Here is a 461,373-nt window from a genome sequence, read left to right on the forward strand (position 1 = left end):
GAAACCTGTGAATATTTTGGAGTTTGTGGGGGCGGTGCGGGAAGTAATAAATATTGGGAAAATGGAACTTTCGCCTGTAGTGAAACCATGGCCTGTCGTTATCGAATTAAAGTTGTAACCGATATTATTTTAGATAAATTAGAAAATTCTTTGGGTTTAGTTGAAAACTGTTATAGCAAGAGGCAATAGGGAATAGGCAATGGGCACTCTTGTAAATACTTACTGTGAGCAGCTTTTAGCTTTCAAGAATGTCCTAATAGATGCGGCAACTGCTATAAGTTGTTAAGCATCTAAATTATTATAGTGCTACCCATTGGAAAACTTCTGATGTTGTTTTTAATTTCAGTTAACACCAGAAGTAATACAGTTTAGTCAAATTAAACCGTTAACTGACACTGAGGACAATTACATCCTCTAATTGGGCTGTTGCTATGATCAGTTGTCCAGTTCGAGGCTAAGGTAGGAGAGATTTGATTGAGACTCAAAGATGGTTTAATGATGGTTTGAGAAGGAATTTGAGGGGTTAGAAATACAATTTTAGCGGGAATAATGGGCATGGATTGAGCAATTAACCTATGGGTCTGGCGAGAGGCGAATATCGGTTGTGTAAGTGTCAAAACCGAGATAATAAAAACACTCAATGCTAAAGTAAAAATAGGAAATTTTTTGAGCAATTGCATAGGGAAAATGATCACAATATTGTGTTTTAACCTGTTACCTATTTGGGCAAATTGGATCAGGATGATACATTGATTATAGAACAATTATCAATATTCTATCCTTAAATTGATAATTTAGCTTAAACTGGTTCACATCAACTGATCATAAATTTTGTAAAGATTAAAGGACAACGAATCATGAAAGCAACTGTATCCCGTTTGATCGTCTTAATACTTGCTATTGGTGAAGTGTTTACAAGTCTATCGGCGATCGCCTTAGCAGGTGGCCCTCCTCCTGGGAAACCCACACGACCCCAAGCCGCCCCTGCAACTACCCAACCCAATTCTAACTCTAATTCAGAAAAAGATGATCTTCCCCCTAGATTTCCCTTACCCAGTGCGAGAGTTGGTGCTGTAAATGGAATAGTCACTATTAAGTTAATTAATAACAGTAATACACCCATTCAATATCAACTAATTGGAGGAACTCGTCAAGAATTATTAGCCAAAAATGCCACAATTCAAGTCCAAGGTTCACCCCCAATTACACTTACCTATCAACGCCAGGATGGAGGTTCTTTATTAGTCATACCTAAGCAAACTTCTCCTGGAGTTTTAGAAGTGCAATTTGAAGTCACAAACAATTTTAGTCTTGATACAAGATCCATGAATATTACAGAAGCAGGATCGGTATTTTTAAATTAATTTAGATTCGGCTACCGCACCTCTAAATTTAAGACTTTAAAATCTGTTGATTGATATCGGGATCTGGGGTAAAAATTGGGCTATTTTCATTGAAATAAATTTCCCGAATATCAGCAGGTAAACTTTCATCTAAGGTGCGATAGCCTCCTTTTAAGAGTTCCTTGACTTCATTGGGAGAAACCAACTCACCTTCAGCTTGTAAATAAGCAGAAATTCGAGTTTCACTCCAATGAAAGGTTTGTGCCATTACCAGAATTAACCTTAATAAAGGTTCCATTCTATCTAACACTAATCCGACATAACACCAAAGAGGAGGCGGCGCTGCTGATAAGGAATATTGGATAGATTCCACAGGAGGTAACTCCCCTTGATTAATACAAACTGCGGTAACATTAATTAACCAATTTTGTAGGGTATTTCCCCCCTCTGTGCTGTCTTGTTCTCTTAAATTTAACGGACGCATTTCATAAAAAATATGTCGCCAGGTTTGAGAGAATAAATAATCCGCTTGTACAGGCGATCGCACTGAATGACGAATTAAAGTATAGACAATTAAACCGTAACGGCAGAAAATAGCAACAAAGTATTTCCCCTGATCAGGATAATTCTGAAACAGAGTTAACAATTCCTGGTCTTTATGATGAAATAGGGATTTGACCAGTGGATGACCAGATTCGGGTATTTGAAGCGTTTGCACGGCAACTCACAGCAAATTTTAGCTGGATAGTGTTTTCCGGTTGCATCATAGCTGATCTTGGAGCTAAAATCAACTCTTGAACCTTTATTCGTCATTTGTTGAGGTTATAACCGATTTAATTCAATATTATTGATTTTAATTTATGGATTTTTTACTCAAAAAACAGTCCCATTCTACCCTAGAAACTAGAAAAACCAGAAATCTATTAATCCTATTACTTCCTGCTACAATTTGGTTACTAATTTTCTTTATTATTCCTCTGATTATTGTCTTAGTTTATAGTTTTTTAGAACGAGGAACCTATGGGGGAGTTACCTGGGAATTTACCTTAAAAAATTATCAACGATTAGTCAATGATTTATACCTGAATATTTTTTGGCGATCGCTAGGACTTGCCTCCTTAACCACCTTAATTTGTTTAATTATTGGTTATCCCTTAGCCTTTTTTATTGCCACTTCTTCGACCCGTTGGCGAAACCTGTTATTATTTTTAGTGATTATTCCTTTCTGGACAAACTTTCTAGTTAGAACCTATGCGTGGATAATTATTCTTCGTTCTGAAGGAATGATTAATACCATTTTACAAAGTTTAAGTTTAATTCAAGAACCTCTGAATTTACTTTTTACTCCCTTTGCCGTTATTGTTGGTTTAATTTATGGTTATTTACCCTTTATGATCCTACCATTATATGCTACCATTGAACGATTAAACTTTTCTTTAGTTGAAGCGGCTCAAGATTTAGGTGCAAACCATATTAGAACATTTTTTGGAATTATTTTACCCCTAACTTTACCCGGAATTATCGCCGGATCTATTCTAGTTTTTATCCCAGCTTTAGGTGCATTTATTACCCCGGATATTCTCGGAGGAGCAAAAACAGTTATGGTGGGAAATTTAATTCAAAATCAATTTTTACAAGCCCGAGATTGGCCATTTGGTTCGGCTTTATCAATGGGATTAATGGTATTAGTATTAATTCCTGTTATGATTTATTTTAGAAGCTCTAACACAGATAGTTTATATTAAAACAATGAACATTAAAACCCTAGATAATTTTATTCATACTTGGGGGGAAACCGGATTAAAAATACAGGCTACCCTAGTTTTTTCCTTTCTTTATTTACCGATTTTAATTTTAATCATTTATTCCTTTAATGACTCTCGATTTAATTCAAATTGGACAGGATTTACGTTGAAATGGTATCAAAAGTTATTCAGTGGCTTAACAGAAAGTACCGCCGATATTTCTACCCAAAGTCTCTGGGATTCCTTGCAAAATAGCTTAATTATTGCGATCGCTTCCACCTTAATAGCCTCCATTTTAGGAACAATGGTAGCCTTAGCTTTAGAACGCTTTCGATTTCCAGGATCTAAATTATTAGAAGCGTTATTATTATTGCCTATTATTATTCCTGAAATTACATTAGGCGTTTCCCTATTAGTCTTTTTTACCTTAGTTTTTAGAATCCTAGAAAATCTTACCGGAATTCACTTGACTTTAGGCTTACCATCGGTAATTATTAGTCATGCCACCTTTAGTATTGCCTTTATTACTATTACGGTTAGGGCGCGTTTATCTGACTTAGATCCAGCTTTAGAAGAAGCAGCGTTAGATTTAGGAGCTAATGAATGGAAAACCTTTTGGCGCATTACCTTTCCCTTAATTTTCCCCGCTATTTTAAGTGGTGCATTATTAGCTTTTACAATCTCTTTGGATGATTTTGTTGTCACCTTTTTTACAACTGGAGTAGGTGCAACTACCCTACCTTTATTTGTATATGGAATGATTAAATTATCCGTCAGTCCAGTTATTAATGCCATTTCAACTTTAATGTTACTCGCTTCTCTTTTCCTGGTAATATCATCTTTAAAATTACAAGATGGAGTCAAGGTAAAATAGCAAGCAGTGACCCTCGCATTACTTGTATTTAAAATTAATCAACCCATAACTCACCCTAAACGTTGATATTGACTTATAGAACATGAAACGAATTTTAACCTTAATTCTGCTATTTTGTTTAGGTGTATTTTTACCCTTTGGCTGCACAGCTAATCAGTCCAGCACACCCCCGACTGCGCCTACAGCAAATGTTCTCAATATTTATAACTGGTCAACCTATATTGACCCCGAAGTTCTTAAAGCCTTTGAACAAAAATATCAAGTTAAAGTTAATTATGATACTTATGATAGTGCCGAAAGTCTTTATGCTAAATTAAAAGCCGGAAACCCAGGTTATGACGTGGCATTTCCCCCTGATTATATGGTTAAAATCATGGTAAAAGAGCAAATGTTAGAAGAATTAGATCCGGCTAATATTGCTAATATTAAAAACATTGAGCCTAAGTTTCTAAATCCTCCCTATGACCCGGGAAATAAATATAGTATTCCCTATCAATGGATCACGTTAGGAATTGGCTATAATCTCAAAAAAACCGGAGAAGAAATTAATAGTTGGTCAGCCTTAATTGATCCTAAATATAAAGGTAAAGTGGCTTTATTAGATGATATGCGCCATACAATGGGGGCTGTTTTAATGTATTTAGGCTATAGTCCCAATACAAAAAAACCCGAAGAAATCAAAAAAGCCCAAGATTTCCTAATTAAAAATAAAGATAATATTGCGGCTTTTGCCCCCGATACAGGTCAACAATTATTAAATCAAGGAGAAGTTAATTTAACCATGGAATATAGTGGGGATATTTTTCAAGTTATGGCAGAAAATCCCGATTTGCGATATGTTATTCCCAAAGAGGGAAGTATTATTGGTATGGATAATATGGTTATTCCCAAAGGCGCACCTAACAAAAAACTCGCCGAAACCTTTATTAACTTTATTTTGGAACCGGAAAATAGTGCTAAAATCTCTAATTTTATTGATTATGCTTCCCCCAATAAAGTTGCTATTGATCAAAAATTAATTGACGCTGAAAACTTAAAAAATCCTGGGATTTATCCCCCCCCAGAAATTTTTGATAAACTCCAATATCTCCAAGATTTAGGAGAAGCCACCCAATTATATGATCAAGCTTGGACAGAAATTAAAGCTGGTGTGGGGAATGGGTAATAGGTAATGGGTAATGGGTAATGGGTAACATGAATGCTGCTGTTGAATTATTGAACGTTTCTAAGTTATTTAAAGGATTAAATAGCAAGGATTTTTTGGCTGTTAATCAATTGAATTTGCAAATCAAAACCGGGGAATTTTTCTCCTTATTAGGGCCATCTGGTTGCGGAAAAACCACAACATTAAGAATGATTGCTGGATTTGAATATCCCACTTCAGGGGAAATTTTAATTCATCAACAACCGATGAAAAATAGTCCTCCCTTTCATCGTCCAGTTAATACCGTCTTTCAAAATTATGCCTTATTTCCCCATTTAACCATCGCGGAAAATATAGCTTTTGGACTAGAAATGGAAAATTTGCCCCGTCCCCAAATTAAAAGTAGAGTTTTAGAAGCATTATCGTTAGTTAAATTAACCGATTTTCAAACTCGTTATCCCCGTCAACTATCCGGTGGACAACAACAACGGGTCGCTTTAGCTAGAGCATTAGTTAAACAACCAAAAGTGTTATTATTTGACGAACCTTTGGGGGCTTTAGATTTAAAATTGCGAAAAGAAATGCAGTTAGAACTCAAAAAAATGCAGCAACTATTAGGGATTACTTTTGTTTACGTTACTCATGATCAAGAAGAAGCTCTAACCCTATCTGATCGAATTGGAATTATGAATCATGGAGAATTATTACAAGTAGGAAACCCGATGGAAATTTATGAATATCCTCAGACTAAATTCGTTGCTGATTTTATTGGAGAAACTAACTTTTTCACGGCAAAAGTAACCGAAACCAAAGCACAACAAATTACTGCTTTAATTGATGAACAAATCCCGATTCATTTGACAGTATCTCAACCGATTATACCAGGACAAATAATTAATTTAGTCATTCGTCCTGAGAAAGTAACTATCTATCCTAAGACCCATGAAAATTTAGGAAATTATCAAAATGTACAAACCTGGGAAGGAACAATAGAAGAATCTGTTTATCTGGGAACAGATACCCGTTATGGAGTGCGTTTAACTGATAAAATTATAATGATTATTCGCCTACAAAATTGGCATCAAGATCAGTTACAACAATTTAAAATTGGCGACCGAGTTAACATAGTTATTTCACCGAATAGTATTAGGATAATTGACAATTAAAAACTCAATTATGATAGATTTCACTCTTACAATATATTTGAAAATAAAAAAACGCCCATCCTAGTGGGCGCTGAATCCGGGTGCAATACTATCAATATTCTAATATGTTATTATAGTTGATTAGAACCATATCGGATCAGGATTTTTAATAAAAATTAACAATAATATTCTCTAAAATTTTTAATTGTTACTCCCATGACTCCAACATTAATCGGACGCTGGCAAACTCGTCTATTCTTATTTGCAACCATTGGTGTTTTAGTAACCTTAGCCTTTTTGGGGCTAAAAATTGGTGATCAACCCCGATCAATTTACTTTTGGGTTTTAGGATATATTACCTGTTTTGGCTTTTTTTGGGACATTCTCTATATTAAAATCCAACAATTTCGCTGGGATCGAGATTGGCCAGGTGCTTTTCAACTCTTAGCAGGAATTTGGGAAGCCTTATTTCTAGTAACTCTGATCAAAACAATTAGTTTACCCGGTCTTTCTGCATCAGAATTTAATTTAGGAATATTTATTTACCACTATAGTTGTGTGTGGATTGCTATTTTTATTACTTCCCAAAGTGTGATGAGAATTTTATTTCCTTACTGGCGTTTTCGAGGGGGACAATTATTTTAAGTTTAGGGTGTATGAGATCTTCTCCCCTACACCCCTTTCAATATCTTAAAATACCCGCGGATCAACCCTCAACTATTTCAATTTCCTTTAAAATTTTTAAGGACGGAATATTAATTGGAATCATTTCTCTCCGGGCTTGGTTTAAATCATGAAAACTCCCACATAATAATAGGCGATCGCCCGCTTCTAAATCCAAACTTCGATTCGGCCAGCGATAAAATTTATCCTCTCGACGTAGGGCTTGAACTTGTACCCCAAACCGATTTGCTAAATCTAATTTAGATAAAGATTTACCGATCACCTGACTATTTTCTGGAATATTTAACCATTGACAAGAAATACTTTCCGCCGGAATTGTGACTTCCCCTTTCGCCAATTGATCCAAAGTTTCTAAAGCGGCGGCTTCCCCCACCACCAATAACTTATCATCTTTTTCCAAACGAACTTGACCATCGGGATAATCAATTTCTTCTCCCGTAAAGCGTCGAATAGCCATGATACTAATTCCCGTCATCGGACGGATATTGCTTTCTTCCAAAGTCATTCCCATCAAAGGAGAATTAGTAGGTAAAGCATACCATTTACTATTCATTTCTTGGGTAGCTTGCTGTAAATCTCGCGCCACTTCTTGAGCCGATTGTTTTGGACGAAAATCCGAATACTGACTTTGACGAATTTTCTGCATTTCCTGTTGAATTTTATCCCCTCCTAACCCCATTTTTGTTAAGACATGATTTGATAATTCTAAACTGGCTTCAAATTCGGGTTGTACTACTTCTTTCGCCCCTAATTGATATAGTAACTCAATGTCCTTATCCCGATCTGCGATCACAATTACATCTAAATTAGGCGAAAATTCCAATGATCTTTTTAAGCATAATCGGGTACTCATGGGGTCAGGAAGGGCGATCGCCATGGATGCCGCCCGATCCACCCCAGCGGCTTCTAAAACGTGCAAACTAGCTGCATTTCCATATAAATAAGGAATCTGATTATTTCTTAATTCCTGTACGGTTTTTTCCGATTGATCTATGACAATAACCGCATAATTATGACTTTGTAAAAGTCGAACTAAATTACGACCAACCCGACCATATCCACAGACAATAATATGGTTTTGTTGCGGTAAATCTTCAGCAATATTAGTGATTTTTTGACTATTTTCTAAAAGGTTAGATAAATCCCATTTTTCCTCAATCCAATCTAATAATTTTGGGGCAAATTGCAAAATAAACGGGGTAATCATTAAGGTTAAAGCCGTTGTCCCCACAATTAATAAATAAACCCGTCGGGACACTAACCCTAATCCTTGTCCCGCACTGGCTAAAACAAAAGAAAATTCTCCAATTTGAGCCAGTCCTAATCCGGTAATAATTGAAGTTCGCCAAGAATAGCCAAATAGTTTAACAATTGGAATAATAATTAAGGTTTTTCCGGCGACAATTAGCAACATTAAACCAATAATTAGTTCTAAATGTTCCCAGAGAAACACCGGATCAATTAACATCCCCACCGCGACAAAAAATAAAGCCGCAAAAATATCGCGAATCGGTTCCACATAGGTTAAGGTTTGATCGGCATATTCTACTTCAGAAATCATTAACCCGGCTACAAAAGCCCCCATTTCAATCGAAAATCCTAAATGTTCTGTTAACAGCGCAATTCCTAAACATAGAGCAACAACTCCTAATAAAAATAGTTCTTTACTTTCGGTTTTTGCTAAGAATTGTAATAGTTTAGGAATCACCCAAATTCCCGCAACTACGGCCCCTAAAGCGAATAATCCAATTAATAAAAGCGATCGCCCCACCGCTTCAAAAATAACTCCTCCTTGGGGTTGATTTAAAGCTGGTAATACCGCTAACATTAATCCCAAAGCTAAATCCTGTACCACCAAAATCCCTAACATAATCTGTCCTGAAGGAGTCGCCATTTCATTGCGTTCCATCAAACATTTCAGGACAACGGCCGTTGAAGATAGGGATAAAATCGCTCCTAAAAATATGCCTTGAATGGGAGAAGTATCCCAACCTAAAATCCCCATAGTTAGGGCGGTAATTAATATCGTAAAGATAATTTGTAACCCGCCGCCTCCTAAACTAATCCCTTGGACTTTTTTTAACTCCGCAAAAGAGAATTCTACCCCTAAAGCAAATAGCAGAAATGCCACTCCAAATTGAGCCAGGGTTTCAACTTGAATTAACTCTTTAATCACCCCTAATCCACCAGGGCCAACAATGATCCCGCCAATCAAATATCCTAAAATCGCAGGTTGTCGCAGTAAGGAGGCTAGAAGTCCGCCAATAGTTGCAGCGGCAAGGACAAGGACTAAATCTACAATTAAACGAAAGTCTTCTGGCACAGTTAATTTTAGGTTAAATAACTCAATGTAAAATTATATTACTAATTCTTAAGATACTAGAATTGTTAAGATTCTGGGATCAGTCCTAAAATTTTAGGGGGATGACCTATCAACATTGGAGACAAAATAGAACATGAGAATCAGAGTCCCTCGCGGGATCAAATCGTTTGTTTTAGCCCTAATCACCGTTGGGATAGTTCTTTGCCTTCCCGGACAGGCGGCTCTGGTGCGGGTGAATCCTACCGTCCCAGAGTTAGGAAATACCTTGTCTGTGGTTTTGGATTCCCCCACTTCCCCAGCCCCTACGGTGACTTGGCAGGGCAAAACCTACCCGATGTTTGCCATTGCTCCCAATCGGATGCGGGCTCTATTACCGACGACACCCTTGGATCAGCCCGGGACTAAACCCCTACAAATTAATGATGGGACACAGGTACAAAACTTAACAGTACAGTTACGCGATCGCTCCTTTCCTACTCAGTCCATTTGGCTCCCCCCCGATAAAGAAGGACTCGAAGGTACGGATCAAGAATTTGATCGGGTGGATGCGTTTAAGGCCTTGGTGACTCCCGAAAAATACTGGAAAGGCCCATTTTTACGCCCCAATGCCGGAGAAATTACTACCATTTATGGCGTCCGTCGTTACTACAATGGAGAATTTGCCGAAGATTATTACCATCGGGGTGTAGATTATGGTGGAGCCATGGGATCGCCAGTGGTCGCCCCGGCGGCGGGACGAGTTGCCTTGGTGGGACGAGAATCTCAAGGCTTTGAAATTCATGGGAATGTCATTGGTTTGGATCACGGTCAAGGGGTGGCTAGTATTTTGATGCACCTCAACCGGATTGATGTGAAGGAAGGGGATTTTGTCCAACCTGGTCAAGTGATTGGCACGGTGGGATCATCGGGGGCATCAACGGGGCCCCATCTGCATTGGGGTCTCTATGTCCAGGGTAAAGCTGTTGATCCGGTTCCCTGGCGATATGCGGCCATTGATTAAGACGATCAACTCCCCTAAATTCACAGAGAAATAGCCACCGGTAAGTATGGTATTATCGGGAGATGTGCCAAAAACTGTAAACTGATCGTGGCTTGGTTTAGGCTAATTCCCTAAGTATTTAAAAATTTAGGTGGCTCTCGTTTTCCCTATCTATGGGGTGACTTCCAGTAGTGAAGATCCCAAAAAGCCTTTTTTTAGGGAATATTGAGGGGCATAGCAGTTAAAAAAACAATGATGCGAAGTGCAACAGCATTATGAGTATTGAAAAAATTGTTGAGCAAGCGTTAGGGGACGGGTATCTGACCCCCTCGATGGAGGCGGAGGTTGGAAAAATTTGTAACACCGCTTCAGAACTGTCCATTGAAGAATATATGGCTTTGGATCGGTTGATGGGTGCTTTGTTAACGGGTGAAGTCGTTGTTTTACCCCGCAAACAATTTATTAATGTCATGGAGGAATTAGTCCTGAGTGAAGCGATCGCTAAGGTGGCAGAAATCGAAGAAAACAGTGATCAAACCCTAGATGTCGGAGATATTGCTGCCTATGCCTTAAACCGTCTTCCTCCCCTTTATGCGACTACCGAAGAAGGGGCGCAATTCCAACGTTCAAGGGCAAAAGAAGAACTGCAAGTCCTGATTTCTGGCCAAATTGAAGCGGCGATTGAACGGAACCTCAACCGGGTTGCCCAAAATCAAACCGTTTTCGGTAAGGCTGTTGGCGACACGGTATTAACCCAAGTGAGTGCCTTGTTACAAACCTATGCCCAAAACTACGAACGCACCAGCAATTAAAGCCGGAGATTAAGACTCCCCCGCTTACCTTCTGGGTACAGAGCAGGGGAGTCCTGTTTTTACCCCATTCACAGAGGCTATAAATCTCAGCACAATTCAGTCTATATAGCAGGGAACACCGGAACAGCCCCCCAAACTCCCCGTGCACGCAGGGCTAGGGGGGAAGGGAACACCGGGGGAAATACTTCACCGTCTGGGTTCCAAGATCCGTCTGGTGTCCTAACTGCCTTGGCGGTTGCTATATCTTGCTGTAAGGGCTGTAAAATCTGGAAGATATCAGGTATCTTGTTGGGAAGTCCCGACGGCTTGATTGGCACGATTCTCCCGTTTCTTGCGTTCGGCTTGGGTCATTTCTTCCATCATGATCCGAGCTTGGGCGAGTTTTTCCAGATTGCTGCGATAGAGATCTAAATCCTTGAGCAGTTTGTCTTGGGGTAAGTTTAGGACTTCGGCCAGTTGACCTAAGATTTCTTCCCTGGTCGCCTTGTCCTGAATGCTTTTGGGATCAGCCTGTTCTAAAATGGTAAATAAACCAATGGCAAATAAACGACTGTATTTGAACTTGGAATTACTGATAATCCGTTGAAAATGCCCTTGTAACTCCTGATCTGACCCCCCATCATTAGGAGATTTTAAACTGGCAATTAAGTCTTTAATTGATAGATTTTGGGCCAATGCCTGTAAGCGTTCAGCATCACCCCGATACCGTTGGGGGTCATCTTGTTCAGCTTTGATCAGAGCATGATAAATCGATTCTTGATCAGATAAGGGATCATACCCCTGCATGAAGCGATCAAAAGCCGTTACAACACCCAGGGCATAAATGGGGTCATAGCTAAAATCAACATTGACCGAGAGCAGGTGCATTTCCACCATCAACTCCTCAACCACACGACGATAGATCGAGTTGATAGGGCGAGTATGTAGACTGTAAAAAGTGCGCTTTGTATCTGAAACCGTGCGGATGTTGTTCACAAGCCAATATTAAAAGGGACTGAATATTATTCTAATTTTTGGCGGTCGGATTTTAACGCTTTCCGATACAAAAAAGCTAACAAATGCTAACTATTGTCCGCTTTTTCTTCCTGTTTCCACCTGGAAGTGTCGGCACTATCCAGTCCACAGGCTAACACGACTAATCTAGCCGCTTCTTGTTTTAAATTAATAGCAGCATTCAAATCTCTATCACACTCAAAACCGCAGTTATTACACTGGAACACTCTTTGAGACAGTGACAGAGATAATTTTTTCTCACCACAACTAGAGCAAGTTTTACTACTGGGATAAAATCTATCCACAATCACTAACTTACTACCATATAGTTGAGTTTTATATTCTAACTGCCGACGGAACTCATAAAAGCCCATGTCAGCTATAGCTTTAGACAACTTACCGTTAGCTAACATTCCTGATACATTCAAATCTTCTATCCCTATAACTGCGTGGTTTTTGCTGATATAAGTGGTGATTTTATGTAATGTATCTTTCCTAATGTTGGCTATTTTTTGGTGTAGTCTCGCTATTTTTATTTGGGCTTTTCTGGAATTATTTGAACCGACTTGTTTGTGCCGATTCAAGTATTGCATTCTTGCTAACTTGTGTTCATACTTTTTATAACTTTTTGCTCCATCAAATACTTCTGTTGTTGATAATGTTGCTAAATGATTTATTCCTAAGTCAACTCCGACAAACTCTTGTTTTTTAGGGGTTTGACTGGTTTCTACTTCTATTTTCCAAGAAATAAACCACTTGTCAGCTTGTTTACTGATTGTGACTGATTTGGGTTTATATCCAAACGGTAAAAGTTCATAGGTCTTTATCCATCCAATTATCGGAACTTTCACTTTTCCATGGTCAATATGAACTGCACCATCTAATGTAAAAGAATCATGTCTACCTTTTTTCTTGAAGTTGGGAAATCCTTTAACTTTTTTGAAAAAAGATTGAAAGGCATCTGACAAATATCTTAATGCGTACTGAGGAGCGCATTTAGATACATCATAATACCAAGGATGGATAGATTTAACTGCTGCTACTAACCATTTATGTAAGTCTATGGCTGTGGGAAATTTGATTTTGTCATCAGGATTAAGTTTATTATGTATGAGAACCTGTTCACATAATCCTAAACCTTGATTCCAAGCGTGTCTGGCTATTCCTGCGTGTTGCGCCAGTAGTAGACGTTGTTGCTTGTTGACCTTCAATTGAGTCTTGAATCCTAGTAGCATGATTAGATTTTACACCAGCCCGACATTGTTACAGAAAATCTGACTTTGGCTGCAAGCATAAGTAGGTAATTGTTAGGAATTGTTAGCTTTTTAACTACTGTTAATTTACCCTCCACTCCTGCTGATTAGTCGAAGTCGGGAATTAGATTCGGTTATTTTCAAAAACGCTGTTGTTTTGTGGCAATGTTGCCTTCAAATCCAACTTAAACTCCAAAACCCATTGGTCAGCCGCGGGTAGAGACGCACCTAAGCACGTCCCTACGGCCTAATGGCGACCTTTGGAGTGAGAAAACCAGGATATTTTAACTTCAACTGGCCCTTACTCCACCATCAAGAGCTTCATCTTCTGTCTCAAAAATCTCAAATACAGAATCCATCATGGTCACCTCAAATACCAACTTGGCTTCGGGATGAACATTACAAATTCGGAAACTTCCCTTCACTTTGTCAGCATCTCGCATTCCAGCAACCAGTGAAGTCAGACCTGAACTATCAATAAAGTTCACTTGACCTAGATTTACCACGACATGGCGACTCAATTTAGATATACATTCCTGCAACTTGAGGCGGAATTGCCAAGCTGTTGTGATGTCTAGGCGTCCTGTTGGTGCCAAGACAATGACCTTTGTGCCATCCTGGGTCGTATGTTCTTTTTGATCGATATGAATCACTGACCGTCCCCTCGGAATTTTTGATATTGCTTTGGTTGCTTATCTGATCTGTAGTTTAACTTAGACCTGTGAATTGGGAGCAGTCTGTGTTCACCCAATCTTGAGGCTTCAAGAAAGTATCATACAGTTCTGCTTCTGGAGTCCCTGGTTTTGGTTCATAGCCATATTCCCATCTTACCAGAGGCGGTAAAGACATGAGAATTGACTCAGTGCGACCATTGGTTTGTAAGCCAAAAATCGTTCCGCGATCATAAACCAAGTTGAATTCCACATATCGACCCCGCCGATATAATTGGAACTGCCGTTCTCGATCTCCATAGTCATGAGAACGTCTGCGTTCTACAATCGGGCAATAAGCGGGAAGAAAAGCCCCTCCACAGTCTTTTGCAAAACTGAACAAAGAGTCCCAATCTTTCGGATCAGGAATTCCCACTTTATCACTATACAGGGCGGCTGCTCCTTTCGGATCAGGGCCTTTATAGAGTTGGCTTTGTCCATCTTGATAGTCAAAAAAGATACCGCCTACCCCCCGGGTTTCTTGGCGATGTTTCAAATAGAAATATTCATCGCACCAGGGCTTAAATACAGAATAATACTGTGGATCGTGGCGATCGCAAGTTTCTTTTAAAGTTTGATGGAAATAGTGAGCATCTTCGGCAAAGGGATAATAGGGGGTTAAATCAATACCTCCGCCAAACCACCAGACCGGCCCGGCTTCAAAATAGCGATAATTGAGATGTATCGTGGGAATATAGGGATTGCGAGGATGCAATACCATGGAAGTTCCCGTGGCATAAAATCCAGATCCGGCGGCTTCTGGGCGTTGGGCCAGAATCGAAGGAGGCAACTGTTGGCCCCAAACCTCCGAGAAGTTCACCCCGCCTTGTTCAAAGACATCGCCTTCTTGCATGACACGAGATCGACCTCCACCTCCTTCGGGACGCTCCCAAGCGTCTTCTCTAAATTTGCCAAGGCCATCAAGCTGTTCTAAGCCCTGACAAATTTCATCCTGGAGTTGTTTCATAAACTGACTGACACGGGTTTGAGAGTCAGTCGCAGGGATCAAGTGGGGCGTAGTAGTTTCCGATACCTGAGAAGCTGTCATAATTTTTTTAACCTTTTTCGCGATCGCAAACAATGGGTTGCAATCTTACCAAGCGTTATGATCATGTCTGCATTGTGTCCCTTGAGTCAAGTGGCTAACGGGAATTCCTACAGTCAAACCTGGATACCGTAAACCTTTTTTACTTGAATTTTAAGTGGGTTTAAGTCTGTTTAAGACTGATGATCAAAATACTAACACCCTTTGCATGACCCAATCCTTTAATAATTAAGAGGGGAATAGAGTCTGTTTCTCCTAAAATAGCTCTTTGTCCATCCCTCAAACTGAGAACACTTTGATCCAATATGCTTGATCTCAATAACGTATTAGAGGTATTACGACCTGTACAAGACCCCGAACTTCAAAAGAGTTTGGTGGAGTTAAACATGATTCGTAACATTCAAATCCAAGGAGGGGAGGTTAGTTTTACCCTAGTCCTCACTACCCCCGCCTGTCCCCTGCGGGAATTTATCGTCGAAGATTGTCAGAAAGCGGTTAAACAGCTTCCATGGGTGGAAAGTGTTGTTATTGATGTTACGGCTGAAACCCCTCAACAAAAAGCTTTACCAGACCGTCAAGGCATTGTCGGTGTTAAAAATATTCTGGCTATTTCTAGTGGTAAAGGGGGCGTGGGAAAAAGTACGGTGGCGGTGAATGTGGCCGTTGCCTTAGCCCAAATGGGTGCTAAAGTCGGGTTGATTGATGCGGATATTTATGGCCCTAATGATCCGACCATGTTAGGGTTGGCTGATGCTCAGGTTATGGTGCAGCAAAGTCCCCATGGTGAATTCCTAGAACCGGCTTTTAATCATGGGGTGAAGTTGGTTTCTATGGCGTTTCTGATCGATAAAGATCAGCCTGTAATTTGGCGTGGCCCGATGTTAAATGGGATTATTCGTCAATTTCTCTATCAGGTCAATTGGGGTGAATTAGACTATCTACTGGTGGATATGCCCCCAGGAACCGGAGATGCCCAATTAACCCTCGCCCAAGCTGTTCCTATGTCCGGGGTCGTAATTGTGACAACACCTCAGTTAGTGTCCCTGCTAGACTCCCGTAAGGGGTTAAAAATGTTCCAACAGTTGGGGGTTTCGGTGTTGGGAATTGTGGAAAATATGAGTTATTTTATTCCTCCCGATGCCCCGGAGAAAAAATACGATATCTTTGGTTCCGGGGGAGGGGCAAAAACCGCCCAGGAGTTAGGTGTTCCTTTACTGGGGTCTATTCCTTTGGAAATACCTGTCGGAGAAGGGGGAGACACGGGGGTTCCCATTGTCATTTCTGATCCTAACTGCGCCGCTGCTTTAGAATTAATTGCGATCGCCCAGCGTATCGCCGGAAAAGTCTCTGTCTTCGCCTTAACTTAGGTTTTGATTGTTAATATATAGGGGTGATCCAACCCCTATTACTGTCAATTTATAGACCGTAGGGGCGGGTTTAGAGAGATTATTGGTGTGATGTCAAAGATTGACCCGAATTTTAATTTCGGAAGGTTCAGCCGTTTCAAAAAATAATTCAAGAGCTTCGATTAAATTTAGTCTGGCTTCCTCAACATTATTTCCTTTGGGAGAATAACAATGTATAAAGATCCAATTTTAGAAGAAATCCATAATTATAGAGAGGAGTACGCAAAATCATTTAACTACGACCTCAAGGCTATATTTGATGATTTGCGAAATAAGCAAATGGCTAGTAGCCGAAAATTTGTCAAACTTCCCATCAACCGCTTAACTAATGCACCCCAGCACCCAACAGTGTGATCAGTTAGTAGTTGGGCTTTAGCCCTTATTTTTGCGCTTAAGCGCAACTACCGCATTTAAACTTTGTTGTGCTTTTAAGAGTAATTCAAGTTGATCGTTAGTCATGGTGTGATAAAATCTAAAGTAAAATACCTTCTTTCCGAATATTTCTTAATAAAGGGCCTTGACGATGTAAAAACCGATTTTCTTCCATAAATATACAGTTAATAACTTCATTATTTTGCAAAGATAAATCGGCAATCAATTGACCTGTGCGTTTAATTTCTTGCCCGACTTGAACAGTTCCTTTCAACACCACTAATACATCAATATCTGAACCAATATCTGCATCTCCTCTAGCTTGCGAACCGAATAAAATTAGGGTAACTAAGCGGTTTTGATAGAGTTGCTCAAATTCGGTTTTGAGTTTTTGTATAATCTGTTGGATTTTGGGGTTCATTTTTTTCTTTATGTAACAAAAATTTAAGCTATTCTTCAAGTTGTCACTATTGTTGTTTAATAATTCTATTGGGCACACCATACAAATAATAATCAATATTTTCCGCAAAATCTTTAGGAAGTTTTTCCCATTCTTCGGGAGGAACTTCTGATATAATTTCATCGATCATATTTAGGATAGAATTATCAAGTTTGGGCGGCGTTAAATCCGTTGTGTTTCTGGTTTTGACTCTGGTTTTCAGGAAAATCAAGAAGTGATAAACTTCCTCAATTACAAAGTCGGGTGTAGTTTCGAGTTCTTGAATAAGTTCTTGTTTCATAATATAGATTAAATTTTGGGGTTGATGTTAACCCAAATATGGGGTTAAAACTAGGAGAATAACTGGCGGAAAAATTGCTTGATTTGACTAAACCAGCGACGGATTTTTTGCCACCGGGTCGGGGATGGCGGAATGGGTGGGGTTTCGAGTTGCTCAAGGGCGCGATCGCATTCTTGGATTTTGTGGTTGTCAATTAGACCGTAGGGGCGGGTTCTAATAGACATAACAAATCCCACCATAAATCTTAATAAACCCGCCCTCTTTGTATTAACATATTTGGGGAAAGAAAGGGCGGGTTTAGAGAGGTTATTGGTGGGATGTCAAAGATTTACGCGAACCCGCCCCTACATTTTGGGATAATTTTAATATTTTAATCACAGCAAGATATAATATAGTTCTGCATCACAGAATCAACTGTAAAAACCATCTCATTATCTAAATTTTGTTTTTCAATTAATCCTCGTCTTTCTAAGGAAAGCAGCACTTTAAATAGTTGATTTGGAGTATCAGAAAATTGTTCTAATAATTGCGATAATGGTAGAGGTTGAGGGTGGGAAGACAGAAAAGCGATCGCCTCTTTTTCTAATTCCGATAATCGCTGATACTGTTGTTGTAAAATTTGGCTTAATTCATCTCCTAAACAGACAGGTTTATAACTGATATATTGATTAATTTTACCTCCAAATAATTGCTTAATCAAATGCTTAACTAATTTCAAATAAAGCGGATTTCCCCGAAATAGATTAATTAATTCTGGGTAATTTTCCTCATCCTGTAATCCTTGATTTTTCAATATTTCCGTTGCTTTTTCTCCTAAACCTGTTAAGGAGAAAATTTGAGTTAAACCACTCTCTCCACTCAAGGTAACGACTTCTAAGGGAGGTTCCCAACTATTGAATAGTAAGCAACTATTATGGGTTAATTCTCCGATCAGTTTAAAGAATTTACTATAGTTTTGATATTCGGGTTGATAATTACCAACCAGTTGACCTTCTTTAAATAGACACTGAACATCATCTAAGATAATTAAACAACGGCGATCGCGTAAACATTCTAATAAAATTGCTAATTGACCATCCAAATCATCAGGAAGATTTAACTCCGTTTGGTTTGATAAAAATTGAATTAACTCTTTTAAGGTTGTTTCTAAACAAGAAAAGCTACGAAGACTCCGCCAAATAATACAATCAAATTCTGTTTTTATCTGTTCAACTAGATGACGGGCGATCGCACTTTTTCCCATTCCGCTTATTCCTAAAATAGCAATCATGCGAGATTGTTTTTCTAGGATTAATTGTTTTAGAGTATTGAGTTCAGACTTGCGATCGTAAAATGTTGTAAGTTCCGGTGCATCCCTTAAATCAATTTGAGGTTTGATTACAGAATATTGTTGATTTTCCGTTGATGTTGGTGGGGCGTTTTGTTTCGCTTTTGGGGGTTTTGTAGAGTTTCCACAAAAACTAATCTTTCCGATTTTAACATCCTTCCAGAATGAATAACTACTATTATTTAATTGTATTCTTCCAAATGTAGAGCGTAAATTAGATTTATTAACAACTTCTCCAACTTCCTCTGATATCACTTGCCATAATTCCGATGCAACTTTTCTGACATGAGTTTCTGTACAGTTGTATTGGTTAGCAATATCTCCGTATTTTTGACTGTTCAACACCCCCATTAAAATCGCTTCTTGCAGACTACTTAGATGCTTCCCGGTTTTTTCAAATATCACTTGGTCTGCCCATGTCAGCATTTCATCAAAATCCATTTGACTTAAATATTACAAATGATTAAGTATTATCCCACATTTTCCGATTTTTTGCAACTCTTTCCTACAAAATCTTACTTATTATAAATATTTACTGGGGTAAAAATTAAAAAATCCCCTACAAAATCCCACTTTTATTTGTTGCTACAATCATAAAAATGCTCAATAATTAACAGCTATATAAGTTTATAACTTAGACATATCAAACTCACATCATTAGAATCAGGAGAACGTGAAATTATGGTATTAATTCCCAATTCAGCTTTAGGTGTTTTAGTCGGTGATGAATCTTCGGAATTGATCTCGTTAATACCAGGACAATTAGCAGGTTTTCCTCAAGGAGTATTAGCTTTAGGTGGTAACGATACCATACAAGGTTCAGTTGATGGCGAAGTAATAAATGGCAACCAAGGTTTTGATCAAATTTTTGGGGGCGGTGGTAATGATAACCTATTTGGAGGACAAGATGGTGATGTCATTGATGGTGGTGTAGGAGATGATATTCTGTTCGGTAATTTAGGGGCAGATATTATTACTGGTGGAGATGGAAATGATAATCTATTTGGTGGTAAAGATAATGATAATTTATCAGGTGATTTAGGTAACGATATCCTGTATGGAGATTTCGGAATTGATACTTTAACAGGAGGTGGAGGAAGCGATATTTTTATATTAGGAATTGGTGGAGGCGGTGCGGATATAATTACAGATTTTCAAGATGGTGTAGATTTAATGCAATTACCCGCAGGACTTACCTTTAGCAATATTCTGGTACAAGCATCAGGTAATCAAACAGCTATTGTTTTAGCAACCACAGGTGAAGAATTAGTCCGATTAAATGGTATTCAACCTTCTGTAATTACCAGCGCTGATTTTGTCGGAGGTTCGCCAACTCCAGTACCCCAAGGAGAACCGGGTAGTAATATTGCTACAGCCCTTGATTTAGGAGTGCTTCCTGATCTACTTAGTTTTAGTCAGTTTGTCGAAAAAGATAATCCCAATGATTTTTATCGTTTTAACCTCCAGAATAACAGTGATTTTAGTCTGGGTTTGGGGGGCGTGAGTAGTAAGACTACAGTTGATCTAATTAAGGATTTTAACAACAATAATCAGATTAATAGTGTAGATGGAGATGTTTTAAATTCTGTTGATGTATACTCTGGTGGTGCAGAAATTAACCGTGCATTAGAAGCAGGTACTTATTACATTCAAGTCTCTAATGATTTAGGAACTAACTATGATTTAAGGTTAGAAGCCGCTTCAAAACCAGCAACAACTCCATCCAACCCAGGAAATACATTAAATACAGCTTTAGACTTGGGTAGCTTGATCTCAAGTAAAAGCTTTACAGACTTTGTTGGTAAAAGTGATCCAGTAGATATTTATCGCTTCACTCTTAATCGCAATAGTGATGTTGAACTGATTGTTGGTCGTACAAGTGTAAGGGAAAGAGTCGATCTTAAACTTATTAAGGATTATAACAACAATGGTCAGATTAATAGTGTAGATGGAGATATTTTAGATTCTGATTATACATCCCCTGGTGGTTTTAACGCACAAATTACCCAAGCATTAGAAGCAGGTACTTATTACATCCAAGTTTCTAGTGAGGAATCGACTAACTATGATCTTCGAGTGAATGTTTCACCTCGCTAATTCAGAGAAAGTAGGGTGGGTGACTGCAAAAAATATTGATATCTCAATTAAAAATTGATAAAAGTCACCCACTCTACAATCTTGTAAAACACAAAATCAATAGTTTTTAAGTATTTTAATTATCAAAAAAAGCAAGATAATGGAAGAAAATCCTAGACCAGATAACAACCTTCCTGAACCTACACCCAATAATAACCAAAACTTTCAGAAACTTATTCAGGATTATATTAAATATCTGAATAATCAACGCTCATCAGGAAATTGGTTGCCCTATCTTATCAGTATAGCCATCTTTTTAATTTTAATTTATGGGTTGGCTAATGGGGTGCTTTCACTTGTACGTCCCTGGATGATAGCGGAGCAAAACTCTCCTCCAGTTACACCCAATAATACCCCGACTATAACTTCCCCAACACCAGAACCAACTACTCCTGAAACTCCTAACCCATTTCAAAGCGTTACATTTCCAAAGGATGTCTGTGGAGATCAGCTACCTGATGATGCAACCGCTTATCCAGTGAGTTTATATCCCATTTTTGTTAAATATACAGAAGCGGATTTAGCTAAAGTTAAATCAGACTTTTGCCGAGATGCGTTTAAAAAATTTAGAGACAAAAATAATCGAGATGAAATTCAAGTGGGATCATTTGTAGGAACCGAAAGATCTAGTCAATTTAAAGAGTTTATATCTCAAACTTTTGCAGATGTAGAGGTTGGAGAAGCAACAATTATTGCATCTAAAAGGGAAACCCCTACAGAAAAACCATCCCCATCTCCTATTGCTAAAAAAACTTTTAGATCAGATCAAAACACCTTTAAAGATTTAGAAATTGGATGTGGTTCTTCCTCAGAAACTATTGATTTTGGCAATTTAGAAATTACCTGTGACACACAATTGCATATTAAAAATTATAGTTCAGATTGGTATGAACTACAAATGAATTCTAGGTTTGCAACAGAACCTCTTGGGATGAGCACACAAGGAACTAAATATCTTCTGATTCCTCCAGGTGGATCAGAAAGAAAAAGCCTTTATAGTATTGCTTTAAACGGTAATACTTACCAATTCAAAGCTCGAAAAATATCACAAAGTATACCTTCCGTGACAATTACCGTAAATTGTAATGATCAGCCTATCCTTTTTTGGAATATAGCAATGAAACCCAGATGCAAATCAGAAGGTGGAACATTTATAGATTTATATACAGTATTCGGAAATACTACCGTTAGTTTAGATATTGGAAGTGGTACTCCTTTAGTATATGAGCCTTCACTGATTGGTCAAGAGGGATGGATATCTTCTGAGAATTCTAAAATACGCATAACTTTTTATGCAGGTAGAAAACAATGAAAAAATTACTAATTAGCCTCAATTATGCTGTGATATACATTTTTTATGATTCTACTATCTACTTATTTAAGTTATAATATTTTTTGAAATTTAATCCTTGTGGTATGGGTAATTCATGAATTGTCCATACTATTAAAATTTAGCGATTCATTTGACGATTAGCAAGATCAATTTTTTTAACAAAATAATCCTCTCGATATTTTAACTGTTGTGCTAATCCTAATCCTTGTTGGAAGGCTGCGATCGCCGATTGATATGCTTTTTGTGATAAATAAATATCTCCTATTTGATCATAAGCATTCATCATCCCATAATAATTATTAGTCTGTTGATTGACCAAAACTTGGGCTTGATAAATGTCTAAAGCGGTTTTAATTTGATTTTGAGACCGATAGAGTTTACCCAGTCTTCCTAATGCTTCACTGGCGTTATCAAACTGTTGAATAGAGGTAGCAATACTGTAGGCTTCTTGATAGGTTGCTCCCGCTTGTTCAAATTGTTCTAATTTTTCATAATTCCCACCAATACCTAATTTAATTTCTGGAATTGGTAATAAATTTTGCTGACCTGCATAATATCCAGCTAGTCTTTCTTTAACAGAAATAGCCTTTAAATATTCTCCTATTTGTTCATAAATAAAACTTAATTGTTGTAGCGATCGCACTTCACTCGCCGGGGGTGTCGGGTTGGGATTTTCGGGGGTAGCGGGTTGGGGTTGAGGCGGTAGAATATCCCCTTTAATGGCGCGGATTTCCTGTTGTAATTCCAATAGTTTCTCATAAGTTGCTGCGGCGTTGGGATAGTCTAACCACATCATATAAATTTGAGCAATTTCATTAGAATATTGTTCTTCTGCTAAACTATCTTGACTTTTATTTGCCGTTTCTAATAAATATTGATAGACTGTTAAAGATTGCTTTTTAGCTCTAACATTCTTAAATGTTAATCCCAAGGATTGCCATAATTCAAAATTGTCACTCTTTTCAGTTTGCAGTTTTTGTACAATTTGATCAAGGCGTTCTGTGATGAATTTTATATATAATCTTTGACTATTATTCCAAGCAATTAACCCGATGCGATTTAAAGCTGCAATTTCTTGAGATAATCCAAAATAACGCCTAATTCTTAACTCTCGATTCCATAATTCAAACGCACCTGGAATATTTCCAGTAGCTAATAATGCTGTAGCTTCCGCATTTAGTTTAATTAATTCAGGTTCTAATATTTGCTGTTGACTTTGACCTAATACTTGACCATCGGGGGGAGGAGAAGGGAGTAAAGGATCGGGTTCTTTAGTAAATAATGGGTTAGGAGAAAAATCATCGAGTAGGGGTTTTTCGGGTTTGGGTTGTTTTTGTTTTTGAGCGATCGCAATTCCAGTATTTTCTAAACCAGATAAGATCACAATAACAGCTATTAAAATAATATTGACTGCCTGCATAGTCAGTGTTTTTAGGTTGGTCATAAAATTAACAGCGCAGAATTTAAAATAGAACCTATTTATTATTCTATAACTATTTTCAACCGTTTGTAAACACTCCAATCAATTTTTCTAGCGAAATTGACCTAAAAAGGATTAATAGAATTATATACAATCAAAAAAGTTTATTGATTTTAAATCATCAAAATGATGGAACTCAGCTTTTATTATTGAGTTTAGAACAAAGTTGAATCGGGTAGTCAATAAATACTCAAAAACCATAATACCCTCCCCCCACCGTCTATAGATGTGTAGAGAGAAGGTATATCAATGATCGGATGCCAGCCTACTAGCTTACGGATATTTATATCCTAGCTTAAGGTAAGGCTAAGTGTCAACTCTCGTGTTGAAATCCATTTTTTGCGGAAAGATTAAAGAACACGCCGATGAAGTGCGGGATGTAATTTATCCGCCGATATCAACCACAATATAGATAGTGATATTATGATAACTTTGATTTTGAATTATCTATCTAATCTCAATCGAATTTAGTTATGAGTCATTCCACCGATACTATCAAACTAGCACAATTAATGGCAGCAGACTTCAGCAACCAAGCCCAAGCCTTTGAAAACCCGCCGTTTTTTGCCCATATTCGCGTCTGTATGCGTCCCCTACCAACGGAATTATTAGATGGAGTTAGCTTGTATTTAGAACAGGCTTATGATATTAACTTAAAACAACCCTATCGAGTGCGGGTATTAAAATTAGTGGCGGGGGAAAATCACATTGAAATTGAGAATTATGTGATTGAAAATGAAGCCGAATTTCATGGTGCATCCCGGGAACCTGAACGACTTCAAGGGTTAACAAAAGAACGATTAAAAAAAATGGAAAAATGTTCTTTTATTACCCATTGGACAGGACATGGTTTTAAAGGGGAAGTGGAACCAGGGAAAGGATGTATGGTGGAACGTAAAGGGAAAGTCAGCTATTTAGCGAGTGAATTTGAAATTGATGAACACCACTTTATTAGTCACGACCGAGGACGCGACCCCGAAACCGATGAACAACTTTGGGGAGCTTTAGCAGGGCCATTTCAATTTGTGCGCTGGACAAGTTTTGCTGACGAGGTAAAAATTTGATCCCCTTTCCTGATAAATTTACCGAGTATTGGCACATCAAGATTCAAAAAGTGTATTTATGAAAGTCCTGGTTGTGCGATTCGTTTAGCCTAAAGTAAGCCGAAAGGGTTACGGGACGGTTAGCCTAGCTGCTAAGGCAGTTAGTGACAACTGATTACATTTATGGGTGAACAGCCGTGGCTGTAAGTCCCATCCCTCAAGTGCTGAGGTGAAAGCATAACCCCTAGTTTGTTTGGGTAGCAACCAACAGGTTAAAGCGGGGTTAAAAGGTAGAACTACTGGAAGCCTAATCTGGTAAATACCGAGCAAAAAGTCCATGCGTAGCGTAAGCAAAGATGTGTCTAAACCATCGTAATTTTCAATGGTGTAATGGCTGAATCATAATCAATAGTTATGATTAACACCAAGCCAAAAGGCAAGGATAGGGAATAAGCAACTGACCGGTTGACTTATAAGCACAAGCCCATAAACCCGGTGGATAGCATCACGCTAAAGACTTTAAACAAATGTGTAATCGGAACGAAGTAACTCTTGCATAGCTCTGAAATGGTCAAACAAGTCAGTAAGTAGCTAACGAACGTTATGCAAGAAAGGGATGGTGTTAAAAGCGAATGCCTTGAGTAATATCAAGGATATGCTGACAAACACTCGGTAACTTCAAAGAAATTAAGTAAGTAGCAATGGATATGTCTAAAACGCTGATTAAAACTCAGACGGTGGAATGGAAAGACCTCAACTGGCGAAAGCTAGAAAAGGTAACTTTCAAGTTGCAAAAACGAATATTTCAAGCGAGTGAACGAGGCGATGTTAAGGCAGTTCGCAAACTTCAGAAAACCCTGATTAATTCCTGGTCAGCTAAATGTATTGCAGTCAGAAGGGTGACACAAGATAACCAAGGAAAAAATACAGCCGGAATAGATGGTGTTAAATCATTAACTCCAGAGCAACGTATGAACTTGGTAGGTAAGTTAAAGTTAACCAATAAGGTGAAGCAAACTCGTAGAGTGCATATTCCCAAACCTGGTACAACCGAAACTCCCCCCCAAGCCCCCCGTGCACGGGGGGTTTGGGGGGGCGGAATACTTACAATAAATGACCGCGCATTGCAAGCATTAGTCAAACTAGCAATGGAACCAGAATGGGAAGCTAAATTTGAGCCAAACAGTTACGGTTTCAGATCAGGACGCTCATGTCACGATGCGATTGACGCAATATTTAAAAGCATCAATACCAAGTCAAAATATGTTCTTGATGCTGATATTGCCAAATGTTTTGATCGCATAAACCATAAAGCATTAATTGACAAAATAAACACATACCCAACATTAAGCCGACTAATTAAATTATGGCTAAAAGCAGGGTATTGTGACGGAAAAGAATTGTTTCCGACCAATGAAGGCACACCACAAGGGGGGATTATTTCACCCCTACTGGCAAATATTGCCTTACATGGTATGGAAGAAAGAGTTAAGCAGTACGCAGAAACTCTAAAAGGGGGAAAACGACTTAATCGAACAGCCCTTAGTCTAATCCGTTATGCTGATGATTTCGTAATAATGCACGAAGATTTAAGCGTTGTTAAGAAATGTCAAGAAATAATAGCTGATTGGTTAGGTGATATGGGTTTGGAATTAAAACCAAGTAAGACAAAATTAACCCATACTCTCAATGAAATTGATGGAAATGTTGGGTTTGAGTTCCTAGGATTTCATATACAACAGTACAAAGTAGGTAACTACCTAAGTGCCAAGAATCCCTATGGAAAAATACTAGGTTTTAATACATTAATCACACCCTCAAAAGCCAAAATCAAGACTCATCTTGCAAAAATAGCTGAAGTAATAGATGCCCATAAGACCGCCCCACAAGCTGCTTTAATTAGCAGGTTAAATCCTATTATCAGGGGTTGGTCAAACTATTACTCAACAGTTGTTAGTAAAGAAACTTTCTCAAAAGTTGATCATCTAACATACAACAAGTTGAGAGCTTGGGCAAGAAACAGGGGAAAAGGGAACATCAATAAAGACAAATACTGGAGAACAGTAGGAGACAGAAATTGGTGTTTCAGTACAGAGGACGGAATAGAATTAACTACCCATAACAGCACGCCAATTATAAGGCATACAAAAGTTAAGGGTGAGGCTAGTCCGTTCAATGGAGACTGGATTTACTGGAGTAAACGACGAGGAGAATACCCCGGAACTCCCTCAAGAGTTTCTAAATTAATTAAACGTCAAAAGGGTATTTGTCCTCACTGCGGTCTGTATTTTTCAAGTACAGATATTGTGGAAGTTGACCATATTAAACCAAAATCATTAGGTGGAAAAGACACCTATGATAATCTTCAACTTTTACACAAACATTGTCACGACATAAAAACGGCTAATGATGGTTCTTCAACTAAAACAGTAGAGAACTATGACAATCAACCGTTTTGAATCGTACCTATAACAAAGGTGGAGTTATCAAGGAGCCGTGTGAGGCGAAAGTCTCATGCACGGTTCTGAAGGAGAGGTTAGGGGGGTAACTCCCTAATCGACTCTAACATTGGTGGTGATGGCTACTGCGGTTGGGCGACAGCATTGTATTTATCCAATCGTGGCTATGAAGTCGGTATTCTGGATAGTTTAGTTCGACGTCACTGGGATCAACAGCTTTGTATTGATACATTAACTCCCATTGCTCCGATTCAGCAACGAATTCAGCGCTGGAAAGATTTAACCGGAAAATCAATTGACCTATTTATTGGGGATATCAATAACTACGATTTCCTGATTAAAAGTTTATTGAAGTTTCAACCCGAGGCCGTTATTCACTTCGGAGAACAACGTTCTGCTCCTTTCTCGATGATTGATAGAGAACACGCGGTTCTTACCCAAGCTAATAACGTAATTGGGAACCTAAATTTATTGTATGCAATGCGGGAACATTTCCCCGATTGTCATTTAGTGAAGTTAGGAACGATGGGAGAATATGGAACCCCCAATATTGATATTGAGGAGGGTTATATTACCATCGAACATAACGGTCGGAAGGATACTTTACCCTATCCTAAACAACCGGGGAGTTTCTATCATTTATCCAAAGTTCATGACAGCCATAATATCCATTTTGCCTGTAAAATTTGGGGTCTGCGGGCGACGGATTTAAACCAAGGAGTGGTTTATGGGGTGTTAACAGAAGAAACCGGGATGGATGAACTTTTAATTAACCGTCTCGACTATGATGGCGTATTTGGAACGGCTTTAAACCGTTTTTGTATTCAAGCCGCCATTGGTCATCCCTTAACCGTTTATGGAAAAGGCGGACAAACTAGAGCCTTTTTAGATATTCGGGATACGGTACGATGTATCGAATTAGCGCTAGAAAATCCGGCGGATGTGGGACAATTCCGGGTATTCAATCAGTTTACCGAATTGCATAGTGTTGGTGACTTAGCCCTGATGGTAAAACAAGCGGGAATTGCCTTGGGTTTAGATGTGGAAATTGAGAATATTCCTAATCCTCGTGTTGAATTAGAAGATCATTATTTCAACGCTAAAAATACGAATCTATTGGATTTAGGATTACAACCTCATTTTCTCTCTGATTCTCTGTTAGATTCTCTGTTGAATTTCGCCATTAAGTATAAGAATCGGGTTGATAATACCCAAATTATGCCCAAGGTTTCATGGCGCAATCCTGGTTAATTTAGGATGATGTTTACTGTATAGAGATGTTAAGATCTCTACAGTAAGCATTTTATTGTTTTATAATGCAATAGCTAATTCTATTAAAAACACTTATTACAAGTAGCCACGAGGTATAATAATGGATGTTGCCAAAGTCTTAATCTTAAAAAATCAACTAATCAATATCGTCGAAAAAATACAATTATCTCTGGGCAGTTCTGAACTTGATTCTTCTAATTTTTTGCAATTTATACAAGAGATTAAACCAGAGGTAAAAACTATAAACACTAAAATCAACGACGAAAAAAGAAATCATTCAATTTTTTCGGGAATTGATCATTTACCTTTATTGGCTGCCAATCAAGATACTGTAAAAAAAGAGAAAATTCTATATGCTAAACGCCTAGATTTGATGAATCAGATTGCTATTGATAGCGGGTTGTTATTGAATTTTGTTGAGTTACTAGAATATTACTTTGATTCTCAACAATATCCCGTGATTAAAAATGCTCTCCGCTATTTAGTCGATATTATTTTAATTGAATTAAAGAACTGGACGGATGAGAACGATAGTACAGAATTTATAGAAAAATATGATTGGAGTCGGTTAATTGATGCTTTAATGCAGTTTGAACAATCCCTTAATTTAACCTCTGTTAATCCTTTAACTGTTCAATCTGAAATTAATATTAATTCGATTTTTGATAATTTGCAAACTTATCGCCTTCGTTTAAATGAACAGTATGAAGAATTAATTCAAAGTTCCCTTGAGTTACAACGTCAGCAAGAAGAAGAATTACAACGTCAACAGGAATTAGAATTACAACGTCAGCAACAGGAATTAGAATTACAACGTCAACAGGAATTAGAATTACAGCGTCAACAACAGGAATTAGAATTACAACGTCAGCAACAGGAATTAGAATTACAACGTCAACAGGAATTAGAATTACAACGTCAGCAACAGGAATTAGAATTACAACGTCAGCAACAGGAATTAGAATTAAAACGTCAACAGGAATTAGAATTAAAGCGTCAACAAGAATTAGAATTAAAACGTCAACAGGAATTAGAATTAAAGCGTCAACAAGAATTAGAATTAAAACGTCAACAACAGGAATTAGAATTACAACGTCAACAGGAAGCAGAATTAAAACGTCAGCAACAGGAATTAGAATTGCAACGTCAACAGGAAGCAGAATTAAAACGTCAACAGGAAGCAGAATTACAACGTCAGCAACAGGAATTAGAATTGCAACGTCAACAGGAAGCAGAATTACAACGTCAACAGGAAAAAGAATTACAGCGTCAACGAGAATTGGAATTAAAACGTCAACAACAAATTCGTCAGTTAATTATTGTTCTTGCTGGTGTCATCTTATTAGGAGGACTTGGACTGTTGATTTTTAATCCTTTTAAGTCTAAGCAAGAAAACCCAAATCGTCTGACTCCAGAAACCCCTCAAAGTCGTTTAGAAACTGCCGAAAACTTAGCATTATCAGCATCGCAAATAATTAAAAATCCTCCCCATCCTCTAACCGTTTGGAAACAATCTCAAACTCAATTGCAAGATGCTATTCAACTGTTAGAAGCAATGCCTAAAAATTCTTCTGACTTTCAAAAAATCAATCAACAATTACAAATTTATCAAAAAGATTATAACTCCATTAGCCAAATTTTAAATAAAGAACAAAAAGCAACAAATGATTTAGAATACGCTAAAAAAATTGCAATGGAAGCATCGGTTATGCTGCAAAATCCTCCAGAATCTTTGAGTGTTTGGCAGGAAGCAGAACAAAAATGGAAACAATCTATTAATTTACTTGAATCTATTCCTGAAGATTCTTTTATTTATCCTGAAAGTCAAGATCGACTAAAAATTTATCGAACAAATCATGAAGCAGTAGTCAAAAAAACTCAGCAGAAAAATCAATAATTACTCCTTAATAAATTTGTAGGAAATTGAAAAATCTTACTCAAAATCATAATATTATGATCTTTTTTTTATTGAGGTTGTGGCGATTTCTTGTATTAGATGTGGAAATCGACAATATTCCTAATCCTCGTGTTATAATGCAATAGCTAGTTATATAAAAAACACCTATTGGGGGAAAATACAATGATAGAAAATATTAAAGAGATTATCAAGCAAGCTGAAGACCAAGGAACATATATTGATAAGTGGGCTATTGAAAAGATCGAAACAGATTCTAAAATTGAAACGGCTTACTCAAACAATCAATCTGAAGTTCCTCAGAAAAAAGGAGCTTTAGATGATTTGATTAGTATCTTTAAGGAATGGACAAAGGATGAATCGGGCTATGATCAAGAAGTATATCCTTTAGTAGAACAGGCTCTAAAATCTAATCCCTTATCTTTATAAAAAATTAAATGAGTAAGGTTATACTATTAGATTCAGGGCCTTTAGGAACTATAGTTCATCCTAAATGTAAGCACGAAAAACGTGAGTATCATGTAGAAATTAGAGAATGGTTGGAATATCTCAATCAGAATGATTTTGAGTTGCAAATTCCAGAAATAATAGATTATGAGCTTCGTCGGAATCTACTTTTAGAAAACCTCAATAAAAGTATTAACCGCTTAGATTTGTTGCAGAATCGCCTAATACCTTTAGATCGAAAAACCATGTTAAAAGCTGCTCAATTGTGGGCAGAAATACGGAAGCAAGGAAAGGGTGGATCACATCCAAAGAGTTTAGATGGAGATGCAATTCTGGTCGCTCAAGCTATTGGACAAAAAGATTTTTTTGAACAAGTAATTATTGTCACGACTGACTTAAAAGATTTATCCCGATTTCCTAATCATGGAATATCTATTTACGAGTGACCTAATATTCTAACTAACAACATTTTGTAGTGAGGCGTTCACGCCTCTAATAAGCCCTGAAGGGCTTACTACTACAAAAAAAATGTTCAAAATTCAAAATCAAATCTCTTGAACTTTGAACATTAATAAAATGCGTTAAATTTCCGACTAATAACTAACTCCACATTCCGACACTTTTAGTTGGTTGGTTAACAAAAGGTGGTAGATCAGAACTGGAATCAGAGGGAATTGTAGGGGAAGCATATTCAGAAGTTGGGATACCTCCTTTAGCTTCGACATCCGGTTCATCGGGGCAAAATTCTAAACAAATCCGAAATTTTCCAGTTTTCCAAGATTGGCCCGGACGCAAGAGTTGACACTCAATTCCTTCCTTAAATAAATTTTCTTCTTCTAACTTGGATTCCATAATTGACAGGAATTCACTGGCTTTAAAAGTACATTGAAACATCAATGCACTTTCGCTGGTATTAATCACATCATCATCGTCGAGAATAGAGGTAAAATCGCTCATGTTTATGTCCTGAAAATTGTATTTTTTACTAAGGATTAACTGATTTAGAAAAACCAACCGTAGGAATGTAAACCTTTTCCTAATAGATTAACTCCTAAATAGCACACCCAGACCACCACAAGTCCCGTGGCGGCTAAAATAGCAGGTTTTCGACCTTGCCAACCCCGGGTAATTCTGGCGTGTAAATAGGCCGCAAATACCAACCAAGTAATTAACGCCCAAGTTTCTTTCGGGTCCCAACTCCAATAGGAGCCCCAAGCTTCATTCGCCCAGACTCCCCCGGAAATAATCCCAATGGTTAACAAGGGAAATCCTAATCCAATAATCCGATAACTGATATTGTCAATGGTTTCCACTAAGGTTAATCGCTGTGGGGAAAGCCTGGTAACTGATTCTGGGTTGTCGGTTTTGACGAACTCTAACACGGCCGTTGTGCCATTACCATTGGTAGTTAACCCTTTGGGGTGGGACTCCGTAACGATTTCTGGAGTATAATTGATCCCATTGGTAACGGGTTTATGATGATTTCGGGAAATCCGAGTTCCTAGAGAACTTCCACTTAACTCGATTTCCTGTCCCCTAGTCAGAATTAAAAATGCGATCGCTAATAGAGATCCCACCATTAACGTTGCATAACTCAACATCATGACGCTAACGTGCATCATTAACCAATTAGACTTCAACGCCGGGACGAGGGGTTCAGCGATTCGCATTTGTGGCGGTAACTTCAAAGTTGCAAACGCCGCAATTCCCATCGCCACGGGAGAGGTGACCACCCCAACTAAGCGGCTCCGACTCATTTGTTCAGCAATCAGATGAATAGTTGTTAAACCCCAAGTCAGGAAAAACAAGGATTCATAGAGATTACTAATCGGGAAGTAACCCGCCTCAATCCATCTCGCCCCTAATAATGCCACAATAGAGAGATTGGCGATCGCCATGGACGCAGTGCCCAACACCCACAAATAGGGAAGATTAGGAAACGCCGCCCCCACCCAATACAACAATAGGGTGATCAATAAAATGGCAAAAGAAATATTATCTAATCCATTCTGGAGTACAACCAGATTCATGAACGATTCTCCGGGTAATGGTATTGATGACCGACTTTTTTTAACTTTATCTTAAATCTTGCCCCTAGAACTCGCCCTATACCCTGATAGGATAGGTTAGGCTAGATTAAGATTTCATATTATTAGGGTTGCAGATTACCTGTAAACCTTGTCCTATTTGTATTTTATCTTGATCAGAAAAATCTATGACCAACTCAGAAACTCAAATCACCCCGACCTATTTACAGGAAGATATACAAGAAATTCTGCATATTGCAATTTGTCGTAAACAAGATAACGAGGAAATGACTCGTCAAGAATTGTTAGACATTGCCAAAGATTTAGGAATTTCTCCCCAGGATTTAGAATTAGCTGAACAGCAATGGAAGTTACAAAAACAAGAAGCCGATGAAAAGTTAGTTTTTAACGCCTATCGCCAAAATCGACTGAAACAAAATCTAATTCAATTTGGGATTGTTAACTCCTTCTTAATTTTAATTAACCTAGTGATTTGGCATGGAATCGGATTTGCAGCCTTTGTCTTTTTAACTTGGGGATTATTTTTAACCCTCAGAGCTTGGAAAACCTATCAACTAGAAGGAGAGGATTATGAAGCAGCTTTTAAAGCCTGGAAATTGAAAAAAAATGTGGGTAAATCAATTCATGCTTTTACCGATAAGGTCTTAAAAGGATTGCAGTCTTAAACCTTAATCGGGTTTGTAGGGGTTGGGCAAGAAGACCAAACCCCGAACCAGGTAAATTAAGTATTTCTGACAATTTTAACAGATTGTATAACTTCAGTAAATACAAAAGTGCAAATAAATGTTGCAAATCTGCACACTTTCTGATTTTTTCCGATAGAATGATTAGCATAGAAGCCTAGATCATAGAGTTGAGGTTGGAAGTTATGAATATTTTACGTTCTTTTAAAGAAATGATGACCTATTTAACTGAAGCCGCCGGGCGGATGTTTGTTGTTAGTGATGATACCTACCCATCGGTAGGTACGCAGCCCTTTGAAGGTAATCCTAACAAAGATCCCCGTTGGAAACACTAAGAATAATTTTGATCAAATATTATTATGTGTTTCAAAATCTACTTAAATCCTCCATAACTCCTATGGGGGATTTATTATTGTTTAGGTAATAAAATCTTAAACATATAGCAGCGTGTTTACAACTTCTTTGTGTCTTCGTGTCTTTGTGGTTAAATTATGCTTAACCCTGATAAACATACCAGCACCAACTACTATACCTAAAGAATTTGATTCAGAAAAAAAGCTAGTGACGCACTACCCAAAGGAACAGTTAGATTATCAATTCCATACTTTGAAAAGGTTTCTAATCCGGTAGCTATAATTGCTACAGCTATTGAAATACTCCAATTTATTTGATTATTCCCCTCAGTTGCTAATAAAATAAAACTGCAAATCATCAAACTAACAAATAGCATTGTTAAGGAACCTTCCCAGCTTTTACCATTACCAAAAACTTGATATTTATGTTGACCCCATTGTTGACCAATAACCGCCGCTAAACCATCCCCCCAGGTCATAATTAAAATACCCAAAGCCGCATATTGAGGTTGTTTGATTGTCCAAAACCAACCAATTAAAACCCCAATACTAATCGCATAAAAAAACGTTCCTAAACTTTTTCGTCCCACACTATTAATACTAGGAAGAATTGGGGTTTGATGGGAAATAATAGCAATAATTCCTGAAATTACACTCGCTGTAATTCCGACCCATGCTGGAATATTCAGCCACCAAGCCAGTAGAATCACATTTCCCGTGCCAATATGAACAATTTTACGCGAAATTTCCGCATTAACAGCAAAAACCCGATTTAGTCCTTCTGCTACTACTATAATTAAACCTAACCACCCGGCAACTAATGGGATTTGGAATCCTAAACTATGGATTTCAGTTAAACTCGGCATTTAATTAATGGGATATAAATTAACCTAAATAATCAGTATACGCTGATTATTGCATTTTCAGACATTCTGCAATATCCTTTTCTATAACCATTCTATTTTTAGGTATGTCAGAAATCAACTACTCCGATGATTTGTTATGATGTGTAATTAATTTTGTTTAGGTACTTAGATATGATTTGCCCAGAAACCTTTGAAACTGGATTTAGGGAATAGTTAGATTGATTTTAAAGAATAGTCTTGCATTAACTGACTATAAATTATATATTGATATTAGTTTGTTTAACTCCAATTCACGGGTCACTATGTCACGCAAAAGAACTTTTTTTCAATCCCTTACCCATTGGTTTAGCGACGAAAATTTCTTAATGATATTAGAAGAAATTCAAGTAGCGATCGCTAAAACCTTATCAATTGCTATGGTAATCATTATCATAGTTTGCTGTGGTCAACTGATTGTATATTTAGCCCAAAAATTATTAACAGATTCTTCCCTAATATTTAAAGATTCTTTGTTTGAAATTTTCGGATTATTCTTAAATGTTTTGATTGCTATAGAGATTTTAGAGAATATTTCATCTTACTTAAAAAAGCACGTTATTCAAGTTGAGTTAGTGATTGTTACCTCTTTAATTGCGGTAGGACGAAAAATCATTATTTTTGATCTCGATAAAAAAGGAGGTCAAGATTTGATTGGACTGGCTATTGCGATTTTAGCCCTATCAATCAGTTATTTAATTGTTAGACTGCATCACAGTAAGTAAAGGATTAAAATTTATTTAACGGTTGAAAGATAAATTGATTTAACCATAATTCAGACTAAATATTGCTTTTTAGAGTCGTTCAGGTTAAACTTGAAACCACTCAAAAACCATCAATTGCATCTTTGTAAATTTTTGTTTTATGGAAACCGCATTTAACCAATTCTGGCATCTGGTTTCAGGGGCATTTGCCCTCAACCCAGAGGTTTTTGATCAAATCAATACCTTACCCGATGGCCTCACCGTAGCATTAATTATTGTTCTGATCGCTGGTTTATCACAAGCCATTGGACAATGTATTGTTTTATTTGCTAATAAAGTTACACCGATTCGTTTTTTTCTCAGCTTAGGAATTTCTGCGATTGTTTTTGCTTTAAGTTATGGATTGTGGGCGGGAAGTATTTGGATTGCAAGTAACTTATTTTTTGATATTTCTCTAAGTTTTGATCTAATTTTTAAAACATTAGGACTCAGTTATGCCCCCCAAATGTTAGGGTTTTTAATCGCCTTACCTTACATGGGAATTGCGATAGGGGTATTACTTTCAATTTGGAGTTTACTAGCTCAATTTGTAGGATTAGAAAGCGTTGCCGGATTTGAAGATTGGTCAGTATTTATTTGTACTTTAATCGGCTGGGTCGTCTTACAAATTGTACAACGAACTATTGGTCGTCCGATTTTAGCCTTTAGTCGTTGGTTATCTAATTCGGTGGCGGGAACTTCATTAATTACTGACCCGAAAAAACTAGAAGAAATGGTCATGTACGACGGAAATGAGCCTCAAATTCTGACCGTCGGCAAGGAAATCTGGTTAGAAGCCGAACAACAAGAAGATATTCCTAAACAAAAAACTTCCTCTACTGTTAAATTTGTCGCCCTAGCATTATTAGGTTTATTATTAGTTTTTATTTTATATCCTAATTCTAATAACCCCTTAACCATAGGTTTTAGTCTACTCAATCATAGCTTTAGATTAGGCTTAAAATTAGTTAATTTTAGTTTAATTGCCCTGTTAATTTCTATTGTCCTAACACCCTTAGAATCCTTAACTTGGTGGGCAGGATGGTATGGAGTTAAACCCTTAGAAAATACCGGAACATTAGTCAAAAATCACAATATTGATACTCCAGTAAATCACTATGTTATGTATTTAGATGGGATCAATCAAGGCTCCTATCAATATTTACCAGAAGTTGAACGTTTTTTAGATGCCCTTGCCATTGCCACTCCCGATAATGTAGCGATTGTTAAAGGGATTATGCCCTATTCTGTTACTAATAAACCCTTAACTGAAAATCGGTTATTATCCTTTTTGTGGCGGATGATTGACTCCATGGTGGTTCAAAATCCTTCTAACCCAATTGGTTTTATCATTAATGCCAGAAATGTCGTCTCCGTAGCAGTTTCAGCCGATCCGCGTTACGGCCCGATTCAAAATCAAGGTCTGGCACAAGTCTTATATAATAGTTTACTTAGCTATGGTTATCCCGTCGGTAGTGAAATTCCGGTGACATTGGTGGGCTACAGTGGTGGTGGTCAAATGTCCATGGGGGCTGTAACCTTTCTCAAACGTACCATTAAAGCCCCGATCACAGTAATTTCTATTGCTGGTGTGATCAGTGGAAATACGGGGACAATGGTAACAGAACATCTCTATCATCTAGTTGGGGATAAGGATAGCGTTGAAAAAGTGGGGGCGATTATTTTCCCTGGACGCTGGCCGTTTTCTCTGTTATCAAACTGGAATTTTGCTAAACGGCGGGGAAAAATCAGTTTTATCTCTCTGGGGCCAGTGGGACATAATATGATGGGTGGCCCGATGGGAGATCATCAACTACCAAATGGCAAAACCCACCTGCAACAAACCGTTGATATTGTGACTGGAATTTTATTAGAAAATTGGGAAATTACTGGCCTAGATCCTGATATTTTCAAAAAATCTAGTAACTATGAACTCTACAAAAAAGCCCCCTTTAATCAAGCTGCATATTATCCAGTTAAACAAACTCTTAATCCAGAGTTATATCAACCCGTAGGCAATTGGATAGGTCGATTAATTTTACCTAAATTATCAGAGCGGGAACAGGTGCAGGGCGTATTATTTGAAATTTATCATGCTGATTCATCCCATCAGCATCGAGTCGGACAAATTGTTAATTTAAGATGGGATTTACAGGTTTCTTCTGTCAAGGAAAGAGTTAAATTAGTCACCCAAGATGTTAACTTTATTGATCAGGTAAAAGTTAGTCAATCCCAAGGAAATATTCACCCAGAAAGAATTAATAGTTGGTCACAAGTTGATCCATTAGAATCCATGGCTGGAGCTAGACCCCAGGATGATGTGATTGTGGTGTTAAAAGATCCTGTGGTCTTGAAAGATACGGGTTTAGAACGTTCAAGTCTTTATATTCAAAATGATCCAATTGAAATTACTGGCCGATTTTATGCGCTGGTTCGGTTTATTGAAAATTTAGGCAATGACTTCTTTGTGGTACGTCATTATTCTCCCGCCTCTCAACAATTTAACGGCCCCGAAGAAAGGGTCTATTTGCCCTCTGTGATTGCTAACCGGGATGGGGCTTTATCTTCAATAAATCAGGATTTAGAACAATCTCCGGTTAATGCTTCTGGGTGGTATATATTCGGACAAAAAAATATTGATGGTCAGTTTGTAGTACAGGCGATCGCACCCTATCAATTATTTTCTTTAACTCCTGATTTGGTAATTTCAGGACAACAAAAAACCCTGGATTATATTAACTGGGAATACTGGAAAAATCAAGTCACTCCCCAAGGACAAGTTAAGACAATTTTCCTCAATCCAAATCAGAATAATTCGACGGATTCTATTGTGCCGGAATCCATCTGGAAAGAAGGAGATAGAGCCTTATTAATGCACGTTTATGGAGGCATTGGCGGGCCGAATGGAGATAATACTCCCTTTGGGATTTATTTCGGACATTTTGCCTATGGAATCGCTACAGTCGTGCGCGATCGCCTTACCCAAGAATTGCGATTTAACATCGAATATCGCCAAATTTATACCCATAATTGTGATGGAATCATCTCAGGAAGTTTAGACTGGACAAGGTATAGTGGCGATCGTCAATTTGGTTGGTTAGGATCTCGTCCCTTTACCGATATTCTAATTAAATTTGATCCCCTAACCCAAGATTATGATTTTGATAGTTTCAAGTTTTCTCCCTTAGATATTGTTATTAATGAACTCGATATTATGACGGCTCGATATCGGGTTGGAGATGGAACTGGAACTACTTTTGTAAGTGCAATTAATTCCTGTTCTCAAGATTCCAGTCAAGCCTTGTATTTATCCTTAAGAAGAATGCTGGCGCAGTTTGAATTAAATCCTTTATTAATGAAATGGTTGCGGGAAAATCCCCACCACGAACAAACCGAAAGATTTCTTCAATTAGCCACCTTAGTAGCAAGTTTAGAAAGTATTTTAACTGCTGGAGGGAAAGCCCGAAAAGATTGGCGATATGGTTCTCCAACTTTAGGGCGTTTTACTGAAGAAACTCCCTTAAAAACCTTATCTCAATTAGGCTCTAGTTGGCGCTCATTATTACCGCGATTAATTAATGATAAAATTGCCATGATTTTCCTACAATTAGGCGCCTATCTCTGGATTCTCCGCACCCATCAAGTCGGCGGTCACGATCCCACCCTGAAAACCCTAATTCCCACGGATTTTTGGTTCGGGATTCCTAAATTGAAAAACTTTGAATATGATTAAGCTGTTAATCATCTCAAAAGAAACCTATGCTTGTCCGATTTGTCGTTGTGGTCAGTTGTCTAATATTACCTTGATGGATTAGTCTGCTATATCTACTTAGAAGAATCTTGTTCCGGTGTTCCCTGATATCCCTATAAAATCAAATTGCCACCCCATCATTTTTTCACTTCATGGGGCGGCGGTTAATTCAGGGATATCTAATATTAACTAATTCAACAGATATGCTTTATTGAGCTTTTTTGCGACGAGACATTGCTAAAGCAGCACCGACTAAACCTAATCCTAAAACAGTCGCAGGTTCAGGAACAGCCTTATTTAGACCCACCACTTTAAAATCAGGGCCCACATAATTAGATTCGCTGATTAACCGTAGACCACCAAAAGACTTGGAATCGGTCAGTCCTAAATCTAACAAACTGACTCCTAAAGACCCTACTGTTTGAGCACTACCGATTTCTGTGGTATCAAGTCTATAACCCGCGTCCTTCCATCCCGATGAATCTAGTAGAATTGAGTTTCCAGTCAATTCACCTTTTTTATTCAAAGCTTGAACTTGGAGTTTACTGTTTTTGCCCCGTTCAAAGAACAGGAAATTATCAACAGGTTTACCAAAGAACAAGTCTAGGGTAAATTTGCCACCGTCTTCGGTATCAATAATATTGCTGAGATTTAAATTTCCTAGAGAGGCTGCTAAATTACTTCCCGTCGGATTTTCTACCTGAACTCCCGAAGCATTATCCCCTCTATCGCTACTGGCTGCGCCTGTATTATCGCCTGTCCAGAGATCGTTTTGGATAATATTAACATCTTTGACCAGGGAGAAATTGCTGTAGGTCTTACTACCAATTTCAACCGAACTCAAAGATATGTCGCTTTTCCACTGACTTTTATCTGTTGTGGTGTAGTTGGTTTTGAAGGTAAACGCTTGGGCCGAGGTCGCGCAAATCCCGGTTAAAGCTAGGGTTGAGATTAAGGTTGTGAGGAGTGTAGTTTTCATTTGGAATCCTTTGTGTGAATATGCTGCTGGCTACTGTGACCCTGAACTCGTAACTCTGTTTTTCTGAGTGTCTCCTTAAAACGGGACATTTTAGCAACCAGAGTTATTACATACAGGTTGTCGATAACACAATAACAATATGGGCAGGATACGTCACCCCTGTTTATCCAAATTTCCAGAAGTTTTACAGAACTTTTACAAAGATTAGCTTTTATGTAAAGAGTTGATGAAATTCCAATAAAACTGTTGTCTTGTGTCCTGGGGCGGTGGTCAATTTAAAGATGTCTAATGTTGGTTTCTTCAACAGATATGCTTTATTGAGCTTTTTTGCGACGAGACATTGCTAAAGCAGCACCGACTAAACCTAATCCTAAAACAGTCGCAGGTTCAGGAACAGCCTTATTTAGACCCACCACTTTAAAATCAGGGCCCACATAATTAGATTTGCTGATTAACCGTAGACCACCAAAAGATTTGGCATCGGTCAGTCCTAAATCAAACAAACTGACTCCTAAAGACCCTACTGTTTGAGCACCACTGATTTCTTTGGTATCAAGTCTATAACCCGCGTTCTGCCATTTTGATGAATCTAGTAGAATTGAGTTTCCAGTCAATTCACCTTTTTTATTCAAAGCTTGAACTTGGAGTTTACTGTTTTTGCCCCGTTCAAAGAACAGGAAATTATCAACAGGTTTACCAAAGAACAAGTCTAGGGTAAATTTACCACGGTCTTCGGTATCAATAATATTGCTGAGGTTTAAATTACCCAGGGAAGCTGCTAAATTACTTCCCGTCGGATTTTCTGCCTTAACTCCTGAAGCATTATCCCCTCTATCGCTACTGGCTGCGCCTGTATTACCGCCTGTCCAGAGATCGTTTTGGATAATATTAACATCTTTGACCAGGGAGAAATTGCTGTAGGTCTTACTACCAATTTCAACCGAACTCAAAGATATGTCGCTTTTCCACTGACTTTTATCTGTTGTGGTGTAGTTGGTTTTGAAGGTAAACGCTTGGGCTGAGGTCGCGCAAATCCCGGTTAAAGCTAGGGTTGAGATTAAGGTTGTGAGGAGTGTAGTTTTCATTTGGAATCCTTTGTGTGAATATGCTGCTGGCTACTGTGACCCTGAACTCGTAGCTCTGTTTCCCTGCTTGTCTCCTTAGAGTGGGACATTTCAGCAACCAGAGTGATTACATACAAGCTGTTAATAACTACAATAACAAACTTTATTGGTTTGTCACCCCTGTTTATCAAAAATTCTGGAAGTTTTACAGAAACTTTATAAAGATCGGTCTTTATTTAAAGCATCGACCCAATTCCCTATAAAGAGCGGGGTAAACTTCTATTATTTCGGACGAATAAAAGCAATCGAATGTCGCCAAATCAAGATTTGTAGGTTGTTTGGGTCTTGTAAACAAATACAGTTGGGATCTTGCCAGATAATCGTTCCCAGAAGAAGATCATTCGTTAGCAGTTTAATTTCTACTGAGTTTTTATCCTTGGTATACCCTTGAACTTTGCGAATACTGGGTAAATCGGTATTAAATTCAGACATAAGTAGTTGTTTTTATCAACATTAAAACAATAATATATAAGGTGTAAGGGATTTTGAACTTTTTGATTCACTTTCGCCCAAACGCCTAAATCACACTAACGATAAAAGTGGAGGAATTCATGACCATTACATTTACGAAATATCACGGTTTAGGGAATGATTTCATCCTGATTGATAATCGTCATCAGTCGGAACCCCTAATCACCCCAGAAAAAGCTATAGAAATGTGCGATCGCAATTTTGGTATTGGTGCTGATGGCGTGATATTCGCCCTCGGTGGAACCTCCAACACTGACTATACCATGCGAATTTTCAACTCCGATGGTTCGGAACCTCAGATGTGTGGAAACGGAATTCGCTGTTTAGCTAAATTTATCGCTGAACTGGAAAACCGCGATCCGAGCACCTTCCCCGTAAGCTACAAAATCCATACCCTAGCGGGTGTGATTACCCCGGTATTACAAGCCAATGGCCAAGTTAAAGTGGATATGGGACTTCCGCGACTTTTAGCCCAGGAAATTCCTACCACTCTTGCCGCCGCCGATGAGAAAGTAGTCGATGTTCTCTTGTTAGTAGCTGGACATTCTTGGAATGTTACCTGTGTGAGTATGGGAAACCCCCATTGTATTACCTTTGTGGAGGATGTTGAGGAAATTAAACTCGCAGAAATCGGCCCTTTATTTGAGCATCATACCGTTTTCCCTGAACGCACCAATACGGAATTTATTCAAGTGATTAACCGCAATTATCTTAAAATGCGGGTATGGGAACGGGGGGCTGGAGCAACTCTCGCCTGTGGAACCGGGGCTTGTGCTTCTGTGGTTGCCGGAATTTTAACAGGAAATTGCGATTTTGTTGTTACAGTGGAATTACCCGGAGGTTGTCTTGAGATTGAATGGTCAAATCAAGATCAACATTTGTATATGACCGGGCCAGCACAACGGGTATTTACCGGAAATTATTAAGAGAAATCACCTAATTTAAGAGTTAAAAAGGTAAATAATATGGGCGGAGGGATTTATCTGATTCAGGATGATGATCGGCTCGTTGAAATGATGGAACAGCCCTACGATTCTGAAGATCAAATACAGGAATTATTAGAAACCTATCCCAATCTTTTAGCGGGGGATGAAATTGATCGGTTACAGACGCGCCATGGTAAATCTTTACGACGATGGTTATTAATCTCCCGGGACGTAACCCTTCCGGCTGAGGAAGATAATGGGAGTCGTTGGTCAATGGATCATTTATTTCTGGATCAAGATTCTATTCCTACGCTGGTGACAGTTAAACGCAGTCGCAATGTGGAAACTCGACAAAAAATGATTGGTCAAATGTTAGATAATGCGGCAAATTTAGGATTATATTGGCCGATAGAATCAATTATTTCTCAATTTGAAGCTAACTGTCGAGATCAAGGTCGAGATCCTGAACAAGTGTTTGAAGATTTTCTAGGTTCAGATCTAAATGAAGATGGATTTTGGCAAAAAGTTAAAACCAATCTGCAAGCGGGAAAACTGCGTTTAGTCTTTGTGGCGGATGAAATTACCAGTCCATTAAGAAGGGTAGTTGAATTTCTGAATAAACAAACGGATTTAGTCGAGGTTTTGGCTTTAGAAATTAAACAATATGTCAGTCAAGATGGTTTAAAAACCCTTGTTCCTCGATTAATTGGTCAAACCGCCGAAGCTCAACAAAAAAAATCCAGCGCCACGGGAGAACGTCGTCGCTGGGATGAGGTTTCGTTTTTTGAAGAACTCCACTTGCGTCGGGGAGAGGATGAAACACAAATAGCCCAGGAAATTCATAATTGGGCAAAACTTCAGGAACCGGAAGTTATTATACAATGGGGGACGGGAGATGTTTATGGTGGATTTACAGCTTTATTAAACCAAAAAGAAAAAGGTCGAAAACAGTTAAAGTTATTTACCGTTGATATTTCTGGACGTTTAGAAATTTCTTCTAATAAATATGGTTCTCAACCACCTTTTGATCGACAGGAAAAATGGTTAGAACTCAGAAATAAATTGAGTGCGATCGGTTTATCTCTCCCTTTAGAACCTACGGAATATCGAGAGCCAACATTACAGTTATCCAACTTAGAAGATAAAACCGTATTACAACAAGTCCTAAAAACATTTGATTGGGTTATTTCTATGATTAAAGCGTGAATCAGGGAGGATAAAGTCACTGCCAAAAAACGATATAGCCAACCGCAGGTGGTGAAGTCTTTTCTTCCCTATTACCCATTACCCATTACCTATTACCTGCTATAAGTGCTAGAGACGCGCCGTTGCACGTCTCTACATTAATGACTGTTATCCGAGAATAAAATTCCTCTTAACTATCAAGCTAATATCAACGCCAAACAGTTCAGCCAACTGTTGTTGACTCCCCCTACTCCCCTACTCCCCCCGCCCCCTTGTTCGGGAACCCGTACAAATTAGACTGTTGCAATGGGGAGGCTTTTTTCGGTAAATTAGCACTCAGGAGTCGAGAGTGCTAATTTGAATTCCTCAAAGGAAATCATAAAACTCCGATCACCGAATATTTACATAAAGTGGAGGCTAATAAATGGCTGCTGTATCTCTAAGCGTATCAACCGTTAAACCCCTTGGTGATCGCGTTTTCGTTAAAGTTAGTGCATCTGAAGAACAAACACCCGGTGGAATTTTTCTTCCTGATGCCGCCAAAGAAAAACCCCAAGTGGGCGAAGTTGTGGCAGTTGGCCCTGGCAAACGCAATGATGATGGTTCTCGCTGCGAACTAGAAGTCAGCGTCGGCGACAAAGTTCTCTACTCCAAATACGCGGGTACTGACATCAAACTCGGTGGCGATGAATTTGTTCTGTTAGCCGAAAAAGACATCTTAGCGATCGTCAACTAATCGACGTTTTTAACCTTAGATCGTACACCACAAATTGTTATTCGATCTACAAAGTTAAAACCTCAAGATTCAGTAATTCAATTCTAATTATCAACCTAAAACCTGAAGACAAAACATGGCTAAACGTATTATTTACAACGAAAATGCTCGTCGCGCCCTAGAGCGTGGTATGGATATCCTGGCGGAAGCCGTTGCCGTCACCCTTGGCCCCAAAGGTCGCAACGTCGTATTAGAAAAAAAATTCGGTGCACCCCAAATTGTGAATGATGGCGTCACCATTGCTAAAGAAATTGAACTAGAAGATAACATCGAAAATACTGGAGTTGCCTTGATTCGTCAAGCCGCTTCCAAAACCAACGATGCCGCTGGCGACGGAACCACCACTGCAACGGTTCTAGCCCACGCCATGGTCAAAGAAGGTCTGCGGAACGTGGCTGCGGGTGCTAACCCGATTGAACTCAAACGCGGTATTGATAAAGCGACTACCTTTTTAGTAGAAAAAATCGCCGAACACGCTCGCCAAGTGGAAGATTCCAAAGCGATCGCTCAAGTCGGTTCTATCTCTGCCGGAAACGACGAAGAAGTCGGTAAAATGATTGCTTCGGCGATGGATAAAGTCGGTAAAGAAGGCGTGATTTCCTTGGAAGAAGGAAAATCCATGACCACCGAATTAGAAATTACCGAAGGGATGCGCTTTGATAAAGGCTATATTTCCCCCTACTTCGCCACCGATACCGAACGGATGGAAGCAGTTCTGGAAGAACCCTATCTGTTAATTACCGATAAAAAAATCACCTTAGTTCAGGACTTAGTGCCTGTTCTGGAGCAAGTTGCCCGTTCTGGCCGTCCTTTGGTGATTATCGCTGAAGATATTGAAAAAGAAGCCTTAGCAACCCTGGTGGTTAACCGTCTGCGCGGTGTGCTGAATGTGGCTGCGGTGAAAGCGCCTGGTTTTGGCGATCGCCGGAAAGCCATGTTAGAAGATATCGCCGTCTTAACTGGTGGTCAATTAATCACCGAAGATGCTGGTCTGAAACTGGAAAATACCAAGCTGGATATGCTGGGTAAAGCCCGTCGGATCACCCTGACCAAAGATAACACCACCATCGTTGCTGAAGGCAATGAAGCCCCCGTTAAAACTCGTTGTGAGCAAATTCGCCGTCAAATGGAAGAAACCGAATCTTCCTACGACCGGGAAAAACTCCAAGAACGCTTGGCTAAATTAGCTGGTGGTGTGGCTGTGATCAAAGTCGGTGCGGCTACCGAAACCGAAATGAAAGATCGCAAGCTGCGTCTGGAAGATGCCATCAACGCCACGAAAGCGGCCGTTGAAGAAGGTATCGTTCCTGGTGGTGGCACAACTTTAGCCCACTTAGCTCCTCAACTGGAAGAATGGGCTAATGCTAACCTGACCCATGAAGCCTTAACGGGGGCCTTAATTGTGTCCCGTGCCTTGGCTGCGCCTCTGAAACGAATTGCTGAAAACGCAGGCGTTAACGGTGCTGTGGTAGCTGAACGAGTTAAAGAAAAAGACTTTAATGTTGGTTACAACGCGGCTTCTAACGAATTTGTGGATATGTTTGAAGCGGGTATTGTTGACCCTGCCAAAGTTACCCGTTCTGCTCTGCAAAACGCGGCTTCTATTGCTGGAATGGTGTTAACAACTGAGTGTATTGTTGCTGACAAACCTGAACCTAAAGACGGCGCTCCTGCTGGTGCTGGCGCTGGTATGGGCGGCGATTTTGATTACTAATTCCTAGTTTGATATGATATGGGGTGGCTTTTGTCGCCCCATATTTATTGGGGAATAGGGATCACGGATTTAAGAGGATTTCACGGATTTCACGGATTTTAATCTGTGTTAATCTGCGTAATCCTCTGAAATCCGTGATAGGTGATGGGGAAGATTGAGATTTTGGTTGTTTTAGGTTTTGATATTTTCAAGACTTGATTTTACGGAAGGTTGAGGAATTAGATAAATTAAACCTGAAATTAGGGTTAATCCTACGGTTATCCAGAATAGGATTAAGCTGGGAGTTTGCCAAGGTTCAGGTAAAGGTGCTATTAAAAATGCGATCGCTAAAATTTGACTAACTGTTTTTAGTTTACCCCAAATATTCGCTCCAGAAATTTGAGTTTGATTGACTCTCCATCCGGCAATTGTGAGTTCCCGTGCTAGGATTAAGAATACTCCCCAAGCGGGAATTTTTCCTAACTCAATTAAGGCAAGTAAGGGCGCGAAAACTAATAATTTATCGACTAAGGGATCAAGAAATTTTCCTAAATCTGTAACTTGATTGAGTTTTCTAGCTAAATATCCATCTAACCAATCGGTGCTGGCTACTATTAAAAAAATTCCTAAACAAATCCAACGATTAGTAACAGTTGGATCATGTAAATAATAAAGTATAAATGGAACTCCGAACAAACGGGAAATCGTAATCCAATTCGGTAAGTTCATAAATCAGTTATCTGGGATCTTTGCTGGGGTCAAGACTAATTTAACCACAAAGACACAAAGAAGTTTTGCCGATATTTTCAATGTTGACTAAATAGTCAAGAGTATGCCCACACTTGCCATTACAATATTGTCGCATCAGCCGCGGGTTTTGTCAATCCCCCTCGGTACTTTTTATAGCAGGGAGCAGGGAGCAAACCCCCCGTGCACGGGGGGCTAGGGGGGGAGGGAACAGGGGGAAAAGAACTTCACCGTCTAGGTTACAACATCCGTCTGGTGTCCTAACTGCCTTGGCGGTTGCTATAACTGATAACTGATAACTGTTTACTGATAACTGATTAATGGTTCTTCCCAATTTTGTAGGGAATGTAGACTTAATTGTGCTAAATATTTTCTGGTCAGGTCGGCGCGGTCTAAACTTATAAAATAATTATTATCGACATCTTGATAAAATAATGCGCCTTCGAGTAAACCTTGATAATCAGGATTTTTTTGAGATTCTAAAGTGAACCAAATCGCATCAGAAGGTGAGGGAATTAAACCAGAAGGTAATTTTCCCTTTAAAATTGCTATAATTCTATCTGAAACAGAACGGGTATTGACCCCGCGATTTTCTAAGAGTTGATGTACTTCTGATAAAGATAAAGGTTGTTCTTTGAACACTCGCAATAGTTCCGCTAAAAGAAAATAATCACTGTATTGATGTCGAGACATATCCAAGACTTGAAAATAAAGGGGTAATACGGCTAAACCCCAAGCCAAGCGACTACAATGGGAATAATTGTTGTCTCGATGATTTTGATCATGGGGACTATCTTGGGTAATCAAAGCATTTGGTAATTTTTGGCGTAACCAACGGCTAAAAGTTGGCCAGGTTCCATTTCCCCCTGTGCAAATGGCTTGACTAATTCTAATCGGAGAAATTCCCTGGGTGCTGAAAAGATGGTTGAGTTCTCGATTTAACTGTTGAATAAAGGGAATAAAAATCTTTTGTTCTAAATCTCGTTGGGAAACTTCCCAAGAATAATTATTTAATGTTAGGGTATAGCGGTGCTTCGCGTCGGTAAGGACATCGCTTTGTTGTAGTTCAAATTTTAAAGTTTCTGCAATTTCTAATAACTTTAATCCCGTAGAATCACTCTGTAAAATTTGTTGTAAACGATAACGTTTGGCTAAATCAGGATGTCCAGGTTCAGGAAATTCCACATCTGGAATATTAAATATGGGGAAGGGTGAACCCTCTGGCTGAATCAAAAGTTGAGTAATAATATCCTGATTTAAGGCATCTCCAGCATAGGCTAAATGATGACAAACCACTTGGGAAGCCATAAATTCAGTTAAATCCTGGGGGAGTTTGGCTAGGGCTATTTCGGTAGTTGTAGCACCAATATTAATAATTAAAATTGTGCTATCGGGATCGGGGGGATGGAGATAAAATTGATATAATAAAGTTGCGATCGCATCCTCAATAATAAAAATTTGTTCAGGACGTTTAATGATTCCTGCTGCTAATACAGCTTCCCTAAGATTAAAACGATAGGCTTCTGTAGAGGCCGTGGAACAGCCTAAAACCACCCCATCTAAACAATTTAATGCTTGCTGAAATTCGATCGTATCGAGTCCCACAGCACCCACAGTATAGACATTAGGTAAAGCCATGATTGGGGGAGTTTCCCGATTAGGCTGCTTTGATGGGGAAATTCTGCGACCAGACAATATTCGATGGGGATGTAAGGTAGATAATAAAGCTGTCCAGGCCTCTCGAAATCCCCCCAAGGGCAGGGACTGTTGTTCTGACCAATGAATCATGGGAAGCCCTGCTAATTCAGGAGAATTAACTGAATGATAAGGAATTCCCAGGTTTAATAAGGATTTAAACCGTTGTATTAGGCCTTGAGTGGTTTTTTCCTGTGGATCTAAATAGTAAATTGACGCCGTTAGCCGAAAGGTAAAGGGAAGATCCTCGATTCCAGAGAGTTCTGTCTGTTCCGCTTGCCAATAAATAGGATAAACTTTTTGGGTTTCGCTCTGCAATAAGGCGGCGGATATTCCCGTTGTTCCTAAGTCAATTCCTAAATACCATTGAGTCATAATCAGTTATCAGTGATCAGTGATCAGTTATCAGTTTTTAAAAAACTCCTGACTCAAGGCTTCAAGACTGAGAGAATCTTCCTCCTGTTCGGTGTCCCAATTTAAGTTTTTTTCCTCCGCCAAGTTCAAACTGTTGAAAACATCATCTAAAGTTAAATCTGATAATCCTTGAGTTGATGCAATATTTTGCTTTTCTGATGCTGGTTTATTTAAGGATTCAAGGGAAACAGAGGGAACTGATTGATCTGAATGAGGTTCCATCCCAATATCTCTAAATAAATCTTCAAAAGTAATTAGTTCTTCAGGTTGAGATACTTTTGAATTCGTTTTTGCTGATGATTTTTGGGTAGAAACTTGAGGCTGGGAATAAGTTGATTTTACGGGATTTTTCTTGGAGATTGGAATAGTTTCAGGTTGTTCTAAATTAAATAGATCTGCCTCTAAATGTTCCAAAGTATTGCGATCAATTAATAAACGAGAATCGACTTGTTCACTATCGTCTTCCAAATTTAGGGGAAGTAAATTTTCATTCGGGGACGCTTGAACATAAGCATCTTTCTCCCAACTAACTGTTGGGCTTTCCATAGGAGAGGGAGATGCCATCGGACTCGTAATTCCGGTGAGTTCTTGTTGGGTTCTTGCCGAGATCACATCAGAATTTGGGGAGGAAACCTCCTCAAAGGTGAGTTCCTCAAAAACATCACTTAAATCTGCTAAGGTTTCCTCAAAGGGATTCGGTGCAGAAGTAAAAGACAAATCCACAATTTCATCGGTTAGAGGAGACACCAATTCTGCTTCAGATCCTGGTGTAAATAAGTTCTCAGACTCTAAGAATACAGGATCGATAGCATCTGCGGTTAAGGATAAATCAGATTCTATCGGAACATTTTGATCCGGTTGACTGAATATATCTAAACTATTTAAGCTCAAGAAATCAGCCGTTTCCTCGAAGGATTCGGTGTCAATATTTTCCGATTCTATGGCTGTGATTTTCGGTGTTGACCCATCCCCAAATAAATCTTCGGTGTCTAAATGGATTTCTGATTCATTCTCGACCGTTGAAGGACTTGGAACATCGGTTTCCTCATCTAGCAATAAGGTTTCTATCTCTTCAGAAACATCATCTTCATCTAGTACCTGAATGACATCAAAATCATCCTCAAATAAATCAGTATTTTGTGTTTGAGGCACCGCAGTCACAGCCGAGGATTCTGGCTCCGTCGCCAGATTAAACAAACTTTCTAATTCTGAATCGGCATCGGGTAGGGACTGTTCTACAATTGACTCATCCCAATCGAGGGAAAGAGAGCTTTCTGGCGTTCTATCTAACCCATCTTCGATAGGGGGAGTAGGTAATCCCTCAATGGTCTCAAACGCAACCTCGAATTCATCTTCATCGGTAATTTTTAGCTGTTCTTCGTTATCCTCATCATTAGAAGTAACAGAAGGAGTCGATTGTCTAGGAACTTCTGCCCCCGCATAGGGAAAGAGTCCCTCAAAAGCGGAGGAAAAATCCTGGGGAGGAGAAACCACAGACTCAGGAGAAGGTAAATTATCCGTGTTCGAGGCGGTTTCCGATTGAGTTAATTGTAATGAAGATTGTAAATAGGAAGACGTTTCTTGACCGACCTGCTGGGCTAATTGGTTGACTAAGGTGGTAAACATGACCTCCCCCTGTTTACCCAGACTGTGCATCCTTTCTAAGCTTTGGGAAAGGGAATCAGAATAGGTTTGGAGGTTTCGTTGCAAGGCCTCAAAAATCACACTCAGACTGGAATCGAGGGTCATCAGTAAATGATCAGATTGCGCTTGTAACTGTCGCATCTGTTCCAGGCGTTGGGCTGGAGTCAGGGGGTCGAGGGCTGTTTGGGGTCTGTCCACAGCTTCAGAAACCAGGGCGGGCAGCGAGTTGGATTCAGTTAATAATACCGAATCTAAAAATCGGGTTTCAATATGGTTCAGGGTTTGGGTCACATTATGAATCAGACTGTCCTGTAATCTGGTCATGAACTCTTGCAAAAATTCACGACTGAGTTGTTGTTGATAGGGTTGAGGAGGGACTTGTCCTATAGCTTGGGCTTTTCGGGCTTCTAATTGTTGAATTTCTTGAATTAAATTGCGTTGTTCGGTACGCAAACGATCGATCTCATCCTGAAGGGGTTGAGTCAAATTACTCCGCAAATAAATCATTTCCCGTCGGATTGCCTGCCACAGAGGTTCGCGCGTTCCGGGGGATATAGAAGGTTGATGGGCTTCCAAGGTAACACCGAGAGCCTGCTCGTCTGTATGTTCCTGAAGAAAGACCAAATACCTACGGACACGCTCTAGGACTTGACGGGAGCGTGTGACAGTTTCGCCAAAAACGACCCAGGGCAAACGTAAGCTGGGCTGACTAAGAACCTCGTCAATTTCGGTGATGAGTGCTTGAATCTGACCTTTCTGAACATTCAAGGCTGAACCCCCTCAATAATCGTTATGTTAATGGCACTCTATAATTGCTTAATCTCAAGGATTTCCTTGATTAAAGCAGTTGTGATCTACATAATATGTTAGGCTTGGCACGAAGGACTCAAACGGCTGACTTTGAATTTATTGGCTAATCACCCACCGAAGGCAATAGGGTTAGAAACTAAACCATTTTAACTTTTTTATGTCCTGATAGCTCTAAAATATGAAATTGCCTAGTAATTACTAACTCATAATTTTATCACAGCCTCATGGAAGATCGGTATTTCTCCCGTGACAATCACTCTGATATTCACAAGATGATCTGCTCAACGCCTTTCTTTCAAGGCTTGCCACCGGATGCGGCGGATAAAGCAACCTCTCATATTGTGGGTCGAAACCATCCAGCCAACCAAGTGATTTTATTAGAAAATGACTGGGGAAGTTCCGTTTATTTTATTCTGGACGGTTGGGTTAAAATTCGTACCTATAATTTGGATGGTAAAGAAGTAACGCTGAATATTTTGGGTAAGGGTGAACTATTTGGAGAAATGGCAGCACTCGATGAAGTCCCCCGCTCCACCGATGTTATTACATTAGCGCCAACCTTAATTGGGAATATGCCGGCTCAGGATTTTGTGGAGTTGATTACCACCGAACCCAAGGCGGGAATGCGACTAGCTCAATTGATGGGACGGCGTTTACGCCAGGTGAATCGACGTCTGAGATTGCGCGAATCTGATAGTACATCCCGGGTTGCCGATATTCTCCTATTTCTGGCAGAGGGCCAAGGTACAACTTCAGATCAAGGCGGAACACAAATTCCTAATCTTCCCCATCGGGAGTTAAGTGGTTTGAGTGGTCTGGCTCGGGAAACCGTAACTCGGGTTCTGAGTAAGTTAGAGAAAAAAGGATTAATTCATCGGGAACGGGATATTTTGAGTATTCCCGATGTCCATGCCCTAGAACGGATATTAGTCTGAATGGTACTATTGCCCATTGCCCATTGCCCATTCCCTATTAAATGAGTGATTCTTCTCCATCAAGTTCCTCTGTTAACCCCTGTGAATCTGAAACTCAGGAATGGGTATCTGTTGATGCAGATATCCCCCGTTCTGAAGCTTCGGGTCATCTGGCGAAACTATCCCATGCCCATAGAAACTCCCTGATTCTAGTAGAAACGGCTTTTTTAGCCAGTGCCGGAAGTTTAATATGGTTTGTTAATTATTATTTTCCCATGGGGCCAGTGCTGCGGCTGTTTTTCGCCTTACCGATGGCTTTATTATATTTACGATGGGGAAAACGGGCTGCGGTTATGGGGGCGGTAGCTTCATTTTTATTGTTATCGGTGTTAATGGGGCCAACTCGCAGTATTGTGTTTTTAATTCCTTATGGTTGGTTAGGAGTAGTTTTAGGGGGAATGTGGAAACGCAAATCTCCTTGGTGGATGTCCATTGGGACGGGTTCTTTGATTGTTGCTATTGGTTTTTTCTTTAAATATTGGTTACTTTCCATCCTGCTAGGGCGGAATTTGTGGGCCTACGCCACGATCCAAATGACTGCGGTGGCGGACTGGATTTTTATTAAGTTGGGGATTTTGGCTCAACCCAGTTTAGTTTTTGTGCAGGTGCTTGCTGTTCTGATGATTTTAATTAATAGTATTGTCTATTTATTTGTGGTTCATCTAGTCTCTTTATTATTATTAGATCGTCTCAATAGTCCCATTCCTCGCCCGCCCAAATGGGTACAAGTTTTATTAGATTACGAAGGTTAAATGGCTGTTAAGGTTTATACCCAGTTTGCTGAGGGGAATCGGTGGTTACATCACTATCAAGGGACTAAACCTGTGTTTGCTTGTGTGTTGGGATTTACAGCAACGGCCTTAATTCCAGGGATTTCCGCCGCTGGAGCTACCAGCGACTCCCGACAATATACGGCCGTTGCGGATGCTGAGTTTCTTCATAATGGGCCCCAACCCCTTCCCCAGTATCCCTTACCGCCACTGGATGCGGGAGCTTCTCCGGTGTTAATTTCCCGGGCTGTGGTGGAATCCTTAAAATGTCCTTTGTATCTGTTTAATGCCGGATTATCCGTTGCTCCTTCGGTTCCTACGATTGATTTGGGGGGGGGTGCAGCCCGATGTATAACATCCGGTGCGGCCATGACTTTAGGGACTGTCAAGCATCTGTTTGAGCAGGGGTTAATTTGGGGTGAACGGATGGCGCGGGATGCCCAAAATAGTTATCTAATTTTATCGGAATGCGTGGTGGGGGGAACGACTACGGCCTTAGCGGTGTTGCTGGGTTTGGGAATTTCTGCCATAGATAAGGTCAATAGTAGTCATCCCCGTTGCAATCATGGCCAAAAATTAGCGATCGCCACCACGGGATTACAGCAAGCCGGGTTTTGGCCGTTATCAGGGATAGGGATTGATCCGTTCGAGTTGGTAGCCGCGGTGGGTGATCCGATGCAAATTGTGGTGGCGGGGATGACTTTGGCCGCTAGTCGTACCGTCGGGGTGCTGTTAGCGGGTGGAACTCAGATGTTAGCGGTTTATGGTTTGGTAGAGGCGATCGTGACTCAATATGATATTCCTTGGCGTGCTGATGGGGTGGTGGTGGGAACGACCCGTTGGGTGGCTGAAGATACCACGGGTGATACGGTGGGATTGGCGGAAATGCTGGGAAATGTCCCCCTATTAGCCACGCAACTGAATTTTTCTACCTCGGTTTATCCGCAACTGCGGGCCTATGAACAGGGTTATGTTAAGGAAGGGGTAGGGGCTGGAGGGGCTGCGATCGCTGCTGATCTGGTGCTGGGTTGGAATAATACCCAACTTCTGCAAGCCATTGAAGCAGTAGCTGATCGGATGAAATCAAATTATTAATGTTAAATTCTGCGGATCTGTGCTACAATAAAAAATTGAACAATAAACGCGGACATGGCGGAATTGGTAGACGCGCTAGATTTAGGTTCTAGTATCGTAAAGATGTGAAGGTTCAAGTCCTTTTGTCCGCATCATGGGTAAAGAGTGAACAAAAATGCTCACCGAAAGGGGGGCTAGGGGTTGATCCCCCCAAATCCCCATTGAGAAGGGGGGCTTTAAGAAAATGCGATCGCTTATTTTTTCAGAATTTAAAGGTTAATCATCTCCTAATAATACGGCTAATAATGCTTTTTGAACGTGCATTCTGTTTTCCGCTTCATCCCAAACTTTTGAACGAGATCCCTCGATGACTTCATCGGTAATTTCCTCATCTCGGTGGGCGGGTAAACAATGCAAAACAATTGAATTATCGGCGGTTTTTTCGATTAATTTACTATTAACTTGATAGGGTTGAAACAGAGGAATTCTAGCTCTGGCTTCTTCTTCCTGTCCCATACTTGCCCAAACATCTGTATAAACAACATTTGCATCTTTTGCCGCTTTAATAGGATCTTCAGTAACAATTACCTCGGTTTTTCCCTTAGCAATATCTTTGGCTTGTTCAACAATATCTGCATCGGGTAAATAGTTAGCAGGGGTAGCAATTCTAACGTTCATTCCCACCATGGCACAGCCTAATAATAAGGAATGAGCCATATTATTAGCCCCATCGCCAAAATAACTTAAAGTTAAACCTTCTAAGGTTCCAAAACATTCTTGAACTGTCATTAAATCCGCTAAAACTTGACAGGGATGTTCCCGATCTGTTAAAGCATTAATTACTGGAATTTCCGCATAATTAGCAAAGGTTTCTAAATCCTTTTGTTCAAAAGTACGAATTGCGGTAATATCCAAATATCGATCTAATACCCTAGCCGTATCTATTAATGGTTCTCCGCGACTTACTTGGGTAACATTCGGGTTTAAATCAATCACTTGACCCCCCAATTGATACATGGCAACGGTAAAACTAACCCGAGTTCGGGTTGAAGCTTTAGAAAATATTAATCCTAATACTTTATTGCGACGCAATTTGACCATTCCTGATTTTAATTTTGTCGCCAAATCTAATAATAAATAGAGTTCATCAATACTCACATCCGCCAAACTTAAAAAATCCCGTCCTTTTAATGTTTCCATAATTCTTCCTAAACTACTAACAATTATGTTGATTTCATAACCCCACCCCCCTAACCTCCAGGGCCGTTTCAAAATCGGGAGTGAAATAGTAAAGAAAGAGCGATCGCCTGATGATAAAATCAGGGGCGATCGCATTCTTTCATAAAAAAACAATGATGAACAGTCTAATATAACATCTGAAAAAAGTCAAGGATTTCCGAAAATCTCAAGGAAAAATATATTCGATATGGTGAATATTATTAAATGAAAAAATAGAGCAATACCGCTTTGGAGATATCTAATTATAAACCGGTAAGGTAAAGTGAAAACAACTGCCTCGGGTTGAACTAGAATCGACCCAGATATTTCCGTAGTGGGCGACAATAATTTTTTTACACAACGATAAACCAATACCATAACCGTCTTGACCTTGATCCCGGGCGAGGCGAAAACCTTCTTGAAAAATGCGATCGCGGTTTTCTTGGGGAATTCCTGGCCCACTATCGGCAATACTCACCTGTACCTTTTGACTGGTGCGGTGTAACACACTTACTTCTAGGGTTCCACCTCGGGGAGTATATTTAATTGCATTATCTAATAAATTAACAATCACTTGCCTAATCCGTTCTGGATCGGCATAAACCCAAGGGGTATCATGGGGAATATCTGTTTTCAGATTCAACGATTTAGACTGAAATTGTGAGTCTAACTGCGCTAAAATTTGATGTAGAAATACCGTTAATTCTAACTGATTTGGTTGAATTTGTAAACGAATATTAGGACAATTTGATGTTTCTAAAACATCCGTAATCATCCGATCAATAATATGAATTTGAGCGCGAGCTTGTTGAATCAAACGCACTTTCAAATCGGGAGTAATTTGATCTGAAGATAACGTTTCCATGGCTAGGGAAGTCGCTGTTAAAGGACTCCGCAAATCATGGGCTAAAATTTCTATAATTCGATCTTTAAACTGTAATTGTTGTTGTAAAAGTTCCTTTTCTTGTTGGAGGTTAAATATCTGATCACTGAGTTGAATTAATTCAGCAACATGGGCCACCGAATTAGCTGCATGAGTAGCGGGGGCACCTGAATTTTGTTCATTTAACTCCAATAACTCCGTCGTTTGTTTCCAACGGAGCCACCAGTGTTCCAGTTGAGCCACTAAATCACTTCCTGCGAGAACCTGTCGAGGTTCGGGGTGGATTTTGATTAGGGTGGGTGTAGCCATCAGCTTAAAATGTTCAGCCAAATAGGGCTGTTCACCGACATCAATAATCTGAAGTTCAAATTCATTCTGAGTCTTTAACTCCTCTAGGAAATCACGAATTCGCCGAATTCGATCTTGGGAGCTAGGACGCTGATCAACAAATAAAAGAAGTTGTAAGGGGACTTCTGGGGACAAGGACTGTTTTTCTGGAAAAGCCTGCATTTCATGGGTTTTGAGCAGGTGCGGTAAACTATTTTCACTGTCTCTGAACGAAGAAGGATAGTACATGGGCAACTGCATTTATTTATAGTTTAATTTAACATCTTCTTTAGATTTGATTTTTTTGAATCAGGGAAACTGGAAAGCCGAGAGAGAATGGTAGACTATTGCGTGATTGTGATTTGGCCTCCCTCACCTGTGTTGAGTGTATGGGGTGATAGCTGTTGAAAAAATTTAGGTAGATCCCAAATGTTCCTAAGCGGGCAAAACTGGCAGAAAAATTCGTCATTCAGATGGGTCGTAGGAGTTGCGATCGCATTTTTGATCATTTGTTTAAGCCTAACTCTACACCGTTACTTTAGTTTTTATGCCTCCTATGACCAGGGCATTTTTAATCAAGTGTTTTGGAATGGCGCACACGGGCGGTTATTTCAAAGTTCTCTGTCTTCCGCCCTATCCACCAACGTTGTCCATCAGGGGGAGTTTCCCAGCGTTAGTTACCATCGTTTAGGACAGCATTTTACCCCAGCTTTATTACTTTGGTTACCTCTTTATGCCCTGTTTCCTTCCCCCGTTACCCTCTCGGTGTTACAGGTAACATTAATTACCATCGCGGGACTGGTGCTTTATCTCCTAGCTCGTCAGCATTTGGAACCCCCCTTAGCTGCTTTAATTAGTGTCAGCTTTTATGCGGCTAATGCAGTGATTGGCCCCACCTTAAGCAATTTCCATGATATCTGTCAAATTCCTTTATTTATGTTCACTGCGCTACTAGCGATGGAAAAACGCTGGTGGTGGCTATTTTGGATCTGTGCGGTTTTAATTTTAATGGTGCGGGAGGATTCGGGGATTATTTTATTTGGGGTTGGGGTTTACCTAATTTTGAGTAAACGTCATCCAATTCAAGGTGTGATGGTTTGTATGCTTAGTTTTGGTTATATTTTAGCCCTAACTAATTTGATTATGCCCTTATTTTCGGCTGATATTTCCGAACGGTTTATGATGGAAAGGTTTGGTCAATATGCCGATGGAGATAAAGCATCAACCTTAGAAATTCTTTGGGGAATTATTAGTAATCCCGGCAGATTAATTATGGAAATTGTTACTCCTTTTGGGGGAACATTAAAATATTTATTGGGTCAATGGTTGCCCTTGGCTTTTATTCCGGCGATCGCTCCAGCGTCTTGGATGATAGCGGGTTTTCCTTTATTAAAACTATTTATGGCAAAGGGAGAATCGGTTTTATCAATTACGATTCGTTATGCCTTAACGGTGGTTCCAGGGTTGTTTTATGGCACAATTTTATGGTGGTCAAATCGTCAAAAACAGTTACAAGAACAGTCTGAACTTCAATTCAATGCCCAAGGAGAAGAAATTTCGCAAGTAAAGGTTTTACCCTCGGTAAAATTCCGTCGATTTTGGTTATTTTGTATTGGGTTATCATTATTCTTTAGTTTCACATCCAATCCCCATCGTAGCCTTTATTTTATTATTCCTGATTCGGTTGATCCTTGGGTTTATATTCCCGTCACCACTCAATGGTCGCACGTTGCTCAATTTAGACCATTAATAGATGCCATTCCTGACGATGCCAGTGTTGCCACAACAACCTATATTGTGCCACATTTATCCAGTCGCCGAGAAATATTAAGGTTTCCATTATATCAGTTAAGAAATGATGCGGGAGAGGTAATTTCTGTTGACTATATTCTAGCGGATTTATGGCAATTAAAAAAATATGGTATTGCATTTTCAGGCGATCGCGATGCCTTAAAAGAAATCACTCAACGGATTGAACAATTAACCTCTAATAAAGAATACGGGATTATTGATTTTAGAGATGGAGTCATATTAATGAAAAAAGGTGTTCCCTCCGAACCCAAAGCTATTAAAAACTACACCTTATTTATCAGTCATCAGTTAGATTGATATACAGAGAACTTTACGACTTCTATTTTCTAGCAATAACAGTGTTTAAACTCAATGTTATTCGGGTTGAGATAAATTTTCTAATCGTTCTATCCACTGATTAAAATGAGGACATTTTTGCCTAATATTTTCCAAGCCAATTTTTTGAGCCATTAAAGGCGCAACAGACACTTTTGCGCCTTCATAACTAGGAATAGCTTGAATAATTCGTTTAGAAGGAGCCGTTTGTTCTCCATCATTAATGAGTTCTGGGGATTCAAAAGATTGACAGAGGGAAACTAATTTTTTAACTTCTGATTGATAGTTTGGAAATCGTTCCTCAAGTTTAATGGGTTCAGATAAAATCAGAGCTTCAAATTCATGTAATTGAATATAAGGAATAAACCGACTATCATTGATATCTTGAAATAAAGCATTTTCTAATTGTTCAACTCTTTCGTAAGGATCAGATATTTTCTGTGCTTCCTCAAACCCAGGAAAATCATTAGGTAAAGCATATAAATCACACATTGTTGTAAATCTAGCTTCAGGATGTTTATCCTGTCTTAACCAGAGAATAATATCTTTTTTTATTTTTTGATAACTGGGTAAACCGCCTCGAAAAAGTTCGGTTCGTGTTCGTTTAGTTGTAATACAATGGACATCAGTGCTAATATTAGAATAGCCTAAATGCTCTGTTAAAATTGTATTGACAAATTTCTCTTCTGTTGGGCCTTCAGCAATAATATGTAAGCGGATCATCACTTTGGTCTTCCTCCCAAAACATTTTTATTCCAAAGTTCCGATAAAGAATATTCTTCTAACCAATCTTCTAAAGGTTCAGGATCGAGACGATTGAACTCAGAAGCACGTTGTTTACGGTCAACAACAATAATATCTTCCGGTGCAAAACAATCAATTAAAAAAGTTGATTGAGTCGCTAAAATAACTTGAACTTCGTGGGAAATACTCTGAATTAATCCCGCAATAATATTAATTGCATAGGGATGTAAACCTAATTCGGGTTCATCTAAGATTAAAACATCTGGTAAATCAGATATTGGTTGTAACAGTAGGGTAACTAATGCCATTGTTCTTAATGTTCCATCGGAAATTTGATGAGAACTAAAAATAATATCCGTATTTTTTTCTGTCCATTGTAAGATAACTTTATCAACAACGGGCTCCAAAACAAAATCATCAAAAAATGGAGTAATTTGAGTTAAGGTATCGACAATAATTCGATAATGTTTGGGTTCTGTTTCCTTTAATCTCAACAAAACCGAGGCTAAATTGGCTCCATCTTCCCGCAGATAACGATTATCTTCAATACCCCACCTTTGCCGAATTCGAGCCGTGTCAGAGGTATTATGAAATTGATAAACTTTACAATTTTGGAGTAAAGGAACTAAGATTCTAGCTGTTGAATTTCCTTGATTAATTCCTTGATTAAAAAGATCAATAATCTTGGCTTCTTTATGACCAGAATCCAAAGAAATCCAATCAGCTACTGAACGAAAACGAGAACTAGAAAATCTGTACTTTTCCTCGCCAAAAATCAATGTATCTGATGCTGCATGAAACAATCTGAAATAGTAATCATTTTGACCTGAATCTGTTTTAAAATTAAGTTCTGCTTCCAGTTGAGGTGTGATTGCAACCCCATCAAACAGTAAGGAATTAGCCCCCCCAGATTGAGCGATAAAAAATTGCAATTTTCCTTGAGATTGTATCATCCACGACAGTAACTTAAAAAATGAAATCAAGTTAGATTTTCCAGCACCATTAGCCCCAATCAAAATATTAATTTTATTGAGTTCTAATTCTAAGGATTGAATTGATTTGTAACCTTTAATTTTGATTTTTTTTAGCATAATCAAGATAATTTGATTTTAGATACTAATAAAATTTATCCTTGTTTAAATCATTGATTTTGGCTTGTTAATTGACTAGATTCTAATAATATCACATCCTAACAGATTGAGCAATGATTTCACCAATCAGGTGTGCCAGTTCAGCTATTGAGGCTCTGCCACTAATATTAATAGAAACAGAGCCTCAAACAAACATTCCCCGCGAGACACGGGGAACGAGTTAATACTATTAAGAACCGATCGCCTCTCTTAAAGCATTTTGAGTCATCGCGGCGATCGCTTGATCCGTTGCTTTTGGTAAATGATAATATTTCCCTCCGGCTGTTTTTGCTAACTCCTTAGCAAACCCCGTAGAAATAAATTTACTCTCAGTATCAATCACTAACAATTGCATTTTTAAACCGCGAATTTTTGCAGCAATTTCTAATATTTCTTTCTTAATATCCGGTTTCTCTCCTTCAATTTGGGGCTCTCCCAAAGACCGAGATAAAGAAATATTTCCCCGTCCGTCGGTAATAGCCACAATCACCACTTGACCAATATCCCCCGACTGTTTAGCATTTACCCCGACTCTCACCGCCTGGGTTAACCCATGTGCCAAGGGCGACCCACCCCCACAGGGTAAGCGTTCTAGGCGTTTTCTAGCCGCCGCAATCGAACGGGTGGGCGGTAACAACACCTCCGCCTGTTCCCCTCGGAAGGGAATCAAGGACACCTGATCCCGACTTTGGTAGGCTTCCGTTAATAGTTGTAACACCGCTCCTTTTGCCGACTGCATCCGGTTCAGGGCCATTGAACCAGAAGCATCCACTACAAATACTACTAACGCCCCAGACTTGCGGGCCAACCGTTTGGCGCGAATATCCCCTTGTTCGACAATCACTTTCCGCCCCGGTTCCCGTAGACGTCGGGCCTGTTGATAGGGTGCCGCCGCCCGTAACGTCGCATCAACGGCAATTCTTTGGACTTTCCCTTTGGGTAAAACGGGCTTAATGTAGCGCCCCCTGTCATCGGAAAAAATCACGCTGCGGCTGCCAGATTTACCTTGACGGTTCGCCATTTGGGTAAAATACAAGACGCTATCATCGAGAATCACCCCTTCGGGATCAAAAATAAATTCTTCGGGGATAGTGGCTTCTTCTTCTTCTGGCTGGTCTTCTTCTTCCTCGTCCTCGTCTTCTTCCTGCTCCTGGTCTTCAGGGGACTGATCTTGAGGGGGTGGGGGTGGAGGTGGTTGCTGTTGCTGTTCTTCAGGAGGTGGCACAATTTTGGCCCTGGGAACAATCACTAATTCTACCGCCCGACGTAAATCATCGGCGTTGACGGTGGTACGTCCTTCCAGGGCGGCGGAGGCTTTAGCCACTCGCACGGCAAATAATTCCGCCCGATGACCCATGACACCGCCCCGCAGCGCTTCTTGAACTAAATATAAGATTTGTTCCGGGGTAATAATCACATCTTTTAACCATTCCCGGGCTAAAATAATCTGGGTTTTTAGATCATCTAATTCTTGGTTATATTGAGTTAAGAAATCCTGGGGTGATTTCGCATAATCCATCACTTGATCTACTGCTTGCACCCGTTGATCTAAACTGAGAACCCCATCGGCGGATAGGGCGATCGCAATTCTATCTAATAAATGATCTCGTAATGACCCTTCTTCGGGGTTAAAGGTAGCGATAAATAAAGGTTTACAGGGATGTTCAAAACTAATGCCTTCCCGTTCAATTAAATTCCGGCCTTCGGTTAGAACTGTTAATAATAAATTAGAAATATTATCATCTAACAAATTAATTTCATCCACATATAAAACCCCTCGGTTCGCTGTAGCTAAAAGTCCGGGTTGAAATACGGTTTGACCCTGTTTAACGGACTGCTCTAAATCCACCGAACCCACTAATCGATCTTCGGTGATCCCTAACGGAATTTGGACAAAGGCTGTGGGGACAATTTCCGTAGGTTGGGTCTGATCAAAGGGCTCGGCGTTAGCAATTGATCCTTTAACAATTTCTATTGGGGGCAATAAAGCGTGTAATGCCCGCGCCATAACGGATTTAGCCGTTCCCCGTCTTCCGGCAATCACAACACCACCCAAACCAGGGTCAACCGCCGCAAGCAAGAGGGCCAGCTTAATGGCACCTTGTCCAATCACTGCGGTTAAGGGAAAGGAGGTAATCACAGGGGCGCTAACGGGCGCAGACATAGCTTTAGAAATGACAGAACAATATCTTATAATAGCAAATAATGGTACTTTTGTTAATTGGTTTTCCTAAAAAGTTATGAAAATTCCGAATTTTAGATTATTTAAACATCTGCAAAACTCTCCTAACTCTACTGTTTTGAATTCCCGATGGTTAATTCTGGTTATTGTGGGTTTAATGGGTTTGGGAGTGAGTATTCCAGTTTTAGCAGAACGAAAAAGTGATGTCGAAAGATTAATTAGTACCAATCAATGTCAACAATGTGATTTAAGTCAGGCTAATTTAGCAGATGCAAAGTTAGAAGGGGCGGATTTATTAGGAGCAAATTTGCAAAAAGCTAACCTGAGAGGAGCTAATTTAAAAGGGGCGGATTTAAGTTCAGCTAATTTAATCGAAGCAGATTTATCGGGGGCAGATTTACGCGATACAAAGCTCCATAGTACCACGTTAAGAAAAGCGAATTTAAAGGATGCTGACCTGTCTTGGTCTGATCTTTATCAAGCGTTTTTAGAAGATGCTCAATTTAATAATGCTAATTTATTAAATGCTAACCTGAATAATGCTAAATTACAAGGAACTAATTTCTGTGGGGCAATTATGCCCGATGGACAAAAAGGAAAATGTTAATTATCGTAAATTAGAGAATTCATCCACAATTTTAATTTTTCCGCGAGAGACTCCTCTGAGTAATCGATCTACACAGCGTCTTTCTTCTTCTGAGAGAGATTCATCTAAAATCGCTGCCATCAGTCCATAACGATCCGCAAGGGTTAAATGACCTGTGGCGTTCACTTGAGCGAATAAATCACCCAGGGCAGATTGTAAAAGCTGAACTTTAGGAACCATAATTATTCAATCTGAACCCGATAGTTTAATCTTTACAGATTTTTTACAAAACCGAAGTGATTTTACAGAATCTTTACTTGTGATTTTATGGTAAAATAAATGTGATTTTGATCACCGTTACACAAAATATTTTTACTCGGTTTAACTTTAAAACCCTTAATTCTATGACTCATCCTCTAATTGCTCATTTTCAACTTTTAGCTCGTTATAATGCGTTAGCAAATCAACGGATATATTCAGCTTGTGCAGAATTGACCGATGCAGAACGTAAACAAATTAGACCTGCTTTTTTTAAGAGTATTCATAACACATTAAATCATATTATGGTCGGCGATCGCTTATGGATGAATCGGTTTTCATGTGATCAAATGACCTCGACAGGTTTGGATACAATTCTCTATGAAGATTTTGATCAATTATGGCAAAATCGTCAAATTGAAGATACTAAAATTGAAGATTTTTTTCAACATTTAGATGAAATTAAATTCGATTAAACTATTCGTTATCGTAATAGTGCTGAAAATATTCATGACGATCCAATTGATATATTAATTATGCACTTTTTTAACCATCAAACCCATCATCGCGGACAAATTCACGATATGTTAACTCAAACCATTGTTAAACCTCCCAGTTTAGATATGCACCGCATTCTTAGACCGAATCCTATTGCGTAGGATGGGTGTTTTTCATCCTACACGGTAATTTTAACTTATAATGATTATGCAATTTCACTGGAATAATAAGCAGGACAGTGAGAATGAGGAATTGGACAATAACGACATTCCCATTTATTCGGTGTTGCTTGAGGTAATGTTGAATTACATAGCGTTGCAATCACATTTCGTAACTTTTGTTGAAATTCTGCGTTAACTTCTTCTGGATAAATATCAACAATTCCATCCTGATAAATAATTCGTCCATGCGGAATTTTACCTTGATAGAGAGCTTTAGTTTCGGGTGCAAAGGGAAGGAGAAACATATAGAGTAATACTTGCATCTTGTGAGAATGTTTGCGTCTGCCTGATTTACAATCTTCTACAATCAATTGATTGCCTTTCATGGGTCGAAGATCCGGTCTACCTCCGACACAAATCGGAAAGTATTTTCCATGATATTTGAATGAATTTTCCTCCTCAACATACACTTTATAACCTTCTGCTTGTAATTGTCTTGCTCTTTCGATAACCATTTGATCATGTTCTGAGGAATCATAGTTACTCGGTTTTTTCTCAACTTGATACTGAGTCATTAACGCTTGTGCATAATGGCACTGTTTGTCATCTGTTAGCATTTCAGCTAAACGAGTGACCCAGCTATAATACTTAAATCTTGGTTGCATTGCCTTAGCCTCTATTGATTGATTACCTCTTTAAATTAATCTTTAAATCTGAGTTTGTAAATCGCAAAAAATAGAAGAATATAGAGCTTGATAGAACTGAGTAGAATCAAGTAGAACCGAGTAGAAACCCTCTAGGCAAACCAGAAAATTGCTTATATACTGATGATAGTGATTAAATCAATAAGGCAAATTTAATATGATTTCTAAGGAATATAACGATAACGAGGATATGTTTCTCAATGCGATCGCTGATCAATGGGGTTTCAAGGATAGATGTAAATTAGTATTCGTTGAACGGTTTCGCAGCAGCAATGATGATTTAACACATGATGCTCTAGCTGATGTTTTAGAAGACAATTTAAAAAACACTAAATCTAATCTTGAAAATTATCAACAAGTTTTAAAAGACTATCTCACCAAAAATATCTTCACGAAGATGACAGAACAAGGCTGTGATTTTAAGAGTAGAGATAAATCTCTAAGTGCTAAATCTTGGTTACGAGGGACAGTTTATCTACAATGGTTGAAACAAAAACTTTGGGATGAACTGAAAACACAAACAACCGCTAAGAATAGAATGGGGCCAGTTTTACCAAGTTTATCAAGCTTGAAACCACGACCTAAAAGTTATCTTGATACTGTACCGCTTCATAGTGATTTTCTTTTCAAAATTAATCTTGATCAACCTGGACACTTAATTTTATTAGAACGAGAACCCTCTGGCGGAATGTACTGTTGGTGTCCATCAGAATATGCTCCTCAGTCGTATTTGGATAAAGGAGAGATAACATTACCTCAATCCTCTGCACCTAACCCTGCTTTTGCTCCAGTTGAAGAAGGAAAAGAACAATTATTAGCAGTGGTTACTCCTGAGCAGCCGTCCTTAAATTGGTTGGCAAAAAGTCAACAGGAAGCGTTAGAACTGGATCATCAACATCTCTATGAATTGTTAACCTATGTAGAGGAACGTTCAGAATCCCAGGTGTTTTATACAGAATATCAAGTCGTTGATGTTCTAAAGACTGTTTGATCTTCCTCCATCCCCTTTAAAAGCGGTACAATAATAACGATTAACAGGAAATAACAATGAAACCGTTAACAAGAATTACGATTAATCCTGAAGTCATGGGCGGAAAACCTTGTATTCGAGGTTTACGAGTAACCGTTGGAACCATTGTCGGGTTGATGGCTTCAGGACGCACACCAGAAGATATTTTGAAAGCTTATCCTTATTTAGAATTAGCAGATTTTGATGCAGCTTTTGCTTATTCTATTTCTAATTTAGACCATTAATCGCCTTTGCTAACGTTTAATAATATTTAGGTGCAAGATGAAACATAATAGAGAAGAATTATTAACACAACTCAACGCACAAGTTGTTAAACTTTATCAACAGGGCCAGTTTAACCAAGCGGTCATTATTGCAGAACAAATCTTAGAATTAGCACCATCTGTCTATCAAGGGGATCACCCGAATATTGCCACAAGCCTGAATAATTTAGCAGCCCTCTACAAGTCCCAAGGCAAGCTAAGTCAAGCTGAACCTTTATACAAGCAAGCTATAGCCATGAGGCAACGACTGTTAGAAGGCGACCATCCTGACGTTGCACAAAGCCTGAATAATTTAGCAGCACTCTACTATTCCCAAGGCAAGCTGAATCAAGCCGAACCTTTATCCCAGCAAGCCTTAGCCATGACACAACGACTGTTTAAAGGCGATCACCCTGACATTGCACAAAGCCTGAATAATTTAGCATTGTTCTACCATTCCCAAGGCAAGCTAAGTCAAGCCGAACCTTTATACCAGCAAGCCTTAGGCATGACACAACGACTGTTTGAAGGCGACCACCCTGACGTTGCATCCAGCCTAAGTAATTTAGCAGCACTCTACAACTATCAAGGCAAGCTGAGTGAAGCCGAACCCTTATGCCAGCAAGCGTTAGCTATGAAGCAACGACTGTTTCCTGGCGATCACCCTGATGTCGCACAGAGCCTGAATAATTTAGCATATCTCTACAAGATTCAAGGCAAGCTAAGTGAAGCCGAACCCTTATACCAGCAAGCTTTAGGTATGAGGCAACGACTGTTTAAAGGCGACCACCCTGACGTTGCACAAAGCCTGAATAATTTAGCAGCCCTCTACAAGTCCCAAGGCAAGCTAAGTCAAGCTGAACCTTTATACCAGCAAGCCTTAGCTATGTGGCAACGACTGTTTAAAGGCGACCACCCTGACGTTGCATCCAGCCTGAATAATTTAGCAATCTTATTGATTAACAGCGATCGCCTAACAGAAGCTTTAGAATTAATGCAGCAAGCGATCACAATGGATGATCGCCTTTTGCGTGCCAGTTTTGCTTATAGTTCAGAACGAGATCGCCTTACCTATATCGACAATATTAGAAAGAATTTTGATGCGTTCCTTTCTTTAATTTCAACTTATTTTTCCGACTCTCCCGAAGCCGAAAAAATCGCTTTAAATGTTGTTCTTCAACGTAAATGTATCACCGCCACTGCCTTAGCTGCGTTTAATTTTGCCATTTATAGTGAACGGTATTCCCACCTGCAACCGGAATTTCAACGGTTACGATCCTTGCGAGAACAGTTAACCCATCTGATGTTTGATCCGCCTTTCATCCAACCCCAAGAACCCCAAGAACAGTATCGTCTCCGCCGCCGTGAACATCAACAATTAGTTGCAGAATTACAACAGGAATGTGAACAAATCGAAAAACAACTCGCTTCCCAAGTGCCAGAAATTCAACTCCAAGACCAAGAAACCGATAGACGGGCGGTGGCGTTAGCATTACCCGAAGGTTCTGCATTAGTGGAATTTGTGCGGTTTGATGTCTATGATTTTAAAGCAGATCAATGGCAACCTGCTCAATATTTGGCGTTTGTTTTACCCTCCCAACAACCCGATGCGGTGCAGATGATTTTATTAGGAGATGCAGAACCCATTGAACGGTTAATTAAGGTATTTCGAGAAACGATATCTGAACTGAGATTCAAAGATTTAGGACTACGCCCAAAAGCAAAACCTCCTCAACAGAAATCTTATCAAGAAGCGGGAATAAAATTACGAGAGGCGATTTATAATCCTATTTTAGAACAGGTGAATTTAGCCGAATATTCCCATTTAATTATTGCCCCAGATTATGAATTATGTATCGTTCCCTTTGGAATTTTACCAGAGGAGGGGCGGCTATTAATTGATCATTATCAAATTAGTTATTTGAGCACGGGGCGAGATATTCTCCGGGGAACTATTGAAACAGAACGCCCTGCATCTCCTCCTTTTATTATGGCTGATCCTGACTTTAACTTATCCCGTAGTGAGGGCTTCAGCCCTCAGAAAAGCCCTCAGAAAAGCCCTGAAGGGCTTACTACGAATGGGGATGAAAGCCCTGAAGGGCTTACTACGAATGATGTGATTAAACGTTTGGGTGGGGAATATTTTGATCCGCTTCCAGAAACCGGAATATTAGCGGAAACTATAGCGGAAAAATTAGGCGTTAAACCCTATTTGCAACAACAAGCTTTAGAACCTTTGTTCGGTCGGGTGAATTGTCCTAATATTTTGTTAATTGCTACTCACGGTTATTTTAACTCTATCGACAGTTCCGAAACTAAAAATTCCTCCATTCCCCCTTTATTAAGTGGAGTTAGGGGGGATCAAATTCAGGGTTTAAGGAATAGCGATCGCTTTTCTACTCCTACTATTGATAACTCCCTCATGCGTTCCGGGTTAGCCTTAGCAGGGGCAAATACTTGGAAATTAGGAGGCAATTTACCCCCCGAAGCAGGAAAGGGATTTTTATTCGCCCAAGATGTCGCCGTATTAGATTTATGGGCAAATGAATTAACAATATTAATTGCTTGTGAAAGTGGTTTAGGAGATGTTAAAATTGGAGAAGGAGTATTAGGATTACGTCGAGCATTTGCCGTCTCCGGTTGCAAAACATTAGTCATGAGTTTATGGTCTGTTCCCACCAAAGCCAGTATTTTATTAATGAATCAATTCTTAGATTTATTAAAATCCGGTTATGGTCGGTATGATGCTTTAATTAGGGCTCAAGAGTATATTCGTTCTGTTAAAATTGAAGAATTACAACAGTTTCCCCTCGGTGAAGAAATCCTAGCAGAATTAGTTGAACACCGATCATTAATGTTAGATGATATTAAAAATTCTCCTAATTTTCAACCCTTAGCTCATCCCTATTTTTGGGCGGCTTGGGTTTGTCAAGGAAACACAACTCCATTCCCTCCAGGGATATTATAGCCGAATATAAATTCTATTTTAAAGACCATGGTTTTATTGATGTTTTTTCTGTTATAACAAACATAACCTGTGGAAACGTAAAATTTTGCGTCTGTCCTCAATAACCGAGTTTAAATCCTAATGGCTTTTAATTTTACTCCACAAAAACCTAATCCAGTTTTGACAACATTTGTTTCTGTCTTGGGTGTAGGTATAACCTTGCTCAATAACCCTCTAGCAATTGGTGAAATGGTCAATCCTACCTTAATAGCTAGTGGGGCAACGGTAACGGGGAAAGATGTTCAATATTGGGACTTAAAGGCATTACAAGGAACTTGGAAAATTCAACCGATTTCGGCTCAACAAGTTTTAATTGAGCATCAAGTTAAGGTTGACCCGGGTTCCACTCCGAGTCTATCTTTATTTTATAGTATCTATGAAAATAGCTTAAAACAAACCCTAGAAGCAATTAAAAAAGAAACTGAACATCGAAATTAGTGAAAATTTGACACTCAGATTTGAGGATTCTAACTAAAGGGGGATTTACCTGCTTTGAACTGGCGGGTGATACCCCCAGCGTCGATCCCAGCAATACGGAAGCGACGGTCTAAGTCCGTGGCGTCGGGAGAGGTTTTTTCGGCTTCTTCCATGGTGACTCGGGCGGCAATTACCTGTTCAAATAGGGCTTGGTTAATCAGTTGCATTCCTTCATAGGTATCGGATTCCATTAACTGTAGGGCGCTTTCCTCATCGCCTTTGAGCAGATAATCTCGCATGGCTGGGGTATTAACTAAAACATCGTGAACCGCCGTCCGTTTATTATCCACGGTGGGAACTAATAATTGAGCAATCACCGCCACTAAGGAATCACAAATCTGAATCCGTACCGCCGGCTGTTCGTCTACATTAAACAGGTTTAACAGACGATTAACCGCATTTAAAGCGTTGCGGGTATGGAGAGTTCCTAAAACTAAGTGACCCGTTTGAGAGGCTTGTAAAGCGGTATTAACAGTGGTGCGATCGCGCATTTCCCCAATTAAAATCACATCGGGATCTTCCCTCAAAACCGCCCGTAATGCGTTATTAAATTCTAAGGTATGTAACCCAACTTCCCGTTGACTAATCAAACACATTTTTGAGGGATGAACAAATTCAATCGGGTCTTCAATGGTGACAATATGTTTTTTAGCCGTTTCATTCAAGTGACGAATCATCGCCGCTAGGGTCGAAGATTTCCCCGAACCCGTTGGCCCTGTAATTAAGATTAAACCCTGGGGAGAAGCAATAATATTTTTCAGAACTTGAGGTAATCCTAATTCATCAATAGAGGGAATTTGCAGATGAATTAAACGTAAAACCATCGCGCCTCCGGTCAGGGAATCAAAACAATTCACCCGACAGCGCACCAACCCCGGATAAAATACGGCTGTGTCTAGTTCCTTTGTGTCCGCAAACTGTTGGCGTTGATGGGGAGTCAGAACCTCATCCAAATAATGTTCAAATAGTTCAGGAGTGACTTTAGCTTGATCCTTGGCTCTGGTCATTTGACCCTGAATCCTAAATCGAGGGGTATGTCCGACCCGAATATGAATATCTGAGGCTTTTTTGCTATAAGCATCTTTAACCATCATTTTGATCGAAGATGCTGGATTGATAGCCACGGATGAAGGCTCCAATGCACTAGGAAGTGGAGGCATTTTGGGGGCGGGCTTGGGGGAAGCGGAATGGGTCATGGTTATTTGGCTGACTTCAACACAGTTTGGCATTAATTAAATTATAAAGAATATATATCTCCCCTGTCGGCTTTGTAAAAATTTTGTAACCCAACCCTAATCTCCTTTGTCCTCAATTACTTTTGATCATGAAAAAAAATCGGTTTAAATTACAACGTTGGTTAGAATCTCATGCGGTAACTCCTGATTATAGTGGTGGATTACTGATCGGATTATCTATATTTTTCTTTGGCTCCGCTACTAATACCATGGCGGGATGGTTATATGTGATTAGTGGAATTAGTTTTGCTTTATTAGCCATCGGTGCAATTTTACCCCAACGTTCTTTATTAGCCCTAACCATTAAACGAGAAACCATTCACCCCGTAAGTGTTGGAGATGATTTAACCCTAGAATTAACAATTGAAAATCATACTAATCAGCCTAAAACCCTGATTCAAGTTCGAGATTTATTACCCCCCAGTTTAGGAAAATCTACCACAGTTATTGAATATTTACCCCCCCATCAATCTCGTCCTTATGTGACTTATATTCCCACCCAGAAACGCGGAATTTATCATTGGATGGGAGTGCAATTAAGAACCGCCACACCCCTAGGATTATTCTGGTGTAGTCGAGAACGAGAAGCACCCGCAACGGCGATTGTTTATCCGTTAGTTTTGCCCTTAACTACTTGTCCGATTATTGATGAAATGGGGCAGGATTATAACCCGAATGTCTATAAAAATCGTCAATTTCAAATGGCAACCGAAGGCATTACCCGCACCTTAAGACCCTATCGTTATGGTGATGCTACCCGTTTAATTCATTGGCGTTCTAGTGCGCGTTATGGAGAATTACGGGTCAGGGAATTGGAAACTTCTAATGGCGGTCAAGAAGTTATTATTGGTTTAGATAGTAGTTTTTTCTGGCAACCCGATGATTTTGAACAAGCCGTAATTGCCGCCGCTTCTTTATATTTTTATGCGTCTCACAGTCAATTAAATGTGCAGTTATGGACGGCAAAAACTGGACTGGTTTCTGGTAATCGAGTGGTTCTGTATACCTTAGCAGATGTTCAGTATGGGGAAGATAGAGTTATAGAAAATTTGCCTAACTTGCCGATAATTTGGTTAACTCAAAATCCCGAATCTTTAGAAAAATTGCCCAGGGCAAGTCGTTGGTTGCTTTGGCAAAATTTTTCCGCCCCATTGCCTCAGAAAAAAAACGATAACCCCGGCCAAAAGTTAGCTAATTTGGGATTAGAAATTATTCCAGATCAACCTCTAAAATCTCAACTGCAATCTTCCTTGAGAAAATCAAATTTTTAGTCTATTAATCAGGATGAATTAATTTTTTTTTCTGTAATTTCATTGATCCTGTATCCTGTTATTTTCCAAATTGACACCCCTTGCGGTAGAATTAAAATAGTATTGTTATACAAATTACACGCCGATCCATGACCCCAGAAACTAACGATAAATTATCCACTCAAAAGAGCTTAATGGCGATGAAGCAGTTCTCCGAACAGTATGCCGTACGCACGGGAACTTACTTCTGCGCCGATCCTTCGGTAACTGCTGTGGTAATTGAAGGTTTAGCTAAACATAAAGATGAGTTGGGGGCGCCTCTTTGTCCCTGTCGTCATTATGAAGATAAGGAGGCTGAAGTTAAAAATACCTTTTGGAATTGTCCATGTGTTCCCATGCGAGAACGCAAGGAATGTCATTGTATGTTATTCCTAACCTCTGATAATGATTTTGCTGGAGATCAACAAAAAATTTCCCTAGAAGAAATTGAAAAAGTTCGCTCCACCTTGTAATAATTTTATCTAGTTTTGGTGTTAGGTCTTTGATTTTAGGGGGGATAGAGTTAGTAAATTCTGACTCATATCTAGTTTTAGGTTAGGAGTTTAAATCCATGCAAGAGGAAATTCCCAAGGCGTTTTGGCAAGGAGTTGAAGAATTTAATCAACAACAATTCTATGCTTGTCACGACACTTTAGAGGCTTTGTGGATGGAAGCACCACAACTGGAGAAAAAATTCTATCAAGGAGTTTTACAAATCGCTGTCGGGTTGTATCATTTAAGCCAAAAAAATTGGAAAGGATCTGTTATTTTGATGGGGGAAGGATTGGCAAAGCTAGACTATTATTATCCTGATTATAGTGGGATTGATGTAGAACAGTTGATGGATGAAACAAGCCAACTTTTAAAAGCATTACAAATAGCTGGATCTGAAAAAGTAGAGGAGTTTTTACCCTTGATAGAGCCTCAAGGTATTGTCCAGGGTTTGAAATTACCGAAAATTCAAAAAATTAGACATAGGGAATAGGGATCACGGATTTAACAGGATTTCACGGATTTCACGGATTTTAATCTGTGTTAATTTGCGTAATTCTATTGAATCCGTGATCGATAATGGGTTAATAAATCAACTATTAACTCTTAAACTGATAACTGATAACTGTTTACTGATCACTGATTCCGATGGCTATGACTAAATTACGGGTGGGATTATTATTTGGTGGGTGTTCTGGTGAACATGAAGTTTCGATTAGTTCTGCTAGAGCGATCGCCAAAGCCTTAACAACTGGTGAAAATACAACTCGATACGAACTGATACTCGTATATATTCAAAAAAATGGGGTTTGGAAAGATAGCGATATTGCTCAACAGGTTTTAGAGTCAGGAAAACCTCTATTAATTACCGATGAAGCTCAACGTCGCGATCGCATTCCTCAAGATATTAATTTATCAGAAATTGACCTTTGGTTTCCGATTTTACACGGCCCCAATGGAGAGGATGGAACTATTCAAGGGTTATTAACTTTAATGCAGGTTCCCTTTGTGGGGTCTGGGGTATTGGGTTCGGCGATTGGGATGGATAAAATTGCGATGAAAATGGCATTTTCTCAAGCGGGTTTACCTCAAGTTAAATATAAACTGGTGATGCGATCGCAAATTTATTCAAACCCCTGTATTTTCCCAAAATTATGTGATGAATTAGAAGCGGAATTAGGTTATCCGTGTTTTGTGAAACCTGCTAATTTAGGTTCATCCGTTGGCATTTCTAAAGTCAGAAATCGTCAAGAATTAGAAACTGCTTTAGATAACGCAGCCAGTTATGATCGACGGATTATTGTAGAAGCGGGAGTCATTGCTAGGGAAGTAGAATGTGCCGTATTAGGAACAGATAGACCCAAGGCTTCTGTAGTTGGAGAAATTACCTTTAATAGTGATTTCTACGATTATGAAACCAAATATACCGAAGGCAAAGCCGATCTATTTATCCCAGCAAAAATTAGCGATGAAATTGCTAATAAAATTAAAGAAATGGCTGTTGAAGCATTTTTAGCCGTCGATGCAGCCGGGTTAGGACGGGTTGACTTTTTCTATGTGGAAAAAACTGGAGAAATTTTAATTAATGAAATTAATACTCTCCCTGGTTTTACGGCTACGAGTATGTATCCTCAACTGTGGGCTGCAACGGGGGTTTCTTTCCCTGAATTGGTGCATCAATTAATCCAATTTGCCTTAGAAAGACATTCAGAAATTAAACGGGATTAAAACTAAAACTAGGAGAAAAACAGACCTCTTAATTCCCTATTCCCTATTCCCTTAAATTAGTGCATCGGTCTGGGATAACAGGGACGACAGGGAGAACCGATACAAACTTGGTCGGAGGGCATAGTTTTAAATACACTACTACGCGCTCCAATCACTGAATTTGAACCGATTTTAACCCCTGGCCCAACAAAACAATCCATACCTACCCAAACCCCATTTTCAATATCAATGGGGGCTGTTTTTAATTCAAACTTAGGATCTTTAATATCATGACCTCCGGTGCATAAATAGCTTTTTTGGGAAATAACGCAATGTTCTCCCACGGTAATTTCATCTAAACTATAAAACACCACATCATCCCCAATCCAACTATAATTCCCGACGGTGACTTTCCAAGGATAGGTAAATCGGGCTGTGGGACGGACTATCACCCCCTGACCAACTTTACCGCCAAATAATCGTAGGATTTGACAGCGAATTCCATTAAAAGGATGTAAGGTGAGGGGAAATGCGATCGCTTGTACTAACCACCATAACAACACAAACCAACCCGGTTTTCCCCGATCAAAATTAGATTGATCATATTGGCGTAAATCCACAAAAGTTGTTTCTTCTTGCAACATAAATCAATGGGAAATGGGAGGTTTATCAGGTTTTGGGGTGACATTTAATTGACCGCCAAATGTACGCAATTCAAATAATTTCACCCCGATTTGATATTCATATTGACTTAAAAGACGGCCATAAATATATCCGGCTTTGCCATCTAAGAATCCCAAGCGGATGACATAAAATATAATAAACCTTAATAGGGGTTTAAAGGGTAATCTCACCCAAATTTTCTTTAAGAATCGTTTGCGTTGAACCGAATCCCCAAATAGATCAGCACCAATAGTTTTGCTGTCATCTGTCCCCATCAAAGTATTATAATAAACCCGAGCTTCCCAATTAGAATAACGATTATGGCGTTCAATCCAGTGGAATAAATCTCGAAAATCTTCATGGAGCATATCATTTTTCAGATATCCCACTTGACCGGAAGACATGACAACGTGCTCATGAACTTCATTATCCCCAGTATTGGGAACATCTTCCGTATTTAAGTTTTCATAACGGCCTAATTTATGCTTAAATAAACGTAAATTCCAGTCGGGATATTTGCCCCCATGACGCACCCAAGTTCCTAAAAAGAAGACCCGACGATTAATATAATATCCTGTATATTCTGGGTTTTTGATTACTTCGGCAATTTCATCCCAAGACTCAGGAGTAATTCTTTCATCACCATCTACAATTAACACCCATTCATTTCTAAAGGGTAAGGTTTCTAATGACCAATTTTTCTTTTTCGGCCATCCTCCTTTAAAATAAAATTGAACCACCTTAGCCCCATAATCTTCGGCGATTTCTACACTGCGATCGCTACTTTGGGAATCAACAACAAAAATCTCATCAGCCCGGGCTACACTAGCTAAACAGGCAGGTAAATTAGACTGTTCATTTCTAGCAGGAATCAATACAGAAACCGGAAGTTTGGAGGGATTAGAATTCATAATTAAACTTAACAATAGATAAAATGATTGACCACGATTGCGATTTATTTTTGAGAATTCTCTCGTTTAGATTCAGAATGAACTAAACCACAAATTGCAGCACCCAAATAGCCGATTTGACCATAAGCATACACGAAATTATCAAATCGTAAGGCAGGATTACGAAAATATTTAAGGGTTTTGTATAACCCTCGGATAATGCGCTCCCCACCTCGTCCGAGTTGTACCATTCCATCCCGCCCTGCTAACTGTTCCCGATAACATTCGCTAATGCCTTGCCACCATCCCCGCTCCATAAACCAAGCTCTGTTGACCCGTTCCGGTGCAACATGGTGGGCAACTAACGCTTCAGGAACATAAGCGACTTGCCAACCTTGTTGGAGGGCGAGTTCAGTCATCTGTAATTCTTCGTTAGATAATAACCGTTTTCCCACCCGACCTAAATTGACATCAAAACCGCCAATTTTCTCTAAGAAACTGCTACGGATGGAATAATTTAACCCTCTGGGTGTCAAACCAGGATTTTGAATTTCAACCCACTGGTCTCCCAAATTGTATTCACCCAAATTTCCGGCTAAATTATCAGACAACCAAGGTGGGGGAATGATTCCCTCTGGCCAAATCAATGTGACTTTCCCCCCAGCGATCGCCAGTTTCGGGTGATTTTCATAAGCTGAATATAACACTCTTAACCATTGAGGTGTAGCAATAGCATCATCATCTAAATAGGCAATAATGGGGCTTTGGGAGTTTTTTGCCCCTGTATTACGAGCAACGGATAACCCCGTAACTGGTTCATAGATATATCGCAGTTTAGGATTTGGAAGACGGCTTTCAACTACTTGACGAGTTCCATCCGTTGAAGCATTATCAACAACAATAATTTCAAAATCACTAAAATCTTGTTGCAGTAAACTATCAATCGCTAAACCCAAATATTGTTCTCGATTGTGAGTACAAATAATCGCAGAAATAAGGGATTGTGACATAAATTATACTCCATTATATTGCTTAAAAACAAGGTGCAATCGGTTAATAAATACAGAGTATGTATTAGGAATTAGACTGATGGGAACCGACGCGAGTTAATAACCACAAACTCACGATAATTCCGATTACCTCCGCAGCCATGGCACTTAGCATAGCCTGAATTGCAATTAGATTGAACGGAGTGACAATAGAACCCGGATTCAAAACCGTTGTCCCCGGAGTTGGAGTCAGAATTTTAGACCCTCCTGGGGGTAAGGTTAGCATCCGATACAATAAGGTTCCCACAATTAAGAAACCTACTAAAATTACACAGATCATACCGATAAGATTAATCACAATTCCAATCCATAGGGCATGAACTACTTCTGCTTTCGGGGGGCGTTCATTCGGGTCTTCTAATTTACCGCCAATTTGAGTGTATCGGAAACACCAATAAATTGTAAAAATTAAAGCAAATAAACAGCCATATCCTAAAACTATAACCAAGGCCGAATTTTGCGAATTAGAAGGAGAAGCCGGTCTCAAAAACAGCACAAAAATTAAAAGCAATATGGGAATGATTGCTAAGATAGATTGCACCCAAAACCCCAGATAACCCAAACGACGAAAATCTTGGGCAATTTCATGAATATTAGGAGAATTTGAGTCATAGTTTAGATAGGGGTCAACCATTTTTTTCCTTGGGTAATTTAAAAAGAGGGAATAGGGAATAGGGAATAGGGAATAGGGAATAGGGAATAGGGAATAGGGAATAGGGAATAGGGAATAGGGAATAGGGAATAGGTAAGAGTTGACCTCCTCTAATCACCTAATTTCCATTGATCTAATAAATCATTGAGTAAAAGTTCTTGAATCCAAATTTTACTAACTACGGTTAAGGGTAAAGCTAAAACTAAGCCTAACACGCCGAAAAAGGTGGCAAAAAAGATTTGGGCTATTAAGGTGATCGCGGGTAACAGATCGACCTGTTTTTGCATGACTAGGGGACTAAACCAATAGCTTTCTAAGTTTTGAATAATAACGTATAAGATAATCACTGCCAAGGCTTTCCAGGGTGTATCTAATAAGGCAACCGCAACGGGAAAAACTACGCTAGCTGTTGGCCCAATATTAGGAACAAAGTTAAAGATTCCCGCTAATAGGGCGTGGGCAAAAACAAAGGGAACCCCCAAAATTAATAGACCAATGGCACTTAAAACTGCCACAAAGGTGGAAGTAATCACAATACCCCCCATCCATTGCAACAGGACTATTTCACATTGAGATAGAATATAATCTGTCCGATTGCGATAAAATGAGGGAAATAGACGCACAAATCCTTGACGATAGGACAAAGGATCTGCTAATAACATTAAGGTAAATATTAATACTAATACAAACTGTAAAAAATTGCCAATCGAGTTAGAAAAGAACGCAAAGAAATTTCCCAATAGCTTTTGAGCTAGGGGCCCAACTTGTTGCGCTATTTGAGTAACATTCGGCAGTTCAATATTCAGATTCGGAAGCCAAGTTGGAGGATTCTTAATCAGATTATTCAGCCAAATCAGAAATTTATCGTATCCGACGGGAACCAGTTTAATTAGTTCTTGAAATTGACCCCAAAATGGAGGTAAGACTACACTAATCAACACCGCACCCATGATCGTAATTAAAGTCAGTGACAACAGAACAGCCCACCCTCGCTTGAGTCCAAGCCGTTGTATCCGACGGACTAAACTGTTAATCGCAATTGAGAAAACAACCGAGGTAAACACCAGCAGTAAGATCTGCCTAAACTGCCATAGAATAATTAAAGCAATAATTAAACAAAGAAACCCGATCCAGTCTGCTAGTTTCAAGAGATTAACTCCTTCAATATGCTACAGCCTCAACTTTCAAATTGGGAATGTTACAATACCCTTCCTATCCATTCCGATGCAGTCCGAGTGGTGGCGATTAGTTATGATGGCCAACTTCTAGCCAGTCGCAGTGATGATACCACTTTACAACTCTATAACTTAAAAACCCCCTGCCAGCCTATCATTCTAGCTGATAATTTAGACCGAGAATATCAGGGTTATGGGTTAACATTCAGTCCAAATTCTCCCATACTAGCGATTGAATCTGACAAAAATGTTCATCTTTGGAATGTAATTACCCGTCAAAATCAAGTATTGGACTTAGGATTATCGGTTCCGATTTGTTCCTTAGCCTTTAGTCCTAATGGTCAACTTCTAGCTGCGGGAAGTTTTGATGGCATAATTGGGTTTTGGGATTTAACCTCTAATCAACCCCTCCCCCCTTTAAAAGCCCATTTCTTTCCGATTTGGTCATTAGCTTTCAGTCCCGATGGTTTGACTTTGGCTAGTGGGAGTGGAGATGGCACAGTAGGATTATGGAGTTTAGATCACCGACATTCCGATGCTCTTTTAGTCGGTCATTCCTTCCCTGTTTGGTCAGTGGCTTTTAGTCCCGATGGTTTAACCGTAGCCACAGGGAGTGAGGACAAAACTATTAAACTCTGGTGGCTGGAAATTGGCCAGGAGTTAGTAACTTTCCTTGGTCATACGGGTACTGTGGAATCCCTGGTTTTTTCCCCAAACGGTAAAATTTTAGTCAGTGCTAGTCAAGATCAAACCTTAAAGCTATGGCAAATTAGCCCAAATTTACAGGTCGGAAACCAATCAGACCCGATTCAGACCCTCACTGGTCATACAGGTGGGATTGGGACGGTGGCTTATAGTCCTTCTGAAGATTTAATTGTCAGTGGAAGTACGGATGGAACAATTAAACTTTGGCGACAAGGGGGAGTAGGGGAGGCAAACTCTTTCTATTAACCATTAACCATTAACCATTACCTATTACCCATTACCTATTACCCATTACCCATTACCTATTACCTTATGGTAAAGAATGTCCGGTTTTGTTATGAATAAAATCTAAAATTTTAGAATAGGCTTCAGCATTGGTTTGAGGGTTAATAATAACGGGTTCTTTACCATCGGGAAGCCAAAATGTAATACGTTGGCTGGTATCAATTACAAAGGTATTAAGACGATTCAAGTCAATAATATATTCATGACGATCATAAAAAATTTTAACCCAATAGTTCGTTGGGTAATCGGTTGTAATTCTTTGAATATACCCCAAAATATCCTCATAGGTTTTGGGATTAATTTGATGGTTAATAATCATTTGTTTGCCATTAGCTGGCAACCAAAACGCAATCCGTTTGTTAAATCCAGACGCAAACGCACTTACACTATCGAGATCAACGAGATAGGTTTCTCGCTCATAATTCATTTTGATCCAGTACGCCACAAAACCTCCTCAGACCTGTGAATCCTTCCCGGGACTCAACTCACTTGTAAATCGGATCAACAGACCAGAGGACAATGATCGCTTACCCATTCTGTATGATTATAGAGTAATTAACGATCAGATAGGATCAAAATCTCCCCTGAAATTAGAAATTGATGCCCCTGCTCTTTCTTTCTGACTAAGTTAACAATTTTAGGATAATTCAGCCTAAGAATTAAACAGGGAATTAAAATGCAACGCGGTCGGGTCTAATTGTCCATGGGTAGGGTGCTGTCCTTTAGGTTGGGCGGAGATTCTAATAAATGGGTTGCTGCGGCCACAAATCCTTGAAATAGAGGGTGAGGACTATTTGGCCGGGATTGAAATTCGGGGTGAAATTGGGTAGCCACGAAAAAGGGATGGTTGGATAATTCAATAATTTCTACTAAACGGCCATCGGGAGAGGTTCCACTAATCAGATATCCAGATTCTAAGAATAGTGTTCGGTAGGCATTATTGAATTCATAACGATGACGATGGCGTTCATAAATAACTTCCTGTTGATACAGTTTAAACGCTAAAGTATCCGGTTGTAAGCGGCAGGGATATAATCCTAAACGCATGGTTCCTCCCAAGTCTACTACATCCTGTTGTTCTGGTAATAAATGAATTACAGGATTAGGGGTTTGGGGATCAAATTCAGCACTATGCGCCCGCTCTAGTTTGGCAATATGACGCGCCCATTCAATCACAGAACATTGCATTCCTAAACATAACCCCAGGAAGGGTATTTTATGTTTTCTGGCATATTCAATCGCCATAATTTTACCATCGGTTCCTCGCTGTCCAAACCCGCCAGGAACGACAATTCCTTGCACATTTTTGAGATAATTTTCGGGATTATTCCCCTCAATATCTTCGGAATTAATCCACTCTAAATGTAATTCTACTCCCTCCTGAATAGCCGCATGACGCAGGGATTCTACCACCGATAAATAGGCATCGCTCAACTGAATATATTTACCCACAATTGCAATTTTGATTTGAGAGTGGGGGAGAGGACATTTTGTATTTATATCCCGATGATAAAGCCGATCAACTAAAGTTTGCCATGCGGCTAAATTCGGTTGCCGTTGTTCTAATTGTAACAGTTTTAAACTCTGTTCGGCAAGTCCTTCTTTCTCTAAAAGTAAGGGGACTTCATAAATACTATCTGCATCGGGGGAAGTAATAACACAATCAGCTTCTACATCACAAAAACCAGCAATTTTTTCTTTAATTCCGAGGGGAATTTGGCGTTCACAACGACAGACTAAAATATCTGGTTGAATCCCAATTGATCGTAATTCTTTAACCGAATGTTGGGTCGGTTTGGTTTTCATTTCCCCCGCCACACCAATCCAAGGAATTAAAGTAACGTGCAGATAAATAACATTTTTCCGACCCACATCCTTCCTAAATTGACGAATTGCTTCTAAAAAAGGTAGGGATTCAATATCACCAACGGTTCCCCCAACTTCCGTAATTACCACATCAGGATTCGTGTTTTTTGCCACTCGATGAATCCGTTCTTTGCATTCATTAGTAATATGAGGAATGACTTGAACCGTACCTCCTTGATAGTCTCCCCGACGTTCTTTATTAATCACCGCTTGATAAATAGCCCCGGCCGTGACACTATTAAGACGGGACATGGAGGTATCGGTGAAACGTTCATAATGTCCTAAGTCCAAGTCCGTCTCCGCCCCATCTTCGGTCACAAAGACTTCGCCATGTTGAAATGGACTCATGGTTCCAGGGTCAACATTAATATAGGGATCGAGTTTAAGAATGGATACGGAATAGTTCCGCGACTTGAGCAGACGTCCTAAACTAGCGGCAACAATTCCTTTACCAATACTCGATACTACCCCACCCGTGATAAAAACAAACTTAGTCATAAAAAATTACCTGAGCGTCTCCAATGCTCTATCAATTGTGCCATAAAACCTGACAAAAATTTGAGATAAACTACCAAAAGTAGTAAGCCCTTCAGGGCTTCTTAATTCTTGATCTATAAACCCATAATTAATCATAAATTATCCGATAATTCTAACTCCAAATTAATAAAAATTGAAACCAAAAGCCCGAATAATGAGAAAATAGGAAAATTGGGATCACCCTGATCACAACAAAATGCACTCATTCACGATTTTATGAGGAAAAAGATCAAATGTTCAAACGAATTTTAGCAATAGCTTTAGTCTGTTTTAGCCTGAGCTTAACAGGTTGTATATCCGTTGGCATGGGATTAAATAGCTTTGTGGATACCGCCGATGGCTATGAATTTATCTATCCTAACGGATGGACACAGGTGAGTGTTGCTAACGGCCCCGATACGGTACTACACGATATGATTGAACAAGGTGAAAATGTTAGTGTGGTAATCAATCCGGTTTCTAATCCGAATCAAACCCTCGCAGAAATTGGCACTCCCACTGAGGTAGGATATACATTGAGTAAAAAAGCGATCGCCCCAGAAGGTTCAGGACGTACCGCAGAACTAATTAATGCAGAATCCTTTGAAAAAGGATCAAATCTTTATTATTGGTTAGAATACGCGGTACAACTTCCGAATGAACAAAAACGGCATGACTTTGCTAGTGTTACTATTAGTCGTGGAAACCTATTTACATTAAATGTTTCCACTACTGAAAAACGTTGGGAAAAAACTCAACAACTTTTAAAACAAGTGGTGCAATCTTTTAAAGTTTATTAATTGAGTTTCATGAATCAGCCCAATCGAATCACATTTATTTTAGCTTCTGCTTCCCCGGCGCGTAAACGGTTATTAGAAACCATTGGGATTCAGCCGATTATTCTCAAAAGTGATTTTGATGAATCCCAAATCGCAGATTCTAACCCTGTAGAATTAGTCCAAAAACTTGCCCAATGTAAAGCAGAAGTTATCACCCAAAGATTAATGAATCAACCTAAAAATGATGGGGAAATTCTATTGGTTTTGGGGTGTGATTCGGTTTTGGCTGTTGGGGGAGAAATTTATGGCAAACCTGCTAATATTGAGGAAGCGATCGCCCGTTGGCAAACCATGCGGGGTCAATTGGGACAACTGTATACGGGTCATGCTTTAATTAATGTTTCTACTGATCAAATATTAGTCTATTCTCAAACCACTAATGTCTATTTTGCTAATATTTCCGATAGTGAAATTAAGGATTATGTTGATACCGGAGAACCTTTAAATTGCGCTGGATGTTTTGCGATTGAAGGCAAGGGCGGTTTATTTATTGAAAAATTAGAAGGATGCCATACCAATGTGATTGGATTAAGTCTACCTTTATTAAGAAAAATGATCCAAGAATTAGGATATAATATTACTAACTTCTGGTAGCAACGCCCGCGCCAAATTATTAAACCACAAAGACACAAAGACATTAAGAGGATGATCCGCCCATCACTACACAAGGGTAATGATAGGCGATCGCTATTTAACCTATTGTCGCGCCATCATGATCTTCAAACGATCTTCAGGTTTAATGAAATGGTCGTGGTAAGCACCGAAAGGGGAAAGATTAAATATTCTAGGAAAAACAGTTTCCAAATAAATTGATAAAATCCGGTAATTGATTGTTTATCGCTTAAATCAATTGTTTGACTGCGCCACCATAATACTGTTAATAATATTAAATGACTGAATCCTAAAAATATGGGATTTAAGGAAGATTGTAATAGAAAACTCCCTAGAATCATTCCTAAATAACAAACAGTGATTATCCATAGAGATAAATTAAATACTGTTACGGTTCCTAATTTTATGGTTAATGTGTTAATCTGGAATTGGCGATCGCCTTCTAAATCAGGAATATCTTTGAAAATTGCGATCGCAACGGTAAATACTAAAACAAATAAGGTTAACGCCCAAACTGAAGGGGGAATTATCGGAATTGATGATATTGATTTTGCTGATAAAATCCAACTTAGGTGTAAATATAACCCTAAATTAACGATAATTCCTCTAACGGTAAAAATACAAAATGCCGCCCAAAATGGAAACCGTTTTAAACGAATTGGAGGTAAGGAGTAAGCTGTCCCCAATAGCAAACTAATTGTCACCATTCCCAATAAATAATAGCCTTGAAACGCTGCAATAGTTAAAGCTAAAATTCCGGTTATTCCGACAATCATTTGAGCTTGAAACTTGGAATATTCCCCCGATGCTAAGGGTAAATTGGGTTTATTAATCTGATCAATTTCAATATCTTCAAGTTGATTTAATCCAACAATATAAATATTACCAAAAATACAAGCTAACCAACTCCAAAATAAAGCTAGTAAACTGAAATTAAAACCAGGAAATTGCCTAAACTCACTAATAGCAATTAAATACATCCCCAACACACTTAAAGTTGTGCCAATAATGGTATGGGGACGGGAAAATTTCCAAAAATAGTATAACCCTGGAAAATTTTGTTGTATCAAATTAGGGGAAGAAATCATCACAGAGGGAGAAGAAGTTTTAGTCATATTAAAGCAGGGAACAGGGAATGGGCGATCTCAAACCCCCCGTGCACGAGGGGTTTGGGGGGGAGGGAACAAAGAATAGGATATCTAATGCCATCCTATTCTTTGGTAATTTCTCCTCCCTAATTCAATTAATATTATTCCGGTGATTCTAGTCGCCAACCGGGTTTAATTATTTGACGTTCCCGGGCAATGGCTAAACTATCATCGGGGACATCATCCGTAATAGTAGAACCTGCCGCCACAGTAACATCATTTCCCAAGGTTAGAGGGGCAACTAAAACACTATTTGCTCCGGTTTTTGTCCGGTCTCCGATTGTTGTTCGGTGCTTTTTCACCCCATCATAATTAGCGGTAATTGTTCCCGCCCCAATATTAACCTTATCTCCTAATGTGGCATCTCCTATATAAGATAAATGGGAAATATTAGTCCGATTTCCTACTTCGGTATTTTTTAATTCTACAAAATTCCCAACCCGACATTGTTCACCAACTTTTGCATGACCTCTTAAATGGGCATAGGGGCCAATACGGGTTCTATCAGCAACAACACTATCAGAAACGACGGAAAACTGCACCGTAACATTTTTTCCAATCTGACTATTTTCAATTAAACTTCCTGGGCCAATTCGACTTCCAGTTTGAATAATTGTATTTCCCCGTAGGTGAGTTTGGGGTTCAATAATCACATCGGTTTCTAACTTGACCGTATCATCAATGGTGACACTATCGGGGTCAATAATTGTTACCCCCGCCGCCATCCAATCGGTTTTCACCCAATCTTGCAAAACCCTATAGGAATTAGCCAGATGTTTGCGACTATTAACCCCTAAAATTTCTCGATAATCTGCGACATCCACCGCCATCACTTTATCTAAATGATGCACCGTATCGGTGAGATAATATTCCTGTTGATCATTATCGGCTTTCAGGTCGGGTAAAATTTTGGCTAACTGCGGCCAATTAAAACAATAAACCCCGGCATTAATTCGATGATTTTGCCGTTGAGCATCGGTACAATCCCGTTCTTCAACAATTTGATTAACTAAATTTTGACTATCACAAAATACCCGACCATATCCGGTAGGATTAGGAAAATGGGCAGCTAATAATGTCGCCCCGTTTCCATTTTCTTTGTGGATTTTAATTAACTGTTCTAAAGTGTCAGGACGTAATAAGGGAACATCCCCATTTAAAACGAGTAAATCTCCGGTAAAGTCTTTTAAATAGGGCAGTAATTGTTGAATTGCATGACCTGTCCCTAATTGTTCGGTTTGTTCAACAAATTCTAAACCAGGTTGCGTATCCGTTTTTTGCAGACTATCACGAACTAAATCGGCCCCATAGCCTACAATTATTAATCTACGGGAGGGTTGCAACTGGACACAACTCTCTAAAACCCGTTGAACTAAAGTGCGTCCTCCCAACTGATGCAGAACCTTGGGAAGATCAGATTTCATGCGAGTTCCGCGTCCCGCCGCTAAAATTGCTACCGCTACCATTTACTGTTTGGGTGTCAATTGTAAGTTATAGACACGATCATCGCATCCTCAAGTATCTTTTCACAAGATGGACTCACTGCGCCATCGTTTCTTCCAATGGGAGGTGGGTTCCAGGGTACAGGTGTCTTGTTCAGCTTGACGTCGCAGGATAATCACTTCTGCAATATCGGATAAACTGGGATCTCGATAGGGGACGGCGGCGCGGGTTTTCAGGTGTTCTTGTTCTTTGGGACAGAGGGGGGGTAAATCCCTGGGGTCGAGACTAGCCAGGGTTCCGGGTGTGCGTCGCCCTACAGGGGGGGTATAACTAATGTGTAGCCCCGCCTGGATTAAGGCACTTCTAGCCGTCGCGGAACAGGAATAGGTAGCCAAATGTCCCTGGGGTTTGAGACATTGGGCGACTAGGGTTAAAAATTCTACTGTCCACAGTTGGGGACAATGGGCGGGAGAAAAGGGGTCAAGAAAAATTGCATCGGCTTTAAACCCAGAATTGTAAACGGTTGAAATAGTATTTCTAGCGTCGCCAATGATTAAATTAGCGTTAAATAATTCTGTTTTTAGATGCTGATTTTGGGCAATTTCTTTTAATATATCCTGAATGTAATTAGGATAGGCATTGAGTAAATTATATTCTAAGGCTGATTGGGGAATTTGTTGATCAAATTCCAAGCCAATCCATTCTATTTTACAGTTAGGATTGACTTCCCAAATTGCGGTTAATGCTGCTGCTGTATTATAACCTAAACCATAACAAATATCAAGTAAATATAGGGGAGATGTTGCGGCTTTTTTTCTTAACTGTAAGGGTTCTACAAACTTGCATTCTGCTTCCTGTTTTGCGCCAAAATGACTATGAAATAATTCTCTAAATTCCGACGAAAAAAAGGTAAAGGAGCCATCGGCAGTTAATTGGGGGGTTAATTTTTCCTGTTCGGTCATTTTTTTATCCTCTGATTTTTTATTTATATAATTAATTTATATTTGCTATTTTTTCCAGCCAATAACTAGATAAATGTCAACCATTTGATGTTTTCCTTTTAGTGGAATTAGTCCCCAAGATTCCACCTCAAAACTATCCGCAATATATTCTAAAGTTTGAGCAGCAATTAAAATTCGACAAATGCCCGATTGTCGATCTTTTTCGCAGCTTTCTAAACGAGAAGCAATATTAACACTATCTCCTAATAACCCATATTCTAACCGTTCTTTTCCCCCCAAACTTCCGGCGATAATCGGGCCTGTAAAAATGCCAACTCGCATGGCAATTTCAGGAAAGTTGCGGTTTTTCCAATCTTGATTTAACCGTTTTAAATGGTCTTCAATTGCTAAAGCACAGGCGACGGCATTATAAGCATCTTTAGCAATGGATTCTTGGGTTTTACGAGCTAGAGGTACTCCAAAAGCTGCCATAATTCCGTCCCCAGTAAACTTATTAATAATACCATGATGGGTTTGGACACATTGGGTTAAAACAGATAAATATTCATTTAACCATTCTATCAAGATTTCTGGAGGCATTTCTTCAGAAACGGTACTAAAATTTCTAATATCACTAAATAGAATAGTAGCAATTAATTTTTGACCGGGTAACTTTCCATCTTCTAATAAACGATCGCGACTATTCCATAAAGCATTGGCAATTTCCGGTGAGGTATTTTGTCCTAATAATCGCATCACAATTTGTTGCTGACGTTGGGCTTGAAATGCACGATAACCAATAACAGTACCACTGGTAAATATAAGGGCTAAACTCGGAGTTGTGGTGGGAACCCAACGGTTATGTAAAAATAGGAAAAAACTTAATCCAAATAAAACACCAACTAAAAATGGATTTCCTAGGGTAATAATTAAAAGATTTCGACTTGACCAAGCTAAAGTTGCTCCGATTAAACCCCAACTACAAATCCATAAAAATTCTCCCCATTGTTCCCAAAAAATAAATAAATCGCGCTGACCTGAAACCGCATCTAAAATTTGACTCACCATTTGGGCATGAACTAAAACTCCTGGCATTTTAAAGGCATTTTTTTCAGCCGGACTATAGGGAGTTAGAAATACATCTTTGCCACTAGGAGCTAATGTACCAATTAAAACAATTTTATCTTTAATCCAACTTTCGGGAATGGTTTGATCTAAAAATTGTGTTAAACTAATCATCCTGGCAATATTATTGGCAGAGCGATAATTTAATAAAATTTGATAACCTCGATCATCAATGGTTTGATAACCACCAGAATCTCGAGATAACGGCACAAATTCAGCCTTTCCCCAGGTAATAAAATTAGGATCTATCTCACTATTATTTGGTGTAATTCCTTGATTAAATAAATAATGTAATGCCATTCTTAAAGAGAATGAATAAAAAGTCCCATCTGGGGTACTAGCAAACATCAAATTTCGACGAACAACATTATCGGGGTCAAGCAATAAATCATTAAAACCGACTCGTTCATCAGAAATATTAGGCGGTGCCGGGATTCTTTTAATTTCACTATATCCTAAATTACTAATCACAATCACATTATCGGAAATTTGAAGTTGTTTCTGAAATTTATCATATCCTGGTTCATATCTAATGTCACGATAAATATCTAAACCAATAACTTTAGGTTGATATTTGGATAGTTTTTCTAATAATCGTGCAATCACTTCATCGGACAGGGGCCAACGCTCAAGTTTTTGAATATCTTCTTCGGTAATTCCGATTACTACTAATCGAGGATCAGCGGCTAAAGCCGGATGTAATCTTACCATTTGATCATAAGCAACTAATTCTAAGGGTTGTAACCAACCTAAATAATAAATTCCCAAGAGTATAGATAACACAAGAATTGTGGCGATAATTACGGCAGAAATCTCCGATAGATCAAGCCATTTATTACTCAATTTATTAATTCTTAAAATACTCACAATAATCAGTTATCAGTAAACAGTTATCAGTCATCAGTCATCAGTGAAATAAATAAAATCAGGACTTTACTAATTAATTAATTATAACTTTAGATTGCCTCCCAACTGAGTAGAGACGCGCCAATAGCCTACGGCACGCACGTCTTGACACTGATAACTGATCACTGATTTTGCAGTAGTATAGGAGAGGGGGGTTCATAGTGAGCGTAGGTGATTACGGACTCGATAGAGTCTGAGGAAAGTCCGGGCTCCCGAAAGACCAAACTTGCTGGGTAACGCCCAGTGCGAGCGATCGTGAGGATAGTGCCACAGAAAAATACCGCCTTCGGGTAAGGGTGCAAAGGTGCGGTAAGAGCGCACCAGCAACGTCGTGAGGCGTTGGCTCGGTAAACCCCAGTTGGGAGCAAGGTCGGAGGAACTAGGGTTGGTCTTTTTCCCGTTCCGTGAATAGTGGTACCGCTAGAGGTGTTTGGTAACAGACATCCCAGATAGATAATCGCCGTTGGTGTGCTAATTTTAGCCACCGATAACAGAACCCGGCTTATGTCTGACTCTGAACTCCCCTTGATTTGATGCCCCTACAGTGAGTCCCATTTTCTATTGACCCAAAATCTATGACTATTGGCTATCCAAATCGAAAACGCCAGTTACAAAAGCTGATTCAACGTTTGGGACTCTCGGATCATGTCCAGATTCGATGGGATTTGTTAGATTTAGCCTTAACTCACCCGACACTCTCAGCCGAGGCTAATTATGAACAATTAGAGTTTGTCGGGGATTCCGTGGTGAGATTAGCAGCCTCTGAGTTACTCTATGAAGTTTATCCTGACTGTCCGGTGGGAGAATTTGCCGCGATTCGTTCGATTTTAGTGAGCGATCGCACTTTGGCTGAAATTGCCGATCAGTATGGATTTGGTACATTTTTACTCGCAGCCGGAAGCGCGATTCGGGACAAAGCGGGGGAAGAATCCCGTCTGGCGGACTGTTTTGAAGCGGTCTTGGCCAGTTTATATCTGAGTAGTCAAAATTTAACCTTAATTCGTCCCTGGTTAGATTCCCATTTTTGTGATCGCGCTGCCAAAATTATTCGTGATCCAGCCCGAAATAATTATAAGGCGGCTCTACAGGAATGGACACAAAGCCATTATAAAGTTTTACCTGAATATAAAGTCCAGCAAAATCGCCAAATTCATAACGATGAGGGGCGTTTTACTGCGGTGGTTTGGTTACAAGGTCGTCAACTGGGGGAGGGAACCGGACGTTCAATTAAAGCGGCGGAACAGGCGGCGGCGGAAGTGGCTTTTCTTTCTGTTGTAGAAACTCAAAAAACTGCCGGAATTAAGCGATAAAAACAGGAAAAATCACCAAATAAACAATCGGCAATTGATCTGATATAGAATCCTTTACAAATGAATTACCATCGGAAACTAGAATAATTGTTGGTATTATTAAGACGATGGAAGAATAAATCCCCATTACCAATTACCAATTACCAATTACCAATTACCAATTACCAATTACCTGTTCCCTGTTCCCTATTCTTATGATTAATATTGCTATTTTTGGTGCGGGTCGTTGGGGAGTTCATTTAATTCGTAATTTCCATCAACACCCTAATTCTAAAGTTGTGGCGATCGCCGATTCCAATCCCGACCGTTTACAAACAGCAAAAAAACGGTTTCAACTTCCCGATGATATTATTTTAACGACCGATGGTTCAACCATTTGGAATTTACCTAATATAGATGCAGTTGCGATCGCCACTCCTGCGGCTACACATTTTGCTTTAATTTCTGCCGCCTTAGAACAGGGTTATCATGTTTTTACCGAAAAACCCTTAACCCTGAGTGTAACTAAATCATTAGAATTATGCGAACTCGCGCAACAAAAACAGCTACAACTTTTTGTTGATCATACTTATTTATTTCATCCGGCGGTAGAACGGGGGAAAACCGTAATTGAATCGGGGAAATTAGGGGAATTAAGATATGGTTACGCCACCCGAACCCATTTAGAACCAGTGCGACAAGATGTGGATGCGTTATGGGATTTAGCGATTCATGATATTGTGATTCTTAATAGTTGGTTAGGGGAAAAACCGATTCAAGTGAAAGCAACGGGAACGGTTTGGTTACAGCCTGCATCGGGATTATCGGATTTAGTGATTGCTAATTTAACCTATCCCAGTGGGTTTGAAGCCTTTCTACATTTGTGTTGGTTAAACCCAGACAAACAACGACGTTTAGCCGTGGTTGGAAGTCAGGGAACTTTAATTTTTGATGAACTACAATCGGAATCTCCTCTGACAATTCAACAGGGTTATTTTGATGTTATTGATAACAGTTGGAAATCCGCCGGAATCAATCGAGAAGTGATTGAGATTGAACCCAGAGAACCCCTAGCTCAAGTTTGTGATAATTTTCTGAATTCTATTCAAAATCATCAACCTTCCCCAATTTCATCCGGTTGGGTGGGTGCAGAATTAGTTAATATTTTGTGCGGGTTGAGTGAATCTTTAAAACAGGGGGGACAACCTATCCATCTTCTGTAACTTGTAATATCTGCCCATAACCAATCCCGTTGATAATTGGGTAACCAGGTCAAGATTGGGAAAAATTGGGCAAGCGGGGATGATAGGCGAAAATGCTTCATATATTTTTTTGTTGAGGAGTAATGATGGGTTAGACGGTTTTCTTGATTATTTTATGTCCATTGTTATTTTCTCTATTAACTTTTTATTCCCTTTGTTAAGTATTTTAAATTTAGTTGTACTATTGTACAGATTTGTATCAAGTAATCAATCAGTGATCCCTTCAGTGAGAATAGAGAGTTTTTAAGCGTTACGATAAAAAAGTAAATCCTTAATTTTAACTTAAAACTAAAAAATCAATTATGGGCATTGCTACAATTAACCCGGCCACTGGGGAAACGGTGAAAACCTTTACCGCTTTGACCGATGCCGAAATTGAGAACGCTTTAGCACTCGCAGATCGGGCCTTTCGAGACTATCGGCGAGTCTCCTTTGATACTCGTTCACAATGGATGCAAAACGCGGCTAATCTATTAGAAGAAAATGCCGAAACCTACGCCAAAATCATGACATTGGAAATGGGAAAACCCATTACTGCCGCGATCGCAGAAGTCAAAAAAAGTGCCTCCGTTTGTCGCTTTTATGCGGAAAATGCAGCTCAATTTCTTGTCGATGTTCCCGCAGAAAGCGACGCCAGTAATAGCTTTATTGCTTACGAACCTCTGGGGGCAATTTTAGCGGTCATGCCTTGGAATTTTCCCTTCTGGCAAGTCTTCCGCTTTGCTGCACCCGCATTAATGGCCGGAAATGTTGGTTTACTCAAACACGCTTCCAACGTACCTCAATGCGCCTTAGCCATTGGGGAAATTTTTCAAAAAGCTGGATTTCCTGAAGGGGTGTTTCAAACTTTATTAGTAGGTTCTAATAAAGTCGCTCAAATTATTACCGATGATCGGGTTAAAGCTGGAACTTTAACCGGAAGTGAACCCGCAGGCGCTAGTTTAGCCTCTTTAGCTGGTCAAAATATTAAAAAAACTGTCCTAGAATTAGGTGGAAGTGATCCGTTTATTGTGTTAGAAACGGCGGATATAAATGCAGCAGTAGAAGCCGCCGTTACAGCACGAATGTTAAATAATGGACAGTCCTGTATTGCAGCAAAACGGTTTATTTTGATATCTAGTATTGCCGATGAATTTGAAAGTCGTATGGCGGAAAAATTTGCGGATTTAAAAATCGGTGATCCAATGTTACCCGATACCGAAGTGGGGCCCTTAGCAACCCCCGATATTTTAACGGAATTACACCAACAAGTTCAAATCTGTGTTGAAGCTGGAGCCAAAGTATTAACCGGAGGTCAACTCTTGGAACAACCGGGCAATTTTTATCCGCCAACAATTTTAACCCAAATTCCTGAAGGAACCCCTGCTTACAGTGAAGAATTCTTTGGGCCGGTGGCGTTAATCTTCCGGGTTAATTCTTTAGATGAAGCCATTACCCTTGCTAATAGTACCATCTTTGGTTTGGGTGCCAGTGGGTGGACAACAAATCGAGCCGAACAAGAGCGTTTAATTCGAGAATTAGAAGCGGGTGCTGTCTTTATTAACGGTTTAGTTAAATCCGATCCTCGCTTACCCTTTGGAGGGATCAAACGTTCCGGTTACGGACGGGAATTGAGTAGCCAAGGGATTCACGAATTTGTGAATATTAAAACCGTTTGGATTAAATAGGGTAAAAAAAACCATTCTTATTAAAAATTATGAACACAGCACAACTGTTAGTTAAATGTTTGGAAAATGAAGGAGTCGAGTATATTTTTGGTGTTCCAGGGGAAGAAAATATGCAAATCCTCGAATGCTTAAAAACCTCCTCGATCAAATTTATTACAACTCGTCATGAACAAGGGGCTGCATTTATGGCCGATGTTTATGGTCGCTTAACTGGACGGGCGGGAGTTTGTTTATCAACATTAGGCCCTGGAGCAACGAATTTAATGACCGGGGTTGCTGATGCGAATTTAGATGGAGCACCGTTAGTTGCAATTACAGGTCAAGTGGGAACAGATCGAATGCACATTGAATCCCATCAATATTTGGATTTAGTGGCAATGTTTGCCCCAGTTACTAAATGGAATTCCCAAATTGTTCGCCCTAGTATTACGCCAGAAATTGTCAGAAAAGCGTTTAAAATAGCTCAATCTGAAAAACCTGGGGCAGTGCATATTGATCTCCCCGAAAATATTGCTAGTATGGAGGTCGAAGGCTATCCTCTCAAACAAGATAAGCGAGAAAAAGTTTATTCTGCTTATCAAAGTATGAATGAAGCAGCGATCGCAATTTCTAAAGCCAATAATCCCTTAATATTAGTAGGAAATGGAGCAATTCGGGGGAATGGCAGTGCCGCTTTAACAGAATTTGCTACCCAACTGAATATCCCCGTTGTAAATACGTTTATGGGCAAAGGAATTATTCCTTATACCCATCCTTTAGCATTATGGACAACGGGATTACAACTGCGGGATTATATTAGTTGTGGATTTGATAAGGCGGATTTAATCATTGCTGTTGGCTATGATTTAATTGAATATTCCCCGAAAAAATGGAATCCCCAAGGCAAAATTCCGATTATTCATATTGGTGAAGATTCCGCCGAAGTTGATAGTAGTTATATTCCGATTGCTGAAATTATTGGGGATATTTCTGACTCTCTCCAAGAGATTTTAAGGCGTTCAGATCGTACCGGAAAACCCGAACCCTATGCTTTAAAATTAAGACCGGATATTCGTAATAATTACGAATTTTATGCCAAAGACGATGCCTTCCCGATTAAACCGCAAAAAATTATTTATGATTTGCGTCAAGTTATGGGCCCAGAAGATATTGTGATTTCAGATGTTGGCGCTCATAAAATGTGGATGGCGAGACATTATCATTGTGAAACGCCAAATACCTGTTTAATTTCTAATGGATTTGCAGCCATGGGAATTGCGATTCCGGGTGCAGTTGCCGCTAAATTAGTTTATCCTAATCGGAAGGTGGTGGCGGTAACAGGAGATGGCGGATTTATGATGAATAATCAGGAACTTGAAACCGCTTTACGGGTAGGAACTCCCTTTGTTACCTTAATCTTTAATGATGGCGGTTATGGATTAATTGAATGGAAACAAAACGACCAATTTGGGTCATCTTCGTTTATTAAATTTGGCAATCCTGATTTTGTTAAATTTGCCGAAAGTATGGGGTTAAAAGGTTATCGGGTGGAAGCCACAACCGATTTAATTCCGATTCTCAAAGAAGCCCTAAATCAAGACGTTCCAGTTGTGATTGATTGTCCCGTAGACTATCGAGAAAATGCTCTATTTAGTCAACGGGCGGGCGGTTTATGTTGTCCTATCTAACCCCAGTTGTTTTACCGTTGTTGTGCTTCAGCTTTAATTAGGAGTTTAGAATGAAAATTGCAACTTGGAATGTTAATTCAATTAGAACTAGAAAAGATCAGGTATGGCAATGGTTACAAACCAATGAAATTGATATTCTGTGTTTACAGGAAACTAAAGTCATAGATAAAGACTTTCCTCGTTCTGGTTTTGAAGAATTAGGTTATAATATTTATATTTATGGTCAAAAATCCTATAATGGGGTGGCAATTTTTAGCAAAACCACCTTAGAGGCGGTTCATTTTGGATTTTCTGATATTTTAAATACAGAACCCTCTCAAACATTTGATGAACAAAAACGAGTTTTAACCGGAATTATTGATGGAGTTGCTATAGTTAATTTATACGTTCCCAATGGTTCCAGTATTGATAGCGATAAATATCACTATAAATTAAACTGGTTAAACCATCTCAAAGACTATTTAAAACTGCTATTCACTCAAACTGAAAAGATTTGTATTTGCGGTGACTTTAATATTGCTTTAGAAGATATTGATATTCATAATCCCAAAGGTCGAGAAAATCATATTATGGCGAGTGATGCTGAACGTCAAGCCTTAGAATCAATATTAGAATTAGGCTTTAAAGACGCCTTTCGCAAGTTCACCACTGAAGGGGGACATTTTAGTTGGTGGGACTATCGCCAAGGCTCCTTCCGACGGAATACTGGATGGCGCATTGATACCCATTATTTGACCTTACCCCTGTATGAAGTCGCCAGTAGTTCTATCATTGATAAAACTCCTAGAACCTGGGAACAACCCAGCGACCACACCCCCGTTATTATCACTCTCTAGTCCCCTTTCTCAACTTTCGGGAAAAAAATATTTAGCAAAGGGTACAAATAGGGTACTATAATAGTTTGTGCAAAATCTTCATTAATCTAGGCTCATGGCTGTACCCAAGAAGAAAATGTCCAGGTCGAGACGCGATATGCGGAAGGCGACTTGGAAACGGAAAGCAAGACTACAAGCTGAAAAAGCTTTATCCCTCGGTAAGTCAGTTCTCACAGGTCGTTCAACAGGATTTTACTATCCCACTGACGACGCAGAAGCAGGCGACGAAGAATAAACGATTGGACTGTGCGAAACTACATAAAGATGGGGGCGAGAAAGTCTCTCTGTTCGGGAGAGGAAAACTCGCCCTTATTGTTTGGAGATTCAGATATATAAAACCCATATTCCGCACGATAAAATGTAATAAATTATTATTCAAAAATTTCTCTCTTGTGAATACCCTTAACTCACAATATATTACATTTTGTCGGGGGAAATTTGGGCTACAGCCTCGTTGTTACGGTAGTTGAAAGCCAGGTCGAGGATTTTAGCCCAACGTTTTTGGACTTGTTTGGGGGTACATTTGAGGATAGAGGCGATCGCTTTATCGCTTTCTTCTTGGTCTTTGAGTTGTAATAACTGTTGCTGATCGACGGATAATTGGGCTTGGAAAGCTTGCCATTGTTCGCTATTCATCCCCAATTTTTGGTTAATATCAGCCCCTAACCATTCATGGACGAGTTTCCAGTTGTTAGACCGGGCAAATTTTTCGACGTGGTATTTAAACCGTTGTTGCAGATAGTCCCGTTCCCGGGTGGTTAACCCCAGGGCTTTATCAATATCGCAGGCTTGTAGATCTTGCATTTTCAGCTTTAAATATTTAACACAATCGGTTTGTCCTTGGGATTCTAAATATTGAATTAGTTCATTAATCACCCGATCTCGTAATACACTTTCTGCGAGGTCAACGGTTTCAGATACCATTTTTTCCCGAATTTGCTGCATCGCGGATGTCCGGCTTTGAGCTTCAGCTTCTTCGGTTTTGCCACCTTCAACGGCTAATTCAATATCCATAGAAGTTTCAGGGGGTTGACCTTTAGCAAATCCTTGGGCGCGTAAGACAATTAACCGTTGACGGTTACGACCGGGTAAACCGATCTGACGTTTGGCATACTGTTCGGTAAAGGCCATATATTCCGCTAATTCTAAACGGGTATGGGGAGTATAGCTGGCTTCCATTTGGTGTTCCCGACGAAAGGCCCGCAGAGACTCAACATAAAATCCTTGTAAAAAGTCTTCAATTAAGTTGTAACGGGCTTGGAAACTCAACTGAGACTCAAAGGAAGCCACGTGACGGTAGACGATCGCGGCTAAGTGGGAGTGAAGTTCTACCCTACCTTGACGAGAGCCAAGTTTGTAATATTCTAAGCACTTTTGTAAGCGATGACGGGCCAAACTTAACTGCCAGGTTTGTACATCGCCAGAGGTTTGAATCCGGTTGCTTTTTTCGCAAATGCGTTCTACTTCTAGGGCCATCCGTAGCGTCACTGTCCGACCACTGGCGGGGAGGGTTTTGACGGCTGTTTGCAATTCTTGTAATAAGAGTTGAGCTAAGGCTTGGGGATCAATAGAATTAAGAGAATTAAGAGTAACTTCAGAATCTTGAATCGAAATATCTTGTGCAAACATGATGGGTTTCCTTGGGTAAAGCACTGTGTACAGAAGGCGAGAGTTAAAGGCGGTTTGTTGTTTCGGTGATTCAACTCCCTACACTTTGAATAGTAGAAGCAGCCCCTTTGGAGTAGTGACATCAATGTTCCACTCTCTGATGTAACTAATTAGATGCGGTGGGTTTATCCTCTACATTCGGCCCTTGTGCATCACCCTGAAAATCTTATGTAATCAGCATTACAACCCTATTTTATTTCCCTTGATCACAGCAAGTTTTACCTAGGGTTGTTCATATTATCCCTAGACCAGTTTCACAACTGGCTGTGAATTGACAGATATAGCGGGGAACACCGGAACCGTGGGTTATGACCTTTGTTACACGGGGGGTTTGGGGGGCTGTTCCGGTGTTCCCTCTCTCAACTAGGTAATTTATTTTGTGTAACTACTTACAACTCAAATAAGATTGCTATATAATTTAATTGATCAATATCCAAATTTAGGATTGCAACGTAAGAAGTTAAAAATTGAGTAAATTTTAGGGAATTATAAAAATGGTTAAAATTATTAGTCGAAAATCTTTGGGAACTCAACCCGTTTATGATATTGGCGTACAAGAAGATCATAACTTTGTTCTCAACAACGGTTTAGTTGCTTCTAATTGTTTTAATAAATCCCATTCCATGGCCTATGCCTATGTTACCTATGAAACCGCCTATTTAAAAGCAAATTATCCCGTTGAATATATGGCAGCTTTATTAAGTGCAAATAGTGGAGATACGGATAAAATTCAAAAATATATTGAATCTTGTCAAAAATCCCTGGGAATTAAGGTGATCCCGCCCGATATAAACCTTTCGGGAATGGATTTTACCCCCTCGGATAAGAGTATTATTTTCGGACTTTCTGCGATTAAAAATGTCGGGGAAGGTGCGATCGAACATTTATTAGAAATTCGTCAAGAAGGGGGAGAATTTAAGAGTTTTCCTGATTTATGCGATCGCATTAACTTACAAATGGTGAATAGTCGCGCCTTAGAAGCCTTAATTAAATGTGGAGCTTTAGATAAACTTAACCCCAACCGTCGCCAAGCTATTGATCATTTAGATAAATTAATTTCTTGGGCGCAAAGTAAAGCCAAAGATCGAGCTGTGGGTCAACAAAGTATATTCGATATTTTAGGGGGTGGAACTAATACAAAAGATACCCATGAAGATGCACCCAAACCCGCAAAACTTGAGGATTTTAAAGTTCAGGAAAAACTTCAATTTGAAAAAGAATTATTAGGATTTTATGTTTCTGAACATCCTTTACAATCTATCTTAAGATCGATTTCTGTAGAAGAAAGAGTGACTTTAGCAGAATCAACGGATAAAAAATCTAAGGTTAAAGTAGTTGTTGTAATCACTGCTATTAAACTACATACCACCAAAAAAGGTGATCGGATGGCGTTTTTACAAATCGAAGATTTAACCGGACAAATGGAAGCAATTATTTTTCCTAAAACCTATCAAGAAATCAAGACTTTTCCGAAGGAAAATGATGTGGTTTTAATCACGGGTAAAACTGACAAACAGGAAGATAAACTTCAGCTTATTATTGATGAGTTACAATCGGCGGATACTCTCCCTCGGATTGATAAAATTCCGGCTCTTTTATTGGAAGATTTGGAAATAGAGGAATCAAATTCAATGGTACTTTTACACCTAAAACTTGAGGAAATTTATGATTTATCCCGACTTCAAAAACTTCATGCACTGCTAAAAGAACAATCTTCGGGTAATCAAAAACAAGCTAATATTCCAATTGTTGCTACGGTTAAAGGAGAATTTAAACCTAGTAATAAAGGGATTTGTTTAGGTCGTGATTTCTGGATACAGAACGCCGAAGCAACAATTGATTCCTTAAAAAACGCTGGATTTGATGCTGAAATTCAACCAAAATTAGAGATATTAATGTCAATTCAAGCCTAAAAAAATTAGTTGTTGGGCTTTAGCCCCCCAATCTAAAGGGCTAAAGCCCAACAACTAAAATTTCTCGAAAAAATGTTGAGGAAATTGTTGTTTTAACGCAATAAAAACCGGACAGGCTTTTTGTTCTTGCTGATTTTCAGGTTTATGCCAACTGTAGGGAGAAAAACGAGACACAGACATCCATAAAAAACGTTTAGCTCTGGTCATGGCGACATAGAGTAATCGGTATTCTTCTGCGGTTTTTAAATCCTTAGCTTGCTCCCAAGCAGTGGCGATATCAGGAATTAATTCTTCTCCGTGAGCAGCGGCTCGAATTTGGGCACGGGCGACTTCCGAAAGGGTAAATTCTCCTAGAAATTTGGCTTGGGGTAAAACTCTTAAACTCCCCGGAATTGTAGACTCTTGTAAGAAGGGAATAAACACATAATCCCAATCTAATCCTTTGGCTTTGTGCATGGTAATTAATGTTAATTGACCTTCCCGGGTATAGGGACTGTCTTTAGAGGTTGATTCCTGATCAATATCCACGGGTTCAAACTTTTCTGAACTGACAATATCATTTAAAACATCTAAAATTGTTCCCATGGAATGGTTACCAAAGGTTTTTTGACCGATGCGTTCTGATAATTTATCCGCCGTGGCTAATTCCGTTTTTTCATATTGCAAGGATAGGGCTAAAAAGGAAATCAATTGATAGGGAGGAAGTTCTAAACGGGCTTGCAATAATTGACAACAAAAATAACGACATTGACGAATTTCTTCTGATTGTGGGGGGTCAAGGGGGCCGGGATAAAGAAATTCTTCGGGATGAATTGCAATTTTATTATAATCTAAATTCGGAATTAAATTGCGATCGCCTAATACTTTTAATGCTAATTTTAAATAATCTGGTGAATGGGGACGATCCAAAAATTGAAATAAAGATAAAATTTCTGCTGGAATTTGAGAATTTCTAGCCTGCTGAGAGGCATCATAAACCCGAATTTTGCTTTTAAAATCTTCGGAAATTTTAATATTATATAATTGGGGATGATTAAAAACATTAGAAATAAATTCTCCCTGTTTATTCTCTCTTAGTAAAATCGCAAATTTTCCTTGGGGATCGTCTTCAATAATAGTAACAATTTTTTGGACAATTAACTCAACGGTCTGATAAATGTCCGCCATTTCCCAGAGTTCTAAACCTCGACCATAAGCCGGGGGATTAGCATTAGATTGATGATCACTAAATCCCACTAATTTAATCATTTGCTCTCGAAAAGGTTGTTCATTTCCAGCTAATTTTGAACGATTAACCCAGGATAACATATAGTTAGCTGCGTCAATAATAATACAACTACTGCGTCCGGCTTGATCCATGGTAGCTAATCGTTTTAACTGTTCACAATCATTACAAAAACGACGAAAATAAATAGGATCAGCCGTAGTAAATGTGGAGTTAATCGCTTGATTTGGATCGCCGACTCTAACTAAATTTAAAGTATCTAAATCATCAGTAATTGACTTAGAAGAACTGGCTAAAATTCTCAAGAGTTTACTTTGTAGGGGAGTGGAATCTTGAGCTTCATCTTCAAAAACAGCAAATACTTGATTTTGCCAAACTTGACGAACCGTTGGATTGTCTAAAACTCGCAATGCGGCTAAAATCATCTCATCATAGTCAATTAAATTCAGCGATCGCAATATATTTTGATAATTTTCATATAATCCGGCGGCTATTTCTAAGGTTTCATAATCATCAGGAATTTGTTCCGAAATATTGGTTAAATCCTGCGGTTGTAGTCCTGAACTTTTAGCTTCTTGAATCACTTTCCAAGCTAAGTTCGGTAAAACTTCTGTTCTTAAAACCGATTGACGTCTTAATCTTTCTGTTTCTTCCCCATCAAATTTAACCCCCTCAATTAATCGTTGATAATGGCGAGGATTAGCCACAATCCACTGTTCAACACAACTGCGGGTAATTCGATTACTAGGAGTGGGTAAAATTAAAGTAAAATTCTCTAAATTTAATCCTGATAATTCGGGATTTTTTAAGGCAATATTTAAGGCTAAACCATGCAATGTATAAACAAAAAATCCCCCCAAAGGTAATCGCATTTCTTTGAGTTCTTGACTCACTTTTGCCCGAATATTAGCAGCCGCCGAACGGGTGAAGGTGACAATCACTAATTGATGCTGGGAATGGAGTTGATGGCGGGCGCTCGCTAATGCCGCAGCAAAGGCCATTCCCGTTGATTTCCCGGCCCCTGGAACCGCAGAAATAGCTAGGGGCCCCCCATTCCAATCGGCCATTTGTTGTTGACCCGGACGTAAACTTTGGTAAATTTCTTTAATTTTCTGCTCTCGGAATGCACGAATTTGATCAATATTTTCTAATGGATTTATTGTCAGATCAGAAAAGACTATTTCCGAAGTTAGGATAGGATTAACGGAGGAAACTGAATCGAGATCAAGATCGTCTGTCATGCTAGGCTCAATATTAAGTGGATAATGAACGATAATACGAATATAACACTATGAATTATGATCAAATTCGCTCTCAGACTGGATTAAAACCCAGATTTTTTTATGGTTAATGGTATCAATTTTAGCTTTATCGAGTTGCGCTCAGGCGAATAAAGCTAAACAGATGTCTCAGTAGAAAATCAGATGATATAGAATAAGATAGGTAATGGGTAATGGGTAATGGGTAATGGGTAATGGGTAATGGGTAATGGGTAATGGGTAATGGGTAATGGGTAATGGGTAAAAGTTATTAAGTACCTAAACAAAATTAATTACACATCCCCTACCCTGTGCCCTCCCCCCCTAGCCCCCCGTGCACGGGGGGTTTGGGGGGCTGTTCCGGTGTTCCCTCTCTTTTTTCTATTCATCAATTTGCCAAACATCATGAATTTGATCCTCATCTAATACCTTCTTAGGACGCATAATTAAAATTAATTTTCCTAGTAAATGAATATCGGGAATTTCATCGAACCATTGCAGTTCTAAATTTTCAGATTTTTCAACTAAGAAATAAGAATCAATATCCCATTCCCGTTGAGCGCGATCGATCAGGATTAAAACTGGTTCTGATTTACCGGGTAAGGGATTCGGTAAATTAGCGCTATTTCCTAAAACAGCAATTGGATCTTCTGACTTTCTGACCACTTGCCAGCCAGGAACCGCTACCCAAGCTGCATTTCCCGATGATTTAACAATGGAAAATGCTCCTAATTCTTCAATCAAAGGAACGGCTTTAAAATCCGATGGAGTTAAGGGAAATTTCCCCACGACTGGAATTAAACGGGGTAGATCTTCTTCCGTTTCTAAACGATACATTGGTAAACGAGGCGCTGATTTTTTGGCGGTAATCGAAAAATCTGTTAATAGTTGTTCTATGGTTTCTCGTGCGGTTTGGGAGTGAGCATATTTTAATCCTTTAGCAATTAAACGCGATCGCTGTTGTAAATCATGTTGTTGTCGGGCAGCTTTCCAGGCTTGATAGGCTAAAGCGTCCCCAGGATGATGGGCAAAACCCGGGGGGAGAACCGAAAACCGAGAGAATTCTTTGATGGCTTTGGCTAATTCTCTAGCTTCATCGGCATCTAATTTGCGCTGATCGGAAAACTCCGTCGCCATCACCCTTTCTGCTTGATTTAGGATACGAAATTCATATAAAATATCGCTTCCCCGTTGTTGAAAACGGGATCGAATTTCCTCGGATAAATTGCCTTTTACTAAGGAAGTAAAGACTTGTCCTGCTACAATGATTTGATTTTGTTGAATGGGTTCAAAACCCGTTTCTTCAAAAATTTGTTGGGGGTTATAACCAGATTTTTGTAATTGAGCACAGGCATCGCCCCATTCCACCCAATTTCTTTCTTTCCGCCGTAATAATTGTATTAATTTAGCCGTATCTACTGATGGATCGGGTGTTGAGGAAATAAATGGGGAAAAATCTTCTGGTGTTTGAGTCATAATTATATATAATTAATCAGTTTTAAGGACAGAATGGTTTCAAAATATCAAGTTAGTTCATATATAATTTATCACGAGTATGTCGTGCTGATCCTAATAATTTTTGGGCTTCTGCGCTAACTGTTGTCCCTGCGGGAACCTGTTCTAATATACTAATAATATCGGTTAATTGACCAATTAAGGAACCAATATTAGGCTCTTTAGAACGGGCTGAGGTTTGCCATTGAGCAATCTCGGCTTTTGCCTGTTTAAGTGATTCTACCGCGTCTTTTTCCGCTTCTAACCGACTTTCGGAAACTCCTAAATTTGATTGATATTCAGCTAATTTTTTCTGAGCACCCAAATAACTAGGATTATCCGTTGGAACTTGTTCTAAGCGACGAATTGCTTCTTGCCATAATTTGATTACTTGTTCCCATTGTTTGGCGGTGTGAGGGGGATTTTTAGCGGCTTTTGCAGCTTGAATTCCAAACTGCATCCCGGCATCAATTAAAGTATTTCCTTTCATGGTTCCCGCAACAAATCCTAGTTGTTGTTGAAAATCTCGTTTAGCGGTTTCTAACTGTTTTTCAGCTAATTTTCCGGCTAAGGTTTCGGAGGAAATTTTATCTAATTGATCAATCGCTTTTTGCCAAAGGTTAATCATCTGTTGTTGTTCATTGCCCGGAGGAGTTTTAGAGAAATTGTTTTGAGATTCCTTAATTAATTGTTCGGCTTTTGTATATTCTTGATAAGCATTTTGTTCTTGAAAAATTTTAGATTCCATCCGGCCAATATTCTTTCTAGCACCTTCATATTCATCGAAGGTAAATCGCCAAACACAACCCGTAAATGAACAGTAGGCTTGAGGATAATAACCTAAAAACCAAACTGGGAGTTTATCCAGATGCTGTTGAGCTTTTCCAACTTTTTCAACTCCTAATTCAATATCAGTAATTGCCGTAGCTTGATTAATTAATTGATCGGATTGTTCTACTAAAGACACGGCTTGTCGATAGTTATAATCCATACTAATATAACTGGGAATTAATAAAATAGGGACGGTTTTTGAAACAGGAAACCGAATCATGGGATAGGGTAAATTAGCTAGAGCCACAAGTCCCACAAATCCCCCTAAAATAGCTGTACCTAAAGCCAGCTTTTGCCCAATTCCGGGTGGATGATTTGCTTTTGCAGCTTTCTGTAAAACTACTTCATCAAACTCATAAAACTGATCGGAAACTAAGTTTTTTAATTCATATAAAGTTAGAGATTCTCCCGATTGCGATCGCATTTTTTCTAAGCGTTTAAGAACAATTTTTTCTCCAACTTCCCCAACTAAATCTTTTTCAGCGCATTTTTTTAACTCGGTTTTTAAAATTTCAAAAGATTGATTATAGAGTCTTACCATTACTAATATTCTCCTTAAATTATTCAGTACAAACTGATTATTGATAGCGAGTTAATTCAACTCTATATCTTTGTTTTTTAGTAATAGTCATATCTTTAACTTCTAAACGTCCTTTTCCCCGAATGGCAATTAAATCCCCTGATTTTAATTGATAACTAGCTTGGGTAACTTCTTTCCAATTGACCCGCACATCTCCCCCATCAATTAAACTCACCATCTTACTACGAGACATTCCAAATCCAGCAGATGCGATCGCATCTAACCGCATGGAAGCCTCTACAGTTGTTAACTCTTTCTTCTTGGGTTCTCTAACTTTTAATTCCCCCGGATCAATCCGTCGTGTTTTCACCGGAACAGATCGAACTTGAGTCAAATTCAACTCTAAGAAATCCGCCAATTCTAGGGTGACAATGGTTTGGCCTCCACGCTCTCCTAAAACAATAATATCCCCGGTTTTATCTCTGACAATTCCCGTCCCTAACATCGACCCTAAAAAGTCTCGATGGGTAGCGGGATCAAAGAGAAAATTACCCGAAATTTCTAAAACAATAACGCTGACTTGAGAAGTATCAAGAGGAAGTTCAGATCTGGCAATTCCTAACCGTTGGCGTTCCGCTTGGGGATAGCCTCCCCAGGGGATCATTTGTACTTCTGTTAAGCGGCTAAAGACCTTTTCAGATTCAGCTAATTCAGGGGGAGAAAGGAAATCTGTTAGGGTAATTTCCCAGGTTTTCATGGCTTGTTCTGCCAGATCTATAACCCGTGCTATAGTATCTCGATTTTCGATACCTTTTAGGAGTTCTTCTCTTGGTAACATTAAGGGATTTTAGGTTAAGGAAGATGAAAATTTATGCTAAAATTATGATAACATTCTATTTTAATTATTCATTTTCACCAACGGTATAACCCTGAATATTTTCCGGTTCTAAGTCCCTTAAAATCTGATTTGCTTTACGCATCAAGGTTTCTGAACCTGTGACCACGACTAAATATTTCCCAGCATTCAGGCGGTTACGGTAGGGTAAAGCATCGCCGCCACCAACAATTAATCCGACTCCACCCCCGGCCAAGATGCTCCCTAACCCCCCCGAAATTGCACCGAGAACTGCACCGATTAAATGATTTCCCACAACTCCGGCCCAGGCAAAGGTATCTAATCCCGTAATTAAACTAAAGCAAAAACCCGAAACAAATCCAAAGGGAATTAACCAAGTTGCCATTAATTTAACTTGTTTGATTGCGCTTTCATTCGGGTCAATTAAGCCAAATTCATCGGCGGTTTTATACCCTTTTCCTAAAATACTGATTTGAGAGGTCGGGACACCTTTTTTTTCTAATTCAACATAGGCTGTTTCGGCTTGAAAGCGATCGGAGAGAACGGTGACAAGATAGTTCATAATTATCGTTGAGAATAGGCAATCAATCTATTGTTAGTCTACACAATCTTGGGTCTGATCTCGATTCCCCAAACGCTCTGAATTGTCCATTGCCTATTCTCCATTGCCTATTCCCCGCCATAAATTTTTTCCCAGAATTCACAGTGAATCTACCCATTAAGAGTTAAAATGACCTACTGCGGTATTAATATAGACCGTTAATCTGGGAGAAAAAATCACTAATGCAGACTCTCCCGAACTTCCCCCTAGCTGATTTTGTGGGGGGTGATGTTTCGCTTCCAGAAAAATTGCAACCCATTTTCCTAAATCATGTCTAAGGTTCTCGTATCCGATTCTATTGATCAAGTTGGTATAGACATCCTGTCTCAAGTGGCTCAGGTGGATGTCAAAATAGGTTTACCCCCAGAAGAACTGGTGCGGATTATTCCAGAGTATGATGCTTTGATGATCCGGTCTGGAACTCATGTAACCCAAGAAATTATTGAAGCCGCCAATAACTTAAAAATTATTGGTCGGGCGGGTGTCGGTGTGGATAATGTGGACATTCCCGCCGCTACCCGTAAAGGGATTGTTGTGGTTAATTCTCCACAAGGGAACACCATTGCCGCCGCCGAACACGCCCTGACGATGATGCTGTCCATGTCTCGCTACGTCCCCGATGCTAACCAATCGGTTAAAACTGGACAGTGGGATCGCAAAAGCTTCGTGGGTGTAGAAGTTTATAAGAAAACCCTGGGTATTGTGGGTTTGGGTAAAATTGGTTCCCATGTTGCGGCGGTGGCGAAAGCAATGGGGATGAAACTTTTGGCCTATGATCCTTTTATATCCCAAGAACGAGCGGATCAAATTGGTTGTCGGTTAGTGGACTTGGATCTGTTGATTCAGGAGTCCGATTATATTACGCTGCATATCCCCAAAACCAAAGAAACTTATCATCTGTTTAATGCGGAAGTCTTCGCTAAGATGAAGCCCACCGCCCGCCTAATTAACTGTGCTAGGGGCGGTGTGATTGATGAAACAGCCTTAGCCGATGCCCTGCGAACTGGCCAAATTGCCGGGGCTGCCTTAGATGTATTTGAAAATGAACCCCTAGAAGCCGATTCTTCCCTGCGGGAATTGGGGTCTAAAATTGTTCTCACTCCTCACCTGGGAGCCTCGACAGAAGAAGCTCAAGTCAATGTGGCGATCGATGTCGCTGAACAAATTCGGGATGTGTTGCTGGGCCTGCCAGCCCGTTCTGCGGTGAATATTCCCGGGTTATATCCCGATGTCTTGGAAAAACTCAAACCCTATTTACAATTGGCGGAAACTCTGGGTAATTTGGTCGGTCAGTTAGCCGGGGGACGGGTGGACTTCCTGGATGTGCGTTTGCAAGGGGAACTAGCCGGAACCAGTAGCCAAGCAGTGGTTGTGGCTTCTCTGAAGGGGTTACTGTCCCAAGCATTACGCGAGCGGGTGAACTATGTTAACGCAGGTATTGAAGCCAAGGAACGGGGGATCAGAGTAATTGAAACCCGTGATGCTTCGGTGACGGACTACACCGGATCACTACATTTAGAAGCTAAGGGCAGTTTAGGCACTCATTCTGTGACCGGGGCGTTATTAGGGGATCACGAAATTCGGATCACCAGTGTGGACGATTTTCCGATTAATGTTCCTCCCACCCGCTATATGTTGTTTACTCTCCACCGGGATGTACCGGGAATTATTGGTAACATTGGCTCGCTTTTGGGCAGATTTAATGTCAATATTGCCAGTATGCAAGTCGGACGTAAAATTGTTCGGGGTGAGGCTGTCATGGTTTTAAGTCTTGATGATCCTTTACCTGAAGGTATTCTTGCAGAAATTATCAAAGTGTCTGGCATCCGCGATGCCTATACTGTAACGCTTTAATCAGTTATCAGTTATCAGTTAACAGTTATCAGTTAACAGTTTATAGTTAACAGTTTATAGTTGACAGTTAACAGTTTTTAGCCCACAAATATTAACTATTAACAATGAATTCTTTACTGTCAACTAATGACTGATACCTCTTACACTGTTAACTGGTACAGACGCGCCATGGCACGTCTCTACACTAATAACTGATAACTGATAACTGATGACTGATAACTGATTACTGATTACTGATTATGGCTAATAGCTGGTGGGAAATTAAAGTATTGTGTGATCCGATGCTAGAAGATGCGGTCTTTTGGCGCATGGAAGCGTTTGGTTGTCGGGGAACCGCGAGTCAAATTAAAAATAATTCCTGCTTGTTATCAGCTTATTTACCCGAAGAAAAAGCCCATTTACTAGATTTAGCAGCCCTGGCTTTATTGTTACGTCAAGATGCTTTGTGTTTAGAAATGCCAATTCCGGCGGTGACTTGGGATTTGATTGATGAACAGGACTGGTCAAGTAGTTGGAAACAATATTGGGAACCGACACCAATTGGCGATCGCTTTTTAGTTTATCCGGCTTGGTTAGCATTACCTGAAAATCCCGATCGTATTCTATTACGTTTAGATCCCGGGGTTGCTTTTGGAACCGGAACCCACGCCACAACTCAACTGTGTTTAGAATCTTTGGAAATGCGCTTAGGTGGAGAACACAACCAAGTTGTAATTGCAGATATTGGTTGCGGTTCTGGTATTTTATCAATTGGGGCAATTTTATTAGGAGCTTCTAAGGTTTATGCGGTGGATAATGATCCGTTGGCGACTCGTTCAACTTACGAAAATTGCGAATTAAACCAAATTTCACCCGAAAGAATTAATATTCAAGATGGCAGTATTGAGCAGATAATTCAAGCAGTAGAGCAACCTGTAGATGGAATTGTTTGTAATATTTTAGCAGAAGTAATTATTGATTTAATTCCTCAATTTAATGCCATATCTAAGAAAAATACTTGGGCGATTTTAAGCGGGATTTTAATGGATCAAGCTAAACCAATTGCAGATGCTTTAGAACAACAGGGTTGGGTTGTTGCTACCCTCTGGCGTCGTCAAGATTGGTGTTGTTTTAATATTCGACGATCCTAATTCAGTCATCAGTTAACAGTTAACAGTTATCAGTTAAGAAGTTTACAGTTAATTTATTAATTTCTCAACTGATAACTGGTACAGACGCGCCCGAGTGCAGCGATGCCGTAGACTATTAGCAAGTCTCTACACTGTTAACTGATAACTTCTTAACTGATAACTGATAACTGATTACTGATTACTGATAACTAATATGGTATCTAATCAAATTGAAAATAGAAAAGCTGATCATCTGCGGATTTGTTTAGAAGAAGATGTGCAGTTTCGACAAACAACAACGGGGTTAGAACGTTATGACTTTACCCATTGTTGTTTACCCAATTTAAACCGTAGTGAAATTGATATTACCACATCATTTTTAGGTAAAATATTAGGAGCACCCCTATTAATTTCCTCCATGACCGGAGGCACAGAACAGGCAAAATTAATTAATTGTCGGTTAGCCGCTGTGGCTGAACATTATCATATTGCCATGGGAGTCGGTTCCCAACGAGTAGCCGTGGAAAATCCCGATGTGGCTGATACCTTTGCTGTGCGATCGCTCGCCCCAAATATTTTACTTTTTGCCAATTTAGGCGCCGTTCAATTAAACTATAAATATGGTTTAGAACAGTGTTTAAAAACCATTGATTTATTAGAAGCCGATGCCTTAATTTTACACCTCAATCCTTTACAAGAATGTATTCAAACCGAAGGGGATACTAATTTTAAAGGATTATTCCATAAAATAGAACAATTATGTACCCAACTTCCGGTTCCAGTGATTGCCAAAGAAGTCGGAAATGGGATTGATGCAGTCATGGCCAAACGATTAATTGAGGCAGGAGTGGCCGCTATTGACGTGGCAGGCGCGGGGGGAACCTCCTGGGCTAAAATCGAAGGAGAACGCGCCCAAGACCCCCTACAGCGTCGTCTAGGGGAAACCTTTGCCAATTGGGGCATACCCACGGCCAACTGTATTACCAGTATTCGAGAAGTGTCTCCCGATATTCCCTTAATTGCTTCGGGGGGGTTACGCAGTGGTTTAGATGCGGCCAAAGCGATCGCCCTCGGTGCCAATTTAGCCGGGTTTGCCTGGCCATTTTTGCAAGCCGCAGCCGAATCGGAAGCAGCAGTCTATAATTTAGTAGAGATTTTAAAAGCAGAATTGATCACCGTGCTATTTTGTACAAATAACCGTACCCTAAATCATTTACAAACATCAGGAGTATTGAAACCAAAACCCTAAACCCCGCGCCGGATTAAGTTAGATTATCCCATTTATTAATAATAATATGAAAGATTTTCTCAAATTTACATTTGCCAGTTTATTAGGAAACTTAATTGGACTGGTTTTAACTACCACCCTAGGAATTGGAGGATTAATTTTCCTGGTGATTATGGTGGCAAGTCAAGATTCTGGGCCCTTAGTTAAGGATAAATCAGTATTAGTTTTTGATTTAGCATTAAGTGTAAGTGATACTGGGCCTAATCCCTCAACTTCTGAAGCCTTACAGGAACTTTTATCAGAAGATAGTCCAACTTCAATTCAGTTAAGAACCTTAGTTCAAACAATTGATCAAGCCAGTAAAGATGATAAAATTGTCGCCCTTTATTTGCAAGGAACTAATACTCCCATTTCTACAGGATTAGCTAATTTAAAAGAAATTCGCCAAGCCTTACAACGGTTTAAAGATAGCGGAAAAACTATTATTGCCTATGATATTGATTGGACAGCACCCGAATATTATTTAGCTTCCGTTGCTAATCAAGTGGTGATTAATCCCTTGGGTTCTTTAGATATTAAAGGGTTAAGTTCTCAAGTCATGTTTTTAACCGGAGCTTTAGAAAAATATGGTATTGGGGTGCAGGTGATTCGGGTGGGAAAATATAAGGCAGCCGTTGAACCATTTTTACTGAAAAAATTAAGTCCAGAAAATCGAGAACAAACTCAAAAACTATTAGGAGATTTATGGGGAGAATGGTTAAGAACCATTGCACCCAGTCGCAAAGTCACACCCCAACAGTTACAGGCATTTTCTAATACTGAAGGTATTTTATTAGCAGATACGGCTTTAAAAGGAAAATTAGTTGATCGGGTTGCTTATGGTGATGAAGTGATTACAGATTTCAAAAAAATGACCGGGGAATCCAAGGAAAAAAGTCAACAATTTCGCCAAATTAGTATTAATTCTTATTCAAGAATCCCTGAAGTTGCTGATATTAATAATGGTAATCAGAATAGTAAAAATAAGATTGCAATTGTCTATGCCGAAGGTGAAATTGTTGATGGTAGCGGAACTTCTAGCCAAATTGGAGGCGATCGGTTAGCTAAAGAATTAAGAAAATTACGATTAGATGAAAAGGTAAAAGCGGTGGTTTTACGGGTTAATAGTCCTGGGGGCAGTGCCACCGCTTCGGAAGTGATTGGGCGGGAAGTGGATCTGATCAGAAAACAGAAACCTGTAATAGTTTCTATGGGAAATTTTGCCGCTTCCGGGGGATATTGGATTGCTATGGGTGCGGATCAAATTTTTGCCCAAGCTAATACCGTGACCGGATCAATTGGGGTGTTTGGATTACTGTTTAATATTCAAGATATTGCCAGTAAAAATGGGATTACTTGGGATATTGTCAAAACCAGTAAGTTTGCGGATATTCAAACTAATAGTCGGCCGAAAAGTCCCGAAGAATTAGCTCGGTTACAAAAGGTGGTTAACTTAATTTATGATCGCTTTATTTCTAATGTAGCCACCCATCGTAAGTTACCGAAAAATCAAGTTCAAGAAATTGCTCAAGGGCGAGTTTGGTCGGGTTCACAGGCTAAACAGTTAGGGTTAGTTGATGAAATTGGGGGTTTAGATGCGGCGATCGCGGCGGCGGCAAAAAAAGCGAATTTGGGAGAGGATTGGACACTCAAAGAACCTGCTAAACCTCGGACATTAGAAGAACGAATTTTAGATAATTTAACCGGAGATAACCTCACAAAAATACCGACTCCCGTTGATCCCCTCACCCGTGAATTTATCAGACTTCAAGAGGAATTATTGATGATTAAAGAAATGAATGATCCCAAAGGAATTTATACCCGTTTACCGTTTAATTTAAAGATAGAATAAGTGAGTTGATCCCTGAAAAATCAATCATTAGTCGCAGCTTAACCCTAATTGCTGGTAGGATTTATTTTTAGACGTTAATTATCAACAGAATCCAGTCATTGATGAAATCAACTATTTGGGAACTCGATTTTTATAGCCGCCCCCTGCGGGACGAAGAAGGGAAAAAAGTTTGGGAAGTCTTAATCTGTGAAACCCCGCTCAATATTGAAGATAGCACCGAGACGATGTTTCGCTACACCCAATTTTGCCCTAGTAACGAAGTTAACTCTATTTGGTTAAAACAGGCGATTGAAAATGCGATCGCCACTGCCCCCACGCCCCCGTCTAGGATTCGCTTTTTCCGCCGTCCGATGGCGAATATGATTTCTAAATCCTGTAAAGAATTAGCCATTCCTGCCTCTGCAAGTCGGCGTACCTATGCCCTTTATCAATGGTTAAACCAACGCATAGAAACCTATTATCCGACCCTGGAAAATTATCAAGCGGGGGCTAATCCTTCGGTTCAATTTATGGAGTCTCAACCCCAGCCCCTTCCTGATGCTTTGCAGGGGGATAAATGGGCTTTTGTAACTTTAGAAGCCAGTGCCTTTTCCGACCTATCAGAATGGGATATTAGCTTTGGTGAAGCCTTCGGATTACCGATGGTTGGGTTAACACCAGAAACCCCAATTCCTGGGTTAATTATTTACTCCTCCCGGGCTACTCCTTTAGCGGCTTGGATGTCGGGATTAGAGTTAGCTTATTTACGATTAAATAAAGATTCCCGTCCTAATTTATTATTAGAAACTGGGGAAAATGAAAGTTGGATTTTAGCTAATTTACCCGATAGTAAAACCCAAACAGAAGCCCAAAATTTTGAACTCACCAAAGAAAAAGCTAAAAATGTACATTTTTTAGCTGTTCAATCTGACCCCAATTCTGAATCTTTTGCCGGATTTTGGTTATTACAAGAACTACAGTTCTAATTCGTAGGGTGCGTGTGCTAGGCTTACAACAACCTCGCACAAAGCCCACGCACTTCAGTCGTGGGATGTAGTGCGACCCCCTTTAGGGGGTGTGAGGGTTTTAATGTAATCCCTAAGAACTTCAGCCATTGATAATCCTTCTGATTCAGCATGACTTTTGAGACGTTCATATTCTTTCTCGTTAACATTAAACTGAATTTTCTTTTCCCTTGACATACTCTATTTAAGACTCTATTATCAGAGTATAGCAAGGATGTTCCTCGCTTATCTGGTCAGATGTTCTGACCTCCTTAAAAACAAGTTGTCAATGGCGAGAAAAAGGCAACCACTGTGATTATCCCTATTGACTACAGAAAGCTCCGAAAAATCTTGGCAGAGCCAAAGACTGTAATAGTCGTAGCCGTCAATTGGGACGAGGTACTTGGCATTCCTCAGAGTCTCGTACTCTCCTCTAATATTGCTGTGAAGCAATTCTGGAAACAGTAGGGGGCAACTCCATGAATACCGAGCAATCGGGGCTAGACAGGAGAATCCCACGCGGTTCACCCGTGGGAGTGTCAAGCACCATCTTTAATTCTATGTTAAAATGGTATATACTTTGTTTCTCAGTTAGGATGAAACCATGACAACTCTAGTTTCTATTCCTGAATCTCCTCAAAAAACTCAATGGCAACCCGCTACTTGGGAGGATTATTTAGCTTATGTTAATAATCCCAATTTAGAAGAATTTAATATTAGTTTTAATCAAGGATATTTGTGGATTGATATGGGTAACGAAGGAATCAATCACGCTCGATTTAATGAATTATTAACTTTGATTTTTGGGTTTTGGTTTGCCCGTCAACCCGATCTGTTAGTTGATCTTTTAGGAGGATGTGTGATTGAAAAACCCAACCAACGGGCAGCCGCACCCGATAAAGTATTATATATTGGTGAAAATTCCCCCAAATGGCAAGAAGGAGAACCCCGCAGAATTAATTTAGAACAATGGCGAGTTCCTGATTTAGTTGGAGAAATTTCCGATACCACTTTAGCGATAGATTTAGATGAGAAAAAACAACTTTATGCTGGCTTAGGAGTTCCCGAATATTGGGTAATTGATATTAGAGGAAAACGGGCGATCGCCTTTCGTTTACAAGAGAATGGAAAGTATCAAGAAATCAATACTTCTATTGCTTTAAATGGATTGCCGATCGCTTTATTAGAATTAACCTTAGAACAATTAGAAAAAACCAATAATTTTAACGCCGCTTTCTGGTTTTCCCAACAAATTATTAATCTATAAAATCCCTAACAAAAAGATGAAACCATGACAACTTTAGTTTCTATTCCTGAATCTCCTCAAAAAACCCAAGGTCAACCTGCTACTTGGGAAGATTATTTAGCTTATGTTAATAATCCCAATTTAGAAGACTTTAATGTTAGTTTTAATCAAGGATATTTGTGGATTGATATGGGTAACGAAGGAATTAATCACTCTAATGTGAACGATTTGTTGAGTTTTTTATTATATATTTGGTTTTCTCGTGAACCTGGGATATTAGCAAACTCTTTTAGTGGATGTGTGATCGAAAAACCCAACCAACAGGCAGCCGCACCCGATAAAGTATTATATATTGGTGAAAATTCCCCCAAATGGCAAGAAGGAGAACCGCGCAGAATTAATTTAGAACAATGGCGAGTTCCTGATTTAGTTGGAGAAATTTCCGATACAACTTTAGCAATTGATTTAGATGAGAAAAAACAACTTTATGCTGGATTAGGAGTTCCCGAATATTGGGTAATTGATATTAGAGGAAAACGAGCGATCGCCTTTCGTTTACAAGAGAATGGCAAATATCAGGAAGTTAACACTTCTATTGCTTTAAATGGATTGCCGATCGCTTTATTAGAATTAACCTTAGAACAATTAGAAAAAACCAATAATTTTAACGCCGCTTTCTGGTTTTCCCAACAAATTGTTAATCTACAAAATCCCTAACAGAAACCGAGTTTCTTCAATAAAACAAGTTTCTGTTGGTTTCTCTAACTTTTTAATAACCGTAAACCACTTAATGTTACTAATAACATTGATCCTTCATGTCCGATTATCGCCGTGGGCATATTAATCAAACCGAAAAAATTAGATATTAATAATAATACCATAAACGAAAGGGAAAAAGCAATATTTTGTTTGATAACTCGATTAGCCCGATGACCTAATTTAATCGCTTTGAATATTTTTCCTAATTGCTCGGTCATTAACACAACATCTGCGGTTTCTAAGGCTACATCATTTCCCGCTCCACCCATGGCTATTCCCACATCAGCTAATCCTAAAGCTGGAGCATCATTAATCCCATCTCCCACCATTGCTACCCCTTGATACCGATTTTTCAATTGTCGAATAATGGTTAATTTATCCTCCGGTAATAAATTAGCATAAACCAGATCAATATTTAACTGTTTTGCCACACTATCGGCTGTTCTTTGATGATCTCCTGTTAACATTACCACTTGTTCAATGCCAAATTTTTTCAGATTTTTAATTAAGGTTTTTGCTTCTAAACGCACCGTATCTGTTACAGCAATTAATCCTAATGTTTGATGATTTTGTGTCACCCAAACCACGGTTTTACCATCGGTTTCTAAGTGGTCACTAATTTCTACCAATTCAGGACTAACATAAATATTATGTTGATGAATCCACTCTAGTTTCCCTACAAAAATCTGGTTATGATTCACTTCTCCAATAATCCCTTCCCCGATTTGAGTGGCGACATTAACTGCGGCAATTCTGGGAATATTTTTTTCCAGGGCAAATTGAGAAATTGCCTGTCCGATAGGATGTTCAGAAAGTGACTCTACCGCTAGGGCAACTCCTAATAATTCTGTATCTAATATACCTGCCACCGGAATGATATCAACAATATTTAATTTTCCCGTGGTTAAGGTTCCAGTTTTATCAAATGCGATCGCATTAATTCGGCAAATTTTTTCTAATTGCGCCCCATTTTTAAATAGGATTCCATATCTTGCCCCATTTGCTATTCCTGATAATAAGGTAGGCATAATTGATGCTAATAAAGCAGAGGGAGAGGCAACCACAAAAAAAACTAAAGCCCGATAAATGGCTGTTTCCCAATTCCAACCCAGGAATACGGGCGGTAAAATGGCTAATCCTATACCTGTTACAATAATAACTTTAATATAATTACGTTCAAATTTTTTCATAAATTGTTGAGAGGGAGATACCTCGGTTCTAGCTTGTTTAACTAACTGAATCATTCGATGAATTAAACTACTTTCAGGAGATTGATGAACCTTTAATTGTAGTACCCCATTTTCGTTTAATGTTCCGGCAAATACTTGATCACCAATGGTTTTATCGACCGAAATTGATTCTCCCGTAATTGCAGCTTGATTAATGGAACTATTTCCAGATATAATTATTCCATCCGTCGGAATTCGTTCCCCAGGCTTGACTAAAATAATAGCCCCAATTTTTAATTGATTAATTGGGATTTGTTGCTCCTGTTGATCGGTAATTACCCAAGCTGTATCCGAGGTTAATTGCATTAAATTTGTGATATTGCTTTCTGTTTGTTCCATCGCTATACTTTCTAAAGCACTACTCAAAGCAAAAATTAAAATTAGGATTCCACCATCTATGATTAAAAAATAATTTTGCTTCCAAATTCCTAAAGTCGCAGTCCCCAATGCTGCTACAATCATTAATAAATCAACATCAAATTGTTTGTCGTCTACAAGCGTCGTTAACCCATCTTTAGCAATGCCATAACCCCCAATAACATAAGCAATCGGTAGGGCTAAAAATGCTAACCCTAGCCAACCTATTTGTAAGCACACCCAACCTATAAATACTAAAACAGCACAAACTATCGTCGCCATCATTTCAGAATAGTGCTGCAAAAATGCCCGCACAGAAATTAGAGAATTAGAATGTTGAGTCATCATCAGAAAATACAAAATACTTTGTTTAGCATAAACCGCGACTAAGAATTTTGTACTGTAGATTTTGGATCAGTTGACTGTTGATAATTCAGCTTGGTCATTTAAGCACATCCAGGGTTCAACTCAGCATAAACCTGACGGTGAAGTCAAGTCTTTTCCCCTCTTGAGATGTTCCCTGCTATATCTCTTAACCTGATCGATTTTGGAAAAGACACCGCCACTAAAATCTACCCTCCTAGTCAAAAGTTTTGAAAACGATTATCATTATAGTTAAGCCCTCAAGATCCCTATGCTGGGACTGTGTTGGGCGGATGAGGTGCAAAACTACATTGAGGACATCAAGATGAGATTGTCGGTTGAAGCCCGAATAGTAATGCTGTTATGGGTTATGAGTATAATTAGTGGTTGTAACACCATTTCCACACCAAAAAATTCAGTTGAAAATAATTCTTCTGAAGCCAAACAAATAGTAAATGAAACTGTTAATAATGTTGTTGATATTACGGTTAGTATTATGCCCCAGAAATATTTTGTGGAAAAAATTGGGGGCAAGAATGTTAAAGTGAATGTTATGATTCCTCCTGGTGTTGATTTACATAATTATGAACCCAAACCTCAACAGTTACAATCTTTGAATGATGCTAAAGCTTATATTACCACGGGGATTGCTTTTGAAACCGCTTGGATAGATAGAATTAAAGCTGCTAATCAAAAAATGTTAATTATAGATTCAACTCAAGGGATTGAGAGAATTCCAATGGTAGAACATCACCATGAAGGAGCAGAAAATCATCAAGCAGAAGAAACTTTAGACCCTCATATTTGGTTATCTCCTAAATTAGTTAAAATTCAAGCTCAAAGTATTTATGCTGGCTTAGTCAAAATTGACCCAAAACGCCAAGCTGAATATCAAGCCAACCTAAATAATTTTATCACAGAACTTGACCAACTGGATCAACAAATTAGTCAGAAATTAACCCCGCTCAAAAACCGTAAATTTATCGTTTTTCATCCCGCTTGGGGATATTTTGCCAAGGATTATAACTTAGAACAGGAATCAATTGAAGTCGGGGGACAGGAACCTAGTGCAGCCGAGTTAGCTAAGTTAATTTCTGAAGCTAAACAAGAGAATATTAAGGTAATTTTTGCTCAACCAGAATTTAATCCCAGTTCTGCGGAAACCATAGCTAAAGAAATCGGGGGAAAAGTTATTTTTGTTAGTGATTTAGATGAAAATTGGTCTGATAATTTACTTCAAGTTTCTGAACTGTTATCACAAACTTTAAAACCATAAACTAATTTGATTTTTTACTATGATTTTACTTCCTAACTTTACATTTACATCCGTGAAAAATCCTCAAGAATTATCTCCAAAAAATTATCCAAAAAATGAAGTCATCCGCTTAAAAGAAGTCTGGGCGGGTTATGATTCCCATGAACCTATTTTAGAAGATATTAATTTAACGGTTAATGAATTAGATTTTATCGGATTAATTGGCCCTAATGGGGGAGGAAAAACCACATTAATTAAAGTGCTTTTAGGACTGCTAAAACCCTTAAACGGAGATGTAGAAATTATGGGTCATTCTGTTGCTAAAGGACGGCGTTATTTGGGTTATGTCCCTCAAATTTTAGAATTTGATCGCAATTTTCCTGTCCGGGTAGATGAAGTGGTAAGGATGGGACGGTTAGGAAATCGTCATTTATTTCAACCCTATACAAAAAAAGATGAAGAAATTGTGATTCAATCTTTAAAAAAAGTCGAAATGTTAGAATTAAAAAATCGCGCCATTGGCGAACTTTCGGGGGGACAACGACAACGGGTTTTTATTGCTAGAGCTTTAGCCAGTGAACCCCGGGTTTTACTCCTTGATGAACCTACCGCTAATATTGACCCCAAAATGTGCGCGAATATCTATGAGTTATTGTTAAAATTAAATGAATATATGACAATTGTAATGATTACCCATGATATTAATACCATGTCTTCCTATGTCAAAACCATTGGCTGTTTGAATCGACGCTTACACTATCATGGAGAACAACAAATTACCCAAAAAATGTTAGAACAAACCTATAACAAGTCATTGGAGCAGACAGGGTTGTGATATTTTGGTTGAAAGCGAAAGTTATTTCCTGCCACTCAATAGGAACGTTAGAGGGAAATTGAGGTGCGATGGTTGTTTTAAGGGGAGTTGGTGGTGCGATCGCTTATTATGAGGTATTTTTGGTTAGTATTATTATTGGGGGGATCTTTATGGCTCACCTACTCAATTAAAAAATTACAAGGAGGAAATTTTACAATGGCTCAATTAGAAAAATACCGTAATTCTATTAAAAAGGTATTAACAGAATATCACAAATGGGTTTCAGGTTCAGCTAATTTAGATCAAGAGAGTTGTCTGGTTTTTGATGAAATACATGATCAATATTTTTGGCTGTTTATGGGTTGGGAAGGCAAGAAAAAAATCAGAAATATTCAGGTTCATATTCGCATTAAAAATGATAAAATTTATATTGAGGAAGATTGGACAGAGGAAGGTATTGCTAATGAGTTATTAACCGAAGGTGTACCAAAAGAGGATATTGTGTTAGCATTTCATGATCCTGAAAGTCGTAAATTTACAGAGTTTGCTGTGGTTTAATAGTTTTTGTTTATAATGGTAGAATTAGTGACAAAGGAGGACAATGCCAGCAAAAGATATTTACCATGAAGCAGTTAAAAACGCTCTAATTAAGGATGGTTGGACGATTACAGCCGATCCCTATCCTCTGGAATATGAGGATGTTGAACTTTATCCTGATTTAGCAGTAGAAAAGGTCATTTCAGAAGAACAAAAACAACGTAAAATTATTATTGAGATTAAAAGTTTTATTAGTTCTTCATTAATGAAAGATTTTGAATTAGCTTTAGGACAATATATACTGTATCGTGATTTAATTCAATTGGCTCAAGATGAATACCAAGAAATTTACTTAGCGATTAAAGATGAAATTTATGACACTTTTTTTCAAAGAAAATCAATTAAAGCTGTGGTAAAATTAAATCAAGTTGCTTTACTTGTTATTAATACGGATAAGGAGGAAATAGTACAATGGATAAATTAACTAATTATCGTCAAACTATTAAGAAGATATTAACAGAACATGATTATCTTGCTAATCGTTCATCTAAGAAAAAATATGAAACTTGTTTAGTTTTTGATGAAACTCATGATCATTATTTATGGATGTCTGTAGATTGGGTTAATCAAAAAAGAATTAATAATACTCATGTTCATATTCGCATTAAAAATGATAAAATTTATATTGAGGAAGATTGGACAGAGGAAGGTATTGCTAATGAATTATTAACCGAAGGTGTACCCAAAGAGGATATTGTGTTAGCATTTCATGATCCTGAAACTCGTAAATTAACTGAGTTTGCTATTGCTTAAATTACTATCAATCTTTACAGCAATTTCTTACATATTCCCTAAAAACTGGAGACAATATAAACATAATTTTGTCTTCTGTAATTTTCATTAGTAAATATCTATTTTGTAAAGATTCTAAACTATTAATTAAATCTGTTGAAGACAAGTCTAAACTTGTTTTTAATTCTTCTCTGGATAAAAATTGTTCAGAATTACTTAATTTGATCACAATTTTTTGTTCTATGAGTGATAATCCCTTAAATAATAATTGTAAATTAGTTTGTATATCCTTAGTAATAATTAATTCATTTTCCGCTAAAAAATCACTGACATAACCATTAAAAACACTTCTAATTGAGTTAGCAATGGTTTTAAGATAAAAAGGATTACCTTCATATAAATTGATTAAATTTGACCAACGATCCTCATCCTTTAATCCGGTATTTTTGAGAATATTGACATCAGATAATCCTGATAAATCCAAACACTTAATCGGATATAATTCTTCATCTAAACTTTCCATGTCTTGGCATTTTTCTTGACTAATTACAATAACATGACTGTGGTGTTCAGTTGTCATGATTTTCTTAAAAAAGTCTTGGTAATCTTGATATTCTGGTTTATACTGTCCGGCAAATGCACCGCTCATAAAAATATTTTGTAGATCATCAAGAATAATCAGGCATCGTTTCTCTGTGAAAATTTCAAATAACTGTTTTTGTTTATGATTGGTATTAGTCTTAATTTCTTTTTCATGAATATTGAGTATGTCATCAATCAATAATTCTAAGGGTTCAGAATATTTTAAACTTCTCCAAATAATTACTTGAAACTGATCTGAGTTTAAATCAATAAATTTTCTAACTAAGTGGCTTTTACCTATGCCTGATAAACCTAAAACGGAGATTAAACGAGTATTTTGATCGAAAATCCAGTTAGAGAGTTTTTCTAATTCAGGTTCTCTATTGTAAAACTGAAGTATTGTGGGAGCAAGGATTAAATCGTAATAGGATGATCCAGATTGATTAATCTTTGAATTATTTTGATGATTTTCTTTTGAAGAAAATACAATTTGTGGACTATAATTAAAACTATGATTAGTGCCAGTAACATGGCAAATATGTTGGTTTTGAGAAGACTTAATATATACTCGTTCTAATGTTGAACGAAAATTAGATTTATGGACATCTTCACCTAATCTTTCTGATAAAATTTGCCATAATTTATAACCTATATCTCTAACATGACGCTCGCTACGATTAGATTCATCAGCTATTGCCTCGTATGTTTTACCATCCCAAACACCCTTAATTACTATTTCCTGGGAATCATCTAAATGTTTACCTGTTTGCTCAAAAAACAACTGATCTGCAAATTGTAGAACTTCTGTTACATTCATATAATTCAGCTAGACTAATAGATTGGGCAATTATAACATAGTTTATCTTCGTCATTTTCCGTCATTATCTGATCTTTTGTAAATTTTCTGTAATAAAAGTCCAGTCATTATCTGATTTTTTCGTATAGATCGCTTATAGTTTTAGGATTAGAATAGAAAAAGTTTTTTCAAAGAGGTTAATTATTATGGGTTGGTAAAACAGAAGTTAAAACAACTAAGCAAGAGTAAGATTTATCTTTCGTGAATCGTGCTACTTATCAAAGTTGTAGTTAGTATTTAATAAAAATCACAGCTATGATTAATTCAATATTTTTTGAAGATCATAGTTGTGATTCAAAAAATAATCACTGAAAATTAGAAATATTTTTTATGAGAAATCAAACTTATCAAGGAATATTGTCAGATTGAATAATTGCTATCATTGATCAAATTAATTAATTTAGTTTTTAAATCGTCTTACAGGAATAGATCGATAATTATTAAGGTGTTTTTGGTTAGTATTATTATTGGGGGGTCTTTATGGCTCACCTACTCAATTACAAAATTACAAGGAGGAGATTTTACAATATCAGGATTATTTGAGTGCCTTTTGGTATCGCCCTACCAATTAAGCCATAGTAGTCTGATGTGGATAATCTACAGTTTTGGGCAGCTTGGGATAAAATACAGATCCCACTAACACATTTCAAATGAGGGAAACTGTCTACATCGAAACTAGCGTGGTTGGTTACTTAACAGCCAGACCCAGCAATAACTTGATCCTCATGGCAAACTTGGGGATTACACAAGAGTGGTGGGACACACGCCGAGAGCAATTTACCCTTTACATCTCCCAAATGGTTTTGGACGAAGTTTCGCGGGGAGATGCAGAGATGGCAAATAGGCGACTTGAGATTTTACGTGATTTTCCATTACTGGAAGTTAACCAAGATGTTCAAAATCTGGCAGCCCAGTTTCTCACCAAAAGTAATCTTCCCGCTAAAGCTTCTGATGATGCGCTTCATATTGCAGTCGCAACATTTTATGCAATTGACTATCTTTTAACCTGGAACTGCAAACATATTGCCAACGCTCAAATACAAAAGAAACTCGCACAATTAAGTATGGAAGCAGGATACGAGTTGCCAACGATTTGTACACCTAATGAACTAATGGGAGATTAATTATGTGGAAAGATGAAGTTCTCGAGGAGATTTACAGAATACGTGAAGAACACGCAAAGTCCTTTAACTATGATTTGCAAGCAATTTGCAATGATATTCGTAAAAAACAATCCAATAGCGGTAGACGAATTATTTCAGCCCCACTCAAACCTCGCAATCAGCCGCATAACAAATCATTGCAGCCGACCTCAAGCGAGATTATCTGATGGAAAGTGTAGGTAAACGGTCTAAAATAGGCTCTGAGACTGACGAAGCTAAATCAGATAGAATAGGGTGATATCTCTATTGCCTGGAATCATGACTGAACTACTCAAGCAAGTCATTGCAGAAATCCAAGAACTTCCTGCCGACCAGCAAGATGCGATCGCATCGCGTCTCATGGCTGAACTGAAAGACGAACAGAGATGGACAAAGTATTTTGAATCAACCACTGACGAGCAGTGGGATCGATTAGCTGACATGGTTCGGCAGGAAATCTCAGACGGTGACACCGTTGCGATCGCGGAAAAAATTTCAGCATTGATGACAGAAAATTATCTCCAAGAAAGAGCAAAAAGAGGCAGTCGGGCAAAGTATGAAGCAATTTTGGCAAAAGTTCCCGATGTGAAGCCAGAAACTTATGATATCATACTCACTGTCTAACACTGCTTTGGAACCGACCGTTCAAGGTTCTGTAAAAGCTAACATTTGACTGCGGCAACTCAACTTAACCGTTTGGGGGAAATTGAGGCGCGATCGCTTTTTTGGGGAGTTTGGGGTGCGATCGCTTTATTATTATTTACCTACATTTAAAAAACGCTAATTGCTCACCTGCTAAACGCCGATCTAATTCCTTTTTATGAGATTGAGTTAAAGGAATTTGATCAGCGTCAATAACAACACTATTCCAAATATCTTCTATTAATTGAAGTTTTTCGTGAATAGTTAGGGGCAAAATTTGTTCAGATAATAGACTATTCATAAATCAAACAATGTAACTTGATAATCTTTACTTAGCTTAACTTATTTTTACCATTTTGTGTCATTTTAATGATTTGAACTCAATCTTTTGGTAAGATTATCTGTGATCCACGCTCGCTTATCAACAATTGCAATGGCACCAACCCTACTTTTTAACGCCCTGAAACAAGCAACCGATGAAGAAATGGCTCGTGACCCCAGAGTGTTCGTGTTGGGGGAAGATGTGGGTCAATATGGCGGTTCCTATAAAGTTACTAAGGATCTTTATGAAAAATACGGGGAATTACGGGTTTTAGATACTCCGATTGCCGAAAATAGTTTTACAGGAATGGCTGTTGGTGCTGCCATGACTGGGTTGCGGCCGATTATTGAAGGCATGAATATGGGATTTTTGTTACTCGCCTTCAACCAAATTGCTAACAACGGCGGAATGCTGCGCTATACTTCCGGGGGAAATTTTAAAATGCCCCTGGTGATTCGTGGCCCTGGAGGTGTGGGCCGTCAACTGGGGGCGGAACACTCCCAACGCTTAGAATCCTATTTCCAGTCTGTTCCCGGCTTAAAAATGGTCGCCTGTTCGACTCCCTATAATGCTAAGGGATTAATGAAAGCGGCGATTAGAGATGATAACCCGGTGCTATTTTTTGAGCACGTTCTGTTATACAACCTCAAGGAAGAAATCCCCGACGAGGAATATATTGTTCCTATTGATAAGGCGGAAATAGTCAGACGGGGGAAAGATGTAACAATTCTGACCTATTCTCGGATGCGCCATCATGTCATGCAAGCGGTTCCTACTCTGGTCAAACAGGGTTATGATCCAGAAGTGATTGATTTAATTTCTCTTAAACCTCTCGATTTTGACACGATTGGGGAATCTATTCGCAAAACCCATCGGGTAGTTATCGTGGAAGAATGTATGAAAACCGGGGGACTGGGGGCGGAAATTACGGCTTCAATTAATGATCGTCTATTTGATGAATTGGATGCACCTGTATTAAGATTGGCGTCTCAAGATATTCCTACACCTTATAACGGTGCTTTAGAACGACTGACTATTGTGCAACCGGAACAAATTGTTGAGGGAGTTAAATCAATTATCAGTTATCAGTAATCAGTGATCAGTGCAAGAGTTAAAAGTTAAGAGTTACTCAACTGTTCACTGTTCAATGATTACTGTTACGGGCGAGGAGACCTCGCCCCTAGGATTGATTACTAATTATTGATAAAAATGCGAAAACAACGTTCGGCTTTAATTCTGATTTTGGTGATGGTGATCGGCTCTATTATTGTGTTAACTAATGTTCCCTTTCGATTGGGTTTAGATTTACGGGGAGGTTCCCAGCTTACTGTTCAATTAAAACCTTCGGAAGCGGTTCCTGTGATTGATGAACGGGTTTTGACCTCGGTTCAAAGTGTGATTGAAAATCGGGTGAATGAACTGGGGGTATCGGAATCTGTGGTACAAACGGTGGGAGAGAATCAGATTATCGTGCAGTTACCTGGGGTGAATGACCCAGGGGAAGCCGAACGAGTCTTAGGAGGAACGGCGCAGTTAGATTTCCGGGAACAAAAATCGGGAACTGAACAACAGTTAGCTGTGGAATTTCAAGTCCAACAGGGAATTAAACAACAAATTGAAGCTGCTAAAAAACAGGGAAATTCTAAAGATTTAGCCGCTGCCATAGAATCTTTAAATAGAAGTAATGATGCGATTTCTCAACTCTATAATAGTCCTCTTTTGAGGGGTCAAGATTTAAAAGACGCCTATCCTGAACCCGTACAAGGAGGAGGGAACTGGAATATTGGTTTAGTTTTTAGTTCTGAAGGGGGGGACAAGTTCGCTGAACTGACTAAAAATTTAGCGGGAACTGGTCGAACTATTGGGATTTTTCTGGATAATAGTTTATTAAGTTCTCCGTCGGTTCCGGTGGATTTTGCGGATACGGGAATTGTCGGGGGTCGGGCAGTAATTACGGGCAGATTTAGCGCCGAAGAAGCTAGTTCTTTGGCCGTACAATTGCGCGGGGGAGCTTTACCTGTTCCGGTGGAAATTGTGGAAAACCGCACCGTTGGGGCTACCCTGGGACGGGATAGTATTCAACGTAGTATTTACGCTGGGGTGACGGGTTTAATTCTAGTCCTGATTTTCATGATTGTTTATTATCGCTTACCCGGATTAATTGCGGATTTTTCTTTAATTATTTACGCCTTATTAAGTTTAGCCCTATTTAATTTATTGGGTGTAACTTTGACCTTACCAGGAATTGCGGGATTTATTCTAAGTATTGGGATGGCGGTGGATGCTAATGTTTTAATCTTTGAACGCACCCGTGAGGAATTGAGGGCGGGAAAAACCTTATATCGTTCTGTGGAATCGGGTTTTTATCGGGCATTTGGTAGTATTTTAGATGGTAACGTGACAACAGTTATTGCTTGTGTTGCCCTGTTTTGGTTCGGAACCGGGTTAGTCAAAGGTTTTGCTTTAACATTGGGATTAGGGGTGGTGGTGAGTATGTTTACTGCTATTACTTGTAGTCGTAGTTTCCTATTTATAGCTATTGATTTCCCAGAGTTAAGAAAACCCGAATTGTTTTGTCCAAATTTGAAAAAGAATTTATCAGTAATCAGTAGTCAGTAATCAGTTATTAGATTACTCTGACGGGCGAGAAAACCTCGTCCCTACAACTGATTACTGATTACTCTTAAACTGATAACTGATAACTGATAACTGATAACTGATTTATGGCTTTTAGTGTTATTAAACAACGCAACTTATGGTGGGCGATTTCCAGTGCGATTATTCTAGCGGGAATTATCGCCATGGGGATTTCTTGGAGTCGGCCAGATATTGGCGCTCCGTTACGTCCGGCCTTGGATTTTGTGGGTGGAACTCGTCTACAATTAGAACTAGATTGTTCGGTTCCGAATAATTGTGACGGCCCGATTGATATTGCTCAAGTTCGGGAAGTTTTAGCAAGTCAAGGTTTAGCAAATAGTTCGATTCAACTGTTAGATAAAGATTCGGGTAAAAAAGATAAACAAATTGTTTCAATTCGCACGAAAACTTTAAATGTTGAAGAAAGAACAAATTTACAATCGGCTTTAAGTCAAAAAATCGGAGCCTTTGACCCGAAAGGAATTCAAATTGATACCGTTGGCCCCACGGTAGGTCGTCAAATTTTTATCTCGGGATTAACGGCTTTATTACTATCTTTTGCCGGAATTACGGTTTATTTAACCTTTCGGTTTAAGTTTGATTATGCCTTTTTTGCCTTTGTTGCTTTATTCCATGATGTTCTGATTACCGTGGGAATTTTTTCAATTTTAGGCTTAGTTTTAGGGGTAGAAGTTGATAGCTTATTTCTGGTTTCTCTCTTGACAATTGTGGGATTTTCTGTTAACGATACGGTGGTGATTTATGACCGGGTTCGGGAAGTGATTGCCCGAAATCCTGATCTGCATATTAATCAAGTGGTTGATGATGCCGTAGACCAAACTTTAACCCGGTCTATTAATACTACTTTAACCACTCTATTGCCCTTAACTTGTATTTTCTTGTTTGGTGGTGATACCCTTAAATATTTTGCTTTAGCCTTATTAGTGGGATTTATTGCTGGAGCTTATTCTAGTATTTTTATTGCTAGTACCATGTTAGCTTGGTGGCGCGATCGCAAATCCGATCCAGTTACCTTAGCTACTGAAAAAGAATAAATTGATGATTCTTTTCCCAGTATCATTGTCATGCTATTAATATTAGCTTTAAGAAGGGATAGGGAATAGAAAATAAGGGATAAAACACTTTACCATTTCCCATTGCCTATTCCCTATAGCCTATTTAAGAAGAATGAATTGGGCTTAAATTCCAGTCGGGACGGAGGTTTTCTGCACCTCTTAAATAGGGGTGATAAACTTGGGTTTTATCGCTGGATAAGTTAACATGAACTAAGAAGCGAATACATTTTTCTAAACTGCCTGCGACGTGCATTTGTTGAACATCTAATAAAGGAACATTGTGCCAAAGAGGACGTTCCCTGGCAATGGCAGCGGGAAAAATTACATCTAAATCTTTAGTAACAGAAAACGTCATACTAATAATTTCATTAGGATCAAGTTGGTTGCGGGTTTCCAATTCGTCTAATAATTCTATGACCGCTTCTCGAATGGCGGTAACTGAATTTTCTGAAACCGTCGTTGCGCCACGAATTGCTCGAACTCGCCAGTTCACAAATAGAATCCTCCGCGATTAAAATATTGATTTCTCCCAGTTTAGCAATACCAGGAGACAAGAAGAAAATTTCAACCCAATTCTTTTTGTTTAAAATGGTCTAGGGTCAAACGGATTAATTTTCGTTTCTATCGGTTAATCCCCCATGGCCGTTGAGAGCAATTCCTGAACATTACTGACGGGAAAAATGGGAATTTGCAGTTGTTCAGCGAGTTCTGCCACGGTCATATCATCGAGAAATATGGCTTCTCCCTGTTTGAGCATCACTGAGGGTAATAAAATTCCATCTCCTAATATTTTTCCGGTTAATTTTTGTCGTAAATCCTGTCCGGTTAATAGACCAGTTACGGTGATTTCTTGACCCCAATATTGACTAGCTAAGGCAACTAAATTTACCGTTAGTCCTGAAATTTCATTTAAGGATTTTACCAGAGGTTGAAAGGCTTTTTCCACCGCATTTCCCACCACCCAAGTAAATTGACGGGGGGTAGAACAAGATTGAATTGGATAGTCTTTTACCGTTTGTTCAAATTCTTTGATAAATTTGCGAATCGAACCCACACCATTACCAATTTGAGGATAATCTTGATAATGGGATTCGGGGGGTAATTCTGCCCCGGCAATTAAAAAGAGTTCATCGGCAATCCAAACACAGGTTGACCCTAATTCCTGTTGAAATTTTTGTTGTAAACTCTGAACTTGGGTAATAATTTCTTGGGCTTTTTCTGGAGTAACAGGAATTAATTCATCTTGATTTGGACGAAAGCGAGTTAACCCCACGGGAACCACGGCAACGGAGGCAACGGTGGGGATTCTTCCGCGATGAAATTGGGCTAAATCTAAAATCGTTTTTTCGAGGTGTTTTCCATCATTCATTCCGGGGCAAACGACGACTTGAGCATGAATTTGTAAGCGATTTTTTTTAAACCATTTGAGTTGATCTAAAATCTGTCCTGCCCGGTTATTTTTTAATAACTTAATTCTGATCTCTGGTTCGGTGGCATGAACGGAAACGTACAGGGGAGAAAGGCGCATTTGAGCAATTCTATCCCATTCTTTTGGCGATAAATTAGTTAAGGTTAAATAGGAACCATAGAGAAAACTCAGGCGATAATCGTCATCTTTTAAATATAGTGTTTCCCGTTTTCCTGGGGGTTGTTGATCGATAAAACAAAAGGGACAGCGATTATTACATTGAATTAATCTATCAAATAAAGCGGATTGAAATTCTAATCCTAAATTCTGATCATAGTCTTTTTCTATTTCGATTTTATGGGTTTTTCCTTGGGTATCTAATACTTCTAATTCTAAAAATTCATCGGCACACAAAAATTGATAATCAATTAAATCACGGGGTTGTTGTCCGTTGATGGAAATAATGGCATCTCCGGCTTCAAAGCCAATTTCTGCGGCGATGGAATCGGGTAATACGGTGGTAATTTTAGCGGGATTAATCATATAGTAGGGAACAGGGAACAGGGAATGGGTAATGGGTAATAGGGAAGAACAGATTTTATTGTTTGTTAGTTTGTGTTCTAAATGTTAAGGGAGACTGCTATACAAGAGAGACGCGCCGTGGCTCGTCTCTACGGGATGATGATTCTAAATATTGTTTAATACACCTCCCCAAAGGGCGGTTAAAATGGCAACTCCAAAGGCGAGACGATACCAAACAAAAATCCAAGTGCTTTTGCTTTGTAAATACCGAATTAACCAAGCAATTGATAGATAGGAAAAAATCGTGGCGGAAATTAAACCCACCAAAAGAGGAAAGATTTGTATATTTCCAATGCCATCAACCAACACCGCTTTTAATTCTACAATTCCGGCTAAGGTAATGGCTGGTATTCCTAATAAAAACGAAAATCTGGCAGCGGTTGCCCGTTCCAAACCCAAGAATAATCCGGCGGTAATGGTAGAACCCGAACGAGATACCCCGGGAATTAAGGCTAAGGTTTGTGCTAATCCCATTAATATTCCATCTCGCGGTGTTAGATGTTCAAAATTGCGCTTTCTGGTGCCTATTTTTTCTGCTAATCCTAATAAAAATGCCATCACAATAGAAGCAGTAGCAATCACTTCCATACTCCGCAGGGGAGAGTTATCATAATCGGGAATAAAGATTTTAATTAAAAGTCCAAAAAACACAATTGGAATTGTACCCAAACCAATGCCCAAAGCTAAACGAAAGTCTACGGAATCATAATCTTTTTTTTGAATTGCTCGCCATGAGCCTGTAACAACTTGAGTTAAATCTTGCCAAAAAAACCAAACCACCGCCGCAATACTGCCTAACTGAATAATCGCCGTAAATTCAATACCCGGATCTCCCCAACCTAAGATCACGGGAATTACTTTTAAATGGGCGGTACTGCTAATGGGTAAAAATTCCGTTAATCCTTGAATTAATCCCAAAAAAAACGCCTGTAAGATATTGATTTGGGTGGCTACTTCTGGAACGGGTGGAGCTTGAATTAGGAGATTGTTTATGGCTAAGTTACGGAATAAATCAGTCAAATACTCAGAGGAATCAATTATGCTCAACATGACATTTTTCCAGAATTTTTTTTAGAGGTCTACGGGATGTTGTCCGTAATAGGGTAGAGCTTCTGACCAATGGGGTTGTTTTCCTGATTTCCAATCTAAATACCCTAATTCTAGTAATTGGATTGCAGTTTCTCCTAACCCTGATTCTATCTGCACCCGATGATAGGAATTGTCATAAGAGGCTAAGGTTTGTTCCCACTGTTTAGGGGACATAACCTGATCGGTTAATAGGGGAACTAAACCAGAATCGTTTTCTCTATTTTTACCATAAATTGCTACAAAAAGTTGACCTCTTTGCGCCCGCATTTCTAAGGCAATGACTGAATGTTTATCTTGATTTTGTATCAAGTTAAGCTGTTCTTTTTGAGCGATCGCTGCTAAACTAGAAATCGCAAAAACTGGAATTTTCAACTGTTGGGCTAGGGTGCGGGCCGTAACTACCCCAATCCGAGTTCCGGTAAAACTTCCTGGCCCTTTAGCCACCGCAATCCATCCCAAATCTAACCAAGTTTGAGGCTGAATAAACTCTAACAAATACTGGTGTAGTTGGGTAGATAAATCCCGTCCTAACCCCCAGGATTGACAGCGTTTAACATCCTTAAAATTACTGATGGCTAATCCCAAATCAGGACTACTGGTATGGATAGCTAAACCGTAACTGGGTTGGGAGGAAATAGATGGCACGTTGTTTAAACTTAGGTTAAGAGGAATGACGGGAAAAGAAAATAGGCATGGACATAAATAAGCCCGCTAAGATTATACCAAAAGATCCGTGCACCCAAATTCTTAAGTCTAACCGACCAAACACTAAAAACAAAGTAGTGATCGTAATAAATAGTTGATTGAGATTCAGGGGATGGGTACGATTAACCTGATATTTAACCCACCAAAATCCTGCCGCAATTAATAACGAAATGATAGGTTTTAAGATAATAATTTTATCGGTAAAAATAAAAACAATCATTGCCATCATTAAGGTATCCATCCAAAATTCTCGCCTTTGAATTTGGTCAATCCAAAATAAGGGAGATTTGAGTTGGGATAATTTATATTTAAACAGTGCAATATTATTTTTAAATCTAATAACTTTATTCTGAAACTTAGTTTTTTTGTCTACTTTTAACCAAAATTTCCATTCAGGAATACCACGATTATTGACTCGTCCCAAAAGTTTAACTTTCTCAATATTATTTAGTTGAAAATTAGTCAATTCATAACCAATAATAGGGACTAATTTTTGATAATTAATCTCTTTATATTGATCTCTATTTAAAACAATCGTTAACTGATTAATCTGGGTTTTATTCACCTGTACTTGAACAATTCCATCGGGTTCTAAACGCTTTTTAATTGCCTCTTGAATTTGAGTGATTTTATCAATAAATTTTGCTGAAGGAATTTCGGCTATTTCAGGGGTTTTATCAACAGGAACCGCAGGAGAAGGGTTAATTAATTCCGGCTGTTCTAATAAAGGTTTAAACCCAATTTCAGGATTAATTGTTAATCCGGGCATCGGCTGCACATAATCTGGTTTGGGATTAATTTGTTGTAATATTGCTGCCGCCGAATGGTAACGGTGACGGGTTGCACCGTGCAACATTTTATCTAAAATAGAACCTAATTGATCACTAACCGGAGTTTTCAAATAATCTCGCCAAACCCAATTTCCTTCCGCACTATCAAACAAATCAAAGGGCGGAACATCTGTCAGTAAATGAATACAAGTCACTCCTAAACTATATAAATCACTGGCAAAAACCGCTTTTCCCATTAATTGTTCGGGGGCGGTATAGGCGGCACTGCCAATTACAGTTCCAGTTTTTGGCAACATTCCTCCGGTGACTAATTTAGCTGCCCCAAAATCGACTAAAACTAGATTTCCAGTAGTTTTTTTACCATTAAACCGACGAATAATATTTTCAGGTTTAATATCTCTATGAATAACTTTATGCTCTTGAATAAACTGTAAAACTGGCAATAAATCTTTTAAAATAACCATAATTTGTTCTTGATCAAAGGCTCCTTTTTCTTGCAACTCCTGAGCTAAATTTTTACCTTCTATAAACTCTTGAACTAAATATTGATAGCCTTCTTGTTGAAAATAACCTAAACCCTGGGGAATTTGGGGATGCTGTCCCAAGGTTTGTAATCGTTCGGCTTCCTGTTGAAATAGTTCTGTAGATTTTGCCGTATTTCTACTTTGGGGGAAAAATTGCTTAATTACACAATCGAAGGTTCCGGTTTGACTCTGATCAACCGCTAAAAATGTCCGACCAAATCCCCCCTGTCCAATTAATTTTATCCCTCGATAAATAACCGATTCACCCTGATCAGACACAGAATTAAGTAACAATTTAGATCCACAATCCTGACAAAATTTGCCATCATCAGAATTCTGTGGATTAGAACAATTGGGATTAAAACAATAACTCATTTACTTTACATGAAAGTTTGACTTGATTTGAAAACCCCTGTTTTTTACCGAGGTTAGATCCCCCTAAATCCCCCTTAATAAGGGGGACTTTGATCTCTAATTCCCCCCTTTTTAAGGGGGGCTAGGGGGGATCAAAGACTGATTAAGTCGGAATTAATTCCCCAGGTCTTAATTTCGCCCATTTACCATTTTCTGCTGTAAAACTCAGACATCCGACTACATCCCATTCTATTTCAATATCCTGTTGATTTGGGGTACGAATATTGACGTTAATGGTGGGTTCGGTCGGTTCAAAGCTGGGATTTTCAGTCAAATGACGTTCTTGATGCTGGATTTCTACTGCGTGGTAGGTGGTGCAGTCATCAACATAATAACAATTCACACAAATACACATAATTTTCTCCTCTGTATTTGTCCAGGGCGGAAACAATTGCCCATCCCTTTGATGTTAATTTAACTTAGGTAGCCTGAAACTGGCTGGATTATGAACGTTGATTTTTATTGCTATGTCTGAAGCTTTACCTGATGTCTTCTCTCCCGCCCGTTGGCCGTTTGAACTGAGTCAGTTACCCCAACCCGCTTATTTAGTCGGGGGTGCTGTGCGAGATGGGTTAGTCGGTCGCACCGTGACGGATTTGGATTTGGATTTTGTCCTGTTACAAGATGCGGTTCAAACAGCACGAACCCTTGCTAAATATTATGGCGCTGGTTTTGTGTTATTGGATGCGGAACGGCAAATTGCGCGGGTTGTCTTTAAAAACATAACAGTTGACTTTGCTCAAGCTGAAGGCAATAGTTTAGAACAGGATTTACGTCGCCGGGATTTTACGGTCAATGCGATCGCTTTTGATCCATTTACAAAAACCTTTATTGATCCTAACAAGGGTCAAGAAGATTTACAACGGCGTTTAATTAAAATGATTTCTCCTGACAATTTGCAAGATGATCCCTTACGATTATTAAGGGGATATCGTCAAGCGGCTCAATTAGGATTTGAAATTGAGGCTGAAACCAAGGCTGCAATTCAAGTATTTTCCCCGTTGTTAAGTCAAGTTGCAGTTGAGCGCATTCGCACGGAATTAGTCTATTTATTCAATACTCCTAACGCCACAGACCGGATACAACAAGCCTGGGAAATAGGTTTGATTTCTCCTTGGTTTAAGAGTGCAAATCAACAGTTTCAGCAATTATTACAGATGGATTTATCGGCGAAAAAATTAGGAAAAATTTATCCCCAATTATCCCAGGAATTATCCCAAGGATTACGGAAAAATTTAAAAATATCGCTTTTGGGAATAGCAAAATTAAGTTTTTTATGCAATCAGAATCCGACTCTAGCTGAAGCGGAATTATTAAAGTTGAAGTTTAGTAAAATAGAATTAAAAAGTGTTTTAGCAATTCTCAAGGGTCGATCACAAATCAATCTGTTAAAAACCAGAGATTTATCTTTAAGAGAACAATATTTTTTATTCCAAGGGTTAGGACTCTTATTTCCAGCTTTAATAGTGAAAGCAATGGCGGCTGGGTTTTCCCTTGAAACTTTTTCTCCTTTAATTAATCGTTATCTCAATTCTGATGATCCCGTCGCCCATCCGCAATTATTATTAACCGGGAATGAATTAATGGAAGCATTAAACTTACGTCCGAGTCCTAAAATTGGAGAACTTTTATTAGAAATTCAGTTAGGACAAATTGAAGGAAAAGTCACAACGATTGAAGAAGCGATCGCTTTTGCTCAACAATTATTATAAGATGGCATCGGACTTTTTCCCCCGTCCTGCTAATCCCCCCACTACGAATAAACTAAATAGTCCAAACCAGCCGAATTTCATGCAATATTTCACTCAAATAAATCAACCCGAATTCAACAACTTTTTTAATAATCCCGATAATAATGGGTTTCCTGTTTATCCCCGTTAGCAACCATTCCTAATACGGGAACCCCGGCGGTGTTAATTTCTCTCAAGGCTAAACTAAAGGCTTCTCGGTCGGTTTTTCCTAAACCTACAACCATCATTAACCCATCGGTATGAGGGGCTAATAAATTGGCATCGGCTAACCCTAAAATTGGGGCGGTATCGTAGATAATTAAATCGTAGGATTCCTGCAATTGTTTCATTAACTCCTGCATGGGTTTTGAGGATAATAACCGAGTCGGGTCGGGATAGAATTGTCCGGCGGTTAACACTGATAAATTCGCCTCCGAATTGACCTGTTTAATCACGGTTTTAAAATCTAATTTTTGAGTTAAAATATTAGTTAATCCCAATTGATTTGTGATTTCTAATAAGGTATGAATCCGAGGGCAACGCAGGTCAGCATCGACTAATAAAACCCGTTGACCCATGGCGGCGGCTCCCTGGGCTAAATTCATAGCAATGGTTGATTTTCCATCGGCGGGAGTGGCGGAAGTAATCACACAAGACCGTACAGAACCTTCAGGGTTTAAGAGACGTAAATTAGTATTTAAAGCTCGGAATGCCTCTTGGAATGGACTACAAGCGGGGTAGGTGAGATCAGAAATATCAATAATTGGTGCAACTGAACCGGGAAGGATTAAGGCTTCATTACTAGCTGGAATTACCCCTAATAATGGTAAAGAAATCCTATCGGTAACTTCGTGGGTTGTACGATAAACATTGTTAAATCGTTCTAGGATTTGAGCCGTAATTACCCCTAAAAATAACCCAGCTAATCCCCCTAGAGCAAGATTTAAAGGAACATTAGGAGAAACCGTAATTAATTCTCCATTTGTATTACTGGGAATCCGAGGAGGAGCAATTAATTCCCAAGGTTCCGACTTGACTTTAGGAACAACTTGGAGTTGCATTTCTTGAGATTTATTATTCAGTTCTGTTAATTGATTTGTAGTATTTTTTAACTGTTGTTGTAAATCATTATATCGACCCAAAACCTCTGGAAATACTTGAGAATATTGGTTTAATTGTTGAGTGGCTTTTTCTAAAACTTGATTTCTCACCTTCAGCATTTCAATATTATTCGCCACCAAAATTAACTGCTGAATTAGTCCCATGCGGATCGAATCTTGAAACCGAATAATATTAGGATCGACTTGATTGGTATTTGCTCCCAATACATTTTTAGCTTCTTTTTCTAATAAGGGAAGTATTTGCGATCGCTGATCCAATAAGGCTTGAATTTGCGGTGCTGTTCCTTTAAAACGGGCGGATTCAATCGCTATTTGTGTTTCTAATTTTAATAACTCTTGAAGTAACCCTTGATATTGGGGAGATTGAGTTAAGGCGGATGCAAGTAACGCTTGTTCTGGTTTCAATCCCAACTGTTTTTGCAAATATTGATATTGAGATTCTTGTTGGACAAGTTGGAATTGAGCTTCTAATTTTTGAGCTTGTAATTCACTCTTTTGTTTGAATAAATATTCAGTTTGTAGTTTCGGGTCAATAAAATTATATTGTTGTTGGAGTTTCTCAATTCCTTGTTTAATTTGGGGTAGTTTTTTCTCTAAGGTAGCAATTTGCGCCTGAATTAATTTTAATTGTTGTTCTTTTTGTTGATCTTTTACATCTTTAGGATGACTATATTTCAAGTAACCTTCAGCTATTTTTTCTAAAACAAATTGGACTTTTTGAGGTTCGGAATCTTGATAACTGACTTCAAAAATTCGGGTTTGTTTTAAGGGTTTAATCGCCAGGTTATCATTTCCCCAAAATGTTTGTCCAGTTTTTTGATTAAGTAGAGAATCATAAGTAACTTCAGGATAGCGGGTTTGAATCCCTTTGAGAATTCCCGACATTAATTTGGGACTTTGTAAAATTTCCAGTTGGGAATAATAATCGAGGTCTGAATTTTTTTCTGAATTCGAGTCTAAGCTCCCCTCGTTTTCGGAGGGTTGGGGGGGGGAAGTTTGGGGATTAGTTTCAACTAAAATTTGAAATGACCCTTTATATTCCGGGGTTTGATTAATTGTCCACAGATAAACTCCAGCAGTAACGGCCGTTGTCACCCCTAAAACAGCAATCGCTCGTTTCCATAAAACCTGAAAAAAATTAGATTTTTCTTCATCATATCCAGGGTATAAATCAGGATCATAATATAAAATTTCTCCCGATGGATGTAAGGTTTTTCTAGTATTTTTATCAACAGAGAGTTGAGATAATTTTTTATTTTTCATATTAATTTTTGGGGTAATTTCAACAATTTCAGTTTTGTATAGCAGTCGCCATAAGTTTAGAATCTGGATTCTCGCCAAAGCCGGAATGACATCCCATTTTCACACCGGATATAATATAGCTTATAAATCTTGTCCTCCTGTTCCCTCCCCCCCTAGCCCCCCGTGCACGGGGGGTTTGGGGGGGCTGTTCCCTCTCCTATTAAAAAATATTCACAAATCGAAAAAGCCCTAAAAAGTTGTTAATCGGACTTAACGAATTTAACACAGTTCCTAAACCCTCTCGGAAAGCCGCCCCCCCAGAACGACCAACGACAATAACATCATTATTTCTCAGGGTTGGGTTAGTTTCCTCATTCACTTGCGCCGATAGATTAATCGCAATTTGGCGCCGAGAAACCGTCCCATTCGGATGAATACGAATTAATTCCACTTGTTTTTTATTCGCCCGGGATTCATTAAATCCCCCCGCTTCCACCAAAGCTTGATTCAAAGCAGTATTGGGAGGGAGACTTTTCGCCCCTGGAGACACCACCTCACCCACCAGACTAATTTTTAGGGTATCGGGAGAAAAAGAAGCAGCCAATACCTCCGCATTTTGTTGACTTTCGGCCGTTGTCGCCGTTGGGACTACAATCGTATCTCCCTGTTGTAACATCGCATCTTGGCTCAAATCTCCTTCTTGTAACAGTTTCCATAAATCTACAGTAATCTGTTGTTCGGTTCCAGTGCGGGTCAGACGTCGTACCTGGATATTACGGATATCCGCGCCCGGAGTAATTCCCCCCGCCATTTTCAGGGCTTTCGTCACCGTAAACAGTCCCCCAGTCGCCGCCACTGAACCCTCGATAGGTTGACCGGGTTCAGAGGGAATTCTGGGAACCGTTTCTAAGGTTAGGGTATGGGTTCCGGGGCGATTAACTGCACCGACCACAGCAACATTTATGGGTTGATTATTATTACTAGCAAAATTAGCGGTAATTAATTGGGAAGATTCCGCCGCATTGTGTTCGGTATTGGTGGGAATATAAATTGTATCTCCGTCCCGCAGGGTAATATCCTGACGTAAATCTCCCGTTTGTAGGAGTTCCCACAAATCCAAATTGATAATTTTTTCCCCCCCAGTTCCACTTGATCGCCGAATTTTTACCTGTCGCATATCCGCGCTAGGGGTAATTCCTCCGGCCATTTGTAATACCCTTGTAATTGTGGGTAAACGTCCCCCTGTACCCGATACTTCTGGGGTTCCAATCATAGGGTTATTCGGGGTCGTAGCTGCGGACGGAGAGACAATATAAGACCCCGGACGTTGAACTTCTCCCGTCACCGCCACTTGTAGAGGACGGGCTGCGATTAATTTAAGAGCTAAAATCGGCCGTTGTAAATATTCTCCATAGCGCTGTTGAATCAGTGCCGTTACTTGGTCTACCGTCATTCCTTGAACTGAAATATTACCAATTAAAGGCAAATTCACAGAACCATCAATCGAGACTTGATGATGACCATTATTACCACTATATTCAGGAACATTAAAAATATCGAGTTGGAGCAAATCTCCTGGGCCTAGGGTATAACTCGTATCACTTGGAGGAATATTAACTATCGGTTGAGTGATGACCTCTTGGGCTTGGGCGATGGGAATATGTCCCAAAATGACCACAACCGGAAGCCAAACCCCCCATAACCCCAGGAAATTACCAGTTATTTTAAATTTTAAAGATAGAATCTTGACCATTTCATCCAAATAAATATAAAAGTAGTAAGCCCTTCAGGGCCTCTTCCCAAAGTAGTAAGCCCTTTAGGGCTTCTTCCCAAGGATTATGCAAAAAACATTAGTTAGATAGATGCCGTTGGTAATTACTTTTAGCGGATTAAGCCCTAAAGGGCTTACTACTGGGTTCTATTTTAACCGATAATTTTTGGATTGTTTTTTTTGTTAACAAATAGCTGATGAATCACTTACAAGCGGATGTTTTAGTTGTTGGAGGCGGAACTGGAGGGACAGCCGCCGCATTGCAAGCCGCCCGTCGGGGGGCAAAAACTATTTTAGTTAGTCAATGGCCGATGTTAGGAGGAATGTTAACTTCTGCGGGCGTTGTTGCACCAGATGGTAATGAATTAGCAGCATTTCAAACTGGAATTTGGGGGGCATTTTTACGCGAATTAAACCACCGTCAACCCCAAGGTTTAGATAATGCTTGGGTGAGTTTCTTTACTTATCATCCCCAAATAGGAGCTAATATTTTTGCCGATTGGGTTAAAGCAGAACCGAATTTATTATGGATACCCGAACAACAACCTTTAGAAGTTATTAAACAAGGGAATAAAATTACAGAGGTTAGATTTAATTCCTGTACTATTCATGCTAAAATTATATTAGATGGGACGGAATTAGGCGACCTTTTAGAACTCGCAGAAATTCCCTATCGTTGGGGATGGGAACCCAAAGACCAATGGCAAGAACCCAGCGCCCCAATTGAGCTATCAACATTAATGAAAACTACCCCCCCTAAGCCCCCCGTGCACAGGGGGTTGGGGGGGGGGCAAGCTCCAACCTGGGTTTTTATCATGCAGGATTTTGGAGAAGGTAACATAGCACCAGAAATTGATATTCCCCCCATTAATACCCCGGAATTATTTACTAATGCTTGGCAAAATTATGATATAGAATCATTCCTAAATTATGGTAGATTACCCGACAATAAGTTTATGATTAACTGGCCGATACAGGGCAATGATTATGATCAAAATTTAGATAGGTTAATCGGTTCAAACTCTGAGCGTTTGCAATTCTGGCAAGAAAGTTTTTACCATAGCCTGAGTTTTGCTCGGTTTATTCAAACAAAATTAGGAAGCAGATATGGATTAGCAACGGGAACTTTCCCTATAGAAAATCGACCTAATTTTAATATTAATCCTGATATTTTATCGGCTTTTGCCCTCCATCCTTACTATCGAGAAAGTCGCCGAATTGAAGGATTAAAAACAATTATAGAACAAGATATTTTACCGATTGAAAATGGTTATACTGCTCCCTTACCTTTAAATGAAGCCGGAGAATGTGAAGCGATCGCGATCGGAAATTACGCTAATGATCATCATTATACCCAATTTCAATTAACCCTACAACCTAAAAGTTTACGTTGGGGTGGACGGTGGACAGGAACCCCTTTTACTATTCCCTATCGAGCTTCAATTCCGATTAATACCGACAATTTATTAGTCTGTGAAAAAAATATTTGCGTTTCCCATATTGCTAATGGTGCAACCCGTTTACAACCTGTGGTTTTAGGCATTGGACAAGCCGCGGGAATGGCCGCAGCTTTATGTATTGAACAGGGAATACAACCCCAAGAATTATCAGTGAGAACCTTACAAAATGCCCTATTAACTGATATAATTGCCCCCCAAGCAGTAATTCCTTTATTTAATTTACCACCCGATCATCCCGATTGGTTGCACTGGCAATATTATTATTTAGAGCATCCCGAATTATATCCCATTGATGGTAATTGTCCGGCATCCCCAAACCCTCGTTATCCTGCTAAAAATAGTCACGCCTTCGAGGGTATTTTCCAGCGTCAGAGTCACCAAGACTATCGTTTTACCCTAACTCAAGGACAGTTTACAGGTCAAACCTGGAAATTAGTCACCCTATACCCAGAAATCAACGAACAATTACAAAATATTCCCACTCCTTCCTTCCTAAAAGTTTTCGGGCGTTTAAATTTTTCCGGTAACTGGTTAATTTTAGAGGGGTTATAGCCGGATTTAACAAAAACTTTTGACAGTTATCCCGATCTAAATATTAACGGTTTGTATAAGGAAGTGGACAGACTTAAAGGGACACTTTATTATGCAAACCTATACATCTTTAGTTTTATCAGTTTGTTTATCCGTTGGTCTTACTACTAACGCTTTAGCCGCTGGTTCTGCTTCTAATAAATTATCAGATGTTCTGAGCACCTCACAATTACTTTCCGCCCGTACAGGACTCAATGGCCCCTACGAACCAGACAGAGGCGGCGGACGTCGGGATTTCCAAGATACAACCCACTCTAATGATGTTAATGTTCAACTCTAATTATTGATTATGATTGAATATGATTGAAAATAAGTTCTTTCCTAAGATAGATTGTTATTATTTATGCCTAATGCCCCTGCCATTGTCACCAGTTTTATCCTAGCTTTCTGGATTAGTACGATTGCCATTCTTGCAGTCCAAAACGCTACACCGATTTCTCTGAGGTTCCTATTTTTCGAGTCTGTGCAACTTCCAGTCGGTGTGATTCTTGCCTTTAGTGTTGCCCTCGGACTCCTGGGTGCAGCTCTATTCAAGCCCATTGCACAATTAGGACTCACAACTCAAAACCCAAGAATCAGGAGTTAATTATTTCTCTCCCCTAATCCTTACCTACTTCAACGGCCACCACGAAACCTTATCCCGGGTGGCACTATAGGTTTCTTTTAATCCTTCGGGGTCAATAACTCGAATCGTATCTTCCGAGGAATCACTGGATTTCGCGGCTTCAATTAATTTGACTTTCTGCATTCCTTTGAGAACCTGTTCAACGGTGCGGTGGTTTAACTGACAGGAACGAGCGATCACATCAATAGGCAAATCGAAGGTATAAACTCCGTCGGACTGGGGTTGATTTCCTAGACTGCGTTCTTGATAGACCAATGCCCTGAATAGTGCAGCCACGGCTTGAGGAGGATAGGAACTGCAATTAAGTAGATGATACTGAAATTTTTCCCGCAGTTCAAAGAATTTATCATAGCGTTCCCGCACCACTGGACTATCCTGATAAATTTCTTTCAGGGTATCCAGGGGCAGTTTAATTATATCGGTGGTTTTGTAGGCTTCGACTAAACTGGGAAACGCCCGACTCATCTGGCCAAAACCAAAGGGAAGATTTCTCATCCCAAAACATCCCCCCGGATAACTGATGGCAATAATTCGGTCTAGGGGTGTACTTCGAGTAATAATTGGCCCGCCACTAATAATAATATAGAGAACATCTAAAAAGATATTGGGACGAAAGGCTGTATAGACAGGACGGCTAGAATACAGCTTTTCTATAACAAGGTCGCCTGGAAGGTACTGAGCCAGCCAGTTAATTTCTAAGTCTCGGAAAAGATAGTTAGTCTGAATCAAAAGTTTTGCTAACTCGGCTTCAGGTGATGAAGGTGCTTGTGCTGCCATATTTTACTTCCCTATTGGGACTCCACCAAATTTATAGTTTATAGCTGGCTTAGGGGTAGCGATGCTGGGAGTGCAGTTCCTAGAACCGCATTGCGGGGCTGAACACCAGGGGAGGATAACTGGATTGGACTGCCTCTGACTACATAACTGGGTCAGCCTATATGTATTTTGACATGGTAAAAGCATTGATTGATAAATTTAAGTTTTTAATTTTGTAATGCAGATGTATTGAAATTCAAACTAACTTAGTATAGAATCCAAAGGCAGTCAAAAACAAAAGACTGTGTAAATAAATTCCAGACGAATTTCAGGAGTATGATAATGCGAATCAGTTCACCGTTACCCCCAAAACGTTCCTCGGCTAAGTTTATTGGTTGTGTCCTCACTGGACTGGTGATTAACGCGATGGCGGTTTCTTGCTCCTCACCCAATAACACCGCCAGTAACTCATCGCCCCAAGCCCAACAATCAGATAAACCGATTAAAGTAACCCTCGTATCCTACGCGGTCACTAAAACGGCTTATGAAAATATCATTCCTAAGTTCGCAGCCCAGTGGAAAGCCCAAACCGGACAGACCGTCGAGTTTGAACAAAGTTATGGGGGTTCGGGTTCCCAAACCCGCGCCGTTATTGATGGACTTAATGCCGATGTGGTGGCTTTAGCCTTAGCCGGAGATACGGAAAAAATAGAGCAAGCCGGACTCATCCAACCCGGTTGGGAACAGGAACTTCCCAATGAGTCGATTGTTCATAAATCTGTTGCCGCTTTGGTGCTTAGAGAAGGCACTACCAATGTCCAGGGGTGGTCTGATTTAACTGGCGATGGTGTTCAGGTGGTGACAGCCAACCCCAAAACCTCTGGCGGAGCGAAGTGGAACATTATGGCTTTGTGGGGTGTTATCACCCAGGCTGGAGGAACTGAACAAGAAGCCCAAAGTTTCTTAGAGGCTGTCTTTCGTCAAGTTCCGGTTTTGCCGAAAGATGCCCGGGAAGCTAGTGATGTTTTCTTTAAACAGGGACAGGGTAATGTCTTAATTAATTATGAAAACGAGGTAATTTTAGCCCGTCAAAAAGGGGACAAACAACCCTATGTTGTGCCAACGGATTATAACATTTCCATTGATAACCCCGTTGCCGTTGTCGATGCTAATGTAGACAAAAATGGAACCCGTCAAGTAGCACAAGCTTTTACCCAATTTTTATTTACACCAGAAGCTCAAAGAGAGTTCGCTAAGGTGGGATTCCGACCCGTTGAGCCTACGATTCAAGTAGAATTTGCCAGCCAATTTCCTAAGGTTGAAAAACTATTTACTGTTAAAGATTTAGGGGGTTGGGAAGCGGTAGATACTAAATTTTTTGCTGACGGAGCAATTTTTGATCAAATCCAAGCCAAAATTGCCCAATCTAAATAGAGATTGATTCAGTCCCTAAAATTCTAGTCATTTATTTGAGGAGATTAAAATGTCTTTGAATTCTCCAAATATTGATCAAGAAAATACAGATTTATCTGGATTAAATGCCAGAGAAAAGTATCAATCTGATTCCCGAATTAGAGTCAGAATTCCCAAGGAATACCACCAAGAACCCGTGATTTCTCGCCTAGCTTCCGATTATGGTTTACAAGTTAACATTATCGGAGCAATTTTAGGTCAGAATGCCCGGGAAGATGGTTGGTTTGATTTACTCCTGAAAGGAACTCCCCAACAAATTGATAGTGCCCTGATTTATCTTGCCGATTTGGACGTTGAAATTTGGCAGGATTCCCAATCAGAAGTAGATGGTTGGTAAACAATCAATTCAATTCCTATTCCCCGTAGAGTATTAAACATTAATGGTGACTTCTGTAGACCAGTTTAAAACCCAGAAACCAGCTTCTAATAACCCATTAAAAGAACTTTGGGGGAGGCTTTCTTTCCCCTGGGTTTTTACCTTTTCCTATCTGATTTTTATGTTAATTCTGCCCTTTGCAGCATTAATTACAAAATCCTTAACGATATCTCCCCAGGAGTTCTGGAAAATCGCCTTTAGTCCTGTTGCCATGAGCGCTTATAACATTACTTTTGTAACCGCTTTAGCTGCGGGTGCAATTAATGGACTGATGGGAACTTTAATCGCTTGGGTGTTAGTTCGTTATAGCTTTACTGGGAAAAAATTAATCGATGCTGCGGTTGATTTACCCTTTGCCTTACCCACTTCGGTTGCTGGTTTAGTCTTAGCAACGGTTTATAGCGATAACGGTTGGATTGGACAATTTTTTACTCCCTTTGGTATTAAAATTGCCTTCACCCGTGTGGGAGTTTTTATTGCTATGTTGTTTATTTCTTTACCCTTTGTGGTCAGAACTTTACAACCGGTGATGCAAGAAATGGAACGGGAAACGGAGGAAGCCGCCTGGTCATTAGGTGCATCTCAATTCCAAACTTTTTTTAAGGTTTTGCTGCCCCCCTTAATGCCTCCAATTCTAACCGGAATTGCCCTGGGATTTTCCCGAGCAGTAGGAGAATATGGTTCGGTGGTGATTATTTCTTCTAGTATTCCTTTTAAAGATTTAATTGCCCCGATTTTAGTGTTTCAACGCCTAGAACAATATGACTATGTGGGGGCGACAGTCGTGGGAACAGTGCTATTAATGGCTTCATTATTCCTATTACTTTTGATTAATGCACTGCAACAGTGGGGCCGCCGTTATTCTATGAAAAGTTAAGATTTTAACCCCTGAATTCCTTACTCTTTATGTCATCTTCGCAAAAAAATTCTGTTCAGTCTGAATCTTTTCCTTGGGTTCAATGGGTTCTGATTGGTATTGCTTTACTCTATCTGGCTTTGGTTTTATTTATTCCAGCGATCGCTGTTTTTTATGAAGCTTTCCATAAAGGAACCCAAGAGTTTGTGATTGCTATTAATAGCAGTGACTTTCAAAAAGCCATGCAACTGACTTTAATCATTGCTTTGATTGTTGTTCCGATCAACACGGTTTTTGGACTCTGTGCTGCTTGGGTAATTGGTCGAAATCAATTTAGAGGTCGTACCTTATTAATTAGTATTATCGACCTGCCCTTTGCTATTTCTCCCGTGGTAGCCGGGTTAATGATTGTGCTCTTATATGGTCGGAATGGTTGGTTTGGGCCAGTGTTAAAAAACCTGGATATTCAGGTGTTATTTTCCCTCTCCGGAATGGTACTCGCAACCCTATTTGTTTCTTTACCTTTTGTAGCTAGGGAAGTAATTCCAGTTTTAGAAGAATTGGGTTCAGAACAGGAAGAAGCCGCCCGGATTTTAGGCGCCAAGGATTTCCAAATTTTCTGGCGTGTGACTCTACCTAATATTAAATGGGGTTTGCTCTATGGTGTGCTATTAACTAATGCTCGAGCTATGGGTGAATTCGGGGCGGTGGCGGTTGTTTCTGGATTAATTGCTGGCCGAACTTTAACCTTACCAACCTTTGTGGAACAAGCCTACAAAAACTATCAAACGGAGGCTGCTTTTGGTGCTGCCACTATTTTAGCGTTACTGGCTCTAGTGACTTTAGTTCTTAAAGAAATCTTAGAGAGAAAAACCAGTCACAGTTAAGACATTTTTGACCGATTCTAATTCAAATCTTTTATTGTGAGGTACTATGGGTATTGTCATTAACAACGTTTCTCAAGTATTCGGTAATTTTCAAGCCTTAGATAACATTAACTTGGAAATTAAAGATGGAACTTTAGTCGCATTATTAGGGCCTTCGGGTTCAGGAAAGTCTACTTTATTAAGAGCGATAGCTGGATTAGAACCCCCTACCAGTGGACAAATTATTATCAACGGTCAAGATACCACTTATTTAGATGTCAGAAAGCGCAATATTGGATTTGTCTTCCAACATTATGCCCTGTTTAAACATCTAAATGTCCGTCAAAATATCGCCTTTGGTTTGGAAATTCGCAAACATCCTCGGCAAAAAATTACAGCCAGAGTTGAGGAATTATTAGACTTAATTCAGTTAACCGGATTAGGAAATCGTTATCCCTCCCAACTTTCTGGCGGTCAACGTCAACGGGTGGCTTTAGCCCGAGCTTTAGCCGTGCAACCCCAGGTTTTATTACTCGATGAACCCTTTGGGGCCTTAGATGCCAAAGTTCGCTTAGAATTACGCAGTTGGTTACGTCAACTACACGATGAAGTTCACGTTACCAGTGTATTTGTCACCCATGATCAAGAAGAAGCCATGGCTGTCGCGGATGAAATTGTGGTGATGAATCAGGGCAAAATTGAACAGGTGGGAACCCCCTCAGAAATTTATGATCACCCGGCGACCCCCTTTGTTATGCAGTTTATCGGTAGCGTGAATCTGTTACCCCGTCATACAACACTATTTCAAGATTTTGATTTAGATTCTACTGCTACTAATATTTTTGTTCGTCCCCATGATCTGGAATTACATACCAGTAATTATCAACAACTTAGTGCTGTTGCAGACGTGAAACGGGTGACTCATTTAGGCTGGGATATTCAAGTGGATTTAACCCTAGCCGATGGGCGTGAAATTGTTGCCCATTTAAGCAAAGAACAGTTGAACAAACTGGAACTACAAGCGGGTGATCAAGTTTTTGTTCAACCCAAACGAGGATATAACGGTGATACCTGCGAAATTATATTAGAAGAAACCGCCGTAGCAGTCCGTTAAAATCCCTATTCCCTATTCCCTATTCCCTTCTCAGTCCCAGAGAGGGGTTTTTTTATTCAAGAAAGAATAATCAAAAACCGGAAATTTTACAAAAAGTAACGACAATGGCAAAACCACTTGCTCAACTGTCACATCCGTTACATAATGGATTTCGTCTTTTGTGTATTGGGAGCAAAGATTTTGGGGACGCGCCAAAAACTGGAACAATCTTCCCTATCAGAACCGACTTTACCAGAGATAGTAGCAATATCAACATCATTCTAATCCGACTCACACTCAGGAATTCAATGTAATCATTACCCTCAAGGAAAGGTTGACATGAAAATTATTCAAGGATACAACCCATCAAAAACAATTTCCCCGATGAAGATTCATAAAGTTAAAGGGGTAACAATTGTGGAGAAATACGGAGACAATCTCTATGTATTACCCGATGAAAATAATAATAAAACTGTACCAGAATTTAATAAAACTGACTCATTTGATATTAATAATTGGGCAGAACAAGCAACGGATTTAGATGGATTCTACTTTATTAATGCTATTACTATGACTGGAAACTATTTAGGTTCCGAATGGAATGATATTATTTTAGGGCTTAAATTCAGAGGATTAGCAACTTACGTTTCTAATCATTAATTCCTACTACAGTCGCGCTTTTGCTGGTGTTTAATTAAGACTAATCCAGCAAACCCGACTGTAAATTCTTTCCCTCCCAAAACCCATTACCCATTACCTACTACAATACAGGCCAGCCTAAACGAGTCGGTTGTTGATAAATCCGTTTTAAAGTATTAATATCTCTAGCAGAAATAGGCGGGGGTTCTCGAACTTGGGAAAAATACATGACGTCTGTGGGTTCAGGACTATGACCCCAAATTCCTAAAGCATGACCAAATTCATGCAGGACGGCGGCTTGAATATATTTTCCGGTTTGGGTGGGACTTAACCAAATTGTAAAGCGGTGGGATAAATAGGGAAACCCTTGGGGGGTATATTTAACCGAAACTTGATAACGGGTTTCTGCGGAACTAGCGCGTTTTTTCTGGGGGTCTAGGGGAGGATTTTTTCTAATAATTTCAATATCAGCATTTTCAGGTTCTTCAACTAGATTGAAGGGTAGATAATTATGCCATTTAAAAATAGCCGATGAAATACTTTCTTTCCAGTTTTGCTCGGAAACGGGATTTTCAATATAAACTTTGATCGGAAAGTTTGAAAAAACTAAATGACCAAAATTAGGAGCTTCAATTTTATCAAAATAATCCCCTTGATTGTTTGGATCTTGCCAATGTTCTAAACTTTCTGGTAAAGGGTGGGGTTGAAATGGAATTTTATCATCGGTGGCAATAGTTGGGATTTGACTGATTAAAACTATAAAAAATGTTGTTAAAACCATCCCTATTAAAGAATGACGCTTCATTTGTGCTAATCCAAAGCAGATATAATTGGTAGTTATTCTAGGTTACCTCAAGATATGTCCCCATCTCCGAGTGTTCAGGAAAATCAACGATTAGAAGCACTTTATCATTATAGTATCCTAGATAGGGCTTGCTGAAGCAGCATTTGACCGAATTACGCTATTCAACAATCAGAACTTTATCATCAGTTACAAATTGTTAATCATGAATTAAAATATTTGGCAACTTCTGATAGTTTAACCGGAATTGCTAACCGTCGTTATTTTGATGAATATTTACAAAGTCAATGGGATCAATTATCTCAAGAACAAGCCCCCTTATCAGTGATTATCTGCGATTTAGATGTCTTTAAACCCTATAATGATACCTATGGACATTTAGCCGGGGATCAGGCTTTGCGAGAGGTAGCCCAGGCTATTTCTAAAGCCATGAGATATTCTACGGGTCTCGTCGCCCGATATGGGGGGGGGGAAGAATTTGCCATTATTCTACCCAAAACTGGGGTAGATGAAGCTATTTTAATCGCCCAAAATATTCAAACCCAGCTTAAATTTTGGATACAACTCAAATAGGATTGCTATAGTTCAATAATATTTCTCCTGCTTCATCTAAATCTTTTCCAAAGGTTAAAAATCCATCTTCATGTCCAGCCATCACTAATATTTTTTGCTGACTTAAATTTTCTTGCTCAAACAATCTAAACATTTCCTTTGTCATTTCTGGGGTTCCATATTGAACTTGTTTCCGGGTAGTCGGAACTTGATATAATAGATCGTGCCAAAGTTGGGGGTGATGAACATGAATAATGGCATTAATATCGGGTTGATAACTATAAATTGCAGCATGGGTTAGGGATTCAGAGGAGGCTTGAATTGGCCCGTAACAGGTGAGATGATTGTGTTGAATATCAAAATCCGTCACAACGGTATAATGTTCGGGTTCTAATTCAGCTAAATGTCCGGTTTGACTCCCAGAAATAATAAATTGTAAAGTATGAGGAATACGGATACTGATATTTCCAAATCCAATACCATTGTCATAAACCCCAATTAATCCTAATTTATGAATGTGATTTCGCCATTGGATTAAAGATTTGATCGATTCCAGAGCAACTCTTTCCCCCAAAACCCATTCACAGGAATATTTAACGACACCTTCATCAATCATTGTCCACCTCTGAATGTGAAACTGTAACTGGCTCGATTATTTTACAGATAATTGTTACCAGGAGCCAGAATACACCCAGCAATTTTAAGACAAATAGACCAATAAGATGTGATTCTATAAGAAAATTTTCAACTGGAGTGGCTCTTTACCCAGTCTTTACAGAAATTCCCATAATGATGGTTCAACTGAAGAATTAACTGAAGAATTAAATGACAGTTCTGTCGCCTGAAAATCAAAGTTTCTGTTTTGTCCTTTCGACTCGTCAAGATGATTTAATCTTCATCCGGGCGAGTCTTTTTTTTAATTACGAATTACGAATTACGAATTACGAATTACCCATTACCCTGTTACTGAGCGAAGTCGAAGTATTACCCATTACCCTCTTATAAACCGTATCCCGTTGTTGATGAGGACGCCCCAGGGACGCGATCGCTTTTTTCAAAGTTTCTGGCTCCATGCAAGTGCCACCTTTAGCACCCGCCATGGTAGTGATGTGTTCCTCCATTAAAGTACCCCCAATATCATTACAACCCCATCGCAGGGCTTCCGTCGCCCCTTCTAACCCTAATTTCACCCAACTGGGTTGGTGGTTAGAGATCCAATTTCCCAGGAAAATTCGAGCCACCGCCGTTAATAACAAAGTATCCGCTAAAATCGGTTGATCCCGTCCTACCCGTCGCCGCAAAGGGGCTGGAGCCATTTCTCCCACAAACGGTAAAATAATAAATTCCGTAATTCTAGCCGGATAATTCTGGGCTTTTTGTTGTAGCGATCGCAACTGCTGTAAATGGTGCATTTGCTGTTGGGGTGTTTCAATATGACCCGATAACATCGTACTCGTAGTCGGAACCCCCAAACCATGGGCTGTTTCAACAATTTCTAACCAAGTGGCAGTATTAATTTTTTCAGGACAGATAATATTTCGGACTGAATCTGCTAGAATTTCCGCAGCAGTTCCCGGCATCGAACCCACTCCCCCATCTTTTAAAGCCATAATCACATCCGCGTAACTGAGATCATCTTCTCTGGCGATAAATTGGACTTCTTGGGGTGAAAAGCCATGAAAATGCAGGTGAGGAAATTTAGTCTTAATGGCTTGGACTAAATTTAGATAATAGGGTAAGGATTTTCCTTGAATTTTCGCTTCTAAGTTTAACCCCCCCTGCATACAAATTTCCGTCGCCCCTCTGGTAACTGCATCGGCTGTTTTTTCCAAAATTTGCTGAATGTCTAACCAAAAAGCTCCTTCCTCCCCCGCATCTCGACGAAAGGCACAAAAACTGCAATGCTGTTCACAAATATTCGTAAAATTGATATTGCGATTAATAATATAGGTAACAGTCTCCCCTGCTTGTTGCGATCGCAAGGTATCACTCACCAGCCGAATATTCTCCCGAATCACCGGATCAGTTTGTTCGAGCAAAATCACCCCATCCTCTGGGGATAGGTCATCACCTGCTACAGCACGGTTAAGAATAGTATCAACAGTTAAATTCAGGAGCATTTTGATCAATATTAATATAGAGGTGAACTTAATCGCGGGTGGGACAGGAAAAATCACCGAATATCAATTCTTTGTGTTTCCCCATTCCGTTATTTTTTCTCTCATATCCGGTGTTTATTCTTAAATCTTGCCATGAATAATTGGTTGTTGTTTCAAAAACGGTTATTTTTATTAAAACCCCTGGGTATTCTAACGGTTAATTCGGGAGTTTTGCAAATTTCCCTCGGCGTAGGAATCAGTTGGTTGTTACTCCATACCCCCCCGTGCAATTTTATCGGAGGACAATCAACAATAGTTCTAGCTCAAACCCCAGCCAAACCTGATATTAATGCTTTATTTAAAATCGGGGTTGAACAATTTCGTCAAGGGTTATTTCCTGAAGCCTTAGCCACATTTAAAAAGGTTTTGGAACAACAACAAAAACAAGGTAAACCCGAAGAAATTGCCGAAACCCTAACTTATATTGGAGAAGTTTATAGTAATTTAGGCAACGATACAGAAGCCTTAAAAGTCCTACAACAAGCTCTCACGTCCTATCGACAATTAAATCAACAAGCAGAAAATAAAAATCCAGAGTATCAAATAGGAATCAGTCGGAGTTTAAATTTAATCGGATTTTCCTATCGCAATCAAAACAAAATCTCAGAAGCCTTGAAACTCCATCAAGAAGCTTTACAAATTGCTCAGTCTATTAATGATCGACCTAATATTGCTGAATCTTTACATAATTTAGCCTCCGATTATAGCAGTTTAAAACAATATGATCAAGCCTTAAAATTCTATCAAGACGCCCGAAAAGTTAGGGAAGAAGTGGGGGATAAACGGGATCTGAGTCGCACCTTAAATAATTTAGGGGCGTTATATTTAGTTCAAGGAGATACCCAAAAAGCCTTAGAAATTTATCAACAGGCTTTAGCCCTGCGGCGTCAAATTGGTGATCAAGCCGGAGTCGGACGACTATTAGGTAATATGGCGTTATTATATCGTCAATTAGGAGATGATACCCAGGCTTTAGTTTATTTAAAACAAGCGTCAGAATTCATGACTCGAATTGCGGATAATACGGGGGCGGCAAAAATTCATAATTTAATCGGAGAAATTCAGGAAAAATTAAAACAACCAGATCAGGCTTTAAGCTCCTATCAAAAAGCAATTGAATTGGCAAAATTAGCCAATGATCAAAATAATTTAACCGCAGCTTTAAATAATTTAGCAACGCTTTATTATGGGCAAGGGGAATATTCCCAAGCCCTCCAAACCTGGAAAGAAGCCTTAGCCATTCTGGAAAAAACCGGAAATCAAAAAGCAGCCCAAGAAACCAAAATCAGAATTGATGAATTAGAGAAAAAACAGGGGGGTTAAACTTTGTGTCTTTGTGTCTTTGTGGTTAAATTAAACTTTACTTTTGTTAAGATACTAAAAATGTCAAAAATCAATGAAGAAGCCCTTTAGGGCTTACTAAGAGGGAGGTTAATGATCGGAACGTTTGTCGATTTCGTCGTCCTCTAAGGTGGCTTCCGCATCGGTTGAAGTCAGCCAAAATTGAAACTCCTCCGCAAACCGATGATTTAAAATCGACTCTCGAATTCTTTGGGTAAAACGAATTAATTCGGTAACATTATGAATGGCAATTAGGGTATAACCCAAAACTTCCTTAGCTCGTACCAAATGACTCAGATAAGCTCGACTAAAATTTTGACAGGTATAACAGGGACAAGTGGCATCTAATGGCCGAAAATCCTCCCTAAATTGAGCATTTTTTAAATTCCATCGTTCTCCTTGAACTAACGCCGCCCCATGACGTCCTAAACGGGTCGGAATTACACAATCAAATAAATCAATCCCGGCGGCGATCGCTTGGGCCATTTCTCGATAGGTTCCGATTCCCATTAAATAACGGGGTTTATTAAACGGTAAAATTGGGGTTGTCACCTGAACAATCTTTTCAATTAAAGCCGAAGGTTCCCCCACACTCACCCCACCAATGGCGTATCCGGGGAGATCAAATTCCACTAAATCTCGCGCCGCCTGTTGTCGTAAGTCCCCATGAACTCCCCCCTGAACAATTCCAAATAGGGCTTGGTCAGGCCGTTTATGGGCCTTAATACACCGTTCTAACCAGCGTTTTGTCCGTTCGGTGGCCTTGACAACCGCCTCCCGGGTCGCTGGATAGGGAGGACATTCATCAAAGGCCATAATCACATCCGCCCCTAATTCGTTTTGAATTTGGATCGAAAGTTCTGGGGTAAAGTTAATCAGTCGTCCATCATGGGGAGAACGAAAGGTAACACCTTCTTCGGTAATGGTGTTAATTTTACTTAAACTAAATACTTGAAACCCCCCAGAGTCCGTCAACATTGGGCCATCCCAGCCCATAAACCGATGGAGTCCCCCCGCCCCAGCGACAATTTTTTCTCCGGGTTGTAAATGTAGGTGATAGGTATTAGATAAAACCATCTGGGCGCCCGCATCCTTGAGGTGTGCTGGAGTCAGGGTTTTGACATTGGCGAGGGTTCCCACGGGCATAAATCGCGGGGTTTCTACCCAACCATGGGGAGTATGAAATAGGCCAACACGGGCTTTAGTTTGACTACAGCGCGCCTGAATTTCAAAGGAAAAAGGATGTGACATAAAACAATAGAAAACGGCTTAATTACTTAGAATGGACAGTCTTCATCATCTAGGGGATTCTCCCAATTTGATGACAAAACTTGATCCATAACTGCATCAAGAGCCGCTGTATTAAAATTACGATTAAATTGTTCTTGTAAGGGATTTGTTAAGGGAATTAATCGTAATAATCTCCCCCCTTCTTGAACTAGATCAAAATAAGTTTCTTGCTCAGAAGATTGCTTGAGTTCTAAGTAATCGAAACTATAAACATTCAAATACAACGAATGATTGGCAACTAAAGTCGCCTGTTGTGGCTTGGCAAAAACTTCTAGGATGTATCCTTCTGCTTCGCTGCATACCTGTCCGTCTTGAATACTAATATAACGGACACGACCCAAATCAACAAGCAGTTTTTGCATATCCCGCTTGTTAACAATGATCCCCGTATCAATAATGCAAGGAGCAGAGACCCTGTAGTCTAGTTGATCATAACTCATGGAACAAAAGCCTCAGATGTAATCTGTGAATTACAGAATGGCAATGATTCTGTTAAATGAAATTTGTAGTTGCGAAGTCTTCCCATCCCTAGGTTTTGAGGAATTACGAACAAAGGTATCTGGCTGTACAGGTAGCTGACGACTATACACCTTCTAATTAGGGAACCTTAAATCTTTTGTTCCTCTGTTCCTTCTCTAATCTTTGATGATCGGAAGCAATCAAAAAGGATGGATTTGTTTTTGGAACTGCGATTTAACAACCCTGGAGTTGGTAAACTCCGATTGAAGTGTTTTGACTTTCAGACAAAACCTGAGTTGCTATTTCAATTCTGGCATACCCTAGAAAATATTCATACATCTATGCAAATTTAATTTTTTACCATGTCAGAGGATTACTTTCGATCGCTCTCCAAATTTTTCCAGCGCCAGGGGGCGGCATTAGCAGCAGCGATCGCTTTTTATACCTGTTTTCCCATTCCCCTCTCTTGGACTTTGGAGTTTCGCGGTATCGCTCGTTTTGCTCCGGTGATTGGGATATTGATTGGGGGTATTTTAGGATTGATGGATGGGGGACTATCTCTATTAGGGTGTCCGGTCTTGACGCGCTCGGTATTGGTGATTGTGACCGGAATTGGAATTACTGGAGGATTGCATTTAGATGGAGCCATGGATGCGGCTGATGGTTTGGCTGTGGCTGACCCAAATCGACGCCTGGAAGTGATGGCAGATAGCGTTACGGGAGCCTTTGGGGTAATGGCCGCGATCGCGATCGTTTTGTTGAAGGTGGCGGCTTTAAGCGATATTACGGCCGACCGGGGATTAATTTTAATGGCCGTAGCGGGTTGGGGACGGTGGGGACAATTGGTGGTGATCGCCCGTTATCCCTATTTGAAAGCTACAGGAAAAGGGGCTTTTCATAAAGATACCCCCTATTCTTCCTGGGATTTAGTTCCGGGTGTGCTGATGCTGATGGGTTTAAGTGGGATATTAATGATTCTCCATCCCCAAAGTTGGTTAGTGGCTGTGGGTCTGGCTTTAGGGGGAAGTGCGATCGCGATTTTAATTGGGGCTTGGTTTAACGCCCGTTTGGGGGGACACACCGGAGATACTTATGGGGCTGTTGTTGAATGGACAGAAGCCTTTTTATTAGTGTTAGTTGTGGCACTTCAGGGGTAGAGGGGCAGGGGATGGCAGGGCTGTTTCAAAGTCGGGTCAGAAAGAGATTAGAAGTGTGGGATATGTTAGGGTTTTAATAGGTTTAGTTTTAATCACCATTATCAAGGAGATAAAAACATGACAGCATTAATTTTAAACAATCCAGAAACCGTCCCGATTACCGATGAACAATTTTATCAACTTTGTGTCGCTAACCGCGAATTAAAATTAGAACGAACCGCCAAAGGAGACTTAATTATTATGCCACCGACAGGAGGGGAAACTGGAAAACGTAACTCAGATATTAATTTTGAATTAAATTTATGGAATCGACAAACTAAGTTAGGAATTGTCTTTGATTCTTCCACTTGTTTTAAACTTCCTAATGGTGGAGATCGTTCCCCCGATGCGGCTTGGATACTGTTAGGAAAATGGGAATCTCTCACCCCCGAACAGCGAGAGAAATTCCCGCCAATCTGTCCTGATTTTATCATAGAATTGCGTTCTCCTAGTGATTCTTTAAAACCCCTACAAGATAAAATGCAGGAATATATTGATAATGGTTCTCGTTTAGGTTGGTTAATTAACCCGAAAAACCGTCAAGTCGAAATTTATCGTCAGGGACAAGAAAAGGAAATTTTAGAAAATCCCCCAACTTTATCGGAAGAAGATATTTTACCAGGATTTGTTTTAAATCTTCAGTTGATTTGGTAAAACGACTATATCCTATCCTAGATTGCAACTTATTGAGTAGGATTGATATATTAACTTCGGAAAAAACGTAAATAGGCAATGGGGAATAGGCAATAGGCAATAGGTGAAATCTGATAATTAAGGATGTGATGACTCATAGTATTTCCCTCTTGCCCATTTATTGCCTTTTATTTAGCTTCAATCCAAATTTTCATCCCTTCAATCCTTAACCCTTGACCCTTGGTGCCGCAGTATTCGCCGTTAGTGCAGACGGGAACATCTCCTTTATTTTGGATATGGGCGGTATAGAAGACCGTGTAGTTAGGGGCTTGGGGGCCGATCAATTCAATGGCTAATCCTTCGATTTGTCGGTTTTTGCCCCGCTCTCCCACCAGTTCACCTTCGGGAGTTAGGGGTGTGTCACCAATGGCTGCGATATGAGCCATATAGCGCAAACTTAAACCCGCAATAGCTGGATCAATATTAATTTGAAAGGCTTCTAAACGCCGTCCCTGTCCCCGGGTTCCTGCGTATTCCCTGGCGGCAAAAGTGCGATCGCCGAATCCTTGTAAATGGACTAAAATCTTTAAGTTAATATTAGAAAGAGTCGCTTTTTCTTGAGTTTTACCTACTAGGGGAGCATTGCCAAAAAAGATATTTTTACCATCAATTGTTGGCGGTAATTTCGTAACATCAATACTGGGAACAATAATTAATTCCGGGCCGCGAGATCCTTGAGGTTCATCCAAAATTACAATATCAGGAATTGCAGGTTTCGGAGCAGTAACAGCAGAAACAACAGTGGTTTTAACAGTAAAATTAATTTTCCCCCTGGAAATTGCCACACCCAAAGATTTACCAAAAGCACCAGTAATTTGTTCTTCTAAAATCCCCCATTGATTATCGTCTAAACTGTCTTGTTTTTCGACTAAATTAACTAACGCCACCAAGGGATGATTTCCGGTTGCTAAGGCTTCCGCCCCGGAATGCAGTTGGTTAGTTTGTTGAGAAATTGCGGTTTGCAATTCCCGCGCCTGATTTTGAGCCGTTTGTAAGGGAGGAAAATCTTTTTGTTCGTTGTGGGTTAAGGATAGGACTCGCTCTAAAATTTGTAACGCCTGTTGGTGCGTCTTGTGATGGGTTGGGGCAGGTTTTAGATTTGGCAATAAATTCTCTAACTGTTGTACAGAAGTGGCTTGGCTGGCTGTTGGTTGTCCTTGGCTCAGTAGGGTTTGTTGAATCTTGCTAAAGTCTTGAGAGTAGGCTATCAGTTCATCGACTAAGGTTTTGGCCGCCGGAGTTCCTGCGGTTTTGAGTTTTTGTGCGGTTTCAGCCAGACGTTTGCCTAAATCGGGATAGCGTTGGGATAGGGCACTCAGTTGTTGTTTTAAGGTTTCGTGAGTCTGTTCCATAAATAATAATCCTCCTAGTTCACAAAAAAAATGGGTCTAAAGCCACTCGGTTATCCTTGGGCTTTTTGTTATTGATATTTATTGTATAATACCATCTAATTAAACTAAAATCGGGTAACATTTTATTATTATAAACTCCCTGAGCCGGGGTGAAAAAAAATATTTAACAGCACTTGGTAAGTTATGTTTGAATTTGTTAAAATAAAAGCGATCGCTCATCAATGATACCGTTATGAGTCCTGTCCAAACTCTACTTCCGACCGATACCTGGGTAACAGCAACCTGGGATGAATACCTCACCGCACTGAATGATCCCATCTATTCTAACGCCAGAGGTTACTATTTTAATGGACGCATGAGGTTAGAAATGTCACCCCTAGGAAATCCCCATTCCCGTGATCATTTTATTATTTCTTTGGCTGTCGGTTTCTTTGCCAGTCTGCGAGGCATTGATTTAGATGGCCATGATAACTGCACCTACCGTAAAAGAGGTTTTGACGAAGCCCAACCCGATGCTTCTTTTTATATTGGTGAGAATGCAGAAATCATTCCTTGGGAAACCACAATTATTGATTTAGATCAGTTTCCCGCGCCTGATTTAGTCATAGAAGTTGCCTATTCTTCTTTAGCAGATGATAAAGGGGAAAAACGTTTACTTTATGAATCTTTAGGGGTGCAAGAATATTGGATTATTGATGTTCAAGCGGTTAAAGTTATTGCATTTGAGGTTAAAAATCAAGGTAGTTATAGAATTAAACAATCTCAAGTTTTACCCGGGTTAGAAATGGGAATATTAGAGGAAGCATTTCGTCGTAGTCGTCAAACAAATCATGGGAAAGTTAGCGCTTGGTTGTTATCGCAATTTCAAAGTTAGTTACTACAATTTTAACTAACCATACCAAAGGTAAATTAAAAATCAGAGGACAGTACACCAATGAAAGATACAGACGATATCTATACTGAAATAATTGATCAAAATTCTCCCTATTTAGAGACTGTAATCAATTTAGGTGATGCAAATAATAAAACATTGGGGTTTTTTCCGAAAGGTGCATTTATTGAACACGCGGTTAAAAAAACTATTATTGTTGCTGTTTCGCCCCAAAAAGAATGTATTGGTTATCTTTTATATAAAACTAAAGAAAGGCACAACAAGCGAATTAGGCTAGTTCATTTATGTATTAGTGAAAATTGGCGTAAAAAAGGAATACCCGAAAAATTAGTTAATCATTTAAAAAAAATCACTGATACTGATAAACAATATGAAGGTATCGGTTTAACTTGTCGCCGAGACTTCAATTTAGATCACTTTTGGCAAAAGTTAGGTTTTATCCCTCGGTTTGATAAAGCTGCGAAAACAGAAGGAAAAGAAAACACATATTGGTGGTTTGATTACGGACATCCTAATTTACTATCAATATTAAACGAAACCAATAGAGAATCTAAATTATCTGTTGTTATAGATGCACCAATCTTTTTTGAAATAGCGGAAGAACAAGATAATCCAGAAAATAAAGATTCAAAATCTCTTATGTCAGATTGGTTGCAATCAGAAGTAGATTTGTCTTTAGTTGATGAAATTAGTAATCAAATAAATAATATTACTAATTCTGAACAAAGAAAAAAATTGATGACTTTCAGTACACATTTTAGTTTACTTGATGTCGGTCAAAAAAATAATGACAATCAAAATGAATTAGCAATTTTTTTGAAAAGCAAAAATATTGATTTAGATAACTACAATTTCCGTTATCTTCAAAAGATATTGGCTTCTGAAACTTATATTTTTGTCACCCAAAATCAGCAAATATTACAATTTAAAGATGAATTTTATGATCAATTTAAACTATCTATTCTTTCTCCTTTAGAATTAATTTTTCAAATAGATGAGATTCGGAGCAAAACAGAGTATCAACCTATTCGTATGGCAGGAATGTCAATTACAAAAGTTCCTGTTCAGTGGGGAAAAGAAGATTTACAAACAATATTTTTATCAAAAGCAAACAAGGAAAAGAAAGCAGAGTTTATCCAAAAAATCAAGAGATTTTTGACAGACAAAGATAAATTTGAATGTTGGAATATTTTAGAAAATAAAAATAAAATTGCTTTATTAGTATATGATAAACATAAATCAGATGAACTAGAAATACCTATAATCAGAGTTCTTGATGATCACCCTATTGCTGATACTATTATTGGCCATTTGATTTATAATTCTATCCTTGATAACCTTAAAGAAAGGCGAAATTTTACGAGGATTACAGATTCTTGCCTATCCGAAAAAACCACTAAAGCTATTAAAAAAGATTCTACTTTTATACAAGTCTCTAACGGTTGGTTAAGAGCTAATCTATTTATAGCTGATACAGCTTTACAGTTATCTGATCACTTAAATATAATTGCTCAAACATCTTCAGAAGATTTTAATTTCTGTGTTAAGATTGCCAATTTACTATCATCTGATAATATACTTCAAGAAACAAAAACACTATTTGAAATAGAAAAACTCCTTTTTCCAGCTAAAATTTTTGATGCTGATATTCATACATTTATTATTCCTATTAAACCTGAATGGGCGAAAAATTTATTTGATTATAATTTGGCAAATCAAGCCTTATTTGGTGCTAGTAAAATTGACTTAGCTCTTAATACAGAAGCTGTTTATTATAAATCTAAATCTGTTCCTAAAACTCTTAAACCAGGAGTTTCAGGAAGAATTATATGGTATGTAAGTAAAGATAAAGATAAAGGTTATCAGGATATAAGCTCTATTCGTGCTGTATCTCGTCTTGATGAAGTAGTATTAGGAAAACCTCAAGAACTATTTCGTAGATTTCAAAATTTAGGTATATATCAATGGAATGATGTGTTAGATGTAGCTGGCGGAGATCCTGAAAAAGAAATTATGGCAATTAAATTTAGTCATACAGAACTACTGAAATTACCTATCCCATTAAATGAGGTTCAAGAAGTTTTAGAGAATAAATTTACAATGCAGTCTGCGTACTATGTTTCTAAGGAAAAATTTGCTATACTATATTGCCGAGGAAATCAATTAAACACTAAAAAATAATGCCTAATAATATATTGCTACTTTCAATAAAGCCAGAATATGCTGATAAAATTTTAGCAGGTAAAAAAACTGTAGAACTGCGCCGAGTTCGTACTCGTCTTGAAGCGGGAGATTTAGTTTTGGTATATGTTACATCTCCTCAACAAATTTTAGTTGCTTCTTTAGAAGTAGAACGGGTAATTACAGAAAATTTACCTCAAAAAAAGAAATATTTCTGGGAACAGGTCAAAGATAAAGCGGGGATTACAGATCAAGATTTTAAACAGTATTATCAAGGTGCATCATTAGGTGTTGCTATTTTTTTTAGTAGTATCAATATCTTTGATAAACCTATTGAGTTAACCACTCTTAAAAAAAAATTACCGACAATAAATCCTCCTCAAAGTTATCGTTATATTACAGATTATGAATTTAAAGTAATTACTAATCTTGCAGATAACCCCATCTTAAAAATAACAAACTGACCTCAATCAAATTTAAACTAAATATGAGTAATATTCAAGATCAATTTACTGAATTATTTTTAGAATTTATAGACTCCTATCCTTATTCTGGGGATGGTTTAAGACATATAGCAGCATACAACCAACAGCGTCAACAAGGTTGTCGAAATTTTAAAGCGATTATTTCTGCGGCTGATGCGGGAGAAGATGTAACTGATTCTATATTATTACAACTACTTCCCTATACTGATTCTTCTGCTAACCGGGAAAGAGGAGCATGGATACATATTGCACCTGCGCTTGCTACAGATGTTAGAAATAAATATTCAAAATGGACAAAAGCAGAACAATGGTTTGATATTGCTCAAGCAATTCTTAATTTTGTTCGTTATTGTAATGATCACCCAAATAAACTTATTAATGCTTGCAATAATTTTTCTAATTCACCTTACTCTAAAGGGTTCCAGTCTGGGATAATTTCCCCAATTCTGAATGCACTTCGACCCGATAATTTTATTTTGATTAATAAGAAATCAAGAATAGTTATTAACTATTTTGTTCAAACGTCTTATACTCAACAGTTAATTGATTATCCAGATATTAATAACACGGGAATACAACTTATTAAAAATCTCGCTCCCGAAATGCGTCAGCCTGGTAGACCTGCTTTACGAGATGATGATCTGTTTGATATGTTTTCTCATTGGTTGGTAGCTGTTAAAAAATATCATTTTAATTCTATTAACCCCTCATTATTGAATGAAATTATGACTGATATTAAATCAGATATTGAAGAACAAAACTTACAACCCGAATATACTTTAGATCAATGTTCTGAAGAAACAGGAATTGATCAAACTGAACTTCTAAGATGGGTAAACAATATTAACCGCAAAGGACAAGTTATTTTACAAGGGCCACCGGGAACCGGAAAAACCTTTATTGCCCAAAAATTAGCTGAACATTTTATTACGGGTAGAGATGGTTTTTCAGAAATCATTCAATTTCATCCCTCCTATAGTTATGAAGATTTTATTCAAGGAATACGTCCTCGGACTGAAAACGGACAATTAACTTATGATTTAGTTCCCGGTCGGTTTTTAGAATTTTGTAAAAAAGCCGAAGCTTATGATGATATTTGTGTTTTGATTATTGATGAAATTAATCGAGCAAATTTATCAAATGTGTTTGGGGAATTAATGTATTTATTAGAATATCGAGATCAAGAAATCTATTTAGTGGGTAGTAATGAACCCTTTAAGATTCCTGGAAATGTTAGAATTATTGGAACTATGAACACAGCAGATCGTTCTATTGCGTTAGTTGATCATGCGTTGCGTCGTCGTTTTGCTTTTATTAAAATTGCTCCAAATTATAATATTTTAAAACGTTATCATGAAGACGATCAAATCAACTTTTCGATATATCAACTCATTCAAGTTCTTCAAGATATTAACAAAATGATTGATGATCCGAATTATGAAATCGGTATATCTTTCTTTATGATATGGAATATTGAGGATAACATTCAAGATATTTGGGAAATGGAAATCGAACCCTATTTAGAAGAATATTTCTATAACGCACTGGATAAAATAAAACAATTTCGATGGTATAAGGTTGAAGTTAAACTGGATTCTGATTGGCGTCCTTTCTAATACCCAATATTGAGGATAATATTCAGGATATCTGGGAAATGGAAATCGAACCCTATTTAGAAGAATATTTTTATAATGCACTGGATAAAATAGATCAATTTCGATGGAATAATGTTAAAGTTAAACTGGTTTTAAATGCTGATGAAAATAATTGAACTGATAGAACATCAACCTAAATTCTTTAAACCAGAGGAATTAGAAGAAGCGATCGCAGATATCATTTATCATAATTATTCTAAATATCTTAAATATATTGAGATTGAGTATCCATCCCCGAAAACCCAAAAACAATATAAACTCACTGCTAAAAGTTATGTGGGTTTCATTCCCTTAACTCCTGATATTCAGATTTTCCTAAAACCTAAAGTTCCCATTGCTAATTTATTTAGGATGTTAGAATATACCTATAATTTAAAAAGTTTTCAACTCCTAGACGGATCTGTTCATTGTGAAACTATCCCAGAATTTTATAATCGATTAGCTGATATTTTAACACAAAAAATATTAGCTCAAAGTCGCAAAGGATTTTATAGAACTTATCTTAAAAATACTGAACTTTTGCCTTATGTTCGGGGAAAGGTTGATTTTAAATATCAGTTTAAACATCCTGGGACAGTTAAACTCAATTGCGAATATAATCAGTATACGGCTGATATTGAAGATAATCAAATCTTGTTATGGACATTATATATTATCGGTCGCAGTGGGTTATGTTCAGAACAGCTATCAACAACCGTTAGAAAAGTCTATCATACCTTACAAGGTTTAGCGACTCAACGACCTTTTAAGGGCGATGATTGTATTCATCGATCCTATAATAGATTAAATCAAGATTATCAAACTTTACACAGTTTATGTCGATTTTTCTTAGATCATTGTGGGGTAGCGCATCAAGTCGGAAATTATCAGATGTTTCCTTTTTTAGTTAGAACTGATATACTCTATGAACGCTTTGTTTATGCTTGGTTAAAGTTTCATCTTCCCGCTAATTTTGAAATTAAAGCTCAAGAAAATATTGATTTTTGTAAAATTATAGAATCTAAGATTGATTTAGTTATTTATGATAAAAATACAAAGCAAGTTATCTTTATTCTCGATACTAAATATAAAATTCCTGATTCCAAACCGTCAAATCAAGACATTTATCAAGCGATCGCCTATGCTACTTTGAAAAATAGCCAAAATGCTATTTTAGTTTATCCAAAACCTTTAAATCAACCTCTAAATGGTCTATTTCCTAATAGTTCAATCCGTTTACAGAGTCTCACCTTTTCTTTAGAAGATGATTTAGAACAGTCTGGTCAAAGGTTTTTAAAAGCATTGTTAAATCAGTACAATAATTAATAAAATGCTACCTAATTTGATTAATACAGAAGCAGAAAATGAACAATTTTTAGCTATTGTGGAAGCACTCTTAGCTTGTCCTAGTCTAACTCCTGAACAGGAGATATTGCTAGAACTTTTAGTTAAATTAATTGAAGATTTTGAAGAAAAACATTATGGGTTGAATGCTTCAACTCCACAGTCTAAAGTGTAAAAACTTACACATCCAAGGGTAGATATCTGCCATAGCACTTCTCTATCGTTTTATTCCTTAAGCAGTGCGAGTGTCCTCACTCGCTAGTTATTATTCTAGTTATTATTCTGTTTATTATTCTAGTTATTATTCTGTTTATTATTCTAGTTATTATTCTAGTTATTATTCTGTTTATTATTCTGTTTATTATTCTAATTATTATTCTGTTTATTATTCTAGTTATTATTCTAATTATTATTCTAATTATTATTCTGTTTATTATTCTGTTTATTATTCTAGTTATTATTCTGTTTATTATTCTAATTATTATTCTAGTTATTATTCTAATTATTATTATTCTAGCCAGCGAGGACGCTGGCACTGCTATTAAATTGAATTAATACTATTTCCCAATACAAAAACGACTAAAAATTCTATCTAAAACCGATTCTGTGACTTCCTCTCCCGTGACTTCTCCTAACGCATGAATCGCACCTCGGAGATCAATTGTCCAAAAATCAAAGGGAAGTTGATCATTAATGGTTGTTTCCACTTGTTCTAAACAAATTTTAGCACGGGTTAGGGCGGCGGCTTGACGTTGATTAATCGCAAATTCTAAATTAGCAGCTTGAATATTTTCGCCGTAAACTGAATTTAATATGGCTATTTCTAAATCTGGAATCCCTTGATTGAACCCGGCTGACATAGAAACTATCTCAATATTTTCTATCATTAAACTGTCAATTATGGTTTGTTTTAACTCCTCTAATTCCTCTGATTTAACCCGATCTATTTTATTAATTATAACAATAAAATGACGATGTTTGACCTGTTGATAAATCTCTAAATCGGCTTCCGTTAAACCCACAACAGCATCTAAGGTAAATAACACTAAATCGGCTGATTGGGCGGCTTGATGCGATCGCTCAATGCCAATTTTTTCCACCTGATCTTCCGAGTGACGAATTCCCGCCGTATCTAATACTTGAATCGGGATTCCTCCCACAACTAATTGCGATTCTACCACATCCCGTGTGGTTCCCGGTAAGTCCGTAACAATGGCGCGATCGCTCCGACTCCAAGCATTTAATAAACTCGATTTTCCCACATTGGGACGACCCACAATTGCTACTTTTAACCCAGTTCTTAATAGTTCACCCGTGTCAGCAGTTGCTAAGAATTGCGATAATTGTTCTAAAACTTGATGAATTTGGGCGATAATTTCTGACTCATTTAACGGGGGTAAATCTTCCTCAAAATCTACCCTGGCTTCAATTTCGGCTAAAATATCTAAACAGGTTGCCCGTAATTCTCGAATCGGATTAGCTAACTTTCCTTGTAATCCTGCTAAAGCCGTTTGTGCCGCCGCAATTGATTGAGATCCGACTAATTCCGCTACACTTTCGGCTTGAGTTAAATCTAATCTGCCATTTAAAAAAGCCCGTAGGGTAAATTCTCCGGGTTGTGCTAATCTTGCCCCTAATTCTATACACAATTGTAACACTTGTTGAACCGCAATTATCCCCCCGTGACAGTGAAATTCCACCACATCTTCACGGGTATAGGAACGGGGAGATAACATTAGTAATAACAACGCTTCATCAATGGTTTTTTGGGTTTGGGGATGGCGAATATAGCCATATAAAATTCGGTGACTTTCCCAAGTTTGTCGTCCTGGGGAATAAAATAACTGTTTGGCAATGGATTGAGCTTCACTCCCCGACATCCGAACAATTCCCACACTTCCCTGTTGCGGTACAATAGCCGTGGCGATCGCCACAATTGTCCCCCCAATTCCCAAAAATTCAGCCATTTTTTCCTATTATCATAAAAAAGTTCGTCCGTTGTTGGGCTTTAGCCCTTACTCTTAGCGCCCAAGCGCAACAACTTTTAGCGCCCAAGCGCAACAACAAACTCCTATTATTTACCACCACAAACCTGTTCAATCAACTCCACAACGGCACTGCGAGTTAGTTTGTCCTGACCATCTGCTAATACATTTAAAGTAGCATGGGCCAAAGCTAGAGGAATTCGGCAAAAATCCAAGGCTGGGCCAGAGGGTAAGGCCCCCGTGTAGGCATCTGCTAAGGCTAAATTCCGTTTTGCATAGCTGTGCATTTGTTCCGATGTCCAACCTTCGGGAAAAAAATCTACCCCTCGACTGCCATCATCTTTATAATTCCGCAGAATATTCACCGCCTGTAACCCTCGACCAAACCCAATGGCGTAAACTCGGTGCGTTTGTGTACCATCATACCAAGCCCACAAATCCGATAACAACAGCCCCACAGCCCCAGCCACACCGAAGGTATATTGATCTAACTCAGCCTCCGTTTCAATCCGCCAATTACGTTCGGCCCAAAACGCCATCCGGTCAGCCATCGCCGCCGTTGCATCCCAAATCCGAGGGCCAATCCGTTCCGGGGCTAATTTGGCCCATTCTCCCACCCGTAGGGTGACTTCTTCCAAGGTTTCAATATCGGAAAATTCCGCAAACCAATCATCAGCAATAGTTTCTCGACACACCGCCGCTTGAAAATTTTGGCTCATCCTATGCAGCAATTGCGCTTTTGTGGCATTATCCAAACCGGGATGATCTTCAACTTCATCAATCGCCCGCATACACAAATACGCAGATGCCACTGCTTCTTGGAGTAAAGGAGGTAAACGACTAATGGGTATATAAAACGTTCGACTTGTATCTTGCAGGACGGACAGGGGATCTTTTTGCCAATTCATTCGTTTAACTCCTCATACCAAGTTAGCCCTTTAATTGCTGCGCTTTCGCGCTCGATATTTTACACCGGAATCGGTCTCATGCTCCAAAGTGCAATCTGGACTTCCCTAGGCTATCATCTTGTCAGTAAGACTGTTGATCGGATAAGCTGTAATCAGGGTAAATCTCCAAACGTAACACTATGCTGCAAGCGGCTACGCAGAATCAAGGTGCTATTAGAGCACCAGCGAAGTTTGATGTTGAACTTCGTAAAGTGTTCAAGGTTTTTAATGGGGAAACGGCCGTTCGTGGCGTGGATCTCGATATTCGTCGAGGAGAATTTTTTAGTATTTTGGGGCCATCAGGTTGCGGTAAAACAACAACACTGCGACTGATAGCTGGGTTTGAAATGCCTTCGGCCGGAGAAGTCTTAATTCGAGGTCAGTCCGTTACCCAAACTCCCGCCTATCTGCGTCCGGTAAATACGGTATTTCAGAGTTATGCTCTGTTTAACCATTTGACCGTTTGGGAAAATATCGCCTTTGGACTCCGGCTAAAACGTCTGATCAAGCCGGAAGTTGAGGAAAAAGTTCGGGAAGCGTTAGCTTTGGTCAAGATGGAATCCTTTGCTAACCGTTATCCCTCTCAACTGTCCGGGGGTCAACAGCAACGGGTTGCTTTAGCTAGGGCCTTAGTTAATCGTCCAGCCGTATTATTATTGGATGAACCTTTAGGGGCTTTGGATTTAAAACTGCGGAAACAAATGCAGGTGGAACTTACCAATCTCCATCGCAATTTGGGTTTAACTTTTATTATGGTCACCCACGACCAAGAGGAAGCCATGAGTCTGTCTGATCGAATTGCAGTTATGCACGATGGCAGAATTGAACAAATTGGCAGTCCTAACGAGATTTATGAATATCCTCAAACTCCTTTTGTCGCCGATTTTATTGGGGATACAAACCTATTTCGGGGGACGGTTGAAAGTGTCGATGCCAGCCGTTTATTTATTGTTACGGAAACGGGATTGAATATTGAAATTCAACAGATTGAAATTCCGGGTATTCAACTCCCTCAACAGGATTTAAGAAACGGTGCATCGGCGGTGGTGAGTGTGCGTCCTGAGAAGGTGATCTTGAGTTTTTATCCTGTTAGTGGTTCTGTGAACTGTTTTGAAGGCCGTTTATTAAATACAATGTATTTGGGAACCCATATTCAATATGTTGTGAAATTATTATCCGGGGAAAATGTGATGGTTCGTCAACCCAAAACTGGGGAAAGTTTACCGGATAGCAATACCCCCGTTTATGTGTGTTGGGGAACAACAGATTGTTTAGCACTACCCGACCAGAAATAAACCCGTAGTGGGGTGTTCACGCCTCTCTCTTTACCAGTTAAAGCATGAGTTATTATCTGAATACCCGAAAGTGGAAATAAAGATTAGAACTCTCGATATTATTCATTGAATCACCTCAATTTTTATTATTAACTGCTTATGCCTGACCGCCACGCCATTTAAAAATAATCGTCTCATCAGCCTGCTTAAATTCTATATCAAATAAATCAAACACTACCTCTCTGCCTAACAAAATTTCTTCACAAAAATCGCTTTGTATCCACGCTACAGGAGCCGTAAAACGATGACCTTCTATCTCTATTTCCACCTGTCTTAATAGATATTCAATACTACCACCAATTCCTTCACCGCTACCCAGGTTTTCTCCCTCTCCTTTAGTGTAGCCTAATCGCTCACCAAGCTGTCTAGTAATTAAGCTAAAATCAGCCCCAGAGTCCACTATAATTTTGACCTTTTCTGTGTTTTGAAATTTCAAAATTAATTCATACTTTGGCTGCCAATCGTGAGCTTTTAGCGATCGCATTCTCACCGGATAAAACTTAGCAGGTTCAATAAATTCATTCTCAAATATTCGCTCAATTGTATAACTTAATTTAGGAGTATCCGGGGGGATAGCATCCATCATTTTTCTGAAATCTCGATCATGACTAATCACACCTTTATTCGTATAAGCGATCCATTGACCCCGATATATTTTTAATTGGGGACGATTGGCTTTATACCAATCATTAGTTGTGGCATATTCTGGTTCCATTATTAATGTTCTCCCTTGAATAATATCCAGAAAAAATTGAATACTTGAAGATGATAAACTAAGATTAGCATATAATTAGGGGGAACTTTTGAGCAGGTTAATCGTCCTCCTAACAATTGCGCCTGTCGGTTTCAATGTTGAAATTGTGATAGGATGTTTCACATTGACTAAATCCCAGACCAGCAACACTTATTTTTTGAGAGCGAAGAATCCATGACGGTGACAGCCTTTCAGCAAGCCAACCAGCTATTAAGAGAAGGAAAGTTAGAAGAATCGGTAGTCGCTTATCGGCAGGCGATTGAGCATAATCCACAATTTTATGGTGCTTATCAAAATTTAGGGGAAACCCTGGGAAAGCTGGGACGGTTGGATGAAGCGGTTGAGATGTATCGGAAGGCGATTGAGTTGAAACCGGAGGCGGGTTGGCTACATCAAGAATTGGGGTTGTTATTTGAGAAGTTAGATCGCTCCCATGATGCTGTTTTTGAGTTGAGGAAGGCGGCTGAGTTGTGTCCGAGATCGGCGGTGGTTTTGCAGCAGTTAGGGGAAGCATTCATGAAGTTGGGGCAATCGTCGGAGGCAACTGAGGCTTATCGACGAGCTAAAGAATTGAATCCTAGGTTGCTTGATTTGCATGGAGATTGGCAGAAATTACAGGCTAATGATCGGGGGCTTTCCAGCGTTCCTGAAGTTGAACGAAACCTAACTGTGACAAGTATTCAGGATTGCATACTACAATATGCAACTATGCAAAAAAAGTTAAAATCCCAGGATTACCAGGAGACATCTACTCTTTTTAAACCTATATCTGATACTCAGGACAATAAGAATAACAAATCAAAGCAAATATATGGTCATCACCCAATAATTTTGTTTGGGCAATCTGAGGCAGAAACAGGTCTGATTCAGGAGGACGAGAAATATACCCTGGCTCTGCGCCTGTCTGGGATTGTAGAAGACATTCAAAAAGACTCAAAGCCTGAAGTTATTGAAAAATTAGAGACACTTCACCACAGCTATGATAATCCGGGTTGTATAGATTGGGAGAAGGTACTTGAGTTAGGATATAGACTTTTTTTAAGTTCTAATTCTACTGTCATTGATATTGGAGGTCATGCAGGTAGGCATTCTGATATCTTTATTAACCAGATTGGAGCCAAACAGGTTTATATATTTGAGCCTATTCCCAGTAAGTATGAACATTTAGTAAACAGATACTCATCTAACCCAAATGTCACTGTTAAGCAGGTTGCTTTATCTTCTAGTGTGGGTAAGTCAGAATTTCTTATCAATCATGGCGCGCCTGAAGAAAGTGGATTGAAGGAAAGAATATATAACAATCCTGAACTTAAAAATTTAGAGAAGATAGTTGTAGCCACTGACACTCTGGATAACCTTTTCATAGATTCTCCCGGCGTTGAATACATAAAAATTGATACTGAGGGAGGGGAAATTGATATTCTTAAAGGTGCAGTCTCCCTTCTTCACAAGTTTCGTCCCTTTATATCTGTAGAATATGGTAAACCTAGTTATACTGCTTATGGACATAACCAAGATACTCTTTTTTTATACTGTCAGAAACAAGCCTATGTAATAACCGATTTATTTGGTAATCCGATTGAAAGCATTGATATATGGCGAGAGTGTGTTGATAGTTTTTATTGGGATTACTACCTTGTTCCACAAGAAAAATTATCCTTTTTCTGTCAAATTTTAACAGGTAAAGTGATCGAGGTTGTTAGATGAACAACGCCTATAAAAAGTTGAGTTTAAAATTAATTAATGAATTTAAACTTTATGATCGCTGGTTATTCGATATTGTTGCTGAGAAAATTAATTAAATTGATGTCTTATGAAAATTGCGATTGTTGCTCCTAGTGGGATTCCTTTCCGTATTGGTGGTGCTGAAAATCTGTGGTGGGGGCTACTACACTATATTAACCATAATACTCAACACCTTGCTGATTTAATTAAGTTGCCAAGCCCAGAATTAAACTTTTGGGAATTAATGGATAATCACTGGCGATTTTCTCAGTTAGATTTAAACCATTTTGATATGGTAATTTCTGGCAAATATCCGAGTTGGATGGTTTCCCATCCCAATCATGTGTGCTATATGCTCCACAAAAATCGGGGTTTTTATGACCTATATACTCCGCTCACTGGCTATAACTATTCAGAGACATATATTACAAACGATCCCGAAGTTTGTGCCTTGCAAGAATTTATGCGACGTAATCAAGGTTGCCGTCCGGCTTTAGATGAGTTTTATGAACGACTCAACCGACTTCGCTCACGTCAACATGAACTGCCAGCCGATGCCTTTCAGCGTCCTGGCAAACTATCAAAAGAAATTGTACACTTTTTGGATGGTATAGCATTAGCTCCCAGTGCTGTCAAAAAATATGCAGCTATTTCCAAAAATGTTGCCACACGAAAAGATTATTTCCCGGTTGGATATCCAGTTGATGTGATTTACCCACCACCTGTTCAGAGTGGTTTTTATATCGGTCAAAGTGATTACCTATTTACCGCTAGTCGTTTAGAAAAAGGCTTTAAGCGGGTTGAACTTTTAGTTGAAGCAATGAAGTATGTTAAAACAAATATTCCCTTTAAAATTGCGGGGGCGGGGGACGATCTGGAACATCTCAAGCAACTTGCGGGTAACGATCAAAGAATAGAATTTCTCGGTTTTGTCAATGACAAAGATTTAGTAGATCTATATGCTAATGCTTTTGCTGTTTTATTTGTTCCCTATGATGAAGATTATGGCTATATTACGGTTGAAGCTATGAAGTGCGGTAAACCCGTGATTACGGCAACAGATTCAGGAGGTTCCAATGAGTTTGTCCGTAATGGAGAAACAGGTTATTCTGTGTCACCAGAACCCCAAGCGATTGCAGAACGTATTGATTACTTGTGCGAACATCGACAGGAATCTCGACAAATGGGTTTGACGGCTCAGAAACTGGTTGAAGATATTACCTGGGAAAATGCTATAGCCCGCCTGTTAGGTGAAAGTCCGACATCCCACTCAATCCCAAGGACAATTCAGAAACCTACAAGAGTTAAGAAAAAGCGTAAAAAAATCACTGTAGCCGTAACTTTTTCAGTTTTTCCCCCTACCTACGGTGGGCAAGTTCGCATCTTTCACCTATATCGCCATTTAGCTCGTGAATTTGACATTGAGTTAGTCACCCTAGATGATCGGCGTCAACCCCCATTTAGAGGGGAAATTGCCCCAGGATTATGGGAAATTAGAGTACCCATGTCTAATGCCCATCACGATGCCATGTGGTCTATTTTGGCTCAGGTCGGAGTGCCAATTACTGATGTCACCATGCCAAAACTTTATCACCTGACACCAGATTATATAGAGGAATTGCGAAAATCCACAAAAGATGCTGATTTTGTAGTCGCTTGTCATCCTTATTTTCTACCAACCATTCAGGAAGTTACCGACAAGCCTATTTTGCATGAGTCACAGGATGTAGAAGTAGAGGTGAAAAAGGGTTTACTTCCTGAAAATGCAACAGGGCGTGAACTTTTAGAACTTACCCATCAGATCGAAAAACAGTGTTGCCAAATTAGTCAGTTGATTATGGTTTGTTCACCTGATGATGCTCAAAAGTTAAGTCAACTTTATGGTATCGATACGAGCAAAATAGTTCGTATTCCTAACTGTGTCGATTTGGAAGCTGTCAATTATATTTCCTTGCAGCAACGTTTATCCACAAAAAATAAGTTGGGATTACAAAAAGAGTTTACAGCTTTATTTATTGGTAGTGGATATCCACCGAATCAAGATGCTGTGCGCTATATTTTTCAAATAGCAGAGCAGCTACCAGATGTTAAATTCTTGATTATGGGAAGTGTAGCTGAGGCTTTTCAAAATCAGGCTATTCCAGCGAATTTAAGCTTTATGGGAATGGTGGACGATGAAACAAAAGATGTTGTTTTGGCAGTGGTTGATGTGGCTTTAAATCCAATGATGTCTGGCTCTGGAACTAATCTGAAAATGTTAGATTACTTGGGCGCTGGAGTTCCAGTTATCTCTACTGCTATTGGGGCGCGGGGACTAGGATTGGAACACCGTAAACAATGTATTATTGTTGAGTTAGAGCAGTTTGTAGAGGAAATTATGTGTCTCAAACACGAAGGTGAATTTAGTAAGAATCTTAGGATTGAAAATGCTAGACAGCTTGTAGAACAAGAGTTTGATTGGGAGGCGATCGCGCATAAACTAATTAATCATCTTCAACAATTAAGTGAAGCCCACTGAACAAATCCCTAAGTTATGATTTACAGATGAGGGTGATAAATTCAAGACTTCACCTTCATTTTTGGATAAATCTTTTGTTCTTGAATAATGTTTTTCATAATATATTCAAGACGGTTCTTGATTTTTTGCCCCACAGTTTCCGGGTTTAACAAGTATTTAATATCTTGAGATGCTCGTGTCCCGACTACTAGCTTGGCTTGATTATAGTTATGAAAAACATAGTGCATTAAAGAAGCTGCATGATTGATATCAGGTTCAGCCCAGATACTTCCTTTTGGATAGGGCCAATAGTCTTCAGTAGTGGTTACTAAGTCATACTTTACTAAAAAACTATTTCCTACGTTCATAAATTCGATATTGGAGGAGTAACCAGTAGCAATAACAGGCTTACCATAAAACATGGCTTCTGCCATGCCCAAGCCAAATCCTTCTGCGCGGTGTAAAGATACATAACAATCACAATTACATATAAGTCCATGGATTTTGTGTTTAGGTAAATGTCCTTGTATTATTTGAATCGAAGACCAGTCTTTAACAATGTCTAAAAGTTCATCTCGTTGAGCAGGGTAATGATGTGAATTTGAAAACTTAACGATGAGTAAAACATCATGATTTAATTCTCCAAAAGCTTTTTGAAAAGCCCTGATAGTAGCCAAGGGATTTTTGCGAACAAATGAACTACCAAAGTCGAAGGTACACAAAAATACGAATTTATCTTCAGGCAACCCTAATTGGCTCCTACTTATCAGGACAGGATTCGGTAATTCAATACTATGAGGAATTATAATGACTGGCACAGGAGACACGAGTGCGATCGCTTCTGCTGCATATTTACTTGGAGTCCATATTTCATCAAAGAGATCAAAAGCAAATTCCCAATCTCTAGGAAATGTCAGAAGCTCCCAAGCCCAAAATCCGATGTTATATCGGTTTTGAAAATATTCAAGGCTAAAATTAGGAAAAACTCGATTATAAATCCCTGCATGTACCCAATTTGGATTGGTATGAACTAAATTGATTGGATAGGGATTATCTTCTGAAAAATCCGTATATGTAGAATCTGGATGTTGTCCGTTAACTAAATCAAGATTGTTCAAAGCTAGGGGAATACTAGCAGCTTTTATCGCCCTGATATTAGCTCTAACGGCTTCGGCTAGACCAAAATCTCCGGTTATATGGCCTGCAATGTTTAGCCCTAATGAATTATTGCTCGTTGTCTTGAACATTGTTAATTTCCACCTATTCTGAGTAACAGTAACAGCCAATCAATTTAACTTATCTTTTGAGCCAGACAGATTGTACTGTAATACCATTATTGATTATGAGCGTATTTGTTTACTGTTATGCACCAATCGACAACTTATTAGATATTATTTCCAACCGTTTTTTAATCTTAGATCCAATCCTATAGGGGTTTAGTAAAGACTGCATCTCTTGATGAGCTTTGTAACCAACTAATAAGGCTTGCTGATAATTATGGAAAACATAATACATCAAAGCCGCAGCATGGTCAATATCAGGTTCAGCCCATATATTTCCCTTTTTATAAGGTTCGACATCTTCACTAATCGTCAATAAATCATATTTTACTAAAAAACTATTGCCTATATTCATAAACTCTATATTAGATGAATAGGCTGTAGCAATAACAGGCTTACCATAAAACATCGCTTCTGCCATTGTCAGACCAAACCCCTCAGCACGATGTAATGACACATAACAGTCACAGTTGTAAATCAAAGCATTAATTTCATGTCTTGTCAAGTGAGCTTCAATTAGGTGAATCGATTCAGAATGGGCAGCCATAGCTTTCAATTTTTCTGTTTCGTGGGGATGGTGTTCGGAATTTGAAAATTTTATCACCAGCAATACTTTTTTATTGGATTTACCAAAAGCTTTAATGAAAGCCTCAATGATCGCTATAGGATTTTTTCTTTCAAATGTACTATGAGAGTCAAATACAAACAGAAAAATAAATTTATCTTTTGGCAATCCTAACGCTTCTCGATTTAATGATGGTTGCGCTAGTGCCAAACTAGGCATGATTTTGAGAACAGGAATGGATGATACAGCCGATATAGCTTCGACTGAATAATTACTATAAGTCCATATTTCATCGAAAAAATCAAAACTAAACTGCCAGTTAGGGGGAAATGTTGATAGCTCCCATGCCCAAAATCCTATGTTGTAGTGCCCATTAAAATATTCAGATCCAAAACGTTCAATAAATAAGGAAAGAACATCTGGATTGAAATTTATTAGGTTGATAGGATAAGGATTATTCTGAGAAAACTCCTTTTCTTGATAAGTAGAATCTAAGTTTCTATGCCAATCAATATTAAAATTATTAATAGCAAAAGGAATATTAGCCGCTTCCATTGACCGAATATTAGCCCTTGCCCCTTCTCCAATGCCAAACTCACCCTTAACGCAACCTGCAATATTAATACCTATCGTGTTCATAATAACAATATTTCTGAGTTTAACTCATAATATCATAAAATCTATATTCTTTTAAGAGCTTAGAAGAATTTAGGTTGATAAAATTTCTTCTGAAGTAATATATTCTCTATTTTTATCATCCAGTCTGTGACCCCCACTAATATCTGAACCATATTTAGGAGAATTGTAAATCAAAAATATATTATTTGTATCTTTAAAGGAATGTTCAATTTTACTTAATATTGAACTCTTTACAAAAAATAGATTTACACCTTGATTGTTTGCATAAATTAAAGAATACCCTTTAAGTTTTCCTAAATTATATAATGCCCTGATACTAGCACCAAAGTAATTCGTCTCATCCCAGACAGCATTCGCATCGTATTTAACAACTTTATCTTCCGTTGGTAAGTGGGAAGCATTGTATTCTATAATGACGACACGAGGCTGATAGATTTCATCTAAACTTTTCCAAATATAAAAATCATTATAATCAATATCAATAGATAATAAGTCTAATTCTTGAGGTACCTTATATTTTTTGAATAGCTCGTTGATATTTTCAGCAGTAATAAACTCTTGATATAAACCTATTTCTTTATTTTCGTAACCCCCATCCATCAATAATCCAGTCCATCCGCAATTTTCTCTCAAATTTCTGGTATTACATTCATTTGCATTTTCTACTCCAAACTCAACATAATATTTATTAGTGGTTTTTATCACTTCAAATATTTTTTCAATCACACCATCTTCCCCATTTTGGGAAAATATTTTCCTTTCATCTTGGGAAAGGTCAATCTGTTTACTTTTGAATGATAAAGCATCTTGTAAATCATCCCACTTTCCATTTTCAATGGTAACATATTCATCCAGATCAAAACCGTTATCTTGGAGAAAGCTAATAATATCATTGTTGATAAGTCTATGCTTAATTAACAAACTATTTATTGTTTTTTTATACTTTTTTTTGTACAAATTATTATGAAATTTTAGTGGTTTAATAGTGGTCTTGTAGTAGCTAATTGATTTATAATATTTACCCTGGTTATATAAAATTTCCATTGTTTCCATTAACCGATAATAAAACCAAAATGAATTAGGGTTTAAATTGATAGCATGGTAATAATTGGTAACTGCCTGATTGATATTACCTTGTTTCTCTAAAGCATCTCCTAAGTTGTAATATAACCATGACAAGTTAGGGTTTAACTCAAGAGCATGGCGATAGTTGGCAATAGCTTCAGCTAACTTTCCTTCCCGTTTAAGTTGGTTTCCGATCTTGATTAAATTACCCGCAGTTCTAGGTAAAATTTGCACTGTAATAGTTTCAGGTTTAGCTCCCTTGTCCTCAAACCAATAACGACATTCTGCTACTACATCAAATACTAATCTAATTTTTCCTTGCTGTAACGGCTTAGTATCAATTACACATTCAAACTCAATAGTTGCACCATCAACAAATTTATCTACACCTAGGGAACTCCTAAATTCCTGACGTCCAGGTTTATTTTCTTCATAACCCTGAATGCCTATTTTAATAGTTTCCGAATTATCAACAAATATATCCCAATCTCGACCACTAATATTTTTAATTTTACCGGAAACTTTAAGTAAATCTCCAGGTTCTAAAAGGGCTGGAGGTTGAAAAAGATTGAATTCATATTCATAACCATGAATATCATTGATTTTAGTAATAGTATTTAACTTATTAACACTAACGCCAGTAGTTAAACACCAAATTTTTCCTACAATTACAGGTTCTACCCCATACAGGTTAGCTAATTTCCTAACCTCGTCTATTACACAGGGAAACTCGCCTCCGTAACCATAACCGCAAATAAGACCATCTACTTTAACAAATTGCGACCATAAACTTATGTTTTCCCCAATAACTGTATGTTGCCTGTCGATATTTTGAAAATAAACATCTATCGATTTATCCCAATCAGTAAAAATGTGGTGGCTAAAACCTTTTAAAACAACTATATTAGAACAAGTTTGAGTAAACTCGTGAAATTTCTCTAAACTGTAATCAATCTGATACTTTTCTTGCCATTTTTGCGCGTATTCTCCATCTTCCTCCCAAGCATCAATGCAGTATACAGTTACAGAGGGATCGACACTTTTAGCCCATGCGTAAGAAGATAATCCCAGATACGAACCCACTTCTACCACTACCCCACCTGGTGGAACTGATTTTGCCATAGCTTCAATTGCCCAAAGTTCTCTTTCTGTAAATCGTCCAGGAATCCGCAGGTTATAGGGCATAGCTTTTTATAATCTGTAATAACGTTAATCAGGGGGATTTTGTCAAGCAAATTAGAGTACAAACGCTTGATCTTATTTGCATAGCCTTGATTCTACCGATCATGGCAGGTCTTGGCAACCCATCTCCAGCCAAAGTTTAGGACAGCAGGCTCTAGCAGGCTATATGATACCCCGTTTCTAACTCCCTCTCAAATTTAAGTTAGACGGGGAAACAGCCTTATGGGATGGGACTTAGAAAGTTGAAAAAAATGGGGCTGAGGGAACTTGACAAGTGCGTACCTCGACAATTAAGATAGTAGGTTATGTCCCTGCTGTTGTTTATGGAGTTGATACATTTGTGAGCAATTTTATTCGGGGTAATCAATTACTGCGGAGTGTTAAACTGGAGGAAGCGATCGCTGCTTACCAAAGTGCGCTCGCTCAGAACTCGAATTTTTATCTATATCACCAAAAATTAGGAGAAGTTTTAGAGCAGTTGGGGTGTTGCGAAGAGGCAGTGGAGGCTTATCAACGTAGCATAGAACTTAATAGCAGTTCTTCTTTTTCATACGACAGTCTCGGTCAAATGTTGGTGAAAAAAGCTAGGCTTAATGAAGCTGTAAATATGTATAGAACTGCTATTAAGCTAAATCCTAGTTTTCATGGCTTTAATTACAATCTGGCTCAGGCACTAATTACCAAAAATGATTTTCAAAATGCGATTGCGGAGCTAGAGTTATGTCTTGATAAAAACCCTCAACATTATCCTTCATATAATTTAATTGGAGACTTGTTAGTTCAAGAAAAACAAGAAGATAAATTGATTCAATTATACAAGCAAGGCTTGTTAGCAACGAGGCATAATTATACAGATCATCAAAAACTAATACAAAAAATATCTACTTTAGGTTTAGATGGAGAAAATTTTTTTAACGACACTTTCCTAAAGAATCTTCAAGTTGTTAGTGACTTTTGGGAGTCACAACGATCTGTTCGCAAGAAAAATGAGTGGGTTCTAATTGAGTGTGCATCACCAACAGGTTGGGGACTTTATGCAACTGGACGTAATTTGATTGCAGCTAAGTATTTACAAAAATTCTATGGATATAGAATAGCAGCTTGGTGTAGACCCTGTGAAGTTGACACAGCAGCCTGGACTAAAGGTGCAATTGATTATCAACTCAAGCAAGTTTTGATATCTTTTGGTGTAGAAAAGTTTATTATTCCAAATGGTGACTTTGGCTTAAATGAACATCAAAAATCTCAGATGGAAAATTTTTCATCAGAAGCTAATAGCCAAAACTTCAAATATTTACTGCAAGATTTTAAGTGTGATGATTTACATATTGGAGACCTAGTGTATGATTTAATCCTCAAAGGAACAGGCTTGAGTACGCCAATTTTTGACGAAAGCATAATAGCTGCATTAGAGTCTGGATGTCTAGCATATAATTTCTGGAAAAATTTTCTGCACAGTTGTCAGGTTAAATTTTTTCTATCTACTCATGCAACTGTTTACCACCACGGACTGATATCTCGTTTAGTTGCTACCAAAAAAGGAGTAGTTTGTTTTATCAATGACATTGAAGCCTCTACTCGTAGATATGAAACCATTGATGATCTCTATAATACTGAAGGATTTATTTCCAATAAATTGTTTCTTTATTTTTGGAATCATTATAAACATAAGTCTGCTGCGATTGGAAAAGATATTGTGGAAAATACAATGGGTATAAAGAGTTATGGTGGCAATAGTTCGTATGTAACTTTCGCTTATAGCAGTGATAAAAAAGTATATACTCATCCAGAATTTTGTGAGCAATTGAATCTCGATCCTTCTCGGCCTATTGTAGTTATAGCATCCCATGCTTTTGATGATTGTCCACACTGTTCTCACCATCGGCTGTTTGTAGATTATTATGAGTGGCTTGTGGAAACCTTAAAAATTTGTTCTCAAATTGACTCCATCAATTGGATCATAAAAGAACATCCTTCAGTGGTTAGAGGTGATTATGTTGTCGATAAAACAGCAAAAGAATTGGTAAATAATGAGTACAGTTTATGTGAACATATTCACTTGGCTCCAGATGATATAAGTAATCTATCACTTATAGATTTTTGTCATGCCATAGTTACGGTAAGTGGGACAATAGCCCATGAGTTAGCTTGTTTTGGAATCCCTTCTATCTTAGCAGGCTCTTCTACCTATTCTGAATGTGGCTTTACCAATAATCCTCAATCTGTGGATGAGTACAAAGCTCTGCTATATTCTATTGATCAGCAAGAGAAACTGACCGACGAAAAAATTGAAAAAGCCCATGTAGCCTATGCAATACAGTACTACCATAAAAGATGCTTTGCAACCACTAATTTTATCTTAGGCTACAGCAATCCATACAGTGCAATAGAAAGTTGGGTAAATCGGATCAAAAGTGACGAAATTGGAGCCTTTGAGGAAGACCCATTTCTCAAGATGTTTATGATTCAGATTCTTCTAAAAAAGGAATGCTTACTTAGATTTAATGAACTTCTGGATATGGATTAATATCCTAATATCTCTTTTGTTGTTTCTGGAGTTAATATAGTTGTGAGTGACTTAATACGGGATAATCTATCACTGACTAATAGGCAGACTCAGGAAGAGATCACTGCTTACCAAAGTGCGATCACCATTAATCCTAGTTTTCATGAGTTTCATTATCATCTAGCCAAGGTGATGATTAACAAAAATGATTTTCAAAATGCGATTGCAGAACTAGAATTATGTCTTGATAAAAACCCTCAACATTATCCTTCATATAATTTAATTGGAGACTTGTTAGTTCAAGAAAAACAAGAAGATAAATTAATTCAATTATATAAGCAAGGTTTGTTAGCGACGAGGCATAATTATACAGATCATCAAAAACTAATACAAAAAATATCTACTTTAGGTTTAGATGGCGAAAAAATTTTTAACGACAGTTTCTTAAAGAATCTTCAAGTTGTCAGTGACTTTTGGGAGTCACAACGACCTGTTCGCAAGAAAAATGAGTGGATTCTAATTGAAGCCATATCAGGTTATCATGAGTGGGGGCTTTATTCAACTGGAAGTAATTTAATTGCAGCTAAATATTTACAAAAATTGTATGGATATAGAATAGCAGTCTGGTGTAGACATCGAGTTGACATTCCATCCTTAACTAAAGGTACAATTGATTATCAACTCAAGCAAGTTTTGATATCTTTTGGTGTAGAAAAGTTTATTATTCCAAATGGTGACTTTGGCTTAAATGAACATCAAAAATCTCAGATGGAAAATTTTTCCTCAGAAGCTAATAGCCAAAACTTTAAATATTTGCTGCAAGATTTTAAGTGCGATGATTTACATATTGGAGACCTGGTGTATGATTTAATGCTCAGAAGTAGTCCTGGCCGGAGTACACCAATTTTTGATGAAAAGCAACGGATAATAGCTGCATTAGAGTCTGGATGTCTAGCATATAATTTCTGGAAAAATTTTCTGCACAGTTGTCAGGTTAAATTTTTTGTATCCTCTCATGCAACTATTTACCAGCACGGACTGATATCTCGTTTAGTTGCTACCAAAAAAGGAGTAGTTTGTTTTATCAATGACATTGAAGCCTCTACTCGTAGATATGAAACCATTGATGATCTCTATAATACTGAAGGATTTATTTCCAATAAATTGTTTCTTTATTTTTGGAATCATTATAAACATAAGTCTGCTGCGATTGGAAAAGAACGGGTCGAAAACACCATGGGCATAAAGCCGTCTGGTACTCGCAATCCCTATCCCACTATGGCTTATAGCAGTGATAAAAAAGTATATACTCGTCCAGAATTTTGTGAGCAATTGAATCTCGACCCTTCTCTCCCTATTGTAATTGTGGCATCTCATGTTTTTAATGATGCTCCACACTGTTTTCGCCATCGGCTGTTTGTAGATTATTATGAGTGGCTTGTGGAAACCTTAAAAATTTGTTCTCAAATTGACTCCATCAATTGGATCATAAAAGAACATCCTTCAGTGGTCAAAGGTGATTATGTTGTCGATAAAACAGCAAAAGAATTGGTAAATAATGAGTACAGTTTATGTGAACATATTCACTTGGCTCCAGATGATATAAGTAATCTATCACTTATAGATTTTTGTCATGCCATAGTTACGGTAAGTGGGACAATAGCCCATGAGTTAGCTTGTTTTGGAATCCCTTCTATCTTAGCAGGCTCTTCTACCTATTCTGAATGTGGCTTTACCAATAATCCTCAATCTATAGATGAGTACAAAGCTTTGCTATATTCTATTGATCAGCAAGAGAAACTGACCGACGAAAAAATTGAAAAAGCCCATGTAGCCTATGCAATACAATATCATCACCTCAGAAACCAAAGCAATTTTAACTTAAGTTTCTCCGAACCTTACAGTGAAATGGAAAGTTGGGCAAATGTGATCAAAAGTGGCGAAATTGGAACCATAGAGGAAGACCCGTTTTTCAATAACTTTATGATTCAGATTCTTCTCAAAAAGAAATACTTACTTAGATTTGATCAACTTCTGGATAGAGGGTAATATGCTAATACAATAATTGGATTCAATAAGCAAATCATGTTCCAAAACAAATCAATCCTAATCACAGGTGGTACAGGTTCTTTCGGCAAACAATGCGTAGAAACCCTGCTCAAACACCACCAACCTAAGAAAATTATAGTCTACTCCAGAGATGAACTTAAGCAATATGAAATGGCGCAAAAATTTGACTCTCCAATTATGCGCTACTTCATAGGGGATGTCAGGGATGAACAACGTTTAGGAATGGCTATGCGAGAAGTTGATTATGTCATCCATGCAGCAGCCCTTAAGCACATTCCGGTGGCAGAATACAACCCGATGGAGTGTATTAAAACCAACATTAATGGGGCTGATAATGTCATTAATGTCGCTCTCGAACAAGGGGTTGACAAAGTGATTGCTCTATCTACCGATAAAGCCGTTAATCCCATTAACCTTTATGGAGCGACAAAACTAGCAGCAGATAAGTTATTTGTTGCAGCCAATAACTTAGCAGGTGAGCGGAAAACTCGATTTTCCGTTGTCCGCTATGGTAATGTTTTGGGATCAAGGGGTTCGGTTGTCCCTTTTTTCCAGAAATTGATTCAAGAGGGATCGACTGAAATCCCAATTACAGACCCACGGATGACTCGGTTTTGGATTACCCTTAATCAAGGCATTGATTTTGTCCTCAAGGATTTTACGAGGATGCAGGGGGGAGAGATTTTTGTCCCTAAAATTCCTTCTATGAAAATGACCGATATGGCAGAAGCCCTAGCGCCTGGTATCCCTCATAAAATTGTGGGTATTAGGCCTGGTGAAAAACTCCATGAAGTCATGTGTCCCGTTGAGTCATCCCACTTAACTTTAGAGTTTGATGACCATTATGTGATTAAGCCCACCATTGAATATTCCTACAGCCTTGATTATACTACTAATGCTTTAGGCGAGCAGGGTATTCCTGTGGCTCCAGATTTTGTTTATAGTTCAGATGTAAATCAAGAATGGTTAACTGCTCCCCAGTTATTAGAGATGCTGAAGTAATGAATCAGTTTATCCCATACGGTCGCCAAGATATATCTCAAGCAGATATTGATGCTGTGGTTGAGGTGTTACGGTCGGACTGGATTACTCAAGGCCCGGCGATAGAAAGATTTGAGAAATTAGTCGCTGAGTATTGCGGGGCTAAATATGCGGTGGCGGTTTCCAGCGCCACGGCTGCCTTACATATCGCCTGTTTAGCTGCCGGATTGGGGATCGGAGATATCCTCTGGACTTCTCCGAATACTTTTGTGGCTTCCGCTAACTGTGGGTTATACTGTGGTGCAGATGTCGATTTTGTCGATATTGACCCCCATACTTACAATCTGAGTGTGGAAGTGCTAGAGCAGAAACTCGCTCGTGCTGAACTAGAGGGAAAACTGCCGAAAGTGGTGGTTCCCGTTCATTTTGCGGGACAGTCTTGCGAGATAGAGCGGATTTTGGCTCTGTCACGAAAGTATGGTTTCACTATTCTGGAGGATGCGTCTCATGCTATTGGGGCTAGATATCAGGATAATCCTGTCGGAAGTTGTTTATTTTCCGATATGGCCGTGTTCAGCTTTCATCCTGTAAAAATTATCACCACAGGGGAAGGGGGAATGGTAGTGACCAATCGAGAGGATTTGTACGAAAAGCTGATTCGGTTGCGGACGCACGGAATTACCCGCAATCCTGAGTTGATGCAAGGAGAGTCTCATGGGTTGTGGTACTACCAGCAGTTAGAGTTGGGGTTTAATTACCGCATAACGGACATTCAGGCTGCATTGGGTGCAAGCCAGATGCAGCGTTTGGATGAGTTTGTATCCCGTCGTAGGCATTTAGCCGCCCGTTACAATCAGTTGTTGTCAGATTTTCCCCTAGTTCTACCTTGGCAACATCCTGATACTGAGTCCAGTTGGCATCTATATGTAATTCGGCTGAAACTAGATGAAATTGGTAAAACTCACCGACAAGTCTTTGAGGAATTACGAGCAGCAAAAATAGGAGTAAATTTACACTATATTCCTGTTCATACTCAACCCTATTATCAAAACCTAGGGTTTAAATGGGGAGATTTTCCACAGGCTGAACAATATTATCAAGAAGCGATTAGTTTACCAATTTACTATGGTTTAAGTGATGAAAATCAAGATCAAGTTGGGGCTGTTTTGAGAAATATTCTAAGTGAAAAGTGATGAGTAAAAAGTAAAAAGTAAAAAGTAAAAAGTAAAGAAGGGGGAAAATATGACCATAAATCTGCGAACTTTACAACTCAATTTTCCTAACACGATTGAACAAAGCGACGATGAATTGCGGTTATTGATAGCAGCTAAATTATATGAAAATGGCACCTTAACATCAGGTCAAGCTGCGGAATTAGCAGGCTTAAGTAAGCGTGAATTTATTCAAGTCATTGGCAATTACAATGTTTCAGTTTTTAGTACATTAGTTGAAGATTTAGAATCGGATATTGCCAATGCCTAAAGTAGTCATTTCCGATGCCAGTTGCTTGATTATATTAAGTAAAATTGGAGAGTTAGACCTTTTACATTTACTTTATTCTCAGGTTTATATTACTCCTGAAATAAAAAGCGAATTTGGAGAAAGTTTGCCGAATTGGATTATTGTTGAGACAGTTAGAGATAAGGAATATCAAAAAAGTCTCGAAACAAAATTAGATATTGGAGAAGCATCGGCAATTGCTTTGGCCATAGAAAAAATTGATTCATTGGTCATTTTAGATGATTTAAAAGCTAGAAAAGTCGCAACGGAGTTTAATCTGGTTTTTACAGGGACTCTGGGGGTGATTAGTAAGGCCAAAGAGCAGGGGTATTGCGACAAAATTAAGCCAATTATTCAGAAAATTTTGCAAACCAATTTCCGAATTTCTCGGCAGGTGCTCAATGCTTTGTTATCAAGATATGGAGAAAATTGACACTCTCACCCCTAAGGAATGAAAAACCAATAAGGTGACTAATTGAGCAATAGTTTACGGTAGATCAAGGTTTCCAGGGTTTAATTGTGCAAGTTATTTATTTTTCATTCCTAAGCGCGTAGCATAGGGGTGGGGTTTTCGTATCTAGTCCAGTCAAACAAAGACAATTGGATGTACTCTGTGTAAGGGATATGCTTAAATGAAAACTGTGATAATTGTTCAAGCAAGAATGACCTCTACCCGTTTACCAGGAAAGGTGCTTAAGCGGGTATTAGGAAAACCTTTGCTCGAATACCAGATTGAAAGACTACAACGAGTGAAGCTGGCAAATGAAATAGTCATTGCTACTACCACTAATGAAACAGATGAACCCATTGTTGAATTATGTAACCGTCTTGCTGTTGCTTACTTTCGCGGGTCTGAAGACGATGTTTTAAGTCGATATTATGGTGCAGCAACAGCACACAAAGCAGATTTAGTGGTTCGGGTGACTTCTGATTGTCCTTTAATTGACCCTCAAGTGATTGATACGGTGATTGATTATTGCCTACAAAATCAGTCACACTATGATTATGTTTCTAACTCCTTAGAAAGAACTTATCCCAGAGGGATGGATACTGAAGTGTTTTCTTTTTCAACATTGCAACAGGCTTTTGGGGAAGCAACAGCACAACCAGATCGCGAGCACGTTACTCCTTTTATTTATCGACAACCGGCAAGATATCGTTTGGGTCATGTTATTTACTCTGAAGATTGCAGTCACCATCGATGGACAGTAGATACTCCTGAAGATTTTGAGTTGATTCAGAAAATAATCGAAGCCATTTATCCTAGAAAACCTAATTTTACGTTAGAAGATTGCTTGAGTTTACCGGAAATTTGGGTTTGCCGCTAAATTATATCCCACATTCCGCAGATAGGGGTCAAATTTTCCACTAATTCTAAAAAATAGAAACCTATTCCAATTTTTCGGTGAACTTCCGAGGCTTTACTATCAAATTATATAGCTAGTTTACCGCTATTTAACTAAACTTAAATTGACTTAAATATCTGCGGAATGTGGGATTTATTGAAGAGATCGGGAATTACCTCCGTTCGTACTATGATTAATGAATCTATACAGGAAATTATGTCAAGATGAGCAAGCAAAAAACTGTATTTTTAGACTCAAAGGATCGGTTACTGCCGGATTTACTTGAACTACCTCTAAAAAATGGCATGAGGGTTCTAGAAATTGGCTGTAGTAGTGCCGGGAGACTCCTATGGCTGCAAGAAAATTTAGGGTTAGAATGTGTGGGAATTGAACCTTCAGATCAAGCTGTTAAAATCGCTCGTGATAAAGGAATCGAGGTTTATCAGGGAACGGCAGAATCTTTACCTTTTGAGGATACATCTTTTGATTTAGTTATTTTCGGATTTTGCCTTTACCTTTGCGATCGCGCCGATTTATTTCGCATTGCCCAAGAAGCAGATCGAGTTTTAAGAAATCCAGGATGGCTAGCCATCCTGGATTTCTTTTCTTCGACACCTTTTGCCCATCCATATCACCATTTAGAGGGAATTTCCACTTACAAAATGGATTATCGAACTCTGTTTGATTGGAATCCTAACTATATTTGTATGACCCATAAAGTGCGCGATCATATTGATAATACCTACACGGATGATCCTCAAGAATGGGTAGCAGTGTCGGTGATGAGAAAAAATTTTATGGGAAATTAGTGGAGATGAACCGTCTTGCATTGGGTACTGCTCAGTTTGGCTTGTCCTATGGGGTAGCCAATCAGCATGGTCAGGTTAGTATAGACCAAGTTGCAGAAATTCTTAGGGTCGCCAGTTCAGTTGGTGTGGATACCCTAGACACTGCGATGATCACATACGGTGATAGTGAGCAACGCCTCGGAGAGATTGGTGTATCATCCTGGAGGGTTATTTCAAAACTTCCCGAAATTCCTGCCGACACCGCCGATATTTCCTCTTGGGTAGAGCAATCAGTTTATGAATCCCTACAGCGATTGCAAATTTCTCAGCTATATGGATTATTACTACACCGTCCCAATCAATTACTAGGCTTCCAAGGAAAAGTTCTTTATCAATCCCTAAACTTAATGAAAGAGCAAGGCTTAGTCAGGAAAATTGGAGTATCTATCTATAATCCGACTGAACTAGAATCCCTGTTTAATGAATTTTCATGGGATTTAATCCAAGCTCCATTTAATGTTTTGGACCGCACCTTGGAAAAGTCAGGTTGGTTATCTCAACTCAAACAATTAGGAGTTGAAGTTCATGTGCGTTCAGTATTTTTACAAGGTTTACTTCTAATGAATCCCTTGATTAGACCAACTTACTTTCAACGTTGGCAGTCTTTGTGGCAAACCTGGGAAAATTGGTTAGCAGATAACCGCTTAACTCCGTTGCAGGGGTGTTTAGGTTGTGTTCTATCAAATCCCGATATAGATCGAGTGGTTGTTGGGGTTGATTCTTTAGTTCAACTGCAAGAAATTATCGCGGCGACTACAGAACAATATTTAATCCCACCCAATAATTTATGTTATGACGACCCTGATTTAATTAACCCTGCTCAATGGACACTCACATGAAAAGTTTGGCAATCATCCAAGCGCGTATGGGTTCAACTCGCCTACCGAACAAGGTAATGCGCCCGATTTTAGGAACACCGATGATTTCGTTGCTTTTGGGGCGATTATCCCAATCCAAGCTCATCGATCGCATCATTGTAGCAACCTCCCAAGATCACCGTAACCAACCTTTAGTTGATTGTGTTCGCAACTTAGGTTATGAAGTCTATCAAGGAAGTGAAGATGACGCACTCGATCGCTACTACCAAGCTGCTGTTGTTTACCAACCTGAAACAGTCATTCGTATTACTGGAGATTGTCCGCTAGTCGATGCGAAAATAGTGGATTGGGCTATTTCAATCTTTCAAACATCCAACATAGACTATCTCAGTAATACCAATCCGCCAACCTATCCTGATGGTTTAGATGTTGAAGTTTTTTCCTTTACTGCCCTAGCCCAAGCTTGGCAAGAAGCTCATCAACCCCAAGAACGAGAACACGTCACGCCCTATATTCGAGAGTCAGGCAAGTTTCGCGTACTGAATATTGCCCATACCGAAGATTGTTCTAATAAACGTTGGACAGTTGATGAACCAGAAGACTTTGAAGTAATAAAAAACGTCTTTGAGCATTTTGCACCTTGTCGTGATTTTAGCTGGCTAGAAGTGCTGGAGCTAGAAAGAAAAAACCCCGAACTTTTCACGGCAAATCAGCATTTCATCCGCAATGAGGGGGCTACCCTGGGTAAAGGACAAAAACTCTGGAAACGTGCCAAGCGGGTTATTCCTGGGGGAAATATGCTCTTGTCCAAGCGGGCAGAAATGTTTCTCCCCGAACAGTGGCCTGCTTACTTCAGTAAAGCCAAGGGCTGTCATGTTTGGGATCTTGATGGTCGAGAATATATTGATATGTCCATTATGGGCATTGGGACAAATATATTGGGCTATGGACACCCAGAAGTTGATGAAGCGGTGCATCAAACCGTTACCTTGGGAAATATGTCCACCTTTAACTGTCCTGAAGAAGTATATTTGGCAGAGCGTTTGGTAGAATTACATCCTTGGGCAGATATGGTGAGATTTGCCCGGACTGGGGGTGAAGCTAATGCGATTGCCATTCGGATTGCTCGTGCTGCTTCAGGACGAGATAAAGTTGCTATTTGTGGTTATCATGGTTGGCATGATTGGTATTTAGCCGCCAATTTGGGAGATGAACAAAACCTAGCGGGTCATCTTTTACCTGGTTTAGAACCGAATGGCGTTCCCCAGGTGCTTCGGAATACAATTTACCCTTTTAACTACAATCACTTTGATGAATTAGAAGATTTGGTCAGAAATCATGATATCGGTGTCATCAAAATGGAAGTTTCCCGCAGTGAGGGTCCCCAAGCTGGATTTTTAGAAAAAGTTAGACAACTGGCTACGGATAAAGGCATTGTGCTGATTTTTGACGAATGTACCTCTGGCTTTCGGCAAACCTTTGGTGGACTCCATAAGCTCTATAATGTAGAACCAGACATAGCGATGTTTGGCAAAGCATTGGGCAATGGTTATGCGATTACGGCTACGATTGGACGCCGAGAGGTGATGGAAGCAGCCCAAAGTACATTTATTAGCAGTACCTTCTGGACAGAACGCATCGGGCCAACGGCAGGACTCAAGACTTTAGAAGTTATGGAAAGAACCAAGTCTTGGGAGCAAATCACCCAAACAGGTCTAGTTATTGGTGAGCAGTGGCGTAAACTTGCAGCCAAATACAATCTCGATATTAAAGTTTTCGGTTTGCCTGCTTTAATTGGCTTTAGCTTTTCCAGTCCTAGGATGTTGGAATATAAGACTCTAATTACTCAGGAAATGCTGAAAAAAGGGTACTTGGCTGCTACCAGTGTTTATGTCTGTACAGAACATACACAGCAGGTGGTAGATGCTTATTTTGATGCTCTCGACCCCGTATTTGGTTTAATTGCAGAATGTGAAGCAGGTCGAGATGTGACAACCTTGCTCAAGAGTCCTGTTTGTCATAGTGGATTTAAGCGATTGAATTAAATGAATTTAGTCGTTCGCGCCAGCTTCTATTAACATAGGTTCAGGGTCTCTCATGGTCAGTTTGGTGTTGGCACGCAGAAAACTTGATCTTTTTTCTGAAATAAACAGTTTTTAACTGAGGTATGTATAGTAATAAGTAATACGGAAAATACAGATAGATTGAGAACGATCATTCAAAAAATGAGATTAGCCTATTGCGAGGTATTCCGATGTTAACATCCTCTGCCATTGTTGCCTCAGCCATAACTGATGGTATCATAATCTGATTTTCGTAGCTGTTAGGAGGCAGTCGTTAATGCAAGTCGTTTTTCGGGTCGATGCTTCTACTCAAATAGGTACAGGTCACGTCATGCGTTGCTTGGCACTCGCTCAGGCATGGCAAGATACCCAAGGACAGCCTATTTTTATCATGGCCAATCCTATCCCTGCCTTAGAAGAACGCCTCAAGTCAGAAGGAATGAAAGTGGTTCACTTGGCAGCAGAACCAGGAAGTTTAGCGGATGCCCAGGAAACAGCAGCACTCGCTCATCAGTTTAATGCCAGTTGGGTTCTACTCGATGGGTATCAATTCGGGAGCGAATATCAGCAAACTATCAAAAATTCTGGATTAAATCTATTATTTATCGACGATTACGGACACGCGGAACATTATTATGCTGATGTTGTCCTTAATCAAAACATCTCTGCTGAGGAGGAATGGTATCAGCATCGCGAACCTTATACTCAGCTATTGCTAGGGACTCGTTACACTCTTTTAAGGCGGGAGTTTTGGCAGTGGCAGGGATGGCAGCGAACAGTGCCACCAGTGGCTAAAAAAGTTTTGGTGACTTTGGGAGGTGCAGACCCTGATAATGTTACACTGAAAGTCATTCAGTCTTTGCAGATTGTGGAAGTGGAGGAACTAGAGGCAGTGGTCGTTGTAGGGGGAAGTAACCCGCACTATGAGAATCTCAAAATGGCTGTGCAGGATTCACGTTATCCCATCCAGGTGCAACAGAATGTCACCAATATGCCAGAGTTGATGGCTTGGGCAGATATGGCGATTTCTGCTGGGGGTAGCACTTGCTGGGAATTGGCTTTTATGGGGTTGCCGAGTATTCTGCTGATTTTGGCAGATAATCAGAGGGCGATCGCTCAAAAACTAGCAACTCTCAACCTAGCAGTTAATCTGGGTTGGCATCAAGATGTGACTATCGAGGAGATTGGTTTGGCATTGCGGGAATCGATCGGCGATCGCCCCAAGCGTGAAACCATGAGTAAAAGGGAACGGGAGTTAGTTGATGGCAATGGCGCAAGGCGAGTTGTCTCAGAAATGGTTAATATGTTACCCTAGTCTTAGATCGGGTTTTGTGAGGTCTTAATGATGACAACTTCCTTCAGATATTCACTTTTCGATGTTACTTATCCTGATAGCGATGGTTAGCCAATGGCTGAGAGTGATGCAACTAGAGATTACTTGATTTATTGAGAAAGGTTAGACAAAAAGACTGCGAACTTCTTTGGGAATGGGCGATCGCTAAAAAACTAGCAACTCTCAACCTAGTAGTTAATCTGGGTTGGGATCAAAATGTTAAATAGCAAGAAATTGCCTCCACACACTCTCAACTTTTACAATCAGCAGAACAGAGATCAAAAATGATTAAAGTTAGCCAACAAATAGTAGATGGAGAAGGAAGCTCGAAAATTGTACGGAATTTAGAAGCCAATTCTATCCAACTAAGACCTGTAATAGAAGCCGATTGTGAAATTCTGTGGCATTGGGCCAATGATCCAGTTATTCGTTCCGTATCATTTTCCTCAGAATCTATCTCTTGGACAGATCATGTTCAGTGGTTCACCTCCAAATTATGCGATCAGAATTGCGTTTTTTATATTGCCCTTAACCCAGATAATGTAGCAATTGGACAAGTGCGCTATGATATTACCCAGAAAGAAGCAACTATTTCTTTGGCACTGGCAGAATCTTTTCGAGGACAAGGCTATGGTAGTAACTTAATTTTATTAGGCTGTAAAAAACTGGGTCAAAACTTAGGTGTTGAGAGAATTAATGCTTATGTAAAACCAGATAATTTAGCATCTATAAGAGCTTTTTTAAAATCTGGTTTTAAAGAAGTAGGAAAAAAAATAGTTTACGATCAACAAGCCTTACATTTAATTAAAAATTTATAATCTAAATTGATGATGCCAAAACCGATTCTAATTGCAGATAAAAGAGTAGGTAATACTTTTCCCCCCTTTATCATTGCCGAAATGTCTGGCAATCACAACCAATCCTTAGAAAGAGCCTTAGAAATCGTAGAAGCGGCAGCCAAAACAGGGGCGCACGCCCTCAAGCTCCAAACCTACACTGCTGATACGATGACCTTAGACATTAAGGAAGGGGAGTTTTTCATTGATGACCCCAACAGCTTATGGTACGGTTACAGTCTCCATGAACTCTACCAGCAAGCGCATACCCCTTGGGAATGGCACGAACCCATCTTTAAACGCTGCAAAGAACTAGGCATCATCGGATTTAGTACCCCTTTTGACAACACTGCCGTTGATTTTCTGGAATCCTTAGATGTCCCCTGTTACAAAATAGCCTCATTTGAAAATACCGATTTGCCTCTGATTCGCAAAGTTGCCAGTACGGGCAAACCCATGATAATTTCTACAGGCATGGCAACGGTTGCTGAGTTAGATGAAATGGTGCGAACCGCAAGGGAGGCTGGATGTCAGGACTTAGTTTTACTCAAGTGTACAAGTACCTATCCCGCCACTCCAGAAAACAGCAATCTTTTGACGATTCCACATCTGGAGGAACTGTTTGGCGTGGAAGTGGGTCTGTCTGACCACACAATGGGAGTAGGGGTAGCTGTTGCCAGTGTTGCTCTCGGTGCTACAGTCATTGAAAAGCACTTTACCCTGCGTCGTGCTGATGGTGGCGTGGATTCCGCTTTTTCAATGGAACCTGCTGAAATGACACAACTTGTGGTAGAGTCTGAAAGAGCTTGGCAAGCGTTAGGTCAAATTCAGTATGGTTTCACTGATGCTGAGAAAAAATCTTTGATGTTTCGTCGCAGTTTATATGTGGCTAAAGATATGAAAGCAGGGGATAAATTTACGTCTGATAATCTCCGGGCTATTCGTCCTGGTCTGGGCTTACCACCTAAATACTATGATGTATTGCTTGGGAAAACAGTTGAGCGACCGCTTCGAGCGGGCACGTTCATATCTTGGGAATTATTGAAGTAGTTGAAGGTACAGCATACAACACACTTGTATTTTTATGAAAATTGTTGCAACGATTGAAGCTCGAATGACTTCCTCGCGCTTGCCAGGCAAGGTACTTTTGCCAGCCATGGGGAAACCCATGCTTTATCATTTGGTAAACCGATTAAAGGCCGTTCCTTCGATTAATGAAATTGTTTTGGCAACTACCATTAATGCAACGGATGATGTCTTGATTGACTTTTCCAAACAAGAAAGCATCTTGTCCTATAGAGGTAGCGAAGAGGACGTAATGTCTCGGGTCATTGGAGCAGCAGAAACTGCTGATGCCGATGTAATTGTAGAAATTACAGGTGATTGCCCAATAATTGACCCAGACCTGGTTGAGCAGACCATTCAAATGTATTTGCATCATGAAGCAGCCTACGCCAGTAACACCCACATATCCAGTTACCCAGATGGCATGGATACTCAGGTTTTTTCACTAGAGTCCCTCAAGCGTTCCTCTGCAATGACTGATGCTCCATTAGATCACGAACATGTGTCTCTGTATATGAGAAATCATCCAGAAATTTTTCCCCATGTACATCTCATCGCACCTCCATCCTTACATTGGCCTAGTTTAGGTTTAACCTTAGACGAACAGGCTGATTACCTTTTGTTGAAAAAAATTATCGAGACATTAAGTCCTGAAAATCCCTTATTCAGTTGCCTGGATACGATCGAGTTACTCAAACAAAATCCCGATTGGCTAGAGATTAATCGTCACGTAGTTCGGAAGGGCAACACATGAGTTTCCGTACATTGGTTGTAGGGCTAGGGCAAATCGGCATGGGTTACGATCTAAATCACGATCCAAAGGACTTCATTTTGACCCATACTCGCTCTTTCCAGGTTCATCCTAGTTTTGAACTGGCTGGTGGTGTCGATTCTAACCCAGAACGCATCAGCTTGTTTCAAGCCAAATACTCATGTCCCGGTTATGCCAGTTTAGAAGCAGCCTTGATTGATGTTGAACCAGATATAGTTGCAATTTCAACCCCCACAGCCCAGCACCATCAAACAGTTAGCACAGTTCTCAAGACGATTAAACCGAAAGCCATACTCTGTGAAAAACCTCTTGCTTATGATTTAGACGAAGCAAAAGCGATCGTAGCCGATTGTGAAGCTCAAGGTGTGAAGCTCTATGTCAATTATATGCGTCGTTCAGATCAGGCAGTATTCGATATCAAAAAACGTATTAATAATGGTTGCATTTCTCAACCCATCAAAGGAGTTGCTTGGTACTCAAAAGGTCTACTAAATAATGGTTCACATTTCTTTAACTTGTTACAGTATTGGTTAGGAAAAGCCATCGACTTTAAGGTTATCAATCGAGGAAGATTATGGGACGATATTGACCCAGAGCCAGACGTACAAGTAAATTTTGAGTTAGGAACCGTTGTTTTTCTAGCTGCACGAGAGGAAAACTACTCGCACTACAACATTGAGTTAATTGCTGGGAACGGACGCTTACGTTACGAACAAGGTGGTTCTCAGGTTTTTTGGCAAGAAGTTATTGCCGATTCAACCCATGAGGGCTATCGAATTCTCAACCCAGTGCCTGAAACGATAAACTCGAATTTAAACCAAATTCAGTGGTATATTGCTGACCAATTGTCAGTTAGTCTTATGGGGCAAGAAGCTCAAATTTGTTCTGGGAAAGATGCTCTAGAAACTCAAGAAACGATTAATCGGATTGTAACAAACTTATGAAAAACAATAGTTTTACAGATAAGCTGGCTCTTTTAGGTGGTTCTAAAACTATCGATCGCCCGTTCAAACGCTATAACCCGATTGGCTCTGAAGAGGTTGCCGCTGCTATGCAGGTGGTAGAAAGCGGTGTTCTATCAAAGTTTCTAGGATGTTGGGATCCAGATTTCTATGGTGGTCCTAAAGTACAGGAATTTGAGCGTGCTTGCGAGAGGTATTTTGAGGTTAAGCACGCGATTACGGTTAACTCTTGGACCTCCGGTCTGATTGCAGCCGTGGGAGCAATTGGAATAGAGCCTGGTGATGAAGTAATCGTTAGTCCGTGGACAATGTGTGCAAGTGCAACAGCAATTCTACATTGGAATGCTATTCCCGTTTTTGCTGATATTGAGCCAGAAACTTTTAATTTAGACCCAGAATCAGTTGAGGCTAACATCAGCCCTTACACGAAAGCAATCATGGCTGTTGATATCTTCGGTCACTCAGCGAATCTGGATACATTAATGGAGATCGCGGCCAGATATCATTTGAAGGTTATTTCAGATACCGCCCAAGCTCCTGGTGCTTACTATAAAGGGAAGTATGCTGGCACGGTGGCTCATGTTGGTGGCTATAGCCTCAACTACCATAAGCATATCCACACGGGTGAAGGAGGGATTCTTGTCACTGATGACGACGATATTGCTGAGCGTCTACAGCTTATCCGCAATCATGCTGAGGCAGTGGTGGGTGATAAGGGAACTAAGAACCTTGCTAATATGATCGGATATAACTTCCGACTAGGGGAAATTGAGTGTGCGATCGGTATCGAACAGCTCAAAAAGTTAAAAAGTTTTGTGGCTACGCGACAGCGTGCCGCAGAGCGTTTAAGTCTAGGTCTACAGGGATTAAAAGGATTGCGGACTCCTATCGTTAAGCCTGACTGTACCCATGCCTATTACGTCTATCCAATGGTGCTGGACGTAGATTTTCTAGGTGTAAGTCGTGATCGAATTTATGAAGCTTTGGTGGCTGAAGGAATTGAAGGGCTTGCACCGGGTTATACTAACCTACATCTATTGCCCATGTATCAACAAAAGATAGCCTATGGTTCTCAAGGTTTTCCTTGGACATCTGATATTTGCCATCGCGACGTGGATTACAGTCAAGGCATTTGTCCCGTAGCCGAAGAATTACAGACGAATCAATATCTCGGATATGAGATGTGTTTAAGTGATTTGAGCGATGATGATGTAGACTTAATTGTTCAATCTTTTATAAAAGTATGGGAGCAGATGGAGTTATTGCGATGATCTATACACTTAACGATCAATATTATGTTCGCCCTCTTAGGCTAAGTGATCTAGAGGGTGACTATCCACTTTGGTTTGAGGATCAGGAGGTTTGCCAATTTAATTCTCATGGAAAATTCTTTAAAACCATCGACTATTTTCGTCAGTATATAGAGACAATTAATTTAGAAAATAAAGTCGTGTGGGCTATTTGCCATCAAGCAGACGGGCACATTGGTAACATCTCCTTGCAAGAAATATCAATGATCAATAGAAATGCCGAGTTTGCCATCATTATCGGCAACAAAAAGCATTGGGGACAAGGTATAGGAAAGTTGGCTGGGTTAAAATTGATTCAACATGGGCTATACAAGTTGAATCTTGAGCGTATTTATTGTAGTACTGCCGACACGAATCAAGCCATGAAAGCATTAGCTATTTCACTAGGAATGATCCAAGAAGGATGCCGTCGAAAACACCTATTTATAGATGGTGAATGGGTGGACTTGGTGGAATATGGCTTGCTTCGTGAAGATGCTAAGGGTGAAAAAATTGTCTATTAAAAATGCAATGCAAAAATCAAAAGTATGTATTATTAGTCATGATGCTGGAGGAGCAGAAATTCTAGCAAGTTATGTTGCCCAAAATAAGTTAGACAGTTTATTTGTCTTAGCTGGCCCGGCGATCGCAGTTTTCGAGCGGCGAATAGGGAAGATTGATATTGTTGAGCTTGAGGAAGCTCTACCGTCCTGCGATTGGTGTCTCTGTGGTACAAGTTGGCAGTCTGATTTAGAATGGCAGGCAATTCGTCAAGCTAGGGATGGCCACAAACGTGTTGTTGTTTTTATAGATCATTGGGTTAACTATCGTGAGCGTTTCATTCGCCAAGGAATCGAGCATCTTCCTGATGAAATTTGGGTAGGAGACTCCTACGCACAAACGCTTGCATCTCAGATATTCCTAAACATACCGATCAAAGTAGTGGAGAATCCCTACTTCCAGGATATTCAGCATAAACTCAGGCATTTTCCCCAGACTGAAGCCTCTACCGCCAATGGGATCAAGATACTTTATGTCTGTGAACCGATTGCCGAACACGCTCTTAAACAATATGGTGACGAGCGGTACTGGGGGTATACAGAACATGATGCTCTTTCATACTTTCTAGAAAATCTTGACATTTTTGATCAGCCAGTTAATAAAGTGACAATCCGAACCCATCCATCTGAGTCTCCAGATAAATATAAATATGCACAAGACTCATTTGGTGACTTGGTTATTCAGGGTGGACAAAAAACTTTAATAGAGGAAATTAACCAATGTTCAGTTGTTGTTGGTTGCGAAACAATGGCGATGATAGTAGGGATTTTAGCCAATCGAAGAGTGATTAGCTGTATTCCTCCAGGAGGCAAACCATGTTCTCTTCCTCATCGAGAGATAGAACACTTGTCTCAATTACTGAAAATCAAAAAGTAGTGCCTGTGAAGTAATGGATATAGACTATGAAGAGTAGTTAGTCCCTTCAGCCATCATGTCCCTATGTTGCCAATGATTGAGAAACACTTCACCCTCTCGCGTGCCGATATCGGCGTAGACTCCACATTTTCCATGGAACCCGCAGAAATGACCCAACTTGCACAGGCAAACCCATGATAATTTATACAGGGATGGCCACCGTAGCCGAATTAGATGAAACCGTCCGAACCGCTTCAGAAGCAATTCCCCATCTGCGGGAACTGTTTAACGTGGAAGTCGGTCTGTTTGACCATACAATGGGGATTGGTGTTGCTGTGGGTAGTGTTGCCCTGGGTGCTACAGTCATTGAAAAACACTTTACCCTGCGTCGTGCGGATGGTGGTGTAGATTCGGCGTTTTCAATGGAACCGTCGGAACAACCGCAGGTCTGACCTTTGAACTTGACAAGTCTGAAAACGGATAGCGAACCAAAAGGAGTTAATTATGCTGATCAAATTTGAAGAAGTTTGTCAAGATATTGACACTTTACCGGAAGAAGCTCAACTTTTAATACTGGATTTCATTCAGTTACTAAAAAAGCGTTATCCATCAACAGAATTAGAAAATAAAATTAGGGAAAATGATGTACCATCTACTCTAAGTCCAAAACCACATCCACTAGACACATTCATCGAGAAATATGGTGCTTGGGAAGATAAACTTACAGCAGAAGAAATAGTGAAAGAAATTTATGATAGCCGTACTGTTAGCAACCTGAAGGGGGGACGAAATCAGCTACAAGACAGACTCTATAAGCCTCATAGCTCTTAGGCCTTGTTGATAATACTTACATTTATTGCGATTTAATTTCATTAGTTTCGTGACTAAATCCATACAAACATCCTTGAAATTGACCCAAGTTTGACCATATAAGCCGATATAAAAACTACTATGTCTCCGTTCTATTCGACCATATTCTTTGATCCGAGCAATATATTTCTGTATTCCTTTTCGTTTGATTTGTTGACCCTGTATTGTTGCAGAGGAGTAGGCAATTGCTATCAACAAAACTAGAGAAATAAAGCGTTCACCAGTTACATTGGTATCCTCTAAATTATAGCCTCCCTTCTTAAAATCTCTAAACATTTCTTCAATATCAAATCTTTGTTTATAGGCAGAAATAGCCAATTCTAGTGCATCAAAATTCGTTAAGATAAACCATCCTTCTTTCGGTGCTACTCCGTTGATTTTACGTTTCCATTTACAAGCAACGTTAAAGCTCATAAAACCGCGAGTCTTTGTTACCTTTACACCTTGAATAAAAAATGATACTCCGGGTGCTAAACCTAGATGATTTAATTCCTGAAAAATATCTTTTTCAAATTCTACAAATTCGTTCTTTTTTAATCGCAAGCAAAAGTATACACCCAATGATTGATTGCTACATAAATTATTTCTTCCTTGGTAAAATATATTGATAACCATTCTTTGATAATGGGTAACCAAATTTTTTCAATTTTTAAATTGGGTAATGAGAGAAATCTTTGTATTCTTTTTCTTCTACTCTCAAATTTAATTGGCAAAGGTATCCCATTCGCTAGCCTTTCTAAATTCACATTTTTGATTGACTGTAAGATGTTCACCAAAATTTGGAGAAACAGGTATTCTGCTAAACTCAATTGACTTTTTAAGTGCTTTTGATAGAATAAAGGTATCATTTTCATTAGATGGGTCTTATTGACAATATCTGACCTATCTTTTTTTTACCATAAATCGTTACATTCTTTATACTGTCTTGTTTTCAGCCTTGTTTGTCGCCCCGTCAGTTATTTATGTTTAGTTAAATAGCGGTAAACTAGCTATATAATTTGATAGTAAAGCCTCGGAAGTTCACCGAAAAATTGGAATAGGTTTCTATTTTTTAGAATTAGTGGAAAATTTGACCCCTATCTGCGGAATGTGGGTTAAATCTTTAATTATTCCCAAAGCATCTTGTATAATCAATCAATGTCCAACTCATTGAACATTTATGTCGCCAACACTGGGGTACTGGGCGTTTAGAGGATGTGATCGTGAATTCTATAGAGGAGAATCTACAGAAAATGCTTTATAAGATTCCATTGCTGCTCTCACCACAACCTGAAGGGGGATTTACGGTGACATCCCCATTATTGCCAGAACTTCTGACCGAGGGTGACACCGTTGAGGAAGCTCTGACCAATGTTCACCGATGCTCTAGCTGCTGTGGTTGAGATTTATGAGGATTTAGGACGAGCTTTACAGCTAAATCTGTGCGTTGCTGATGCTAACCATTCCCTGTGGCTAGAAACTCTGGTGGTAGAAAGGAATAAATGTAACTAAAATGACTGCAAAAAGCTTGCTTAATCGAATTACTTATAACCCCAGGCAATGTGGAGGGAGACCTTGCATTCGAGGAATGCGAATTCGCGTTTCTGATATTTTAGAGATGCTGGCAGAAAATGTTAGTAGTGGGGAAATTTTAGAAGATTTCCCCGACTTGGAGGCGGAGGATATTCAAGCTTGTTTGTTGTTTGCTGCCCGACGAACTAATATTCCTAAATTAACAGTATGAATTTTTGGATTGATGCCCAACTTCCTCCAAGTTTAGCTAATTGGTTGGTCGAAACTTTTAATGTTAATGCTACGGCTATTAGAGATTTGGGGTTACGAGATGCTGAAGATATAGAGATTTTCAATGCTGCCAGGAACCCAGGGACGGTTATTGTTAGTAAAGACAGCGATTTTGTGGAGTTAGTTACTCGTTTAGGAACTCCTCCTCAAATTCTCTGGTTGACTTGTGGGAATGTTACTAACCGAAACCTGCGACTGATTTTGAGCAATACTTTTGCCGAAGCATTACCAATGCTAGAAGCTGGAGAAGCGATTGTGGAAATTAGCGATTAGGGGAATGGATAGAACAAAAAAACGATATCCGTGCACCATCAGGACAAAGATGGTATTTGGGGATGAAAAGAAAAATCCGACCGGTGAAATCTTCAACTCGCGTCGGCGGGTTTTGTTTGTGTAGATGCGGTTTCAACCGCCTTTGTTTAAAGCTTGTCTGGTGAAATGGTGAATATGTTACCCTAGTCTTAAGATCGGGTTTTATGAGGTCTCAATGATGACAACTTCCCTAAAATATTCACTTTTTGATGTTACTTATCCTGATAGTGATGGCTTGCCAATGGCTGAGAGTGATGCAACTAGAGATTACTTGATTTATGGTGTCGAAGCCTTAGACAGTTATTTTCAAGATAATGCCAATGTTTATGTTTCTGGAAATTTATTTATCTATTACGAACAGGGCAACCCCAAAGCAGTCGTAGCCCCCGATGTGTTTGTGGTGTTTGGCGTTGAGAAAAAAAAGCGCCCTTCCTACAAGACATGGGAGGAACAGGGCAAAATCCCTGACTTTGTACTGGAAATTACTTCAAAAAGTACGAAGAGTGAAGATCGTGGTACGAAAAGAGGTTTATATGCTTATTTGGGAGTGGAAGAATATTTTCAATATGATCCGACTGCTGACTATTTGAAGCCATCTTTGCAAGGATTTCGTTTGATTGAAGGCAATTATTTACCAATTTCAGAGCAGATTCATGGCGATCGCCTCTGGGTTTATTCTGAAACACTTGGCTTAGAGCTATGGTTAGAGGCAAATGGTGAGATGCGTTTTTATGCACCCAAGTCAGGAGCTAAATTACTTAGCCCAAGAGAGATGGAACAAGCCAAGCATCAAGCTGAACAAGCCCAACATCAGGCTGAACAGGCTCAACATCAAGCTGAACAAAGGGCGGCTAAGTTGGCGGCTAAGTTGCGTGAGCTAGGGATTGATCCAGACTTGATTTAAGGAAATTCTTGAAGATTGTTATCAAGACGGACGAGAAATTGCCTCAAGGCGATCACAACTTCCCCTAGTGCACTTTTCGTTGAAAAGTGGTAGAAAGGAATAAAGCCGGGTAATTAAAAGGCGATCGAAATCGCGGCTACACAAACGATGTCCGCCTTCGCGGACAAAGATGGTATTTGGGGTTGAAAAGAAAAATCCGACCGGTGAAATCTTCAACCCGTGTCGGCGGGTCTTGTTTGTGTAGATGCGGTTTCAACCGCCTTTGTTTAAATCTTTGGATTAAGATAGAGATGGTTGAAATCCCTATTCAAGCAATGAGATTAGCCTATCAGCAAAACAGAAAATATGATTCAACATAATCTTTACGAGAATGATTTTTATACTTGGTCTTGTCAACAGGCTCAATTACTGCGGGAAAAAAAATTTGATCAAGTGGATTGGAGCAATATTATTGAGGAGATTGAAGACTTGGGACGCAGTGAATATCGAGCGTTTGTATCTGCAATTGAACAGCTAACCTTGCATTTGTTGAAATGGCAATATCAGAAAGAACGTCGCTCCCCAAGTTGGCGACATTCTATTGACAAGCAAAGAATTCAAATAGAACGTATCCTTGAGGATAATCCTGGATTGCAAACTCGAATCCAAGAAGCCGTTAGTAAGGGGTATAAGTATGGACGCAAAGGAGCGAGTAAAGAGACTTTTCTGGACGAGAAGGTTTTTCCTCAAGGTTGCCCTTATACTTGGGAAGATTTGGTAGATGAGGATTTTTTTCCCGAAGGACATCAAGCATGAAATTAACTACTCCCTTTGAGACGTCTAAGTTAGATCAAATTATTCGCGATCGCTATGAACAAAATGAGAGAGAACGTCAAAAATTGTTGCAAAAAGTTGTGGAATGGCTAGATGAACATGGATTGCAGTATGGTATTCAAACAGCCTATATTTTTGGCTCGCTAACACAACCCCAAAGATTTCATCAAAACTCTGATATTGATATCGCTGTTGAGCAAATTAATCCCGATGATTTTTTTGCTGTAATTGGCTTTATTTCTGAGACTATGGGGCGTGATGTGGATGTAATTGAACTTTACAAATGTCACTTTGGCGATCGGATTAGACAAACAGGTATTCCATGGACAGCAATAAACTCATCCTTTTAAAAGTTGACTTAGAGGGTCAGATGAATCATATACAAAGAATTCATCAAAAACTACTAGATAGGGTTGCGAAGTTGGCAGTAGATGATGACGTAATCTTAGAAAGTATTGCCTATCAAATTCATAACCTATACTGTGCCACTGAGGACTTACTGAAAATAGTGGCTAGTTGCTTTGAAAATAATATTAGTAACTCTAGCCAATGGCATAGTTTATTACTCCAGAGAATGACCATCGAAATTCCTGATATCCGTCCGGCATTTTTATCTTATAATACCCATGCTATTTTGAATAATTTGCGAGGCTTCCGTCACTTTTTTCACCATCCTTATGGTGCAACCATTGAGTATGAACAACTTAAAATCAATTTGGATAAAGCATTAAAATTAAAAGAAAATCTTGAGACTGACATCCATCAATTTTTACTAAGGTTAGACAATGAAAATCATTGATATTCAAGTTTTTGTTACTTAATTATAGATTATAATAGGGGTTTATTGCCCGATTTGAAATATCTGTTCGGTCGTTAAATTAAGTTCTGGGAAAGTAAGCGATCGCACTATATCTTTACCCCTAAATAAATTTACCATATATTCTCCTTCCACCAAACTACAAACCGAAATAGTCGGTTGTTTGGGATCACCAATATAGCGCCGACCTCCTAAACCCAAATAATCAACAATCCAATACTCACCTATACCTAATTTTTCATATTCTCCTAGTTTCATTAAATAATCATCTTGCCAATTGGTACTCACGACTTCTATCGCTAATTTAATGCTTGTTCCTTGAGTAATCGTCGATCGCTTTTTCCACATAGATTCATTCATAATAGCATTAAAATCTAATACCATCACATCAGGAATATAAGCTGATTTATCAGAGTCTATTGCTTTAACAAGCCCTTGTCTGGGGATAAAAAATGGCAAATTTAAACGTTTAATTTCCACACCCAGTTCCAAAGCTAAAAAGCCCGCTACTTGTTCATGAGTTCCTGTCGGTTGCATTTTAACAATAACTCCATTATGTAATTCAAAGCGACCATGACCATCAGGATACCATTCAAAAAACTCCTCTAAATTCATTAATTGAATATCTTTATCTTCAACATTAGTAGTCACTTTTTCTTCTGTAAACATATTGGTACTCCTAGCAATGGGCATTATAAATAAGGATAGGATCAGTTATTAATGGTTTCCGTTAATTCAATTCTACTACCTGATACAATGGAAACTCAAATCATTAGACCTCAAGCAACCCTCTCCATGAAACTCAACTTTCCCGACCTCTGCCAACACCACAACATCACCCCACGCGGCATTATCTTGATTGGTGCTTACGATGGCAAAACCCTCAAACGTCTCAACCTCCCCAATACTGTTAAAATCCTAGTCATTGATGCCAACCAAGGCGCCGTTGAACGACTGCAAGAGAATTTTGCCAATAGTCCCAATATCCAGGTGGTTCAAGCTGCTATTGCCAACCATAACGACACCGTTACCCTGCACCTAACTTCCCTTGAGTCTAGCAGTTCTATTTTGCCCTGGAAACAGTACAGCGAAATTTACCCCAATATTAAAGAAATTCAACAACTCACCCTTTCCTCGCGCACCCTGGATACTCTCCTGGAAGAACTGAACCTATCTCCTAGTGATTTTAATATTCTGATTCTCGATATCCAAGGTGCTGAACTTTTGGCCTTGGAAGGTGCTAACCAACTTCTAAATACCTTAGATGCTATTTACACCAATGTTCATTATCAAGAACTATTTGAAGGCGGTGCATTAGCGGAAGAAGTTAATCAGTTTCTCTCCGACTATAAATTTGATATTGTTGCCGAGGATACTCCTTACCATCCCGCTTGGGGAGAAGCATTTTATGTGCGTCAAACTGTTAGGACTGAGGACGGAATTCATCCGGTTAAACCCCTATCTCCAATTGCCAAGCAACTTCAAGAAACCAAACAGGAGTTAGAAATTTTACAGTCCCAATACCAAGAGGTTTTGTTAATATTGGAACAATCTCAAGTTCAACTGGACGAAGGTACAGAAATTTTAGTTAAGTTAGAATCTCAACGAGATCAAATATTAGCCGAATTAGAACAATCTCAAAACCAAAATCAACAACTTCAAACCGAACTCAAACAATCTCAAACTATATTAGAACAAACTCAAATTGAATTAGAAAAATCTCAAATCAACATTAAACAAACCCAGAAAGAATTTGACCAATCTCGTTCAGAACTGCATGAAGTTCGAGAAGAATTAGAATTAACTCAATTTCAACTGGATGAAGTGCAGGTCGAGTTAGAACAATATGTTTCCCAGTTTCATCAACAGAAAGAGGAAATCACCAAACTAAAAACCGAACTAGAACAAGCGAAAACTCAATTAACTCAAGTTCAATATCAACCGGAAATCACCGTTAGTAAAAAATCAAAATCCGATAATGCAGCAATAGTTAAATTATTAGCAAAAGTTCTAGCGGAAACAATGGAAGATTAGGGAGGATATATTATGACAGCGACTGCCAAAGAGTTTGGTTTATGCTATATTCCTGACGTGAAACTTAATTCTCAAGGCACTCTCGGTGTTCAATATTCCCAATCTTGGCTAGTATCGCAGATAAAACCATCTGCGATCGCTTCCTCAAAATTGTATGGACATTTTTCGGGAAAAGTTCTTAATGGCAAGTTTGTTTCTCGTAGTGCCAAATCAACTCCTGCTTCAAAGCCATCTTCTAAAGCGTCAATTATGCGAGACTTTAAGCTAGGATTACGATAAAAATGGCGACTAATGGCACGGCGTTGTTCTCTGATGGTCAGAAACCAACTGCGAGAACGGTTTTCTGGTTGATATTGCCACTTGAGGAGATGCCCTAACAAGACAGTAATACGACTGACTAATTCTCGGTATTCCTGTCTTCCCAAGGCTTGTACCTCCTCCTGTAAGTTTTGCCAATCTAATTCTGATACTTGTCTGTTGGCTATTACCTGTACTTGCCACTGTGTCCAGCCATAAAAATCTTGTTCGTATTGTGAAACTATTTTAGAATTCATGGTATTAATAGTTAACTTTAACCCTAAAAAATTTTACTATAGCAATCTTAAATGATTTGTGATAGAAATATATAACCTCACCCTAGCCCTCCCCTTACTAAGGGGAGGGTTGGGAGGGGTAAATATAGATGGAAATATTACAACTGATTTAGGATGGCTATATTATATATTATATCTAAAACTCTCATAAGATGTCGAAGCCAAGTTCTAACAGAAACCATTGAAGATTAGTGAGGATATATTATGATAGCGACCCCTTTATCAATTTCTCCCAATATCCAACCCTCGTTAAATCTAACAATATTCCGGTGATTAATGGAAGTCAATTAATTACCGCTATTCATCAAAATCACGATTATAACCATCTATCAGGACGGCGTTTAGAAGCCTTTCAAGGAATAGAAGCACAACAAAATCAAACCTTCCTCCAGGGTCATTTGGCGGGAAATAGTGCGGATGCAACGGTCTACTTAACTCCTCTGTCTCCTAACCATACCCCTAAAGTTAGTGTGATTATTTCTATGACCTCTGCGGAGGAGGAGACGCGCCGTGGCTCGTCTGTTCCCTGCTATAAAGGCATAGTCTAGGTTTTTTGAATATTAGGATTAGGTTGAATTTTAGTTACTTCTTCTAAATTGGGTAAAATAATTGGATTGTTCAAATTTTCCGTATTGGTTTCCATTAGATTAGTAATGGATTCTGTTAATTGACTAGGGTTCATAAAGATAATTTTTGAATTAGCACTTTGACTTAACTGTTGGTTAGCTTCAACATATTGTTTTGTAATTAAAAATTTTAAAAATTCTTGACTATTGGTTTTTAATCCTAAAGTATCTGCTAACACTCGAATCGATTGAGCTTGTCCTTGAGCTTCTAAAATTTCTGCCTGTTTTTGACTTTCAGCAACCCGTTTGCGTTCCATTGACTCTTGGATAGATTTAGGAGGAGTAATATTTTGAATATCAACCCGAATTATAGTAATTCCCCAGGTCTTTGTTCCTTCTGCTAAGGCATATAATAATCTTCTGTTAATGTCTTTAATTTTAGCTAATAATTCTTCCAGATTCGTTAACCCGATTTCTGCCCTAAGTGTGGTTAAAACTAAATTAGAAATCGCTTCTTTGGTTTTATCGGTTTCAACGTTATAATAAAAATTTTGTAAATCTTCAATTTTCCAAAAAACCGCCGCATTAATTCTGAGGGTGATTTGATCTTTTGTAATCACTTCTTGAGGGTCAATATCTAATAAACGTTCACGGTTGGTATCATAATAAACAATTTTCTCCGCCACAGGAATAATAAATTGGAGTCCTGGTTTTAGAGTCCGTTTATATTTACCTAATCTTTCAACAATAGCTTGGTCACTGGTACTAACCACTTTCACCGAAGAATTTAGTGTAAATCCAATGATAATGGGAAATAAAATACCGAGAATATATTGGAACATAAACAGTAAAGTTTGGGGTAATTAACGGGTTAATCAAATCATCAATACCTCTAGAGACGTTGTGTACAACGTCTCTACAGCCCTGGGTTAATTTCAGGATTTAATCACACCAGAATGTCCGGTCATTTCTCCCACCGGTTCAAAGCGTCCGCCTAAATATTTAGCCAGAAATTCTTCGGCGACTGCATAGAAATGTAAGCGATTTTCAGGACGGGCAAAACCATGTCCTTCATCGGTATATAACACATATTCTACAGGTTTATCAGCTTGTTTCATCGCCTCAAAGATCTGTTCACTTTCCGGTTGTTTAACCCTGGGATCATTGGCTCCTTGACCAATTAATAAAGGTTTTTCAATCCGGTCAACAAAAAATAAAGGCGATCGCTGTTTTAAAAATTCCGGTTCCGTGTCTAAATTCCCGACCCGATGATAGAAATTCTTGCGAATGGGTTCCCAATAGGGCGGAATACTTTGCATCAAAGTAATAATATTACTCGGCCCGACAATATCCACGCCACAGGCAAAAACTTCGGGAGTAAATGTTAAGCCAACTAAGGTCGCATAACCTCCATAAGACCCGCCCATAATCGCGATTTTATCCGGTTGGGAAATGCCATTTTCAACTAACCAATTCACACCATCAATTAAGTCCTGGTGCATTTTTCCCGCCCATTCTCGGTTGGCGGCATTTAGAAAGGCTTTGCCATAGCCCGTTGATCCCCGGAAATTCACCTGTAAGACCGCGTAACCCCGGTTAGCTAACCATTGGGCTTGGGAGTCATAACCCCAGGTATCTCGCGCCCAGGGGCCACCGTGAACCAATAGCACCGTCGGGGCGGGAAGCTCAACCCCAACGGGTTTGGTTAAATAACCATGAATGGTTAACCCATCAATTGCGGTGTAAGAAATGGGTTCCATGGAGGCTAAAGATAAGCCTTCTAATTTGGGTTTATTACTGAATAAAAAGCTATGGGTTTTGGTGGGGCGATCGTAAACGTAAAAATACACCGGGCCGTCATCGGTGACAAAACTAATTAACCATTTTTCATCGGATAATGTTCGACTAATCCCAAATTCCCCCGGACGAATTTGTTTAATTGCCTCGATATCTTCGGCAATAATCGGGTCAATAATTTGCCATTCTTCCTTATCTTTATAAAAAGAAACCGCCTCAATATTTCGGGTGGTGGGATGGGCTAACAATCCGCCAATATCATATTCAGGATCTTCAGCAATTACGGTTTCTTGACGGGTGGATAAATCCAATGCAATTAATCGCTCCGCATTGGCATTATGGTTACCCACCATATATAAAATTTTGCCATCATTGGAAAAGAAAGCCGCCCCTCCTTCTTCATCGGGCCCCCAATGACGGAGGGTTTCCCAAGGATGTTCGGGAGTTTCTCGATATAATAAATCAAACCCACCATCATCGGTGCTAGAACTTGCCGCCCGGATATTAAACTCAGCATCGGCCGTCCAACTAACAATATTACCCGGATTTTCCGTATGGAAATCAACGGCTCCGTTTTTTAAATTTACCTGATAAACATCAAAAATTTGAGGATTTTTCAGGTTCATCCCAACTAAAATTTGATCGGGGAATTTGTGATCTAAATTAACAACTTGCGCTCGAACTCCTTGAAACGGAGTTAAGTCTCGAACAACCTGGGTTTGGACATTTACTAAATATAAATGCCAGTTTTCATCGCCATCGGAGTCTTGAACATAAATCAGTTGATCGGGGTCATAAGTCCAGAAAAATAATCGAATACCTCGTTTTGGATCACGGGTTAAAGCTCGGGTTTCCTCCTGTCCAACGGTTTTTAACCAAACCTGTAAAATATTCTTTTCATCGGGGGCAATATAAGCCAGATATTTACCTTCGGGGGACAGACGGGGGCTAGTGCGTTCGGGGTTGCCAAACAGTAGTTCCCGGGGAATTAAAGGTGGAAGTTCGGTTGCCGTGGTCATACTCTATGTATTCAAAACTTAACTTTCTCTATTGTGGCATTTTCCCTTGATTTTATTGAGAACAGGTTGACCGGGACTTGCAAGAATTAAAGGACTTACGCACAGATCACGTAATTGTGTGATTGCGAAGGGTCGTGAAGCAATTTCAAAGTCTTGTCACACCGTTATATGCGTAAGTCCTGTACCAAATGAACTGGGAGTTAACTACCCTGTTCTATCGAAGCCCATCTTTAATATTGTCTAAATATTTGCCATCGGGGGAATGTCAAGTCCTAACTGCCATAAAATTAAAAGCAATATCTTAAAAAATCCCAGATTTCTTAATATGAGAGATGTTTCGGTATCCATCTGTCCGGTTCCTCCGGAACAACGTCCTGTTAATGAATATCAAGAACTCAAAGAATCTTGGTTTTTTAGTTGGGTCACACTCAACTGGCCCCAATATTTGAGAAAGTTGCTCTGGGTGTGGTTGATTAGCTGGATTATTTTTTGTCCCGTCGCCGCGGCTAGTTTTACACCGAGCAAATATCCGGGGCAGTTGATTCTTGGTGCTGCTTCTGGAGCAACTTTTATTTTAACCTTAGTCGTGATTCGGTTATCTTTAGGCTGGTACTATATTAGATCCCGCCTGCTCAATCCTAGGATTTTCTACGAAGAATCAGGATGGTATGATGGCCAGACTTGGCTGAAAACCCCGGAATTTTTAGTCCAAGATCGGTTAATTCTCTCCCATCAAGTGCAACCGATTCTAACTCGATTACGACAAACCTATTATGGAATAGCCGGATTGTTGCTTGGAGGAGGATTAATCTGGGTCTTGTTGTAAATATTCACCGATTCTCTTGATAAACTCTAAACTTTAAAATATGACACGGGGAAAACGAACACAAGCTAAAGAACTGGAAGTTAGACTCCTGCGGGAAGGACTGGTTGAGTCTACCCATCGGGTGCAAGCGACGGTCTGTGATCACCGAGGACGGGTGTTATCCGTTGCCGGAAACTCCGACACCGCCACCTTTATCCGTTCAGCCTTAAAACCCTTTCAAGCCTTAGCCGTGACGACTACAGGCACAATGGAACGATATGATTTAACCGATATTGATTTAGCGATTATTTGTAGTTCCCATCAAGGAACCGTCGAACAGGCTCGACAGGCTTTTAATATTCTCTGGCGGGCCGATGTTGAACCCGTCCAACTCCAGTGTCCGATTCCAGCCGGGAAAAATAGCCCCCTGCAACATGGCTGTTCGGGAAAACACGCCGGGATGTTAGCGGTTTGTCAACAATGTCATTGGCCATTAGAAAGCTATTTACAACGGAAACATCCTCTACAACAATTGATTATTGGTAAAGTCGGAGAATTATTAGGACTACCTCCCGATGAGTTTCTCAGCGCCAGGGATGACTGCGGAGCGCCGACCTATTATTTGGAATTGGGTCAAATGGGGATACTCTATGCTCAATTGGCTTCTGGAGATAACCTAGACCGGGAACGGATTGTCCGGGCCATGACCCATCATCCCGAAATGGTAGCCGGAGAGGGACATTTTGATACGGAATTAATGCGTTTAACCGAAGGAGAACTGGTCAGCAAGTCCGGGGCGGAAGGAGTGCAATGTGTGGGACGCATTGGGGAAGGTTTGGGATTAGCAATTAAAGTCATGGATGGGTCAACCCGGGCTAAATATGCCACGGCGATTCATCTATTGAAACAAATGGGTTGGATTACACCGACCATTGCGGAAACCCTCTCGGAAAAATTCCTAGCCCTGAGTGATTTTAAGCGTTTGGATGTGATCGGAGAATTATCGTTTTTGTGAGTGATCAACGCCTAAAGGTATCAACGGCAAAATTAGTTTAAAAAGAGGGGAGAAAATTTTTTCTTCCCTCCATGATCAACGCCTAACAGCATTAGAGATAAAATCACGGCGGGGGCTGATTTAAAGAAAAAACAGAATCCCGAAAAAACAGAAAAAGTAATTGAACAGAAAAATACAACCCGATAAAATACTGCAATTAACAGCTTAATTATCAGAGACGCACCAATAGCCTTCGGCATGGTTGCGCCCGGTCACGTCTCTACACTGATGACTAATTAAAGTCCCAAATCAACGGCTACCCGATGGGCGCAGGCGAAGCCGGAGAAGGCAACAGCATTTAATCCTTGGCCGGGGAAAGTGCTATCACCGACACAATATAACCCTCGGATAGATGTGCGGTTAAAGGGCATTCCCAGAAGTCCTTTTAATTTATAGGCGGGAATGGGGCCGTAGGTTCCATCCTGTCGGTTTAAAAAGCGACGATGCGATCGCGCCGTTCCCACTTCCATATAATCTAACCCGGCATCTAACCCGGGGAAAAGTATTTCTAAACGGTCAATAATTCTGCCCGCAGCTTGTTCTTTTTTGGCTTCATATTCAAACTCGGGTAATTTTTGCCAATCATCGATCCAACTAGGGGTAAAAGCATGAACAATATGATAGCCTTCCGGGGCTAAACTTGGATCTAATAAAGTCGGAATGGACACAAAAATTGTGCCTTCGGGTTCCTCCATTTTATCCCAATTTTCGACAATAATATGGTGACAATCGGTTTCTGGAGGTAAGACTGAGGCTTCTACTCCTAAATGTAGACTCAAGAAACTAGGGGATTTTTGATAGCGTTCTCGCCATTTTTTTTCAGCCTTTGGAATAGAGTCGGAGGGAATTAATTTGCCAAAGGTATCCCAACGGGTGGCATTAGAAACTATTCTTTTGCCTCGATAAACTTTACCATCAATTAGTTCTACTCCAACGGCTATTCCGTTTTCCAATATAATTTGTTTGACTCTAGCTTTATATTGAATTTGTCCACCAAATTTTTCTAATCCTTCGACTAATTTGATCGCAATTTGACCGACGCCTCCTTTGGGATAATTAATTCCTCCATAATGGCGATCGGAAAATACCATTCCAGCATTAATCATCGGGGTTAAATCAGCCGGAACCACTGACCAGCAGTAACATTCAATATCAATAAACTTTAAAAGTTCAGGATCATTAATATAACGTTTGGCAATATCTCCGACATTTTGGGGTAAATACTGAACTAATCCTAAACAGGAACCGGGTTCTTGAAAAAATACCCGCATTAAATAACGAGGTTCTTCCAAAGATAGCAACTCCATGGAGTTCAGACAGTTAAAGACCTTCCAGCATTGATCATAAAATTTACGAATTCCTTTTTCTTCCTGGGGGAAGCGAGTAATTAGTTCTTGCAAAAACTTCTCATAATCTCGATGTACCCGTAATTTGAGATCATTGGGTAGGTGATAATGAATTTGAACCGGATCGGGAATGGTTTCTAGGGTGACGTCCACAGCTTCCAGGGCGCGGGTTAGGAGGTTGGTGGTTCCTTTGTCCCCAAATCCAAAAATCATGGATGCACCGACATCAAATCTGTATCCGTCCCGTTCAAAATATCCAGAACTGCCGCCCGGGATAATATAGCTTTCTAGGACAAGAACTTTTGCACCCTTGGCCGCCAATTGGGTCGCCGTCACCAGTCCCCCAATACCAGAACCAATTACAATCACATCAAATTCCTGATCGGAGTCAGAACTAGATCGAGCAAAAGACTGGGATAGGTTAGAAACAGGCATGACTGTCAATTCTCTTAAGCATTTCCTGACTGTACAGTGTAGCGTCTTACGCCCAAATCAGAGAGTTTAATCTTGAAATGGATCACGGATTTAAGAGGATTTCACGGATTTCACGGATTTTAATCTGTGTTAATCTGCGTAATCCTATTAAATCCGTGATCTGGATTCGGTGTACAATTGATGATTAATATAGTTAATTTTAAGTCGGGAGCGTAGTCCCAGATTAATTTGTAGCCAGCATGAAACACACCCTATCTGTTTTAGTTCAAGATGAAGCCGGAGTCCTGACGCGCATTGCGGGTTTATTTGCCCGTCGAGGTTTCAATATTGAGAGTTTAGCCGTTGGCCCGGCGGAACAATCGGGGATTTCTCGAATTACAATGGTGGTTCCTGGGGATGACCATATTATTGAACAGTTGACCAAACAACTCTACAAACTGATCAATGTTCTGAAAGTGCAGGATATTACCGGAGTTCCCTGTGTGGAAAGGGAATTGATGCTATTAAAGGTTAATTATAATAGCAGTGCGACTCGTTCTGAGATTATTGAGTTAGCCCAAATTTTTCGGGCGCGGGTTGTGGATATTGGGGATGACGCCCTAACTATTGAAGTGGTTGGCGACCCCGGAAAAATGGTGGCTATTGTCCAGGTTTTAAGTCGGTTTGGGATTCGGGAAATTGCTCGGACGGGCAAAATTGTCTTGGTGCGGGAGTCGGGAGTCAATACGGAATTCCTCAAAACTCAAGCCCCGGTGGAAGCTCGATTTTAGCAGAGGGGGGAACAGGTGACAGAGGGAAAAGGTTTCAACGTAAGCGGTTAGCTGGATTAGTCTTTGTCCTAATCAGTCTGAGAATTGCGATAATCAATCCCTTGTTGTGCCAGTATCCCCGATGGCAATATGCAGCTTAACAGTTTAAACCGCTACACGTTCCTATAATTAAGGGTTCTTGGTTTTTCACAAAAAAAGTTGATTTTTAAGTCATTTTTACAAAAAATTGTTAGAATAGAAGAAGGTGAGGGATCGCACAGTGTCGAAACTCATCAGAAACCATCATGAATCAAGAAGATTGTTTAGCGGTTTATCAGGCACTTGTAGAGATGCTAAACTCTATAAAATTGGGGTGGGTAACGGAAGAAGTTGCCGATGTTATTAGTGCGGGAAAAACTACCGAAGAATTGGTATCAGGACGGAAATCTCCTAATTTAAAGTTAAATTATTATAGCCCCCAAGAACAACTTTTACTTTTAATTAATGCCATTGAGAAATCCGTAATTAATACCGGAGAAATCGAAACAGAAATTCTGGATATTTTCCGCCATGAAACCCAGAATTGTGATTTAAAACCGGAATTGAGATTTACCTCCTCGGTGGATGGAAAGGGTACAATGTTTAAATATAGTGTTGAATCTGTTAATAGCCGCCAACAACACCGCCAAGAATTAAAAAAATTGCTGGAAGAATTACGTCAGGAGATCGGAACCAATGTCGATTAATACTGCTTTATTGGATAATATCAATCAACAGTTAAAACAGAGTTTAAATCCCGATCTTGAAACCGCCAGAGATATTGAGGATTCGTTTAAATTCTACATTTTTAATATTATTATCAAAGCCGCTCGGAATGAAGGAGCCTTAGTTTATTATAAAGATGTTTTGAAACGAAATCCAGAAACCTTAGTGTTTCGCAGACGGGCAGGACAAATTTATGATCTGACCCAACCCTATACCCATGCTGTGATTGAATTTGAACAAAAACCTCCTTTAGAAATTCATTTGGGAGTTAAAATTCATGGTCGTTTAAGAGTATTATATGATTGTGATGTTTGTGTTCTGTATAAAATGGAAGCCGATAGTTGTCGGACGAATAAAAGAGAACCTCGGGCATCTCGAATTTTTATCGCCATAGACTGTCACCATTACGCCTCGGAATTGCCCTTAGAATTAGCTCAGGCTTTTATTGCCTTTTCTTCGGAATTAAGAGTATCTGGGGATTGTTATTTTGTCTCTAATAGTTCTTCTAATTCAGTAGCAAAACTCCTGGCGAGTCGCAAACGAAAATGGGAATATGATATTGTTCCTAATGAAACCAATAATGTCAATCGGTTAATGTATGAATTTCAGACAAAATTTAAGGATTTCAAAGCCAGAAGTTAGCCAAATGTCCCCAAATCTGCAACAATATTAGAATCCCTGATCGCAGTAGATTGGGGAATGTGGTTTTTTTAGTAAAATTCAAACAGTTAGGATATGAAAGTTTATCGTTCAATTTTGGCCTGTGTCTTAGCCCTGGTGACAACTTTTGTGGTCGGTTGCAGTTCTCCAAAAGCGGCAATTCCCACCACCTACACGGAAATTCAAATTCAACAAATCCAAAAACATAACACTGATATTGTGGCTCTGCGCGATCGCTTTACCACTGAACTTCCTCGGTATATTAGCGCTCGGAATTGGGTACAAGTGGATGCCTTTGTGCATGGGCCATTGGGATCATTGTTGCAAGAAATGAATTATATTACTAAAAATTTGTTGCCCGATGCCCAGCCCAAAGCTCGTGAATTATCCAGAGAAGTATTTGAACATTTAGTTACGGTTTCTAAAGCCGCAGAAGTTCGTGATCCAATTCAAGCGTCGTCGGGATATCAAGAAGCGCTCAAAGATTTAGATTCATTCTTGAGTTTAGTTCCTAAAGCTTAATTAAACTCAATATTTTGTAGTTGCGTTGTTGCGCCGTTGTTGCGCTTTAGCGTGCTCTTTTATTTCTCAGGGCTAAAGCCCAACAAGGGGTAAGAGGGGCTAAAGCCCAACAACGTTTTTTAAGATTTTTTATGAATTCTATTGTTATTATTGGTTGTGGTGTGGTCGGGGCAACCATTGCCTATGAACTCTCCAAAAATCCTGATTTAAAAATTACTGTTATTGATCAAAATCCTCCGGCTCAAGGCTCAACTGGTTCAGCATTGGGGGTTTTGATGGGAATTATTAGTCAGAAAACCAAGGGACGGGCGTGGCGACTGCGAGAGTTTAGTATGCAGCGTTATGAAAGTTTAATTCCCGAATTAGAAGCAATTACGGGTAAGATTATTCCTTTTAATCGGCAAGGTATTGTATTATTATCTTATGGGGAAGATGAATTGGAAAAATGGAAAAATTTAATTAATTTACGCCAAAGTCAAGGGTTAGAATTGCAATGGTTAGATCAAGATCAAGTTAAGGTTAAATATCCTCAGATTAATCAGGGAAAAGTGTTGGGTGCGGTCTATTCTCCCCAGGATCGACAGGTTGATCCAACGGCCTTAACTTTAGCATTAGTCGAGGCGGCTAAAAGTCGGGGGGTAACTTTTCAATTCGGTATTAAAGTAGAATCTTTGGAAACTGTAAAAACGACAAATAATCAGCAAGTTTGTCAATTCTTGAAAACCGGTGTAGGAGAGTTAAATAGTGATTGGGTTGTGGTATCTGCGGGTTTAGGGACAACGCCGTTAATTTCTGATATTGCTAAAGAAAATAATCGGGAAAAATTGATTAATATTCGTCCAGTTTTAGGACAGGCGTTGCAAGTTCGTTGTCTGGAAACCTTGGGAAATTTGGGATTTGAACCTGTAATTACGGGCAATGATATTCATATTGTACCGTTAGGAAATGCAGAATATTGGATTGGGGCAACGGTGGAATTTCCTGAACACGGGGATGAAATTTTAGCTAATTCTGAACTATTGAATTTAGTCTTAAAAGGTGCGATCGCCATTTGTCCAGCCTTAGAAAATGCAACTATTATTAAGCAATGGTCAGGGTTACGTCCCCGCCCTGAAGGGATTCCAGCCCCTGTGATTGGCAATTTACCAGGGTTTGAGAATATCCTATTAGCCACTGGACATTATCGCAATGGTGTGTTATTAGCACCAGCAACGGCTAATGAAATCCAAGAAATATTGAGGATTGAGGGTGCGATCTTAAAATAAATCAACCCGCAGGGGGGTGACATCATTCCCATAAACTGCTCAAATCTCCATAAGTATAAATACTCGACACAGGTTTTTTAAATAAAGCTGTAGCTTACGTTACAAAATTTTAAGATTTTTCACCTATGTCATCCAATTTTAACAAAAGGGGCTATATAATAGAGGAGTAAGCACAAAAAATTATCTAAAAAAGTCCATGTTAAACACAAATCTACGCAGAAACTCCATTAAACTCTCTGACGTCCATCGGGCTAATATCCAAAAAAGATTGGAACATCGCTTAGAAGTTGCTAGAGCTAATGGAGATGAGAATTTGATTCGGGTTCTGGAAGCTGAAATGCGCCGGGTCTAAATTATTCCTTGATCACATACTGATATTCAGCTAGGCGACGGTGGAACCCATTTGGGTTAACCTTAGCCCTAGAAGAATTTATGATTAAAAATTTCTAAAGCCTGGTTGTGTGAAATTACCAGGCTTTTTGGTGGGTATTGAGTAGTAATCAACTCCATATCAAAGGGTTCTTGATCAAGAAGTTAGGGGTTTTAGACCCAATTTTTCGATGTCAGTGTGGGTAGTTCACTCTAAAGCATCTTTTAAAGCTGTACGGGCAGCTAAATGGCTGCGGGTTGAAGTTAAAATCTCCACTTCCCGTTCTAAACGAGCGACGGTACTTTGCATTTCTAACAGCGTTTGTTGTTCGGTTGCAACTCCATAGAGATTACTAGCCACCCAGTAGGAAAGTTCCGTTGGTAAACTGGGAATATCATCAGGAAGTTCAATATTTTGTTCCATCAACTTTCCTGATAGACGAACTACATCGCGCAACAAACCTTCTACTTCAGTTGCTAGGGGTCTTAAATCCTGTTGGGGGGGTTTGTCTTCGATCCATTCCACTAAACCCACCAAATACGGCTTTTCTCGAACCGCTTCTAATACCCGAAATCGTTGCTGTCCCAAAGTCAGCATTTTGATCCGATCATCCGGTAAACGTTGATGTTGGACAATTTCCGCACAGCAACCCACGGCAGCAACTTGACCTTGATTCGGATCAAACATTAATACCCCAAACCGGCGATCCGCATTTAGGATGGTATTGATCATAATCCGATAACGAAATTCAAAAATATGCAGGGGTAGGGGTCTACCCGGAAATAAAACCACTTCCGGTAGCGGAAACAGAGGAAGTTCTCGAACAGCAGTTGAGGAAAATGACGCCATTGTCCGTTAAGTAAGAGCTACTAACAACGTAGCAGATATTGGATCAATTTCTAAATATAGCTCTACGCATTACAGTTAGGACACTGTTGAGTCCTAAAACCCTTTCACTGCTTACTGATCCGGTGTTCCGGTGTTCCGGTGTTCCGGTGTGCGTAGCACTATATCAAAAAACCTACTCAAAACCCATATTAAAAGGTCAGGTTGAGTAGGTTGAGAATAGTCGAAGCAAAAAATTAAAGTTTCACTTCAATATCAACCCCGGCGGGTAAGTCCAATTTCATCAGAGCATCAATGGTTTTAGAAGAAGGCTGATAAATATCAATAATGCGACGATGGGTACGAGTCTCGAAGTGTTCCCGGGAATCTTTATCAACGTGGGGGGAACGCAATAAGCAGTAAATCCGGCGTTTTGTGGGTAAAGGAATCGGCCCAACCGCAGTGGCGCTAGTCCGATTCGCCGTATCTACAATCTTCTCGCAAGAGGTATCGAGTAAACGACGATCAAAGGCTTTGAGACGAATCCGAATTTTTTGTTGTTGAATAGTTGCCATGGGGTGTTCAGTTTTCTAGGTTCAGGATTATCGGCTTGAACAGTCACATCATCTTAACAGATAGAAGGTGCAGAAACAGGATCAAACCCTTCCTATTTTCTGCAACCTTATCCTTAACTTTGCAGCTTTAATTCACAAAGCTTACTTCAGAATTTTGGACACAACACCAGCACCCACGGTTTTGCCACCTTCACGAATAGCAAAGCGCATCCCTTGTTCAATAGCAATGGGGTTGATCAGTTCCACGGTCATTTTAATCCGGTCTCCAGGCATAACCATCTCGGCATCCGCCCCTTCATCAGAGGTAAAGGCTTTAATGGTTCCGGTAACATCGGTTGTTCGGACATAGAACTGAGGACGATAGCCGGGGAAGAAAGGAGTTTTACGTCCACCTTCTTTCTCCGTCAAAATATAGACTTCAGATTCAAACTGAGTATGGGGAGTAATCGAACCGGGTTTGGCAATCACCATACCTCGTTCAATATCAGCTTTCTGGATACCGCGTAACAGCAGACCAGCGTTGTCCCCGGCCATCCCTTCTTCCAGACTCTTTTTAAACATTTCTATACCCGTGACGGTGGTAGCACGAGTCGCTCTAATTCCCACCAGTTCAACGTTATCGCCAACTTTGACTTTACCCCGTTCAATCCGACCCGTTGCCACCGTACCCCGTCCAGTAATGGAGAAGACATCTTCAACAGCCATCAAGAAAGGCTTATCAATATCACGCTCAGGATTGGGGATATAGGCATCCACTTTTTCCATCAGCTCGTAAATTTTATCTACCCATTTATTTTCGCCTACGACGGCCTTGGGATTAGCCACCATGGAATCTAAAGCTTCTTTAGCCGATCCGGAAACAATGGGGATATCATCACCGGGGAAGTCGTAGGAGGTTAACAGTTCCCGGATTTCCAGTTCCACCAATTCCAACAGTTCAGCATCATCCACCATGTCTTCTTTATTCATGAAGACAACGATATTGGGAACCCCGACCTGTTTGGCTAACAGGATATGTTCACGGGTTTGGGGCATGGGGCCATCAGCCGCCGACACCACTAAAATTGCACCGTCCATCTGGGCAGCACCGGTGATCATGTTTTTCACATAGTCAGCGTGACCAGGACAGTCAACGTGAGCATAGTGACGGGTTTTGGTTTCGTATTCAACGTGGGCTGTATTGATCGTAATCCCCCGGGCTTTTTCTTCGGGTGCGGCATCAATTTGATCATATTTTTTAGCTGTGGCTTGACCCAGAGCAGCTAAAGTCATGGTAATTGCAGCCGTTAAAGTGGTTTTACCGTGGTCAACGTGACCGATGGTACCGATATTAACGTGGGGTTTGTTCCGTTCAAATTTTGCGCGTGCCATTTTCAGTTAAGAATTGAAAGTTTTCAAGAAAAATAATGGTGGGCACCGGGTCAGGGATTGGTTATTGGCGATTAACCCGTAACCGTCAACCCCAACCCGACTGCCAGTTTAGTTGCCTTTATTTTTGGCAACAATGACTTCAGCCACGCTACGAGGAACTTCCTCATAGTGGCTAAACTCCATGGTGAAAATCCCCCGACCTTGGGTTTTGGAACGGATATCCGTGGCATAACCAAACATCTGAGCTAAGGGAACCTTAGCGGTCACTTTGGCAATACCCTGTTCTGTTCCTTGACCCTCAATTTGGCCCCGGCGAGAGTTCAAATCCCCAATCACGTTACCAATGAAGTCTTCAGGTACTTCCACCTCAACCTTCATCATCGGCTCTAACAGCACGGGTGAGGCTTTACTCACCGCTTCTTTGAGTGCCATGGAGCCAGCGATCTTGAATGCCATTTCTGAGGAGTCTACATCGTGGTAAGAACCATCCACCAGAGTCGCTTTCACATCAATCAGAGGATAACCTGCCACCACACCTGTTTCGCAGGCTTCCTTCATCCCTTGTTCAGCCGGGTTGATGTACTCTTTAGGTACAGTTCCACCAACGATTTTGGAAACAAATTCAAACCCGCTACCGGGTTCACCGGGTTCGAGATTAATCACAACGTGACCGTATTGACCTTTACCACCACTTTGGCGGATGAATTTGCCTTCGACTCGATTCACAGGTTTACGGATGGTTTCCCGATAAGCAACCTGGGGCGCACCCACATTCGCTTCCACTTTGAACTCGCGTAACATCCGGTCAACCAGAATTTCTAAGTGCAGTTCGCCCATCCCCGCAATTACGGTTTGGTTGGTCTCGGAATCCACAGAAACCCGGAAGGTGGGATCTTCCTCTGACAAGGATTGGAGAGCTTTGGAGAGTTTTTCCATATCCTGTTTGGTTTTTGGTTCCACCGCCACGGAAATCACAGGTTCGGGGATGAACAGAGATTCCAAAATAATCGGTTTCGTGTCATCACAGAGGGTATCACCGGTGAGGGTATCTTTCAAACCCAAGGCTGCCCCTAAGTCTCCAGCCCGCAGTTCATCGACTTCGATCCGATCATCAGCTTTGAGAACAATCAAGCGAGAAATTCGTTCTTTTTTATCCTTGCTGGAGTTCAGGACATAACTGCCCTTTTGTAAAACACCGGAATAGACTCGAACGAAGGTCAAGCGTCCGTAAGGATCGGCCATGATCTTGAACGCTAAGGCCGATAAAGGTGCTTCGTCATTGGCATAACGGACGTCAACGTCACCATTTGATAAAGTGCCTTGGATCGGAGGAACTTCCGATGGAGCCGGGAGATAGTCAACAACTGCATCTAACAGTTGTTGTACCCCTTTGTTTTTGAAAGCAGAACCACACAGCAGAGGAACAATCTCCCCGGCAATTGTCCCTTTGCGTAACTGAGTCCGAATTTCTTCATTCGTCGGTTCTTCACCTTCTAGGTACTTCTCCATCAGGTGATCATCGGTTTCAGAAACCGACTCCACCAATTTCACCCGATATTCCTCGGCTATCTTTTTCACCGCTTCGGGAATTTGATCAGTGACCTCAAAATCCGTTCCTTTATCGTCGTCGTTGTAGAGATAAGCTTTCATCTCTACCAAATCCACTAATCCCTGGAAATCGTTTTCACTACCAATCGGGATCTGGATCGGAACGGCATTCGCCCTTAAGCGATCGCGGATTTGCTCATAAACTTTGAAAAAGTTCGCACCCGTGCGATCCATCTTGTTCACAAAGACGATCCGAGGAACTTTATAACGTTCTGCTTGTCTCCAAACAGTTTCAGACTGGGGTTGTACACCACCGACTGAACAAAAAACAGCAATTACACCATCTAACACCCGCATCGAACGTTCGACTTCAATGGTGAAGTCAACGTGACCCGGAGTATCAATGATATTGATCTTATGATCTTTCCAACTGGTGGTAATAGCGGCAGCCGTGATGGTAATTCCACGCTCCCGCTCTTGAGCCATCCAGTCGGTTACTGCTGTTCCTTCATGGACTTCGCCCATTTTATGAACCATACCGGAGTAGAATAGAATCCGCTCCGTTGTGGTTGTTTTGCCCGCGTCAATATGGGCTGCAATACCAATGTTCCTTACTCTCTCAAGCGGGACGGTACGTGCCACAGCTACCTCCTTTTTTAAACCTTTATTAAGATTTTATACGTTTACGGATATCACTGCTATCCATTTTTTTAGTACCGATAATGGGCAAAGGCTTTATTTGCTTCTGCCATCCGGTGAGTTTCTTCCCGTTTACGAACTGCACTTCCAGTTTCGTTAGCGGCATCCATCAGTTCATTTGCCAACCGCACGGACATAGAACGTCCGGTTCTGGCTCTAGCATATTGAATTAACCAACGGAGGGCTAAAGCTGTTCCTCTTTCTGAGCGAACTTCCATGGGAACCTGATAGGTTGCACCACCCACCCGCCGGGCTTTGACTTCCACGAGGGGAGTCGCATTCCGAATGGCTTTTTCAAATACCTCAAGAGGCTCAGAACCCGTTCTTTCTTCGATGGTTTTGAGCGCCTGATAAATGATCCGGTAGGCGATAGATTTCTTTCCATGTTTCATGATGCGACGTACCATCATGCTAATTAAGCGACTGTTATAGACCGGATCAACTGGGATCGGACGCTTCTGAACAACTCTGCGACGAGACATATTGTATCTTCCTTAACACAATAGATAATTTAAGATTTTCAGCGATGGGGACAAGTCACGAAAGGCTTAATGTTGTTAGTCTTGCTCCAACAACACCACCACAACTTTTAACTTAGCCCTGACTCAAAGCTCTTACTTAGGACGCTTGGCGCCATACTTCGAGCGCCCTTGACGACGATCTTTGACTCCCGCCGTATCTAATGTTCCGCGAATAATGTGATATCGAACTCCAGGCAAATCTTTCACCCGACCGCCTCGAATCATTACTACGGAGTGTTCTTGCAAGTTGTGACCAATACCCGGAATATATGCTGTCACTTCATAGCCAGAGGTTAGCCGCACCCTTGCCACCTTACGCAGCGCGGAATTAGGTTTTTTGGGGGTGGTTGTATAAACCCTTGTGCAGACTCCCCGCCGTTGAGGGCAACTCTTTAGGGCGGGCGATTTTGTTTTCTTCTGAGTCTGTTCCCGTGCAGAACGAATTAGTTGCTGGATAGTGGGCATGAGTTACGACATACTGAAATAATTCGGCAATTTGAAGTTTTGAGGTATCTCCACTGAAATATCCCTCCCCTACCTGGGGACGGGACTTTCTTTCAAAAGTATGGTCAGATGTTGACACCCAAAAGATCATAATAACCTAGATCACCAGTTTTTGCAAATAGGTAATGGGTAGTGGGTTTTGGGTAATGGGTTTTGGGTAATGGGTTTTGGGTAATTGAATATGTTATTGGGATTTTGCGACAAAGGAATGACCGCAGCTACAGCTTTGGGTGGTGTTGGGGTTTTGGAAGCGAAACCCACCTCCCATTAAGTCTTCAGAATAGTCAATCGTTAAGTTTTCTAGGTACTTTAAATTTTCCAGCTCAACTACAATTTTAATCTGATCAGACTGATAAACTATATCGCTCGACTGCTGGGTTTCATCAAATCCCATTGTATAAGACCAGTCGCAACAGCCGCCCTTTTGTATCCCAAGACGAAAGGATAGATGAGGATTATTTTGCTTGGACTTGAGGCGGAGTACCTCACGAGTGGCTGCTGGACTCAGAGAAATCATGAAACACCTACTCACAGAAACGTTAATCTATTTTTAGATTACCGGAAATATGGGTTTTTGGTGCGCTTTAAGCGGGGGTACGAGCATAGTCATCTTGGAATCGGATAATATCATCCTCTCCCAAATATTCCCCGTTCTGGACTTCAATTAAAATCAGAGGAATCACACCGGGATTTTCCAAACGGTGGGAAGTACATTGAGGAACATAGGTGGACTGGTTAGAGAATAAAACTTCTTCACTGTCTCCACAAACTACTTTAGCGGTTCCGGCTACCACAATCCAGTGTTCACTTCGATGGTGGTGCATCTGTAAACTCAACCGATGACCGGGTTTGACTTCAATACGTTTAATTTTATATCCTGGCCCTTCTTCCAAGGTTGTAAATGAACCCCAAGGTCTCAATTCCGTGGGAGTATTACCGATACTGGGGATATTCTCGGTGGAAGCTTTAGAATTTGCCACACTTTCCTTGACTGCTACCATAATCTTATTTCCTTATCAAAGATTTTACCTAAATTAAATTTGGTATTAAAACTGGGGTGGTATTCATAAACCTTTGGATAGCTCTTGTTCGTTCTCCAGAATACTCCCCACAACTACCTGAGTAAATAAACCTGGCTTGCTATGATCCATGATAATCTGATTTAACCCTAATGATCTGTGATCGCAATTCCTAAACCGTTATGAACAGGTGCTACGGTTGAGAAAGGACGGTCTAAATAATATCCTCCGAGATAGAGACTGGTGGAACTTCCTCCATCTAAATTGAGGGCGGTTAGGGCTCCTAATTTTTGCAATATTTGAGCGAGTTCTGCTAGACTTGGGCCGGAACCATTGGGACGGTTATGGACAGCTACCAGGAGTAAGGTATTATTATTAGTAATAGCGATCGCACTCCGAATGGCTTTTTGTTGTTGAAAGGCGGGATTAAATCGTTCTTTGGCGGCATCTAAAACAATTTGACGATTTTGAATTAATAACGGCCCAGCCCCTAAAATATTAGGATAATTTTGATATTCATTGGGTTCGGTTTGGCTGTTTAATTGTAAACGAGTTCCGACGGGTAATAAGTTTAATAATTCAGGACGACCTCGAATAACTAATAAATAACCCTGCGTCGGAATATTAATAACAGATGATTCTGGTTTATTCGGTTTAATATAACGGATAATTTGGTTATTTTCAACTACAATAATATGTTCTTGCTGGTTAATCGGGCTATAGGATTTTCCCCAATCGGAATTATAACGAGAAATTCCGGCTTCAACATAAGCACTATTAAGATATTGTAGAGGGAAAGTTTGACCCGACGCTGTAGTTAAGGTTTCTTTTAAGATTAAACGATTCATTATAATAGGTTTACCCTTTTCCCAAGCAATGACTCCTCGATTTAAAATTGGACTCGATAACCAATTATTATTTAAGCGAATTGCTCCTAATGGTAGCTGATTATTGCGATTAAAAAAACCGCCATTAATGGCTATGGGAACTTGTGCTTGTTTTGCTATATCTAATAAGGTTGAAGTGCCCTGACGAGCATGAGGATTACTTAAAATTGGAGTTAGGTTAATTTCGGGTTGATTGATATTAATTTCTAACCAATATACTGGAAATTGATCAACTGAGGATTCAGAAGGTTTGAAAATTTGATTCAGTAAAGATCCTAAAGATGCCTCATTTTTTGGGATTTTAATATAGTCCTGTCTCCATCTAATTCCGGGTTGCCATAAAATATTTTTGGGGGTGAGAAAATCCGGTTTAATCTCAATAATTAAACGATAGGGAGAGTTTAAGGTAGTTACCACCGGACGCCAACCGGGAGGAAGACTAAATTTAACTTGAGTTTGATTATTTTGAGATTCTAATTGTAGATTAGTATAATTAGGATTTTGCGGACTTAAATTTGGGTTTTTGCTCAGAATATTAGGCTTAAAAAATTCTGGACTATCGGATAATAATTTAGGGGTAATATTAGCTTCTAAAATTAAATTCCAATCTTGTAAAATCGGAGTAACAGGTTGAGAGGAATTAGTTTTATTTCGGGTGGTGGGATCATCCGTTAGGGGTGGATAAGGTGGCGAGGGAGTAGAAGGCGATCGCTTTTTGATTTCTGGGTTAGGTTGTTGCCAAATAGTTGGTTTATCGAGTTCAATAATAATTTTTTGAGGTAAAAAAGTAGAATTGCTTTGAGGTAAATTACTGGCTACAGATAAAGATTCAATCCGCAAAGATTGAATAGCAGAAGGAGGAATAGTAATTTTTAGGTTGCTTCCCTCCGGTTTAATTTGCCATTGGGAGGATTCGGCAAAATTCGATAAATCCAAATAGCGATAGGGATTAATATATTCCGCCGATAAATTAGATTCAGAAGAAAACCATTGAATCGGCTGTTGGGAACTATTATTGGTATCAAGGAGATTAATACCCAGATTCTGCATTAATCCGATATCACTAATTTTAACAGCAATTCTTGAGTTACGATTAGATTGATCAATTTGCCAAGGAAGATTAATTAAATTACCATTAATTTCAATTTGGCTTCCTTGTTTTTTGCTTGGATTTGTTTGAGATTCGGCGAGGGTAGAAATGGGCAAAACACTTAACCCCAAAATACTTAACAATAAAATAATCTTTTTCGGTTGGTGAATTAAATTAAAATTTGGCATATTACCATCCTAATAATTAGTCCATATTGATGACGGTTACTAACCAACCATCTATCCTAAACAATCTGATATGTCAACAGATCTTGAATTTTCACCCCTACCCTGAGCCAATTAGGTGTATGCTAGTCAGACTAGGGTTTTTGAACCCGATGTCAATTTTGGTTAAAATTCAATCGCTTCAAGCATCCTCACTCAATATAATCAAGATATGGATAACACTAGAGTTAATCACAACCCAGAACAAAACCATCAACAAGATTGCATAGTAGGAAATATGGGCTACCCCTATTCCGGTCAACCTTGGTTAGTGGAAGAAAGAGACGCCTGCGGGGTGGGATTTATCGCTAACCCGTCCGGGGGTGCTAATCATTCTATTATTCAAAAAGCCTTACCTGCTTTAACCTGTTTAGAACATCGGGGCGGCTGTAGCGCCGACCAGGACTCCGGGGATGGGGCGGGGATCATGACCGCAATTCCTTGGGAATTATTAGCCCCTTGGTTTGCTGAACGAAATATTGATATTCTCCAAGAGCCAGAGTTTAAATTTGGGGTGGGGATGGTATTTTTACCCCAAGATGCTGATTTAGCGATTAAAGCCCGCGAAATTATTGAAACTGACCTCAAACAAGAAGAATTAGTTATTATCGGTTGGCGAGAAGTCCCGGTTAAACCGGAAGTCCTGGGAGTACAGGCGCGGGAAAATCAACCCCGCATCGAACAAGTTATGGTTTATTCGGCTAAGGGAAATACCGGGGATGATCTTGACCGACAACTGTTTTTAGCCCGTCGATCTTCCGGGGTAGCCTTGAAACAAGATGGGTTAGTCTGGGGTGAGGATATTTATATTTGTTCCTTCTCCTGCCGTACTATTGTCTATAAAGGTATGGTGCGATCGGCGATCCTGGGAGAATTTTATTTAGATTTAGTTAACCCCGACTATAAGAGCAATTTCGCAGTTTACCATCGACGCTTCAGTACCAATACCATGCCGCGCTGGCCCTTGGCTCAACCGATGCGACTATTGGGACATAATGGGGAAATTAATACGCTGTTGGGGAATATTAACTGGATGCGGGCGCGGGAAAATGTGTTAGCCCATCCGGTTTGGGGCGATCGCTTAAAAACCCTAATTCCCTTTGTGGATGCTACCAATAGCGACTCGGCTAATTTAGATAATTGTCTGGAGTTGCTAGTGAGAACTGGGCGCTGTCCCTTAGAAGCGCTGATGATTATGGTTCCCGAAGCCTATCAAAACCAGCCTAACCTGAAAGATTTACCCGAAATTACGGATTTTTACGAATATTATAGCGGTATCCAAGAACCTTGGGACGGCCCAGCTTTATTGGTCTTCAGTGATGGTAAACAAATTGGGGCCTGTTTGGATCGTAATGGCCTGCGTCCCGCCCGCTATTGTATCACCAAAGATGGCGTGATCATGGTTTCCTCCGAAGCCGGGGTGGTGGATATTCCCGAAGACCAAATTCAGGAAAAAGGCCGTTTAGGGCCAGGACAAATGATTGCGGTGGATTTGAGTACCCATGAAGTTCTGAAAAATTGGCAGATCAAACAACGGGTCGCCCATGAACACCCCTATCGCTCCTGGTTAGAACAATATCGCCAGGAGGCGGAACCCCAGGCTTTTATTGGTGAAAAACAATTAGCACCGGATACCCTCCTCCAACAGCAAACCGCCTTTGGCTATGGGGCGGAGGATGTGGATATCCAAATTTCCGATATGGCGAGTACGGCCAAGGAAGCGACGTTTTGTATGGGGGATGATACGCCCCTAGCGGTGCTTTCGGATAAACCTCAGTTGTTGTATAACTACTTTAAACAACGATTTGCTCAGGTTACAAACCCACCGATTGATCCGTTGCGAGAACGGATTGTCATGTCCCTCTCCATGCAGTTAGGGAAACGGGGGAATTTGTTAGACCTGAAACCCGAAGACGCCCGACTGTATAAAATTAACTCCCCCCTGCTGAATGAGGCGGAGTTAGAAGCCTTACGTCAGTCGGATTTTCCGGGGATCACCCTTTCTACCCTCTATGGTTTGGAAGGAGGGCCGAATGGTGCGACGATCGCCCTGACCCGGCTCTGTGAAAAAGCCGCCGAAGCGGTGGATCAGGGCAAAGAAATTATTATTCTGTCCGATCGCGGATTAACGGCCGAACAGACCTATATTCCGCCCTTGTTAGCTGTGGGAGCAGTTCACCATTATTTAATTAAAATCGGCAAACGGTTACAAGCCTCCCTGGTGGTGGAAACGGCCCAATCTTGGAGTACCCATCATTTTGCCTGTTTAGTCGGTTACGGGGCTTCGGCAATTTGTCCCTATATGGCCTTAGAAACCGTGCGTCATTGGTGGTCTAGTCCCCTAATTCAGAACAATCTGTCGAAGGGCAAAATTCTCCCGATGACCATGGAAGATGCCCAGAAAAACTATCGCCAAGCCGTGGAAGATGGGTTACTCAAGATTTTATCGAAGATGGGAATTTCTCTGTTATCTTCCTATCGTGGGGCGCAAATCTTTGAAGCTATTGGGATTGGGGAAGATTTACTGGAAATGGGTTTCCGGGGTACGGTGTCTCGCGTTGGGGGTTTAAGCATTTCTGAGTTAAGCCAGGAGGTTTATCAATTCCATGCTAAGGCGTTTCCCCTAGAGGCGAAAAAGTTAGAAAACTTCGGGTTTGTCAATGCCATGAAGCGGGGAGAATATCACTTAAACAACCCCGAAATGACAAAATTGCTACATCAGGCCGTTCGTTCTGGCCCAGTAGAGACGAGCCACGGCGCGTCTCCAGATGGTGCTGAAGCACAACAACGGGTAGATGGTGCTAAAGCACAACAACAAGCACAACAACGGGTAGATGGTGCTAAAGCACAACAACAAGCACAACAACAGGCAGAACAACGGTTTGATTTGTACGAACTGTATCGTCAATTTGTGGAAAACCGCCCAGCCACGGCTTTGCGGGATTTGTTGGACTTTAATAGCGATCGCAATTCCATCCCATTAGAAGAAGTAGAAACAGTTGAAGAAATTGTCAAACGCTTCTGTACCGGGGGGATGTCCCTGGGGGCTCTATCTCCCGAAGCCCATGAGGTCTTGGCGATCGCCATGAACCGTTTGGGCGGAAAATCCAACTCCGGCGAAGGTGGGGAAGATCCCGCCCGCTACAAGATTTTTAACGATGTTGATGAACATGGGATTTCGGCCGGACGTCCCCATTTAAAAGGACTCCAAAACGGAGATAGCGCTAGTTCAGCAATTAAACAGGTGGCGTCGGGACGGTTTGGCGTTACCCCCGAATACCTGATGAATGCTCAGTCCATTGAAATCAAAGTCGCTCAAGGGGCCAAACCAGGGGAAGGGGGACAACTTCCAGGGAAGAAAGTTAGCGAATATATTGCTATGTTGCGACGGTCTAAACCGGGCGTCACCCTAATTTCCCCTCCTCCTCACCATGATATTTATTCCATTGAAGACCTAGCCCAATTAATCTTTGACCTGCACCAAATTAACCCGAAAGCGACGGTTTCGGTCAAATTAGTCGCAGAAGTCGGAATTGGAACCATTGCCGCCGGGGTTGCTAAGGCTAACGCCGACTATATCCAAATTTCCGGCCATGACGGGGGGACTGGCGCCTCTCCCCTAACTTCAATTAAACACGCCGGAAGTCCTTGGGAATTGGGGTTAACGGAAGTCCATCGGGTGTTGATGGGGAATAAACTCCGCGACCGGGTGCGGTTGCGGGTAGATGGTGGTTTCAAAAGTGGCTGGGATGTGGTGATGGGAGCCTTAATGGGGGCCGAGGAATTCGGCTTTGGAACCATTGCTATGATTGCAGAAGGCTGTATTATGGCCCGAATTTGCCATACAAATAACTGTCCCGTGGGGGTGACATCTCAACAAGAACGTTTGCGACAACGTTTCCCAGGAACTCCGGGCCATGTTGTGAACTTCTTCTATTTTGTGGCTGAAGAAGTCCGCCATATTCTAGCGCGGTTGGGATATCGGAAATTAGTCGATTTAATTGGACGGTCTGACCTGCTAAAACGTCGGGATGGGGTGAATGTGGCTAAGACCCAACACTTGAATTTAGAGGTCTTTACCCAAGCGCCTGTAACCAGCGATCGCAACTGGTTAAACCATGAACCCATCCATAGTAACGGCCCGGTCTTGGATGATGTGTTATTAGAAGATGCGGAAATTGCCACCGCTATTCAAAACCAGGGGACGGTAACGAAATCTCTGCGGATCGTGAATACTGACCGGACGGTGGGGACGCGCATTGCTGGGAAAATCGCCTCTATCTATGGAAATAGTGGCTTTGCTGGACAAATTAACCTGAATTTTACAGGTGCAGCAGGTCAGAGTTTTGGCGCTTTCAACCTCCCCGGTATGCAGTTAACCCTAACGGGGGAAGCGAATGATTATGTCGGGAAGGGGATGCACGGGGGGGAGATTATTATTAAACCCCCGGCGGCTGTTACTTATAACCCTTCTGAGAATGTGATTATCGGGAATACCTGTTTATATGGGGCCACGGGGGGAACTTTATACGCCTACGGAAAAGCCGGAGAACGATTTGCGGTAAGGAATTCCTTGGGTAAAGCTGTTATTGAGGGCGCTGGCGACCACTGTTGTGAATATATGACCGGGGGTGTGGTTGTGGTTCTCGGTAAAGTTGGCCGAAATGTTGGCGCCGGACAGACCGGAGGTTTAGGTTATTTCCTCGATGAAGATGGAGATTTCCCCGAAATGGTGAACCCGGAAATCGTTAAAATTCAACGGGTATCTACACCTGCTGGGGAACAACAGTTACGCGAGTTAATTCAACAACACGCTGAACACACGGTCAGCGAGAAGGCTAAAACTATTCTGGCGAACTGGTCGGAGTATTTACCCAAGTTCTGGCAAGTTGTTCCTCCTTCGGAAAAAGATAGTCCGGAAGCGTCGGTCGCGGTCGTGGCGGTTGCCATGTAGGATAGGAAATTCTAAGACTTAACCCCTCAACCCTCTTCCCAAATTGGGGAGGGGGTTAATTATATTAATATTCATCACGACGGAGTTAAGCTATGACTACTGATGACAATAAACCTTCCAGCTTGTTTGATAAAGTAACAGTTTTTTTGTCGGGCAATAATTTTTTTAGTGAAATACTTAAAGTTTCTGGAATACTTTACTTTTTTGGTTTCATTATTACTCGTAGCCATTTATTGAATTATGGCATAACTGAAATAACTTTACTACAAACTAAATATATTAGTGTAGGGTTATTTTTTATCATTAATGTAGCTATAGTTTGGCTACCTTTTATTATCCAAACAATCAATGAGATCGAAGAAGAAAAACAGAATGAAAAAATAACTCAATCTCCTTCTTTTTTAATATCTTCTTTGATTTTATTTGTTTGTATAATAATTGCTTTACTTGATAGTATAACAATTCCTAAACATATATTTATAATAGCCACATTGTTTTTTGGCTCATTATCGTTAATAGAAATAATTATTCTATTTAACAAAATGATTATTGAATTTAAAGACAAAGTTAACATAATAATTATTCAATTTCGAGAAAAACCAATTATTTTATTGAACAAACCGGTTATACTCAATAAAAAAATGATTGGATTCCCCAAATCAATGCTATTTATCATCCAAATAATAACAAGTATCTTAATAACTCATGTATTTTTATATTTATCATTAACAACAAGTTACATCAAAAGAATTTATATAACGCCGGATTATTTATTAAATTTATTATTTAATGGATACAGTAAATTCACACTCAAAACCTACATCGATGATTATTATTTTTCATTAACACATTTTTTTCTAGGCTGGTATTTACCATTGTTGATTATAGGAGCTTCATTATATTTTTTAATTTCAAAGAAAGTTAATACTGATTCAAAAACTATTTTATTTGTACAAGCGAGATACTGGTTAATTACAACAATCACAATATTAACTCTATTTAATATTAAAGAATACTCTTATAATATTTATCCTGTAATTCCAGCTAATTTAGGAGGTGGAAATCCAACAATTGTAGAATTAATTTTATCTCAAAATGGAAATACTAATTTTAAAGAGTATCTGAAACAAATTGAGCTGCTTAAAGATAGCGACCAATTAAAATTAAAAAAATTAAATTCTGTTTTCTTAATAGCCCAAACTGATAAATATTATTATATTTCTCCTTGTGCTGAACTTATAAAAAAATATGAAGATGAAAAACCCAATAAGAGGTTAAAAGAAATACTAGACAGCTTTGAAAATTTGCCTGATTCTTGTAAGACTATTCAAATCAAAGAAGAGGATGTTACAAGCATTATTTACAAATAAATATTATGCTTTAATTGAATTTTGGCTTAAGTTTAACTAGCAAAAAAAATAACTTTTATTTCTGTTACTCGATGTAATGGTTTAGTTGTCTTTTCTGTAGTAATAAATTCATCAGCATTTACTGAAATAGCAGCCGCAACCTGTAAAGCATCTAAAGCATTTAATCCATATTTTGCGGCTAATTCTTCTGCTAAATTGACAATGGTATCTAAATCATTAGCCCAAATAGCACAACCAGCAAAAAAAGTTTCATAGAAATTAACTTCGTCTTGCTGTTTATGATATTTAGCTTTTGTTAAAATTTCTAATCTGACAAAATAGCTAGAACAAAATTGTCGCTGTTTACTATCTAAAATTGAGTTAGCTTTTAAGGATACTATATCAGTCCCCCTAGCCGCAGCAATTAAAACTCCCGAATCCAAATAAGTTAGAATAATTGTCATTTATTTTTACTTCTAATTTCATCTAACTCAGCTTCGATATCATCCAAATCTAATAATTTAGTATTGGGATCTTTAATTATTTTTTGTCTGATTTCCCAAAGATTTTTACCTAATTGTGTCTGGGGTTTGTAAAGAGATTCAGTAGTTTCAGATAATTTTTCTTCTGGCTTTTCTGGGTCAATAGCATCTATAAAAGCTAAAACTCTTTCTTGATCTTCTAATTTTAATTTTTGCCATTTATTGAGTAGTAATTGTTCATTCATTTTGTTTTTTCCATTAAATCCAATTCAAAGTTTTTGCTGCCATGAAGTGTTAGCTTGTGTTGTTAGTTTGCGGGAGGCATACAAAAGAGATGCTTTCAAATCATCTGCTTCGAGATCAGGCATTTCTTCTAATATATCTTCAGCAGTTAGTCCAGCCGCAAACAAGTCTAACACATCGGATACCCGAATTCTCATCCCTCGAATACAGGGACGACCACCACATTGCCTAGGATTGATTGTGATTCTTTCTACCAGGGTTGACATTCAAAACGGCTCCATAATCGCTTTTTTCTAGTATACACTCTTTAATATGCACTCTTATTTTAGGAATTACAGTTTGAATAAAAATCCTATAGCTCTATTATATCCTTGATTTAGTTATTCTATATAAAAACTATTTTTGTCTTCCATACTGGCAAAAAATTTATAACCAATTAAAATAAATGCTTAAAATAAATGATAAAAATATTCCTCAAAAACGATATAATATAAACCATCCCTAATTCTCCTAATTGTTATTCCTATGGTCGCTACCCAATCAAAAGCAACCCGAAACTGGCAACCCTTAATTCCACAATTTGAGGCTATTGTTGGGAAAAAAGGCGTGATTCAACGTCGAGAAGAATTACTGGTTTATGAATGTGATGGACTGACCAGTTATCGTCAACGCCCCGCATTAGTGGTACTCCCCAAAACCACCGAAGAAATGGCAGAAGTTGTTAAAATTTGCGATCGCAATTTGATTCCTTGGGTCGCTAGAGGGGCGGGAACTGGACTTTCTGGCGGTGCTTTACCCGTAGAAGATTGTGTTTTAATTGTCACCGCTTTAATGCGAAAAATCCTAAATATTGACTTAGAAAATCAGCGCGTAGTTGTCCAACCAGGAGTAATTAATAATTGGGTAACACAAGCAGTTAGTGGGGCAGGTTTTTATTATGCTCCTGACCCTTCTAGTCAAATTATTTGTTCTATTGGGGGAAATGTTGCCGAAAATTCTGGCGGCGTTCATTGTTTAAAATATGGGGTGACAACTAACCATATTCTAGGGCTAAAAATCGTCACTCCCGATGGTGATATTGTCGATATTGGTGGCAATATTCCCGAAATGCCGGGATATGATTTAACCGGATTATTTGTCGGTTCAGAAGGGACGTTAGGCATTGCCACTGAAATCACATTAAGAATTTTAAAAACACCGGAATCAATTTGTGTCTTATTAGCAGATTTTACCAATTTAGAATCGGCTGGATCTGCGGTTTCTGATATTATTAGTTCTGGGATTATTCCTGGGGGTATGGAAATTATGGATAACCTCAGTATTAATGCCGTTGAAGATGTGGTAAAAATTGGTTTATATCCTCGGGATGCGGGGGCAATTCTATTAGTGGAGTTAGATGGTTTACAGGTAGAAGTCGATACGAATAAACAACGGGTTAGTGAAATTTGTATCAACAATGGGGCGAGAAATATTACCACTGCTAGTAATGCAGAAGATCGGTTAAAAATTTGGAAAGGACGCAAAGCAGCTTTCGCCGCGGCAGGTCATGTCAGTCCTGATTATTATGTTCAAGATGGCGTAATTCCCCGGACAAAAATGGCTTATGTTCTCAAAGAAATTGAAGTCCTGGGAGAAAAATATGGCTATCGGATTGCTAATGTCTTTCATGCAGGGGATGGTAATTTACATCCTTTAATTTTATATGATAATTCCGTTCCAGGTGCATTAGAAACCGTTGAAGAAATTGGCGGCGAAATTCTTAAAATATGTGTGGAAGTGGGGGGAAGTTTATCGGGAGAACATGGTATTGGTGCGGATAAAAAATGTTATATGCCCCAAATGTTTAACGAAGTTGATTTAGAAACTATGCAATGGGTAAGAACAGTTTTTAACCCTCAAGGTTTAGCCAACCCCGGTAAAATGTTACCCACTCCTCGCACCTGTGGAGAGTCCGCCAAACTGCAAAATATTAAACAGTTTGAAGGTGCAGAAGTATTTTAGTTTATCCTTAAATCTATCATCACAAAACATGGAAAATACAACCCATTCTCCGTTTAAAATGACTCAATTAACTGCCATTAATGTTGCTAAAGCAACAACAATTATTCTACTGATTGGTTTTGCTTTAGTCTTAGGAATTCAGGACTGGCGACAGGTAATATATCTCTGTCTTCACATTAGTTATTGTTTGTGGTGGTTAATTGAACAATGGTTTTATCCTCAACGATCAAAAGCAATTTTCACTGAATCTACAGGAGTAGTAGGATTTATATTAGCTGTAATTATTGTTGGATGTTTATACACTTTACCCGGATATTTAGCTTTTATCAATCCTATTCCAATTTCTTTTATTACCGTTGCTATTGCAATTCCTCTATTTTATTTTGGCAGTTTAATTAATGCGGCGGCAGATGTGCAGAAATTAACAGCAAAACAATATGGTGAGGGGTTAGTTAAAGATAATATTTGGCGATTTTCTCGAAATATCAACTATTTTGGGGATTTACTACGCTATCTAAGTTTTGCAATTGTAGCAGGTTCTCCTTGGGCATATATTGTTCCTGGGTTGATTCTGATTCTTTATTTACAGCGAATTTTTGCTAAAGAAAAAACTATGTCAGAAAAATATCCCAATTATCAAGAATATCAGAATAACTCAACTCGCTTAATTCCATTTATTTGGTAAACTTTGGGTGGGCATAGCCCACTCAACAAAAAATTGCATAAATTTTTAACTTGAATTATAATTAATCATCCTGATTAATATTTAAAATTATGGCGATCGCAACTGTTAAAAAATTTACCATCGAAGACTATCATCGCCTAACTGAATTAGGCTTTTTTCAAGAAAATGATCGAGTTGAACTCATTCGCGGAGAAATCATTGAAATGGCAGCAAAAGAAACTTCCCACTCTGTTTGTGAAACTCGCTTAGAAAGAGAACTATACAAACTCATTGGAGAACGGGCAACCCTAAGAGGACAACAACCTATTATTTTATCATCTTATAGTGAACCGGAACCCGATCGAGTGATTGTTAAAAACCGAGAGGATGACTATTTAAACGGTCATCCCCATACAGAAGATATTCTACTCTTGATTGAAATTTCTGATTCATCTTTAGACTATGATCAAACTACAAAATTATCGGTTTATGCTGAGAATAATATTACCAATTATTGGATCTTTAATTTAGTCGATTTTTGTTTAGAATGTTATTGTCAACCCTATCAAAAATCACAAGGCGAGTTTGGTTATCTTCGTAAACTGATTTATTTACCTACTCAGTCTGTCACCTTACCCTGCTTTCCTGATTTAACTTTAGATTTATCTAAAGTATTTCCGCCCACAATAAATTAATCAGGAATAACAAATAATAACATTAAACCCAGAAATTATTGACCTTTAAAATTATGGCGATCGCAACTGTTAAAAAATTTACCATCGAAGACTATCATCGCCTAACTGAATTAGGCTTTTTTCAAGAAAATGATCGAGTTGAACTCATTCGCGGAGAAATCATTGAAATGGCAGCAAAAGGAAGAATGCACGAAACTTGTCTAAGAAAATTATTACGAGAATTTAGTCATTTAATCAGAGAAAAGGCAACTTTACAATGTCAATCTCCTATTCTATTACTGCCTAATAGTGAGCCCGAACCAGACTTTCCCTATCAAAAATTACAAGGCGAGTTTGGTTATCTTCGTAAACTGATTTATTTACCTAATCAGTCTGTAAACTTACCTTATTTTCCCGATTCAACCTTAGATTTATCTAAAGTATTTCCGCCTAAAACTAATTAGGAGAAATTAAAGAATAATAAAATCCATAAGGTATAGAAAACAAAGATGGATTAATTAGTTTTCTAGGTTTTTAAGCACAGCAATGATCATTCTAATTTCTTAGTGTCTTAGTGCCTTTGTGGTTCCTTAAATTAGATTATACTAATTTAACCCTATTCTGCGATAATAATAAATTAGTCTTTAATTTTAGGAAACATAACAATGCGACTCTCTAAAATGCTATTTGTTACCCTACGCGAAGATCCCAAAGAAGCGGAAATTCCCAGTCATAAACTATTAGTCCGGGCGGGATATATTCGCCGCATTGGGAGTGGAATTTATGCTTATCTTCCCCTGATGTGGAGAGTTTTGCAAAAAATATCTCAAATTGTCCGAGAAGAAATGAACGCCACCGGAGCCCAAGAATGTCTACTTCCCCAAGTCCAACCCGCCGAACTTTGGCGCGAGTCGGGGCGCTGGGATACCTATACCAAAGCTGAGGGAATTATGTTTTCCCTAACTGACCGCCGGAAGCGAGAATTAGCATTAGGGCCAACCCATGAGGAGGTAATTACAACTATTGCTAAAGATATGATCCGTTCCCATCAACAATTACCGATTCATTTATATCAAATTCAAACAAAATTTAGAGATGAAATTCGGCCTCGGTTTGGGTTAATGCGGGGTCGGGAATTTATTATGAAAGATGGTTATTCTTTCCATAGCGATGAAGAAAGTTTGAAGAAAACCTATCGAGATATGGATCAAGCCTATCGTAATATGTTAACCCGTTGTGGGTTACAATATCGAGCCGTAGAAGCTGATTCTGGAGCTATTGGGGGATCAGGTTCTCAAGAGTTTATGGTATTAGCAGAAGCGGGAGAAGATGAAGTTCTCTATACTGAAGATGGCAAATATGCGGCTAATACGGAAAAAGCTACATCCCATCCGGTTGATGCTGAACCTTCTAGCTTTACCGAATATCAAAAGTTAGAAACTCCGAATACGAACACTATTGCCACTTTAGCTAAATTCTTGAACTGTTCTCCGACACAAATTGTTAAAAATGTTCTGTATCAAGTAGTTTATGATAATGGCACAACGGTTTTAGTTTTAATTAGTATTCGGGGCGATCAGGAGGTTAATGAAGTTAAATTACAAAATGAATTAACAAAATTAGCCCCGGAATTTGGCGCAAAAACTATATTATCTTTAACGGTTCCTGATGAAGAAGCTCAGGAAAAATGGAGAACAAAACCTTTGCCTTTAGGCTATATTTCTCCTAAGTTAGAAGATGTTTATATTACCAGTAAAGAACAACTTGAGTCTAAGTTTTTAAGACTGGTGGATCAAACTGCCGTTGAATTAAAGAATTTTGTCACGGGCGCGGATGAGTCAGGATATCACGTTGTTGGGGCAAATTGGGGCAAAGAATTTACCTTACCTAAAACTATTGTAGATCTCAGAAAAGCTCAAAAAGGCGATCGCGCAGTTCATGACCCTGAACAAATTTTACAGAGTGCTAGAGGTATTGAAGTGGGTCATATTTTCCAACTGGGGATTAAATATTCTCAGGCTATGGGAGCAACCTTTAGCAATGAACAGGGGGAAGAATTACCCCTAGTCATGGGATGTTATGGGGTGGGGGTATCTCGGTTAGCCCAATCGGCCGTCGAACAATCCTATGATAAGGATGGGATAATTTGGCCGGTGGCGATCGCACCCTATCAAGTTATTATTGCCATTCCTAATATTACCGACGCTCAACAGGTGGAAATTGCCGAAAAACTCTATACGGAATTAAACCAAGCCGGAATTGAAACCCTCCTCGATGATCGCAATGAACGAGCCGGGGTAAAATTCAAAGACGCTGATTTGATTGGGATTCCCTATCGGATTGTCACGGGACGTTCGATTAAATCGGGTAAAGTGGAACTGGTAGAACGGGCTACTCACAATGCCCAGGAAATTGCCATTGAGGATGTCATTACCACACTTAAACAGAATATTCAAGCTGCATTGGAAAATTAGGCGAGTTGTTGGTTGATGGTTAAGAAAGCCCTGAAGGGCTTACTAGAATTTAGTCAACAGCGATCATTAATTTTGTTTTAAGTTCTGGGAACAGAACATGATATGATTCATTTTGGCTTGCAGAGCGTGTTATACGCTGTGTGCGTGAACTTAGAGAAAGTTATAACTGTTGCTTTCGGATTTCCGATCAATGAGTTGTGGCTGAACTAAAAATTGGTGAACCTGTCCAAGTAGCTATGACAAACGCAGAGGAAACACTAGAATCAGGGTCTAAACTTGCTGTAGAACCCGACACTTCTATGCTGGAGTATGATCAATTGCAACGCCAGTTGTTATTGATGACGATCACAGCTACGGGAGTAATTTTTGTTGCAGTTTGCTGTTTCTATCCTCTGGATGTCGCCCTAAACTATTTAGTTGGGGCGGCAGTAGGCATAATCTACTTGCGAATGCTCGGCAAAGATGTAGAAAAACTAGGTAGGGGCAAGAAAAAACTAAGCCAAAATCGGATCTTGATCCTCGCGGGTGTAATCATTGTAGCCACTCAATTACATCAGCTAAAGATTCTACCGATTTTTTTAGGGTTTCTTACCTACAAAGTAGCTCTCATGTTGTATGTGCTAATCACAGTGTTCACCCCCAAGCCTAAATAAGTAACGCGGAATCCTCCAGTCCTCAATCTGTAGAGGAAGCCTACGGACATGGAAATGCTGACTGTCTTAAACACCTTCAATCCTCTCCCTCTCGCTAGTTTAGAAGTTGGCCAGCACCTTTATTGGGAAGTCGGCGGTGTAAAACTGCATGGTCAGATTTTTCTGACTTCGTGGTTTGTAATCGGTTTGCTGATTACCGTCTCAGTGTTGGCCAGTAGTAACGTGCAGCGAATTCCCAGTGGGATGCAGAATTTTATGGAGTACGTCCTAGAATTCATTCGCAACCTAGCTAAAGATCAAATCGGGGAAAAAGAATATCGTTCTTGGGTTCCCTTCATTGGAACACTGTTCTTATTCATCTTTGCCTCTAACTGGTCAGGTGCTTTAATTCCTTGGAAGGTGATCGAACTGCCTTCAGGTGAATTAGCAGCCCCCACCAGCGATATCAATACTACAGTGGCATTAGCACTGTTAACTTCTTTAGCGTATTTCTACGCCGGAATCAGAAAAAAAGGCCTAGTGGGTTATTTTGCTGATTACGCCCAACCGATGGCGTTTCTCGCTATATTTCGGGTGATTGAAGATTTTACCAAACCCCTCTCCCTGAGTTTCCGTTTGTTTGGTAACATTTTGGCGGATGAACTGGTGGTCGCCGTGTTGGTATTCCTGGTACCCCTGTTTATTCCTCTGCCTCTAATGGTTTTGGGTTTATTCCTAAGTGCCATTCAAGCCCTAATTTTTGCGACACTGGCGGCGAACTATATTGGTGAAGCCCTAGAAGGACATGGCGGAGAACATCACGACTAGGAAAAGAAACAAAGACTTTAAAATTTCTTTTTTTAGGGATTGATTTTTCTAAAATGTGTTGTTGGGTTAAACTTAATCCCCTTTATTGGTAAAATAAAGTTTTGGGAACCCCAATCCATCTAACGAATTTGGCATTTGTAACGGGACAAAGAAGAAAAATATTTTCTTCAAACCTCCTAATTTTATCAATGCTGATCGGGATTGATTTCACTTTGTCTAACTGATTGTTTGTTAACTCTTTTGTATTTAGAAGGAAGAAAATTATCATGAATCCACTAATTGCTGCTGCTTCCGTTGTTGCTGCTGCTTTAGCTATTGGTTTAGGCGCGATTGGCCCTGGAATTGGTCAAGGTATTGCTGCTGGTCAAGCAGTGGAAGGGATTGCTCGTCAACCCGAAGCAGAAGGTAAAATTCGTGGGACTTTACTGTTAAGTTTAGCCTTCATGGAAGCACTGACCATTTATGGTTTAGTCGTTTCTCTGGTATTACTGTTTGCCAACCCCTTCGCCTAAACAGTAATCCAAAACATGGATTTTAGGTTTTAGGTTTCAGATCATCTGAAATCTAAGTCTAAAATCCATCTTGATGAAACTATTCAAGGGACAATAATGCACGGGACAATTCTATTTGCGGTTGAAGAAGCTGCCAAAGAAGGAGGACTTTTTGATCTGGATGCAACCCTGCCTTTAATGGCGGTACAGTTCTTAGTTCTGGCAGTGATTTTGAACCAGGTTTTTTATAAACCATTAGGAAAGGCGATTGATGAACGGGCGGATTATATCCGCGAGAACGAAGTCAACGCCAAAGAACGTCTGGCTAAAGCTGAAAAATTAGCCCTGCAGTATGAATTAGAGTTAGCAGAAACTCGTAAAAAAGCTCAAGCGATCATTGTAAAAGCTCAAGCAGAAGCTCAGAAAATTGCCTCTGGAAAAGTTGGTGAAGCCTTACAAGAAGCGCAAAAATTGAGAGAAATAGCGGCTCAAGAAATTGAGCAGGAAAAACAACAAGCCCTGCAAGCTTTAGAACAACAAGTTGAACCTCTCAGTCGCCAAATTTTAGAAAAATTATTAGGGGCTGAGTTAGTTAGATAATCTTGGCTGCGCTAAAGCTGAAAACAAACTTGTGATCAGCTTGTTAAATTACGAGAAAATTCCCATTTGAAGACAGCCTAGGCTAGATTCTAACACCCGACATCGGAGGTTAAAACTTAAGCCTTGCATTTATGAGAAGAACATCATGGAGACTGTTTTATTACTAGCCACAGAAGCTGGCTCCCGTGGGATTGGTATTAATACCAATATTCTTGAGACCAACCTAATTAACCTAGGCATTCTGATTGTTGTGCTGGTTTACTTTGGGCGCGGCTTTTTAGGAAAAATCCTAAATGAAAGACGCTCTACCATTGAAGAAGCCATTAAAGAAGCTGAACAGCGTCAACAACAAGCGCAAGCGTCTCTAGCAGAACAACAACAGAAATTAACCGTAGCCCAAACCGACGCCCAACGGATTTTAACCGAAGCCGAAGAACGGGCAAAAACGGTTAGAGATTCAATTCTAGCTAAAGCTACCGAAGATGTGGAACGCATGAAAGCAACTGCCAGCGCTGAGTTAGATTCAGATCGGGAACGGGTGATCTCTCAACTGCGTTCTCAGATAGCTACTCAAGCCATTGAACTGGCAGAATCTCAACTCAAACAGCATCTGAATGACAATGTTCAGGAACGCTTAATTGATCAGAGTCTAGCTCTGCTCGGAGGTTGAATATGAGTGCGATCGCCGGACAAATTATTGAGCCTTACGCCTCGGCGTTAATGTCCGTGGCTCAATCAAGAAATTTAACCGAGGAATTCGGTAATGACATTCGCTCATTACTAGAATTACTAGACAATTCCGCAGAATTAAAAACCTTTTTAGGAAGTCCTGTGGTGAAACCCCAGGATAAAAAAGCCATTCTGCAAAGGATCACGGCTGATGAAGTTAATCCCGCATTGCGGAATTTCTTAATGCTGTTAGTGGATCGAGGACGGATTTTATTCCTAGAGGAAATTGCTAAACAGTATTTAGTGTTACTGCGGAAACTGAATCAAACGGTTTTGGCAGAGATTACTTCCGTCTATCCGTTAACAGAGGCACAATTGACTACTCTTTCAGAGAAAGTCAAGGCTATGACCAATGCTCGACAAGTAGAAATTGCCACCACAGTCGATCCGGATCTGTTGGGCGGTGTGATTATTAAAGTTGGATCTCGCGTAGTAGATGCCAGTTTGCGCGGACAACTACGCCGTATTGGGATGAAATTATCCCAATAATTGTTGTGACCCGTCATGATCATGTCGGGGATCTTTTTTTAACTTATAACCTTTAACTACTGACAAGAACAATGGTAGCGATCAGACCTGACGAAATTAGTAGCATTATTCAGCAGCAAATTGAACAGTACGACCAAGATGTTAAAGAAACCAACGTCGGGACTGTTCTGCAAGTCGGTGACGGTATCGCCCGGATTTATGGCTTAGATAAAGCCATGTCTGGGGAACTGTTAGAATTTGCCGATGGTACTATTGGTATTGCTCTGAACCTAGAAGAAGATAACGTCGGTGCAGTATTAATGGGTGAAGGTCGGGAGATCCAAGAGGGTTCCGCCGTCACCGCCACCGGAAGAATTGCTCAAATCCCCGTTGGGGACGCCATGTTAGGCCGAGTTGTTGATGCCTTAGCCCGTCCAATTGATGGTAAAGGCGATCCCAAAACCACTGAAACTCGCTTATTGGAATCCCCAGCCCCTGGGATTATCGAGCGTCGTTCCGTGTGCGAACCCATGCAAACCGGGATCACCGCCATTGACTCCATGATCCCCATCGGTCGGGGTCAACGGGAATTAATTATTGGTGACCGTCAAACCGGAAAAACCTCCATCGCCATTGACACCATCATTAACCAACAGGGCGAAGACGTGATCTGCGTCTATGTTGCTATTGGTCAGAAAGCCTCTACGGTGTCTCAGGTGGTGGCAACCCTAGAAGAAAAAGGCGCGATGGCCTATACCGTCGTTGTAGCTGCTAGTGCTAGTGAATCCGCTACCCTGCAATACCTGGCTCCCTATACTGGGGCAACCATCGCCGAGTATTTCATGTACAAGGGCAAACACACCCTGGTCATCTATGATGACTTATCTAAACAGGCCCAAGCCTACCGTCAAATGTCCCTGTTACTCCGTCGTCCCCCCGGACGGGAAGCCTATCCTGGGGATGTGTTCTATCTCCACTCTCGTTTATTAGAGCGGGCTGCGAAACTGAACGACGAACTCGGCAGTGGCAGTATGACGGCATTACCGATCATCGAAACCCAAGCGGGTGACGTTTCGGCTTACATTCCGACTAACGTGATTTCGATTACCGATGGTCAGATATTCCTCTCCTCGGACTTGTTCAACTCCGGTTTACGTCCGGCGGTGAATGCGGGGATTTCCGTATCGCGGGTGGGTTCAGCAGCCCAAACCAAAGCCATGAAGAAAGTGGCCGGGAAAGTAAAGTTGGAGTTAGCTCAATATGCTGAGTTAGCAGCCTTCTCCCAGTTTGCCTCCGATTTAGACCAAGCCACCCGTAACCAATTGGAACGGGGCAAACGTCTACAAGAACTGTTAAAACAGTCCCAAAATTCTCCCCTGCAATTATTTGAACAGGTGGCGGTAATTTATGCTGGAATTAACGGTTATCTCGATGAAGTTCCCGTTGAAAAAATCGTTGCCTTTGCCCTCGGACTGCGGGAATATCTGAAAAATAGTAAACCCAAATATGTCGAAATCGTTCAAGGCAAAAAACTCCTTGATGATGAAGCTGAAGGTCTGCTGAAAGAAGGGATCAATGAATTCAAACAAACCTTTTTAGTCTCGGCTTAATCAGCTAACAGATATCATTTATCAGTGAAAGAGTTAAGGGTGATCAGTGAAAAGTTAAAATACTGTTCACTGTTGACTCTTTAACTGTTGGGTGATATAGCAGTCGCCAGAAAAGTGTTTGACAAAGACTGATGCAGCCAACCTTGACTGGTGAAACCTGTTCCCCGTTCCCTGTTCCCTGCTATAGACAAAACTATGTCAAATTTAAAAGCGATCCGCGATCGCATTGATTCGGTTAAAAATACCAAAAAAATCACAGAAGCGATGCGTCTAGTTGCTTCAGCCAAAGTGCGTCGTGCCCAGGAACAAGTCTTGGCATCCCGCCCCTTTGCTGATAGATTAGCCGGAATTCTTTATGGTTTACAATCCCGTTTAAAATTTGAAGAAGCAGATTTACCTCTGCTCAAACAACGGGAAGTTAAAAAGGTAGGATTACTGGTAATTGCTGGTAATCGTGGCCTGTGCGGTACTTATAATAGCAGTGTGATTAAAAGGGCTGAAACTCGCGCTAAAGAGTTAGAAGCCGAAGGTATTGAATGCACCTATTTATTAGTAGGACGCAAAGCAATTCAATATTTCCAAAGACGGGATACTCCTATTCGCGCTACGGTAGAAAATCCCGAAAAAAATCCAGCCTTAGATAAAGTACGGGATTCTGCGGACAATCTTCTGGATTTATTTTTATCAGGTGAATTGGATCGGATTGAGTTAATTTATACGAAATTTGTTTCGTTAATTGCTTCTCGTCCGGTCATTCAAACCCTGTTACCCCTTGATACTCAAGGGTTGGAACCTCAAGATGATGAGATTTTTCGTTTAACGACTAAAAATGGTCAATTTGAGGTCACACGGGAGAAAGTCAAAAACACTCTCACGGATTTACCAAGAGATATGATTTTTGAACAAGATCCCGCCCAAATTTTGGATGCGTTATTGCCTTTATTTTTAACCAACCAATTGTTACGCGCTTGGCAAGAATCCATCGCCAGTGAGTTAGCCGCCCGGATGACTGCGATGAGTAATGCGAGTGAGAATGCTGGAGATTTAATTAAATCTTTGACCTTATCCTACAACAAAGCCCGTCAAGCCTCCATTACCCAAGAACTTTTGGAAGTAGTTGGTGGTGCGGAAGCATTGAAATGAGAAGTTAATCTTTGAAAAGTTGAAGGTTCACTATTAACAGTCAACCTTCAACCTTTTAATTTAATATCGGTTATCCCTTAAATATTGAAGAATCCCTTGGGCAATCGCTTGAGCCATGCGACTGCGTTGGGCCGGATCACCTAACATATAGGAATCATAATTATTAGTCACAAATCCCGTTTCCACTAATATCGAAGGCATTGAGCTATTCCGCAGCACATAAAAACGAGCGGTCTTAATACCCCGATTCGGCAGTTGTGAAAAACTTGCCATTATACTGTTTTGAACATATTGAGCCAGACGGGCACCACTGCTGTAGTAATAGGTTTCAATCCCACTAGCAGCAGCATTCGTAGCTGCATTGGCGTGAATACTGACAAATAAGGTCGCATTTATGCGATTAGCCATATCCACCCGGGGTTCTAACTCAACGGTGCGATCATCCAAACGAGTCATCACCGCCTGTACTCCATTTTGCTGCAAAATCTGCGCCACCTGTTGAGAAATTGAGAATACCACATCTTTTTCTTGCAGTCCTCCCACACCCACAGCCCCGGGATCACTGCCCCCATGTCCAGGATCAATAATGACCACCGCCCGACCATTTGGAATCGGATTATTAGAGGGGGGGTTAACCTGAGTAGGGGGAAAAGGAAAGGGATTTCTATTGGTTTGAGGAGGATTAGAACGAGGCGGAAAGGGTGCTGGATTGGTATTCGTTCTTGGAGGAAAGGGTCGAGGTGTGGGGGCCGGAGCCGTAGCAACAGGGTTACCCGCCCTCACCCCTAGCCCTTCCCCCACAAAAGCTAAAGCCAACTGTTGAGGACTCCCTTGGCTAATTTGTCCCACTTCAATTCGAGTTGCCGGTTTGATTAATAGGGTAAAGGTTTGGGGATCTTCCTGACGTACCCTTGTCCAAATAATCGGACTTCCGACCTGTCTTTGGGGTAAGGCAACACCTTCAGCCAAGGCTGCGGAGAAAAACGTAATACTATAGGACTGAGTTTCATTATCCCAACCACTACTATAGTTCAGGGGCTGATCGGATTGAATGAGAAGTTGTTGGTTACGAATTTCAACGGAACGAATTTTTGCAAAGCCCCCGGACAATTGGACGGCGGGGGGAGTGCTTCCCTGGGGCCAAACCGCTACCCCTCCAGCCGATGACCGAGCTTGCCAATTTTGACTCCGTTTTGGGGTGCTCATGGTGACCCGAACGACTGGGGGGTTATTTGAGAGTTGGGTGACTTGAGAAACCGTCACTCCATCTCGGTTGACCTGTTTTCCAGTTCCGTTTGAACGGGCTGCTAAGGTGGCACCTAGAATATCCAAAGTCATCCAACTTCGATCTTGACTTTGTTTAAATTCAATATCAGCCATTTTGCCCGTAGTATGTAGCACAATCCCGTTATCCCGCACCTCAACTTGAGCTAAGGTGGTTTGAGGCTGCTGGGAAATAGAACGATTAACGGTCTGTTGAGGTAGTGGAGCCGGTAAACGAGCAGGTGCTGGAGCGACAGGTCTGACGGGCGGGGTTTGAGGTAAAGGTAGGGAAGGACGGGTTGCTGCTGCTACGGGAGCAGGAGCAGATGTGCCGACAGCTTGAGGTGAGGGTAGTTGTACCGTCCACTGAGTCGGGGAAATCCCCCGAAATTGGACTCCTTGAGGATCGAGAGTATAACCATCAACCAATTCCACCACAATTCGAGTAGTTTGGTTATCGACTTGACCCACTCGAATTTCCCGAATGGCTCCCCCAATTAATTGTTGACGGTTGACACCCCCTAAACTGGTTCCAGGCAAATCAATGACTAATCGGGTGGGGTTGGAGAGCAGTTGAGCTTTGGGTTGTACCCCCCCATCGGTTGTAAAGCTGAGGCGGTTTTGAGAGCTTTCAAATTGCCAAGATTGCAGACTGGCTGCTTTGGCGGGAGAGGTCAGGATAAAAAAGCTGACTAAACCGGGCATTAACCAACGCAAAAATAGAGTTTTTCCCATTCGTGACACGCTAAAAACCTTAATTGACAATTGAATTTGGGTCAAGGTTTGACACTCCCACAGCCACACCAAAAAGGGATTCTAAGATGTCGTCGGTCATTGCCGGACAATCCGAGGCTTGAATCCTAACACCATCACTAAACATGGTGATCTGTCTTTTATGGACAGAATCAACAAAGCGAGTGCATCATATCATAGTTTCGCGATCGCCTACGAGGCCAGTTGACACATCGCCAATTTGAAAAGATTTTCCTATGGCATAGTTAAGGATTAATTAACCGCTTTCTGACTTGAGGAAATTGGCTTGAGCAACTTAAATTCTGTTTAAAAGTTTTAACATTTCGAGATTCATTTCTTTCAATAATATCACGGATTTTTGAGATTTAAAGTGTTTTTTTAGTATAAATAATTACTTGCTAGTTATGTAATTAACTTCGGTTAACTACTTATCAAGAATAAAGACTAGCAACATATTCACCATAACCATTATAGGGTAAAGTTGGCTGTTTTTCCCAAGAAAAACTAGGCTTACTGCTAACAATTCTTTCCGTAGCTTGTGACCAACGGGGATGGGGTTTATTTGGATTAACATTCGCCTCGAAACCATATTCATCCGGGCCTAAAGTATTCCAAAAAGTTGCGGGTTGTTGATTTAAAAATTCAATTTTAACAATGGATTTTGCCCCCTTAAACCCATATTTCCAAGGGATCACCATCCGTAAAGGAGCGCCATTTTGTTTAGGGAGAGTTTTCCCATACATTCCTACGGCAAAAAAGGCTAAATCATTTGCCATTTCCTCAATCCGTAATCCCTCTGTATAAGGCCAAGGATAACCATTAGCCCAAAATCCTGGCCCAGTGGTAATTTTAGGATCATAAAAAGAGGTAAACCGGACAAATTTAGCCTCGGAATTAGGTTCAACCGCCGCCATTAATGCCCGCATTGGAAACCCCAACCAAGGCACAACCATCGCCCAGGCTTCAACACAACGAAACCGATAAATTCGTTCTTCTAAGGGGAATTGTTTTTGAAGATCATCTAAAGTATATGTTGTCGGATTTTTAACTAATCCTGAAACCTCAACTTTCCAATCTTCTAACGGTAAGGCTTGGGCGGCTTGCCAAATAGACTTAGTTCCGCCATACTCATAAAAATTATTATGTTTTGTTGCTAAATCTTCTGCTGTAATGGGACGATTGACTTTGGCAAAATTGGGATTAGTTTTGAAATCAGAAATCCCCTGCACTGAATTATTTTGTGTTTTTGAAGTTGCTTGACAACCCACTAAAGATAAAGCTGATGCAGTTAATCCTGCCCCAATTAAGTTTTTCATAAACCGACGACGATTCATAAAAACAGACTCGGGTGTTATTTGATTTTCAGAAATTTCCCAAGAGGGAACAATACGAATTAAAGTCATGTTAAATAATAGGTAATGGGTAATGGGTTTTGGGTTTTGGGTTTTGGGTAATGGGTTTTGGGCAATAAACTAACAACTGATGACTGATAACTGATGACTGATGACTGAATTAACCTAAAGTTTGAGTAAAGACTTATTATAGAAGAATATATTAACAAATTCTGGTTATGAGTTACTGCATCAACCCCCAATGTCAGAACCCCCAGAACCCGACTCACGCCATTACCTGTCAGGGTTGTGGGTCAGAACTGCGCCTCAAAAACCGCTATCGTGTGATGCGAGTTTTGGGTCAAAGTCATTGTCACCGAACCTTTTTAGCCATTGATGAGGACAAACCGACTCAACCGCGCTGTGTGATTAAACAATGTCTGGATGCTCCCCTATCTATCCCCCAGGCGAGTGTCGAGTTTCGTCTGTATACCCAAACCCTAGACCAGATTAGTCAGCATCCGGCCCTTCCTGAATTATTAGCCTGCTTTGAAGACCACAGCTATAGTTATCTCGTACAAGATTATATCCCCGGACGCAATTTAGCCGAAGAACTCGAACAGGAGGGTGTGTTTTCGGAATTGCAAATTTGGGATTTATTGAATGCAATTCTGCCGATTCTGGAATTAATTCATAATAAAAATAGAGTCCATGGGGATATTAAACCAGAAAATATTATTCGTCGTCCAATTTTAAATCCGAATTCCCCGACTAAAAAACAACTGGTTTTAGTTGATTTTGCTGGAGTAAATCCCCTGCAAGGTTCGGCCGAATATGTTTCCCCCGAACAACTGCAAGGAGAAATTAGTCCTAAAAATGATCTTTATAGTTTAGGGGTGACTTGCTTGCATCTGCTAACTCAAATCAGTCCCTTTGATTTATGGAATATTAAAACAAATGCTTGGGTATGGAAGGATTATCTAAAAACCCCCATTAGTCACCGCCTCACCCGAATTCTGAATCGACTAATTGAACGTGACCCCGCTCAACGCTATACTTCGGCAGCGGATGTCATCCAAGATTTAAAATCCGGGCCAATTCTGGTCAAACTCTCCCAAATTCGTCAACATCCATGGATATTAACCGCTTTAGGGGGTGCAGTTTTGGCGATGTTGTCCCTATTCCTGAGTTCACGAGTTCCCCAACCAAACTCTGAACCCATAGAAATAGAACCCATTTATCAGATTCCCGATATTTCAGTTCCCCCCCCGGAGAATTTTAACCCAATTATTCCCCAATCACCCCCAGCGATGCGGACGTTAGTACAGAATATTGGCCCGGTGTGGTCAGTAGCCGTCAGTCCCGATGGTCAATTTGTGGTGTACGGGAATACCGATGGGTCAATTCAGATTATTGATGCGGAAACCGGAGGATTAATTAATACCCTATTGGGACATTTTCAACCCGTAGGAACCTTAGCTATCAGTGGCGATGGCCGGACTTTAGTGAGTGGAAGCGGTGATAAAACGATTTTAGTTTGGGATTTGTGGAGTGGGCGTCAGAAAAAAATGCTCTACGGTCATCAAGGATGGGTTTATGCCGTTGCCATTAGTCCCGATGGCAAGCAGGTAGCGAGTGTGGGTCGTGACCAAACAATTCGGCTATGGGATATATCCACCGGAAAAACCCTAAAAACCTTACCAGGGTATGGGACAGAGGTACAGTCCCTAGCTTTCAGTCCCGATAATCAAACCCTGGTTAGTGGCGGAAGTAACGGGATTGTGGATCTTTGGAACTGGCACACGGGACAGTTATTGCGGACATTTAAGGCCCATTCTGAAGCGATTTGGTCGGTGGCGATCAGTCCCGATGGTCAAAACTTGGCCACGGGCAGTTGGGATCATTCGATTAAGTTATGGGATTTAAACGAGTTAGAATCTCAATATTTTAGTAGTACCCCGGCGCAAATTCTTCTGGGTCATGGGGATAAGGTGCAGTCCGTTGCCTTTAGTCCCGATGGTCAAACCCTCGCCAGTGGGGATTTTGCGGGAACAGTGAAACTCTGGCAAGTAGATAATGGCGGATTAGTTGGAACCTTTAAAGGACATCGAGCTTGGGTAAATGTGGCTTTTAACCCTATAAATCATACTTTAGTGAGTGGGAGTTTTGACGATACCTTGAAGGTTTGGCAATTATTACCCAGCCTTGATGATTAAGTATCGCAAAGTTATAATTAATATAGTTTTGATAATTAAATTAACTATGACAAATATCACAATTCAAAACGTTGATGATGACCTAAAAAATCGCCTGCAAAAGCGAGCCGAATATTATGGTCGTTCCCTCGAAGAAGAAGCTAAAGAAATTCTCCGTGCTGTCTTGACAGAAAACCGTCTCGAACCCTTAAATCTTGTCTTAGCAATTGAACGACGATTTGCCCATTTTGGCGATTTTGAACTTCCAATGATTACGAGGGAACCCTTACGCGAACCTCCTAACTTTGAAGATTTATATGATCGTCCTTGATACGAATGTAGTGTCCGAAGTGATGCACTCCCAAGGCTCGTTAGTGGTTCGTCAATGGGTCGCAGCACAACCCATAACCAATCTTTTTACCACAACCATTACTCAAGCTGAGATTCTTTATGGGATTGCTTTGTTACCCTCTGGAAAACGCCAAACAGAACTTAGTAAATCGGCTGAATTGATGTTTGTTGAAGACTTTGCCGGGCGGATTTTAGCGTTTGATGAAACAGCAGCAATTGCTTTTGCTAGAATTGCCACCGAAAGAAGACGAATGGGTAAACCCATCTCCCAAGCTGATGCTCAAATAGCCAGCATTTGTTATACTCACCAAGCGACTCTTGCGACTCGAAATGTTTCTGATTTTGAAGGCTGTGGTCTGACAATTATTAATCCTTGGAAATCCGACTAAACTCACAGAAGACCAAAATTTTTCTAATTTTGTCAAACATCATCAACATTAATCTTACCGTCCCCCTATCGTTACTGACACCTTCCTCCCAGACCTCCTCGCAGAATTTTTGATCTGGTTTGGTTTGAATGTAACAAGATGTAACGTATAATCAGAAAAAACATTAAGAAAACATTTACCAAGGGTTATTGATGCGAGTTGCGATCGCTGGAGCAGGTTTAGCGGGACTGGCTTGTGCCAAGTATCTCACCGATCTTGGTCACACTCCCATAGTATTAGAACGACGGGACGTTTTGGGGGGGAAAGTCGCAGCCTGGAAAGATGAAGACGGCGACTGGTACGAAACCGGATTACATATTTTCTTCGGCGCCTATCCGAATGTGTTGCAGTTATTCAAAGAATTGGACATTGAAGATCGGCTGCAATGGAAAGAACATTCCATGATCTTCAACCAACCGGAGAAACCTGGAACCTATTCTCGGTTTGATTTTCCTGATCTTCCCGCCCCGATTAACGGGATGGTTGCTATTCTCCGTAATAATGATATGTTGACCTGGTCGGAAAAAATCCGGTTTGGTTTAGGATTAATTCCCGCCATACTCCAGGGTCAAAAATATGTCGAAGAAATGGATAAATATTCTTTCTCCGAATGGCTGAAACTCCAGAATGTTCCGCCCAGGGTTGAGAAAGAAGTGTTTATTGCTATGTCTAAAGCCCTGAATTTTATCAATCCCGATGAAATCTCCTCCACGGTAATTTTAACTGCCCTAAACCGTTTTCTTCAAGAAAAGAACGGCTCTAAAATGGCATTTTTAGATGGTTCTCCCACGGAACGTCTGTGTCAACCTTTGGTTGATTACATCACCGAACGGGGGGGAGAAGTGCGTTTGAATGCTCCAATTAAAGAATTCTTACTCAACCCAGATGGAAGCGTTACCGGATTCTTAATTCGCGGGTTAGATGATACCGCCGACGAAGTTTTAACGGCCGATCTCTACGTTTGTGCCATGCCCGTTGACCCCCTGAAGGTGATGTTACCCCAACCTTGGCAACAAATGGACTATTTCAAACAGCTAGAGGGCTTAGAAGGGGTTCCAGTAATTAACGTGCATTTGTGGTTCGATCGTAAGTTAACAAATGTTGACCATTTGCTGTTTTCCCGTTCTCCCCTACTCAGCGTCTATGCGGATATGAGTAATACCTGTAAAGAGTATTCCCATCCTGACCGTTCTATGTTGGAATTGGTATTGGCTCCGGCAAAGGATTGGATTAGTAAATCGGATCAGGAAATCGTGGCAGCGACGATGGCAGAGTTGGAAACACTGTTTCCCGAGGAAATTCCCCATAAAGCCAAATTGCTAAAATCCCACGTCGTGAAAACCCCCCGTTCGGTTTATAAAGCAACCCCGGGAAGGCAGGCCCATCGTCCCTCCCAAAGAACGCCGATCCCTAATTTCTATCTGAGTGGAGACTACACGATGCAGCGTTATCTCGCCAGTATGGAAGGGGCTGTGCTTTCTGGTAAGCTAACTGCACAGGCGATTCAAGAAGATCTCACTTCTAATCGTTTTCCGGCTTTAGCGACTCCCGATATTAATGTTGCTTCCCCAACTTCTATCCCTTCCTAGCTTATCCACTGTCGGTCAGCAGAATAACGAATGCTACAACTTTCTAAAACTCCGTGCATGAGAACTCTGGCATCTTTGGAAGACTCCTATGAACTCTGCCGTCAGGTTACTGCGGAGTATGCCAAAACGTTTTATTTAGGGACTCAATTGATGCCATCGGCCAAGCGTCGAGCTATCTGGGCTATCTATGTTTGGTGTCGTCGAACTGATGAGTTAGTCGATGGGCCAATGGCAGCGACGACGACGGAGGAAACCTTAGATCGTTGGGAAGAACACCTAGAGGCATTGTTTGCCGGACATCCGAGGGATGATGTAGATGTGGCTTTGGTGGATACCCTCCATCGTTTCCCGTTGGATATTCAACCCTTTAAAGATATGATTGCGGGTCAACGGATGGATTTATACCGCAACCGCTATCAGACGTTTCAGGAGTTAGAACTCTATTGTTATCGGGTGGCGGGGACGGTGGGGTTAATGTCAACGGCGGTGATGGGTATAGAACCTCCTATTGTTACCCCTTGGAATCCTAACCCAGAAATTATAATTCCTGATCAAGAGGCGATCGCTTTAGGAATTGCCAATCAACTCACCAATATTCTGCGGGATGTGGGGGAAGATGCGCGACGGGGCCGAATTTATTTACCCCTAGATGATTTAGCTTTATTTAACTATACAGAAGCGGATTTATTCCAGGGGATTGTGGATGAGCGTTGGCGAGGATTAATGCGCTTTGAAATTCAGAGGGCGCGGAAATTCTATGTTGAAGCGGAAAGAGGAATTAGTGTTTTAAATCAGGATATTCGCGGGCCTGTTTGGACGGCGTTAATTTTATATCGACAAATTTTAGATGCGATTGAACGCAATCACTATGATGTATTTAGTAAACGGGCTTATGTTCCTAAAGTTCGTAAAATGATTTCATTACCGATTGCCTTATTGCGATCTAAGGTGCTGTAGGAGTTTTAGATCTGGTTAATTTGGGGCTAAATTTATCCTGGTTAATTGGTCTTATCCAAAAGATTTAAAATGAAAACTATTTCTGAAATTAATGATAAAATCATTCAAAATCGTGCCGTTGTTTGGACAGTAGAAGAACTCAAAGCCCGAGTTACCCCCGACAATATTGCCCAAATTGCTGAACAGGTGGATGTGATTACGACCGGAACTTTTGAACCGATGGAAGGTTCGGGTGCTGTGATTAACTTAGGTCATACCGATCCCCCGATTAATATTAGAACCTGTTGGTTAGATGGGGTTCTGGCCTATAGTGGCTTTGGGGCGGTAGATTTATATTTGGGTGCGGCACAAATGATCGAAGACGCGGACGAAACCCGAGAACGCGGTGGAGGTCACGTTATTGAAGATTTAATTGCCGGAAAACCGATTCATCTGAAAGCCTCCGGCGTGGTTTCTGACTGTTATCCTCGGAACTCCTTTGAAACCACCATCACCCGAGATACGATTAACCAATTTTATTTATTTAATCCTCGCAATCTCTATCAAAATTTTATTGTTGGGGTAAATGGAGGCGAGCACCCTCTATATACTTATCTTGGCCCCCTACAACCCTATTTAGGCAATGCGGTTTATTCTAATCCTGGCGCCTTAAACCCTTTGCTAAATGATCCTGATTTACAACTGATTGGCATTGGGACTAAAATTTTTATCGGAGGAGGAATTGGCTATATTACTTGGGAAGGAACCCAACATTTTCCCCTGCAAAAACGGTTAGAAAATCGTACTCCCATCGGCCCGGCAGCGACCTTAGCATTAATTGGAGATGCGAAACAAATGAGTCCCTATTGGGTACGGGGTTGTTATTTCAAAAATTACGGCTCCTCATTAATGTTAGGAGTAGGAATTCCGTTACCAGTTTTGAATCAAGATGTAATTGCTCGTTGTGCCGTTTCCGATCAAGATATTGTGGCGCCTGTAATTGATTTTGCAATTCCTCGGCGAGTCCGTCCTACCTTTGGTTTAGTAAATTATGGTCAACTAAAAAAAGGTAAAATTTCTATAGAAGGCAAAACCATCAAAACCGCCCCCCTAGCAAGTATTTCCCGTTCTCGTGAAGTTGCACAAGAGTTAAAAAAATGGATTGAATCTGGTAGTTTTACCCTAACAGAACCCGTTGCTTCTATTTCTCAAGATCGATCTTTCCTTCCACAAAACATTTGGGGTTCTCAAATTAGTTTAGATTGATGCTCTCATAAGTAGTTGCACAAAATAAATTACCTAGTTGAGAGAGGGAACAGCCCCCCCAAACCCCCCGTGCACGGGGGGCTAGGGGGGGAGGGAACAGGGTAGAGGATGTGTAATTAATTTTGTTTAGGTACTTATGAAATATAGTTATTAACGCTAAGGATTCTGATCCTTAATAAAACTAAACCTTAATATTTTCCCCCGACCGTCATCTTGAAAACGCTGTTCTCCCACTCCCACCACATCAATAATTATCTCCCGGTTAGGAGGAGTCCATTGTCCTTGACGGGGTTCAATTTCAATAATTAATTCTTGATTTTCTTGATAAACTTGATATTTTGTTGTTGAATAAATTCCCTGAATATACTCAAAAGAACTACCATCATCTTCATATAAAATTCCCTCTCCAGTCCCAGGAAATACCTTAAAAGTTAAACAATCAATCGGTTTTTCATCCACATATTGCATCACAGGTTGTAAAGGAATAATAGAACCCGCTTTCACATACAAAGGCATCCGTTCTAAAGGGGCATCTGCTAAAATATATTGTGATCCAGAATAGGGTTTTTCTGTCCACCAATCATACCAGATTCCGGCGGGTAAATACACCGCCCGACATTCTATCCCTGGACGATAAATTGGGGCGGCTAAAATCGCAGAACCCAATAAAACTTGATCGGATAAAGTATAGGTTTTGGTATCATTAGGATAGTGATAAAATAGGGGACGAAGAATTGGGTTTCCTGTTTGTGTCGCTTCCCAAAATAAGCTATAAAGATAGGGTAAAAGACGATAGCGTAATTCTAAATACTCTCGACAAATGTGTTCAACTCGTTCTCCAAATACCCATGGTTCATGTTGGGAAGTCGATAAAGCGGAATGACCTCGCATCAACGGATATAATATTCCCAATTGCATCCAACGGGCGAATAATTCCGGTGTAGCATTTCCCCCAAAACCCCCAATATCAGAACCTACAAATGCTACCCCAGATAAGCCCATATTACATAACATTGGGAGAGACATTTCTAAATGTTCCCAAATCGAATGGTTATCCCCCATCCACACCGATGACCAGCGTTGAATACCCGCATAACCCGACCGAGTTAAGACAAAAGATCGCTGTTTTGGTCGCAATTTTAACAGCCCTTGGGCACTGGATTTTGCCATCATTAACCCATATAAATTATGGGCTTCGGCGTGGGTTGTTTTTTCTTCTGTTGGCCCCTGTAAACTATCTAAAGGAAAGGTAATTTTAGTTCCTTTATCCCCCAAAGGACGGTCATCAATGGCGGGTTCATTCATATCATTCCAAATGCCCGCAATACCAATATTTGTTAAGGTTTGATGGCATTCTCCCCACCATTTTTGGACTTGGGGATTTAAAAAATCGGGAAAAACAGCTTTATCTGGCCAAACATAACCATGAAATAGTTCTCCGTTGGGTTTTCTAATAAAATAATTCTGTTTTAATCCTTGATCAAAAATAGTATAATTTGCTTCGGGTTCATATTTAACTCCTGGGTCAATAATGGTCACGGTTTTAAAGCCATTTTCAGATAAATATTGAATCAAATTCTCTGGATTTGGAAACCGTTTTTCACTCCAGGTAAAGACTCGATATCCCTGCATATAATCAATATCTAAATGAATCACATCACAGGGAAGTTTGCGGGTTCTAAATTGTTTTGTTAGTTCTTTAACAACGGTTTCTGACTCATAACTCCAACGACATTGATGATAACCTAACGCCCAACGGGGAGGTAAGGGCATTCGTCCGGTTAGTTGGGTATAAGTATTAAGAATTTGCTCCGGTTTGGGGCCATAAATAATATAATAATCTAATTCTGGGGCGTGGGTTTCCATCTGCAAAATCCCAGGTTTTTTAACACCAATATCGAAGCGACTCCAATGGGTACTATTTAAAAAAATGCCATAACTTAACTCAGGTCGTAAAGCTATAAATACAGGAATAGCTTGATACATGGCATCAGTTAAAGCGTCATACTTGCGACAATTCTCCGTCCAATTGGTTTTAATTTCTCCAGTTTTATCTAAAAATCCGGTGCGTTCTCCAAAGCCATAAAAATGTTCTTCTGGTTCTATTTTTTTATCAATAACTGTTAATTCTTGTTGCCATCTAAACCCTAATTCTGTATCGGTAGCAAAGGGTTGATTTTGCAGATCATAACATTCAATTCGGCAAGGGTGATGTTGAACGGATATTCTAATTTTTTCGGTAATAATTTCTGTAGTTTGTTCGGTTTGGTGAGTTTGAAAGGGAGTAGGTTGCCATTCACTATCATCTAAATTAATTGCCCAAGAACGACGGGGAAAAAAATTACCAGAAGGGGAATAACGAATTCTAATTAAATTATTGGATAATATACTAATTTTAACATAGACATTTCCGCAGTTAAAGAGAAAATAGTGATCGCCTATTTCTACACTTTGCACCGCTTCAATTTTTGACCAATTTGGTTCTAGGCCGTGTAACTGTCCGAAATATTGAGGCATAGAAACAGGGTTTTTATTTTAATTCTATATTATCACATAAACTGAAAATATTGATTTTTGGATTTTGAAGAAACCACAAAGACACAAAGACACGAAGAAAGATGAGTAAGTTCAGTTTTGAGGTATAATAAACGAAGTTTTAAAAATAGGGTTTATTGTTTTTTATGATCTCTCTAAAATTGAAAATAATGTGCTATAATTAACAGCAATGTTTTTTTGTTTCTCCCGTTATCTTGATCTCATTTCTGAATTTTTTAAATTTTTCTTTCTATGATTAGTTTATCTTTGGTTACAGTATTACTCAATTCTACAAGTTCAAAATGGCAGACTGCAACCTGGGATGATTATTTAGCCTATCGAGATCATCCGAGTTTAGAACGAGTTAAGTTATTTTATCAAGAAGGAAAACAGGTGATTGCCTTTTGTTTAGGAGATCATGGCAAATATGAACAGATAGAATATTCCATGGCTCTTTCGGGTTTACCGATTATTCTTTTGGAGCAAACTTTAGAACAATTAACTGAATTGGATAATGGTTTGGCGGCTATCTGGTTTAATCAACAAATTGTTAATATTAATATTAAGGAATAGGTATTTTGAACGCTTTTCGCAGGTTTGAACCCAAATGTCAACGCAGTTTGCTGGCTTTATTTATTGCAGGTTTATGTTTCTGGACAAGTATCACCACACTATTACCAACCCTACCATTATATATTGAATCTCTTGGCGGAACGACACAACAAATTGGCTGGGTAATGGGGGCTTTTGCCTTGGGTTTATTGCCGTCTCGATTTTGGTTTGGCCCCCTAGCCGATCGCAAAAGTCGCAAATTAGTCTTATTAATCGGAACAATAGTGGGGACGATGGCTCCTTTGGGATATCTGTTTGCTGAGTCGATTCCATCACTACTGAGTTTACGAGCCTTTCATGGGATCAGTGTGGCGGCATTTACCATCGGTTACAGTGCCTTAGTTGCCGATATAGCACCCGTTGAACGTCGGGGAGAAGTGATTGGATATATGAGTTTAGTGGCTCCGATTGGGATGGCAATTGGCCCGGCGGTGGGGGGGGAAATGCAAGCGATGGTGGGGTATGACCCGATCTTTTTGTCCAGTAGTGGGTTTGCGTTTTTAGCATTTTTAGGAATTTGCCAAGTTTGGGAACCCCAACACAATAAACCGACAACAAAAGCCGATTCCACTTCTCTCTTAGAAAAGGGGTTATGGTTTTTCAAAACCTTATGGAGTCCCCCCCTACGAATTCCAGCATTTGTGCTATTAATGGTGGGTTTAATTTTTGGAACATTAGTCACATTTTTACCTTTGGCGGTGAAAGAATCGGGGTTAGATTTTAATGCCGGATTATTTTATAGTACCGCCGCGATCGCTAGTTTTTTAATCCGTATTCCTACGGGTCGAGCTTCTGACCGTTATGGTCGAGGTTTGTTTATTACTGGGGGATTAATCTGTTATTTTTTAGCGATGTTACTCCTCTCCCAAACTATGCACAGTAATATTATTTTATTGGCTGCATTACTCGAAGGAATGGGGGCCGGGGTTGTGCTTCCGATGATGATTACTTTAATTACTGATCGATGTTTACCTGAACAACGGGGTCAATTTTTCTCCTTATGTTTAACTGGATTTGATCTGGGAATTGCCCTGGCTGGCCCTATTTTTGGCATCTTTGCCGAACAGTTGGGTTATTCAGTTATGTTTGCTTTAGATGCGGGTTTAGCTTTAATTGCTTTAATTAGTTTTGCTACCTTTTCTAATAAAACTATTCGCCTTTCTCTCAAGTTTGCTTTCGGTCAATCTAAAGATATCTATAGTTTAAATTAATCCCGGATTTTGTCATTATTTATGAACAAACGAGAACTAATTCAGCCTTTATTATTAACAGGAATAGCAGGGGTTTTAATGGGGGTAGCTGCCGAACCTTGGGGACTTTGGGGATTAGCTTGGGTGGCCTTAGTTCCTTTATGGGTTAATGTTTTATCGAATTTTACCCCCCCTAACCCCCCCTTGTTAAGTGGGGGAAGTTTTGCGAGATTTAAAATTACTTTAATATTAGCTTTAGTTTGGGGAATCGGCTATTACGGAACCGCCTTATTTTGGATTACGGGAATTCATCCGATGACTTGGTTAGGAGTTCCCTGGTTAGCGAGTTTAGCGATTACTATATTTTGTTGGAGTTTTCTCACCCTTTGGGGGACTGCTTTAGTAATAATTTGGACGGGATTATTTGTAATTTTATCGGCTCAATTTGCTCAAAGATTCTCTAAGATTTCCCTAGGATTAAGCCGAGTTTTAATTGCCACAGTTTTATGGTGTGGTTTAGAATATTTATGGAGTTCCACTGCTTTATGGTGGTCTTCTTTGTCCTATACCCAAAGTTTTGGAAATCTGATTATTTTACACTTAGGTCAAATCTCTGGCCCCACAACTATTACCGCCACTTTATTAATTGTAAATGGGTTAATTGCAGAAGGATTAATCTTAAATCGAGATCAAAGTTATTCTCAGACTCAAGATCAAAACTCCTATTTATTATTAATTTTAGCGGTATTATTTTTGATTTTTGCCCATGGATTGGGATTGATTTTATATAGCATTCCTTTACAAAAAAATCCAGACCAGGCGTTAAAAGTGGGAATTATTCAAGGAAATATTGCCAATGAAGTTAAATTAAATTATTCAGGATTTTTACAAGCCCTAAATGGCTATACAACCGGATATATTACTTTAGCTAATCAAGGAGTAGATTTTGTAGTGACTCCAGAAACGGCCCTACCTTTTTTCTGGACTGACTCGAATCAGAGACAAAATAGTTCTTTTTATCAAGCGGTTTTAAAGCAAAAAGTTCCGGCTATTGTGGGAAGTTTTGCCTTGAAAGAAAATGGATATACTAATAGTTTATTTTCCATGGATGGGGAAGGAAATATTATCGGTCAATATGATAAAGCTAATTTAGTTCCTTTAGGGGAATTTATCCCCTTTAGTGAAATTTTAGGCAAATTTATTAGCAGATTATCGCCATTAGAAGCAACATTAATTCATGGTAAACCCAATCAACAATTCCAGACTGCTTTCGGTCAAGCTACGGTGGGAATTTGTTATGATTCAGCCTTTGCAGAACATTTCAGACGCCAAACTGCCCAGGGGGGAGAATTTCTGATTACGGCTTCTAATGATGCTTACTATTCCTATACAATTTTAGCTCAACATCATGCCTTAGATGTGATGCGAGCCATTGAAAATCATCGTTGGACAATACGGGCTACAAATACAGGATATTCGGGCTTTATTGACCCCCATGGGAGGACTCAGTGGATTTCAAATCAGAATATATATCAACTCTATGCTGATACAATCTATCGTGATCAGACCCAAACCCTTTATGTCCGTTGGGGGGATTGGCTAATGCCTGTATTATTAATTGCAGGGGCAACCCTATTTTTATTTAAGATTGACCGTTATGGTTAACTATTAATTTAAGTAGTTGCACAAAATAAATTACCTAGTTGAGAGAGGGAACACCGGATCTGGGAACCCCCCCGTCCAGTAATCACAAATTGATTTTGTTGATTTCCCGAACATCGATTCGCCGTAATATCACTATTTTCCAATTTTCATGCGCTTTCAATGCCCAGTCTGTGACTTTGACTATCAAAAACCTATTCCAGAAACCTGTGTAGTCTGTGGATGGGATTTACAAATCCATCTATCTATACCAGAAAATTTAAAACAGGATCAAAAATCTTTAGACTGGGCAAAACAAACTTGGAAACGTCTCCAAACCGTCGATATTTCTAAATATAAAACTATTTCTAAATCAAAAAAAAGATTGACCGTTGCCGACCTTTTACCCCGGTTAGAATCCTTGGAAAATCAACTACAACAAGCTACCTTAGAAAGACAAAATTTAGAGAATTTGTTGACAGAGATATTACATTATTTAGAAACCATTAACCCTGAATTATTAGTCAATATAAATCCGCCATCTTATCCAGATTTTCCCCAATCAGAAGTTAGCATAGACTACAGTTCACTCAGCGAATTATTAGCCAATGGAGATTGGAAAACCGCCGATGAATATACCTGGGAATTGATTTTATATATTGTCGAAAGAGAAGCCGAAAAATGGTTAAGACCAGAAGATATTGAACAGTTTCCCTGTGCGGATTTAAACACCATCAACTGGCTATGGGAATATTATAGTCAGGGATTATTTAGTTTAACAAGTCAATGGCAAATTTTCTATGATTTAGAAGGAGATTATCCAAAATTTTGTGATCAAGTGGGTTGGTGCCGGGGAGAAAGTTGGCTTTATTATGAAGAACTAAATTTTACCCTAAATGCACCGCTAGGACATTTACCTATTATTGCTTGGCGAAAACGAGCCTGTTATGGTGTAGGGAATGCAGCCCCAAACGAAAATTTATCCTTAATCTTTTCTCGCCTCTCCACCTGTAGTAAGCCCTTTAGGGCTTAATCTTCTCAAACTTAGAAATATAGGAGAAAGCCCTAAATCTTAATCATTATCATTTATTGGTTTATGTTGATAAATTTCCAGAATTAAGCCGTTTATTTAATATTATTCATGAAGGATTGGGATGATTAATTAATTAATAAAGACAGCCATGAAGGGCTTACTACGGTTTTTTTAAGATTAAGATATCCTGGTAGTTAGTGGCGGGAGTTCGTCCACACCATAACCCATAATATTTGGCGGAAACTGTAAAACCTAATGCTTCAATCCACTGTGTTACTGATACTTCTCGATGACCCATATCACTTTCGGGAATTTCTAAATTTGAGAAAAATGAGTCTTCAAATTCATGGATTAAATTTTGAGAACTTTTTCCGGCTTTAATTAGAGCTTCTGATTCTTCATTTAACAAAAAGAATGTACATAAACACCGTCCTCCTGGTTTGAGAACTCGATAAACTTCTTTGAGATAATTTTGAACTGCATTGGCATATAAATGGGTAAATACGGAAGTTAAGAAAACAAAATCAAATTGTTCATCGGCATAGGGAAAATCATAGTTTTCTACTTTAATTGTTCCTTCTGTATTATAGCGTTTATTATAAATATTCGCCCATTGAAAGTTAAAATTAGGTCGATGTTCATGAATAACAGATTGATTCCAGTTAATCCATTTTTCAACAATATCAAACCCTTCGTAATGGGCGGTATCATCTAAATAATAGGCGAGGGAATAGGCCATGCGACCCACGCCACATCCGGCATCTAAAATAGATTCGTGGGGTTTTAATTGGGCTTTATTAACAAAATGACCCAGAAAATCACAGGCGACAAATTTAAAACTTCCTCCCACTCCTACCCGATCTTCTTTATCGGGAACCGGAAGACTAGATTCTAATAAATTGAATAAAATTTCTCCTTCCTGTCCCTTGAATAAAGGAATTAATTGTACTAAAGTATTAAATTGATTCGGTGCAATCACTTCTATGGGAATATAAATTAAAAATCGAGCTTGGTCGGCGTTAGGTAAGGTGGGAAATAGTTTATAAACATCGGGACTAGGCAGATTTTTTTCGATTTTGAATTGGGTGATTTCTTGACCACCAATAATTAGTTTAAATCCTTCTATGGGTTCACCTTGAATTGAAGTTACCCATCCTTTTAAACGGACTTGATCCGCTTCTAGGGTAACATCTCCTAAACAGCCAAGGGTTTTGAGCGTGGTATGAGAATTCATAAGATGATTTTTGGTAACTTTAATTGATTGAAAAATTATTCTCCCCTCTCCGAAAGTAAGGAGAGGTAGAGTTTAATTACTATTCCTTATTTTTGGATTTAGACTTGCTATAATAAGCGTTCTAAAATCTTGACTATAGCCGCCAGTTGTTCTGAATCATATTTCCAACGTTCTAGGAAATCTTGATAGCTTCCTGCTCCGGTTTGAACACTGTTGAATAGTTGTTGAAGCCGCGATCGCAAAAGGGAAAAATTCAACTGTTGAATTAAATTAGAAGAACGTTGAACAACCTGTTGTGAACTTTCCTGCATTTCTAAGTTATTATGTCGATGATGATAGACGACCATTGCCGCCGACATCGCCACATTTTTAACCAGTAAATCTGACACAATTTCCGGCGAGGTTTCTAAGGCTTGAAGGATCGGAGTCATGGGCTGATCAAAACCGGGGCGAGCATCGGTTAAATAAGTCACAAAAAAGCCCCTAGCCCCATTATGAGTTTTAACTAACTCCGTGATCACCCGTGTAATTTCAGCCTCCAATAACGAGTTTTCTTCTAGTGTATTTAACAACAGTTCAGTAATTTCTATCCCTTGCTCAAAGGTAACATTTTCTGGAACTGATATAGATAAATCGGTCATAGATATTTTTTAATCAAGACTTTGAACAGACCTAAAACCCAAAACCCTCTGTTAAACGCCTTAAACTAAGGCTTGATATTGTTCTGCGGATAAGCTATCATCTAAATCACTAGAATCAGTGATTTTAACTTTGATTAACCATCCATCTCCATAGGGATCATCTGATAGAATTTCAGGGGAATCTTCAAGGGTAGTATTACATTCAATCACTATACCGCCTATCGGTGAAATCAATTCTTCCACGGCTTTCACAGACTCAACTGTTCCAAACTTTTCTCCCTTCTCAATTTCATCCTCTACATTTGGTAATTCCACAAAGACAATATCTCCAAGTTGACTCACAGCAAACTCAGTTATCCCAATGGTGGCGATTTCACCATCAAGTCTGACGTATTCGTGGCTATCTAAATATCTCAGGTCTTCAGGATAGGATGTCATGCTGATTCCTCAAAGTGTATTAACTAGATTAATTGTTCACAAAATCTATTAAACTACAAAATTAGAATAAAAACAGCTTTACCTTGTAAATAACATGATCAACCGCCAGACTTTGATCAAACGCTTTATTATTGGTGACTTTTCGGTAAAACGAATGATCCGTTTTCTGATAATTTTGTATTTAGCGGTTGGGGTTTGGGCATATTTCTATTCAGAAGGCTTAATTTTTATCCCTCAACCTTCTAGCTATCAACTGACTCCAGAATTCCTAACCCTGAAAACAGAGCCGGGTGTAAATATCACAGCCTTATATTTACCAAATCCTAAAGCTAAATATACTATTCTTTATAGTCATGGCAATGCGGAAGATTTAGGAGATATTCGCATTGTATTAGAATTACTTCGTCAGATGGGATTTGCGGTTTTTTCCTATGATTATCCCGGCTATGGAATCAGTACGGGTAAACCTTCAGAACAGGGTGCTTATCAAGCGATTGATGCTGCCTATGATTATCTCACACAACAGTTAAAAATTTCCCCAAATCAGATTATTGTTTATGGCCGTTCAGTCGGTGGTGGGCCATCGGTGGATTTAGCATCTCGTAAACCCGTGGCGGGGTTAATCCTTGAAAGTACATTTATTAGCACCTTTCGGGTTAAAATAGACCTTCCTTTATATCCTTTTGATAAGTTTGCCAATCTGAGCAAAATTCCTTTAGTTAAAGCTCCGGTTTTAGTGATTCATGGAACAGTTGATCAAGTGATTCCTTTTAGTCACGGACAACGATTATTTGCCGCCGTAAATACTCCTAAATTGTCTTTTTGGGTGACAGGGGCTGATCATAATGATGTTATTGAAGTTGCAGGCGATCGCTATGAACAAATATTAAAAGAATTTATCCAAATTATTAAAAATTAAATCTTTCTCTATTGTAGATTTACTGGCTTGTTATCAAATAAATTTATATTACAATTGGAGTGATTTTTTAAAAGTTGGCTATGACATGAATTATATTCTTATTGGGTCAGAAAGTATCAAGTGTTAAAGAAAGGTGGGAGGAGGGACTTAAACATAAGTAAAATTTATAATATTTATCAGATACATCTGTTATGTTGATGTACCTCCAGATCTATTCATATACTAATGTCTATGGTATAGTTACATTCAACAGTAAAAAATCTATGTTGCTTTTTCAAGTCCCAGCGACTTCAAAAAACAATAAGGCTCTTGGGTTAAGGTTTTTCCCCCAAGGTAATTCTCCATCTTCATCTTTATTGCAAACTAATCAATAGGTCGCACCAATGACTGATTTTTTCCTAAAAACCTTATGGTGGATACCCTGCTACCCATTAATCGGAGCTTTGTTATCTACCCTCTGGTTTCCGTCTATTATTCGACGCACTGGCCCCCGTCCAGCCGGATATGTCAATATCATCACCACCCTATTCGCCTTTGTACATGAGCTATTCGTCCTCACAGAAATTTGGGGTCAACCTCCCCAACAGTTAATCATTCCTTGGTTTAGTATCGTTGATCTCAATCTTGATATACCCCTAGAAATCTCTGTTGTCACCGTTGGAGCCACCTTAGTAATTACTGGTTTAAATCTTCTAGCCAAAATTTACGCCGTCGGTTACATGGAGATGGATTGGGGTTGGGCGCGTTTTTATTCCCTATTAGCCCTATTTGAAGCCGGGTTATGTGGGTTAGTCCTGTGTAATTCCCTGTTCTACAGTTACATTATTCTGGAAATCCTCACATTAGGAACTTATTTATTGGTAGGATTGTGGTTTAACCAACCCTTGGTTGTCACCGGGGCTAGAGATGCCTTTTTAACCAAACGGGTCGGAGACTTATTCCTATTAATGGGAGTAGTCGCCCTATTTCCTCTCGCCGGAACTTGGAATTTTACGGAGTTAGCCCAATGGTCACAAACCGCCCAAATTGACCCCCAAGTTGCCACCCTATTAGGGTTAGCATTACTGGCGGGGCCATTAGGGAAATGTGCCCAATTTCCCCTGCATTTATGGTTAGATGAAGCTATGGAAGGCCCCATTCCTAGTACGATTTTACGCAGTTCTGTTGTCGTTGCCTCTGGAGCTTGGGTGTTAGTTAAAATGCAGCCCGTTTTAGCCTTGTCTCCTTTAGTAATGTCAACTATGGTATTTATTGGGTTAGCAACTTCCGTGGGAGCCAGTTGTATTGCTATTGCTCAAATTGATATAAAACGCGCCCTTTCCTATTCCGTCAGTGCCTATATGGGCATCACATTTATTGCCGTTGGAACCGGGCAAACTCAAGCGGCTCTTTCACTATTATTTACCTATGCTTTACCGATGGCATTATTAGTTATGACCACCGGGGGAATTATTAGTAATAATATCACCCAAGATTTAACCCAATATGGCGGTTTATGGTCACGGCGTACGATATCGGGATTGTGTTTTTTAGTCGGAATTATCTCATTAGTTGCTGTTCCTCCATTCGGCGGTTTTTGGACGATATTAGAGTTAACACAAACCCTCTGGAACACTCAACCCGCCATTGCTCTTTGCCTGTTTTTAGTTAATGGTTTAACCGTCTTTAGTTTAACCCGTGAATTTGGGTTGATTTTTACCGGAAAACCCAAACAAATGACTACCCGTTCCCCGGAAGTGTTATGGGCGATGGTATTACCTATGACAATTTTAGCGGGATTTTGTCTACATATTCCTTTGTTATTAAAACAATGGAATTTATTACCTGAATGGGAAACTATTAATCTAACAGTTGCAGGTTTATTAATCACCTCGACGGTTTTAGGATGGGGACTCAGTGCTATGATTTATTGGAATAGTAATTGGCAAAAACCTGTTAAACTGCCATCTCAAGCAGTACAAGACTTCTTTGCTTACGATTTTTACACCGCAAAACTGTATCGAGTCACGATTATTTTTGTAGTCGGATTAATCTCTAATACAATGTATTGGATTGACCGCTATATCGTTGATGGATTTGTCAACCTAGTGGGAATAGCCACAATTTTTAGTGGACAAAGTTTGAAATACAACGTTTCTGGCCAAACCCAGTTTTATGCTTTGACAATTATCTTGGGAGTGACTTTACTTTTAGGATTTTTTACGCTGAATTTGTTTTAAAAGATTTCCCAATTTTCCTCTATAATCCATCCAAAGGATTAATTATCTATCAACTCAAGGTGAAAAAGTCATGGACAAAACTCAACAAAACTTAACCATCTCCCGTCGGAATTTATTAAAATTTGGTGCAGGAGTAGCGGGAACTGCGGCTTTAACTGCCGGGCTAGGAACAAAAGTAAGTTTGTTCAAACCTCAACCCGCCGTTGCCCAGAACAATATTACCCCCGAAGAAGCCTTAAAACAACTGTTAGAAGGAAACCAACGGTTTATCGAAAATAAACGAAAAAGTCCTAATCAAACGATAACCAGAGTTCAAGAAGTGGCCCAAGGACAAGCCCCCTTTGCATCTATTCTCAGTTGTGCAGATTCCCGTGTGCCTGCGGAAATTATTTTTGACCGAGGTTTTGGAGATTTATTCGTAGTTAGAAATGCTGGAAATATTGCTACTCCAGAAGAAATTGGTAGTCTTGAATTTGGAACATTAGTGTTAGGGGCAAAAGTCCTTATGGTGATTGGGCATCAAAGTTGCGGGGCGGTCAAAGCCACTATTGCTGGCAATGCAGTTCCCGGTCAAATTGCCAGTATTTTAGATGCAATTAAACCGGCGATCAAGCCTAATCAAACTTTAGAAGAATCGACTATTGCTAATGTCAAATTAGGAATTAGTCGTTTACAGGCTTCTCCAGTTATTTCTCAATTAATTAAAGACGGGAAATTAAAAATAGCAGGAGGCTACTATAACTTAGAAACCGGAATGATAAAAGTTGTGGCTTAAAGCTACCTTCAGCAAGTTTATCAAACAAATCATCTAAAACTTTGATAAACTTGCTAATTTCTAAAAAATTGAGTCATTGGTTAACTTAAATATCCCTATTCTTCCCAACCTAAACTTATGTTGAGTGCTTTAATTATTATTCCAGTTTTGGCAGTTCTATTAATTGGACTCTTACCTAAACAATTGTCGGCTTCTCAAGTTCGTTCCATTGCTTTAGCAATCACAGGTGTGATTTTAATTTGGACAATAAAACTCAGCTTTGATTTTGATTTAACCAATCCTAATTTCCAATTGCAAGAATATTTAGCTTGGATTCCCCAATTAGGACTATCCTATAGTTTAGGAATAGATGGTTTATCCTTTCCCTTAATCGGTTTAAGCGGGGTTTTAACCTTTATTGTCATTGCCAGTAGTCACAAAAATTTGGAGCGTCCTCGCCTCTATTACGCCATGATTTTATTGGTAAATGCGGCAATTGCTGGAGCCTTTTTATCTCAAAACTTACTCCTGTTTGTTTTATTCTATGAATTAGAATTAATCCCCATTTATCTTTTAATTAGCATCTGGGGTAGCGAAAAACGTGCCTATGCAGGGATGAAATTTCTGATTTATACCGCCCTTTCTGGGATTCTAATTCTAGCCGGATTTTTAGGTATGGCGTGGTTAAGTGATGCCGGAAGTTTTGATTATTCTGCCATTCAAACTCAGAACTTTGAATTAACGACTCAGTTAATTTTACTCACGGTTTTACTATTAGGATTTGGGATCAAAATTCCCCTAGTTCCCCTGCATACTTGGTTACCCGATGCCTATGTCGAATCTTCTCCCCCCGTGACAATTTTATTAGGAGGAATTTTAGCAAAATTAGGAGCCTATGGTTTAATTCGTTTTGGTTTACAACTGTTTCCTGAAGCTTGGCATATTGTTAGTCCTACCCTAGCAACAATTGGGGTAATTAGTGTGTTATATGGAGCCTTAACCGCTATTGCTCAACAGGATATTAAACGCATGGTAGCCTATAGTTCTATCGGCCACATGGGTTATATTTTAGTGGCGGCTGCTGCTGCGAATGAATTAAGTTTAATTGGGGCAATTGCTCAAATGGTAGCCCACGGTTTAATCCTTGCCATTCTATTTCAATTAGTCGGAATTGTAGAAGAAAAAGTCGGAACCAGGGACTTAAATATTCTCAATGGTTTAATGAACCCAGTTCGCGGTTTACCCCTAACCAGTGCTTTATTAATTATGGCAGGAATGGCGAGTGCTGGCATCCCTGGTTTAGTGGGATTTGTCGCCGAGTTTCCCGTCTTTCAAGGCACATTTTCGGTCTTCCCAATTCACAGTTTATTGTGTATTATTGCCTCCGGTTTAACGGCTGTTTATTTCGTGATTCTCCTCAACCGAACTTGTTTTGGTAAACTGGATAATAAATTAGCTTATTATCCCAAAGTTACCTTTTCAGAACAAGCTCCCGCATTGATTTTAGCCGCGTTTATTTTCATTCTCGGTATACAACCTACTTGGTTATTTCGATGGATGGAACCCACCGCCCAAGCCATGGTTATTGCCTTAAATCAATCGGTTCCTACCCAAATCGCTATTAAATAATAAACCCGTAGGGGCGGGTTCAAATAAATCTTTCTGAACCCACTATCAACCCAACTAAACCCGCCCTATATCCCAATTTTTAACAACAATTAAAACCAGGAAAAATTATGACAACAGCAACTTTATCTCAAACAAAGTTACCCCCATCAACCCATGAATTTTCCCAGATTATTCACCGCTTAGAAGCCGGGGGAGCAATGTTACCCGATACCCCAGGAAACTTAATGCAAATTATCGGGATTTATAAAGCCTATGCAGTACCCATGGATTTCTATTGGCGGGATTTACTTTATATTGCAGAACAGGTGTTTTTAAATCCTTTACCATTTTTAAAATACTTCATTCCTCAAGAATATTTAGATTTGCATAATCATTATGCTGGCGATGATGCTGATTTAAGAGTTTGGCGAGGAGAAGCAACAGCACACCCGGAATTATTAGCCTTTATAGAAAAGGGTGAAACCACAAAAATGCCAAAATTATTGCATCATTTATGGCATGATCGGGTGAATATGGAATTTGCAGAAGCTTGTATGCAAGCCATGTTTTGGCATCGAGATATGGGAGGACAATTTGATCCATATTTAGATACCGATGAATATAAAACTAATGCCGATAAAGCTATTAAAGCCTATTTTAAGAAAAATCCAATGATGATGGGATTATATAAACTATTCCCTGATTTATTCTTAGAACAGGTCAAAATGATGTCCTATTATAGTAATTTAGGACTATTCTGGGAAGTGATGGCGCCTGTGTTTTTTGAAATGAGTGATCTCTATGATGAAGGCAAAATTAGCAGTGTTCCTGAAGCAATGAATTTTCTGGTTAATGGGATTTTTGCTATTGCAGGACGCCCGATTTATCATCATGTTTATATTGATGGGGAATGTTATGAAATTATCCCCAAATCTAAGGGGTTTATGTGGTTATATGAGGCGGCATTACCCTACGTTGAAGCCGTGTTTTATCGGACGTCTCCCTTCCGAGGAACTAAATCCTATAATGCTCAAGCCCAGCAAGTTCCTAATGATCAAAAAGACTTCCATTATGGCATTCTTTATGCTGATATTTTCCCCGTTGGGACAGCCGGAATTCCCCCGACATTATTAATGCAAGATATGTTACATTTCTTGCCCAATTATTTAGTCGAATATTACCAAAAACATTGTCGAGGTGAGGATGATATGTTGATTCAGTTGGCGAATAGTTTCCAACGGTCAATGTATTGTGTCACTTCTGCGGTAATTCAAGCGTTGCGGACAGCTTTACTATATCCTTTAGATGATAAAAATCCTAAACATTTGATGGCAAATCGTCAATTTTTTGAAGGTCAATTAGATCGGTTTAAACGTCCTGAAGCACGATTAAGAGATATTCAAAGCTCTGATTATCGTTAAATTGGGTGTAGGGTGTAGGATTAGTTGTTTAATGTTTATTACATTAAATTTTCTACACCCTCGATTCCTAAATGATGTATGGGGAATTTTTGAATAAACCACAAAGGCACTAAGCTGTTCAGCATCTAAATTGGTCATGCAGAAATCTTGAAGCTTATGCAGTGCGAGCGTCCTCGCTCGCTGGAATATACAGTTTAAATGCACAACAGCTTAAGACACTAAGAATAATTAAATAAAGTTAATTGTTGATATTTTTGAGGGAGAATTGCTATATTTTTTTTACCAATTCTCTGACAAATCCATTGAATACAAATAGGAACAACAGCATTTCCAAATAAAGCATATTGATCGTAAGTTTTAGCTGCTTGACACCAATTGTCAGGAAATCCCATTAAACGGGCATATTCTATTGGAGTTAGTCGTCTAAATTTATTACCAATTTGATATCTTTCATAATGTCTTGAGGTCGATGCAGTCAGGGTAGAAGCAACTCCATTAACACCAAAAATAGTATACCCTAACCTTGCACCGCCCTCTTGATTATATAAAATTTCTACGCCATTATAATAGCGATTGACTGCTTTACTGTTTTTAATTCGTTCTAACGTATCTGTGGTAAAATCAAATTGAGGCTCAACTTCTGATTCATATTGAAGAATATCTTTTAATCGGATAGGGGGATAGATATTAGGAAAAAGGGGAAGGGATTGACTATACATTTTATTTTGATAAGCAATTCCCCAAGGATGGTTTTTAATCTTTAAATCTAAAATGGGAGATAAAAATTTATCTATATTTTCTAAATCAAAATTTAAGTATTCAGTCTCACTTTGATTTAAAAAGATTAAATTATCTTCTAAACTGATAGGGTTAAAATTCGATTTATAACGAGTTCCAAAAATAAAAATCCGCTCACGGTTTTGAGGAATACCAAAATTAATCGGACTAATAATTCGCCATTCAATTAAATAATTAAGAGATGCTAAAGCATTTAAAATTACTTTAAAATGGTGTCCCTGTTCCATCGTTAAAATACGTTTGACGTTCTCTAGTAAAAAATACTGTGGTTTTTTAGTATCTATAATTTCTATAATTCGTTCAAATAGGGTTCCGCGAACTTGATCTCGAATTCCTAATTTTTTACCTGCGGAACTAAAAGGTTGGCAGGGAAATCCTGCGGTTAATAAATCATGGTCAGGAATATCCGATATATTGATAGTTTGAATATCTCCTAATACAATTGAATTTTTACCGAAATTACTCTCATAAACTTGACCACATAATTCATTGATATCATTAGCCCAAATCGTTTGAATTTGACTAGCTTCTAACCCCAAACGAAAACCACCAATTCCAGCAAATAATTCAACCGCCGTCCGTTTTTTAAATTGACTCAAATTTTGTTCTCCTTGATTAATAATTAATAGTCTGGATAGAGATTTTTTTGTTAAATTAATCACCCTAGAGTTGGGATAACCCACCCTAGGGTGATTTTTCCTGAGAACAGGAGAATTATTGATTACAAATTAACCCATTAAAATCACCGTATCAATAACATGAATAATGCCATTATCCGCTTCAATATCGGGAGCGAGTACCGTGGCATTTTTAACTTCAAAACCATCGGAACAGTTAATCGGAATTGGTGAACCTTCCAAAGAAGTAACAGAACCTAATTTTTCTAAATCGGCTTTTGTTAGTTTACCCAAAACAACATGAAATTTTAGAATTCTAGCTAACTGCGGTGGATTTTGAACTAAGGTTTGTACTGTTCCAGGGGGAAGTTTTGCAAACGCTTCGTCATTGGGTGCAAACACAGTAAAAAGGCCAGGACTTTTTAATGCTTCCACTAAACCTGCGGCTTGAACAGCGGCTACCAGGGTTGTAAATGAACCCGCACTTACAGCAATATCAACAATATCAGCCATGGAGAGAATTTAACCTAATTAAAAAAGAGTTCCTCTAAAAATGGTAAACGAATTTTGAACAAAATTAGAAACCATTGCTAGAATTAGAAAAATTTGGCAATTGATAAGTGCTGTTGACTTCAGACATTAACTTGAGATTACTCATGGCTAAACTCTTAACATCACTTCCTAATTGGGTCGGGGTTAATTTCCATAATTCATTGCCATGTATGCCATCATCAGCGAGTAAATAAAGTGTATTATTCACATCAACGGGAATGGAAGGATTAGAACTTCCTTTTCCTGGGTTAATATCTGCTACCATCATTGTACCTGTTTCTGTACCATTACTCATCCATAATTCTGTACCATAAGTTGGATCAGTTAATTGAAAATAAAGGATGTTATTGATGGATTGTAATTTTTCGTTGTTAATAGGGAAACTGGTATTAGGAAAATCTTTGACTAATGTTGTCCCGACATCTGTACCGTCAGTCTTCCATAATTGAGCCGTTGATATATTATTGGTATTATAGTCGTATTTTGATATTTGAAAATACAAGTTATTGTCAATAGTTTCCCAGTCCTTAATTGATAAATCTCCCACATCTTTGATTAAACTAATATTGCCATCAGTCCCATCTATTTTCCATAACTGATTGTTGTCTGTCTTGGTAAGAGAGTCATATTTATTAACTAAAAAATACAAGGTATTGTTTACTGTTGTTAAGTAATCTGGAGAATAATTTCCTAAGTCTTGAACTAAGGTTGTTCCGGCATTTGTGCCATCACTTTTCCATAATTCATAGGTTGTTTTATTGTTATTTTCTGAGGGGGAGACGGATACTGAAAAGTAAAAAGTATTGTTGACTTCTCCCCAAAATTTATTAATATCTCTGATGTTGCCAAAATCTTTAACGACAGTTGTTCCCGTATTAGTTCCATCACTTTGCCAGAGTTGATAATTTACGGGAACCTCTGGCGAATATTGACTATTCACTTCAAAGTATAAGGTATTATTGATAATGGCTGTGTTATTTTCAGAAGTATCACAAAATATTGAATCACCAAAGTCTTTAACCAAGGTTATTCCTGCTTCTGTACCATCGGTTTTCCACAACTGAAACGCAGAGGGAAGGTTAATGGTAGCAAGATCTATATGCAAAACGTTCTTGTCGTTATTAACATCTAAATACAAAACGTTGTTAATTTCTCTGAAATTAGATATAGTATGGCCGAAATCTTTAACTAAGGTTGTTCCCGCTTCTGTACCATCTGTTTTCCATAACTGATTCTCATCATAGGAGGAGCCTACTGTAGTAAAATAAAGGCTGTTCTCAATGGGAGTAAAATTCCTGATATTCCAGTAACTTCCCAAGTCTTTAACTAACTGAACTCCTGTATCTGTGCCATCAGTTTTCCACAACTGCAAGCTTGAGGTCATTGTGCTAGGATCTAGATTGATGACTTGAAAATATAGGGTGTTGTTATCTACTTTCAAGGCTGAAGAACCGTGAGAGGATAAACCTTGATCTTTAACTAAATTAGTATCTGCTTCTGTGCCATCACTTTTCCACAACTGTTCCTTGGCTGAATAGGAATAATAACAAGATCCAGTTTGATCAGCTTGGAAATAGAGGGTATTGTTAAAATTTGTCAACTGATCTGCGGAAAGGTCAGACTGTCCGGGAAAAATATCTTTAACGAGTTCGGCTTTCCAAGGAGAAATAATGGTTAAATCTTGAACCGTTGACATACAATTATGCTCCTTTTTACAGTTCTAAGTCCTATTTGTGAAAGGGTTGGGTAAAAATATGACTTCCTAGGAGTCTTTCCAAGCAGATGAACCTGTTTATATTACTCTTGAGTATATATACTTAACAAGTATAACTTTCTCAAAATGGGATTGTTCTTTTCTTAATCATTTCTTCAATAAATTATTGAGATATATATTTATTTATCAACTATTATTAATATACGAATTGAATCCGTATGTTAATCTTTCCAGCCTAGTTTTATGATAAAATATTAATAATTGTCAATATTAATTGCTACGGAGGTTTTGACAGCAAGCATAGGTATCAAATAACCCGCCCACTAAACTAAAGGTTAGAGCAATAACCAAACAACCTTGCAAGGGATGTCCATTGCCAAAGGTGGCAAGAAATTTGAGCATTTGGTGACAGCCTAACGTCCCTAAATTTTGTATAATAGGGAGGTGACTCATCAGGACAAAGGTGATTAATCCCACGGCAATGAATAATAGCGGGGCGATGAAACTAAAGGTAATTGCTAGTAACAAAGAACGAAGGAAATGGGGCAAAATGCTCATAAATTTGTCCAAAGGAGATCAGCTATCTTCAGCTTGTTTGCCAGTACCGTTGACTTCAGTTAGATTGGAGATCAGGGAAAATCTAGCCTATCAACTTCTAAGATAGGAGCGATCGCTCGTTTTTATCGAATCTGTGAGAAATCTTAAATATAAAGTAAAAAAAATTAAGATTTAGGCTTCATAAATCTTGTTGAAGATTTGTATATTTCTAGTTATCGGTTGAACTTTATACAGTTGTTATTCCCTTGAGCAATTCTAAAACTCTTTCCAGCTTTGGACTTTGGCTACAGCGATTTATGGCCGCCCTGTTATTGGCGGGTCAGGTGGTAGTGCATTTACTCCAGGGCAAAATTCACCGTCGTAATACTTTGGAACAAATGATCATAGTTGGCCCGGAATCCTTGATGATTGCTCTGCTCACGGCGAGTTTTGTGGGGATGGTGTTCACAATTCAAGTAGCACGGGAATTTGTCGCTTTGGGTGCGGTGAATATTGTCGGGGGAGTTCTGGCTCTGTCCCTGGCCAGGGAACTTAGTCCGGTATTAACAGCCGTAATTGTCGCTGGGCGAGTCTGTTCGGCTTTTGCGGCGGAAATTGGCACGATGCGGGTCACGGAACAAATTGATGCTCTTTATATGTTAAAAACTGACCCGGTGGATTATTTAGTAATTCCCAGGGTAATTGCTTGTTGTTCGATGTTACCAATTTTAACCGTAATTTGTTTAGTTACGGGATTAGCTGGGGGTCTATTAATTTCTACTACTATGTACAATATTTCTTCAACGGTATTTTTAGATTCAGTACGGAATTTTCTACAAGTTTGGGATGTTTGTAGTGGGTTAGTTAAAGGCTTAGTTTTTGGGGCGACCATTGCCATTATTGGAACCAGTTGGGGATTAACTACCACCGGAGGAGCAAAAGGTGTGGGTCAGTCCACGACAACGGCTGTTGTCACCGCCCTATTATCTATTTTTATCATTGATTTCTTCCTATCTTGGATTATGTTTCAAGGGATGGGAAGCTCGGTCAAGGGTTGATAAATTTTTAGGATATTTGCCTAATAATAACCGTACTATCCATAAAAATGATGATAATTTTGGTAAAATTGATTGAACTGCTTTTGACTCAAAAATAACAAATGACCACAACACCCACAACCCAAACTTCTAATATCGTTGAGTTACCTCCGAATTATATAATTCCGATAGTGCTGCTCATTAGTGCTTTTCCCCTATTTTTAATTCAAAGATGGGTGAGTTTAGGAGTCGCTATTTTTGCCCTATTTTTGTTAGTGCAAACCGCCCTCATTCGTCTACAATTTACCCCCACGGATTTAGACGTTTATCGGTCAGGTAAACTGCTGCGTCGATTTCCTTACCAAGACTGGATAAACTGGGAAATTTTCTGGACTCCTGTACCAATTTTATTCTATTTTAGGGAAGTTAAAAGCATTCACTTTTTGCCGATTATTTTTGATGCTAAATTGTTGGAAACCTGTTTAAAACAACATTGTGGAAATTTAAAACAGAATTAACAATTAGGCTTCTTCTGTCACCCTCCGAGATGTCAATCCCTAGAATCTTTATTAGTCAGTCAATACAAGCTATCCTATTACAAAAACTAGGTTGTTGTATTTGTTGTTAGAAAGAAATAGCAGCGATCGCTTCCTATGCAAACGCTCCATAATCCAGAAATGGCAAATAGGCAATCTTGCTAGGGGAAGAAAGTCTGAATCTGATCGGGTTTGACTAACGGAGGAATTTATGATTGGCATTTTTGAGCAATTTTTGATACTCTAGGATTAAAATATCTTTGTCAATCTTAGTCAGGATAATGATTGCTATGAAATCTCAACAGATGATTACCTTTTTTTCTGAAATTGTGACCCAAAAACCCGAACTATTTTCGGCGGAAGTTTTAAATGATTTAACCCGATTAGAAGCGGTTTTGGATAACTCAGAGACAGAATCGAATTCTGATCGAATTGAATCTATATCGGAAGCTATTATTGAGTTTTGTGATGTCAACCCTCAAATTAATTCTAAATTGACAGAAATGGGATCTGAACCTGAATTCAATGCGGCTCAAAACTTGGAAGAAAATCAAATTCAAACCTTAAGTAATTCCGTTAAAAAAGTTTTAGATTTACATTTTTTAAACCGCTCTAATGTTTAAATGTATAGCAGTTATATATAGGGATAATTCATGAATTATCCCTATATATAATTTATTCATGAGGTGCGCTTAAGCGCAACAACGGGCAAAAACATAAAAAATAACGCGAGATTAGCCGATCCCGCGTTACCTGAGTTTAATTGAACAGCTAACCGCTAAAAATTAGACCGCAGCGGCAACTTTTTCGTTAGCACTAACTAAGCGCTCGTAGGTCGCCCGCATTTTCAGACCAACTAACACCTGGAATAATCCGCTACCATTATTGGAACCGGGATACTCTTGGCGTTCGCGGAGGAGGTGGGTCATCTCTCCATAATATTTCGTAGACAGGTTGCTTAAGTGTCCTTCGACGTAGATCATTTCATCGAGGTTATCGAATTGACCATCAACTTCGAGGATAGACACTTCATTTCCGTAGTAATTATCGGGGCCGTAATACATTTTTAGACCCGGATAGGAACAGGTGAGTTTACGTCCGCAAGGTATCCAGTAAATCGTTGATCCTTGATCAAATAAGTAGGAGGGTTCGAGTCCTTCCACACCTTCTTTCTGTACCAAACGCACCCGCAGAACTTTGTGTTCCTTGTCTTCAGCAATCAAGTTAGTGGGTAGAATTTGAACCACCACATCCGCATATTGCTTTTGGGGGTCAATATAGGCTTCAAAATCAGGACGACGAGCATTAATTGCCGCCAAAACATCTTCATAACGATGTCCCCGTTCCGCCATATCGCGCTGAATTTTCCACGAAATTTTAACTTCGTCGCTGATATCCAGATAAACACTAAAATCAAGCAGCGATCGCACTCTTTCGTCATATAACGGGTGCAATCCTTCAATCACAATAATATGATTGGGCTCGATTCGTTCGGGGGGATCTAACTCGCCAGTTTCATGATTATAAATGGGTTTATCAATGGATATACCGTTTTTAAGAGCGTTAACTTGCTGATACATTAAATCGAAATTATTAGCTCTAGGATCAAGAGCAGTAATTCCAGTTTCTTTGCGTTGCTTACGATCTAAACAATGGTAATCATCTAAACAGATAACCGTTACAAAATCTTTTCCAAAGATGTCTGTTATCCGACGTAAAAATGTTGATTTTCCGCACCCAGAATCTCCAGCAACACCAATTAAAACCACGCGATCCGGCTTATTTCCCATCTTCCTCTACCCTAAAAGAAACTGTTGACAACTTAAGATCATTGAATTTAAAGCATTAAAACCTTGACCAATGCCAGCACCGTTGAGTCTTCACCTGATCCGAAGGTGGAGTAAACCTCAACTTTGTCGTAGTGAACGGACTCCCAACTGACAAAAGGCCTTGCACTTAGGCAAGCTAAGTATTTAATACTAACTTTTGTTTCTAATTTTACCAGAAGGGGATCATCCCTACAAGCATTAATTCCAATATATGGCAATCCTATTTGAGTTTTATCCAAAATTCAGGGAACACCGGAAAAGGCAACGGGCAAAAGGCAACGGGCAAAAGGCCCACGGGCGACACCGCAACAAAAGATAATCAACGGCATATTACAGATTCGGGGAAGGTGGGGATTATATCCAATATTCATCAAGTTATTCCTTTTTCATTCCGATGCTGCACACTCAAAGGTATCCGTAGAGACGTGCCACGGCGCGTCTCTCTACTCCAAATTTTTATCGAAAATAAATTATTGAACTTGAGCACCATGGGAACGGGGATCACTACTGCTAGGTTGATCAATATTTAAGGGAGAATTAAAAGCCGAAACTTGACCGATGGCTTGGGTATAGGGAAGGGGATTTTCTGCAATTAAAGACTCTAAATTGGCTTCTAAAATCGGGCGAGGAATTTCGCCAATGGTTTGGGCAATTGTTTCGGCTTTTTGATTCAAATAAACGAAATGAGGAATGCCATCGACTCTATATTTTAGCAGTTCTGGCAACCATTTACTATTATCGACATTCAACATCACAAAATTGAGTTTTTCCGAATATTTATGTTTAATTTCGCTTAATTCTGGGGCCATGGTTTGACAACTGGTACACCAATTTGCATAAAATTCCATTAGGGTCGGTTTGCCATTATTCAAGGCAATATCTAGGGGAATTGATTCTTCCACGAGTTGAGGGAGGGAGGTGGAAGTGGCTTCGCTACGAATTGCTAAGAAAACCGAGAGACTCAGAATTATAGCTGCGATAATAATTAAAAAGTTTCTGATCCGTTTGGCTAAATCGGAAGGTTCGGTTGAGGGGGTTGAATGTAATGGGTTTTCGTTCATATTGATATTGTCAAAGATGATAATTATTATTGATGATTTTAGTTTAACAAAATTTTGAACCAAATTGATTAACGTTCTTGTGAAAATTGTTGTAAAATAGAAATGTCAATGAAATATAAAAGGAATAAAAGTCTGTGGTGCGATACTAACTTATCCTGAAATGGACTCTGGGACAAAAATAATTTAGGATTAATCAGATGAAAAAACGAGTGACTTTGACGTTTCCCAAACGTTCTATTCAAATACCGATTACCTATAGATTGGCTAAGGATTTTAATGTAGCTGCTAATATTATTCGCGCTCAAGTTGCGCCGAATCAAGTCGGAAAATTAGTAGTAGAATTATCAGGAGATATTGATGAACTAGAGGCGGCTATTGAGTGGATGCAAACTCAAAATATTGGAGTTTCTTTAGTCGGACGGGAGATTATCATTGATGAGCAAAGTTGTGTGGATTGTGGACTCTGTACTGGAGTTTGTCCGACGGATGCCTTGACCCTGAATCCAGAAACCTTTTATTTGACGTTTACTCGCTCACGGTGTATTGTTTGTGAACAATGTATTCCAGCCTGTCCCCTTCAGGCAATTTCTACTAATCTTTGAAGGGAAATCCCATCTAAAAATTTATTTTTTATCCTAATCTTTCAATGAAATCACAACAACAAATTACAATTATTACTTGGTTTTCCTTTGGATTACTTCTCGTGACTTGTCTGAATTTTGGTTGGTTTTTATTTGAGTCGAGTTGGTATTCTTTGGTTTCTGGTCTATTTTTAATGTTGATTTGGTCAATTGATTTATTCTTTACCCTGCCATTGAATCAATTAAATTCGTTTGTTTTAAAGAAAATCAGAACGGATTTAGGCACATTTTTAATGATTGTGTTTATCTCTATTCTGGGTGTATTTATGCTGACCTGGATTAAGGTTTCTATTAATATTTTATTAATGGTTTCAGCGACAGCTTTAGCTCGGTTAGAGTTACAAACTGCCCGTTTTAAAGATTGGCACTCTTTTATTATTTTATCTATATTATCTACCCTGGGTTTAATATTAGGATGGGGATTAAATCACTATTTTTCCTTCGGACATTTAGAATCCCAGTTTTGTTTACCCTTTCATTTAGGATGTATTCATGTTCCTTATCGTGATAGGTAATGGGGATCACGGATTTAAGAGGATTTCACGGATTTTAATCTGTGTTAATCTGCGTAATCTGCTTAAATTCGTGATAGGTAATGGGAAAAATATAAGTTTGATCTGTAAACTCTTTAACTGATAACTGATGACTGGTACTGGCGGGTTCATCGAGATTTAGATAATTAACAAAGATCTAAAAGAACCCGTCCCTACAACCAATAAATTAATTATTTTAAATCTAATAATCCACTGGTTTTTAATTTGGGATTAAAGCGAATTTCCTCTTGTAATCCTCGGGCTTTTAGTGCGGCAAAAATTTGTTCTTCTACACGACGGGCGATTTGTTTTAACAGTTTTTCTTGACCGATTTCATCGGTTTTTTGATACTGATCTTGTTCTTCTGGAGTCATCAAAGGTTTCACTTGAATTGGATCATTCCAGATAGATTCATCTTCCCCATTACCGGGAGGAATTGAACCATTTTCATCAATCCAAGCCTGTTTAATCCCTTCTAAAATAGTGCGACTCGGCCGATCAATAGTTTGTAACTTCAACCAATAGCAGGCTTGATTTTGACGAATAAAATGTTGTTTTAAACTTAAATATATATCCCTAGAATAGCCTACATATTTTAAATTTTTATCTGAATTAAAAATAGCATAAACTCCGATTTTTCCTTGGATTGATTCGGGAATTTTGCCATTTTCATCCAGATAGGGAATATAGTCCAAACTATTAAGGGAAGGAATTTCGGTTGGAGTAGTCATTGATCCAAAAAATGCTTTCTCCCTGATTTTAAAGGTATTGGTGTCGATTTCTGAAAATTGGATACTAAAGTTTTATTAAGCCAAGCTCCATATTAAGGTTTCGGTCAGAATTTCTGCACCAGTTTAAGGATTATTGTGGAATTTGAGTTAGCATAACTCTAAGATTGTAGTAAGTCAGCCACGACCATGCAGAATAGTGAAGAAGAATTATTAAAACCGTCGCCCCATCCTGTCGATGGGTGGAAGTTAGCCGAGTATGTTTCTATTGCGGGGACAGCAGTGGGAACACTCGTTGCTGCATGGTATCAGCCGATTATATTTGCTGGGACTCCCCTAACTTTGGCCTTAATTTTAAATGTGGTAAATCGCCAACGGTTTGAACAGGATATGCGTCAATATCTGGATGCGGCGATTACGGATGTTAGGACAGTGGTAGAATTGCTCCATCAACAAATTCAACTGCTACCCTCGGAGTCGAACGAACTTGATCCAATTACGGATGTCCTGACGGAGTTACAACGGGTGACTCAAGGGTTAGAAAAAAATGCCCTGCGACAAGATGATTGGGAAGTTATGAATGTCCGCTTTCAGTTAATCCAAGAAACAATTGATGAATTGAAAACATCAATGGAGACATCAGGACTTAATTTTGAAAAAAACGATCAAGAATCTTTAAACGCAACTTTAGAAGCATTTGTAAATCAGTCAATTACGGATTCAGCAACCATGCAAATACAAATCGATCAGCTTTCTGAACAGGTTAATGTCTTACAAACGGAACAGCAAACCCTAATTAAACCTTATATTAAACGCTTAGTTAATGCGGTTAAGGAGTTAAAAAATCGTTAAATTTTAATCCTATCCCCCCTTTTTTATGGGGCGTAGGGGGGATTAGTGGGGGAAAATATCAAGGGATTTATCTATATTCGTCACCGCAATCACCAATTATTTGCATCAGATCTTGGGATTGAAAAAGAACGGAATTAATATTTTGATAATCTTCGGAGTCGAGACTAAATTCAAAGACTTTAGCATTATCTTTGATATGGTCGGAAAGCCCTAATCTTGTCCCCACCATGGCTCCAGCAACGGTGGGTTGTTCTAGGATATAACGAACTGCAATATTAGGAATTGTTACTTGATGTTTTTGGGCGATCGCATTTAAAGTTTTTAAGAGAGTTTGAAATAAATTCCATCCTCCCCAAGCATTGATCATATTTTTATATTTTTTCAAGCTAACGGTTTCTAAATTAAAGCCATTTGGTTCAGGTTTTCCCAGATATTTTTCCGATAAAAAACCACCACAAAGAACACCATAGGGAAGTAACTTAATATTATGACCTTGACAAAATTCGGTCATTTGAGCTAAAGGACGGCGATCAACTAAAGAAAACTGCACTTGATTGGATACAATTTTAATCCCATTTTCAACAATAATTTTTAAGTGTTGAGTATCAAAATTGGTTAATGCTAAATGTTTGATTTTACCTTCGGTTTGTAGTTGCGCCAGATAATTTAAAGCATCTAAATAACTTTGATCTCGATAATCCCACCAATGAAATTGTAGTAAATCGAGACAATCAACTCCCATGCGTTGGCGAGAAATATCAATATTTTTTTCCACCAGGGCTTTTGTCATTTTACCCGGACGGGGAACCCATTTGGTAAAGGCTTGTACCTGAGATAAAGCCTCCTGTCCACGGGTGGAAATTAATTGTCGCCTAAATTCCCCAATAAAATCCTCCGCCGGGCCATAATGATCAGCTAGATCCCAAGTGGTATATCCTGCGTCTAGGTATTTAAACATACTTTCGAGCGCAACGGTGGGATTAATCCGACCATGGGCACCAGAGACTTGCCACATTCCGTTTAAAATGCGACAAATATTTAAGTCTTCTGTGAATTGAAAACGACTAGAATCGGTAAGTTTCATAGGTGATTTCGTTACTTATTTATCAATTTTACTCAGTATTGTCGCTCTCCTGATCGCAACTTTAGTGGGTTTAATAACTTCTCGTTGGATTTTGATTCCTTTGACCCGTTTAAAAGAGGCTGCGATCGCTTTTTCCCAGGGAAATAATGTTACAGCAGTCGCCAGATCTATTGTTTGATCGATTATTTAATCAAAGCCAAAAAATAAAACCTGAGACTAATAAATAATCCCAGGCTCTATTTTATATTTAGTACCCCCAAGGGAATTCGAATCCCTGTCGCCTCCGTGAAAGGGAGGTGTCCTAGGCCTCTAGACGATGGGGGCTTAGGGTGTTTTGCGGTTAACTTTTTCTCGGTTGAGTTTTGGTCACTCGCCTTTCACCTTTATTAATGTAGCCTATATTTTTATCGGTGTCAACCCTTTGAGCAAAATTAGTTTGATCTTTTTTAAATTTGGCTGAAATCCTTTTCACAGAAGGCTTGTAGAACTTTAATACAATTAGCGATCGCTCCCAAATGGGCCAGTTCATAGCCATGGGTGTTCTGAGTCGGGAAACCCAAGCAAGCCGCCCGGGCTACATGGCCAAATTTCATGGCAATAGAAGCGTCACTTCCAAAACCACTAAGAATTGTCAATTGTAACGGGACTCCGGCGGTGGTCGCCGCCTGTCGTAATTGGCTGTTCAAACCTTCGTCATAAACACCATAGCTATCCTGGGACAGCAACACCGGTTTTTCATCCCCTGCAATCGGATATTCCGGGGCAAGGGGGCAAATTTCCAAGGCAATTAACGCCTCTAAGGTTTGTCTTTGGGTAAAATATAGGGCCCCAATTGCTCCCACTTCTTCCTTTGCCGAAGCCACTAAATATATATCAATGGGCGGGTGTTTGACGGTTTCTGCTAAGGCCAATAAAATCGCCAGAGACGCTTTATTATCGAGGGTATAACTAGCAATATAATCTTTAATTCGGATAGGTTTTTTACGATGTTTTCCTACAACTACCCTGGTTCCTGGGCGAATTCCTGCGGTTGCTAATTCTTCCGTTGTGCATTTGGTTTCAATCCAAGTATCTTCCCATTTCAAGGCTTTTTCTTCCTGGTAAACTTTTTGAGTAGATTCATGGGAAATATGACGAGAACCAAAGCTCAAAATACCGCTAAGAGTTTGATGATCTCCTAATAAATCAACCACTCCTTCCCCATAAACCCAAGGAAATGACCCGCCTAATTTTCTAACCGAAACCCGTCCCTTTTCTTCAATGGTTTTGACGATCATGCCAATTTCATCTTTATGGGCGGTAATGGCGATAGCTCTTTCTGAAGTTTTACCAGGAATTTTGGCAATAATATTATCCGCCTGATCTCGCCAAACCTCTACCCCAAGTTGAGAAAATCGTTCTAACAACCATTGATTTATTTCCGATTCTACCCCACTGGGAGAATGTTGCAAAACCAAGTTTTCAATTGTATTAAATAAAGTCTGATAATCCATTTTGTCTGTCCTTAATTCAATTATCCCATCAAGAATTATTAGGATTAGGTTTTAATAATAATGCTACAATTAAAGCTGGGGTTCCGCCAATTAATCCAATGATTAACCATCGGGGATAACTGCGTCCTTTTTCTCGAGCCACAAAAGCTGCGATCGTACCGATAACACCATGAAGAATTGCCAAAATTAAAATCACAGAAGGGTCATTTAAGGAATCAAACATTTTACGCTAAGATAGAAATTATAGCCGAGAACAAATAAATAAAATAAATCGGATTTCCGCTATTGAACTCATGAATTAAAACATAAGCATTGGTTCAGAAACCCGATTTTTATGAAAAATGATTCAATTGGAAGTTTAATCCAAAAATCCCATCAAAGTCATGGGATCATCAATATCATTGCTGGCAATGGGACGGTTCATGATCATTGAGGTAATTTGTAAATGACTGACTTCAATGGGGCGATTAGCTAAGGCTCCCACCGTATCTTCTAAATGAATAAAGGCTACATTACTAGCACTATTCGCTTTAAAAATAGGACGTCTTGGTGATAGCATTCCTGAAATTTCAAGATGGCTATGTTCAATTGGGCGATTCATAAATGTCGTCATCGCACCGACTTGAATTTGGGTGGATGCAGTATTGGCTTCAGAGCCTTTTTTTGCAGGTTTGTCCACAATATCTAATTTCGTTTCTTGGTTCATATCTGTAGTTGGTTTGTTTTCAACAAGATCTACTTTAATCTGATCAGCTTCAGTTTTATTATCTTGATTTGAGTTTGCTGTTCCACCGGTTCGCTTTCGGGTACTCCCCCTTTTGGGTGTAGATGAGCTAACTGTCATGATGAATACCTAGTTTTTTTACAGGGTGAATTCATGATTTACACTTAACCTTGTTATTAATTTCATCGCTGAAATTTCCTTAACCTTTGACTCAATTAAGGACGGGTTAGGTATTAATTTTGGATTAAAGCTAAACCAATTATAAAATAAATGGGATCTTTAGTAAATGCCATTTTGAGAAAAATATCTTTTTGTAACAATAAGTAAAGACAATCTTGGGAGCAGGGGGAAAAGGGGGAACAGAGGGAACAGAGGGAACAGAGGGAACAGAGGGAACAGAGGGAACAGAGGGAACAGAGGGAACAGAGGGAACAGAGGGAACAGAGGGAGGTAAACTCTTGCTATTACCTATTACTCATTACCTATTGCCCATTACCCATTACCTATTAATCAAAAATACCGAAAACGGGGCGTTATTGGGGTCACAGGGAGTGTGTCCTTCCTGGCTAAAACCCAACTGCCAACCTCTAATTAAAATTTCTTTACAAAATCCAAGGCTGTGATAGTATCTGGATGGATTTACACTACTGATGGACAGCCAATGGGCTGAATTTCCGTGGTGGAGGAGAGTAGAGGAGTGCAAAATAGGATGTCCCTTGGATATTCAAATGCTATGACTGGAAGGAATTACCTTGACCCGATTCAAGTTGGTGTGATCGGTGTGGGTAATATGGGGCAGCATCATACCCGGGTTTTGAGTATGCTCAAGGACGTGGAACTCGTGGGAGTTTCCGATCTCAGTGTTGAACGGGGAATTGATACGGCGAGTAAGTATCGAGTGAGGTTTTTTGAAGATTATCGAGACCTTTTGCCCCTAGTAGATGCTGTCTGTATCGCAGTTCCAACTCGGTTACACTATCCGGTGGGGATGGCCTGTTTACAAGCCGGGGTTCATGTATTAATTGAAAAACCTATTGCTGCGAGTATTGGTGAGGCAGAATTGTTAGTCAACGCCGCCGCAGATTATCAGCGAATTTTACAAGTCGGTCATATTGAACGGTTTAATCCCGCTTTTCAAGAATTTAGTAAAGTTTTAAAAACGGAGGAAGTTTTAGCATTAGAAGCCCGTCGCATGAGTCCCTATTCTAACCGAGCCAATGATGTTTCGGTGGTCTTGGATTTAATGATTCATGATATTGATTTAATGTTAGATCTAGTGGCGGCTCCTGTTGTTAAATTAACCGCCAGTGGTAGCCGAGCTTCCGACTCTGGCTATTTAGATTATGTGACCGCTACCCTCGGTTTTGCTAATGGTGTGATCGCAAATTTAATTAGCAGTAAAGTCACCCATCGCAAATTGCGTTCTATTGTTGCCCATTGCAAAAATTCTTTAACCGAAGCCGATTTTCTCAATAATGAAATTTTAATTCATCGGCAAACCACGGCTAATTATGTTACGGATTATGGTCAAGTTCTCTATCGTCAAGATGGGTTAATTCAAAAAGTTCATACCAGTAATATTGAACCCCTACACGCTGAATTGGAACATTTTGTCAGTTGTGTTCGGGGTGGAAATCAACCCTCCGTGGGTGGAGAACAAGCCTTAAAAGCCTTGCGTCTAGCCAGTTTAATTGAACAAATGGCATTAGATGGTAAAGCTTGGGATTTGGTGGAAACCGACTATCTTTTTGATTCATCGACGGTTTCCATCGGTTAGGGGAAGGAAAAAAAGCGAGGTTCGGGGCTGAAGTTCACCCGATGCGGCTCCCCTCAACCCTCAACAGTTGATCCCTAATTTTTAATCCTTAATCCATTTCTTTGCTACAGTTTGATAGCCAATTAATTTATAGGTTAATTTAGCAACGGTAAATTCAGAAACCACTGAACCAACCACGGGAGCTAATTCCATGACATCACACCCAATTACATCTTTAGATTGAAATAAACGGCGTAAAAATCTTAGGGTAGAATACCAATTTAATCCCCCCGGTTCGGGAGTTCCCACCCCAGGAATTAAACTCGGATCAATGCCATCAACATCAATGGTTAAAAAGACTTTTTCTGTGGGAATACTGGCGATCGCTTGTTCAATCCAATCCAGATTAAAAGCCATTTCTCTAGCCCGAAAAACCGTTAAATTTTTCTCTTTAATTAAATCAGCTTCCTCTTGACAAATGGCTCTAATTCCCACTTGAACTGTCGGTAATCCCATATTCACAATTCGACGCATAACACAGGCATGACTATGAATTGTATCCTGATATTCATGTCTTAAATCCCCATGGGCATCAATTTGAACCACGGTAAAGGATTCTTGATATACTTGACGATATCCCTGTACCACTCCTTCGGTAATACTGTGTTCTCCCCCAATGGAAATCACAAATTTTTTCTGTTCAACTAAAGACTGGAGCGTTTCTTGGGTCACCCGCAACATTTCTGCGTCTGAAACTGTCTTTCCATGGCGAGTATCTGCAATCGGAGCATGGGTAAAAATTCCCGCATCAAAACAGATTTCTCGGTCTAGTTCTTCATCATAACATTCTAACTGATGGGAAGCCTCCAGTAAAGCATTCGGGCCGTTCTCGCAGCCTTTTCGATAGCTAGTTGTGGCTTCATAGGGAATCGGTAAAATCACAACTTTAGCGGTTTCATATTCCGGGACAATTTCCGAACCCAGAAAGTCTATAGTAGCAGTCATTTTAATTCGGGAATTAACACCTCTTAATTTTGACACAAGAGGAAACATTTTTGTCAAAAGATAGAATGATTTATTGCTATAATCATAACAGTTAAAAAATAAATCCCCATTACCCATGACCCATTACCCATTACCCATGTTAACTACTTCATCTGTACCGCAAACTTGGATTTGGAAAGGATACCCGATTTGTTATGTCCGAGAGGGTGATCATGGCCCGGCGGTGGTTTTAATTCATGGGTTTGGGGCATCTTGGGGTCATTGGCGAAAAAATATCCCTGAATTAGCAAAACATTGTCGAGTCTTTGCTATAGATTTAATTGGATTTGGGGGGTCAGCGAAACCGAAACCCAGTCAAGAAATAGGTTATACTTTTGAAACTTGGGGAGAACAAATTGCTGATTTTTGTCGAGAAATTGTTCAGGATAAAGTTTTTTTAGCGGGAAATTCCATTGGTTGTATTGCAGTAATGCAGGCGGCTATTGATAATCCTGATATTGTTCAAGAAGTTGCGTTATTAAACTGTTCTTTAAGATTATTACACGATCGCAAAAGATCCGAACTTCCTTGGTATCGAAATTATGGCTCTAGTTTTGTTCAACAGTTATTAAAATATTCCTGGTTTAATCAATTATTTTTTAACCTTTTAGCCACCCCAAAAACCGTTAGAAAAGTATTATTACAAGCCTACAAACGAGATGAAGCTGTTACAGATGAATTGGTAGAAATGTTATTAAAACCCGCCCAAGATCAAGGAGCAGTTGAGGTTTTTGCCGCCTTTACGCGCTATTCTCATGGGCCATTACCGGAGGATTTATTGCCAAAATTACCTTGTCCAGCCATAATATTATGGGGAACCGATGATCCTTGGGAACCGATAGAAATTGCTGAACAATTCAAACAATATTCAACGGTTAAACAGTTTATTAGATTAGAAGGAGTCGGTCATTGTCCCCAAGATGAAGCCCCAGAATTAGTCAATCCTATTTTATTAAAGCGGATTGCTCTATACTAAAATTGTGTCTATAATGCGTTAATTCACTCTTAACTATGTCCCTAAAAAGACGTCAATTTCTATTGTTAGCGAGCTTGAGCACTGCTGGTTTTATCGGATTAGGAGCTACTCGAAAAATCCTGAGCCTTCCTGAGATTCCTAAACAACAAATTTCCCAGGGAGACGGTGCAATGCCGCAAGGCGGCGACTACGCCATCGCATCTATGCCTGAAGATAAACCCCTATTTCGTTTTGTCACTATTGGAGATGTAGGAACGGGAGAAACAGAACAATATGAAGTCGCAAATGCTATGGTTCGCTATCATCAAAATCATCCTTTTAAAGTAGTCACTTTACTCGGAGATAATATTTATACTAATGGTGAAATTGAAAAAATCAAGGATGTATTTGAAAAACCCTATCAATCTTTACTAGAACAAAGCGTTAAATTTTATGCCTGTTTAGGAAACCATGATATCAGAACAGAAAATGGTAATCGACAGGTGACTTATCCTTTATTTAATATGCAGGGTCGTTACTATACATTCAAATATGATCCTGTACAATTTTTTGTTTTAGATGCGAATGATAATGCCGATTGGGACAAACAAATACCTTGGTTAGAAGACCAACTTCAACGGAATAAAACTCCTTGGAAAATTGTTTATAGTCATTTTCCCATGTATTCTTCTGGGTTATATGGTGTGAACAAAATATTGATTAATCGCTTAACTCCTTTATTTAAAAAATATGGGGTTCAACTCTATATGAATGGTCATGAACATAATTATGAACGTACCCAACCCATTCATGGTACAACCTATTTAGTTAATGGTAATGGCGGGGCAAATATACGTCCTGTAGGAAGTTCGGAGTGGACAGCAAAAGCCGCCTCAACCCTTGGATTTACTGCGATTGAGGTTTATGCAGATCGGATGATAATTCAGGCAATTGATACTAATGACCAAGTGTTTGATCAAGAAATTATTCGTTTATAAACCAATAGTAAACTGGGAAGATATAACCTAAATTCCCTATAAATTGAGTTAAGGAAGATGCCCCAAAATCCTCTAAAATAATTATGAATGTTCTTTGATTGGCTTCTAAACTATAGACTTTAATTACCCTATCTATTTTATAGAATACATCCATATTTTTATTTTAAATCAAAATATTGACTAAAATTTCAATTCAAGTTAAAATGAAATACGTTAATAAAATTTTGAGGAATTACTGACCTGTGAATGCAAAAAAAAATCCTCTGGTTAAACCATTTTTAAAATGGGCAGGAGGGAAACGGCAATTATTACCTGAAATTCTCAGATATCTTCCTAAAAATATTGGTAAAACTACATATTTTGAACCCTTTTTGGGGGGAGGCGCACTTTTATTTGAGTTGCAGCCGAAACAAGCAATTGTTAATGATAGTAACAGGGAATTAATTAATTGTTATCGAGTGATTAAAGATAATGTTGAAGAACTCATTGAGGTTTTAAAAGTTCACAAAGCGAAAAATTCCAAAGAATACTTTGATTATCTTCGTGAAAGAGATCGTTTAAAACAGTATAATAAATTTTCTGATATTCAAAAAGCTGCTAGAATTATTTATTTAAACAAAACTTGTTACAATGGATTATTTAGAGTTAATTCTAAAGGACAGTTTAATGTTCCCTTTGGTAGTTATAAAAATCCCAATATATTAGACGAAGCTGTATTAAGAGGAGTTAATGATTATTTAAACCAAAAATCAGTAACTTTTTTAAATCGTGATTTTGCTGAAGCTGTTAAAGATGCGAAAAAAGGCGATTTTGTCTATTTTGATCCTCCTTATGATCCCGTTTCTAATACCGCTTCTTTTACCGGATATGATATTAATGGCTTTAATCAAAATGAACAAAGACGTTTAAAACAAGTGGTTGATGAATTAACCGAAAAAGGATGTAATGTGATGTTAAGCAATTCAGCAACAGATTTTATTTTAGATTTGTATAAAGATCATAAATATACAATAGAAACTGTTTCTGCAACCCGCAGTATTAATTCTAATGCTCTTAAACGAGGTAAAATTAATGAGGTTTTAGTTTTAAATTATGTTCCCAAACTTTAAAATACATGAACAACAAAAAACCTGGGAAAAATGATATTGCTTGGGAAACCTTATTTCAACGATATAGCATTTTAGAGATTATTGATCAACAAGGTTATTTTGAAATAGAAGCTACTAAAATTAATGAAGAACGAGAAAGTCGGTTAATGGCTGAGTTTGATCATTCAGTGAATTTAGAAAACATAACAATTATTACTCATAGACTGCAAGCCTTCGGGAGAATCGGGGGAATTGTCAAGAATTTTTCCCGAGAACTCAGTGTAATTACGGAATATAATTGATATACTTGAACTACAAAGGCAGTTTTCTTATCGTTGGCTGCCCTGGTTGAAGAATATGATGTTTAATTAGGGGGTAAAACGATTATGGTTTCTAGCTTGACATTACAAAAAACAATCGCATGGGCGAGCTGTTTGCCCCTAAGTGTTGCCCTAGTTTTCACCTTATGGGTAAAGTTAGAGGCAGCTGCCCAGGTCAATTTTGCTCAGTTGTATAAACATCTGGACACCTCGTCGCAGTCAATCTGTGAATATGTTCCTCCCGATACGGGAAAACCCCCAGCAGGAGACGGTTCAGGTTCTCGAACCTAATCTAAGACAGGCGAAGATTTCCAGATTTGGTTTGCTTGAATTAAGGTATGTACTTTCCAGCTTGGGTCTGATTGCGGGTATTCCTGCCGATAATGACCTCCACGACTTTCGAGACGGAACGCTGCACTCTTCAAAATCAACTCCCCAATACTCAGTAAGTTATGGGTTTCCCCCCACTGTTTTAGGTCGCTGTGGGCGATTTCTTGTGTTTCCAGTTCAGCCAAAGAATTTGGATGTAGAGTCGATAAAAATTGGCTGATGGGTAAGGCTAAAAATTCTTCAGACCATGCTTTCACCTGGATTAATCCCTCCTGCAAATGATCGGACTGGCGACAGATCCCGGCACTACGCCAGAGAACATCGGGCAAATTAGATCTAATTGTTTTAATCGTAGCATATTGTTCTTCCCAATGGGAGGCTGGTGATACCGATTTGGATACGGGAGCAGACCCCCCCGGGCCAGATTCAGTTTCAGCAAAATTGAGATTTTCAATTAATGCCATTTGAGCACCGAATACTAAACATTCTAGCAAAGAATTACTCGCTAAACGGTTCGCCCCGTGAACTCCCGTACTCGCAGTTTCACCTACGGCATAAAGTCCAGGGATAGAGGTTTGACTTTGAGTATTGGTAACAATACCCCCCATCCAATAATGGGCGGCGGGAGTGACAGGAATGGGTTCATGGAGAATATCAACCCCCCATTGTTGACAGACCTGAATAATATTCGGAAACCGATGCTGGATTTTCTCAGTTGGAATTGACCGTAAATCTAACCAAACCCGTTCACTATTGGCTCCTAGGATTTGCCGTAATTTTTGTAAATGGCTAAAAATCGCCCGACTCACAATATCTCTGGGGGCTAATTCTCCCCGCTCGTCATAATCAAAAACAAATCTGTGACCCTGGGAATCAATCAGGTGGGCTCCTTCCCCCCGTACCGCCTCACTAATTAAAAATCGAGGAGCCCCGGGTTGGGTTAGGGCCGTGGGGTGAAATTGGAAAAACTCTAAATCTCGGAGTAATGCTCCCGCTCTCCAAGCCATCGCCACCCCGTCCCCCGTACTCACACCGGGGTTGGTGGTGTGAGCAAAGACTTGACCTCCTCCCCCCGTTGCTAAGACAACGGCCTTGGCTTTCACCCAATAAATATGGCTATTATGAATTAAGCTAACTCCCTGACACCGTTGACCCGAGGCATCCATCCATAAATCCAGGGCAAAGGCAGGGGAAATAATTTTAATATTCGGTCTTTCTAAAACTCGTTCTGTTAAGGTTGTGATCACTGCACGTCCGGTTGTATCGGCGGCGTGTAGGACGCGGTGACGGGAGTGGGCAGCTTCTAATGTCAAAGCTAACTGGCTTTGATGACGGTCAAAAGCCACTCCTAATTCGACTAAACGGTGAATACATTCGGGGGCGTGATTAACCAGAAACTCCACCGCCGACCGTTCACATAAACCCGCCCCAGCTTTTAAGGTATCTTCTAAATGCAGACTGGGAGAGTCATCGGTTGAAATCGCTGCTGCGATGCCTCCTTGGGCCCAATCACTAGCGGACAGGGGTAAAACATCTTTACTGACTACGCCAACACTCAAATGTTTGGGTAAACAAAGGGCGGTATATAATCCGGCTGCCCCGGTTCCCACTACCAATACATCAAAGGTTAAAGGAAACTCGGACGGGAGGGAAAGATTAATTAGGGTCATGGGTCAGTGCCAGGATAGGTTGATTAGAAGTCACAGATCTGGACACTTTCCGTGACGAATTGAAGCAGAGTAAACTGACTTTAAAGATTATGTTAACTTTTTTTAAGTCCGTCAACATAATCTCAATATTCTGACACTGATCCCCACAGAATGGCTTAGTCGTAAGCTCCAACATTTAACCGTTGGTCGCCTTCGATAAATACAGATTCTGGAGGCGTTACGGTAAAGTTACCTAAATTCTGTTGCAGAATTTCTTTTTGTTTTTCTGTCAAACCAGAAATTTTCAATACATCTTCTACGGAATTATAGGGAGCATTCTTAATGATCACTGACCCTAATTTCGGAAACATTCCTTTATATTGACGAAAATCTCGCAGATCGCTATTATTTAAGTCCAATTTATTGCGAACGGTGGCCATTTTCTCGTCAACCCGATTTTTCCGAGGGGCTTCCGTTGCTAAGAGCGGAGCAACAATCCCATACTGCATCACATTGAGGTTTGCAGCTAAAACATTTTGATCTTCAGTCCATGCGAAGCAACCGACTATCAAAACTAACAAAGCCAACAGGCGACTTAATCGTTTCATCAACGCTTTTCTCCCAACTGACATAAACAGCATTTACAAGAATTTGATATTTTCAGGCTTAGTACCAGACTGTATTTTACCATCTTACGAACTTCTACTGGAGTCCCATAGTTCAATGGAAAAACTGGCTGCTCCCCTAGCCAAAAACCCCAGATTTGCAAGTCATTTCAAATCACAGTTAAGTTTATGCTGTTGTCAACCTTTTCCGATTTTATGTAAATTTTCTTAAAATTTGTTAACAGTTGCGGAGGTGAAAATTAAAATTCAGCAGTCCATCTCTACAAAATAGCTAGGCATAAGTTTAAGTTATCTTTAACTGGTTATAGTTTTAAATTTTAAAATTAAATCATTTTTTTTGGCTAATTTTGTCAAGAGGTTATTGAATTCCATTCGCAACTATTGACGAAATTCTGGGGTTTGGTGCTATAATACAAAAAAGATAATCTGGGCAAGTTTAGCTTATTAAAAAAATAGTGATTAAAAACCTTGATCCTTCGTGTAATCCTAGTGTTACAACTCTGGTTGGTTTCCGATCTATTGTACAAATCTTTTCAGGGCTAGGTTGAGAACCTCAGAGTCGAGCTTGACAAAAAAACATTTTTGTGTATTAAATCCATTTTCGCTGTTTTAAGCGTTTCCAATGGGAGGATTTTAAATTAATTAATAATTGTCGCATTTGTTTGAGGTTAACCGACTTTCCGCCATAGCGCCAACCCATATAGGCCTGAGAGATTTCATCAATCACTTCAAATTCTGAAATTGAATGATATTGATCTAACCAAGACACATATTCTAAAGGGGTTTGGGTGGGAGATTTGGGATATCCTTTACTAGCTAAAACCTGTAAAAGTTGTTGATATAGACTTTCTTCTGGGGGTAATTTAGCTAACCAGCGACGATAGCGCCAACCTCGCCAAATATCCCAACTTAACCAGCCGAAAAATGCCATAACTGTTGTGATAATTAATCCGCTAAAAATTCCTAACCATCCTTGAGTAAACAGATTAAAAAACCAGCTAATTACTTGGAATATTCCTAAAATTAAACGGCCTAAAATCGCTTGTAATCCATTCGCCAATGGAGAAGGTAGCCAACCAGCCACCCAATTCCAAAAGGCTTTTAAGGCACTAAAGGTTTGATCTTCTTCCACCGAAGGCGGAATTAAATCCATCCCAGGAATAGGGTTAAAACCAAACCAACCATATTCGGGGAAATATACCTCCGTCATCGCAAAAGCATCGGTATTTTTAACCACATATAATCCCGTAAACGGATTAAATTCTCCTGGGTTAAACCCCGCTACCAGACGCGCCGGAATCCCAATTGAACGTAACATCATGGTTAAAACCGTGGAAAAATGATCGGGGTAGCCCCCGGTAATTTTTTCTCCGGGGGGACTATCTTGATAACCAAAAAGAAACGCTTCTACTAGATCTTCATTTTCCCTTAAAAACGGCGGTTCTTCCTGTAATTTATAGTTAGGGTTTTGTTTGAGATACTGGGCTAAATATAAGGCTTTTTCATAATTGGAATCTAAGGGTTTTTTGTTTTGGGCGACTTGATGCACACTGGCTAGAATTTCTTCCGTCTTTTTCCTGACTTGCTCTTTAATTTGATCTGGAACTTGTAAATAGTATTTTTTGATATTTGGAGGATAGTTTTTAGAAGCGGCTTGTAATTGTACCCTGTCGCGCAGGGGAACTTGAGAAACCACTGTATAGGTCATGCCCTCTCGTAATTCTAAAGGCGATCGCAAATTGCCATCGGGATCAATCGCAATTTCCTCCGTCGGGAAATAGAGTTCATTCGGTTTATTCATCGCCGGAATTAAACTAGGAAGCTGTTGAAGTACGGTATAACTTTGAATCACTTCTTGAGTCTTGGCATTAGTGATTGGCGGAAATAGATTGAATTGATATGACCAACGGGGACGTCTTAAAGTGATCGCTCTATTATTTCGAGAAATTTCCCATCCCTCTCCAGTATAACGATCAAAAGCTACAACCCGCCAAAATCCCCGGGCTTGCGATCGCACCCTTAATACTTCTTGTGGCTTTAAATTGCCGCGTAAATTCTGATTAATTTTGGTATTGAATCCATAATAGAAGGTATCATTAAGAGTTCCTGCCCCCGTTTCCTGATTTAATCCGGTGCCACCTGCACCCGAATTATTATTATTATTATTTCCCGAAGACACATAACCCGGATTGAGAATGCGTTGTCCATTAAATTGTCCGGGGGGCATATCAATTGGAGAACTGACCGGAAAAGTTCTTAACTGATAGCTAGGAAACCGAGGAAGAACGGTAAAAATAGTTAATCCCAAAGCAACAACTACTAAAAAAATAATTCCTAAAGATTTAAAATTTATTCCACTTCCGGGTTGCTGGGGTGTTTTTTTAGAGTTAAATTGAATCTCCCCCAGCCCTAAACGAGAGCGATAATCTAAAATTAATGTTGGTAAAGCTAAAGCCAAAAATACTAACACCACAGGCCCAAAAGCCAAGGTTTGACTGAGAGTTCCCGCTACTCCCATTAAAATTAATCCAATCACCATCGAATAGCCTAAATCCTTACGCCGGGGTAAATCAAAACTGTGTAAAACCTGTAATTCTATTAATAATCTCGCTAAGGCTAACCGCGTATCATTCATTTCGCCAAACAGTCGCCCAAAAAATGCAGCCAGGGCAATTAACATCCCAATAGCAATACAAAATTTAACAGGCACATTGCGATGGTAACGACGAAACCAACTCCAAGTTGCTCCGACAATGCTAACCGGAATTGCCCATAAATTCAGGGGTTCTTCAATAGCGACGTCCGTGGCAATAATCCCGGCAATCACTAATAACTGCACCAATATCCGCAGCCAAAGGGAATCTTCAGGAATTGGCTTTGGTATGGCTTCAATCCGTCGCCATAATTGACTAATCAAAGGGATTGAATTTGTCATCGTTTCGATTTGAAGATTAGGGGGGTTAAATGCTCCACCCTACTCTAACTTAATCTGACCTAAACTTCAATCTGTTGTTGTTGTTCCCCATTCGTAATTCGTAATTCGTAATTCCCTATTCCCTATTCCCTATGATTGCAAAACAGAGGGGATTTTGCTCCTCACTATCTAATAAAACATGAAGTCGATAAATCTGGTTCGGTTCAGGGTTAGTCAATTCCAGGGTTAAACATCCGGGGGAATTGCGTTTTGCGGTTACTGATCTGTCATTTCCTAATAGTTGTAAGCGTCCGCCATCGGGAAATTCACCCCGGATTTTCAAACTTGTACCAGACTCAGTTTCAACATAGTCAACATCAACGGTAAATAGCCCTAAAGTTGTTAACCATTCCTGATGAACCGTCGATTGATTCAAACGACAATTGAGGGTTAAAGTATTCAGAAGTTCTTGAGCAGCTAATAATAATAACACCATTTGTTGTTCAGGAGTCGCTGTTTCATAACAGGGTTGGGACTCCCTTAAATCTAAAGATCCCCGTAAAGAACCTCGAATCACTAAACCTGCTAATTCATTCAAGGGTTGGGACTCGTTGGGAAATAAAGTTTCCACCGCCTGAACTAATTTTGCTCCTTCTCGTAGGCCAGATTGTAGTAGAGTAAACAATGGAGCCAATAACTGAGCAAAAACCTGATCGGGTAGGGGCATCGACCATCTCAATTGTTGTCGATGAGCCATCCATAAATGAGTAGCGGGAACCTGTTCTTCTCTAAATACGTCAGGATACTCATTCAGCAAGTCAGTGCCGATCGGTTCCCACGGAAACAGGGGTGGGTTCATCTCAATTCTGGCTTTAAGTTTTTCTCTTAAAACGGTCTCAAATCGGTTTTTCACAATTTCTATCTCTCCTATAGCTGAATATTGACTTTCCGGGCGGAAAAGCTGCTCCTCAAAATCGAGGGGATCTAATTCATCCCACTCTAGGTTTTCCACCTCACAACTCTGATCAAGCTGTGTATGGGGGTTTAATTCCTCCTCAGCCGAATCAGAGGTAGGGACGGGAGTATCCCGCCCATACAAGTCTTTTTGTAACAACCCGTCAAAGAATCGGCGTTCAAACGCTTGCTCGTCTTGGTTTGTTTCGTTATTCATCACTAGATGCCCCTGCTCCGGATACCGAATGATTCCTGATTTCCCAAGCCAATTCTAACAACTTAAACCAACGTTTTTGAATTTGAGTGGTTTTACAATTTAAAACCTTAGCAATTTCTACCTCGGATAATCCCTCCTGTTTTAAACTTAATAAACGCTGTTCATTCGCCCCGATTTGATTTAGGAATTCTTGCCATTGATGGGGTAATAACCCTAAATCCCGTTCTAAATCTGCTTCTAACCATTGGTGAACTAATTCCCAACGGTGTCCTAAAGCAAATCGCAGTAGATGGTACTTAAATCGTTGCTGCAAATAATCACGCTGACGAGGTGTTAATCCGAGAATTTCCTCTATTTCACGGGTCGGTAAATCCTGTAACCGCAAGGCAAAATAGTCGGCACAATCGGGTTGTTTGTTTTCTTCTAAATAAGCAATTAGTTCCTCTACGACGGTTTGACGCAAAGAGTCGGACTCTGATTCGTTGGACTCGATGACCATAGCAGCCCGAACTTGTCCGAGGAAGGAATCATGATTGTTAGTATCTGATTCACTCCCTCCGCCCTGGGCGGCTAATTCTAAATCGACAAAACTTTCTTTAGGCTGTTGTTGAGAGAAGGTTTGCGCTCTTAAAATAATCAATTGTTGACTCCGACCTCGGGCTAAAGGAATTCGCCGTTTACCGTAGCGTTCCGTAAATGCCATATATTCCGCTAGTTCTAACAAGGTTCGAGGACGGTAAGTTGCCGCTAACTTTGCTTCTTTGCGAAAGGCATTGAGGGTTTCTAAATAAAAGGCTTGTAAAAAATCCCTGATTAATTCCAATCGAGCTTGATAACTGGATTGGACTTGAGGAGGAGTAATATATCGATATACAATCGCGCTCAAGGTACTATGTAATTCTAAAGACCCTTGTTTTGACCCTAGCTGATAATATTGAGTACATTGCTGTAAACGATGTTGTGCTAGTGTCATGGCCCAGGTTTCTACGTCCCCGGAATCTTGAATCCGTTTGCTTTCTGTACAAATGCGGGCGGCTTCTTCGTTAATTCGTTCGGCTACATCCCGACAATTTTGTTCAGATGCACGGGTGGATTGACTCAGTTCTCTCAATAGCCTTTGGAAAATGGTTTCGGTTTGGCAGATTTCCCCCATGATGTCTAATTACTACAATGACCCTAACACAATGATTCTGTGAGTTGGCTTGGATTTCCGGATCGTTTTAATCAGTTATCAGTCATCAGTTAACAGTTAGCAGTCAGCAGTCAGCAGTTAGCAGTTAACAGTTGTAGGGGCGGGTTCTTTTAGATCTTTCTTAATCACGGCGCATCTTGATGAACCCGCCCGTACCAGTCATTAGTTAACAGTCTATTAATATTCTTGATCTTTATTTTTTTAAACATAATGAATTTAGACCTACAAATTCAGTCTTTAATTGATCATGCGCCTCAAGATGGAACAACTCCTCAAATTGTGGAAGCGATCGCTCCGGCCTTAAAATTATTAGCAGAACAATTAGAACATCCCGAATATTATATTTTACAAACTTTAGACCAAAGTTGGGTGATTCAACCGTTTATTAATGTAGATCAACCGCAGATAAAAAAGAGAGTAATTTATGCTTTTTCTACCGTAGAAGATGCTTTAAGTTATACTAATCCTGATTCGGATTCTCAGGTTGTAGCGATTCCTTTACCCGTGACTCATATTTTATTTCAAATGGTTGTTTTAGAAATGCCGGATAGTTTATGCTTTTTTGAAACGCCTAATAATTTTCAGTCTGCTACGGAAATTAAACGCAGTGAAATCCAAGAGTTAATTCAGGTTTATTTACAGGACTATCAACAACGGCGTCAGTCAAAATCCCGTAAAATTCCGCCGAATATTGCTTAAGAAGGGAACACCGGAACAGGTAATAGGTAATAGGTAATAGGTAATAGGTAATAGGGTATTTCAATCCCTAATAGATAAACTGTTTATACCCAAAATTTCCCCTTCTATTTCAAACAGCTATAGGTTGTCGGAAATTGAACCCCATCAGCGCGTCTGAGTTGGTTGACCCGAAGGAATAGATTTGATTTGAGTTTGACGAACTTGCCACCATATTGCAAAACCCCCAGCAATAAATATCGCAAATAAACTCAAAATAAAAAATACCTCTTTCCACTTAGACATTGACTTAGAGGGGGGCTGAACCTCTTGCTCAGGAATCGATTCATCATATAATAAAACCTTAGAGGCTTCCGTTGGTTCAGACTCCAAAGATTCAGTTTTTGTGGCTAGAGGTGTAGTTTCTACTAATACTAATTTTTGCGGAGATACCCCACAATAAATCATCACAACCGAGATATTATCATGACCATTCTTATCATTAGCAATGTCAATCCATCCCTGCACCGCCGACTCTAAAGATTGTTCTCCATTTAACACCGAAGCAGAAAAATTTTGCCAACATTGTTCCACCCGTTGATTATCACTTAATCCGTCGGAACATAATAATAATAATCCATCTTCTTCAATAATAAATCGTTGTACAGTTGGCCGTAAAAACTCCGCTTCTCGGGTTCCTAATGCTTGGGTTAAAGCTCCCGAACCCGACCTTTGAACAGCATCCCAATATAAACTCCGACCATGACAAACCTCCCGATTTGCCACATCATCATCGACGGTTAATTGTTGGCAGGAATTTTGAGTAATCCAATAGGCGCGACTATCGCCCACATTCACCAAATATAATTCATGGCAATTGGTTAACTCAATACCTTCGGGAGTTTTTACCTTTTGAGGTAACTGTAAAGCCATGACTAAAGTTGTTCCCATCCGTTGTCTAAATTCTCGCCGTTGTTCATTATTTTGGGCAGCAATAACATTATTAACAACTCGGGTAATTTCTTGCAGTTGTTCCATAATTAATTCCGGTGGGGCTAACTCCTCCTGCTGGGAAATTTCCGCCATAAAACTATAAATCAAAGGCTTTAAAGACTGTACCGCCAATTGACTCGCCACCTCACCGCCATCATGACCCCCCACCCCATCACAAACAATACTTAAATGGGGAATTAATTTATCATTTGGATAAAGATGAAAATTTCGGACATCGTGCAGACCCGGATAATAACTATCCTCGTTCTCCGAACGTCTGACCCCCACATCCGTTAATCCCGTTACCGCTAAATGTAAGGGGAGTTGGGCCGCCTGTTCCATTAATAATTGATTCAGTTGACTCGCCACTTCCTTTAAGGAGTCCTCCTGACGACGCATCAATTGATGAATGGTCTGTAAACGATACTGTATAGTCGGATGGGCTGTTTCTATTAAAGCAACCCAAGATTCGGCTAAATCTCGTTGGGTAGGTTGTAATGCGCCCTGATGCAGTTCTCGCAACCGCACCCGCCAACCGTCTACCCGCAGGTTCTCCTTGACAAATAAACTATAGGCCGCCCCCTGTTCGGTTAAAGGTGTCCACAGTTGTAGTATTTGCCATAACCAATAGACCTGACGCACGGCGGAGGTTTTGGGCCAGACTTCCACCAAGGTCGGGAATAGTTGACCCCGACTATCGACGGGAATATTATCCAATAGTAGGGTTTCCGTCGCTTCTGGAGAAATACCCAATGGATAAACCCCAAACACCCCAGGAATATGCAAATGATGGGGGGAAAGATATAAATAGGATAATATCGACTCGGAGAGAATATCGGGCAAAATCGGTGGGGCACCGGGTTTAGTATCTAACCAAACTTGGGGGAAGGTGACATAATAGCGATTTCCCACTAACTGACAGGGTTGAATTTGTCCCGCCCCCGAACCAGTAGCCCATAAATATCTATAGGTTAGGGGAGTTTGGCAAGTCTGACAAATTTGATGTCCCAAGGAGTTACGCGGTTGGGGACAGGCGGGGTTGGTGCAATGAATTGGCGGCGGCGCCGAGGTGCTAATTTGGAATAATTTTTCTAAGGACACGGCTAGGACTGTTAATAGGGACTTAATTGTAGAAAGGTTAATTATAAAAGGGGATATTTAAAATTCACCAGTGTTAAACGGTGAGAGTGTCAACAAAGTTTTCGGTTCACACAAGCATCTAGTACAGTAATACATAGAAAGTAGTAATTATTGAAACCTTAACATTAATGAACACAGAATCTTATATTTTTGTTGCGGGTGCAAGTCGCGGTGTGGGACGAGAAGTGGTCAAATCCCTCCGCAACCAACAGATAAACGTCAAAGCCCTATTAAGAACACCGGATACTCGCCCCGAATTAGAAGCCTTGGGGGTGCGGGTGGTGATGGGGAATGCCTTGGATATAACCGCCGTTGAACAGGCGATATTAGGCCCAGAAACAATTTCGGCGGTGATTAGTACCATTGGCGGTTTACCCAAGGATGGAGAGCGGGCGGACTATTTAGGGAATCAACATTTAATTGACGCGGCGGTGAAAGCGGGCGTCGGGAAGTTTATTCTGGTATCTTCGATTGGGAGTGGCAAAAGTGTGGTGGCTTTACCTCCCCAAGCGTTTGAAACCTTAAAATCGGTTTTGGTAGAAAAGGAAAAAGCAGAACAGCATTTAATTAATAGTGGACTGAATTACACGATTATTCGTCCGGGGGGACTGAAATCTGAACCCGCCACCGGAAACGGCGTATTAACAGAAAATTATCGGGTAGCGGGAACAATTCATCGGGCTGATGTGGCTCAATTGCTCTGTGATTGTTTATGTTCAGAGGTAGCTAATCATAAGATTCTTTCAGCTATTGACCGGAATATGACCTACGGACAATCGGATTTTGAAATTTTGAATTTGAGTTAAATTTACCAGTTTTTCTAATCTAAATTAACCTGGATTCTCGTTTCATCCCAACTATTTTCTACTTGCCAATTTGGATCTTGATTATTTTCTAAATTGGCATTAATATTTTGGGCAACTTGATTGAGTTTATCTTGGGATAAACCTTCTGAATTAGAAGTTTTTGCTTGCTGTTCATCGACACCAATACTAACAATTTCTAAACCCTCTCCAGACTTAGGAGATGGCTCGGAATTGGAGAGATTTTTAGCTTCGGATTTAGACATTTTAACTTTTTTATAAATAAGGATATAACTCTATTATAACCTGAATTTTCAAAAAGGCAAATCATCTTCCAAATCTTGATTATTGTCTAAAGGTTGTACTTGAGGCATAATCATTTTTTCAGCTTGTTTAATTCTTTCAAATAAAGAAGAACGAGATTGTTGGCGTTTTTGAATTAATTTGTTAATATTGTATTTGACCTTTAATTCTTCTCGTTGCTCTGGGGATAATGGCTCATAATCCGGTAAAAAATCCGCCGCCGTCACAATAGGAACCCTAGGGCCTAGTTTCTCCACCGGAATTTGGGGAAGACGGGCTAAAAAATAGTCTTTTCTGTTTCTAATTTGTTCAGACTTATTATTGATTTCGGTAATAATCCCGATAATTTGACTCAAATGATGGTTAGATAAAGCCCTCTGAATATCAATACTTTCTAAGGAAATTTCCAAGGTTTCTATTTGTTTTAAAATATCGGCAGGAATATGATCCAAATTCGGCGGATTAACCGTTGTTTTTAAGGTAATTAAAGCCTGATTTAATTGAGTTTCAATCTCGTTGATAACCTCACGGTGATGGTCTTGAGAAACCGGGTTTTGTAATAGGTCTTGCAGGTTTTGAGTGGCTTGTTGCACAAGCTCAAGGGTCGCCTGAAGTTGGGGGGAATTTGTAGATTTAAAGTGATTCAAGGTCTTCTAATTCCTGGGTAGACTGCCATCCGGGTTGCCATAAAGCCCGGTCTTGAAGTTGTTGAGCATTTAACCAAAATCTCACCTGGGGGTCACAGGATGCAACCATTTCGGCAAATACCCATTTGCCCTGATTTTTGCGGTTTGCGACTTGGAAATGCCTCCAGCCCCAGGTTTTTTGATGGGATGTCCATTTAGAACCTAATAGATAGGGGAATTTTTGCTTTTTTGCCATTGTTGAGATTAGGGCACTGGACTATAACAATAATAGTTAAAGATTGTGACAGATTTTTTGCCCACTTGCCAAGGTTGTTTTTTAATACGACAGGTTGTCATAGTTTATGGTAGGATGTTCGTTATCGCTTATAAAGTTACATTTTTTAGAGGCAAGTTATGAATCAGATGGTTTCAGTGTCCAAGCGGGTCGCCTTAGTTTTGTCTGTGGCCTTTTTAATGATTAGCACCTTTGTATTTGGTGTGGGTCAAGCCTCCGCAGAAACCTTTACTGTTAAAATGGGTGCTGATTCGGGGATGTTAAAATTTGATCCGAGCAAAGTAGAAGTCAAACCGGGTGATGTGGTTAAATTTGTCAATAACAAACTCCCTCCCCATAATGTAGTTTTTGATAAAGCCAAATCTCCTGATGCAGATGTGGCGGTGAAACTTTCCCATAAAGCATTACTTCAAAAACCGGGTGATTCCTTTGAAGTTGCCTTCACCGATGATATGCCTGCTGGTGTTTATTCCTACTACTGTGAACCCCACCGTGGTGCGGGTATGAACGCTGAAATTGTTCTGAAAAAATAATGAGAGTCTAGTTACTTTACTTGTTGAATTAATAATTAATTTTGGGTGGTTTTTTGTTGGTAATTAAACTAACAAGAGACTACCCAAATGTTTTATATAGTAGGGAACAGGGAATTAGACTTTAGATTTTAAATTAAAGATAATTTTGTTTGAGTTTCCCCACCTTTAGTAGAAATAGCTAAAACATTAAAATCATCCCCAACTCAAAACCTAAAGTCTAAAATTGTCAATTGTTAACTGATGTTAGCGCAGGTATTTACCACCACCCCATTGTTCAGGACGAACTTTGGGTTCTAATAATAGATATCCAGCCAGATTATATAAATCATCTTCTGTCAGATTTCGCATGGCGACGAAAATATCTGAACTCTTGGTGCTGGGGTGGGTTTCGGAAATTTCTTCTAACCCATCATAGGTAGTGGGATTTTTGATAAAGTCGATCAGGGCGACAATATTATCGCGGGAGGGGGATGCTCCTGCCAAGGTTGGAGGACTGAGGTTAATATCAGGGTTGGTTTTGGTCATCCCTAAAGCGTGACAGGAGGCGCAAGCCTTATTAAATAATTTTTTGCCCTTTTTCAGTTCTTTTTCACTCAGAACAACGGTTTGGCCCTGGTCATTTAGGGGTAAAGTCCGAAGTTCTTTGGTCAGGTCTAATGCATTGGCATTAGTGACAAACAGTTGAAAGGTGAAAAATACAGTGGCTATTGCCAGCCAAAAGTATCTTTTTAGCATGGTTCTCCTTATGACTAAGTTAGTGATTAAAAGCTAAATCCAGTCTTGGCTTGATCCGCGAGCAGAAGTTAGTTAAGTTTGGGTTCAGGTTATTGAATGTCCCCGATCCCGGTGATTAGCTGATCGGCATTTGTCAATCGTCTATTGTTATTTACCACCTTAACCCTCTGCGAAATATAATTTCACAGAGGGTTAAGGTGGATTGAACTATTGGGACTCTGGGGACTGACGTTGGGCTGTGATTTTAGACATCAAAGCCTTAGCATCCTCCAGGGCTAAACGGGTTTGAGAATGTTGATAGGCAATTCCCAATTGGTCACACAGTTGGAGTACAGTCTCAACGGGGAGATTGTAGTCCTCTGCTATTTCTGTGATGGACAGGTCGGCAAAACCCATAAGTCTGTTTAAACAATAGGTCTTGATCAAAAATTATAGGAACCTTTGGTATTTTGTGAAAACCAACAATTTGATCGCGATCGCCACTAAACATCGATCAACAGTTCCCGCTAGACTGACTTAGACGCTGAGACACCCTGAGATAAATCTATGGGTGTATCACCCGAAGTTAGGGGGATAACTTCAGCAGTATGGGATAAGGGCCCGGAGGTTTGGGGAAGACGATGGAGGCGAATCAATTGGGCTAGGGTTTTTTTGAGTTGGGTACGGGGAACAATGGCATCCACAAACCCATAATTCAATAGGTATTCTGAGGTTTGGAAATCATCGGGTAACTTCTCTCTCAGGGTTTGTTCAATTACCCGTCTTCCAGCAAAACCAATAGTCGCTTTTGGCTCGGCTAAAATCATATCCCCTAACATGGCAAAACTGGCCGTCACCCCTCCGGTGGTGGGATGGGTGAGGACGGGAATATACAGCAGTCGGGATTTGCGGTGGCGATGCAAGGCGGCGGAGATTTTCGCCATCTGCATCAGACTTAACATTCCCTCCTGCATCCTCGCGCCCCCGGAGGCACAAATAATCACCACGGGATAGCCTTCATTAGTGCCATGTTCAATCAGGCGGGTGAGTTTTTCCCCGACCACTGAACCCATGCTACCGCCCATAAACCGGAAGTCCATGACTCCCAGGGCCACGGGTTCACCTTCGAGTAAGCCGATTCCGGTTTGTACCGCATCGGATAATCCGGTTTTTTCCCGGGTTTCTCGGAGTCGATCACTATAGGATTTGCGATCGCGAAATTTCAGGGGATCAACCGCATACATTTCGGCATCTAAAGCCATCCAGGTATTAGGATCAATCAATTGCCCAATTCGCTCGTCGCTATTGACCATGAAATGATGACCGCATTCCAAACAAACCTTATTATTGGCTTGTAGGTCTTTGGCATAAGTTAAAGCATTGCACTTTTCGCACTTAACCCATAGCCCATCAGCAATTTCTCGTTCCTGCGGTTCGGGAGTGTTGGGTAATAATTTACGCCGATTTGCGAACCAATCAAATAGAGACATTAAAAATTGTTTTGACTTTTGCTATTTCTAATTTTAAGACTGTGAGGCCTTGGGAAATTGGGGGATTCCCGTTAGCCCCATTAGTTAAATTCAAAATCTACACCATAATAGAACGATATATAGCAAGTCTTAACGTTTAATCTACAGATTCTAATTCTTCATCAATGGGGCTTAATAGGAGCAACGCCTCCCAGCGATGAGCTAAGGGGACTTGTAGCCCTACCGGACTGCCCATCCCCAGGGAAGAACTGACTCCTAAGTCAATTACCCGGGTGGGAATATCCTGGGCTTCTAAGACTTGCTGCATAAATTCGGCTTCCCATCGCAGAGCCGTTGTATGAATGTTGACATCCGCCCCGCCGTAAACGGACGGGGATTCCATCTATTTCAACAAATCAAATATTGTTTGGTTTTCACGAACAATCTGGGTAGACAATTTATGCAAGAAATCGGTGCGGGTATCAGAAACTTTAGCATGAAGTTTAGCTAATCTTTTTCTGGCTTTTTCATAACGTTCAGACCCTTTGGTTTTCCGAGACAATTGCTTAGAAAATTTACGAAGCTCCTTAATTCGCTGTTTTATCGGCTTAGGAGCTTTTATTTTTTGCCCATTACTTAATGTGGCAAAGGTTGTTATTCCCAAATCAATGCCAACTGAGTTTTCAGATTGTGGCAAGATTTCGGATTGAATTTCTACTACAAAACTCAGGAAGTATCGGTCAGCACTGTCTTTGACAATCGTGACAGAACTGGGTTCAGAGGGTAGTTGTCTTGACCAAATTACATCAATCTTACCTATTTTAGCGAGATAAACTTTAGCGATACCTGGCTTTCATACTTTTGTTGATTACAGCTTGTTTTATCATACATCAAGTTAGAATAAAAAGCCGTCGTGGAACGACGGGGCTTTAAACCCAAAATTTCCGGTAATCCAAGACATGGTATTTCAATTGACAAGGGGAAAAAATAAGCCTAGATAGGTGGAGAGGATTTGATGCCCCCAGAGGGCAGTAATAGCCGCACCAACGGCTAGAAAAGGGCCGAAGGGGATGGGATTGCGACGACTGATTAAACCTAGTGCGATCGCTCCTCCTCCCACGACAGCCCCGAATAAGCAAGCTATAAATCCGCCTACGAGTAAATATTTCCACCCTAGCCAAGCCCCCATCATCGCCGCAAGTTTACTATCTCCGGCTCCCATAGCCGTTTGTCCCATGACCAGAGTTCCCACAAAGGATATGATGTCAAATAACCATAATCCCAGCACCGCCCCAATTATCCCCATCATTAACCCGTAACTGGGGGATGGGGACTGGCTGAGTTGAAACCCTAAACCCAAGACTAACCCCGACTGGGTGAGAACATTGGGGAGGGTATAGGTATCTAAATCAATTAGGGATAGGGCAATTAACCAACTGAATAATACCCAATAACCTAATATCTGGGGGAGGGTAGGAAAACTGAAAAATATGACTAAAAATAATAGTCCTGTAGTCGCTTCTACTATGGGATAGCGGCTGGAAATTGGTGCATGGCAATGTTTACAACGTCCCTGTAGCCACAGCCAACCAAAGACGGGAATATTTTCTGAGGGACTCAACCGGGTTAAACAGTGGGGACAGCGAGAGGGGGGGTGTAGTATGGATAAACCCGCCGGAATTCGATAAATCACGACGTTGAGAAAACTGCCTATTGATGCTCCCAGGGCAAACACAATTAAATAGGCAGGTAAACTCAGTATAATATTCATGCTTGATCTCGATTTCTGACTTGGGCTGTTAAAACAAATCGGCTTCAATCTGTTCAAAAGGGATAAAATATTCCCCAGGGAGCAAAATCGGTTGACCGGAAAATAATAGGCAACTACGATAATTGCTAGGATTGATGGCAACTCCCAACGGCCGCCGCATTCGTTGGGCGTGGACTTCTACATAGGCATGATATATCTGTTTAGCTACCCTAATTAAGTCGGCATTAAGCTCATGGGATGGGGTTTGAGGGTTAGCCAGAAATTCAGTTTGGAGTTGTAAGGCTTGTACCATAGTAGACCCTCAATTACAAATTTTAGAGGCAAAAAACGGTGTTAATTTAATATTAGGTTGAGTTAATTCCGAAATTGTCAATTTCAAATTAAAGTTTTATGATAAACGATAAACCAACTTTACTAGCGCTAGATTTTGATGGGGTTCTTTGTGACGGACTTCTGGAATATTTTCAAACCGCATGGCGAACCTATTGTCAACTTTGGTCGGTTCCGACCGACGTTTCGCCGGAAGCATTGGCTCCTTTATTTTATCGAACTCGCCCGGTGATTGAAATTGGTTGGGAAATGCCTGTTTTAATTCGGGCTTTGGTTTTGGGAATTTCTGAAGGTGAAATTTTACACAATTGGTCGGGAATTGCTCACAATATCGTAACGGAAGAACAATTACATGCGGAAATAATTGGCCCCCATTTGGATAGGGTTCGGGATGAATGGATTGATACGGATTTATCGGGTTGGCTAGGATTACATCGGTTTTATCCGGGTGTGATTGAACGAATTAAACCTTTAATTGAAAAGGGTTTTCCTGTTTATATTATTACCACGAAAGAGGAAAGATTTGTGCGATCGCTCCTCCAAGAACAAGGAGTTACCCCACCCGAAAATCAACTTTTTGGCAAAGGCTATAAACGCCCTAAATATGAAATTTTACGGGAATTATTAGCAAGTATTGAACCGACTCCGAATATTTGGTTTATTGAAGATCGCTTACAAACGTTATTATCGGTGCAACAACAACCGGATTTAAACAAGGTGCAATTATTCTTAGCAAATTGGGGTTATAATCTTCAAAAAGAACGGGATTTGGCTTTGGAATCTTCAGCTATTCATTTATTATCTTTGCCTCAATTTAGCCAGAACTTTTCTGAATGGTTGACTGTTGAATAGCTTCATTAAGAAATGATATCAAAAATTCAAAGTTCAACCCTATCTCCCAATGTTGAACTCTGAATTTCTGTTAAGTACCTAAACAAAATTAATTACACATCCTCCACCCTGTTCCCTCCCCCCTAGCCCCCCGTGCACGGGGGGCTAGGGGGGCTGTTCCGGTGTTCCCTCTCTCAACTGGGTAATTTATTTTGTGTAACTACTTAATTCCCAGACAGCATTGATGGATTTAAAGGTTGGAGTTGGGTTCCTGGGAAGTAAAAGTTTAAAATTTGTTCGCTTGACCATCCCAATTTAGCCAGATGATAAGATCCTGTCTGACTCATTCCTACTCCATGTCCGAAACCACCGCCAACAAAAACATAACCTTTAAGGGTTTTATTGGGATTGTAAACCGGATCAATATAAAATAAAGTGCTAATCGGGGGTAAAAATGCACTTTGAATTTCATCTTTAGCAATTTCTAACATCCCTTGATCTTCTGTCGTTACTATCATTTTCAATACTCGGCCAGTTGGCGATCTCTTTACAATCTCAACCTTTTGAACTTTCTTAAAATTAGCTTGAGGCAAATTGCGCCGTTTTAAGTAAGATCGCAATTGTACTGCAATCCCTTCTAAGGTAGCTTCTCCTCGCCAACGAAAATCAAGTTCTCCGGTTTCATTAAATCCGTTTTTCAGATTGATAAACTTTCTAAAATTAGGTTCGGAAGCTAAATTTTGTTGAGATAAATCCCAAATTTTATTCGGAGCGTCAATTACTCCTTGCAAATAGGGCCGGGGTTCCCCATTCCAAATATCATTATAATTTGCCGTGACCCCCCCACTGCTGGAAAAATACACCGCCTCCGTCAAGTTATTATTATGGGTTAAAACTAAACCTTTAGTCACCTCAATAGCTTGATCTGTAGTCGAATAAACTTCCGTTAACCCCTTATAAACTTGACAGTCAGTATTAGCACAAAGATGATAATTGTCCGCTTCAAACCGTTGCAGGTTTTGCAAGGCGTAGGTTCGCGCTAGAACCGCCTGGGCTTCGATGGAGGCTGCCGGAGGCCAAGCACCAATTTCATGTGGCACGACGCCCCGCAAATAGGTCTCTAATGGCACATTATTAACCAGGGTGTAGGTTCCGTAGGCATCGGGTTGTAGTCGCAAACTTCCCCCATAAACCAAAGGTTCGGGATCATTGGGTTTTTGACTAACTTGAATCACATTCTCGGAGGCCGTGATCTTCAATTCATTGCGGTTGTAGCGATATCCGGCCGCCGTCCAATAGGGGGTACGTTTTTGGGTGAGAACTTGAGTTTCCAGGCGCGGCAGTTTATGGTCTTGGGCCTGTAAACTATCAATTAACCACCGCCGCAATAGGGGGGTATTGTAAACGCTGCGTTTGGCCCAAACTTGCCAGCGATCGGGTTGGGCCAGTTCCACTTCTAAACCCAGCGATCGCCATTTTTGAGCGTCTTCTTCAGCATTTTCATAGCTGCGGTGGGTACTCAAAACCACTCTTTCTTCGACTTCCGGTTCCGGGAGGGGTTCAAATCCCATTTTCAGGATCGCTGTCTCCGTATGCAGTTGTTTTTCCCCTTGGGGCGTCTGAAATTGCAGGGTTAAGTAATCTCCTGGTTGGGCTTTGAGAATCAATTGATCGCTGGGTTTATCCCCAAAGTGTTGTACCACACCGATTTTTAACGTCGGGTTGAGGTCTGGAGGTTGGGGTTGTTGTTCTTGGGCGATCGTGGGAGTGGGGGAGAGGATCAAGAAGCATAATATACTTAATATCTTTGGAGGGGAAAATAATATCATCTTAGCCATATTAATTAATGTTATAGTTGTTGATTTAGTTATTCTTATTCAGATGATTCTTGATCGGAAAAAACAGCTTCTATATTGCGATAACCACTGACCACCCGAACAATTTCTACACCATTTGAAATCGGGCGATAAAATATTAAATAGTCTTCAATAGGAAATCGTCGCAGACCTTCAGATAGTTGATGGCAACTTTGCCCCATGTTAGGAAAATCCGCTAAACGTTTAAATTGTTGTTTGATTTTGTCATTAATTTGTCTAACTGCTACGGGACTAAAACGGGTGAGGTAGTTATTGATTTCTCTTAAGTCTTGCTTGGCTGGAAGTGTAATTAAATATCGGCTCATGACATTACTTCCTCTGCTTGAAGTTCAGCTTCCATCCGTTGCAAATCGGCTTCTAATTCAGCAAAAACTTCTTCCCCATCAAATACCTCACCTCGTTCTGAAGCTGCAATTCCCTCTTGAATTTTAGCTTTTAATTCGGCTAACTCGGCTTCTCGAATGCGATCGCGTTGATCTAATAACATTAACGCTTCCCCAATGACATCACTCACAGAAGCATAGCGACCGCTATTAACTTTATCATGAATAAACTCTGTTAAGTGCTTCGTTAATGGAATTTGCATGGTTTCAATATCCTTCAATAGTGTTGATGATTAATTTATAGTTTAATCGTTTTTTAGGATAACCGCAAATAAAACCCGGCTATCCTTGGGAGACAAAATCAAGAAAACCGGATTTACTTAATATTAACCTATTAACGATTAATTAACAGGGGTTTGTTGTAACAATCTTGTCCATCGAGGATAACCATCTTCATCGCGTAATTGCAAGGTTTGATTTCCTTTTTTAATCTCTCCAACAATTAAAATGGATTGTCGTCTCCTTTTGACTCGCATTCCCGTCACTTCTAAGCTGTCATTAAGTTGAATTTGAAAGTCGTGTTCCTCTAAATACCATAGGGGTGCAACATGAACTTCTAGGGTTTCTTTATTCGTTTTCATCAATAAATGAACATCTTGAGATGTTGGATTTTCTTGATTTCCGGGTTGTATTTCTGTTACTGTTCCTTGAAAGGTTTTTACGCGACTCGGATCATATATCAATCCAGAATATTGTCTTTGTCTTAACAGAGCATTTATCTCCAAATCTTGACGCATCATACGATAATTTTGCCATATCTGATTAATGCTCTGCTCCCTCCTCATTCGTTGAAGGCTATCATGCAACATTTTAGGAGTAAGTTGTGGAGAGTTTGAGTTAGACTGTGCAAATAAAGGCGGGGAATAATTAAGGGAAATAAAAGCAATCCCTGTAGCAATTACAGCGCTTGTAACTAAAGTTTTAGATAAATTAATTTTCATGGTTCAGTCCTCCTGGTGAATTAACCAGTTTTGCCGATAGATATATGATAAAGTATCCTGCAAGTGAAGAGTCTAGTTAAGTTGATAAAACTTTATAAAAAATAGCAAATCTTCATCAAATTAAGAATAGATTAGTTTGTTCTTTTCCCTTGAGAATAGGGCAGAAAAATTGTATAGCAATCCTAAATGATTTGTGATAAAAATCTGTAGGGGGTTTTGTCTCTAAACCCTCTTTGCGCCTGGGTTTGGAGATCAAACCCCTACGATAAAATATTACAACCTATTTAATCATCCACTCCAGCATCTAACCCCATAATTTCATCGGCTTCGGTATATTTTGCTGTTAAAATTAGAATAGGAATCAAACTGCCTTGGTGTCGTAGCTTTTGGCAGAGTTCAATTCTCGATAAGCCTGGTAATAACCAATCAAAAATAACCAAAGTGTACTGTGTCCATTGATTTTCCAAATAATCCCAAGATTCTATACCATCCCGAACCCAATCTACAATATAGGCTTTTTGGGTTAATATTCGTTTAATGGCTTCCCCTAAATCTGGTTCATTTTCCACCAACAAAATTCTCATGGTTTAAAATCCCTAAAAGGATATAAAATTTTTTCCAGTATAACCTACAAAAATATTGCTATGATTCGCCGACGTTCAACTCCTTGGATTCATCAAAAATCGAGATTTATCATTGCTAGTGTAGCTGCTTTTGGTGCAGTAATTGCCGCCTATTTAACCTTTGTTAAACTGACAGGAGGAAGTGCGGCTTGTCCGACAACAGGTTGCGATCAAGTTCTGGAAAGTCCCTATGCCATTGTTTTTGGTTTACCCCTGCCTTTGTTTGGGTTAGTGGCTTATATTATCATGGCAGGGATGGCAGTTTCCCCTTGGTTAATTAATACAGAAACTCAAAAAAGTTTAAGAACCAAAACAGAAGATTGGACATGGATATTGATGTTTGCTCAAGCATCTGCCATGATGATTTTCAGCTTTTATCTGATGTATATAATGGCATTTGTCATTAAAGCCTTGTGTATTTATTGTACTGCTTCTGCCATTTGTTCTATCAGTTTATTCCTTTTAGTTTTATTAGGTAAAGATTGGGAAGATCGAGGTCAACTATTTTTTATTGCGGTAGTAGTAGCAATGATCACATTAATTGGAACCTTAGCGGTATATGCTCCAATTAATAGCCCTCGCGCTGAAGAAAGTCAGTTTAACATTACCACAATATCCGACCCGGCGAATATTGAACTGGCTGAATATTTAACCCAGTCTGGGGCAAAAATGTATGGGGCTTTTTGGTGTGGTCACTGTCATGATCAAAAGCAATTATTTGGTCAACAAGCAGTAGATAAAATGCCTTATATTGAGTGTGACAAAGAAGGTAAAAATCCTCAACTTGATTTGTGTAAAGCCAAGAATATTGAAAGTTATCCCACCTGGGAAATTAAGGGTAAAATGTATACAGGAATTCAGAGTTTAGAAAAGTTATCAGAGGTTTCAGGATATAAAGGATCTCGGGCTTTTGGGACTCGTTAATATCAATTAAAATCTACAAACTTCGTTGTTGCACTTTAGTGCTAATTCCTATGGGGATGCGCTAAAGCGCAACAACGGAATCTAATTGGGTTAGAATTTATGCAGTTTTTACCAAATTTCAACAGATCTCGTCGCAATTTCATACAATTGAGTGCTTTAGTTGCTGCTTCTTTTCCCCTTTGGTCAAGTTGTCAAAATAACTCTCAAGCTATTTCAGAAAATGTTATTATATTGGTGCGGGAATTGCGGGAATTGCATCGGCTAAAACCTTGAAATCTCAAGGATTTCAAGTTACTATTTTAGAAGCCCGCGATCGCATTGGGGGCAGAATTTATACAGATAAAACATTAGGTTTTCCCGTCGATTTAGGCGCGTCATGGATTCATGGAATTCAAAATAATCCGATTGGAAAACTAGCCCATGACTTTAATATTGCTATTAAACAAACCAATTATTATCATATAGATTTATATACGAATAATCAAAATAAAATTCAAGATTCTGAATTAGAACAAGCTGAATCTCTGTATGAAAAAATTATAGCCCGGGCTAAATCTTGGAGTGAAAATCAAGAACAAGATGTCTCAGTTTATCAAGCTGTTAACCGCTTTTTTAAACCCGATAACTTATCACCCCGTCAAGCTAAATTAGTCAATTGGTTATTAACTTCAGAAATTTTAATTGAGACAGGAGCAGACTTAGATCAACTTTCAATTTGGGAATTGGATGAAGATGAAGCTTTTGGCGGAGAGGATTATCTTTTTCCTAATGGTTATGAGCAAATTATTCAAAACTTAGCCCAAGGACTAGAGATTAAACTTCAACATCCCGTTACTGAAATTCAATATAATAATCAACAAGTTACTGTAAAAACTCCTCAAGGTAATTTTCAGGGAAGTGCGGTATTAATCACCGTACTATGGTATGAAGATTTTTTCCAATACTAATAGGTGTGGCTTTTTGTTTTGAGCTATTTTAGTAAAAGGATGAACTTAAGATGCAACTCAGCAACCATGATAGAATAGGTCAATCTTTGACATTATTAAGTCAAGCATTATCTCCTTATGTCGAGGAAAAAATGAGGCGAGTTTACTAGGTTGACTTTCCATCATGATCATTATAGCGATCGCTCATCCCCAATTTTATCAAAACAATCCATTTTTGAGGCAAATTTTGGGATAGTTAACAATAGGGATGGGTTATATTAGGATAATGATCAAAAATTTAAGCTCGATGACTATTACTGAATTTATTAATAAAATAGTCCAAGGAGATTGTATCGAAGTGATGAAAAACTTCGAGAATAACTGTATTGATATGGTGTTAACTTCTCCCCCCTATGATAACCTCAGAAAATACAGAGGTTTTGTATTTCCCTTTGAAGATATTGCTAGAGAATTATACCGGGTGATTAAACCAGGGGGGGTTATGGTTTGGGTGGTTGCTGACGCCACTATTGAGGGAAGTGAAACTGGAACCAGCTTTAAACAGGCGATATTTTTTAAAGAAATTGGTTTTAATATTCATGATACCATGATCTTTAGAAAAAGAAATCCTATTCCACAAATTTATCGACGCAGATATAGTAATGAATTTGAATATATGTTTGTTTTCAGTAAAGGTCAAGTTGCTACCCATAACGCCCTAATGGTAGACTGTTTACACGCCGGATTAGAACTAAATGGCACAACCTATAAAAATTATTCAAAGGATGATCAAAAACGTTCAAAAATGGCAAAACCTGTAAAGAATCAAAAAATTAAAGGGAATATTTGGGAATATGTAGTGGGAAAAAATCTCGAAGATCAAGAAGCTAAAAATCACCCTGCACCCTTTCCCTGTGAATTAGCGAGGGATCATATTTATTCTTGGTCAAATGCTGGGGATTTGATTCTTGACCCGATGTGTGGAAGTGGGACAACTTGCAAAGTTGCTCAACAAATGGGGAGAAATTTTATCGGAATTGATATTAGTCCAGAATACTGTGAAATTGCGAGAAATCGAATTGAAAAAGTCGATGGATTCCAGTTGCAATTGCCCCTAGATACCATCGAATTAAATCAAAATTCTATTCCGTCATTACCCCAACTTTCCTAATATCTAATTCTCGGATCAATACAGGCATTCAGAACATCAATTAGAATACTAGCAGCAACAACAATAGCCGCGAAAAAGACAACAATTCCCTGCACCGTTGGATAATCTCGGAAACTAATGGCTTCATATAAACGATTAGCTAATCCCGGCCAAGAAAAGGTAACTTCCGTTAAAATTGCCCCCCCTAATAACGCTGCAAAAGTTAAACCTAAAACCGTAATTACTGGAATCATGGCATTTTTTAAAGCATGGGCTAAAACAATTCTTAATTCGGGAATTCCTCTGGCCCTAGCCGCTTCTACATAATCGGCTTTTAAAGTTTGTTTGAGGTTAACCCGCACAATGCGTTCAAAAATACCACTTAACAATAAACCTAAAGTTAAAGAAGGTAAACAGAGGTAATAAAGTGCGACTCCCAACTGCATTAAGTTTCCCGTAAATAAACTATCCAAGGTATACAAACCACTCCAACCTTCAGGAGTAGGAATTGTCACCGGAAATCGTGTTCCCAGGGGAAACCAACCCAACTGCACCGCAAATATTAACTGAAACAGCATCCCGGCCCAAAAAGGAGGAATTGCATAGGTAATAATTCCGAATAAACGGCCCCCCGTGTCCCAAATCGTATCGGGATGGGACGCGGCTACGGCCCCAACGGTAATTCCCACCGCCAAAGCCACCATCATGCTAAATAAAGCCAGTTCAACCGTTGCGGGAAAGTGATTTTGAATAATTTGCCAAACCGTTTCCCCTCGACTGGTGAGGGATGTGCCTAAATCAAGATGTAGGAGTTTTCCCATATACTCAAAATATTGTTGCCATAGAGAACCTTTTAACCCCAATTGCGATCGCAAAGCCTCCTTTGCGGCTTCGGGCGCACGGGGGCCAAGAATCGCATCCACAGGGTCACCAGGCGTGGCGCGTAACAGCAAAAAAACCACGGTGGTAATTGTCCACAACATTAAGGGGGCTAACAGTAAACGACTAAAAACGTAATATTGTAAAGCTTTAGAACGAGACATAATCGACTAAAAATCACTTTAGACTTATATTAAAGCCTCTGGATCAATAAACTTACAATTCACCCCAAATAAAAAATAATTACCCTGTTAAAAGGAATAAATAAACGCCCGCCAATCAACTCCTTCACGGAAGATCAAATCAACGGTATCTATCGCTTCTTGAAACAATTTAGTAAATTCATCTGGCCCAAATTCTCCGCTACTGGGGCGACGTTCTCGGTCATCGGTTCCAGGTTTAGGATATTCTAAGAGATAAATAAACTTACAATTCACCCATAATAAATTAGTTGATAATATTTAGGATCTTTCAAAAGTTCTCGACAAGCATCCCTATCTCCTTGAAGATAACGCTTGAGCAATGCTTCTGGTGGTTCTGATAATGGCATAGCAAAACCTGGTTAGGTGAAAAGTGGATGATTTTAAAAAGGATATATTCCCCTCAAGTTAGTTATAGCATTGATTTTAAAAAAATAATTATATCTACCTATATAATTTTGGCATGGAGTCGCATTAATTGTTAAAAACTGTCATAATATAAAAATAGACGTAAAAATTCTTAAACACAATGGCGAGAGATTTAAGGGGCTTTTTAAAACTGTTAGAAGAACGAGGACAATTAAGAAGGATTAAAACTTTAGTTGATCCTGACTTAGAAATTGCCGAAATTTCTAACCGAATGTTGCAAGCAGGTGGCCCTGGATTATTGTTCGAAAATGTCAAAGGTTCACCATATCCGGTGGCTGTGAATTTATTGGGGACAGAACAACGGGTTTGCTGGTCAATGAACATGGAAAACCCCCAAGAGTTAGAGGAATTGGGGAAAAAATTAGGAATGTTACAACAACCTAAACCCCCGAAAAAGATATCCCAAGCGATTGATTTTGGCAAGGTTTTATTTGATGTGATTAAAGCCAAGCCCGGGCGCAACTTTTTTCCCCCTTGTCAACAGAATATAATTCAAGGAGATGACGTTGATTTAAACCAAATTCCGATGATTCGTCCCTATCCTAAAGATGCGGGAAAAATTATTACTTTGGGATTAGTAATTACGAAAGATTGTGAAACCGGAACACCAAATGTCGGGGTTTATCGGTTACAATTGCAATCTAAAAATACCATGACCGTCCATTGGTTATCGGTTAGAGGTGGGGCTAGACATTTACGCAAGGCTGCGGAGAAGGGAAAAAAATTAGAAATTGCGATCGCTTTGGGAGTAGATCCGTTAATTATTATGGCGGCGGCGACTCCGATTCCTGTTGATTTATCGGAATGGTTATTTGCGGGATTATATGGGGGTTCTGGCGTACAATTAGCCAAGTGTAAAACGGTGGATTTAGAAGTACCTGCGGACTCAGAATTTGTATTAGAAGGAACCATTACCCCCGGAGAAATATTACCCGATGGGCCTTTTGGTGATCACATGGGATATTATGGGGGTGTGGAAGATTCTCCTCTAGTTAGATTTAACTGTATTACCCATCGTCAAGATCCGATTTATTTAACGACTTTTAGCGGTCGCCCCCCCAAAGAAGAAGCGATGATGGCGATCGCTTTAAACCGGATTTATACCCCGATTTTAAGACAGCAAGTATCGGAAATTGTAGACTTTTTCCTACCCATGGAAGCCTTAAGTTATAAAGCCGCTATTATCTCCATTGATAAGGCTTATCCAGGTCAAGCGAGACGGGCAGCATTAGCATTTTGGAGTGCCTTACCTCAGTTTACTTATACCAAATTTGTGATTGTGGTGGATAAGAGTATTAATATTAGAGATCCGCGACAAGTGGTATGGGCAATTAGTTCCAAAGTTGACCCTTCCAGGGATGTTTTTATTCTTCCAGATACGCCTTTTGATACCTTAGATTTTGCTAGTCAAAAAATCGGATTAGGGGGAAGAATGGGGATAGATGCAACTACAAAAATACCTCCTGAAACCAATCACGAATGGGGAGAACCTTTAGAGTCAGATATTGATACAGCCGAAATGGTGACAAAACGTTGGGCAGAATATGGATTAAATGATCTGAATTTAACCGAAGTAGACCCAAATTTATTTGGTTACGATATCAGATAAAAATGTAGCCACCACTGTTGCGCCGTTGTTGCGCTTCAGCGCACCTCTTATCAGGCTAAAGCCTAAAAACGGGGTAGCCGTTGTTGCGCTTCAGCGCACCTCTTATCAGGCTAAAACCTAAAAACGGGGTCTGTTTAAGTAGGTGTTCATAATTATTCGCATTTATAGAAAAATTGTTGTTGATGCTTCAGGTTTTAGAAGAAATGCGCTGAAGCGCAACAACGGTGCAACAACGGCGTAACAACATTATTGGTTTATTGATGGGTTAACTGTTCATAATCTGAACGAAACCATTGCGGTAAACGAGAAAGATCCTGAATTTGTAATTGTTCAGGGCGACAATATAATAACACCGCCAATAGAGGTTTAATCGTCTCTATTTGATTCAATTCTTGATTCATTTGAGACGCTAAGGTTTTAATGAATTGCTGTTCTGTAGATGTTAAATTTTCTTGAGAAAACCCACTATATAATAGGGTTCGATAGACTTGACCCACTGAACTTTGATAAACAGATTCTAATTGTATGGTTTCCAAACCCAACCAAAAATCAGCAAATTGTCGGCGAATTTGACGTAAATCCTCAACAATAGCAGCATTAGCCGGATCAATTTTATATAAATTAACACATCCAACTAACCGATTTTTGAATAATTCTGCATCGGTTAACGGTAGATTTTTTGTAACAATTAAAGGCTGTACTTTTTCCACAACTAACGGATTTTCAAATACCCGTTGATATTCTTTTAATAACCATTCAGGTAAACGAGTTTTTGCATTAGCAACTACCATTTTTCCTGGGGGATAATATAACATTAATACCATTAAATGATTTAAAGAATCAGACTGTTTAAGTCCAATCGCCTGTTGAGTAATTTGGTTAACAAATTGTTCTTCTTCTACGGTTAATAGTTCCCGTTGAATCCCTCGATTTAAGAGAATTTGATATCCTTTTCCTAAATCTGTTGTATACATTCTTTCTAACTGTTCGGGTAGAACTCTTAACCAATGTTCCACCATTATTTTCCGAATAGAACGTAACTGATTAATAATTACTTGATTATTGGGTTCTAATTCATAATGATTGATATGAGTCACCAAATCCGATAAATACTGTTGGATTGTTTCTCGACTATTGAGTTGAATAGATGACTGTTTGGGTTGGTTTTGTTGCCAAGTTTGGAATAACTGTTGGAAAATTATACCCATTTTATTTGAGTAGGTTCGACTATCCAAAAATTCAGGATTCTGCTGAATTTTTTGTTGAATTTCTTGGCGCTTTTGTTGTCTAAGTTGAGGATTATTAGCAAGGTTTGTGGCTAGATTAATATAGGATTCTTCACCATTGGCAATTAAGTCATTAATAGAGAGCGATCGCAACAAAGAAGCCGCCATTAATGAACGGAATGAACCAATATCTCGGACGACAAAAACCTCTCCCGCTTGGGATGTTGTCGGGGAAAAATTAGGAATAATATCCCCATCTCGGACAACAGGAACTAAACCCACTTCTAAGGGATCAACTAAAGAATTTACCCCAGAAAAAGGGTAGGAGTCTAAATAAATATCCGCTAACTTCAGATATTCTTTAATATCGCTGCGACTCCCTTGGGGTTTAATCATAATTAAACGACTCGGATCAACACCATATTTAGTTAAAACTTCTTTAAACTTATTAATCCAGGGAAGCGCTCTATATTGAGATGCCCAATTGGGGTTAAATGGATATAAAACCAACACCGAATTAGGAACTTTTGCTAATAGTTTAGCCCAAGTTTCTCGAAGTTCAGGAATAATTTTATAGAAATTAGCACCGGAGATAAAAACAACCGCCTGTTCAGAAATTCCTAAACTAGAACGAGTTGGAATTACTTGCGGTGGTTCCGGGGGAGTTACATAATAACTAAAACAGTGCGCCGTACCTTCTAAAAGAATTAATTTTTCCCGATATTGGGCTTGGGGATTTTGTTTTATTTCTGTTAAAGTTCCTGAAATATAGTAATCTATATTCCGCATTCCTGTAGTTACACAGGATGATGTTGATGTGACTTGAATCCGGGCTAAACGATGTAATCCTAATAGCGTTATCCCATGATTAACGGCTGTTACATTGGTTCCAATTAACAAAATATCTAAATCATCATTACGGATTAATTGCACCTGTTCTGAGACATTTTTAGGCAGTTTTACCAAGCGTTCAACCCGACTCTGACAATACTTTTCTAAGGGATGATTATTCGATTGTAGAGCATATAAAATTACCTCAAATTGAGTTGAATCTAAATACTCAAAAACAGGTAAAGTTGAGTAAGTTTCGGTTTGGGGTAGAAAATGGTTACTGAGAATTCCTAAGCGGATTTTCTGGCGATTTGGACGTTGGGGAAACTGATAATCTAAAGCATAACCCAAATGAGTTAGGGCAAATTCCATAATTTCTGCCCGTTTAATATAAATATTTTTGAGATTAGCGGTATTAAAATACAAGGGAATAAAGTTAGCAATTTGGGTAAATTTCCAGGCTAATTCTTGCCAAATTGAAAACTCAGGATGACTGGTAAACCGCTCATGAATATAGGTAATCCAATTTTCCAAATAACGATAATATAGTTCAGCTTCTCCTAACTCTTGGAAAAACTGAGGGACGGCTAACATAAACTCAAAATAATCAGGTAAAAACCATTTAGGAATCGGAGCTTGAATATACCAATTAGCCGATAATTGATAGGGATAGCTATATAAAATAATTGCCAATAAATGTTGTATGCTTTTAGGTTGATTTAACCCTTGTTTTAGATAGGTATACCAATCTTGAAGTTGAGCTTTTTCTAGGGATGTTAAGGCTTCATTTTTCAGCCCACTATTGAGTAATATTTTATGCGCTTGACCAATTTCTCCTCCATAGGTTTTTTCTAAATTATCTGATTCTAACCCTAACCAATATTGAGCGACAATCTGCCGAATTTGACGCAGGGAATCGGGGTTATTTGTTTTCTTGTATTCTTCAGTTAAACGGGAAACTTCGGCCAGAATTTGAGCCGGAGTTAAGGTTTTGATTTGAGCTTTGGGTGATTTTTGAGGACTAAATAACTCAATAATAGCTTGTTTAATAACATCAGATTGACTACACTTTAATGCTTCTTGAATTTGAGCAATTACGGCCTTAGCATCCCCATTAACTAACAGTTGTTGAGCGGTATTAATAGCATATAACCCATAGTGTTCTCTGGCTTTATTCGATAAATTAATGGCCAAATTTTCGGGTAAATAGGATTGAGAGAGTTCAATAGATTTTAAAGTATCAGAAATATTAGCCCCAATGCAAATTAACTTAGAACTTTCTGAAGTTGAATGTAAACGATAACAGGCTAAAGGTTGGGGTTCATAAGCCACAGGATAATAAGCAGAAATTCGTTTCCATATTTCCCAGTCTGCTGCGGAACCTGCATTTTCAGAAAATCCGCCTAATGTTTCATAAACACTGCGTTTAACCACCATAGCAGCAAATTGAATGCGCTGCATCACAGCAATGCGTTCTAACCAATTATAAATAATCCCATTTGTTTCTTGTTCTAACGCAGAAATGGAGCGTTGTTTTCCCTGTTCATCAATATAATAATGGCGACAAAATCCAGCCCCGGCGGTGGGTTCTTTTTCTAATAGTTCTCGCATCCGAGTATAAAATCCAGGGAGGACTAAATCATCCTGATGTAAAAGATGAATCCATTGTCCTGTAGACCGTTTAATACAATCATTCCAGTTAGGAATTAACCCTAAATTTTGCGGTTGTCGATAGAATTTAACTCGATTTTTACCGATATTTTTAACAATAGTTTCAATCTCTGAATTAGTTGAACAATCATCAACTACAATAATTTCCATTTCTTCAGAACTTATGGCTTGAGTTAAAACACTATTTAACACCTGTTCGATATATTTTTCGCCATTATAGCTAGGAATAATCACCGACCAAAAAGGTCGAGGTTGAGCGGAAAAAACCGGATCAATTCGAGGTGCATTAACTTGACTTAGTTTAGATAAATTAATATACATTTGAGCAGGATCAATTTTTTCCATTCCCTCCCCTTTAATTTGAATTTGCTCATCACAAGTTTCTATGATTTCTGGTGATAATGTTTTCATAAATTGAAATCGGGTGGCGGGGTCAGCAAATCGGTTCCAAATTCTTAATAAATTAGTTTGTACTGTTTGTTTATAGCTTCCTAATTCAACTACAGAGTTCAATAATTCCGTGATTAATTTAATATAAAACGGTAGATGAAACTGTGATAAAACTTGATTAGCTAAATCACAGGATAAATTATTAACTAAAATTTGATAGTTTTGATCAGTTAGTTGAATTTGAGCATGATTTAAAAATTGAGCTAATTTTTCCCCGGAGGAGGTATATCTTTTAAAGATTAATATTTCTTCTTCACGACTTAAATCTTGTTGATGACTTAAGGAATTTTCTGATAAATTCAAAGTCCCTAATATTTCAGGAATAAAATTAAATTCGCCCGCATTAGCAATTCTAATATAAAAGTCTTGATCTCCTCGAACTTTTAAGGTTTGATCAAATAATCCATAATTATTATGTAGAGATTTTCGCCACATCGGTTGAGAACCAATTTGGGCTGAAAATAATAATTTTAAACGGGAAAATTCCGACCATTTCCAGTGCGGTTTGCCATTTAACTGTTCTAAATTAACACTTTCTCCGGGTGATACCGCTTGCTGATCGGCGTGTACTAATACGACTTCTGAATGTTGATCTAAATAGTTAGATAACTTTTCTAAAGTGTTTAATTTGAGACGATCATCGGTATTTTGATTAGTGATATATTCACCCCGAGCGATCGCAATTCCCCTATTCCACGCTTGATAAATCGGTTCTCTTTCTTCTGTTCTAATATAGATAATTGAGTTAGGATATTGTTTTTTAAACTTAGAAACAATCTCTCGTTCATTTTCCTGGGAACCGGAATCAACAACAATAACTTCTAATTTTCCTTGTTTAAATAAAGTTTGATTAACTAAATTTTCCAACCTTCCCGACATCATTGATGCGGAATTATAGGTAGAAACAATCGCAGAAACTTTGATTTGAGGTTGAGTTAATGCTTGTTGTTTTAATGCTAAAACTTGAGTATCTTCTAATACTATCATAGGGGGAGATAGCTGCTCTGAAGTATATTTACCTTGCTGAATTAACTGTATTTCCTCTTGAACAATTTGCTTCACTTCTTGATAATATTGCTCTCGATAAATTTTAGAACGTTGGGTATCGTAGGTACGAAATCCGCCAATTAAACTTCTTAATAAATACAAAGGAGCATAACGAGAAAAGCGTAACCACAGTTCAAAATCCCCCGCTAAATTCAGATTTGTTTGTAATTTTGATCCGGCTTTTTCCCAGAGCGATCGCGTCCAAAATGTACTTTCTTGTTGAATCCAGGTATGTTGTAATTGTTGATATTGTTCCACCCATTGTTTATCTAAAAGCATTTTTCTTGACCATAAAGGTGTCTGCATTTGACTATGAATATGTTTGCCATTTCTATCCCATTCTGTCGGAATTCCCATCACCCATTCCACCTGTTTATTGTGCCCAAATGTTGCCGCCAGTTTATAAAAAGCATCGGAATGGTATTTATCATCGGAATTTAACCATCCCATAATTTCACCCGTTGTTTTTTCAAATCCTGCATTCACCGCCACATAATGACCGCCATCCGCTTGACTTTGCCAATGGGTTAAATATTTCTGATATTTTTTAATAATTTCAACTGAATTATCCGTACTTCCCCCATCCATAATTATGTATTCTAAATTAGGATAATTTTGACTCAAAATCGAATCAATACACTCCTCTAAAAATTCCCCTTGATTTAAAGAAGGGGTAACAATAGAAATTTTCGGTAAAGCTGAATAAACTAAAATTTCAGGAGATACAGATTTAATATTTGTTGCGGATTTTTGCCAAAGAATATTATAGGAAATTGGTTGACCAAATTCTTGATAGGATTTTTGGGTTGTGGGTTGCCAAAATTGACGATAAGAGGTTTCTGACATTCCATATAAATCAGGATCAAGTTTAATTTGATCAAAATCAATCATAGAATTTAAGGTTTTTTGGGTCTTAAATAAATAGGGTAAAAATTGATTTGTCCAAACTTCTGCGGGTTTTACTACCACATCAAAACAATGCAAGGAAAAACCATTGGGTTTTAAAATTCGATCAATATCTTGGGTAATTTGATCAAAATTTGTTTGATTTTCAGAAATATGTTCTAGGGTAGAAATACTAAAAACACAATCAAAATATTGATTAGGAAGTTCAGCGTTAAAGTTGCCAATATAATCTAAAACAATACGGGAGTTAGCATAATTTGTAATCTGATTAGGGCCATTTCCTACCCCTTCAAATTTATCTAAATTCCAGCATTCATAATCTTGTTTTAATGCTTCTAATACTCTGGAATTCCCCCCACCAATTTCTAATAATTTTGAACCTTTGGGTAAATTTTGGGTAATAAAATTATAGACTAATAAATCTTGATAAATTTTTAGATCGCAAGCATCGGGATTAATATTAATATAGGCTTTAAACCGTTGAAATTGATTAAAATGACTCCGTTTAGAATAGGTAAAATCTTGAAAATCAAGCGGTTTTTTTTCTGATTTTAAGTTTTGCATAGTTTTGATTAAGGTATTTTGGATAATTGCAGCCATTTTTGACCAGGAATATTGAGAAGATTGTTGTAAACCTGCTTCAATTAAAGGTTGACGAATTTCGGTTTTTTGAATTTCTTCTAATGCTTGTAACATTTCTAAAACCTGATCTTCATTAACATAATAAGCCGCTGTTTTGGCAATTTCTGGAATTGAACCTTTTCGACAGGTAATTACCGGACAACCGCAAGCCATCGCCTCTATAATTGGCATCCCAAACCCTTCATATTTAGAGGGATAAACCAATGCAGTTGCGCCGGAATACGCCTGTTTTAATTCCTGATCATCCAGTTGCAATAAGTTAATTTTAAACTGTTGCATATAGGGATAAAAATCTGCTTCTAAAGTTGGTTCTCCACCGACACAAACAATTTCAAAATCCTGATTATTTTTGAGTTGAGTTAGGGCTTTAAAAAATAATAAAGTATTTTTATAGCCTCCCGCACCCAAACGTTGACCGACTAAAATAAAATAGGGTTTATTGATGCTATGCTTAAATTTAAACTGTTGAATTTCTCCTGGAGTTGCGGGGGAAAAAACAGCCGGAACACCACAATGGGCGACGGTAATTTGATTTTTATTAATATTAGGGAAAAAGTTAACTAAATCTTGGGCTGTGTTTTCAGAAATCGTAATATAGGCGGATGCGTGTTTAATTCCATGATGTTTTTCTTGCCACATGGGAATAGTTAAATCCAGTCCTAATTGTTCTGGAATCATATCATATCCCATAAAAACCGAAGGTGTTGTTAGGGGAGTTGTATAATAGGTGGAAATGAACAGATCCGCATTTTCTTGATCACAGATTTTTTGTAATAATTGCCGATCTTCTTCAATTTTATCATAATTATATTCGGGAATTTGATAATATTTAATCCCAGGAATTTTAGGCGTAGTCCCTTCCCTGTCTAAAACAACAATTTGTTGAGCAAAATCTTTTGTAGACCATGCTTCTAGTAAGGATTTCCAAACCCTCGCAATTCCGGTATTACGAATCTGGAAAAATACACCATCAATAATAATTTTACTAGAATTTTTACCGGAATTAATCTGTTTTCGAGTTGCTACGGCTTTTAAAAAATCCTGTTCAATTAAGGAAGGGAGAGAATTAGAAGCAGATTCTATAGACACAGCTTTTTTCCATGCTGATCCTGATATTTTTGTTTGGGTTAATAGATGTAAACTACTCCCATCAGAATATAAGTTTAACTTAAATTTCTCCGCAATTTTTACCAAAGATTGATAGGTATAAATAGAAATATGTTGACCTTCATGGAGAGCATAATACCACCATTGATCCGGTTGAGGATGATCCGCCGGAAGTAGTTGGGTACTGAATAATAAATTTTTAGAAAACTTTAATAATTTTTCAATTTCCTCAAGGGGATCAACAAAGTGTTCAAAAACCTCAAAAGCCGTAATTAAATCATAGTTTTCTTGTTGATTTCCTTCAAATCCCTGATAAAATATATTTTGACAATATTGATCATATCCATAAAAATCAAACCCAAAATCTCGCATCAATCGCACAAATAAACCATAACCACATCCATAATCTAAAAACTTGCCTTTGGAATTAAAACATGATATAATTAACTCTTGAGTGATTTGAGAAAATTTAAAATTTCGTGCCACTAATCCCACATCACTCATAGCAATTGGATCAGCATAAGCGACCTCTAACCAATAGGGTTTTTCAGTTTGCACAAACCCACAAACCGAACATTTAAAATAATCAACAGTATAGCGATTTAAGACCGTAGCTTGAGCAAAATAAGGGGATATAGAACCACAAACTTTACAAAGGGAATTTTGGGTAAATTTTGATTGACTTTTAACTTGCACTATGGTTTAACCTTAAACTCAACTGAGGGAAAAATCTTTTACTATATTACTGCGCGCGAGTGCTGGGGCGATCATTAGTGTCAACTTCAGGCTAAAACTAGGGTAGAAAACTGAAATCTTCTCTAAGGGGCGATCAAGAGCTTTATCCTTAACCAATTGAGATCACCAAACAAGACCCGACGCACTGTTGATGAAAAATACGTTAAGATTAGTAACAATACCATAACAATGAGTCCTGTAGACTCGCCGCAACAGTAGGAGGATAGACCTCGGTGAATAAACGCTGGAGAAATGTGGGGTTATACGCCCTGCTTGCCATTGTAGTCTTAGCATTAGCAACTGCCTTTTTTGATAAACAGCCCCAAACCCGGGAAAGCTGGAAGTATAGTACCTTTATTCAAGAAGTCAAGAGTAATAAAGTTGAACGGGTCAGTCTCAGTTCCGATCGCTCCAGAGCCCTAGTCACGGCCCAGGATGGGAATAAAGTTATTGTTAACCTTCCTAACGATCCGGCTCTGATCGATATTCTGACCGAAAATAACGTTGATATTTCAGTTTTACCCCAAAACGATGAAAGCTTCTGGTTCAAAGCCCTGAGCAGTCTGTTCTTCCCGGTTTTACTATTAGTTGGCCTATTTTTCTTACTCCGTCGCGCTCAGAATGGCCCAGGTAGCCAAGCCATGAACTTTGGCAAGTCTAAAGCTAGAGTCCAGATGGAACCCCAAACCCAAGTCACCTTCGGGGATGTAGCAGGTATCGAGCAAGCTAAACTCGAACTTAGCGAAGTCGTGGACTTCCTGAAAAATTCTGATCGCTTTACGGCTGTTGGGGCAAAAATTCCTAAAGGGGTGTTATTAGTTGGCCCCCCAGGGACAGGTAAAACCCTATTAGCCAAAGCCGTAGCCGGAGAAGCGGGTGTTCCCTTCTTCAGTATTTCCGGTTCGGAATTTGTAGAAATGTTCGTCGGTGTGGGTGCGTCCCGGGTGCGTGACCTGTTTGAACAGGCGAAAACCAATGCTCCCTGTATCGTATTTATTGATGAAATTGACGCCGTAGGTCGTCAACGGGGTGCAGGTTTAGGCGGTGGTAACGATGAGCGCGAACAAACCCTAAACCAGTTATTAACCGAAATGGACGGGTTTGAAGGCAATAACGGAATTATTATTATTGCCGCGACTAACCGCCCCGACGTCCTCGACTCCGCCTTAATGCGTCCGGGTCGCTTCGACCGCCAAGTTGTGGTTGACCGTCCCGACTATAACGGCCGAGCAGAAATTCTGCGAGTTCATGCCCGGGGCAAAACCTTGGCTAAAGATGTGGACTTGGATAAAATTGCCCGTCGTACCCCTGGGTTTACCGGGGCGGACTTATCCAACCTGTTAAACGAAGCCGCTATTTTAGCCGCCCGTCGTAACCTGACCGAAATTTCAATGGATGAAGTCAATGATGCCATTGACCGGGTGTTAGCTGGCCCTGAGAAGAAAGATCGGGTGATGAGCGAAAAACGCAAAACCCTAGTCGCTTATCACGAAGCCGGACACGCCTTAGTAGGGGCCTTAATGCCCGACTATGACCCTGTACAGAAAATTAGTATTATTCCTCGCGGTCGGGCCGGGGGGTTAACCTGGTTTATGCCCAGTGAAGAACGTATGGACTCCGGTTTGTTCAGCCGCTCCTATCTGGAAAATCAAATGGCCGTGGCTTTGGGTGGCCGGGTAGCTGAAGAAATTATCTTCGGGGAAGAAGAAGTCACCACCGGAGCGTCCAATGACTTACAACAGGTGACTCGGGTGGCCCGTCAAATGATTACTCGTTATGGAATGAGCGATCGCCTTGGCCCAGTGGCTTTAGGTCGTCAACAGGGGAATGTGTTCCTGGGACGGGATATTATGTCGGAACGGGATTTCTCCGAAGAAACCGCCTCAACTATTGATGCCGAAGTCCGTATATTGGTGGATGCCGCCTATAAACGGGCAAAACAAGTATTAGTAGAAAACCGCCATGTTTTAAATCAATTAGCCGATGTTTTAATTGATAAAGAAACGGTGGATGCTGATGAATTGCAAGAACTGTTAGCCAATAATGAAGTCAAAATGGCGTCAGTTGTTTAATTCAAATCCTAAAAATTAAATCAGTTTAAATAAAAATAGGGCTGTTTCTGTTTCCAGAAATATAGCCCTATTTTTATAGTCGTCGCCCCTAACAGTTAGGAAAAAGACTGCTAAAGTCTTTTCTTCCCTGTTCCCTCCCCCCCTAGCCCCCCGTGTACGGGGGGTTTGGGGGGGGCTGTTCCCTAATTCCGGTAACTTCAAACCCTGGGGAATTAACGCAGAAAGCAAGCCACAAGCCACAAAACAATAAAAGTAATAAAAGCAATAAATCGTTCTACCGCGATCGCTCCTGCTAGTGAACTCAATAAACTTCCTAATATTAACCCCCCAATTAAACCCGCAACGGTCAGTAAAACCGCTCGACCAAACTTATTTTCCTTCCGGTTGAGGAAATAAAGACAAGATCCCACACCCAAGGCTAAAGTTAGTTGTAATAATGAGGTAGCAAAACCCGAATAAAGGCTCAAACCTGCCAAGGTGACATATACCCCAGAAGGCCATAATAACTCAGCACGACTGGGAGTATCCAACAGTTGGCTTAACCAATTGGGTTTTGAATTCGCCACAGGTTGAACACCAGAGGGCGGAGTTGGGGCCACTCGTTCGGGAAAACGAATTCGCTCCGGGACTTTAATTTTGCCCTCTTGTCGCATTTTCAACCGATCCATCAAAATGGCATCATAAGCCGCTTCAATAGATTGCAGCAGCTTAACTTCGCCAATATATTGCTGTTTTAGGCGATCTCGAGCTTCCTGAATTTCATCAAAGGAGGCATCAAGGGTAACCCCAAGCTGTTCGTAGGGACTTTGCTCGCTCATCAGACTTTTTCTTATACCGTTTATTAATTGTAAGCTTAACTCAATCTCGATCCAAACCGTTGATCTATTAACTCTACTGACTCACAATCCCTGACCATTGAACCCGTTTCAATTGTTCCCGACGATAGGAGAAAAAAGCCTCCGGGTCTTGATAGGTACAATGGGGAGCGATCGCCACTTGTTCAGGTGTAATCCCTAACTGTTCTAGTTGTAAACTATTAAACCGTCGCACATCTAAACGGACTTTATCCGGGTCAGGATCGGTCATTAGGGGGGAATTAGGGAGTTGATAGACTGGTTCTAATCCCCCTATATCACAAACCAAACTTTGGGCTAACTGGGTCGCCACATCCAAGGAAACTTGATAGACCTGTCCCGAAATCGCTGGCCCTAATCCGATCCGTAAATCCTCTAATTGACTACCCTGGGCTTGAAAATGGGCGATCGCCTCTGGAACAATCTTAGCAGCCGTCCCCCGCCAGCCCGCATGAACCGCAGCCACCTTTCCGGTTTGAGCATCCGCAATTAACACCGGAACACAATCCGCCGTCGCTACCCAAACCGCCTCCGAGGAATTTTCCGCAAATAAACCATCCGCTTCCATCAAAGGAATTTCCTGTGATCCCAAATTATCTAAAGGTTCAACAGTTCCCGTTTTTAATACGACATTCCCATGCACCTGCTTAACTCGATACACTGGAACCGCAGGTTGTAAAACAGCCACTAAGTCCGAAGGAGTTCGAGGACTAAAAGAACGGGTAAAAAAGCCATGTTGCCAATCTTTAAGCAAACTACAGGTTAAATAGGGTAATCCATTCCAGGTTTGCCAATGCCAAGTGTGCATAAAATTATGATTAGGAACAGTTGCGACTACAAACACCCCTAATTTTAACCGATTCTTCTTTGTGTCTTTGTGTCTTTGTGTCTTTGTGCCTTTGTGTTTTATTCCCATTCCCTTAAATAACTTGCTGAATTTATCCCGTTTGGAATCTGCCTTACAAACCCTGATGGAGACGCGCCGTGGTACTTCTCTACCAACTATTTATTATTTTGATAGCTTAATTTCTACTAATCAAACCGCCTGGGAACTGTTAGAACAGGGTGAACCTTCGGGAACTGTTGTTATCGCCGGAGAACAAACCGCCGGACGGGGACAATGGGGCCGACAATGGCAGTCGAGTCAGGGGGGGCTATTTTTATCAAAAATTGTCGATATCAACCTTCGGGTGACTCAACAAGCCCAATTGAGCATCAGTTCAGCTTGGGGTATCGCCACAATTTTGCGCGATCGCTCCTGTCCCGTACAATTGAAATGGCCGAATGATTTAATTTTAAATCAGCGCAAACTCGGCGGAATTCTCACCGAAACCAAAATTTCGGGACAGCTTATTACTCAGGCGGTGATCGGAGTTGGCTTAAACTGGGAAAATCCCGTTCCTGAAATTGGGATTAATTTACAAACCTTTTTTGCCCATTCTCCCACACCGCCGACGATTCAATCCCTAGAATTCCTCGCCGCCCTAGTCTTACAGGGATTAGACCTAGGGATTCAACACCTATCAGATGCTAAGGTTAAGAAAATGTTAACGGGCTATAATCAACTCTTAACCTGTATTGGGAAACCGATCCAGATTGGGGATCAAATTGGTGAAATTATCGGAATTTCGGAACAAGGGAACCTGCGAGTTGGTCTTTATCCTAAAACCGAAATCGGTTTTTCTCAAGAAATTGACCAACAGCCCGGTACAATAAATATCGGCTACAGTTAGTTCAACAGTTAGATCATTATTGGTTGTGTGAGGAAGATGACGGAACAGAAAAAATATCCAACATCCAATACCCGCCAAGGACGTTGGTACTTGGGTTCAAGAAGTTACGCCCTTTTGGGTTTAGGTTGTCTTACGGGTTTAGTCCTATTCAGTAGCCGTGTAATTGCTACGGATGAATTTTCTATACCCGTGGAAGCGGAACCTGTGGAAGCGTCTGTTCCCAGCGCTCCTGAAGCGACTACAGGATACAGTGATAACTTGACTGTTCCGAATACTGAACCAGAACCCACCTATAGCGAACCCGCAACTGTTCCAGACTACTCTACACCTGATCCGAGTTATTCTGAACCCGCCCCTAATCCTGAACCAGAATATTATTCCGAACCCTACAGCCCAGAAATTCCTAATATTGTCCCTCCACCTGAACAAGAGATTGTTTTTCCAGAAACACCCCCCGCAGAGGAGTCTCCAGCTAATGCTTATATAGATCCAACGGATTATCAAATTGGGGCCACGGACGGCTATGAAGCTCCCTCTACAGTGGTATTCTCCGAACGTTCAACTGGATGCGAAGCGGCTTTAGAATTAGGACAATCCGCCGGAGATTTATGCGTCCCGGCTTATCCCTCATCAATTTATCAGGCGGAAAATAATCAAGTTCCCTATACTGGAAATACTCCCTACATTGGCAATAATAATTTAGGCTCTATTCCCAACCCCTTACTAGACGGGGGAAATACCGCCTATGGTCAGCCCAATTCCTCCTACACTAATGGTTTTGTTGCCAACTCCGAGGCTAATATTGGGGGCGGTTACGAGGCCAACTATACTTATAATCAGCAACCTCAATCCGTTGATTATGGTTCTGGTGGGTCATACTCTGGGGAAGTAGCCGTTACCGGGTTTAGCCCGATTCAAGTTGGCCCAATGGTGGTCAGCAGTATGAGTAATTCCGGTTTGACCTATTATAATCGCACCCAACGTCCGGCGGCGGTGCGGGGAAATGGCAATAGCAGCGCGCTTTTTCCCCTAACTATTCCCTCCCCAATTACTTCTTTATTTGGTTGGCGTGAACACCCGGTTTTGGGTTATGGCCGTTTTCACACCGGGATTGATTTAGGCGCTGATGAAGGGACACCCGTTGTGGCTTCCTATTCCGGTCAAGTGTCCGTCGCCGATTGGTTAGGGGGCTACGGGATGGCGGTGGTACTAAATCACTCGGAAAAATCCCAGGAAACCCTCTATGGTCACTTATCGGAATTGTTTGTTAAACCCGGAGAGCAGGTTAAACAGGGGGAAGTGATTGGACGGGTCGGAAGTACGGGGATATCCACCGGGCCCCATTTACACTTTGAGTTGCGGAAGTTAACCAGTCAAGGTTGGGTGGCTATTGACCCCCGCAATGATATTGAAGTGGCGCTGGCTCAACTATTAAATACCATGAAGGTGGCGCAGGTTCCTTCCTCAGAATTTATTGCCAAATTAGCAGAAAAAACCACCGATGTTGAAACCGGAATTCCTAAATTACCCCCGTTACCGCCGGGTGTGGATGTGATGATTCCTAATTTAGAACCTCCTACCCTGAATTTTGGATTTGCAGAGAATCTTAAAAGTCCTGGATAATTCACCATAAATTTCTATTTTTTAACAGTTCAATATCTTCCCCCGTAGGTGCGGGTTCGAGTGAGGGGTTATTGGTTGGGTGGGGGCGGGTTTATTAAGGTTGTTGGTGAGTGGCAAAATTCATCGGTGAACCCGCCCCTACATATAGAAACAGGATTTCTGGTTATTGACAATTCAAAATAAGATATTGTTGAATAATGGGAGAAACCTTAAAGTAGGTTTGCTGTTGCTGTTCTTCGGGTTCTATTAAACAACGCCGTTCTAAAGATTGAATCGCTTTAAATACATCCGTTGCAGGTAATTTAGATATTTCTATTAATTCGGCAATTCCTAGGGGTTGCTTTTCTTGACTCAGAGTAGTAATCACCGTTTTTTCAATCTTTGATAACCGTTCCAAATGCTGTTTTAAGATTTCGGTTAATTCCTCTCCCAAGTATAGATTATCATATTTGAGAAATTCTGCAACCTTTCCCCTAAAAATATCTTGAATCATCGTAGCAACAATTTTTAACCATAGGGGATTTCCATGATAAGTCTCAATTAACAAATGCCATTGTTCCTCATCTTTTAATCGTTTTTCGCGTAAAATTTCCGTTGCTGCTGAACCCAAACCCGATAACTTTAAACAGCGAATTGGTGCATTATCATCGGTTAAAGTAACAATATCTTGGGGAAGTTCCCAACTATTGAGAATTAAACAACTCTGATGGGAGGTTTCAGCAATTAATTTAAACAATAGGCTATAATTTTTAAAGTCAGGATGATATTGTCCGGCTAGGGTTCCTTGATTGAGTAAAGTTTGCACATCATCCAGAATAATCAGACAGCGTTTTGTTCTCAGATATTCGATTAATAAAGATAATTGTTCTTCTAAACTAACAGGTAATTCCGTTAAGGATTGATTAGATAAAAATAATAATAAATTTTTTAGGGTAATTTCCAAACTGGGGGAAGTACAAAAACTTCGCCAGATAATTGCTTCAAATTCCGGTTGTAAGGTTTGAATTAAATAACGAGTTAGGGTAGTTTTACCAATACCACTTAATCCAATAATAGAAACTAGGCGACAATTTTCTTGAATAATCCAATTTTGTAGGGTTTTTAATTCGTGAATGCGATCATATATTTTCTTAAGATCCGGTGCTGTTCCTAAGTCAATTTGTTGTTGTTTTGGGGGAGATTGCGATCGCTCTGTTGGTATGATTGATGATGGGTTATTATTGCATATATTAACATGGCTAAGATTTACAGACTCATTATAATTCAAAAAATAAGCTGATTGTGAGCGTTCTAAACTCGATATAATATTCGATTTCCTAATATTTTCACCTAAAATCCCTGAAAACATTTTCCATAATTCAGAGGCTAAATTTCTCACATAAGCCTCGGTAAGATAACATTCTTCTGCGATTTCCGAATATTTTTGGCCATCCCATACACCGCGCAAGACGGCTTTTTGCAGATCATCCAGATGTTTTTCCGTCTCCGAAAAAACCACATTGTCTGCTAACTTTAAAAATTCTTCTATATCCATAACTCCACAACATATCAGTATTTTCACTAGGATATCATACTTTTTGTGATTTTACCTGACATTTCTCAAAATATTATGACAATTTATGACGAAAACGATTTTAATTATCTGCTTAAAAGTGATATTTTATTACTTTACAAAAACAGGTTTTTTGTGCATACTATTCTTTAAATCAGTTCGTTTAGTCAGTTACTTATATTTATCAAAATTACCTCACTTTTATCTAAATTCAGGGAAGATATATGTCTAATCCACTTTCGCAAGATCCTAGTCAGAATTTGCTCCCATCTGCCAGTTTTTCCGCTTTGAATTGGGAACCCCAAGAACCTAATCCAGCAGTTATTTTACAATCTGACTTATTAATCGGTCATATTAATCAAAACCCAAATATTACAGCACTCACGCCGAACCCCTCTGATAGTTTATTGCTGGCTCAAATTGAAGGATCAATTGCAACTATTGACCCGAATATAACGTTACCGAATGACAATTCCTTCGATGGGTTGACGGGTGAAGCAATGGATATTGTCAAGGAACAATTAACCCAGTTTGCAAAGGTTCCTAATTTTGTCGAAAAGATGAATTTAGCCTTTGGAGAAAGTGCGGATATTCAAACTGCAAATGTTCTAACCCAAGATTGGTTAAACAGTGATTTTAGTTCGATTCCGCCAGTTAAATTTGTCTCATCTGCCGAAATTGGTGGGGCGAATGGGGCTTTTGCATCGGCGACGGATACGATTTATTTATCGAGAGAACTATTAACTGAAAATGGGGCAAATCCGGCGGCGGTGGCCGATGTGTTGCTGGAAGAAATCGGGCATTCTGTTGATTCGCGGTTGAATGTTGCGGACTCACCGGGAGATGAGGGGGCGATTTTTGCGGCGGTTGTGCAGGGTAAGGTATTGAGTGAGGGTGAGCTTCAGGGGTTAAGTGGTGAGGACGATATTGGGACTGTTATCTTCAATGGGCAAGCTATTTCCATTGAAAAGGCATTTGATTGGGGAAATAACTGGGCTATCCAATCTTGGAATCGGAATGGAAATTCAAAAAGTTGGGAACCTTTATGGAATGGCAAGGCCAAAGATTTTGGTTCTGCTACCCGCAGCGATGGCAAAAAAGGTTTTGCAAAGGATTGGGGAAATGGGAGTCCTGTGGCGGGAGTAAATCAGGATGACTTCTACTTGAGATTTTGGACACAAGCTGATTTTCAGCAAGGTCAAACTTACAATTTTAATGTGAAAGCTGATGATAAGTATGCTTTATTGGCTTTTCCTGTAGGTGCAAATAATAAAAATCAGATCGAATGGATCGGTGGCGATCAGTTGAAGGGAGATGCCTTCGAGGGTAAGACTATTCAATTTACACCGAAAAATAATGGTAAGTATTGGGTATTAGCAGACTACCGTGAAATAGCTAACACTGCTTATTTCGATCTCTCTTGGGAGCAGACAGGTCAAGCATCTTTTGGTTCTTCTCCTGCTAGTATCTCTTGGGATAGCAATAAAGCTATCAAGGTAAAAAATCAGATATTCTCAGTGGAGCTATCGCTTTACGATAAGGATGGTAAAAAGGGGATAGCTAATCGTAGTAATATTGAGCCTAACAAAGACACTGTTGTTGTGATTCATGGTCGTGGTGATGGTAGTGCAGATACCAATATAACTGGTTTAGCAAAAGCAGCAGCAGCTAGTAACTATTACCCAAACTCTCAGGTACTTTACTTAGACTGGAAAGACGCAGCAAATGATGGTGGGATCGTTCCTTACGACGCAGCGGAGCGGATTAGACCTGTTGCTGACTGGGCTGTGAAGAAGTTAAAAGAATTAGGAATAGATCCTAAAAAAACTATTCTCTTAGGTCATAGTTTAGGTTCTTATGTTGCCTCTGAGATAGGAAAAATAGGTGGAACAGTGAAGGAACTTGTTGCACTCGATCCAGCTTGGCCTGGTGGCACTAATAATGGCGGTTACGATATTGATGGAAATAACCCTGGCCCTGATCGTGCAGTAGATTTTGACAAGGTCGCTACTAAGTCTATTGCATTGGTTACAGCAAAAGGGAAGGGAAGTGATGCAGGTGATCAAGACAGAGCTAGTAGTGCTAACGATTCCTATACAATTTATTTTACGGGCTATCAAGCACCATTTATCGATGTTTTTGGGACACGATCAAAAGATTATCACAACGCTGTCCCTAAAGTTTTCTCTGATATACTCTCATCTGTCTCTCAATTCTCGTCGGCTAATCCGTTAATTTTTCCATCTCACGAGCCTAACAGGTTTGACGATATAGGGAATGTAAAGCCTGTCGGATTTCAAGGGGAAAAACAGGAAGAATTTCCTCGTCACGAAGGTCGTATAACAGTCGATTTAACTAATAGACATCTCCAAAATAGAAACGGGGAGGGATAGCAAGATGGTAAAATTGGATTTTACCCCAATGAGAGATGAGTAAATTAAGAGACTATCTGGACAAGAATCCCCAGCAAGCAAAAAGGCTATTAGGGATGGAATACGAACAGCTAATAAAACTTATTCAAGCCGCGGAGTTATTAGAGCAAGAAAGACGGCAGGAACAGGAAAAAGCTAAGATCAGGTTGATTAAAGCAGGCGGGGGTCGTCACCAGAAATTGTCTGTGGAGGAACAAATCTTACTAACTCTAATTTATCTGCATCAGATGCCGACATTTCAAATGTTAGGGTTACAGTTTGAAGTGAGTGAATCAACAGCGAATGATATTTTCCATAACAAGATAAAAATCTTGAGAGAATTACTGCCAGCCAGTTTAGTTGAGCAAATAAAAAAAAACGAGAGTGATTGGGAGTGGGTAGAAAAAATTCTGCTGGAATTTGAGTTAGTAGTAGATAGCTATGAACAGCCCATGCAAAGACCAACAGACAATGAAGAGCAAAAAAAATATTACTCAGGAAAGAAAAAAACACATACCTTTAAAAATCAAGTCATTGTCATGCCAAACGGGAAAGAAATAGTGGATATAGCTGTGGGTTATACCGGAGCAACAAGCGATCTAAAATTGTGGAGAGAAAGAAGGGAGGAATTGGGGAATAATCAAAAATACAGAGGGGATAAAGCTTATGTAGGGGAAACAGCAATTAATACACCATATAAGAAACCGAGGAATCAAGAAATATCGCTTGAACATCGAGAAGAAAATCGGTTAAAAGCCAAACAAAGGATTGTAGTCGAACATTTAATAAGACTGATAAAAATTTATCGAGTTGCTTCAGAAAGATTTCGGTTAAAGAGCCAAAATTATGAAGCAGTAATCTTGACAGTATGTGGACTAATAAGATGGCGAATAGGAGCGATTGTATTATTATCTAAGAATTGCCCAGAATGCTTTTAAAAAATGATTGAATATCAGAGATAAAATTCATTAATTATTATTAATGTAACTGAAAAAGCCTATGAATCCGTTACTTTGGGAGAACCAGGCACAGGAGTGCTAGAGGTTCAAAAAGTAGCGATAGAGAGCATTTGGGAATTTTCGGAGATGTCTAATAAAGATGATCCTCGTATACAGAGTTTGTTTTATGTAGGTACTGATGGTAATCAGGGAATAACTTGGCGACCGCCATCAAGTTAACCTTAATGTAATCTGGGAAAATGTACGTTACTCGCTCATTTTGTCCTAAGAGCGATTACTCTCAATTTCATTTCCATCAAATCCTGTTATGGTTCCAGTCAACTTCACATTTGAAAACAAATAATTATGACATTAACAGTGACCAATGATAATGGTCTTAGCCTATTAATTGGCGATAACACCTCTGAATTTATCACCCTCTCCCCTGGACAACTAACAAATTTTCCAGGTGGCCTGTTGGCTTTTGGTGGTAACGATACAGTTGTAGGCTCCTCCGACAGCGAACTAATTTTTGGGAATGAAGGTCAAGATAGCATTTCCGGCGGTGCGGGTAACGATACCCTGTTTGGGGGAAAAGATAACGATCAGTTAGATGGAGGAACTGACAACGATTCCATCCTTGGTCATCTCAGTGACGATGTGATCAGAGGCGGAGACGGAAACGACACTTTATTAGGTGGCAAAGGCAACGATCAACTATTTGGCGACGCGGGAAATGATTTTCTCTCAGGTGATAGGGATATTGATACACTTACTGGCGGACAGGGAAGTGATACATTTGCCTTGTCAACAGGTAGCGGTTTAGACATCATCACCGACTTTGAAAATACGATTGATTATATTCAAGTACCAGCCGATGTAAGTATTAGTGACATCTTGATTCAAGCCGCAGGTGCTAATACTCTCATTATTCTACAAAGTACAGGAGAACAATTAGTCCAACTGAATAATATTCAGGCTTCTAATATCACAATAGCTAACCTTTTATTACCTAATCAATCAGGACTAACAGAGATGCCCGAAGGGCCAGGAGGAATTCCTCAGTCGGTTGATCCTCTTAACCCTCTGCCCGGAATTCCCCCTGAAATTTTGTCTTTTGTTTCTCCCATCCCCATAATTTAAAATTTACTGGTGTTTCTCCTTTTTTATGAGGGGCGATCAGTTTTTATTTAGAAGATGCGATCGCTCTTATTTTTCTAAAGTGCGATCGCTCTTATTTTCCCAAATAACAAAAAGTGCGATCGCCATTCCTTAAGTTAAAATATAAGTTGTCATAACAGATTCATCAAAAGACAAGTTATGCCTGTAAACTGGAGAGAACATATCGTTAGTACCCCCGATGTACTGCGAGGTAAACCAAGAATCAAAGGAACTAGAATTCCCGTTAGTCTGATTTTAGGATATTTAGCATCAAATAACACTGTCGAACAAATCATGGACGAGTTTCCAGATATTGTTAAAGAACAGATAGCTGCTTGTCTTGATTATGCTCGTGATTTGTCAGATTTTGAAACAGTTGCCTAATGGGTTTAAGATTGTTCATTGATCAATGTGTTCCTAAGTCTATTATTTCAATCCTTTGTGATAGCGAACATGAAATTTTTGTATTGGGAGATTACATTCCAATTGAATCTCCAGATATTATTGTTATTGCCAAAGCTCAGGAATTAAATGCCATACTTGTTTCTCTCAATGGAGACTTCGCAGATATTGTGACTTATCCGCCAAGTTCATATCAAGGAATCATTTCTATTCAACTGAGAAATCACCCGGAAATTATTCCTCAGTTGATGGCAAGGCTAACAGAATACTTATCATTGCACGATAGTGAGGGGCATTATCGAGGTAAATTACTACTGGTAGAAGTTTATAGAATTCGCATTCGAGAGTAAAAATAAAGAGCGATCGCCATTTTTTCCCAAATAACCAAAAGGGAAATCAATTTTTATTTAGAAGATGCGATCGCTCTTATTTTTCCGAAAGTGCGATCGCCTCATATCAAGCATACTCTTGCAATCGACTAAACTGTTCTTTGTAGCGCACCCCAGAAAGCACCTCCTGACGAATAGCCCCCAGTAAAACAACTCGTCCATCTGCAATCAAATCGCGTAGGACTTTAACGATCACGATCGCGTCATTTGTTGTGTTGCGCCGCAATGCCAGCGACCAAACGGAACTATCAACAAGAACATTCATGTTGTTTGTCGCTGTTGCTTGTAGTTATAATCTTCCTCGTAGTCAATAGTACCAAACAATTCCAATATTTTTAATTGTTTACGACGTTGAATATACTCGCGTAAAGCCGCTTCAATTAATGTAGTAGGTGTTAGATGGTTACTCAAATCAAGAGCTTCTTGAAGAAGAGTTTTGTCAATTTCGAGCGTAGTTACCATGTATTTTCCTCCTGCAAGTAGGGTATGACACAATTGCCACCAGACAATACTGTAATTCTAGTGTAGCACTGAAATTCTATCAATAGTGTGATCGCTCTTATTTTTCTAAAGTGCGATCGGTTTTTATTTAGAAGATGCGATCGCTCTTTTGATTTTTGATCGGGCGATCATTTTCAGAACATCAAAAATATTTTGCTATAATAAATTTAATTTTGATAAAACGACGAAATATTAATATGAACATCACTTTTAAACAAAATTTGATTAATACATTTGATAATTTAACTTCAGAAGAACGAGATCAACTGATTGAGTTTCTGCAAAAACGCCGGCTAGAGTTACAAGAACAAGAAATACTAAAATCTGTCAATCTGACACGAGAAGCCAAGAAAAATGGCACAGCTTTTTGTGGCACTGCGGAAGAAGCAATTGCAAATCTTTTGGCAGACTAATTTATGAAAATAGTCTATGAAAATAGTTTTAAAAGGTCATTTAAAAGATTAGTAAAGAAGAATCCCCTAGAAGTTTACAGAATTCGCATTCGAGAGTAAAAATAAAGAGCGATCGCCATTTTTTCCCAAATAACAAAAAGTGCGATCAGGTCTCTCCCAATCACCAAAAGCGCTATACGGCCTAAAAACTCAAGGACTCACCAATAACATTAGCCAAACTTTAATTGATATTTGCTATCATATCCTTAACAAATAACCCAAGAAATGTATGAAAATTAGAGCAATCATCCATCCCGCCGAAGAAGGTGGCTATTGGGCAGAAGTTCCCGCTCTTCCTGGGTGCATTACCGAAGGAGACACCATCGAAGAAGTGATGATTAATTTAAAAGATGCTATTGAGGGTTGGCTCGAAGTTGCTAATAGTCGTGAAGCCATTGCTTCCACAGATAAAATTGTGGAGATTGCGGTATGAAATCTATTTCGGGCAAACAACTTTGTAAAATAGTAGAGCAGAAAGGTTGGGTTTTGAAAAGAATTACAGGCAGTCATCATATCTATGAAAACCCAGAATTAGAACAAATTTTGTCAATTCCAGTTCACCGCAATCAAGATTTGAAAGTGGGAACCTTGAGAGCCTTAATGAAAATAGCCCAGCTATCTGAGGAAGATTTACTCTGATTGTTAATTCAAGTTTTCGCAGTAATTTGAGGGATATCGTCAAGCCGATGCTTGTCAAGAGTCATAGCTACCTTTCTCCCATACCCCAAATCACCAAAAGGTGCGATCGCCTTTTTTTATAAAGAGCCAAAAGCACGATCTTTTTTGATCTAACTTATACTTTTGTTATATTTCTAAGCAACTGCGAGTTCATATTGCAGAACTAAAATTTCATCTGCTTTTAAAATAGCCATAGCATATTCAATCCCTTGACTATCAGCAAACTCCACTAAATACTGACATTCTTTTCCCGTATCATATACTTCAACAATAGTTCCCACAAGTCCTACTGGTAAACTAGAAACAGATTCATATTCCGGTTCCACTAGCGTTAACCGTGTACTTGAAACAGGCTTGAGAATAGCAACAGAATCCAAAAGTTTAAGGTGTTTTGTCATAGTTTAAGAAAAGCTGAAATCAAACGAGGATTAGAATTAGTTGAAGTAATTTCCCAAATTGTCCTAAGCTCAATCCCTGCTGTATCGGGTACAGTCCAATCAACATTTTAGCTCTGGAAATAAGAAATGAAGACGCTCATAAAAAAGTATTACAAAATTGGGCAGCTTTAGCAAGCTCCAAACCTTTTTTAGTAACCACAACTTATGTTTTTGATGAAGTTGTCACTTTTTTTAATAGTCGCAACTTTCATTATAAGGCAGTTGAAGTCGGTAGCCGAACTCTAATTAATTAATAGTTGCGAGGCAAAATATCATCAAGACGAAGTTGTAAATTTTTTAATAGAGGAGAAATAATCGGTTCACCAATACGAAATTGTTGCTGGGTGTAATCTTCAGCAATCAGTTGACAAACTGTAACTGTCGGTTGTTTGGGTTTACCAATAAAAGCCACCCCACCCAAACCCCGATAATCCACAATCCAATATTCAGGTATCCCCAAAAGAGCATATTCTTCAACTTTTCGAGCGTAATCGGTTTCCCAATTTGTACTTACAACTTCTACGACTAATTTAACTGAACGTCCCAAGGTAATAACAGGTTCTCTTTCCCATAACGGTTCACTGCTGATCGCAGTTTCATCTAAAATAATAATATCAGGACGACGGGCAGTGGCGGCATCTGCAAAGGGACGAATTAAACAAGTGCGGGGAATAAACCAGGGAAGTTTTTCTGTTGTGATAGCAATACCAATTTGAGTTGCTAATTTACCGCTAACGGTTTCATGAGCGCCTGTGGGTTCCATTTCAACTAATTCTCCGTTAGCAAGTTCATAGCGGGGATTGTCACCATATTGAGCCAGAAATGTTTCAAATGTTAAAAGTGTTTCTAGGGTATAAGTCATGGGAAACCTGCTCTGTTTTTTTTACAATACCTTTGCTAATTTATTGAACAACCGCACGGGCATAACCGATTAAATAATACAACCAATTAATGCGATCGCCCTTTCACCTCCTAAAAAAGCGATCGCTCCTAAATTATTAGAAAATCAACCTAGAATTGTTTCCGTCGCCGCCCTTGGGCATCCGCAGCTAACATCGCTGCCAGCACTGTTTCAGGACTGATTTCACAGGGTTCATTATGGATGGTTTCACCCGTACTACAGGCCCGCTCTGCTGCTAATAATAAGCGATCGCGACTGACTCCCTCCAGTCCGATATCGGCTAAAGTCGTAGGCAGTCCGATGGACTCACAAAAACTGAACACCCGATCAATCACTGGACTGGGGCGATCGGTTAAAATTAACATCGCCAAAACCCCAAAGGCGACTTTTTCACCGTGCCAGAATTTTTTGGTTTCTTCCAAAACCGTAAACCCATTATGAATAGCATGGGCCGCAGCTAGTCCGCCACTTTCAAAACCTAGCCCACTCAGTAACGTATTCGCTTCGATAATTCGTTCTAAGGCCGGAGTCACCACCTGTTGTTCACAGGCAATTTTCCCATAAACCCCGTATTCTAGCAAGGTTTCATAACACAAATGGGCTAAACTAAAGGCAGTCATTGGCCCCATGCGTCCGGTCATATTTTTGGCGCGTTTAATTTGACAGTCTTCGGCTTCAAACCAAGTCGCCAGGGCGTCTCCCATCCCGGCCACCAAGAACCGCACCGGAGCTTGGGCAATAATATCGGTATCGACCAAAACTAAATCAGGGTTGCGCGGTAAGACTAGATAACGCTCCCAGACCCCTTCCGGGGTATAAATCACGGATAAGGCACTACAGGGGGCATCGGTGGAAGCAATGGTGGGAACAATCGCGACGGGAAGTTTGAGTTGATAGGCGGTGGCTTTAGCCGTGTCGATGGTTTTTCCGCCGCCAATACCTACAATTAAATCTACTTCCTGAGTTTTACCTAAACTGACCATCTGTTCAATTTCAGGATCGCAACATTCACCCCCAAAACGTTCCAGATAAATCTCTATTTTTCCCTCGGTGAATTCCTCAACAATGGGTTGCAATTGAGGGAAAATTACTGGCCCCATTATTACCAGGGCTTTGTGACCTAAACGACTTAATTCTTCACCCAGGAACCGGATGGCATGACTGCCTTGAACATATCGGGCTGGGAAAATAGCTGTAGTAATCACGGTTTGCTCCTTGTTCAAAACGAACACTCTTACTCACCGCAGAAGTCGGGAACGACAAAGAATAACTAATTATGCCTTAGTTCCAGTTCATACCATATATTATAAACGATCACTCTTAAATTGACAAGAATTGACAATAATTTGTTACAATTGTTTTGCTAGTCAAACTCCTTGAGATTAAGCTAATTATCGTTGTTCGTTGTTGGGCTTTAGCCCTGTCTTTTTTGGGGGCTTTAGCCCAAAACAAAACTCCCCAGTTGTTGAGCCTTAGCCCCTATATTCTTGGGCTAAAGCCCAACAACAAGGGATTTAATATTGATCAAAAAAGGGTGCGTAACTTAATGTTAACACACCCTAATTATTATTTCAAACTATTATTCCGCGTGTTGACGATACCAATTAATAGTATTTTTCAACCCTTCTTTAAAGCCAACTTCTGCCACAAACCCGAACCTTTCTTTAGCTCTAGTTGTATCTAAACAACGGCGAGGTTGACCGTTAGGTTTATCGGTTTCCCAAACAATTTCTCCCTGAAATTCCATTAATTCACAAATCGTTTCTACTAAGTCTTTAATTGTGACTTCGTGATTTGTTCCTAAATTAACTGGGTCGGGTTCATTATATAATTGAGTTGCCATCACAATTCCCCGCGCCGCATCCGTTGAATAAAGAAACTCCCTGGTCGGACTGCCATCTCCCCAAACCGGAAGGGTTTTATCTCCCCGTTTTTGAGCTTCATAAACCTTACGAACTAACGCGGGAATCACGTGGGAACTTTTCGGATTAAAATTATCTTCTGGGCCGTATAAATTCACGGGTAACAGATAGATACCGTTAAAACCATACTGTTGACGATAGGATTGTAACTGCACCAATAGGGCTTTTTTAGCAATTCCATAAGGTGCGTTAGTTTCTTCGGGATAACCTTCCCAAAGATCATCTTCTTTGAAAGGAACTGGGGTAAACTTAGGATAGGCGCAAATTGTTCCGACACAGACAAACTTTTGGACTCCCGCACGATAGGCACTCTCAATTAATTGAGTTCCCATCATTAAGTTATCATAGAAAAGTTCCGCAGGTTTTACTAAATTTAAGCCAATTCCGCCAACGTGCGCGGCCAAATGAATCACAATATCTTGACCCTGAACAACTTTTTGGCAAGCATCTAAGGTACAAAGATTATACTCCTGAGAACGAGGAATCATAATCTGATTTGGATCGGCGCCCGACTGGAGTAGTTGAGCGACCACTTGACGTCCTAAAAAACCTGCACCTCCTGTTACCAGAATCCGTTTATTTTTCAAATCTAAGGAATTCATAAATTTAGCCTCTATTGTATCAGTAATTAATCAAATTGATGGGTTGGTTCTTGATTTTCTTCTAAGGCTTTAAGATCGGAATCTACCATTAATTTCACCAATCCTTCAAAGGTAATACTGGGTTCCCAGCCCAATTTTTCTTTAGCTTTACCCGGATCACCAATTAAAATATCTACTTCCGCCGGACGCAGATAACGCTCATCAAATTTGACGTAATTTTGCCAATCTAAATTAACATGACCAAAGGCAATATCAAGAAATTCCCGAATCGAATGGGTTTCATTTGTAGCAACTACATAATCATCTGCTTCAGAATGTTGGAGCATCAGCCACATAGCTCGAACATAATCTTTAGCATAGCCCCAATCTCGTTTTGAGTCGAGATTTCCTAAATAGATTTCTTTTTGTTTTCCTTTGACAATTCGAGCCACCGCCCGGGTAATTTTTCGGGTGACAAAAGTAGGGCCACGACGGGGACTTTCATGGTTAAATAAAATCCCATTACAGGCAAATAAACCGTAGGATTCTCGATAGTTTACGGTTTGCCAATGTCCGTAAACCTTAGCACAGGCGTAGGGACTGCGGGGATAAAATGGTGTGGTTTCTTTTTGGGGAATTTCTAACACTTTCCCGAACATTTCTGAGGAACCTGCTTGATAGAATCGAACTTCAATTCCGGTACGTTGTTGATAATCTCGAATTGCTTCTAATAGACGTAATACCCCCATCCCAACGGCATCAACCGTATATTCTGGAGAGTCAAAACTGACCCGAACATGGGATTGAGCGCCCAGATTATAAATTTCTACGGGTTTAACTTCTTCAATAATCCGCCGTAAAGTTGTACCATCGGTTAAATCTCCATAGTGTAGAAATAATCGAGCATCAGGGTTGTGAGGATCTTTATAAATATGGTCAATGCGATCGGTATTAAAGCTAGAAGATCGGCGGATAATCCCATGAACTTCATAGCCTTTTTCTAGTAATAATTCACTTAGATACGAGCCATCTTGACCAGTGATTCCAGTAATTAATGCCCGTTTACGTTCTGTCATTTAAACTATTCCTTAGAGTTTTATCGGTTAATGTTCCCTAGTTTGATTATACCTAATAACTAATCTAGGGAGTGTGTTAAGTACCTAAACAAAATTAATTACACATCCTCCACCCTGTTCCCTTCCCCCCTAGCCCCCCGTGCACGGGGGGCTAGGGGGGGATGTTCCCTCTCTCAACTAGGTAATTTATTTTGTGTAACTACTTAATCTGCACCCTGAAACATATTCAGCAATTTCGGAGTCAAGGTGATCTTGTAGATCCTTGAGTTTTAGGATCGTAGCTACAACCAAATTAACCTTAGATCAGGTTTAATTCAAGGTTAGGCTAAATTCCTACTTCTACCCGTTTAATTTAGAAACCGGAGATATAAACTTAACTTAAGTATTTAATTCTACCTCTATTAGACTCAAAATAAAACCCCTAAACCCATCGATGAAAGAGTTAAGGGGAAATAAAATTATCTATGTATTTTTCTGTTTGAACTAATAAGCTCCATTATTTTTAGGAAAAATCACAACCCCAATAGTTTTAACGACAATTCCCAAGTCTGTCCAAAAATTCTTGAAAGTGACATAGTATAAATCCATCTGAACTCGCCGAGGATAGGGAATATCATTGCGTCCCGAAACTTGCCATAGTCCAGTGATTCCAGGTTTAATAGTTAGGATTTTATCCATGTGACGACCATATTTGTGTAGTTCTTCCACCACTAAAGGTCGGGGGCCGACTACACTCATGTCTCCTATTAAAACATTCCAAAATTGGGGAAATTCATCTAAACTTGTCACCCGGAGAAACCGACCTATCCAAGTAATTCTAGGATCATGTTTGAGTTTGAAATTGCTCTGAAATTCCTCTCGCAAATGGGGATAAGTTTCCATAATTTGCGTTAATATTTCATCGGCATTACTCACCATGGTTCTGAATTTAATGCAGCCGAATAACTGGCGGTTTTTTCCGACTCGTTCCTGTACATAAAAAACTGACCCTGGAGAGCTTAATGCAATCAGCAGAGCCAAAATTAAGTAAACCGGAGCGAATAAAATCAGAACAAACAGAGAGAAGACAATATCAAATAATCGCTTCCAAAATTCCTCATCTACACGCTGTAGAGAGAGGCGTTCAGGTATTGCTCGATAGGCCAAGGGTAAAACCCCTTGCCTTGTGAACCCACGCCGAAGTCCCTTACCAAAGATGAGTTGGCTATTGGCTGTCATCTTACTCCTTCAATTCACACCACACACAGTCCTGATCATAAAGCCTCAAGACACCCAATATAGGTAATTCGGCTTTAGTTAGTCAAAATTCGGATAGAAAAGCATTCTGCTTAAAACGGGAAAACTCAAGGACAGAGGGGGAAACAGCTAAATTTTGTTACCCACAAATCTAGGTATTCCTTGGTTTTTAACCCTCTATAATCGGGAACGGATTTTCATAAGTCCGAAATTAATTGGCATTTTAGCTGATATTGCCCGATTGAAACTGTTGCAAACAATGCTCTACGAATCCCAAGTAATGTTCTTGAAATTGTTTCGGGCTAAATTGAGTGGCATTTAATCGGGCCATATCGGGGTTGAACTTGTCCTTAGACTGCTCAAAGGCTTCTACTGTCTCCACTAAGGCCTCCTCGGTTTGGGCGGAAAATAACAAACCCGTTGCAGAATCTGGATATTGTCGCAGATCTCGCACCGTTTCCAAAGCACCTCCGACCCCGTAGGCAATTACCGGAGTCCCACAGGCTTGAGCTTCGACTAAGGCGATACCAAAATCCTCACAGGCGGCATAAACAAAGGCTTTAGCATCCCTCATATACTGGTCTACGACGTCATTTGGTTGCCACCCTAACACCTGAATATTGGGTTTTGCCATTTCTTGAATAGCATTCAATTGCGCCCCAGTCCCAATCACAACTAACGGGTATCCTAGACGATTGAAGGCTTGGACAATCAAGGCGATTTTTTTATAACTGACTAAACGACAAACCGTTAAGTAAAAATCCTGTTTTTGCGGTTGAAACTGAAAGCGTTCTATCTGTACAGGGGGATAAATGACCGTAGCCCGGCGACGATAACAGCGCCAAATCCGTCGGGCTGTATGTTTGGAATTGGCCATAAAATAATCCACCCGGTTCGCCGAGACCACATCCCACAGCCGCAAACGATGCAACAGATAGCGAGTAAATGCCCCTTGCAGACCCTTTCCAGCTAAACTGCTGTTCAGGTAGTCAAAGGTTAAATCCCAGGCGTAGCGCATGGGTGTATGGCAGTAACAGAGGTGCAGTTGATGGGGACTGGTGAGCACTCCTTTAGCCACCGCATGGGAGGAGGAGAGAATCACGTCATACCCTCGGATGTCTAGTTGTTCGATGGCCAGAGGTAGTAAGGGCAGATATTTTTGTACCCCCGAACGCGCTTGGGGGAAATGTTGCAGAAAGGTTGTACCGATGGAGCGTTGATACAAATAGCTATCGGGGTTGGTGGATTCAAAATCAATCAGGGAGTAAACATCCGCCTGAACATGGTTGAGAATTTCCTGGACAACGAGTTCTGAACCTCCCGTCGCCAGGGGTGTTAACCATTCATGAACCATTGCATAGGTTAACGACACAGCAAACATCCGTCCGAGAGAGTGCAACAATTAATATCCCACAGCTTGGGAATTAAATTAGAGGAACATATAAAATCAGGGTATCTTTGCCCAAATCAGACTATCCTGTTCTACACTATTTAGAATCTCCAGGGTGCAGGGAAAATGTAAAAGACGATACACTTCCTCCGCAAAGTAACGGTCATCGGCAGAATACGGATCTAGGTTCTACCTAGTATTAACTAGAGAATAAGAGATACACACAACTAGATTAGTTGCGGGTCTATTTTTCCCTAACTTAACAATTAGCAAAAACCAGTTAATCGAACTTTGATTCAACCCTTAAACCCTTGAATGATGCTAGAAAACAAACTTTCTCCAGAATCTTTTATGGATCAAAAAAATCCTATTTTTCCAGAATCTGAAAACTGGAAAAATACTACCGTTTACCTAAAAATTTGGCATGAAAAACAAAAAAATAAATCTCTTGTTTCTGCCGATAGTTCTGAACTTATGATTCCATCACAACGAGAAATTTTTGAAGCGATCGCAGAAGTCACACCGATTCCGATTATGATTAGCCGTTTATCCGATGGTTTAATCTTATATGCTAATTCCTTCTGTAGTGAGTTATTTGATTTCCCCCTGAATCAAATCAAAATTATCACAACTCTAGGATTTTATCCTATTGCCTTAGAACGACAAAAATTAATTGATCAAATTATCGCAGAAGGCTATATTCATAACCATGAACTGCAAGTTAAAAAAACCGATGGGACTCCCTTTTGGGTGACGGGTTCTTTCCAAATTCTACCCTTTCAAGGTGAACAAGCTATTCTTTCTATTTTTCACGATATTACGGAGCGAAAAAAAACCGAAGCTACCCTACAATTAAGTACGGAACGCCTCTATCGTCAAAATGTTGCCCTACGGGATTTAAGTCGAGAACAAACCTGCAATTATGATCATATTGATACAGCCATTCGTCAAATTACTGAAACCGCTGCTCATACTTTAGATGTTGACAGAGTGAGTGTTTGGCTCCATAGTGGCCTGGGGGATTCGATTTCAGAACAAGAACGGGTTAATGATTTAAACCCAGCTTGTGAGGACGAACTTTGGGTTAAACAAAATGCTTTGGAATGGACTTGTGTAGATTTGTATGAACGTCAAACCCATCACCATTCCCCCGAGGAATCAGCAATTATTAATCACAACTTTTCCCTATGTTCAAATCCGTTTAATTTGAAAAAATTCTCATTTTATCCCCTCGATTTATTAACTAAATCTTTATCCAAATCATCTGAACTAATTGGCAATAGTCTTGCCTCTTTTTCTAGTCACTGTTTAGATAGACCGATTTGGTTAAACGGAAAAATTATTGGGTTTATTTGTGTTGAATATCCCATTGATCAACAGGAATGCAGCCTAGAAGATCGGATATTTATTGATTCCTTAGCCAATTTAGTCGCCTTAGCAATTGAACGATTTGAACGGATCAAAGCTGAAAAAGCATTAGCTCAGGTCAAGAATGAGTTAGAAATTAGAGTTAAAAAACGCACGACAGAATTACAAGAAGCCGTCCAACAGTTACGAATAGAAATGGTAGAAAGATTTAAAGTAGAAGGGATTTTACAAACTGCTTTACATCAAGCTCAAGCTGCTTCCCAAGCGAAAAGTACCTTCTTAGCAAACATGAGTCATGAGTTACGAACACCTCTACACGCCATTATCGGTTTTAGCGATTTATTACTCGAAGAAGTAGTGGATAAAAAACTCTATGACCTATTACCCGATGTGGAAAAAATTCATCAGTCCGGCTATCATTTGCTTACCTTAATTAATGATATTCTGGATTTATGCAAAGTTGAAGCCGGACAAATACCTTTATCTTTAGAAACCTTTGAAGTGGCTAGTTTTGTTCATGATGTGGTGACTTGCTTACAACCCCTAGCCGAGCAAAATCAAAACACGGTACAAATTTGTTGTAAAAATAATTTGGATATCATGGAGGGAGATATCACTAAAATTCGACAAATTCTTTATAATATAATTAGTAATGCTCTGAAATTTACTTATCAGGGCAAAGTTACCGTCACTTTGAAGCGTGAACAGAATGAAGACTCAGACTGGATTTGTTTTGAAGTCACCGACACCGGAATTGGTATTTCCCGTGAACAACAAAAAAATTTATTTCAAGCCTTTACCCAAGTTGATAATTCTTTAAGTCGGGATTATGGTGGTACAGGTTTAGGTTTAGCAATTACCCATCACTATTGCAAAATGCTGGGAGGACAAATCATCGTTTCTAGCCAACTTGGAGTCGGTTCTAAGTTTACAGTTTATCTCCCAACAGCCCTAGTTTAATCTAAAGGTTACAAAATAATCAATAACAATTCCCACGTTTTCTTCATTTAGTGTTAGTTTAAGGGAAGATAGTATGAGATTGATCAAGATTGCGGATGTTTCCAGAAGGAACCTATCCCAGTTCAAGTAGCCAAGCAATTCGGTCTATCTCCCCTATTTAGGGAAAAGCCACCAGCAGTTAATTAAAAATTAATTCAATATGTCCAGATATGATTCTCATTTACGGTGTTCCTTCTGCGGTAAATCTCAAGAGCAAGTTCGCAAATTAATTGCAGGCCCTGGTGTTTATATCTGTGATGAATGCGTAGAACTCTGTAACGAGATTTTAGAAGAAGAATTTTCCGATAAAAATCTAGCCGCGGCTTCAGTCACAGGACAACCGGGGGTACGTTCTCCCAAACAGTCTACGAATAAAGGGTTTTCTCTGACTTCTATTCCTAAACCCATCGAAATTAAAAACTATTTAGATGATCATGTCATCGGTCAAGATGGGGCAAAAAAAGTGCTATCTGTTGCAGTTTATAACCACTATAAACGTCTGAGTGTAGAAAAGTTAAAAGATTCTGATGCCCAGGCTGATGATGCGATAGAATTGCAAAAAGCGAATATTCTATTGATGGGGCCGACGGGTTGCGGTAAAACCTTACTCGCCCAATCTTTAGCGAAATTATTAGATGTTCCCTTTGCTGTTGCTGATGCCACCACTTTAACCGAAGCCGGTTATGTTGGGGATGATGTGGAAAATATTTTATTACGGTTATTACAGGTTGCCGATTTTGATATTGAAGCCGCACAACAGGGGATTATTTATATTGATGAAATTGATAAAATAGCCCGCAAAAGTGAAAATACCTCCATTACCCGAGATGTGTCTGGAGAAGGGGTACAACAAGCCCTATTAAAAATGTTAGAAGGTACGGTAGTTAATGTTCCTCCCCAGGGTGGACGTAAACATCCCTATCAAGATTTTATCCAAATTGATACCAGCAAAATTCTATTTGTCTGTGGCGGGGCTTTCGTTGGTTTAGAAAAACTAATTGAACAACGTTTAGGCAAAAAATCCCTGGGTTTTGTGCAGTCAAGAGAAGATCATAAAACTCCGGTTACTCCTCTCCATTCCGACGAAGTTTTGTATCATGTTCAACCGGAAGATTTAGTTAAATTCGGCTTAATTCCTGAATTTATTGGCCGACTTCCAGTATTAACTAGGGTTTCGCCTTTGGATGAAGGAGCATTAATGCAGATTTTAACCGAACCAAGTAATGCTTTAGTTAAACAATATAAAAAGCTATTACGCATGGATAATGTCCGGTTAGAATTTGAACCGGAAGCGTTAAAAGCTATTGCTAAAGAAGCCTTCCGTCGGAAAACTGGGGCGCGAGCCTTACGGGGAATTTTGGAGGAATTAATGTTAGAAGTAATGTATGAAATTCCCTCCAGAAAAGATGTGGTTCACTGTGTGATTACCCAAGAAATGGTAGAAAAACGTTCCACAGCAGAAATATTATGGCATCCCGCCTGGCATCGACAACATGAGTCGGCATAATCGTGACACATACTCCCACATCAACCTGTTTACGGGTATGATGTGGGCTTCTTAGCAGCCCGCTAAAAATTACTGCTTTAAAAGTGACAAAACAGGGATTACCAATCAATCCCTTTAGCAATGGGCATTCTCCATCCTGTTCCAAAAGCTCGATCACTAATTTTTAATCCAGGGGCGGCTTGACGACGTTTGAATTCAGCAATCATCACTAATTTAATAACTTTTTTAACCACCAATTCTTGATGTCCTGCTTCTACAATTTCAGCTAGGGATTGATGTTTTTCAATTAAACGATATAAAATATCATCTAAAATTTCATAAGCGGGTAAAGAATCCTGATCTACTTGTCCGGGTTTGAGTTCTGCACTGGGCGCTTTTGTTAATATATGATTAGGAATTATTTCTTTGCTATGATATTGATTAAACCAAGAACACAAGGAATAAACCCGGGTTTTAGGCACATCGGCAATTACCGCTAATCCACCATTCATATCCCCATATAAAGTACAATATCCTACCGCAATTTCCGATTTATTCCCTGTAGTTAATAATAAATGTCCGAATTTATTAGAAACCGCCATTAATAATGTACCTCGGATGCGAGATTGTAGGTTTTCTTCTGCTACTCCAAAAGATGTTCCTGCAAACATGGGTTCTAAGGTTTGATCAAAGGTTTGCATTAAATCTCCAATGGGTAAAGTTTGGGTTTTTATCCCTAAATTATTGGCTAATTCTAAGGCATCTTGAATCGAATGATCGGAACTATAGGGAGAGGGCATTAACACCCCTAAAACCTTTTCTTTGCCTAATGCTTGCGTTGCGATCGCAGCAACTAAAGCCGAATCTATTCCCCCACTTAACCCTAAAATAACTTGAGAAAATCCACACTTTTGCACATAATCTTTTACCCCCAAAACCAAGGCTAACCAAATTTCTTGATCCTCACTTTCAATTAAGTTTATTTCCTGGTTTTGGGCAGAAATAGCAGTTAAATCTTGTATATTTGAATCAAATTCTATAATCTCAAAATCCGTATCAAAATCTTTTAAACTTAATATTTTATCGCCATTTCTATTAAATGCAAAACTACAACCATCAAAAATTAAATCATCATTTCCCCCCACTTGATTCGCATATAGAATCGGAATATTATACCGTTTTGCACTATGACTAATTAAAGATTGTCTGAATTTCTGTTTACCGACTTGATAGGGAGAAGCCGATAAATTAACCACTAAATCTATATTTTTTTCTACTAATTCTGCTAAAGGATTACAAGCATAATTCCGTTTACCCCAGAAGGATTCATCATTCCATAAATCCTCACAGATTGTCACCCCAATTTTAATTCTCTCTCCAGAATTTTCTAAAACAAAAAAATCACTTTCTAACCCAGGTTCAAAATATCGATCTTCATCAAAAACATCATAGGTTGGTAATAATCGCTTTTGAAAATATTGTTTAATTTCACCCTGTTCTAATAATGCTGCACTATTATAAATAGGGTTTCCCCCATTTTTTTCATAGTCTAAATTCTGTTCAACTGTTCCTACTAATACCGCAATTGCTGACGGTAAATCTCTTGCTAATTGCTGTAACTTTTGCGTTGCTGCCTGAATAAAACTAGGACGAATTAATAAATCTCTGGGAGGATATCCCGTTAAGGATAATTCCGTTGTTAATAACAGACTACATCCGGCTGCAAACGCTGTTTCTGCTGCTTCTAATATCCGTTGCGCGTTTCCGGTTAAATCTCCAACGGTGGGGTTAAGTTGAGCGATCGCGATTTTCATGCTTGAGTATGACATCAATTAAACTGACCTCAATTATTGCAAACCCACCCTAAAAAATTAGCAAAAGATGATATTAAAACCTATAAATATTCTTCTTGAATAGAATTCGGTAACTTTTGTAAATCTTGGATTTCCACCAGTTCTTTCTCCTGTTCCTTCACACTAATTGGCACTCTCAAAGGTTGACGCTGTTCTAACCAACAACTGGCTAAAGGTAAGGTTTGATCCAAATCTTCCAAAGGTCGAGGAATCACCATTACGGCGTTTAACTCCCCAATACGTTCAGCTTCAAACATTCCCGCCTCAATCGCCATCGCCACATCGGACACCGGGCCCCGAATAATCACCGTACACAACCCCGCCCCAATCCGTTCATAGGACATCAGACTCACATCCGCCGCCTTCAACATGGCATCCGCCGCCCCCACCATCGCCGGAAATCCACGGGTTTCGAGTAACCCCACCGCCTGATTACTTAAACGATGACCCGCCCCATTGGTTAGATTAGATAACCGCGAACTAATCGGAAGCACCAGTTCTAAATTCGGAAAGGGTCGAGGAATTACTAAGCTAGAAATAAATTGACCAAACTGTTTAGCCGTTTGCTCCCCGGTTTCCACCGCCAAACGCACCTCAGAAATTTTCCCCCGGACAATTGCTGTGCAATGTCCCCCCCCAATTTTTTCATAGCCCACTAAATGAACCCCGGCGGACTTTAACATCATATCCGCCGTTCCCACAATCGCCGGGAAGCTCTGGGTGGAAACTAGACCCAAAGCCATATCTCTAAAATCGGTCTGGTTTGACCGTTCAGAAGGGCTGGAATTTCGTCTGCTTGCGTCCATTTTTAATCATTCCGATAAATCGGATGTGGCGTATGAGTAATAGGTAATGGGTAATGGGTAATGGAAAGAGTTTACCTTTACCTCCCCTGCTCTCCTGCTCCCCCTGCTCTCCTGTTCTTCAACTCTGGGAGTTATTGAAAGCTTTGCGATGGGGAAGCAAGGTATCCAATAACCGACTCAGATTTTCTTTCCCATAAATTACCGGAGGAATGGGCGCAGATGACAGTTCCGAGGATGCTGGGGACTGGGGAACCAGAGCCGTTTCCTCCGTTTTTTCTGGGCTAGAGGGGATGACCGTTTCAGTTTCAGCAGGAATGAATAAAACCTCCGATGGTTGAGCCGTGATTTCTTCCAATACCGGGGTATTCTCCGGTTCAGGGGCAAAGGATACCAACTCTAAAATCGGCTCAGGCTCCTCAAACCAAGGAGAGGTGATCGTGGGTTCAGGAGTAAGTTCTGGTGGCGGAGATACCTGTTCGGGTTCTAATTCGGGTTCTAATACACGAGAGCGATCCCCAATCAAAGATCCCGCGGCAACAACTTGTTGAGATGCAATAGAACTCTCCAAGATCGTTGTTTCTGAACCAATACAGGCATTTTCCCCAAGGGTTCCTGCCCCTAAAATTAATACTCCTGACCCCAAGACTACACCTGTCTCTATCTCTAGGATACCTTGGTAAACCTGAATAATCACCCCCCTTCCGATACAAACCCCCGCAGCAATTCTAAGCTGACCATCGGCTGCCGCTTGTAGGATCACCCCAGGTGCTAGGGTAGCCCCGGGATCAATTGTGACATCGCCACTCACATAAACATCTGGGTTTAGGAGTTGCGGTGGCGATATGTTCATCAGAAAAATGGGTAGAAACCCCTAACTTCTAGTTAGGCTTTACATTTCCCCTTTCGGGGTAGAGGGGTATGGTTGCCCCTCTGTGGAGATATGGTTGTCTCCTAACACCTATTTCTAGGGTAAAGTTAGCTGAGTGCTTCGCACACGCTACGCGAACGCCAATGTTTTAAGAGCTTGTTAGGTTAGCAGCACTTCCTTAACCCGATAAAGATGTTTAACCACTAACGACAGAGCCAGGGACGCGGCTCGCGCATCCGCAGGGTGTCTTGACTCAAAAAAGTAGTCAGTTAAGACTTAGGCTGGTCAGCTAATACGGTCGGTGAGGCATGAAGCCCCGTCGCTTCAGCGCGGGGTGCTGACCTTTACTCGAACCTCTAGCGTTGCGTTTTAATTCTCAATCCCCTTTATAGAGGAATGTTAGGGACGTTGGATAATTTCCTCCAGTACCCGACGCTTGGCTTTTGAGTCGATCCCAATTAACCGTACATATTCCCCACGATGTTCGTTTAAGCAACCATCTAAAGCTGCCATCACTTCGGAGATATTGTTAGATTGAATCGGAGCACAACTGTTCCAAGATCCGGTACGGAAGCGGCGAGCATCCGCGTGTTCTGTGCCGACTTTGTAGCCTTTGGCTAACAGACCCCGAACGTGATCCGCAACACCATTATCTAGTTTGCCACTGCTGACGGTTGCTGCACTAGGACGACTGGTGGAAGCCGGAGCCGAAGCCGAAGCCGTTGGCGCTACTTTGCCATCGGGACGCTGAATAATTTCTTCTAGGACACGGCGTTTGTTTTTGGGATCAATTCCAATTAAACGCACATATTCCCCCTGATGCTCACTAGCGATCGCATCTAATTTAGAAAGAATATCTGCTACCCCTGAACCCGAGATACTGGGGCCACCACGCCAAGATCCGGTACGGAAGCGACGAACATCGGCGTATTCTGTGCCAATTTTGTAACCTTTGGCTAACAGATCGCCAATTTGTCCGCCGAGACCGGAACTGGCAATACTGGCTGAACCCGAAGCCGTAGTCACCGAAGTGCTGACCTTAGCAGTGCCAGCTTTTGTGGCTACGCGGCCATCGGGACGCTGAATAATTTCTTCTAGGACACGGCGTTTGTTTTTGGGATCAATTCCAATTAAACGCACATATTCCCCCTGATGCTCACTAGCGATCGCATCTAATTTAGAAAGAATATCTGCTACCCCTGAACCGGAGATACTGGGGCCACCACGCCAAGATCCGGTACGGAAGCGACGAACATCGGCGTATTCTGTGCCAATTTTGTAGCCTTTGGCCAACAAATCGCCAATTTGTCCCCCGATACCCGAACTGGCAACACTGGCCGAACCCGCAGAAGTAGCCACCGAAGCACTGACCTTGCCATTACTGGATTTTGGGGCTACGCTGCCATCGGGACGTTGAATGATTTCTTCTAGGACACGACGTTTATTTTTGGAGTCAATCCCCAACAGACGGACATATTCTCCGCCATGATCTCTGAGGCCAGCTTCTAAGGCTGCAACGACTTCCCCGGTGGTTTTAGCATTGATCGGAGCGCCACTGCGCCAAGATCCGGTGCGAAAACGACGGGTATCGGCGTGTTCCGTGCCAATTTTGTAGCCCTTGGCTAACAGATCCCCGATTTGCTGCACAATTTCAGGGGCTAAATTAGAACTTCCGGTATAGGCATAGGAGCGATCGCGACCACTACCATTACCAACTCCAGTCCCTTCATTACGAATCGGGTTAATACAAGAGGAGTTTTCAGAACACTGATAACCCGCTTTTAGGGATTGATTGACCCCGATGACGTGGTTAGCAAAGCTCAGATCCGCATCCGTAACGTTGGGTAAGCGATCGGCCTGTTGTTGATTGGTGATAATTGAACCGGAGGGAACATATTTTCCGGGGGGAATTTCCACGTCTTCAATTAAAACGTGCATCATCACAATGCAACCATTCCCGACTCTGGAATTGAATACCGTAGAACGGAATCCGATAAAACAATTATCTCCCACATAAGCTGGGCCATGAATTAGGGCCATGTGGGTGATGGAGGAATTTTTACCCACCCAGACGGAGTAGGATTGACCATCATCCCCTTTGACGCGGCCTTCTTCTAAGCCATGAATCACCACGCCGTCTTGGATATTGCTATTTTCCCCGATGGCAAAGGGTGAACCTTCATCGGCTCGGATAGAAGTGCCAGGAGCTACTAAGACATGATCACCAATCCGAACGTCACCAATAATATTAGAAAAAGAATGTACATAAGCCGTTGGGTCGATTTTCGGCTCTGCCAAGTTCTTCGACCAAGGGGTTGGAGGAGCCGCTAGGCCACGAACTGCCATATTTTAATTTCTCCTAAACCGAATAGTTGTTTGTTGTTTGTTGTTTGTTGTTCGTTATTGCACCGGATCAAAAGGGATGATTAAGAAGTTGATTCAGTTAAATATTAAAAAGTTCTGAAGTTTATAATTTCGGGTGCGGAATTTCAACTTTTTTTCAAAATTTGATTTATCCTATAACTAACACCTTTCCTAACTTTTTCCCTCTTAAAAATTTAAAGTCTTTCGCTTCTCAATAACTCCCACTTTTTTCCTGTTAATAATGATCTTTTTTGCTGTAAATCGTTCGATTTTCCAGATTTATGGTGTCGATGATTGCAACAATCGCCGCGTCACTGGGTCGTTTTTCACTCCCTTCAACTTGACGGGCTGCACTACCTCGACTCACAAGTACCCATTCACCGATTCCGGCTCCCACCACATCAATCGCTACCTCATACTCGTTGGAGATATCTTCTCCATGTTCATCAACAAATCGTAAAAGCAGAAACTTGGAACCCCTTAAACTAGGTTCTTTCTGATTGCCAACAACCGTGCCAATCACTTTGGCAATTTGCATAATGAGTTTGAGGAAGAATAAATGGGAATTTGGAGGGATTTATCAAAGGATCAAGGGTAAATTTACCGATTTTTAAAATCCTCTGGAAATTAGGGACGGTTTAAAGGACGAATCCCACTGAGGCTTTCGCGGAATTGTTCTACTGCTTCGGTATAGCGGATGGGTAAAACGTATTCTAAGTTTTCGTGGGGACGAGCAATAATATGAGTGGATAAAACTTCTCCACCCTTAACTCGTTTAATGGATTCAACCCCTGCGGATACGGAGGCTTGCACTTCGGATACATCCCCCCGCACAATCACAGTAACCCGGGCACTGCCAATTTTTTCGTAACCCACTAAGGTGACTCGAGCGGCTTTTACCATTGAGTCCGCCGCTTCCACAACGGCAGGAAAGCCTAAAGTCTCGATCATACCAACTGCAATCGCCATTAAATTTGACTCCTAAAATCAATCAAAACAGTTCGGGAATAATACAGAATTTCGCCATAAAATGGGGATAATTCCGCTTTTAATTAAAATTGACTTGGGGTTGTGAAATTACTTTTTAGAACTTCTACACGGGTCAATTCAACGTGAGATTTTTTGAGTCCTTAGTAAGCCCTGAACTGCTCCACTGCCTCGGTATAGCGAATCGGCAGAACATATTCTAGGTTTTCATGGGGACGAGCAATAATGTGGGTGGAAGTCACTTGACCGCCGTTCACTCGTTTGATAGATTCCACTCCGGCTGCTACAGATGCTTGGACTTCGGAAACATCGCCACGCACGATGACGGTGACTCGGCCACTGCCAATTTTCTCATATCCGACTAAAGTGACCCGGGCTGCTTTAACCATGGCGTCTGCTGCTTCTACAACAGCAGGAAAGCCTAAAGTTTCAATCATTCCCACAGCAATTGACATGGTTTAACTCCTAGTTAATGAACAAAACAAACTACACTGTATTTTTAAGCGATAAGCTAATTTCCAACAGATTCAACCGTCGGATTTCGGGCTACACTCAGATGTTGTAGTTATCCTTTAAGTCTAATTTTAGGGCTTATTGATCCCTAGATTTGGCAATAGTTATATTTTCCTATTGCTTACTTCCATGCCATTGAGGATGGAAACGGAGATCAGCAGATTACCTACAATTTCAATTTACAGAAATAGTAACGAACCTCCCTCTATAAGAATAGGAGAAGGGTGACACTCTTGACAATATTAATCTGGATTATATTTTCTCATTTTTAATATTATTTTTGTTGATAATGAATTTTAATTAAGTTTTGTTAAGTTTTTGAGAATTATAACCGTGCCAATGTAAGCAAGACTCTAATGAAAAGACTTTTTGTGTATATAGCTCTATAAAATAGTATAATAATCCGCCAATCCCGGCTGAAAGTTAACTCAAAGACCTATGAATCCGAAATTTTGATATAGTAAGCTGAGACTTCCTAAGAATTTTTTAATTTTAAGTTAAATGACAGATTTTCTCCTCCACACCAGTTGGTGGATACCTTTTTATGGCTTAATTGGGGCAATCTTGACCTTACCTTGGTCAGCGGGACTGGTGCGACGCACTGGGCCTAGACCCGCAGCCTACTTTAATTTGTTAATGACGGTTTTAGCCCTTGTCCATGGTTCGGTTGTTTTCCGCACTACCTGGGATGAACCCATTCAGCAAATTGTTTTCCATTGGGTACACACCAACAATTTAGATTTATCCTTTGCCCTAGAAATCTCCCCGGTGAGTTTGGGGGCAATAGAATTAATTACGGGTTTGAGTTTAATTGCTCAATGCTACGCCCTGGGATACATGGAAAAGGACTGGGCTCTGGCTCGGTTTTTTGGTTTGATGGGATTCTTTGAAGCGGCAATTAGTGGGTTAGCCCTAAGTGATTCGTTATTACTGAGTTATATCCTCCTAGAGTTATTAACCCTCTCTACCTATCTGCTGGTGGGCTTCTGGTATGCTCAACCCTTGGTGGTAACGGCGGCTCGGGATGCGTTTTTAACCAAACGGGTCGGAGATGTATTGCTGTTGATGGGGGTGGTGTATCTCTCCACCCTGGCCGGAAGTTTGAGCTTTTCCGATTTGGAAGGATGGGCTGAAACCGCCACCTTAACGCCCCTCCATGCGACTTTACTGGGTCTGGCCTTGATTTCTGGCCCGATTGGAAAATGCGCCCAATTTCCCTTAAATCTCTGGTTAGATGAGGCGATGGAAGGCCCAAACCCGGCTTCGATTCTGCGAAATTCCGTGGTGGTGGCCAGTGGAGCCTATGTTTTAATTAAACTGCAACCGGTTTTGGCCCTTTCCCCAATTGCATCTACAACTTTGGTGGTTTTGGGGACAATTACCGCTATTGGTGCTTCTTTGGTTTCCATTGCCCAAATTGATCTCAAACGGGCCTTATCCCATTCTACCAGTGCCTATTTAGGGTTGGTATTTATTGCGGTGGGAGAAAGTCAAGTTGATATTGCTCTGTTATTATTGTTCACCCATGCGATCGCCAAAGCCTTAGTTTTCATGAGTGCGGGTTCGGTAATTCTAACCACCAATACCCAAAATCTAACGGAGATGGGGGGGTTATGGTCAAAAATGCCCGCAACGACAACGGCTTTTATTGTGGGTGCGGCGGGTTTAGTCGCCTTAATGCCCTTGGGTACTTTTTGGACAATGCGCCGTTGGGTGAATGGATTTTGGACATTACCTCTGTGGTTGATTTTGGTCTTGCTGCTGGTTAATTGTTTAACGGCTTTGAGTTTAACCCGGGTTTTCGGATTAGTTTTTGCGGGAAAACCCCAACAAAAAACCCGGCGAGCACCGGAAGTTCCATGGCCAATGGCTTTACCCCTCGTGAGCATGACCATTTTGACCTTGTTAGTACCCCTGATGTTACAACAATGGCAATTATTAATTAGTTGGAGAGCACCTTTAGTGGTGGCTCCCGGGACGGGATTTGCTGAGATTGTGCGTCAAGCCACGGTGCCTTTACTGGTAATTTCGGGTTTATTAGGAGTGGCAATTGGGGGCGGGATTTATTTATTGGGAATGGGTTCTAAACCTTACAAATTACCCTGGAAAGGATTGCAAGATTTATTCGCTTACGATTTTTATATTGATCGAATTTACGGTCTGACTGTGGTTTTATTTGTTCGTCAAATTTCCGCTTTTAGTGCTTGGATTGATCGCTATATTATTGATGGCATTGTTAATGCTTTTGGTTTAGCAACTTTGTTTAGCGGAGAAGGCTTAAAATACAGTATTTCTGGACAGTCCCAATTTTATCTCCTGACGATTGCTTTAGGGGTAGGGGTGTTGATGGGATTAATGTTGTGGCAATTTTAATCACGGATTTAGACGGATTAAAAGATGACACGGATTATTGGAGTTATCGGTAATTACTGATAACTGATAACTGATAACTGATAACTGATAACTGATAACTGATAACTGATTTATGCTTAGTGTATTAATTTGGCTTCCTTTGTTGGGTGCGGCTGTGATTGCCTTTTGGCCGAATTTATCGGGTAAAACGGCTCGTCAATTGTCTTTAGTGATCACAGTCGGATTGTTTTTATGGTCGTTGGTTTTAGCGGGAATATTTGATCCAGATAATCCGGCTTTACAGTTTAAAGAATATATTCCTTGGATTAAACCTTTGGGGTTAAATTATACTTTGGGGGTTGATGGTTTATCCTTACCTTTGGTAATTTTAAATGGGTTATTAATTACGATTGCGATCGCAATTACTGATTTATTTATTAGTCGCCATCAACTCTATTATTCCTCAATTTTACTGATTTCGGCTGGGATTTCTGGGACATTTTTATCCCAAAATCTATTATTATTTCTGCTGTTTTATGAAGTGGAATTAATCCCTTTGTATCTATTAATTGCGATTTGGGGAGGCAAACGCAAAGGCTATGCAGCCACTAAATTTCTACTGTATACGGCCGTTTCGGGATTTCTAATTTTAGCGTCTTTTTTAGGAATTGTTTGGCTGACCCATACCCTAGATTTTGATTTAGATACCATTAGTGCTACAGCCTTGGGAGTCTCATCTTTACCTTTAACCACCCAACTGATTTTATTAGGAGGTCTGTTAATTGGATTCGGAATTAAAATTCCTTTATTTCCCTTCCATACCTGGCTACCTGATGCTCACGTTGAGGCTTCAACCCCTGTTTCTGTGCTGTTAGCCGGGGTATTATTAAAGTTAGGAACATACGGGTTATTACGGTTTGGTGTAGGCTTATTTCCCGATGCTTGGTTAGTAGTATCTCCTTGGGTGGCAAGTTGGGCTGTAGTTAGTGTTTTATATGGAGCTTTTTGTGCTATTTCTCAAAAAGATATGAAGAAAATAGTCGCCTATAGTTCTATTGCTCACATGGGCTATATTTTATTGGCTTTTGCTGCGGCTAACTCCACCAGTTTATTAGGGGCTGTGATGCAAATGGTGAGTCATGGTTTAATCTCGGGATTAATGTTTTTAACCGTTGGAGTTGTCTATCGAAAAGCCGGAAGTCGAGATTTAGATATTATTCAAGGGTTACTCAATCCAGAACGAGGTTTACCCGTGATTGGTACTATTATGATTATGGCAGTAATGGCGAGTGCGGGAATACCTGGTTTGGTGGGATTTGTGGCAGAATTTATCATCTTTCGAGGCAGTATGGAAGTGTTTCCAGTACAAACTTTATTGTGCATGATTGGAACCGGATTAACTTCAGTTTATTTCCTGATTATGATTAATAAAGCTTTCTTTGGTCGCCTCTCGGAATCCGTGGTGAATTTGCCTTCTGTCCAATGGCGCGATCGCATTCCAGCTATGATTTTAGCATTAATTATTGTGATCTTAGGAATTCAACCTAACTTACTGGTGAGATTAACTGATGCTTCCACAACTGCTTTAGCCCATACTCAACCTTTATTTGCTCAACATCTCGCGGAAAAAGTTTGAATTTCTTGATAAAGTGGGTCTAAATAATTGAGTAGAAAATCAAACCCATTTTATCACTTTTCCAGAGATTAATTTTAATTAAACCTTTAAACAAAATGACCATTACCGATTTTAATACCATGTCTAAACATCCTCTATCTGAATATATTCATCGTCTCGAGTCCGGCGAAGCATTATTACTAGATTATCCTGAAAATTTAGTAGAAGTTGTCGGCATTTTAAAAAGTTATGGGATTGTTTTGGATGCCTATTCTAAAAATCTAATTTATATTGCAGATGAACAGTTTTTAGAATTATTTCCCTTTTTTAAATATTTCAACGGAGAGGTAAACATCAAAAAAATATTGCAATATTTGTGGCATGATCGGATTAATTTTGAATATGCCGAATATTGTATGAAAACTATGTTTTGGCATGGAGGAGGCAAATTAGATCAATATTTAGATTCTCCTGAATTTCTACTATTAGCAGAAACGGCTATTCAAGCCAAAACTAAGGGAAATTTGATCATTCAACCGTTACATCGTTTTTTCCCAGGATTTCTCCCCGAACAAATCCGACAACTCTCCTATTATAGTGGATTAGGTCAATTTTGGCGGGTGATGAGTGATATGTTTATTTCCCTTTCTGATCTGTATGATCAAGGAGAAATTAAATCTATTCCTGAAGTAGTTAATCATATTTTATTAGCATTAGTAGAAGCTGCCAATAAACCGATTACCTATAGCGTCAAAATCAATAATAAAGTTTATGATATCCTGCCAAAATCTGCCGAATTAACCTTTTTAATGGATACCGCCGTTCCCTACGTTGAAGCTGTGTTCTTTAGGGGAACTCCTTTTCAGGGAACCGTTTCTTATAATGCCCAAGCACAGCAAATTCCCACAGAACAAAAAGACTTTGCCTATGGTGCATTATACGCCGATCCTCTACCAATTGGCGGTTCAGGTATTCCCCCAACTCAATTAATGCAGGATATGCGTCATTTTCTCCCCGATTATTTACATAATATTTATCAAAATAGTTGTCGCGGGGAAGATGATTTACGGGTGCAAATTTGTCAGAGTTTTCAAAAGTCAATGTTCTGTGTCACCACGGCGGCAATTGTGGGATTAGCACCCCATTCTATTAATACTAATGATCCCGAAGAAAAACAAGCTAATCGGATCTATTTGGAGAATTGGATGGATCGATTTTTAAACTCCCGTTTAGGGGAAGTTAATCAACCCACATTCAGGGAATGTAAGCTATTTCCTGAACGTTAAAAGACACTTTAAAAGAGCGAGGATTGTCAAATGTCAGCAACACCGGAAAGTTTACAAAAATTTATTGATTTCTGTAAAGAACATATCACAGGACAGGAAAAAAAAGAAGCACAAACTTTTTTAGATCGTTTTTTTAAAGCATTCGGTTATGAGGGTGCTTTAGAAGCGGGAGCAAAATATGAGGAAGCGATTAAAAAAGGGAGTCAAAAAGGTAAAACTGGTTTTGCTGATTTAATTTGGAAACCCAAAGTTTTAATTGAGATGAAACAACGGGGTGAGGATCTTAATAAACATTATGCCCAAGCTTTTGCTTATTGGCAACGTTTAGTACCTAATCGCCCTCGTTATGTGATTCTTTGTAATTTTGATGAATTTTGGATTTTTGATTTTGATAATCAATTAGATGAACCTGTTGATAAAGTCGCTCTGATTAACTTAGTAGAAAGAGCGAGTGCTTTTGCTTTTATGGAGTCAGGAAATCGGACTCCTGTTTTTAGAAATAATCAAGTAGAAATTACTGAAATTGCGGCGCGAAGAATGGGGGAATTATTTACCATTTTACAGCAAAGATTATCAAAACAAGCTGATTCTGAATTAATCGCTCAACGTTTTATTTTACAATGTGTGTTAGCCATGTTTGCCCAAGATCGGGGATTATTACCTCAAGATCTATTTATTGCTTGTGTACAAGATTGTCTGCAAAATAAACTAAGTTCTTATGATATCATTGGGGGATTATTTAGAGAAATGAATCAAACCGGAATTACTCCGGCTGGGCGTTATAAAGGTGTTGATTATTTTAATGGTGGGCTATTTTCTACGATTTATCCAATTGATTTAACTGAGAAAGAATTAGAATTTTTAGATGTGGCTGCGAGACAGGATTGGAGTAAGGTTAGACCCGCTATTTTTGGGAATATTTTTGAAGGCTCGGTTAATAAAAAAGACCGTCATTCCTACGGAATTCATTATACTTCAGAAAGTGATATAATGAACATTGTTCGCCCTACTATTAGTCAGTATTGGGAGGAGCGTATTGAAGGTGCAAATACCCTTAAGCAATTATATCAATTACAGCTAGACTTACTCAATTATAAAGTCTTAGATCCGGCTTGCGGGAGTGGAAATTTTCTTTATATTGCTTATCAAGAATTAAAACGCATTGAACAGCTTTTAATTGATAAAATTATGAGTAAAAAAACTACCAATATTGATCAATTACAGATCAGTTTTGTTACTCCCCATCAGTTTTATGGAATGGATCTTAATCCTTTTGCGGTGGAGTTAGCTAGAGTTACTTTAATGATAGCGCGTAAGGTGGCAATTGATAAGTTTAATTTAACTGAAAATTCTTTACCTTTAGATACTTTAGATGATAATATTGTCTGTAAAGATGCTCTTTTTAATGCTTGGATAAAAGCCGATGCTATTATTGGCAATCCGCCCTTTTTAGGAGGTAAACATATTCGTTTAAATTTAGGAGATGATTATGTCGATCATCTCTTTGAAAAATACCCTAAAGATGTGGATTTTTGCAGTTATTGGTTTAGATTAGCCCATGATAATATTGATAATAATGGCAGAGTTGGTTTAGTTGCGACTAATTCGATTAGTCAGGGGAAAAGTCGCAAGGTTTCTTTAGATTATATCAATGAAAATAACGGTTATATTCATGAAGCCATTTCAACTCAGGAATGGTCTGGAGAAGCAGCAGTTCATGTGAGTATCATTAATTGGTGTAAAATTAAACCTGATGCTTATTTTTTAGATCATAAACCTGTTAATTTTATTAATTCTTCTCTGACCTCTTTAACTGATGTAACGCAAGCTAAAACTTTAAAAGCAAATCTTAATCAATGTTTTCAGGGGGTTATTCCTGTTGGAATGAGTTTTATTATTACGGAAAAACAAGCAGAAGAATTTATTAAATCTGATCCGAAAAATAGCAAAGTCATTAAATTATTTTCAATGGGGGCTAATTTAGCAAAAAATCCTCATGGAAAACCTGATAGATGGATTATTGATTTTAATGATTTGAGTTTAGAAGATGCTAGTGATTATGAATTACCTTTTAATCATGTTAAAATTAATGTTAAACCAGAAAGAGATAAAAATAGAAGGGAAGTTACTAAATTAAATTGGTGGAAATATGGTGAAAAACGTCCTGCTATGAGAAAAGCACTTAAAGATTTATCTTACTATTTTACCGTCCCCAGGGTTTCAAAATGGGCTATATTTATTCCTGCTGAAATTAATTGGCTACCAGGGGATAAATCTGTTGTATTAGTATCAGAAGATTATTATATATTAGGAATATTAACCTCAAAAGTCCATAGAGTTTGGATGAATGCACAAAAATCAACATTAGGAGAAACTACCTGTTACACACATAATACTTGTTTTGAAACCTTCCCATTCCCGCAAACACCGACTAAAAAGGTAGTCGAAAAAATCAGAGAAACCATGATTAAACTCCATGAATATCGAACAGAGCAAATGGAGAAAAAACAATGGGGAATCACCCAATTATACAACCAATTTTTTACTGAGCCTAGTAGTCAATTGTATAAACTCCATCAACAATTAGATAAATTAGCAATGGAGGCTTATGAATTTAATCCCGATGATGATCTTTTAGAGAAATTATTAAAACTCAATTTAGAGTTAGCCGAAAAAGAGGAAAGAGGGGAAAAAATAGTGGGTTGTTGGGATATTTATCAATAATATTTGACAGTAGAAACCCTGTTTCTGACCTCCAGCAGCGCTCCAAGAAACAGGGTTTGGTGCAATGACTTTTGCTTCCCAACCGAGATTTATGGAGAAACCCGGTTTCTGAGTCCCACGCGCGACTATATCTAGTTGTTATAATAGATAAACCTGAGCATTAAAATCGCAAATGTATGACAGCAAAAATACACATCAGCAACTTGGGTAATTCCTTAGCTTTGCCAATACCCGACTATATTGTAAAATTTTTCAATCTGAAAGCAGATGATTCAGTAATTTGCAGTATAGAAAATGGAAAAATGGTCATAGAACCTGTATATCAGAAAGTTTCCAAATATACCCTAGATGAATTATTAGCAGGCGAAATAGAACCCAGCGAAGAAATCTCTTGGGGAAAACCAGAAGGAGAAGAATTTTGGTAAATTATATCCCCGAACGAGGTCATTTCATTCGCCTCAATTTCGATCCTCAAGCAGGGCACGATTGAGGAAGACTTTTAACGATCGCGTAGATTTGTTCAATGATAGTCATAATCTGGTTGGTGATCGAGTATGTTTATTGCTATTTAATCTAACTGATTTCATGTTATCATAAAATCACTTGAGAGCAGAAGGAAATGACCATGCAAACTCAAGAAAAATCAGCTATCGAAAAGCAACCCAAAACCGAAAAACGCTATTACACGCCAGAGGAATATCTAGCATTAGAAGAAACTGCGATCAATAAAAGTGAATACCATGATGGGGAGATAGTAACAATACCAGGGGGAACAACCAACCACAACAAACTCAGGAATGAAAAATAAATAACTTGCACAATTAAACCCTGGAAACCTTTATCTACCGTAAACTATTGCTCAATTAGTCACCTTATTGGTTTTTCATTCCTCACTGGGAACTTTTGCCGCAAATTTCCTTTGACTATAGCAATCCTATTTGAGTTGTGTTTAAAATCCCTGATCAAAAGGGAACACCGGAACAGCCCCCCTAGCCCCCCGTGCACGGGGGGCTAGGGGGGGAGGGATCTGGGGTAATACTTCTGGCCGTTTCATATCAGTATTGAAATGTTACAACCTATTTAGGATTGCTATATAAAGGAGCAAAAGACGGCAAAAGAAAGACAAGAGGGAAGCCATGAAGGGCTTACTACGGTTTGAAGGGGTTTTTAACTAAGTTGGAGTTATAATACCGAGGATCGGAGGTGACTTCTTTTCCGATCCAATGGGGAATATTAATATTTTGATCTTCTATTTCTAGTTCTACTTCTGCTAAGATTAATCCTTGATTCTCTCCCCAAAATTCATCAACTTCCCAAATTAAATCCCCGATATTAATTTTATATCTGGTTTTTTCAATTAAAGGGTGATCGCATAATGTTTCTAATAATTCTTGAGCATCATCAACGGGTATTTCATACTCAAATTCTGCCCGACTACTTCCTGTTGTTAGCCCTTTAATCGTTAAATATCCCTGACTTCCTACGACCCGCACCCGCACCGTGCGACCATTGATATTAGCAATATAGCCTTGACGATAGGTTTCTCCCACTGCAAGCGATCGCCATTCATCCCCCTGAACTAAAAATTTTCGTTCAATTTCTATTGCCATTTATAGTGATCTAAAAAATTATCTGTTTATGATTATACCATAAAATTTTATATTTTTATCAACAAATAAAAAAAAATCCCGTTGTTGCGCTGTTGTTGCGCTTCAGAGCAATCTTGAGGGCTAAAGCCCAACAACATACAACATCATGTTTATGTTAATAATAATTAATTTGCCAATAGCTACAAAATTGATATAATCATTATACGGTGAGCGTCATCGCTTCGTAGATTAGAAAATAATCTGGCTTTAAAATTTTAAGTTTATTTTATCCATGACTGAACTATTTAATCCTTCTGAAAATTCTAATGTTTCTCGTCGTTTTATTCTTAAACTATTAGGAATTAGTTCTGTTGGTGGACTCTTAGGTTATTCTCGATTCCATAAACCTGAACCAACAATTTTCCAGCCAAATATCCTGAATTTACCCCAATTTTTGACCCAACATAAGCACGTTGTAATTGTCGGTGCAGGATTAGCCGGATTAGCCTGTGCTTATGAATTGAGTCAACGGGGATTTAAAGTTACTTTATTAGAAAAATCTCCCCAATTGGGCGGTAAAATTGCCAGTTGGGATATTAAAATAGGTGATAAAACCTTTAAAATGGAACATGGCTTTCATGGATTCTTTCCTCAATATTATAACTTAAAATCCTTAGTTAAAGAAATCCAAATCGAAGATAATTTTAAATCCTTAGAATCCTACGCCGTGGTTTTTAAAAATAACCAATATCAACCAGAAGTATTCCGTCCCAGTCATTCTGCATTTCCTTGGAATGTGGTGGATTTAGGGTTTTCTTCTGCTAATCGTTTAAACTGGGGAATTAATCTGACTCATTTGAATCATTGGAAAGTATTTAGAGAAATTGGTGGGTTTAAAATTCCCAATAGTTTTCAACGTTTGGATGACATTTCTGTGGCGGACTGGGTGAGTCAAGATTTCCCTCAAGGTTTGTATGATTTATATTTTCTTCCCTTTGCTAAATCGAGTTTAAATGCACCGGATAAATTGAGTGTGGGGGAATTGATGCAGTTTTTCCATTTCTATTTTTTTGGTAATCCTGAAGGGTTGGCTTTTAATGGAACTTGTCAAGATATGGGAACCAGTTTAGTCCAACCTTTAGTTAAAGCAATTCAACAAAAAGGAGGAGAAGTTTTAACAGATGTTACCGTGAATAATATTAACTGGAATCAAGGAAAAATTGACTCTATTAGTTATTTTCAAGGTAATCAGATTAATTCAGTTCCATTTTGGGTAAAATATAATCCGGTTCTATCATTAATTGACCCCCCCTGCCCCCCCTTGGTAAGGGGGGGTGAATATCAGGAATTGGTTGGGGGTGACTGTTTAGAATATTTTGGGGCTGGAGATGAGGTTTATGCGGTATCTGGAGAGAATAATCAAGCTATTTCTTTACAATGTACCCATCAAGGTTGTACGGTACAAATGGCAGAAGATGGATATTTTCATTGTCCTTGTCATGGGGCAGTTTTTAATCAAAAAGGTCAGGTAATTTCTGGCCCAGCACAACGAGATTTACCAAATTATCAGGTAATAGAAAGACAGGATAATCAAGTTAAGTTAGTTGGTATTAATAATATAACCAGAAATTCATCTATTACAAATAATATCCAGGCAGATTATTATGTATTAGCGACGGATATTCCTGGGACGCAACGATTATTTACCTTGATGAATGGGGAAATCAATCAACAGGTGAAACAACAAATTGAACAACTACAAGTCGCTGACCCCTTTGCAGTTTGTAGGTTTTGGTTTGACCGAGATTTCCCTTGGGAATATAGCCATTTTACCTCTTTATCAGGTTATAATTTAACCGATAGTATTACCCTTTATCATCGTATTCAAGAGGAATATATTAAATGGTATAAAGAAACTGGGGGGACTGTGGTAGAACTTCATGCTTATTGTTATAAAGAAGCTCAATTTCCCACACAAGAAGCTTTATTAATAACTTTTGAACAGGAACTTTATGAAATTGTCCCCGAATTAAAATTAGCTACCCTATTACATCGAGAATTAGTCAATCAGAAAAATTTTGCCGGATATCCCCCCGGAAGTTATGCAAATCGTCCGGCTACAAATTCTGGGGTTACTAATTTAATGTTTGCGGGAGATTGGGTAAAAATTCCCTTTCCCTGTGGTTTAATGGAAAGGGCTGTTAGTAGTGGATTATTAGCAGCAAATGAAATTTTATATCAGGAGGGTTTGCAAAAACGCTCGATTTTTTCTGTAAATCCAGAAGGGTTTTTAAAGATATAAAATTGATTTCACTTTAATTCCGCGCAGGCGGAATTTGTTTGTGTAGCTGCGATTTCAAATCGCCCGGTTAATATAAATCTTCTATTAAAATCGCACAGGTTAATATGAATTCTAACGATATTCGACAGTCAGGAATCAACCCGAATCATTGGTATGTTGTAGCAGCGAGTCATGAAGTCAAAACTCAACCCCTGGAAGTAAAATTATGGCATCAAAATATTGTTTTATTTCGGGATAGTTTAGGCAAAATTCAAGCCTTAGAAAATCGCTGTCCCCATCGACAAGTTAAATTAAGTCATGGTAAAATCATATCAGATTATATAGAATGTGCCTATCATGGTTGGCAATTTAATTCTCAAGGAGAATGTGTCAAAGTTCCCTACTTAGAAGATAACCAAAAATTACCTAAAAATTGTAAAATCCGAGAATATTCAGTTAAAGAATTAGATGGTTTTATCTGGCTTTTTCCTGGGGATAATCCTAATTTAATTCAACCCTTAGCAATTCCAGAATGGGATAATCTAAATTATATTGCAACGGTTTCAGTAATTCATTATCAAGGACATTTTTCCTTTTTAATTGAGAATTTAATGGATATGTACCACGGACATTTACATCAAGATTTACAAGCATGGACGGATGCTATTTTAGACAAGATAGAAGCAGATGAAAACCGAGTTGATGCTTACTATCAAGCTAAAAGTTATTATAAAATTGATAAAATTTGGTCAATTTCTCAGCTATTTTTTCCCGGTTTAAGAAAACTTCATCCTGAACCTTTAACAGTTAGTTATATTTATCCCCATTGGGTTTCTACTTTGGGAGACTATTTTAAAATATATTGTTTATTTTGTCCGATTAGTTTAACAGAAACCAAGGCATATTTAATTCATTTTACCTCATTAAATGCCTTTTGGCGACTCCATAAACTGCCTATAAAATTCAGAAAATTTGTCAAAAATTTATGTTTTGGTTCCGCCCAAAAACTATTAGATGGGTTAGTTAAACAGGATGTTTTAATGATAGAAGAAGAACAACAAGCCTATTTACAAAATTCCCAACAAAAAGGATATGAATTTAACCCGACTATCGCCAGTATTCAAAGGTTAATTAACAATCAAGTTGAAAAATAATCAGTAGGGGGTCATCAATACAAAATTTCGTTGTTGCGCTTTAGCGCTCCATAAAGGGGCATTAATAGGCAGGGTATAGGATTGCTATAGGTAATAGGTAATGGGTAATAACTGGTACAGACGCGCCATGGCACGTCTCTACACTGATTACTGATTGCTAATTCCCTCCCAGCGTTTCATCTGACACCCATCAATATCAAAAAGATCAAGCACCCGACAAACCGTATTTGTAACCATTTCATCAATGGATTCCGGCATAGTATAAAATGCAGGAACCGGGGGCATAATAATTCCCCCACATTCTGTCACCGTTAACATATTTTTAAGATGAATCGCATGGAGAGGGGTTTCCCGTACCATTAACACTAACCGACGACGTTCTTTGAGCACCACATCCGCCGCCCGGGTTAGGAGGTTGCTTGTCACTCCCGTCGCCACTTCAGCCAAGGTTTTCATTGAGCAGGGAAGAATCACCATCCCCATCGTCCGAAACGAACCACTAGATATAGCGGCTCCCACATCTCCAATAGGATAGCTGACGTTGGCCAGGTTGTGAAGTTGTTTACTATCTATATTCAACTCATGGGATCGGGTGATTTCTCCAGCCCGGGAAACCACCAGATGGGTTTCCACATCGGTTTCCCGCAGGAGTTCCAACAGACGCACCGCATAGATAATACCACTGGCCCCACTAATACCCACAATGAGACGTTTAGAACTGGTCATATTAATGGCGGCTTCCTAATCTGAATTATTGTATTTTAACCCGAAATAAACGCATTTTTTCAAGAAACTTATTTCCTGATATCACTACGAATATGTAAATCTCGTTGAGGATAGGGAATTTCAATATTATTCTCTGCAAAAACTTTCCAAATTTCACAAGCAATTTCGCTCATAATTCGTTTGATTTAAAGTTTCAGGATGTTTATAGATAATTTCTAACAAAATCTCAATCACTTTTTGTGGATCACAATCATAAATGACTCCCACAATTAAAGACTTTCGCACTCGGCGATCGCTACCCGTCATGGTTTTAAGTTCTTGGGTAAAAAAGATTTGATTCGGAATAATTTTTTCTGAATTATCTCTTATCACTTGTACCGTTGTCGCTCGCATACTGATTTTTTTAACTTCACTGGATTCTCCCCCAATTTCAATAATATCTCCAGGTCTTAACGAACCTTCAAATAATAAAAATATCCCACTAATAAAGTTACTAAATACTTCTTTATCTACAAATAAACAAAGAGCCTTCTAGGAGGCTTAACCGCTTGCGAGTTTGTTCTGGATTTGTAAAAAATTGAGCTAATTGTAGCGATAACTTTTTTTGTTGAGGACTCGATGTTTGATTAAACAAAATCACACGGGAATAGAGAAAAAGCCCGGCGGGGTTGTTTCCTTCCCCTGGTAATAAGGCAACACCCAAATTATTTTTTGTGTCTTTGTGGTTAAATTAACCCCAACCCTAACTATAAAATAAGCGATCGCCTTTTTCAATCAAAGCGATCGCTTATTCTAAAAGAAACCCGGTTTCTATCTATTTCAACATTCCCGAAACCGAAGCCACCTCCGGTTTAGCAATCCGAGGAGCCATAAACCCTTTAGCATACAAATCAGGATTAGCCTTAGCCACTTGAGCATAAGAATCCCGCATCTGAGTATTCAGGGCAACGGTTGTGGCGTCATAAACCTTAGTCACCAGTTTAGGATATAACCCAATTCCCACAATCAGCACCAGGAAACTCGCAGCAATGAACATCTCCCGGGGTCGAGCATCACTAAAAGTAGCTTCCGAGGGCAGCACACAACTGGTTCCAAAACAAACCGCTTCTTGGTCATCAGAATTTTGTGAACCTGCATTACCCAACATACAAGCCGGAGCTTCACCCGTTGCATAGAACAACTGACGGAGCATCGACAGCAAATAAATCGGGGTCAGCACTAATCCCACACCCGCCAAAGCCACCAAGACCACGCGGAAGTTCGAGCTATAGATATCGCTCGTGGTGATGCCAATAAACACCAACACCTCACTCGCAAAACCACTCATCCCAGGTAAGGCCATGGATGCCATCGCTCCGGCGGTAAACAGAGTAAACACCCGGGGCATCACCTTACCGATATAACCCATCTCATCCAAGATCAGGGTATGGGTGCGGTCATAGGTCACACCGGCCAGGAAGAACAGCACCGCCGAAATCAGACCGTGAGAGATCATTTGTAACAATGCTCCACTCACCCCAATATCGGTAAAGGAGGCAATTCCGAGCAACACAAATCCCATGTGAGACACAGAGGAATAGGCGAGGCGGCGTTTCATATTGGATTGGCCAAAGGAATTTAAGCCACCATACACAATATTAACCACCCCTAAAATAGCCAGAATCGGGGCAAAGTAGATATGGGCATCGGGTAGCATTCCCATATTCACCCGAATCAGACCGTATCCCCCCATCTTTAAGAGCACCCCAGCTAAAATCATCGAAACCGGGGCAGATGCTTCACCATGAGCATCGGGGAGCCAAGTATGTAGCGGGAAAACGGCCAGTTTCAAGCCAAAGGCAATCAAAAATCCCGCATACATCAATAGTTCTAGGCTCAGAGGATAATCCTTGAGACCCAGTTCCACCATATCGAAAGTTAAGGGGCCACCGCCATAGAAGGCCATTGCTAGGGCAGCCACCAGGATAAATAAAGAAGCAGCGGCCGTATACAATAAAAATTTAGTCGCGGCGTAACGGCGTTTTGGCCCGCCCCAGATGGAAATTAATAGGTACACCGGAATTAATTCCAGTTCCCAGACAATAAATAACAGCAGTAAGTCTTGAGCCACAAACACCCCGATTTGGGCCGAATATAGCACCAACATCAGGAAGTAGAACAGACGAGGTTTTTGGTCTACCTGCCAAGCTGCAAAAATAGACAGGGTTGTGACCAGTCCTGCCAGAAGTACCAGGGGAAGGGAAATCCCGTCTACAGAAACGGCCCAGTTCAAACCCAATTGAGGCGCCCAGGGAAACTTTTCCACGATTTGAAAAGTTGCACTGCTCGCATCGTAATACTTCAAGAAGACATAGCACATTAATAATAAGTCCGCGATGCCTACACCAAGGGCATACCAGCGCAACTGTTTGCCGTTGTTATCCGGCAGTACAGGAATGAGCACCGAAGCTACGAGTGGGAGCAGGACTATCGTGGTCAGCCAGGGAAATTGATCCGCCATCATGACAGTAAGAACAAATACTTATCTGTGAATAATCGTATTGTACTAAACTTTGTAACGATTTGTATATAAATTTTTACCGTAGCCAATTATTCATTATAGTGTATGGCTTTTTTCCCAGCCGTTGCCCTCTGTCTATTCCCGCTTGACTACCCGCAGGGCTTCATTAACTCTGGTTCAGAACTAACCAAACTCAAGTTAATTTGGCGGTAATTCTAAGGCAATATTTCCCAATAAACCCTTACGAAAATCATTCAACATTTGACGAGCGGTGCGTTCGATATCGCCTTTGTTTCGATAATCAGCCAATTCCTGTAAATAGACATCCCCACTCAAGGCCGTAAATTCTAATTGATATCGGGAAACCAACAAATGCTGTAAATTAAAATCCTGTAACAACTCAATCAATACCGTTGCAACCTGTAGATTTTCATAGGACGCTTCCCCAATATCCTCACAAATTGCCAACTTTAAGGCATCTTCCTCTTTTCTGATTTTGGTCGGAATTACCCCAGGAGCATCTAATAATTCCAGAGTCTCGGAAATTCTCACCCATTTCAAATGACGAGTCACCCCCGCCCGTCTAGCACTATCCACAATTCTTCGATTCAATAACCGATTAATTAAAGCCGATTTTCCCACATTCGGAAAACCAATTACCGCCGCCCGCACCGGACGCGGTAACATCCCCCGTCCGGCCCGTTTTTCATTGATTTGTGACCCGGCGGCTTGGGCAGCTTTCGCCACCGCATCCACCCCATTTCCCAACCTAGAATTCGTAAAATAGGCCGTTTCCCCCTGTTCCTCAAACCACTCGTCCCACTGTTTTTGTATATGGGAGGGAATCATATCCATACGGTTAATCACCAGCACTTTCATTTTACTTCCCACCCACTGCGGAACATTGGGATGATGGGTCGTCAGAGGAATACGAGCATCTCGCACCTCCAAAATCACGTCCACCCGTTTCAGTTGTTCCTGAAGGGTGCGTTCGGCTTTAGCAATATGACCGGGATACCATTGGATAGACATTATGTTAGGGGAGCAGGGGAGGTAGGGGGCATGGGAGCAGGGGGAGCAGTGGGAGCAAGGGAGGCAGGGCGGGTGTCTTACCGTAGTGAGTCCTTTAGGACTCTCTTAGAAGGAGCAGTTTAACAGTCAACCGTCAACACCCTCCATTAAGGAACAATCAGGACAGGACAGGGAGACAAATTAATTACACGGTTAGTAACGCTATCGGCCGCACCATCTTCGGTCAGACCAATTCCTCGACTCCCCATGACAATTAAATTCGCATTAATTTCATCAGCAACGTCACAAATCGTAAAAGCGGGTTTTCCCTCTTTTTCTAGGATTTGAGCCTCAATACCATCCTTAGAAAACAGGGTTTGAGCCTGTTTTAGTAAGTCCGCCACCGCTTCCGGGGACGACATTTGTTCAGGATGGGGTTGAGGTTCGGTCACCTCAGTATTGGGTTCCACAACGGCCAAAACATAGAGACTAGACCCAAAGGTTTTGACCAGGTTGGTCACAATTACCGCCGCTTCGTGGGCTTCACGGCTTTGGTCAACAGCAAATAAAATGGTTTTAAACATAATCGCGCATCTCCAAGACGCGGACTTAGGTAGAATGTTTACTGTGAACGATTAGGTGGTAGACCGGATGGGGTTGACAGACAGGATTAAACTGTCCGAAACCTGACCCATGCCACCTAGATTTAATCTGATTTAGACAACAACATATCCTAGGAGGATTATCCTGTGTCAAAAAAAACTGTAGCAGATTTATCCGCATCAGATTTATCTGGGAAACGGGTATTAGTCCGCGTTGATTTTAATGTTCCCCTAGATAACGGTTCAATTACCGATGATACACGGATTCGTGCGGCTCTGCCGACTATCCAAGATTTAACTTCTAAAGGCGCTAAAGTGATTTTAACCAGCCACTTTGGCCGTCCTAAAGGCGTAGACGAGTCCCTGCGTTTAACCCCTGTGGCAGCCCGGTTATCGGAATTGTTAGGTAAACCTGTTAAGAAATTTGACGATTGTATTGGGGATGAAGTCACCCAAGCGGTTGCAGCCATGGAAAATGGGGATGTCGCCGTATTAGAAAACGTCCGTTTCTATGCCGAAGAAGAAAAAAACGATCCGGAATTTGCTAAACAATTAGCTTCTGTTGCTGATTTATACGTTAATGATGCTTTTGGAACCGCCCACCGCGCCCATGCTTCTACTGAAGGAGTAACTCATCATTTGCCTTCTGTCGCGGGGTATTTAATTGAAAAAGAACTCAAGTTTTTACAAGGAGCAATTGAAGAACCCAAACGGCCTTTAGCTGCTATTGTTGGCGGTTCTAAAGTGTCTTCTAAAATTGGTGTAATTGAAGCTCTTTTAGATAAATGCGATAAATTGCTGTTGGGCGGTGGGATGATTTTCACCTTCTATAAAGCTCGCGGTTTGAATGTGGGTAAGTCTTTGGTGGAAGAAGATAAACTGGAATTAGCCCGGGAATTAGAAGCCAAAGCTAAACAAAAAGGCGTGGCATTCTTATTACCTACCGATGTGATTGTTGCTGATAAATTTGCCCCTGATGCGGAAGCAAAAACCGTTAGCATTAATGAGATTCCTGATGGTTGGATGGGGTTAGATATTGGCCCGGATTCTGTTAAAGTCTTCCAAGACGCTTTAGGGGATTGCAAAACCGTGATTTGGAACGGCCCCATGGGGGTTTTTGAGTTTGAGAAATTTGCAGCCGGAACTAAAGCAATCGCTTTAACGTTAGCAGATTTAACCAAAACAGGCGCAATTACTATTATCGGTGGCGGTGACTCCGTTGCGGCGGTGGAACAGTTGAATTTAGGCGAACAAATGAGCCATATTTCTACTGGAGGTGGCGCCAGTTTAGAACTGTTAGAAGGGAAAGTATTACCTGGAATTGCTGCGTTAGATGATGCGTAATTTCAGCTTTAGTTAACATCATTTTGTAGGGAATATGGCGGTGTCATATTCCCTACTATTTTTTGACCATGAACGTTTAATTATGGAACTTGAATAATATCAAAAGTATCCTGATTGTCAATTCGATAAAATAAGAAGTCAGAATCAAGGGTTAAAATTTGATGATACCCTGTTTTTTCAGCTACTAAAACTAAGGTTGCATCCGCTAAATCCATTGGTCGATCAAAATATTTCTCCATTAACCCAAATAAACGAATATAGTCATTTTCTTCAATTTCATAAATAGTCAGTAATTTATTTAAGAGAAGTTGACCTAAATGTTTTTGCATAACCCAACCTCCACGATGCAAAGCAAGATACATGGCTTCTGTTAAACATGGCCAGGTTGTGATCAGAGGTTTTGTTAATTTTTGAATTGCACCCCTATAGGCTAGATGTTTCGGTTGACTGGAATCAACTAGACAAAGTAAAACACCTGCATCACAAAGAATCATAGGTTTAGACCTTGCTGGCGATATTTATTGAGTAGAATTTGCTGGTATTCGTTAGTGGGTGTTGCAGTTTTTACTTGTAACTGATCGACTCCTTCAAACCATTTTAACCAGGCTTTTAGCAGCTTTTCATCAACATTACTCTCAACCGTTTTATCAAGATTTTGGTCAATGATCTTATCAATAGCTTGGTTAACTTCCTGTAACAGAGTTTCGGGAAGTTCTTCTAATTTAGCGAGAACAAGGTCACGGATACTCATGATGATTACCTCTTTCAATGCTATTAATTTTAACAAAATTAGTATTGACCTGTTAGATTACCAAGAATATCAGGGAAGGGGCGAAAGCACAACCTCATCTTTATATTAATATCTTGTAATTCAATGGGTAAAGACTCCATCATTTTAATAACATTGGTGAATGCTGGTAATGACATTTGGTAAACTCCTTATACAATCTTTTTCCCTGATTTTAAGCTATATTTAATTTTAGATCTACAATAGTTGAGTAAACCCAAACTATCATACATAATATGAAAGCACCGGAGCTAGAGATTAAACAGATCCCTATTGTTTTAGGACAGAAAGGAGAAATTACCATTCCCCAGGTTATACAAGATTCCCTCAATATTAACGAGGGAGATAACCTGATATTACTACAAATCGGTGATTTAATTGTACTGACTCCTCAACAACCTCAAGTTCCTCAACTGATTGATCAGATCGCAACTCTGATGGAAAATGAAAATGTCAGTTTGACTGATTTATTAGCAGGTTTGGAAGCAGAGCGAGAAGTGATTAATCGGGAGCAACGTTCTTGATGCGTAGAATATTTGCATGTTGATCGTCTATTGAGCTTAAATACCAAAGATTTTACAGCCGAAGTTTCATTCCAGAGTGGATTAATCATTCAAACTCCAGCCGAATTTATTAGAGAAATTAGAGAAATTGTAGAAAAGGGTTTACTGAAGATATAATTTAACAAAAAAAGAAAGAAAATTGAATATTCCTAATTTTAGGATGGTTTTAACTTCCTTTCTTGTACTATTTTATTTTAAAATAGGTTTAGTTAAATGACTACAATCAACATCATTAACAATCCTAGAATCAATCCTTGCAGGTTGAACCTCTACACCGGGAGGTAAAGGACGATTTTCGACATGGAAAACGACTTTTTTACAGACCATTTGACTATTCCCAACTGAAGCATAATCCCAAATATAGACTTCTGAATTGGGGGATGTGGCATTAGCGGGGGGAATCACCCAGGAACTCAGCAAAACGATTTCTAAAGCCACTAAAGCTGCCATAACGAACTTTAGCATAACTTACTCATGGTTGATAAATTCAGGACTACTATTAGTATACCCAATATTGCCAGGTGATCGGACAATCTATACTCAGTTTAACGGGATTGGCGATCGCATAATTTCAAATAACATTAAGAAACTGTTTTTTCTATCTTTGGGGGTGCGATCGCTTTTCCATTAACTTCTTGTAAATAAAACCATCCCACTGTAATTAAAAACAGAAAATAACTTACAATTTGGACAAAATACAATTGATCTCTATAGCCAAATAAGGCTTTTAAAACGATCCCTGGAAATTGTTTATCGGGTAAAAATCCCTGAGTATTTAATACCAAATCCCCTAATAAACAAGAAGCAGGTTGAGTTAAACATAATCCCGCATATCCAGGATTAATTTGGGCTAATATTCCTACTCCCGCATCCAAATGTTTGAGAACTGAAATTACTAATCCTGCTACAATTAATAACAGAAAAATTCCCATGATTTGAAAAAACAAACGAATATTAATTTTTACCCCCCACTTAAAGAGTAATATTCCTAATCCTGCGGCGACAAATAAACCTAAAACCGCCCCAATTGCAGGCATAATTCCCTGTTCAAAGGTAGCTAAGATAAAAATAACGGTTTCCAGACCTTCCCGTAAAACCGCAATAAAAATTAAGCCAAAAATTCCCCATCCTGCTGCGGTTTTATTTTTATTAATGGCGGCTTTAACTGCTCCTTCTACTTCGGACTTTAAGGATTTAGATTGTTGAGTCATCCAAATTAACATCCAACTTAACATGGCGATCGCAAACAACCCAATTCCTGCTTCTAAAAATTCGCCAAAAACTGGAGCGTAGGGATGTTCAGACGTAGCAATTCCTTGAATTAGCCATCCAAATAATATGCCAAAAAATGCACTGGCAATAATTCCTACTCCCACCCCATAAAATACCCAGGAATTGAGATAACTTTGTTCTGCTTTTTTTAAACAAGCTAGGACAATTCCCACCACTAAAGCAGCTTCAAAACCTTCTCTTAAAGTAATAAAAAATGTAGGTAATGCTTGGGTTATATCCATAGTAATTGTTTTGTTCTAAAACAAGTTGAATAAGTTGCTAAGTGGGCTGGAATTAACCAGCATAAAAATTATCTAAGATTAACTAAAATCGCGCAACATTTTCTTGATTTCAATATTATGTAATTCCTCCTGACCAATCATAGTCCGAGCGTATTCTTCTAAATAAATACTCGCATTTTCAACAACTTCTAGCAAATCCTTATACAATTCTAAAGCCTTGCGCTCATGAGCTAAACTTTCCTGTAAAAGATCCCTGACCGAATGCTGATAACTTTCCTCAATGGGGGCAATTTTTTGACTAGGATGTCCTTCTAAACCGGTAAGAATTTCTCCAGCTTGTTGAGCATGAAGCAAAGATTCTGTGGCTTGAGCCTTGAAAAACTGTACAATGGGCAAACGATTCGGCCCGGTTACCATCAGAGAATAATGAGTATAACGCACCACCCCGGCTAACTCGAATTCCATAATCGTGTTGAGGAGTTCAATGGCTTTTGCTTGATCGAGATCTCTCATACTTTGTCTTTAACCTAAAAACACTTTACCCATTATGACAACAGTTGATCATTCTTATAATAATTAGTTAAGATTATCATCTCTCTCAAGAAGTAATTATTAAGATTTATATTAGATTTAATCCCGGGTCTAATGGGTTTAATTGTAGCCTCTGTGATCGGCTGTTCTCAACCTGAAACTCCCCAAGTCCAAAACCGTTAACCCGGTATTTCTTGATTACAAATAAAAAGCCGTCTTAGAAGGACGGGGCTTCAGACCCTTTTTTGGGTCAAATAGTCTAATTCTGGCAAAAACCTGTTCTCTCTGGCTTAAAATCTATTGGTACTGCATATTTTTTTAAACAAGGAGACGAAAAATGCAAGAACCCACGAAGATCACGGACACATCCACCCCTACCGGAACCAAAATAGATGTCACTGTAGAAACAGGTGATGCTATTACCTCCCCTTCAACCAATGCCCAGTTTGATGAAATTAAAGAAAAAGTTGTAGTTGTCTTATCCGAACTTCCGGGTTACATCTCCAGTTTTTTTGGCTCCTACCAAAAACCAATTATTACCATTGTTCTGATTTTATCCGCCCTTGTGACTCTGAAGGTTTTATTTGCGGTGATCTATGCTCTGAATGATGTTCCTCTTTTAGCTCCAACCTTTGAGTTAATTGGTATGGGATATACCGCTTGGTTTGTCTATCGTTACCTGCTCAAAGCCTCAACCCGTCAGGAATTAGTTCAAGAATTCAAATCCTACAAAGAACAAGTTACAGGCGACTAACTTCTTTATATAGGGACAGGAGACAGAAGACCGGGGACAAAAGACCAGAGTTAATGATTTCTCCCCCCTGCCTCCCCTCCCCCTGCTCCCTATTTCTTCTTCCCCTTGGCTCCATTTCCGTCTATAGAGGACTCCGTAGGGGGGGCGAGATCATCGGGTTTCCCCTTGCCCGTGGGAAGTTCCAAACAATATCCTGCACCGTAGATGGTTTTAATATAGCGAGGATGACGGGGATCGGGTTCCATTTTTGTGCGTAAATGGCGAATATGAACTCGGATCGTCTCGATATCATCATTGGGGTCATAACCCCAAACTTCTTTTAAAATCTCACTAGGCGCAACGGTTTGACCATGACGTTGCAGCAAGCAATGTAAAAGTTCAAATTCCAAATGGGTCAATTTAACGGTGGTCTCAAACCAAATCGCTTCAAACCTTTCAGGGACTAAGGTTAAAGTGCCATAACTGAGAATTTCGCTATGTTTAGCCGCATGGGGAATGCGATCAGTTCTTCGCAACAGAGCCCTCACCCTTGCCAACATTTCTTCTAACTCAAAAGGTTTGGTTAAATAATCATCGGCCCCCGAATTAAACCCTTCAACTTTGTTTTGGGTTTGTCCCAATGCAGTTAACATCAACACCGGAATATCTGTCGTGCGTTCATCCCGGCGTAAACGTTGGCAAATGGTGAACCCGTCCACCTTCGGCAACATTAAATCCAAAATAATTAAATCTGGCAACAATTGCATCGCCAGGGCTTGCCCTTTAATCCCATCTTCTGCTTGGCTCACTTCATAACCAGCCATTTCTAAGTTAATGGCTACCAGTTCCGAAATTGCGGGGTCATCATCTATGACTAATATCCGGGGCATTATTTAATCCGGTGATTTGGGCACAAAATAATCAGTTATCAGTTATCAGTAAACAGTTATCAGTAAAGATAAAATATAAATCTCTACTCTTTATTTTTGATTTTTAACTGATAACTTAAACGGCGCAAATGATCATAACATTTTTTGGTTTTTTGTGCAACAATTTTTGAAATCGGAATGAATTTGTGCAATAATTCATTCCCAGGGATAAATAAAGACTGAGAAATTGTAAAAATAAGTAACAAACAAACATCAAAATTAGCAACTTTCGGGGTATGATTAGCCTAAAGAACTCTATAAGCATATACCCAGTTCTTTCCACCAAAAAGGAGTAATAGACTCATGGCCGTTGAAAAAGTAAACTCATCCTCCAGTCTGGCCGAAGTTATCGATCGGATCTTAGATAAAGGCATTGTGATTGACGCTTGGGTACGGGTTTCCCTCGTTGGAATCGAGCTTCTATCCATAGAAGCAAGAATCGTGATCGCTTCTGTTGAAACCTATCTCAAGTACGCAGAAGCCGTTGGTTTAACCGCACAGGCGGCTGTTCCTTCGGTCTAAGATTGATGGAATAGGCAACGGGTATGGAGCAAAAAAAGCAGAACGCTTCACTCATTATGGTTTGGGATAAAGTTTTACCCATTAATGATTCAGGGTGTAAGTATAGTCAACGCAATTCACTGCCCATACCCAATGCCGATCTCAAGCCATTCCCCATTCCATTAAACCCCAACCCACGACCCTGGATCAACCCCAGGGATAAATAGAGACTGAGAAATTGTAAAAATAAGTAACAAACAAGCATCAAAATTAGCAACTTTCGGGGTATGATTAGCCTAAAGAACTCTATAAGCATACACCCAGTTCTTTCCACCAAAAAGGAGTAATAGACTCATGGCCGTTGAAAAAGTAAACTCATCCTCCAGTCTGGCCGAAGTTATCGATCGGATCTTAGATAAAGGCATTGTGATTGACGCTTGGGTACGGGTTTCCCTCGTTGGAATCGAGCTTCTATCCATAGAAGCAAGAATCGTGATCGCTTCTGTTGAAACCTATCTCAAGTACGCAGAAGCCGTTGGTTTAACCGCACAGGCGGCTGTTCCTTCGGTCTAAGATTGATGGAATAGGCAACGGGTATGGAGCAAAAAAAGCAGAACGCTTCACTCATTATGGTTTGGGATAAAGTTTTACCCATTAATGATTCAGGGTGTAAGTATAGTCAACGCAATTCACTGCCCATACCCAATGCCGATCTCAAGCCATTCCCCATTCCATTAAACCCCAACCCACGACCCTGGATCAACCCCAGGGATAAATAGAGACTGAGAAATTGTAAAAATAAGTAACAAACAAGCATCAAAATTAGCAACTTTCGGGGTATGATTAGCCTAAAGAACTCTATAAGCATACACCCAGTTCTTTCCACCAAAAAGGAGTAATAGACTCATGGCCGTTGAAAAAGTAAACTCATCCTCCAGTCTAGCCGAAGTTATCGATCGGATCTTAGATAAAGGCATTGTGATTGACGCTTGGGTACGGGTTTCCCTCGTTGGAATCGAGCTTCTATCCATAGAAGCAAGAATCGTGATCGCTTCTGTTGAAACCTATCTCAAGTACGCAGAAGCCGTTGGTTTAACCGCACAGGCGGCTGTTCCTTCGGTCTAAGATTGATGGAATAGGCAACGGGTATGGAGCAAAAAAAGCAGAACGCTTCACTCATTATGGTTTGGGATAAAGTTTTACCCATTAATAATTCAGGGTGTAAGTATAGTCAACGCAATTCACTGCCCATACCCAATGCCCAGAAATGCACAACCCACTGACACGAGGGTTTCAAAAAAATTATGGCTTTAAAAGACAAGTGGCAACAGGATCGTATCGGACGCCAACAGGGAGTTCAAGAACGGCAACAGCAAGTTCAAACCACCCTATCCCTCTGGCAACAAGAGCGCCAAAATCAGGCTTTAGATGATCAAGAATCTCGACAGGGGTTTGTCACGGGTGTACAACAACAAACCCAAGAATTATTAACAAACATCAGCACCGAGCGTTTGTGGGTAGCCCAGCAACAGCGAGAACAACTGGAAAACTTTATCCAGCAATTATCCCAGGAAGTGGGTGAGTTTTTGCAGCAAACCATCGAAGAACGCTCACAGGTCGCAGCCCAACTGCATCAGCAATTATCTGAATTTCGGGAAGACCTAGAACATCGGGTAACGGATCTGTTAGCCAATTATCAGAAACAGCGCCTAGAAGCTAGGGAAACTTTACTTGAGGACTTAGCTATTTTTCGTCAAACCCTATATCGGGAAGTCGAAGAATATTTAGGGGAGTTAGATATTCTGCACCAGCAAATGGCCGCACAATTACAACAACAACTCCAACAGAGTCGGACGGAAAGAAAAGACGCTGTTCAGAAGTTATTTGAGGATTTAGGGGTATTTCGCGCCGAACTACAAGACTATCACCTCAAACTTCAACAGACAGTTTGGGGGAGTTCCCACCGAAAACCGCGAAAAGCGATTACCCCGCAACGCTCTATTCCATCGCGTTTATATTCCTGTTAAGAAATCCTAGGTTTGTAGGTTTATCCTCCATTCTCGGTTCCCTGATATAACATTAAATTAAACCTGCCGCTAATCCCTAACTCGGCAGTATTTTAGCTAAATAACGCCATTAAAAATATGACTACCGTGCTTCAAGCTCGTCCTAAAGGCTTTGTTAATACTCCAACCATTGAACAACTTACAATTAGAGCCTTGAGGTATCTTCAGAGTGGCTTTTCTCTGCACTTACGGGGGCCAGCCGGAACCGGAAAAACCACCCTGGCGATGCACTTAGCCGATTTATTAAACCGTCCCATCGTTTTAATTTTTGGGGATGATGAACTCAAATCCTCCGATTTAATTGGCAACCAACTAGGCTATACTCGCAAGAAAGTTGTTGATAATTTTATTCATAGTGTTGTTAAATTAGAAGATGAATTACGACAAAATTGGATTGATTCTCGTCTGACCTTGGCGTGTAAAGAAGGATTTACCCTGGTTTATGATGAGTTTAACCGTTCCCGTCCAGAGGTGAATAACGTTTTACTGTCTGCTTTAGAAGAAAAATTATTAGTGCTGCCTCCGAATAATAGCCGTTCAGAATATATTCGAGTTAACCCCCATTTTAGAGCTATTTTTACCTCAAACCCCGAAGAATATTGTGGAGTTTATGGGACTCAAGATGCGTTATTAGATCGGTTAATTACTATTGATATGCCCGAACCAGATGACGAAACCCAGCAGGAAATTTTAATTCAAAAAATCGGAATTTCCCCCGAAGATGCCAAAAACATTATTGAAATAGTCAAAATTTATTTAGAAATAACCACCCAAAAAAAAGAAATTAAACCCGTTCAAAATGGTAAAGCTGCCCGACCCCATATTGATAAAGCATCGGGATTAAGACCCGGATTGATTATTGCCAAAATCTGTCATGAACATGATATTTCTATTCAGGAAAATAATCAGGATTTTATTAAAGTTTGTGCCGATATTTTATTATCCCGTACCAACCTATCTCTAACAGAAGCTCAGAATAAATTAGAAAAAGTGATCAAAACCGTATTAACCGATGGTGACACATCAACTAACAGTTTTTTACCCCCATCAGAAACCCAATTAACCGAAAATAACTCCTTAGAAATTGAAGAACAAGTTTATCAATATTTACAGAAAACCACCAGCGCCAGGGTTTCAGAAATTGAAGTAGCGTTAGGATTAAATCGAGTTCAAACCACTAATGTATTGCGCTCTTTATTAAAACAAGGACATCTGAAACAGCAGGATAATCGTTTCTTTGCGGTGAACAAACAAGGAGAATTAATTCAACCATGAACTCACAGCAACTTCCATCAAATATACAACGGGGTGTTCCCACATCGACCCAAGGATCGAGTTTAGCTGATATTTTAGAAAGGGTTTTAGATAAGGGTATTGTCATCGCTGGGGATATTTCCGTTTCCGTGGGTTCCACCGAACTCCTGAATATTAGAATTCGTTTGTTAATTGCTTCCGTCGATAAAGCTAGGGAAATAGGGATTAATTGGTGGGAAAGTGACCCCTATTTAAGTAGTCAAACCAAAGTTTTAACCGAGAGTAATCAACAATTATTAGAACAGGTTAAATTCTTACAGGAGGAAGTCAAAGCTTTAAAAGCATTATTACCTCAAGAAAACCAACCCAACCCAATTTCTGATCCTCATAAATAACTATTTAAAATTCATCCCTACCGTGTAAAATATTAAATTGTAGGGGCGGGTTCTGTAAAAATTTTTGATATCAACAGATCACCATAATCAACCCGCCCAAACCCAACATTAACCTTCAATTAATCGGGGATTTGGGGATAGGATCGAGGCGGGTTTAGGGAGATTATTTATCAGCATTAAAGGTTAACTTGAACCCGCCCCTACAGTCCCTACAGAATTGTTATTCATTCATGGTTTTATAATTTTTAGCCTAAAGAACTCTATAAGCATATACCCAGTTCTTTCCACCAAAAAGGAGTAATAGACTCATGGCCGTTGAAAAAGTAAACTCATCCTCCAGTCTGGCCGAAGTTATCGATCGGATCTTAGATAAAGGCATTGTGATTGACGCTTGGGTACGGGTTTCCCTCGTTGGAATCGAGCTTCTATCCATAGAAGCAAGAATCGTGATCGCTTCTGTTGAAACCTATCTCAAGTACGCAGAAGCCGTTGGTTTAACCGCACAGGCGGCTGTTCCTTCGGTCTAAGATTGATGGAATAGGCAACGGGTATGGAGCAAAAAAAGCAGAACGCTTCACTCATTATGGTTTGGGATAAAGTTTTACCCATTAATGATTCAGGGTGTAAGTATAGTCAACGCAATTCACTGCCCATACCCAATGCCGATCTCAAGCCATTCCCCATTCCATTAAACCCCAACCCACGACCCTGGATCAACCCCAGGGATAAATAGAGACTGAGAAATTGTAAAAATAAGTAACAAACAAGCATCAAAATTAGCAACTTTCGGGGTATGATTAGCCTAAAGAACTCTATAAGCATACACCCAGTTCTTTCCACCAAAAAGGAGTAATAGACTCATGGCCGTTGAAAAAGTAAACTCATCCTCCAGTCTAGCCGAAGTTATCGATCGGATCTTAGATAAAGGCATTGTGATTGACGCTTGGGTACGGGTTTCCCTCGTTGGAATCGAGCTTCTATCCATAGAAGCAAGAATCGTGATCGCTTCTGTTGAAACCTATCTCAAGTACGCAGAAGCCGTTGGTTTAACCGCACAGGCGGCTGTTCCTTCGGTCTAAGATTGATGGAATAGGCAACGGGTATGGAGCAAAAAAAGCAGAACGCTTCACTCATTATGGTTTGGGATAAAGTTTTACCCATTAATAATTCAGGGTGTAAGTATAGTCAACGCAATTCACTGCCCATACCCAATGCCCAGAAATGCACAACCCACTGACACGAGGGTTTCAAAAAAATTATGGCTTTAAAAGACAAGTGGCAACAGGATCGTATCGGACGCCAACAGGGAGTTCAAGAACGGCAACAGCAAGTTCAAACCACCCTATCCCTCTGGCAACAAGAGCGCCAAAATCAGGCTTTAGATGATCAAGAATCTCGACAGGGGTTTGTCACGGGTGTACAACAACAAACCCAAGAATTATTAACAAACATCAGCACCGAGCGTTTGTGGGTAGCCCAGCAACAGCGAGAACAACTGGAAAACTTTATCCAGCAATTATCCCAGGAAGTGGGTGAGTTTTTGCAGCAAACCATCGAAGAACGCTCACAGGTCGCAGCCCAACTGCATCAGCAATTATCTGAATTTCGGGAAGACCTAGAACATCGGGTAACGGATCTGTTAGCCAATTATCAGAAACAGCGCCTAGAAGCTAGGGAAACTTTACTTGAGGACTTAGCTATTTTTCGTCAAACCCTATATCGGGAAGTCGAAGAATATTTAGGGGAGTTAGATATTCTGCACCAGCAAATGGCCGCACAATTACAACAACAACTCCAACAGAGTCGGACGGAAAGAAAAGACGCTGTTCAGAAGTTATTTGAGGATTTAGGGGTATTTCGCGCCGAACTACAAGACTATCACCTCAAACTTCAACAGACAGTTTGGGGGAGTTCCCACCGACATCCTATTAAACCCCAACCCACCGTTAACCCCGGAGTGCCTCAACCTGCGACCCTGGATCAACCCCAGGGATAAATAAAGATTGAGAAATTGTAAAAATAAGTAACAAACAAGCATCAAAATTAGCAACTTTCGGGGTATGATTAGCCTAAAGAACTCTATAAGCATACACCCAGTTCTTTCCACCAAAAAGGAGTAATAGACTCATGGCCGTTGAAAAAGTAAACTCATCCTCCAGTCTGGCCGAAGTTATCGATCGGATCTTAGATAAAGGCATTGTGATTGACGCTTGGGTACGGGTTTCCCTCGTTGGAATCGAGCTTCTATCCATAGAAGCAAGAATCGTGATCGCTTCTGTTGAAACCTATCTCAAGTACGCAGAAGCCGTTGGTTTAACCGCACAGGCGGCTGTTCCTTCGGTCTAAGATTGATGGAATAGGCAACGGGTATGGAGCAAAAAAAGCAGAACGCTTCACTCATTATGGTTTGGGATAAAGTTTTACCCATTAATAATTCAGGGTGTAAGTATAGTCAACGCAATTCACTGCCCATACCCAATGCCCAGAAATGCACAACCCACTGACACGAGGGTTTCAAAAAAATTATGGCTTTAAAAGACAAGTGGCAACAGGATCGTATCGGACGCCAACAGGGAGTTCAAGAACGGCAACAGCAAGTTCAAACCACCCTATCCCTCTGGCAACAAGAGCGCCAAAATCAGGCTTTAGATGATCAAGAATCTCGACAGGGGTTTGTCACGGGTGTACAACAACAAACCCAAGAATTATTAACAAACATCAGCACCGAGCGTTTGTGGGTAGCCCAGCAACAGCGAGAACAACTGGAAAACTTTATCCAGCAATTATCCCAGGAAGTGGGTGAGTTTTTGCAGCAAACCATCGAAGAACGCTCACAGGTCGCAGCCCAACTGCATCAGCAATTATCTGAATTTCGGGAAGACCTAGAACATCGGGTAACGGATCTGTTAGCCAATTATCAGAAACAGCGCCTAGAAGCTAGGGAAACTTTACTTGAGGACTTAGCTATTTTTCGTCAAACCCTATATCGGGAAGTCGAAGAATATTTAGGGGAGTTAGATATTCTGCACCAGCAAATGGCCGCACAATTACAACAACAACTCCAACAGAGTCGGACGGAAAGAAAAGACGCTGTTCAGAAGTTATTTGAGGATTTAGGGGTATTTCGCGCCGAACTACAAGACTATCACCTCAAACTTCAACAGACAGTTTGGGGGAGTTCCCACCGACATTCTATTAAACCCCAACCCACCGTTAACCCCGGAGTGCCTCAACCTGCGACCCTGGATCAACCCCAGGGATAAATAAAGATTGAGAAATTGTAAAAATAAGTAACAAACAAACATCAAAATTGGCAACTTTCGGGGTATGATTAGCCTAAAGAACTCTATAAGCATATACCCAGTTCTTTCCACCAAAAAGGAGTAATAGACTCATGGCCGTTGAAAAAGTAAACTCATCCTCCAGTCTGGCCGAAGTTATCGATCGGATCTTAGATAAAGGCATTGTGATTGACGCTTGGGTACGGGTTTCCCTCGTTGGAATCGAGCTTCTATCCATAGAAGCAAGAATCGTGATCGCTTCTGTTGAAACCTATCTCAAGTACGCAGAAGCCGTTGGTTTAACCGCACAGGCGGCTGTTCCTTCGGTCTAAGATTGATGGAATAGGCAACGGGTATGGAGCAAAAAAAGCAGAACGCTTCACTCATTATGGTTTGGGATAAAGTTTTACCCATTAATAATTCAGGGTGTAAGTATAGTCAACGCAATTCACTGCCCATACCCAATGCCCAGAAATGCACAACCCACTGACACGAGGGTTTCAAAAAAATTATGGCTTTAAAAGACAAGTGGCAACAGGATCGTATCGGACGCCAACAGGGAGTTCAAGAACGGCAACAGCAAGTTCAAACCACCCTATCCCTCTGGCAACAAGAGCGCCAAAATCAGGCTTTAGATGATCAAGAATCTCGACAGGGGTTTGTCACGGGTGTACAACAACAAACCCAAGAATTATTAACAAACATCAGCACCGAGCGTTTGTGGGTAGCCCAGCAACAGCGAGAACAACTGGAAAACTTTATCCAGCAATTATCCCAGGAAGTGGGTGAGTTTTTGCAGCAAACCATCGAAGAACGCTCACAGGTCGCAGCCCAACTGCATCAGCAATTATCTGAATTTCGGGAAGACCTAGAACATCGGGTAACGGATCTGTTAGCCAATTATCAGAAACAGCGCCTAGAAGCTAGGGAAACTTTACTTGAGGACTTAGCTATTTTTCGTCAAACCCTATATCGGGAAGTCGAAGAATATTTAGGGGAGTTAGATATTCTGCACCAGCAAATGGCCGCACAATTACAACAACAACTCCAACAGAGTCGGACGGAAAGAAAAGACGCTGTTCAGAAGTTATTTGAGGATTTAGGGGTATTTCGCGCCGAACTACAAGACTATCACCTCAAACTTCAACAGACAGTTTGGGGGAGTTCCCACCGAAAACCGCGAAAAGCGATTACCCCGCAACGCTCTATTCCATCGCGTTTATATTCCTGTTAAGAAATCCTAGGTTTGTAGGTTTATCCTCCATTCTCGGTTCCCTGATATAACATTAAATTAAACCTGCCGCTAATCCCTAACTCGGCAGTATTTTAGCTAAATAACGCCATTAAAAATATGACTACCGTGCTTCAAGCTCGTCCTAAAGGCTTTGTTAATACTCCAACCATTGAACAACTTACAATTAGAGCCTTGAGGTATCTTCAGAGTGGCTTTTCTCTGCACTTACGGGGGCCAGCCGGAACCGGAAAAACCACCCTGGCGATGCACTTAGCCGATTTATTAAACCGTCCCATCGTTTTAATTTTTGGGGATGATGAACTCAAATCCTCCGATTTAATTGGCAACCAACTAGGCTATACTCGCAAGAAAGTTGTTGATAATTTTATTCATAGTGTTGTTAAATTAGAAGATGAATTACGACAAAATTGGATTGATTCTCGTCTGACCTTGGCGTGTAAAGAAGGATTTACCCTGGTTTATGATGAGTTTAACCGTTCCCGTCCAGAGGTGAATAACGTTTTACTGTCTGCTTTAGAAGAAAAATTATTAGTGCTGCCTCCGAATAATAGCCGTTCAGAATATATTCGAGTTAACCCCCATTTTAGAGCTATTTTTACCTCAAACCCCGAAGAATATTGTGGAGTTTATGGGACTCAAGATGCGTTATTAGATCGGTTAATTACTATTGATATGCCCGAACCAGATGACGAAACCCAGCAGGAAATTTTAATTCAAAAAATCGGAATTTCCCCCGAAGATGCCAAAAACATTATTGAAATAGTCAAAATTTATTTAGAAATAACCACCCAAAAAAAAGAAATTAAACCCGTTCAAAATGGTAAAGCTGCCCGACCCCATATTGATAAAGCATCGGGATTAAGACCCGGATTGATTATTGCCAAAATCTGTCATGAACATGATATTTCTATTCAGGAAAATAATCAGGATTTTATTAAAGTTTGTGCCGATATTTTATTATCCCGTACCAACCTATCCCTAACAGAAGCTCAGAATAAATTAGAAAAAGTGATCAAAACCGTATTAACCGATGGTGACACATCAACTAACAGTTTTTTACCCCCATCAGAAACCCAATTAACCGAAAATAACTCCTTAGAAATTGAAGAACAAGTTTATCAATATTTACAGAAAACCACCAGCGCCAGGGTTTCAGAAATTGAAGTAGCGTTAGGATTAAATCGAGTTCAAACCACTAATGTATTGCGCTCTTTATTAAAACAAGGACATCTGAAACAGCAGGATAATCGTTTCTTTGCGGTGAACAAACAAGGAGAATTAATTCAACCATGAACTCACAGCAACGTCCATCAAATATACAACGGGGTGTTCCCACATCGACCCAAGGATCGAGTTTAGCTGATATTTTAGAAAGGGTTTTAGATAAGGGTATTGTCATCGCTGGGGATATTTCCGTTTCCGTGGGTTCCACCGAACTCCTGAATATTAGAATTCGTTTGTTAATTGCTTCCGTCGATAAAGCTAGGGAAATAGGGATTAATTGGTGGGAAAGTGACCCCTATTTAAGTAGTCAAACCAAAGTTTTAACCGAGAGTAATCAACAATTATTAGAACAGGTTAAATTCTTACAGGAGGAAGTCAAAGCTTTAAAAGCATTATTACCTCAAGAAAACCAACCCAACCCAATTTCTGATCCTCATAAATAACTATTTAAAATTCATCCCTACCGTGTAAAATATTAAATTGTAGGGGCGGGTTCTGTAAAAATTTTTGATATCAACAGATCACCATAATCAACCCGCCCAAACCCAACATTAACCTTCAATTAATCGGGGATTTGGGGATAGGATCGAGGCGGGTTTAGGGAGATTATTTATCAGCATTAAAGGTTAACTTGAACCCGCCCCTACAGTCCCTACAGAATTGTTATTCATTCATGGTTTTATAAGTAGAAACAGCAGAAGGAGAACTGCGGTTGAGATAACGGAAAATCCAATATTTAAACACCGCATCTAAGATAACTGGAAAGGTCGCAATAAACAAAAAATTGAAGTCCCGATTTTCAGGAAGTCCGAAATGTCGGGCGGTACTTTCTAAAATCACCTCCCAACCGTGGGGCGAATGAAACCCCACAAACATATCCGTAGACAAAATAATAATAAAAGCTTTCGCACTATCACTCAACCCATAAATTAAATCCCCCATAAATGATTTGAGAATCTCTACCTCGCTACGGTTGTAAACTAAAATAAAAGCGAACATAAAAACCGAGATAATATCTGCGAAAACATTCTTGATCGCGCTACTACTATCCCCCTTATATTGTTCGGCTATTTCTTTAGCTTTTTCCTTGAGTTTTTCATCTAATTTCTCTGAAGTTAAGGGAGGAGCTTGACTAATTAAAGCCTTAAATCTAAGACGTTCTTCATATTGTTTTAATTCGATAAAGGCTTCTTCCTCCAGATCGATATTGATAAAAATAGGTGTTTGTTCTTTATTTGTAAATATTCCATCTATAATCGGCCCGACCAAGAAATTTTTAGCTAATTGTTGAGTCAATAAAGGAATCAAAATCAACAACAGAATAAATCTGATAGAAATTACGGTTTTAGCTTGAGTTTGCTTATAACTCGCAATAATTTCCGACTCCGATCCGGGTCTGAGTTCCTGTTTAATTCGACCTAATGTTCTCAATAAAGAACGGGGTAAAACCCGAGTCGAATTATTGTTCCTCAACCCCGGTTTTATCGTTTTTATGGAACTAGGAGTACGGTTACTATTCAAAAAATTTTTGTTGTCAGAGCCATTATTTAGAATTGAATTTTGAGGATTTTCTGTTGGTGTTGTTAATAGAGATTTTTCGGGAGAATTTGGGGTTAAATTTAGATAAAAATCTGAGGATTCTGGGGCTTGATAACGAGTAATTACCGCATCAATATAATCGAGTTTTTCACAAATAGCCTCAACTATTTTACCGTGAGGTAATGATCCATTCGAGGTAACTTTTTGCTCTAATTCCAGGTTAATACCCGATGATGGATTGATTTGTTCCGACCATCCCAAAACCGAACGGCTGGTATTAAATACAATTAAGCGATTCTGAATAATTTTGAGATATTTTTTTAGTTCAGAATTAAAATAAGAAAGGACGCGATCGCTATATTCAGGATGGGATTCTGGAGATATTTTTTCACCTTGAAAATGCTCATTCTCAAGGGAACGAATTTTCAATGCGGCATCATAAGCTTGATCTAAAGCCCGTTCCGGTGTATCACGAAACCATTGATTAGCATTGCCAAAGAATTGTTTAAATACATTAGAATCAGCAGCGGCCATGGTTTAGACCCCTTAAGAATCAGTGAAATGAATATTAATTAAAGACGTTCTGGTGGAACATCGGTACAATGTACGGGGTATCTTAACAAATTTTAGACCGATTGCCGTGCTCTCTCCTGCTCTCTGGATTACCGGAAGTTCCCAAAGTGGCAAAACCACTCGCCTGATCGAATTATTTTGTGAGTGGACACCCCTACTGGGAACCCTTCCCCAACCCCCACAACCTCCACGCAAACCTAGGTTAAACCCTGAGTCTATCGCCACCACGACCTTAATTTTTGCCGCCAATGGTGATAATCGCATTGCCCTGGTTAACCGTTTAACCACTACCCCCCAGGGACAATATTCCTTTTATTCCACAACCCCTTTAGGGTTTTTTCAAGACGAAGTAATTTTGTTTTGGCCCCTATTAGTCGAAAAGTTAGGGTTAAAAGCCCAATTTCCCCTGCGCTTACGCCCCGAAACCGAACAAGAACTTGCCCTCCGGCTTTGGAGTCATGATCTGGAAATCAGTCCCCTCAGACGTCCAGGGATTAGCCTTAACCGGATGGTGCGCCAAATTCTGGATATTCTGCAACTAGCGGCCTTGAGTGTTACGTCAATAGATGCCATTCCCCAGATTTTAGAAAAGGGATTTCTCGGCGACATCGAAACCCCCTACAAACAGATAGGAGAATGGCTACAACAATGGCGGGAATGGTGCTTAGAGCGGGGGTTACTCACCTATGGGATGATTGCCGATCTCTATGGTCAACACCTGCTGCATCATCCTACCTATCAAAAACACCTACTGCGTCGATATCCGGTAGTTTTAGCCGACGACGTGGACGAATATCCCGTCCTAACCCGTAACTTGTTTGAGTTCTTTCTGGAGCAGGGAAAAATGGCTGCATTTACCTACAATCCAAATGGGGCTGTACGTTTGGGGTTAGGGGCTGACCCGATCGCCTTCTTGGATTTACAAAAGCGATGTCGTACAGAAACCTTAGACCAACCTAGGGGTTTAGGGAAACAATTGGCCGAACCAATTTTAGATTTGGTGTTGGAGAATGCCATCGCTTTTCCTGACTCCCTGTTATTTTCTACTCAGATTCAATCAATTCAAACGGTATCACGGGCCGATTTACTCCGACAAACCGCCGAACAGATTATCGCCGCGGTTAAAACTGGCCAGGTACGGCCCGATGAAATTGCCCTGATTGGCCCGGGTTTAGATGCGATCGCCCGTTATACCCTGCGGGAAATTTTAAACCATGCAGGAATAGCCGTTGAGTCGATGCAGGAACAACGTCCCCTGATTAGTTCTTCCCTAGTTCGAGGCTTATTAACCTTAATGGCATTGGTCTATCCGGGGAATGGTCATCTGGTGCATCGAGATGCGATCGCCGAAATGCTCGTTACCCTGAGCCGCTACACCCATGACACTCTTTCCCCCTGCTTCTCCATCGACCCAGTACGGGCGGGGTTATTAGCTGATCATTGTTTTGTGCCTGACTTAGAGAATCCTCGGTTACTGACTGTGAATGCTTTTCCCCGTTGGGATCGGTTGGGATATCAGGCGACGGTCGCCTATAATCAGATTTTGCACTGGCTGGAAGTTCAACGGGAAGACTATCAAAACCAGTTATTAGCCAGTCCAGTAGTGTTATTAGATCGAGGGATTCAGCAATTTTTTTTGGGTAATGGCACGGGTCGCAGCTTGAGAAACGATCAACTCTCTGCACTACGCGAGTTAATGGAAACGGCACTCCACTATTGGGAGGTGCAGAATCGTTTACAGGCGAAAACCGATGGGATCATCTCGGAACAAGTCGGCCAGTTTATTCAGTTATTACGACAGGGAGTGATTTCTGCTAACCCTTATCCGGTATCCAGTTTGGGGGTTAAACCTCCGGCCGTAACCTTGGGAACAATTTTTCAATATCGGGCCAGTCGAGCCTCCCATGCTTGGCACTTTTGGTTAGATGTGGGATCTCCCTTGTGGTTGAGTGGAGGAGCGAGTATTCTCTGGGGAGCGCCTCTATTTCTCAAGGAACAACCGGAGTATTCAGGGACAGAAGCAAATACAAGGTCGGCTGATCTACAACGATTGCACCGTATTATTGTAGATTTGTTAAGTCGGGTGAGCGATCGCTTAATTCTCTGTCACAGTGATTTAGCCGTTAATGGTCAAGAACAATTCGGCCCCCTTTTACCCCTAGTTCATGTAGTCAGCCCTTGATCGCTATCTTCAAACCCAGATAATATAGGGAATAGTTTTGACCAAACTTTCAGATAATTGTCTTTCAAAAAGGCAACCAAAAAAGTTAAATTCAACCTTAATTATAATATAAAAAATGAGGTTATTTATGTTGTTTTCAAAATCAAGAAATTAATTCAATAAATTTTCGGGGATTGATGTTATTATCATCAGTTATTCTGGGAATAATATAAATTAATCCTGGGTCGGGGTGTTAAAGGTAGATTTGATCGAGTGGGTTCATTCATGAGGAGACAAAAAAATGACAAGTGCAGTAATTAATACCGTTAGTGCCAGAGTAATTAATACTCAGGAAGTGCTATTAATATTTCCGACGGAAATACCGGGTGTATTTCAAAGTTTTACTGGGCTAGTGGGGGAAACCCTTCCTGGTGCTAACGGAACAGTCATTTTTGTGCCTCAAAATCGCCCAGCACCTCCCCCAACAACAGCCCCAACCACTCCTCCGACCCCGACCGCAGCCCCAACCACTCCTCCGACCCCAACAGCATCCCCCACCACTCCTCCGACCCCCACCTCTTCTAATAATAATGGTGGGACAAGTCCAGCCCCAGTTGCCAATAATGACTTTTTTCAAACTAATTTAGGACAGGCGACATTTTTTAATGTTCTGGAAAACGATACGGTTCAGGGTGGAAGTGGAACCAGTATCACCGTTAATCAGTTTAGTTCAACGGCAAACGGAACCCTAGTATTTAATGGGGCAGGAATTTTTACCTACACTCCCGACCCCAAATTCTTTGGAACAGATAGTTTTAGTTATACCGTTACCAATGGTACAGCCCCAGCCCAAGTTTTTATTCAAGTGTTGGCGGGGAATCAACCTATTATTATTGAGGGTATTGGTAAGGGAACAGAAACCAGCGACTATATTACAGGTTCCTCTGGCAATGATGTGATTAATGGTTTAGCCGGAAACGATACCATCTTTGGTTTAGCGGGAAATGACGAACTGCGAGGGGATGAAGATAATGATACCCTCTACGGAAATGAAGGCAATGATACCCTCACCGGAGGTGAAGGGAACGATGAACTTAATGGCGGTAAGGATAATGATGTCCTCGATGCCAGTGCTGGAGACGATACCGGGCTCGGACAACTGGGTAATGATACGGTTATTGGCGGTTTAGGTAATGATAGCCTTTATGGAGGCCAAGGAGCAGATAGTGTTAGGGGCGGCGAGGGCAATGATCTGGTTTTTGGGGATAAAGGCAGTGATGTGCTTTGGGGCGATGCGGGTAACGATACCATCTATGGTGGTGGAGAAGAAGACCTAATTTTTGGTAATGACGGCGCCGATAACCTCTATGGAAACCAAGGAAACGATACGATTTTTGGCGGTATTGGCAATGATGTAGTATTTGGGGGCGAAGGAGATGACCAACTTTCCGGGGAAACCGGGGATGATTTCCTATTTGGGGGTCTAGGTGTCGATACCCTGACCGGAGGCTCAGGAAATGACACCTTTGTGATGACTAGCGAAAGTGGCGGTGCGAATTTAGGAGATGCTCAAGTCGTTAATGATTTTGAATTGGGCGATCGCATTGGTTTAGCTGGAGGGTTACAATTTAGTGACCTATTTATTAGCCAAAGTGCTGAAAATGCGGGCAATACTATTATTAGAAACGGCAGTGCTGGAGATTATATTGCCGTTCTAGTTGGTGTGGATAGTAACACCATCACCGCCGATAGTTTTACTCCAATTTCTGGTACGATTATTCCGATTCCCACCCCAACACCAACCACCCCAACACCCACAACTCCACCAACACCCACAACTCCACCAACACCAACTACCCCAACACCCACAACTCCACCAACACCAACCACACCAACACCCACAACTCCACCAACACCAACCACACCAACACCTACAACTCCACCAACACCAACCACCCCACCAACACCCACAACTCCACCTTTACAGCCACCCATTGCCCAAAATGATGCCGTAAAACGGCCTCCCGAGGGTTTTGTGACATTTAACGTACTCACAAATGATACCGATCCCCAGGGAAGTCAACTCACATTAGTGAGCGTGGGAACCATCGCCAATGGTAGTGCATCAATTACGGCTGGGGGAAATATTACCTTCACGCCTAACCCTGGTTTTACAGGGCCAGAAACCTTTGCCTATACCATTCAAAACAGTTATGGCCTAACGTCCACGGCTCAAGTGATCATCACTGTTAATATTCCCCCGACATTATTAGTTAATAATGGAATTATTGTTTTACAAAATCGTCAGCAAAATATTACCGCCGTCAATCTGTTTGCGGTAGACCCGGATAACCCCCCCAATGAAATCTTTTACCGTGTCACCCAAGAACCCAATTTAGGGAATTTACAAGTTTTAGGTTCTACACCCCAACGAATTAATACCGGAGATGCCTTTACTCAGCAAAATATTGATATTGGTTCCATCCAATATAACGCTCGGAATGTATCAGGAGGAGATCAATTTTTGTTCCTTCTAACTGATAATATTGGAACTACAGCCCAGAATGCTTTTAGTATCACCATTGTCGATGACATCATCTCGAACACTACGGATGGAGATGATTTCATTGTTGGGACTGGTTTAAGTGAATATATCAGAGGATTTGCTGGAAATGATACCCTTTTGGGTGAAGGCAACCGAGATATTATTGAAGGGGGGACGGGAAATGATTCCCTTGAAGGGGGAGAAGGAAATGACGTCCTGCAAGGAGAAGAAGGAAATGATACGCTCCTCGGTCAAGTCGGCAATGATTCTCTCTTTGGCGGTCAAGGCAATGATTCTCTCGATGGCGGTGCAGGTCGCAATACCCTGTTAGGGGAAGATGGAAATGATACCCTAATTGCCGGAGATGATAGTAATTTACTCTCCGGTGGTAATAACGATGACATCCTGATTAGTGGGATTGGGAACGATACCCTGTTAGGGGGAAGTGGTAATGATTCTCTGACCGGGAATGCCGGAGATGATTCCCTCTATGGAGAGGATGGAGAAGACTTAATCTTTGCCGGAGTCGGTCGAGACTTAGTTCTCGGTGGCCCAGGTAACGATAGCATTGATGCCGGGGAAAGCAATGATACCGTATTTGGTGGAACCGGGAATGATTCTATTATCGGCGGTGATGGAGATGATTTCGCAAATGGTGGGGACGGTACCGATACAATCTTCGGCGGGATTGGAGATGATTCTGTCTTTGGGGGTGTCGGAAATGACTCCATTTTGGGTGATCTTGGGGACGATAGTATTTTTGCTGGAGATGGTTTAGATACGGTATCTGGAGGAATTGGTAATGATCTAATCTTTGGAGATGAGGGCAACGATACCCTGTTTGGGGGTGAAGATGATGATACCTTAGCCGGGGGCGGAGGTGCAGATAGTTTAATTGGAAATTTGGGGAATAATTCCTACTATTATTTAGCCCCCACCGAAGGTGTTGATGTGATCACCGAATTTAATATAAATGGTGATGATCGATTCCTATTTAGTTCTTTAGGTTTCCCCGGTTTCACTACCGCAGAAGGAACAGTGGTTCCCCTACAGGGGATTATTGTTTCTAACCTGGGTTCGGGGGGAGATAATATTAGTAATAAACAGGTGATCATTTTCCAAGATACCTTTGATAATGTTCAAGCGGTGAATGCTACCTTGAAAAATCAAAATGGATCGGGTGATACTGCCGCTTTCTTTGTTTATCGAAATAACTTGTCTTATGCCGGTTTTTCGGGTGCTTATGTTATGGGCTATGATCCGAATTTAAGTGATGATAGTTTGCCTGCTTTTGATTTAGTAATTTTACCATCTCTTGATCCAAAAACAAATAATATTAGTACCTTAATTGGGCCTAGTGATTTTGTGATTATCTAGGCATTTTGTAGTAAGCCCTAAAGGGCTTACTACAAATTTAACATTAATATCCCTATTCCCAGCAAAGGATTCTGATTATGACAAGTTCTATTATCAATACAATTCCCGCCAATTTATCCTTAAGAATTTCTCCTAGTAATAGCCTGTACAATACGGGAAATTCAGTATTAATTTTTTCATCAGGAATTCAAGGAAGATTTGAGACTTTTCCAGCAAATGTTCAGTCTTTTGTTCCCCTTTCTAATGGCATCGGAACTACCTTACCCGGTGCAACAGGGGGGGTCGTATTTGTACCCGATACACCTGTTGTACAAGCAATATCTATTGAAACTAATACACCTGTTTATTTAGCTGAAACAGAAACTGGTCAATTTCAAACCCTGAATGGTCAAACAACCGGAACTGTTAAAACCGGGCCAGCCGGAAGTTTGATTTTTACTCCCGATGGATTTAGTCCCGTAACCCCTGCACCCACAGCCACTCCCAGTCCTATAGCCACACCTAGTCCCACAACTACACCTAATCCCACAGCTACTCCTAGTCCTACATCAACCCCCATTCCCACGCCTACCACCAGTCCCACACCTACCCCCAGCCCCAAACTCGAACCAATTCGGATTCAGGGTGCGGGGACAGGGACAGAGGCAGATGACACCATTATTGGTAGTAGTCAAAATGACACGATTTCTGGATTAGCAGGGAATGACAGTATCTTTGGATTAGGAGGGAATGACCTCCTCCAAGGAGATGCTGGACAGGATCAAATTAATGGTAATGAAGGCAATGATGCCATTATCGGAGGCTCAGAGGATGATTGTCTACGCGGAGGTCAAGGAGATGATTTAATCTTTGGGGATGCCGGGAATGATCTGGCTTTTGGGGATAGAGATAATGATACATTGAATGGTGGAGCCGGAGCCGATAGTTTGTATGGTGGCCAAGGCAATGATAGTATCGGAGGCGGGGGGGAAGATGACCTCATCTATGGGGATAAAGGCAATGATACGGTATCGGGTGATATTGGTAACGATAGTGTTACTGGAGGAGATGGAGACGATATTTTATATGGTAATTCCGGTCAGGACTTCCTGAGTGGAGATGCTGGCAATGATCAACTTTTTGGTGGCGGAGATGATGATAGTTTAGTCGGCGGTCTTGGGGCGGATGTTCTCTATGGAGATTTGGGAAATGATACCCTTTCTGGCGGGGATGATAATGATCAACTATTTGGGAATGCCGGGGATGATGTCCTGAATGGAGATAATGGAGCCGATAATTTATATGGAGGTGCCGGGGAAGATATTCTCAATGGCGGTAACGGTCGGGATTTCCTCTCCGGTGATGCTGGGAATGATTTATTAGCCGGGGAAGCTGGATTAGATACCCTCACAGGGGGCGCGGGAGATGATATTTTTGTTCTTGGTTATGTGATTACTCAAGCTCCTAATGGCGGTAGTTTTATTACCGGAACTACGGGCGGCACTAGCGTTGAATTAGCGGATATTGTTACGGATTTTACGACAAACGATAAAATTGGGTTATCTGGAGGACTGACATTTCAAGATCTGCAAATTTCCCAAGGTCAAGCCTCTAATTCCAGTAATACAATTATTAAAGATAAAAATACAGGTGAATTTTTAGCCGTCTTACAGGGAGTTAATGCCAGTATTTTAAGCGAATCTAACTTTGTTATTGACCCTATTATTCCCCTTCCTCCGACAACACCCCCCACACCAACAACCTCACCAACTCCGACACCGACAACCTCACCAACTCCGACACCAACAACCTCACCAACTCCGACACCAACAACCTCACCAACTCCGACACCAACAACCTCACCAACTCCGACACCAACAACCTCACCAACTCCGACACCAACAACGCCAACCCCGCCGCCCACTACCCCACCTACTACCTCACCGACTACACCACCACCGCCAACTCCATCTCAACCCACACCTCCCCCTGTTGAACCTCCAACTCCGGCAATTTTAGCGATGGAGAATGACACAGTATCGGGTTTACAGAATACTCTGTTGGAGATTCCCAATAGTACCATCACTGCTAATGATACGGGAGTTGGGCTGCTCACCATCACTGGAATTACAGAACCTGCCAATGGGACAGCCAGCTTAAATCGAAGTGCAAGATCAATTACTTATATTCCTGATCAAAACTTTTCCGGTTTTGATAGTTTTGAATATAAAATCCGAGATGATAACGGAGCAACAGGAACCGCAACCGTTACAGTTAACGTAGTATCGGTTAATGTTCCTCCTATTTTGGATCTCAGCAGTTCCCAACCTGGGAATAATTACAGTACGGTTTTTGTTGAAGGAACAACTCCCATTGCGATTACTGGAAGTGTCAGTATTATTGATACTGATGATACCGATCTTACCTCTGCTACTATTACTTTAACCAATATTCCTGATGGTGAAATTGAAGGGTTATCTATCCTGGGAAGCTTGCCCAGTGGTATTACCGCCGGAAATTATGACCCAGCAACGGGAATTATTCTCCTAACTGGAACTGCCCCAATTGCCAGTTATGAAACGGCACTTTCTCAACTGGTTTATAGCAATAGTTCCCAAAATCCCAATACTCAAAATCGGGTAATTAATGTTGTTGTTACCGATCGCCAAGATAGTAGTAATATTCCGATTAGCACGATTACAGTGGATGCGGTTAATGATCCTCCTGTAAATACGGTTCCCGGGTCACAAAATGCCAACGGTAGCCAACCGATTTTATTTAGTCAAGCTGCTGGGAATCAAATTTCTATTAGTGATCCTGATGCTGGCGTTAATCCTGTACAGGTTACTTTAACCGCTAGTACCGGAATCCTAACCTTGGGTACAACCCCGGATAATGTCGCAATTTCTGGGGATGGAACTACAACTATTACCTTAGTTGGTCAAGTTGATAATATTAATACCGCTATTAATGGTTTAACCTTTATACAACCCTCACCCTTTACCACCTCAGCAACCCTGCAAGTGGTAACAACGGATCTAGGAAATACGGGCAGTGGTGGCCCGCAACAAACGACGAGTACGATTACCATTAATCAACCCAACCAGCCACCGATTGCGGTAAATGATAGTGTGGTGGGGACGCAAAATGTACTCTTGACGATCGCATCTTCAACCCTATTAGCCAATGATACCGATCCCGATAATGATCCGTTAACTATTACTCAAGTAAGTGATCCCGTGCAAGGTACGGTGACTTTAAATAATAGTAATGTTCTATTTACTCCCGCCCCTAACCATACTGGGCCAGCTAGTTTCCTCTATACTATTAGTGATGGAAATGGCGGCACCAGTAGCGCGACGGTCAATATTACTGTTAATCCCAATCAACCCCCAACCCTAGACTTAAATGGTAGTCAAGCGGGAAATAATACTCAAGTAACCTTTTCCCAGGGACAGCCGGCCATTGCGATCGCCAATGCCACTAATATTGTGATTACCGATCCTGATAATCCCAACGCTGAGTCAGCTACCATCACCTTAACTAACCCCCTGAATGGCAGTGCGGAAAGTTTATCGGTTAATGGTGTGTTACCTGTGGGGATTACAGCCAGTAGTTACAACAGCACTACAGGCGTTTTAACCCTAACCGGGAATGCTGCGATTAGTGCTTATCAAACGGCGATCGGACAAATTATCTATAACAATACGGCCAATCCTCCGAATACCACTACCCGGACAGTAGAGGTGAAGGTGAATGATGGAACTAACAATAGTAATACCGCAGCTAGTACCATTACCGTAATTGCTCTAAATCAACCTCCGGTGGCGGTTCCCGACGGCCCAATTTTTGCCAACAATAGCATCCAATTCGCTATTTCTCCTTTAGATAATGATACTGACCCCGATGGAGATATTCTCACCTTGACCTCGGTGGATAATCCCGCCACAGCCCAGGGGTTAGTCACTCAAGCGGGTTCCTTAGTTCAGTACACCCGTTTAGGAAATGCGACCGGGCCAGATAGTTTCAACTACAGTATTAGTGATGGGAAGGGAGGTACCAGTAATTCCACCATTACGATTAACCTTTTACCCGTTGCTGATAATAACCCCAATTCAATCGCCGGAGGCAGTTTTGGCGATAACCTCAATGGTCTAGGAGGAGATGATACCCTCAGCGGTCTGGACGGGAAAGATTCCCTCCGAGGAGATGGGGGGAATGATTTACTCCTGGGAGGAAGTGGAACGGATTTGTTACAGGGTGGTATTGGAGACGATACCCTGAACGCAGGTTTAGCCACCGATAGTATGACGGGAAATGCCGGAAATGACCAATTCCGCTATGATAGCGCGAATGACGGCGGAGGATCTGGGTTTAATGCTGGTTCTAATACTGAGGTTAAATCCCGAATTGGCAGTAATTTATATGATACAATTACCGACTTTGAAGGGTTAGGGGCTCCGGTTGGAGATCGAATTAGTTTTGCTACAACGGTAATTGCCTCTTTTGCGAGTATTGGAACAGCCGTACAAACTAATATTACAGGGGATGTGATTCCCGGTACAAATCCAGGTCTATTTGCCTTTAATGATGGTAGTAGCACTTACCTAATTTATGATGGAAATGGCGATAATACCACGGGAAATGATTCTCGAATTTTAGCTAAATTAGATAATGTGAATGGGGTGACAACCCTTGATGTGAATGATTTTGCTGGCATAAATCGTCCTCCGATTGTTCAAGGGAATACAACGGTTAATATTAATGAAGATGTAATCACTAATTTAGGGATTGTGGCCCCGATTGATCCCGATAATGATCCGTTAATTATTACTGTTAATAATATTCCTGATAGTAATAAGGGAATTGTCAGAATTACGGGTCAAACTAACTCGATTATTATTGGTCAAACCTTAACCAGTGCTGAAATTACTCAGTTAGAATTTGTTCCCAAACCCAATATTAGCGGGGCGGCGGGGGTATTTCTCTATAGTGTCAGTGATGGTCAAAATCCGGCGGTGAGTCAAACCCTAACTATTAGTATCACGGAGATTAATGATCCTCCGATTGCGGTTAATGATGGCCCAATTTTCACGAACAATAGTATCCAATTCGCTATTTCTCCCCTGGATAATGATAGTGACCCCGATGGAGGGGTTCTCACCTTGACCTCGGTGGATAATCCAGCCAAAGCCCAGGGTTTGGTCACTCAAGCGGGTTCCTTAGTTCAGTACACCCGTTTGGGAAATACGACGGGGTTAGATACCTTCAACTATATTATTAGTGATGGTCAAGGGGGAACGGCTACGGCTAATATTACAATTGACCTCTTACCCGTTGCTGATAATAACCCCAACTCCTTCACCGGAGGTGTTTTTAGCGATAACCTCAATGGTCTGGGTGGCAATGATACCCTAAGCGGTTTGGATGGCAATGATACCCTGCGAGGAGATGCTGGGAATGATAGTTTATCGGGAGGAACTGGAAACGATACACTTCAGGGTGGAATTGGCAACGATACAATTCAGGGCGGTTTAGGACGGGATAGTTTAATTGGGAGTGTTGGAGAAAAAGACCTGTTTATTTATACGGACTCCCTGGATGGGGGCGGTATCGGGTTTAATGCGGTGGGGACGGGAATTAATGCTCAAATTGGTAGTAGTTTATATGATTCTATTAACAATTTTGAGGGTTTAGGTCAGGTTGGGGGCGATCAAATTGGTTTATCCACCAGTTTAATTGCGGGTATTGGTAATATTCTGCTAACGGTACAAACCAATCTTTCAACGAATGTTCTATCGGGAAATAGCCCAGGTCTATTTGCCTTTGATAGTGGTAAGGATACCTACTTAATTTATGATGGTAATGGCAATAATTTAACCGGGAATGATTCTCGGATTCTGGCTAAATTGGAGGGCGTTACGGGAGTAACAACCTTAAATCCTGATGATATTATCCTGTTCTAAATATCCTATCGGGTAGAGACGCGCTGTGGCTCGTCTCTACGGTTTTTTTATAGCAACCGCCAAGGCAGTTAGGACACCAGACGGATATTGGAACCCAGACGGTGAAGTATTTTCCCCCTGTTCCCTGTTCCCTGTTCCCTGCTATAACTACTGATTGGGTGTATTCAGTTGCAAATCAATAGAATTTTCCGGCTCTAATTTCACAACATTTTCAGGAGGATTTAAACAGGTTTTTAAGAGTTGATCAACTCCTAAATTTGTACTAGCTTGGTTCATCCCAACAACGCAATTGGAAAAGGTTTCCGGTAATACACTCCGACGGCAACTATCCAGAACATTTAACGGATCAGATGCACTGGTATTTCTGTTAATATTAACCACACAATTTGCTAATTCATCGGGACGTCGAACCTGTAGACAACCGGATAATATTTGTTCTACGGGTAGAGCCGCCACATTTCTCTGCATTTGGGTGACACAATATCCCATATTCCGGGGCCGTGATGCCATTCCACAGCCTTGAGTTGCTAACTCCACCGATAACCCGGCCGTAACTAACTGTTGGGTGCAGTTTCTATAGTCCTGTCGGCGAATTAATACAAAGGAAGGAAACGCCTCAGCCGGGGTAACGGAAACAAACAACGGAAACAAACTCACCGTCGCCACTACGGATAACCAACGGTGGTGTCCTGGGAGGTGGGTCAGAAGTGCTTGTTTTAATCCAGAAAACATCACAATAGAAGGATTCATAGCCATTTCAAGTTTTGCACAATGATATCATGGGTTAGCAGTTGACCGTTGACCGTTGATCATCTTTAACACTCCCTGGCGTGAATGCAGCGTGATTCTTTTTCTCGTTCTATAGATCGTCTATCCTAGAAATCAAACAATGTCAGCATGAAGGGTATATGGGTGTTACGCGATCGCTCCTTAAATTAACTATTGGTACTGGGTGCATGGTCGGTGGCTTGGCATTTCCGCCACTCCTGGCAGCCGATGGGATCGTTTGGGGGACAATCTTGGCGACTGCTTTAGCCAGTGTTGCCGCTGGGAACACTGCTAATGCTATTGATGCCTTAATTGATCGGAAAGATGGCGATCGCATATCATTGCAGAATCAAGATTTAACTAAAGCAGTAGGAAAAGCGATCGCAGCCGTCATCACCCTAGCAGCCCTTCAAAACCAAGGCAAAACCCACGACAACCTAGAAAAAATTGCCAGCCAAGCCACAAAATTTCTGATTTTGGGAAAACTGGGAGGCGGGAAAACCACGACATTATTAGAGTTAGCGGAAGCCTTGATTGAGCGGGCAGAAGGTGATAGCGATGCCCCAATTCCGGTGATTTTGGAGCTTTCGACTTGGCAGGAGGTGACAAAACGGAAGTTTTTGCCCTTTGGAGAGCGGGAAAAATATGACCCTTCGATACATTGTCTTGATATCAAATTATTTTGGCAGTCAGTATCTTACAGAGAATATTCAATTTGTTGAGTTCAATTCAGGCAAAAAAATCATTAGAAAAGGTCAAATTTCTTTGTGTATTATTATCCCTTTTGCTCTACTTTGGTGGCTTGCGGTTGGAAATAGTGCTGGGTTTAAATTTTCCTTTTTCTGCCTGATTGCTGTTTCTTTGTCTTGCGAACTAATGATCGGTATTTTTAGAGATGACGAGAAATCATTAAAGAGAACAAAAAACAAAGTTAACTCCTTACGAGCCTTTCACGAATCAATCATAAATTCTATATTTCTCTTCTTTTTTGGATTTCTTTCAATATTTTCTGGTTATCTCCTTGGATTTTTTCCACTCCACACTGTAGTCGTTAATGGAACTACAGTTGGAATGATATTTAGTTTATTTGCTCTCATACCTTGTATACAATATATTGTATTGCGCTTAATGCTTCAACTCAGCGGTCAAATGCCTTGGAACATCACCCGCTTTCTCGATTACTGCACAGAACGCCTGATCTTACAACGAGTCGGCAACCGCTACCGCTTCATCCATCGCCTCGTACAAGAACACTTCGCCAACCTAGAAATCCAGAAAGAGTAAAACTTTGGGAGTAAAAATCAATTGAACTTTGAAATTTTAGGAGAAATTTATGACATTGAAATTATTGCCATTAATCGCTCAATTCGAGAACTCGACCGATTGCAAAAAAACTATGGCTCTGGACGCTGGCGCAAGCTAAAAGGTATCGCCACTATTCAACTCGAAGATGGGACAGTGTGTACAGCAGAAATTCACTGGTATGAAGCCCAGGGAATCGGTCAAAAAGAATTCAAGATCAAATATATTTTGGAGTAAAGATTATGCAATTTGTCGTTTGCATCAATAACACAGATTATTCAGCTTCCTTAGAAATTCGCAAAATTTATCAAGTTTTACCCGACCCTAAAGCCAACAATTATCAAATGATTCGCGTCATAGATGAATCTGGAGAAGACTACTTATATCCCAGTCGTTATTTTATGGCCATAGAGTTATCAGAACCCCTCCAACAAGCTCTTGCTACCTGCCTTTAAAATCAACCCAGAAACCGGGTTTCTGCATTAGTTTCTGCATCCTAACCCAGACTTAATCAAGAAACCCGGTTTCGGCATTGGGTTGTGGTGTTACCCGAAATCCGCGATATGCTTCTCTAAAAAATGCTATTATAGGATTAATCTAAATCATTAAAAAACTGGTTTGAGAGCATTTTAATTATTATGATTCAAGAAATTAATGCCATATTTGATGGTAAATATCTGCAACTGGAATCTCCCTTAAATCTGGATATAGGTACAAGGGTGAGAATTATTATTGAAACGATATTACCTCAAGAACAACGCCCAAAAACATTTCTTGAAACCGCTCAATCTTTACAGCTACAAGGCAATCCAGATTCGTCTCTTTAAAATTGAATGGTCAAATTAGGAGAAATTAAAATGGCAATCAACACCTCTTTAGAAGAACGAATAGCAGCAGTAGAAGCAGCAATTACGGAATTGCAGAAACAAGTGGCAAATCCTCAATCGACAAATTGGCTACAACAAATTACGGGGTCTTTCAAAGATGAACCAGCCTTTGAGGAGGTGCTGGCATTAGGACAAGCAATTCGTCAAGGTGATGAGTCTGTAATTGAATGCGAAGACGAGCTATGAAATATTTATTGGATACAGACCATCTGAGTATTCTTCAACGTCAAACTGGGAAGGATTATAGCAACCTTTCAACACGCATGGCTCACTACCCATTATCAGATTTTGCCGTATCAATTGTCACTTTTCACGAACAAATGCTTGGCTGTCACGCCTATATTAATCGCGAACGCACCCTAAATGACATAGTGAAAGGATATGAGATGATGGCGCGACTGGTTAGTGATTTTAAAGTATTGCCCCTCATCTTAATTATTATGATTCAAGAAATTAATGCCATATTTGATGGTAAATCCCTGCAACTGGAATCTCCCTTAAATCTGGATGTAGGTACAAGGGTGAGAATTATTGTTGAAACTATATTACCCCAAGAAAAAACCCAAAAAACATTTTTTGAAACCGCTCAATCTTTACAACTACAAGGCAATCCAGATTGGTCGGAGAAAATTGATTAGTTTGTTTAAACAGCGAAAAGATAAAGAATGGGGTTTAGTCGATTGTCTGTCATTTATCGTTATGCCGAATCGAGGAATGACTGATGCACTAACTGCCGATACTCATTTTCAGCAAGCCGGATTCGGGCCATTACTCAAAAACCAGATCAATCAGGGGGAATACATAGTATAATAAAAGGTTGGTGCAAAAAATTTTATGCGGAGAAAAAGTTAGATGGCTCGATATAGAGGCCCCCGTCTGAGAATCGTTCGTCGTTTGGGCGATTTACCTGGATTAACTCGGAAATCCCCCAGAAAGGCCTATCCCCCTGGACAACACGGCCAAGCCCGTCGTAAACGTTCAGAATACGCGGTTCGGTTAGAAGAAAAACAAAAACTGCGCTATAACTACGGGGTTTCCGAGCGTCAGTTATTGCGTTATGTCCGTAAAGCTCGCCGCGCCGCCGGTTCCACGGGTCAAGTGTTGCTGCAAACCTTGGAAATGCGTTTGGATAATACCATTTTCCGTTTAGGAATGGCCCCCACAATTCCAGCGGCTCGTCAGTTAGTCAGCCATGGTCATGTTACCGTTAATGGTAGTCGTGTCAATATTCCTAGCTATCAATGCAGACCTGGGGAATTAATTGGTGTTAGAAATACCGAAAAATCCCGTGAACTGGTGAAAGCCAATTTACAATATCCCGGTTTAGCCAATATTCCTGGCCATCTGGAGTTGGACAAAGAACAATTAACTGCAAAGGTAAATAGCGTCATTGAACGGGAATGGGTGGCTTTACAAATTAATGAACTGTTAGTGGTTGAATTTTATTCTCGTCAAGCCTAAGAGTTCCTCACCGTTCTATTTTATGTGGGGCGTTATCGACTAAAAATAACGTACCCCACCTGCTTATTATTCAGGTTGCTATCCTCCAATTTGGGACATGGTACGGGCATAATTTCCCGTTGTACCAGAGTCCCGTTGTTTAAAATTAATATCGGGTTTAATTCCTAATAGGTTACTTACCTTTTCTCTTAACTCCTCAAACGTCGCACCCTGACGCAGAGGAGTTTTTAAGTCGATTTGTCCGGTTTCATTTAATAAACAAGGCCGCAACCAACCATCGGCGGAGAATCTCATGCGGTTACAGCGATCGCAAAAACATTCAGACATCTGACTAATAAATCCTAATGTTCCCTGCGCTCCCGGTATTTGAAATACATCCGCAGGGCCGTTTCCCTTCACCTGTGAGGCTTCTAAACCCCATTTTTCGCGAATTTGTTGGCGTAATTGTTCTGAAGAAATCCAACCGCGATCGACAAATAAATCGTTATTTCCAATGGGCATAAATTCAATAAATCTAACGTGCCATTGTCGTTCTATGGTTAATTTTGCTAAATCCAAAACTTCATGATCATTCACCCCAGGAATGACCACGACATTTAATTTTAAGGGATTAAAACCCACTTGATAGGCTGCTTGTATTCCTGCCCAAACCTGTTGCCATCGGCTGCGTCCTCGGTTGCCGATAATTTGATCAAAAATATCAGCATCAAGGGAATCTAAACTAATATTAATCCGTCGCAGTCCAGCATTATATAAATCCTCTGCCATTTCTGCTAATAAAAAACCATTTGTTGTCATTGCCACATCTTTGGTTTCAGGAAAAGCATTAATTTGTTTCACCAATTCCACCACCCCAAGACGCAATAAAGGTTCACCTCCAGTTAAGCGAAATCGAGTAAATCCAACCGGGATAAATACCTCTTGTAACAGGGTTAGGAGTTCATCCAAAGTTAATAAATTCTGTTGTAGGATGTAATTAATTTCCGTGCCTTCGGGCATACAATATTGACACCGAAAGTTGCAACGGTCAATTAAACTAATGCGAAGATAATCAACGAGGTTCATGGATTTTTAGGAGCATGACAGAATATTGTGCTTTCTGTATTATGTCGAATTTTTCTAAAACAGAACAAGGTCATCTGATCATAATAAATATAGATCGATCTGTGCCGAGGTTATAATGTTTTATTTTAGGGGTTTTGTCTCTAAAATTTATCCCCTCCCTAACTTACCCGAATTAAACCAATAATTCCTCTAATTTGTGTTGATTCCATAGGGTTTGATAGAGTCCTTTGGTGGCGACTAATTCACTATGGGTTCCGGTTTGAATAATGCTGCCTTTTTCCATCACCAAAATCCGATCTGCCATAGCCGCCGCAGACATTTGATGGGAGATAAAAACAACGGTTTTTCTTTGAATTCCGACTTTTAAATTCTGTAAAATTTCCGTAGCGGTTTGATTATCCACACTCGAAAGAGCATCATCCAAAATCAAAATTGGTGCATCTACTAATAAAGCTCTGGCTAGGGCGGTTCGTTGTCGTTGTCCACCGGATAGGGTAATTCCCCGTTCTCCGACTAGGGTTTCATATTGTTTAGGAAAATTCAAAATTTCCTCATGAATCTTAGCAATTTTAGCTACTATTTCAATTTCCGATTGTTCTGCTATTGGGTCACCATAAGCAATATTATTTTTAATGTTGGTACTAAACAAAAAACTCTCTTGAGGAACATAAGCGATCGCACTTCTTAAATCTAATAACTTTAATTGAGTAATATCCTGACCATCTACAAATAATTGATCTATTTTAATATCTAATAACCGAGGAATAGCATTAGCTAAAGTTGATTTTCCAGAACCAATCTGGCCAACAATGGCAACAGTTTCCCCTGGTTTAATCATAAAATTAACATCATTCAGGGCTGGAATTTTGCTTCTGGGGTAGGTATAACTCAGATTAAATGCACTTAACCATCCTTGAACCGGAGTTGGCAAAGGTAAGGGTTCTAAGGGATCTTTAATCTGAGGTTCAACACTTAAAATTGCTTCAATTCGATCAATACTAACTTCTCCCCGTTGATAGGCTGTAATCGTAAATCCTAATAAAGCCGTGGGAAATACTAAACGTTCCACATATAAAATTAACGCTACAAAATCACCAATACTTAGTTCTCCATTGGCAATAAATTCATCCCCAATTCCCAATAAAATCAAAAAACTTAAACTGGCAATTCCACCTAAAATTGGGAACAAAATATTTCGGGTTTTAGCTAAATCCAAGTTAGCATAAAATAACTGTTGGTTATTCTGAGCAAAGGCTCGGCGTTCATTTTCTTCCTGAGCGTAAATCTTAATTAAAGAAATTCCACTCATATCCTCTTGAATCAGATCACTAATATTTGATAGTTTTTCCTGAACTTTCATTTGTTGATCTCTGAGTTTCGTACTAAAAACCTGCACTAAAATCAACATGAAGGGATAAACAGAAATGGATAATAAAGTCAAGCGGAAGTTAATGGCTAACATCACTGGAAGGGTTAAACCATAGGCAAAGATGGTATTTGCAATACTCAAAACCGCAAAACCTAATAAACGGCGGATATTATCAACATCACTGGTAGCGCGATTAATTAAGTCTCCAACGGTACTTTCCGAAAAATAGGAAGATTCTAGGGTTAATAAATGATTAAAAATCTTTTGTTTTAAATCAAATTCAACTTGACGACCGACCCCAAAAATTAGAGTGCGGGAGATCATCCGAATAACCCACATAATCGAGGCTAAAATAAAAATCCAAAACACTTGAGTTTGTACAGTATCAAAGTTAATCGCTACTTGAAGTTCATTAATAATATCCCTAATTAAAATTGGAATATAAACCCCTAAAGCATTAACAAGAAATAACGCCACAACTCCTAATATTGTAGGTTTTTTATGGGGACGCAGATAGTCGATCAGTTTTTGGAATCGAGAAGATTTCATATAAGGTTTTGTGACACTCGGTTTTTTTATTATTATATAGAAGTGATTTTATGATAACATGAAATAAGTCAGATTAAATATACCGCTACACATTACAGCGAAGAAGTATCCGGCGAATGAAATTCGCGACTACACAAACGATGTCCGCCTTCGCGGACAGATGAGAAATCCAACGGCTCACAACCCGCGACGGCGGGTTTTGTCTGTGTAGACCCGGTTTCAACCGCCGAATAATCTGGGGGGTTAGGTCATACAATTTACAACCAAGCACGAAATAGCCCCCGCTTAATTAAGGGGGGCTTTGGTGGATCTAATCTAGGTGGAAAACAGGAGAGATTTCTAACAACAAATTAAGGCAAATCCGTCTGTCCCATCAAATACAAATCACATTCCCGGGCGGCGCCACGACCTTCATTAAACGCCCAAACCACAAGGCTTTGGCCCCGACGACAATCACCCGCCGCAAACACCCCAGGAATACTGGTAGCATACTTCCCGTGTTCGGCTTTAACATTACTGCGGCCATCCCGTTCTAAACCCAAACTGTCCAATAACGGTTGTTCCGGCCCCAGAAATCCCATCGCCAATAATACTAACTGCGTTGGAGTCACCTTTTCCGTGCCAGGAATATGCTTAGGAATAAACTGGCCCTGTTCATTTTTCGCCCATTCTACCTCAACGGTATGAATAGCTTTTACATTACCATTTTCATCCCCTTCAAACTTAGTTGCAGTAGTTAGATAAACACGAGGATCAGAGCCAAATTTAGCTGCGGCTTCCTCCTGGCCATAATCCATTTTATAAACCTTCGGCCACTCCGGCCAAGGATTATTAGCAGCCCGTTCCGAGGGCGGTTGGGGCAAAATCTCCAACTGCACCACCGTATTGCAACCGTGACGAATAGACGTCCCTACGCAGTCCGTCCCCGTATCTCCCCCGCCAATAATCACCACATCTTTACCTTGGGCCGAGATAAAATCACTGCCGGGTTGCTTATTTAAAACCGCCTGGGTATTAGCCGTGAGGAACTCCATGGCAAAATGAATCCCCTTGAGGTCGCGCCCTTCAATGGGTAGATCCCGGGGTTTTGTCGCTCCCGTACATAAAAGTACCGAATCAAACTCTTTTAACAGATTTTCGGCGGGAAAGTCCTTACCCACTTCCGTATTGCAAATAAACTTAACGCCCTCGTCTTCTAAGACCTTCAGACGCCGCAATACCACCTGTTCCTTATCCAGCTTCATGTTCGGGATACCGTACATTAACAGGCCCCCTGGACGATCAGCCCGTTCAAAAACCGTAACCCAATGACCCGCTTTATTCAGTTGGGCCGCCGCCGATAATCCCGCCGGGCCAGAACCAATCACCGCGACTTTTTTCCCGGTGCGTTTGGCTGGAGGTTCAGGAGTTATCCAACCCTCCTCCCAACCCTTATCAATAATCGAACATTCAATATTTTTAATCGTCACCGGAGGGTTATGAATGCCCAAAACGCAGGAACCCTCGCAAGGTGCCGGACAAACCCGACCCGTAAATTCGGGGAAATTATTGGTTTTGTGCAGACGGTCTAGGGCCTCTTTCCACAGTCCCCGATAGATTAAATCATTCCATTCCGGGATCAGATTATTGATCGGACAACCACTAGCCATGCCACTAATAATCGTTCCCGTATGACAAAACGGGGTGCCGCAGTCCATACACCGGGCGGCTTGGGTGCGTAGTTTGTCGTCCTCCATGGGCAGATGGAACTCATCCCAGTTATGAACCCGGTCAAGGGGGGCGAGTTCAGACGGTAACTCCCGTAGATATTCTAAGAATCCGGTCGGTTTTCCCATAGTTGTTTCCGTTAAACTTTTGAGTATTGGTGGTTAGTCATCTTAATCGGTATGCACGGTCAAGATTGTTCAATATATTAATATAGCTGTTGCTGAACAGTTCAGGTTCCTAGTTTTCCCCATTAGCTGACTGTTTGGTTCGCCAATCGTCAACAATTGATGACAATTGTTTTTAGAATCTAATTCTCCTGTCGGCAATTTACCTTATTAAATTTTAGAGTATTTTTAGGGTTAATTGGCATATTTTTGAATATTTATTAACAATCTATAATCTTTTTTATTCTAAAAGCCAACCGAATAACTCGCCAACTGTTAGTTTAATATCCGTGGCAAATGGGGGAACAGATATTGGTGATTCGGGTTGATCAAAGACTTCTGTTTGTTGTTGGGAGTGATAAACAAAGATAGATTGTTCTTCGGGATCAATTAACCAAGCCATTTGAGTTTGATAATTCAGACAATAGAGAATTTTTTTAATCACTTTTGTTGGACTTTGATCCGGTGATAAAATTTCAATCATCCAGTCGGGTGCGATTAGAAAACTATTGGCAATTGCACTATTATGATCACGAGGAATTCTATCCCAAGTAAAAACAGAAACATCGGGAACAATTGAACGTTCCTCAAAAGTACAGCGCAGTTCGGGAAATGCGCGGGCAATTTTGGCAGGTTTTAAAATAGCGTTAATGGCGGTAACAAGTTCACCTTGAATTGTACTATGTTTTCCTTGGGGCATGGATTTTTGGATGATTTTACCTTCAATATATTCACTAGCAGGTTTCGTTTCGGGTTGTTTCAGAAACTCTGCTACAGTGATAATTTTAGATGGGGTTTGTACCATTGATTTTACTTCCTCAATTATTTTAATTTTAGCCTATTTATTTCATAATAATATGAACCCAATCAACTTTGATATTATAGCAGTCGCCAGACCTATTAGGACAAAGAGTGATGTAGCAAAGCTAGACGGTGAAGTCTTTTCCTCCGGTGTTCCCTGTTCCCTGTTCCCTGCTATATGAGTTATCTTTTGATTTTTCCTGTTGATCAAGCCAATCCAAAATCCGATTCCAAGCCCACCATCGGTCAGGGTCATTAAATTGATTTTGGCAAATTTTACTACTAATATAACCGACATGACCCCCATAATTTGTTGATACTAAATTAATGGCTGGATTCTGATGACTAGCTGCTTTTAAATCGGGAATAATAGTTGGATCAAATAGAGGATCATCCTCGGCATATAAAATTAACGTGGGTTTCCTAAGTTTAGGAATTAACTGTAACCCACTACTGGCTTCATAATAGGCTTCCACACTCTTAAATCCTAAGCGTCCAATCACTAATTCATTATCAAATCCCCAGATTGAATTTGCCCGTTTAATCGCCTCTGGATCAATATCATTGGGATGATGTTGATAAAGGTTTCTGGCTAATTTTTTGAGTTCTTTCGTAATAGCTCTTTCTAAATATTTTCCCCAGGAATGTTGGACTAAATAAGATAAGGAACGAGTTGAATCTAAACTAGGACAAATTACTGCGCCTCCAGCAATATCGGAATCTTTTAGGTCTAAATCTGTTCCCCATTGATTGACAGTTTGAGCCGTTTTAACCCCCCATAATGCTAATTGTCCCCCTAAAGAATAACCCGTAAACCAAAAAGGAGCCGGACAACCCATTAATTTAGATTGAGCCGCAATTCTAACAAAATCTTCCCCTTCATATAAACCATCGGAGGTTAAAGTCGGAGATAATTCGGCGGTTTTTCCATGGGCTCTCCAATCAAATAAAACCACAGCGTAACCCGCAGCAAAGGCTTTTCTTCCCCAAATTCTTAAAAACCATTGATTGTCTAAAGTGCCAGTAATTCCATAGGTGGAAATAATTGTTCCTCTTGGGTTTTCAGGAATTGCCACAATCCCATAAATTGGAACGCCTACGGCCCCTAAAAACACAGTTTCTTGATAGGGAGGTTCTGGTAAGTCAATACTTTTTTCCCAACTGCGACTAGCTCTTAATGCTGCATAAATAGTCATTAAAAAGCCATTTTTTAGGGTAAAAGGAGGATTGTAAATCGGCTGAATCATGTTGAAGTTTAATAATGGGTTGATGTAAGTTGATGATACAATTTTTATAACTATTTGCGAACTTTGCGAATTGCTTCTTGAATATTTTCCTGGGTTAAAGAATTAACAATTGTCAAACTAAAAGGAGAGGTTTCAACTCTCTGGATATAACCAGCATTCAAATAGGGTAAATATTCGGCTTGACCTCGAATATAACTATTAAAAAATACTAAACTGATTGCTTTTAAAAAGGGAAAGGCTAATTCGGGATTTGGGCCGATAATTTGATCCGGGACAGGAATTACAGATTCCCCTGACGCTAAGAAGGAAAAATGGGTTCCTTTCTCTAATAACATTAAGTATTTGTTAGGGCTAGTTAACCAAGAAAAGGGATAAATTTGTTCACTAACAGCCGGGGCTACATAATCATCACTTCCTCCAATCATTAACACGGGAATTTGAATTTTACTCATGCCTTCTTGTCCAAATACCACACTGGTAATTGGATTCACAGCAATCACCGCTTTCACCCGTTTATCCTGAAGATCATAACCTTTATTAGCAATAGAAGTGGCTTGACATTGCAGTAAAACCGAAATATTTAGAGTAAGTTGTTGGTCTGCAACCTTAGCACACTCTTGATTAATTCTGTTGGTATTAAAGGTCGCTCCCCCCACCGCTAAAGCCGTATAACCGCCATAGGATTGACCGATAACCCCCACATTATCTGAGAGTAAATCGCTAGGAAATGCGGATTTTTTTGCTTTTTCTTCTAATAAATTAAGTACATAAGTAATATCTAAAGGACGATCAACAAATGCGTCTGCACCAGGAGGTTGAGCGTTTCCCTGTAAGAAATTAGCCAAGCCATCAGCACTGGTTTCTAAATGTTCTGGAACCGCAACAAAATAGCCATGGGAGGCTAAATGTTCCGCTAAATATTTGAAGGTTGTTCGGTCGGAACCTAAACCATGGGAAATCACAATTACAGGGGCTGGAGTTGAAATTTGGGGGATATAAATATCAACGGGAGAAGGCTGATTTCGTCGAGGATTTTGAAAGGTCAAGGATTCTTTTTTCCATTCAGTTGTACCAGGATTTCTCAAATTCATTGGCCGATTTTGCAGGGCTGGATTATTGATTTCAGCTTGAGCCTGTTGTCTAATCCAATTAATAATAGATTGATCTTCATAAATAATTTGAGATAAATCTTGAATTACTTGCCGACCAAAATTAAGGTCGATTTCTATTCTTTTACCCGGGAAATTTTCTAAAATACCGAGTAAAGTTAAACCACCAGGAAGTTTAGAGGCTTGATTAATAGCCGTTTTTAAAGAATTTAAACCATTTTCACCATTATCGGTTTGAATAAAATTGCCAAAGCGAGTTAGAATTACAGTCCCCGTAGGGGTGTCATTAAATTGTTGAATACTCCAAGGGCTGGCTGTCATGGGAGTAACTAAAAGTTGACGCAGTTTTTCTACATCTTCAGGGCTAAGAATTGTTTCAGGAATTGATAGAACAGGAGAGATTTCTCCCCCTTGAGCAAATGTGGCTAAGTCTTTAATGGAAATCAAGATCGTACCAATACTATACCGAACTGCAATTTGTTCGGCGGCTATTGCTGAGGAGGTTGTGGCGATTAAACCCGATAGTATTCCTAAGCCAATTTTAATCAGTCGGGTCGAGAGAGACTGAATCCTTTTATTGTTTTTATTTGGTTGATAGTCATGGAGATTTTTAATAGGTTTTAACATAAAACTAAAGGGGAATTATATGATTATTATTTACAATACCATTAAAAATCAAATTATGTCAACCTTTTTGAGATTTAATTGATTAATTTTTATCGGAAGTTATCCCATTAATGGCATTAGTTAATTGATTGGGAGTTAGGGATTGAATTAAACTCAAAGGATAAGCCCGATCGCTAATGGTTTGAATATAAGCCGCGTTCAGATAGGGTTTATATTGAGCATTTTGAGTTAAATAGGTGTTAAAGAATGCCGTACTTAGGGCTTTAATATACTCTCGACTAATTTTAGAGGTGGGAGGAACAAATTCAGGGAGTTTAGAGAATTCAGAGGTATTTTCTGAAGTAATATCGTAAAAATGAGTTGCATGATTTTGCATCATTAAATATTTATTGGGGGTGGTTAACCAAGTAAAAGCTTGCAACTGTTCTGATAATGCAGGAGTGAGAAAATCTCCGGTACTTGCTGTGATAAAAACGGGAATTTTGATTTCACTTAAACCCGATTTTCCCAAAATAATACTATTCACTGGATTTAATACAAAAATAGCTTTGACTCTTGAATCTTTGAGTTTATAGTTATTATCAGGAAGTTCTAAAGCTCGACACTGAAGAAAAACCGAAGGATTCAAGGGAATATCTGACTGTTTACAGATGGTTTTTAATTGGGTAAAATCAAGGGTAGCTCCTGCTAAAACCAAAGCCGTATATCCTCCTAAAGAATGACCAGTTACGCCCACATTTTTTAAATCTAATTGATTATTGAAATTACTGGGATTGAGTTTTTCAAGATGATTCAGTAAGGCGGTTATATCCTGGGGTCGATCAATAAATTGTTCGGGTTCAAATAGGTCTTTTACTTCCCCTTTAAGTAAGGATTGAAATTGTTGATAATCACTACCTGGATGTTGGGGAACCGCCACAGCAAAACCATAGGAGTTGAGATGTCGAGCTAAACTTTCAAAGCGAGAACGATCAGAAGCTAACCCATGGGAAATAACAATCACAGGATAGATTTGATCTGAAGAATTTGAAGTATCAGGTAAATAAATATCAACCTCGAAGTTCCGATTGTTTTCGGGATTATTGACTGTTATGGTTTTTTTAATACTCTTAAATGTTCCTGGTTTCCGTAAATCTTGTTTTTGACTAAAATCGGTAAAATCAGCTTGTTTAGCTTCGATATTTGATAAGACTTCTAAAGATTTTGTGACGGCCTGAGTTTGCTGAACTAAAGTAAAAATCCGAGTTAAAATGTCTAATATTTGTTCAACATCTAAACGAATTTCTGGACTAGGAAACCGACGCATCACATCTATAATGGTAAAACCATTAGGGATATTAGCAACCTCAATTAAGCTAGTCTGAATTGCTTCTACTCCATTATCACCAGATTGGGTTTGAATAATATTTCCCAAATAGCTTAAAAAGGCTAAGATTAAAGGAGAATTAAAAAAAGGTTGAATAGAAATATATTGATTAGTATAACGAATTTTCAATAGTCGGATTAGGGTTTGTTTTTGTTCGGGATTTAATAGTTGTAGATAGGTCGCCAAGGATTGTTGGGAATTAATTGTGCCTTTTTGGGCATAATTTTCTAAGGAATCAATGGAGATAGAAATGCTTGTTTTTCCCAACGGGACAAGAATTGATTCTGCGGCAATTCCGGGAAGATTTGTTAATAATACAGAGGCTATTGTTAAGGTAAAAGATGAAAACCAGTGCATAGTTTTTTCCTATTTTATTGTAAAATCATATAACTCTATTTAAGTCCAGTATAAAATCATTCGACTTTTAGAAATTTTAAGAATTGATTAAATATTATGGAATCTATCAACCATTTACGTTTTGCCGAATTCATTTATAGGGTTTAGGGTGAGTTAGTAAAACTTTAATTTCCTCCAACAAAGAATCTACGGATAAATTAAAGGGTAAGACTTTAAGGGGAAAACTAGAAGTAAAGCATTGCAAATAAATAGCCATTTTTTTCCAAATATGCTCCTCTAATTCAACGGTAGAAGATGGTTTATTTCCTTGTTTTTTACTGAGGGTCTGATTCAAGATATTAATATCTGATTGTGCTAAAATAATTATGGGGATTTTTGATTCTATTTTTTCCAAAGTTGACAAGGCTTCAACGATCTTAGCAAAAGATTTACCTCGAAAACAAATTAATATTAAATCCAAACTTTTACATTGAATTTTCCGAATAATTTCTTCCCAATTTTTCCCCATAATTCCTTGAAATCCAGCAATTTCCATATATTGAACTAGGGCTTGATCGATCTTAAAATTAGTATCATTGATCCGATCAAGACGGGCTGGATTTTTCTCAAAATTACAGGGGGAGTTGTTGTCAGACCCTAATATTAATTCAGAATTAAACTCTGGGTTTATATTAGGGTCTTCAGAATCTAATAAATGACCGAATTGTTCTTCATGTAAAACAGAAGAATCGACCACTAAAATACTAGGTTTCCAACTTAAACGGGTCGCAATTTGAACGACTTCTAATAAAGCTGAACTGATAGATAAAGGAAAACTTTGAGAGTTGAGTTGGTCTTCTGGGGAATTAGCTAAACAAGGAAAAATTGATAAATTTTCAACTTGATTAGCAACCTGAGTGGTCAGGGGGTCTAGGGTGACAATGGGCAAACGGGCTAAACTTTCTTGTTGACTAATTTCCCGTAAAACATAGGATGGATTTTGTATCGAACTATCTCGCTCTAAAACCATGACATTAGGATGCCAAATTTGAGCCATGATGGAGGCTTGACTAATATCATCTACTTCTAAAATTCGGCAATGGGAAAATCGAGATAAAAATAAGGCTGAATGATAAATATAGTTTTTATTTTCCCAAGCTCCCGTTGAGACTAAATTTTGAGGATTTCCCGATAAACTCAGCCAAAGAATAATTAACTGTTGTGGCACAGAATATGGAACTTCTGGGAGTAATTCTGCCAACATTTTTTCTAACTCTAACCCTTGAACCGGAAGGCGGAGAAATCCATCACAATGATTCATCTTTGCCCGTTGTTTATCTCCTAAAGTGGCGGTAACAATCACGGGAATTTGATGGGTTTTTAGATCGGTTTTGAGTAGGGTTAAAACATCCCAACCAGATAATAAAGGAATTAAAGGATTCAATAAAATCGCCCTAGGTTGTAAACAACGAGCTTTTTCAACCGCTTCTGTTCCTGAACGGGCTACCACGACTCTATACCCTAAATCAGTCAGTTGTTCGCTCAGGTTTTGAATAAATTGGGGAACGGTTTCTACAATTAATACTAACCGAGATTTTTCCGAGGAAACTACAGGAGTAGAAGTCGAAAATTGAGAGTCTTGACTACCTATTTTATGTCTTAATTCCCAATTGTGACGGGGGGGATTTGGTGGTAATAATAGTGTAAATTTACTGCCTTGATTGGGTTTAGAAATAAAGCTGACATCTCCCCCATGTAGTCGCGCTAAATGTTGGGTTAATACTAACCCTAGTCCTGTTCCTTCAAATTCACGGGTTAGGGGACTTTCTAACTGTTGAAATTTTTGAAAAATCAGATGTTGTTTATCATCAGGAATCCCAATTCCTTGATCCCAAATAGTAAAAGCTACCCAATTTTCCCAACGACTAACTTGTAAACCAAAATCACTGCCATCGGGGGCAAATTTTAGGGCATTACACAACAAATTGACTAACATTTGTCGTAAGCGAAGTTCGTCCGCAACGAAGGTTTCTAAACCGGGTTCAATCTCTAAGTGAAATCGACGTTTAACTTGGGCTAGGATTTCTGCTTGTAGTTTAATATCCGATTTATCCTGGCTTTGGTAATGTTGAATTGCTAAATCAAAGGCAGCTTGACAAACGGTATGAATATGTAAAGGTTCAGGAACTAACTCTAATTGTCCGGTTTCTATGCGGGTTAAATCCAGAATATCATTCACCACTAACATCAGGTGACGACCACTTTTATGAATTAGTTGGGCATAACGGGTTTGTCTTTCATTGAGTTCCCCTAAGACTTGATCTTTTAATAAACTCGATAGACCTAAAATTGCCGTTAAAGGAGTTTTTAGTTCATGACTAATACAAGCCATAAACTCATCTTTGATGCGATTTAGTTGAATTAAATCGGTATTTTTAGCAGTGAGTTCCTGGGCAACTCGATGCTGTTCTGTAATATCTTGAGCTAACACTAACCACAGGTCATTAGTCTTTTGTTCTAAACATAATGCGATTTCTGATTCTGGGTTCAACCGTTGACGGGTAAATTGCCATACCCGCTCCTGATTTTGAGTAACAGGACAAATGCAAATATAAGTATCGGGTTTGTTCCCAAATTGACACCATTGGGGCATTTCTAAGGAGGCTGAATTTGAGGCTAAAGGTTCAGCAACATGGGTTAAGGGGTTAGATAAAAATCCCAAGTTTCCAGTAGTTTCTAAAGGGGAATTCAGCCCGTTTTCCTGCTCAGAAAATAGTTCAGGGGTTTCAGTCCAACGGGTTACTGCTTCTGCAACTTCCTGTACAACTTCTGATCCTCGCCCAATTAGCGATCGCCAAGCTAAATTTTGACTTATGATCGTGCCATCATTCTGTTGAATCATTAAAGGGATAGGTAGTTCACTTAAAAACTCAATTAAATGATTAAGTAAGGTAGAATCTTTTGGGGATAAAAAACTTAATTTGAGTGAGTTTTCTGTCTTCCAGTCGAAAGTTTGAAGGGGCGACGCTTTCGGTGACTCAACGGGGGGGAACGGTTGGGAATGCTTTACCAAATGGTCTAACACCTGTAAACTATCAATTAATCCGATAAATTCCCCCGTCTGATTCACTAAAGCTAAGGATATACTTTGAGTTTGAGTCTGATCCGCCCCAGTCTGGGAATTCTGATATTGTAAATAGATCCAGAATTCTTGTAGGTTTAAATGGGATGGAATGCCGATCACCGGCTCAATGATGGCTTGAAAAATTTCTCTGAGGGAAGGTTGAGTCTGACTCGGTGGGGAAACAGGAATCTGATTCAGCAGATAGGGAAGGAAACGACGCAACGAAATCATTCCTAGGGGCTGATATTGGGAGTTTACAATCACCACCTGTTCACAATTTCCCTGGGAAAAAATAAATCCCAAGGTTTCCAGGGAAGCGTCATAGTGACAAACAGGGACGACCTCAAGGAAAGTCAGGAGGTTAGCTTGGGGGAACATAAGACTTAAATCCTCCAGATAGGATCATCAACTGATGAGTTAACGATCATAATCCAATAGAACTCTATATAGTATTTCCATTGTCATAGCAAAGGGTTAACTTTTCTGTGAACTTAACGATTTCATAAACAATCTTAAGGGAATTGAAAGTTTTCCGGGTTTTTTTGGGGTGATTTTCCTAAAATATTGATCCCCAACGGTTTAACGATATTATTTTATTCGTTAATTACCACAACGATCTGGATATTTACTCTGAGGAGACGAAAATTTTCCTTCTATTTGATGCACCGATTACTGAGGATTATAGCAAAGAGGGCGATCGCATTCGATCACCCTTTTAATTATAATCATTTATTCCCTAAAAGGAAAGAAATAATTAAACCTTCGCATCTTCCTTAACTAACTTATCCCAACCCAAATCCTTGAGACTGTTATTTCGACGTAACGGCCGAGTTACTAACTCCAGAATATCCCGTGCATTGGTGAACCCGTGCATTTGGGCAAAGGTGAATTCCACCGACCATTTAGTATTAATACCCCGGGCTTCCAATGGGTTAGCATGAGCCATTCCGGTGATCACTAAATCCGGTTTTAACTCATAAATTCGTTGAATTTGATTGTAATTATCCGGTTTTTCCACAATAGTAGGTAAAGGAACACCCATCTCATGACAGGTTTTTTCTAATAGTCTTAACTCCGCATCCTGATACCGTTTATCCATATAAGGAATACCAATTTCTGGGCAAGTCATTCCGCAACGAATTAAAAACCGTGCCAAAGAAACCTCTAATAAATTATCCCCCATGAAAAACACAGATTTTCCCCGAACGATTTGAAGATAATCTTCCATACTCGCCCAAATTTGTGCTTCCCGTTCATCTAAACCCTTGGGTTCAATATTAAAAACAGAACAGATTTTTTCAATCCAAGCTCGAGTTCCATCGGGGCCAATGGGGAACGGCGCACCAATTAATTTACACTTACGACGCCGCATTAATGTTGTAGCAGTTCGAGATAAAAATGGATTAACTCCTGCTACATAATACCCTTCTTCTAATACAGGTAATTCTGTATAACGTTTTGCAGGTAACCACCCGGAAACTTTAATCCCTTGCTTCTTCAATTCTAAGGTTAAATTAGTAACAACAGGATCAGGTAAAGAACCAAATAAAACTAAGGGCGGATGATTAGCATATTCCGATTCTTCTTGAGCAACATCTTCTTTTTGTTTGCCAAAATTCAGTAATTTTTGAATCGCATTTCGTTCATTTTTTTCTGTTTCTGCCACCGGAGCTTTATCAGGACAACGGGCTGCCATGGCTGCTAATACAGTATCTTCCCCTTGAGTAAAGGCATAATCTAAGCCATTAGCCCGGGCGACCACAATCGGAATTCCAATTTCTGATTCTAATTTCGGCGCTAAACCTTCCAAATCCGTTTTAATAATTTCAGTAGTGCAAGTGCCGATCCAAATAATCACACTGGGGTTGCGATCTCGTTTAATTTGTAAACACAACCGCTTTAATTCATCATAATCATTCAGTTTAGCGGAAATATCCCCTTCTTCTAATTCTGCCATCGCATAACGGGGCTCGGCAAAAATCATCACCCCCATGGCATTTTGCAGAAAATAGCCGCAGGTTTTTGTCCCAATCACTAAAAAGAAACTATCTTCAATTTTTTGGTATAACCAAGCGACACAACTAATCGGACAAAAGGTGTGATAATTTCCGGTTTCACACTCAAAAGTTAAACCTTCCGGTTGTGGTTGAGCAACGGTCATAATTTTTTCCTCTTAATCGGATGTTTGTTAATCAAAATTTGACAAGACTATCTATGACTTTGAATCGTGCAGATTCAAAGTCCAAACCCGATTAAGGATTAGGAAACTAGGTCGGTAAATTATTTAAAATCCGACAGGGAAATTTCATCATCATCTGAAGAACCAGTTAACCCTTCGATATCGATATCATCCATATCTCCCGTGGTTAAATCCCCCATATCGTCGAGATTAAACTCCCCTAAATCATCATCTCCTAATCCCAAATCATCTAAATCTCCACCAGCATCAAGACCTAAGCCATTGGAGGAACTATCTTCTAACCCGAAATCACCGAGATCATCATCCAGACCGGAATCCGTATCTCCTAATTCCAACCCTCCTAAACCTTCTGAACCGAGTTCGTCCGCTTCTAACCCAAAATCGTCCATCCCATCTAAACCCAGATCATCGGAGGCATCTAAACTGAGATCGAGTTCACCGGTTAAACCATTTTCTTCGCCCAGTTCGGTCTGAACATCATCTGCCCAGACATCAGAGTCGGTATTGATGTCCAATTCCGCCGATGTTGTTTCCGACTCTAGCCCAAAATCCAAATCATTGGACTCAAGTTCATCGGATTCTAAACTCATATCCAAATCATCGGACTCAAGTTCATCGGACTCCAAACTCATATCCAAATCATCGGACTCAAGTTCATCGGACTCCAAACTCATATCCAAATCATCGGACTCAAGTTCATCGGACTCCAAACTCATATCCAAATCATCGGACTCCAAATCCATGTCTAGGTCATCAGTCCCCAGAGATTCTGATTCATCCTCCAACTCAAGCTCAAAGTCTTCCTCGGCTATGTTAGCGGTCTCTGTGTCGATATCTAAACCCAGATCCCCCATGCCCAAGTCATCATATTCGAGATTGAAGTCATCCTGGGTTTTCTCCATCACCGCAGCCACACCCACAACCGCAGTAGCGCCCGCCACTGCCGCCACAGCACCCGCAACATTGAGTGTTTGTGCTGGGGTGATGTCCTCCTCCAAACTCAATGTTTCTGGAGGTGCTGGATGATGATATCCCGGGACAGCCTTAGCCACGAATAGGGGTATTTCCGGCGATGGAGCATAACCTGGGGCAACGGCTGGGGCTTGATAGGCTGGAACCGCAACGGTTGCAGGCTGTTCCGATGTAGACCTACCCGCCAACGCCAAATCCGGGTCAAAATGTAGCCCTAACACCTCAATCAGTTTTTCGGGATCGGGATTGAGCCTCGAAAATGGCAACATTAGTTGGGCTGCCTCGGGGTCAAGCGCGTTGATCGTTCCCAAAATGAGGGATGAGGCAGGTCTTCGACCGCCATCTGGGGTCGGGATTGAATTCAAATCCATTTGCAGCACCAGCCAATCCCGATTGGCCTGGTAATATTGCAACCACTTATCTTTAAGTGCGACGGAAAAGTCTTTGAAGAAAGCCATAACCTCTATATCCTCATCCTGAGATAGCTAGACATATTAAACCATCATCAGGTCTAGCTCAGGATCGTGACTTTGAACAAGGGGTTGAATCGGATTCAGATAAAAATCTGATAACAACGAGAATAATTCCCGATCCGGGGTGTCTTGGGGGACGACTCCTTCAGGTTGGGATAATAGTTGATCGGCAATATTTAGGTAATAATCACAGACATAGTTGAGGGACGGATCGGTTTCGGCCATCTCAAATAGGGTTTTTCCCTTAACGCGAGAAACCCGAATATCTTCGATTAATGGCAACACTTCTAACACGGGCATGGGGACGGTTTCAATGTATTTTTCAATCAGATCCCGTTTGGATGTGCGGTTGCCAATTAAACCCGCTAACCGTAGGGGGTGAGTCCGGGCTTTTTCGCGTACCGAAGCGGCGATCCGGTTAGCTGCAAATAGGGCATCAAAACCGTTATCGGTGACAATTACGCAATAGTCGGCATAGTTCAGGGGGGCGGCAAAACCACCGCAAACCACGTCCCCTAAGACATCAAACAGGATGATATCGTATTCGTCAAAGGCGTTGAGTTCTTTCAGGAGTTTGACGGTTTCTCCCACGACGTAACCGCCACATCCTGCACCCGCCGGAGGGCCCCCCGCTTCGACACAATCAACCCCGGCATAGCCGGGGTAAATCACATCTTCTGGCCAAATATCTTCATAGTGAAAGTCTTTTTCCTGCAAGGTATCAATAATCGTGGGAATTAAAACCCCTGTGAGGGTAAAGGTGCTGTCGTGTTTGGGATCGCATCCAATTTGCAGGACTTTTTTACCCCGTTTGGCTAAAGCGGCAGAAATGTTACAGCTTGTGGTTGATTTACCGATTCCGCCTTTACCGTAGACTGCTAATTTCACGATTTTTTCTCCTTATCGGTTTTGATTAAAAACTGTTGACTGTTGGCAGTGGTTTTCTTGGTTTGATACAGCCATTATTGTCTAACTACCCCAGAAAGGAAAGGGGTGATTTTAATGGATAGGGCAATAAATTCAAGATTTATCGCGGATTAAATATTAATTTACACTATATCAAATCAGAATCAATTTTAAGACTCAAAGCAATATTTTTTAATTTTTTATGTTACTTTTTATATAAAAATAGTTACAATAAGCAAAAAAATAAAAACTAGGTTGGGTTGAAATGTCCAAAAGTTACCCCCATAAAACCCTTTACCCTAATCAGTCATCAGTTAAAGAGTGATCATTGACTCTGGTATCCCATCGTAATTCAGGAATTTTTGGCCAAAAGGACTAAGCAATTTTACTGATTATTTACCCTAAAAATTCCTTGATCAAAACTAACCCCGTTAAATGTTAATTTTTGCAAAATTCTGATTTAGGGTGTGTTGTCTGTCCATTCAGTATCCCCAAAATAGATGCGACTTTCTAATTGTAATCTTCCCCTCGTTTCCCCTCGTTCCAATGCTCTGCATTGGAATGCCAATTTTGAGGCTCTGCCTCAAATAACAGGAGGCGGAGCCTCCATCAACTAGACTCGCTATATAATATTTCAGCATCGGTTGAAGGGTAAAATAGATGCGACTTTCTAATTCTAATCTTTCAATCCAACACCTTTGTCCTAAAGAAGCTAAGGCTTTTAATACATCTGAATGAGATATTTTTAGATTAGATTGTAATTCTGATAGCAAAATACCATTAGGAATTTGTCCTAAATGAATAATAATTTTTTGCTCTAATTCCGATAACCGATTAAATTGTTGGGTCAAACTTTCCATTAAATCCTCTCCTAGAAATAAAGTTTCATAGTCTAAAAATTCAGAAACTTTACCTCCAAATAAATTTTTAATAACTGTAGAAATACTATTTAAAAAATATGGGTTTCCTCCATAATAATTAAGTAAAGTATTCCAATTTTCAATATCTGATAATCCCTGAGCTTTTAACAAATCTTTTGCTGATTCTCCTAAACCAGAAAGCAATAAATAATGTATCGCTGTATTTTTCTTTCTTGATTCAATTAAATCTTTTGGTAATTCCCAACTATTTAGTATAATACAGCTTTGGTGATTTAATTGACTGATTTTTTTAATAAATAACCGATAATTCTCAAGATTGGGTCGATAATTTCCAGCTAATTGACCAGAATTAAATAAAGTTTGAAAATCATCTAAAATAATTAAGCAACGTTGCGATCGCAATACTTTCATTAATTCACTCAATTGTTCATTCAAATTGATCGGAAGTTGACTTGCAGATTCACCTAATAAAAATTGCAGTAAATTTATTAATAATTCATTTAAAGCGGGTGCAGTCTCCAAACTTTGCCAAATTACCGCATCAAAATTTTCTTGAATCTCTTGAACTAATTTGACCGCTAATGCTGTTTTTCCGATTCCACTCATCCCCAAAAGCATCACCACTCGACAGCGTTGTTCGAGTATCCAATCTATTAAAGTTTCCAGTTCTTCTGTTCGTCCAAAAAATTCATAAACATCCGGTGCATCATCTAAATTAACTCTTAATAAAGGTTCATTTTTATTGTTTTTAGGCGTAACAGAATCATCTGAGGATAAAGGAGGTTCATGACAAACATTAATATGATTAATTTGTACAGAATCTTTAGCAAAATTTAAGAAATTAGAATATCTTTGTCGCTTCAGAGTTGAACGTAAATTAGATTTTCTCACTTCTTCCCCTAAAGCATCGGAGAGAACTTTCCATAAATCAGAAGCAATATCCTTGACATGACCCTCAGAACAGTGAAACTCATCCGCCACTTTTGAGTATTTTTCGTTCTCTAAACTCCCCCTTAATATCGCTTCTTGAAGATCATCCAGGCGCTTTCCCGTCTTGGTAAAAACCAAGTGATCGGCTAGTCTGAGGACTTCTTGCACATCCATACCCTGTGTTAAACCTTAGTTTTATCTCTATTTTAGCCGACTTTTTCCGACCTCAACCACTTAATCCGACTTTTGCCGATTTTTTCCGACTTTTTAACAGAAAAAGAAATTATAAAATTCCCGACTTAATCCGACTTTTTCCGACTGTACAGAATCACAAATTATCAGATAATAATACCTAGTTGAAATGATGTGTAGTAATTATTCATCTGAGCGAATTAGCCCAAATAAATAGAAGCTATCTGATTTTTAAGTCTTGATTTTACCCCGCTATCCAATATCTGAATAATCCAAATTAAAACCAGGTAATTTTAGCGCAAGCTTGAAGCAAGCTAGATGAAAACCGTAGATATTCAAGAATATTCGGGTTTCTCTTGCTGAATTTCAAGCATAAGGAGAACGTATGCTTAATCAATTTAACGGTTTCAATAAAGTTGCAGGAATTAGCTTGATTTCACTTTTGGGTGTATCAGTAACTTCTATTTTAGTAACTTCTGATCAGCAAAATGTTGCTATAGCACAGGAAAATCCTGGTTGTTTTATTGTTGATCATGCAGAGCGAGTTATTAATTTAGATGGTCTTTGTATACCTCAATCTAAAGCAGAATTAGAGCCTCCGGCTATTATTAAAGGAATTGCTTTAACTGGTACAAGAATAATTAGGGAAAGGTCAGAGGTTCCTTTTATAATAGGTACAATTACGAATACAACAAATCAAACTATTCAGGTTAATAGCATAAAGTTACAATTTGAAGATAAATCAACTTCAACTTTAGAAGTAAAAGCTCAAGAAGTTGAGGGTTGCTTTTGGATCAATTCTCTCAATCAAAATATGCGAATTCCGACTTATATGTGTGGGAGATTAAATTCTACTATTCAAAATCCTGCTCAAATTTTGAATAACTTATCAGTAGAACAAGTTTTTATTGAAGACTATAAAAACTTGGCTAATTCTCAGGAAGAACCTTTGGTAAGAAGTCTTCTATTAAGCACAATTAAAAATTCACCGGATGGAGAAGTTAATGAGGCAAAAAAATTTTGTGCTGCTTTTCAATCAGGCAAATCTTACCAAGACATTATTAAATCTGAATCTGAAAAACTGTCTCAACAAGATGAAGGTTCAGCAACATACAGAGCTAATCTTCGCTTTGTTATTTTTCGTTTTCTCTTAGCTACCAAACATTTTTGTCCTCAATTTGCCTCTCAAATTAATCAATAAGAGTAATACTTCCCTCGTTCCAATGCTCTGCATTGGAATGAAAACTTGAGGCTCTGTCTCAAATAACAGGAGGCGGAGCCTCCATTAATATCATTTCTAGGTAGAACCTAGAAACGAGGAGAATGAAAAATAAATAACTTGCACAATTAAACCCCAGAAGCCTTGATATACGGTAAACTATTGCTCAATTAGTCACCTTATTGGTTTTTCATTCCTAATTTCATTATTTTGTTGATATAATATTTGGCATAGCTATCAAAATTAACATTAAAGCAATGGATAAGCAAAAATACATTTATTGGCAAGATGAGGATATGTTTCTTGGTTACTTAGAAGAATATCCTGATTATTGGACTCAAGGAATTTCTTTAGAAGAATTAAAACAAAATTTATTAGACTTGTATCACGAATTTAGTAGCAATAATATTCCTTCTGTTTGCTAGACATTGAGAAATTAATCAGAATTTAGCTAAACATATACTTAAAATGCTTCAAAATCCTTAATAGCGATCGCATCTCAACCCCCCTAAATTCCAAAGAGCGATCGCTCAATCAATATAATATTTCTCTATTATTTATAAAGAAAATACGGTTTTTAGAGTTTTTTGAATTTGATTTTTACTCACTCCACAATCAAGCTTTAAAATAGGATTTAAACTTTTCCATTTACCTTTAGGAGTTGTAAATAGAGTATCAGCTAATTGCTCCGGATCTATTTTATCAAATTTATCTATTTTATTAATAGATAAATAATTGAGACGCTCAAAAATTTGATCTCGGTTGGCTTTTTTAATAGATACAGGTTCAGGTGCTGGCGGAATCTCTTTTTTCGGTAAAGGTTTACAGTAAAAAACTTGTTTTAAACAGTCTAATTGGTTTTCTTTTGTAATTCCGCATTTTAACTTTGTAAGTTTATTAAAATCAGCCCAAGTTTCTCGATCAGATTCAAGAATACGGTCTGTTACTTTAATTAAATCTACTGTTTTTGTTTTTAAAGGACTTCCAGGTTCAGATTGTAAATAGCGGAGTGCTGCTAGAATTGTATCTCTGGAAGCTGTACATAAATTAACATTAACAACCGGATTCGCTTCTCTTGTTAAAATTTTAGCTTGTTCAATATTAGAAGGTTTTGGATCAATAACAATACACCAAACCCTTTCTATTTGTGCTTTTTGAGCCGCTGCATAGACAAAATGATTACTCACCGCTTGATACTGATAATCTGCTATTTCCTGCACAATCACCGGAACCCAATTTCGTCCATTTGCTTGTAAAATAGCTTCGGCTGCACTCGAAACAAAAAATTCCGGTTCTGTAATTTCTTGTCCGGGTTCAATATCAATTAAAGGCAAGTGCATTAATTTACCAATATTATCAAAATCACTCATAAAGAAAATACTCCTGTGCTAAAGAAAGATAATAATCGTTTACAGTTTTATGCTTAAATACGGCAGGTATGCGTTCAAAGGCGGCACTTGCAACAATAGCATATTCTGGAATACTGAATATTGTTTGATCTGGACTACCTTTTGTATGTTTTGGATAAAAGTACGGTAATAAATCATGATTCAAAGAAATGATCGACTTGATTTCATGGTTAGCTCGTTTCAATGAAGTCTCTGTTGGTTTATGTTCATTAAAAAAAATAGGCAGAGGAATCGGGCCATACTCTCCTTTTTTATCTCTTAGTTCTTGCATTTCAGGAATAAATTCTAGGATGACTTTACTGGCATTTTTTAAGGAGGCAAAATTCGTGTGTTTAGTTGGCATTAAAACAACATCAGAGGCATAAACACAAGCTTGACTAAAAAACGTCCAGTTTGTCGGTGCATCGATCAAAATATAATCATAATTACCTTTTAAAGTATCTAATAAATATTTTAACCTTGTAGCCCAATTTTGAACTTTGGCTTGGTGTTCATAAAGCATAAATTTCTCTAAACCCGAATCTGAAGGGATAACGTCAAAAAGTCGAACCTCTCCAGATTTAGTTTTAACTTTAAAAGGCTGAATGGCATCTTTAATGTTTAAAAACCGATCAATTAAACAATCAGATAACTTGGTTTTTGTAGGTTGTAAACCCAGTGAATCTGTTAAGTCTCGCTGTTGAGGATCAAAGTCAATCACTAAAACATTCTTTTTCTGTCTCCGTAAGATAGAAGCTAGATTGATTGTAGTTGTTGTTTTGCCCACACCTCCTTTATCATTGTAGAGACTAACGACTAAAGCAGGTAAGGGATTCTCGATCAAATCCTTAATACGAGTAACAATATCTAGGATATTATCATTTTTAATTAGCCAACAAGGTGTGGCAGGATGAACGACCTTACCATGTCGCCGAAAAAGTTGAATATGGATTGAATTTGTAATAATTCCCCATTCAGCAGTTTTACAGTTAGGGGATAGCAAATATTGTTTAATTTGGTTTTGAGTTTTTTGACCCGTCGGTGTTTTCTCCATGAGATTTATTTTGGCTCCCGTACCAATAGCTCGACCTTTAACTTCTACCAACAGATAAGGATTGGTTTTTGATTGATTAAAAGTATCACTGCCTTGGTTTTTTCGAGCCGCAAAATCTACTGTCCCAGAACCCGTAGCAAATTCGGGGTATTGTTCCTCAATACTAAACCCTAGAGCCTTTAACAAGGGCTTAACAAAGTAATCGCTAACAATAGCTTCAGAAGCTAGATCGGGTATACTGTCTAAAATTCTATTCCAGTTTGCATCAGTCATATAAGTATAGATAAGACTATGGAAGATTGGATTGATTTATCTCAATGTAAAAGACAATCAAAATTTAGATCCACTTTGATTATCATTTGAGAACATCATACCAGACCAAGTGTTGATAAGTCATAATTTTTTCTCAGATCCTCATAATTGGGTGACAATGTTAAGTTGCTAATATTTTGTTCCCTCGTCCCTCGTCCCCTCGCTCCCTCGTTCCAATGCTCTGCATTGGAATGCCAACTTTGAGGCTCTGCCTCAAATAAAAGGAGGCGGAGCCTCCATTAATATCATTTCTAGGTAGAACCTAGAAACGAGGAGATTGAGGTTAATTGTTTTTATTATAGGTTTCTGATTGCGCCCAAACGCAACAACGGGGTTGATCAAATTTGTTCTAAGTTCAGTAGAAAGGTAGCCAAAAGACTATCTATCAGAAGACAAGAAAGTTAGAATCAATTTATGTCAATGGAGGCAAAGGTTTATGTTGTGGGAACCAATAGAAGACTTACATTCAGACTGGAAGAATTTGGCAAGTTCTGAATTGCCACCTCTAGTAACTGTTTGGAACGAGCAAGCAGAGCGTCTACGTCAATCTAGTGAGTTTCAATCTTTCAATGAGAAACTACGCAGGGAAATAGCAATTGAAACCGGAATAATGGAGCGCTTGTACACAATAGATCGTGGGATCACTCGTTTGCTGATCGAACAGGGAATTAATGAAGCGTTAATTCCTCATGGAGCCACAGATCGTCCAGTTAAACAGGTAGTTTCTCTGATTAAAGATCAAGAGGCAGCAATTGAAGGATTATTTGATTTTGTAGGTGGGCAAAGAACGCTATCAACTTCCTATATCAAGCAGTTACATCAACTTTTAACTCAGAGTCAAGACAGTACAGAAGCCCTAGAGCCAGGTACAGGAAAAATATTTCGTGTCTCTTTAATAAAAGGTGATTGGAAACATCAACCGAACAATCCTTTGCGACCGGACGGTTCTGTTCATCATTACTGTCCTCCCGAGCAAGTTGCCTCTGAGATGGATAAACTGATTGTGTTACATCATCAACATTGTGATCAAAAAGTTCCTCCTGAGATTGAGTCTGCATGGTTACATCATCGATTTACACAAGTTCATCCATTTCAAGATGGAAATGGTCGTGTTGCTCGTTGTTTAGCTAGTTTAGTATTTATCCAAGCTAGTTGGTTTCCTTTGGTTCTCACTCGTGATGATCGAGCAGTCTACATCGCAGCTTTGGAAGAGGCAGATCAGGGTAATCTATCCAGCTTAATTAATCTTTTTGCTAAGAGTCAAAAGCAATCTTTCTTAAGAAGCCTGGGTCTGTCAGAGCAGGTATTATCAGAGACGCGACGAACTAAAGCTATCATTTCTTCTATCGCTGAAAAATTTAAACAAAATCAACCAGCATCTATTCAAGAACGATGCCAGAAGGCTGAAAGCTTTGCCTCAAAATTATTTGATATAGCTTCTAATCGCCTAGAAGACGTTGCTGATGAAATTAAGTTATCTATCCAGAATTTCGTTAATAATGCAGAGGTTTTTACGATTCCTGCTCCTAGTAATGATGATCGCTCATATTATCATCGCTATCAAGTGCTCCAAACAGCCAAACAGTTGGGATACTTTGCAAATCTTCGGAATTACCACACTTGGATTCAATTAGTTATTAATGTAGAAACATCAACAATGCTTCTTCTTTCATTTCATGTTCTAGGACATGAATACCGGGGATTGCTTGTATGTACTGCTTGTGCTTATCATAGAGATGATTCTGAGGAAGATAAAAGCAATATTAGTGATATTGAGTCTTTAACAGATTCCCCATTCCAGTTTTCTTACGCAGACGAAGAAGATAATTTAATAGAACGCTTCAAGCAGTGGTTAGAAGATGTAATTTTGACGGGTTTAGAATACTGGAACAAAAGTATTTAATGGATGTTAGAGGGAGCATCTGTAACATCTCTCATCAAATTTCATATTTGGGGATTAAAAACCGGGTTTCTTCAAGAAACCCGGTTTTTGGGGTTAATGGTAGCCAAAATACCTAGATTTAGATAGGATTGAATTAACTAATTCTGGATATTATGTGCGTGATTAGATAGCTATGAAGATTTTACAAGACTATACGATTGTTACCCGTCCTGATGATAATGGAACATTTGTCGCTTATGTTCCAGCCATTTCGGGTTGTCATGCTTGGGGAAAAAGTTCAGAAGCAGCTTTATCTGAATTAATTTATGTTTTTGAAATGATTCAGGAAGAATATCAAGACAGAGGAGAGACATTACCAGAAGATGTTGAGTTGGTAGTTGCCAATGCCAGCTAAAGTTAAAGAGTTAGAAAAAGTTGCCCAAAAATTAGGGTTTGAAAAAGTTAGACAAAAAGGAAGTCATGCTCGTTGGCAACATCCTGATGGACGAGCAACAACAATCCCAATTCATGGGAATACTGAAATAGGCGGTTGGCTATTGTCCCAAATTTTGAAGCAAATGGGAATTACAGAACCAGAATTTAATCACTTGAGAAAGTAGCTTAATCATAATCCGTATTTTAACTGATAACTGTTTACTGATAACTGATTAAGGTGTATAAGTCACACTAAAATAAATCCCATCATCTTGAATATTATTACCCCGATCGCTAATACTAATTAAGGGAATCCCATAGTCTAGGCGAAGATTTAAGCCGTTAACGGGTTGCCAAATTAATCCTAGTCCTGCACCTGCTAAAAAGGTTTTGCCGATAATTTTATTAGGGTTGCGATCATGATTCCAAACCCCACCAAAATCGAGAAATGGAGCCAGTTGAAACACAGGTTCGGAGTCTTTATTGCGATCTAGGGTAATTCGATCTTCAAAGGAAATCCGAAAGCCATTATCCCCAGCCCGCACATTTTGACGATATCCTCTCAGGGATAAAGCACCTCCGATAACAAATTGTTGTGAGGGAAATAACGGATCAGCCGATAATTGAATATCCCCTTGGGCAATTAGGAGATTATTTTCCCCTAAACGTTGTACCCGTTGGACTTGACCTAACCAACTGAAAAATGCCGCATTGGGGGTACTGACATCGGTGGCGCCGAGGATATCTAAACCGAGGTTAAATTGCGATCGCAAGGCCCAAGCCCCTTGTGTATCTCGAATCAGATAATCCTGTCCAAATTTCAGCACACTGGTGCGAGTCACCCCGTTCCGATCTGGCCCGGAGGCAAAGGGTTCTCCGTTATTGTCTAAAAAGGTTTGACTGTCTTGGTAAGCAAAGCCAAAAGAGAGAGCAAATTCAGAGATTGGGTTACGGATAATTGGTTGACGATAGCTAATTTCGTAACGTTGAGATTTCCCTTCAATATTCAGCGCGTTGAATGGCTCTTGAGTGATCCGATTTTGGTAAGGTTGAACTCTCAGTTGTATAGTTCCGTTCATGGGGTTAATCGGAATACTATACAAAGCGTCGATAATATCAGAATCCCCATTAGCAATTAAGCGAGTGGTATTATAAGACAGTCCCAGGAAGTCCCCGCGACCTGTGAGGTTAAGATGACGGACACTAATTCCCATGCGTTCCGAACCAATACTCGGGGGCGAATAGTTATCCACATTCAAACTCACCCCAAAGGGCGGTGCTTCTACCACCCGCACAATTAAAATACTCTGACCTTCTTGGGTTCCGGCTCTTAAACTGGCTTCTACGGTTTCAAATAAGGGGTTAATTCTTAATAGTCGCAATTGGTTTTCTAAGGCGGCGGTACTGAGGGGTTTAGTCGCACCTAAATGAATCCTGCTGGTTATATAGGAGGGATGGAGGCGTTTTATTCCTTCAACTTCGATATTTTCTAGGGTTCCTTCAATTACCTGAATCTCGACAATGCCATTATTAATGGTTTGTTCGGGAACAATTGCTCTGGAGGTAATGTAACCCTGTTCTAAATAAATGGCGGTAATTTTATCGGCTAGTTCCCGTATTTGGGTGAGGGTGGTAGAAGTGTTTTCTAGTGGGTTAACTAAGGTTTTAATTTCTTCTAAGGTGAGAATAGTGCTACCAGTAACGTTAATCTGTTGAACCGGAATCGGGGTTTCATCCGTTGACGGGGTAGGGGCGGGGGTAGGAGTGGGGGTTAATTCAGGATTTGGCGGGGGTTCGGGTTTGGGGGGAATTGGAGGTCGGGGTAAAAAGCGATCGCGGTTCGGATCGGGTTGGGGTACCTGGGGGGGAATATTAATCGGTGCGGCTTGGGCCAAAGTGGGACAATTCCCGAAATTACAAGATTCTCCAGAAACCCCTTGTCTTGAGAAATCCGCAAAGTTCAGGGTTTGTAGAGGAGGAATCCCAGGAATATCAGCAACTTCCGAGGGCGTTATGGTTGAAGGGGAAAGGAATGGGATTGATTTGACAACTGGAATCTCGTGCTCGGGGGTCAGAGGTTCCAGGGTTTCTGTTCCAAAGGAGATTAGGGTTGGAGAGTTTTCAGAAAGACCTTGACGAGAAAATAGGGAAACAACCAGTAATAGGGTACTGGTAACTATCAGACCACCGTGACAAAATTTTGTAAAATTTTCACTCCTACCCATAGAATGCCTATTTTTCGATTAGTTATCAGTTAACAGTAATCAGTAATCAGTAATCAGTCAACCGTCAATCATTAAAACAATAAAATCAAACTTTTTTTGCGGTGACAATGACTGTCTACTTCCATTTACGGGGATTACTAATTGGTTTGAATTTTCAGAATAGGAGCATTGAGGATAGATTGAGCTTTTTCTTTATCAATCTGAGTTTGTTTTTGATCCGGATCAAAGCCAATAGATTTTAATAGATCGTTCCACTTATTTTTAAGGAATAAATTTTCAGAATCATTCAATTTTAAGGTTGCCAAAGTTAATAATGTTTCATACCAAAGTCCTTGGTTGGCATAGATTTTTAAACGTTCTAAGGGATCGGTCGTTTCTCCTAATTCAAGTTTTTGATTAGGACTTAAAGCAACGGAATTAATCCAGCCACTCACGAAAAGATCATTAGAAGTATCACTACTGTTACATTTAAGTGCTATATACCAACGATAATTTTTATTGTCTTGTAAAGTTACGGATTTAGCATTCTCAGACCACTGAATTCCTACTATTCCAGGGCGATCGGTGCTGATGGGAAATGTGGTTTTGTAAAGGGTTTTATCACCTTCATCTGCTATCTCAAATTCTAATATCTTTTGATCGACTTTCCCTGGAATATAAAGAAAAAATGCGGGTTGACCTGATGCGGTGCGACCCATTGTAGACTCTGGAATTAAGGCAGTCATCGAACCGGGACAACCTATGCCCCGAGTTCCGCCCCCTTCTCGACGCCCGGGTACTCCCCGTTCGGGTGGTGTAAAGGCATTCCAGTTGGTAAACGGTGAATCACTGCTTTGGCCTGGTTGTTCAGGTTGCTGAACCCGTTCCCGATCCCCAAAATCAACCTGATTCCGTTCATCTCCCAGATTTTGAGGTAAAGAGGCTGAATGGGCGGCAGTTACAATCAAACTATTAGCAACCACGATTTGCAACAATAACGTTAGTCCAAGGGCTGCACGGTGGAGGAAAAACATTGGCATAGCCATAACTAATCACGCTTACCGATGGGCAGAGATAGTAGCATTTATCGACATCACTATTGTATCTAATGTTCCTGCAAAATTTGTCAAAATCTGTGCTTAATCTTAAATGTTTGAGTCTGAATCGGATTTTAGGAAAATTTAGGTGTTGTCGCCTATCTTAAGTCTGAACTTTGACCTGATTCGATCAATAAATATCCTGGTTTCATCTATAATCACAATTTCTATGAATCTTAACTCATTGACTTTTGGAAAAAATAGCGGTTTTAAACCTCGGACAATTCGACCTATTGGGGTTTCGGCTTTATATGGTTTAACGGGGTTAGGAAATACCCTATTAGCGATTGATACCTCCCGGGGATTTTTGCTGCAAATTGACCCCAAAACCGATAATGCTACGGTTGTTAATCCTGATTTAACTTTAGCTTTTAGAGATGTGACGGGTTTGGCAATTTGGCAGGATAATCTTTGGTTTACTCGCGGCAATGAAGTCTATTTTTGCCCGGGGGTTGTTCAAGGTAATTCTATTATTAATCTTGAACCTCAATTGTTTATACTGTTACCCGATGTAGCTACTGGAATTGCGGTTTATGAATCGACTCTTTATTTTGCTTGCGATCGCATTGCTTCTATCCTAGTTTATAGTCAAAATACCAAACGAGAAATTACCCGCTTTTCCGCCCCAGGGATTGGACTAGAAAACCTCACGATTAGAAATGAGGAATTATGGGTTTGCGATCGAGAAGAACAGACGGTTTATTGTTTGGAAAAAGCCACAGGAGAAACTCGATTTAGTGTGTTAACTCCCTTTGAATCTCCTACTGGTTTAACCTTTTATACTAACCCAGAAACCCAAGAAGAAGTTCTCTATGTAGCCTATGCTGGCAGTGAACTTTATATCCGAGATAATCCCAGTTCTCATGAACAATTTGAATTAGCAAAACGCGATCGCACCTTTATTCATCCCCTCTCTTTTCATTTTAATCCCCAGGAAAACTACGCCACATCTAATGGCTATTTGATTGAAATGTCCTATGTGGAGGAATTAGAACCTTTAGATGCGGTTCATATCGAAAATTTAGAATGGCGAATTGCCCTACCTTCTAATACAAATCGTCAGAAAGTTTTAGAGGTTTCGGCGATTGGAATTCCTTTTCGAGAAGAAGTTGAAGATGGGGAAAAAGTCGCGGTATTTCAATTTAATCCTTTGACTTCGACGGAACGTTTGATTTTTGGTTGGAAAGCATTATTAGAAGTTCGGAGTATTAAATATCAAATTCATCCCCGTCAAGTGGAAAATTTACCTAAACTTTCCTCGGATTTCCCCCAAAAATATTTTGTAGATGATGATCATTTAGCAATGGATACTGCTATTGTTCAAGCAGCGGCAAAAACAGCAATTCGCAATGAAACAAATTTCCTCCGAAAACTTTTAAGTATTCGTAATTATGTCTATGATCAGTTATCCTATAGTCTGACTTCTAAGATTGAAAATCCTGATGTAGTTTTGCAGCGAGGTATAGGTTCCTGTGGGGAATATGTCGGGGTTTTATTAGCTTTAGCCCGATTAAATGGCATCGCTTGTCGGACTATTGGACGTTATAAATGTCCCCAATTTGCTGACCGTCGAGGAGTGCCTTTACAACCGGAATATAATCATGTTTGGTTAGAATTTTATATTCCGGGTTTTGGTTGGGTTCCGATGGAATCTAACCCCGATGATATTCAAGAAGGTGGGCCCTATCCCCTACGATTTTTTATGGGATTAGCTTGGTATCATATTGAAATTGGCAAGGGTATTCGTTTTCAACGATTGACCAGTGAAGGGGTTGATGTTGACCGCGAAAAAGTCTCTCTGGGAACCTTAGCAATTAATCATGTTCGGTTTACCATTTTAGATGAGTTACCTGCGGTGTAAACTACTGTTACCCAGTTTCACAGATTAATACTTTTGCCAGATTGTTGTAGGGTGAATCAAATCATGATTCTCTCTACAAATTGAATTAAAATAGATAAAAACTGCACTGTTTCAATTAACCTATGGAAGTTTTACAAGAGTTAACCCTGGTTGAGATTTTGGTATTGGTGGCTTTCTCAATGTTGATAATTTTTACCGGAGGTGTCATTTATTTAACGGTGGCTGAATGGCGCGATCGCCGACGTCGAGAAGATGAAAAACGTCAACGGTAATAATGCGTAATAGGTAATAAATAATGGGTAATGGGTAAAATTTGTAGGGGCAGGTTCATCGCTCAATTATGTCACCCACCGATAACCTTAATAAACCCGCCCCCACCGATAAATTATGTCACCTACCGATAATCTGAATAAACCCGCCCGACCCAACCGATAACTGCGATTATTAATTACCTATTTTACTGTGATAGCTAACTGCAACCCCAATTCATTTAGTAGGGTTATCAAAGCATAAATTTCCTCACCTCCACCCTCAGACAACATCAAATCCAGTTTCTCATAAATAAGCTTAGCTTCCACTGATAACTTATTCATCTGTAAATAGGCATCCACCACATCTTTAAATCCTGCTATTTGGATCGATCGGCAAACCGCAGCAAAATATTCGTATCCACGTTCCTACTTGTCCTTTAGATAATTTAATGAGGCGCGATCGCTTCCAACCTATGTTCAAGCAAACAGAAGGTTTTCTGCTATATTTTTAGGTTTGGGGAGAGATTTACCATCTATCTGATATTCTTCAACTAAAAGCTCTAACACCTCTACTGCATTCTTCAAAGCTTCCTCGTAGGTATCTCCGTGAGTGTGGAACTGCTGGGATGGAAAATCAGGTAAATGCACGCTTGTAGCAGCTATCTTCATCAGACCATTGAATAACAATTATATAAGGTAATTTCATAATTAATTCCGAGTCCTCTTCTTTAATGGCTTTCAATATTCCGAGTTTTCGGTGTTTTTAACTGTTTTATATCGAATATAATAAAGATTTATAGTTGACAAATTGAGTTTTTAAGATTAATAAATCTTTTCTAATTGTCTAAAATCCCGTTCCACTTCTGCCCATAATGCCCGATTATGGGGGTCGGTTTTTAAGGCTTTTTTTAAATAATTTCTCGCTTTATCAACCTGCTTTTCCGTAATTAATTGTCGTCCCCAACGTTGATAGGAAATCGCTTGCCATTGCTTAATTTCAGGATCATGGGGAATGCGTTGGGCTAACCCTTCAATTAATGCGATCGCCCTGGGAAAACGCTTATATTTTAACAGTTGTTGTAACTCTAAATAGGAATTTTCCTTAATTTTTTGTTCTTCTTTCGTTAATTCAGGATTAAATTGAATCGGCGGACTTTTGGGCGTAATTTTAACTTTTGTAGGTTGATATTGGGGAACTTTAGATCTCGATGTAACGGTTTTTTTTGAAGCCGTAACGGGTTCTAATTCCGCTTCCGGTTTAGCAATAGTCAATAAAAATTTATAGGCTTCTGTAATCGCCATAAACTTATCTCTAGCGACTTCATTTCCAGGATTGACGTCAGGATGATATTGTCTGGCAAGCTGCCGATAAGAGGTTTTCACCGCCTCTAAACTCGCCCCTAATCTTAACCCTAATTGTCGGTAATAGTCTGTTGTATCCATCACTAATTGTATCAGTGACTTAAGTTAATAATATGGGAAGTAAATTTCACAAATAGAAAAGCAAATAGAGGATAAATGGATGGGAAAAACCCATCCAATATTATAGTGAATTGTTAACCCTTAACCTGCGGTTAAAGCCACGGTCGCCCGTTCTTCAATCACTTGGTCAATTAAACCATAATCCTTGGCTTCCTGGGCAGATAAGAAATAATCCCGATCCGTATCTTTCTGAATTTTCTCCAAAGTTTGCCCGGTACGAGTGACTAAAATGTCATTCAATAAACTGCGGATTCTCAAAATTTCTCTGGCTTCAATTTCGATATCCGTTGCCTGACCCCTTGCCCCGCCTAATGGTTGGTGAATCATAATTCTGGCATGGGGTAAAGCTAACCGTTTTCCGGGGGTTCCTGCGGCTAATAGAAAAGCTCCCATGGAAGCCGCTAAACCCACACAAATCGTCACCACATCGGCTTTAATATATTGCATGGTATCGTAAATTGCCATACCTGCTGTTACCGATCCCCCCGGAGAATTGATATACAAATAAATTGGCTTATTAGAATCTTCCGCATCCAAATATAGCATTTGTGCCACAATCCGATTGGCTAAACTATCGGTGACTTCTTGACCCAAAAATAAAATGCGTTCTACACCTAAACGGGTATAAATATCAATCCATCTTTCGTATTGACTACCTGGAAGACGATAAGGGACACTTGGAACTCCAATCGGCATAGCTTTTACCTTTTTAACTTCAATTAATTTTAAACCGTTGCCACCAATGCGGGAAGTTCTTTTCGACTTTTTAACACCTTATCAATTAAGCCATATTCCTTGGCTGCTTCTGGCGTTAAATAGAACATCCGATCGGTATCTTTAGAAATTTTTTCTACCGATTGTCCGGTATTTTTTGCTAAAATTTCTAACATAGTTCTCTTATTATCGAGAACTTCTTTTGCTCGAATTTGGATATCCGTTGCTTGACCTCTTGCCCCACTTTTGGTTTGATTTAAAACAATGGTTGCATTCGGTAAACTCGCCCGGAAACCTTTAGTCCCCGCGGCTAAAATCATGGCTGCGGTTCCCATGGCTTGACCGATACAAATAGTATGAACCGGAGGCTTAATATAGCCCAAAGTATCGCAAATGGCAAAAGCTTCAGTCTCAAACCCAATTGCATCCCCTCCATACCAGGAAGTTCCCGTGGAGTTGATGTAGAAATAGATAGGTTTATCAGGATCGTCGAACTGTAAGTAAAGCAGTTGAGCGATAATCAGTTCAGTAACATCAATCCCCACTTGGCGTTTGATGTCATCGGACGAATACAGGGGAAGTCCCAGATAGACAATCCTTTCCTTCAACAGAAGGGATTCCAAATCTGGCGGGGGAGTCCGAATCGGGCTATCGGTGTAAGAATATGCCGATTGCACAGCTTGAATGGGTTCTCTCATCAGGAATTCTCAACCTTAAACTTATAAAAATAGTAGCGCAACTTCAGGTAATCATAATGAAACTCAGTTTACAAGCAATTCTTAGTGATCCCAACTTTGATCTGTCCGTTGGCAACAGTCAACGTCAGTTGGCGATCTCCATTTCGGCTTTTCCCTCTGAAAGTGATGCTGATGTCCCTTTGAATTTGTGCCTAATTTTAGATCATAGCGGTTCCATGAGTGGAAAACCCCTAGAAACCGTGAAACAGGCGGCAATTGAGTTAGTGGATCGATTAAAACCTGGCGATCGCATTTCTATTATAACCTTTGATCATCGCGCTAAAGTTTTAATTCCGAATCAAGATATTACGGATTTGGAAAATATTAAACGGAAAATCAACGCTTTAAAAACCTCCGGGGGGACGGCCATTGATGAAGGGCTAAAATTAGGAATTGAGGAATTAGGAAAAGGCAAACAGGAACGAATTTCCCAAGGTTTTTTATTAACCGATGGTGAAAACGAACATGGAGACAATGATCGCTGTTTAAAATTAGCCAAACTCGCCGCTAGTTATAACTTAACTATTAATACTTTGGGGTTTGGTGAAGATTGGAACTCCGATGTTTTAGAAAAAATTGCCGATGCTGCCGGGGGAACTTTAGCCTATATTGAACATCCTGAACAAGCGTTGGATCAATTCAGCCGTTTGTTCAATAAAATGCAGTCGGTGGGCTTAACTAATTCCTATTTATTATTGGATTTAATGCCTAATGTTCGGTTAGCCGAACTCAAACCCATCGCCCAAGTTGCCCCCGATACGATTGAATTACCAATCCAAAAAGAAGGAGATAAATGGATTGTCCGTTTAGGGGATGTGATGAAAGATATGGATCGGGTGGTCTTAGCCAATTTATATTTTGACAAATTTCCCCCCGGAAAACAAGCGATCGCCCATGTTCAAGTCCGCTATGATGATCCTTCCTTAGATTTAAAAAATTTATATTCTGATTTGGTGATGGTGGAAGGTAATTTTGTCAGTGATTATCAACCCAAAATGGATGGGTTTGTGCAACAACAAATTTTAACCTTAGCCAAATATCGTCAAACTCAAATTGCCGAAACCAAACTGCAACAAGGCGACCGGGCGGGGGCAGCAACTATGTTACAAACTGCGGCTAAAACTGCTTTACAAATGGGGGATAAAAACGCAGCAACGGTGTTACAAACCAGCGCTACTCGCTTACAATCGGGAGAAGAATTATCCGAAAGTGATAAGAAGAAAACCCGAATTGTGTCTAAAACCGTGTTGAAATAAGAGGCAAAAAACAACTGGGAAATCCAATCCTTAAAATTAGGGGTTTGGGATAATCCGGGTTTCCCCTGGATATTAAAGAGTGTAAAGGCAAACTTTCCAATTTTCTAACTGTCTATTTTCTCACCAACAGACACAACCTCTAAAACCCTGATTTTGCTTGATTTAATCAGGGTTTTCTCTTGGAATAGACCCCCCAATTTTCTATCAACCTTGTAGAACTTAGAATAGTAGCACTCACTAACCACTAAAGCTATTCAATCCCCAGGTAGAGTGAAATCAAAGCATTAGGAAAATGTATGATTTCCAATCAAGTTCGTAGCTGTTTAATTGCCACAATTGTTCCTTTTATGATTAGTTTGTTCATGCCGATGTCGGGAAATGCCCAAACCCCCAGTAGTAACGGCAATACTGATATATTTGTCCTTAAAACTCAAGATGCCAGCCATAATATGTTTCATGCTCCTGTGATTTCTAATTTTGATTGGTTCAATGATGGTGATAAAATTGGCTTAACCGATGGCATCAATGAAACCGATTTAGACTATACGAAATTAATTGATTTTGATGGGGATGGACGGACTGATGATGCAGTTATTAAAATCAAATCTACCCAAGAAATTTTAGGCGTTGTCTTGAATGCCGATGACTTTGTTTTAAAAGGAGAATTTGTTTCTATTCCTTCGGTTTTGACTCAACCCATTGCTTGTTTACCTAAAACCAATACAGTCACCTGTCAAGTTCCTGCTTTCAACCCAATAATTCTGCAATCTTCATCGAGTATAACCTCCTCAAAAAGTCCTGAATTAAAAGGAGAAATCAATTCTAAAAATTAAACCGCGCAAAATATTGACCTCTGGGCATCTATCCAAAATCATCAGATCAAATTAACAGTAATTTGTTAAACTATAATAGCTCTTTAAACTTGAGATTTTATTCCGATGAAACGTTTTGATGTTGTGATTATTGGTGCGGGGCCAGCCGGAGGTCAATGTGCAAGAAAACTTACCCAAGCGGGTCAGCAAGTGTTATTAGTTGAACAACATGAAACTTTCTCTAAAAATGATTTTTCCAGTGCCGCCACACCTTTAGAAACCTTGGAAAAATTTAATTTACCTGAAACTGTTGTTGGAAGTTTTTGGCAAAATCTAGTGATTATTACCACAAATGTTAATCAAAAATGGCAGTCTCCAACACCTTTGGGGGCTGTTTTTGATTTTGCCAAATTACGGGGATTTTTAGCTACAGAAGTTACTAACCAGGGCGGTGAGGTATGGATGGGATATCGCTATATTAAGCATTTTCAAGAGAATCAAAATACAATTGTTGAATTAAAACAACGGTCTACCGGGAAAATTATTTCAGTAGAAACTCAAGTTTTAGTCGATGGGACTGGGCCGACTCGGGCTGTTATGTATGCTAAAAAAGCACCCCAACCTAATTATTTAACCGGGACAGGAATTGAATATTTAATTGAACTTTCAGAAAATGATTATCAAAAATATTCTCAAGATTTAATTTTCTTTTTGGGTCATCGTTGGATGCCCAGGGGCTATTCTTGGATTTTTCCGATGGGAAATAATCGCTTAAAAGTCGGTTCTGCCCAATTAAATCGTTCTCATGAATGGGTAAATCAAACTCAGACTTTACGTTCATATCTGGAATTATTACTAACGGATTATTTAACAGAAATTCCCTGTAAAATTATTAACCATCATGGGGGAATGTTAAAATATTCTAGTGGGTTAGAAGATATTTATTATCAGGATAATATTATTGCCATTGGAGACGCAGTTTCTATGGTTAATATGTTGGGTGGGGAGGGTATTCGTCACGGAATGGAAAATGCTAATATTGCGGCGGGATATATTCAGGATTATCTATCGGGAAAAATAACTAATTTTGCCGAATATCGTCAAGAAATTAAACAAACCTATACTCAAACTTGGAACTGGTCAGAACAAATGGGTTTGAGTAAATATTTACAATATAGTGACCAGTCTATTGATAAAGGAGTTTATTATCTCAAGGATTTATCTTTAGAAGATATGATGGCTATTTTATTTGACTATGATTTTAAACGATTATATAAAGCTGGGTTCAAGTATTTGTGCTATAAAATTAGTGGGATTTGGACAAGATTAAAACTTAAATTCAATTTAACCTAATTTTGTCTAGGATTATTATAATAGATGAGGATCACCCGATAGGTTGATGGGAGGACAAGCAACTATGACCCATGCAACGACTGAAAAAATCATGTCCTTGCAGGAGTTTCTCAATTATGCTCAAGATACCGATACTGGTTATGAGCTAGAGGATGGGAGACTTCTATTAATGCCGACTGAAAGCGAAATTAATCGACGTATTGCTTGTTTTTTGTTTGCCTATTTTCTGCAATTGGGAGTTTCCTTTTCTCGGTTAACAATGAAAACCGAATTAGTGGTTATGGGGAGTCGAACTACAGTGCGTGTTCCCGATTTAATGGTATTAACAGAAACCTTAGCACAGGTGATGGAGGGGGCAAGTCGCTCCTTAATTACAATAGATATGCCACCCCCTGAAATGGTGGTAGAAGTTGTTAGTCCTGGTCAGGAAAATCAACAGCGAGACTATCGTTATAAACGATCACAATATCAAGCCAGAGGTATCCCTGAATATTGGATTATTGACCCCATCCAACAACAGATTACCGTATTTATTTTAGTAACGGGACTCTATGAACAGGCTATTTTTACCGGGGATATGGTAATAAATTCTAGTTTATTATCAGACCATAACCAACCCTCTCCTTTGACGGCATCACAGCTATTGCAAACACAAAATTAACGAGTCAGTTTTACGTTGTTAAAGTTCAATTTAGACTTATAATTGAATAACTGGCAACAATATTCTACTATCAATTTTAACTCTAAAAATGACCTCAACTTTAACTCAAGTTTATCCGATTATTTGGGAAAGCGATCGCGCTTCCCTCATCGACCAAACCCGTCTCCCCGATGAATATACCCGCATAGAAATTACCACCTATCAACAAATGGCAGAAGCCATTAAAACCATGATTGTTCGGGGGGCACCAGCCATTGGAATTGCGGCCGCCTATGGGTTATATTTGGGGGCGAGGGAGATTCAAACTTCAGACCGTCAGGAATTTTTGAACCAACTAGAACCCATTGCCCAAGTCCTGCGGGCAACCCGTCCCACGGCAGTTAATTTGTTTTGGGCAATTGATCAAATGTTGCAAACGGCAACCGAAACCCCCGGCACAATTGAGGAGATTAAAACCGCCTTATTAAACAAAGCCAATACAATTCGAGAAGACGATATTAAAACCTGTTTTGCTATTGGAGAAGCGGGGTTAATTGTATTACCTAAAACTCCTGAAAAACTGAATATTCTCACCCATTGTAACACAGGTTCCTTAGCAACCGGAGGTTATGGAACCGCCTTGGGAGTTATTCGTTCCGCTTGGAATTCAGGACGGTTAAATCGAGTTTATGCCGACGAAACTCGCCCCCGGTTACAAGGAGCTAAATTAACCACTTGGGAGTGCGTACAAGATCAAATTCCAGTAACATTAATTTCCGATAATATGGCAGCCCATTGTATGAAACAGGGGTTAATTCATGCGGTAATTGTTGGAGCAGATCGAATTACAGCTAATGGCGATGCGGCGAATAAAATTGGAACCTATAGTTTAGCAATTGTGGCTAAAGCTCACAAGGTTCCTTTCTTCGTGGCTGCACCCTTATCAACGGTGGATTTTAAATTAGCAACCGGGGATGAAATTCCGATTGAAGAACGAGATCCGACAGAACTTTATCAGGTGGGAACTACTCGAATTTGTCCCGAAGGAGTGGAATTTTTTAATCCGGCTTTTGATGTGACTCCGGCGGAATTAATTACCGCTATTATAACAGAAAAAGGGGCGGTTATTCCTGGGGAATTAAAACAATTTTCTGTGATTTAATAAACCACAAAGACACTAAAAAATGAAGACTGAAATTCAGCTTGAAAGTCTCTCATTATGACTGTTTCATTCACCAAAAATTAGGTACAAAAAAGCTAAAGATCATTGATATTTTCAGCTATCATTCTTTGAGTGATTGTCGGAGAATGATAGCGATTAATTCTGAGAAGATTAAGAACTATAGCAATCCTAACCCTTAATCTTCTGTTTAATATAGTGTTGAAAAATTGGATTTAATAGAAATAGCGATCGCCCTTCTGCTTCGACTTTTTCAATTAAATTATGTCGAATTAATGATTGTATCACTTGCCAGAATTGAGGTTTTGATAATTCAATATTAGCAGGTTTTTGGGAAATATTAACGGGTTGATCTTGAGTTGCTAACCAATGAATTGTAGTTTTTTCTGATTCTGATAAACGTTCTAAGTGAGATTTTAAATTACGTCTACCGGATTAACTGTCTTTAATCCGAACGATACAGGACAAAGCCGATGCTTTTATTTAACTGTTGGTGCTGAACAGTTTACCACTTCATTCTATGAGCCCATCAACAATTTCCATGAATATATTTCGATTTATCAAATCTTGTTTTGAGAACTTACCTAAAGAGTCTTTAGCTCTTTGCTGAAACTTTCGGAATTCGGACTGAATAAGCTGCTTTTCATCAAGTTCTGCTCCTCTTGACAGTATTGAATTGACAGCTAGTAGCGTTGAGAGAGTTAATGAGATACTAATAACTGCCGTTACAGAGTCAACAATTCCACTAGGTGGAAAAATTGATGAAATCCAAATAAATAGGGTTTTTCCAGCAGCTTCCATTGTAAAAGCAGTCATTGTTGCAAAAACTGAAGTTGCGCTTATGACTTTTCCTTTATAAAGGTAGTATAATTGGCAAATCGCAACAGCTTGCAGAGTTGTGATCAAAATACCGCTACCTGGCACAAATGCTGACGCAGCGACTAAGCATGATGTTCCAGCAATAATTTTGACTGCGAATGGTCGTTTTTCTCCCATAACTCTAGCTAACAGTATATCTTTTCCCTCTGAAGCTAAAAAATCTTCAATATCCTCCCGAAGTATGTCTACACCCCGAATATCTAACGGTAAATCTGGACAAGTTTCTGGATCGTAACCAAAAGTACATACTGGATAAATTTTTTGTACTTGGAGGTCACTTTTCCATTGGGCAATAACCTTGTCTAAAGCTGAACGCTCTAATTTGTCATACTCGTCGATTTTGTTTAATACCACAAAGACCCGATCGCAGTATTTTTTAAGTTCATCTACGTAGGTTTTTTGGGTTGCATCTGAAGAACCACATACAACCAGAATACCAACATCAATATGGCTGAGAAATGCTTGAGTAATCTTACTATTTTCTTGGCGTACATCCTCCAGCCCTGGTGAGTCCACAATGTAAATTCTTTCACTTAGCGGTATAAATTGAAGTTTTTTTGTTATACCAGACTCAGCCCCTACTTTGGCTACTGGGTTATGGCGATTGCGTCGCAAGAACGCATTAATCAGCGAACTTTTTCCACTGCTAACTTTTCCAATAACAGCAATATTAAGACTTTTGAAAAAATCTTTAGTTTTTTCTGCTATTTCGTATTCAACTTTTCTATAAAACTCGATATCATCTGGACTCCTAGGTAGTGTGCTAGACATAAGTAACCTTTATTTTTAGAACAGTTTCGCTCGTTTCAATATTCTACCATCTTTCCCTCGTTCCCAGGCTCCAGCCTGGGAATGTCTGATCAGAGGCTCTGCCTCTAGTTTTAGGTGGCAGAGCCACCCGAATATCATTTCTAGGTAGAACCTAGAAACGAGAAAATACTAATCCTAGAGCGATCGCTTTTATTGATATAAAAGAAGCGATCGCTATTATTATAAATAAATTTATATCGCTTCCTGGTTCTAGTTGGAACTGCTATGATCAGATAAAAAACGTCAACCTCCCCAAAAACAATGACTACAGTAACATTAGAGTTACCTGAAGAAATTTTTTCAGCCCGTCGCCTTCCCCCTGATGATTTTGTTCAGGATATGCGCCTAGCTGCTGCTATCTATTGGTATCAAAAAGCTGAAATTTCTCAGGAAAAAGCCGCCCAAATTGCGGGTTTAAACCGCAGAGACTTCTTAGATGCTCTAGCGCGTGAGCAAGTTGATGTGTTTGTAATTGACTTTAATGACCTACAACGGGAGCTTGAGCGTGGCTGATTCTTTGGATAATAAAGTCATCCCTCCTGCCATCAATACCTCTCCTCTAATATTCTTAACAAAGGGTGGGGTTTTGGAATTATTGCAGATTATCAGTCAAGAAATTATCGTACCTGCTGCTGTAGCAACAGAGATTCAGACCTATGGAGAAATGGATGTAACCGCTATAGCACTGGTTCAGAAAAACTGGCTAGTTGTTGTGGAAACTCCGCCAGTACCAACTGTGATTCAGAGTTGGGATTTAGGTGCAGGTGAATCCGCCGTACTAACTTGGGGTTATGTCCATCCTGGCACAGAGGTAATCCTCGATGATCTAGCAGCCCGCCACTGTGCAGCAGCATTGGGGATTCCGGTTCGGGGAACACTAGGTTTAGTTCTCAATGCTAAACAACAAGGTATCATTCCTACCGCACGCCCGATTTTAGAAAAATTACGCTTATCAGGAATGTATCTGTCTGACCGGGTAATGAATCAAGCACTAGCATTAATAGGAGAATAAGAAGATATTAGTACCGAAGGATTATTACGCGGTGCTGCGGCGCCTCAAAATCAAAGGCAATCCCTAGTGTAATTCCCTTGTCGCTCATTTCAAGATTCTACCTTAAAATACTAATCCTAGAGCGATCGCTTTTATTAATATAAAAGAAGCGATCGCACCCAAAATTATAATCAAATTCCTCCTCACTCACGATCGCAAAATATCATCCACAAGAACCGTACCACCATCACAGAAGTCTATACTGAGATGATAATCTTCAAGTAGTGCAGTCCCGATGAGCGGACGATGACCCATTCCTAGCACTGCAACATCTTTTTCTACACCATCCCACAAAATAGTTGCCAAATAAACGTTAGTTGCCACATTAGAATTATCGGCTAAATTTGCATTAATTTCACCAATGTAAGGCAACCCAAGTTTGGCGATCGCAGAAGATGGCAAGGTCAAGAAGCCTTCAAAACCTGTATCAACAACACACTCAATTTCTATATCTAAATTTTCTGGCAGACGCAAAGTTAAACTAATTCTAGCTTGTCGCCCAACTACATTTCCTTGTATCATTCTGCCGTCCTGACCAATGTACCACCAACGGCATAAACCGCATTAAAACCAATCCGTTCCGCCCAAATTATTGCATTAGCCTGTTTAGCCTGTAATTTGCCACTCGTTACTACCAAGTCTTCACCAATTTCATATTCACCCGTCTCCACATTAATTGAAATAATCTTGCCAATATTCTCCGGTGTCTCTACTTGAGCGCGGATAACATTTTCATAAAGTTCTTTACCCCGTCGATCAAACACTTGTTCAGCCGGAATGCCAATAACTTCGCCGCTATCCATTTCGCGATCGCGCCTTTGGGCTTCCTCACTCCAGATAGCCGTAACTTCTGGATCAATTTCCCTACTTTGTCCCAAGTGTTTTAGGAGTCGGGATAGCAATATTGCCTGAGAATCCCTTGGCAATGCCATAACTTGAGCTTCCAGATTTTCAATAGTCATAGTATTTAAGGATTTTATGATAGCTCAATTCTATCATAATCCTAGAGCGATCGCTTTTAGTAATAGAAAAGAAGCGATCGCTCTAAATTATTATGGCTGGTTAAGAATTTGTGTTAACAACTCAGGGGAAATCCGAAACCCAGCTTTGTTAATTAGCTGATCAATTACAGGTGTTAGTGATTCAAGTTCACCTGCTTGTTTAGCGCGGAGTAAAACTCCTAAAATACCTGTTACTTTCAACCCTAAAGATTTAGCAACTTTTCTAC

At 39.7% G+C, this 461,373-nt stretch carries 430 protein-coding genes, 2 tRNA genes, 1 other RNA gene and 6 pseudogenes (1 of these 439 only partly in view); 247 read left to right on the plus strand and 192 right to left on the minus strand.

The window, feature by feature from the left end:
- On the plus strand, nucleotides 1-189 hold the 3' end of the coding sequence (grrM, locus tag NMG88_RS04295; RefSeq protein WP_042152124.1) for a cyclophane-forming radical SAM/SPASM peptide maturase GrrM/OscB. 1,014 nt of this gene lie to the left of the window's left edge; only the last 189 of its 1,203 coding nucleotides appear in the window; its start codon lies off the left edge, out of view; the stop codon is at nucleotides 187-189.
- A 188-nt stretch (nucleotides 190-377) separates the two neighbouring features.
- Here grrM and NMG88_RS04300 read toward each other — a convergent pair whose 3' ends face one another.
- Nucleotides 378-680: a hypothetical protein gene (locus tag NMG88_RS04300; protein ID WP_026786602.1), complete on the minus strand. Its 303-nt coding sequence runs from the start codon at nucleotides 678-680 to the stop codon at nucleotides 378-380.
- A 177-nt stretch (nucleotides 681-857) separates the two neighbouring features.
- Here NMG88_RS04300 and NMG88_RS04305 point away from each other — a divergent pair, with 177 nt between their 5' ends.
- A complete protein-coding gene (locus NMG88_RS04305; protein ID WP_036833625.1) occupies nucleotides 858-1,364 on the plus strand; it encodes a hypothetical protein in 507 nt (168 codons plus the stop codon).
- Between the two features lie 28 nt (nucleotides 1,365-1,392).
- Here NMG88_RS04305 and NMG88_RS04310 read toward each other — a convergent pair whose 3' ends face one another.
- On the minus strand, nucleotides 1,393-2,061 hold the full coding sequence (locus NMG88_RS04310; RefSeq protein WP_042152132.1) for a DNA-directed RNA polymerase sigma-70 factor: 669 nt from the start codon (nucleotides 2,059-2,061) through the stop codon (nucleotides 1,393-1,395).
- 142 nt (nucleotides 2,062-2,203) lie between these two features.
- Between NMG88_RS04310 and NMG88_RS04315 the strand changes: the two genes are divergently transcribed.
- From NMG88_RS04315 to NMG88_RS04335, 5 genes are all read left to right on the plus strand, one after another.
- Nucleotides 2,204-3,088, plus strand: coding sequence for an ABC transporter permease (locus NMG88_RS04315; protein ID WP_042152135.1), 885 nt, complete (start codon nucleotides 2,204-2,206; stop codon nucleotides 3,086-3,088).
- Between the two features lie 4 nt (nucleotides 3,089-3,092).
- Nucleotides 3,093-3,962 (plus strand): ABC transporter permease, encoded by an 870-nt coding sequence (locus NMG88_RS04320; RefSeq protein WP_042152139.1) that lies wholly within the window; start codon nucleotides 3,093-3,095, stop codon nucleotides 3,960-3,962.
- A gap of 82 nt (nucleotides 3,963-4,044) precedes the next feature.
- A complete protein-coding gene (locus NMG88_RS04325) occupies nucleotides 4,045-5,127 on the plus strand; it encodes an ABC transporter substrate-binding protein (protein WP_227397541.1) in 1,083 nt (360 codons plus the stop codon).
- A gap of 29 nt (nucleotides 5,128-5,156) precedes the next feature.
- Nucleotides 5,157-6,272 (plus strand): ABC transporter ATP-binding protein, encoded by a 1,116-nt coding sequence (locus NMG88_RS04330; RefSeq protein WP_042152145.1) that lies wholly within the window; start codon nucleotides 5,157-5,159, stop codon nucleotides 6,270-6,272.
- Nucleotides 6,273-6,467: 195 nt separating this feature from the next.
- A complete protein-coding gene (locus NMG88_RS04335) occupies nucleotides 6,468-6,896 on the plus strand; it encodes a hypothetical protein (protein WP_026794061.1) in 429 nt (142 codons plus the stop codon).
- 61 nt (nucleotides 6,897-6,957) lie between these two features.
- Here the strand turns inward: NMG88_RS04335 and NMG88_RS04340 are convergent, their stop codons facing one another.
- Nucleotides 6,958-9,258, minus strand: coding sequence for a cation:proton antiporter domain-containing protein (locus tag NMG88_RS04340; RefSeq protein ID WP_027249246.1), 2,301 nt, complete (start codon nucleotides 9,256-9,258; stop codon nucleotides 6,958-6,960).
- 133 nt (nucleotides 9,259-9,391) lie between these two features.
- Here NMG88_RS04340 and NMG88_RS04345 point away from each other — a divergent pair, with 133 nt between their 5' ends.
- Both NMG88_RS04345 and NMG88_RS04350 read left to right on the plus strand, forming a co-directional pair.
- Nucleotides 9,392-10,258, plus strand: coding sequence for a M23 family metallopeptidase (locus NMG88_RS04345; RefSeq protein ID WP_027249245.1), 867 nt, complete (start codon nucleotides 9,392-9,394; stop codon nucleotides 10,256-10,258).
- 254 nt (nucleotides 10,259-10,512) lie between these two features.
- Nucleotides 10,513-11,049: a late competence development ComFB family protein gene (locus NMG88_RS04350; protein WP_027249244.1), complete on the plus strand. Its 537-nt coding sequence runs from the start codon at nucleotides 10,513-10,515 to the stop codon at nucleotides 11,047-11,049.
- A 276-nt stretch (nucleotides 11,050-11,325) separates the two neighbouring features.
- On the opposite strand, the gene psb29 is transcribed toward NMG88_RS04350, so the two are convergent.
- From psb29 to hemF, 4 genes are all read right to left on the minus strand, one after another.
- Nucleotides 11,326-12,024, minus strand: a complete 699-nt coding sequence (gene psb29 / locus NMG88_RS04355) for a photosystem II biogenesis protein Psp29 (RefSeq protein WP_026794064.1) — start codon at nucleotides 12,022-12,024, stop codon at nucleotides 11,326-11,328.
- A gap of 86 nt (nucleotides 12,025-12,110) precedes the next feature.
- The gene (locus NMG88_RS04360) at nucleotides 12,111-13,277 is read right to left on the minus strand and encodes an RNA-guided endonuclease InsQ/TnpB family protein (RefSeq protein ID WP_027249243.1); all 1,167 of its coding nucleotides are present in this window, start codon (nucleotides 13,275-13,277) and stop codon (nucleotides 12,111-12,113) included.
- 308 nt (nucleotides 13,278-13,585) lie between these two features.
- Nucleotides 13,586-13,948: an STAS domain-containing protein gene (locus tag NMG88_RS04365; RefSeq protein ID WP_026786590.1), complete on the minus strand. Its 363-nt coding sequence runs from the start codon at nucleotides 13,946-13,948 to the stop codon at nucleotides 13,586-13,588.
- Between the two features lie 55 nt (nucleotides 13,949-14,003).
- Nucleotides 14,004-14,972, minus strand: a complete 969-nt coding sequence (gene hemF, locus NMG88_RS04370; RefSeq protein WP_430204103.1) for an oxygen-dependent coproporphyrinogen oxidase — start codon at nucleotides 14,970-14,972, stop codon at nucleotides 14,004-14,006.
- 383 nt (nucleotides 14,973-15,355) lie between these two features.
- Here hemF and NMG88_RS04375 point away from each other — a divergent pair, with 383 nt between their 5' ends.
- On the plus strand, nucleotides 15,356-16,417 hold the full coding sequence (locus NMG88_RS04375) for an Mrp/NBP35 family ATP-binding protein (protein ID WP_026797809.1): 1,062 nt from the start codon (nucleotides 15,356-15,358) through the stop codon (nucleotides 16,415-16,417).
- Nucleotides 16,418-16,627: 210 nt separating this feature from the next.
- A complete protein-coding gene (locus tag NMG88_RS04380) occupies nucleotides 16,628-16,810 on the plus strand; it encodes a hypothetical protein (protein WP_026797810.1) in 183 nt (60 codons plus the stop codon).
- 118 nt (nucleotides 16,811-16,928) lie between these two features.
- On the opposite strand, the gene NMG88_RS04385 is transcribed toward NMG88_RS04380, so the two are convergent.
- The 4 genes from NMG88_RS04385 to NMG88_RS04400 form a co-directional block, all read right to left on the minus strand.
- On the minus strand, nucleotides 16,929-17,249 hold the full coding sequence (locus tag NMG88_RS04385; protein ID WP_026797812.1) for a nucleotidyltransferase domain-containing protein: 321 nt from the start codon (nucleotides 17,247-17,249) through the stop codon (nucleotides 16,929-16,931).
- 46 nt (nucleotides 17,250-17,295) lie between these two features.
- Entirely contained in the window at nucleotides 17,296-17,568 is a 273-nt protein-coding gene (locus NMG88_RS04390; protein ID WP_043938623.1) for a hypothetical protein, read from the minus strand.
- Between the two features lie 50 nt (nucleotides 17,569-17,618).
- Nucleotides 17,619-17,792, minus strand: coding sequence for a hypothetical protein (locus NMG88_RS04395; protein WP_158442153.1), 174 nt, complete (start codon nucleotides 17,790-17,792; stop codon nucleotides 17,619-17,621).
- 146 nt (nucleotides 17,793-17,938) lie between these two features.
- Nucleotides 17,939-19,336 (minus strand): helix-turn-helix domain-containing protein, encoded by a 1,398-nt coding sequence (locus tag NMG88_RS04400; RefSeq protein WP_488168646.1) that lies wholly within the window; start codon nucleotides 19,334-19,336, stop codon nucleotides 17,939-17,941.
- 240 nt (nucleotides 19,337-19,576) lie between these two features.
- On the opposite strand from NMG88_RS04400, the gene NMG88_RS04405 reads away from it, so the two are divergent.
- Nucleotides 19,577-20,992, plus strand: a complete 1,416-nt coding sequence (locus NMG88_RS04405; RefSeq protein ID WP_254035140.1) for a calcium-binding protein — start codon at nucleotides 19,577-19,579, stop codon at nucleotides 20,990-20,992.
- Between the two features lie 139 nt (nucleotides 20,993-21,131).
- Nucleotides 21,132-22,343 (plus strand): hypothetical protein, encoded by a 1,212-nt coding sequence (locus tag NMG88_RS04410; protein ID WP_254035141.1) that lies wholly within the window; start codon nucleotides 21,132-21,134, stop codon nucleotides 22,341-22,343.
- Between the two features lie 139 nt (nucleotides 22,344-22,482).
- Here NMG88_RS04410 and NMG88_RS04415 read toward each other — a convergent pair whose 3' ends face one another.
- Nucleotides 22,483-23,784 carry a tetratricopeptide repeat protein gene (locus NMG88_RS04415; RefSeq protein ID WP_042152174.1) on the minus strand — a complete coding sequence of 434 codons (1,302 nt, stop codon included), beginning with the start codon at nucleotides 23,782-23,784 and terminating at the stop codon, nucleotides 22,483-22,485.
- A 533-nt stretch (nucleotides 23,785-24,317) separates the two neighbouring features.
- On the opposite strand from NMG88_RS04415, the gene NMG88_RS04420 reads away from it, so the two are divergent.
- The 6 genes from NMG88_RS04420 to NMG88_RS04445 all read left to right on the plus strand — a co-directional run bounded on the left by NMG88_RS04420 (nucleotide 24,318) and on the right by NMG88_RS04445 (nucleotide 31,426).
- Nucleotides 24,318-24,908: a chromophore lyase CpcT/CpeT gene (locus NMG88_RS04420; protein WP_042152177.1), complete on the plus strand. Its 591-nt coding sequence runs from the start codon at nucleotides 24,318-24,320 to the stop codon at nucleotides 24,906-24,908.
- 680 nt (nucleotides 24,909-25,588) lie between these two features.
- Nucleotides 25,589-27,346 carry a group II intron reverse transcriptase/maturase gene (gene ltrA / locus NMG88_RS04425; RefSeq protein ID WP_430202546.1) on the plus strand — a complete coding sequence of 586 codons (1,758 nt, stop codon included), beginning with the start codon at nucleotides 25,589-25,591 and terminating at the stop codon, nucleotides 27,344-27,346.
- 96 nt (nucleotides 27,347-27,442) lie between these two features.
- Entirely contained in the window at nucleotides 27,443-28,597 is a 1,155-nt protein-coding gene (locus NMG88_RS04430) for an NAD-dependent epimerase/dehydratase family protein (protein ID WP_254035804.1), read from the plus strand.
- Nucleotides 28,598-28,718: 121 nt separating this feature from the next.
- The gene (locus tag NMG88_RS04435; protein ID WP_254035142.1) at nucleotides 28,719-30,515 is read left to right on the plus strand and encodes a hypothetical protein; all 1,797 of its coding nucleotides are present in this window, start codon (nucleotides 28,719-28,721) and stop codon (nucleotides 30,513-30,515) included.
- A 183-nt stretch (nucleotides 30,516-30,698) separates the two neighbouring features.
- Nucleotides 30,699-30,962, plus strand: a complete 264-nt coding sequence (locus tag NMG88_RS04440; protein WP_027254675.1) for a hypothetical protein — start codon at nucleotides 30,699-30,701, stop codon at nucleotides 30,960-30,962.
- 8 nt (nucleotides 30,963-30,970) lie between these two features.
- A complete protein-coding gene (locus NMG88_RS04445) occupies nucleotides 30,971-31,426 on the plus strand; it encodes a type II toxin-antitoxin system VapC family toxin (protein ID WP_027254674.1) in 456 nt (151 codons plus the stop codon).
- A 154-nt stretch (nucleotides 31,427-31,580) separates the two neighbouring features.
- Here the strand turns inward: NMG88_RS04445 and NMG88_RS04450 are convergent, their stop codons facing one another.
- Both NMG88_RS04450 and ccsB read right to left on the minus strand, forming a co-directional pair.
- A complete protein-coding gene (locus tag NMG88_RS04450; protein WP_254035143.1) occupies nucleotides 31,581-31,937 on the minus strand; it encodes a KGK domain-containing protein in 357 nt (118 codons plus the stop codon).
- 44 nt (nucleotides 31,938-31,981) lie between these two features.
- Nucleotides 31,982-33,010 (minus strand): c-type cytochrome biogenesis protein CcsB, encoded by a 1,029-nt coding sequence (ccsB, locus tag NMG88_RS04455; RefSeq protein WP_227350148.1) that lies wholly within the window; start codon nucleotides 33,008-33,010, stop codon nucleotides 31,982-31,984.
- Nucleotides 33,011-33,195: 185 nt separating this feature from the next.
- On the opposite strand from ccsB, the gene NMG88_RS04460 reads away from it, so the two are divergent.
- Together NMG88_RS04460 and NMG88_RS04465 are read left to right on the plus strand one after the other, a co-directional pair.
- Nucleotides 33,196-33,693: a 2TM domain-containing protein gene (locus NMG88_RS04460; protein ID WP_042152183.1), complete on the plus strand. Its 498-nt coding sequence runs from the start codon at nucleotides 33,196-33,198 to the stop codon at nucleotides 33,691-33,693.
- A gap of 203 nt (nucleotides 33,694-33,896) precedes the next feature.
- A complete protein-coding gene (locus NMG88_RS04465) occupies nucleotides 33,897-34,046 on the plus strand; it encodes a hypothetical protein (RefSeq protein WP_167541242.1) in 150 nt (49 codons plus the stop codon).
- Between the two features lie 197 nt (nucleotides 34,047-34,243).
- On the opposite strand, the gene NMG88_RS04470 is transcribed toward NMG88_RS04465, so the two are convergent.
- Nucleotides 34,244-34,930, minus strand: a complete 687-nt coding sequence (locus NMG88_RS04470; RefSeq protein WP_042152186.1) for a diacylglycerol/polyprenol kinase family protein — start codon at nucleotides 34,928-34,930, stop codon at nucleotides 34,244-34,246.
- 302 nt (nucleotides 34,931-35,232) lie between these two features.
- Here NMG88_RS04470 and NMG88_RS04475 point away from each other — a divergent pair, with 302 nt between their 5' ends.
- Together NMG88_RS04475 and NMG88_RS04480 are read left to right on the plus strand one after the other, a co-directional pair.
- The gene (locus NMG88_RS04475) at nucleotides 35,233-35,691 is read left to right on the plus strand and encodes a phosphate-starvation-inducible PsiE family protein (RefSeq protein WP_042157086.1); all 459 of its coding nucleotides are present in this window, start codon (nucleotides 35,233-35,235) and stop codon (nucleotides 35,689-35,691) included.
- A 139-nt stretch (nucleotides 35,692-35,830) separates the two neighbouring features.
- Nucleotides 35,831-39,442, plus strand: coding sequence for a Yip1 family protein (locus NMG88_RS04480; protein WP_254035144.1), 3,612 nt, complete (start codon nucleotides 35,831-35,833; stop codon nucleotides 39,440-39,442).
- A gap of 226 nt (nucleotides 39,443-39,668) precedes the next feature.
- On the opposite strand, the gene NMG88_RS04485 is transcribed toward NMG88_RS04480, so the two are convergent.
- The 3 genes from NMG88_RS04485 to NMG88_RS04495 form a co-directional block, all read right to left on the minus strand.
- Nucleotides 39,669-40,439 (minus strand): exosortase-dependent surface protein XDP2, encoded by a 771-nt coding sequence (locus tag NMG88_RS04485; RefSeq protein ID WP_026794078.1) that lies wholly within the window; start codon nucleotides 40,437-40,439, stop codon nucleotides 39,669-39,671.
- 314 nt (nucleotides 40,440-40,753) lie between these two features.
- Nucleotides 40,754-41,524, minus strand: coding sequence for an exosortase-dependent surface protein XDP2 (locus NMG88_RS04490; RefSeq protein ID WP_141293230.1), 771 nt, complete (start codon nucleotides 41,522-41,524; stop codon nucleotides 40,754-40,756).
- A 261-nt stretch (nucleotides 41,525-41,785) separates the two neighbouring features.
- A complete protein-coding gene (locus tag NMG88_RS04495; protein WP_026794080.1) occupies nucleotides 41,786-41,995 on the minus strand; it encodes an Hfq-related RNA-binding protein in 210 nt (69 codons plus the stop codon).
- A 119-nt stretch (nucleotides 41,996-42,114) separates the two neighbouring features.
- Here NMG88_RS04495 and dapF point away from each other — a divergent pair, with 119 nt between their 5' ends.
- The 4 genes from dapF to groL all read left to right on the plus strand — a co-directional run bounded on the left by dapF (nucleotide 42,115) and on the right by groL (nucleotide 46,634).
- Entirely contained in the window at nucleotides 42,115-42,960 is an 846-nt protein-coding gene (gene dapF, locus NMG88_RS04500) for a diaminopimelate epimerase (RefSeq protein WP_026794081.1), read from the plus strand.
- Nucleotides 42,961-42,999: 39 nt separating this feature from the next.
- The gene (locus NMG88_RS04505) at nucleotides 43,000-44,166 is read left to right on the plus strand and encodes a hypothetical protein (RefSeq protein ID WP_227350150.1); all 1,167 of its coding nucleotides are present in this window, start codon (nucleotides 43,000-43,002) and stop codon (nucleotides 44,164-44,166) included.
- Between the two features lie 403 nt (nucleotides 44,167-44,569).
- A complete protein-coding gene (groES, locus tag NMG88_RS04510) occupies nucleotides 44,570-44,881 on the plus strand; it encodes a co-chaperone GroES (RefSeq protein WP_027249229.1) in 312 nt (103 codons plus the stop codon).
- Between the two features lie 115 nt (nucleotides 44,882-44,996).
- Nucleotides 44,997-46,634: a chaperonin GroEL gene (groL, locus tag NMG88_RS04515; RefSeq protein ID WP_027249228.1), complete on the plus strand. Its 1,638-nt coding sequence runs from the start codon at nucleotides 44,997-44,999 to the stop codon at nucleotides 46,632-46,634.
- Between the two features lie 171 nt (nucleotides 46,635-46,805).
- Here groL and pgsA read toward each other — a convergent pair whose 3' ends face one another.
- The 3 genes from pgsA to NMG88_RS04530 all read right to left on the minus strand — a co-directional run bounded on the left by pgsA (nucleotide 46,806) and on the right by NMG88_RS04530 (nucleotide 51,881).
- Nucleotides 46,806-47,342, minus strand: coding sequence for a CDP-diacylglycerol--glycerol-3-phosphate 3-phosphatidyltransferase (gene pgsA, locus NMG88_RS04520; protein WP_254035145.1), 537 nt, complete (start codon nucleotides 47,340-47,342; stop codon nucleotides 46,806-46,808).
- A gap of 321 nt (nucleotides 47,343-47,663) precedes the next feature.
- Nucleotides 47,664-49,430, minus strand: coding sequence for an acetate and sugar kinases/Hsc70/actin family protein (locus tag NMG88_RS04525; RefSeq protein ID WP_042152197.1), 1,767 nt, complete (start codon nucleotides 49,428-49,430; stop codon nucleotides 47,664-47,666).
- Nucleotides 49,431-49,460: 30 nt separating this feature from the next.
- On the minus strand, nucleotides 49,461-51,881 hold the full coding sequence (locus tag NMG88_RS04530) for a hypothetical protein (RefSeq protein ID WP_026797826.1): 2,421 nt from the start codon (nucleotides 51,879-51,881) through the stop codon (nucleotides 49,461-49,463).
- A gap of 266 nt (nucleotides 51,882-52,147) precedes the next feature.
- On the opposite strand from NMG88_RS04530, the gene NMG88_RS04535 reads away from it, so the two are divergent.
- The 4 genes from NMG88_RS04535 to NMG88_RS04550 all read left to right on the plus strand — a co-directional run bounded on the left by NMG88_RS04535 (nucleotide 52,148) and on the right by NMG88_RS04550 (nucleotide 54,893).
- Nucleotides 52,148-52,858 (plus strand): Crp/Fnr family transcriptional regulator, encoded by a 711-nt coding sequence (locus NMG88_RS04535; protein ID WP_026786569.1) that lies wholly within the window; start codon nucleotides 52,148-52,150, stop codon nucleotides 52,856-52,858.
- 41 nt (nucleotides 52,859-52,899) lie between these two features.
- Nucleotides 52,900-53,649, plus strand: a complete 750-nt coding sequence (locus tag NMG88_RS04540; RefSeq protein WP_026797827.1) for a DUF2232 domain-containing protein — start codon at nucleotides 52,900-52,902, stop codon at nucleotides 53,647-53,649.
- Nucleotides 53,650-54,762 carry a nicotinate mononucleotide-dependent phosphoribosyltransferase CobT gene (gene cobT, locus NMG88_RS04545; protein ID WP_042152200.1) on the plus strand — a complete coding sequence of 371 codons (1,113 nt, stop codon included), beginning with the start codon at nucleotides 53,650-53,652 and terminating at the stop codon, nucleotides 54,760-54,762.
- 48 nt (nucleotides 54,763-54,810) lie between these two features.
- Nucleotides 54,811-54,893 (plus strand) — tRNA-Leu (locus NMG88_RS04550).
- 124 nt (nucleotides 54,894-55,017) lie between these two features.
- On the opposite strand, the gene argF is transcribed toward NMG88_RS04550, so the two are convergent.
- On the minus strand, nucleotides 55,018-55,941 hold the full coding sequence (gene argF / locus NMG88_RS04555; protein WP_235752121.1) for an ornithine carbamoyltransferase: 924 nt from the start codon (nucleotides 55,939-55,941) through the stop codon (nucleotides 55,018-55,020).
- A gap of 277 nt (nucleotides 55,942-56,218) precedes the next feature.
- Nucleotides 56,219-57,352 (minus strand): histidine kinase, encoded by a 1,134-nt coding sequence (locus NMG88_RS04560; RefSeq protein ID WP_254035805.1) that lies wholly within the window; start codon nucleotides 57,350-57,352, stop codon nucleotides 56,219-56,221.
- A gap of 246 nt (nucleotides 57,353-57,598) precedes the next feature.
- Here NMG88_RS04560 and NMG88_RS04565 point away from each other — a divergent pair, with 246 nt between their 5' ends.
- Nucleotides 57,599-59,278: a DUF2079 domain-containing protein gene (locus NMG88_RS04565; RefSeq protein WP_254033453.1), complete on the plus strand. Its 1,680-nt coding sequence runs from the start codon at nucleotides 57,599-57,601 to the stop codon at nucleotides 59,276-59,278.
- 57 nt (nucleotides 59,279-59,335) lie between these two features.
- Here the strand turns inward: NMG88_RS04565 and NMG88_RS04570 are convergent, their stop codons facing one another.
- The 3 genes from NMG88_RS04570 to bchD form a co-directional block, all read right to left on the minus strand.
- A complete protein-coding gene (locus NMG88_RS04570) occupies nucleotides 59,336-60,019 on the minus strand; it encodes a DUF4276 family protein (protein WP_254035146.1) in 684 nt (227 codons plus the stop codon).
- Complete coding sequence (locus NMG88_RS04575) at nucleotides 60,019-61,131, minus strand: AAA family ATPase (protein WP_227350153.1); 1,113 nt, start codon at nucleotides 61,129-61,131, stop codon at nucleotides 60,019-60,021. Before NMG88_RS04575 ends, NMG88_RS04570 begins: the two co-directional genes overlap by 1 nt.
- A 229-nt stretch (nucleotides 61,132-61,360) precedes the next feature.
- Nucleotides 61,361-63,334 (minus strand): magnesium chelatase ATPase subunit D, encoded by a 1,974-nt coding sequence (bchD, locus tag NMG88_RS04580; protein WP_042152210.1) that lies wholly within the window; start codon nucleotides 63,332-63,334, stop codon nucleotides 61,361-61,363.
- Nucleotides 63,335-63,410: 76 nt separating this feature from the next.
- Between bchD and NMG88_RS04585 the strand changes: the two genes are divergently transcribed.
- Nucleotides 63,411-63,959: a pentapeptide repeat-containing protein gene (locus NMG88_RS04585; protein ID WP_081846325.1), complete on the plus strand. Its 549-nt coding sequence runs from the start codon at nucleotides 63,411-63,413 to the stop codon at nucleotides 63,957-63,959.
- On the opposite strand, the gene NMG88_RS04590 is transcribed toward NMG88_RS04585, so the two are convergent.
- Nucleotides 63,960-64,178, minus strand: a complete 219-nt coding sequence (locus tag NMG88_RS04590) for a hypothetical protein (protein WP_026786557.1) — start codon at nucleotides 64,176-64,178, stop codon at nucleotides 63,960-63,962. It abuts the gene before it with no gap.
- Between the two features lie 164 nt (nucleotides 64,179-64,342).
- Between NMG88_RS04590 and NMG88_RS04595 the strand changes: the two are divergent.
- Nucleotides 64,343-64,855: pseudogene (locus NMG88_RS04595) on the plus strand (DinB family protein).
- A 44-nt stretch (nucleotides 64,856-64,899) separates the two neighbouring features.
- On the opposite strand, the gene NMG88_RS04600 reads toward NMG88_RS04595, so the two are convergent.
- Nucleotides 64,900-65,520, minus strand: a complete 621-nt coding sequence (locus NMG88_RS04600; RefSeq protein WP_235751080.1) for a PD-(D/E)XK nuclease family protein — start codon at nucleotides 65,518-65,520, stop codon at nucleotides 64,900-64,902.
- Between the two features lie 196 nt (nucleotides 65,521-65,716).
- Between NMG88_RS04600 and NMG88_RS04605 the strand changes: the two genes are divergently transcribed.
- From NMG88_RS04605 to NMG88_RS04620, 4 genes are all read left to right on the plus strand, one after another.
- Nucleotides 65,717-66,550, plus strand: a complete 834-nt coding sequence (locus NMG88_RS04605; RefSeq protein ID WP_235751081.1) for a DUF4384 domain-containing protein — start codon at nucleotides 65,717-65,719, stop codon at nucleotides 66,548-66,550.
- Nucleotides 66,551-66,606: 56 nt separating this feature from the next.
- On the plus strand, nucleotides 66,607-66,813 hold the full coding sequence (locus tag NMG88_RS04610) for a DUF433 domain-containing protein (RefSeq protein ID WP_254035147.1): 207 nt from the start codon (nucleotides 66,607-66,609) through the stop codon (nucleotides 66,811-66,813).
- A gap of 37 nt (nucleotides 66,814-66,850) precedes the next feature.
- Nucleotides 66,851-69,799 carry a CHAT domain-containing protein gene (locus tag NMG88_RS04615; RefSeq protein ID WP_254035148.1) on the plus strand — a complete coding sequence of 983 codons (2,949 nt, stop codon included), beginning with the start codon at nucleotides 66,851-66,853 and terminating at the stop codon, nucleotides 69,797-69,799.
- 120 nt (nucleotides 69,800-69,919) lie between these two features.
- On the plus strand, nucleotides 69,920-70,276 hold the full coding sequence (locus NMG88_RS04620; RefSeq protein ID WP_227381892.1) for an SRPBCC family protein: 357 nt from the start codon (nucleotides 69,920-69,922) through the stop codon (nucleotides 70,274-70,276).
- Between the two features lie 29 nt (nucleotides 70,277-70,305).
- Here the strand turns inward: NMG88_RS04620 and NMG88_RS04625 are convergent, their stop codons facing one another.
- Nucleotides 70,306-71,544 (minus strand): type IV pilus twitching motility protein PilT, encoded by a 1,239-nt coding sequence (locus tag NMG88_RS04625; RefSeq protein WP_042152221.1) that lies wholly within the window; start codon nucleotides 71,542-71,544, stop codon nucleotides 70,306-70,308.
- A 95-nt stretch (nucleotides 71,545-71,639) separates the two neighbouring features.
- Between NMG88_RS04625 and NMG88_RS04630 the strand changes: the two genes are divergently transcribed.
- From NMG88_RS04630 to NMG88_RS04645, 4 genes are all read left to right on the plus strand, one after another.
- On the plus strand, nucleotides 71,640-72,821 hold the full coding sequence (locus NMG88_RS04630) for a DUF58 domain-containing protein (RefSeq protein WP_042152223.1): 1,182 nt from the start codon (nucleotides 71,640-71,642) through the stop codon (nucleotides 72,819-72,821).
- A 128-nt stretch (nucleotides 72,822-72,949) separates the two neighbouring features.
- Complete coding sequence (locus tag NMG88_RS04635) at nucleotides 72,950-73,312, plus strand: ferredoxin-thioredoxin reductase catalytic domain-containing protein (protein WP_026786549.1); 363 nt, start codon at nucleotides 72,950-72,952, stop codon at nucleotides 73,310-73,312.
- 98 nt (nucleotides 73,313-73,410) lie between these two features.
- The gene (locus NMG88_RS04640; RefSeq protein WP_026786548.1) at nucleotides 73,411-73,824 is read left to right on the plus strand and encodes a DUF309 domain-containing protein; all 414 of its coding nucleotides are present in this window, start codon (nucleotides 73,411-73,413) and stop codon (nucleotides 73,822-73,824) included.
- A gap of 161 nt (nucleotides 73,825-73,985) precedes the next feature.
- Nucleotides 73,986-75,059 carry a D-alanine--D-alanine ligase family protein gene (locus NMG88_RS04645; RefSeq protein WP_026797839.1) on the plus strand — a complete coding sequence of 358 codons (1,074 nt, stop codon included), beginning with the start codon at nucleotides 73,986-73,988 and terminating at the stop codon, nucleotides 75,057-75,059.
- Nucleotides 75,060-75,115: 56 nt separating this feature from the next.
- On the opposite strand, the gene hpsU is transcribed toward NMG88_RS04645, so the two are convergent.
- The 5 genes from hpsU to NMG88_RS04670 form a co-directional block, all read right to left on the minus strand.
- A complete protein-coding gene (gene hpsU / locus NMG88_RS04650) occupies nucleotides 75,116-75,682 on the minus strand; it encodes a hormogonium polysaccharide biosynthesis acetyltransferase HpsU (RefSeq protein WP_026786546.1) in 567 nt (188 codons plus the stop codon).
- Nucleotides 75,683-75,685: 3 nt separating this feature from the next.
- On the minus strand, nucleotides 75,686-76,612 hold the full coding sequence (locus tag NMG88_RS04655; RefSeq protein ID WP_026797840.1) for a glycosyltransferase family 2 protein: 927 nt from the start codon (nucleotides 76,610-76,612) through the stop codon (nucleotides 75,686-75,688).
- A gap of 44 nt (nucleotides 76,613-76,656) precedes the next feature.
- Nucleotides 76,657-77,601, minus strand: coding sequence for a glycosyltransferase family 2 protein (locus tag NMG88_RS04660; RefSeq protein ID WP_254035149.1), 945 nt, complete (start codon nucleotides 77,599-77,601; stop codon nucleotides 76,657-76,659).
- A 64-nt stretch (nucleotides 77,602-77,665) separates the two neighbouring features.
- Nucleotides 77,666-78,274 carry a DUF3611 family protein gene (locus NMG88_RS04665; protein WP_026786543.1) on the minus strand — a complete coding sequence of 203 codons (609 nt, stop codon included), beginning with the start codon at nucleotides 78,272-78,274 and terminating at the stop codon, nucleotides 77,666-77,668.
- A 128-nt stretch (nucleotides 78,275-78,402) separates the two neighbouring features.
- On the minus strand, nucleotides 78,403-79,440 hold the full coding sequence (locus NMG88_RS04670) for an AI-2E family transporter (RefSeq protein ID WP_042152227.1): 1,038 nt from the start codon (nucleotides 79,438-79,440) through the stop codon (nucleotides 78,403-78,405).
- Nucleotides 79,441-79,458: 18 nt separating this feature from the next.
- On the opposite strand from NMG88_RS04670, the gene NMG88_RS04675 reads away from it, so the two are divergent.
- Nucleotides 79,459-80,418 carry a WD40 repeat domain-containing protein gene (locus NMG88_RS04675; protein WP_042152228.1) on the plus strand — a complete coding sequence of 320 codons (960 nt, stop codon included), beginning with the start codon at nucleotides 79,459-79,461 and terminating at the stop codon, nucleotides 80,416-80,418.
- A 64-nt stretch (nucleotides 80,419-80,482) separates the two neighbouring features.
- Here NMG88_RS04675 and NMG88_RS04680 read toward each other — a convergent pair whose 3' ends face one another.
- Together NMG88_RS04680 and pyrG are read right to left on the minus strand one after the other, a co-directional pair.
- Complete coding sequence (locus tag NMG88_RS04680) at nucleotides 80,483-80,902, minus strand: hypothetical protein (protein WP_042152231.1); 420 nt, start codon at nucleotides 80,900-80,902, stop codon at nucleotides 80,483-80,485.
- 248 nt (nucleotides 80,903-81,150) lie between these two features.
- On the minus strand, nucleotides 81,151-82,821 hold the full coding sequence (gene pyrG, locus NMG88_RS04685; protein WP_042152234.1) for a CTP synthase: 1,671 nt from the start codon (nucleotides 82,819-82,821) through the stop codon (nucleotides 81,151-81,153).
- Between the two features lie 272 nt (nucleotides 82,822-83,093).
- Here pyrG and psbP point away from each other — a divergent pair, with 272 nt between their 5' ends.
- Nucleotides 83,094-83,639 carry a photosystem II reaction center PsbP gene (gene psbP, locus NMG88_RS04690; RefSeq protein ID WP_254035150.1) on the plus strand — a complete coding sequence of 182 codons (546 nt, stop codon included), beginning with the start codon at nucleotides 83,094-83,096 and terminating at the stop codon, nucleotides 83,637-83,639.
- 9 nt (nucleotides 83,640-83,648) lie between these two features.
- Entirely contained in the window at nucleotides 83,649-84,272 is a 624-nt protein-coding gene (locus NMG88_RS04695; protein WP_235751087.1) for a Maf family protein, read from the plus strand.
- Nucleotides 84,273-84,397: 125 nt separating this feature from the next.
- Here the strand turns inward: NMG88_RS04695 and NMG88_RS04700 are convergent, their stop codons facing one another.
- From NMG88_RS04700 to NMG88_RS04715, 4 genes are all read right to left on the minus strand, one after another.
- On the minus strand, nucleotides 84,398-85,405 hold the full coding sequence (locus NMG88_RS04700; protein WP_043938612.1) for a homogentisate phytyltransferase: 1,008 nt from the start codon (nucleotides 85,403-85,405) through the stop codon (nucleotides 84,398-84,400).
- A 134-nt stretch (nucleotides 85,406-85,539) separates the two neighbouring features.
- Nucleotides 85,540-86,904 (minus strand): bifunctional UDP-N-acetylglucosamine diphosphorylase/glucosamine-1-phosphate N-acetyltransferase GlmU, encoded by a 1,365-nt coding sequence (gene glmU, locus NMG88_RS04705; protein WP_254035151.1) that lies wholly within the window; start codon nucleotides 86,902-86,904, stop codon nucleotides 85,540-85,542.
- A gap of 60 nt (nucleotides 86,905-86,964) precedes the next feature.
- A complete protein-coding gene (locus tag NMG88_RS04710) occupies nucleotides 86,965-87,843 on the minus strand; it encodes a tRNA (5-methylaminomethyl-2-thiouridine)(34)-methyltransferase MnmD (RefSeq protein WP_042152244.1) in 879 nt (292 codons plus the stop codon).
- A gap of 45 nt (nucleotides 87,844-87,888) precedes the next feature.
- Nucleotides 87,889-89,814: a CHASE2 domain-containing protein gene (locus tag NMG88_RS04715; RefSeq protein ID WP_235751090.1), complete on the minus strand. Its 1,926-nt coding sequence runs from the start codon at nucleotides 89,812-89,814 to the stop codon at nucleotides 87,889-87,891.
- Between the two features lie 196 nt (nucleotides 89,815-90,010).
- On the opposite strand from NMG88_RS04715, the gene rnpB reads away from it, so the two are divergent.
- The 7 genes from rnpB to rpmF all read left to right on the plus strand — a co-directional run bounded on the left by rnpB (nucleotide 90,011) and on the right by rpmF (nucleotide 96,848).
- Nucleotides 90,011-90,374: RNase P RNA component class A (gene rnpB, locus NMG88_RS04720), an RNA gene on the plus strand.
- A 54-nt stretch (nucleotides 90,375-90,428) separates the two neighbouring features.
- Nucleotides 90,429-91,163: a ribonuclease III gene (rnc, locus tag NMG88_RS04725; RefSeq protein WP_042152247.1), complete on the plus strand. Its 735-nt coding sequence runs from the start codon at nucleotides 90,429-90,431 to the stop codon at nucleotides 91,161-91,163.
- Between the two features lie 194 nt (nucleotides 91,164-91,357).
- Nucleotides 91,358-92,365: a Gfo/Idh/MocA family protein gene (locus NMG88_RS04730; protein WP_042157105.1), complete on the plus strand. Its 1,008-nt coding sequence runs from the start codon at nucleotides 91,358-91,360 to the stop codon at nucleotides 92,363-92,365.
- Nucleotides 92,366-92,706: 341 nt separating this feature from the next.
- Complete coding sequence (locus tag NMG88_RS04735) at nucleotides 92,707-94,071, plus strand: NAD-dependent succinate-semialdehyde dehydrogenase (RefSeq protein ID WP_042152251.1); 1,365 nt, start codon at nucleotides 92,707-92,709, stop codon at nucleotides 94,069-94,071.
- A gap of 29 nt (nucleotides 94,072-94,100) precedes the next feature.
- Nucleotides 94,101-95,738 carry an acetolactate synthase large subunit gene (locus NMG88_RS04740; protein ID WP_042152254.1) on the plus strand — a complete coding sequence of 546 codons (1,638 nt, stop codon included), beginning with the start codon at nucleotides 94,101-94,103 and terminating at the stop codon, nucleotides 95,736-95,738.
- Nucleotides 95,739-95,788: 50 nt separating this feature from the next.
- A complete protein-coding gene (xth, locus tag NMG88_RS04745; RefSeq protein WP_254035152.1) occupies nucleotides 95,789-96,574 on the plus strand; it encodes an exodeoxyribonuclease III in 786 nt (261 codons plus the stop codon).
- A 94-nt stretch (nucleotides 96,575-96,668) separates the two neighbouring features.
- Nucleotides 96,669-96,848 carry a 50S ribosomal protein L32 gene (gene rpmF, locus NMG88_RS04750; protein WP_026786530.1) on the plus strand — a complete coding sequence of 60 codons (180 nt, stop codon included), beginning with the start codon at nucleotides 96,669-96,671 and terminating at the stop codon, nucleotides 96,846-96,848.
- Nucleotides 96,849-97,030: 182 nt separating this feature from the next.
- Here the strand turns inward: rpmF and NMG88_RS04755 are convergent, their stop codons facing one another.
- The gene (locus NMG88_RS04755) at nucleotides 97,031-98,242 is read right to left on the minus strand and encodes a HetZ-related protein (protein WP_254035153.1); all 1,212 of its coding nucleotides are present in this window, start codon (nucleotides 98,240-98,242) and stop codon (nucleotides 97,031-97,033) included.
- A 533-nt stretch (nucleotides 98,243-98,775) separates the two neighbouring features.
- On the opposite strand from NMG88_RS04755, the gene NMG88_RS04760 reads away from it, so the two are divergent.
- Entirely contained in the window at nucleotides 98,776-100,194 is a 1,419-nt protein-coding gene (locus NMG88_RS04760) for a helix-hairpin-helix domain-containing protein (protein ID WP_254035154.1), read from the plus strand.
- Between the two features lie 54 nt (nucleotides 100,195-100,248).
- Here NMG88_RS04760 and NMG88_RS04765 read toward each other — a convergent pair whose 3' ends face one another.
- The 5 genes from NMG88_RS04765 to NMG88_RS04785 form a co-directional block, all read right to left on the minus strand.
- On the minus strand, nucleotides 100,249-102,660 hold the full coding sequence (locus NMG88_RS04765) for an ATP-dependent helicase (protein WP_227381886.1): 2,412 nt from the start codon (nucleotides 102,658-102,660) through the stop codon (nucleotides 100,249-100,251).
- 399 nt (nucleotides 102,661-103,059) lie between these two features.
- Nucleotides 103,060-104,154 carry a RuBisCO accumulation factor 1 gene (locus NMG88_RS04770; RefSeq protein ID WP_227350161.1) on the minus strand — a complete coding sequence of 365 codons (1,095 nt, stop codon included), beginning with the start codon at nucleotides 104,152-104,154 and terminating at the stop codon, nucleotides 103,060-103,062.
- Nucleotides 104,155-104,206: 52 nt separating this feature from the next.
- The gene (locus NMG88_RS04775; RefSeq protein ID WP_235753274.1) at nucleotides 104,207-105,544 is read right to left on the minus strand and encodes a hypothetical protein; all 1,338 of its coding nucleotides are present in this window, start codon (nucleotides 105,542-105,544) and stop codon (nucleotides 104,207-104,209) included.
- Nucleotides 105,545-105,581: 37 nt separating this feature from the next.
- On the minus strand, nucleotides 105,582-106,361 hold the full coding sequence (locus NMG88_RS04780) for a photosystem II electron transport protein, Sll1252 family (protein WP_042152264.1): 780 nt from the start codon (nucleotides 106,359-106,361) through the stop codon (nucleotides 105,582-105,584).
- Between the two features lie 64 nt (nucleotides 106,362-106,425).
- Nucleotides 106,426-106,941 (minus strand): hypothetical protein, encoded by a 516-nt coding sequence (locus NMG88_RS04785; RefSeq protein ID WP_042152267.1) that lies wholly within the window; start codon nucleotides 106,939-106,941, stop codon nucleotides 106,426-106,428.
- A gap of 309 nt (nucleotides 106,942-107,250) precedes the next feature.
- On the opposite strand from NMG88_RS04785, the gene serA reads away from it, so the two are divergent.
- From serA to NMG88_RS04810, 5 genes are all read left to right on the plus strand, one after another.
- Nucleotides 107,251-108,834, plus strand: a complete 1,584-nt coding sequence (gene serA / locus NMG88_RS04790) for a phosphoglycerate dehydrogenase (protein WP_042152272.1) — start codon at nucleotides 107,251-107,253, stop codon at nucleotides 108,832-108,834.
- A gap of 239 nt (nucleotides 108,835-109,073) precedes the next feature.
- Nucleotides 109,074-109,964 carry a 50S ribosomal protein L11 methyltransferase gene (prmA, locus tag NMG88_RS04795; RefSeq protein WP_227357773.1) on the plus strand — a complete coding sequence of 297 codons (891 nt, stop codon included), beginning with the start codon at nucleotides 109,074-109,076 and terminating at the stop codon, nucleotides 109,962-109,964.
- Between the two features lie 193 nt (nucleotides 109,965-110,157).
- On the plus strand, nucleotides 110,158-111,192 hold the full coding sequence (gene fni, locus NMG88_RS04800; RefSeq protein WP_042152277.1) for a type 2 isopentenyl-diphosphate Delta-isomerase: 1,035 nt from the start codon (nucleotides 110,158-110,160) through the stop codon (nucleotides 111,190-111,192).
- 46 nt (nucleotides 111,193-111,238) lie between these two features.
- A complete protein-coding gene (gene sppA, locus NMG88_RS04805) occupies nucleotides 111,239-113,062 on the plus strand; it encodes a signal peptide peptidase SppA (protein ID WP_042152280.1) in 1,824 nt (607 codons plus the stop codon).
- 101 nt (nucleotides 113,063-113,163) lie between these two features.
- Nucleotides 113,164-114,027 (plus strand): Tab2/Atab2 family RNA-binding protein, encoded by an 864-nt coding sequence (locus tag NMG88_RS04810; RefSeq protein WP_026786518.1) that lies wholly within the window; start codon nucleotides 113,164-113,166, stop codon nucleotides 114,025-114,027.
- Nucleotides 114,028-114,081: 54 nt separating this feature from the next.
- On the opposite strand, the gene NMG88_RS04815 is transcribed toward NMG88_RS04810, so the two are convergent.
- A complete protein-coding gene (locus NMG88_RS04815; protein ID WP_141292963.1) occupies nucleotides 114,082-114,243 on the minus strand; it encodes a ribbon-helix-helix protein, CopG family in 162 nt (53 codons plus the stop codon).
- Between the two features lie 406 nt (nucleotides 114,244-114,649).
- Here NMG88_RS04815 and NMG88_RS04820 point away from each other — a divergent pair, with 406 nt between their 5' ends.
- Both NMG88_RS04820 and NMG88_RS04825 read left to right on the plus strand, forming a co-directional pair.
- Nucleotides 114,650-115,312 carry a Uma2 family endonuclease gene (locus NMG88_RS04820; protein ID WP_227350162.1) on the plus strand — a complete coding sequence of 221 codons (663 nt, stop codon included), beginning with the start codon at nucleotides 114,650-114,652 and terminating at the stop codon, nucleotides 115,310-115,312.
- Nucleotides 115,313-115,336: 24 nt separating this feature from the next.
- On the plus strand, nucleotides 115,337-116,008 hold the full coding sequence (locus NMG88_RS04825; protein WP_227366259.1) for a Uma2 family endonuclease: 672 nt from the start codon (nucleotides 115,337-115,339) through the stop codon (nucleotides 116,006-116,008).
- Nucleotides 116,009-116,052: 44 nt separating this feature from the next.
- On the opposite strand, the gene NMG88_RS04830 is transcribed toward NMG88_RS04825, so the two are convergent.
- A complete protein-coding gene (locus tag NMG88_RS04830; RefSeq protein ID WP_329604049.1) occupies nucleotides 116,053-117,984 on the minus strand; it encodes a heavy metal translocating P-type ATPase in 1,932 nt (643 codons plus the stop codon).
- Between the two features lie 340 nt (nucleotides 117,985-118,324).
- Between NMG88_RS04830 and NMG88_RS04835 the strand changes: the two genes are divergently transcribed.
- The 5 genes from NMG88_RS04835 to NMG88_RS04855 all read left to right on the plus strand — a co-directional run bounded on the left by NMG88_RS04835 (nucleotide 118,325) and on the right by NMG88_RS04855 (nucleotide 121,418).
- Nucleotides 118,325-119,275 carry a metal ABC transporter solute-binding protein, Zn/Mn family gene (locus NMG88_RS04835; RefSeq protein WP_227350164.1) on the plus strand — a complete coding sequence of 317 codons (951 nt, stop codon included), beginning with the start codon at nucleotides 118,325-118,327 and terminating at the stop codon, nucleotides 119,273-119,275.
- Nucleotides 119,276-119,294: 19 nt separating this feature from the next.
- Entirely contained in the window at nucleotides 119,295-120,089 is a 795-nt protein-coding gene (locus NMG88_RS04840) for a metal ABC transporter ATP-binding protein (protein WP_254035155.1), read from the plus strand.
- A gap of 195 nt (nucleotides 120,090-120,284) precedes the next feature.
- Entirely contained in the window at nucleotides 120,285-120,626 is a 342-nt protein-coding gene (locus tag NMG88_RS04845) for a XisI protein (RefSeq protein WP_026794136.1), read from the plus strand.
- A gap of 43 nt (nucleotides 120,627-120,669) precedes the next feature.
- Nucleotides 120,670-121,089 (plus strand): XisH family protein, encoded by a 420-nt coding sequence (locus tag NMG88_RS04850; RefSeq protein ID WP_026787231.1) that lies wholly within the window; start codon nucleotides 120,670-120,672, stop codon nucleotides 121,087-121,089.
- Complete coding sequence (locus tag NMG88_RS04855; protein WP_214559397.1) at nucleotides 121,077-121,418, plus strand: XisI protein; 342 nt, start codon at nucleotides 121,077-121,079, stop codon at nucleotides 121,416-121,418. The genes NMG88_RS04850 and NMG88_RS04855 overlap by 13 nt, the downstream gene beginning before the upstream one ends.
- A gap of 7 nt (nucleotides 121,419-121,425) precedes the next feature.
- Here the strand turns inward: NMG88_RS04855 and NMG88_RS04860 are convergent, their stop codons facing one another.
- A complete protein-coding gene (locus NMG88_RS04860; RefSeq protein ID WP_254035156.1) occupies nucleotides 121,426-122,796 on the minus strand; it encodes a helix-turn-helix domain-containing protein in 1,371 nt (456 codons plus the stop codon).
- 689 nt (nucleotides 122,797-123,485) lie between these two features.
- Between NMG88_RS04860 and NMG88_RS04865 the strand changes: the two genes are divergently transcribed.
- Together NMG88_RS04865 and NMG88_RS04875 are read left to right on the plus strand one after the other, a co-directional pair.
- Nucleotides 123,486-123,959 (plus strand): type II toxin-antitoxin system VapC family toxin, encoded by a 474-nt coding sequence (locus NMG88_RS04865; RefSeq protein WP_254035157.1) that lies wholly within the window; start codon nucleotides 123,486-123,488, stop codon nucleotides 123,957-123,959.
- A gap of 285 nt (nucleotides 123,960-124,244) precedes the next feature.
- Nucleotides 124,245-124,601 (plus strand): hypothetical protein, encoded by a 357-nt coding sequence (locus NMG88_RS04875; protein ID WP_254035158.1) that lies wholly within the window; start codon nucleotides 124,245-124,247, stop codon nucleotides 124,599-124,601.
- Between the two features lie 136 nt (nucleotides 124,602-124,737).
- Here the strand turns inward: NMG88_RS04875 and NMG88_RS04880 are convergent, their stop codons facing one another.
- Nucleotides 124,738-124,920, minus strand: a complete 183-nt coding sequence (locus NMG88_RS04880; protein ID WP_042152302.1) for an addiction module protein — start codon at nucleotides 124,918-124,920, stop codon at nucleotides 124,738-124,740.
- A gap of 132 nt (nucleotides 124,921-125,052) precedes the next feature.
- On the opposite strand from NMG88_RS04880, the gene NMG88_RS04885 reads away from it, so the two are divergent.
- The 3 genes from NMG88_RS04885 to secF all read left to right on the plus strand — a co-directional run bounded on the left by NMG88_RS04885 (nucleotide 125,053) and on the right by secF (nucleotide 128,633).
- Entirely contained in the window at nucleotides 125,053-126,033 is a 981-nt protein-coding gene (locus NMG88_RS04885; RefSeq protein ID WP_042152305.1) for an alpha-ketoacid dehydrogenase subunit beta, read from the plus strand.
- Nucleotides 126,034-126,150: 117 nt separating this feature from the next.
- A complete protein-coding gene (gene secD, locus NMG88_RS04890) occupies nucleotides 126,151-127,560 on the plus strand; it encodes a protein translocase subunit SecD (protein WP_214561183.1) in 1,410 nt (469 codons plus the stop codon).
- 104 nt (nucleotides 127,561-127,664) lie between these two features.
- Nucleotides 127,665-128,633, plus strand: coding sequence for a protein translocase subunit SecF (gene secF, locus NMG88_RS04895; RefSeq protein WP_254035159.1), 969 nt, complete (start codon nucleotides 127,665-127,667; stop codon nucleotides 128,631-128,633).
- Between the two features lie 124 nt (nucleotides 128,634-128,757).
- Here secF and aroH read toward each other — a convergent pair whose 3' ends face one another.
- The 6 genes from aroH to NMG88_RS04925 form a co-directional block, all read right to left on the minus strand.
- Nucleotides 128,758-129,147 carry a chorismate mutase gene (aroH, locus tag NMG88_RS04900; protein ID WP_026786505.1) on the minus strand — a complete coding sequence of 130 codons (390 nt, stop codon included), beginning with the start codon at nucleotides 129,145-129,147 and terminating at the stop codon, nucleotides 128,758-128,760.
- A gap of 135 nt (nucleotides 129,148-129,282) precedes the next feature.
- Nucleotides 129,283-130,605, minus strand: a complete 1,323-nt coding sequence (locus NMG88_RS04905) for a TIGR03279 family radical SAM protein (RefSeq protein WP_042152312.1) — start codon at nucleotides 130,603-130,605, stop codon at nucleotides 129,283-129,285.
- A 144-nt stretch (nucleotides 130,606-130,749) separates the two neighbouring features.
- Nucleotides 130,750-131,694 (minus strand): undecaprenyl-diphosphate phosphatase, encoded by a 945-nt coding sequence (locus tag NMG88_RS04910; protein WP_227350168.1) that lies wholly within the window; start codon nucleotides 131,692-131,694, stop codon nucleotides 130,750-130,752.
- A gap of 21 nt (nucleotides 131,695-131,715) precedes the next feature.
- On the minus strand, nucleotides 131,716-132,378 hold the full coding sequence (gene tsaB, locus NMG88_RS04915; protein WP_227350169.1) for a tRNA (adenosine(37)-N6)-threonylcarbamoyltransferase complex dimerization subunit type 1 TsaB: 663 nt from the start codon (nucleotides 132,376-132,378) through the stop codon (nucleotides 131,716-131,718).
- A 16-nt stretch (nucleotides 132,379-132,394) separates the two neighbouring features.
- A complete protein-coding gene (locus NMG88_RS04920; protein ID WP_227350170.1) occupies nucleotides 132,395-134,128 on the minus strand; it encodes a serine/threonine-protein kinase in 1,734 nt (577 codons plus the stop codon).
- A gap of 142 nt (nucleotides 134,129-134,270) precedes the next feature.
- The gene (locus NMG88_RS04925) at nucleotides 134,271-134,522 is read right to left on the minus strand and encodes a Ycf34 family protein (RefSeq protein WP_042152323.1); all 252 of its coding nucleotides are present in this window, start codon (nucleotides 134,520-134,522) and stop codon (nucleotides 134,271-134,273) included.
- A gap of 112 nt (nucleotides 134,523-134,634) precedes the next feature.
- On the opposite strand from NMG88_RS04925, the gene NMG88_RS04930 reads away from it, so the two are divergent.
- On the plus strand, nucleotides 134,635-135,879 hold the full coding sequence (locus NMG88_RS04930) for a tRNA nucleotidyltransferase/poly(A) polymerase-related protein (RefSeq protein WP_227366253.1): 1,245 nt from the start codon (nucleotides 134,635-134,637) through the stop codon (nucleotides 135,877-135,879).
- Nucleotides 135,880-136,004: 125 nt separating this feature from the next.
- Here the strand turns inward: NMG88_RS04930 and NMG88_RS04935 are convergent, their stop codons facing one another.
- A complete protein-coding gene (locus NMG88_RS04935; RefSeq protein ID WP_254035160.1) occupies nucleotides 136,005-138,281 on the minus strand; it encodes a GumC family protein in 2,277 nt (758 codons plus the stop codon).
- Nucleotides 138,282-138,480: 199 nt separating this feature from the next.
- Nucleotides 138,481-140,013 carry an SLBB domain-containing protein gene (locus NMG88_RS04940; protein WP_227350173.1) on the minus strand — a complete coding sequence of 511 codons (1,533 nt, stop codon included), beginning with the start codon at nucleotides 140,011-140,013 and terminating at the stop codon, nucleotides 138,481-138,483.
- A gap of 215 nt (nucleotides 140,014-140,228) precedes the next feature.
- Here NMG88_RS04940 and NMG88_RS04945 point away from each other — a divergent pair, with 215 nt between their 5' ends.
- The 3 genes from NMG88_RS04945 (at nucleotide 140,229) to NMG88_RS04955 (ending at nucleotide 142,668) form a co-directional block, all read left to right on the plus strand.
- Nucleotides 140,229-142,043: an FAD-dependent oxidoreductase gene (locus NMG88_RS04945; protein ID WP_042152327.1), complete on the plus strand. Its 1,815-nt coding sequence runs from the start codon at nucleotides 140,229-140,231 to the stop codon at nucleotides 142,041-142,043.
- A 91-nt stretch (nucleotides 142,044-142,134) separates the two neighbouring features.
- Nucleotides 142,135-142,362, plus strand: coding sequence for a heterocyst-inhibiting protein PatX (patX, locus tag NMG88_RS04950; RefSeq protein WP_026797864.1), 228 nt, complete (start codon nucleotides 142,135-142,137; stop codon nucleotides 142,360-142,362).
- A gap of 63 nt (nucleotides 142,363-142,425) precedes the next feature.
- Nucleotides 142,426-142,668 (plus strand): lipopolysaccharide assembly protein LapA domain-containing protein, encoded by a 243-nt coding sequence (locus NMG88_RS04955; RefSeq protein ID WP_042152331.1) that lies wholly within the window; start codon nucleotides 142,426-142,428, stop codon nucleotides 142,666-142,668.
- Nucleotides 142,669-142,692: 24 nt separating this feature from the next.
- Here the strand turns inward: NMG88_RS04955 and NMG88_RS04960 are convergent, their stop codons facing one another.
- Nucleotides 142,693-143,484 carry a Crp/Fnr family transcriptional regulator gene (locus tag NMG88_RS04960; RefSeq protein WP_042152334.1) on the minus strand — a complete coding sequence of 264 codons (792 nt, stop codon included), beginning with the start codon at nucleotides 143,482-143,484 and terminating at the stop codon, nucleotides 142,693-142,695.
- Between the two features lie 321 nt (nucleotides 143,485-143,805).
- Between NMG88_RS04960 and NMG88_RS04965 the strand changes: the two genes are divergently transcribed.
- The 6 genes from NMG88_RS04965 to NMG88_RS04990 all read left to right on the plus strand — a co-directional run bounded on the left by NMG88_RS04965 (nucleotide 143,806) and on the right by NMG88_RS04990 (nucleotide 148,787).
- Nucleotides 143,806-144,897, plus strand: a complete 1,092-nt coding sequence (locus NMG88_RS04965; RefSeq protein WP_042152336.1) for a sulfate ABC transporter substrate-binding protein — start codon at nucleotides 143,806-143,808, stop codon at nucleotides 144,895-144,897.
- A 49-nt stretch (nucleotides 144,898-144,946) separates the two neighbouring features.
- The gene (locus NMG88_RS04970; protein WP_235751105.1) at nucleotides 144,947-145,273 is read left to right on the plus strand and encodes an NIL domain-containing protein; all 327 of its coding nucleotides are present in this window, start codon (nucleotides 144,947-144,949) and stop codon (nucleotides 145,271-145,273) included.
- Between the two features lie 43 nt (nucleotides 145,274-145,316).
- A complete protein-coding gene (gene cysT / locus NMG88_RS04975; RefSeq protein WP_227351459.1) occupies nucleotides 145,317-146,189 on the plus strand; it encodes a sulfate ABC transporter permease subunit CysT in 873 nt (290 codons plus the stop codon).
- 29 nt (nucleotides 146,190-146,218) lie between these two features.
- Nucleotides 146,219-147,055 carry a sulfate ABC transporter permease subunit CysW gene (gene cysW / locus NMG88_RS04980; protein WP_227350175.1) on the plus strand — a complete coding sequence of 279 codons (837 nt, stop codon included), beginning with the start codon at nucleotides 146,219-146,221 and terminating at the stop codon, nucleotides 147,053-147,055.
- Between the two features lie 46 nt (nucleotides 147,056-147,101).
- Nucleotides 147,102-148,148 (plus strand): sulfate/molybdate ABC transporter ATP-binding protein, encoded by a 1,047-nt coding sequence (locus NMG88_RS04985; RefSeq protein WP_042152342.1) that lies wholly within the window; start codon nucleotides 147,102-147,104, stop codon nucleotides 148,146-148,148.
- Between the two features lie 318 nt (nucleotides 148,149-148,466).
- Entirely contained in the window at nucleotides 148,467-148,787 is a 321-nt protein-coding gene (locus NMG88_RS04990; RefSeq protein ID WP_042152344.1) for a hypothetical protein, read from the plus strand.
- Nucleotides 148,788-148,887: 100 nt separating this feature from the next.
- Here NMG88_RS04990 and NMG88_RS04995 read toward each other — a convergent pair whose 3' ends face one another.
- Nucleotides 148,888-149,571: a matrixin family metalloprotease gene (locus tag NMG88_RS04995; RefSeq protein WP_026786486.1), complete on the minus strand. Its 684-nt coding sequence runs from the start codon at nucleotides 149,569-149,571 to the stop codon at nucleotides 148,888-148,890.
- Nucleotides 149,572-149,787: 216 nt separating this feature from the next.
- On the opposite strand from NMG88_RS04995, the gene NMG88_RS05000 reads away from it, so the two are divergent.
- A complete protein-coding gene (locus NMG88_RS05000; RefSeq protein ID WP_227350176.1) occupies nucleotides 149,788-150,141 on the plus strand; it encodes a diguanylate cyclase in 354 nt (117 codons plus the stop codon).
- On the opposite strand, the gene NMG88_RS05005 is transcribed toward NMG88_RS05000, so the two are convergent.
- Nucleotides 150,134-150,736: a class II aldolase/adducin family protein gene (locus NMG88_RS05005; RefSeq protein ID WP_042152348.1), complete on the minus strand. Its 603-nt coding sequence runs from the start codon at nucleotides 150,734-150,736 to the stop codon at nucleotides 150,134-150,136. The two genes, NMG88_RS05000 and NMG88_RS05005, sit on opposite strands and share 8 nt — an antisense overlap.
- A 325-nt stretch (nucleotides 150,737-151,061) precedes the next feature.
- Complete coding sequence (gene cofH / locus NMG88_RS05010) at nucleotides 151,062-152,240, minus strand: 7,8-didemethyl-8-hydroxy-5-deazariboflavin synthase subunit CofH (RefSeq protein ID WP_227350178.1); 1,179 nt, start codon at nucleotides 152,238-152,240, stop codon at nucleotides 151,062-151,064.
- A gap of 132 nt (nucleotides 152,241-152,372) precedes the next feature.
- Between cofH and NMG88_RS05015 the strand changes: the two genes are divergently transcribed.
- Nucleotides 152,373-153,602: a tetratricopeptide repeat protein gene (locus NMG88_RS05015; protein WP_235751108.1), complete on the plus strand. Its 1,230-nt coding sequence runs from the start codon at nucleotides 152,373-152,375 to the stop codon at nucleotides 153,600-153,602.
- 108 nt (nucleotides 153,603-153,710) lie between these two features.
- On the opposite strand, the gene tgt is transcribed toward NMG88_RS05015, so the two are convergent.
- Nucleotides 153,711-154,871 carry a tRNA guanosine(34) transglycosylase Tgt gene (gene tgt, locus NMG88_RS05020; RefSeq protein WP_254035161.1) on the minus strand — a complete coding sequence of 387 codons (1,161 nt, stop codon included), beginning with the start codon at nucleotides 154,869-154,871 and terminating at the stop codon, nucleotides 153,711-153,713.
- A gap of 26 nt (nucleotides 154,872-154,897) precedes the next feature.
- On the minus strand, nucleotides 154,898-155,350 hold the full coding sequence (locus NMG88_RS05025; RefSeq protein WP_042152356.1) for a hypothetical protein: 453 nt from the start codon (nucleotides 155,348-155,350) through the stop codon (nucleotides 154,898-154,900).
- Between the two features lie 381 nt (nucleotides 155,351-155,731).
- Here NMG88_RS05025 and cobS point away from each other — a divergent pair, with 381 nt between their 5' ends.
- Entirely contained in the window at nucleotides 155,732-156,526 is a 795-nt protein-coding gene (cobS, locus tag NMG88_RS05030; protein WP_227397565.1) for an adenosylcobinamide-GDP ribazoletransferase, read from the plus strand.
- Nucleotides 156,527-156,643: 117 nt separating this feature from the next.
- Nucleotides 156,644-157,219, plus strand: coding sequence for a Uma2 family endonuclease (locus NMG88_RS05035; protein ID WP_042152363.1), 576 nt, complete (start codon nucleotides 156,644-156,646; stop codon nucleotides 157,217-157,219).
- Between the two features lie 167 nt (nucleotides 157,220-157,386).
- Here the strand turns inward: NMG88_RS05035 and NMG88_RS05040 are convergent, their stop codons facing one another.
- Nucleotides 157,387-158,610, minus strand: a complete 1,224-nt coding sequence (locus NMG88_RS05040) for a hydrogenase (RefSeq protein WP_254035162.1) — start codon at nucleotides 158,608-158,610, stop codon at nucleotides 157,387-157,389.
- A 232-nt stretch (nucleotides 158,611-158,842) separates the two neighbouring features.
- On the opposite strand from NMG88_RS05040, the gene NMG88_RS05045 reads away from it, so the two are divergent.
- The 7 genes from NMG88_RS05045 to NMG88_RS05070 are packed head-to-tail and all read left to right on the plus strand — an operon-like array spanning nucleotide 158,843 to nucleotide 165,321.
- On the plus strand, nucleotides 158,843-159,484 hold the full coding sequence (locus tag NMG88_RS05045; protein WP_254035163.1) for a Uma2 family endonuclease: 642 nt from the start codon (nucleotides 158,843-158,845) through the stop codon (nucleotides 159,482-159,484).
- A gap of 60 nt (nucleotides 159,485-159,544) precedes the next feature.
- Nucleotides 159,545-161,683 carry a GNAT family N-acetyltransferase gene (locus NMG88_RS05050; RefSeq protein ID WP_042152370.1) on the plus strand — a complete coding sequence of 713 codons (2,139 nt, stop codon included), beginning with the start codon at nucleotides 159,545-159,547 and terminating at the stop codon, nucleotides 161,681-161,683.
- Nucleotides 161,683-162,147: an ASCH domain-containing protein gene (locus NMG88_RS05055; protein WP_235758180.1), complete on the plus strand. Its 465-nt coding sequence runs from the start codon at nucleotides 161,683-161,685 to the stop codon at nucleotides 162,145-162,147. The genes NMG88_RS05050 and NMG88_RS05055 overlap by 1 nt, the downstream gene beginning before the upstream one ends.
- A gap of 23 nt (nucleotides 162,148-162,170) precedes the next feature.
- On the plus strand, nucleotides 162,171-163,784 hold the full coding sequence (locus NMG88_RS05060; protein ID WP_254035164.1) for an McrB family protein: 1,614 nt from the start codon (nucleotides 162,171-162,173) through the stop codon (nucleotides 163,782-163,784).
- A gap of 38 nt (nucleotides 163,785-163,822) precedes the next feature.
- Nucleotides 163,823-163,939 (plus strand): hypothetical protein, encoded by a 117-nt coding sequence (locus NMG88_RS22795; protein WP_488168647.1) that lies wholly within the window; start codon nucleotides 163,823-163,825, stop codon nucleotides 163,937-163,939.
- Nucleotides 163,926-165,128 carry an McrC family protein gene (locus NMG88_RS05065; protein WP_254035165.1) on the plus strand — a complete coding sequence of 401 codons (1,203 nt, stop codon included), beginning with the start codon at nucleotides 163,926-163,928 and terminating at the stop codon, nucleotides 165,126-165,128. The genes NMG88_RS22795 and NMG88_RS05065 overlap by 14 nt, the downstream gene beginning before the upstream one ends.
- Nucleotides 165,129-165,132: 4 nt before the next feature.
- Nucleotides 165,133-165,321, plus strand: a complete 189-nt coding sequence (locus NMG88_RS05070; RefSeq protein WP_043936989.1) for a zinc-binding metallopeptidase family protein — start codon at nucleotides 165,133-165,135, stop codon at nucleotides 165,319-165,321.
- A 382-nt stretch (nucleotides 165,322-165,703) separates the two neighbouring features.
- Here NMG88_RS05070 and mnmE read toward each other — a convergent pair whose 3' ends face one another.
- On the minus strand, nucleotides 165,704-167,113 hold the full coding sequence (gene mnmE / locus NMG88_RS05075; RefSeq protein WP_227350184.1) for a tRNA uridine-5-carboxymethylaminomethyl(34) synthesis GTPase MnmE: 1,410 nt from the start codon (nucleotides 167,111-167,113) through the stop codon (nucleotides 165,704-165,706).
- A gap of 107 nt (nucleotides 167,114-167,220) precedes the next feature.
- Nucleotides 167,221-168,039: a squalene/phytoene synthase family protein gene (locus NMG88_RS05080; protein WP_042152380.1), complete on the minus strand. Its 819-nt coding sequence runs from the start codon at nucleotides 168,037-168,039 to the stop codon at nucleotides 167,221-167,223.
- 179 nt (nucleotides 168,040-168,218) lie between these two features.
- Here NMG88_RS05080 and NMG88_RS05085 point away from each other — a divergent pair, with 179 nt between their 5' ends.
- Nucleotides 168,219-169,373, plus strand: a complete 1,155-nt coding sequence (locus tag NMG88_RS05085; protein WP_227357779.1) for an ABC transporter ATP-binding protein — start codon at nucleotides 168,219-168,221, stop codon at nucleotides 169,371-169,373.
- Nucleotides 169,374-169,509: 136 nt separating this feature from the next.
- Here the strand turns inward: NMG88_RS05085 and NMG88_RS05090 are convergent, their stop codons facing one another.
- Nucleotides 169,510-170,127: an aspartyl protease family protein gene (locus NMG88_RS05090; RefSeq protein ID WP_254035166.1), complete on the minus strand. Its 618-nt coding sequence runs from the start codon at nucleotides 170,125-170,127 to the stop codon at nucleotides 169,510-169,512.
- A gap of 213 nt (nucleotides 170,128-170,340) precedes the next feature.
- Between NMG88_RS05090 and NMG88_RS05095 the strand changes: the two genes are divergently transcribed.
- Together NMG88_RS05095 and NMG88_RS05100 are read left to right on the plus strand one after the other, a co-directional pair.
- A complete protein-coding gene (locus NMG88_RS05095) occupies nucleotides 170,341-171,873 on the plus strand; it encodes a protein arginine N-methyltransferase (protein ID WP_254035167.1) in 1,533 nt (510 codons plus the stop codon).
- A 106-nt stretch (nucleotides 171,874-171,979) separates the two neighbouring features.
- Nucleotides 171,980-174,409 carry a glycosyltransferase family 4 protein gene (locus NMG88_RS05100; RefSeq protein WP_254035168.1) on the plus strand — a complete coding sequence of 810 codons (2,430 nt, stop codon included), beginning with the start codon at nucleotides 171,980-171,982 and terminating at the stop codon, nucleotides 174,407-174,409.
- A gap of 41 nt (nucleotides 174,410-174,450) precedes the next feature.
- Here NMG88_RS05100 and NMG88_RS05105 read toward each other — a convergent pair whose 3' ends face one another.
- From NMG88_RS05105 to NMG88_RS05115, 3 genes are all read right to left on the minus strand, one after another.
- A complete protein-coding gene (locus NMG88_RS05105) occupies nucleotides 174,451-175,635 on the minus strand; it encodes a glycosyltransferase (protein ID WP_254035169.1) in 1,185 nt (394 codons plus the stop codon).
- A gap of 115 nt (nucleotides 175,636-175,750) precedes the next feature.
- A complete protein-coding gene (locus NMG88_RS05110) occupies nucleotides 175,751-176,872 on the minus strand; it encodes a glycosyltransferase (RefSeq protein ID WP_254035170.1) in 1,122 nt (373 codons plus the stop codon).
- Nucleotides 176,873-176,941: 69 nt separating this feature from the next.
- Nucleotides 176,942-179,122, minus strand: a complete 2,181-nt coding sequence (locus NMG88_RS05115) for a tetratricopeptide repeat protein (RefSeq protein WP_254035171.1) — start codon at nucleotides 179,120-179,122, stop codon at nucleotides 176,942-176,944.
- 271 nt (nucleotides 179,123-179,393) lie between these two features.
- Here NMG88_RS05115 and NMG88_RS05120 point away from each other — a divergent pair, with 271 nt between their 5' ends.
- From NMG88_RS05120 to NMG88_RS05215, 21 genes are all read left to right on the plus strand, one after another.
- Nucleotides 179,394-181,646 carry a tetratricopeptide repeat protein gene (locus NMG88_RS05120; protein WP_254035172.1) on the plus strand — a complete coding sequence of 751 codons (2,253 nt, stop codon included), beginning with the start codon at nucleotides 179,394-179,396 and terminating at the stop codon, nucleotides 181,644-181,646.
- Between the two features lie 42 nt (nucleotides 181,647-181,688).
- Nucleotides 181,689-183,674: a tetratricopeptide repeat protein gene (locus tag NMG88_RS05125; RefSeq protein ID WP_254035173.1), complete on the plus strand. Its 1,986-nt coding sequence runs from the start codon at nucleotides 181,689-181,691 to the stop codon at nucleotides 183,672-183,674.
- Nucleotides 183,675-183,710: 36 nt separating this feature from the next.
- Complete coding sequence (pseB, locus tag NMG88_RS05130) at nucleotides 183,711-184,697, plus strand: UDP-N-acetylglucosamine 4,6-dehydratase (inverting) (protein ID WP_254035174.1); 987 nt, start codon at nucleotides 183,711-183,713, stop codon at nucleotides 184,695-184,697.
- A complete protein-coding gene (gene pseC / locus NMG88_RS05135) occupies nucleotides 184,697-185,869 on the plus strand; it encodes a UDP-4-amino-4,6-dideoxy-N-acetyl-beta-L-altrosamine transaminase (RefSeq protein ID WP_254035175.1) in 1,173 nt (390 codons plus the stop codon). The genes pseB and pseC overlap by 1 nt, the downstream gene beginning before the upstream one ends.
- Nucleotides 185,870-185,918: 49 nt before the next feature.
- Nucleotides 185,919-186,158 carry a UPF0175 family protein gene (locus NMG88_RS05140; RefSeq protein ID WP_254035176.1) on the plus strand — a complete coding sequence of 80 codons (240 nt, stop codon included), beginning with the start codon at nucleotides 185,919-185,921 and terminating at the stop codon, nucleotides 186,156-186,158.
- Entirely contained in the window at nucleotides 186,151-186,609 is a 459-nt protein-coding gene (locus NMG88_RS05145) for a PIN domain-containing protein (protein WP_235760467.1), read from the plus strand. Before NMG88_RS05140 ends, NMG88_RS05145 begins: the two co-directional genes overlap by 8 nt.
- Nucleotides 186,610-186,808: 199 nt before the next feature.
- Nucleotides 186,809-187,504: a cytidylyltransferase domain-containing protein gene (locus NMG88_RS05150; protein ID WP_254035177.1), complete on the plus strand. Its 696-nt coding sequence runs from the start codon at nucleotides 186,809-186,811 to the stop codon at nucleotides 187,502-187,504.
- 242 nt (nucleotides 187,505-187,746) lie between these two features.
- Nucleotides 187,747-188,331 (plus strand): class I SAM-dependent methyltransferase, encoded by a 585-nt coding sequence (locus NMG88_RS05155; protein WP_254035178.1) that lies wholly within the window; start codon nucleotides 187,747-187,749, stop codon nucleotides 188,329-188,331.
- Nucleotides 188,286-189,209 carry an aldo/keto reductase gene (locus NMG88_RS05160; protein ID WP_254035179.1) on the plus strand — a complete coding sequence of 308 codons (924 nt, stop codon included), beginning with the start codon at nucleotides 188,286-188,288 and terminating at the stop codon, nucleotides 189,207-189,209. The genes NMG88_RS05155 and NMG88_RS05160 overlap by 46 nt, the downstream gene beginning before the upstream one ends.
- A complete protein-coding gene (locus NMG88_RS05165; RefSeq protein ID WP_254035180.1) occupies nucleotides 189,194-191,233 on the plus strand; it encodes an aminotransferase class III-fold pyridoxal phosphate-dependent enzyme in 2,040 nt (679 codons plus the stop codon). Before NMG88_RS05160 ends, NMG88_RS05165 begins: the two co-directional genes overlap by 16 nt.
- 295 nt (nucleotides 191,234-191,528) lie before the next feature.
- Nucleotides 191,529-192,566 (plus strand): UDP-2,4-diacetamido-2,4,6-trideoxy-beta-L-altropyranose hydrolase, encoded by a 1,038-nt coding sequence (gene pseG, locus NMG88_RS05170; RefSeq protein ID WP_254035181.1) that lies wholly within the window; start codon nucleotides 191,529-191,531, stop codon nucleotides 192,564-192,566.
- 302 nt (nucleotides 192,567-192,868) lie between these two features.
- Complete coding sequence (locus NMG88_RS05175; protein WP_027255508.1) at nucleotides 192,869-193,402, plus strand: GNAT family N-acetyltransferase; 534 nt, start codon at nucleotides 192,869-192,871, stop codon at nucleotides 193,400-193,402.
- 9 nt (nucleotides 193,403-193,411) lie between these two features.
- Complete coding sequence (gene pseI, locus NMG88_RS05180; RefSeq protein WP_237746740.1) at nucleotides 193,412-194,470, plus strand: pseudaminic acid synthase; 1,059 nt, start codon at nucleotides 193,412-193,414, stop codon at nucleotides 194,468-194,470.
- Between the two features lie 34 nt (nucleotides 194,471-194,504).
- On the plus strand, nucleotides 194,505-195,239 hold the full coding sequence (locus tag NMG88_RS05185) for a cytidylyltransferase domain-containing protein (RefSeq protein WP_027255506.1): 735 nt from the start codon (nucleotides 194,505-194,507) through the stop codon (nucleotides 195,237-195,239).
- The gene (locus tag NMG88_RS05190; protein WP_027255505.1) at nucleotides 195,236-196,201 is read left to right on the plus strand and encodes a Gfo/Idh/MocA family protein; all 966 of its coding nucleotides are present in this window, start codon (nucleotides 195,236-195,238) and stop codon (nucleotides 196,199-196,201) included. The genes NMG88_RS05185 and NMG88_RS05190 overlap by 4 nt, the downstream gene beginning before the upstream one ends.
- The gene (locus NMG88_RS05195) at nucleotides 196,198-197,490 is read left to right on the plus strand and encodes a DegT/DnrJ/EryC1/StrS family aminotransferase (RefSeq protein ID WP_027255504.1); all 1,293 of its coding nucleotides are present in this window, start codon (nucleotides 196,198-196,200) and stop codon (nucleotides 197,488-197,490) included. The genes NMG88_RS05190 and NMG88_RS05195 overlap by 4 nt, the downstream gene beginning before the upstream one ends.
- Nucleotides 197,463-198,032, plus strand: a complete 570-nt coding sequence (locus NMG88_RS05200; RefSeq protein WP_202807045.1) for a GNAT family N-acetyltransferase — start codon at nucleotides 197,463-197,465, stop codon at nucleotides 198,030-198,032. The genes NMG88_RS05195 and NMG88_RS05200 overlap by 28 nt, the downstream gene beginning before the upstream one ends.
- Complete coding sequence (locus NMG88_RS05205; RefSeq protein WP_254035182.1) at nucleotides 198,022-198,945, plus strand: hypothetical protein; 924 nt, start codon at nucleotides 198,022-198,024, stop codon at nucleotides 198,943-198,945. Before NMG88_RS05200 ends, NMG88_RS05205 begins: the two co-directional genes overlap by 11 nt.
- Nucleotides 198,946-199,017: 72 nt before the next feature.
- The gene (locus NMG88_RS22645; RefSeq protein ID WP_369334481.1) at nucleotides 199,018-199,122 is read left to right on the plus strand and encodes an N-acetylneuraminate synthase family protein; all 105 of its coding nucleotides are present in this window, start codon (nucleotides 199,018-199,020) and stop codon (nucleotides 199,120-199,122) included.
- Nucleotides 199,119-199,376: an N-acetylneuraminate synthase family protein gene (locus NMG88_RS05210; protein ID WP_254035183.1), complete on the plus strand. Its 258-nt coding sequence runs from the start codon at nucleotides 199,119-199,121 to the stop codon at nucleotides 199,374-199,376. Before NMG88_RS22645 ends, NMG88_RS05210 begins: the two co-directional genes overlap by 4 nt.
- 52 nt (nucleotides 199,377-199,428) lie before the next feature.
- Entirely contained in the window at nucleotides 199,429-199,755 is a 327-nt protein-coding gene (locus tag NMG88_RS05215; RefSeq protein WP_254035184.1) for a hypothetical protein, read from the plus strand.
- Here NMG88_RS05215 and NMG88_RS05220 read toward each other — a convergent pair.
- A pseudogene (locus NMG88_RS05220) lies at nucleotides 199,720-200,642 on the minus strand (IS4 family transposase). The gene NMG88_RS05215 and the pseudogene NMG88_RS05220 overlap by 36 nt on opposite strands.
- Nucleotides 200,643-201,144: 502 nt before the next feature.
- On the opposite strand from NMG88_RS05220, the gene NMG88_RS05225 reads away from it, so the two are divergent.
- The 7 genes from NMG88_RS05225 to NMG88_RS05255 all read left to right on the plus strand — a co-directional run bounded on the left by NMG88_RS05225 (nucleotide 201,145) and on the right by NMG88_RS05255 (nucleotide 204,404).
- On the plus strand, nucleotides 201,145-201,285 hold the full coding sequence (locus NMG88_RS05225) for a hypothetical protein (RefSeq protein ID WP_227357797.1): 141 nt from the start codon (nucleotides 201,145-201,147) through the stop codon (nucleotides 201,283-201,285).
- A gap of 1 nt (nucleotide 201,286) precedes the next feature.
- Complete coding sequence (locus tag NMG88_RS05230) at nucleotides 201,287-201,517, plus strand: DUF433 domain-containing protein (protein WP_026786451.1); 231 nt, start codon at nucleotides 201,287-201,289, stop codon at nucleotides 201,515-201,517.
- Nucleotides 201,514-201,849, plus strand: a complete 336-nt coding sequence (locus NMG88_RS05235; protein WP_026786450.1) for a DUF5615 family PIN-like protein — start codon at nucleotides 201,514-201,516, stop codon at nucleotides 201,847-201,849. Before NMG88_RS05230 ends, NMG88_RS05235 begins: the two co-directional genes overlap by 4 nt.
- 214 nt (nucleotides 201,850-202,063) lie before the next feature.
- Nucleotides 202,064-202,792 (plus strand): Uma2 family endonuclease, encoded by a 729-nt coding sequence (locus NMG88_RS05240; protein WP_235751126.1) that lies wholly within the window; start codon nucleotides 202,064-202,066, stop codon nucleotides 202,790-202,792.
- Nucleotides 202,793-203,137: 345 nt separating this feature from the next.
- Nucleotides 203,138-203,587, plus strand: a complete 450-nt coding sequence (locus NMG88_RS05245; RefSeq protein WP_042152432.1) for a DUF29 domain-containing protein — start codon at nucleotides 203,138-203,140, stop codon at nucleotides 203,585-203,587.
- Complete coding sequence (locus NMG88_RS05250; RefSeq protein ID WP_026794176.1) at nucleotides 203,584-203,955, plus strand: nucleotidyltransferase family protein; 372 nt, start codon at nucleotides 203,584-203,586, stop codon at nucleotides 203,953-203,955. The genes NMG88_RS05245 and NMG88_RS05250 overlap by 4 nt, the downstream gene beginning before the upstream one ends.
- A 20-nt stretch (nucleotides 203,956-203,975) precedes the next feature.
- On the plus strand, nucleotides 203,976-204,404 hold the full coding sequence (locus tag NMG88_RS05255) for a ribonuclease toxin HepT-like protein (RefSeq protein WP_227366191.1): 429 nt from the start codon (nucleotides 203,976-203,978) through the stop codon (nucleotides 204,402-204,404).
- A 42-nt stretch (nucleotides 204,405-204,446) separates the two neighbouring features.
- Here NMG88_RS05255 and NMG88_RS05260 read toward each other — a convergent pair whose 3' ends face one another.
- Nucleotides 204,447-205,091: a Uma2 family endonuclease gene (locus NMG88_RS05260; protein ID WP_026786446.1), complete on the minus strand. Its 645-nt coding sequence runs from the start codon at nucleotides 205,089-205,091 to the stop codon at nucleotides 204,447-204,449.
- Nucleotides 205,092-205,178: 87 nt separating this feature from the next.
- On the opposite strand from NMG88_RS05260, the gene NMG88_RS05265 reads away from it, so the two are divergent.
- The gene (locus tag NMG88_RS05265) at nucleotides 205,179-206,456 is read left to right on the plus strand and encodes an FkbM family methyltransferase (protein ID WP_254035185.1); all 1,278 of its coding nucleotides are present in this window, start codon (nucleotides 205,179-205,181) and stop codon (nucleotides 206,454-206,456) included.
- An 89-nt stretch (nucleotides 206,457-206,545) separates the two neighbouring features.
- Here the strand turns inward: NMG88_RS05265 and NMG88_RS05270 are convergent, their stop codons facing one another.
- Complete coding sequence (locus NMG88_RS05270) at nucleotides 206,546-207,010, minus strand: DUF29 domain-containing protein (protein WP_026794178.1); 465 nt, start codon at nucleotides 207,008-207,010, stop codon at nucleotides 206,546-206,548.
- A gap of 230 nt (nucleotides 207,011-207,240) precedes the next feature.
- On the opposite strand from NMG88_RS05270, the gene NMG88_RS05275 reads away from it, so the two are divergent.
- Nucleotides 207,241-207,597, plus strand: a complete 357-nt coding sequence (locus NMG88_RS05275; protein ID WP_026797902.1) for a hypothetical protein — start codon at nucleotides 207,241-207,243, stop codon at nucleotides 207,595-207,597.
- Here the strand turns inward: NMG88_RS05275 and NMG88_RS05280 are convergent.
- Complete coding sequence (locus NMG88_RS05280; RefSeq protein ID WP_042152442.1) at nucleotides 207,594-208,457, minus strand: SPFH domain-containing protein; 864 nt, start codon at nucleotides 208,455-208,457, stop codon at nucleotides 207,594-207,596. The genes NMG88_RS05275 and NMG88_RS05280 overlap by 4 nt on opposite strands.
- Before the next feature lie 93 nt (nucleotides 208,458-208,550).
- Complete coding sequence (locus tag NMG88_RS05285) at nucleotides 208,551-210,431, minus strand: S9 family peptidase (protein WP_254035186.1); 1,881 nt, start codon at nucleotides 210,429-210,431, stop codon at nucleotides 208,551-208,553.
- A 325-nt stretch (nucleotides 210,432-210,756) separates the two neighbouring features.
- Between NMG88_RS05285 and NMG88_RS05290 the strand changes: the two genes are divergently transcribed.
- Together NMG88_RS05290 and NMG88_RS05295 are read left to right on the plus strand one after the other, a co-directional pair.
- Complete coding sequence (locus NMG88_RS05290) at nucleotides 210,757-211,257, plus strand: CGLD27 family protein (RefSeq protein ID WP_026786443.1); 501 nt, start codon at nucleotides 210,757-210,759, stop codon at nucleotides 211,255-211,257.
- Nucleotides 211,258-211,297: 40 nt separating this feature from the next.
- Nucleotides 211,298-212,251, plus strand: coding sequence for an asparaginase (locus NMG88_RS05295; RefSeq protein ID WP_026786442.1), 954 nt, complete (start codon nucleotides 211,298-211,300; stop codon nucleotides 212,249-212,251).
- A 275-nt stretch (nucleotides 212,252-212,526) separates the two neighbouring features.
- On the opposite strand, the gene crtH is transcribed toward NMG88_RS05295, so the two are convergent.
- Nucleotides 212,527-214,071, minus strand: coding sequence for a carotenoid isomerase (gene crtH / locus NMG88_RS05300; RefSeq protein WP_026786441.1), 1,545 nt, complete (start codon nucleotides 214,069-214,071; stop codon nucleotides 212,527-212,529).
- 239 nt (nucleotides 214,072-214,310) lie between these two features.
- On the opposite strand from crtH, the gene ilvN reads away from it, so the two are divergent.
- From ilvN to pirA, 6 genes and pseudogenes are all read left to right on the plus strand, one after another.
- Nucleotides 214,311-214,841, plus strand: a complete 531-nt coding sequence (ilvN, locus tag NMG88_RS05305; RefSeq protein ID WP_026786440.1) for an acetolactate synthase small subunit — start codon at nucleotides 214,311-214,313, stop codon at nucleotides 214,839-214,841.
- 284 nt (nucleotides 214,842-215,125) lie between these two features.
- Nucleotides 215,126-215,566, plus strand: a complete 441-nt coding sequence (locus NMG88_RS05310; protein WP_227350215.1) for a hypothetical protein — start codon at nucleotides 215,126-215,128, stop codon at nucleotides 215,564-215,566.
- Nucleotides 215,556-216,227, plus strand: a complete 672-nt coding sequence (locus NMG88_RS05315; protein ID WP_235766267.1) for a hypothetical protein — start codon at nucleotides 215,556-215,558, stop codon at nucleotides 216,225-216,227. Before NMG88_RS05310 ends, NMG88_RS05315 begins: the two co-directional genes overlap by 11 nt.
- Nucleotides 216,228-216,320: 93 nt before the next feature.
- The gene (gene psbQ / locus NMG88_RS05320) at nucleotides 216,321-216,767 is read left to right on the plus strand and encodes a photosystem II protein PsbQ (protein WP_042152452.1); all 447 of its coding nucleotides are present in this window, start codon (nucleotides 216,321-216,323) and stop codon (nucleotides 216,765-216,767) included.
- Nucleotides 216,768-216,889: 122 nt separating this feature from the next.
- Nucleotides 216,890-218,032, plus strand: a pseudogene (locus NMG88_RS05325) (NAD(P)/FAD-dependent oxidoreductase); the annotation flags it as partial.
- A gap of 196 nt (nucleotides 218,033-218,228) precedes the next feature.
- A complete protein-coding gene (gene pirA / locus NMG88_RS05330; protein ID WP_167541243.1) occupies nucleotides 218,229-218,384 on the plus strand; it encodes an arginine synthesis PII-interacting regulator PirA in 156 nt (51 codons plus the stop codon).
- A gap of 225 nt (nucleotides 218,385-218,609) precedes the next feature.
- On the opposite strand, the gene NMG88_RS05335 is transcribed toward pirA, so the two are convergent.
- The 10 genes from NMG88_RS05335 to NMG88_RS05380 all read right to left on the minus strand — a co-directional run bounded on the left by NMG88_RS05335 (nucleotide 218,610) and on the right by NMG88_RS05380 (nucleotide 227,629).
- Complete coding sequence (locus NMG88_RS05335) at nucleotides 218,610-219,251, minus strand: LON peptidase substrate-binding domain-containing protein (RefSeq protein ID WP_026786436.1); 642 nt, start codon at nucleotides 219,249-219,251, stop codon at nucleotides 218,610-218,612.
- 233 nt (nucleotides 219,252-219,484) lie between these two features.
- On the minus strand, nucleotides 219,485-219,802 hold the full coding sequence (gene rpsJ, locus NMG88_RS05340; protein WP_026786435.1) for a 30S ribosomal protein S10: 318 nt from the start codon (nucleotides 219,800-219,802) through the stop codon (nucleotides 219,485-219,487).
- A gap of 141 nt (nucleotides 219,803-219,943) precedes the next feature.
- Nucleotides 219,944-221,173 carry an elongation factor Tu gene (gene tuf / locus NMG88_RS05345; protein WP_042152457.1) on the minus strand — a complete coding sequence of 410 codons (1,230 nt, stop codon included), beginning with the start codon at nucleotides 221,171-221,173 and terminating at the stop codon, nucleotides 219,944-219,946.
- Nucleotides 221,174-221,281: 108 nt separating this feature from the next.
- On the minus strand, nucleotides 221,282-223,363 hold the full coding sequence (gene fusA, locus NMG88_RS05350) for an elongation factor G (protein WP_042152460.1): 2,082 nt from the start codon (nucleotides 223,361-223,363) through the stop codon (nucleotides 221,282-221,284).
- Between the two features lie 68 nt (nucleotides 223,364-223,431).
- Nucleotides 223,432-223,902: a 30S ribosomal protein S7 gene (rpsG, locus tag NMG88_RS05355; protein WP_026786432.1), complete on the minus strand. Its 471-nt coding sequence runs from the start codon at nucleotides 223,900-223,902 to the stop codon at nucleotides 223,432-223,434.
- A gap of 132 nt (nucleotides 223,903-224,034) precedes the next feature.
- Nucleotides 224,035-224,385: a 30S ribosomal protein S12 gene (gene rpsL / locus NMG88_RS05360; protein ID WP_227351462.1), complete on the minus strand. Its 351-nt coding sequence runs from the start codon at nucleotides 224,383-224,385 to the stop codon at nucleotides 224,035-224,037.
- Entirely contained in the window at nucleotides 224,270-224,524 is a 255-nt protein-coding gene (locus NMG88_RS05365) for a hypothetical protein (RefSeq protein WP_227351544.1), read from the minus strand. Before NMG88_RS05365 ends, rpsL begins: the two co-directional genes overlap by 116 nt.
- Nucleotides 224,525-224,629: 105 nt before the next feature.
- On the minus strand, nucleotides 224,630-224,962 hold the full coding sequence (locus NMG88_RS05370; protein WP_227350218.1) for a HesB/IscA family protein: 333 nt from the start codon (nucleotides 224,960-224,962) through the stop codon (nucleotides 224,630-224,632).
- A 67-nt stretch (nucleotides 224,963-225,029) separates the two neighbouring features.
- Complete coding sequence (locus tag NMG88_RS05375; RefSeq protein ID WP_026786429.1) at nucleotides 225,030-225,446, minus strand: cupin domain-containing protein; 417 nt, start codon at nucleotides 225,444-225,446, stop codon at nucleotides 225,030-225,032.
- Between the two features lie 167 nt (nucleotides 225,447-225,613).
- Entirely contained in the window at nucleotides 225,614-227,629 is a 2,016-nt protein-coding gene (locus NMG88_RS05380; protein ID WP_227381823.1) for a phosphodiester glycosidase family protein, read from the minus strand.
- Between the two features lie 208 nt (nucleotides 227,630-227,837).
- On the opposite strand from NMG88_RS05380, the gene NMG88_RS05385 reads away from it, so the two are divergent.
- Both NMG88_RS05385 and NMG88_RS05390 read left to right on the plus strand, forming a co-directional pair.
- Nucleotides 227,838-232,619, plus strand: a complete 4,782-nt coding sequence (locus NMG88_RS05385) for a glutamate synthase-related protein (RefSeq protein ID WP_254035187.1) — start codon at nucleotides 227,838-227,840, stop codon at nucleotides 232,617-232,619.
- 92 nt (nucleotides 232,620-232,711) lie between these two features.
- On the plus strand, nucleotides 232,712-233,989 hold the full coding sequence (locus tag NMG88_RS05390) for a hypothetical protein (protein ID WP_254035188.1): 1,278 nt from the start codon (nucleotides 232,712-232,714) through the stop codon (nucleotides 233,987-233,989).
- Nucleotides 233,990-234,021: 32 nt separating this feature from the next.
- Here the strand turns inward: NMG88_RS05390 and NMG88_RS05395 are convergent, their stop codons facing one another.
- The 3 genes from NMG88_RS05395 to NMG88_RS05405 are packed head-to-tail and all read right to left on the minus strand — an operon-like array spanning nucleotide 234,022 to nucleotide 234,959.
- Nucleotides 234,022-234,432 (minus strand): type II toxin-antitoxin system VapC family toxin, encoded by a 411-nt coding sequence (locus NMG88_RS05395; protein WP_026794188.1) that lies wholly within the window; start codon nucleotides 234,430-234,432, stop codon nucleotides 234,022-234,024.
- The gene (locus NMG88_RS05400; RefSeq protein ID WP_026794189.1) at nucleotides 234,429-234,695 is read right to left on the minus strand and encodes a hypothetical protein; all 267 of its coding nucleotides are present in this window, start codon (nucleotides 234,693-234,695) and stop codon (nucleotides 234,429-234,431) included. The genes NMG88_RS05395 and NMG88_RS05400 overlap by 4 nt, the downstream gene beginning before the upstream one ends.
- 24 nt (nucleotides 234,696-234,719) lie before the next feature.
- Nucleotides 234,720-234,959: a DUF433 domain-containing protein gene (locus NMG88_RS05405; RefSeq protein ID WP_042152468.1), complete on the minus strand. Its 240-nt coding sequence runs from the start codon at nucleotides 234,957-234,959 to the stop codon at nucleotides 234,720-234,722.
- 259 nt (nucleotides 234,960-235,218) lie between these two features.
- On the opposite strand from NMG88_RS05405, the gene glcD reads away from it, so the two are divergent.
- The 13 genes from glcD (at nucleotide 235,219) to NMG88_RS05470 (ending at nucleotide 247,007) form a co-directional block, all read left to right on the plus strand.
- Nucleotides 235,219-236,694: a glycolate oxidase subunit GlcD gene (gene glcD / locus NMG88_RS05410; RefSeq protein WP_235751135.1), complete on the plus strand. Its 1,476-nt coding sequence runs from the start codon at nucleotides 235,219-235,221 to the stop codon at nucleotides 236,692-236,694.
- 28 nt (nucleotides 236,695-236,722) lie between these two features.
- The gene (locus NMG88_RS05415) at nucleotides 236,723-237,379 is read left to right on the plus strand and encodes a DUF1295 domain-containing protein (RefSeq protein WP_042152470.1); all 657 of its coding nucleotides are present in this window, start codon (nucleotides 236,723-236,725) and stop codon (nucleotides 237,377-237,379) included.
- Between the two features lie 89 nt (nucleotides 237,380-237,468).
- The gene (locus NMG88_RS05420; protein WP_254035189.1) at nucleotides 237,469-238,053 is read left to right on the plus strand and encodes a Uma2 family endonuclease; all 585 of its coding nucleotides are present in this window, start codon (nucleotides 237,469-237,471) and stop codon (nucleotides 238,051-238,053) included.
- A 53-nt stretch (nucleotides 238,054-238,106) separates the two neighbouring features.
- Nucleotides 238,107-238,496, plus strand: a complete 390-nt coding sequence (locus NMG88_RS05425) for a Uma2 family endonuclease (RefSeq protein ID WP_254035190.1) — start codon at nucleotides 238,107-238,109, stop codon at nucleotides 238,494-238,496.
- 201 nt (nucleotides 238,497-238,697) lie between these two features.
- The gene (locus NMG88_RS05430) at nucleotides 238,698-240,506 is read left to right on the plus strand and encodes a proline--tRNA ligase (protein WP_254035191.1); all 1,809 of its coding nucleotides are present in this window, start codon (nucleotides 238,698-238,700) and stop codon (nucleotides 240,504-240,506) included.
- A gap of 197 nt (nucleotides 240,507-240,703) precedes the next feature.
- Nucleotides 240,704-241,159, plus strand: coding sequence for an ATP synthase subunit I (locus NMG88_RS05435; RefSeq protein WP_227350224.1), 456 nt, complete (start codon nucleotides 240,704-240,706; stop codon nucleotides 241,157-241,159).
- 48 nt (nucleotides 241,160-241,207) lie between these two features.
- A complete protein-coding gene (atpB, locus tag NMG88_RS05440; RefSeq protein ID WP_026786421.1) occupies nucleotides 241,208-241,966 on the plus strand; it encodes a F0F1 ATP synthase subunit A in 759 nt (252 codons plus the stop codon).
- A 266-nt stretch (nucleotides 241,967-242,232) separates the two neighbouring features.
- Nucleotides 242,233-242,478 (plus strand): ATP synthase F0 subunit C, encoded by a 246-nt coding sequence (gene atpE, locus NMG88_RS05445; protein WP_026786419.1) that lies wholly within the window; start codon nucleotides 242,233-242,235, stop codon nucleotides 242,476-242,478.
- Nucleotides 242,479-242,571: 93 nt separating this feature from the next.
- Nucleotides 242,572-243,057: a F0F1 ATP synthase subunit B' gene (locus tag NMG88_RS05450; protein WP_254035806.1), complete on the plus strand. Its 486-nt coding sequence runs from the start codon at nucleotides 242,572-242,574 to the stop codon at nucleotides 243,055-243,057.
- A 145-nt stretch (nucleotides 243,058-243,202) separates the two neighbouring features.
- Nucleotides 243,203-243,727, plus strand: coding sequence for a F0F1 ATP synthase subunit B (locus tag NMG88_RS05455; RefSeq protein WP_042152480.1), 525 nt, complete (start codon nucleotides 243,203-243,205; stop codon nucleotides 243,725-243,727).
- A 2-nt stretch (nucleotides 243,728-243,729) separates the two neighbouring features.
- Nucleotides 243,730-244,275 (plus strand): ATP synthase F1 subunit delta, encoded by a 546-nt coding sequence (atpH, locus tag NMG88_RS05460; protein ID WP_026794196.1) that lies wholly within the window; start codon nucleotides 243,730-243,732, stop codon nucleotides 244,273-244,275.
- 71 nt (nucleotides 244,276-244,346) lie between these two features.
- Nucleotides 244,347-245,864 (plus strand): F0F1 ATP synthase subunit alpha, encoded by a 1,518-nt coding sequence (atpA, locus tag NMG88_RS05465; protein WP_042152484.1) that lies wholly within the window; start codon nucleotides 244,347-244,349, stop codon nucleotides 245,862-245,864.
- A 195-nt stretch (nucleotides 245,865-246,059) separates the two neighbouring features.
- Nucleotides 246,060-247,007, plus strand: a complete 948-nt coding sequence (locus NMG88_RS05470; RefSeq protein ID WP_026786414.1) for a F0F1 ATP synthase subunit gamma — start codon at nucleotides 246,060-246,062, stop codon at nucleotides 247,005-247,007.
- 60 nt (nucleotides 247,008-247,067) lie between these two features.
- On the opposite strand, the gene NMG88_RS05475 is transcribed toward NMG88_RS05470, so the two are convergent.
- Nucleotides 247,068-249,050, minus strand: coding sequence for an N-acetylmuramoyl-L-alanine amidase (locus NMG88_RS05475; protein ID WP_227373478.1), 1,983 nt, complete (start codon nucleotides 249,048-249,050; stop codon nucleotides 247,068-247,070).
- A gap of 404 nt (nucleotides 249,051-249,454) precedes the next feature.
- Nucleotides 249,455-250,426 carry a protein-methionine-sulfoxide reductase catalytic subunit MsrP gene (gene msrP, locus NMG88_RS05480; RefSeq protein WP_042152487.1) on the minus strand — a complete coding sequence of 324 codons (972 nt, stop codon included), beginning with the start codon at nucleotides 250,424-250,426 and terminating at the stop codon, nucleotides 249,455-249,457.
- 167 nt (nucleotides 250,427-250,593) lie between these two features.
- On the opposite strand from msrP, the gene NMG88_RS05485 reads away from it, so the two are divergent.
- The 6 genes from NMG88_RS05485 to NMG88_RS05510 all read left to right on the plus strand — a co-directional run bounded on the left by NMG88_RS05485 (nucleotide 250,594) and on the right by NMG88_RS05510 (nucleotide 257,119).
- On the plus strand, nucleotides 250,594-252,570 hold the full coding sequence (locus NMG88_RS05485; RefSeq protein WP_254035192.1) for a serine/threonine-protein kinase: 1,977 nt from the start codon (nucleotides 250,594-250,596) through the stop codon (nucleotides 252,568-252,570).
- A gap of 46 nt (nucleotides 252,571-252,616) precedes the next feature.
- A complete protein-coding gene (locus NMG88_RS05490; protein ID WP_042157152.1) occupies nucleotides 252,617-252,880 on the plus strand; it encodes a FitA-like ribbon-helix-helix domain-containing protein in 264 nt (87 codons plus the stop codon).
- The gene (locus NMG88_RS05495) at nucleotides 252,867-253,289 is read left to right on the plus strand and encodes a type II toxin-antitoxin system VapC family toxin (RefSeq protein ID WP_042152493.1); all 423 of its coding nucleotides are present in this window, start codon (nucleotides 252,867-252,869) and stop codon (nucleotides 253,287-253,289) included. The genes NMG88_RS05490 and NMG88_RS05495 overlap by 14 nt, the downstream gene beginning before the upstream one ends.
- Nucleotides 253,290-253,480: 191 nt before the next feature.
- Nucleotides 253,481-254,917, plus strand: coding sequence for a 15-cis-phytoene desaturase (gene pds, locus NMG88_RS05500; protein WP_042152496.1), 1,437 nt, complete (start codon nucleotides 253,481-253,483; stop codon nucleotides 254,915-254,917).
- A gap of 30 nt (nucleotides 254,918-254,947) precedes the next feature.
- Nucleotides 254,948-255,874: a 15-cis-phytoene synthase CrtB gene (gene crtB, locus NMG88_RS05505; RefSeq protein ID WP_026797917.1), complete on the plus strand. Its 927-nt coding sequence runs from the start codon at nucleotides 254,948-254,950 to the stop codon at nucleotides 255,872-255,874.
- 69 nt (nucleotides 255,875-255,943) lie between these two features.
- Nucleotides 255,944-257,119 (plus strand): homocysteine biosynthesis protein, encoded by a 1,176-nt coding sequence (locus NMG88_RS05510; RefSeq protein WP_026797918.1) that lies wholly within the window; start codon nucleotides 255,944-255,946, stop codon nucleotides 257,117-257,119.
- 156 nt (nucleotides 257,120-257,275) lie between these two features.
- Here the strand turns inward: NMG88_RS05510 and NMG88_RS05515 are convergent, their stop codons facing one another.
- Entirely contained in the window at nucleotides 257,276-259,636 is a 2,361-nt protein-coding gene (locus NMG88_RS05515) for a glycoside hydrolase family 31 protein (protein WP_254035193.1), read from the minus strand.
- A gap of 270 nt (nucleotides 259,637-259,906) precedes the next feature.
- On the opposite strand from NMG88_RS05515, the gene NMG88_RS05520 reads away from it, so the two are divergent.
- The 4 genes from NMG88_RS05520 to NMG88_RS05535 all read left to right on the plus strand — a co-directional run bounded on the left by NMG88_RS05520 (nucleotide 259,907) and on the right by NMG88_RS05535 (nucleotide 264,130).
- The gene (locus NMG88_RS05520; RefSeq protein ID WP_042152502.1) at nucleotides 259,907-260,227 is read left to right on the plus strand and encodes a hypothetical protein; all 321 of its coding nucleotides are present in this window, start codon (nucleotides 259,907-259,909) and stop codon (nucleotides 260,225-260,227) included.
- Between the two features lie 5 nt (nucleotides 260,228-260,232).
- Nucleotides 260,233-261,477, plus strand: coding sequence for an MFS transporter (locus tag NMG88_RS05525; RefSeq protein ID WP_227366167.1), 1,245 nt, complete (start codon nucleotides 260,233-260,235; stop codon nucleotides 261,475-261,477).
- Between the two features lie 21 nt (nucleotides 261,478-261,498).
- A complete protein-coding gene (lnt, locus tag NMG88_RS05530; protein ID WP_254035194.1) occupies nucleotides 261,499-263,121 on the plus strand; it encodes an apolipoprotein N-acyltransferase in 1,623 nt (540 codons plus the stop codon).
- Between the two features lie 148 nt (nucleotides 263,122-263,269).
- Entirely contained in the window at nucleotides 263,270-264,130 is an 861-nt protein-coding gene (locus NMG88_RS05535; RefSeq protein ID WP_042152510.1) for a GUN4 domain-containing protein, read from the plus strand.
- 160 nt (nucleotides 264,131-264,290) lie between these two features.
- Here the strand turns inward: NMG88_RS05535 and NMG88_RS05540 are convergent, their stop codons facing one another.
- The 3 genes from NMG88_RS05540 to gcvH form a co-directional block, all read right to left on the minus strand.
- A complete protein-coding gene (locus NMG88_RS05540) occupies nucleotides 264,291-265,364 on the minus strand; it encodes a class I SAM-dependent methyltransferase (protein ID WP_042152512.1) in 1,074 nt (357 codons plus the stop codon).
- Nucleotides 265,365-265,471: 107 nt separating this feature from the next.
- Nucleotides 265,472-266,005 carry a hypothetical protein gene (locus NMG88_RS05545; RefSeq protein ID WP_042152515.1) on the minus strand — a complete coding sequence of 178 codons (534 nt, stop codon included), beginning with the start codon at nucleotides 266,003-266,005 and terminating at the stop codon, nucleotides 265,472-265,474.
- 60 nt (nucleotides 266,006-266,065) lie between these two features.
- A complete protein-coding gene (gene gcvH, locus NMG88_RS05550) occupies nucleotides 266,066-266,443 on the minus strand; it encodes a glycine cleavage system protein GcvH (RefSeq protein ID WP_026786395.1) in 378 nt (125 codons plus the stop codon).
- A 94-nt stretch (nucleotides 266,444-266,537) separates the two neighbouring features.
- On the opposite strand from gcvH, the gene NMG88_RS05555 reads away from it, so the two are divergent.
- The 5 genes from NMG88_RS05555 (at nucleotide 266,538) to NMG88_RS05575 (ending at nucleotide 273,364) form a co-directional block, all read left to right on the plus strand.
- On the plus strand, nucleotides 266,538-267,362 hold the full coding sequence (locus tag NMG88_RS05555) for an alpha/beta hydrolase (protein WP_235751144.1): 825 nt from the start codon (nucleotides 266,538-266,540) through the stop codon (nucleotides 267,360-267,362).
- Between the two features lie 383 nt (nucleotides 267,363-267,745).
- Nucleotides 267,746-269,581 (plus strand): NAD(P)H-quinone oxidoreductase subunit F, encoded by a 1,836-nt coding sequence (locus NMG88_RS05560; RefSeq protein WP_042152522.1) that lies wholly within the window; start codon nucleotides 267,746-267,748, stop codon nucleotides 269,579-269,581.
- Between the two features lie 70 nt (nucleotides 269,582-269,651).
- Nucleotides 269,652-270,356: a carbonic anhydrase gene (locus NMG88_RS05565; RefSeq protein ID WP_227381813.1), complete on the plus strand. Its 705-nt coding sequence runs from the start codon at nucleotides 269,652-269,654 to the stop codon at nucleotides 270,354-270,356.
- A 117-nt stretch (nucleotides 270,357-270,473) separates the two neighbouring features.
- Nucleotides 270,474-271,964 carry an NADH-quinone oxidoreductase subunit M gene (locus tag NMG88_RS05570; protein WP_227366156.1) on the plus strand — a complete coding sequence of 497 codons (1,491 nt, stop codon included), beginning with the start codon at nucleotides 270,474-270,476 and terminating at the stop codon, nucleotides 271,962-271,964.
- Nucleotides 271,965-272,071: 107 nt separating this feature from the next.
- Nucleotides 272,072-273,364, plus strand: coding sequence for a CO2 hydration protein (locus NMG88_RS05575; protein WP_254035195.1), 1,293 nt, complete (start codon nucleotides 272,072-272,074; stop codon nucleotides 273,362-273,364).
- A 218-nt stretch (nucleotides 273,365-273,582) separates the two neighbouring features.
- On the opposite strand, the gene NMG88_RS05580 is transcribed toward NMG88_RS05575, so the two are convergent.
- From NMG88_RS05580 to NMG88_RS05595, 4 genes are all read right to left on the minus strand, one after another.
- Entirely contained in the window at nucleotides 273,583-274,761 is a 1,179-nt protein-coding gene (locus tag NMG88_RS05580; protein ID WP_254035196.1) for a DNA cytosine methyltransferase, read from the minus strand.
- Nucleotides 274,762-274,890: 129 nt separating this feature from the next.
- Nucleotides 274,891-275,292 carry a fasciclin domain-containing protein gene (locus NMG88_RS05585; protein WP_235751148.1) on the minus strand — a complete coding sequence of 134 codons (402 nt, stop codon included), beginning with the start codon at nucleotides 275,290-275,292 and terminating at the stop codon, nucleotides 274,891-274,893.
- A gap of 64 nt (nucleotides 275,293-275,356) precedes the next feature.
- A complete protein-coding gene (locus NMG88_RS05590) occupies nucleotides 275,357-277,027 on the minus strand; it encodes an ELWxxDGT repeat protein (protein ID WP_254035197.1) in 1,671 nt (556 codons plus the stop codon).
- Between the two features lie 288 nt (nucleotides 277,028-277,315).
- Nucleotides 277,316-277,603, minus strand: coding sequence for a hypothetical protein (locus NMG88_RS05595; RefSeq protein ID WP_042152536.1), 288 nt, complete (start codon nucleotides 277,601-277,603; stop codon nucleotides 277,316-277,318).
- 245 nt (nucleotides 277,604-277,848) lie between these two features.
- Between NMG88_RS05595 and NMG88_RS05600 the strand changes: the two genes are divergently transcribed.
- The 3 genes from NMG88_RS05600 to NMG88_RS05610 all read left to right on the plus strand — a co-directional run bounded on the left by NMG88_RS05600 (nucleotide 277,849) and on the right by NMG88_RS05610 (nucleotide 279,778).
- Nucleotides 277,849-278,640 carry an MlaE family lipid ABC transporter permease subunit gene (locus NMG88_RS05600; protein WP_254035198.1) on the plus strand — a complete coding sequence of 264 codons (792 nt, stop codon included), beginning with the start codon at nucleotides 277,849-277,851 and terminating at the stop codon, nucleotides 278,638-278,640.
- 101 nt (nucleotides 278,641-278,741) lie between these two features.
- The gene (locus NMG88_RS05605; protein ID WP_026786379.1) at nucleotides 278,742-279,137 is read left to right on the plus strand and encodes a DUF3119 family protein; all 396 of its coding nucleotides are present in this window, start codon (nucleotides 278,742-278,744) and stop codon (nucleotides 279,135-279,137) included.
- Nucleotides 279,138-279,445: 308 nt separating this feature from the next.
- Nucleotides 279,446-279,778 (plus strand): hypothetical protein, encoded by a 333-nt coding sequence (locus tag NMG88_RS05610; RefSeq protein ID WP_227350232.1) that lies wholly within the window; start codon nucleotides 279,446-279,448, stop codon nucleotides 279,776-279,778.
- Nucleotides 279,779-279,940: 162 nt separating this feature from the next.
- Here NMG88_RS05610 and NMG88_RS05615 read toward each other — a convergent pair whose 3' ends face one another.
- The 3 genes from NMG88_RS05615 to NMG88_RS05625 all read right to left on the minus strand — a co-directional run bounded on the left by NMG88_RS05615 (nucleotide 279,941) and on the right by NMG88_RS05625 (nucleotide 282,045).
- A complete protein-coding gene (locus tag NMG88_RS05615) occupies nucleotides 279,941-280,945 on the minus strand; it encodes a phosphoribulokinase (protein ID WP_042152545.1) in 1,005 nt (334 codons plus the stop codon).
- Nucleotides 280,946-280,992: 47 nt separating this feature from the next.
- On the minus strand, nucleotides 280,993-281,223 hold the full coding sequence (locus NMG88_RS05620) for a hypothetical protein (RefSeq protein WP_227350233.1): 231 nt from the start codon (nucleotides 281,221-281,223) through the stop codon (nucleotides 280,993-280,995).
- Nucleotides 281,224-281,454: 231 nt separating this feature from the next.
- A complete protein-coding gene (locus tag NMG88_RS05625) occupies nucleotides 281,455-282,045 on the minus strand; it encodes a thioredoxin family protein (RefSeq protein ID WP_042152548.1) in 591 nt (196 codons plus the stop codon).
- Between the two features lie 197 nt (nucleotides 282,046-282,242).
- Between NMG88_RS05625 and NMG88_RS05630 the strand changes: the two genes are divergently transcribed.
- Both NMG88_RS05630 and NMG88_RS05635 read left to right on the plus strand, forming a co-directional pair.
- Nucleotides 282,243-282,647, plus strand: a complete 405-nt coding sequence (locus NMG88_RS05630; RefSeq protein ID WP_026786370.1) for an NIL domain-containing protein — start codon at nucleotides 282,243-282,245, stop codon at nucleotides 282,645-282,647.
- Nucleotides 282,648-282,691: 44 nt separating this feature from the next.
- A complete protein-coding gene (locus NMG88_RS05635) occupies nucleotides 282,692-283,201 on the plus strand; it encodes a hypothetical protein (protein ID WP_052369374.1) in 510 nt (169 codons plus the stop codon).
- Nucleotides 283,202-283,410: 209 nt separating this feature from the next.
- Here the strand turns inward: NMG88_RS05635 and NMG88_RS05640 are convergent, their stop codons facing one another.
- The gene (locus NMG88_RS05640; protein ID WP_042152550.1) at nucleotides 283,411-283,950 is read right to left on the minus strand and encodes a GIY-YIG nuclease family protein; all 540 of its coding nucleotides are present in this window, start codon (nucleotides 283,948-283,950) and stop codon (nucleotides 283,411-283,413) included.
- Between the two features lie 186 nt (nucleotides 283,951-284,136).
- Here NMG88_RS05640 and NMG88_RS05645 point away from each other — a divergent pair, with 186 nt between their 5' ends.
- The gene (locus tag NMG88_RS05645) at nucleotides 284,137-284,799 is read left to right on the plus strand and encodes a hypothetical protein (protein WP_254035199.1); all 663 of its coding nucleotides are present in this window, start codon (nucleotides 284,137-284,139) and stop codon (nucleotides 284,797-284,799) included.
- 67 nt (nucleotides 284,800-284,866) lie between these two features.
- Here NMG88_RS05645 and NMG88_RS05650 read toward each other — a convergent pair whose 3' ends face one another.
- The 5 genes from NMG88_RS05650 to NMG88_RS05670 form a co-directional block, all read right to left on the minus strand.
- Nucleotides 284,867-285,883: an aldo/keto reductase gene (locus NMG88_RS05650; protein WP_026786367.1), complete on the minus strand. Its 1,017-nt coding sequence runs from the start codon at nucleotides 285,881-285,883 to the stop codon at nucleotides 284,867-284,869.
- 251 nt (nucleotides 285,884-286,134) lie between these two features.
- Nucleotides 286,135-286,207 (minus strand) — tRNA-Glu (locus tag NMG88_RS05655).
- A 122-nt stretch (nucleotides 286,208-286,329) separates the two neighbouring features.
- Entirely contained in the window at nucleotides 286,330-287,376 is a 1,047-nt protein-coding gene (locus tag NMG88_RS05660; RefSeq protein ID WP_042152560.1) for a M42 family metallopeptidase, read from the minus strand.
- Between the two features lie 28 nt (nucleotides 287,377-287,404).
- Nucleotides 287,405-287,599, minus strand: coding sequence for a hypothetical protein (locus NMG88_RS05665; protein ID WP_026786365.1), 195 nt, complete (start codon nucleotides 287,597-287,599; stop codon nucleotides 287,405-287,407).
- A gap of 135 nt (nucleotides 287,600-287,734) precedes the next feature.
- Complete coding sequence (locus tag NMG88_RS05670) at nucleotides 287,735-288,220, minus strand: hypothetical protein (protein WP_026786364.1); 486 nt, start codon at nucleotides 288,218-288,220, stop codon at nucleotides 287,735-287,737.
- Between the two features lie 589 nt (nucleotides 288,221-288,809).
- Here NMG88_RS05670 and NMG88_RS05675 point away from each other — a divergent pair.
- Entirely contained in the window at nucleotides 288,810-289,877 is a 1,068-nt protein-coding gene (locus NMG88_RS05675; protein ID WP_026786363.1) for a Gfo/Idh/MocA family protein, read from the plus strand.
- Nucleotides 289,878-289,958: 81 nt separating this feature from the next.
- On the opposite strand, the gene speB is transcribed toward NMG88_RS05675, so the two are convergent.
- Nucleotides 289,959-290,861, minus strand: a complete 903-nt coding sequence (speB, locus tag NMG88_RS05680) for an agmatinase (RefSeq protein WP_042157159.1) — start codon at nucleotides 290,859-290,861, stop codon at nucleotides 289,959-289,961.
- A 136-nt stretch (nucleotides 290,862-290,997) separates the two neighbouring features.
- On the opposite strand from speB, the gene NMG88_RS05685 reads away from it, so the two are divergent.
- The 4 genes from NMG88_RS05685 to NMG88_RS05700 all read left to right on the plus strand — a co-directional run bounded on the left by NMG88_RS05685 (nucleotide 290,998) and on the right by NMG88_RS05700 (nucleotide 294,243).
- Nucleotides 290,998-291,876: an alpha/beta fold hydrolase gene (locus NMG88_RS05685; RefSeq protein ID WP_235754140.1), complete on the plus strand. Its 879-nt coding sequence runs from the start codon at nucleotides 290,998-291,000 to the stop codon at nucleotides 291,874-291,876.
- A gap of 35 nt (nucleotides 291,877-291,911) precedes the next feature.
- Nucleotides 291,912-292,853 carry a metallophosphoesterase family protein gene (locus NMG88_RS05690; protein ID WP_227366142.1) on the plus strand — a complete coding sequence of 314 codons (942 nt, stop codon included), beginning with the start codon at nucleotides 291,912-291,914 and terminating at the stop codon, nucleotides 292,851-292,853.
- A gap of 242 nt (nucleotides 292,854-293,095) precedes the next feature.
- Nucleotides 293,096-293,962, plus strand: coding sequence for a DNA adenine methylase (locus NMG88_RS05695; RefSeq protein ID WP_227350236.1), 867 nt, complete (start codon nucleotides 293,096-293,098; stop codon nucleotides 293,960-293,962).
- Nucleotides 293,963-293,967: 5 nt separating this feature from the next.
- On the plus strand, nucleotides 293,968-294,243 hold the full coding sequence (locus NMG88_RS05700; protein ID WP_227366141.1) for a type II restriction enzyme: 276 nt from the start codon (nucleotides 293,968-293,970) through the stop codon (nucleotides 294,241-294,243).
- Nucleotides 294,244-294,548: 305 nt separating this feature from the next.
- On the opposite strand, the gene nadB is transcribed toward NMG88_RS05700, so the two are convergent.
- The 5 genes from nadB to hetZ form a co-directional block, all read right to left on the minus strand.
- A complete protein-coding gene (gene nadB, locus NMG88_RS05705; RefSeq protein WP_254035200.1) occupies nucleotides 294,549-296,261 on the minus strand; it encodes an L-aspartate oxidase in 1,713 nt (570 codons plus the stop codon).
- A gap of 155 nt (nucleotides 296,262-296,416) precedes the next feature.
- On the minus strand, nucleotides 296,417-296,872 hold the full coding sequence (gene psbU / locus NMG88_RS05710) for a photosystem II complex extrinsic protein PsbU (protein ID WP_375295640.1): 456 nt from the start codon (nucleotides 296,870-296,872) through the stop codon (nucleotides 296,417-296,419).
- Nucleotides 296,873-297,455: 583 nt separating this feature from the next.
- A complete protein-coding gene (locus NMG88_RS05715; RefSeq protein WP_227350238.1) occupies nucleotides 297,456-299,801 on the minus strand; it encodes a transglutaminase TgpA family protein in 2,346 nt (781 codons plus the stop codon).
- Between the two features lie 115 nt (nucleotides 299,802-299,916).
- On the minus strand, nucleotides 299,917-300,951 hold the full coding sequence (locus NMG88_RS05720) for a hypothetical protein (RefSeq protein ID WP_026786353.1): 1,035 nt from the start codon (nucleotides 300,949-300,951) through the stop codon (nucleotides 299,917-299,919).
- On the minus strand, nucleotides 300,944-302,104 hold the full coding sequence (gene hetZ / locus NMG88_RS05725) for a heterocyst differentiation protein HetZ (RefSeq protein WP_042152587.1): 1,161 nt from the start codon (nucleotides 302,102-302,104) through the stop codon (nucleotides 300,944-300,946). Before hetZ ends, NMG88_RS05720 begins: the two co-directional genes overlap by 8 nt.
- Before the next feature lie 249 nt (nucleotides 302,105-302,353).
- On the opposite strand from hetZ, the gene NMG88_RS05730 reads away from it, so the two are divergent.
- Nucleotides 302,354-302,842, plus strand: coding sequence for a hypothetical protein (locus tag NMG88_RS05730; RefSeq protein ID WP_141295370.1), 489 nt, complete (start codon nucleotides 302,354-302,356; stop codon nucleotides 302,840-302,842).
- A 144-nt stretch (nucleotides 302,843-302,986) separates the two neighbouring features.
- Here NMG88_RS05730 and NMG88_RS05735 read toward each other — a convergent pair whose 3' ends face one another.
- Nucleotides 302,987-304,912 (minus strand): PP2C family protein-serine/threonine phosphatase, encoded by a 1,926-nt coding sequence (locus tag NMG88_RS05735; RefSeq protein ID WP_235751152.1) that lies wholly within the window; start codon nucleotides 304,910-304,912, stop codon nucleotides 302,987-302,989.
- A 167-nt stretch (nucleotides 304,913-305,079) separates the two neighbouring features.
- Here NMG88_RS05735 and NMG88_RS05740 point away from each other — a divergent pair, with 167 nt between their 5' ends.
- Nucleotides 305,080-305,757, plus strand: a complete 678-nt coding sequence (locus NMG88_RS05740) for an SDR family oxidoreductase (RefSeq protein ID WP_026794240.1) — start codon at nucleotides 305,080-305,082, stop codon at nucleotides 305,755-305,757.
- A 14-nt stretch (nucleotides 305,758-305,771) separates the two neighbouring features.
- Here the strand turns inward: NMG88_RS05740 and NMG88_RS05745 are convergent, their stop codons facing one another.
- Genes NMG88_RS05745 through NMG88_RS05755 form a run of 3 tightly spaced genes read right to left on the minus strand, consistent with a single transcriptional unit; the run spans nucleotide 305,772 to nucleotide 306,939 of the window.
- Complete coding sequence (locus NMG88_RS05745) at nucleotides 305,772-306,020, minus strand: hypothetical protein (RefSeq protein ID WP_026794241.1); 249 nt, start codon at nucleotides 306,018-306,020, stop codon at nucleotides 305,772-305,774.
- A gap of 48 nt (nucleotides 306,021-306,068) precedes the next feature.
- A complete protein-coding gene (locus tag NMG88_RS05750; protein ID WP_051340025.1) occupies nucleotides 306,069-306,704 on the minus strand; it encodes a hypothetical protein in 636 nt (211 codons plus the stop codon).
- Nucleotides 306,691-306,939 (minus strand): TIGR02450 family Trp-rich protein, encoded by a 249-nt coding sequence (locus tag NMG88_RS05755; RefSeq protein ID WP_026786346.1) that lies wholly within the window; start codon nucleotides 306,937-306,939, stop codon nucleotides 306,691-306,693. Before NMG88_RS05755 ends, NMG88_RS05750 begins: the two co-directional genes overlap by 14 nt.
- Before the next feature lie 158 nt (nucleotides 306,940-307,097).
- On the opposite strand from NMG88_RS05755, the gene petE reads away from it, so the two are divergent.
- On the plus strand, nucleotides 307,098-307,511 hold the full coding sequence (gene petE / locus NMG88_RS05760; protein WP_235753728.1) for a plastocyanin: 414 nt from the start codon (nucleotides 307,098-307,100) through the stop codon (nucleotides 307,509-307,511).
- A 243-nt stretch (nucleotides 307,512-307,754) separates the two neighbouring features.
- On the opposite strand, the gene psbV is transcribed toward petE, so the two are convergent.
- From psbV to NMG88_RS05795, 7 genes are all read right to left on the minus strand, one after another.
- Nucleotides 307,755-308,246: a photosystem II cytochrome c-550 gene (psbV, locus tag NMG88_RS05765; protein WP_026786344.1), complete on the minus strand. Its 492-nt coding sequence runs from the start codon at nucleotides 308,244-308,246 to the stop codon at nucleotides 307,755-307,757.
- A 207-nt stretch (nucleotides 308,247-308,453) separates the two neighbouring features.
- Nucleotides 308,454-308,642 (minus strand): hypothetical protein, encoded by a 189-nt coding sequence (locus NMG88_RS05770; protein WP_026786343.1) that lies wholly within the window; start codon nucleotides 308,640-308,642, stop codon nucleotides 308,454-308,456.
- Between the two features lie 110 nt (nucleotides 308,643-308,752).
- Nucleotides 308,753-309,715 (minus strand): acetyl-CoA carboxylase, carboxyltransferase subunit beta, encoded by a 963-nt coding sequence (accD, locus tag NMG88_RS05775; RefSeq protein ID WP_026786342.1) that lies wholly within the window; start codon nucleotides 309,713-309,715, stop codon nucleotides 308,753-308,755.
- A gap of 136 nt (nucleotides 309,716-309,851) precedes the next feature.
- On the minus strand, nucleotides 309,852-310,097 hold the full coding sequence (locus NMG88_RS05780) for a hypothetical protein (protein WP_036831334.1): 246 nt from the start codon (nucleotides 310,095-310,097) through the stop codon (nucleotides 309,852-309,854).
- Nucleotides 310,098-310,538: an RNA-guided endonuclease InsQ/TnpB family protein gene (locus NMG88_RS05785; protein ID WP_278047058.1), complete on the minus strand. Its 441-nt coding sequence runs from the start codon at nucleotides 310,536-310,538 to the stop codon at nucleotides 310,098-310,100.
- A gap of 123 nt (nucleotides 310,539-310,661) precedes the next feature.
- Nucleotides 310,662-311,465, minus strand: a complete 804-nt coding sequence (locus NMG88_RS05790) for a prepilin peptidase (RefSeq protein WP_042152599.1) — start codon at nucleotides 311,463-311,465, stop codon at nucleotides 310,662-310,664.
- Between the two features lie 28 nt (nucleotides 311,466-311,493).
- Nucleotides 311,494-311,757: a hypothetical protein gene (locus NMG88_RS05795; RefSeq protein WP_026786339.1), complete on the minus strand. Its 264-nt coding sequence runs from the start codon at nucleotides 311,755-311,757 to the stop codon at nucleotides 311,494-311,496.
- Between the two features lie 98 nt (nucleotides 311,758-311,855).
- Between NMG88_RS05795 and NMG88_RS05800 the strand changes: the two genes are divergently transcribed.
- Complete coding sequence (locus tag NMG88_RS05800; protein WP_072005179.1) at nucleotides 311,856-312,647, plus strand: HAD family hydrolase; 792 nt, start codon at nucleotides 311,856-311,858, stop codon at nucleotides 312,645-312,647.
- 203 nt (nucleotides 312,648-312,850) lie between these two features.
- On the opposite strand, the gene NMG88_RS05805 is transcribed toward NMG88_RS05800, so the two are convergent.
- The 5 genes from NMG88_RS05805 to NMG88_RS05825 form a co-directional block, all read right to left on the minus strand.
- Nucleotides 312,851-314,464, minus strand: coding sequence for a SpoIID/LytB domain-containing protein (locus tag NMG88_RS05805; RefSeq protein ID WP_254035201.1), 1,614 nt, complete (start codon nucleotides 314,462-314,464; stop codon nucleotides 312,851-312,853).
- 35 nt (nucleotides 314,465-314,499) lie between these two features.
- Complete coding sequence (locus tag NMG88_RS05810; RefSeq protein ID WP_026794245.1) at nucleotides 314,500-314,808, minus strand: type II toxin-antitoxin system RelE/ParE family toxin; 309 nt, start codon at nucleotides 314,806-314,808, stop codon at nucleotides 314,500-314,502.
- On the minus strand, nucleotides 314,805-315,089 hold the full coding sequence (locus tag NMG88_RS05815) for a type II toxin-antitoxin system ParD family antitoxin (RefSeq protein ID WP_026794246.1): 285 nt from the start codon (nucleotides 315,087-315,089) through the stop codon (nucleotides 314,805-314,807). Before NMG88_RS05815 ends, NMG88_RS05810 begins: the two co-directional genes overlap by 4 nt.
- Nucleotides 315,090-315,227: 138 nt before the next feature.
- A complete protein-coding gene (locus NMG88_RS05820) occupies nucleotides 315,228-315,827 on the minus strand; it encodes a MamS/MamX family magnetosome protein (RefSeq protein WP_254035202.1) in 600 nt (199 codons plus the stop codon).
- A 284-nt stretch (nucleotides 315,828-316,111) separates the two neighbouring features.
- A complete protein-coding gene (locus NMG88_RS05825; protein WP_042157169.1) occupies nucleotides 316,112-316,411 on the minus strand; it encodes a response regulator in 300 nt (99 codons plus the stop codon).
- A 60-nt stretch (nucleotides 316,412-316,471) separates the two neighbouring features.
- Between NMG88_RS05825 and NMG88_RS05830 the strand changes: the two genes are divergently transcribed.
- The 4 genes from NMG88_RS05830 (at nucleotide 316,472) to NMG88_RS05845 (ending at nucleotide 319,471) form a co-directional block, all read left to right on the plus strand.
- Complete coding sequence (locus NMG88_RS05830) at nucleotides 316,472-317,374, plus strand: vitamin K epoxide reductase family protein (RefSeq protein ID WP_026797943.1); 903 nt, start codon at nucleotides 316,472-316,474, stop codon at nucleotides 317,372-317,374.
- A gap of 99 nt (nucleotides 317,375-317,473) precedes the next feature.
- Complete coding sequence (locus NMG88_RS05835) at nucleotides 317,474-317,647, plus strand: hypothetical protein (RefSeq protein WP_227350244.1); 174 nt, start codon at nucleotides 317,474-317,476, stop codon at nucleotides 317,645-317,647.
- Nucleotides 317,644-318,321 (plus strand): FAD-dependent oxidoreductase, encoded by a 678-nt coding sequence (locus NMG88_RS05840; RefSeq protein WP_052369378.1) that lies wholly within the window; start codon nucleotides 317,644-317,646, stop codon nucleotides 318,319-318,321. The genes NMG88_RS05835 and NMG88_RS05840 overlap by 4 nt, the downstream gene beginning before the upstream one ends.
- A gap of 286 nt (nucleotides 318,322-318,607) precedes the next feature.
- On the plus strand, nucleotides 318,608-319,471 hold the full coding sequence (locus NMG88_RS05845; RefSeq protein ID WP_227350245.1) for a DNA-methyltransferase: 864 nt from the start codon (nucleotides 318,608-318,610) through the stop codon (nucleotides 319,469-319,471).
- Here NMG88_RS05845 and NMG88_RS05850 read toward each other — a convergent pair.
- Nucleotides 319,468-320,493: an ABC transporter permease gene (locus tag NMG88_RS05850; RefSeq protein ID WP_227357810.1), complete on the minus strand. Its 1,026-nt coding sequence runs from the start codon at nucleotides 320,491-320,493 to the stop codon at nucleotides 319,468-319,470. The genes NMG88_RS05845 and NMG88_RS05850 overlap by 4 nt on opposite strands.
- An 87-nt stretch (nucleotides 320,494-320,580) precedes the next feature.
- Nucleotides 320,581-320,766, minus strand: coding sequence for a hypothetical protein (locus NMG88_RS05855; RefSeq protein ID WP_042152613.1), 186 nt, complete (start codon nucleotides 320,764-320,766; stop codon nucleotides 320,581-320,583).
- 292 nt (nucleotides 320,767-321,058) lie between these two features.
- Here NMG88_RS05855 and NMG88_RS05860 point away from each other — a divergent pair, with 292 nt between their 5' ends.
- Nucleotides 321,059-322,567, plus strand: a complete 1,509-nt coding sequence (locus tag NMG88_RS05860) for a UbiD family decarboxylase (RefSeq protein WP_227357811.1) — start codon at nucleotides 321,059-321,061, stop codon at nucleotides 322,565-322,567.
- 254 nt (nucleotides 322,568-322,821) lie between these two features.
- Here NMG88_RS05860 and NMG88_RS05865 read toward each other — a convergent pair whose 3' ends face one another.
- Nucleotides 322,822-331,143 (minus strand): glycosyltransferase, encoded by an 8,322-nt coding sequence (locus NMG88_RS05865; RefSeq protein WP_346732941.1) that lies wholly within the window; start codon nucleotides 331,141-331,143, stop codon nucleotides 322,822-322,824.
- 272 nt (nucleotides 331,144-331,415) lie between these two features.
- Here NMG88_RS05865 and ftsH3 point away from each other — a divergent pair, with 272 nt between their 5' ends.
- Nucleotides 331,416-333,254: an ATP-dependent zinc metalloprotease FtsH3 gene (gene ftsH3 / locus NMG88_RS05870; RefSeq protein ID WP_254035203.1), complete on the plus strand. Its 1,839-nt coding sequence runs from the start codon at nucleotides 331,416-331,418 to the stop codon at nucleotides 333,252-333,254.
- A gap of 212 nt (nucleotides 333,255-333,466) precedes the next feature.
- Here the strand turns inward: ftsH3 and NMG88_RS05875 are convergent, their stop codons facing one another.
- Nucleotides 333,467-334,072 (minus strand): CPP1-like family protein, encoded by a 606-nt coding sequence (locus NMG88_RS05875; protein ID WP_026797948.1) that lies wholly within the window; start codon nucleotides 334,070-334,072, stop codon nucleotides 333,467-333,469.
- 73 nt (nucleotides 334,073-334,145) lie between these two features.
- A complete protein-coding gene (pgeF, locus tag NMG88_RS05880) occupies nucleotides 334,146-334,916 on the minus strand; it encodes a peptidoglycan editing factor PgeF (protein ID WP_227357812.1) in 771 nt (256 codons plus the stop codon).
- 61 nt (nucleotides 334,917-334,977) lie between these two features.
- Here pgeF and NMG88_RS05885 point away from each other — a divergent pair, with 61 nt between their 5' ends.
- Entirely contained in the window at nucleotides 334,978-335,841 is an 864-nt protein-coding gene (locus NMG88_RS05885; RefSeq protein ID WP_254035204.1) for a biotin--[acetyl-CoA-carboxylase] ligase, read from the plus strand.
- Between the two features lie 36 nt (nucleotides 335,842-335,877).
- Nucleotides 335,878-337,464 (plus strand): M23 family metallopeptidase, encoded by a 1,587-nt coding sequence (locus NMG88_RS05890; protein ID WP_042152629.1) that lies wholly within the window; start codon nucleotides 335,878-335,880, stop codon nucleotides 337,462-337,464.
- Nucleotides 337,465-337,627: 163 nt separating this feature from the next.
- Here the strand turns inward: NMG88_RS05890 and NMG88_RS05895 are convergent, their stop codons facing one another.
- Nucleotides 337,628-338,998, minus strand: coding sequence for a helix-turn-helix domain-containing protein (locus NMG88_RS05895; protein ID WP_254035205.1), 1,371 nt, complete (start codon nucleotides 338,996-338,998; stop codon nucleotides 337,628-337,630).
- A gap of 242 nt (nucleotides 338,999-339,240) precedes the next feature.
- Between NMG88_RS05895 and NMG88_RS05900 the strand changes: the two genes are divergently transcribed.
- The 5 genes from NMG88_RS05900 (at nucleotide 339,241) to NMG88_RS05920 (ending at nucleotide 344,278) form a co-directional block, all read left to right on the plus strand.
- Entirely contained in the window at nucleotides 339,241-341,409 is a 2,169-nt protein-coding gene (locus tag NMG88_RS05900) for an alpha/beta fold hydrolase (RefSeq protein WP_254035206.1), read from the plus strand.
- A gap of 35 nt (nucleotides 341,410-341,444) precedes the next feature.
- A complete protein-coding gene (locus NMG88_RS05905; RefSeq protein ID WP_042154442.1) occupies nucleotides 341,445-342,365 on the plus strand; it encodes a transposase family protein in 921 nt (306 codons plus the stop codon).
- A gap of 366 nt (nucleotides 342,366-342,731) precedes the next feature.
- Nucleotides 342,732-343,508, plus strand: coding sequence for a calcium-binding protein (locus NMG88_RS05910; protein WP_254035207.1), 777 nt, complete (start codon nucleotides 342,732-342,734; stop codon nucleotides 343,506-343,508).
- Nucleotides 343,509-343,685: 177 nt separating this feature from the next.
- Nucleotides 343,686-343,910, plus strand: a complete 225-nt coding sequence (locus NMG88_RS05915) for a DUF433 domain-containing protein (RefSeq protein ID WP_026794260.1) — start codon at nucleotides 343,686-343,688, stop codon at nucleotides 343,908-343,910.
- On the plus strand, nucleotides 343,910-344,278 hold the full coding sequence (locus NMG88_RS05920) for a DUF5615 family PIN-like protein (RefSeq protein WP_254035208.1): 369 nt from the start codon (nucleotides 343,910-343,912) through the stop codon (nucleotides 344,276-344,278). The genes NMG88_RS05915 and NMG88_RS05920 overlap by 1 nt, the downstream gene beginning before the upstream one ends.
- Nucleotides 344,279-344,384: 106 nt before the next feature.
- On the opposite strand, the gene NMG88_RS22460 is transcribed toward NMG88_RS05920, so the two are convergent.
- Together NMG88_RS22460 and NMG88_RS05925 are read right to left on the minus strand one after the other, a co-directional pair.
- Nucleotides 344,385-344,513: a PIN domain-containing protein gene (locus NMG88_RS22460; protein ID WP_278047051.1), complete on the minus strand. Its 129-nt coding sequence runs from the start codon at nucleotides 344,511-344,513 to the stop codon at nucleotides 344,385-344,387.
- Nucleotides 344,514-344,578: 65 nt separating this feature from the next.
- Nucleotides 344,579-344,779, minus strand: coding sequence for a type II toxin-antitoxin system VapB family antitoxin (locus tag NMG88_RS05925; RefSeq protein WP_254035209.1), 201 nt, complete (start codon nucleotides 344,777-344,779; stop codon nucleotides 344,579-344,581).
- A 260-nt stretch (nucleotides 344,780-345,039) separates the two neighbouring features.
- Here NMG88_RS05925 and NMG88_RS05930 point away from each other — a divergent pair, with 260 nt between their 5' ends.
- The 3 genes from NMG88_RS05930 to NMG88_RS05940 all read left to right on the plus strand — a co-directional run bounded on the left by NMG88_RS05930 (nucleotide 345,040) and on the right by NMG88_RS05940 (nucleotide 345,909).
- Entirely contained in the window at nucleotides 345,040-345,231 is a 192-nt protein-coding gene (locus NMG88_RS05930; protein WP_254035210.1) for a hypothetical protein, read from the plus strand.
- A gap of 268 nt (nucleotides 345,232-345,499) precedes the next feature.
- Nucleotides 345,500-345,703 (plus strand): type II toxin-antitoxin system HicB family antitoxin, encoded by a 204-nt coding sequence (locus NMG88_RS05935; protein WP_026786311.1) that lies wholly within the window; start codon nucleotides 345,500-345,502, stop codon nucleotides 345,701-345,703.
- Complete coding sequence (locus tag NMG88_RS05940; RefSeq protein WP_027249129.1) at nucleotides 345,700-345,909, plus strand: type II toxin-antitoxin system HicA family toxin; 210 nt, start codon at nucleotides 345,700-345,702, stop codon at nucleotides 345,907-345,909. Before NMG88_RS05935 ends, NMG88_RS05940 begins: the two co-directional genes overlap by 4 nt.
- 173 nt (nucleotides 345,910-346,082) lie before the next feature.
- Here NMG88_RS05940 and NMG88_RS05945 read toward each other — a convergent pair whose 3' ends face one another.
- The 7 genes from NMG88_RS05945 to NMG88_RS05975 form a co-directional block, all read right to left on the minus strand.
- A complete protein-coding gene (locus NMG88_RS05945; RefSeq protein ID WP_254035211.1) occupies nucleotides 346,083-346,346 on the minus strand; it encodes a DUF4926 domain-containing protein in 264 nt (87 codons plus the stop codon).
- 289 nt (nucleotides 346,347-346,635) lie between these two features.
- Complete coding sequence (locus tag NMG88_RS05950) at nucleotides 346,636-347,247, minus strand: Uma2 family endonuclease (RefSeq protein WP_042152654.1); 612 nt, start codon at nucleotides 347,245-347,247, stop codon at nucleotides 346,636-346,638.
- Between the two features lie 149 nt (nucleotides 347,248-347,396).
- Nucleotides 347,397-348,491 (minus strand): glycerol dehydrogenase, encoded by a 1,095-nt coding sequence (locus NMG88_RS05955; RefSeq protein ID WP_042152657.1) that lies wholly within the window; start codon nucleotides 348,489-348,491, stop codon nucleotides 347,397-347,399.
- A gap of 374 nt (nucleotides 348,492-348,865) precedes the next feature.
- Nucleotides 348,866-349,810 carry a GDP-L-fucose synthase family protein gene (locus tag NMG88_RS05960; RefSeq protein ID WP_227381766.1) on the minus strand — a complete coding sequence of 315 codons (945 nt, stop codon included), beginning with the start codon at nucleotides 349,808-349,810 and terminating at the stop codon, nucleotides 348,866-348,868.
- Nucleotides 349,811-349,836: 26 nt separating this feature from the next.
- Nucleotides 349,837-350,865: a GDP-mannose 4,6-dehydratase gene (gene gmd, locus NMG88_RS05965; RefSeq protein ID WP_026797300.1), complete on the minus strand. Its 1,029-nt coding sequence runs from the start codon at nucleotides 350,863-350,865 to the stop codon at nucleotides 349,837-349,839.
- 483 nt (nucleotides 350,866-351,348) lie between these two features.
- Entirely contained in the window at nucleotides 351,349-352,083 is a 735-nt protein-coding gene (locus tag NMG88_RS05970) for an undecaprenyl-phosphate galactose phosphotransferase family protein (RefSeq protein ID WP_042152662.1), read from the minus strand.
- 241 nt (nucleotides 352,084-352,324) lie between these two features.
- Entirely contained in the window at nucleotides 352,325-353,482 is a 1,158-nt protein-coding gene (locus NMG88_RS05975) for a glycosyltransferase (protein ID WP_040957543.1), read from the minus strand.
- 324 nt (nucleotides 353,483-353,806) lie between these two features.
- On the opposite strand from NMG88_RS05975, the gene NMG88_RS05980 reads away from it, so the two are divergent.
- Both NMG88_RS05980 and clpX read left to right on the plus strand, forming a co-directional pair.
- Nucleotides 353,807-355,819, plus strand: a complete 2,013-nt coding sequence (locus NMG88_RS05980; protein ID WP_081846337.1) for an ATP-binding protein — start codon at nucleotides 353,807-353,809, stop codon at nucleotides 355,817-355,819.
- Between the two features lie 199 nt (nucleotides 355,820-356,018).
- Nucleotides 356,019-357,365 carry an ATP-dependent protease ATP-binding subunit ClpX gene (gene clpX, locus NMG88_RS05985; protein WP_026789220.1) on the plus strand — a complete coding sequence of 449 codons (1,347 nt, stop codon included), beginning with the start codon at nucleotides 356,019-356,021 and terminating at the stop codon, nucleotides 357,363-357,365.
- A 98-nt stretch (nucleotides 357,366-357,463) separates the two neighbouring features.
- Here the strand turns inward: clpX and NMG88_RS05990 are convergent, their stop codons facing one another.
- The 7 genes from NMG88_RS05990 to NMG88_RS06020 all read right to left on the minus strand — a co-directional run bounded on the left by NMG88_RS05990 (nucleotide 357,464) and on the right by NMG88_RS06020 (nucleotide 364,677).
- Nucleotides 357,464-359,158, minus strand: coding sequence for an NAD+ synthase (locus NMG88_RS05990; RefSeq protein ID WP_042152668.1), 1,695 nt, complete (start codon nucleotides 359,156-359,158; stop codon nucleotides 357,464-357,466).
- 80 nt (nucleotides 359,159-359,238) lie between these two features.
- Nucleotides 359,239-360,003, minus strand: a complete 765-nt coding sequence (gene ccmO / locus NMG88_RS05995) for a beta-carboxysome assembly protein CcmO (RefSeq protein ID WP_042152671.1) — start codon at nucleotides 360,001-360,003, stop codon at nucleotides 359,239-359,241.
- A gap of 118 nt (nucleotides 360,004-360,121) precedes the next feature.
- Nucleotides 360,122-360,853: a beta-carboxysome scaffolding protein CcmN gene (ccmN, locus tag NMG88_RS06000; RefSeq protein ID WP_042152673.1), complete on the minus strand. Its 732-nt coding sequence runs from the start codon at nucleotides 360,851-360,853 to the stop codon at nucleotides 360,122-360,124.
- A gap of 417 nt (nucleotides 360,854-361,270) precedes the next feature.
- Complete coding sequence (gene ccmM, locus NMG88_RS06005) at nucleotides 361,271-363,217, minus strand: beta-carboxysome scaffolding protein CcmM (RefSeq protein WP_227350255.1); 1,947 nt, start codon at nucleotides 363,215-363,217, stop codon at nucleotides 361,271-361,273.
- 253 nt (nucleotides 363,218-363,470) lie between these two features.
- Nucleotides 363,471-363,773 carry a beta-carboxysome shell vertex protein CcmL gene (ccmL, locus tag NMG88_RS06010; protein ID WP_026794272.1) on the minus strand — a complete coding sequence of 101 codons (303 nt, stop codon included), beginning with the start codon at nucleotides 363,771-363,773 and terminating at the stop codon, nucleotides 363,471-363,473.
- 89 nt (nucleotides 363,774-363,862) lie between these two features.
- Nucleotides 363,863-364,204 (minus strand): carbon dioxide-concentrating mechanism protein CcmK, encoded by a 342-nt coding sequence (locus NMG88_RS06015; protein ID WP_026789214.1) that lies wholly within the window; start codon nucleotides 364,202-364,204, stop codon nucleotides 363,863-363,865.
- Between the two features lie 161 nt (nucleotides 364,205-364,365).
- Nucleotides 364,366-364,677 carry a carbon dioxide-concentrating mechanism protein CcmK gene (locus NMG88_RS06020; RefSeq protein ID WP_026789213.1) on the minus strand — a complete coding sequence of 104 codons (312 nt, stop codon included), beginning with the start codon at nucleotides 364,675-364,677 and terminating at the stop codon, nucleotides 364,366-364,368.
- Between the two features lie 559 nt (nucleotides 364,678-365,236).
- Between NMG88_RS06020 and NMG88_RS06025 the strand changes: the two genes are divergently transcribed.
- From NMG88_RS06025 to NMG88_RS06050, 6 genes and pseudogenes are all read left to right on the plus strand, one after another.
- A complete protein-coding gene (locus NMG88_RS06025; RefSeq protein WP_027249114.1) occupies nucleotides 365,237-367,108 on the plus strand; it encodes an NAD(P)H-quinone oxidoreductase subunit F in 1,872 nt (623 codons plus the stop codon).
- 112 nt (nucleotides 367,109-367,220) lie between these two features.
- Entirely contained in the window at nucleotides 367,221-368,723 is a 1,503-nt protein-coding gene (locus NMG88_RS06030; protein WP_027249113.1) for an NADH-quinone oxidoreductase subunit M, read from the plus strand.
- A 95-nt stretch (nucleotides 368,724-368,818) separates the two neighbouring features.
- Complete coding sequence (locus NMG88_RS06035) at nucleotides 368,819-369,988, plus strand: CO2 hydration protein (RefSeq protein WP_235766243.1); 1,170 nt, start codon at nucleotides 368,819-368,821, stop codon at nucleotides 369,986-369,988.
- A gap of 30 nt (nucleotides 369,989-370,018) precedes the next feature.
- Nucleotides 370,019-372,712: a DNA methyltransferase gene (locus NMG88_RS06040; protein ID WP_254035212.1), complete on the plus strand. Its 2,694-nt coding sequence runs from the start codon at nucleotides 370,019-370,021 to the stop codon at nucleotides 372,710-372,712.
- 176 nt (nucleotides 372,713-372,888) lie between these two features.
- A complete protein-coding gene (locus NMG88_RS06045) occupies nucleotides 372,889-373,137 on the plus strand; it encodes an AbrB/MazE/SpoVT family DNA-binding domain-containing protein (RefSeq protein ID WP_227350258.1) in 249 nt (82 codons plus the stop codon).
- Nucleotides 373,138-373,337: 200 nt separating this feature from the next.
- Nucleotides 373,338-373,505, plus strand: a pseudogene (locus NMG88_RS06050) (Uma2 family endonuclease); the annotation flags it as partial.
- A 355-nt stretch (nucleotides 373,506-373,860) separates the two neighbouring features.
- Here NMG88_RS06050 and NMG88_RS06055 read toward each other — a convergent pair.
- Complete coding sequence (locus NMG88_RS06055; protein ID WP_042152686.1) at nucleotides 373,861-374,322, minus strand: CYTH domain-containing protein; 462 nt, start codon at nucleotides 374,320-374,322, stop codon at nucleotides 373,861-373,863.
- 271 nt (nucleotides 374,323-374,593) lie between these two features.
- On the opposite strand from NMG88_RS06055, the gene NMG88_RS06060 reads away from it, so the two are divergent.
- Together NMG88_RS06060 and NMG88_RS06065 are read left to right on the plus strand one after the other, a co-directional pair.
- Nucleotides 374,594-376,603: an FAD-dependent oxidoreductase gene (locus NMG88_RS06060; RefSeq protein WP_227357819.1), complete on the plus strand. Its 2,010-nt coding sequence runs from the start codon at nucleotides 374,594-374,596 to the stop codon at nucleotides 376,601-376,603.
- Nucleotides 376,604-376,707: 104 nt separating this feature from the next.
- Nucleotides 376,708-377,736: an aromatic ring-hydroxylating dioxygenase subunit alpha gene (locus tag NMG88_RS06065; RefSeq protein WP_042152693.1), complete on the plus strand. Its 1,029-nt coding sequence runs from the start codon at nucleotides 376,708-376,710 to the stop codon at nucleotides 377,734-377,736.
- Nucleotides 377,737-377,883: 147 nt separating this feature from the next.
- On the opposite strand, the gene NMG88_RS06070 is transcribed toward NMG88_RS06065, so the two are convergent.
- The 5 genes and pseudogenes from NMG88_RS06070 to NMG88_RS06090 all read right to left on the minus strand — a co-directional run bounded on the left by NMG88_RS06070 (nucleotide 377,884) and on the right by NMG88_RS06090 (nucleotide 382,557).
- The gene (locus NMG88_RS06070) at nucleotides 377,884-378,462 is read right to left on the minus strand and encodes a UbiX family flavin prenyltransferase (protein ID WP_042152694.1); all 579 of its coding nucleotides are present in this window, start codon (nucleotides 378,460-378,462) and stop codon (nucleotides 377,884-377,886) included.
- A 153-nt stretch (nucleotides 378,463-378,615) separates the two neighbouring features.
- Nucleotides 378,616-378,951, minus strand: a pseudogene (locus NMG88_RS06075) (mechanosensitive ion channel family protein); the annotation flags it as partial.
- A gap of 325 nt (nucleotides 378,952-379,276) precedes the next feature.
- Nucleotides 379,277-380,965: an NAD(P)H-quinone oxidoreductase subunit 4 gene (locus tag NMG88_RS06080; protein WP_042152705.1), complete on the minus strand. Its 1,689-nt coding sequence runs from the start codon at nucleotides 380,963-380,965 to the stop codon at nucleotides 379,277-379,279.
- 195 nt (nucleotides 380,966-381,160) lie between these two features.
- The gene (ylqF, locus tag NMG88_RS06085) at nucleotides 381,161-381,994 is read right to left on the minus strand and encodes a ribosome biogenesis GTPase YlqF (RefSeq protein WP_042152708.1); all 834 of its coding nucleotides are present in this window, start codon (nucleotides 381,992-381,994) and stop codon (nucleotides 381,161-381,163) included.
- 146 nt (nucleotides 381,995-382,140) lie between these two features.
- Nucleotides 382,141-382,557, minus strand: coding sequence for a universal stress protein (locus tag NMG88_RS06090; RefSeq protein ID WP_042152711.1), 417 nt, complete (start codon nucleotides 382,555-382,557; stop codon nucleotides 382,141-382,143).
- 165 nt (nucleotides 382,558-382,722) lie between these two features.
- Between NMG88_RS06090 and NMG88_RS06095 the strand changes: the two genes are divergently transcribed.
- On the plus strand, nucleotides 382,723-383,919 hold the full coding sequence (locus NMG88_RS06095; protein WP_235752557.1) for a phosphoglycerate kinase: 1,197 nt from the start codon (nucleotides 382,723-382,725) through the stop codon (nucleotides 383,917-383,919).
- A gap of 80 nt (nucleotides 383,920-383,999) precedes the next feature.
- Here NMG88_RS06095 and NMG88_RS06100 read toward each other — a convergent pair whose 3' ends face one another.
- Both NMG88_RS06100 and NMG88_RS06105 read right to left on the minus strand, forming a co-directional pair.
- Complete coding sequence (locus NMG88_RS06100; protein ID WP_026794290.1) at nucleotides 384,000-384,413, minus strand: type II toxin-antitoxin system VapC family toxin; 414 nt, start codon at nucleotides 384,411-384,413, stop codon at nucleotides 384,000-384,002.
- Complete coding sequence (locus NMG88_RS06105; RefSeq protein ID WP_254035213.1) at nucleotides 384,410-384,670, minus strand: hypothetical protein; 261 nt, start codon at nucleotides 384,668-384,670, stop codon at nucleotides 384,410-384,412. The genes NMG88_RS06100 and NMG88_RS06105 overlap by 4 nt, the downstream gene beginning before the upstream one ends.
- Nucleotides 384,671-384,942: 272 nt before the next feature.
- Here NMG88_RS06105 and NMG88_RS06110 point away from each other — a divergent pair, with 272 nt between their 5' ends.
- The gene (locus NMG88_RS06110) at nucleotides 384,943-385,230 is read left to right on the plus strand and encodes an AbrB/MazE/SpoVT family DNA-binding domain-containing protein (RefSeq protein WP_202807874.1); all 288 of its coding nucleotides are present in this window, start codon (nucleotides 384,943-384,945) and stop codon (nucleotides 385,228-385,230) included.
- 228 nt (nucleotides 385,231-385,458) lie between these two features.
- Here NMG88_RS06110 and NMG88_RS06115 read toward each other — a convergent pair whose 3' ends face one another.
- The 3 genes from NMG88_RS06115 to NMG88_RS06125 form a co-directional block, all read right to left on the minus strand.
- Nucleotides 385,459-385,734 (minus strand): hypothetical protein, encoded by a 276-nt coding sequence (locus NMG88_RS06115; RefSeq protein WP_026794294.1) that lies wholly within the window; start codon nucleotides 385,732-385,734, stop codon nucleotides 385,459-385,461.
- 116 nt (nucleotides 385,735-385,850) lie between these two features.
- A complete protein-coding gene (locus NMG88_RS06120) occupies nucleotides 385,851-386,783 on the minus strand; it encodes an FTR1 family iron permease (protein ID WP_042152721.1) in 933 nt (310 codons plus the stop codon).
- Nucleotides 386,784-386,861: 78 nt separating this feature from the next.
- Entirely contained in the window at nucleotides 386,862-387,296 is a 435-nt protein-coding gene (locus NMG88_RS06125; RefSeq protein ID WP_042152724.1) for a ferritin-like domain-containing protein, read from the minus strand.
- Between the two features lie 355 nt (nucleotides 387,297-387,651).
- Between NMG88_RS06125 and NMG88_RS06130 the strand changes: the two genes are divergently transcribed.
- Nucleotides 387,652-388,068 (plus strand): CAAD domain-containing protein, encoded by a 417-nt coding sequence (locus tag NMG88_RS06130; RefSeq protein WP_227350261.1) that lies wholly within the window; start codon nucleotides 387,652-387,654, stop codon nucleotides 388,066-388,068.
- Nucleotides 388,069-388,157: 89 nt separating this feature from the next.
- Here the strand turns inward: NMG88_RS06130 and NMG88_RS06135 are convergent, their stop codons facing one another.
- Complete coding sequence (locus NMG88_RS06135) at nucleotides 388,158-388,937, minus strand: response regulator transcription factor (RefSeq protein ID WP_026789191.1); 780 nt, start codon at nucleotides 388,935-388,937, stop codon at nucleotides 388,158-388,160.
- Nucleotides 388,938-389,279: 342 nt separating this feature from the next.
- Here NMG88_RS06135 and gvpA (NMG88_RS06140) point away from each other — a divergent pair, with 342 nt between their 5' ends.
- The 15 genes from gvpA (NMG88_RS06140) (at nucleotide 389,280) to NMG88_RS06210 (ending at nucleotide 399,395) form a co-directional block, all read left to right on the plus strand.
- The gene (gvpA, locus tag NMG88_RS06140; RefSeq protein ID WP_026789190.1) at nucleotides 389,280-389,498 is read left to right on the plus strand and encodes a gas vesicle structural protein GvpA; all 219 of its coding nucleotides are present in this window, start codon (nucleotides 389,280-389,282) and stop codon (nucleotides 389,496-389,498) included.
- 333 nt (nucleotides 389,499-389,831) lie between these two features.
- Nucleotides 389,832-390,050: a gas vesicle structural protein GvpA gene (gene gvpA, locus NMG88_RS06145; RefSeq protein WP_026789190.1), complete on the plus strand. Its 219-nt coding sequence runs from the start codon at nucleotides 389,832-389,834 to the stop codon at nucleotides 390,048-390,050.
- Nucleotides 390,051-390,383: 333 nt separating this feature from the next.
- Entirely contained in the window at nucleotides 390,384-390,602 is a 219-nt protein-coding gene (gvpA, locus tag NMG88_RS06150; protein ID WP_026789190.1) for a gas vesicle structural protein GvpA, read from the plus strand.
- A gap of 179 nt (nucleotides 390,603-390,781) precedes the next feature.
- Entirely contained in the window at nucleotides 390,782-391,504 is a 723-nt protein-coding gene (gvpC, locus tag NMG88_RS06155; protein WP_227350262.1) for a gas vesicle protein GvpC, read from the plus strand.
- Between the two features lie 117 nt (nucleotides 391,505-391,621).
- A complete protein-coding gene (gene gvpN, locus NMG88_RS06160; protein WP_026797284.1) occupies nucleotides 391,622-392,818 on the plus strand; it encodes a gas vesicle protein GvpN in 1,197 nt (398 codons plus the stop codon).
- The gene (locus tag NMG88_RS06165; protein ID WP_227350264.1) at nucleotides 392,815-393,192 is read left to right on the plus strand and encodes a gas vesicle protein; all 378 of its coding nucleotides are present in this window, start codon (nucleotides 392,815-392,817) and stop codon (nucleotides 393,190-393,192) included. The genes gvpN (NMG88_RS06160) and NMG88_RS06165 overlap by 4 nt, the downstream gene beginning before the upstream one ends.
- A 308-nt stretch (nucleotides 393,193-393,500) precedes the next feature.
- Nucleotides 393,501-393,719: a gas vesicle structural protein GvpA gene (gene gvpA / locus NMG88_RS06170; protein WP_026789190.1), complete on the plus strand. Its 219-nt coding sequence runs from the start codon at nucleotides 393,501-393,503 to the stop codon at nucleotides 393,717-393,719.
- Nucleotides 393,720-394,052: 333 nt separating this feature from the next.
- The gene (gene gvpA, locus NMG88_RS06175; protein WP_026789190.1) at nucleotides 394,053-394,271 is read left to right on the plus strand and encodes a gas vesicle structural protein GvpA; all 219 of its coding nucleotides are present in this window, start codon (nucleotides 394,053-394,055) and stop codon (nucleotides 394,269-394,271) included.
- Between the two features lie 179 nt (nucleotides 394,272-394,450).
- Nucleotides 394,451-395,188 (plus strand): gas vesicle protein GvpC, encoded by a 738-nt coding sequence (gene gvpC, locus NMG88_RS06180; protein ID WP_254035214.1) that lies wholly within the window; start codon nucleotides 394,451-394,453, stop codon nucleotides 395,186-395,188.
- A 131-nt stretch (nucleotides 395,189-395,319) separates the two neighbouring features.
- Nucleotides 395,320-395,538: a gas vesicle structural protein GvpA gene (gene gvpA / locus NMG88_RS06185; RefSeq protein ID WP_026789190.1), complete on the plus strand. Its 219-nt coding sequence runs from the start codon at nucleotides 395,320-395,322 to the stop codon at nucleotides 395,536-395,538.
- 179 nt (nucleotides 395,539-395,717) lie between these two features.
- Nucleotides 395,718-396,455 carry a gas vesicle protein GvpC gene (gvpC, locus tag NMG88_RS06190; RefSeq protein ID WP_254032297.1) on the plus strand — a complete coding sequence of 246 codons (738 nt, stop codon included), beginning with the start codon at nucleotides 395,718-395,720 and terminating at the stop codon, nucleotides 396,453-396,455.
- Between the two features lie 131 nt (nucleotides 396,456-396,586).
- Nucleotides 396,587-396,805, plus strand: a complete 219-nt coding sequence (gene gvpA / locus NMG88_RS06195) for a gas vesicle structural protein GvpA (protein ID WP_026789190.1) — start codon at nucleotides 396,587-396,589, stop codon at nucleotides 396,803-396,805.
- Between the two features lie 179 nt (nucleotides 396,806-396,984).
- Nucleotides 396,985-397,707, plus strand: a complete 723-nt coding sequence (gene gvpC, locus NMG88_RS06200; RefSeq protein ID WP_227350262.1) for a gas vesicle protein GvpC — start codon at nucleotides 396,985-396,987, stop codon at nucleotides 397,705-397,707.
- 117 nt (nucleotides 397,708-397,824) lie between these two features.
- On the plus strand, nucleotides 397,825-399,021 hold the full coding sequence (gene gvpN / locus NMG88_RS06205) for a gas vesicle protein GvpN (protein WP_026797284.1): 1,197 nt from the start codon (nucleotides 397,825-397,827) through the stop codon (nucleotides 399,019-399,021).
- Entirely contained in the window at nucleotides 399,018-399,395 is a 378-nt protein-coding gene (locus NMG88_RS06210; RefSeq protein ID WP_042152742.1) for a gas vesicle protein, read from the plus strand. Before gvpN (NMG88_RS06205) ends, NMG88_RS06210 begins: the two co-directional genes overlap by 4 nt.
- Nucleotides 399,396-399,615: 220 nt before the next feature.
- On the opposite strand, the gene NMG88_RS06215 is transcribed toward NMG88_RS06210, so the two are convergent.
- On the minus strand, nucleotides 399,616-401,025 hold the full coding sequence (locus NMG88_RS06215; protein WP_227350265.1) for a proton extrusion protein PcxA: 1,410 nt from the start codon (nucleotides 401,023-401,025) through the stop codon (nucleotides 399,616-399,618).
- A gap of 100 nt (nucleotides 401,026-401,125) precedes the next feature.
- On the opposite strand from NMG88_RS06215, the gene NMG88_RS06220 reads away from it, so the two are divergent.
- The 3 genes from NMG88_RS06220 to NMG88_RS06230 all read left to right on the plus strand — a co-directional run bounded on the left by NMG88_RS06220 (nucleotide 401,126) and on the right by NMG88_RS06230 (nucleotide 413,092).
- Complete coding sequence (locus NMG88_RS06220) at nucleotides 401,126-403,246, plus strand: hypothetical protein (protein WP_042157187.1); 2,121 nt, start codon at nucleotides 401,126-401,128, stop codon at nucleotides 403,244-403,246.
- A gap of 280 nt (nucleotides 403,247-403,526) precedes the next feature.
- Nucleotides 403,527-407,147, plus strand: coding sequence for an Ig-like domain-containing protein (locus NMG88_RS06225; RefSeq protein ID WP_254035215.1), 3,621 nt, complete (start codon nucleotides 403,527-403,529; stop codon nucleotides 407,145-407,147).
- A 77-nt stretch (nucleotides 407,148-407,224) separates the two neighbouring features.
- Nucleotides 407,225-413,092: a beta strand repeat-containing protein gene (locus NMG88_RS06230; protein ID WP_278047052.1), complete on the plus strand. Its 5,868-nt coding sequence runs from the start codon at nucleotides 407,225-407,227 to the stop codon at nucleotides 413,090-413,092.
- Nucleotides 413,093-413,239: 147 nt separating this feature from the next.
- Here NMG88_RS06230 and NMG88_RS06235 read toward each other — a convergent pair whose 3' ends face one another.
- Nucleotides 413,240-413,842, minus strand: coding sequence for a hypothetical protein (locus NMG88_RS06235; protein ID WP_158442877.1), 603 nt, complete (start codon nucleotides 413,840-413,842; stop codon nucleotides 413,240-413,242).
- Between the two features lie 158 nt (nucleotides 413,843-414,000).
- On the opposite strand from NMG88_RS06235, the gene NMG88_RS06240 reads away from it, so the two are divergent.
- From NMG88_RS06240 to rpsD, 8 genes are all read left to right on the plus strand, one after another.
- The gene (locus NMG88_RS06240) at nucleotides 414,001-414,582 is read left to right on the plus strand and encodes a hypothetical protein (RefSeq protein WP_313653550.1); all 582 of its coding nucleotides are present in this window, start codon (nucleotides 414,001-414,003) and stop codon (nucleotides 414,580-414,582) included.
- A complete protein-coding gene (locus NMG88_RS06245; RefSeq protein WP_235751172.1) occupies nucleotides 414,506-415,144 on the plus strand; it encodes a hypothetical protein in 639 nt (212 codons plus the stop codon). The genes NMG88_RS06240 and NMG88_RS06245 overlap by 77 nt, the downstream gene beginning before the upstream one ends.
- 21 nt (nucleotides 415,145-415,165) lie before the next feature.
- On the plus strand, nucleotides 415,166-415,399 hold the full coding sequence (locus tag NMG88_RS06250) for a hypothetical protein (protein ID WP_227397613.1): 234 nt from the start codon (nucleotides 415,166-415,168) through the stop codon (nucleotides 415,397-415,399).
- Between the two features lie 5 nt (nucleotides 415,400-415,404).
- Nucleotides 415,405-415,617 carry a hypothetical protein gene (locus NMG88_RS06255; RefSeq protein ID WP_227397614.1) on the plus strand — a complete coding sequence of 71 codons (213 nt, stop codon included), beginning with the start codon at nucleotides 415,405-415,407 and terminating at the stop codon, nucleotides 415,615-415,617.
- Between the two features lie 183 nt (nucleotides 415,618-415,800).
- The gene (locus NMG88_RS06260) at nucleotides 415,801-415,989 is read left to right on the plus strand and encodes a hypothetical protein (protein WP_227397615.1); all 189 of its coding nucleotides are present in this window, start codon (nucleotides 415,801-415,803) and stop codon (nucleotides 415,987-415,989) included.
- A gap of 30 nt (nucleotides 415,990-416,019) precedes the next feature.
- Nucleotides 416,020-416,235, plus strand: coding sequence for a hypothetical protein (locus tag NMG88_RS06265; RefSeq protein WP_254035216.1), 216 nt, complete (start codon nucleotides 416,020-416,022; stop codon nucleotides 416,233-416,235).
- Nucleotides 416,232-416,687 carry a PIN domain-containing protein gene (locus NMG88_RS06270; protein ID WP_254035217.1) on the plus strand — a complete coding sequence of 152 codons (456 nt, stop codon included), beginning with the start codon at nucleotides 416,232-416,234 and terminating at the stop codon, nucleotides 416,685-416,687. The genes NMG88_RS06265 and NMG88_RS06270 overlap by 4 nt, the downstream gene beginning before the upstream one ends.
- 214 nt (nucleotides 416,688-416,901) lie before the next feature.
- Nucleotides 416,902-417,510, plus strand: a complete 609-nt coding sequence (gene rpsD, locus NMG88_RS06275) for a 30S ribosomal protein S4 (protein ID WP_042152756.1) — start codon at nucleotides 416,902-416,904, stop codon at nucleotides 417,508-417,510.
- A 78-nt stretch (nucleotides 417,511-417,588) separates the two neighbouring features.
- On the opposite strand, the gene moaA is transcribed toward rpsD, so the two are convergent.
- From moaA to NMG88_RS06335, 12 genes are all read right to left on the minus strand, one after another.
- Complete coding sequence (gene moaA, locus NMG88_RS06280) at nucleotides 417,589-418,575, minus strand: GTP 3',8-cyclase MoaA (RefSeq protein ID WP_254035218.1); 987 nt, start codon at nucleotides 418,573-418,575, stop codon at nucleotides 417,589-417,591.
- 172 nt (nucleotides 418,576-418,747) lie between these two features.
- On the minus strand, nucleotides 418,748-420,493 hold the full coding sequence (locus NMG88_RS06285; RefSeq protein ID WP_227366106.1) for an ABC transporter ATP-binding protein: 1,746 nt from the start codon (nucleotides 420,491-420,493) through the stop codon (nucleotides 418,748-418,750).
- 350 nt (nucleotides 420,494-420,843) lie between these two features.
- The gene (gltD, locus tag NMG88_RS06290; RefSeq protein ID WP_227366104.1) at nucleotides 420,844-422,328 is read right to left on the minus strand and encodes a glutamate synthase small subunit; all 1,485 of its coding nucleotides are present in this window, start codon (nucleotides 422,326-422,328) and stop codon (nucleotides 420,844-420,846) included.
- A gap of 277 nt (nucleotides 422,329-422,605) precedes the next feature.
- Nucleotides 422,606-423,169, minus strand: a complete 564-nt coding sequence (locus tag NMG88_RS06295; RefSeq protein WP_042152765.1) for a Uma2 family endonuclease — start codon at nucleotides 423,167-423,169, stop codon at nucleotides 422,606-422,608.
- Nucleotides 423,170-423,290: 121 nt separating this feature from the next.
- Entirely contained in the window at nucleotides 423,291-424,412 is a 1,122-nt protein-coding gene (locus tag NMG88_RS06300; RefSeq protein WP_042152769.1) for a YheT family hydrolase, read from the minus strand.
- Nucleotides 424,413-424,462: 50 nt separating this feature from the next.
- Nucleotides 424,463-426,148 carry an alpha/beta hydrolase gene (locus NMG88_RS06305; protein ID WP_052369386.1) on the minus strand — a complete coding sequence of 562 codons (1,686 nt, stop codon included), beginning with the start codon at nucleotides 426,146-426,148 and terminating at the stop codon, nucleotides 424,463-424,465.
- A gap of 82 nt (nucleotides 426,149-426,230) precedes the next feature.
- Nucleotides 426,231-427,871 (minus strand): alpha/beta hydrolase, encoded by a 1,641-nt coding sequence (locus NMG88_RS06310; protein WP_042152772.1) that lies wholly within the window; start codon nucleotides 427,869-427,871, stop codon nucleotides 426,231-426,233.
- Between the two features lie 130 nt (nucleotides 427,872-428,001).
- On the minus strand, nucleotides 428,002-431,352 hold the full coding sequence (locus NMG88_RS06315) for a hybrid sensor histidine kinase/response regulator (protein WP_227350271.1): 3,351 nt from the start codon (nucleotides 431,350-431,352) through the stop codon (nucleotides 428,002-428,004).
- Nucleotides 431,353-431,728: 376 nt separating this feature from the next.
- Entirely contained in the window at nucleotides 431,729-433,135 is a 1,407-nt protein-coding gene (locus tag NMG88_RS06320; protein ID WP_042152778.1) for a ferredoxin:protochlorophyllide reductase (ATP-dependent) subunit N, read from the minus strand.
- A gap of 119 nt (nucleotides 433,136-433,254) precedes the next feature.
- The gene (locus tag NMG88_RS06325) at nucleotides 433,255-434,604 is read right to left on the minus strand and encodes a DUF5331 domain-containing protein (RefSeq protein WP_254035219.1); all 1,350 of its coding nucleotides are present in this window, start codon (nucleotides 434,602-434,604) and stop codon (nucleotides 433,255-433,257) included.
- 36 nt (nucleotides 434,605-434,640) lie between these two features.
- Nucleotides 434,641-435,507, minus strand: coding sequence for a ferredoxin:protochlorophyllide reductase (ATP-dependent) iron-sulfur ATP-binding protein (gene bchL, locus NMG88_RS06330; RefSeq protein WP_227350274.1), 867 nt, complete (start codon nucleotides 435,505-435,507; stop codon nucleotides 434,641-434,643).
- A gap of 500 nt (nucleotides 435,508-436,007) precedes the next feature.
- Nucleotides 436,008-437,510, minus strand: a complete 1,503-nt coding sequence (locus NMG88_RS06335; protein ID WP_254035220.1) for a helix-turn-helix domain-containing protein — start codon at nucleotides 437,508-437,510, stop codon at nucleotides 436,008-436,010.
- 403 nt (nucleotides 437,511-437,913) lie between these two features.
- Here NMG88_RS06335 and NMG88_RS06340 point away from each other — a divergent pair, with 403 nt between their 5' ends.
- Together NMG88_RS06340 and NMG88_RS22465 are read left to right on the plus strand one after the other, a co-directional pair.
- Nucleotides 437,914-438,729, plus strand: coding sequence for a hypothetical protein (locus tag NMG88_RS06340; protein WP_254035221.1), 816 nt, complete (start codon nucleotides 437,914-437,916; stop codon nucleotides 438,727-438,729).
- A gap of 314 nt (nucleotides 438,730-439,043) precedes the next feature.
- Nucleotides 439,044-439,172 carry a hypothetical protein gene (locus tag NMG88_RS22465; protein WP_264478049.1) on the plus strand — a complete coding sequence of 43 codons (129 nt, stop codon included), beginning with the start codon at nucleotides 439,044-439,046 and terminating at the stop codon, nucleotides 439,170-439,172.
- A 132-nt stretch (nucleotides 439,173-439,304) separates the two neighbouring features.
- On the opposite strand, the gene NMG88_RS06345 is transcribed toward NMG88_RS22465, so the two are convergent.
- Nucleotides 439,305-440,117: a ParB N-terminal domain-containing protein gene (locus NMG88_RS06345; protein WP_254035222.1), complete on the minus strand. Its 813-nt coding sequence runs from the start codon at nucleotides 440,115-440,117 to the stop codon at nucleotides 439,305-439,307.
- A complete protein-coding gene (locus tag NMG88_RS06350) occupies nucleotides 440,110-441,462 on the minus strand; it encodes an AAA family ATPase (RefSeq protein ID WP_254035223.1) in 1,353 nt (450 codons plus the stop codon). The genes NMG88_RS06345 and NMG88_RS06350 overlap by 8 nt, the downstream gene beginning before the upstream one ends.
- A gap of 475 nt (nucleotides 441,463-441,937) precedes the next feature.
- Between NMG88_RS06350 and NMG88_RS06355 the strand changes: the two genes are divergently transcribed.
- The 3 genes from NMG88_RS06355 (at nucleotide 441,938) to NMG88_RS06365 (ending at nucleotide 444,003) form a co-directional block, all read left to right on the plus strand.
- Nucleotides 441,938-443,404 (plus strand): Fic family protein, encoded by a 1,467-nt coding sequence (locus tag NMG88_RS06355; RefSeq protein ID WP_235766232.1) that lies wholly within the window; start codon nucleotides 441,938-441,940, stop codon nucleotides 443,402-443,404.
- A 172-nt stretch (nucleotides 443,405-443,576) separates the two neighbouring features.
- On the plus strand, nucleotides 443,577-443,798 hold the full coding sequence (locus NMG88_RS06360) for a type II toxin-antitoxin system HicB family antitoxin (RefSeq protein WP_254033390.1): 222 nt from the start codon (nucleotides 443,577-443,579) through the stop codon (nucleotides 443,796-443,798).
- Nucleotides 443,788-444,003 (plus strand): type II toxin-antitoxin system HicA family toxin, encoded by a 216-nt coding sequence (locus NMG88_RS06365; protein ID WP_254033389.1) that lies wholly within the window; start codon nucleotides 443,788-443,790, stop codon nucleotides 444,001-444,003. The genes NMG88_RS06360 and NMG88_RS06365 overlap by 11 nt, the downstream gene beginning before the upstream one ends.
- Nucleotides 444,004-444,051: 48 nt before the next feature.
- Here the strand turns inward: NMG88_RS06365 and NMG88_RS06370 are convergent, their stop codons facing one another.
- Nucleotides 444,052-446,043: a ShlB/FhaC/HecB family hemolysin secretion/activation protein gene (locus NMG88_RS06370; protein WP_254035224.1), complete on the minus strand. Its 1,992-nt coding sequence runs from the start codon at nucleotides 446,041-446,043 to the stop codon at nucleotides 444,052-444,054.
- 137 nt (nucleotides 446,044-446,180) lie between these two features.
- On the minus strand, nucleotides 446,181-447,068 hold the full coding sequence (locus tag NMG88_RS06375; protein WP_081846340.1) for a DUF928 domain-containing protein: 888 nt from the start codon (nucleotides 447,066-447,068) through the stop codon (nucleotides 446,181-446,183).
- Nucleotides 447,069-447,288: 220 nt separating this feature from the next.
- On the opposite strand from NMG88_RS06375, the gene NMG88_RS06380 reads away from it, so the two are divergent.
- Entirely contained in the window at nucleotides 447,289-448,980 is a 1,692-nt protein-coding gene (locus NMG88_RS06380; RefSeq protein ID WP_227398253.1) for a transglutaminase-like domain-containing protein, read from the plus strand.
- A gap of 122 nt (nucleotides 448,981-449,102) precedes the next feature.
- Nucleotides 449,103-449,252: a hypothetical protein gene (locus NMG88_RS06385; RefSeq protein ID WP_214560647.1), complete on the plus strand. Its 150-nt coding sequence runs from the start codon at nucleotides 449,103-449,105 to the stop codon at nucleotides 449,250-449,252.
- A gap of 180 nt (nucleotides 449,253-449,432) precedes the next feature.
- Here NMG88_RS06385 and NMG88_RS06390 read toward each other — a convergent pair whose 3' ends face one another.
- The 5 genes and pseudogenes from NMG88_RS06390 to NMG88_RS06410 all read right to left on the minus strand — a co-directional run bounded on the left by NMG88_RS06390 (nucleotide 449,433) and on the right by NMG88_RS06410 (nucleotide 452,125).
- Nucleotides 449,433-449,594, minus strand: a complete 162-nt coding sequence (locus tag NMG88_RS06390) for a hypothetical protein (RefSeq protein WP_227366083.1) — start codon at nucleotides 449,592-449,594, stop codon at nucleotides 449,433-449,435.
- Between the two features lie 114 nt (nucleotides 449,595-449,708).
- Nucleotides 449,709-449,937 (minus strand): annotated as a pseudogene (locus NMG88_RS06395) (type II toxin-antitoxin system HicB family antitoxin).
- Between the two features lie 116 nt (nucleotides 449,938-450,053).
- Nucleotides 450,054-450,674 carry a J domain-containing protein gene (locus NMG88_RS06400; RefSeq protein ID WP_254033386.1) on the minus strand — a complete coding sequence of 207 codons (621 nt, stop codon included), beginning with the start codon at nucleotides 450,672-450,674 and terminating at the stop codon, nucleotides 450,054-450,056.
- A 120-nt stretch (nucleotides 450,675-450,794) separates the two neighbouring features.
- Entirely contained in the window at nucleotides 450,795-451,409 is a 615-nt protein-coding gene (locus NMG88_RS06405; RefSeq protein ID WP_026797263.1) for an ATP-dependent Clp protease proteolytic subunit, read from the minus strand.
- 29 nt (nucleotides 451,410-451,438) lie between these two features.
- Nucleotides 451,439-452,125 carry an ATP-dependent Clp protease proteolytic subunit gene (locus tag NMG88_RS06410; RefSeq protein WP_026794325.1) on the minus strand — a complete coding sequence of 229 codons (687 nt, stop codon included), beginning with the start codon at nucleotides 452,123-452,125 and terminating at the stop codon, nucleotides 451,439-451,441.
- A gap of 56 nt (nucleotides 452,126-452,181) precedes the next feature.
- Here NMG88_RS06410 and NMG88_RS06415 point away from each other — a divergent pair, with 56 nt between their 5' ends.
- The 5 genes from NMG88_RS06415 to mtnA all read left to right on the plus strand — a co-directional run bounded on the left by NMG88_RS06415 (nucleotide 452,182) and on the right by mtnA (nucleotide 457,387).
- Complete coding sequence (locus tag NMG88_RS06415; RefSeq protein ID WP_026789151.1) at nucleotides 452,182-453,420, plus strand: vWA domain-containing protein; 1,239 nt, start codon at nucleotides 452,182-452,184, stop codon at nucleotides 453,418-453,420.
- 296 nt (nucleotides 453,421-453,716) lie between these two features.
- Nucleotides 453,717-454,253 carry a hypothetical protein gene (locus tag NMG88_RS06420; RefSeq protein WP_051340010.1) on the plus strand — a complete coding sequence of 179 codons (537 nt, stop codon included), beginning with the start codon at nucleotides 453,717-453,719 and terminating at the stop codon, nucleotides 454,251-454,253.
- A gap of 105 nt (nucleotides 454,254-454,358) precedes the next feature.
- Entirely contained in the window at nucleotides 454,359-455,585 is a 1,227-nt protein-coding gene (locus NMG88_RS06425; RefSeq protein WP_254035225.1) for an NAD(P)/FAD-dependent oxidoreductase, read from the plus strand.
- Between the two features lie 64 nt (nucleotides 455,586-455,649).
- Nucleotides 455,650-456,246: a Uma2 family endonuclease gene (locus tag NMG88_RS06430; RefSeq protein WP_026794328.1), complete on the plus strand. Its 597-nt coding sequence runs from the start codon at nucleotides 455,650-455,652 to the stop codon at nucleotides 456,244-456,246.
- Nucleotides 456,247-456,334: 88 nt separating this feature from the next.
- The gene (mtnA, locus tag NMG88_RS06435) at nucleotides 456,335-457,387 is read left to right on the plus strand and encodes an S-methyl-5-thioribose-1-phosphate isomerase (protein WP_214560651.1); all 1,053 of its coding nucleotides are present in this window, start codon (nucleotides 456,335-456,337) and stop codon (nucleotides 457,385-457,387) included.
- Nucleotides 457,388-457,918: 531 nt separating this feature from the next.
- Here mtnA and NMG88_RS06440 read toward each other — a convergent pair.
- Nucleotides 457,919-459,055, minus strand: a complete 1,137-nt coding sequence (locus NMG88_RS06440; RefSeq protein WP_254035226.1) for a GTPase — start codon at nucleotides 459,053-459,055, stop codon at nucleotides 457,919-457,921.
- A gap of 300 nt (nucleotides 459,056-459,355) precedes the next feature.
- Here NMG88_RS06440 and NMG88_RS06445 point away from each other — a divergent pair, with 300 nt between their 5' ends.
- Both NMG88_RS06445 and NMG88_RS06450 read left to right on the plus strand, forming a co-directional pair.
- Nucleotides 459,356-459,607 carry a UPF0175 family protein gene (locus NMG88_RS06445; RefSeq protein WP_026794333.1) on the plus strand — a complete coding sequence of 84 codons (252 nt, stop codon included), beginning with the start codon at nucleotides 459,356-459,358 and terminating at the stop codon, nucleotides 459,605-459,607.
- A complete protein-coding gene (locus NMG88_RS06450; protein ID WP_227350290.1) occupies nucleotides 459,600-460,106 on the plus strand; it encodes a PIN domain-containing protein in 507 nt (168 codons plus the stop codon). Before NMG88_RS06445 ends, NMG88_RS06450 begins: the two co-directional genes overlap by 8 nt.
- Before the next feature lie 186 nt (nucleotides 460,107-460,292).
- On the opposite strand, the gene NMG88_RS06455 is transcribed toward NMG88_RS06450, so the two are convergent.
- Together NMG88_RS06455 and NMG88_RS06460 are read right to left on the minus strand one after the other, a co-directional pair.
- Nucleotides 460,293-460,667, minus strand: coding sequence for a clan AA aspartic protease (locus NMG88_RS06455; RefSeq protein WP_214560657.1), 375 nt, complete (start codon nucleotides 460,665-460,667; stop codon nucleotides 460,293-460,295).
- Entirely contained in the window at nucleotides 460,664-461,107 is a 444-nt protein-coding gene (locus tag NMG88_RS06460) for an addiction module protein (RefSeq protein ID WP_036842285.1), read from the minus strand. Before NMG88_RS06460 ends, NMG88_RS06455 begins: the two co-directional genes overlap by 4 nt.
- Nucleotides 461,108-461,123: 16 nt before the next feature.
- On the opposite strand from NMG88_RS06460, the gene NMG88_RS06465 reads away from it, so the two are divergent.
- Complete coding sequence (locus NMG88_RS06465; protein ID WP_254035227.1) at nucleotides 461,124-461,267, plus strand: hypothetical protein; 144 nt, start codon at nucleotides 461,124-461,126, stop codon at nucleotides 461,265-461,267.
- Here NMG88_RS06465 and NMG88_RS22800 read toward each other — a convergent pair.
- Nucleotides 461,198-461,347 (minus strand): DUF3368 domain-containing protein, encoded by a 150-nt coding sequence (locus NMG88_RS22800; RefSeq protein ID WP_488168648.1) that lies wholly within the window; start codon nucleotides 461,345-461,347, stop codon nucleotides 461,198-461,200. The two genes, NMG88_RS06465 and NMG88_RS22800, sit on opposite strands and share 70 nt — an antisense overlap.
- Nucleotides 461,348-461,373: the final 26 nt, after the last annotated feature.

This window comes from Planktothrix agardhii (assembly GCF_904830935.1).
In the GTDB taxonomy this organism is placed as follows: domain Bacteria; phylum Cyanobacteriota; class Cyanobacteriia; order Cyanobacteriales; family Microcoleaceae; genus Planktothrix; species Planktothrix agardhii.

Bases quoted from the DNA above. Each gene is read 5' to 3' on its own strand.
- NMG88_RS05470 (WP_026786414.1), top strand. From the start codon at position 246,060: ATGTCAAATTTAAAAGCGATCCGCGATCGCATTGATTCGGTTAAAAAT.
- NMG88_RS04360 (WP_027249243.1), bottom strand. From the start codon at position 13,277: ATGCTACTAGGATTCAAGACTCAATTGAAGGTCAACAAGCAACAACGT.
- gvpA (WP_026789190.1), top strand. From the start codon at position 393,501: ATGGCCGTTGAAAAAGTAAACTCATCCTCCAGTCTGGCCGAAGTTATC.
- NMG88_RS04585 (WP_081846325.1), top strand. From the start codon at position 63,411: ATGAAAATTCCGAATTTTAGATTATTTAAACATCTGCAAAACTCTCCT.
- NMG88_RS04635 (WP_026786549.1), top strand. From the start codon at position 72,950: ATGACCCCAGAAACTAACGATAAATTATCCACTCAAAAGAGCTTAATG.
- NMG88_RS05895 (WP_254035205.1), bottom strand. From the start codon at position 338,998: ATGGATATAGAAGAATTTTTAAAGTTAGCAGACAATGTGGTTTTTTCG.
- atpE (WP_026786419.1), top strand. From the start codon at position 242,233: ATGAATCCACTAATTGCTGCTGCTTCCGTTGTTGCTGCTGCTTTAGCT.
- NMG88_RS05160 (WP_254035179.1), top strand. From the start codon at position 188,286: ATGGGTAGCAGTGTCGGTGATGAGAAAAAATTTTATGGGAAATTAGTG.
- NMG88_RS04825 (WP_227366259.1), top strand. From the start codon at position 115,337: ATGACAACTTTAGTTTCTATTCCTGAATCTCCTCAAAAAACCCAAGGT.
- NMG88_RS05295 (WP_026786442.1), top strand. From the start codon at position 211,298: ATGACACGGGGAAAACGAACACAAGCTAAAGAACTGGAAGTTAGACTC.
- NMG88_RS05050 (WP_042152370.1), top strand. From the start codon at position 159,545: ATGAAAGATACAGACGATATCTATACTGAAATAATTGATCAAAATTCT.
- NMG88_RS05065 (WP_254035165.1), top strand. From the start codon at position 163,926: ATGAAAATAATTGAACTGATAGAACATCAACCTAAATTCTTTAAACCA.
- NMG88_RS04655 (WP_026797840.1), bottom strand. From the start codon at position 76,612: ATGAATTCTAATCCCTCCAAACTTCCGGTTTCTGTATTGATTCCTGCT.
- ccmL (WP_026794272.1), bottom strand. From the start codon at position 363,773: ATGCAAATTGCCAAAGTGATTGGCACGGTTGTTGGCAATCAGAAAGAA.
- NMG88_RS05910 (WP_254035207.1), top strand. From the start codon at position 342,732: ATGACATTAACAGTGACCAATGATAATGGTCTTAGCCTATTAATTGGC.
- rpmF (WP_026786530.1), top strand. From the start codon at position 96,669: ATGGCTGTACCCAAGAAGAAAATGTCCAGGTCGAGACGCGATATGCGG.
- NMG88_RS05650 (WP_026786367.1), bottom strand. From the start codon at position 285,883: ATGAAACTTACCGATTCTAGTCGTTTTCAATTCACAGAAGACTTAAAT.
- NMG88_RS04695 (WP_235751087.1), top strand. From the start codon at position 83,649: ATGAATCAGCCCAATCGAATCACATTTATTTTAGCTTCTGCTTCCCCG.
- NMG88_RS04945 (WP_042152327.1), top strand. From the start codon at position 140,229: ATGAATCACTTACAAGCGGATGTTTTAGTTGTTGGAGGCGGAACTGGA.
- NMG88_RS05805 (WP_254035201.1), bottom strand. From the start codon at position 314,464: ATGGCTAAGATGATATTATTTTCCCCTCCAAAGATATTAAGTATATTA.
- NMG88_RS05315 (WP_235766267.1), top strand. From the start codon at position 215,556: ATGTCGATTAATACTGCTTTATTGGATAATATCAATCAACAGTTAAAA.
- NMG88_RS04770 (WP_227350161.1), bottom strand. From the start codon at position 104,154: ATGACTCAAACACCAGAAGATTTTTCCCCATTTATTTCCTCAACACCC.
- NMG88_RS04560 (WP_254035805.1), bottom strand. From the start codon at position 57,352: ATGCAGGCTTTTCCAGAAAAACAGTCCTTGTCCCCAGAAGTCCCCTTA.
- NMG88_RS05190 (WP_027255505.1), top strand. From the start codon at position 195,236: ATGAGTTTCCGTACATTGGTTGTAGGGCTAGGGCAAATCGGCATGGGT.
- NMG88_RS06455 (WP_214560657.1), bottom strand. From the start codon at position 460,667: ATGATACAAGGAAATGTAGTTGGGCGACAAGCTAGAATTAGTTTAACT.
- atpH (WP_026794196.1), top strand. From the start codon at position 243,730: ATGAGTGCGATCGCCGGACAAATTATTGAGCCTTACGCCTCGGCGTTA.
- rpsD (WP_042152756.1), top strand. From the start codon at position 416,902: ATGGCTCGATATAGAGGCCCCCGTCTGAGAATCGTTCGTCGTTTGGGC.
- NMG88_RS04350 (WP_027249244.1), top strand. From the start codon at position 10,513: ATGAGTATTGAAAAAATTGTTGAGCAAGCGTTAGGGGACGGGTATCTG.
- NMG88_RS05730 (WP_141295370.1), top strand. From the start codon at position 302,354: ATGAATTTAGACCTACAAATTCAGTCTTTAATTGATCATGCGCCTCAA.
- NMG88_RS05515 (WP_254035193.1), bottom strand. From the start codon at position 259,636: ATGCCTCAATATTTCGGACAGTTACACGGCCTAGAACCAAATTGGTCA.
- NMG88_RS05535 (WP_042152510.1), top strand. From the start codon at position 263,270: ATGCGCTTTCAATGCCCAGTCTGTGACTTTGACTATCAAAAACCTATT.
- gvpA (WP_026789190.1), top strand. From the start codon at position 390,384: ATGGCCGTTGAAAAAGTAAACTCATCCTCCAGTCTAGCCGAAGTTATC.
- cofH (WP_227350178.1), bottom strand. From the start codon at position 152,240: ATGCTCCTGAATTTAACTGTTGATACTATTCTTAACCGTGCTGTAGCA.
- msrP (WP_042152487.1), bottom strand. From the start codon at position 250,426: ATGACTTTAATTCGTATTGTTCCCTCTTGGGAAATTTCTGAAAATCAA.
- NMG88_RS05560 (WP_042152522.1), top strand. From the start codon at position 267,746: ATGACTGATTTTTTCCTAAAAACCTTATGGTGGATACCCTGCTACCCA.
- NMG88_RS05755 (WP_026786346.1), bottom strand. From the start codon at position 306,939: ATGGCAAAAAAGCAAAAATTCCCCTATCTATTAGGTTCTAAATGGACA.
- NMG88_RS04395 (WP_158442153.1), bottom strand. From the start codon at position 17,792: ATGTCTATTAGAACCCGCCCCTACGGTCTAATTGACAACCACAAAATC.
- NMG88_RS04775 (WP_235753274.1), bottom strand. From the start codon at position 105,544: ATGGTAAGACTCTATAATCAATCTTTTGAAATTTTAAAAACCGAGTTA.
- NMG88_RS05565 (WP_227381813.1), top strand. From the start codon at position 269,652: ATGGACAAAACTCAACAAAACTTAACCATCTCCCGTCGGAATTTATTA.
- NMG88_RS04640 (WP_026786548.1), top strand. From the start codon at position 73,411: ATGCAAGAGGAAATTCCCAAGGCGTTTTGGCAAGGAGTTGAAGAATTT.
- NMG88_RS06215 (WP_227350265.1), bottom strand. From the start codon at position 401,025: ATGGCCGCTGCTGATTCTAATGTATTTAAACAATTCTTTGGCAATGCT.
- NMG88_RS06415 (WP_026789151.1), top strand. From the start codon at position 452,182: ATGAAACTCAGTTTACAAGCAATTCTTAGTGATCCCAACTTTGATCTG.
- NMG88_RS04955 (WP_042152331.1), top strand. From the start codon at position 142,426: ATGCCTAATGCCCCTGCCATTGTCACCAGTTTTATCCTAGCTTTCTGG.
- NMG88_RS06265 (WP_254035216.1), top strand. From the start codon at position 416,020: ATGGCAATCAACACCTCTTTAGAAGAACGAATAGCAGCAGTAGAAGCA.
- gvpC (WP_254035214.1), top strand. From the start codon at position 394,451: ATGGCTTTAAAAGACAAGTGGCAACAGGATCGTATCGGACGCCAACAG.
- glmU (WP_254035151.1), bottom strand. From the start codon at position 86,904: ATGGTAGCGGTAGCAATTTTAGCGGCGGGACGCGGAACTCGCATGAAA.
- NMG88_RS05370 (WP_227350218.1), bottom strand. From the start codon at position 224,962: ATGATTTCTCTGAGTCCAGCAGCCACTCGTGAGGTACTCCGCCTCAAG.
- NMG88_RS06210 (WP_042152742.1), top strand. From the start codon at position 399,018: ATGAACTCACAGCAACGTCCATCAAATATACAACGGGGTGTTCCCACA.
- NMG88_RS04600 (WP_235751080.1), bottom strand. From the start codon at position 65,520: ATGCAACCAAGATTTAAGTATTATAGCTGGGTCACTCGTTTAGCTGAA.
- NMG88_RS06360 (WP_254033390.1), top strand. From the start codon at position 443,577: ATGAAGATTTTACAAGACTATACGATTGTTACCCGTCCTGATGATAAT.
- NMG88_RS05810 (WP_026794245.1), bottom strand. From the start codon at position 314,808: ATGAGCCGATATTTAATTACACTTCCAGCCAAGCAAGACTTAAGAGAA.
- NMG88_RS04535 (WP_026786569.1), top strand. From the start codon at position 52,148: ATGGAAGATCGGTATTTCTCCCGTGACAATCACTCTGATATTCACAAG.
- NMG88_RS05390 (WP_254035188.1), top strand. From the start codon at position 232,712: ATGACTACTGATGACAATAAACCTTCCAGCTTGTTTGATAAAGTAACA.
- NMG88_RS05815 (WP_026794246.1), bottom strand. From the start codon at position 315,089: ATGCAAATTCCATTAACGAAGCACTTAACAGAGTTTATTCATGATAAA.
- NMG88_RS06030 (WP_027249113.1), top strand. From the start codon at position 367,221: ATGCTTAGTGTATTAATTTGGCTTCCTTTGTTGGGTGCGGCTGTGATT.
- NMG88_RS05960 (WP_227381766.1), bottom strand. From the start codon at position 349,810: ATGAATTCCTTAGATTTGAAAAATAAACGGATTCTGGTAACAGGAGGT.
- NMG88_RS22465 (WP_264478049.1), top strand. From the start codon at position 439,044: ATGTTTCTTGGTTACTTAGAAGAATATCCTGATTATTGGACTCAAGGA.
- NMG88_RS04570 (WP_254035146.1), bottom strand. From the start codon at position 60,019: ATGATCCGCTTACATATTATTGCTGAAGGCCCAACAGAAGAGAAATTT.
- NMG88_RS05070 (WP_043936989.1), top strand. From the start codon at position 165,133: ATGCTACCTAATTTGATTAATACAGAAGCAGAAAATGAACAATTTTTA.
- NMG88_RS05545 (WP_042152515.1), bottom strand. From the start codon at position 266,005: ATGACCGATTTATCTATATCAGTTCCAGAAAATGTTACCTTTGAGCAA.
- NMG88_RS04780 (WP_042152264.1), bottom strand. From the start codon at position 106,361: ATGTTACCAAGAGAAGAACTCCTAAAAGGTATCGAAAATCGAGATACT.
- NMG88_RS05105 (WP_254035169.1), bottom strand. From the start codon at position 175,635: ATGTTCAAGACAACGAGCAATAATTCATTAGGGCTAAACATTGCAGGC.
- NMG88_RS04615 (WP_254035148.1), top strand. From the start codon at position 66,851: ATGAAACATAATAGAGAAGAATTATTAACACAACTCAACGCACAAGTT.
- pseG (WP_254035181.1), top strand. From the start codon at position 191,529: ATGCAAGTCGTTTTTCGGGTCGATGCTTCTACTCAAATAGGTACAGGT.
- NMG88_RS06020 (WP_026789213.1), bottom strand. From the start codon at position 364,677: ATGTCAATTGCTGTGGGAATGATTGAAACTTTAGGCTTTCCTGCTGTT.
- NMG88_RS05690 (WP_227366142.1), top strand. From the start codon at position 291,912: ATGTCCCTAAAAAGACGTCAATTTCTATTGTTAGCGAGCTTGAGCACT.
- NMG88_RS05850 (WP_227357810.1), bottom strand. From the start codon at position 320,493: ATGTCTCGTTCTAAAGCTTTACAATATTACGTTTTTAGTCGTTTACTG.
- NMG88_RS06315 (WP_227350271.1), bottom strand. From the start codon at position 431,352: ATGTTCCCCCAAGCTAACCTCCTGACTTTCCTTGAGGTCGTCCCTGTT.
- crtH (WP_026786441.1), bottom strand. From the start codon at position 214,071: ATGCCTGTTTCTAACCTATCCCAGTCTTTTGCTCGATCTAGTTCTGAC.
- NMG88_RS06340 (WP_254035221.1), top strand. From the start codon at position 437,914: ATGCTTAATCAATTTAACGGTTTCAATAAAGTTGCAGGAATTAGCTTG.
- NMG88_RS04490 (WP_141293230.1), bottom strand. From the start codon at position 41,524: ATGAAAACTACACTCCTCACAACCTTAATCTCAACCCTAGCTTTAACC.
- groES (WP_027249229.1), top strand. From the start codon at position 44,570: ATGGCTGCTGTATCTCTAAGCGTATCAACCGTTAAACCCCTTGGTGAT.
- gmd (WP_026797300.1), bottom strand. From the start codon at position 350,865: ATGACAGAACGTAAACGGGCATTAATTACTGGAATCACTGGTCAAGAT.
- NMG88_RS05935 (WP_026786311.1), top strand. From the start codon at position 345,500: ATGAAAATTAGAGCAATCATCCATCCCGCCGAAGAAGGTGGCTATTGG.
- NMG88_RS04625 (WP_042152221.1), bottom strand. From the start codon at position 71,544: ATGCCAAACTGTGTTGAAGTCAGCCAAATAACCATGACCCATTCCGCT.
- NMG88_RS05905 (WP_042154442.1), top strand. From the start codon at position 341,445: ATGAGTAAATTAAGAGACTATCTGGACAAGAATCCCCAGCAAGCAAAA.
- NMG88_RS06320 (WP_042152778.1), bottom strand. From the start codon at position 433,135: ATGACCGTTGCTCAACCACAACCGGAAGGTTTAACTTTTGAGTGTGAA.
- NMG88_RS05040 (WP_254035162.1), bottom strand. From the start codon at position 158,610: ATGGAACAGACTCACGAAACCTTAAAACAACAACTGAGTGCCCTATCC.
- NMG88_RS05700 (WP_227366141.1), top strand. From the start codon at position 293,968: ATGAACAACAAAAAACCTGGGAAAAATGATATTGCTTGGGAAACCTTA.
- NMG88_RS04990 (WP_042152344.1), top strand. From the start codon at position 148,467: ATGAAAATTATTCAAGGATACAACCCATCAAAAACAATTTCCCCGATG.
- gcvH (WP_026786395.1), bottom strand. From the start codon at position 266,443: ATGACATCCTATCCTGAAGACCTGAGATATTTAGATAGCCACGAATAC.
- NMG88_RS04905 (WP_042152312.1), bottom strand. From the start codon at position 130,605: ATGATTAATCCCGCTAAAATTACCACCGTATTACCCGATTCCATCGCC.
- NMG88_RS06090 (WP_042152711.1), bottom strand. From the start codon at position 382,557: ATGTTTAAAACCATTTTATTTGCTGTTGACCAAAGCCGTGAAGCCCAC.
- NMG88_RS06080 (WP_042152705.1), bottom strand. From the start codon at position 380,965: ATGATGGCGGATCAATTTCCCTGGCTGACCACGATAGTCCTGCTCCCA.
- NMG88_RS04575 (WP_227350153.1), bottom strand. From the start codon at position 61,131: ATGCTAAAAAAAATCAAAATTAAAGGTTACAAATCAATTCAATCCTTA.
- NMG88_RS05420 (WP_254035189.1), top strand. From the start codon at position 237,469: ATGGCGATCGCAACTGTTAAAAAATTTACCATCGAAGACTATCATCGC.
- NMG88_RS04385 (WP_026797812.1), bottom strand. From the start codon at position 17,249: ATGAACCCCAAAATCCAACAGATTATACAAAAACTCAAAACCGAATTT.
- NMG88_RS05080 (WP_042152380.1), bottom strand. From the start codon at position 168,039: ATGAATTGGCAAAAAGATCCCCTGTCCGTCCTGCAAGATACAAGTCGA.
- atpB (WP_026786421.1), top strand. From the start codon at position 241,208: ATGGAAATGCTGACTGTCTTAAACACCTTCAATCCTCTCCCTCTCGCT.
- NMG88_RS05405 (WP_042152468.1), bottom strand. From the start codon at position 234,959: ATGTCAACCCTGGTAGAAAGAATCACAATCAATCCTAGGCAATGTGGT.
- NMG88_RS05240 (WP_235751126.1), top strand. From the start codon at position 202,064: ATGATGACAACTTCCCTAAAATATTCACTTTTTGATGTTACTTATCCT.
- NMG88_RS04495 (WP_026794080.1), bottom strand. From the start codon at position 41,995: ATGTCTGAATTTAATACCGATTTACCCAGTATTCGCAAAGTTCAAGGG.
- NMG88_RS04960 (WP_042152334.1), bottom strand. From the start codon at position 143,484: ATGGCAGCACAAGCACCTTCATCACCTGAAGCCGAGTTAGCAAAACTT.
- NMG88_RS05845 (WP_227350245.1), top strand. From the start codon at position 318,608: ATGACTATTACTGAATTTATTAATAAAATAGTCCAAGGAGATTGTATC.
- gvpA (WP_026789190.1), top strand. From the start codon at position 394,053: ATGGCCGTTGAAAAAGTAAACTCATCCTCCAGTCTAGCCGAAGTTATC.
- patX (WP_026797864.1), top strand. From the start codon at position 142,135: ATGCAAACCTATACATCTTTAGTTTTATCAGTTTGTTTATCCGTTGGT.
- NMG88_RS04755 (WP_254035153.1), bottom strand. From the start codon at position 98,242: ATGTTTGCACAAGATATTTCGATTCAAGATTCTGAAGTTACTCTTAAT.
- secF (WP_254035159.1), top strand. From the start codon at position 127,665: ATGGCTTTTAGTGTTATTAAACAACGCAACTTATGGTGGGCGATTTCC.
- NMG88_RS04665 (WP_026786543.1), bottom strand. From the start codon at position 78,274: ATGGTTGACCCCTATCTAAACTATGACTCAAATTCTCCTAATATTCAT.
- NMG88_RS05100 (WP_254035168.1), top strand. From the start codon at position 171,980: ATGAAAATTGCGATTGTTGCTCCTAGTGGGATTCCTTTCCGTATTGGT.
- psbU (WP_375295640.1), bottom strand. From the start codon at position 296,872: ATGTCAGTTGGGAGAAAAGCGTTGATGAAACGATTAAGTCGCCTGTTG.
- NMG88_RS05025 (WP_042152356.1), bottom strand. From the start codon at position 155,350: ATGAGTTATGATCAACTAGACTACAGGGTCTCTGCTCCTTGCATTATT.
- NMG88_RS05165 (WP_254035180.1), top strand. From the start codon at position 189,194: ATGGACACTCACATGAAAAGTTTGGCAATCATCCAAGCGCGTATGGGT.
- crtB (WP_026797917.1), top strand. From the start codon at position 254,948: ATGCTACAACTTTCTAAAACTCCGTGCATGAGAACTCTGGCATCTTTG.
- NMG88_RS05745 (WP_026794241.1), bottom strand. From the start codon at position 306,020: ATGTCTAAATCCGAAGCTAAAAATCTCTCCAATTCCGAGCCATCTCCT.
- NMG88_RS04760 (WP_254035154.1), top strand. From the start codon at position 98,776: ATGGTTAAAATTATTAGTCGAAAATCTTTGGGAACTCAACCCGTTTAT.
- NMG88_RS04380 (WP_026797810.1), top strand. From the start codon at position 16,628: ATGTATAAAGATCCAATTTTAGAAGAAATCCATAATTATAGAGAGGAG.
- NMG88_RS05615 (WP_042152545.1), bottom strand. From the start codon at position 280,945: ATGGGAAATAAGCCGGATCGCGTGGTTTTAATTGGTGTTGCTGGAGAT.
- tuf (WP_042152457.1), bottom strand. From the start codon at position 221,173: ATGGCACGCGCAAAATTTGAACGGAACAAACCCCACGTTAATATCGGT.
- NMG88_RS04910 (WP_227350168.1), bottom strand. From the start codon at position 131,694: ATGTTGAGCATAATTGATTCCTCTGAGTATTTGACTGATTTATTCCGT.
- NMG88_RS06260 (WP_227397615.1), top strand. From the start codon at position 415,801: ATGATTCAAGAAATTAATGCCATATTTGATGGTAAATATCTGCAACTG.
- NMG88_RS04845 (WP_026794136.1), top strand. From the start codon at position 120,285: ATGGCTCAATTAGAAAAATACCGTAATTCTATTAAAAAGGTATTAACA.
- NMG88_RS05860 (WP_227357811.1), top strand. From the start codon at position 321,059: ATGGCGAGAGATTTAAGGGGCTTTTTAAAACTGTTAGAAGAACGAGGA.
- NMG88_RS06420 (WP_051340010.1), top strand. From the start codon at position 453,717: ATGATTTCCAATCAAGTTCGTAGCTGTTTAATTGCCACAATTGTTCCT.
- NMG88_RS04865 (WP_254035157.1), top strand. From the start codon at position 123,486: ATGAGGGAAACTGTCTACATCGAAACTAGCGTGGTTGGTTACTTAACA.
- NMG88_RS04810 (WP_026786518.1), top strand. From the start codon at position 113,164: ATGAAATCAACTATTTGGGAACTCGATTTTTATAGCCGCCCCCTGCGG.
- NMG88_RS05830 (WP_026797943.1), top strand. From the start codon at position 316,472: ATGATTCGCCGACGTTCAACTCCTTGGATTCATCAAAAATCGAGATTT.
- hetZ (WP_042152587.1), bottom strand. From the start codon at position 302,104: ATGGGGGAAATCTGCCAAACCGAAACCATTTTCCAAAGGCTATTGAGA.
- NMG88_RS05210 (WP_254035183.1), top strand. From the start codon at position 199,119: ATGATAATTTATACAGGGATGGCCACCGTAGCCGAATTAGATGAAACC.
- NMG88_RS04970 (WP_235751105.1), top strand. From the start codon at position 144,947: ATGTCTTTGAATTCTCCAAATATTGATCAAGAAAATACAGATTTATCT.
- gvpA (WP_026789190.1), top strand. From the start codon at position 389,832: ATGGCCGTTGAAAAAGTAAACTCATCCTCCAGTCTGGCCGAAGTTATC.
- NMG88_RS05380 (WP_227381823.1), bottom strand. From the start codon at position 227,629: ATGCCAAATTTTAATTTAATTCACCAACCGAAAAAGATTATTTTATTG.
- cobS (WP_227397565.1), top strand. From the start codon at position 155,732: ATGTCAGAGGATTACTTTCGATCGCTCTCCAAATTTTTCCAGCGCCAG.
- NMG88_RS04860 (WP_254035156.1), bottom strand. From the start codon at position 122,796: ATGAATGTAACAGAAGTTCTACAATTTGCAGATCAGTTGTTTTTTGAG.
- NMG88_RS05455 (WP_042152480.1), top strand. From the start codon at position 243,203: ATGGAGACTGTTTTATTACTAGCCACAGAAGCTGGCTCCCGTGGGATT.
- NMG88_RS06035 (WP_235766243.1), top strand. From the start codon at position 368,819: ATGACCATTACCGATTTTAATACCATGTCTAAACATCCTCTATCTGAA.
- NMG88_RS05585 (WP_235751148.1), bottom strand. From the start codon at position 275,292: ATGGCTGATATTGTTGATATTGCTGTAAGTGCGGGTTCATTTACAACC.
- NMG88_RS05090 (WP_254035166.1), bottom strand. From the start codon at position 170,127: ATGGAACCAGAATATGCCACAACTAATGATTGGTATAAAGCCAATCGT.
- NMG88_RS05400 (WP_026794189.1), bottom strand. From the start codon at position 234,695: ATGAATGAACAATTACTACTCAATAAATGGCAAAAATTAAAATTAGAA.
- NMG88_RS04475 (WP_042157086.1), top strand. From the start codon at position 35,233: ATGTCACGCAAAAGAACTTTTTTTCAATCCCTTACCCATTGGTTTAGC.
- ilvN (WP_026786440.1), top strand. From the start codon at position 214,311: ATGAAACACACCCTATCTGTTTTAGTTCAAGATGAAGCCGGAGTCCTG.
- NMG88_RS04985 (WP_042152342.1), top strand. From the start codon at position 147,102: ATGGGTATTGTCATTAACAACGTTTCTCAAGTATTCGGTAATTTTCAA.
- NMG88_RS04605 (WP_235751081.1), top strand. From the start codon at position 65,717: ATGATTTCTAAGGAATATAACGATAACGAGGATATGTTTCTCAATGCG.
- NMG88_RS04820 (WP_227350162.1), top strand. From the start codon at position 114,650: ATGACAACTCTAGTTTCTATTCCTGAATCTCCTCAAAAAACTCAATGG.
- ccmM (WP_227350255.1), bottom strand. From the start codon at position 363,217: ATGGCAGTTCGTGGCCTAGCGGCTCCTCCAACCCCTTGGTCGAAGAAC.
- NMG88_RS04320 (WP_042152139.1), top strand. From the start codon at position 3,093: ATGAACATTAAAACCCTAGATAATTTTATTCATACTTGGGGGGAAACC.
- NMG88_RS06380 (WP_227398253.1), top strand. From the start codon at position 447,289: ATGAATCTTAACTCATTGACTTTTGGAAAAAATAGCGGTTTTAAACCT.
- NMG88_RS04835 (WP_227350164.1), top strand. From the start codon at position 118,325: ATGAGATTGTCGGTTGAAGCCCGAATAGTAATGCTGTTATGGGTTATG.
- NMG88_RS05890 (WP_042152629.1), top strand. From the start codon at position 335,878: ATGACGGAACAGAAAAAATATCCAACATCCAATACCCGCCAAGGACGT.
- NMG88_RS05230 (WP_026786451.1), top strand. From the start codon at position 201,287: ATGACTGCAAAAAGCTTGCTTAATCGAATTACTTATAACCCCAGGCAA.
- NMG88_RS04935 (WP_254035160.1), bottom strand. From the start codon at position 138,281: ATGAAAAATAAAAAATTATCTCAACTCTCTGTTGATAAAAATACTAGA.
- NMG88_RS05570 (WP_227366156.1), top strand. From the start codon at position 270,474: ATGTTGAGTGCTTTAATTATTATTCCAGTTTTGGCAGTTCTATTAATT.
- NMG88_RS05820 (WP_254035202.1), bottom strand. From the start codon at position 315,827: ATGAAAATTAATTTATCTAAAACTTTAGTTACAAGCGCTGTAATTGCT.
- NMG88_RS05555 (WP_235751144.1), top strand. From the start codon at position 266,538: ATGATCAACCGCCAGACTTTGATCAAACGCTTTATTATTGGTGACTTT.
- lnt (WP_254035194.1), top strand. From the start codon at position 261,499: ATGAACAAACGAGAACTAATTCAGCCTTTATTATTAACAGGAATAGCA.
- NMG88_RS06025 (WP_027249114.1), top strand. From the start codon at position 365,237: ATGACAGATTTTCTCCTCCACACCAGTTGGTGGATACCTTTTTATGGC.
- NMG88_RS06410 (WP_026794325.1), bottom strand. From the start codon at position 452,125: ATGAGAGAACCCATTCAAGCTGTGCAATCGGCATATTCTTACACCGAT.
- pseI (WP_237746740.1), top strand. From the start codon at position 193,412: ATGATGCCAAAACCGATTCTAATTGCAGATAAAAGAGTAGGTAATACT.
- NMG88_RS05800 (WP_072005179.1), top strand. From the start codon at position 311,856: ATGATAAACGATAAACCAACTTTACTAGCGCTAGATTTTGATGGGGTT.
- NMG88_RS05605 (WP_026786379.1), top strand. From the start codon at position 278,742: ATGACCACAACACCCACAACCCAAACTTCTAATATCGTTGAGTTACCT.
- NMG88_RS06235 (WP_158442877.1), bottom strand. From the start codon at position 413,842: ATGAATCCTTCTATTGTGATGTTTTCTGGATTAAAACAAGCACTTCTG.
- NMG88_RS04315 (WP_042152135.1), top strand. From the start codon at position 2,204: ATGGATTTTTTACTCAAAAAACAGTCCCATTCTACCCTAGAAACTAGA.
- NMG88_RS04300 (WP_026786602.1), bottom strand. From the start codon at position 680: ATGCAATTGCTCAAAAAATTTCCTATTTTTACTTTAGCATTGAGTGTT.
- NMG88_RS05225 (WP_227357797.1), top strand. From the start codon at position 201,145: ATGTTCACCGATGCTCTAGCTGCTGTGGTTGAGATTTATGAGGATTTA.
- hemF (WP_430204103.1), bottom strand. From the start codon at position 14,972: ATGAAACAACTCCAGGATGAAATTTGTCAGGGCTTAGAACAGCTTGAT.
- NMG88_RS05595 (WP_042152536.1), bottom strand. From the start codon at position 277,603: ATGAGCATTTTGCCCCATTTCCTTCGTTCTTTGTTACTAGCAATTACC.
- mnmE (WP_227350184.1), bottom strand. From the start codon at position 167,113: ATGGCTGAATTTTTGGGAATTGGGGGGACAATTGTGGCGATCGCCACG.
- NMG88_RS04815 (WP_141292963.1), bottom strand. From the start codon at position 114,243: ATGTCAAGGGAAAAGAAAATTCAGTTTAATGTTAACGAGAAAGAATAT.
- NMG88_RS05510 (WP_026797918.1), top strand. From the start codon at position 255,944: ATGAAAACTATTTCTGAAATTAATGATAAAATCATTCAAAATCGTGCC.
- NMG88_RS04675 (WP_042152228.1), top strand. From the start codon at position 79,459: ATGCTACAGCCTCAACTTTCAAATTGGGAATGTTACAATACCCTTCCT.
- NMG88_RS05115 (WP_254035171.1), bottom strand. From the start codon at position 179,122: ATGCCCTATAACCTGCGGATTCCTGGACGATTTACAGAAAGAGAACTT.
- NMG88_RS05110 (WP_254035170.1), bottom strand. From the start codon at position 176,872: ATGAACACGATAGGTATTAATATTGCAGGTTGCGTTAAGGGTGAGTTT.
- NMG88_RS05255 (WP_227366191.1), top strand. From the start codon at position 203,976: ATGAATCATATACAAAGAATTCATCAAAAACTACTAGATAGGGTTGCG.
- gvpC (WP_254032297.1), top strand. From the start codon at position 395,718: ATGGCTTTAAAAGACAAGTGGCAACAGGATCGTATCGGACGCCAACAG.
- NMG88_RS22795 (WP_488168647.1), top strand. From the start codon at position 163,823: ATGGAAATCGAACCCTATTTAGAAGAATATTTTTATAATGCACTGGAT.
- NMG88_RS06325 (WP_254035219.1), bottom strand. From the start codon at position 434,604: ATGGCTTTCTTCAAAGACTTTTCCGTCGCACTTAAAGATAAGTGGTTG.
- moaA (WP_254035218.1), bottom strand. From the start codon at position 418,575: ATGAACCTCGTTGATTATCTTCGCATTAGTTTAATTGACCGTTGCAAC.
- NMG88_RS06355 (WP_235766232.1), top strand. From the start codon at position 441,938: ATGTTGTGGGAACCAATAGAAGACTTACATTCAGACTGGAAGAATTTG.
- NMG88_RS05145 (WP_235760467.1), top strand. From the start codon at position 186,151: ATGCCTAAAGTAGTCATTTCCGATGCCAGTTGCTTGATTATATTAAGT.
- NMG88_RS04335 (WP_026794061.1), top strand. From the start codon at position 6,468: ATGACTCCAACATTAATCGGACGCTGGCAAACTCGTCTATTCTTATTT.
- rpsJ (WP_026786435.1), bottom strand. From the start codon at position 219,802: ATGGCAACTATTCAACAACAAAAAATTCGGATTCGTCTCAAAGCCTTT.
- NMG88_RS06070 (WP_042152694.1), bottom strand. From the start codon at position 378,462: ATGACCAGTTCTAAACGTCTCATTGTGGGTATTAGTGGGGCCAGTGGT.
- NMG88_RS05590 (WP_254035197.1), bottom strand. From the start codon at position 277,027: ATGTCAACGGTTCAAGATTTAACCATTATTTCTCCTTGGAAAGCCGAA.
- NMG88_RS05035 (WP_042152363.1), top strand. From the start codon at position 156,644: ATGACAGCATTAATTTTAAACAATCCAGAAACCGTCCCGATTACCGAT.
- NMG88_RS04440 (WP_027254675.1), top strand. From the start codon at position 30,699: ATGATAGAAAATATTAAAGAGATTATCAAGCAAGCTGAAGACCAAGGA.
- NMG88_RS06225 (WP_254035215.1), top strand. From the start codon at position 403,527: ATGACAAGTGCAGTAATTAATACCGTTAGTGCCAGAGTAATTAATACT.
- NMG88_RS04420 (WP_042152177.1), top strand. From the start codon at position 24,318: ATGAGTCATTCCACCGATACTATCAAACTAGCACAATTAATGGCAGCA.
- NMG88_RS06335 (WP_254035220.1), bottom strand. From the start codon at position 437,510: ATGGATGTGCAAGAAGTCCTCAGACTAGCCGATCACTTGGTTTTTACC.
- NMG88_RS04660 (WP_254035149.1), bottom strand. From the start codon at position 77,601: ATGTCACAATCCCTTATTTCTGCGATTATTTGTACTCACAATCGAGAA.
- NMG88_RS06345 (WP_254035222.1), bottom strand. From the start codon at position 440,117: ATGAGTGATTTTGATAATATTGGTAAATTAATGCACTTGCCTTTAATT.
- NMG88_RS04460 (WP_042152183.1), top strand. From the start codon at position 33,196: ATGACCAACTCAGAAACTCAAATCACCCCGACCTATTTACAGGAAGAT.
- NMG88_RS05660 (WP_042152560.1), bottom strand. From the start codon at position 287,376: ATGGATTATCAGACTTTATTTAATACAATTGAAAACTTGGTTTTGCAA.
- NMG88_RS06105 (WP_254035213.1), bottom strand. From the start codon at position 384,670: ATGAGTATCCGTGACCTTGTTCTCGCTAAATTAGAAGAACTTCCCGAA.
- NMG88_RS05490 (WP_042157152.1), top strand. From the start codon at position 252,617: ATGACAAATATCACAATTCAAAACGTTGATGATGACCTAAAAAATCGC.
- NMG88_RS05540 (WP_042152512.1), bottom strand. From the start codon at position 265,364: ATGAATTCTCATACCACGCTCAAAACCCTTGGCTGTTTAGGAGATGTT.
- NMG88_RS05095 (WP_254035167.1), top strand. From the start codon at position 170,341: ATGACGGTGACAGCCTTTCAGCAAGCCAACCAGCTATTAAGAGAAGGA.
- NMG88_RS06440 (WP_254035226.1), bottom strand. From the start codon at position 459,055: ATGTCTAGCACACTACCTAGGAGTCCAGATGATATCGAGTTTTATAGA.
- NMG88_RS06015 (WP_026789214.1), bottom strand. From the start codon at position 364,204: ATGGCGATTGCAGTTGGTATGATCGAGACTTTAGGCTTTCCTGCCGTT.
- NMG88_RS05945 (WP_254035211.1), bottom strand. From the start codon at position 346,346: ATGACAAAACACCTTAAACTTTTGGATTCTGTTGCTATTCTCAAGCCT.
- NMG88_RS05625 (WP_042152548.1), bottom strand. From the start codon at position 282,045: ATGAACGAAAACCCATTACATTCAACCCCCTCAACCGAACCTTCCGAT.
- pgsA (WP_254035145.1), bottom strand. From the start codon at position 47,342: ATGAACTTACCGAATTGGATTACGATTTCCCGTTTGTTCGGAGTTCCA.
- NMG88_RS05285 (WP_254035186.1), bottom strand. From the start codon at position 210,431: ATGACCACGGCAACCGAACTTCCACCTTTAATTCCCCGGGAACTACTG.
- gvpA (WP_026789190.1), top strand. From the start codon at position 395,320: ATGGCCGTTGAAAAAGTAAACTCATCCTCCAGTCTGGCCGAAGTTATC.
- NMG88_RS05980 (WP_081846337.1), top strand. From the start codon at position 353,807: ATGATGCTAGAAAACAAACTTTCTCCAGAATCTTTTATGGATCAAAAA.
- NMG88_RS06055 (WP_042152686.1), bottom strand. From the start codon at position 374,322: ATGGCAATAGAAATTGAACGAAAATTTTTAGTTCAGGGGGATGAATGG.
- NMG88_RS04930 (WP_227366253.1), top strand. From the start codon at position 134,635: ATGTCTGAAGCTTTACCTGATGTCTTCTCTCCCGCCCGTTGGCCGTTT.
- NMG88_RS05175 (WP_027255508.1), top strand. From the start codon at position 192,869: ATGATTAAAGTTAGCCAACAAATAGTAGATGGAGAAGGAAGCTCGAAA.
- NMG88_RS05950 (WP_042152654.1), bottom strand. From the start codon at position 347,247: ATGACTTATACCCTAGAAACACTTTTAACATTTGAAACATTTCTGGCT.
- cobT (WP_042152200.1), top strand. From the start codon at position 53,650: ATGGCTGTTAAGGTTTATACCCAGTTTGCTGAGGGGAATCGGTGGTTA.
- NMG88_RS04785 (WP_042152267.1), bottom strand. From the start codon at position 106,941: ATGAACTATCTTGTCACCGTTCTCTCCGATCGCTTTCAAGCCGAAACA.
- ccsB (WP_227350148.1), bottom strand. From the start codon at position 33,010: ATGAATCTGGTTGTACTCCAGAATGGATTAGATAATATTTCTTTTGCC.
- NMG88_RS22645 (WP_369334481.1), top strand. From the start codon at position 199,018: ATGATTGAGAAACACTTCACCCTCTCGCGTGCCGATATCGGCGTAGAC.
- NMG88_RS05835 (WP_227350244.1), top strand. From the start codon at position 317,474: ATGCAGTTTTTACCAAATTTCAACAGATCTCGTCGCAATTTCATACAA.
- NMG88_RS05310 (WP_227350215.1), top strand. From the start codon at position 215,126: ATGAATCAAGAAGATTGTTTAGCGGTTTATCAGGCACTTGTAGAGATG.
- NMG88_RS04485 (WP_026794078.1), bottom strand. From the start codon at position 40,439: ATGAAAACTACACTCCTCACAACCTTAATCTCAACCCTAGCTTTAACC.
- ylqF (WP_042152708.1), bottom strand. From the start codon at position 381,994: ATGTCTATCCAATGGTATCCCGGTCATATTGCTAAAGCCGAACGCACC.
- petE (WP_235753728.1), top strand. From the start codon at position 307,098: ATGAATCAGATGGTTTCAGTGTCCAAGCGGGTCGCCTTAGTTTTGTCT.
- NMG88_RS05940 (WP_027249129.1), top strand. From the start codon at position 345,700: ATGAAATCTATTTCGGGCAAACAACTTTGTAAAATAGTAGAGCAGAAA.
- prmA (WP_227357773.1), top strand. From the start codon at position 109,074: ATGGCTAATAGCTGGTGGGAAATTAAAGTATTGTGTGATCCGATGCTA.
- NMG88_RS04855 (WP_214559397.1), top strand. From the start codon at position 121,077: ATGGATAAATTAACTAATTATCGTCAAACTATTAAGAAGATATTAACA.
- NMG88_RS04410 (WP_254035141.1), top strand. From the start codon at position 21,132: ATGGAAGAAAATCCTAGACCAGATAACAACCTTCCTGAACCTACACCC.
- mtnA (WP_214560651.1), top strand. From the start codon at position 456,335: ATGACCTCAACTTTAACTCAAGTTTATCCGATTATTTGGGAAAGCGAT.
- NMG88_RS05825 (WP_042157169.1), bottom strand. From the start codon at position 316,411: ATGAGAATTTTGTTGGTGGAAAATGAACCAGATTTAGGGGAAGCCATT.
- sppA (WP_042152280.1), top strand. From the start codon at position 111,239: ATGAAAGATTTTCTCAAATTTACATTTGCCAGTTTATTAGGAAACTTA.
- NMG88_RS06060 (WP_227357819.1), top strand. From the start codon at position 374,594: ATGACTGAACTATTTAATCCTTCTGAAAATTCTAATGTTTCTCGTCGT.
- NMG88_RS04645 (WP_026797839.1), top strand. From the start codon at position 73,986: ATGACTAAATTACGGGTGGGATTATTATTTGGTGGGTGTTCTGGTGAA.
- NMG88_RS05975 (WP_040957543.1), bottom strand. From the start codon at position 353,482: ATGTTTGCTGTGTCGTTAACCTATGCAATGGTTCATGAATGGTTAACA.
- NMG88_RS06285 (WP_227366106.1), bottom strand. From the start codon at position 420,493: ATGAAATCTTCTCGATTCCAAAAACTGATCGACTATCTGCGTCCCCAT.
- gvpC (WP_227350262.1), top strand. From the start codon at position 390,782: ATGGCTTTAAAAGACAAGTGGCAACAGGATCGTATCGGACGCCAACAG.
- NMG88_RS04305 (WP_036833625.1), top strand. From the start codon at position 858: ATGAAAGCAACTGTATCCCGTTTGATCGTCTTAATACTTGCTATTGGT.
- NMG88_RS06385 (WP_214560647.1), top strand. From the start codon at position 449,103: ATGGAAGTTTTACAAGAGTTAACCCTGGTTGAGATTTTGGTATTGGTG.
- NMG88_RS04400 (WP_488168646.1), bottom strand. From the start codon at position 19,336: ATGGATTTTGATGAAATGCTGACATGGGCAGACCAAGTGATATTTGAA.
- NMG88_RS04620 (WP_227381892.1), top strand. From the start codon at position 69,920: ATGGCTTTTAATTTTACTCCACAAAAACCTAATCCAGTTTTGACAACA.
- NMG88_RS06310 (WP_042152772.1), bottom strand. From the start codon at position 427,871: ATGCACTGGTTTTCATCTTTTACCTTAACAATAGCCTCTGTATTATTA.
- NMG88_RS04325 (WP_227397541.1), top strand. From the start codon at position 4,045: ATGAAACGAATTTTAACCTTAATTCTGCTATTTTGTTTAGGTGTATTT.
- NMG88_RS05060 (WP_254035164.1), top strand. From the start codon at position 162,171: ATGAGTAATATTCAAGATCAATTTACTGAATTATTTTTAGAATTTATA.
- NMG88_RS05740 (WP_026794240.1), top strand. From the start codon at position 305,080: ATGAACACAGAATCTTATATTTTTGTTGCGGGTGCAAGTCGCGGTGTG.
- hpsU (WP_026786546.1), bottom strand. From the start codon at position 75,682: ATGTTGCAAGAAGAAACAACTTTTGTGGATTTACGCCAATATGATCAA.
- NMG88_RS06045 (WP_227350258.1), top strand. From the start codon at position 372,889: ATGACAGCAAAAATACACATCAGCAACTTGGGTAATTCCTTAGCTTTG.
- NMG88_RS06430 (WP_026794328.1), top strand. From the start codon at position 455,650: ATGACCCATGCAACGACTGAAAAAATCATGTCCTTGCAGGAGTTTCTC.
- NMG88_RS04740 (WP_042152254.1), top strand. From the start codon at position 94,101: ATGAACACAGCACAACTGTTAGTTAAATGTTTGGAAAATGAAGGAGTC.
- NMG88_RS05395 (WP_026794188.1), bottom strand. From the start codon at position 234,432: ATGACAATTATTCTAACTTATTTGGATTCGGGAGTTTTAATTGCTGCG.
- NMG88_RS05495 (WP_042152493.1), top strand. From the start codon at position 252,867: ATGATCGTCCTTGATACGAATGTAGTGTCCGAAGTGATGCACTCCCAA.
- NMG88_RS05055 (WP_235758180.1), top strand. From the start codon at position 161,683: ATGCCTAATAATATATTGCTACTTTCAATAAAGCCAGAATATGCTGAT.
- NMG88_RS04830 (WP_329604049.1), bottom strand. From the start codon at position 117,984: ATGATGACTCAACATTCTAATTCTCTAATTTCTGTGCGGGCATTTTTG.
- NMG88_RS05670 (WP_026786364.1), bottom strand. From the start codon at position 288,220: ATGACAGTTAGCTCATCTACACCCAAAAGGGGGAGTACCCGAAAGCGA.
- NMG88_RS05915 (WP_026794260.1), top strand. From the start codon at position 343,686: ATGCCTGTAAACTGGAGAGAACATATCGTTAGTACCCCCGATGTACTG.
- NMG88_RS05610 (WP_227350232.1), top strand. From the start codon at position 279,446: ATGAAATCTCAACAGATGATTACCTTTTTTTCTGAAATTGTGACCCAA.
- accD (WP_026786342.1), bottom strand. From the start codon at position 309,715: ATGTCTCTATTTGATTGGTTCGCAAATCGGCGTAAATTATTACCCAAC.
- NMG88_RS04505 (WP_227350150.1), top strand. From the start codon at position 43,000: ATGGGCGGAGGGATTTATCTGATTCAGGATGATGATCGGCTCGTTGAA.
- NMG88_RS04940 (WP_227350173.1), bottom strand. From the start codon at position 140,013: ATGGTCAAGATTCTATCTTTAAAATTTAAAATAACTGGTAATTTCCTG.
- NMG88_RS05200 (WP_202807045.1), top strand. From the start codon at position 197,463: ATGGGAGCAGATGGAGTTATTGCGATGATCTATACACTTAACGATCAA.
- secD (WP_214561183.1), top strand. From the start codon at position 126,151: ATGCGAAAACAACGTTCGGCTTTAATTCTGATTTTGGTGATGGTGATC.
- NMG88_RS06125 (WP_042152724.1), bottom strand. From the start codon at position 387,296: ATGAGAGATCTCGATCAAGCAAAAGCCATTGAACTCCTCAACACGATT.
- NMG88_RS05770 (WP_026786343.1), bottom strand. From the start codon at position 308,642: ATGGGTTTTGCCGACCTGTCCATCACAGAAATAGCAGAGGACTACAAT.
- NMG88_RS06405 (WP_026797263.1), bottom strand. From the start codon at position 451,409: ATGCCGATTGGAGTTCCAAGTGTCCCTTATCGTCTTCCAGGTAGTCAA.
- NMG88_RS05715 (WP_227350238.1), bottom strand. From the start codon at position 299,801: ATGACAAATTCAATCCCTTTGATTAGTCAATTATGGCGACGGATTGAA.
- nadB (WP_254035200.1), bottom strand. From the start codon at position 296,261: ATGACCCTAATTAATCTTTCCCTCCCGTCCGAGTTTCCTTTAACCTTT.
- NMG88_RS06135 (WP_026789191.1), bottom strand. From the start codon at position 388,937: ATGCCCCGGATATTAGTCATAGATGATGACCCCGCAATTTCGGAACTG.
- gvpN (WP_026797284.1), top strand. From the start codon at position 397,825: ATGACTACCGTGCTTCAAGCTCGTCCTAAAGGCTTTGTTAATACTCCA.
- gvpC (WP_227350262.1), top strand. From the start codon at position 396,985: ATGGCTTTAAAAGACAAGTGGCAACAGGATCGTATCGGACGCCAACAG.
- NMG88_RS06465 (WP_254035227.1), top strand. From the start codon at position 461,124: ATGATAGCTCAATTCTATCATAATCCTAGAGCGATCGCTTTTAGTAAT.
- NMG88_RS05990 (WP_042152668.1), bottom strand. From the start codon at position 359,158: ATGAAAATCGCGATCGCTCAACTTAACCCCACCGTTGGAGATTTAACC.
- NMG88_RS05260 (WP_026786446.1), bottom strand. From the start codon at position 205,091: ATGTTTACAGAAGAAAAAGTGACTACTAATGTTGAAGATAAAGATATT.
- NMG88_RS05920 (WP_254035208.1), top strand. From the start codon at position 343,910: ATGGGTTTAAGATTGTTCATTGATCAATGTGTTCCTAAGTCTATTATT.
- NMG88_RS05215 (WP_254035184.1), top strand. From the start codon at position 199,429: ATGCTGATCAAATTTGAAGAAGTTTGTCAAGATATTGACACTTTACCG.
- NMG88_RS05335 (WP_026786436.1), bottom strand. From the start codon at position 219,251: ATGGCGTCATTTTCCTCAACTGCTGTTCGAGAACTTCCTCTGTTTCCG.
- NMG88_RS06300 (WP_042152769.1), bottom strand. From the start codon at position 424,412: ATGATTCAGCCGATTTACAATCCTCCTTTTACCCTAAAAAATGGCTTT.
- NMG88_RS05685 (WP_235754140.1), top strand. From the start codon at position 290,998: ATGTTAACTACTTCATCTGTACCGCAAACTTGGATTTGGAAAGGATAC.
- NMG88_RS04590 (WP_026786557.1), bottom strand. From the start codon at position 64,178: ATGGTTCCTAAAGTTCAGCTTTTACAATCTGCCCTGGGTGATTTATTC.
- cysW (WP_227350175.1), top strand. From the start codon at position 146,219: ATGTCATCTTCGCAAAAAAATTCTGTTCAGTCTGAATCTTTTCCTTGG.
- NMG88_RS04390 (WP_043938623.1), bottom strand. From the start codon at position 17,568: ATGAAACAAGAACTTATTCAAGAACTCGAAACTACACCCGACTTTGTA.
- NMG88_RS04920 (WP_227350170.1), bottom strand. From the start codon at position 134,128: ATGAGTTATTGTTTTAATCCCAATTGTTCTAATCCACAGAATTCTGAT.
- NMG88_RS04480 (WP_254035144.1), top strand. From the start codon at position 35,831: ATGGAAACCGCATTTAACCAATTCTGGCATCTGGTTTCAGGGGCATTT.
- NMG88_RS05280 (WP_042152442.1), bottom strand. From the start codon at position 208,457: ATGTTCCAATATATTCTCGGTATTTTATTTCCCATTATCATTGGATTT.
- NMG88_RS06115 (WP_026794294.1), bottom strand. From the start codon at position 385,734: ATGCTAAAGTTCGTTATGGCAGCTTTAGTGGCTTTAGAAATCGTTTTG.
- psbQ (WP_042152452.1), top strand. From the start codon at position 216,321: ATGAAAGTTTATCGTTCAATTTTGGCCTGTGTCTTAGCCCTGGTGACA.
- NMG88_RS06110 (WP_202807874.1), top strand. From the start codon at position 384,943: ATGAAAGCACCGGAGCTAGAGATTAAACAGATCCCTATTGTTTTAGGA.
- psbP (WP_254035150.1), top strand. From the start codon at position 83,094: ATGTTCAAACGAATTTTAGCAATAGCTTTAGTCTGTTTTAGCCTGAGC.
- NMG88_RS04345 (WP_027249245.1), top strand. From the start codon at position 9,392: ATGAGAATCAGAGTCCCTCGCGGGATCAAATCGTTTGTTTTAGCCCTA.
- NMG88_RS04840 (WP_254035155.1), top strand. From the start codon at position 119,295: ATGATTTTACTTCCTAACTTTACATTTACATCCGTGAAAAATCCTCAA.
- NMG88_RS05015 (WP_235751108.1), top strand. From the start codon at position 152,373: ATGAATAATTGGTTGTTGTTTCAAAAACGGTTATTTTTATTAAAACCC.
- gvpA (WP_026789190.1), top strand. From the start codon at position 389,280: ATGGCCGTTGAAAAAGTAAACTCATCCTCCAGTCTGGCCGAAGTTATC.
- NMG88_RS06165 (WP_227350264.1), top strand. From the start codon at position 392,815: ATGAACTCACAGCAACTTCCATCAAATATACAACGGGGTGTTCCCACA.
- NMG88_RS04735 (WP_042152251.1), top strand. From the start codon at position 92,707: ATGGGCATTGCTACAATTAACCCGGCCACTGGGGAAACGGTGAAAACC.
- NMG88_RS04470 (WP_042152186.1), bottom strand. From the start codon at position 34,930: ATGCCGAGTTTAACTGAAATCCATAGTTTAGGATTCCAAATCCCATTA.
- atpA (WP_042152484.1), top strand. From the start codon at position 244,347: ATGGTAGCGATCAGACCTGACGAAATTAGTAGCATTATTCAGCAGCAA.
- NMG88_RS04700 (WP_043938612.1), bottom strand. From the start codon at position 85,405: ATGACTAAAACTTCTTCTCCCTCTGTGATGATTTCTTCCCCTAATTTG.
- NMG88_RS05640 (WP_042152550.1), bottom strand. From the start codon at position 283,950: ATGACTACTCCAACCGAAATTCCTTCCCTTAATAGTTTGGACTATATT.
- NMG88_RS04885 (WP_042152305.1), top strand. From the start codon at position 125,053: ATGGCACCAACCCTACTTTTTAACGCCCTGAAACAAGCAACCGATGAA.
- NMG88_RS05195 (WP_027255504.1), top strand. From the start codon at position 196,198: ATGAAAAACAATAGTTTTACAGATAAGCTGGCTCTTTTAGGTGGTTCT.
- NMG88_RS06425 (WP_254035225.1), top strand. From the start codon at position 454,359: ATGAAACGTTTTGATGTTGTGATTATTGGTGCGGGGCCAGCCGGAGGT.
- NMG88_RS05385 (WP_254035187.1), top strand. From the start codon at position 227,838: ATGGATAACACTAGAGTTAATCACAACCCAGAACAAAACCATCAACAA.
- NMG88_RS06270 (WP_254035217.1), top strand. From the start codon at position 416,232: ATGAAATATTTATTGGATACAGACCATCTGAGTATTCTTCAACGTCAA.
- NMG88_RS05780 (WP_036831334.1), bottom strand. From the start codon at position 310,097: ATGGAATCCCCGTCCGTTTACGGCGGGGCGGATGTCAACATTCATACA.
- NMG88_RS05415 (WP_042152470.1), top strand. From the start codon at position 236,723: ATGGAAAATACAACCCATTCTCCGTTTAAAATGACTCAATTAACTGCC.
- groL (WP_027249228.1), top strand. From the start codon at position 44,997: ATGGCTAAACGTATTATTTACAACGAAAATGCTCGTCGCGCCCTAGAG.
- NMG88_RS04435 (WP_254035142.1), top strand. From the start codon at position 28,719: ATGGATGTTGCCAAAGTCTTAATCTTAAAAAATCAACTAATCAATATC.
- NMG88_RS06445 (WP_026794333.1), top strand. From the start codon at position 459,356: ATGACTACAGTAACATTAGAGTTACCTGAAGAAATTTTTTCAGCCCGT.
- NMG88_RS05720 (WP_026786353.1), bottom strand. From the start codon at position 300,951: ATGAATAACGAAACAAACCAAGACGAGCAAGCGTTTGAACGCCGATTC.
- cysT (WP_227351459.1), top strand. From the start codon at position 145,317: ATGGTGACTTCTGTAGACCAGTTTAAAACCCAGAAACCAGCTTCTAAT.
- NMG88_RS04880 (WP_042152302.1), bottom strand. From the start codon at position 124,920: ATGAATAGTCTATTATCTGAACAAATTTTGCCCCTAACTATTCACGAA.
- NMG88_RS06375 (WP_081846340.1), bottom strand. From the start codon at position 447,068: ATGGCTATGCCAATGTTTTTCCTCCACCGTGCAGCCCTTGGACTAACG.
- pirA (WP_167541243.1), top strand. From the start codon at position 218,229: ATGTTAAACACAAATCTACGCAGAAACTCCATTAAACTCTCTGACGTC.
- ltrA (WP_430202546.1), top strand. From the start codon at position 25,589: ATGGATATGTCTAAAACGCTGATTAAAACTCAGACGGTGGAATGGAAA.
- NMG88_RS06245 (WP_235751172.1), top strand. From the start codon at position 414,506: ATGACCCTTCGATACATTGTCTTGATATCAAATTATTTTGGCAGTCAG.
- NMG88_RS05790 (WP_042152599.1), bottom strand. From the start codon at position 311,465: ATGAATATTATACTGAGTTTACCTGCCTATTTAATTGTGTTTGCCCTG.
- bchD (WP_042152210.1), bottom strand. From the start codon at position 63,334: ATGTCTGCGCCCGTTAGCGCCCCTGTGATTACCTCCTTTCCCTTAACC.
- NMG88_RS06255 (WP_227397614.1), top strand. From the start codon at position 415,405: ATGCAATTTGTCGTTTGCATCAATAACACAGATTATTCAGCTTCCTTA.
- glcD (WP_235751135.1), top strand. From the start codon at position 235,219: ATGGTCGCTACCCAATCAAAAGCAACCCGAAACTGGCAACCCTTAATT.
- clpX (WP_026789220.1), top strand. From the start codon at position 356,019: ATGTCCAGATATGATTCTCATTTACGGTGTTCCTTCTGCGGTAAATCT.
- fni (WP_042152277.1), top strand. From the start codon at position 110,158: ATGGTATCTAATCAAATTGAAAATAGAAAAGCTGATCATCTGCGGATT.
- NMG88_RS05575 (WP_254035195.1), top strand. From the start codon at position 272,072: ATGACAACAGCAACTTTATCTCAAACAAAGTTACCCCCATCAACCCAT.
- NMG88_RS04330 (WP_042152145.1), top strand. From the start codon at position 5,157: ATGAATGCTGCTGTTGAATTATTGAACGTTTCTAAGTTATTTAAAGGA.
- NMG88_RS05900 (WP_254035206.1), top strand. From the start codon at position 339,241: ATGTCTAATCCACTTTCGCAAGATCCTAGTCAGAATTTGCTCCCATCT.
- pyrG (WP_042152234.1), bottom strand. From the start codon at position 82,821: ATGACTAAGTTTGTTTTTATCACGGGTGGGGTAGTATCGAGTATTGGT.
- gvpN (WP_026797284.1), top strand. From the start codon at position 391,622: ATGACTACCGTGCTTCAAGCTCGTCCTAAAGGCTTTGTTAATACTCCA.
- NMG88_RS04925 (WP_042152323.1), bottom strand. From the start codon at position 134,522: ATGTGTATTTGTGTGAATTGTTATTATGTTGATGACTGCACCACCTAC.
- NMG88_RS05485 (WP_254035192.1), top strand. From the start codon at position 250,594: ATGAGTTACTGCATCAACCCCCAATGTCAGAACCCCCAGAACCCGACT.
- NMG88_RS05630 (WP_026786370.1), top strand. From the start codon at position 282,243: ATGAAAAAACGAGTGACTTTGACGTTTCCCAAACGTTCTATTCAAATA.
- NMG88_RS05250 (WP_026794176.1), top strand. From the start codon at position 203,584: ATGAAATTAACTACTCCCTTTGAGACGTCTAAGTTAGATCAAATTATT.
- NMG88_RS05520 (WP_042152502.1), top strand. From the start codon at position 259,907: ATGATTAGTTTATCTTTGGTTACAGTATTACTCAATTCTACAAGTTCA.
- pseB (WP_254035174.1), top strand. From the start codon at position 183,711: ATGTTCCAAAACAAATCAATCCTAATCACAGGTGGTACAGGTTCTTTC.
- NMG88_RS04450 (WP_254035143.1), bottom strand. From the start codon at position 31,937: ATGAGCGATTTTACCTCTATTCTCGACGATGATGATGTGATTAATACC.
- NMG88_RS06365 (WP_254033389.1), top strand. From the start codon at position 443,788: ATGCCAGCTAAAGTTAAAGAGTTAGAAAAAGTTGCCCAAAAATTAGGG.
- NMG88_RS05265 (WP_254035185.1), top strand. From the start codon at position 205,179: ATGGAAACTCAAATCATTAGACCTCAAGCAACCCTCTCCATGAAACTC.
- NMG88_RS04850 (WP_026787231.1), top strand. From the start codon at position 120,670: ATGCCAGCAAAAGATATTTACCATGAAGCAGTTAAAAACGCTCTAATT.
- ccmN (WP_042152673.1), bottom strand. From the start codon at position 360,853: ATGAACATATCGCCACCGCAACTCCTAAACCCAGATGTTTATGTGAGT.
- rpsG (WP_026786432.1), bottom strand. From the start codon at position 223,902: ATGTCTCGTCGCAGAGTTGTTCAGAAGCGTCCGATCCCAGTTGATCCG.
- gvpA (WP_026789190.1), top strand. From the start codon at position 396,587: ATGGCCGTTGAAAAAGTAAACTCATCCTCCAGTCTGGCCGAAGTTATC.
- NMG88_RS06295 (WP_042152765.1), bottom strand. From the start codon at position 423,169: ATGGTACAAACCCCATCTAAAATTATCACTGTAGCAGAGTTTCTGAAA.
- tgt (WP_254035161.1), bottom strand. From the start codon at position 154,871: ATGTCACATCCTTTTTCCTTTGAAATTCAGGCGCGCTGTAGTCAAACT.
- serA (WP_042152272.1), top strand. From the start codon at position 107,251: ATGTCTAAGGTTCTCGTATCCGATTCTATTGATCAAGTTGGTATAGAC.
- NMG88_RS05155 (WP_254035178.1), top strand. From the start codon at position 187,747: ATGAGCAAGCAAAAAACTGTATTTTTAGACTCAAAGGATCGGTTACTG.
- psbV (WP_026786344.1), bottom strand. From the start codon at position 308,246: ATGCTAAAAAGATACTTTTGGCTGGCAATAGCCACTGTATTTTTCACC.
- NMG88_RS05290 (WP_026786443.1), top strand. From the start codon at position 210,757: ATGAGAGATGTTTCGGTATCCATCTGTCCGGTTCCTCCGGAACAACGT.
- NMG88_RS04610 (WP_254035147.1), top strand. From the start codon at position 66,607: ATGAAACCGTTAACAAGAATTACGATTAATCCTGAAGTCATGGGCGGA.
- NMG88_RS05970 (WP_042152662.1), bottom strand. From the start codon at position 352,083: ATGACAGCCAATAGCCAACTCATCTTTGGTAAGGGACTTCGGCGTGGG.
- NMG88_RS04710 (WP_042152244.1), bottom strand. From the start codon at position 87,843: ATGACCGAACAGGAAAAATTAACCCCCCAATTAACTGCCGATGGCTCC.
- NMG88_RS06230 (WP_278047052.1), top strand. From the start codon at position 407,225: ATGACAAGTTCTATTATCAATACAATTCCCGCCAATTTATCCTTAAGA.
- NMG88_RS04525 (WP_042152197.1), bottom strand. From the start codon at position 49,430: ATGACTCAATGGTATTTAGGAATTGACTTAGGAACAACGGGAATATCC.
- NMG88_RS04565 (WP_254033453.1), top strand. From the start codon at position 57,599: ATGTTCCTAAGCGGGCAAAACTGGCAGAAAAATTCGTCATTCAGATGG.
- ccmO (WP_042152671.1), bottom strand. From the start codon at position 360,003: ATGGACGCAAGCAGACGAAATTCCAGCCCTTCTGAACGGTCAAACCAG.
- NMG88_RS04765 (WP_227381886.1), bottom strand. From the start codon at position 102,660: ATGACAGACGATCTTGATCTCGATTCAGTTTCCTCCGTTAATCCTATC.
- NMG88_RS06240 (WP_313653550.1), top strand. From the start codon at position 414,001: ATGGGTGTTACGCGATCGCTCCTTAAATTAACTATTGGTACTGGGTGC.
- NMG88_RS05635 (WP_052369374.1), top strand. From the start codon at position 282,692: ATGAAATCACAACAACAAATTACAATTATTACTTGGTTTTCCTTTGGA.
- NMG88_RS05245 (WP_042152432.1), top strand. From the start codon at position 203,138: ATGATTCAACATAATCTTTACGAGAATGATTTTTATACTTGGTCTTGT.
- NMG88_RS04730 (WP_042157105.1), top strand. From the start codon at position 91,358: ATGATTAATATTGCTATTTTTGGTGCGGGTCGTTGGGGAGTTCATTTA.
- NMG88_RS06350 (WP_254035223.1), bottom strand. From the start codon at position 441,462: ATGACTGATGCAAACTGGAATAGAATTTTAGACAGTATACCCGATCTA.
- NMG88_RS04995 (WP_026786486.1), bottom strand. From the start codon at position 149,571: ATGAAGCGTCATTCTTTAATAGGGATGGTTTTAACAACATTTTTTATA.
- speB (WP_042157159.1), bottom strand. From the start codon at position 290,861: ATGACTGCTACTATAGACTTTCTGGGTTCGGAAATTGTCCCGGAATAT.
- NMG88_RS04405 (WP_254035140.1), top strand. From the start codon at position 19,577: ATGGTATTAATTCCCAATTCAGCTTTAGGTGTTTTAGTCGGTGATGAA.
- NMG88_RS05425 (WP_254035190.1), top strand. From the start codon at position 238,107: ATGGCGATCGCAACTGTTAAAAAATTTACCATCGAAGACTATCATCGC.
- NMG88_RS04415 (WP_042152174.1), bottom strand. From the start codon at position 23,784: ATGCAGGCAGTCAATATTATTTTAATAGCTGTTATTGTGATCTTATCT.
- NMG88_RS05185 (WP_027255506.1), top strand. From the start codon at position 194,505: ATGAAAATTGTTGCAACGATTGAAGCTCGAATGACTTCCTCGCGCTTG.
- NMG88_RS06100 (WP_026794290.1), bottom strand. From the start codon at position 384,413: ATGATTCTTTGTGATGCAGGTGTTTTACTTTGTCTAGTTGATTCCAGT.
- pseC (WP_254035175.1), top strand. From the start codon at position 184,697: ATGAATCAGTTTATCCCATACGGTCGCCAAGATATATCTCAAGCAGAT.
- NMG88_RS05140 (WP_254035176.1), top strand. From the start codon at position 185,919: ATGACCATAAATCTGCGAACTTTACAACTCAATTTTCCTAACACGATT.
- NMG88_RS06065 (WP_042152693.1), top strand. From the start codon at position 376,708: ATGAATTCTAACGATATTCGACAGTCAGGAATCAACCCGAATCATTGG.
- NMG88_RS04445 (WP_027254674.1), top strand. From the start codon at position 30,971: ATGAGTAAGGTTATACTATTAGATTCAGGGCCTTTAGGAACTATAGTT.
- NMG88_RS05270 (WP_026794178.1), bottom strand. From the start codon at position 207,010: ATGAATTCTAAAATAGTTTCACAATACGAACAAGATTTTTATGGCTGG.
- NMG88_RS06400 (WP_254033386.1), bottom strand. From the start codon at position 450,674: ATGGATACAACAGACTATTACCGACAATTAGGGTTAAGATTAGGGGCG.
- NMG88_RS05235 (WP_026786450.1), top strand. From the start codon at position 201,514: ATGAATTTTTGGATTGATGCCCAACTTCCTCCAAGTTTAGCTAATTGG.
- NMG88_RS05925 (WP_254035209.1), bottom strand. From the start codon at position 344,779: ATGGTAACTACGCTCGAAATTGACAAAACTCTTCTTCAAGAAGCTCTT.
- NMG88_RS06120 (WP_042152721.1), bottom strand. From the start codon at position 386,783: ATGGATATAACCCAAGCATTACCTACATTTTTTATTACTTTAAGAGAA.
- NMG88_RS04375 (WP_026797809.1), top strand. From the start codon at position 15,356: ATGCTTGATCTCAATAACGTATTAGAGGTATTACGACCTGTACAAGAC.
- NMG88_RS06460 (WP_036842285.1), bottom strand. From the start codon at position 461,107: ATGACTATTGAAAATCTGGAAGCTCAAGTTATGGCATTGCCAAGGGAT.
- NMG88_RS05045 (WP_254035163.1), top strand. From the start codon at position 158,843: ATGAGTCCTGTCCAAACTCTACTTCCGACCGATACCTGGGTAACAGCA.
- NMG88_RS04465 (WP_167541242.1), top strand. From the start codon at position 33,897: ATGAATATTTTACGTTCTTTTAAAGAAATGATGACCTATTTAACTGAA.
- xth (WP_254035152.1), top strand. From the start codon at position 95,789: ATGAAAATTGCAACTTGGAATGTTAATTCAATTAGAACTAGAAAAGAT.
- NMG88_RS05150 (WP_254035177.1), top strand. From the start codon at position 186,809: ATGAAAACTGTGATAATTGTTCAAGCAAGAATGACCTCTACCCGTTTA.
- NMG88_RS06370 (WP_254035224.1), bottom strand. From the start codon at position 446,043: ATGGGTAGGAGTGAAAATTTTACAAAATTTTGTCACGGTGGTCTGATA.
- NMG88_RS05375 (WP_026786429.1), bottom strand. From the start codon at position 225,446: ATGGTAGCAGTCAAGGAAAGTGTGGCAAATTCTAAAGCTTCCACCGAG.
- NMG88_RS05005 (WP_042152348.1), bottom strand. From the start codon at position 150,736: ATGATTGATGAAGGTGTCGTTAAATATTCCTGTGAATGGGTTTTGGGG.
- NMG88_RS05675 (WP_026786363.1), top strand. From the start codon at position 288,810: ATGTCCCTTGGATATTCAAATGCTATGACTGGAAGGAATTACCTTGAC.
- NMG88_RS06305 (WP_052369386.1), bottom strand. From the start codon at position 426,148: ATGTTAAAACCTATTAAAAATCTCCATGACTATCAACCAAATAAAAAC.
- pds (WP_042152496.1), top strand. From the start codon at position 253,481: ATGCGAGTTGCGATCGCTGGAGCAGGTTTAGCGGGACTGGCTTGTGCC.
- NMG88_RS05085 (WP_227357779.1), top strand. From the start codon at position 168,219: ATGCTGCAAGCGGCTACGCAGAATCAAGGTGCTATTAGAGCACCAGCG.
- NMG88_RS05645 (WP_254035199.1), top strand. From the start codon at position 284,137: ATGCAGAATAGTGAAGAAGAATTATTAAAACCGTCGCCCCATCCTGTC.
- NMG88_RS05430 (WP_254035191.1), top strand. From the start codon at position 238,698: ATGCGACTCTCTAAAATGCTATTTGTTACCCTACGCGAAGATCCCAAA.
- gltD (WP_227366104.1), bottom strand. From the start codon at position 422,328: ATGGGAAAACCGACCGGATTCTTAGAATATCTACGGGAGTTACCGTCT.
- argF (WP_235752121.1), bottom strand. From the start codon at position 55,941: ATGGAAACATTAAAAGGACGGGATTTTTTAAGTTTGGCGGATGTGAGT.
- NMG88_RS06040 (WP_254035212.1), top strand. From the start codon at position 370,019: ATGTCAGCAACACCGGAAAGTTTACAAAAATTTATTGATTTCTGTAAA.
- rnc (WP_042152247.1), top strand. From the start codon at position 90,429: ATGACTATTGGCTATCCAAATCGAAAACGCCAGTTACAAAAGCTGATT.
- NMG88_RS05875 (WP_026797948.1), bottom strand. From the start codon at position 334,072: ATGAGCGAGCAAAGTCCCTACGAACAGCTTGGGGTTACCCTTGATGCC.
- NMG88_RS04630 (WP_042152223.1), top strand. From the start codon at position 71,640: ATGAAAAAAAATCGGTTTAAATTACAACGTTGGTTAGAATCTCATGCG.
- NMG88_RS05795 (WP_026786339.1), bottom strand. From the start codon at position 311,757: ATGGTACAAGCCTTACAACTCCAAACTGAATTTCTGGCTAACCCTCAA.
- dapF (WP_026794081.1), top strand. From the start codon at position 42,115: ATGACCATTACATTTACGAAATATCACGGTTTAGGGAATGATTTCATC.
- NMG88_RS06130 (WP_227350261.1), top strand. From the start codon at position 387,652: ATGCAAGAACCCACGAAGATCACGGACACATCCACCCCTACCGGAACC.
- NMG88_RS04965 (WP_042152336.1), top strand. From the start codon at position 143,806: ATGCGAATCAGTTCACCGTTACCCCCAAAACGTTCCTCGGCTAAGTTT.
- NMG88_RS05665 (WP_026786365.1), bottom strand. From the start codon at position 287,599: ATGTTTGATTCCTTAAATGACCCTTCTGTGATTTTAATTTTGGCAATT.
- NMG88_RS04540 (WP_026797827.1), top strand. From the start codon at position 52,900: ATGAGTGATTCTTCTCCATCAAGTTCCTCTGTTAACCCCTGTGAATCT.
- pgeF (WP_227357812.1), bottom strand. From the start codon at position 334,916: ATGCACACTTGGCATTGGCAAACCTGGAATGGATTACCCTATTTAACC.